The sequence below is a fragment of the Streptomyces luteoverticillatus genome (genome assembly GCF_003970715.1).
GTDB classification, from domain to species: Bacteria; Actinomycetota; Actinomycetes; order Streptomycetales; family Streptomycetaceae; genus Streptomyces; species Streptomyces abikoensis.
Window position 1 is genome coordinate 4,982,094 of sequence record NZ_CP034587.1, and the last position, 461,373, is coordinate 5,443,466.

At 72.0% G+C, this 461,373-nt stretch carries 380 protein-coding genes, 7 tRNA genes, 3 rRNA genes, 6 pseudogenes and 2 riboswitches (2 of these 398 running past the window's edge); of the genes and pseudogenes, 260 read left to right on the forward strand and 136 right to left on the reverse strand.

The genetic code is table 11. The annotated features are described in order from the left end of the window. The 8 genes from EKH77_RS22350 to mce all read right to left on the reverse strand — a co-directional run. On the reverse strand, positions 1–708 hold the 5' portion of the coding sequence (locus tag EKH77_RS22350) for an ABC transporter permease (protein WP_126916105.1). The gene continues 228 nt to the left of window position 1, outside the view; 708 of the gene's 936 nt are visible here — the first part of the coding sequence; its start codon is at positions 706–708; its stop codon lies off the left edge, out of view. Then, positions 705–1,814, reverse strand: coding sequence for an ABC transporter ATP-binding protein (locus EKH77_RS22355; RefSeq protein ID WP_126916106.1), 1,110 nt, complete (start codon positions 1,812–1,814; stop codon positions 705–707). Before EKH77_RS22355 ends, EKH77_RS22350 begins: the two co-directional genes overlap by 4 nt. Positions 1,815–1,946: 132 nt before the next feature. Continuing rightward, on the reverse strand, positions 1,947–2,804 hold the full coding sequence (locus tag EKH77_RS22360) for a hypothetical protein (protein ID WP_126916107.1): 858 nt from the start codon (positions 2,802–2,804) through the stop codon (positions 1,947–1,949). 113 nt (positions 2,805–2,917) lie between these two features. Continuing rightward, entirely contained in the window at positions 2,918–3,688 is a 771-nt protein-coding gene (locus EKH77_RS22365; protein ID WP_126916108.1) for an ABC transporter permease, read from the reverse strand. A gap of 3 nt (positions 3,689–3,691) precedes the next feature. Then, the gene (locus EKH77_RS22370; RefSeq protein WP_126916109.1) at positions 3,692–4,681 is read right to left on the reverse strand and encodes an ABC transporter ATP-binding protein; all 990 of its coding nucleotides are present in this window, start codon (positions 4,679–4,681) and stop codon (positions 3,692–3,694) included. A 164-nt stretch (positions 4,682–4,845) separates the two neighbouring features. Next, positions 4,846–5,784: a cellulose-binding protein gene (locus EKH77_RS22375; protein WP_086568306.1), complete on the reverse strand. Its 939-nt coding sequence runs from the start codon at positions 5,782–5,784 to the stop codon at positions 4,846–4,848. Positions 5,785–5,908: 124 nt separating this feature from the next. Next, positions 5,909–10,981, reverse strand: a complete 5,073-nt coding sequence (gene scy, locus EKH77_RS22380) for a polarized growth protein Scy (RefSeq protein WP_276319237.1) — start codon at positions 10,979–10,981, stop codon at positions 5,909–5,911. A 173-nt stretch (positions 10,982–11,154) separates the two neighbouring features. Then, positions 11,155–11,595, reverse strand: a complete 441-nt coding sequence (gene mce / locus EKH77_RS22385) for a methylmalonyl-CoA epimerase (RefSeq protein WP_126916110.1) — start codon at positions 11,593–11,595, stop codon at positions 11,155–11,157. Between the two features lie 140 nt (positions 11,596–11,735). Here mce and EKH77_RS22390 point away from each other — a divergent pair, with 140 nt between their 5' ends. Together EKH77_RS22390 and meaB are read left to right on the forward strand one after the other, a co-directional pair. After that, positions 11,736–12,953: an acetyl-CoA C-acetyltransferase gene (locus tag EKH77_RS22390; protein WP_126916111.1), complete on the forward strand. Its 1,218-nt coding sequence runs from the start codon at positions 11,736–11,738 to the stop codon at positions 12,951–12,953. A 38-nt stretch (positions 12,954–12,991) separates the two neighbouring features. Continuing rightward, the gene (gene meaB / locus EKH77_RS22395; protein WP_126916112.1) at positions 12,992–13,948 is read left to right on the forward strand and encodes a methylmalonyl Co-A mutase-associated GTPase MeaB; all 957 of its coding nucleotides are present in this window, start codon (positions 12,992–12,994) and stop codon (positions 13,946–13,948) included. 106 nt (positions 13,949–14,054) lie between these two features. Here meaB and EKH77_RS22400 read toward each other — a convergent pair whose 3' ends face one another. The 4 genes from EKH77_RS22400 to EKH77_RS22415 all read right to left on the reverse strand — a co-directional run bounded on the left by EKH77_RS22400 (position 14,055) and on the right by EKH77_RS22415 (position 16,688). Then, positions 14,055–14,528 carry a MarR family winged helix-turn-helix transcriptional regulator gene (locus tag EKH77_RS22400; RefSeq protein WP_126916113.1) on the reverse strand — a complete coding sequence of 158 codons (474 nt, stop codon included), beginning with the start codon at positions 14,526–14,528 and terminating at the stop codon, positions 14,055–14,057. A 107-nt stretch (positions 14,529–14,635) separates the two neighbouring features. After that, the gene (locus EKH77_RS22405) at positions 14,636–15,403 is read right to left on the reverse strand and encodes an AIM24 family protein (RefSeq protein WP_126916114.1); all 768 of its coding nucleotides are present in this window, start codon (positions 15,401–15,403) and stop codon (positions 14,636–14,638) included. Then, on the reverse strand, positions 15,400–16,050 hold the full coding sequence (locus EKH77_RS22410; RefSeq protein ID WP_126916115.1) for an AIM24 family protein: 651 nt from the start codon (positions 16,048–16,050) through the stop codon (positions 15,400–15,402). The genes EKH77_RS22405 and EKH77_RS22410 overlap by 4 nt, the downstream gene beginning before the upstream one ends. Further along, positions 16,050–16,688, reverse strand: coding sequence for an AIM24 family protein (locus EKH77_RS22415; RefSeq protein WP_206279900.1), 639 nt, complete (start codon positions 16,686–16,688; stop codon positions 16,050–16,052). Before EKH77_RS22415 ends, EKH77_RS22410 begins: the two co-directional genes overlap by 1 nt. Positions 16,689–16,858: 170 nt before the next feature. Here EKH77_RS22415 and EKH77_RS22420 point away from each other — a divergent pair, with 170 nt between their 5' ends. The 3 genes from EKH77_RS22420 (at position 16,859) to EKH77_RS22430 (ending at position 18,159) form a co-directional block, all read left to right on the forward strand. Continuing rightward, complete coding sequence (locus EKH77_RS22420; RefSeq protein ID WP_126916117.1) at positions 16,859–17,203, forward strand: DUF3817 domain-containing protein; 345 nt, start codon at positions 16,859–16,861, stop codon at positions 17,201–17,203. Further along, positions 17,200–17,493, forward strand: a complete 294-nt coding sequence (locus EKH77_RS22425) for an MTH1187 family thiamine-binding protein (protein WP_126916118.1) — start codon at positions 17,200–17,202, stop codon at positions 17,491–17,493. The genes EKH77_RS22420 and EKH77_RS22425 overlap by 4 nt, the downstream gene beginning before the upstream one ends. Before the next feature lie 96 nt (positions 17,494–17,589). Next, positions 17,590–18,159 carry a Uma2 family endonuclease gene (locus EKH77_RS22430; protein ID WP_240667482.1) on the forward strand — a complete coding sequence of 190 codons (570 nt, stop codon included), beginning with the start codon at positions 17,590–17,592 and terminating at the stop codon, positions 18,157–18,159. On the opposite strand, the gene EKH77_RS22435 is transcribed toward EKH77_RS22430, so the two are convergent. Next, positions 18,147–19,148 carry an ArsR/SmtB family transcription factor gene (locus EKH77_RS22435; protein ID WP_126916119.1) on the reverse strand — a complete coding sequence of 334 codons (1,002 nt, stop codon included), beginning with the start codon at positions 19,146–19,148 and terminating at the stop codon, positions 18,147–18,149. The two genes, EKH77_RS22430 and EKH77_RS22435, sit on opposite strands and share 13 nt — an antisense overlap. Positions 19,149–19,219: 71 nt before the next feature. On the opposite strand from EKH77_RS22435, the gene EKH77_RS22440 reads away from it, so the two are divergent. From EKH77_RS22440 to EKH77_RS22460, 5 genes are all read left to right on the forward strand, one after another. Continuing rightward, positions 19,220–20,437, forward strand: a complete 1,218-nt coding sequence (locus EKH77_RS22440) for an MFS transporter (protein WP_126916120.1) — start codon at positions 19,220–19,222, stop codon at positions 20,435–20,437. A 26-nt stretch (positions 20,438–20,463) separates the two neighbouring features. Further along, positions 20,464–20,808 (forward strand): hypothetical protein, encoded by a 345-nt coding sequence (locus tag EKH77_RS22445; protein ID WP_126916121.1) that lies wholly within the window; start codon positions 20,464–20,466, stop codon positions 20,806–20,808. A gap of 66 nt (positions 20,809–20,874) precedes the next feature. Next, the gene (locus EKH77_RS22450) at positions 20,875–21,411 is read left to right on the forward strand and encodes a MarR family winged helix-turn-helix transcriptional regulator (protein WP_126916122.1); all 537 of its coding nucleotides are present in this window, start codon (positions 20,875–20,877) and stop codon (positions 21,409–21,411) included. 48 nt (positions 21,412–21,459) lie between these two features. Continuing rightward, entirely contained in the window at positions 21,460–21,798 is a 339-nt protein-coding gene (locus tag EKH77_RS22455) for a DUF3817 domain-containing protein (protein WP_126916123.1), read from the forward strand. 132 nt (positions 21,799–21,930) lie between these two features. Further along, on the forward strand, positions 21,931–23,631 hold the full coding sequence (locus EKH77_RS22460; protein ID WP_126916124.1) for an acyl-CoA mutase large subunit family protein: 1,701 nt from the start codon (positions 21,931–21,933) through the stop codon (positions 23,629–23,631). 3 nt (positions 23,632–23,634) lie between these two features. Here EKH77_RS22460 and EKH77_RS22465 read toward each other — a convergent pair whose 3' ends face one another. Then, positions 23,635–24,270, reverse strand: coding sequence for a TetR/AcrR family transcriptional regulator (locus EKH77_RS22465; protein ID WP_126916125.1), 636 nt, complete (start codon positions 24,268–24,270; stop codon positions 23,635–23,637). A 194-nt stretch (positions 24,271–24,464) separates the two neighbouring features. Between EKH77_RS22465 and EKH77_RS22470 the strand changes: the two genes are divergently transcribed. The 4 genes and pseudogenes from EKH77_RS22470 (at position 24,465) to EKH77_RS33395 (ending at position 28,658) form a co-directional block, all read left to right on the forward strand. After that, complete coding sequence (locus EKH77_RS22470; RefSeq protein ID WP_126916126.1) at positions 24,465–25,427, forward strand: tetratricopeptide repeat protein; 963 nt, start codon at positions 24,465–24,467, stop codon at positions 25,425–25,427. A gap of 582 nt (positions 25,428–26,009) precedes the next feature. Then, positions 26,010–26,660 (forward strand): DUF6230 family protein, encoded by a 651-nt coding sequence (locus tag EKH77_RS22480; RefSeq protein WP_126916127.1) that lies wholly within the window; start codon positions 26,010–26,012, stop codon positions 26,658–26,660. Positions 26,661–26,824: 164 nt separating this feature from the next. Further along, positions 26,825–27,259, forward strand: a pseudogene (locus EKH77_RS33390) (DUF6114 domain-containing protein); the annotation flags it as partial. Positions 27,260–27,272: 13 nt separating this feature from the next. Further along, positions 27,273–28,658, forward strand: coding sequence for a hypothetical protein (locus EKH77_RS33395; protein WP_206279901.1), 1,386 nt, complete (start codon positions 27,273–27,275; stop codon positions 28,656–28,658). Between the two features lie 90 nt (positions 28,659–28,748). On the opposite strand, the gene pyk is transcribed toward EKH77_RS33395, so the two are convergent. The 3 genes from pyk to pta form a co-directional block, all read right to left on the reverse strand. Continuing rightward, positions 28,749–30,176: a pyruvate kinase gene (gene pyk / locus EKH77_RS22495; protein ID WP_126916129.1), complete on the reverse strand. Its 1,428-nt coding sequence runs from the start codon at positions 30,174–30,176 to the stop codon at positions 28,749–28,751. 94 nt (positions 30,177–30,270) lie between these two features. Beyond that, positions 30,271–31,482 (reverse strand): acetate kinase, encoded by a 1,212-nt coding sequence (locus EKH77_RS22500; protein ID WP_126916130.1) that lies wholly within the window; start codon positions 31,480–31,482, stop codon positions 30,271–30,273. An 86-nt stretch (positions 31,483–31,568) separates the two neighbouring features. Next, positions 31,569–33,665 carry a phosphate acetyltransferase gene (pta, locus tag EKH77_RS22505; protein ID WP_126916131.1) on the reverse strand — a complete coding sequence of 699 codons (2,097 nt, stop codon included), beginning with the start codon at positions 33,663–33,665 and terminating at the stop codon, positions 31,569–31,571. A 235-nt stretch (positions 33,666–33,900) separates the two neighbouring features. Between pta and EKH77_RS22510 the strand changes: the two genes are divergently transcribed. Then, on the forward strand, positions 33,901–34,926 hold the full coding sequence (locus EKH77_RS22510) for an ATP-dependent 6-phosphofructokinase (RefSeq protein WP_126916132.1): 1,026 nt from the start codon (positions 33,901–33,903) through the stop codon (positions 34,924–34,926). Between the two features lie 225 nt (positions 34,927–35,151). Here EKH77_RS22510 and EKH77_RS22515 read toward each other — a convergent pair whose 3' ends face one another. Next, a complete protein-coding gene (locus EKH77_RS22515; protein WP_126916133.1) occupies positions 35,152–37,686 on the reverse strand; it encodes an ABC transporter permease in 2,535 nt (844 codons plus the stop codon). Between the two features lie 34 nt (positions 37,687–37,720). Further along, positions 37,721–38,506: an ABC transporter ATP-binding protein gene (locus tag EKH77_RS22520; RefSeq protein ID WP_126916134.1), complete on the reverse strand. Its 786-nt coding sequence runs from the start codon at positions 38,504–38,506 to the stop codon at positions 37,721–37,723. A 230-nt stretch (positions 38,507–38,736) separates the two neighbouring features. On the opposite strand from EKH77_RS22520, the gene EKH77_RS22525 reads away from it, so the two are divergent. Together EKH77_RS22525 and EKH77_RS22530 are read left to right on the forward strand one after the other, a co-directional pair. Next, positions 38,737–39,039: a hypothetical protein gene (locus EKH77_RS22525; RefSeq protein ID WP_126916135.1), complete on the forward strand. Its 303-nt coding sequence runs from the start codon at positions 38,737–38,739 to the stop codon at positions 39,037–39,039. Further along, complete coding sequence (locus EKH77_RS22530) at positions 39,036–39,434, forward strand: hypothetical protein (protein WP_126916136.1); 399 nt, start codon at positions 39,036–39,038, stop codon at positions 39,432–39,434. Before EKH77_RS22525 ends, EKH77_RS22530 begins: the two co-directional genes overlap by 4 nt. A 6-nt stretch (positions 39,435–39,440) precedes the next feature. On the opposite strand, the gene EKH77_RS22535 is transcribed toward EKH77_RS22530, so the two are convergent. The 3 genes from EKH77_RS22535 to EKH77_RS22545 form a co-directional block, all read right to left on the reverse strand. Then, positions 39,441–40,274: a carbohydrate ABC transporter permease gene (locus EKH77_RS22535; protein WP_126916137.1), complete on the reverse strand. Its 834-nt coding sequence runs from the start codon at positions 40,272–40,274 to the stop codon at positions 39,441–39,443. Positions 40,275–40,418: 144 nt separating this feature from the next. Beyond that, the gene (locus tag EKH77_RS22540; RefSeq protein ID WP_126916138.1) at positions 40,419–40,841 is read right to left on the reverse strand and encodes a CBS domain-containing protein; all 423 of its coding nucleotides are present in this window, start codon (positions 40,839–40,841) and stop codon (positions 40,419–40,421) included. 19 nt (positions 40,842–40,860) lie between these two features. After that, a complete protein-coding gene (locus EKH77_RS22545; RefSeq protein WP_126916139.1) occupies positions 40,861–41,310 on the reverse strand; it encodes a CBS domain-containing protein in 450 nt (149 codons plus the stop codon). A 234-nt stretch (positions 41,311–41,544) separates the two neighbouring features. On the opposite strand from EKH77_RS22545, the gene EKH77_RS22550 reads away from it, so the two are divergent. Next, positions 41,545–42,336, forward strand: coding sequence for a VOC family protein (locus tag EKH77_RS22550; RefSeq protein ID WP_126916140.1), 792 nt, complete (start codon positions 41,545–41,547; stop codon positions 42,334–42,336). Positions 42,337–42,398: 62 nt separating this feature from the next. Continuing rightward, positions 42,399–42,878, forward strand: a complete 480-nt coding sequence (locus EKH77_RS22555) for a hypothetical protein (protein WP_126916141.1) — start codon at positions 42,399–42,401, stop codon at positions 42,876–42,878. Here the strand turns inward: EKH77_RS22555 and EKH77_RS22560 are convergent. The 4 genes from EKH77_RS22560 to EKH77_RS22575 all read right to left on the reverse strand — a co-directional run bounded on the left by EKH77_RS22560 (position 42,875) and on the right by EKH77_RS22575 (position 47,585). Beyond that, positions 42,875–43,741 carry a carbohydrate ABC transporter permease gene (locus tag EKH77_RS22560; RefSeq protein WP_126916142.1) on the reverse strand — a complete coding sequence of 289 codons (867 nt, stop codon included), beginning with the start codon at positions 43,739–43,741 and terminating at the stop codon, positions 42,875–42,877. The two genes, EKH77_RS22555 and EKH77_RS22560, sit on opposite strands and share 4 nt — an antisense overlap. Further along, positions 43,738–45,102, reverse strand: coding sequence for an extracellular solute-binding protein (locus tag EKH77_RS22565; RefSeq protein WP_126916143.1), 1,365 nt, complete (start codon positions 45,100–45,102; stop codon positions 43,738–43,740). Before EKH77_RS22565 ends, EKH77_RS22560 begins: the two co-directional genes overlap by 4 nt. A gap of 78 nt (positions 45,103–45,180) precedes the next feature. Next, positions 45,181–45,912, reverse strand: a complete 732-nt coding sequence (locus EKH77_RS22570) for a response regulator (protein ID WP_126916144.1) — start codon at positions 45,910–45,912, stop codon at positions 45,181–45,183. Continuing rightward, a complete protein-coding gene (locus EKH77_RS22575) occupies positions 45,909–47,585 on the reverse strand; it encodes a sensor histidine kinase (RefSeq protein WP_126916145.1) in 1,677 nt (558 codons plus the stop codon). The genes EKH77_RS22570 and EKH77_RS22575 overlap by 4 nt, the downstream gene beginning before the upstream one ends. A gap of 134 nt (positions 47,586–47,719) precedes the next feature. Here EKH77_RS22575 and EKH77_RS22580 point away from each other — a divergent pair, with 134 nt between their 5' ends. Next, positions 47,720–49,105 (forward strand): cation:dicarboxylate symporter family transporter, encoded by a 1,386-nt coding sequence (locus EKH77_RS22580; RefSeq protein WP_126916146.1) that lies wholly within the window; start codon positions 47,720–47,722, stop codon positions 49,103–49,105. Positions 49,106–49,289: 184 nt separating this feature from the next. Here EKH77_RS22580 and EKH77_RS22585 read toward each other — a convergent pair whose 3' ends face one another. Continuing rightward, complete coding sequence (locus tag EKH77_RS22585; RefSeq protein WP_126916147.1) at positions 49,290–49,748, reverse strand: ATP-binding protein; 459 nt, start codon at positions 49,746–49,748, stop codon at positions 49,290–49,292. Positions 49,749–49,920: 172 nt separating this feature from the next. Between EKH77_RS22585 and EKH77_RS22590 the strand changes: the two genes are divergently transcribed. Further along, positions 49,921–50,772 carry a helix-turn-helix domain-containing protein gene (locus EKH77_RS22590; RefSeq protein ID WP_126916148.1) on the forward strand — a complete coding sequence of 284 codons (852 nt, stop codon included), beginning with the start codon at positions 49,921–49,923 and terminating at the stop codon, positions 50,770–50,772. Positions 50,773–50,777: 5 nt separating this feature from the next. Further along, entirely contained in the window at positions 50,778–51,263 is a 486-nt protein-coding gene (locus tag EKH77_RS34395) for a DUF397 domain-containing protein (RefSeq protein WP_126916149.1), read from the forward strand. Here the strand turns inward: EKH77_RS34395 and EKH77_RS22600 are convergent. Genes EKH77_RS22600 through EKH77_RS22610 form a run of 3 tightly spaced genes read right to left on the reverse strand, consistent with a single transcriptional unit; the run spans position 51,245 to position 54,274 of the window. Further along, positions 51,245–52,480, reverse strand: a complete 1,236-nt coding sequence (locus tag EKH77_RS22600) for a serine hydrolase domain-containing protein (protein ID WP_126916150.1) — start codon at positions 52,478–52,480, stop codon at positions 51,245–51,247. The two genes, EKH77_RS34395 and EKH77_RS22600, sit on opposite strands and share 19 nt — an antisense overlap. Before the next feature lie 14 nt (positions 52,481–52,494). Further along, a complete protein-coding gene (locus EKH77_RS22605) occupies positions 52,495–53,583 on the reverse strand; it encodes a serine hydrolase domain-containing protein (RefSeq protein ID WP_126916151.1) in 1,089 nt (362 codons plus the stop codon). A 19-nt stretch (positions 53,584–53,602) separates the two neighbouring features. Further along, a complete protein-coding gene (locus EKH77_RS22610) occupies positions 53,603–54,274 on the reverse strand; it encodes a DUF4097 family beta strand repeat-containing protein (protein ID WP_126916152.1) in 672 nt (223 codons plus the stop codon). A 229-nt stretch (positions 54,275–54,503) separates the two neighbouring features. On the opposite strand from EKH77_RS22610, the gene EKH77_RS22615 reads away from it, so the two are divergent. Next, a complete protein-coding gene (locus tag EKH77_RS22615) occupies positions 54,504–55,268 on the forward strand; it encodes a helix-turn-helix domain-containing protein (protein WP_126916153.1) in 765 nt (254 codons plus the stop codon). Positions 55,269–55,280: 12 nt separating this feature from the next. On the opposite strand, the gene glgB is transcribed toward EKH77_RS22615, so the two are convergent. The 4 genes from glgB to EKH77_RS22635 all read right to left on the reverse strand — a co-directional run bounded on the left by glgB (position 55,281) and on the right by EKH77_RS22635 (position 63,097). Beyond that, positions 55,281–57,476 carry a 1,4-alpha-glucan branching enzyme gene (gene glgB / locus EKH77_RS22620; RefSeq protein WP_126918226.1) on the reverse strand — a complete coding sequence of 732 codons (2,196 nt, stop codon included), beginning with the start codon at positions 57,474–57,476 and terminating at the stop codon, positions 55,281–55,283. Between the two features lie 185 nt (positions 57,477–57,661). Then, the gene (locus EKH77_RS22625) at positions 57,662–59,029 is read right to left on the reverse strand and encodes a maltokinase N-terminal cap-like domain-containing protein (protein ID WP_126916154.1); all 1,368 of its coding nucleotides are present in this window, start codon (positions 59,027–59,029) and stop codon (positions 57,662–57,664) included. A gap of 376 nt (positions 59,030–59,405) precedes the next feature. Beyond that, on the reverse strand, positions 59,406–61,112 hold the full coding sequence (gene treS, locus EKH77_RS22630; protein ID WP_126916155.1) for a maltose alpha-D-glucosyltransferase: 1,707 nt from the start codon (positions 61,110–61,112) through the stop codon (positions 59,406–59,408). Next, the gene (locus tag EKH77_RS22635; protein WP_126916156.1) at positions 61,109–63,097 is read right to left on the reverse strand and encodes an alpha-1,4-glucan--maltose-1-phosphate maltosyltransferase; all 1,989 of its coding nucleotides are present in this window, start codon (positions 63,095–63,097) and stop codon (positions 61,109–61,111) included. Before EKH77_RS22635 ends, treS begins: the two co-directional genes overlap by 4 nt. A gap of 551 nt (positions 63,098–63,648) precedes the next feature. Between EKH77_RS22635 and glgP the strand changes: the two genes are divergently transcribed. After that, the gene (gene glgP, locus EKH77_RS22640) at positions 63,649–66,276 is read left to right on the forward strand and encodes an alpha-glucan family phosphorylase (protein ID WP_126916157.1); all 2,628 of its coding nucleotides are present in this window, start codon (positions 63,649–63,651) and stop codon (positions 66,274–66,276) included. A gap of 206 nt (positions 66,277–66,482) precedes the next feature. On the opposite strand, the gene EKH77_RS22645 is transcribed toward glgP, so the two are convergent. From EKH77_RS22645 to glgX, 4 genes are all read right to left on the reverse strand, one after another. Then, positions 66,483–68,774: a M4 family metallopeptidase gene (locus EKH77_RS22645; protein ID WP_126916158.1), complete on the reverse strand. Its 2,292-nt coding sequence runs from the start codon at positions 68,772–68,774 to the stop codon at positions 66,483–66,485. Between the two features lie 264 nt (positions 68,775–69,038). After that, complete coding sequence (locus EKH77_RS22650; protein WP_126916159.1) at positions 69,039–70,889, reverse strand: ABC transporter ATP-binding protein; 1,851 nt, start codon at positions 70,887–70,889, stop codon at positions 69,039–69,041. Beyond that, positions 70,886–72,700: an ABC transporter ATP-binding protein gene (locus tag EKH77_RS22655; RefSeq protein ID WP_126916160.1), complete on the reverse strand. Its 1,815-nt coding sequence runs from the start codon at positions 72,698–72,700 to the stop codon at positions 70,886–70,888. Before EKH77_RS22655 ends, EKH77_RS22650 begins: the two co-directional genes overlap by 4 nt. A 34-nt stretch (positions 72,701–72,734) precedes the next feature. Beyond that, on the reverse strand, positions 72,735–74,993 hold the full coding sequence (gene glgX, locus EKH77_RS22660; RefSeq protein WP_240667483.1) for a glycogen debranching protein GlgX: 2,259 nt from the start codon (positions 74,991–74,993) through the stop codon (positions 72,735–72,737). Positions 74,994–75,302: 309 nt separating this feature from the next. Between glgX and EKH77_RS22665 the strand changes: the two genes are divergently transcribed. From EKH77_RS22665 to EKH77_RS22690, 6 genes are all read left to right on the forward strand, one after another. Beyond that, complete coding sequence (locus EKH77_RS22665) at positions 75,303–76,508, forward strand: L,D-transpeptidase (RefSeq protein WP_240667484.1); 1,206 nt, start codon at positions 75,303–75,305, stop codon at positions 76,506–76,508. A gap of 340 nt (positions 76,509–76,848) precedes the next feature. After that, positions 76,849–78,027, forward strand: a complete 1,179-nt coding sequence (locus tag EKH77_RS22670) for a L,D-transpeptidase (RefSeq protein WP_126916162.1) — start codon at positions 76,849–76,851, stop codon at positions 78,025–78,027. 115 nt (positions 78,028–78,142) lie between these two features. Next, a complete protein-coding gene (locus EKH77_RS22675) occupies positions 78,143–78,910 on the forward strand; it encodes an enoyl-CoA hydratase/isomerase family protein (RefSeq protein WP_126916163.1) in 768 nt (255 codons plus the stop codon). Between the two features lie 278 nt (positions 78,911–79,188). Beyond that, complete coding sequence (locus tag EKH77_RS22680; protein ID WP_126916164.1) at positions 79,189–79,704, forward strand: ATP-binding protein; 516 nt, start codon at positions 79,189–79,191, stop codon at positions 79,702–79,704. 232 nt (positions 79,705–79,936) lie between these two features. Continuing rightward, entirely contained in the window at positions 79,937–80,509 is a 573-nt protein-coding gene (locus EKH77_RS22685; RefSeq protein ID WP_126916165.1) for an N-acetylmuramoyl-L-alanine amidase, read from the forward strand. 37 nt (positions 80,510–80,546) lie between these two features. Continuing rightward, a complete protein-coding gene (locus EKH77_RS22690) occupies positions 80,547–80,759 on the forward strand; it encodes an EF-hand domain-containing protein (RefSeq protein WP_126916166.1) in 213 nt (70 codons plus the stop codon). An 18-nt stretch (positions 80,760–80,777) separates the two neighbouring features. Here the strand turns inward: EKH77_RS22690 and EKH77_RS22695 are convergent, their stop codons facing one another. Beyond that, on the reverse strand, positions 80,778–81,086 hold the full coding sequence (locus EKH77_RS22695) for a hypothetical protein (RefSeq protein WP_126916167.1): 309 nt from the start codon (positions 81,084–81,086) through the stop codon (positions 80,778–80,780). 66 nt (positions 81,087–81,152) lie between these two features. Here EKH77_RS22695 and cutA point away from each other — a divergent pair, with 66 nt between their 5' ends. From cutA to EKH77_RS22725, 6 genes are all read left to right on the forward strand, one after another. After that, the gene (gene cutA, locus EKH77_RS22700; RefSeq protein ID WP_240667486.1) at positions 81,153–81,512 is read left to right on the forward strand and encodes a divalent-cation tolerance protein CutA; all 360 of its coding nucleotides are present in this window, start codon (positions 81,153–81,155) and stop codon (positions 81,510–81,512) included. 93 nt (positions 81,513–81,605) lie between these two features. Further along, a complete protein-coding gene (locus EKH77_RS22705) occupies positions 81,606–83,204 on the forward strand; it encodes an MFS transporter (RefSeq protein WP_126916168.1) in 1,599 nt (532 codons plus the stop codon). Next, positions 83,197–83,766 carry an AraC family transcriptional regulator gene (locus EKH77_RS22710; RefSeq protein WP_346429069.1) on the forward strand — a complete coding sequence of 190 codons (570 nt, stop codon included), beginning with the start codon at positions 83,197–83,199 and terminating at the stop codon, positions 83,764–83,766. The genes EKH77_RS22705 and EKH77_RS22710 overlap by 8 nt, the downstream gene beginning before the upstream one ends. Next, the gene (locus EKH77_RS22715; RefSeq protein WP_126916169.1) at positions 83,763–84,170 is read left to right on the forward strand and encodes a VOC family protein; all 408 of its coding nucleotides are present in this window, start codon (positions 83,763–83,765) and stop codon (positions 84,168–84,170) included. The genes EKH77_RS22710 and EKH77_RS22715 overlap by 4 nt, the downstream gene beginning before the upstream one ends. Positions 84,171–84,212: 42 nt before the next feature. Beyond that, entirely contained in the window at positions 84,213–85,811 is a 1,599-nt protein-coding gene (locus tag EKH77_RS22720) for an MFS transporter (protein ID WP_126916170.1), read from the forward strand. A 58-nt stretch (positions 85,812–85,869) separates the two neighbouring features. After that, a complete protein-coding gene (locus EKH77_RS22725) occupies positions 85,870–86,250 on the forward strand; it encodes a VOC family protein (RefSeq protein WP_126916171.1) in 381 nt (126 codons plus the stop codon). 64 nt (positions 86,251–86,314) lie between these two features. Here the strand turns inward: EKH77_RS22725 and EKH77_RS22730 are convergent, their stop codons facing one another. The 4 genes from EKH77_RS22730 to EKH77_RS22750 all read right to left on the reverse strand — a co-directional run bounded on the left by EKH77_RS22730 (position 86,315) and on the right by EKH77_RS22750 (position 89,825). After that, positions 86,315–87,577 carry an ABC1 kinase family protein gene (locus tag EKH77_RS22730; protein WP_126916172.1) on the reverse strand — a complete coding sequence of 421 codons (1,263 nt, stop codon included), beginning with the start codon at positions 87,575–87,577 and terminating at the stop codon, positions 86,315–86,317. 195 nt (positions 87,578–87,772) lie between these two features. Further along, a complete protein-coding gene (locus EKH77_RS22740; RefSeq protein ID WP_164737842.1) occupies positions 87,773–88,930 on the reverse strand; it encodes an FAD-dependent monooxygenase in 1,158 nt (385 codons plus the stop codon). Beyond that, positions 88,927–89,391 (reverse strand): ester cyclase, encoded by a 465-nt coding sequence (locus EKH77_RS22745; RefSeq protein ID WP_164737843.1) that lies wholly within the window; start codon positions 89,389–89,391, stop codon positions 88,927–88,929. Before EKH77_RS22745 ends, EKH77_RS22740 begins: the two co-directional genes overlap by 4 nt. Then, complete coding sequence (locus tag EKH77_RS22750) at positions 89,388–89,825, reverse strand: ester cyclase (protein ID WP_126916175.1); 438 nt, start codon at positions 89,823–89,825, stop codon at positions 89,388–89,390. The genes EKH77_RS22745 and EKH77_RS22750 overlap by 4 nt, the downstream gene beginning before the upstream one ends. Positions 89,826–89,981: 156 nt before the next feature. On the opposite strand from EKH77_RS22750, the gene EKH77_RS22755 reads away from it, so the two are divergent. Both EKH77_RS22755 and EKH77_RS33075 read left to right on the forward strand, forming a co-directional pair. Then, complete coding sequence (locus tag EKH77_RS22755; protein WP_126916176.1) at positions 89,982–90,971, forward strand: Rieske (2Fe-2S) protein; 990 nt, start codon at positions 89,982–89,984, stop codon at positions 90,969–90,971. A gap of 38 nt (positions 90,972–91,009) precedes the next feature. After that, entirely contained in the window at positions 91,010–91,999 is a 990-nt protein-coding gene (locus EKH77_RS33075) for a Rieske 2Fe-2S domain-containing protein (protein ID WP_164737844.1), read from the forward strand. A 9-nt stretch (positions 92,000–92,008) separates the two neighbouring features. Here EKH77_RS33075 and EKH77_RS22765 read toward each other — a convergent pair whose 3' ends face one another. The 4 genes from EKH77_RS22765 to EKH77_RS22780 are packed head-to-tail and all read right to left on the reverse strand — an operon-like array spanning position 92,009 to position 97,255. Continuing rightward, positions 92,009–93,271 carry a cytochrome P450 family protein gene (locus EKH77_RS22765; protein WP_126916177.1) on the reverse strand — a complete coding sequence of 421 codons (1,263 nt, stop codon included), beginning with the start codon at positions 93,269–93,271 and terminating at the stop codon, positions 92,009–92,011. Positions 93,272–93,288: 17 nt separating this feature from the next. Beyond that, complete coding sequence (locus tag EKH77_RS22770; RefSeq protein WP_126916178.1) at positions 93,289–94,734, reverse strand: alpha/beta fold hydrolase; 1,446 nt, start codon at positions 94,732–94,734, stop codon at positions 93,289–93,291. Beyond that, entirely contained in the window at positions 94,734–96,140 is a 1,407-nt protein-coding gene (locus EKH77_RS22775) for an alpha/beta fold hydrolase (RefSeq protein ID WP_164737845.1), read from the reverse strand. Before EKH77_RS22775 ends, EKH77_RS22770 begins: the two co-directional genes overlap by 1 nt. Positions 96,141–96,175: 35 nt before the next feature. Then, positions 96,176–97,255 carry a class I SAM-dependent methyltransferase gene (locus EKH77_RS22780; RefSeq protein WP_126916180.1) on the reverse strand — a complete coding sequence of 360 codons (1,080 nt, stop codon included), beginning with the start codon at positions 97,253–97,255 and terminating at the stop codon, positions 96,176–96,178. A 117-nt stretch (positions 97,256–97,372) separates the two neighbouring features. On the opposite strand from EKH77_RS22780, the gene EKH77_RS22785 reads away from it, so the two are divergent. The 10 genes and pseudogenes from EKH77_RS22785 (at position 97,373) to EKH77_RS22835 (ending at position 110,838) form a co-directional block, all read left to right on the forward strand. Continuing rightward, on the forward strand, positions 97,373–98,089 hold the full coding sequence (locus tag EKH77_RS22785) for a winged helix-turn-helix transcriptional regulator (RefSeq protein WP_126916181.1): 717 nt from the start codon (positions 97,373–97,375) through the stop codon (positions 98,087–98,089). 82 nt (positions 98,090–98,171) lie between these two features. Beyond that, entirely contained in the window at positions 98,172–98,936 is a 765-nt protein-coding gene (locus EKH77_RS22790) for an SDR family NAD(P)-dependent oxidoreductase (RefSeq protein ID WP_126916182.1), read from the forward strand. 175 nt (positions 98,937–99,111) lie between these two features. Next, on the forward strand, positions 99,112–100,098 hold the full coding sequence (locus EKH77_RS22795; protein ID WP_126916183.1) for a DUF1702 family protein: 987 nt from the start codon (positions 99,112–99,114) through the stop codon (positions 100,096–100,098). 43 nt (positions 100,099–100,141) lie between these two features. Next, entirely contained in the window at positions 100,142–102,064 is a 1,923-nt protein-coding gene (locus EKH77_RS22800) for a CRTAC1 family protein (protein WP_126916184.1), read from the forward strand. Between the two features lie 23 nt (positions 102,065–102,087). Next, positions 102,088–103,056, forward strand: a complete 969-nt coding sequence (locus tag EKH77_RS22805) for an enediyne biosynthesis protein UnbU (protein ID WP_126916185.1) — start codon at positions 102,088–102,090, stop codon at positions 103,054–103,056. A 17-nt stretch (positions 103,057–103,073) separates the two neighbouring features. Beyond that, a pseudogene (locus EKH77_RS34795) lies at positions 103,074–107,350 on the forward strand (beta-ketoacyl synthase N-terminal-like domain-containing protein); the annotation flags it as partial. After that, a complete protein-coding gene (locus EKH77_RS34405) occupies positions 107,333–108,988 on the forward strand; it encodes a polyketide synthase dehydratase domain-containing protein (RefSeq protein WP_430981034.1) in 1,656 nt (551 codons plus the stop codon). The pseudogene EKH77_RS34795 and the gene EKH77_RS34405, both read left to right, overlap by 18 nt. Further along, positions 108,985–109,425, forward strand: coding sequence for an acyl-CoA thioesterase (locus EKH77_RS22825; RefSeq protein WP_126916186.1), 441 nt, complete (start codon positions 108,985–108,987; stop codon positions 109,423–109,425). Before EKH77_RS34405 ends, EKH77_RS22825 begins: the two co-directional genes overlap by 4 nt. 18 nt (positions 109,426–109,443) lie before the next feature. Further along, complete coding sequence (locus EKH77_RS22830; RefSeq protein WP_126916187.1) at positions 109,444–110,385, forward strand: hypothetical protein; 942 nt, start codon at positions 109,444–109,446, stop codon at positions 110,383–110,385. 102 nt (positions 110,386–110,487) lie between these two features. Further along, a complete protein-coding gene (locus EKH77_RS22835; RefSeq protein ID WP_126916188.1) occupies positions 110,488–110,838 on the forward strand; it encodes a hypothetical protein in 351 nt (116 codons plus the stop codon). Positions 110,839–110,851: 13 nt separating this feature from the next. Here the strand turns inward: EKH77_RS22835 and EKH77_RS22840 are convergent, their stop codons facing one another. Further along, a complete protein-coding gene (locus EKH77_RS22840) occupies positions 110,852–111,319 on the reverse strand; it encodes an NUDIX hydrolase (protein WP_126916189.1) in 468 nt (155 codons plus the stop codon). Positions 111,320–111,337: 18 nt separating this feature from the next. Between EKH77_RS22840 and EKH77_RS22845 the strand changes: the two genes are divergently transcribed. Both EKH77_RS22845 and EKH77_RS34800 read left to right on the forward strand, forming a co-directional pair. Further along, the gene (locus EKH77_RS22845; RefSeq protein WP_126916190.1) at positions 111,338–112,117 is read left to right on the forward strand and encodes a GntR family transcriptional regulator; all 780 of its coding nucleotides are present in this window, start codon (positions 111,338–111,340) and stop codon (positions 112,115–112,117) included. A 226-nt stretch (positions 112,118–112,343) separates the two neighbouring features. Then, complete coding sequence (locus tag EKH77_RS34800) at positions 112,344–112,745, forward strand: DUF6255 family natural product biosynthesis protein (protein ID WP_430981003.1); 402 nt, start codon at positions 112,344–112,346, stop codon at positions 112,743–112,745. Between the two features lie 19 nt (positions 112,746–112,764). On the opposite strand, the gene EKH77_RS22850 is transcribed toward EKH77_RS34800, so the two are convergent. The 6 genes from EKH77_RS22850 to EKH77_RS22875 all read right to left on the reverse strand — a co-directional run bounded on the left by EKH77_RS22850 (position 112,765) and on the right by EKH77_RS22875 (position 120,605). Then, positions 112,765–113,760: a methyltransferase gene (locus EKH77_RS22850; RefSeq protein WP_206279904.1), complete on the reverse strand. Its 996-nt coding sequence runs from the start codon at positions 113,758–113,760 to the stop codon at positions 112,765–112,767. Positions 113,761–113,768: 8 nt separating this feature from the next. Then, the gene (locus EKH77_RS22855; protein WP_126916192.1) at positions 113,769–115,865 is read right to left on the reverse strand and encodes a methyltransferase domain-containing protein; all 2,097 of its coding nucleotides are present in this window, start codon (positions 115,863–115,865) and stop codon (positions 113,769–113,771) included. Between the two features lie 32 nt (positions 115,866–115,897). Next, a complete protein-coding gene (locus tag EKH77_RS22860) occupies positions 115,898–116,569 on the reverse strand; it encodes a DUF6073 family protein (RefSeq protein ID WP_126916193.1) in 672 nt (223 codons plus the stop codon). A 59-nt stretch (positions 116,570–116,628) separates the two neighbouring features. Continuing rightward, positions 116,629–117,954 carry a HEAT repeat domain-containing protein gene (locus EKH77_RS22865; protein ID WP_126916194.1) on the reverse strand — a complete coding sequence of 442 codons (1,326 nt, stop codon included), beginning with the start codon at positions 117,952–117,954 and terminating at the stop codon, positions 116,629–116,631. Between the two features lie 92 nt (positions 117,955–118,046). Beyond that, positions 118,047–119,240: a KR domain-containing protein gene (locus EKH77_RS34585; protein ID WP_126916195.1), complete on the reverse strand. Its 1,194-nt coding sequence runs from the start codon at positions 119,238–119,240 to the stop codon at positions 118,047–118,049. A gap of 99 nt (positions 119,241–119,339) precedes the next feature. Beyond that, positions 119,340–120,605: an ABC1 kinase family protein gene (locus tag EKH77_RS22875; RefSeq protein WP_126916196.1), complete on the reverse strand. Its 1,266-nt coding sequence runs from the start codon at positions 120,603–120,605 to the stop codon at positions 119,340–119,342. 168 nt (positions 120,606–120,773) lie between these two features. On the opposite strand from EKH77_RS22875, the gene EKH77_RS22880 reads away from it, so the two are divergent. The 3 genes from EKH77_RS22880 to EKH77_RS22890 all read left to right on the forward strand — a co-directional run bounded on the left by EKH77_RS22880 (position 120,774) and on the right by EKH77_RS22890 (position 124,703). Next, the gene (locus EKH77_RS22880) at positions 120,774–121,604 is read left to right on the forward strand and encodes an SRPBCC family protein (protein ID WP_164737847.1); all 831 of its coding nucleotides are present in this window, start codon (positions 120,774–120,776) and stop codon (positions 121,602–121,604) included. Between the two features lie 2 nt (positions 121,605–121,606). Continuing rightward, positions 121,607–122,503 carry a helix-turn-helix transcriptional regulator gene (locus tag EKH77_RS34410; protein WP_164737848.1) on the forward strand — a complete coding sequence of 299 codons (897 nt, stop codon included), beginning with the start codon at positions 121,607–121,609 and terminating at the stop codon, positions 122,501–122,503. Between the two features lie 208 nt (positions 122,504–122,711). After that, entirely contained in the window at positions 122,712–124,703 is a 1,992-nt protein-coding gene (locus EKH77_RS22890; protein WP_126916198.1) for an FG-GAP-like repeat-containing protein, read from the forward strand. A gap of 21 nt (positions 124,704–124,724) precedes the next feature. Here the strand turns inward: EKH77_RS22890 and EKH77_RS22895 are convergent, their stop codons facing one another. After that, a complete protein-coding gene (locus EKH77_RS22895) occupies positions 124,725–124,967 on the reverse strand; it encodes a hypothetical protein (protein WP_126916199.1) in 243 nt (80 codons plus the stop codon). A 192-nt stretch (positions 124,968–125,159) separates the two neighbouring features. Here EKH77_RS22895 and EKH77_RS22900 point away from each other — a divergent pair, with 192 nt between their 5' ends. Next, positions 125,160–126,233 carry a trypsin-like serine peptidase gene (locus tag EKH77_RS22900; protein ID WP_126916200.1) on the forward strand — a complete coding sequence of 358 codons (1,074 nt, stop codon included), beginning with the start codon at positions 125,160–125,162 and terminating at the stop codon, positions 126,231–126,233. A 77-nt stretch (positions 126,234–126,310) separates the two neighbouring features. On the opposite strand, the gene EKH77_RS22905 is transcribed toward EKH77_RS22900, so the two are convergent. The 4 genes from EKH77_RS22905 to gcvT form a co-directional block, all read right to left on the reverse strand. Beyond that, positions 126,311–127,693 carry an L-serine ammonia-lyase gene (locus EKH77_RS22905; protein ID WP_126916201.1) on the reverse strand — a complete coding sequence of 461 codons (1,383 nt, stop codon included), beginning with the start codon at positions 127,691–127,693 and terminating at the stop codon, positions 126,311–126,313. Positions 127,694–127,926: 233 nt separating this feature from the next. After that, positions 127,927–129,189, reverse strand: coding sequence for a serine hydroxymethyltransferase (glyA, locus tag EKH77_RS22910; RefSeq protein ID WP_126916202.1), 1,263 nt, complete (start codon positions 129,187–129,189; stop codon positions 127,927–127,929). 33 nt (positions 129,190–129,222) lie between these two features. Next, a complete protein-coding gene (gene gcvH, locus EKH77_RS22915; RefSeq protein ID WP_126916203.1) occupies positions 129,223–129,600 on the reverse strand; it encodes a glycine cleavage system protein GcvH in 378 nt (125 codons plus the stop codon). A gap of 67 nt (positions 129,601–129,667) precedes the next feature. Next, positions 129,668–130,783 (reverse strand): glycine cleavage system aminomethyltransferase GcvT, encoded by a 1,116-nt coding sequence (gene gcvT / locus EKH77_RS22920; RefSeq protein WP_126916204.1) that lies wholly within the window; start codon positions 130,781–130,783, stop codon positions 129,668–129,670. A 171-nt stretch (positions 130,784–130,954) separates the two neighbouring features. Next, positions 130,955–131,051, reverse strand: a riboswitch (glycine riboswitch). Between the two features lie 137 nt (positions 131,052–131,188). Between gcvT and EKH77_RS22925 the strand changes: the two genes are divergently transcribed. From EKH77_RS22925 to EKH77_RS22970, 10 genes are all read left to right on the forward strand, one after another. Continuing rightward, positions 131,189–131,797, forward strand: a complete 609-nt coding sequence (locus EKH77_RS22925; protein WP_430981035.1) for an AAA family ATPase — start codon at positions 131,189–131,191, stop codon at positions 131,795–131,797. Between the two features lie 183 nt (positions 131,798–131,980). After that, the gene (locus EKH77_RS22930) at positions 131,981–132,715 is read left to right on the forward strand and encodes an enhanced serine sensitivity protein SseB (RefSeq protein WP_126916206.1); all 735 of its coding nucleotides are present in this window, start codon (positions 131,981–131,983) and stop codon (positions 132,713–132,715) included. Between the two features lie 72 nt (positions 132,716–132,787). Continuing rightward, positions 132,788–133,588: an enhanced serine sensitivity protein SseB C-terminal domain-containing protein gene (locus EKH77_RS22935; protein WP_240667487.1), complete on the forward strand. Its 801-nt coding sequence runs from the start codon at positions 132,788–132,790 to the stop codon at positions 133,586–133,588. A gap of 418 nt (positions 133,589–134,006) precedes the next feature. Beyond that, entirely contained in the window at positions 134,007–135,005 is a 999-nt protein-coding gene (locus EKH77_RS22940) for an ABC transporter permease (RefSeq protein WP_126916207.1), read from the forward strand. 85 nt (positions 135,006–135,090) lie between these two features. Continuing rightward, on the forward strand, positions 135,091–136,869 hold the full coding sequence (locus EKH77_RS22945; RefSeq protein WP_126916208.1) for an ABC transporter substrate-binding protein: 1,779 nt from the start codon (positions 135,091–135,093) through the stop codon (positions 136,867–136,869). 167 nt (positions 136,870–137,036) lie between these two features. Then, positions 137,037–138,035, forward strand: a complete 999-nt coding sequence (locus tag EKH77_RS22950; RefSeq protein ID WP_126916209.1) for an ABC transporter permease — start codon at positions 137,037–137,039, stop codon at positions 138,033–138,035. Beyond that, entirely contained in the window at positions 138,032–139,147 is a 1,116-nt protein-coding gene (locus tag EKH77_RS22955; RefSeq protein ID WP_126916210.1) for an ABC transporter ATP-binding protein, read from the forward strand. The genes EKH77_RS22950 and EKH77_RS22955 overlap by 4 nt, the downstream gene beginning before the upstream one ends. An 11-nt stretch (positions 139,148–139,158) precedes the next feature. Further along, positions 139,159–140,208, forward strand: coding sequence for an ABC transporter ATP-binding protein (locus tag EKH77_RS22960; protein WP_126916211.1), 1,050 nt, complete (start codon positions 139,159–139,161; stop codon positions 140,206–140,208). A 126-nt stretch (positions 140,209–140,334) separates the two neighbouring features. Continuing rightward, positions 140,335–141,792 carry a M1 family metallopeptidase gene (locus EKH77_RS22965; RefSeq protein ID WP_126916212.1) on the forward strand — a complete coding sequence of 486 codons (1,458 nt, stop codon included), beginning with the start codon at positions 140,335–140,337 and terminating at the stop codon, positions 141,790–141,792. Positions 141,793–141,887: 95 nt separating this feature from the next. Beyond that, positions 141,888–142,568, forward strand: coding sequence for a trimeric intracellular cation channel family protein (locus tag EKH77_RS22970; RefSeq protein WP_126916213.1), 681 nt, complete (start codon positions 141,888–141,890; stop codon positions 142,566–142,568). 10 nt (positions 142,569–142,578) lie between these two features. On the opposite strand, the gene EKH77_RS22975 is transcribed toward EKH77_RS22970, so the two are convergent. Beyond that, on the reverse strand, positions 142,579–143,151 hold the full coding sequence (locus EKH77_RS22975) for a TIGR03086 family metal-binding protein (protein ID WP_126916214.1): 573 nt from the start codon (positions 143,149–143,151) through the stop codon (positions 142,579–142,581). Positions 143,152–143,290: 139 nt separating this feature from the next. Between EKH77_RS22975 and EKH77_RS22980 the strand changes: the two genes are divergently transcribed. The 3 genes from EKH77_RS22980 to mnmA all read left to right on the forward strand — a co-directional run bounded on the left by EKH77_RS22980 (position 143,291) and on the right by mnmA (position 146,771). After that, the gene (locus tag EKH77_RS22980; RefSeq protein WP_126916215.1) at positions 143,291–144,301 is read left to right on the forward strand and encodes a helix-turn-helix transcriptional regulator; all 1,011 of its coding nucleotides are present in this window, start codon (positions 143,291–143,293) and stop codon (positions 144,299–144,301) included. A gap of 13 nt (positions 144,302–144,314) precedes the next feature. After that, the gene (locus tag EKH77_RS22985) at positions 144,315–145,484 is read left to right on the forward strand and encodes a cysteine desulfurase family protein (RefSeq protein ID WP_126916216.1); all 1,170 of its coding nucleotides are present in this window, start codon (positions 144,315–144,317) and stop codon (positions 145,482–145,484) included. Between the two features lie 135 nt (positions 145,485–145,619). Beyond that, positions 145,620–146,771 (forward strand): tRNA 2-thiouridine(34) synthase MnmA, encoded by a 1,152-nt coding sequence (gene mnmA / locus EKH77_RS22990; protein ID WP_126916217.1) that lies wholly within the window; start codon positions 145,620–145,622, stop codon positions 146,769–146,771. On the opposite strand, the gene EKH77_RS22995 is transcribed toward mnmA, so the two are convergent. The 3 genes from EKH77_RS22995 to EKH77_RS23005 all read right to left on the reverse strand — a co-directional run bounded on the left by EKH77_RS22995 (position 146,765) and on the right by EKH77_RS23005 (position 148,659). Continuing rightward, on the reverse strand, positions 146,765–147,325 hold the full coding sequence (locus EKH77_RS22995; protein WP_126916218.1) for a Uma2 family endonuclease: 561 nt from the start codon (positions 147,323–147,325) through the stop codon (positions 146,765–146,767). The genes mnmA and EKH77_RS22995 overlap by 7 nt on opposite strands. Positions 147,326–147,468: 143 nt before the next feature. Beyond that, positions 147,469–148,059 (reverse strand): hypothetical protein, encoded by a 591-nt coding sequence (locus EKH77_RS23000; RefSeq protein WP_126916219.1) that lies wholly within the window; start codon positions 148,057–148,059, stop codon positions 147,469–147,471. A 174-nt stretch (positions 148,060–148,233) separates the two neighbouring features. Then, complete coding sequence (locus tag EKH77_RS23005) at positions 148,234–148,659, reverse strand: hypothetical protein (RefSeq protein ID WP_126916220.1); 426 nt, start codon at positions 148,657–148,659, stop codon at positions 148,234–148,236. A 279-nt stretch (positions 148,660–148,938) separates the two neighbouring features. Between EKH77_RS23005 and EKH77_RS23010 the strand changes: the two genes are divergently transcribed. The 10 genes from EKH77_RS23010 (at position 148,939) to EKH77_RS23055 (ending at position 162,604) form a co-directional block, all read left to right on the forward strand. Next, complete coding sequence (locus tag EKH77_RS23010) at positions 148,939–149,637, forward strand: SDR family oxidoreductase (RefSeq protein ID WP_126916221.1); 699 nt, start codon at positions 148,939–148,941, stop codon at positions 149,635–149,637. Between the two features lie 45 nt (positions 149,638–149,682). Next, a complete protein-coding gene (locus EKH77_RS23015; RefSeq protein WP_126916222.1) occupies positions 149,683–150,705 on the forward strand; it encodes a methionine synthase in 1,023 nt (340 codons plus the stop codon). 8 nt (positions 150,706–150,713) lie between these two features. Beyond that, a complete protein-coding gene (ligA, locus tag EKH77_RS23020) occupies positions 150,714–152,969 on the forward strand; it encodes an NAD-dependent DNA ligase LigA (RefSeq protein WP_240667488.1) in 2,256 nt (751 codons plus the stop codon). A 173-nt stretch (positions 152,970–153,142) separates the two neighbouring features. Continuing rightward, on the forward strand, positions 153,143–155,233 hold the full coding sequence (locus EKH77_RS23025; protein WP_126916224.1) for a putative bifunctional diguanylate cyclase/phosphodiesterase: 2,091 nt from the start codon (positions 153,143–153,145) through the stop codon (positions 155,231–155,233). 375 nt (positions 155,234–155,608) lie between these two features. Continuing rightward, a complete protein-coding gene (gene gatC, locus EKH77_RS23030; protein ID WP_126916225.1) occupies positions 155,609–155,905 on the forward strand; it encodes an Asp-tRNA(Asn)/Glu-tRNA(Gln) amidotransferase subunit GatC in 297 nt (98 codons plus the stop codon). A gap of 5 nt (positions 155,906–155,910) precedes the next feature. After that, positions 155,911–157,407: an Asp-tRNA(Asn)/Glu-tRNA(Gln) amidotransferase subunit GatA gene (gene gatA / locus EKH77_RS23035; protein WP_126916226.1), complete on the forward strand. Its 1,497-nt coding sequence runs from the start codon at positions 155,911–155,913 to the stop codon at positions 157,405–157,407. A gap of 94 nt (positions 157,408–157,501) precedes the next feature. Next, the gene (locus EKH77_RS23040; RefSeq protein WP_126918232.1) at positions 157,502–157,756 is read left to right on the forward strand and encodes a hypothetical protein; all 255 of its coding nucleotides are present in this window, start codon (positions 157,502–157,504) and stop codon (positions 157,754–157,756) included. Positions 157,757–157,781: 25 nt separating this feature from the next. Then, complete coding sequence (gene gatB / locus EKH77_RS23045) at positions 157,782–159,290, forward strand: Asp-tRNA(Asn)/Glu-tRNA(Gln) amidotransferase subunit GatB (protein WP_126916227.1); 1,509 nt, start codon at positions 157,782–157,784, stop codon at positions 159,288–159,290. A gap of 190 nt (positions 159,291–159,480) precedes the next feature. Then, a complete protein-coding gene (locus EKH77_RS23050; protein ID WP_240667489.1) occupies positions 159,481–160,086 on the forward strand; it encodes an AMIN-like domain-containing (lipo)protein in 606 nt (201 codons plus the stop codon). A gap of 220 nt (positions 160,087–160,306) precedes the next feature. After that, on the forward strand, positions 160,307–162,604 hold the full coding sequence (locus EKH77_RS23055) for an MMPL family transporter (protein WP_126916228.1): 2,298 nt from the start codon (positions 160,307–160,309) through the stop codon (positions 162,602–162,604). Positions 162,605–162,980: 376 nt separating this feature from the next. Here EKH77_RS23055 and EKH77_RS33090 read toward each other — a convergent pair whose 3' ends face one another. The 3 genes from EKH77_RS33090 to EKH77_RS23065 form a co-directional block, all read right to left on the reverse strand. Then, positions 162,981–163,145, reverse strand: coding sequence for a DUF6191 domain-containing protein (locus tag EKH77_RS33090; RefSeq protein ID WP_164737849.1), 165 nt, complete (start codon positions 163,143–163,145; stop codon positions 162,981–162,983). Positions 163,146–163,176: 31 nt separating this feature from the next. Beyond that, positions 163,177–164,322 carry a PQQ-dependent sugar dehydrogenase gene (locus EKH77_RS23060; protein ID WP_240667490.1) on the reverse strand — a complete coding sequence of 382 codons (1,146 nt, stop codon included), beginning with the start codon at positions 164,320–164,322 and terminating at the stop codon, positions 163,177–163,179. Positions 164,323–164,427: 105 nt separating this feature from the next. Continuing rightward, positions 164,428–165,438 carry an aldo/keto reductase gene (locus EKH77_RS23065; RefSeq protein ID WP_126916229.1) on the reverse strand — a complete coding sequence of 337 codons (1,011 nt, stop codon included), beginning with the start codon at positions 165,436–165,438 and terminating at the stop codon, positions 164,428–164,430. Positions 165,439–165,511: 73 nt separating this feature from the next. On the opposite strand from EKH77_RS23065, the gene EKH77_RS23070 reads away from it, so the two are divergent. From EKH77_RS23070 to EKH77_RS23105, 7 genes are all read left to right on the forward strand, one after another. Continuing rightward, complete coding sequence (locus EKH77_RS23070; RefSeq protein ID WP_126916230.1) at positions 165,512–166,474, forward strand: 2-hydroxyacid dehydrogenase; 963 nt, start codon at positions 165,512–165,514, stop codon at positions 166,472–166,474. 272 nt (positions 166,475–166,746) lie between these two features. Next, positions 166,747–169,668, forward strand: a complete 2,922-nt coding sequence (locus tag EKH77_RS23075) for a putative bifunctional diguanylate cyclase/phosphodiesterase (RefSeq protein WP_206279905.1) — start codon at positions 166,747–166,749, stop codon at positions 169,666–169,668. Between the two features lie 196 nt (positions 169,669–169,864). Next, positions 169,865–171,748, forward strand: coding sequence for an acetolactate synthase large subunit (locus EKH77_RS23085; protein ID WP_126916233.1), 1,884 nt, complete (start codon positions 169,865–169,867; stop codon positions 171,746–171,748). 86 nt (positions 171,749–171,834) lie between these two features. After that, positions 171,835–172,359, forward strand: coding sequence for an acetolactate synthase small subunit (gene ilvN / locus EKH77_RS23090; protein ID WP_126916234.1), 525 nt, complete (start codon positions 171,835–171,837; stop codon positions 172,357–172,359). A 96-nt stretch (positions 172,360–172,455) separates the two neighbouring features. Then, entirely contained in the window at positions 172,456–173,457 is a 1,002-nt protein-coding gene (gene ilvC, locus EKH77_RS23095; protein ID WP_126916235.1) for a ketol-acid reductoisomerase, read from the forward strand. Positions 173,458–173,708: 251 nt separating this feature from the next. Further along, positions 173,709–175,316, forward strand: coding sequence for a phosphoglycerate dehydrogenase (serA, locus tag EKH77_RS23100; RefSeq protein ID WP_126916236.1), 1,608 nt, complete (start codon positions 173,709–173,711; stop codon positions 175,314–175,316). A 276-nt stretch (positions 175,317–175,592) separates the two neighbouring features. Next, complete coding sequence (locus tag EKH77_RS23105) at positions 175,593–176,402, forward strand: GntR family transcriptional regulator (protein ID WP_126916237.1); 810 nt, start codon at positions 175,593–175,595, stop codon at positions 176,400–176,402. A gap of 5 nt (positions 176,403–176,407) precedes the next feature. Here EKH77_RS23105 and EKH77_RS23110 read toward each other — a convergent pair whose 3' ends face one another. Then, positions 176,408–177,946 carry an MFS transporter gene (locus EKH77_RS23110; RefSeq protein WP_126916238.1) on the reverse strand — a complete coding sequence of 513 codons (1,539 nt, stop codon included), beginning with the start codon at positions 177,944–177,946 and terminating at the stop codon, positions 176,408–176,410. A gap of 96 nt (positions 177,947–178,042) precedes the next feature. Here EKH77_RS23110 and EKH77_RS23115 point away from each other — a divergent pair, with 96 nt between their 5' ends. The 3 genes from EKH77_RS23115 to EKH77_RS23125 all read left to right on the forward strand — a co-directional run bounded on the left by EKH77_RS23115 (position 178,043) and on the right by EKH77_RS23125 (position 180,186). Then, entirely contained in the window at positions 178,043–178,633 is a 591-nt protein-coding gene (locus tag EKH77_RS23115) for a TetR/AcrR family transcriptional regulator (RefSeq protein ID WP_126916239.1), read from the forward strand. Positions 178,634–178,733: 100 nt separating this feature from the next. Further along, positions 178,734–179,951 carry a cytochrome P450 gene (locus tag EKH77_RS23120; protein ID WP_126916240.1) on the forward strand — a complete coding sequence of 406 codons (1,218 nt, stop codon included), beginning with the start codon at positions 178,734–178,736 and terminating at the stop codon, positions 179,949–179,951. Positions 179,952–179,994: 43 nt separating this feature from the next. Further along, positions 179,995–180,186, forward strand: a complete 192-nt coding sequence (locus tag EKH77_RS23125) for a ferredoxin (protein ID WP_126916241.1) — start codon at positions 179,995–179,997, stop codon at positions 180,184–180,186. Here the strand turns inward: EKH77_RS23125 and EKH77_RS23130 are convergent. Continuing rightward, positions 180,183–181,433 carry a PucR family transcriptional regulator gene (locus tag EKH77_RS23130; protein WP_126916242.1) on the reverse strand — a complete coding sequence of 417 codons (1,251 nt, stop codon included), beginning with the start codon at positions 181,431–181,433 and terminating at the stop codon, positions 180,183–180,185. The two genes, EKH77_RS23125 and EKH77_RS23130, sit on opposite strands and share 4 nt — an antisense overlap. A 179-nt stretch (positions 181,434–181,612) precedes the next feature. Here EKH77_RS23130 and EKH77_RS23135 point away from each other — a divergent pair, with 179 nt between their 5' ends. The 3 genes from EKH77_RS23135 to EKH77_RS33095 all read left to right on the forward strand — a co-directional run bounded on the left by EKH77_RS23135 (position 181,613) and on the right by EKH77_RS33095 (position 184,677). Beyond that, positions 181,613–182,539, forward strand: coding sequence for a proline dehydrogenase family protein (locus tag EKH77_RS23135; RefSeq protein ID WP_126918235.1), 927 nt, complete (start codon positions 181,613–181,615; stop codon positions 182,537–182,539). A 44-nt stretch (positions 182,540–182,583) separates the two neighbouring features. Further along, on the forward strand, positions 182,584–184,215 hold the full coding sequence (gene pruA, locus EKH77_RS23140; protein WP_126916243.1) for an L-glutamate gamma-semialdehyde dehydrogenase: 1,632 nt from the start codon (positions 182,584–182,586) through the stop codon (positions 184,213–184,215). Positions 184,216–184,524: 309 nt separating this feature from the next. Beyond that, positions 184,525–184,677 carry a hypothetical protein gene (locus EKH77_RS33095; protein WP_164737850.1) on the forward strand — a complete coding sequence of 51 codons (153 nt, stop codon included), beginning with the start codon at positions 184,525–184,527 and terminating at the stop codon, positions 184,675–184,677. On the opposite strand, the gene EKH77_RS23145 is transcribed toward EKH77_RS33095, so the two are convergent. Beyond that, positions 184,671–186,296: a purple acid phosphatase family protein gene (locus tag EKH77_RS23145; protein ID WP_126916244.1), complete on the reverse strand. Its 1,626-nt coding sequence runs from the start codon at positions 186,294–186,296 to the stop codon at positions 184,671–184,673. The genes EKH77_RS33095 and EKH77_RS23145 overlap by 7 nt on opposite strands. Positions 186,297–186,426: 130 nt before the next feature. Between EKH77_RS23145 and EKH77_RS23150 the strand changes: the two genes are divergently transcribed. The 4 genes from EKH77_RS23150 to cimA all read left to right on the forward strand — a co-directional run bounded on the left by EKH77_RS23150 (position 186,427) and on the right by cimA (position 192,131). Then, entirely contained in the window at positions 186,427–187,482 is a 1,056-nt protein-coding gene (locus tag EKH77_RS23150; RefSeq protein WP_126916245.1) for a 3-isopropylmalate dehydrogenase, read from the forward strand. Between the two features lie 192 nt (positions 187,483–187,674). After that, positions 187,675–188,781, forward strand: coding sequence for a branched-chain amino acid aminotransferase (locus tag EKH77_RS23155; protein ID WP_126916246.1), 1,107 nt, complete (start codon positions 187,675–187,677; stop codon positions 188,779–188,781). Positions 188,782–188,884: 103 nt separating this feature from the next. Further along, a complete protein-coding gene (locus EKH77_RS23160; protein ID WP_126916247.1) occupies positions 188,885–190,216 on the forward strand; it encodes an MFS transporter in 1,332 nt (443 codons plus the stop codon). 280 nt (positions 190,217–190,496) lie between these two features. Next, the gene (cimA, locus tag EKH77_RS23165; protein ID WP_126916248.1) at positions 190,497–192,131 is read left to right on the forward strand and encodes a citramalate synthase; all 1,635 of its coding nucleotides are present in this window, start codon (positions 190,497–190,499) and stop codon (positions 192,129–192,131) included. Between the two features lie 72 nt (positions 192,132–192,203). Here cimA and EKH77_RS23170 read toward each other — a convergent pair whose 3' ends face one another. Beyond that, entirely contained in the window at positions 192,204–192,851 is a 648-nt protein-coding gene (locus EKH77_RS23170) for a TetR/AcrR family transcriptional regulator (RefSeq protein ID WP_126916249.1), read from the reverse strand. Positions 192,852–192,933: 82 nt separating this feature from the next. Between EKH77_RS23170 and EKH77_RS23175 the strand changes: the two genes are divergently transcribed. Next, positions 192,934–194,460, forward strand: coding sequence for an FAD-dependent monooxygenase (locus EKH77_RS23175; RefSeq protein ID WP_126916250.1), 1,527 nt, complete (start codon positions 192,934–192,936; stop codon positions 194,458–194,460). 39 nt (positions 194,461–194,499) lie between these two features. Here EKH77_RS23175 and EKH77_RS23180 read toward each other — a convergent pair whose 3' ends face one another. Next, positions 194,500–195,138, reverse strand: a complete 639-nt coding sequence (locus EKH77_RS23180) for a YceI family protein (protein WP_126916251.1) — start codon at positions 195,136–195,138, stop codon at positions 194,500–194,502. 150 nt (positions 195,139–195,288) lie between these two features. Between EKH77_RS23180 and EKH77_RS23185 the strand changes: the two genes are divergently transcribed. From EKH77_RS23185 to EKH77_RS23195, 3 genes are all read left to right on the forward strand, one after another. Continuing rightward, positions 195,289–197,760, forward strand: coding sequence for a polysaccharide lyase 8 family protein (locus EKH77_RS23185; protein WP_430981004.1), 2,472 nt, complete (start codon positions 195,289–195,291; stop codon positions 197,758–197,760). Positions 197,761–197,931: 171 nt separating this feature from the next. Further along, a complete protein-coding gene (locus EKH77_RS23190; RefSeq protein ID WP_126916253.1) occupies positions 197,932–199,515 on the forward strand; it encodes an acyl-CoA carboxylase subunit beta in 1,584 nt (527 codons plus the stop codon). 34 nt (positions 199,516–199,549) lie between these two features. Beyond that, a complete protein-coding gene (locus EKH77_RS23195) occupies positions 199,550–199,747 on the forward strand; it encodes an acyl-CoA carboxylase subunit epsilon (protein WP_126916254.1) in 198 nt (65 codons plus the stop codon). Positions 199,748–199,883: 136 nt separating this feature from the next. Here the strand turns inward: EKH77_RS23195 and EKH77_RS23200 are convergent, their stop codons facing one another. The 8 genes from EKH77_RS23200 to EKH77_RS23235 form a co-directional block, all read right to left on the reverse strand. Beyond that, positions 199,884–200,465 carry a GTP-binding protein gene (locus EKH77_RS23200; RefSeq protein WP_099201035.1) on the reverse strand — a complete coding sequence of 194 codons (582 nt, stop codon included), beginning with the start codon at positions 200,463–200,465 and terminating at the stop codon, positions 199,884–199,886. Further along, the gene (locus EKH77_RS23205) at positions 200,446–200,976 is read right to left on the reverse strand and encodes a DUF742 domain-containing protein (RefSeq protein ID WP_126916255.1); all 531 of its coding nucleotides are present in this window, start codon (positions 200,974–200,976) and stop codon (positions 200,446–200,448) included. The genes EKH77_RS23200 and EKH77_RS23205 overlap by 20 nt, the downstream gene beginning before the upstream one ends. 84 nt (positions 200,977–201,060) lie before the next feature. Beyond that, on the reverse strand, positions 201,061–201,474 hold the full coding sequence (locus tag EKH77_RS23210; RefSeq protein ID WP_126918236.1) for a roadblock/LC7 domain-containing protein: 414 nt from the start codon (positions 201,472–201,474) through the stop codon (positions 201,061–201,063). Between the two features lie 10 nt (positions 201,475–201,484). Further along, positions 201,485–204,604 carry a nitrate- and nitrite sensing domain-containing protein gene (locus EKH77_RS23215; RefSeq protein WP_430981005.1) on the reverse strand — a complete coding sequence of 1,040 codons (3,120 nt, stop codon included), beginning with the start codon at positions 204,602–204,604 and terminating at the stop codon, positions 201,485–201,487. 329 nt (positions 204,605–204,933) lie between these two features. Next, positions 204,934–205,515, reverse strand: coding sequence for a GTP-binding protein (locus EKH77_RS23220; RefSeq protein WP_126916257.1), 582 nt, complete (start codon positions 205,513–205,515; stop codon positions 204,934–204,936). After that, a complete protein-coding gene (locus EKH77_RS23225) occupies positions 205,496–205,903 on the reverse strand; it encodes a DUF742 domain-containing protein (protein WP_126916258.1) in 408 nt (135 codons plus the stop codon). The genes EKH77_RS23220 and EKH77_RS23225 overlap by 20 nt, the downstream gene beginning before the upstream one ends. A gap of 103 nt (positions 205,904–206,006) precedes the next feature. Then, entirely contained in the window at positions 206,007–206,420 is a 414-nt protein-coding gene (locus EKH77_RS23230) for a roadblock/LC7 domain-containing protein (protein ID WP_126918237.1), read from the reverse strand. A gap of 9 nt (positions 206,421–206,429) precedes the next feature. Further along, positions 206,430–209,864, reverse strand: coding sequence for a sensor histidine kinase (locus tag EKH77_RS23235; RefSeq protein ID WP_126916259.1), 3,435 nt, complete (start codon positions 209,862–209,864; stop codon positions 206,430–206,432). A 497-nt stretch (positions 209,865–210,361) separates the two neighbouring features. Between EKH77_RS23235 and EKH77_RS23240 the strand changes: the two genes are divergently transcribed. The 11 genes from EKH77_RS23240 (at position 210,362) to EKH77_RS23290 (ending at position 215,671) form a co-directional block, all read left to right on the forward strand. Continuing rightward, positions 210,362–210,565 carry a hypothetical protein gene (locus EKH77_RS23240; protein ID WP_126916260.1) on the forward strand — a complete coding sequence of 68 codons (204 nt, stop codon included), beginning with the start codon at positions 210,362–210,364 and terminating at the stop codon, positions 210,563–210,565. A 115-nt stretch (positions 210,566–210,680) separates the two neighbouring features. Continuing rightward, positions 210,681–211,463, forward strand: coding sequence for a fumarylacetoacetate hydrolase family protein (locus EKH77_RS23245; protein ID WP_126916261.1), 783 nt, complete (start codon positions 210,681–210,683; stop codon positions 211,461–211,463). Next, on the forward strand, positions 211,456–212,928 hold the full coding sequence (gene gltX, locus EKH77_RS23250) for a glutamate--tRNA ligase (RefSeq protein WP_126916262.1): 1,473 nt from the start codon (positions 211,456–211,458) through the stop codon (positions 212,926–212,928). The genes EKH77_RS23245 and gltX overlap by 8 nt, the downstream gene beginning before the upstream one ends. 222 nt (positions 212,929–213,150) lie before the next feature. Then, a tRNA-Gln gene (locus EKH77_RS23255) sits at positions 213,151–213,225 on the forward strand. An 88-nt stretch (positions 213,226–213,313) separates the two neighbouring features. Further along, positions 213,314–213,386 (forward strand) — tRNA-Glu (locus EKH77_RS23260). 40 nt (positions 213,387–213,426) lie between these two features. Further along, positions 213,427–213,499, forward strand: a tRNA-Glu gene (locus EKH77_RS23265). A gap of 40 nt (positions 213,500–213,539) precedes the next feature. Next, positions 213,540–213,612, forward strand: a tRNA-Glu gene (locus tag EKH77_RS23270). A 16-nt stretch (positions 213,613–213,628) separates the two neighbouring features. Beyond that, positions 213,629–213,700 (forward strand) — tRNA-Gln (locus tag EKH77_RS23275). Positions 213,701–213,716: 16 nt separating this feature from the next. Then, a tRNA-Glu gene (locus tag EKH77_RS23280) sits at positions 213,717–213,789 on the forward strand. Positions 213,790–213,879: 90 nt separating this feature from the next. Then, entirely contained in the window at positions 213,880–214,716 is an 837-nt protein-coding gene (locus EKH77_RS23285; RefSeq protein WP_126916263.1) for an MEDS domain-containing protein, read from the forward strand. Further along, on the forward strand, positions 214,703–215,671 hold the full coding sequence (locus EKH77_RS23290; RefSeq protein WP_126916264.1) for an MEDS domain-containing protein: 969 nt from the start codon (positions 214,703–214,705) through the stop codon (positions 215,669–215,671). The genes EKH77_RS23285 and EKH77_RS23290 overlap by 14 nt, the downstream gene beginning before the upstream one ends. Positions 215,672–215,857: 186 nt before the next feature. On the opposite strand, the gene ndgR is transcribed toward EKH77_RS23290, so the two are convergent. Then, the gene (gene ndgR / locus EKH77_RS23295) at positions 215,858–216,586 is read right to left on the reverse strand and encodes an IclR family transcriptional regulator NdgR (RefSeq protein ID WP_126916265.1); all 729 of its coding nucleotides are present in this window, start codon (positions 216,584–216,586) and stop codon (positions 215,858–215,860) included. Between the two features lie 98 nt (positions 216,587–216,684). Here ndgR and leuC point away from each other — a divergent pair, with 98 nt between their 5' ends. The 4 genes from leuC to EKH77_RS23315 all read left to right on the forward strand — a co-directional run bounded on the left by leuC (position 216,685) and on the right by EKH77_RS23315 (position 219,955). Continuing rightward, the gene (gene leuC, locus EKH77_RS23300; protein ID WP_126916266.1) at positions 216,685–218,121 is read left to right on the forward strand and encodes a 3-isopropylmalate dehydratase large subunit; all 1,437 of its coding nucleotides are present in this window, start codon (positions 216,685–216,687) and stop codon (positions 218,119–218,121) included. A gap of 3 nt (positions 218,122–218,124) precedes the next feature. Beyond that, positions 218,125–218,718 (forward strand): 3-isopropylmalate dehydratase small subunit, encoded by a 594-nt coding sequence (gene leuD / locus EKH77_RS23305; RefSeq protein ID WP_126916267.1) that lies wholly within the window; start codon positions 218,125–218,127, stop codon positions 218,716–218,718. Positions 218,719–218,887: 169 nt separating this feature from the next. Next, the gene (locus tag EKH77_RS23310) at positions 218,888–219,133 is read left to right on the forward strand and encodes a hypothetical protein (protein WP_126916268.1); all 246 of its coding nucleotides are present in this window, start codon (positions 218,888–218,890) and stop codon (positions 219,131–219,133) included. A 123-nt stretch (positions 219,134–219,256) separates the two neighbouring features. Continuing rightward, the gene (locus EKH77_RS23315; RefSeq protein WP_126916269.1) at positions 219,257–219,955 is read left to right on the forward strand and encodes an HU family DNA-binding protein; all 699 of its coding nucleotides are present in this window, start codon (positions 219,257–219,259) and stop codon (positions 219,953–219,955) included. A 92-nt stretch (positions 219,956–220,047) separates the two neighbouring features. Here the strand turns inward: EKH77_RS23315 and EKH77_RS33405 are convergent, their stop codons facing one another. After that, positions 220,048–220,275 carry a hypothetical protein gene (locus tag EKH77_RS33405; RefSeq protein WP_206279906.1) on the reverse strand — a complete coding sequence of 76 codons (228 nt, stop codon included), beginning with the start codon at positions 220,273–220,275 and terminating at the stop codon, positions 220,048–220,050. A gap of 10 nt (positions 220,276–220,285) precedes the next feature. Further along, entirely contained in the window at positions 220,286–220,945 is a 660-nt protein-coding gene (gene cofC, locus EKH77_RS23320) for a 2-phospho-L-lactate guanylyltransferase (protein WP_206279907.1), read from the reverse strand. 202 nt (positions 220,946–221,147) lie between these two features. Here cofC and EKH77_RS23325 point away from each other — a divergent pair, with 202 nt between their 5' ends. The 3 genes from EKH77_RS23325 to EKH77_RS23335 are packed head-to-tail and all read left to right on the forward strand — an operon-like array spanning position 221,148 to position 224,096. After that, positions 221,148–221,915 (forward strand): lysophospholipid acyltransferase family protein, encoded by a 768-nt coding sequence (locus EKH77_RS23325; protein ID WP_126916270.1) that lies wholly within the window; start codon positions 221,148–221,150, stop codon positions 221,913–221,915. Then, positions 221,912–222,913 carry an NAD(P)H-dependent glycerol-3-phosphate dehydrogenase gene (locus tag EKH77_RS23330; RefSeq protein ID WP_126916271.1) on the forward strand — a complete coding sequence of 334 codons (1,002 nt, stop codon included), beginning with the start codon at positions 221,912–221,914 and terminating at the stop codon, positions 222,911–222,913. The genes EKH77_RS23325 and EKH77_RS23330 overlap by 4 nt, the downstream gene beginning before the upstream one ends. A 34-nt stretch (positions 222,914–222,947) precedes the next feature. Next, a complete protein-coding gene (locus tag EKH77_RS23335; RefSeq protein ID WP_126916272.1) occupies positions 222,948–224,096 on the forward strand; it encodes a D-alanine--D-alanine ligase family protein in 1,149 nt (382 codons plus the stop codon). 18 nt (positions 224,097–224,114) lie between these two features. Here the strand turns inward: EKH77_RS23335 and EKH77_RS23340 are convergent, their stop codons facing one another. Both EKH77_RS23340 and EKH77_RS23345 read right to left on the reverse strand, forming a co-directional pair. Continuing rightward, positions 224,115–224,621 (reverse strand): DUF3515 domain-containing protein, encoded by a 507-nt coding sequence (locus EKH77_RS23340; RefSeq protein WP_126916273.1) that lies wholly within the window; start codon positions 224,619–224,621, stop codon positions 224,115–224,117. A gap of 20 nt (positions 224,622–224,641) precedes the next feature. Continuing rightward, a complete protein-coding gene (locus tag EKH77_RS23345) occupies positions 224,642–224,875 on the reverse strand; it encodes an Lrp/AsnC ligand binding domain-containing protein (RefSeq protein WP_126916274.1) in 234 nt (77 codons plus the stop codon). A 146-nt stretch (positions 224,876–225,021) separates the two neighbouring features. Here EKH77_RS23345 and EKH77_RS23350 point away from each other — a divergent pair, with 146 nt between their 5' ends. Both EKH77_RS23350 and thiD read left to right on the forward strand, forming a co-directional pair. Further along, positions 225,022–225,999, forward strand: a complete 978-nt coding sequence (locus tag EKH77_RS23350; RefSeq protein WP_126916275.1) for a thiamine-phosphate kinase — start codon at positions 225,022–225,024, stop codon at positions 225,997–225,999. Between the two features lie 23 nt (positions 226,000–226,022). Beyond that, entirely contained in the window at positions 226,023–226,847 is an 825-nt protein-coding gene (thiD, locus tag EKH77_RS23355) for a bifunctional hydroxymethylpyrimidine kinase/phosphomethylpyrimidine kinase (protein WP_126916276.1), read from the forward strand. Positions 226,848–226,966: 119 nt separating this feature from the next. Here thiD and rpmB read toward each other — a convergent pair whose 3' ends face one another. Beyond that, positions 226,967–227,152: a 50S ribosomal protein L28 gene (gene rpmB, locus EKH77_RS23360; protein WP_003957616.1), complete on the reverse strand. Its 186-nt coding sequence runs from the start codon at positions 227,150–227,152 to the stop codon at positions 226,967–226,969. A 244-nt stretch (positions 227,153–227,396) separates the two neighbouring features. Here rpmB and EKH77_RS23365 point away from each other — a divergent pair, with 244 nt between their 5' ends. The 9 genes from EKH77_RS23365 (at position 227,397) to mutM (ending at position 236,552) form a co-directional block, all read left to right on the forward strand. Beyond that, positions 227,397–229,079: a DAK2 domain-containing protein gene (locus EKH77_RS23365; protein WP_126916277.1), complete on the forward strand. Its 1,683-nt coding sequence runs from the start codon at positions 227,397–227,399 to the stop codon at positions 229,077–229,079. 115 nt (positions 229,080–229,194) lie between these two features. Beyond that, positions 229,195–231,354, forward strand: a complete 2,160-nt coding sequence (recG, locus tag EKH77_RS23370; protein WP_240667793.1) for an ATP-dependent DNA helicase RecG — start codon at positions 229,195–229,197, stop codon at positions 231,352–231,354. A gap of 109 nt (positions 231,355–231,463) precedes the next feature. Beyond that, positions 231,464–232,066 carry a 16S rRNA (guanine(966)-N(2))-methyltransferase RsmD gene (gene rsmD, locus EKH77_RS23375; RefSeq protein WP_126916279.1) on the forward strand — a complete coding sequence of 201 codons (603 nt, stop codon included), beginning with the start codon at positions 231,464–231,466 and terminating at the stop codon, positions 232,064–232,066. Further along, positions 232,063–232,584 carry a pantetheine-phosphate adenylyltransferase gene (gene coaD / locus EKH77_RS23380; RefSeq protein ID WP_126916280.1) on the forward strand — a complete coding sequence of 174 codons (522 nt, stop codon included), beginning with the start codon at positions 232,063–232,065 and terminating at the stop codon, positions 232,582–232,584. Before rsmD ends, coaD begins: the two co-directional genes overlap by 4 nt. Positions 232,585–232,689: 105 nt before the next feature. Next, complete coding sequence (locus EKH77_RS23385; RefSeq protein ID WP_126916281.1) at positions 232,690–233,820, forward strand: ATP synthase F0 subunit B; 1,131 nt, start codon at positions 232,690–232,692, stop codon at positions 233,818–233,820. Positions 233,821–234,009: 189 nt separating this feature from the next. Then, positions 234,010–234,606: a YceD family protein gene (locus EKH77_RS23390; RefSeq protein WP_189451142.1), complete on the forward strand. Its 597-nt coding sequence runs from the start codon at positions 234,010–234,012 to the stop codon at positions 234,604–234,606. A 2-nt stretch (positions 234,607–234,608) separates the two neighbouring features. Further along, a complete protein-coding gene (rpmF, locus tag EKH77_RS23395; protein ID WP_086575354.1) occupies positions 234,609–234,782 on the forward strand; it encodes a 50S ribosomal protein L32 in 174 nt (57 codons plus the stop codon). 19 nt (positions 234,783–234,801) lie between these two features. Beyond that, entirely contained in the window at positions 234,802–235,596 is a 795-nt protein-coding gene (rnc, locus tag EKH77_RS23400) for a ribonuclease III (RefSeq protein ID WP_126916282.1), read from the forward strand. 71 nt (positions 235,597–235,667) lie between these two features. Beyond that, complete coding sequence (gene mutM, locus EKH77_RS23405) at positions 235,668–236,552, forward strand: bifunctional DNA-formamidopyrimidine glycosylase/DNA-(apurinic or apyrimidinic site) lyase (protein ID WP_126916283.1); 885 nt, start codon at positions 235,668–235,670, stop codon at positions 236,550–236,552. Between the two features lie 70 nt (positions 236,553–236,622). On the opposite strand, the gene EKH77_RS23410 is transcribed toward mutM, so the two are convergent. Further along, a complete protein-coding gene (locus tag EKH77_RS23410) occupies positions 236,623–237,009 on the reverse strand; it encodes a winged helix-turn-helix transcriptional regulator (RefSeq protein ID WP_126916284.1) in 387 nt (128 codons plus the stop codon). A gap of 111 nt (positions 237,010–237,120) precedes the next feature. On the opposite strand from EKH77_RS23410, the gene EKH77_RS23415 reads away from it, so the two are divergent. Then, positions 237,121–237,705: a flavodoxin family protein gene (locus tag EKH77_RS23415; protein ID WP_206279908.1), complete on the forward strand. Its 585-nt coding sequence runs from the start codon at positions 237,121–237,123 to the stop codon at positions 237,703–237,705. Positions 237,706–237,838: 133 nt separating this feature from the next. Here the strand turns inward: EKH77_RS23415 and EKH77_RS23420 are convergent, their stop codons facing one another. Beyond that, positions 237,839–238,999, reverse strand: coding sequence for a CAP domain-containing protein (locus EKH77_RS23420; RefSeq protein WP_240667492.1), 1,161 nt, complete (start codon positions 238,997–238,999; stop codon positions 237,839–237,841). Positions 239,000–239,227: 228 nt separating this feature from the next. On the opposite strand from EKH77_RS23420, the gene EKH77_RS23425 reads away from it, so the two are divergent. The 4 genes from EKH77_RS23425 (at position 239,228) to EKH77_RS23445 (ending at position 245,596) form a co-directional block, all read left to right on the forward strand. Next, entirely contained in the window at positions 239,228–239,509 is a 282-nt protein-coding gene (locus tag EKH77_RS23425; RefSeq protein ID WP_126916285.1) for an acylphosphatase, read from the forward strand. A gap of 404 nt (positions 239,510–239,913) precedes the next feature. After that, positions 239,914–240,120 (forward strand): hypothetical protein, encoded by a 207-nt coding sequence (locus EKH77_RS23435; protein ID WP_126918241.1) that lies wholly within the window; start codon positions 239,914–239,916, stop codon positions 240,118–240,120. A gap of 263 nt (positions 240,121–240,383) precedes the next feature. After that, positions 240,384–243,962 carry a chromosome segregation protein SMC gene (smc, locus tag EKH77_RS23440; RefSeq protein WP_126916286.1) on the forward strand — a complete coding sequence of 1,193 codons (3,579 nt, stop codon included), beginning with the start codon at positions 240,384–240,386 and terminating at the stop codon, positions 243,960–243,962. A 140-nt stretch (positions 243,963–244,102) separates the two neighbouring features. Continuing rightward, complete coding sequence (locus EKH77_RS23445) at positions 244,103–245,596, forward strand: sugar porter family MFS transporter (protein WP_397612493.1); 1,494 nt, start codon at positions 244,103–244,105, stop codon at positions 245,594–245,596. A 394-nt stretch (positions 245,597–245,990) separates the two neighbouring features. On the opposite strand, the gene EKH77_RS23450 is transcribed toward EKH77_RS23445, so the two are convergent. Continuing rightward, positions 245,991–247,475, reverse strand: a complete 1,485-nt coding sequence (locus EKH77_RS23450; protein ID WP_126918243.1) for a purine-cytosine permease family protein — start codon at positions 247,473–247,475, stop codon at positions 245,991–245,993. Positions 247,476–247,698: 223 nt separating this feature from the next. Between EKH77_RS23450 and ftsY the strand changes: the two genes are divergently transcribed. After that, positions 247,699–248,946, forward strand: coding sequence for a signal recognition particle-docking protein FtsY (gene ftsY, locus EKH77_RS23455; RefSeq protein ID WP_126916287.1), 1,248 nt, complete (start codon positions 247,699–247,701; stop codon positions 248,944–248,946). Positions 248,947–249,010: 64 nt separating this feature from the next. Here ftsY and EKH77_RS23460 read toward each other — a convergent pair whose 3' ends face one another. Continuing rightward, positions 249,011–249,673, reverse strand: a complete 663-nt coding sequence (locus tag EKH77_RS23460) for a bifunctional DNA primase/polymerase (RefSeq protein WP_126916288.1) — start codon at positions 249,671–249,673, stop codon at positions 249,011–249,013. A 472-nt stretch (positions 249,674–250,145) separates the two neighbouring features. Here EKH77_RS23460 and nsdA point away from each other — a divergent pair, with 472 nt between their 5' ends. The 5 genes from nsdA (at position 250,146) to ffh (ending at position 257,711) form a co-directional block, all read left to right on the forward strand. Beyond that, positions 250,146–251,663 (forward strand): transcriptional repressor NsdA, encoded by a 1,518-nt coding sequence (gene nsdA, locus EKH77_RS23465; protein WP_240667494.1) that lies wholly within the window; start codon positions 250,146–250,148, stop codon positions 251,661–251,663. A 327-nt stretch (positions 251,664–251,990) separates the two neighbouring features. Beyond that, positions 251,991–253,280 (forward strand): ammonium transporter, encoded by a 1,290-nt coding sequence (locus EKH77_RS23470; protein ID WP_126916289.1) that lies wholly within the window; start codon positions 251,991–251,993, stop codon positions 253,278–253,280. Next, the gene (locus EKH77_RS23475) at positions 253,277–253,615 is read left to right on the forward strand and encodes a P-II family nitrogen regulator (protein ID WP_126916290.1); all 339 of its coding nucleotides are present in this window, start codon (positions 253,277–253,279) and stop codon (positions 253,613–253,615) included. Before EKH77_RS23470 ends, EKH77_RS23475 begins: the two co-directional genes overlap by 4 nt. 33 nt (positions 253,616–253,648) lie before the next feature. Beyond that, positions 253,649–256,081, forward strand: coding sequence for a [protein-PII] uridylyltransferase (locus EKH77_RS23480; protein ID WP_126916291.1), 2,433 nt, complete (start codon positions 253,649–253,651; stop codon positions 256,079–256,081). 76 nt (positions 256,082–256,157) lie between these two features. Further along, a complete protein-coding gene (gene ffh, locus EKH77_RS23485) occupies positions 256,158–257,711 on the forward strand; it encodes a signal recognition particle protein (RefSeq protein WP_126916292.1) in 1,554 nt (517 codons plus the stop codon). 62 nt (positions 257,712–257,773) lie between these two features. Here ffh and EKH77_RS23490 read toward each other — a convergent pair whose 3' ends face one another. After that, entirely contained in the window at positions 257,774–258,601 is an 828-nt protein-coding gene (locus tag EKH77_RS23490; protein WP_126916293.1) for a class I SAM-dependent methyltransferase, read from the reverse strand. 317 nt (positions 258,602–258,918) lie between these two features. Between EKH77_RS23490 and proS the strand changes: the two genes are divergently transcribed. The 18 genes from proS to EKH77_RS23580 all read left to right on the forward strand — a co-directional run bounded on the left by proS (position 258,919) and on the right by EKH77_RS23580 (position 273,626). Further along, positions 258,919–260,334, forward strand: coding sequence for a proline--tRNA ligase (gene proS / locus EKH77_RS23495; RefSeq protein WP_126916294.1), 1,416 nt, complete (start codon positions 258,919–258,921; stop codon positions 260,332–260,334). 265 nt (positions 260,335–260,599) lie between these two features. Beyond that, positions 260,600–261,190: a hypothetical protein gene (locus EKH77_RS23500; protein WP_126916295.1), complete on the forward strand. Its 591-nt coding sequence runs from the start codon at positions 260,600–260,602 to the stop codon at positions 261,188–261,190. Positions 261,191–261,363: 173 nt separating this feature from the next. Further along, positions 261,364–261,801 (forward strand): 30S ribosomal protein S16, encoded by a 438-nt coding sequence (rpsP, locus tag EKH77_RS23505; protein WP_126916296.1) that lies wholly within the window; start codon positions 261,364–261,366, stop codon positions 261,799–261,801. Positions 261,802–261,803: 2 nt separating this feature from the next. Continuing rightward, positions 261,804–262,043, forward strand: coding sequence for an RNA-binding protein (locus EKH77_RS23510; RefSeq protein WP_014048589.1), 240 nt, complete (start codon positions 261,804–261,806; stop codon positions 262,041–262,043). Positions 262,044–262,133: 90 nt separating this feature from the next. Further along, complete coding sequence (rimM, locus tag EKH77_RS23515; protein WP_126916297.1) at positions 262,134–262,691, forward strand: ribosome maturation factor RimM; 558 nt, start codon at positions 262,134–262,136, stop codon at positions 262,689–262,691. Beyond that, positions 262,691–263,506, forward strand: a complete 816-nt coding sequence (gene trmD / locus EKH77_RS23520; protein WP_126916298.1) for a tRNA (guanosine(37)-N1)-methyltransferase TrmD — start codon at positions 262,691–262,693, stop codon at positions 263,504–263,506. Before rimM ends, trmD begins: the two co-directional genes overlap by 1 nt. Positions 263,507–263,636: 130 nt before the next feature. Then, on the forward strand, positions 263,637–263,987 hold the full coding sequence (gene rplS / locus EKH77_RS23525) for a 50S ribosomal protein L19 (protein WP_126916299.1): 351 nt from the start codon (positions 263,637–263,639) through the stop codon (positions 263,985–263,987). A 45-nt stretch (positions 263,988–264,032) separates the two neighbouring features. Then, positions 264,033–264,851, forward strand: coding sequence for a signal peptidase I (gene lepB / locus EKH77_RS23530; protein WP_126916300.1), 819 nt, complete (start codon positions 264,033–264,035; stop codon positions 264,849–264,851). Beyond that, a complete protein-coding gene (lepB, locus tag EKH77_RS23535; RefSeq protein WP_126916301.1) occupies positions 264,844–265,893 on the forward strand; it encodes a signal peptidase I in 1,050 nt (349 codons plus the stop codon). Before lepB (EKH77_RS23530) ends, lepB (EKH77_RS23535) begins: the two co-directional genes overlap by 8 nt. Next, positions 265,832–266,890 (forward strand): signal peptidase I, encoded by a 1,059-nt coding sequence (gene lepB / locus EKH77_RS23540; RefSeq protein WP_126918245.1) that lies wholly within the window; start codon positions 265,832–265,834, stop codon positions 266,888–266,890. Before lepB (EKH77_RS23535) ends, lepB (EKH77_RS23540) begins: the two co-directional genes overlap by 62 nt. 165 nt (positions 266,891–267,055) lie before the next feature. Continuing rightward, positions 267,056–267,799 carry a signal peptidase I gene (gene lepB / locus EKH77_RS23545; protein WP_126916302.1) on the forward strand — a complete coding sequence of 248 codons (744 nt, stop codon included), beginning with the start codon at positions 267,056–267,058 and terminating at the stop codon, positions 267,797–267,799. Next, a complete protein-coding gene (locus EKH77_RS23550) occupies positions 267,792–268,301 on the forward strand; it encodes an NUDIX hydrolase (RefSeq protein WP_126916303.1) in 510 nt (169 codons plus the stop codon). Before lepB (EKH77_RS23545) ends, EKH77_RS23550 begins: the two co-directional genes overlap by 8 nt. Positions 268,302–268,340: 39 nt before the next feature. Continuing rightward, complete coding sequence (locus tag EKH77_RS23555) at positions 268,341–268,649, forward strand: DUF2469 domain-containing protein (protein ID WP_126916304.1); 309 nt, start codon at positions 268,341–268,343, stop codon at positions 268,647–268,649. Between the two features lie 115 nt (positions 268,650–268,764). Further along, on the forward strand, positions 268,765–269,124 hold the full coding sequence (locus EKH77_RS23560) for a YraN family protein (RefSeq protein WP_126916305.1): 360 nt from the start codon (positions 268,765–268,767) through the stop codon (positions 269,122–269,124). Beyond that, the gene (locus tag EKH77_RS23565) at positions 269,124–270,731 is read left to right on the forward strand and encodes a YifB family Mg chelatase-like AAA ATPase (protein WP_126918246.1); all 1,608 of its coding nucleotides are present in this window, start codon (positions 269,124–269,126) and stop codon (positions 270,729–270,731) included. Before EKH77_RS23560 ends, EKH77_RS23565 begins: the two co-directional genes overlap by 1 nt. Beyond that, complete coding sequence (dprA, locus tag EKH77_RS23570; protein ID WP_126916306.1) at positions 270,728–271,909, forward strand: DNA-processing protein DprA; 1,182 nt, start codon at positions 270,728–270,730, stop codon at positions 271,907–271,909. The genes EKH77_RS23565 and dprA overlap by 4 nt, the downstream gene beginning before the upstream one ends. Before the next feature lie 248 nt (positions 271,910–272,157). Then, positions 272,158–272,994 (forward strand): RNA polymerase sigma factor WhiG, encoded by an 837-nt coding sequence (gene whiG / locus EKH77_RS23575; RefSeq protein ID WP_126916307.1) that lies wholly within the window; start codon positions 272,158–272,160, stop codon positions 272,992–272,994. 74 nt (positions 272,995–273,068) lie between these two features. Continuing rightward, positions 273,069–273,626: a TetR/AcrR family transcriptional regulator gene (locus EKH77_RS23580; RefSeq protein ID WP_126918247.1), complete on the forward strand. Its 558-nt coding sequence runs from the start codon at positions 273,069–273,071 to the stop codon at positions 273,624–273,626. Positions 273,627–273,687: 61 nt separating this feature from the next. Here EKH77_RS23580 and EKH77_RS23585 read toward each other — a convergent pair whose 3' ends face one another. Next, on the reverse strand, positions 273,688–274,338 hold the full coding sequence (locus tag EKH77_RS23585) for a murein hydrolase activator EnvC family protein (RefSeq protein ID WP_240667495.1): 651 nt from the start codon (positions 274,336–274,338) through the stop codon (positions 273,688–273,690). 314 nt (positions 274,339–274,652) lie between these two features. Here EKH77_RS23585 and rpsB point away from each other — a divergent pair, with 314 nt between their 5' ends. From rpsB to EKH77_RS23630, 9 genes are all read left to right on the forward strand, one after another. Next, a complete protein-coding gene (gene rpsB / locus EKH77_RS23590) occupies positions 274,653–275,525 on the forward strand; it encodes a 30S ribosomal protein S2 (protein WP_126916308.1) in 873 nt (290 codons plus the stop codon). A 173-nt stretch (positions 275,526–275,698) separates the two neighbouring features. After that, on the forward strand, positions 275,699–276,535 hold the full coding sequence (gene tsf / locus EKH77_RS23595) for a translation elongation factor Ts (RefSeq protein ID WP_126916309.1): 837 nt from the start codon (positions 275,699–275,701) through the stop codon (positions 276,533–276,535). A 162-nt stretch (positions 276,536–276,697) separates the two neighbouring features. After that, positions 276,698–277,477, forward strand: a complete 780-nt coding sequence (gene pyrH, locus EKH77_RS23600; protein WP_126916310.1) for a UMP kinase — start codon at positions 276,698–276,700, stop codon at positions 277,475–277,477. A gap of 184 nt (positions 277,478–277,661) precedes the next feature. Continuing rightward, positions 277,662–278,219, forward strand: coding sequence for a ribosome recycling factor (frr, locus tag EKH77_RS23605; protein WP_126916311.1), 558 nt, complete (start codon positions 277,662–277,664; stop codon positions 278,217–278,219). Further along, positions 278,219–279,328, forward strand: coding sequence for a phosphatidate cytidylyltransferase (locus EKH77_RS23610; protein WP_126916312.1), 1,110 nt, complete (start codon positions 278,219–278,221; stop codon positions 279,326–279,328). The genes frr and EKH77_RS23610 overlap by 1 nt, the downstream gene beginning before the upstream one ends. A 108-nt stretch (positions 279,329–279,436) precedes the next feature. Next, complete coding sequence (gene rlmN, locus EKH77_RS23615; RefSeq protein WP_126916313.1) at positions 279,437–280,543, forward strand: 23S rRNA (adenine(2503)-C(2))-methyltransferase RlmN; 1,107 nt, start codon at positions 279,437–279,439, stop codon at positions 280,541–280,543. A gap of 64 nt (positions 280,544–280,607) precedes the next feature. Further along, positions 280,608–280,713: riboswitch (TPP riboswitch) on the forward strand. Beyond that, entirely contained in the window at positions 280,709–281,800 is a 1,092-nt protein-coding gene (locus EKH77_RS23620; RefSeq protein ID WP_126916314.1) for a thiamine ABC transporter substrate-binding protein, read from the forward strand. Its footprint overlaps the riboswitch before it by 5 nt. An 89-nt stretch (positions 281,801–281,889) precedes the next feature. Then, positions 281,890–283,503 (forward strand): ABC transporter permease, encoded by a 1,614-nt coding sequence (locus tag EKH77_RS23625; protein ID WP_206279909.1) that lies wholly within the window; start codon positions 281,890–281,892, stop codon positions 283,501–283,503. Next, positions 283,503–284,540, forward strand: a complete 1,038-nt coding sequence (locus tag EKH77_RS23630) for an ABC transporter ATP-binding protein (protein WP_126916316.1) — start codon at positions 283,503–283,505, stop codon at positions 284,538–284,540. The genes EKH77_RS23625 and EKH77_RS23630 overlap by 1 nt, the downstream gene beginning before the upstream one ends. A gap of 160 nt (positions 284,541–284,700) precedes the next feature. Here the strand turns inward: EKH77_RS23630 and EKH77_RS23640 are convergent, their stop codons facing one another. From EKH77_RS23640 to EKH77_RS23660, 5 genes are all read right to left on the reverse strand, one after another. Beyond that, positions 284,701–285,627, reverse strand: coding sequence for a hypothetical protein (locus EKH77_RS23640; protein WP_126916317.1), 927 nt, complete (start codon positions 285,625–285,627; stop codon positions 284,701–284,703). Between the two features lie 102 nt (positions 285,628–285,729). Next, positions 285,730–286,941 carry a hypothetical protein gene (locus EKH77_RS23645; RefSeq protein WP_126916318.1) on the reverse strand — a complete coding sequence of 404 codons (1,212 nt, stop codon included), beginning with the start codon at positions 286,939–286,941 and terminating at the stop codon, positions 285,730–285,732. Continuing rightward, positions 286,923–287,660, reverse strand: coding sequence for an ABC transporter ATP-binding protein (locus tag EKH77_RS23650; protein ID WP_126916319.1), 738 nt, complete (start codon positions 287,658–287,660; stop codon positions 286,923–286,925). Before EKH77_RS23650 ends, EKH77_RS23645 begins: the two co-directional genes overlap by 19 nt. 222 nt (positions 287,661–287,882) lie before the next feature. Beyond that, entirely contained in the window at positions 287,883–289,262 is a 1,380-nt protein-coding gene (locus EKH77_RS23655; protein WP_126916320.1) for an aspartate aminotransferase family protein, read from the reverse strand. Next, positions 289,247–289,750: an Lrp/AsnC family transcriptional regulator gene (locus EKH77_RS23660; protein ID WP_126916321.1), complete on the reverse strand. Its 504-nt coding sequence runs from the start codon at positions 289,748–289,750 to the stop codon at positions 289,247–289,249. The genes EKH77_RS23655 and EKH77_RS23660 overlap by 16 nt, the downstream gene beginning before the upstream one ends. 166 nt (positions 289,751–289,916) lie before the next feature. Here EKH77_RS23660 and EKH77_RS23665 point away from each other — a divergent pair, with 166 nt between their 5' ends. After that, complete coding sequence (locus EKH77_RS23665; RefSeq protein WP_126916322.1) at positions 289,917–291,368, forward strand: gamma-aminobutyraldehyde dehydrogenase; 1,452 nt, start codon at positions 289,917–289,919, stop codon at positions 291,366–291,368. 131 nt (positions 291,369–291,499) lie between these two features. Beyond that, positions 291,500–292,663 (forward strand): polyamine ABC transporter substrate-binding protein, encoded by a 1,164-nt coding sequence (locus EKH77_RS23670; RefSeq protein WP_126918249.1) that lies wholly within the window; start codon positions 291,500–291,502, stop codon positions 292,661–292,663. 3 nt (positions 292,664–292,666) lie between these two features. Here EKH77_RS23670 and EKH77_RS23675 read toward each other — a convergent pair whose 3' ends face one another. Continuing rightward, positions 292,667–293,389, reverse strand: a complete 723-nt coding sequence (locus EKH77_RS23675; RefSeq protein ID WP_126916323.1) for a glycerophosphodiester phosphodiesterase — start codon at positions 293,387–293,389, stop codon at positions 292,667–292,669. A 29-nt stretch (positions 293,390–293,418) separates the two neighbouring features. After that, complete coding sequence (locus EKH77_RS23680; RefSeq protein ID WP_126916324.1) at positions 293,419–294,441, reverse strand: adenosine deaminase; 1,023 nt, start codon at positions 294,439–294,441, stop codon at positions 293,419–293,421. A 128-nt stretch (positions 294,442–294,569) separates the two neighbouring features. Here EKH77_RS23680 and EKH77_RS23685 point away from each other — a divergent pair, with 128 nt between their 5' ends. Next, the gene (locus EKH77_RS23685; RefSeq protein WP_126916325.1) at positions 294,570–295,673 is read left to right on the forward strand and encodes a DUF4190 domain-containing protein; all 1,104 of its coding nucleotides are present in this window, start codon (positions 294,570–294,572) and stop codon (positions 295,671–295,673) included. Here EKH77_RS23685 and EKH77_RS23690 read toward each other — a convergent pair. Beyond that, entirely contained in the window at positions 295,619–296,233 is a 615-nt protein-coding gene (locus EKH77_RS23690) for an NADAR family protein (RefSeq protein ID WP_126916326.1), read from the reverse strand. The two genes, EKH77_RS23685 and EKH77_RS23690, sit on opposite strands and share 55 nt — an antisense overlap. A 357-nt stretch (positions 296,234–296,590) precedes the next feature. Here EKH77_RS23690 and EKH77_RS23695 point away from each other — a divergent pair, with 357 nt between their 5' ends. Genes EKH77_RS23695 through EKH77_RS23710 form a run of 4 tightly spaced genes read left to right on the forward strand, consistent with a single transcriptional unit; the run spans position 296,591 to position 300,943 of the window. Continuing rightward, positions 296,591–297,775: an ABC transporter ATP-binding protein gene (locus EKH77_RS23695; RefSeq protein ID WP_126916327.1), complete on the forward strand. Its 1,185-nt coding sequence runs from the start codon at positions 296,591–296,593 to the stop codon at positions 297,773–297,775. 2 nt (positions 297,776–297,777) lie between these two features. Continuing rightward, positions 297,778–298,722 carry an ABC transporter permease gene (locus tag EKH77_RS23700; protein ID WP_126918250.1) on the forward strand — a complete coding sequence of 315 codons (945 nt, stop codon included), beginning with the start codon at positions 297,778–297,780 and terminating at the stop codon, positions 298,720–298,722. Further along, positions 298,722–299,528, forward strand: a complete 807-nt coding sequence (locus EKH77_RS23705) for an ABC transporter permease (RefSeq protein WP_126916328.1) — start codon at positions 298,722–298,724, stop codon at positions 299,526–299,528. Before EKH77_RS23700 ends, EKH77_RS23705 begins: the two co-directional genes overlap by 1 nt. A gap of 5 nt (positions 299,529–299,533) precedes the next feature. After that, complete coding sequence (locus EKH77_RS23710; protein WP_126916329.1) at positions 299,534–300,943, forward strand: NAD(P)/FAD-dependent oxidoreductase; 1,410 nt, start codon at positions 299,534–299,536, stop codon at positions 300,941–300,943. Between the two features lie 55 nt (positions 300,944–300,998). Here the strand turns inward: EKH77_RS23710 and EKH77_RS33945 are convergent, their stop codons facing one another. Both EKH77_RS33945 and gabT read right to left on the reverse strand, forming a co-directional pair. Then, on the reverse strand, positions 300,999–301,505 hold the full coding sequence (locus EKH77_RS33945) for a phosphatase PAP2 family protein (RefSeq protein ID WP_240667497.1): 507 nt from the start codon (positions 301,503–301,505) through the stop codon (positions 300,999–301,001). A 441-nt stretch (positions 301,506–301,946) separates the two neighbouring features. After that, the gene (gene gabT / locus EKH77_RS23720; RefSeq protein ID WP_126916331.1) at positions 301,947–303,299 is read right to left on the reverse strand and encodes a 4-aminobutyrate--2-oxoglutarate transaminase; all 1,353 of its coding nucleotides are present in this window, start codon (positions 303,297–303,299) and stop codon (positions 301,947–301,949) included. A gap of 190 nt (positions 303,300–303,489) precedes the next feature. Between gabT and EKH77_RS23725 the strand changes: the two genes are divergently transcribed. The 9 genes from EKH77_RS23725 to EKH77_RS23765 all read left to right on the forward strand — a co-directional run bounded on the left by EKH77_RS23725 (position 303,490) and on the right by EKH77_RS23765 (position 316,563). Then, positions 303,490–305,595, forward strand: coding sequence for an ATP-binding protein (locus tag EKH77_RS23725; protein WP_126916332.1), 2,106 nt, complete (start codon positions 303,490–303,492; stop codon positions 305,593–305,595). Between the two features lie 128 nt (positions 305,596–305,723). Then, the gene (locus EKH77_RS23730) at positions 305,724–307,325 is read left to right on the forward strand and encodes a PucR family transcriptional regulator (RefSeq protein WP_126916333.1); all 1,602 of its coding nucleotides are present in this window, start codon (positions 305,724–305,726) and stop codon (positions 307,323–307,325) included. Between the two features lie 156 nt (positions 307,326–307,481). Then, positions 307,482–308,927, forward strand: a complete 1,446-nt coding sequence (locus EKH77_RS23735) for an aldehyde dehydrogenase family protein (protein WP_126916334.1) — start codon at positions 307,482–307,484, stop codon at positions 308,925–308,927. 167 nt (positions 308,928–309,094) lie between these two features. Then, positions 309,095–311,029 (forward strand): acyl-CoA dehydrogenase family protein, encoded by a 1,935-nt coding sequence (locus EKH77_RS23740; RefSeq protein WP_126916335.1) that lies wholly within the window; start codon positions 309,095–309,097, stop codon positions 311,027–311,029. Between the two features lie 75 nt (positions 311,030–311,104). Further along, the gene (gene dxr, locus EKH77_RS23745; RefSeq protein WP_126916336.1) at positions 311,105–312,379 is read left to right on the forward strand and encodes a 1-deoxy-D-xylulose-5-phosphate reductoisomerase; all 1,275 of its coding nucleotides are present in this window, start codon (positions 311,105–311,107) and stop codon (positions 312,377–312,379) included. Continuing rightward, on the forward strand, positions 312,376–313,677 hold the full coding sequence (locus EKH77_RS23750; RefSeq protein ID WP_126916337.1) for a M50 family metallopeptidase: 1,302 nt from the start codon (positions 312,376–312,378) through the stop codon (positions 313,675–313,677). The genes dxr and EKH77_RS23750 overlap by 4 nt, the downstream gene beginning before the upstream one ends. A 160-nt stretch (positions 313,678–313,837) precedes the next feature. Beyond that, entirely contained in the window at positions 313,838–314,995 is a 1,158-nt protein-coding gene (ispG, locus tag EKH77_RS23755) for a flavodoxin-dependent (E)-4-hydroxy-3-methylbut-2-enyl-diphosphate synthase (RefSeq protein ID WP_126916338.1), read from the forward strand. A gap of 153 nt (positions 314,996–315,148) precedes the next feature. Beyond that, positions 315,149–315,994: a GNAT family N-acetyltransferase gene (locus EKH77_RS23760; protein ID WP_126918251.1), complete on the forward strand. Its 846-nt coding sequence runs from the start codon at positions 315,149–315,151 to the stop codon at positions 315,992–315,994. Between the two features lie 35 nt (positions 315,995–316,029). Then, on the forward strand, positions 316,030–316,563 hold the full coding sequence (locus tag EKH77_RS23765) for a GNAT family N-acetyltransferase (protein WP_126916339.1): 534 nt from the start codon (positions 316,030–316,032) through the stop codon (positions 316,561–316,563). Between the two features lie 115 nt (positions 316,564–316,678). Here EKH77_RS23765 and EKH77_RS23770 read toward each other — a convergent pair whose 3' ends face one another. The 3 genes and pseudogenes from EKH77_RS23770 to EKH77_RS23780 form a co-directional block, all read right to left on the reverse strand. Beyond that, positions 316,679–317,617, reverse strand: a complete 939-nt coding sequence (locus EKH77_RS23770; protein WP_126916340.1) for an aminoglycoside phosphotransferase family protein — start codon at positions 317,615–317,617, stop codon at positions 316,679–316,681. Positions 317,618–317,687: 70 nt separating this feature from the next. Further along, complete coding sequence (locus EKH77_RS23775; protein WP_430981006.1) at positions 317,688–318,134, reverse strand: ferritin-like domain-containing protein; 447 nt, start codon at positions 318,132–318,134, stop codon at positions 317,688–317,690. Next, positions 318,131–318,696: pseudogene (locus EKH77_RS23780) on the reverse strand (hypothetical protein). Before EKH77_RS23780 ends, EKH77_RS23775 begins: the two are co-directional and overlap by 4 nt. Positions 318,697–318,937: 241 nt before the next feature. Between EKH77_RS23780 and rimP the strand changes: the two are divergent. The 9 genes from rimP (at position 318,938) to EKH77_RS23825 (ending at position 332,271) form a co-directional block, all read left to right on the forward strand. Continuing rightward, positions 318,938–319,477: a ribosome maturation factor RimP gene (gene rimP, locus EKH77_RS23785; protein WP_126916341.1), complete on the forward strand. Its 540-nt coding sequence runs from the start codon at positions 318,938–318,940 to the stop codon at positions 319,475–319,477. Between the two features lie 2 nt (positions 319,478–319,479). Then, positions 319,480–320,472, forward strand: coding sequence for a transcription termination factor NusA (nusA, locus tag EKH77_RS23790; protein WP_126916342.1), 993 nt, complete (start codon positions 319,480–319,482; stop codon positions 320,470–320,472). Between the two features lie 210 nt (positions 320,473–320,682). Further along, on the forward strand, positions 320,683–320,991 hold the full coding sequence (locus EKH77_RS23795) for a YlxR family protein (protein WP_126916343.1): 309 nt from the start codon (positions 320,683–320,685) through the stop codon (positions 320,989–320,991). Between the two features lie 125 nt (positions 320,992–321,116). Further along, the gene (infB, locus tag EKH77_RS23800; RefSeq protein WP_126916344.1) at positions 321,117–324,197 is read left to right on the forward strand and encodes a translation initiation factor IF-2; all 3,081 of its coding nucleotides are present in this window, start codon (positions 321,117–321,119) and stop codon (positions 324,195–324,197) included. Positions 324,198–324,336: 139 nt separating this feature from the next. Beyond that, positions 324,337–324,633: a DUF503 domain-containing protein gene (locus tag EKH77_RS23805; RefSeq protein ID WP_126916345.1), complete on the forward strand. Its 297-nt coding sequence runs from the start codon at positions 324,337–324,339 to the stop codon at positions 324,631–324,633. Between the two features lie 54 nt (positions 324,634–324,687). Next, positions 324,688–325,155, forward strand: a complete 468-nt coding sequence (gene rbfA / locus EKH77_RS23810; RefSeq protein ID WP_126916346.1) for a 30S ribosome-binding factor RbfA — start codon at positions 324,688–324,690, stop codon at positions 325,153–325,155. Beyond that, positions 325,155–326,057, forward strand: a complete 903-nt coding sequence (truB, locus tag EKH77_RS23815; RefSeq protein ID WP_126916347.1) for a tRNA pseudouridine(55) synthase TruB — start codon at positions 325,155–325,157, stop codon at positions 326,055–326,057. The genes rbfA and truB overlap by 1 nt, the downstream gene beginning before the upstream one ends. Positions 326,058–326,306: 249 nt before the next feature. Beyond that, positions 326,307–331,253 (forward strand): hypothetical protein, encoded by a 4,947-nt coding sequence (locus tag EKH77_RS23820; protein WP_126916348.1) that lies wholly within the window; start codon positions 326,307–326,309, stop codon positions 331,251–331,253. A 52-nt stretch (positions 331,254–331,305) separates the two neighbouring features. Then, on the forward strand, positions 331,306–332,271 hold the full coding sequence (locus EKH77_RS23825; protein ID WP_126916349.1) for a bifunctional riboflavin kinase/FAD synthetase: 966 nt from the start codon (positions 331,306–331,308) through the stop codon (positions 332,269–332,271). A 67-nt stretch (positions 332,272–332,338) separates the two neighbouring features. On the opposite strand, the gene EKH77_RS23830 is transcribed toward EKH77_RS23825, so the two are convergent. From EKH77_RS23830 to eccE, 3 genes are all read right to left on the reverse strand, one after another. Further along, the gene (locus EKH77_RS23830; protein ID WP_126916350.1) at positions 332,339–335,134 is read right to left on the reverse strand and encodes an SCO5717 family growth-regulating ATPase; all 2,796 of its coding nucleotides are present in this window, start codon (positions 335,132–335,134) and stop codon (positions 332,339–332,341) included. Positions 335,135–335,409: 275 nt separating this feature from the next. Continuing rightward, positions 335,410–336,168 (reverse strand): hypothetical protein, encoded by a 759-nt coding sequence (locus EKH77_RS23835; protein ID WP_430981007.1) that lies wholly within the window; start codon positions 336,166–336,168, stop codon positions 335,410–335,412. Further along, a complete protein-coding gene (eccE, locus tag EKH77_RS23840; RefSeq protein WP_126918254.1) occupies positions 336,168–337,475 on the reverse strand; it encodes a type VII secretion protein EccE in 1,308 nt (435 codons plus the stop codon). The genes EKH77_RS23835 and eccE overlap by 1 nt, the downstream gene beginning before the upstream one ends. A gap of 202 nt (positions 337,476–337,677) precedes the next feature. Between eccE and eccB the strand changes: the two genes are divergently transcribed. The 4 genes from eccB (at position 337,678) to EKH77_RS23860 (ending at position 343,663) form a co-directional block, all read left to right on the forward strand. Continuing rightward, a complete protein-coding gene (gene eccB / locus EKH77_RS23845) occupies positions 337,678–339,240 on the forward strand; it encodes a type VII secretion protein EccB (RefSeq protein ID WP_126916351.1) in 1,563 nt (520 codons plus the stop codon). Positions 339,241–339,261: 21 nt separating this feature from the next. Then, positions 339,262–340,569 carry a type VII secretion-associated serine protease mycosin gene (gene mycP, locus EKH77_RS23850; RefSeq protein WP_126916352.1) on the forward strand — a complete coding sequence of 436 codons (1,308 nt, stop codon included), beginning with the start codon at positions 339,262–339,264 and terminating at the stop codon, positions 340,567–340,569. A gap of 43 nt (positions 340,570–340,612) precedes the next feature. Then, entirely contained in the window at positions 340,613–342,157 is a 1,545-nt protein-coding gene (locus EKH77_RS23855) for a PQQ-binding-like beta-propeller repeat protein (RefSeq protein ID WP_126916353.1), read from the forward strand. Between the two features lie 210 nt (positions 342,158–342,367). Continuing rightward, a complete protein-coding gene (locus EKH77_RS23860) occupies positions 342,368–343,663 on the forward strand; it encodes a PQQ-binding-like beta-propeller repeat protein (protein WP_126916354.1) in 1,296 nt (431 codons plus the stop codon). 46 nt (positions 343,664–343,709) lie between these two features. On the opposite strand, the gene EKH77_RS23865 is transcribed toward EKH77_RS23860, so the two are convergent. Continuing rightward, the gene (locus EKH77_RS23865; protein ID WP_240667499.1) at positions 343,710–343,973 is read right to left on the reverse strand and encodes a DUF397 domain-containing protein; all 264 of its coding nucleotides are present in this window, start codon (positions 343,971–343,973) and stop codon (positions 343,710–343,712) included. A 153-nt stretch (positions 343,974–344,126) separates the two neighbouring features. Between EKH77_RS23865 and EKH77_RS23870 the strand changes: the two genes are divergently transcribed. The 7 genes from EKH77_RS23870 to EKH77_RS23900 all read left to right on the forward strand — a co-directional run bounded on the left by EKH77_RS23870 (position 344,127) and on the right by EKH77_RS23900 (position 351,040). Next, positions 344,127–345,620, forward strand: a complete 1,494-nt coding sequence (locus EKH77_RS23870; protein WP_126916355.1) for a PQQ-binding-like beta-propeller repeat protein — start codon at positions 344,127–344,129, stop codon at positions 345,618–345,620. A gap of 55 nt (positions 345,621–345,675) precedes the next feature. Continuing rightward, the gene (locus tag EKH77_RS23875; RefSeq protein WP_126916356.1) at positions 345,676–347,076 is read left to right on the forward strand and encodes a PQQ-binding-like beta-propeller repeat protein; all 1,401 of its coding nucleotides are present in this window, start codon (positions 345,676–345,678) and stop codon (positions 347,074–347,076) included. Between the two features lie 100 nt (positions 347,077–347,176). Next, positions 347,177–347,608, forward strand: a complete 432-nt coding sequence (locus tag EKH77_RS23880; protein ID WP_126916357.1) for a hypothetical protein — start codon at positions 347,177–347,179, stop codon at positions 347,606–347,608. Positions 347,609–347,631: 23 nt separating this feature from the next. Beyond that, entirely contained in the window at positions 347,632–349,065 is a 1,434-nt protein-coding gene (locus EKH77_RS23885; RefSeq protein ID WP_126916358.1) for a hypothetical protein, read from the forward strand. A gap of 20 nt (positions 349,066–349,085) precedes the next feature. Continuing rightward, the gene (gene mycP, locus EKH77_RS23890; RefSeq protein ID WP_126916359.1) at positions 349,086–350,273 is read left to right on the forward strand and encodes a type VII secretion-associated serine protease mycosin; all 1,188 of its coding nucleotides are present in this window, start codon (positions 349,086–349,088) and stop codon (positions 350,271–350,273) included. Between the two features lie 25 nt (positions 350,274–350,298). Continuing rightward, positions 350,299–350,688 carry a WXG100 family type VII secretion target gene (locus EKH77_RS23895; RefSeq protein ID WP_126916360.1) on the forward strand — a complete coding sequence of 130 codons (390 nt, stop codon included), beginning with the start codon at positions 350,299–350,301 and terminating at the stop codon, positions 350,686–350,688. 46 nt (positions 350,689–350,734) lie between these two features. Further along, positions 350,735–351,040, forward strand: coding sequence for a WXG100 family type VII secretion target (locus tag EKH77_RS23900; protein ID WP_126916361.1), 306 nt, complete (start codon positions 350,735–350,737; stop codon positions 351,038–351,040). 78 nt (positions 351,041–351,118) lie between these two features. Here the strand turns inward: EKH77_RS23900 and EKH77_RS23905 are convergent, their stop codons facing one another. Then, positions 351,119–351,595 (reverse strand): ATP-binding protein, encoded by a 477-nt coding sequence (locus EKH77_RS23905; RefSeq protein ID WP_126916362.1) that lies wholly within the window; start codon positions 351,593–351,595, stop codon positions 351,119–351,121. A gap of 251 nt (positions 351,596–351,846) precedes the next feature. On the opposite strand from EKH77_RS23905, the gene EKH77_RS23910 reads away from it, so the two are divergent. After that, entirely contained in the window at positions 351,847–352,719 is an 873-nt protein-coding gene (locus tag EKH77_RS23910; protein WP_240667500.1) for a helix-turn-helix domain-containing protein, read from the forward strand. A gap of 11 nt (positions 352,720–352,730) precedes the next feature. Next, positions 352,731–352,925, forward strand: coding sequence for a DUF397 domain-containing protein (locus EKH77_RS23915; RefSeq protein WP_126916363.1), 195 nt, complete (start codon positions 352,731–352,733; stop codon positions 352,923–352,925). A 45-nt stretch (positions 352,926–352,970) separates the two neighbouring features. Here EKH77_RS23915 and EKH77_RS23920 read toward each other — a convergent pair whose 3' ends face one another. The 5 genes from EKH77_RS23920 to eccCa all read right to left on the reverse strand — a co-directional run bounded on the left by EKH77_RS23920 (position 352,971) and on the right by eccCa (position 361,814). Continuing rightward, complete coding sequence (locus EKH77_RS23920) at positions 352,971–353,492, reverse strand: hypothetical protein (protein ID WP_126916364.1); 522 nt, start codon at positions 353,490–353,492, stop codon at positions 352,971–352,973. A gap of 374 nt (positions 353,493–353,866) precedes the next feature. Continuing rightward, positions 353,867–354,952 carry a hypothetical protein gene (locus EKH77_RS23925; RefSeq protein ID WP_126916365.1) on the reverse strand — a complete coding sequence of 362 codons (1,086 nt, stop codon included), beginning with the start codon at positions 354,950–354,952 and terminating at the stop codon, positions 353,867–353,869. Positions 354,953–355,090: 138 nt separating this feature from the next. Further along, positions 355,091–357,232, reverse strand: coding sequence for a hypothetical protein (locus EKH77_RS23930; RefSeq protein ID WP_126916366.1), 2,142 nt, complete (start codon positions 357,230–357,232; stop codon positions 355,091–355,093). A gap of 37 nt (positions 357,233–357,269) precedes the next feature. After that, on the reverse strand, positions 357,270–357,716 hold the full coding sequence (locus tag EKH77_RS23935; RefSeq protein WP_126916367.1) for a hypothetical protein: 447 nt from the start codon (positions 357,714–357,716) through the stop codon (positions 357,270–357,272). 135 nt (positions 357,717–357,851) lie between these two features. Next, positions 357,852–361,814 (reverse strand): type VII secretion protein EccCa, encoded by a 3,963-nt coding sequence (gene eccCa / locus EKH77_RS23940; RefSeq protein WP_126916368.1) that lies wholly within the window; start codon positions 361,812–361,814, stop codon positions 357,852–357,854. Positions 361,815–362,022: 208 nt separating this feature from the next. Between eccCa and eccD the strand changes: the two genes are divergently transcribed. The 6 genes from eccD (at position 362,023) to EKH77_RS23970 (ending at position 369,095) form a co-directional block, all read left to right on the forward strand. Continuing rightward, positions 362,023–363,465 carry a type VII secretion integral membrane protein EccD gene (gene eccD / locus EKH77_RS23945; protein WP_126916369.1) on the forward strand — a complete coding sequence of 481 codons (1,443 nt, stop codon included), beginning with the start codon at positions 362,023–362,025 and terminating at the stop codon, positions 363,463–363,465. A gap of 216 nt (positions 363,466–363,681) precedes the next feature. Then, entirely contained in the window at positions 363,682–363,969 is a 288-nt protein-coding gene (gene rpsO, locus EKH77_RS23950; protein WP_126916370.1) for a 30S ribosomal protein S15, read from the forward strand. 256 nt (positions 363,970–364,225) lie between these two features. Continuing rightward, entirely contained in the window at positions 364,226–366,445 is a 2,220-nt protein-coding gene (locus tag EKH77_RS23955) for a polyribonucleotide nucleotidyltransferase (protein WP_126916371.1), read from the forward strand. After that, the gene (locus EKH77_RS23960) at positions 366,442–367,821 is read left to right on the forward strand and encodes a M16 family metallopeptidase (RefSeq protein ID WP_126916372.1); all 1,380 of its coding nucleotides are present in this window, start codon (positions 366,442–366,444) and stop codon (positions 367,819–367,821) included. The genes EKH77_RS23955 and EKH77_RS23960 overlap by 4 nt, the downstream gene beginning before the upstream one ends. Positions 367,822–367,875: 54 nt before the next feature. Beyond that, on the forward strand, positions 367,876–368,628 hold the full coding sequence (gene dapB, locus EKH77_RS23965; protein ID WP_126916373.1) for a 4-hydroxy-tetrahydrodipicolinate reductase: 753 nt from the start codon (positions 367,876–367,878) through the stop codon (positions 368,626–368,628). A gap of 5 nt (positions 368,629–368,633) precedes the next feature. After that, entirely contained in the window at positions 368,634–369,095 is a 462-nt protein-coding gene (locus tag EKH77_RS23970; RefSeq protein WP_126916374.1) for a tetratricopeptide repeat protein, read from the forward strand. 55 nt (positions 369,096–369,150) lie between these two features. Here the strand turns inward: EKH77_RS23970 and EKH77_RS23975 are convergent, their stop codons facing one another. Then, on the reverse strand, positions 369,151–369,774 hold the full coding sequence (locus EKH77_RS23975; RefSeq protein WP_240667501.1) for a PH domain-containing protein: 624 nt from the start codon (positions 369,772–369,774) through the stop codon (positions 369,151–369,153). 76 nt (positions 369,775–369,850) lie between these two features. Further along, the gene (locus EKH77_RS23980) at positions 369,851–370,093 is read right to left on the reverse strand and encodes a hypothetical protein (protein WP_126916375.1); all 243 of its coding nucleotides are present in this window, start codon (positions 370,091–370,093) and stop codon (positions 369,851–369,853) included. A 244-nt stretch (positions 370,094–370,337) separates the two neighbouring features. Here EKH77_RS23980 and thyX point away from each other — a divergent pair, with 244 nt between their 5' ends. The 8 genes from thyX to EKH77_RS24025 all read left to right on the forward strand — a co-directional run bounded on the left by thyX (position 370,338) and on the right by EKH77_RS24025 (position 380,583). After that, positions 370,338–371,078 carry an FAD-dependent thymidylate synthase gene (gene thyX, locus EKH77_RS23985; protein WP_126916376.1) on the forward strand — a complete coding sequence of 247 codons (741 nt, stop codon included), beginning with the start codon at positions 370,338–370,340 and terminating at the stop codon, positions 371,076–371,078. 194 nt (positions 371,079–371,272) lie between these two features. Next, on the forward strand, positions 371,273–372,172 hold the full coding sequence (gene dapA, locus EKH77_RS23990; protein WP_126916377.1) for a 4-hydroxy-tetrahydrodipicolinate synthase: 900 nt from the start codon (positions 371,273–371,275) through the stop codon (positions 372,170–372,172). Between the two features lie 139 nt (positions 372,173–372,311). Continuing rightward, positions 372,312–373,997, forward strand: a complete 1,686-nt coding sequence (locus tag EKH77_RS23995; RefSeq protein WP_126916378.1) for a ribonuclease J — start codon at positions 372,312–372,314, stop codon at positions 373,995–373,997. 534 nt (positions 373,998–374,531) lie between these two features. Beyond that, positions 374,532–376,055, forward strand: a 16S ribosomal RNA gene (locus EKH77_RS24005). Between the two features lie 274 nt (positions 376,056–376,329). Further along, a 23S ribosomal RNA gene (locus EKH77_RS24010) occupies positions 376,330–379,451 on the forward strand. Positions 379,452–379,526: 75 nt separating this feature from the next. After that, positions 379,527–379,643, forward strand: a 5S ribosomal RNA gene (gene rrf / locus EKH77_RS24015). The 16S, 23S and 5S rRNA genes sit together here, the layout of an rRNA operon. A 96-nt stretch (positions 379,644–379,739) precedes the next feature. Beyond that, positions 379,740–380,435 (forward strand): DegT/DnrJ/EryC1/StrS family aminotransferase, encoded by a 696-nt coding sequence (locus EKH77_RS24020; protein WP_126916380.1) that lies wholly within the window; start codon positions 379,740–379,742, stop codon positions 380,433–380,435. Positions 380,436–380,510: 75 nt separating this feature from the next. Continuing rightward, positions 380,511–380,583 (forward strand) — tRNA-Thr (locus EKH77_RS24025). 58 nt (positions 380,584–380,641) lie between these two features. Here the strand turns inward: EKH77_RS24025 and EKH77_RS24030 are convergent. Further along, on the reverse strand, positions 380,642–383,302 hold the full coding sequence (locus tag EKH77_RS24030) for a SpoIIE family protein phosphatase (protein WP_126916381.1): 2,661 nt from the start codon (positions 383,300–383,302) through the stop codon (positions 380,642–380,644). Positions 383,303–383,514: 212 nt separating this feature from the next. Here EKH77_RS24030 and EKH77_RS24035 point away from each other — a divergent pair, with 212 nt between their 5' ends. The 10 genes and pseudogenes from EKH77_RS24035 (at position 383,515) to EKH77_RS24080 (ending at position 398,214) form a co-directional block, all read left to right on the forward strand. Next, the gene (locus EKH77_RS24035) at positions 383,515–389,052 is read left to right on the forward strand and encodes a HAMP domain-containing protein (protein ID WP_206279910.1); all 5,538 of its coding nucleotides are present in this window, start codon (positions 383,515–383,517) and stop codon (positions 389,050–389,052) included. A gap of 274 nt (positions 389,053–389,326) precedes the next feature. Then, entirely contained in the window at positions 389,327–390,016 is a 690-nt protein-coding gene (locus EKH77_RS24040) for a response regulator (protein WP_126916383.1), read from the forward strand. A gap of 146 nt (positions 390,017–390,162) precedes the next feature. Further along, positions 390,163–392,909 (forward strand): annotated as a pseudogene (locus EKH77_RS24045) (DNA translocase FtsK). Positions 392,910–393,123: 214 nt separating this feature from the next. Continuing rightward, positions 393,124–393,990 carry a helix-turn-helix domain-containing protein gene (locus EKH77_RS24050; RefSeq protein WP_397611702.1) on the forward strand — a complete coding sequence of 289 codons (867 nt, stop codon included), beginning with the start codon at positions 393,124–393,126 and terminating at the stop codon, positions 393,988–393,990. A 126-nt stretch (positions 393,991–394,116) separates the two neighbouring features. Beyond that, positions 394,117–395,607 (forward strand): 30S ribosomal protein S12 methylthiotransferase RimO, encoded by a 1,491-nt coding sequence (gene rimO, locus EKH77_RS24055; RefSeq protein ID WP_126916385.1) that lies wholly within the window; start codon positions 394,117–394,119, stop codon positions 395,605–395,607. After that, a complete protein-coding gene (gene pgsA / locus EKH77_RS24060) occupies positions 395,604–396,230 on the forward strand; it encodes a CDP-diacylglycerol--glycerol-3-phosphate 3-phosphatidyltransferase (RefSeq protein WP_126916386.1) in 627 nt (208 codons plus the stop codon). The genes rimO and pgsA overlap by 4 nt, the downstream gene beginning before the upstream one ends. After that, entirely contained in the window at positions 396,227–396,751 is a 525-nt protein-coding gene (locus EKH77_RS24065; RefSeq protein ID WP_126916387.1) for a CinA family protein, read from the forward strand. Before pgsA ends, EKH77_RS24065 begins: the two co-directional genes overlap by 4 nt. A 109-nt stretch (positions 396,752–396,860) precedes the next feature. Beyond that, on the forward strand, positions 396,861–397,244 hold the full coding sequence (locus tag EKH77_RS24070) for a helix-turn-helix domain-containing protein (RefSeq protein ID WP_086566431.1): 384 nt from the start codon (positions 396,861–396,863) through the stop codon (positions 397,242–397,244). 203 nt (positions 397,245–397,447) lie between these two features. After that, positions 397,448–397,918 (forward strand): Dps family protein, encoded by a 471-nt coding sequence (locus tag EKH77_RS24075; RefSeq protein WP_126916388.1) that lies wholly within the window; start codon positions 397,448–397,450, stop codon positions 397,916–397,918. 62 nt (positions 397,919–397,980) lie between these two features. Further along, the gene (locus EKH77_RS24080) at positions 397,981–398,214 is read left to right on the forward strand and encodes a hypothetical protein (protein ID WP_126916389.1); all 234 of its coding nucleotides are present in this window, start codon (positions 397,981–397,983) and stop codon (positions 398,212–398,214) included. A 75-nt stretch (positions 398,215–398,289) separates the two neighbouring features. Here EKH77_RS24080 and EKH77_RS24085 read toward each other — a convergent pair whose 3' ends face one another. The 3 genes from EKH77_RS24085 to EKH77_RS24095 all read right to left on the reverse strand — a co-directional run bounded on the left by EKH77_RS24085 (position 398,290) and on the right by EKH77_RS24095 (position 404,938). After that, entirely contained in the window at positions 398,290–399,093 is an 804-nt protein-coding gene (locus EKH77_RS24085) for a DNA-formamidopyrimidine glycosylase family protein (RefSeq protein WP_126916390.1), read from the reverse strand. Between the two features lie 42 nt (positions 399,094–399,135). Next, on the reverse strand, positions 399,136–403,884 hold the full coding sequence (locus EKH77_RS24090) for an ATP-dependent helicase (RefSeq protein WP_206279911.1): 4,749 nt from the start codon (positions 403,882–403,884) through the stop codon (positions 399,136–399,138). 133 nt (positions 403,885–404,017) lie between these two features. Beyond that, positions 404,018–404,938, reverse strand: a complete 921-nt coding sequence (locus tag EKH77_RS24095; RefSeq protein ID WP_126916392.1) for a hypothetical protein — start codon at positions 404,936–404,938, stop codon at positions 404,018–404,020. Between the two features lie 80 nt (positions 404,939–405,018). Between EKH77_RS24095 and EKH77_RS24100 the strand changes: the two genes are divergently transcribed. The 3 genes from EKH77_RS24100 (at position 405,019) to recX (ending at position 407,206) form a co-directional block, all read left to right on the forward strand. Continuing rightward, the gene (locus EKH77_RS24100; protein ID WP_086566421.1) at positions 405,019–405,213 is read left to right on the forward strand and encodes a DUF3046 domain-containing protein; all 195 of its coding nucleotides are present in this window, start codon (positions 405,019–405,021) and stop codon (positions 405,211–405,213) included. 239 nt (positions 405,214–405,452) lie between these two features. Further along, the gene (gene recA, locus EKH77_RS24105) at positions 405,453–406,577 is read left to right on the forward strand and encodes a recombinase RecA (protein WP_126916393.1); all 1,125 of its coding nucleotides are present in this window, start codon (positions 405,453–405,455) and stop codon (positions 406,575–406,577) included. Between the two features lie 44 nt (positions 406,578–406,621). Further along, positions 406,622–407,206, forward strand: coding sequence for a recombination regulator RecX (gene recX / locus EKH77_RS24110; protein ID WP_240667794.1), 585 nt, complete (start codon positions 406,622–406,624; stop codon positions 407,204–407,206). A gap of 8 nt (positions 407,207–407,214) precedes the next feature. On the opposite strand, the gene EKH77_RS24115 is transcribed toward recX, so the two are convergent. The 8 genes and pseudogenes from EKH77_RS24115 to EKH77_RS24145 form a co-directional block, all read right to left on the reverse strand. Next, on the reverse strand, positions 407,215–407,592 hold the full coding sequence (locus EKH77_RS24115) for a rhodanese-like domain-containing protein (protein WP_126916395.1): 378 nt from the start codon (positions 407,590–407,592) through the stop codon (positions 407,215–407,217). After that, on the reverse strand, positions 407,589–408,137 hold the full coding sequence (locus EKH77_RS24120; RefSeq protein ID WP_126916396.1) for a cysteine dioxygenase: 549 nt from the start codon (positions 408,135–408,137) through the stop codon (positions 407,589–407,591). The genes EKH77_RS24115 and EKH77_RS24120 overlap by 4 nt, the downstream gene beginning before the upstream one ends. A gap of 77 nt (positions 408,138–408,214) precedes the next feature. Further along, positions 408,215–408,301, reverse strand: a complete 87-nt coding sequence (locus tag EKH77_RS34805) for a putative leader peptide (protein WP_397612240.1) — start codon at positions 408,299–408,301, stop codon at positions 408,215–408,217. Between the two features lie 32 nt (positions 408,302–408,333). Continuing rightward, a pseudogene (locus tag EKH77_RS24125) lies at positions 408,334–410,096 on the reverse strand (FAD-dependent monooxygenase). A gap of 221 nt (positions 410,097–410,317) precedes the next feature. After that, positions 410,318–411,217 carry an amino acid ABC transporter permease gene (locus EKH77_RS24130; RefSeq protein WP_126916397.1) on the reverse strand — a complete coding sequence of 300 codons (900 nt, stop codon included), beginning with the start codon at positions 411,215–411,217 and terminating at the stop codon, positions 410,318–410,320. Beyond that, a complete protein-coding gene (locus tag EKH77_RS24135; protein WP_126916398.1) occupies positions 411,214–411,864 on the reverse strand; it encodes an amino acid ABC transporter permease in 651 nt (216 codons plus the stop codon). Before EKH77_RS24135 ends, EKH77_RS24130 begins: the two co-directional genes overlap by 4 nt. A 48-nt stretch (positions 411,865–411,912) precedes the next feature. Beyond that, positions 411,913–412,836, reverse strand: coding sequence for a glutamate ABC transporter substrate-binding protein (locus EKH77_RS24140; protein ID WP_126916399.1), 924 nt, complete (start codon positions 412,834–412,836; stop codon positions 411,913–411,915). A gap of 74 nt (positions 412,837–412,910) precedes the next feature. Beyond that, on the reverse strand, positions 412,911–413,687 hold the full coding sequence (locus EKH77_RS24145) for an amino acid ABC transporter ATP-binding protein (RefSeq protein ID WP_126916400.1): 777 nt from the start codon (positions 413,685–413,687) through the stop codon (positions 412,911–412,913). 256 nt (positions 413,688–413,943) lie between these two features. Here EKH77_RS24145 and EKH77_RS24150 point away from each other — a divergent pair, with 256 nt between their 5' ends. Both EKH77_RS24150 and EKH77_RS24155 read left to right on the forward strand, forming a co-directional pair. Further along, positions 413,944–414,654: a response regulator transcription factor gene (locus EKH77_RS24150; protein WP_126916401.1), complete on the forward strand. Its 711-nt coding sequence runs from the start codon at positions 413,944–413,946 to the stop codon at positions 414,652–414,654. Between the two features lie 12 nt (positions 414,655–414,666). Then, positions 414,667–416,073 carry a sensor histidine kinase gene (locus EKH77_RS24155; RefSeq protein ID WP_126916402.1) on the forward strand — a complete coding sequence of 469 codons (1,407 nt, stop codon included), beginning with the start codon at positions 414,667–414,669 and terminating at the stop codon, positions 416,071–416,073. A gap of 28 nt (positions 416,074–416,101) precedes the next feature. On the opposite strand, the gene EKH77_RS24160 is transcribed toward EKH77_RS24155, so the two are convergent. Further along, positions 416,102–417,100: a TAXI family TRAP transporter solute-binding subunit gene (locus EKH77_RS24160; RefSeq protein WP_126916403.1), complete on the reverse strand. Its 999-nt coding sequence runs from the start codon at positions 417,098–417,100 to the stop codon at positions 416,102–416,104. Between the two features lie 142 nt (positions 417,101–417,242). Between EKH77_RS24160 and miaB the strand changes: the two genes are divergently transcribed. Both miaB and EKH77_RS24170 read left to right on the forward strand, forming a co-directional pair. Beyond that, complete coding sequence (miaB, locus tag EKH77_RS24165) at positions 417,243–418,739, forward strand: tRNA (N6-isopentenyl adenosine(37)-C2)-methylthiotransferase MiaB (protein WP_126916404.1); 1,497 nt, start codon at positions 417,243–417,245, stop codon at positions 418,737–418,739. Positions 418,740–418,867: 128 nt separating this feature from the next. Then, entirely contained in the window at positions 418,868–419,578 is a 711-nt protein-coding gene (locus EKH77_RS24170) for a class III extradiol dioxygenase subunit B-like domain-containing protein (RefSeq protein ID WP_126916405.1), read from the forward strand. An 82-nt stretch (positions 419,579–419,660) separates the two neighbouring features. Here the strand turns inward: EKH77_RS24170 and EKH77_RS24175 are convergent, their stop codons facing one another. Then, the gene (locus EKH77_RS24175; RefSeq protein WP_126916406.1) at positions 419,661–419,918 is read right to left on the reverse strand and encodes an antitoxin; all 258 of its coding nucleotides are present in this window, start codon (positions 419,916–419,918) and stop codon (positions 419,661–419,663) included. A 30-nt stretch (positions 419,919–419,948) separates the two neighbouring features. Further along, on the reverse strand, positions 419,949–420,200 hold the full coding sequence (locus EKH77_RS24180) for a hypothetical protein (RefSeq protein ID WP_126916407.1): 252 nt from the start codon (positions 420,198–420,200) through the stop codon (positions 419,949–419,951). Positions 420,201–420,383: 183 nt separating this feature from the next. Between EKH77_RS24180 and miaA the strand changes: the two genes are divergently transcribed. The 6 genes from miaA (at position 420,384) to hflX (ending at position 428,452) form a co-directional block, all read left to right on the forward strand. Next, positions 420,384–421,322: a tRNA (adenosine(37)-N6)-dimethylallyltransferase MiaA gene (gene miaA / locus EKH77_RS24185; protein WP_126916408.1), complete on the forward strand. Its 939-nt coding sequence runs from the start codon at positions 420,384–420,386 to the stop codon at positions 421,320–421,322. A 107-nt stretch (positions 421,323–421,429) separates the two neighbouring features. Further along, complete coding sequence (locus tag EKH77_RS24190; RefSeq protein WP_206280047.1) at positions 421,430–421,906, forward strand: hypothetical protein; 477 nt, start codon at positions 421,430–421,432, stop codon at positions 421,904–421,906. A 53-nt stretch (positions 421,907–421,959) separates the two neighbouring features. Continuing rightward, positions 421,960–422,847, forward strand: coding sequence for a diaminopimelate epimerase (gene dapF, locus EKH77_RS24195; protein WP_126916409.1), 888 nt, complete (start codon positions 421,960–421,962; stop codon positions 422,845–422,847). 200 nt (positions 422,848–423,047) lie between these two features. After that, positions 423,048–425,186 (forward strand): RelA/SpoT family protein, encoded by a 2,139-nt coding sequence (locus EKH77_RS24200; RefSeq protein ID WP_126916410.1) that lies wholly within the window; start codon positions 423,048–423,050, stop codon positions 425,184–425,186. Between the two features lie 136 nt (positions 425,187–425,322). Beyond that, positions 425,323–426,807 carry a M1 family metallopeptidase gene (locus tag EKH77_RS24205; RefSeq protein WP_126916411.1) on the forward strand — a complete coding sequence of 495 codons (1,485 nt, stop codon included), beginning with the start codon at positions 425,323–425,325 and terminating at the stop codon, positions 426,805–426,807. Positions 426,808–426,949: 142 nt separating this feature from the next. Continuing rightward, positions 426,950–428,452: a GTPase HflX gene (hflX, locus tag EKH77_RS24210; RefSeq protein ID WP_126916412.1), complete on the forward strand. Its 1,503-nt coding sequence runs from the start codon at positions 426,950–426,952 to the stop codon at positions 428,450–428,452. A gap of 73 nt (positions 428,453–428,525) precedes the next feature. On the opposite strand, the gene EKH77_RS24215 is transcribed toward hflX, so the two are convergent. Beyond that, positions 428,526–429,728 (reverse strand): trypsin-like serine peptidase, encoded by a 1,203-nt coding sequence (locus EKH77_RS24215; RefSeq protein ID WP_126916413.1) that lies wholly within the window; start codon positions 429,726–429,728, stop codon positions 428,526–428,528. A 263-nt stretch (positions 429,729–429,991) separates the two neighbouring features. Between EKH77_RS24215 and EKH77_RS24220 the strand changes: the two genes are divergently transcribed. The 4 genes from EKH77_RS24220 (at position 429,992) to EKH77_RS24235 (ending at position 436,376) form a co-directional block, all read left to right on the forward strand. Continuing rightward, a complete protein-coding gene (locus EKH77_RS24220; RefSeq protein WP_126916414.1) occupies positions 429,992–431,413 on the forward strand; it encodes an aminotransferase class III-fold pyridoxal phosphate-dependent enzyme in 1,422 nt (473 codons plus the stop codon). A gap of 77 nt (positions 431,414–431,490) precedes the next feature. Continuing rightward, on the forward strand, positions 431,491–433,446 hold the full coding sequence (locus EKH77_RS24225; RefSeq protein WP_126916415.1) for an IucA/IucC family protein: 1,956 nt from the start codon (positions 431,491–431,493) through the stop codon (positions 433,444–433,446). Positions 433,447–433,453: 7 nt separating this feature from the next. Next, positions 433,454–434,215 (forward strand): GNAT family N-acetyltransferase, encoded by a 762-nt coding sequence (locus EKH77_RS24230; RefSeq protein WP_126916416.1) that lies wholly within the window; start codon positions 433,454–433,456, stop codon positions 434,213–434,215. Between the two features lie 181 nt (positions 434,216–434,396). After that, a complete protein-coding gene (locus tag EKH77_RS24235; RefSeq protein WP_126916417.1) occupies positions 434,397–436,376 on the forward strand; it encodes an ATP-dependent DNA helicase in 1,980 nt (659 codons plus the stop codon). Positions 436,377–436,525: 149 nt separating this feature from the next. On the opposite strand, the gene lexA is transcribed toward EKH77_RS24235, so the two are convergent. Continuing rightward, positions 436,526–437,311 (reverse strand): transcriptional repressor LexA, encoded by a 786-nt coding sequence (gene lexA, locus EKH77_RS24240; protein WP_126916418.1) that lies wholly within the window; start codon positions 437,309–437,311, stop codon positions 436,526–436,528. 577 nt (positions 437,312–437,888) lie between these two features. Between lexA and nrdR the strand changes: the two genes are divergently transcribed. From nrdR to EKH77_RS24280, 8 genes and pseudogenes are all read left to right on the forward strand, one after another. Then, on the forward strand, positions 437,889–438,422 hold the full coding sequence (gene nrdR, locus EKH77_RS24245) for a transcriptional regulator NrdR (protein WP_126916419.1): 534 nt from the start codon (positions 437,889–437,891) through the stop codon (positions 438,420–438,422). Between the two features lie 113 nt (positions 438,423–438,535). Next, on the forward strand, positions 438,536–441,406 hold the full coding sequence (locus tag EKH77_RS24250; RefSeq protein ID WP_126916420.1) for a vitamin B12-dependent ribonucleotide reductase: 2,871 nt from the start codon (positions 438,536–438,538) through the stop codon (positions 441,404–441,406). A 62-nt stretch (positions 441,407–441,468) separates the two neighbouring features. Beyond that, positions 441,469–441,693 (forward strand): annotated as a pseudogene (locus EKH77_RS34415) (arylamine N-acetyltransferase); the annotation flags it as partial. A 33-nt stretch (positions 441,694–441,726) separates the two neighbouring features. Beyond that, on the forward strand, positions 441,727–442,332 hold the full coding sequence (locus EKH77_RS24260) for a YdbC family protein (RefSeq protein WP_126916422.1): 606 nt from the start codon (positions 441,727–441,729) through the stop codon (positions 442,330–442,332). A 160-nt stretch (positions 442,333–442,492) separates the two neighbouring features. Then, the gene (locus EKH77_RS24265; RefSeq protein ID WP_126916423.1) at positions 442,493–443,152 is read left to right on the forward strand and encodes a histidine phosphatase family protein; all 660 of its coding nucleotides are present in this window, start codon (positions 442,493–442,495) and stop codon (positions 443,150–443,152) included. Between the two features lie 11 nt (positions 443,153–443,163). Then, the gene (locus EKH77_RS24270; protein WP_126916424.1) at positions 443,164–444,057 is read left to right on the forward strand and encodes an ADP-ribosylglycohydrolase family protein; all 894 of its coding nucleotides are present in this window, start codon (positions 443,164–443,166) and stop codon (positions 444,055–444,057) included. A 65-nt stretch (positions 444,058–444,122) separates the two neighbouring features. Then, a complete protein-coding gene (locus EKH77_RS24275; protein ID WP_126916425.1) occupies positions 444,123–444,824 on the forward strand; it encodes a ribonuclease HII in 702 nt (233 codons plus the stop codon). Positions 444,825–444,889: 65 nt separating this feature from the next. After that, positions 444,890–445,483: a hypothetical protein gene (locus EKH77_RS24280; protein WP_126916426.1), complete on the forward strand. Its 594-nt coding sequence runs from the start codon at positions 444,890–444,892 to the stop codon at positions 445,481–445,483. A gap of 60 nt (positions 445,484–445,543) precedes the next feature. Here the strand turns inward: EKH77_RS24280 and EKH77_RS24285 are convergent, their stop codons facing one another. Both EKH77_RS24285 and EKH77_RS24290 read right to left on the reverse strand, forming a co-directional pair. Then, the gene (locus EKH77_RS24285) at positions 445,544–446,131 is read right to left on the reverse strand and encodes a hypothetical protein (RefSeq protein ID WP_126916427.1); all 588 of its coding nucleotides are present in this window, start codon (positions 446,129–446,131) and stop codon (positions 445,544–445,546) included. A 230-nt stretch (positions 446,132–446,361) separates the two neighbouring features. Continuing rightward, positions 446,362–448,527 carry a RecQ family ATP-dependent DNA helicase gene (locus EKH77_RS24290; protein WP_126916428.1) on the reverse strand — a complete coding sequence of 722 codons (2,166 nt, stop codon included), beginning with the start codon at positions 448,525–448,527 and terminating at the stop codon, positions 446,362–446,364. A 158-nt stretch (positions 448,528–448,685) separates the two neighbouring features. On the opposite strand from EKH77_RS24290, the gene EKH77_RS24295 reads away from it, so the two are divergent. From EKH77_RS24295 to EKH77_RS24325, 7 genes are all read left to right on the forward strand, one after another. Then, complete coding sequence (locus tag EKH77_RS24295; protein WP_126916429.1) at positions 448,686–450,317, forward strand: DUF4192 domain-containing protein; 1,632 nt, start codon at positions 448,686–448,688, stop codon at positions 450,315–450,317. A 152-nt stretch (positions 450,318–450,469) separates the two neighbouring features. After that, positions 450,470–452,530: a glycogen debranching N-terminal domain-containing protein gene (locus EKH77_RS24300; RefSeq protein WP_430981008.1), complete on the forward strand. Its 2,061-nt coding sequence runs from the start codon at positions 450,470–450,472 to the stop codon at positions 452,528–452,530. Between the two features lie 88 nt (positions 452,531–452,618). Then, positions 452,619–453,380, forward strand: a complete 762-nt coding sequence (locus tag EKH77_RS24305; RefSeq protein WP_126916431.1) for an NUDIX hydrolase — start codon at positions 452,619–452,621, stop codon at positions 453,378–453,380. 168 nt (positions 453,381–453,548) lie between these two features. Further along, the gene (locus tag EKH77_RS24310; RefSeq protein WP_126916432.1) at positions 453,549–455,330 is read left to right on the forward strand and encodes an ABC transporter ATP-binding protein; all 1,782 of its coding nucleotides are present in this window, start codon (positions 453,549–453,551) and stop codon (positions 455,328–455,330) included. 175 nt (positions 455,331–455,505) lie between these two features. After that, a complete protein-coding gene (locus EKH77_RS24315; RefSeq protein WP_126916433.1) occupies positions 455,506–456,444 on the forward strand; it encodes a FadR/GntR family transcriptional regulator in 939 nt (312 codons plus the stop codon). Between the two features lie 380 nt (positions 456,445–456,824). Then, the gene (locus EKH77_RS24320) at positions 456,825–458,372 is read left to right on the forward strand and encodes an RNA polymerase sigma factor (protein ID WP_206279913.1); all 1,548 of its coding nucleotides are present in this window, start codon (positions 456,825–456,827) and stop codon (positions 458,370–458,372) included. A 143-nt stretch (positions 458,373–458,515) separates the two neighbouring features. Then, complete coding sequence (locus EKH77_RS24325; RefSeq protein ID WP_206279914.1) at positions 458,516–459,481, forward strand: trypsin-like serine protease; 966 nt, start codon at positions 458,516–458,518, stop codon at positions 459,479–459,481. 157 nt (positions 459,482–459,638) lie between these two features. Here EKH77_RS24325 and EKH77_RS24330 read toward each other — a convergent pair whose 3' ends face one another. Then, positions 459,639–459,869 carry a DUF7455 domain-containing protein gene (locus EKH77_RS24330; RefSeq protein WP_071961820.1) on the reverse strand — a complete coding sequence of 77 codons (231 nt, stop codon included), beginning with the start codon at positions 459,867–459,869 and terminating at the stop codon, positions 459,639–459,641. Positions 459,870–460,301: 432 nt separating this feature from the next. Between EKH77_RS24330 and EKH77_RS24335 the strand changes: the two genes are divergently transcribed. Then, positions 460,302–461,373 carry the 5' portion of a DNA gyrase/topoisomerase IV subunit B gene (locus EKH77_RS24335; RefSeq protein ID WP_126916435.1) on the forward strand. The gene runs 1,049 nt beyond the window's last position, so the window shows 1,072 of its 2,121 coding nt (coding positions 1–1,072); its start codon is at positions 460,302–460,304; its stop codon lies off the right edge, out of view.

The following is a 461,373-nucleotide window of genomic DNA, read 5'->3' on the forward strand; positions in this document are numbered from 1 at the left end:
GAGCATCACGGCGATCGCCCCGGCGGAGTGGCGCAGCATCGCCCCGACGGCGAGCGCGAGCACCCCGACCAGCGACATGAACACGCTCACCCCGACCGTCGCCTTCAGCCACTGCCCGGCGGTCGGCACGGCGCCGAGACGGCCGGCGATCCCCTCGGTGGCCACGGCCACCAGCGTCGTCGCGACCGTGGTGGTCACGAACGTGAGCAGGAAGAACACGATCGCCTTGGCCGTGAGCACCCGCGCCCGGTCCGGGCAGGCGGTCAGCGTGGTGCGGATCAGGCCCGTGCCGTACTCGGACGACATGGTGAGCACGCCGAGCGTGATGACGCAGATGAGGGAGAGCATCGTGCCGTAGATGCCGAGGATGAGGACGGGCATCCGCTCGGTCTGCGTGGCCGCCGTGGAGTCCGTCGCGCTGACGACGAACGCGGCGAGCAGCCCTATCCCCACGACGAGCAGCACCATGGACCCGAGCGTCCACACCGTCGACCGGATCGACCGGATCTTCGTCCACTCGGCGGCGATGGCGTCGGCGAGGGTGGCCTTCCGGATCGGGATCGGCGACACGTAGCCCCCGAGGGGCGCCTGGCCGGGCCAGGGCGTCTGCCCCTGGGGGGCGGGCTGGGCGGGTACGGCCGCGTCCTGGGCGGGCACCGGCTGCGGCTGGGGGAGCGCGGGCGTGGGCTGGGACTGGGGAGTGCTCATCGGGCGTCCTCGCTGTCGCGCTTGGTCGGGTCGGCGGGGGCCGGCGCGGCGTCGGCCGCCGCGTACCGGTTCGGGCGTTCGCCCGGGAGGACCGGGTAGGCCTGTTCCGCCCAGCCCTCGTGGAGCCGCTGCGCGGGCGGCTGCGACGGCGGCTGCGCCGGCGGGGCCTGGAAGCCCGAGCGCTGGTCCGCCGTCGAGCGGTAGTCGACCGCGCCCTGCGTCATCCGCATGTACGCCTCCTCCAGGGAGGCCTGGTGCGGGGAGAGCTCCCAGAGACGGACGTCCGCGCCGTGCGCGACGTCGCTGACGCGGGGGAGCGGCAGACCGGTCACGCGCAGGGCGCCGTCCGGCTCCGGCAGGACCTGCGCCCCCGCCGCGACCAGCGCGTCCTTCAGCCGGTCGCGGGCCTCGCGGTCGTCGTCGGGCGTGCGGACGCGCGCGAAGTCGGCGGAGTTCGCGGCGATGAAGTCCTTGACGCTCATGTCCGCCATGAGCTGCCCGCGCCCGATGACGATCAGGTGGTCGGCCGTCAGCGCCATCTCGCTCATCAGGTGCGAGGAGACGAAGACCGTGCGGCCCTCCGCCGCCAGCCGCTTCATGAGGTTGCGGACCCAGAGGATGCCCTCGGGGTCGAGGCCGTTGACGGGCTCGTCGAAGAGCAGCACCTGCGGGTCGCCGAGCAGCGCGGCGGCGATGCCGAGGCGCTGCCCCATGCCGAGGGAGAAGCCGCCGGACCGCTTCCGTGCCACGTCCTGGAGGCCGACCACGCCGAGGACCTCGTCCACGCGGCGGGCCGGGATGCCCGCGAGCTGGGCGAGGGACAGCAGGTGGTGGCGGGCGCTGCGGCCTCCGTGCACGGCCTTCGCGTCGAGGAGGGCGCCGACCTGGCGCGGGGCGTTCGGCAGCTCGTGGAAGGGGTGCCCGGCGATCGTGACGTGTCCGGAGGTCGGCCGGTCCAGGCCGAGGATCATGCGCATCGTCGTCGACTTGCCGGAGCCGTTGGGGCCAAGGAACCCGGTGACGGCGCCCGGCCGCACCTGGAACGTCAGGTTGTGCACGGCCGTCTTGGCGCCGTAGCGCTTTGTCAGGCCGACTGCCTCGATCATTCTTCGCCCCTCGGCGCTTCGACGTGCTTCGGTTCGTGCGTGTTTCGGTTCGTTCGACTTTGTACAAGCGCAAAGCCCTCGTAAAGGTTAGGAGGATAGACGAGACGTTGACGGTTCCCGGTGTGCCGGGCGTTACAGCGGGCGCAGGTCACCGTAGGTGAGGGCGCCCGGTGCGGCGGGGTCGTACGGCGGGAGGCCCACCGTCCGCTCGACCCAGCCCTCCTCGGCGAGGATCCGGGTGCCCTCCTCGCCGCGCTGCGGGTCCGCCGCCGCGCGCTCGACCCAGTCGCGGGGGCCGGGCCCCAGCAGCGCGCGGAGCCGGGCCGAGCCCGCGAGCAGCGTGGCGAGCAGCGCGCCCTGATCGCCACCGCCGGGCCGGGGCGGCCCGCCGCCGGGCGGGCCGGTGAGGACGCCCCATTTGCTGACGTACACATACGCGCCCCGCAGCCGCTCCCCGGACGGCAGGGTCACGGGGAAGCGGTCGCCCGGCAGCAGGATCCGCCGGTAGTTGAACTCCGTGGCGTCGACGACCGCCAGCTGCCGGCCGTCCAGCCAGCCGGCGACCAGCGTGGTCCGGGCCCCGGGGGCGGCGTAGGGCGCGGCGGCCACATAGCCGTACCGCCCGATGTGCCCCGAGCAGCCGACGGCGACGCCACCCACCCGCACCGGCACCAGCGGCACCACGGCGGACAGGCCGGTGGCGGCGAACTTGTGGGCCAGCTGGGCGGGGGAGGCGTTGGAGCCGACGGCCAGCACCGGGTGACGGCGGTCGGCGGACTCCCGGCCGAGGGCGGCCAGGGCGGGGTCGAGAGGAGGCCCGTCCGTCCCGTCCAGGCGCCAGTCGCCCAGCGGTACGGGCCCGGGCGTGAGCGGCAGCAGCTCCGGGCCGGTGAGCAGGGCGGGCCCGGTGGCAGGCCGGCCGGGGTAGGTCAGCGGGCGCAGCGAGGGGACGACGTCCAGCCCGAGTGCCCGCAGGGTCCACCGCGTCATAGGCCGATGCCCTCCGTGTTCCGTACGCCCGCAGGCCGCCACCGGGTGGGAAGAGGCTCCCCCGTCCCGTGCGGCCCCGAAACCGGCGGCACGCGTGCCCGTCCGGCGGAGGACTACGCGTCGCGCCGGCTCAGCACCGCGTAGCCGCCGATCAGTGCCGCGACCACCCACAGCACCATGATCGCGAAGCCGCCCCACGGCCCGTACGGCGTGTCGCTGCCGACCGTGACCACCTGCATCACCTTCTGCCCGGCCTGGTCCGGCAGGTACTGCCCGACCTTCTTCGTCGCCGAGACATTGCCGAGGATCGCGGAGATCAGGAAGAAGAACGGCATGAGGATGCCCAGCGAGAGCATCGGGCTGCGCAGCATCGTCGCGACGCCCATCGAGAAGACGGCGATCAGCGTCATATAGAGGCCGCCGCCGATCACCGCGCGCGGTACTCCGGGATCGCCCAGCGTGGCGCCGTAGTCGCCGAGCATCGCCTGGCCGACGAAGAACGCCACAAAGCTCGTGATCATGCCGACCACGAATGCGAGCAGCGCCGCGACGGCGATCTTGCTGAAGAGAAACGTGGCGCGCTGGGGAACGGCGGCGAGCGAGGTACGGATCATTCCCGTGCTGTATTCATTCGCCACCACGAGCACCCCGAAAACGATCAATGCGAGCTGACCGAGGCCCATCCCGGCGAAGCTGATGAACGTCGGATCGAAAGCGATCTTGTCTTTGGGTGACAGATTGCCGAAGTCCTTCTTGGTGAGCGCGCTGATCAACGCGCCGAGCGCGACCGTCACCACGATCGCGAGGCCGAGCGTCCACACCGTGGAGCGGACGGATCTGATCTTCGTCCATTCCGACCGGAGGGCCTGCGTCACCACCGCCATGGTTCAGGATCCCTTCTTCCGCCAGTCGGCTCCCCAGCCCGCGCCGGGCCCCGCCGGCGATTCCGCCGGGGATTCCGGCGGGCGGTGGTTCTCATGGGCGTGGTACTCCACAGACCCGGCCGTCAGCCGCATGAACGCCTCCTCCAGCGAGGCCGAGCGCGGGCTCAGCTCGTGGAGGGTGATCCGGTGCCGAGCCGCCAGCTCGCCCAGGTGCGCCGCGTCCTCGCCCTCGACCTCCAGCGCGCCCTCCTCGCCGGGCGTGACGTCGATCCCGGCGCCGCGCAGGATCTCCCGCAGCCGCTCCTGCTCCGGGGAGCGCATCCGGACGTAGGAGCGGGAGTTCTCCTTGATGAAGTCGGTCATGCTCGTGTCGGCGAGCAGCTTGCCCTGGCCGATGACGACCAGGTGATCGGCGGTCAGCGCCATCTCGCTCATCAGGTGGGAGGAGACGAAGACCGTACGACCCTGGGTGGCGAGGCTCTTCATCAGATTGCGGATCCAGTGGATGCCCTCGGGGTCCAGCCCGTTGACCGGCTCGTCGAACATCAGGATCCGCGGATCGCCCAGCAGCGCCGCCGCGATGCCCAGCCGCTGGCCCATGCCCAGCGAGAACCCCTTGGTCCGCTTTTTGGCCACCGAGGTGAGGCCGACCGTGTCCAGGACCTCCCGCACCCGCGCCTTGGGGATGCCGTTGCTCTGCGCCAGGCACAGCAGATGGTTGTAGGCGCTACGACCGCCGTGCATGGCCTTGGCGTCCAGCAGGGCGCCCACGACCCGCAGCGGGTCGCGCAGTTCCCGATAGTGCCGGCCGTCGATACGGACCGTGCCGCTCGACGGATTGTCCAGGTCGAGCATCATCCGCATGGTCGTCGACTTGCCCGCGCCATTGGGCCCCAGAAAGCCCGTGACGATGCCGGGCCGGACCGTGAACGTGAGGTGGTCGACGGCACGGACGTCGCCGTAGTGCTTGGTCAGCCCCTCGAGCTCGATCATTCAGCCACGGTAAGGGCGCCCGGCGGGCCCCGCCACCGGTGGCTCCGCACACGACGCGCCCCGTGCCACCGGCGGGCGGCACAGGGCGCGCTGAGCACAGGGTCCCCCGACAGCGTGCGTCATACAGCGTGCGTGAAGCGGCAAAGCGATGGAGCGGTACGTGATCAGCGGCTCTGCTGGGCCGGCACGCCCCGGCTGATCGGCTCGTCGTCGCCGGGGACGCCGGCCGCGGCCACCGCCGCGCCCGTCAGCGTGGCCAGCATCTCGCGGACGTTGGTCAGCTGGGCGTTGATGCTGTCGCGGCGGTTGGTGAGCGCCGCCAGCTCCCGCTCGGACTCGCTGCGGATACGGTCCGCCTTGGCGTTGGCGTCGGCCACGATGTCCTCGGCCTGGCGCTGGGCCGTCTCCACCGTCTGGCGCGCCCGGCGCTCCGCGTCCGTGCGCAGCTTCTCCGCCTCCAGGCGCAGCTGCTCGGCGCGGTGCTCGATCTCCGCCAGCCGCTTCTCCGCCTTGGCCTGGCGGGAGGCGAGGTCGCGCTCGGACTGCTCACGGCGCTTGGCGAGGTTGGTCTCGAAGTCGGCGGCGGCCTGGGCGGCCTTGGCGCGGGTCTCCTCGAAGAGCGCGTCGGCCTCCTCCCGCTTGGACTGCGCGTCCTTCTGCGCCTCGCTGCGCAGCTGGGCGGCGTCGCCCTTCGCCTTCTCGACGATCCGGGCGCCCTCGTCCTCCGCCTTCGCCTTGCGGTCCGCGGCGAACGACTCGGCGTCGTTGCGCACCTGCTGGGCGGCCGACTCGGCCAGCTCGCGGTGCTGCTCGGCGGCGCGCCGGGCCTCCTCACGCAGATCCTTGGCCTCTTCCTCGGCCAGCCGGAGGATCTTCTCGACGCGCGCGCCGAGCCCCGCGTACGAAGGCTCCGCGTCATTGATCTGTGCCTGAGCGTTCTGCGTCTCGAGGTGGAGCTCCTCGATGCGCTTTTCCAGAGAGGTGATCCGGGCCAGTGCGCTGTCACGGTCCGCTACGAGCTTCGTAATGCGGTCGTCCACCTGGCCGCGGTCGTATCCACGCCGCACCAACTCGAAGCCGAAGGGGGAGGAAGTGTCGCTCATGGGGTTCCTGTCATTGGAGAACCGGTGAGGTGATAGAGGAATCCTAGGGGCGTGAGCGGCGTGTCATCCGGCGGATGGTTTAAGACAGTTGGGGAATCCGGAAAATGACCCCTCGATTGAGTGGCTACTTTCGGTCCTGCTTGCCACCCGATCGAGTAGCTCCGGCACCGGCCGTCGCCTTCACCCCACCGTCCTTGGAGCCGCCCGCCCCCGGGGACTCAAATGATTCCAACGCCTCCAACACGTCCTGGACACGGGAAATCTCCTGCTGAATGTCCTCGCGCCGGCGGACGAGCACCTCCAACTCCCGCTTTCCTTCCTCCAGAAGGCGCGCGGCCTCCTCCTGAGCCTCGGTGCGCAGGCGCTCGGCGTCGCGTACGGCGGCGGTCTTCTTCTGCTCCGCTTCCTTGATCAGCGCGTCCGCCTTCTTCACGGCGGTGATCCGCACCTTGCTGGCCTCGCTCTGGGCGTCCGAGAGCAGCTTCTCCGCCTTCTCCTCGGCGTTCGCCAGCTGCTCGGTCGCGGCCGCGACGAGCTTGTCGCAGCGCTCGCCCGCCGACTGCATCGCCTCGGCGGCCTCCCGGCGCGCCCGCTCGTGGAGCTTCTCGACCTCGCTCTCGATCCGGCCGCGCAGCTCGTCGGCACGGTCCCTTATGGCCGTGGCGTCGCCACGGGCCTCGGCGAGCATCGTGTTGGCGTCCGTACGGGCCTGCTCCACCAGCGTGTTGCCCTCGGCGGTGGCCTCCTGGACGATCCGGTCGGCCTCCTTGCGGGCCGCGCCGACCATGGCGTCGGCCTGCTCCTCGGCCGCGGTGGCCGCCAGCACGGCCTCCTCCTGGGCCTTGGCGACCAGCGCGTCCGCCTGCTCGGCGGCGTCCGCGAGCCGCTTGGCGCCCGCGTCCCGCGCCTGGTCCACCGTCCGCTCGCCCTCGGCCCGCGCCTCGGCACGCAGCCGCTCGGCCTCCTGGACCGCGTCCGCCTTGATCCGCGCGGAGTCCGCACGGGTGCTGTTGGCGTTCTCCTGGGCGGCCGCCAGCGCCTCGGCGGCCTCGGCGGCCATCCGCTCGGCCTCCGCCGTGGCCTCGGCGATCAGCGCGTCGGCCTGCTCGGCGGCCTCCGCGCGGCGGGTGTTCGCGTCCCGGCGGGCCTCGTCGGTGGTCCGGGTCGCCTCGGCACGGGCGTTCTCCAGCGCCGCGTCGGCGTCGCCGCGCAGCCGGTCGGCCTCCGCGTTCGCCTCGGAGACGACGCGGTCGGCCTGCTCGACGGCCTCGGCGATGTGGGCGTCGGCGGCCTTCTCGGCCTCCTCGACCGTGCGGGCGGCCTCGGCGGCCATCTTCTCCGCCTCGGCCGTGGCCTCGGCGATCAGCTTGTCCGCCTGCTCGGCCGCCTCCGCCCGGCGGGCGTTCGCGGCCTGGCGGGCCTCGTCCACGATCCGGTCGGCGTCGTCCTGCGCGGAGGACGTCAGCTCGGCCGCCTCGTTGATGATCCGCTCGGCCTCCGCCCGGCCCTCGCCACGGATCTTGTTGGCGTCCTCGCGGGCCTCGGCGCGCGTCCGGGCCGCGTCCTGCTCCGCCGACGCCAGGGCGTCGGAGGCGTCGGTGCGCATCTGCTGCGCCTTCGCGGACGCGTCCGCGACCAGCCGCTCGGCCTCCGCCGTCGCCTTGGCGACCACGGCGTCCGCCCGCTCGTCCGCCTTGGCCTTGGTCTCGGCCGCGGCGGCCCGCAGCCGCTCCGCCTCCGCCGCCGCCTCGGCCCGCTCGGCGTCGGCGGCCTCACGGGCCTCCTCGAGCGTCCGCGTGGCCTCGTCCGCCAGCTTCTCCGCCTCGGCGACGGCCTCGGAGATCAGCTCGTCGGCCTGGAGCGCGGCCTCCGCCCGGCGGGCGTTCGCCGCCTCCCGGGCCTCGTCGACCGTGCGGGCGGCCTCGGCGCGCAGCCGGTCGGCGTCCGCCTCGGCCTCCGCGCGGTGGGCCTCGGCCGCCTCCCGCGCCTGCTCCTCGAAACGGGCCGCCTCAGCGCGCGCCGCCTCGACCATCTCGGCCGCCTCGGCGATCAGCCGGTCCGCGTCCGCCGCCGCCTCGGCCCGGTGGACCTCCGCGGCCTTGCGGGCCTCCTCGACCGTACGGGCGGCCTCGGCGGCCATCTTCTCCGCCTCGGCCGTGGCCTCGGCGATCAGCTTGTCCGCCTGCCCGGCGGCCTCGGCACGGCGCTTGTTGGCCGCCTCCCGGGCCTCGTCGACCATGCGGGCGGCCTCGGCGCGCAGCCGGTCGGCGTCCGCCTCGGCCTCCGCGCGGTGGGCGTCCGCCGCCTCCCGCGCCCGCTCCTCGAAGCGGACGGCGTCGGCCTTCGCCGTCTCCGTCAGCTCCGCGGCCTCGGCGACGATCTTCTCGGCCTCGGCGGTCGCCTCGGCGATCAGCTCGTCGGCCTGCAGGGCCGCCTCGGTGCGCCGGCCGTTGGCCGCCTCGCGCGCCTCGTCCAGGGCGCGCGTGGCCTCCGTGGCCATCTTCTCCGCCTCGGCGATGGCCTCGGCGATGAGCTCGTCCGCCTGCTCGGCGGCCTCGGAGCGCCGCTTGTTCGCGGCCTCCCGGGCCTCGTCCAGGGCCCGCGACGCCTCGGCCGACAGCCGCTCGGCCTCGGCCCGCACCTCGTCCGCGGCGGCCTTGGCCTCGCTGCGCGTCCGGGCCGCGTCCTCATCCGCGCGCTCCCGCTCGGCGTAGGCGTCGGCACGGACCCGGTCCGCCTCGATCTGGGCGTCCGTGACGGTCCGTTCGGCGTTGTGCTCGGCCGCCGAACGCAGCCCGGCGATCTCCTCCTCGGCCTGCTCGTGCAGCCCGGCCACGGACTCCCGTACCTGCTGGGCGGTCTGCTCGGCGGCGGCCACGAGCTCGGCCGCCCGCGCCTCCGCCTCCTCGACCAGGCGCCGGCCCTCCTCCTGCGCCTCGGCGACCCGCTTGCGCGCCGAGGCCAGCAGCTCCTCGCTCTGCTCGTGCGCCGCCTCGCGCTCGGTGCGCGCCTCCGTACGGGCGTCACCGAGGAGCTCCTCGGCCTCCCGGCGCCGCCGGGCGGCCTCCTCCTGCGCGGCGGCCAGCGCCTCGGCGGCCTCCGCGGCCGTCCGCTCGGCCGCGGCGTTCGCCTCGGCGCGCAGGCGGTCGGCGGTCTCCTGCGCCTCCGTGCGCAGCCGCTCGGCCTCGGCCTCCGCCTCCTCGCGCAGCCGCGCGCCCGCGGCCTCGCCCTCGGCGCGGGTCTCCGCCGCCTCCGCCGTCGCCTCGGCGCGCAGCCGCTCGGCGTCGGCCTCGGCCTGGCCGCCGATCGTCCGGGCCCGCTCCGCGGCCTCCGTACGCTGCCGCTCGGCCTCCTCGGCGGCCTCCCGGCGCAGCTTCTCCGCCTCCGCGCGCGCCTCGCGCAGGGCGGTCTCCGCCGCCTCCACGCGCTGCTCGGCCTCGCTGCGCAGCCGCTCCAGCTCGGCGGCGGCCTCCTCGGCCCGTGCCCGGGCCGCGCGCTCGGCCTCCTCGCGCATCGCCTTCGCCGCCTCGGCGGCCTCGGAACGGACGCGCTCGGCGTGGTCCTCGGCCTCCTCGGCCATCTCCTCGGCCTCGGCGCGGGCCCGCTCCAGGGCCTCCTCGGCCTGCTTGCGCAGCGTCGCGGCGCGCTCGGCCGCCTCCGCCCGCGTCTTCTCGCTCTCGGCGGCCGCGCCGCCCCGGGTCTCCTCGGCGTCCGCCTTGGCCTTGCCCAGCAGCTCCTCGGCCGTCTTCGCGGCCTCCTCGATCTGCTGCAGCGCCTCACGGCGCGCCTCGCCGCGGATCCGCTCGCCCTCGGCGACCGCGTCCGCCCGCAGCTGCTCGGCCTCGGCCCGCAGCCGGCGGGCCTCCTCCTGGAGCTCGGCGGTCTTCTTGCGGTACTCGGCGGTGTCGTCCTTCGCCTCGCCCTTGAGCTGCTCGGCCGTGTCGGCCGCCTGCGCCCGCAGCCGCTCGGCCTCGGACTCCGCCTCCTTGCGGATGCGCTCGGCCTCGGCGGCCGCGGCCTTCGTCGCCGCCTGGGCGTCCTCCGTGGCCTTGGCCAGCACCTCCTCGGCCGTCCGGGCGGCCTTGGCCAGCGCGGCGGCGGAGTCCTCGGCGACGGCGCTGCGCGCCTCCGCGGCCGCCTCCGTGCGCAGCCGCTCCGCCTCGGCGACGGCGTCGGCGCGCAGCTGCTCGGCCTCGGCCCGCAGCGCCTCCGACTCCTTCGTCGCCTCGCTCACCAGCCGGGCGATCTCCGCCCGCGCCGTGCGCGTGCGCTGCTCGTTGTCCGTCTCGGCGGCGGTCAGCCGCTGGGACGCGGCCTCCTTCGCCTCCGTGACGAGCTTCTCCGCCTCGGCCCGCGCCTCGCGCAGGGCCGTGTCGGCCTCCTGGATCCGCGCCTCGGCGGTACGCGTCAGCTCGGCCGCGGAGGTCCGGGCCTGGTCGGCCTCGGCCGTCGTGGCGCTGCGCAGCTGCTCGGCGTGGGTGGCGGCCTCCTGCGCCTGCGTGGAGGCGGCCGTCAGCAGCCGCTCGGCGTCCGTGCGCGCCCGGCGCAGGATCGCCTCGGCCTCCGCACGGGCCTCCTCGGCCGCCGCCCCGAGCCGGCCGCTGGCCTGCTCGGTCAGCCGCTGGGCCTCGGCGCGCGCGGCGGCCAGCGCGGCCTCCGCCTCCGCCCGGGACTCGTCCAGCAGCCGGCGGGCCTGCGCCTCGGTACGGGCCCGCAGCTGCTCGGCCCAGGCCACGTTCTCGTTGACGTGCGACTCGACGGTGCGCCGACGCTCGTTCAGCTCCTCGTCCAGGCGCTGCCGACGGGCCACCGCCTCGGCGTGGAGCTCCGCCTCCATCCGCGCCTGGCGCTCGGCCTGCTCCTGGAGCAGCCGCTGCGTCTGCGCCCGCGCCTCGCGCACCTCGCGCTCGGCGTCGCTGCGCAGCTGCTCGGCCTGGATCTGGGCGTTGCGGAGCAGTTGTTCGGCCTGATAGCCGATGTCCGCCGAGTCATAGGCGGGACGGTGGGCGAGATTGCGGCGCGCCTCATGGAGCTTGGCGCGCAGAACCTCGACCTGGTAGCCGAGGTCGTCGGCGTGCTGGACCGCCTTCTCCCGCTCCGTCTTCAGCCGCTTCATCTCGGCCTCGAACTGCGAGAGGTGGTCGGCTTCCTCCAGCTGACTCTCCTGGCGCTCGTAGCCCCGCACAGCGCGGTCCATCCGTCCCCTGTATCGCGTCGGCGGCCGGCCCCGTACTGCGTCGGTGGTGAACCCGGAGCCCGCCCTTCCGAAGAAATGGTGTCAGATCATCGGTACAGCCCGGCCCGGGACCCATGGGTGAACCCGTGGTACCCCGGCCGAACCTGCACTCTACCGGCCGGGGCAGGGAAGGGTCAGTGCTCCTTGTGTGCGGAAGGTGCCGAGGTGACCAGTTCTGTCAGCACGCCGTGGCAGTCCTTGGGGTGGAGGAAAGTGATGCGGGAACCCATGGATCCGGTGCGCGGCTCGTCGTAGAGGACCCGTACGCCCTTGTCCCGGACGGCGGCCGCGTCGGCGTCCACGTCGGCGGTGCCGAACGCGATGTGGTGGACGCCCTCGCCGTTCTTCGCGAGCCACTTGCCGACGGGGGAGTCCTCCCGGGTGGGCTGGAGGAGCTGGAGGTAGGAGGCGCCGCCGTCCGACGTCCCATTGATTCTCAGCATCGCCTCGCGCACGCCCTGCTCCTCGTTGACCTCGGTGTGGGACACCTCGAAGCCGTACGTGGCACGGTAGAACTCGACAGTCTTGTCGAGGTCGAAGCAGGCGATCCCGATGTGGTCGATTCGCGTCAGCATGCGTCCAGTGCACCGCCGCACGCCCGGTTACGCAACGTGCGCGCGATCACACCTTCCGCCCGGTGACCGGGCGGCGTACCGCTCAGTACATTGACGGCAACGACCGTTAACTTCCCTCTCCGCTCGAAGGGGCCGCGCCCATGTCTGGTACGCACGGAAAATCCGGTACGACCTCGGTCATCGTGGCGGGTGCCCGTACACCGATGGGCCGCCTGCTGGGCTCGCTGCGCAGCTTCTCCGGTGCCGAGCTGGGCGCCTTCGCCATCAAGGCCGCCCTCGACCGGGCCGGGATAGGGGGTGACCAGGTCCAGTACGTGATCATGGGCCAGGTGCTCCAGGCCGGCGCGGGCCAGATCCCCGCCCGCCAGGCCGCCGTCAAGGCCGGCATCCCCATGTCCGTCCCGGCGCTGACCATCAACAAGGTCTGCCTCTCCGGGCTCGACGCCATCGCCCTGGCCGACCAGCTCATCCGCGCGGGCGAGTTCGACGTCGTCGTGGCCGGCGGCCAGGAGTCCATGACCAACGCGCCGCACCTGCTCCCCAAGTCCCGCGAGGGCTACAAGTACGGGGCGATCGAGATGCTCGACGCCATGGCCCACGACGGCCTCACGGACGCCTTCGAGAACATCGCGATGGGCGAGTCCACCGAGAAGCACAACACCCGCCTGGGCATCGGCCGCCCCGAGCAGGACGAGATCTCCGCCCTCTCCCACCAGCGCGCCGCCGCCGCCCAGAAGAACGGCCTCTTCGACGCCGAGATCACCCCCGTGGAGATCCCCCAGCGCAAGGGCGACCCGGTCCTCTTCAACAAGGACGAGGGCATCCGCGCCGAGACCACCGCCGAGTCGCTGGGCAAGCTGCGCCCCGCGTTCGCCAAGGACGGCACGATCACGGCCGGTTCGGCCTCGCAGATCTCCGACGGCGCCGCCGCCGTGGTCGTGATGAGCAAGGCCAAGGCCGAGGAGCTGGGCCTCCACTGGATCGCCGAGATCGGCGCCCACGGCAATGTCGCCGGCCCCGACAACTCCCTCCAGTCCCAGCCGTCCAACGCCATCCGGCACGCCCTGCGCAAGGAGGGCCTCGGCGTCGACGACCTCGACCTGATCGAGATCAACGAGGCCTTCGCGGCGGTCTCCGTGCAGTCCATGAAGGATCTGGGCGTATCCCCTGAAAAGGTGAACGTCAACGGCGGAGCGATCGCGCTCGGCCACCCCATCGGCATGTCCGGCGCCCGGATCGTGCTCCACCTCGCGCTGGAGCTCAAGCGCCGGGGCGGCGGTGTGGGCGCCGCCGCGCTGTGCGGCGGCGGCGGTCAGGGCGACGCCCTGATCCTCCGCGTGCCGGGCAACAACAAGTGAGGTAGGCCCGAGACGGGTACCCCGAGGAGGAAGCCCTGATGGTGGACGTCCCCGCACTGGTCGAGCAGGCCCGGGAAGGGCGGCCGCGCGCCGTGGCCCGGCTGATCTCCCTGGTGGAGGGGGCGTCCCCGCAGCTCCGCGAGGTCATGGCGGCCCTCGCCCCGCTGACCGGCGGCGCGTACGTGGTGGGCCTGACGGGCTCCCCGGGCGTCGGCAAGTCCACGTCGACGTCCGCGCTGGTGAGCGCGTACCGCCGGCAGGGCAGGCGGGTGGGCGTCCTCGCCGTGGACCCCTCCTCGCCGTTCTCCGGCGGCGCGCTGCTGGGCGACCGCGTCCGGATGTCCGAGCACGCGTCCGACCCCGGCGTCTACATCCGCTCCATGGCCACCCGTGGCCACTTGGGCGGCCTCGCCTGGGCCGCCCCGCAGGCCATCCGCGTCCTGGACGCGGCGGGGTGCGACGTGATCCTGGTGGAGACGGTGGGCGTCGGCCAGTCGGAGGTGGAGATCGCCTCCCAGGCGGATACATCCGTGGTGCTCCTCGCCCCGGGGATGGGCGACGGCATCCAGGCCGCCAAGGCGGGCATCCTCGAGATCGGCGACGTCTACGTGGTCAACAAGGCCGACCGCGACGGCGCCGACGCCACGGCCCGCGAGCTCAACCACATGCTGGGCCTGGGCGAGGCCCGCACCCCGGGCGACTGGCGGCCCCCGATCGTGAAGACCGTCGCCGCGCGGAACGAGGGCACGGACGAGTTCGTCGCGGCGCTGGAGAAGCACCACGCGTGGATGGCGGAGCGGGACGTCCTCGCGGAGCGCCGGCTCCGCCGCGCCGCCCACGAGATCGAGACCATCGCCGTCACGGCGCTGCGCGAGCGCATCGGCGACCTGCGGGGCGACCGGCGTCTGGGTGCGCTCGCGGAACGGGTGGTCGGCGGGACGCTGGACCCGTACGCGGCGGCGGACGAACTGGTGGCGGGGCTGACGACGGGATGACGGTGGCGGGCTGACGGGGGGCGGGCTGACGGCGGCGAGTTGACAGCGCGGGCCTCCCCTCTCCGCCCGGAGAGCGTGAGATCCGCGCTGCCGACCCGCCCGCCGACTACTTGGCGCGCGTGGTGCGCAGGTGCTTCGCGACCGGCGCCAGGGACTCGTGGAGCGCCTTGAGCTCCTCCGGCGACAGCAGGTCGATGAAGTGCTCGCGCACCGACGCCACATGGTGCGGGGCGACCTCGCGCATGGTCTTCCAGCCGTGGTCGGTGAGGACCGCGAAGAGGCCGCGACGGTCGGACTCGCAGTTCACGCGGCGGACCAGGCCCGCGTTCTCCATGCGGGTGATCTGGTGGGAGAGGCGGCTCTTCGACTGGAGCGTGGCGGTCGCGAGATCGCTCATCCGCATCCGGTGGTCCTTCGACTCCGAGAGGTTGACCAGGATCTCGTAGTCGTTGTTGGTGAGGCCGAACGGCTGGAGATCCCGTTCGAGCTGGTGCATCAGCAGCCGGCTCACGTACAGGTGGGCACGCCAGGCGGCCTGCTCCTCGTCGCTGAGCCAGCGGGTGCCGTTCTCGGTGTCCATAGAGGGAGTCTACCTAAGAAGTTGAAAGATTAACTAATGAAGGTGCGGTGCGCGCAAGCGGTATGGCAGGTCGTGTGTTCGACCCGTCACACTCCGCAGGGTACCGCTCACAGCCCGAAGCGGCGCTGGAGGTCGCCCAGCTGGCCTGGCAAACGCGGGGACATTGACTGATTCCCGGAGGTTCCGTGCGGCACGCCCGCCTCGTCCGGCGGGCCCTCGCCGGTGGCGATGTCGGCCATCAGCTGCTCGGTGGACTGGAGCAGCACCGTGCCCGCGCCGACGAACTCGAACTGGTGCTCCTCGCCGGACGCGCCGCCCAGCCCCGTCAGCCTTCGGACACCGCCCATGACGCCCTTGAGGTACTGGTGGTCGTAGTGGTGACAGGGGGACGGGCAGTCGGCCCAGCCCACCAGGGCCTGCGGGTCGACGCGGACCGGGGGCTCGACGAAGACGACCGGGCCGTTGGACGCGGCCACGAACTTCCCCGTGCCGATCAGGGTGAGGAAGCCCGGGATGATCGACTGCTTGAGCGAGAGCGAGGGCTCGAAGGCCAGCAGGTTGCCGGAGCGAACGGTGAGGTTGCCGTCCTCGAGGTCGTAGGAGTTGACGTCGAAGGAGCGGTCCGCGAGGAGCATCTTGCCGTGGCCCTCGGCGACGACCCAGTCCGCCGCGTGGAGGGGGGAGTGGAAGCTGCCGGCGATCAGCCGGTCCAGGGGGCCGTGGCCGATGCCATGGAAGTTGATCTGCCCGTAGTAGGCGATCATCTTCCCCTTCTGCAGGAACCACTGCCCCTTGAGGTCGACGCTGAAGGTGTAGGGGTTGACGTTGTCGTTGCTCGGGAGCGTCGACGCGTCGTGGATGACGGGGCCGGTCACAGCTTCTCCTCCGACGCCTGGACGTACACCGTGCCGTGGCCCGACAGCTCGAGCCGGAAGGCCTCGCCGCTGCCGCGGCCGACGACCTCGCGCCAGCCGAGCGCGGCCGACAGCTTGTTGCGGACGTCACCGCGGTGGGCGACATAGGCCTGCGGGTCGACGACGACCGGCCGGCCGGCGGTGATCGGCAGCTCGATGAAGCCGCCGTGGGCCATCACGGCGACCGCGCCGTGCCCCTTGAGGGTGGTGGTGAACAGGCCCTGCCCGGTCACCTGGCCGCGCACCATGCCCATCACGCCGCCCTGGGACCCCATGAACATCGTGCCCTGCTGGAGCGTGCCGTCGAAGGCGAGCAGCCGGTCGGCCTCGACGTAGAGGGTGTCGCCGGTGAGCTCGATGACGTGGACGTGGTGCCCGCCGTGGCCGAACATGACCGTGCCGCTGCCCTCCACGGACATCAGCGGCGTGGCCTCGTTGGCGATCCGGCGGCCGATCATCCCCATGACGCCGCCCTGGCCGCCGGTGATGCTGGGGGTGAAGGAGACGTCGCCCTTGTAGGCGAGCATCGCGCCGCGCTGGCTGAACAGCCGCTGCCCGGGGACCACCTGGGCCTCGACCATGCGTGAGTTGAGAAGCCGGAAGGGCATCAGAGGTCACCCCCGATGGTGTTGCGCTCGCTGGGCTGGACGTAGACGAGCCCGTCGCCCTCGAAGCGGATCTGGAACGCCTCGCCGGAGCCCTCGCCGATGAAGGTGCGGAAATTGACGCCCGACTGGAAGTGCTGCTTGAGCCGGCCGGTGTGCGCGATGTACGCGCCCGGGTCGACCTGGAGGGGCGTCTGCGGGGTCACGCGCAGCACGATCGCCGTGCCGTCGGAGAGGATCGCCGCCTGGCCGGTGCCCTCCACGGTGGTCGTGAACAGGCCGTTGCCCTGCGAGGCGCCGCGCAGGCCGGTGAACGTCGTGCCGGTGCGCAGGGCGGAGTCGGTGCACAGGAGGTTGCTCGACTCCACGTAGAGCGTCTCCCCGCGCAGCGCGACCAGATTGATCTCGCTCGCCCGGTCGGCGAAGTAGCAGGTGCCGTGTCCCTTCACCTCCATGACTTCCATCTGCTCGCCGGTGAGCCGGCGCGTGACCATGCCACGCAGGCCGTCACCGCCGCCCGTCATCTTCTTGAATGCCATCTCGCCCTCGTACGCGACCATCGAGCCGTTCTTGGCCTTGACCGCGTCCCCCGTCATGTCGACGGCGAGGACTTTGCTCCCGTGGAGCCGAAACTGAGCCACGCCCAGACGCTAGCGGGCGGACATACGGCTCCAACAGGCCCCATGGCCCTCGGAACGCCCGGAACGGACCCGGAGCCGGTGATCCGTTGCGGTACTGCGACAATGGAGCGGCTTGTGAACGCCATCACAAGCTGTGACCGTCCCGCCACTAGCGACCGAAGGTGTGCCCCGTGGACCTCAAGACCGTCTCCGCCCTGCGTCGGCTCCGCCTGGTGTCGGTGCCGGAGGGTGTTTCCTTCCTGCTCCTGATGCTCTGCTCGGTGCTCAAGCGGACCACCGACTTCAACGCGGTGCCGGTGATGGGCGCGATCCACGGCATCCTCTTCATCATCTACGTCGTCTTCTGGATCGACGCCTGGTCCCGCACCAAGTGGGAGCTGAAGACCGCCGCCCTCTACTTCGTCCTCTCCGTCCTGCCGACCGGCGGCTTCTTCGCCGACCGCATGCTCCGCCGCGAGGCCGAGGCCACGGTCATCGCGGCGCGCGCCCGCAAGGAGGGTGTGGTCAACGCATGATCGTCGCCTTCTCCGTGTCGCCGCTCGGTGTCGGCGAGGACGTCGGCGAATACGTCGCCGACGCGGTGCGCGTGGTCCGCGAGTCCGGGCTGCCCAACCGTACGGACGCGATGTTCACGTCCGTCGAGGGCGAGTGGGACGAGGTCATGGACGTCGTCAAGCGCGCCGTGGCCGCGGTCGAGGCCCGCTGCGGGCGCGTCTCGCTCGTCCTCAAGGCCGACATCCGGCCGGGAGTGACGGACGGACTGACGTCGAAGGTCGAGACGGTGGAGCGGTACCTGTCGTCCTGACGGCCGGGCCCTCTGCCTACTGGGCGCCCTTCCCTGTGCGGGGGAGGGCGCTTCCGTTTTCCGGGCGGGCGGATGCGGCGCCGGTAGAGTCGCCACGTGGTTCTCGTCGGCCCCAAGCCCGATATGACCCCGCTGCGCAGAGCGGCTGACGCCGCCGAGGCGGCCACCGGCCTGCGGGCCGAGATCATCCGAGGCGTCGTGATGATGTCGCGCACGCGCACGGGCAAGCAGGCGGGAATCGTCAACAATCTCTACGACCAGTTGCGGTTGACGCTGCCTGGGCGTCTGAGCGCCTTCCAGGTGGCCTCGGTCCCCATGCCCGGCGATCCGGACGACTACACCACCCCGGACCTGCTGGTGTGCGACGCGGGCTTCGGGGACTCCGACGACTGGCTGACGGACCCGGGTGACGTCGAGCTCGTGGTGGAGGTGGTGTCCAAGGGCAACAGCACCAAGGACACCCGGGACCTGGTCGGCTGGTACGCCGACGCGGGGATTCCCGCCTACCTGCTCATCGACCCGCGCGACGGCAGCTGGACCCTGTACACCCTGCCTCGGGACGGCGAGTTCCAAGCGAGGAGGCACGGCCTTTACGGCGAGGACGTCGAGCTGTCCGCTCTCGGAGCGAAGATCGTCACCGAGGGCTTGCCGCGCTACGACAAGTGAGGCCGGGCAGCACCCCCCAGCAACGCCGTCCCCAACGGAGTGCGCTCGTACAGCACGCGGTGCCCCTCGCGCCGCGACGTCAGCAGGCCCGCGTCGCGGAGGACGCGGAGGTGGGCGGAGACCGAGGAGAGGGCGAGGCCGTGGCGGTCGGCGAGGGTGGTGGTGGAGGCGGGCTCGTCGAGGGTGGTGAGGAGGGCGGCACGGTTGGGGCCGAGGAGGCGGGCGAGGGCGTCGTCGGAGGCCGCCGGGGGCGGGGTGTGCCAGAGGCCGCCGATGCCGCGCGCCGGGTAGACCAGCGTCGCCTGCCACGGCGGGTCGAAGCCGCCGATCACCTCCGGCCACGTGAAGACGCTGGGGACGAGCATCAGGCCCCGCCCGCCCAGCCGGCGGCTGTGGTGCCCGGGCCGGCGGATCGTCAGGGTGTCGTCCGCCCAGGTCAGCGAGGGGTGGAGGTCGGCGAAGAGGCGCTCCAGGCCGCCCTCGGCCAGGCGCCGCGCGTGGAAGACCACGTCCGCCTCCAGCAGCGCGCGCAGCCTCGGCCAGTCCGGGGCGAGGACGGTGTGCCACGCCCGTTCCAGCGCCGCCGTCAGTTCCCGCACCGCGCCCGCCGGGTCGGCCAGCATCACCCGGCCCCGCGCCGAGTCCGCCGCGCCCGGTGTCTCGCCCAGCGAACGGGCGAGCTCCTCGCGCGCCTGGTCCGGGGCGGTGGCCCGTACGCGCGCCAGTTCGTCCTCGAACGAGTCCAGCGGACCGCTCGGTGGAGGGCACAGGAAATCCGGGTGATAGCCCCGGTCCGGGACCACCAAGGACAGCCAGGAGACGTCCAGCGACGCCAACGGCTCCCGCATCCGCCGCAGCCACGGCAGGTGGTACACGTGCCGGCGCGGCCGCAGCAGCGTGTAGAGCGCCTGGTGGGTCTCCCACAGCGGGGAGATGCCGAACCGGCAGCGCAACAGGTCGTCCGCCTCGAAGCGCATGTGGAACGGCACGCCAAGATCCTTTCTTTCGGCTGAGGCCGAAAGACTAGAGCGGCCGCCCGGCTCCCAGCACGCTGTCGGGCATGTCCACGACGTCAACCGTTCCGCCGCGCTCCCCCTACAGAGCCGTCTTCGCCGTGCCCGAGTTCCGGGCAGTCTTCGCCGCGCACGTGTTGTCCCTGCTCGGCATCGTCGTCGGGGAGATCGCGCTGTCCGTCCTCGTCTACCGGCTGACCGGCTCGCCGCTGCTCAGCGCGCTCACCTTCGCGCTCGGGTTCCTGCCGTACGTCCTCGGCGGCACCCTGCTCGCCGGGATCGCCGACCGGCGCCCCGCCCGCCGCGTCCTCGTCACCTGCGATCTGCTGTGCGCCGCCGGTGCCGTCGCCATGGCGCTGCCCGGCACGCCGGTGGCCGCGCTGCTCGCGCTGCGGTGCGTCAACGCCGCCGTCGCGCCCGTCTTCGCCGGGACGCGGGCGGCGACGCTCGGCGACATCCTCGGCGAGGGCGACCGCTTCGTCCTCGGACGTTCGCTGCTGCGCGTCGTCGCACAGGGCGCCCAGCTCGTCGGCTTCGCGGCGGGCGGCGTGCTGCTGACGGTCGTCGCGCCCCGCACCGCGCTCGTCGCCACGGCCGTCGGCTTCCTCGCCTCGGCCGCCCTGCTGCGCCTGGGCACCCGGCGTCGGCCCGCCCGTTCGGCCACGGCAGGCGAAGGCGGACTGCTGGCGGCCTCCCTGTCCGGGATACGGGAGCTGTTCGCCCACCGCCGGATACGCGGCCTGATCCTCCTCTCCTGGATCCCCCCGTTCTTCCTCGTCACCCCCGAATCCCTCGCCGCGCCCTATGCCCACGACCTCGGCGCCGGCTCCACCGCCACCGGGCTGCTGCTCTGCGCCATGCCGGTCGGCGCGATCACCGGCGAGGTGCTCGCCGGGGCCCTGCTCCGGCCGCGCACGCGGGAGCGGATCGCGCTGCCGCTGGCGGCCGTGCTGCTCCTGCCGTTCCTTCTCTACGCGCTGCGCCCCTCGCTCGGCTGGTCGCTGCTGCTGGCCGCGGTGGCCGGGGCCGGGACGGCGTACACGCTGGGCGCCGACCAATGGTTCATCGCCGCCGTGCCCGAGGAGCTGCGCGGCCGCGCGATGACGGTGCTGTCGGCCGGGACGATGACGATCCAGGGCCTCGGCATGGCCCTGGCGGGCGCGGCGGCGGAGTTCGTCCCCGTGCACCTGGTGGTCGCCGGGTCCGGGCTTCTCGGGACGGTGGCCGTCGCGGCGGTCGTCCGCGAGGTCGTACGATCGCGCTGATCAAGGAACCACCGAAGGGGGAGCGCGTGTTCGGGAAGAGCAAGGACAAGGACACGGACAGGAGCCTCGACCTCGGCGTCCTCGTCCTGCGCGACTCGCAGGCCGTGGCCGACGCCGTGCGCGAGGCCCTGGAGACCGCGAGCGAGGCGGAGCGGCCGGGCCTGGAGCGGGCCGCGGCGCTGATCGCGCTGCACGCCGCCCGGCCCGAGCGCGAGGTCCGCGCCGAGTGGACGCGCGGCGTCCTCGCCGCGGCCGGCGTGGACCCGCGCGAGCAGGAGGTGCACGCGGTGCGGGCGGTGCGCCGGGCCGAGCCCGGGCTGAGCCTCAAGGCGGCGGTGCAGCTGGTACGCGAGGCGGCGGGCGCCGCGTAACGGCCGGGTTGTCCGAATTCCGGGACGGGCCCGGTCGGGAGGGGCCCGGCGGGTACGCTCGATGCCGTGCCGAAGCCGCTCAGCCTCCCCTTCGATCCCATCGCCCGCGCCGACGAGCTCTGGAAGCGGCGCTGGGGGTCCGTGCCGTCCATGGCCGCGATCACCTCGATCATGCGGGCCCACCAGATCCTGCTGGGCCAGGTCGACGCGGTCGTCAAGCCGTACGGGCTGACCTTCGCGCGCTACGAGGCGCTGGTGCTGCTGACCTTCTCCAAGGCGGGCGAGCTGCCGATGTCGAAGATCGGCGAGCGGCTGATGGTCCACCCGACCTCCGTCACCAACACCGTGGACCGGCTGGTCACGGCCGGTCTCGTGGACAAGCGCCCCAACCCCAACGACGGCCGGGGCACGCTCGCCTCGATCACCGACAAGGGCCGCGAGGTCGTCGACGCGGCCACCCGGGACCTGATGGCGATGGACTTCGGGCTGGGCGCGTACGACGCGGAGGAGTGCGCGGAGATCTTCCGGGTGCTGCGGCCCCTGCGGGTGGCGGCGGACGACTTCACCGACGAGGCCGATGACGCCGACGTCACCGACGCGTAGGGCGGGGCGGCGAAGATCGCCCCGGAACATGCCGTTACGCTCGCCTGCATGAAGAAGAGCGTGCTGACCCGCTACCGCGTGATGGCGTACGTCACCGGTGTCCTCCTGGTCCTCCTGACGATCGGCGTCATCGCCAAGTACCTGCTGGACATGGACGGCGCCGCGGGCCCGACCCGGGTCGTGGCCATCGCCCACGGCTGGCTGTACGTCCTCTACCTGGTCTTCGCCTTCGACATGGGCTCCAAGGCCCGCTGGCCGTTCGGCAAGCTGGCGTGGGTGCTGATCGCCGGCACCATCCCGGGCGCCGCCTTCGTGGTCGAGCGCAAGGTCTCCCGCGAGCTGGAGCCGCTGGTCACGGACGAGGCGGCCGGTCCCGTACGGGCCTGACGGCCCCGGCCGGAGGTCACCTCGGCGGCTCGGCTCGCGCGCCCCGGACACGTCCCTTGTGTCCGGGGCGTTCTTGCGCGAGAATTTACTAGGACGTCCTACTAAATGCAGCAGCAGGCGGCGGAGGCCACCATGGACGCAAGCGCGATCGAGGCGGGACGCCGCCGCTGGCAGGCCCGGTTCGACGCGGCGCGCAAGCGCGACGCCGACTTCACCACCCTCTCCGGAGTGCCGGTCGACCCCGTCTACGGCCCCCGCCCCGGCGACGCCTACGAGGGCTTCGAGCGCATCGGCTGGCCCGGCGAGTACCCCTTCACCCGCGGCCTCTACGCCTCCGGCTACCGCGGCCGCACGTGGACCATCCGCCAGTTCGCCGGCTTCGGCAACGCCGAGCAGACCAACGAGCGGTACAAGAAGATCCTGGCCAACGGCGGCGGCGGGCTGAGCGTGGCCTTCGACATGCCCACGCTCATGGGCCGCGACTCCGACGACGGCCGCTCCCTCGGCGAGGTCGGCCACTGCGGCGTCGCGATCGACTCCGCCGCCGACATGGAGATCCTCTTCAAGGACATCCCCCTGGGCGACGTCACCACGTCGATGACCATCAGCGGCCCCGCCGTCCCCGTCTTCTGCATGTACCTCGTCGCCGCCGAGCGCCAGGGCATCGACCCCGGCGTCCTCAACGGCACGCTCCAGACGGACATCTTCAAGGAGTACATCGCCCAGAAGGAGTGGCTCTTCCCGCCCGAGCCCCATCTGCGCCTGATCGGCGACCTGATGGAGCACTGCGCCCGCGCCATCCCCGCCTACAAGCCGCTGTCCGTCTCCGGCTACCACATCCGCGAGGCCGGGGCCACGGCCGCGCAGGAGCTCGCCTACACCCTCGCCGACGGCTTCGGCTACGTCGAGCTGGGGATGAGCCGCGGCCTCGACGTCGATATGTTCGCCCCCGGCCTGTCCTTCTTCTTCGACGCCCACGTCGACTTCTTCGAGGAGATCGCCAAGTTCCGCGCGGCGCGCAGGATCTGGGCCCGCCGGCTGAAGGAGGTCTACGGAGCGCGGACGGAGAAGGCCCAGTGGCTGCGCTTCCACACCCAGACCGCAGGGGTCTCCCTCACCGCCCAGCAGCCGTACAACAACGTCGTGCGGACGGCCGTCGAGGCCCTCGCCGCCGTGCTCGGCGGCACCAACTCCCTCCACACCAACGCCCTGGACGAGACCCTGGCCCTCCCCAGCGAGCAGGCCGCCGAGATCGCCCTGCGCACCCAGCAGGTGCTGATGGAGGAGACGGGTGTGGCCAACGTGGCCGACCCGCTGGGCGGTTCGTGGTACGTCGAGCAGCTCACCGACCGCATCGAGGCCGACGCCGAGGAGATCTTCGCGCGGATCGAGGAGCGCGGCCTGCGCTCCCACCCCGACGGCCGGCACCCCATCGGCCCCATGACCTCCGGCATCCTGCGCGGCATCGAGGACGGCTGGTTCACCGGCGAGATCGCCGAGAGCGCCTTCCGCCACCAGCAGGCCCTGGAGAAGGGTGCCAAGCGCGTCGTGGGCGTCAACTGCCACCGGGGCTCGGTCACCGGCGACCTGGAGATCCTGCGGGTGAGCCACGAGGTGGAGCGCGAACAGGTGCGCGTCCTGGCCGACCGCAGGGCACGCCGCGACGACGCCCGCGTCCGCGCCGCCCTGGACGCGATGCTGACCGCCGCCCGCGACGGCTCCAACATGATCGCCCCCATGCTGGCCGCCGTCCGCGCCGAGGCGACGCTGGGCGAGATCTGCGACGCGCTGCGGAACGAGTGGGGGACGTACACGGAACCTGCGGGTTTCTGAGTCCTACGGTCGGCCGTACGTGGCCGTCAGTCCGCCCACCAGGAGTGCGGTGAAGCCCCGCGCCCACTCGTCGTCCACCGGTTCCGCGCTCACCAGCGTGCGGTGGACGACCGCGCCCGCGATGACGTCGAAGATGAGGTCGGCGTTGCGGGCCGCCGAGGCGGGGTCGGGTTCGTGGGGGAGCTCTCCTCGGGCCTGGGCGCGGGCTCGGCCGAGGAGGACGAGGGACTTCTGGCGGTCGACGATCGCGGAGCGGATGCGCCTCCGCAGCGCGTCGTCGCGGGTGGATTCGGCCACCACCGCCATCAGGGCCGTCCTGGTCTCCGGGCGTTCCAGGAGCGAGGCGAACTGCAGGACGACGCCCTCGATGTCCGCCCGGAGGCTGCCGCGGTCGGGGAGCTCCAGGTGCTCGTCGAAGAGGGCGGCCACCGCGTCCACGACCAGTTCGTTCTTGCCCGCCCAGCGGCGGTAGAGGGTGGTCTTGGCGACCCCGGCGCGGGTCGCGACGTCGCCGAGCGTCAGCTTGCCCCAGCCCAGCTCGACCAGGGCCGCGCGGGTCGCGTCGAGGATGGCGCGATCGGCCTCGGCGCTGCGTGGGCGGCCCGTGCGGCGGGCCGGGGGAGGGGCGGCGGAGCTCATGGAGGGACCTTACCGCCGAGTAGGCGCCGGGGTATGAGGCAGATCACAGGGTTGGGGAGGGGGCGTTGCGGTTACGCTACGGGTCGTAGCGTAAGAGCGACAGCCACTGACGCCGGGTGGGGACCCGGCGCGGAACAGTCAGCCGCCGTCCGCCGGTTTTCCGGTTCGCCGTGCCGAGGGGGGAGGATAGGGCCATGCAGCCACGGAACATGTCCATGAGTGGAGTGGTCGACCTCGCCGCGGTGAAGGCGGCCGGAGAAGCCAGGCAGAAGGCGGAGCAGGCGCGCGCGGACGCGGCGCGCCACGGCGTGGCCCCGGCCGCGGGCCGCCTCGTCTTCGACGTCGACGAGGCCGGCTTCGAGATGGAGGTCCTCCAGCGGTCCGCCGAGGTGCCCGTCGTCATCGACTTCTGGGCCGACTGGTGCGAGCCGTGCAAGCAGCTGGGCCCGCTGCTGGAGCGGCTGGCCGACGAGTACGCGGGGCGCTTCGTCCTCGCCAAGGTGGACGTCGAGGCCAACCAGCTGCTGTTCCAGCAGTTCGGCGTCCAGTCCATTCCGGCCGTCTTCGCCGTGGTGGCGGGCCAGGCCCTGCCGCTGTTCCAGGGCGCGGCGCCCGAGGCCCAGATCCGGCAGGTGCTGGACCAGCTGATCGCGGTGGCGGAGCAGCGCTTCGGCATTGTGGGCGCGCCCGTCGCGCCGGGTGAGGGCGAGGAGGCGGCCGCCCCGACGGTGCCCGCCGGTCCTCATGACGCCGCCCTGTCCGCCGCGCACGACGCGCTGGACGCGGGTGACCTGGGCGGTGCCGTCCGCGCCTACGAGAACGTGCTGACCGACGACCCGGCCAACGCCGAGGCCAAGCTGGGCCTCGCCCAGGCGCGGCTCCTCCAGCGCGTCCAGGGCGTGGACCCGCAGGCGGTGCGCAAGGCCGCCGCCGACGCGCCGGGCGACGCGGCCGCGCAGATCGCGGCGGCCGACCTCGATCTCGTCGGCGGTCATGTCCAGGACGCCTTCGGGCGGTTGATCGACACCGTGAAGCGGACGGCCGGGGAGGACCGTGATGCCGCGCGGATGCGGCTGCTGGAGCTCTTCGAGGTGATCGGTCCCGACGATCCCCGGGTGACGGCGGCGCGTACCGCGCTGTCCCGCGCCCTGTTCTGACGGGCGCTCGACGGGCACTCGTCCCCCCTGTGCAACATGCGGAACGGATGCCGCGCTTTACCAAAACTTGGTAAACGCGGCCGCTGTTACGCGCGGTAAGGAAAACCCGGGCTTTCGCCCGGGTTTTTCTGTTGTGCCCCCTCGGCCGCGATCACGTTCCGGCGCCGGGCGGTCGGGCGGCGATACATACCGGCCGCTCGTTGGTTATCCGCTCGTTACTCGCAAGTAATCAACCTCTTGTGCCCCGGCCCCCGATGGACCACGATCGGGCCAGCCCGGTCCGCTCCCCGCCCGGCCATCGGTCGTGCGCGGGTCGCGGGTCCCCACCGGGCGGGCCGGCGGCACCGTCCGCCGGTCCTGGGACAGGGGGGTCCCCGTGCGCCAACGGCGGGGCCTGTTCCGGTGGTTGCGCGAAGGCGTGGCCAGTGGTTGTCGCTCGGGGGTGATCGCCGGTGTGTGACGGGCGCGGCAGGCGCCAGCGGATGCGACGGCGCTCTTCTTCCCGAGGACGTAGCTCTTCTCCCATCCCCGCACGGGCAGCCGGCCCGTACCGGGGGTGTACGTCCGAGAAGGAGGACAGTCGTGAAGGACCGGACTCGTGGCGGGACCAGATGGCGCAGGTTCGCCGTCGTGATGGTGCCCGGTGTCGCGGCGTCGGCCGCGGTCGGTGTGGCCGTCGCGCAGGGCGCCCTCGCGGCGTCGTTCAGTGTTTCGGGCCAGCAGTTCAAGGTCCAGGCCGGGAAGATGGTGGGCGAGGACTTCGTCCAGTACGGCGCCCTTGACCAGAACTCGAAGGGTGCCCACCCGGTGGCGGTCGTGGGCGTGAACCACGCGACGATCAACAACCTCTGCCAGTCCGTCGTCGTGCCCATCCCGCTCATCGGCCAGGATGTGACGATGAAGCTCACGGCGGGCGACAAGGAAGCCGTCGACGCCAAGCAGCTCTACATCGACGCCGAAGCCCTCAAGGCCGACGCGCAGTTCGAGGACATCGACATCGGCGTCTCGGTGGACGACACCCTCAAGGGCAAGGGCGCCGGCAAGGGCCCCGGCCCGCACGCCGGCGACAAGTACGTGCCGGGCTCGTTCGCCCAGCAGGCCAAGCGGGTCACCTTCACCGACGCCAAGCAGCGGGCGTGGGCGACCACCGCGGGCACCTTCACCCTCAAGGGCCTGAAGATGAAGGTCGCCTTCGGCAAGGACGAGTGCTTCAAGGACTCGGAGCTCGACTGACGGGACGGGCGTGGGACCGGGCCGCCCGGCCCCACGCTCGTCACCGGCGCCGCCTTCCACGACCGCGCCCGCGACCGCGCCCGTGAGCGCCACGAGTCACTGAGCGCCACGCGCCCGTGGGCGCCACGCACCACCGATTCGCCAGTCCCGAGGAGCTGTACACCATGAGCGCCGATACGCGACCACGGCTGATCGACACGCTCGGCCGCACCCGCCGTTCGTTCTGGGACTGGCGGGGCCGACGCCCCTTCTGGGGCGGCCTGTTGTGCATCCTGGCCGGGGTCCCGGTCATGTACATCCCCTACCAGACGGTCTCGCTGGGCGATCTCCAGTTCCGGATGGCCACGACGGCCGGCGCCGGATCGCTGATCATCGGCGTGCTCCTGATCGTGCTGGGCCTGACCATGTGGTACCAGCCGCAGTCGAGGGTCTTCGCCGGTGTCGCGGCGATCCTCCTCGCGCTTGTCTCCCTCGTCGTCTCCAATTTCGGCGCCTTCCTGGTGGGATTCCTGCTGGCGCTGATCGGCGGTGGCCTCGGGGTGTCCTGGGCGCCGGGAGAGTCGCGGTCCGAGTCGGCCGTCCCGGCGGCCGGTGAGCCCGACGGGAGGCACCGTGCCGACTGACCACGCGCACGGCGGCGGGAGCGGCCCGCGCCACGCCGCGCCGAGAAAGCCGCTGCTGGCCCGGCTGAACATGCCGGCCGGCAAGGCGGTGGCGCTGGCGGCGATGCCGACCGCGGTGCTGATGGGCATGGGCCTCACGCCGACGCTGGCGCAGGCCAGGCCCGTACAGCCGCTGAACCCCTTCGGGGACGCGGGATGCGTGACCGCGCCGGACACGGTTCCGGAGCCGGACGCGACGGAGCGCGTGACGCCCTCGCCGGCACCGTCGGCCGCGGGCACGACTACGGGGCCGGGTACGGGTACGGGTACGGGTACGGGTACGGACTCGGGCGCGAACGAGCGCCCCGGGGCCGGGGGCACGGCCAGGTCGAAGACCACGCCCGGCGCCGAGGAACGGTCGTCGGCACCGGCGGACAGCGGCCAGGAGTCCCCCGCCTCGTCGTCCGGCTCGCGGCCCGCGAAGACCGCGCCCGTACCGGACCGCGACCCGACGCCGGTCACTCCGCCCACCGGGACGGTCAACCCGCCTTCCGGGACGGTCAATCCGCTGGATCCGCTGGGCCTCGGCAAGAAGCTCACCGACATCCTGACCGGTGGGAAGAGCGGGACGCAGCCGGCAGGGCCGGCCGGGTCGACCGCCGAGACCCGTCCGTCGGCGTCGCCCTCACCTTCGCCGTCGACACAGGGGGCATCGCCGAAGCAGCCGAAGCAGTCGAGGCCGGACAAGGCCGTGTCGGGGCCGACGGCCGAGCGGAAGCCGTCCGCGGCTCCTTCCCCGTCCGCGCCCCCTTCGCCTTCCGCCTCCGCTTCGGAATCGGCCTCGCCCTCGACCTCGCCCACTGCCTCACCCACTGCCTCGGCCACCGGCGAGACCGGCGGCAAGCAGCCGGGGCCCTGCCCCAAGGGCCCGGTCGTCGACGAGAACGAGGGCCACTCGTTTCCCGACCAGCCCTGGTATCTGGAGGCGAGCAAGCTCACCCTGACCGGTCTCACCTATGAGGGCGTCAAGCGCGTCACGATGGCGAACAAGCAGCAGAAGACCGTGCTCAAGTTCACCGCGGACGCCCTGGAGATCAGGGATCTCCACCAGATCGTCAACAACCAGGGCAAGCAGTACCACGTGGCCGGCATGGGGACGACCTCGACGGTCACGGGCGGCAGGGTCACCATGTACACGGAGGAGCTGAAGGGGAAACTCCTCGGGATCCTCCCGTCGACCCAGTCGCCGACGAGCCTGCCGCCGCTGATCCCGGGACTCAAGCTGCCGATCCCGATCTTCTTCACCAATGTGAAGATCCGTCAGGCGGGGCAGTTCGGGGGAACGCTGCACATCCCGAACCTCCGCCAGTACCAGACGGACGGCACGTATCCGTAGGCCGGAGAGGCCGGTACGACACGGCCGTGGCCGCCGCCCCCGCGAGGGGGACGGCGGCCACGGCCGTCGTACGCGTACCGGCGCCGGAACCTAGCGGTTCTCGCCGCCCAGGTGGTGCACCCGCACCATGTTGGTGGTGCCGGGGATGCCGGGCGGGGAGCCCGCCGTGATGATCATGATGTCGCCCTCGGTGTAGCGCTTGAGCTTGAGCAACTCGGCGTCGACCAGGTCGACCATCGCGTCCGTGTTGTCCACGTGCGGGACGACGAAGGTCTCGACGCCCCAGCTCAGCGTGAGCTGGTTGCGGGTCGCGGCGTCCGTGGTGAAGGCCAGGATCGGCTGCGCCGTGCGGTAGCGGGACAGGCGGCGGGCGGTGTCGCCGGACTTGGTGAAGGCGACGAGCGCCTTGCCGCCCAGGAAGTCCGCGATCTCGCACGCGGCACGGGCGACGGAACCGCCCTGCGTGCGCGGCTTCTTGCCCGGGACCAGCGGCTGGAGGCCCTTGGAGAGCAGCTCCTGCTCGGCCGCCTCGACGATGCGGGACATCGTCTTGACGGTCTCGATCGGGTACGCGCCGACCGAGGACTCGGCGGAGAGCATGACCGCGTCCGCGCCGTCCAGGATGGCGTTGGCGACGTCGGACGCCTCGGCGCGCGTGGGACGGGAGTTGGTGATCATCGACTCCATCATCTGGGTCGCGACGATCACCGGCTTGGCGTTGCGGCGGCACATCTCGATCAGGCGCTTCTGCACCATCGGGACGCGCTCCAGCGGGTACTCCACCGCCAGGTCGCCACGGGCCACCATCACACCGTCGAAGGCCATGACGACCTCGTCCATGTTCTCGACGGCCTGCGGCTTCTCGACCTTGGCGATGACCGGGACCCGGCGGCCGACCTGGTCCATGACGCGGTGGACGTCCTGGACGTCCTTGGCGTCGCGGACGAAGGACAGCGCCACCATGTCGCAGCCCATGGCGAGCGCGAACTTCAGGTCCTCGACGTCCTTCTCGGACAGCGCCGGGACGTTCACCGCCGCGCCGGGCAGGTTGATGCCCTTGTGGTCGGAGATGACGCCGCCCTCGATGACGATCGTCTTCACGCGCGGGCCGTCGACCTCGGTGACCCGCAGCTCGACGTTGCCGTCGTTGATGAGGATCTGGTCGCCCTTGGCGACGTCGCCGGGCAGGCCCTTGTAGGTCGTGCCGCAGATCGTCCGGTCGCCCGGGACGTCCTCGGCGGTGATGGTGAACTCGTCACCGCGCACCAGCTCCACAGGGCCGTCCGCGAAGGTCTCCAGGCGGATCTTCGGGCCCTGGAGGTCGGCCAGCACGCCCACCGCGCGGCCGGTCTCCTCCGAGGCCTTGCGGAGGCGGTTGTACCGCTCCTCGTGCTCCGAGTGGGACCCGTGGCTCATGTTGAAACGGGCCACGTTCATACCGGCCTCGATCAGCGACTTCAGCTGGTCGAAGGAGTCGACGGCAGGGCCCAGGGTGCAGACGATTTTGGAACGGCGCATGGGGCAGATCCTATCGGTTTGTTTCGGAGCGGAATATTCGAGCTGTGGGAAAGACCAAGGAACGGATCATGAAGATCCACCGATCAAGAGCTGATCAAGAGCTGACCAGCGCGTACGTCTGCGTGGCGATCTCCAGCTCCTCGTCGGTCGGGACCACGGCGACCGCGACCCGCGCGTACTCGGGGGAGATCAGCCGCGGCTCGCCCGAACGGATCTCGTTGAGCCCGGCGTCCACGACGAGGCCCAGCTCCTCCAGGCCCGCCACGGCGGCCTCGCGGACCGGGGCCGCGTTCTCGCCCACGCCCGCGGTGAAGGCCACGGCGTCGACCTTGCCCAGGACCGCGTAGTAGGCGCCGATGTACTTCTTCAGCCGGTGGACGTAGATGTCGAAGGCGAGCGCCGCCCGCTCGTCGCCCTCGTCGATCCGCCGGCGGATCTCGCGCATGTCGTTGTCGCCGCACAGTCCGATCAGACCGCTCTTCTTGTTGAGGAGCGAGTCGATCTCGTCGACGGACATCCCGGCGTTGCGGGACAGGTGCAGCAGCACCGCCGGGTCCAGGTCGCCGGAGCGGGTGCCCATGACCAGGCCCTCCAGCGGGGTGAGGCCCATGGAGGTGTCGACGCAGCGGCCGCCCTTCACCGCGGAGGCCGAGGCGCCGTTGCCCAGGTGGAGCACGATGACGTTGACCTCTTCAGGGGCCTTGCCCAGCAGCTTCGCGGTCTCGCGGGAGACGTACGCGTGCGAGGTGCCGTGGAAGCCGTAGCGGCGGATCATGTGCGCGTCGGCCGTCTCGGTGTCGATCGCGTAGCGCGCGGCCGACTCCGGCATCGTGGTGTGGAAGGCGGTGTCGAACACCGCGACCTGGGGCAGGTCGGGGCGGAGGTGCGTCGCCGTGCGGATGCCGGTGATGTTGGCCGGGTTGTGCAGCGGCGCCACCGGGATCAGGCGCTCGATCTCCGCGACGACCTCGTCCGTGATCAGGGTCGGCGCGGTGAACTCGCTGCCGCCGTGCACGACGCGGTGGCCGATCGCGGCCAGCTCCGGGGAGTCCAGGCCCAGCCCGTCGGCGGCCAGCTCCTCCGCGACGGCCTGGAGCGCGGCGTCGTGGTCGGCGATCGGGCCGGTGCGCTCGCGCTTGTCGCCGCCCGAGGCCAGCGGGGTGTGCGCCAGCCGCGAGGTCTCCTCGCCGATGCGCTCGACCAGGCCGGCGGCCAGCCGGGCGCCGTCGGCCATGTCGAGCAGCTGGTACTTGAGCGAGGACGAACCGGAGTTGAGGACGAGGACTCGGGTGGCGTTGGAAGTCATCGGGGCTTTCCGTGTGGGGGTGCGGGTGCGAGGAGGGGCTTGCGGGTGCGGGGCCGGGGCGGCGTGCCCCGGCCCCGCGGGCCGGATCAGGGCTCGACGCGCTCGCCGCGCTGCTCGCCCTGGGCCTGGATGGCGGTGATCGCCACGGTGTTCACGATGTCCTGGACCAGCGCGCCGCGCGACAGGTCGTTGACGGGCTTGCGCAGGCCCTGCAGGACCGGGCCCACCGCGACCGCGCCGGCCGAGCGCTGGACGGCCTTGTAGGTGTTGTTGCCGGTGTTCAGGTCGGGGAAGACCAGCACCGTGGCCTTGCCCGCGACCTCGGAGCCGGGCAGCTTGGTCGCGGCGACGCGGGCGTCGACGGCGGCGTCGTACTGGATCGGGCCCTCGACCAGGAGGTCGGGGCGGCGCTCCCGGACGAGCTCGGTGGCCTTGCGGACCTTGTCGACGTCCGCGCCGGAGCCGGAGGTGCCGGTGGAGTACGACAGCATCGCCACGCGCGGCTCGACGCCGAACTGCTCGGCGGTCTCGGCGGACTGGATGGCGATGTCCGCGAGCTGCTCGGCGTTCGGGTCGGGGTTGACCGCGCAGTCGCCGTAGACCAGCACCCGGTCGGCCAGGCACATGAAGAAGACCGAGGAGACGATCTGGGCGCCCGGCGCCGTCTTGATGATCTCGAAGGCGGGGCGGATGGTCGCGGCGGTGGAGTGCACCGCGCCGGAGACCATGCCGTCGGCCAGGCCCTCCTGGACCATCAGGGTGCCGAAGTAGGAGACGTCGGCGACGACGTCGTGGGCCAGCTCGACCGTCATTCCCTTGTGGGCGCGGACCTTGGCGTAGATCTCGGCGAAGCGCTCGCGCAGCGGCGAGGTCGCCGGGTCGATCAGCTGGGCGTCGGCCAGGTCGATGCTCAGCTCGGCGGCGCGCTTGCGGATCGCGTCCTCCTCGCCCAGCAGGATCAGGTCGCAGACGTCGCGGCGCAGCAGCACGTCGGCGGCGCGCAGCACCCGCTCCTCGGTGCCCTCGGGGAGGACGACGCGGCGGCGGGCGGAGCGGGAGCGCTCGATCAGCTCGTGCTCGAACATCATCGGCGTGACGCGCTCGGAGCGGGCCACGGAGATGCGGTTCGTCAGCTCGGCGGTGTCCACGTGGCGCTCGAAGAGGCCGAGGGCGGTCTCCGCCTTGCGTGGCGAGGACGCCTCCAGCTTGCCCTCGACGGCGAAGAGCTCGGCGGCGGTCGGGAAGGACCCGCCCGGCACGGAGATCACCGGAGTGCCCGGGGCCAGCCGGCCGGCCAGCGCGAGGATGTCCGGGCCCGGGCGCTCGTCCAGGGTCAGCAGCACACCGGCGATGGCCGGGGCGCCCGCGCTGTGCGCGGCCAGCGCGCCGACGATCAGGTCCACGCGGTCGCCGGGGGTGACCACCAGGCAGCCCTCGGTCAGGGCGGGCAGGAAGACCGGGAGCATGGCGCCGCCGAAGACGAAGTCCTTGGCGTCGCGGGCCAGCCCGGACTCGTCGCCGAGCAGCACCTCGGCGCCCAGCTGCTGGACGATCTGGCGCACGGTCGGCGCGGACAGCGCGCTGTCCTCGGGCAGGGCGTAACAGGGCACGGGCAGGCTCGCGGACAGTCGCTCCGCGACGGCCTCGCGGTCGGCCTGGGCCACGCGGTTGACGACCAGGGCGACGACGTCGCAGCCCAGCGAGTGGTAGGCGCGGAAGGCGTTGCGGGCCTCGGCGCGCACCGACTCGGCCGACTGCTCCTGGCCGCCGACGACCGTGATCACGGACGCGGCGAACTCGTTGGCCAGCCGGGCGTTGAGGGCCAGCTCGTCGGGGAGGGTGGTGCCGGCGAAGTCGGTGCCGAGGACGAGCACGTACTCGTGGTCGCGGGCGACCGCGTGGAAGCGCTCGACGAGCCGGGAGACCAGCTCGTCGGTGCCGCGCTCGGCCTGGAGGGCCGCCGCCTCGTTGTAGGTCATGCCGACCACGCTGTCGGGAGACTGTGCCATCCGGTAGCGCGACCGCAGCAGGTCGACGAGGCGGTCGGGGCCGTCGCCGTGGAAGAGCGGACGGAAGACGCCCACCTTCTCCACATGGCGGGTCAGGAGCTCCATGACTCCCAGCTCGATGACCTGGCGCCCGTCGCCCCGGTCGGTCCCGGTCACGTACACGCTGCGCGTCACGCGTGCTCTCCTACTCGTACTCGGCTACTCGTACTCGGCCAGAAACCGGCCGGAACTCGGCTAGTTCTCGACTGAAAATAAACCCGTTAGGGTGGGCTTGACCTCTTGACAATACCTGCGCTCGTGGATAAGGCGCTCGTCAGGAGGGTGATGGCGGAATGCGACGCGGGCCGTCGGCCCATGAAACAATCGGCCTGGCTCACAGGTACCAGTAGCGAGCAGGAGAAACAGCACGATGCGCATCGGAGTCCTCACAGCGGGCGGCGACTGCCCCGGCCTGAACGCTGTCATCCGCTCGGTGGTACACCGGGCGCTCGTCGGCCACGGTGACGAGGTCATCGGCTTCGAGGACGGCTTCAAGGGCCTGCTGGACGGCCGCCACCGCAAGCTCGACCTGGACGCCGTCAGCGGCATCCTGGCCCGCGGCGGCACCATCCTCGGCTCCTCCCGCCTGGAGCGCGCCCGGCTGCGCGAGGCCTGCGAGAGCTCCAAGGAGCTCGCCCGCGACCTCGGCATCGACGTGCTGATCCCGATCGGCGGCGAGGGCACGCTCACCGCGTCCAAGATGCTCTCCGACGCGGGCCTGCCCGTCGTCGGCGTCCCCAAGACCATCGACAACGACATCTCCTCCACGGACCGCACCTTCGGTTTCGACACCGCCGTCGGCGTCGCGACGGAGGCCATCGACCGGCTCAAGACGACCGCCGAGTCCCACCAGCGGGTGATGGTCGTCGAGGTCATGGGTCGCCACGCCGGGTGGATCGCCCTGGAGTCCGGCATGGCCGGCGGCGCCCACGGCATCTGCCTGCCCGAGCGCCCCTTCGACCCGGCCGACCTCGTCAAGATGGTCGAGGAACGCTTCGCCCGGGGCAAGAAGTTCGCCGTCATCTGTATCGCCGAGGGTGCCCACCCGGCCGAGGGCTCGATGGACTACGCCAAGGGCGCCATAGACCAGTTCGGCCACGAGCGCTTCGCCGGCATCGGCACCAAGCTCGCCACCGAGCTGGAGCGCCGCCTGGGCAAGGAGGCCCGCCCGGTCATCCTGGGCCACGTCCAGCGCGGCGGCACGCCCACCGCGTACGACCGCGTCCTCGCCACCCGCTTCGGCTGGCACGCGGTCGAGGCCGCCCACCGGGGCGACTTCGGCAAGATGACCGCGCTCAAGGGCACGGACATCCAGATGGTGCCGCTGGCCGACGCCGTCACCGAGCTCAAGCGGGTGCCGGAGGACCGGATGGACGAGGCCGAGTCCGTCTTCTAAACGGGCTTGCCGCAGTCCTGCGCGGTATCGCGCCCGTAGGGGCGCGGGGAACTGCGCGACCAGCCACAGGCGGCCCGCAGATTGCCCGGACCCCGGGGTGGCGTGGCGGCTGCGGGCCGTCGTCGGCCGATCGCGCAGTTCCCCGCGCCCCTTCGGGGCGCTGTACGTCGAGGGCCCCCTTCCGACCAGGTCGGAAGGGGGCCCTCGGTCGTGGGGTCCCGGGGCTCACTGCGCCCCGATCGCCTCCAGCGTGTCGAGCTTCGCCGCCCGGCGGGCCGGCCAGACCGCGGCCAGCACCCCGACCGCGAGGGCCAGCAGCAGGAACACCGCGATGCGGCCCCACGGCACGACCATCTCGTACTGCGGGAAGGACGAGCGCAGCAGGTGGCCGGTCGACCAGGCCAGGAAGACACCGGCTCCGACGCCCAGCACCGCGCCGAACATCGCGATCATCACGGACTCCAGCCGGACCATCCGCTTGACCTCGCGCCGGTCCAGGCCGATCGCGCGCAGCATCCCGATCTCCCGGGTCCGCTCGAAGACCGACATGGCCAGGGTGTTGACGACGCCGACGACGGCGATGACGACGGCCATGCCCAGCAGCCCGTACATCAGGTAGAGGATGTCGTCGATGCTCCCGGCCTCGTGGCGGCGCAGGTCGTCCTGGCTCTGGACCTTGATCAAGGGGTTCTTGCCGAGCGTCTCCTTGATCTTCTCGGCGAGGTCCCCCGCCTTGCCCGGGGCGGCCTTGACCAGCACCTGGGAGTCGCGCGCCTTCTCCTGGTGCGGGTCGACGAGGGCGGGGGCGGCGAGGACGGAGGACAGGATGTCGTTGTCCTTGTAGACGGCCACGACGCGCGGGGTGGCCTTCCCGCCGTCGAAGAACGCCATCGGCAGCGAGGATCCCACCGTCAGCCGGTGGTCCTTCGCGAACTTGTCGGAGACGGCGACGCCGGTCGTGCCCCGGACGCCGGTGAGCGAGCCGCCGACGACGCGGACGTCGAGCACCTTGCCGAGGGCTGTCACGTCCGTCGCCGTGACCATCCCCCCGTTCGCGTCCGACTGGAAGCCGGCCGTCCGCAGCGGCACGGCCGCCGCGACGCCGGGCTGCCCGGCGAGCGTCTTGGCGATCTCGGGGGAGAGGCCGAGGTAGCTGGTGGAGCTGACCTTGTAGTCCGCGGTCATGTCCGGGGCGCCCATCGTGGACATGCCCCGGTCCGCCGAGACGGCGCCCACGGTCAGGCCGGTGATCAGGGTGAGGCCGATCATCAGCGCGGAGGCGGTGGCGGCGGTGCGGCGCGGGTTGCGCAGGGCGTTCTCCCGGGCGAGCTTGCCGCTGACGCCGTGGAGCCGGATCGCGAGGCGGCCGAAGAGCCGCACCAGCGGGCGGGAGAGCAGCGGGGCCAGGACGATCAGGCCGGCGAGGGTGAGCGCCGAGCCCGCCATCGCGTAGTTGATGCCGCCGCTGTCCTTGAACCTCGTGACGTACAGCATGACTCCCACGCCCAGGGCGGTGAGCGCCGCGCCGAGGGAGTTGCGCAGCACGAGGCTCCGGGCGGCCGGTGCCTGGTCGACGGAGGCCAGCGCCTCTACGGGGGCGATCCGCGCGGCCTTGCGGGACGGCAGCCACGCGGCGAGCACGGTCACCACGACGCCCACCCCGAGGGCGGACAGCACGGCCGAGGGCTTGATGACCAGCGGCCCGTCGGGCAGGCTCGCGCCGGTCCCGTTGAGCACCGGGTGGAGACCGGTGGCCACACCGATGCCGAGGACGAAGCCCAGGGCGGAGGCGACCAGGCCCAGCAGCCCGGCCTCGATCAGCACCGAACGCACCACCTGGCGGCGGGAGGCGCCCACGGCGCGCAGCAGCGCGATCTCACGGGTGCGCTGGGCGATCAGCATGGTGAAGGTGTTGGCGATGATGAAGACGCCGACGAAGAGGGAGATGCCCGCGAAGATCAGCAGGGTCTTGCGGATCGAGCTGGTCTGCTCGTCGATCATCTTCGCCTGGGTGGCGGCGAGTTCCTGGCCGCTGCGGGCCTCGAAGGTCTTCGGCAGCGTCGCGCGGACCTTCGCGGTGAGCGCGGTCTGGTCGGTGCCGGGGGTCGCGGAGACGACGAGCTCGGTGAACTCGCCGGGCTTGCCGAAGAGCTTCTGCGCGGTCGCGGTGTCGAAGAGCGCCAGGCCGGCGCCCGCGCTCACGCGGGGGTTGTCGGTCTTGACGATCCCGACGAGCTTCTTGGTCATGACCGGGCCGTCGACGGCCAGCCGCACGGTGCCGCCGAGCGCGACGCCGGCCTTCCCGGCGGTCTTCGCGTCCAGGGCGATCTCGCCCTCGGCGGCGGGGCCGCGGCCCTTGACGAGCGGGTAGCGGCTGTCCTTGCCGTCCTTGCCGGGGACGTAGTTGTCGCCGTCGCTGCCCCAGTCGCCGCCGACGGGGTCGCCGTGCCGGTCGGCGATCATCGGCATGCCGCTGACGGACGGCCGTACGGAGGCCACGCCGGGGAGGGCGGCTATCCGCTTGACCATCGCGGCGTCGAGGGCCTGCTGGTTTTTGGGGTCGGTGCTGGGGCCGCCCGCCGTCACGGAGACGGCGACGTCGTCGAGGCTCTTGGACAGCCGGTCGCGGTAGGCGCCGCCGACGGAGTCGCTGAAGACGAGGGTGCCGGAGACGAAGGCGGTGCCGAGGAGGACCGCGAGGGCGGTCATCATCAGCCGGGTCTTGTGCGCGAGGAGATTGCGCAGGGCGGTACGGAACATGGGGTTCAGTCCTGGGGTTCGGATCCGGCGATGATCAGTTGGTACGGCCCTTGGCGTCGAACGCCTTCATCCGGTCGAGGACGGCATCGGCGGTGGGCGCGTGGATCTCGTCGACGATCCGCCCGTCGGCCAGGAAGACCACGCGGTCCGCGTAGGAGGCGGCGACGGGGTCGTGGGTGACCATGACGATCGTCTGCCGGAGCGCCTGGACGGACTCGCGCAGGAAGCCCAGCAGCTCGGCGCCGGAGCGGGAGTCGAGATTGCCGGTGGGCTCGTCGGCGAAGACGATCTCGGGCTTGGCGGTCAGCGCCCGGGCCACGGCCACGCGCTGCTGCTGCCCGCCGGACAACTGGCTCGGCCGGTGCGCGAGCCGCCCGGACAGGCCCAGCGTGGTGACGATCCGCTGGAGCCACTCGGGATCGGGCTTGCGGCCCGCGATGTCCAGCGGCAGCGTGATGTTCTCCAGCGCGGAGAGCGTGGGCAGCAGGTTGAACGCCTGGAAGACGAAGCCCACGCGGTCCCGGCGCAGCCGGGTGAGCTGCCGGTCCCCGAGCGAGCCGAGCTCGACGTCCCCGATCCGGGCGGAGCCCGAGGAGATGGAGTCCAGGCCCGCCATGCAGTGCATCAGCGTCGACTTCCCGGAACCGGACGGCCCCATGATCGCGGTGAACTCGGCACGCCGGAACTCCACGGACACCGAGTCCAGGGCGGCCACCCGGGTCTCGCCCTGCCCGTAGACCTTGCTCAGCCCGGTGGCACGAGCGGCGACGGCACCGCCGGCGGGCGAGCGGGGGACGGCGTAAGCGGCCGTGTGGGACACGGGTCTCCTCCGGAGGGGTGGGGTAAAGGGGGAATCAGCACCTCCAATTCTTGGCGCGGCCCACCCGCGAAACGTCAGCCCAACGACCGGAATGCGGCGTCGGTCTCGGGTCCCGTGGCGGCACGGGCACGTAGTACTTCAGACGGACGGGGTCATCCCGGGGATGCAGCGGGAACCCGTGGGGGTGAAGGGGCTCGCGTTCATCGCCGTGGGCGGTCTACGGTGCAACCATGGCCGTCACGACGATTCAAGTCACACGAGAGACCCGCGATCATCTCGCGGAGCTCGCCAAGGAACGCGGGATCACCCTCGGCCAGCTGGTCGAGGCGCTGGCCGCCGAGCAGCCGACTGCCGCGCAGCGGGCGGAGCGGCTCGCGGCCGACCGTGAACACGCGCGCAGGCTGATCGGCATCGACATCAGCGACGAGGAGTTCGACCAGGCGCCCGACATCCTCGGCAACATCTACAAGATCGCCGCCGAGAAGGCCCGAGCCGCCGGAAACACCAGGGCGGACCGGGGAGCCGCTGCGTGATCATCCTTGACACCAGCGCGGTCAGGGCGGTCTTCCGAGGCCACAAGACGCTGAACATGCTCGCGGGCAATATGGCCCGCACACCTGGCGACTGCCTGATCATTCCCGCGCTGTGTCTCATGCAGGCCGAAGCGGACGGGGAGAACGCCTCCCGTCAAGCGCTCTCGTACTCTTCCGTCGTCGTGGACCCTCTCGACACCGTCGCCTCCGTCACCGTGGGCACGATGATCCGCGACGGCTACGGCGGCCCCGACACCTGCCACGCCCTCTACTGCGCCCTGCCGAGAGCCGAATTCACCGGCATGTCCATCCTGTTGACCGGCCAGGAGGACGCCTACCCGCCCGGTGTGGTCACCGTGGACATCGACTCGCCCGGCATGCTGGGCTTCTACTGATCGCCGTCACCCCTTCACCGCCCCGCCCAGCGCGAAGCCGCCGCCCAGGCGGCGGGCGATGAGGGCGTACAGCAGGACGACGGGCGTCGAGTAGAGGATCGAGAAGGCCGCGAGCTGGCCGTAGGCCACCTGGCCGTAGTTCCCGAAGAACGTGAAGATGCTGACGGACGCGGGCAGCTGGTCCGGGGTGAGCAGCAGCATGAAGGGGACGAAGAAGTTGCCCCACATCATGATGAAGCAGTAGATGGTGACGACCGCGAGGCCCGGGCCCATCAGCGGCAGGATGACGCGTACGAGCGTCTGGAAGCGGCCCGCGCCGTCCGTCCACGCCGCCTCTTCGAGGGCGACCGGCACGCCGTCCATGAAGTTCTTCATCAGCCAGATGGCGAAGGGGAGTTGCGCGGTCGCGAGGAAGAGCGCGGTGCCCTGGATCGTGTCGATGAGGTCGATCCGGACGAACAGCCCGTACACCGGCACCATGACCGCCGTGATCGGCAGGCATGTCGCGAAGAGCACGCCGAGCAGATAGGGCCTGGTGAAGCGCGAGCGGTGACGCGAGAGCGGGTACGCGGCGAGCGCGGCGCACACGATCGTGATCAGGGTCGCCCCGCCGCACAGCAGCAGGCTGTTGAGCATGGGCGTGAAGGTGATCTCGTCGGTGAGGACGGCGGAGAAGTTCTCCGCCGTCGGCCCGGTCGGCATCCGCACCCGCAGCCCGGCCTCGGCGTCGACGGAGGCCAGCAGCAGCCAGACGAGCGGGGCGGCGAAGGCCGCCAGCAGCACGAGCAGCGCCGCGTCGGCGGCCAGCCGGTGACGGAAGCGGCGGGTGGACGGGCGCATGGCACCTCCGTGCGCGACGCGCGCGGCTCCGCGCGCGTCAGCCGCTCGGAGCGTAGCGCGCACCACGGGCCGAGCAGCAGAGGGCGTGCCCGCCCCCGGGCCGGGGCTACGAGGACGGCGGCCCGGGGCCGCGCGCCGCACCGGTCACTTCGCCGTCGAGTAGATCATCCCCGCGAACTCGGCGACCTGGTTGTCCGGCAGGTGCCGGGCCACGTCCGCCTCGCTGATCATGCCGACCAGCCGCTTGTTCTCGATGACCGGCAGTCGGCGGATCTTGTGGCTCTCCATCTCGTGCAGCACGTCCTCCACCTCCGCGTTCGCGTCGATCCACCGTGGTGTCCCCTCGCAGAGGTCGCCCGCCGTGGCCCTGTCCGGGTTCCCTCCCTGGGCGAGGCACTTCACCACGATGTCCCGGTCGGTGATGATGCCGCACATCCGCCCGTTGTCGTCGCTGACGGGCAGGGCGCCCACGTCGAGCATCTGCATCACCTGGGCGGCCCGGGTCAGCGTTTCGTCACGCGTGATCCACTGGGCGCCCTCGTGCATGATGTCCTTGGCTCTGGTCATGATGACCAGCCTCCAGTCGTCAGGGGGCCGCGTAGACCCGTCCCGCGAACTCCGCGATCTGCTCGTCCGTGAGGTTCTTGGCGAGCTCCGACTCGCTGATCATGCCGATCAGACGGTGGCCGTCCGCCACGTCGATCACGGGGAGCCGTTTGATCCGGTGGATCTCCATGGCCTCCAGCGCCTCGGCGGCGTTCGCGTCCGCCGCGATCCAGTGCAGCGCGCCGCCCAGGGCCCCGGCCTCCACGGACGCCGGGTCGCGCCCGGTGGCCACGCACTCCACGACGATGTCGCGGTCGGTGACCAGGCCCTTGAGCCGGTTGTCGTCGCCGCAGATGGGCAGCGAGCCGACGCCCAGTTCACGCATCAGCTTCGCGGCCTCGAAGAGGGACTCGTGCGCTCCGACGCACCGCACACCCTCGTGCATGATGTCGCGGCAGGTGAGCGGTCGTCCGCCGGTGGTACGGGCCATGACCGAAACTCCCTTCGTCGCTCCGGGCACGACCGGCCGGTGCGCCCGGCACCTCCATCCTCTCCCTCGCCGCGCCGCCCGGCCATCGGAGGGCTGCTCCGTTCGGGTGAGGCGCGGCCCCGCACCGCGCGGCCCCGCCGCTCCCCGGGCGCGTGTCAGTGGCCGGTGCGAGACTGGGATCCGGCCGGGGAAACCCGGTGGAGGTCTCCCGGAGTCCCGAAGGAGCACGCCACCATGCTCACCACGAACTTTGTCACCGGCGCCCCCAACTGGCTCGACCTCGGCAGCCCCGATACGGACGCGGCCGCCGCCTACTACGGCCGGGTCTTCGACTGGGCCTTCGAGTCGGCCGGCCCCGAGTCCGGGGGATACGGCTTCTTCAAGCTCGGCGGCAGCACCGTCGCCGCCCTCGGCCCCCTCACCGACGAGGGCGCGAGCTCCGCGTGGACGGTCTACTTCCGGACGCCCGACGCCGAGGCCACGGCCAAGGCCGTCGAGCAGGGCGGCGGCACGGTCCGCGTGGCGCCGTTCGACGTGATGGAGGCCGGGCGGATGGGCTGCTTCACCGACCCGGGCGGCGCGGAGTTCGCCGTCTGGCAGCCCGCCGCCGTCGCCGGCCTGGAGAAGGCGTCCGAGGAAGGCGCCCTGTGCTGGGCCGAGCTCCACACCGGCGACCCCACCGCCGCCAAGGCCTTCTACCGGGGCATCTTCGGCTGGCGCTCCGAGGACATGAAGGTCCCCGGCATGACGTACACGGTCCTCTCCACGGCGGAGGGCGACCAGCAGGACGCCTCCTTCGGCGGCGTCGTCCCCCTGCGGGACGAGTCGGAGGTCCCCCGCTGGATCCCCTATTTCTCGGTCACCGACGTCGACGAGGTCGTCACCAACACCCAGGGCGCCGGCGGGTCGGTGCTGATGCCCGCCTCCGACGTCCCCGACGTCGGCCGCATGGCCTGGCTCACGGACCCCTTCGGGGCGCCCTACGCCGTCATCAAGCCGAACCCGCCGATCCAGGTGGCGGCCTAGCCCCGCGGCATGACGTCCGCGGCATGACGTCCGCGCTGGTCAGGACAGTATTCTTCCCCCTCATGGATCTCGTACTCGACCCGCCGCACGGCGTCGCGCCCGTGCGGCTCGGCATGACCTACGCCGAGGCCCTCGCCGCCGTCACCAAGGCATTCGGGGCGCCGCGGACCGCCCGCGAGGGGCTCATCTCCACGAGCCTGGACGGCATCGGCTTCCAGGTGCTGCTGGAGAAGCGCGACCGGGTCACGGCCCTCGAGCTGTGGTGGCCGGGCGAGGGCCGTACGTCGAGCACGCGCGTCCTCCTCGACGGCGACGACGTCTTCACCACCCCCGCCCGGGACGTGCTGCGCCGCGCGGCCGCCCGGGGCTGGACGGTCGAGGACCCCGACGAGGAGTACACCAGCATCCCCGGCGTGACCCTGGGGTTCACGCGGATGACCTCGCAGGAGGTCCCGCGCGAGCGCGACGGCCTGCCCGTGTGCTTCACCTCCGTCCTCGTCGCCGACGAGCGCTACTACGACGGCCCTGACGTCATCCGCTAGACCTCCTCCCGCAGCAGCCGCACGTACACCGCCGCGAACAGCGCCCCCACCACCAGCAGCAACAGCGCCACCGCCGTGCCGTAGCCGATCAGCGACTTCAGGAACGCCTGGTCGTACATGAACACCGGCAGCGTCTGGCTGCGGTTCCCCGGGCCGCCGCGCGTCATCGCCCAGATCAGGCCGAAGACCGACAGCGTCTGCAAGGTGTTGAGCATGAGGTTCGTGCCGATCGAGCGCCGCAGCAGCGGCAGCGTGATGTGCCAGAGGCGGCGGAGGCCGCGCGCGCCGTCGACCTCCGCCGCCTCCGTCACGTCCTGCGGGATCTCCGCCAGCGCCGCCGAGTAGACCAGCATCGAGAACGCCGTGCCACGCCAGACGTTCGCGAACGACACCGCCAGGATCGGCAGCGTGAACAGCCAGTTCTGCTGCGGGAGATGGAGCAGCTCCAGCACCGCGTTGAGCGTGCCGCGCCGGTTGAAGAACGTGTACAGCAGGAACCCCGCGACGATCTCCGGGACGACCCAGGCCGTGACCACGACCGTGCCCGTCGCCGTCCGGACGGCCTTCGACGCATGCCGCATCAGCGCGGCCAGCGCGAATCCCAATGAGTTCTGCCCGAGAAGGGAGGAAACCACGGTGAAGACGAGCGTCAGCACCACCGCGTTGCGGAAGTCCGGATCCCCGAACGCCCGGCGGAAGTTGGCCAGTCCGACGAAGGACGCGGTGGCCTGGCCCGTCAGCTGGGTGTCGGTGAAGGCGAGCCAGACGCAGTACGCGACCGGGCCCGCCAGGAAGAGGAGGAGCAGGGTCGTGGCCGGGGCGAGGGGGAGCCAGCGCGCCACCCGTCGAGTGGGTGAGGTCATCGGGTCGTCACACCCGGGCCGCCCACGATCGACCGCAGCCGTTCGTCGTAGGCCCGCGCCGCCTTCGCCGCGTCGGCGTCGCCCGTCGTGACGGACTCCATGGCCTCCTGGATGGCGTTCGACACCCGGGGGTAGACGGGCAGGGCGGGCCGCCAGTGGGTGTCCTTGACCAGGTCGGTGAAGAAGCCGACGCCCGGCATGGACGAGCGGTACTTCGCGGTGGCGCCCACGTCGTCCCGGACGGCGATCTGGCCGTCGCGCACGGTCCACTCCGTCGCGTTGTCCGGCGTCTGCATGAACGCGATGGCCCGCCAGGCGAGATCGGCCTTCGCCGACTTGGCGCCGATCGACCACGTCCAGCCGCCGGAGAGGCTCACCCGGCCCGGGTCGCGGCCGTCCTGGGTGGGGAAGGCGGTACGGCCCATGACCGTCGTCCAGCGGGGCCAGGGCTTCGCGCCGGAGGCGGTCCAGTACTTGCCGAGCCAGTTCCCGTCGAGGTCGATGGCGAGCTTGCCGGCGGGGAGCCAGTCGGTGGCGACATGGGTGGAGATGTTGGGGTCGAGCGCGTCGGAGGGGTCCGGGCCGAGCTTCTCGGAGTAGACGGTGCGGACGAAGTCCAGGGAGTCGCGGAAGCCCTTGCTCCCCGCGACCCATTTCCGGGTCGCCGGTTCGTACAGCGGGTCCGGGCCCGTGCCGTACAGCAGCATCTCGAAGCCCTGCATCGTCGCGGCCTCGCCGGCGCCCTTGCCGGTGTAGACGTTGAGGGGGGTGACACCGGGGACGGCGCGCTTGACGGCGCGGGCGGCGTCGAGGACGTCGTTCCAGGTGCGGGGCCGCCAGTCGGCGGGGAGCCCGGCCTTGGCGAAGATCTCCTTGTTGAACCACAGGGCGCGGGTGTCGGTGCCGTCCGGCACCCCGTACGTCTTCCCGTCCACGCCCCGCGCGGACGCCTTCGCGGCCGGCACGAAGCGGTCCCAGTCCTTCCAGCCGGCCAGCTTGTCGTCCAGGGGTCTCAGATAGCCGCTGGTGATGTCGGAGTTGATGAGGAAGGTGTCCTCGCGGACGACGTCCGGGGCGGTCTTCGCGGACCGCATCATCTGCTGGATCTTGGTGTAGTAGTCCTCCAGCGAGGCCTGGACGGGCAGCAGTCGCAGCTTCTTCCCGGGGTTCTCCTGCTCGAACCGCCTCTTGATCATGGCGAGGTAGGTATCCATGATCCGGACCTTGTTGTCCGTGCTGCGCTGGTAGGCGACCTTGACCGTGTCCGGGTCGTCGTCGCCGGAACCGCTCCCGCACGCCACCACGGAGGTGGCGGCGAGAGCGGTGAGGGCGATGAGGCGTACGGGGGTGGTGGGGCGCACGGCTCGACCTCCTACGGCACCTGTCGAGTGCTGCGTTCGTCGAGTACTGCGTTCCCCGGGCCGCCCTGCGGAACCCTTTCAGCGTGGCGTGGACGCCAGCCAGCGGTAGCGGAGTTCGGGCCGGCCGATCTGCCCGTACTGCGGGGCGCGGACGGCGCGGCCGGTGTCCACGAGGTGCTCCAGATAGCGCCGGGCCGTGATCCGCGAGACGCCCACGGCGGTGGCGGTCTCGCCCGAGGAGACCCCCGCCGAACCGGCCGCCCGGACGTTGTCGATGACCGCCTGGAGGGTGTCCCCGGCCAGCCCCTTCGGCAGCGCGGCGGGCTGCGGGGCGCGCAGGGCGGCGAGGGCGCGGTCCACCTCCTCCTGGCCGCTCGCCTCGCCGGCGGCAGCGCGGAACTCCGCGTACCGGGTGAGGCGGTCGCGGAGGGTGGCGAAGGTGAAGGGCTTGAGCACGTACTGCACGACGCCCAGCGAGACGCCCTCCCGGACGACCGCGAGGTCGCGCGCGGACGTCACCGCGATGACGTCCGCCGTGTGCCCGGCGGCGCGCAGCGACCGCAGGAGCTGGAGGCCGTGGCCGTCGGGGAGGTACATGTCGAGCAGCAGCAGGTCGACCGGCGTCCGCTTGAGGAACTGCGAGGCGTCCCCGCGCGAGTGGGTCACCCCCGCGACCGTGAACCCCGGCACCCGGCCCACGTACAGCGCGTGGGCGTCGGCGGCGACGGGGTCGTCCTCGACGATCAGCACCCGGATCGTCTGCGGCGGGCTCACAGGGACGTCCGGACCCGCCGGTCTCACAGTGGTCATACGGGGACTCCTTCGGTGGTGCGGACGTGCTGAAGCGGCAGCCGGACGGTGAACTCGGCCCCGCCGGCGGGGGCGTCGGCCAGGGCGACGGTGCCGGCGTTGCGGCGGGCGGCCTGGCGGACGAGGGCGAGACCGAGACCACGGCCGGTTCCCGCGAGGGTTCCCCCGGGGGCTCCGCCAGGGGTTCCGCTTCCTGACGGTGTCGTCTTCGTCGACCAGCCGCGGCGGAAGATCTCGTCGGCCGCCTCCGGTGGTACGCCCGGGCCCGTGTCGCCGACGCGCAGGAGGAGTTCGGCACCGTCCGCCCGGACGGTGACGGTGACCCGGGGCGGCCGGGCGCCGCTCGCGCAGGAGGCGTCCACCGCGTTGTCGATCAGGTTGCCCAGCATCGTCACCAGGTCGCGGGCGGACAGGTCGGGCGGCAGCAGCCCGTCGTCGACGCGGCTGTCCTCGGTGAGGACGAGCTCCACGCCGTGCTCGTTGGCCTGGGCGGCCTTGCCCAGCAGCAGCGCGGCGAGCACCGGCTCGGCGACGGCGGCGACGACCCGGTCGGTCAGGGCCTGGGCGAGCTCGAGTTCCGCCGTGGCGAACTCCACGGCCTCGTCCGCGCGGCCCAGTTCGATGAGCGAGACGACGGCGTGCAGCCGGTTCGCGGCCTCGTGCGCCTGCGATCGCAGCGCCTCGGCGAAGCCGCGCACGGAGTCCAGCTCGCCCGAGAGCGCCTGGAGTTCGGTGTGGTCGCGCAGGGTCACCACCGTGCCGTGCCGCTCCCCGCCGGCCACCGGTGAGGTGTTGAGGACGACGACCCGTTCGTCGGTCAGGTGCACCTCGTCGACGCGCGGCCCGGGGGCGAGCAGGGCCTCCGTCAGCGACGGCGGCAGACCCAGCTCGGTCACGGGCAGGCCGACGACGTCCCCGCGCAGGCCGAGGAGTTCCCGGCCGCCGTCGTTGACGAGCGCCACCCGGTGCCGCCCGTCGAGCATCAGCAGCCCCTCGCGGACCGCGCGCAGCGCGGCCTCGTGGTAGTCGCGCATCCGGGCGAGCTCGGCGGCGTTCATGCCGTGGGTGTCCCGGCGCAGCCGGGCGATCAGCAGATACGTCCCGGCGCCGCCGAACGCCAGCACGGTCAGGGCCACACCGAGGAACACCAGGATCTGGTCGCGGACCTGGGCGCTGATCGCGTCGACGGTGATGCCCGCGCTGACGAGCCCGGTGACCCGGCCGTCCTCGTCCCGCACGGGCGCGACGGTCCGCACGGACGGGCCGAGGGTGCCCGTGTACGTCTCCGAGAACGTATGGCCCTCTAGGGCGGCCTCGGTGTGGCCGAGGTAGCGCTCGCCGATGCGGAGCGGGTCGGGGTGGGTCCAGCGGACGCCGCCGGGGCTCATGATCGTCACAAAGTCGACGCCCGTGTCCCGGCGGACCTGCTCGGCGTACGGCTGGAGGTGGACGGCCGGGTCTCGCTCCCGTACGGCCGTCTGTACGGCGGGGGAGGCGGCGACGGCGACGGCGGCCGCGGTCACCTGGCGGCGGGCGGACTCCTGGGCCTGGTCGCGGTCGGCGAGGTACGCGAAGACCGCGCACCCGGCCACCACGGCGGCGACCAGCGCGATCTGCGTCGCGAAGAGCCGGCCGGCCAGGCTGTGGGGGAGGCGGATGCGAGGTGTGCGCATGGCCGACAGTGTGCCTGTTGGCCGGTTCGTGAACGTAATGCACATAAGGGTGACCACCGTCACAGGGGCGTGCATAGTCTCCGGGACCCCACTTTCCTCGGGAGAACCCCACGATCACCTTTGAGGAGCCCACCGTGAGCACCCCGACAGCGCAGCCACCCCCACCACCGCCGGACGAGACGTCGGCCGCCCATCGGGACCGGTCGCACTACCTCTACCTCGCGGTGATCGGCGCGGTCCTCGTCGGCGTCGTGGTCGGTTTCGCCGCGCCTGGTGTGGCGGTGGAGCTCAAGCCGCTGGGCACGGGCTTCGTCAACCTCATCAAGATGATGATCGCGCCGGTCGTCTTCTGCACGATCGTGCTCGGCATCGGGTCCGTGCGGAAGGCCGCCAAGGTCGGCGCGGTGGGTGGACTGGCGCTGGGGTACTTCCTGCTGATGTCCACGGTGGCCCTGGCCATCGGCCTGGTCGTCGGCAACATCCTGGAGCCGGGCAGCGGGCTGCACCTCACGGACGCGCTCCGGCACGCCGGCGAGGCCCAGGCCAAGGGTGCCGCCCACGAGTCGACGTCGGACTTCGTGCTCGGCATCATCCCGACCACGATCGTGTCCGCCTTCACCGGCGGCCAGGTGCTGCAGACGCTGCTCGTGGCGCTGCTGACGGGTTTCGCGCTCCAGGCCATGGGCCCGGTGGGTGAGCCGGTGCTGCGGGGGATCGGGCACATCCAGAAGCTGGTCTTCCGGATCCTCGCCATGATCATGTGGGCGGCGCCGGTGGGCGCGTTCGGCGCCATCGCCGCGCTGGTCGGGGCGACGGGCATGGACGCGCTGAAGTCCCTGGCCGTCATCATGCTCGGCTTCTACGTGACGTGCCTGATCTTCGTCGTCGTGGTGCTCGGGAGCCTGCTGCGGCTGGTGGCGGGGGTGAACGTCTTCGCCCTGCTGAAGTACCTGGGACGGGAGTTCTTGCTGATCCTGTCGACGTCCTCGTCGGAGTCGGCGCTCCCGCGCCTGATCGCGAAGATGGAGCACCTGGGCGTCAGCAAGCCGGTGGTCGGCATCACGGTGCCGACGGGGTACTCGTTCAACCTCGACGGGACGGCCATCTACCTCACGATGTCCTCCCTTTTCGTGGCCGAGGCGATGGGGAATCCGCTGTCTGTGAGCCAGCAGATCTCCCTCCTGCTGTTCATGATCGTCGCCTCGAAGGGCGCGGCGGGTGTGACCGGCGCGGGCCTCGCCACCCTGGCGGGCGGCCTGCAGTCGCACCGACCGGAGCTGGTTGACGGCGTCGGCCTGATCGTCGGCATCGACCGCTTCATGAGCGAGGCCCGCGCCATGACGAACTTCGCGGGCAACGCGGTGGCGACCGTCCTCATCGGCACGTGGACGAAGGAGATCGACACCGCCCGCGCCCGCGAGGTGCTCGCGGGGCGGCTGCCGTTCGAGGAGACGTCCCTGGCGGCCGACGCCGGACACGGCGCGGCGCCATCAGCACAGGGGGCCGTCGCGGCCGCCTGACCCAGACCACCCCCACGGCGTGGCCGCCACTCCCCACCGGCGGCCCCCGGGCCCGGAACGGCACCGCCGGGCCGCGCCGTGGGGGTTCCCCGCCGTCGCGGCGGGAGGAGGGCCCCGGCCCCGCCCGGGGCAATCCCCACCCCCCACCCTCCCCCCGCCGCGTCGGCGTTGATTTCTTCCTCGCTCACGCCTGGTCGCTCTCGCGGAGTTCGAACCAGACCTGCTTGCCGACGACATCGAGCTCGTCCCAGACCAGCGTCACGCCGGAGGCGGACGCGAGGTCGCGCACGAGCGCCAGGCCCCTGCCGCGCTCGTCGCCCGCGGCGGCCTGCCCTTGCCGGCGGTACGGCCGCCGGACCGGGTCGTCGTCGCGTACGGCGACGACGACCCGGTCGCCGTACACGGTCACCTCGACGGACAGCACCGGTACGCGGGCGTGCTGCACGACGTTCGCGACGGTGTCGGACACGCAGATCCGCGCGTTCTCGATCAGCGGGTTTCGATTCGCCGCGACGAGTACCGCTGTCACGAACTCGCGCGCGACGCGGGCGGTTGTGGCGGTCGCCGGGGCGGTGAATTCGTACCGTTCGCCGGGGTGGGGGTCGATTCCCGTGCGGGGGGCGAGGAGTGATGCGGTGGCCATGGTTTACCTCCAGGCGGAGAGCGCAACTGCCGTAGCAGTAAGCCTGCTTCGGCGCATGGCAGGACCATAGAGCAGTGGGCGAACGGGTTCTACGGATTGGCGTGACTCGTTCGGGTGATGAGGCTGCTCGTGTCGGCGTGGCACCATGGGTGTGGCAGGGAGGGAACCAGGCGTGCCATCGAGACCGACACCATCTGCACGACAACAGCGACTTGGTGCTGAACTACGCAGGCTTCGTGAGCAGTCGGGCCTGAGCGCCCCACAGGCAGCCGAACGACTGGGCACCACCAGGACCGGCATCAGCAACATCGAGGCAGGCCGCTTCGGTGTGAGCGTCGAGCGCGTCAGGTCGATGGCACGCATCTACGGATGCGCCGACCAGCGGCTTATCGATGCTCTGGCCGCGATGGCCGAGGAGAGGGTCAAAGGGTGGTGGGAAGCTTACCGAGAGCTGCTCCCGCCGGGGCACCTGACCATCGCCGAGTTGGAACATCATGCCGTCGCGCTGCGGACGGCGCAGATCATCCACATGCCCGGCCTCCTGCAGACGGAGGATTACGCCAAGGCCGTGTTCGCCACGGCTGTTCCCAGGCACACCGCGACGGAACTCCGGCGTCGAGTCTCCTTTCGCATGCGACGACGTGATGTCCTCGACCGGAACCCGCCGTTCGTCTGCACCTTCCTGATCCATGAGGCTGCTGTGCGAAGGCAGCTCGGAGGCCTCAAAGTCATGGCCAGGCAGCTGGAGCACGTTCTGGAGGAGTCCGAGCGCGAGAACATCACCGTCCGCGCGATTCCGCTCGCGGCCGGAGGTTTTCCTACCTCCGGCCTGTCCACGGTGTACGCCGTCGGCCCCGTACCGCAGCTAGACACGGTCCACCTCGATGTAGCAGAAGGCAGCGCACTGGTCGACGCCCAGGCTCACGTGGCCAACTACCGGGCCATCCTTGACGAGACGGAAAAATACGCCCTGAGCCCTGAACGGACACGCGATCTCGTCCGCAAGGTAATCAAGGAAATGTGAGGCCGATGGTGTTGGACAACCAGTGGCAGAAGTCCTCGTTCTCCACCGAATCCAGCGACTGCCTGGAATTCTCCCGATCGCCGCAAGGCGTAGCCATCCGCGAGAGCGACGCGCCGGCGACGGTCTTACAGGCCCGTGGTCGGAGCGTCGCGGCGTTCATCGAGTGGCAGAAGTCGTCGTTCTCGACCGACTCGGAAGGCAACTGTGTCGAGCTGGCCCGCTTCGACGACCGCATTGCCATCCGCGAGAGCGACACCCCGGCGACGGTCTTACGGACCCGTAGCCGGAGCGTCGCAGCGCTCATCGAATGGCAGAAGTCGTCCTTTTCGAGCGATCGCGACGACTGCGTCGAACTCCGCAGGCGCGGCGACCGTGTCGCCCTCCGCGAGAGCGACGCCCCCGCGACCGTCGTCGCGACCACCCCGCCCCGCCTGCGGGCGCTCCTGGCCGCCCTGAAGGCGACGGCGCCCGATCAGTCGTCGATCGCCTGATAGAGCGTCGTCCAGAAGTCGTGGATGGCCCGCGCCGAATCCGGCGTGGACATCCCGGTCTGGGTGAGCAGGATGCCGACGAGCCCGTTGTGCGGGTCGGCATACGTCGTCGTGCCCGCTCCGCCGTCCCAGCCGAACTGGCCGGTGGGCGCGTAGTCGCCGCGATACGTCCGCACCGTCATCCCGAAGCCCCAGCCGCCCTGTTGCCCCTGGCCGTAAGACAGGTGGACGAGGTCGCGAGCCAGCGCTTCCCGCGCGGCGAGCTGCTCAGCAGGGAGGCGGTTGCCGGTCATCAGCTCGACGGCGGGCCGGGACAGGATCCGTTCGGTACCGTGCATACCGCCGTTGAGCAGCATCCGGAAGTACGCGTGGTAGTCGTCGACGGTGGAGTCGAGTCCGCCGCCGCCGGACTGGAACGCCGGGGGCCGGCTGTGGTGGCCCCCGGCCGCCTCGTCCTCCACGTGGAACTCCCCGGTCCGTGGATCGGGGGAGTACAGGGGCGGCAGCCGGTCGATCTTGTCGGCGGGCACGTGGAAGCCGGTGTCCTTCATGCCCAGCGGAGCGAAGACGCGCTCGCGCAGGAACGTTTCGAACGACTGGCCCGTGACTCTGGCCACCAGCACCCCGAGCACGTCGTCGCCGACGTTGTACAGCCACCGCTCCCCGGGCTGGTACATCAGCGGAAGCGTGCCCAGGCGGCGCATCCACTCGTCCGGCTCCACCGCCGGCAACAGCCAGCCGTTCTCGCCGTAAACCTTCCGAGCGAAGAGCTCCCGCATCATCGGCGAGCCCATCGCCGTCGTGTCCAGGCCGAGCCCGAACGTGGAGGTGAGCAGGTCCCGCACGGTGATCGGACGTCGCGCCGGCACGGTGTCGTCCAGCGGGCCGTCGGCCCGCTTCAGCACGCGCCGGTCGGCGAGTTCGGGCAGCCACGGGTCTATCGGGTCGTCCAGCCGCAGTCGGCACTCGTCCAGCAGGACCATCGTCGCGGCGACCGCGACGGGCTTGGTCGTCGAGGCCATCCGGAAGATGGTGTCCCGGCGCATCGGCGCGCCGCCCTCGTGGCGCATCGTCCCGATCGCCTCGACGTGGGTCTCCTCGCCCCGGCTGACCAGGGCGACGAGCCCGGGAATCCTCCCCGACTCCACATGCCGTTCCAGCACCTCGCGCAGCCTGCGCAGCCCTGCTTCGGAGAAGCCGTTAGTGCCTTTTCCCATCGTGAATCTCCTTGTCATGCGGCGGGAAGTGGTGAGAACACCGCCCTGACGAGCCGGTCCAGCGCCTTCGGGAACTCCCGTGCCGGGTCGATCGCGGCGTCCCCGGTCGTGAGCGACGCGGTGAGCGTCTTGCCGCCGTCGGGCGTGCTGTACATGAGCGAGCCGTAGCCGCCGGGCGGGCTGCCGTTGTGGTGGTAGACGGTGGCGCCGTCCGGGCCGAGGTCCTGGACGAAGAGGCCGAGGCCGTAGTGGAAGTCGCCGCTCTTGGGGTGCGGCGTGCGCATCTCGGCCAGGAGCGGAGCCGGCAGGAGCTTGCCGCTCATCAGCGCGGAGAAGAACGTGTGGAGGTCCTCAGTGGTCGAGATCATGTCGCCGGCGGCGGGTAGCAGCGAGAGGTTCTGGCGTGTGACGTCGACGGTCTTCCACTCACCGCCGTCCTGATAGCGGTAGTAGCCGTGGGCGTGCGGCCCTGGGAGGTCCGGTGAGGCGCCCGGCACCACGGTGTCGTGCAGGCCGAGCGGCCGGAGGATCCGTCGCCGCATCTCCTCGGCGTACGGGCGGCCGGTGACCTGCTCGACCAGCAACTGGGCGAGGGTGTAGTTGGTGTTGGAGTAGCTCCAGTCCGTTCCCGGCTCGAACCGTGTCGGCTTGGACAGCGCCAGCCGTATCAGTTCCTCCGGCCGGTAGGTGTGGAACCGGTTTTCCACCCACTCCTTGCCCGTGGCGGGTATCCCCGGCGCGAACGTCCCGTCGGCGTAGTACTCGCCGGTGTAGTTGAACAACCCGCTGGTGTGCTGCAGCAGCATCCGCGCGGTGATCCGCCGGTCCAGCTCGAGTCCGGGCAGGTGGTCGGCCACCGGGGCGTCGAGCCCGAGCCTGCCCTCGGCCACCAGGCGCAGCACCAGCGTCGCCGTGAACGTCTTGGTGGAGCTGCCCGTCCAGAACCGCCCGTCCGTCGGCGGTTCGGCGCTCTCGCCCAGTTCGCGCACCCCGGCGCTGCCGACCCATTCGCCCCGCTCGTCGTGCACGCGCATCTGGATCCCGGCGAAGCCGGCATCGATGAACTCCTGGAGAGCTTTCTGCAGTTCGGCCCTGTCGGTCATGGAAGGTGCTCCTTGCTGGTTACAGGCTGCGGGCGGTGATGTCGCCGTAGGCGGTGGTCGCGTGGATGTTCAGGCCGGCGGCGGCGCCTTCGGCGTTCTTGAGCGTGTTGTGGATCCGGCCGTAGCCGGTGCCGGCGTCCAGGGAGGCGGAGACGCCCCGGGCGGCGCCGACCGAGATCTCGCCGTGCTCGGTGCGCAGCCTGACCGCGCCGCGCACGGCCTCGGCGACGCGGAGGTCGCCCTTCTGGGTGGTGATCTCCGCGGGGCCGCCCAGGCGGCCGACCGAGACGTCGCCCGCGAGGAGCGCGAGGTGGGCGCTCGCCGTTTCGTCGAGCTTGACCGAGCCGTGCGCGCTCTCGAAGGCGACGTCGCCGAGCCGTCCGACGCCCCGGAACTCCGCGCTGGCCGCCTTCGCCTCGACGCGGGAGCCGGCGGGCACCTGGACGGTGACCTCGATGGAGCCGGAGTTGCCGAGGACCCGGTTCTTCGCCTCCGGGGCCTCGATCCGCAGGACGCCGTCGTCGTACGCGACCCGGGTCTCCTCCGCCGCCTTCACGTCGCGGCCCTTCGAGGCGTCCAGGGGCAGGACCTCGACGGTGGTGTCGGCCCGGTCGGCGGCGATGAACCGGATGTGGCCGGCGGGGACGTCGAGGACGGCCGAGACGGGGGCGGGGGTGTCGAACTTTCGCATCGTGCTCTCCTGTGTTGTTCGGTCGGTGTTTCCGATGAACGAAAAGCTACGTTGCGTTTGTGGGAGTGGCAATGAGTCCGTTGCGTACAGGACGGATATCTGCAGGTCAGAGGCTGTAAATCGTTGCAACGGCGATGAATTCAATGCAACGTCAGCTATGTAGATCGTTGCAATGGAATGGAATTGAACGCTACGCTCGGCGTATCAAGGACGCACGAAGGAGATCGCGATGCCCGGAGGCAGACTCACCCAGCAGGAACGCCAGCAGATCGCGCTCGGGCTGGCCGACGGGCTCGCCTACGCGGAGATCGCCCGGCGTCTTGACCGGCCCACCTCGACGGTCACGCGCGAGGTGATGCGCAACGGCGGCCCCACCGACTACCGCGCCGACCTTGCCCACCGCGCCACCGAACGCCGTGCCCACCGGCGCAGGCAGCCCGCGCCCCGAGGGGTGAAGACGCCCTCGCGGGACTACGGGCGCGACGCCGAGGCGGTGCGCGAGTACGAGGAGGCGTTCACCACCCTCCTCATGCAGTCGGGCCTGCCCAAGATGATGGCCCGGGTGCTGACCTGCCTCTACACCACCGACGCGGGCAGCCTCACCGCGTCCGAACTCGGCCGGCGCCTCCAGGTCAGCCCGGCGTCCGTCTCCAAGGCGATCACGTTCCTGGAGAGCCGGGACCTCATCCGCCGCGAGCGCGACGAACGCCGCCGCGAGCGCTATATCGTCGACAACGAGCTCTGGTACCAGGCGATGATCGCCAGCGCCCGGGCCAACGCCCAGCTCGCCGAGACCGCGCGGCAGGGCGTCGGCATCCTCGGTCCCGACACCCCGGCCGCCGTCCGTCTCGAGAACATCGCCCGCTTCGTCGACTTCGTCGGCGAGAGCATCATCCGCGCGGCGGAACAGGCCCGCGAGGTCCTCTACACCGCGCCCGGCACCGCGCCCGACCTCGCGCCGGACCCTTCCGCCGCACAGGACCCGCCGGCTTGAGCCTTCCCGGGCCTACCCCGGCCGCAACCACACCGTCGCCAGCGGCGGCAGCACCGCCACCACGCTCACGCGCCGCCCGTGCCATGCCGTCGGTTCGGCCTTGAGCGGGTCGGGGTTGCCGACGCCGCTGCCGCCGTAGCCGGCGGCGTCGGTGTTGAGGACCTCGTGCCAGACCGGCTCGCCGGGCGGGACGCCCAGGCGGTAGCCGTGGCGGACGACCGGGGAGAAGTTGCAGACCGCCAGCAGCGGCGAGCCCTGCGCGTCGTAGCGGACGAACGCGAGGACGTTGTCGTCCGCCGCGTCGCCGACGATCCACTCGAAGCCCTCCGGCACGGTGTCCCGCTGCCACAGCGCCGGGGTCGCCCGGTAGTGGGCGTTGAGGTCGCGGACGAGGTCCCGTACGCCACGGTGGTCGGGCTCGGCGGAGTAGGAGGGGTCCAGCAGCCACCAGTCGGGGCCGTGGGCCTCGGACCACTCCGCGCCCTGGGCGAACTCCTGGCCCATGAAGAGGAGTTGCTTGCCCGGGTGGGCCCACATGAAGCCGAGGAACGCCCGGTGGTTGGCGCGTTGCTGCCACCAGTCGCCCGGCATCTTGGAGACCAGCGACCGCTTGCCGTGCACCACCTCGTCGTGGGAGATCGGCAGGACGTAGTTCTCGCTGTACGCGTAGACCATCGCGAAGGTCATGTCACCGTGGTGGTACCTGCGGTGCACCGGCTCCTTCGTCATGTACTCCAGCGAGTCGTGCATCCACCCCATGTTCCACTTCAGGCCGAAGCCCAGCCCGCCGAAGCCGCCGGGGCCCGTGTGGTGGGTGGCGCGCGTGACGCCGTCCCAGGCGGTGGACTCCTCGGCGACGGTCACGACACCGGGGCAGCGGCGGTAGACCGTCGCGTTCATCTCCTGGAGGAACGCCACCGCGTCGAGGTTCTCGCGGCCGCCGTGCTCGTTCGGCGTCCACTGGCCCGGTTCCCGCGAGTAGTCCAGGTAGAGCATGGACGCGACGGCGTCCACGCGCAGCCCGTCGATGTGGAACTCCTCGCACCAGTAGACCGCGTTCGCCACCAGGAAGTTGCGCACCTCCTTGCGGCCGTAGTCGAACTCCAACGTCCCCCAGTCCGGGTGGGCGGCACGGGCCGGGTCCTGGTGCTCGTACAGCGGGCGTCCGTCGAACTCCGCCAGCGCCCAGTCGTCCCTCGGGAAGTGCGCCGGCACCCAGTCCATGAGCACGCCGATGCCGGCCCGGTGGAGGGAGTCGATGAGGTGCTTGAAGTCGTCGGGGGTGCCGAGACGGGCCGTGGGGGCGTAGAAGCCCGTTACCTGGTAGCCCCACGAGCCCCCGAAGGGGTGCTCGGCCACCGGCATCAGCTCCACGTGCGTGAAGCCGAGGTCCTTGACGTAGGCGGGCAGTTGTTCGGCCAGCTGCCGGTAGGTGAGCCCTGGGCGCCAGGAGGGGAGGTGGAGTTCGTAGACCGAGAAGGGGGCCTCGTGGACGGGACGTGCGCCCCGGCGCGCCATCCAGTCCGCGTCCCGCCACACGTGGTGCGACGTCTCCACGATCGAGGCGTTCGCGGGCGGCACCTCGGCGCGTCGCGCCATCGGGTCCGCGCGCAGCGTGCGCGAGCCGTCGGGGCGGGTGAGCTCGAATTTGTACAGCGCGCCTTCCGTGACGCCCGGGAGGAACAGCTCCCACACCCCTGTGCCGCCCAGCGAGCGCATCGGGTGCACCGTGCTGTCCCACACGTTGAAGTCGCCCACCACCCGTACGCCCAGGGCGTTCGGCGCCCACACCGTGAACCGGGTGCCCGCCACGCCCTCGTGCGTCATCGGGCGGGCGCCCAGCGCCCGCCACAGCTCCTCGTGCCGGCCCTCCCCGATGAGGTGGAGATCCAGCTCGCCGAGCGCGGGGAGGAAGCGGTACGGGTCGTCCAGGGTCACTTCCGTGTCCTCGTACGTGACGAGGAGGCGGTGGTCCTTGGGGATCTCGCGGAGGGGCAGGATCGCGGCGAACAGGCCGTCGCCCTCGTCGATGAGCTCCGCGCGCAGGCCCTTGGCCACGACCGCCACGCCCTTCGCCCACGGGCGCAGGGCGCGCACGACGATCCCGCCCGGCACGTGGTGCGCGCCCAGCACGCTGTGCGGGTCGTGGTGGGTGCCCTGGAGGAGGCGGGCGCGGGTGAATTCGTGCAGGGGGGGTGCGGGGCGGATGCCGCTCCTTCCCCTGGCGTTCTCCTGGGCCGAGGGCTTCGTGGGGGGCTTCGTCGGTGTGGGTGTGGTCTTGGGTGTGGTCTTGGGGGTCGGCGCCGGCAGGAACGTTGCCGGGATCGGCGGTCGCGCTGTCACAGGTGGTCCTCCGGGGCGTACGGGGCGTACGGGCGTACGGGGCGTACGGGTCAAGGGGCGTGGACGCCGGTCGCACGGTGGCCTCCGGCCAGGCGGTGGATCGCGGACATCGGCACGGACAGCCAGTCGGGGCGGTGCCGGGCCTCGTAGAGCACCTCGTAGACGGCCTTGTCCGTCTCGTGCGCCCGCAGCAGCCCGGGGTCCTCGCGCGGGTCCTCGTGGACGGTCGCGTAGCCCTCGCAGAACGCGGCCCGGGAGCGCTCGGCCCAGTCCGTGCCGGCCGCGCGACCCACCGCCGCCGCGTAGTCGAAGGAACGCAGCATCCCCGCGATGTCCTGCGCGACCGGCTGCGGACGGCACCGCTCCGACAGCGGACGGGCCGGCTCCCCCTCGAAGTCGATGAGCGACCAGCGGCCGTCCGACGCCGTGCGCAGCGCCTGGCCCAGGTGGAGGTCGCCGTGGACGCGCTGGGCCCTGCGGGTCTGCCCGTCCCGGCCCAGCGCCGCCAGCTCGTCGTAGGCGTCGCGCAGCGCCGACCGGTACGGGCGCAGCGCCGGGACGGCCTCCGCCGTCACCTCCAGGCGCCGCGTCATCGCGGCGGCGAGCCGCTCCAGCTGGGGGCGGTCCAGGACGGTCGTGGGCAGCGCCTCGGCCAGGGCCCGGTGCACCTCGGCGACTGCGTGGCCGAGGGCGCGCGCGGAAGCGGTGAAGTCGGCCTGGACGGACAGGGCGCCCAGCGCCAGCTGCCAGCCGTCGGCCGATCCGGCCAGGAAGGGCTGCAGCACGCCCAGGGTCATCGGCAACGTGCCGGGGAGCTCCGCCTCGAACCAGGCCGCCGGCGCCGGGACGCGGGTGCAGCCGGTCTTCGCCAGTGCGCGCGGCAGTTCGAGATCGGGGTTGGTGCCGGGGCCCACGCGACGGAAGAGCTTGAGGATATACGTTTCGCCGTAGACCGCCGAGGAGTTGGACTGCTCGGCGCCCAGGAGGCGGGGCGTCAGGTCCGGCTGGATCTCCGCGTCCGGTTCGCGGCTGAAACGGAGCGGGCCGAGGCGGCCCGGGACGCGCAGGCGCTCCAGGAGGAGCGCCGCGAGGCGGGGGTCGGCCAGGCCCTCGTAGACGGTGCGGCCGCGCAGGGGGCCGTCCGTCGGGCGGCCGATCAGGGCGGGGGAGAGGTGGGGCGGGAGGACGTCCTGGATGCCGAGGAGTAGTTGGTAGCAGTCGTTCGGGGTGTGGGTGGGTTGGTGTGTTCGTGCTCGTACTTGTACGAGCAGGTGCAGGAGGCCCGGGGTGAGTTCTGTTGCCGCCACTGGTGCGAGGCCGTCGATGGGGCGGCCCTTGCCGGCGAACCAGCGCTGCCGGGGCAGCCATTCCGTGAGCAGGGGGGCGAGCGAGGCGAGCAGCGGTGCGGCTTCCGACATGCGTCGCGTCCTTTCCCCGGGGCACACGACGGATGGGCAAAGTGTCCCGGATTACGGCTTTGACCAGGGTATGGTGCGGGACCGGTTGCGGGTGCGCTTTCGCTTGCGGTGCGGGGTGGGTCGGGGCCGTGCGGGGCGGTGCCGGGGGTGCCGGGTGGTGCCGGGTGGTGCGGGGCCGGGGCGGGGCGGACGGGCCCTTACGGGGCTGAGCTCTTCGCGGTGCCTGCCACTTCGGTGCCGGGTGCCCCGTACTTGGCTCCAGCGGCGAAGAGCTCTTTACGCCCCTGCCAGGGCCCGTCCGCCCCGCCCCGGCCCCTCCCGTTCGTGGTGCGTTTACGCTTCGCGCCTGCCCCCCGTCCGGGGTGGGAAACCGCCGTCAGGCGTTCGGTGCCGTGCGGCGCAGGCGGAACCAGTAGAAGCCGTGGCCCGCCAGGGTGAGCAGGTACGGCAGTTCGCCGATCGCCGGGAAGCGGACTCCGCCGATCAGTTCCACCGGGTGGCGGCCGTTGAACGCCCGGAGGTCCAGCTCGGTCGGCTGAGCGAACCTTGAGAAGTTGTTCACGCAGAGGACCAGGTCGTCGCCGTGTTCCCTGAGGAAGGCCAGGACCGCTGGGTTGCTTGACGGGAGTTCTGTGTAGGAGCCGAGGCCGAAGGCTGGATTTTGCTTGCGGATTTCGATCATTCGGCGGGTCCAGTGGAGGAGTGAGGAAGGGCTGCTCATCGCCGCTTCCACGTTTGTTACCTGGTAGCCGTATACCGGGTCCATGATCGTGGGGAGGTAGAGCCTGCCCGGGTCGCAGGATGAGAAGCCCGCGTTTCGGTCCGGTGTCCATTGCATGGGGGTTCGGACCGCGTCCCGGTCGCCCAGCCAGATGTTGTCGCCCATGCCGATCTCGTCGCCGTAGTACAGGATCGGGCTGCCCGGCAGGGAGAGGAGCAGTGCCGTGAACAGTTCGATCTGGTTGCGGTCGTTGTCCAGGAGGGGGGCCAGACGGCGGCGGATTCCGATGTTCGCGCGCATGCGGGGGTCTTTGGCGTACTCCGCCCACATGTAGTCGCGCTCTTCGTCCGTCACCATTTCGAGGGTGAGCTCGTCGTGGTTGCGGAGGAAGATGCCCCATTGGCAGCGGGAGGGGATTTCTGGTGTTTTTGCGAGGATCTCGGATACTGGGTAGCGGGACTCTCGGCGCACCGCCATGAAGATGCGCGGCATCACCGGGAAGTGGAACGCCATATGGCATTCGTCCCCGCCGTTCTCGTACGAGCCGAAGTAGTCGACCACGTCCTCCGGCCACTGGTTCGCCTCGGCCAGGAGGAGCGTGTCCGGGTAGTGGGCGTCGATCTCCGCTCGGACGCGCTTGAGGAATTCGTGCGTCCGGGGGAGATTCTCGCAGTTCGTCCCCTCCTCCGCGAAGAGGTAGGGGACCGCGTCCAGGCGGAAGCCGTCGATGCCGAGGTCCAGCCAGAAGCGGAGGGCGGCGAGGATCTCCTCCTGGACGGCCGGGTTCTCGTAGTTGAGGTCCGGCTGGTGGGAGAAGAAGCGGTGCCAGTAGTACTGCTTGCGCACCGGGTCGAAGGTCCAGTTCGACGTCTCCGTGTCCACGAAGATGATGCGCGCGCCCTGGTACTGCTTGTCGTCGTCGGCCCAGACGTAGTAGTCGCCGTAGGGGCCGTCGGGGTCGGTGCGGGACTGCTGGAACCAGTCGTGCTGATCGCTCGTATGGTTCATGACAAAGTCGATGATGACGCGCATGCCACGGGTGTGGGCCGCGTCCACGAACTCGACGAAGTCGGCCAGGTCGCCGAATTCCGGCAGCACCGAGGTGTAGTCGGAGACGTCGTAGCCGCCGTCCCGGAGCGGCGACTGGAAGAACGGCGGGAGCCACAGGCAGTCGACGCCGAGCCACTGGAGATAGTCCAGCTTCGCGGTCAGTCCCTTGAGGTCTCCGATGCCGTCGCCGTCGCTGTCCTGGAACGAGCGGACGAGGACTTCGTAGAAGACGGCCCGCTTGAACCAGTCGGGATCGAGATCCTTGGCCGGAGTGTCCTCGAAGGTGTCCTGGACGGGCTCATTGACGATCATGGTGTGGGTGACCCTCCGATCTGAGAGGACGGTCGCAGTGAGAACACGTGCGCGGGCCGGCGTCCCGGCTCCAGGCGCACATAGTTGTCCCTGCCCCAGTGATAGGTCTCCCCGGTGAGCTCATCGCGCACCGGGACGGTCTCGTGCCGGCCGAGGCCGAGCTCCGGCATGTCCAACGAGACCGTGGCCTCCTGGGTGTGGTGGGGGTCGAGGTTGACGACCGTGAGGACGCAGGAGGGGCCCGTGCGCTTGGAGTACGCGATGACCGCGTCGTTGTCCACGTGGTGGAACCTGAGGTTGCGGAGGTGGCGGAGGGCGGGGTGCCGCCTTCTGAGCCTGTTGAGGGTGGTGATCAGCGGGGCGATGCTGCGTCCTTCGCGTTCCGCCGACTCCCATTCCCTCGGCCGGAGTTCGTACTTCTCCGAGTTCAGGTACTCCTCGCTGCCCGCGTGGGCCGGAGCGTTCTCGCAGAGTTCGTAGCCGGCGTACATCCCCCAGGCCGGGGAGAGTGTTGCCGCGAGGACCGCGCGCGCCTCGAAGGCCGGGCGGCCGCCCTCCTGGAGGTACGCGTGGAGGATGTCCGGCGTGTTGACGAAGAGGTTGGGGCGCATGTGGGCCGAGGACGGGCCCGAGAGTTCGGTTAGATAATCCGTGAGTTCCTGTTTTGTGTTGCGCCAGGTGAAGTACGTGTACGACTGCTGGAAACCGATCGCCCCCAGGGTGCCCATCATCGCGGGCCGGGTGAACGCCTCGGCCAGGAAGATCACGTCCGGGTCGGTGCGGCCGATCTCGGCGATCACCTTTTCCCAGAAGGGGACCGGTTTGGTGTGGGGATTGTCCACACGGAAGATGCGTACCCCGTGTGCCATCCACCATCGCAGGATCCTTAGCGTTTCGGCCACGAGGCCGTCGAAGTCCGCGTCGAAGGCCAGGGGGTAGATGTCCTGGTACTTCTTCGGCGGGTTCTCGGCGTACGCGATGGAGCCGTCCGCGCGGTGGTGGAACCACTCGGGATGCTTTCCGACCCAGGGGTGGTCCGGGGAGCACTGGAGGGCGAAGTCGAGGGCCACCTCCAGGCGCAGGTCGTGCGCCCGGCTCACGAAGTGGTCGAAGTCCTCCATCGTGCCCAGGTCCGGGTGGATCGCGTCGTGGCCGCCGTCCGGGGAGCCGATGGCCCAGGGGCTGCCGACGTCGTAAGGGCCCGCGCTCAGCGCGTTGTTGGGGCCCTTGCGGTGGCTGGTGCCGATGGGGTGGACCGGGGGGAGGTAGACGACGTCGAAGCCCATCGCCGCGATGGCGGGGAGACGGCGGGCCGCCGTGCGGAGGGTGCCGGACCTGGGCGGCTGGCCGGGAACCAGCCTGGCGCCCTCCGAGCGGGGGAACATCTCGTACCAGGAGCCGAAGAGGGCCCGTTCGCGCTCCACCAGCACCGGCACCGGGCGGGAACTGGTGACCAGCTCGCGGAGGGGGTGGCGGGTCAGGGTGGCCGTGACCTCGGGGGTCAGGGCGGCCGCGAGCCGGGCCGAGGCCGGGCGGGTGGTGTCGCGCAGGGCGTCCACGGCGGCCAGTACCGCTTCCCTGCCGTCGCTCTTGGGGACCCCGCCGGCCGCCCGTTCGTGGAGCCGGGCGCCCTCCTCCAGGACCAGTTCGGTGTCCATGCCCGCCGGGATCTTGATCGAGGCGTGCTCCCGCCAGGTGGTGACGGGATCGCCCCAGGCCTCGACCGCGTACGTCCAGCGGCCGGTGGCGTCCGGGGCGACCGTCGCCCCCCAGCGGTCGGTGCCGGGGGCGAGCTCGCGCATCGGCGTCCAGGGGCCGCAGCGGCCCGCGGGCCCGCGCAGCACCACGTTCGCCCCGACCGCGTCGTGACCCTCCCGGAAGACCGTGGCGGTGACCTCGAACTCCTCGCCCACCACGGCCTTGACGGGCCTTCGGCCGCAGTCGACGAGCGGGCCTAGGTCCAGGACGGGGATACGACCGATCATGGGATCACCTGGCGAGCCTTGGGAGTCTTGGGGGAGGGTTCCGTCTGTTCTATCTGTTCCGTCGGCGGTCGGGAGGGTGCGGGCATGACTGCTCCTGTCCGCGTTCACTCGGGCGGGCGGAAGAAGGGATGTCGGCTGTCAGCAGGGCGACGGACGGTCGTCCCGGTACACCGGGTGAGCTTTCCCACCGGGTCCGCCCGGGCATGCCCGGACTGTATGAACTACTCGTGCGTAGTTCCCCTGACCCCGCGCGCGGAGGTCGGCCGTCCCCCCGTCACCCGTAGGGAGTCTGCTCGATGGTCCGATCGCGTGCAATGTGGCGAAACGGCGCCGTTGAGGGCCGGACGGGGGAACGGGCGCCGGGCAAGGCCTTCGAAGGCCGTAGTGGTATTTGGCCTTGGAGAGTGGTGTTGTACGCGCGGCGTAAATTCACCTAGTACTAATCGTCTAGTGCGAAGACATGAGCCTGCCTGCGCGCGGGGTCGCCCCGGTGCGGTGGAACCGGTCCATTGCCACCTCCCGTGCCGGTGGCTGCCGCTACCGTCGGATCCGTGAAGGCCATTCGTCGATTCAGCGTGCGTCCCGTCCTTCCGGAACCCCTACGACCGCTCAGCGAACTGGCGCGCAATCTGCGCTGGTCCTGGCATCCCGAGACCCGCGAACTGTTCCAGTCCGTCGACCCCGAGGGCTGGCGGGCCGCCGGGGGCGACCCGCTGCGGCTGCTGGGTTCCGTCTCCGCCGACCGGCTGGCCGCCCTGGCCGAGGACCGCCGGTTCCGGCGGCGGCTGGCGGCGGCCGCCGACGATCTCCACGACTACGCGACCGGCCGGCGCTGGTACCAGGAGCAGCCCCCCGGGCTGCCGGCCGCCGTCGCCTATTTCTCCCCCGAGTTCGGCATCACCGCCGCCCTCCCGCAGTACAGCGGCGGCCTGGGCATCCTCGCCGGCGACCACCTGAAGTCCGCGAGCGACCTGGGCGTTCCCCTCATCGGCGTCGGACTCCTCTACCGCCACGGCTATTTCCGGCAGTCCCTCTCCCGCGAGGGCTGGCAGCAGGAGCACTATCCCCTGCTCGACCCCAACGAGCTCCCGCTGTCCCTGCTCCGCGAGCCCGACGGCACACCCGCGCGGATCGCGCTCGCCCTGCCCGGCGGCCGCTGTCTGCGCGCCCACGTCTGGCAGGCGCAGGTCGGCCGGGTGCCGCTGCTGCTGCTCGACTCGGACGTGGAGGACAACGGCGCCGGGGAACGGGACGTGACCGACCGGCTCTACGGCGGCGGAAGCGAGCACCGGCTGCTCCAGGAGATGCTGCTGGGCATCGGCGGGGTGCGCGCCGTGCGGGCCTACTGCCGGATCACCGGGCACCCCGAGCCGGAGGTGTTCCACACCAACGAGGGGCACGCGGGCTTCCTGGGGCTGGAACGCATCCGTGAACTGGCCGAGCAGGGCGCCGAGTTCGACGCGGCACTGGAGTGCGTGCGCGCCGGCGCGGTGTTCACCACCCACACCCCCGTACCCGCCGGCATCGACCGCTTCGAGGCCGCGCTCGTCGCCCGGCACTTCGGCGACGGCGGGGAGCTGCCCGGCATCGACGTCGAGCGGGTCCTGGCCCTCGGCCGGGAGGACTACCCCGGCGGCGAGCCCGGCCTGTTCAACATGGCCGTGATGGGCCTGCGGCTGGCCCAGCGCGCCAATGGCGTCTCCACGCTCCACGGCAAGGTCAGCCGGGAGATGTTCGCCGGGCTGTGGCCCGGCTTCGACCCGGAGGAAGTGCCCATCGCGTCGGTCACCAACGGGGTGCACGCCCCCACGTGGGTGGCCCCCGAGGTCTTCCGGCTCGGCGCCCGGCAGATCGGCGCCGGGCGCGCCGAGGACGCCCTGACCGTCGGCGGCTCCCAGCGCTGGGACACCGTCGCCGACATCCCCGACGCCGCCATCTGGGAGCTGCGGCGGACGTTGCGCGAACAGCTGGTGGAGGAGGTGCGGGAGCGGCTGCGGGCCTCCTGGCGCGAGCGCGGCGCCGGGACGGCCGAGCTCGGCTGGATCGACGGGGTGCTGGACCCGGACGTCCTCACCATCGGCTTCGCCCGGCGAGTTCCCTCGTACAAACGGCTGACCCTGATGCTGCGGGACCGCGAGCGGCTCACCGAGTTGCTGCTGCACCCGGAGCGGCCGGTGCAGATCGTGGTCGCGGGCAAGGCGCACCCGGCCGACGACGGCGGCAAGCGGCTGGTGCAGGAGCTCGTCCGCTTCACGGACGACCCGCGCGTACGCCATCGCATCGTCTTCCTGCCGGACTACGGCATGGCGATGGCCCAGAAGCTCTATCCCGGCTGCGACGTCTGGCTGAACAACCCCCTGCGGCCGCTGGAGGCCTGTGGTACGTCCGGGATGAAAGCGGCGCTCAACGGCTGTCTCAATCTCTCCGTCCTGGACGGCTGGTGGGACGAGTGGTACGACCCTGACTTCGGCTGGGCCATCCCCACCGCCGACGGCACGGCCATGGATGACGACCGCCGCGACGACCTGGAGGCCGCCGCGCTCTACGACCTGCTGGCCCAGCGGGTGGCGCCGCGCTTCTACGACCGGGCCGCGGGCGGGTTGCCCGGCCGCTGGATCGAGATGGTCCGGCGGACGCTGGCGACGCTCGGTCCGAAGGTGCTCGCCGGGCGGATGGTCCGCGAGTACGTCGAGCGGCTCTACGCGCCCGCGGCCGAGGCCCACCGGTCGCTGGACCCGATCGCCGCGCGGGAGCTCGCCGCGTGGAAGGCCCGGGTGCGGGCGGCGTGGCCGGCGGTCGCCGTCGACCACGTGGAGGCCGTCTCGGACGGGCCCCTGAACGGCACGGCCGAACTGGGCTCCACGGTCTCGCTGCGCGTGAGCGTGACGCTGGGCGAGCTCGATCCGTCGGACGTCGAGGTCCAGGCCGTCGCGGGTCGGGTGGACTCGGCGGACCGGTTGTCGGGGGCGGCCTCCTTTCCCTTGAAGGCGACCGGTGCCACCGGGTTGGACGGGCGGCGGTTGTATGAGGGGCCGTTGACGCTCGACCGGACCGGTCCGTTCGGTTATACGGTCCGTATCCTGCCGACGCATCGGTTGTTGGCGGATGGGGCGGAGCTTGGGTTGGTGGCGGTGCCGGCGGAGGGTGCCGGGGAGGGTGCGGGGGTGTTGATGCGCTGACGCGGGAGGGGCCCCAACCCCGCCCTTTCACCGTTTCCTGAGGGCTCCGCCCCCAGACCCCTGGTCCTCAAACGCCGGACGGGCTGAATATCAGCCCGTCCGGCGTTTGAGGACACCGCGCGGAGCGCGGTCCATGAGTCGGGCGCCGTCCGGGGGAGGCGGTGCTCACCCCGGGCGGCGCCCAGTTCGTGGAAGGCAGCCGACGGCTAGAAGCTGAGCTTCCAGCTGTTGACCGTGCCCTCGTCATTCGCGTACAGGTCCTGGACCTGGAGTTTCCACGTGCCGGTGGCCGAAACAGCGGACGCGTCCACCGTGTAGGTCTCCTTCACGTCCGCCGCCGAGTCCCACGAGTCCGCGTCCTTCAGGCGCCACGTCTTGCCGTCGGGGGCGACCAGGTCGATCTGGAGGTCACCGCGGTAGGTGTGGGTGATGTTGACGTCGACCTTCAGGGCCGAGGAGCCGTTGCCGCTGCGGGTGACGACGATCGGGGAGGTCACGGCCGGGCCCGCGTCCGGGATGGCCACGGGGGTGGTGTTCTCGAAGACGCTGCCGCCGCCCGAGGTGTTCACGGTCCACTTGAAGGAGGCGGTGCCGGTCTTGCCGCCCGCGTCCTTGACCGTCACCGTCACGTTGCTGGAGCCGGTGGTGGTCGGGGTGCCGGAGATCAGGCCGGTCGAGGAGTTGATCGTGAGGCCCGCGGGCAGGCCGGTGGCCGAGTAGGTCAGGGCGCCGGTGGTGGAGCTGGACGCCTTGATCTGGAGGGAGACGGCCGTGTTGACGATCGAGGTCTGGTCGCCGGGGCTGGTGACCGAGACGCCGGTCGACAGGCGGCTGCCGACGTTGATGGCCGCCCAGGCGTTCGCGGCGTTGTTGTACGTCTCGCTGCCGACGCCGAAGAGCTCACCGGCGGCCCACAGCGTGGCGTCGCGGGCGCCCGCGTAGTTGGTGTTGGACTGCATGCGCTGCGACAGCGCCTTGAACCAGATCTTCGCCGCGTTGTCCCGGCCGATGCCGGTGACCGGCAGCCCGTCGGAGGTGGGGCTGTCGTAGTGGACGCCGCCTATGTCCTTGGGGCCGCTGCCCTCGGACGCCAGGTAGAACCAGTGGTTGGCCGGGCCCGACGAGTAGTGGACGTCGATGCTGCCGATGCCGGAGTACCAGCTGTCCTTGGAACGGCCGTCGCGGCTGGGCTTGTCCTGGTAGCGCAGCGGGGTGCCGTTGCCGTTGATGTCGATCTTCTCGCCGATGAGGTAGTCACCCGGGTCGCTGGGGTTGTTCGCCCAGAACTCCACGGCGGTGGCCATGATGTCCGAGGTGGCCTCGTTGAGGCCGCCGGACTCCCCGCTGTAGGTGAGGTTGGCGGTGGCGGAGGTGACGCCGTGCGTCATCTCGTGCGCGGCCACGTCGATCGCGGTCAGCGGCTTGGCGTTGCCCGAGCCGTCGCCGTAGGTCATGCAGAAGCAGGAGTCGGACCAGAAGGCGTTGACGTAGCTGTTGCCGTAGTGGACGCGGCTGTACGCGCCCACGCCGTCGCCCTTGATGCCGGTGCGCCCGTGGACGTTCTTGTAGTAGTCCCAGGTGAGCTGCGCGCCGTAGGCGGCGTCCACGCCCGCCGTGGCCGGGTCGCCGGTGGTGCCGTTGCCCCAGACGTCGCTGGAGTTGGTGAACAGCGTGCCGGTGCCGGACGAGCCGTGGTTGAGGTTGTACGTCTTGTGGCCGCCGCGCGAGCCGTCGGTCATCTGGTACGAGCCGGCCGAGCCGGAGGTGCCGATGGTGACCTGGCCGCTGTACTGGCTGTTGCCGGTGCCCTGCTTGACGCCCTGGAACTCGAAGAGCTTCTTTCCGCTCTTCGCGTCGGTGATGACGTGCAGCTCGTTGGGCGTGCCGTCCTCCTGGAGGCCGCCGACGACCGTCTCGTAGGCCAGCACGGGGCTGCCGTTGGCCGCCCAGATCACCTTGCGCGGGGCCCTGTCGGCCTTGGTGGCCTTCGAGCCCTTGGCCTGGGCGGAGGCGACGGCGTCCTTCTCGGCGGTGGCGGCCGCGAACGAGGGGGCGGTCGTGGCGACGGCCAGCTTCGCCTTGTTCGCCTTGGCGACGGACTTGACCGTGCCGGTCTTCGCCGCGTCGACGACGAGGTCGCCGCCGAGGACGGGCAGGCCCTCGTAGGTGCGCTCGTAGCGGGTGTGGACGGTGCCGTCGACGTCGCGGGTGACGTCGCGGACGACCAGCTGCTCCTTGTCGCCGAGGCCCAGCTTCTTGGAGGTCTGCGCCTTGGTGGCGTTGGCCTCGCGGATCAGTTCCGCGCGCTGGGAGGGCGTGAGCTTGGCCGGCTGGGCGCCGGGGGCGGCCTTGGCGATGATCTGCCGGGGCTGGCCGGTGGCGGCCGAGTCGTCGGGGCGGGCGTTCGCGGTGCCCGTCTGGGCCCCGACGGCGAGCATCGCCGTGACGGCGACGAGCGCGCCGGTGGCGACGGCGCGGCGATGGGGGGTGGGTCTCACTCTGACTCCTTCTGCGGGGCCACCACGGGGTTGGTGGGCCGATGGAACGGCCGGGCGGCGAACTGGTGGCCGTCCGGGCGGAGCGCGGCAGAACACATGGAGAGAGGGGGGAGATCGCCGTCGCGGAGGGGGTGGGGATGTGGGGGTGCTCCGCGCCAGTTGAGGTGAAGAGTGCCATCGCCTCCCGGGGCATGTCAGGGGCGCGTCAACAACTTGGCCGGAAACTGTTCGTTGGCCAAAGATCGGTGTCCGTATACCGGGCGTTCAGACCAGGCTGTCCCGCCAGGCCCGGTGCAGTCCGGCGAAGTGTCCGCCGCCCCGGGCGAGTTCGGCCGGAACACCATCCTCCACCACCCTGCCGCCGGCCATCACCAGCACCCGGTCCGCGATCTCCACGGTCGACAGCCGGTGGGCGATCACCACGGCCGTCCGCCCGCGCAGCACCGTGCGCATGGCGCGCTGCACCGCCCGCTCGCCCGGGATGTCCAGGGAGGACGTCGCCTCGTCGAGGATCAGCACGGCCGGGTCGGCCAGCAGGGCGCGGGCGAAGGCCACGAGCTGCCGCTGGCCGGCGGAGATCCGGCCGCCGCGCTTGCGGACGTCCGTGTCGTAGCCGTCGGGCAGGGCGGTGATGAACTCGTGGGCGCCGATGGCCCCGGCCGCGCGCTCGATCTCCGCGCGGCTCGCGCCGGGGCGGCCGATGGCGATGTTCTCGGCGACCGTGCCGGAGAAGAGGAACGCCTCCTGCGTCACCATCACCACCCCGCGCCGCAGCTCCGGGCCGGCCAGGGCGGAGAGCGGGACGCCGTCCAGCAGGATCCGGCCCTCGGTGGGGTCGTAGAACCGGGCCAGCAGCTTGGCCAGCGTGGACTTCCCCGCCCCCGTGGAGCCGACGACCGCGACCGTCTCCCCGGCGCGCAGCGTCAGGTCGAGCCGGGGCAGCACCTCGATGCCCGCGCGGTAGGCGAAGCGCACCCCGTCGAAGACCACCTCGCGGCCGGGGCGCCCGGGCGGGCGGACGGGCAGCGCCACCGGAGCCTCCGGCTCGCGGACGGACGGGCGCCGGGCCAGCAGGCCCGCGATCTTCTCCAGGGAAGCGGCCGCCGACTGGTAGGTGTTGAGGAACATCCCCAGCCGGTCGATCGGGTCGTACAGCCGCCGCAGATACAGCACCGAGGCGGCCAGCACCCCCAGGGCCAGGCTCCCGTCGGCGACCCGGTAGGAGCCCCACACCACGATCGCGGCCACCATGCTGTTGGCCACCAGCCGCGAGCAGACCACGTAATGGGCCATGGCCAGCGCGGTGTCGGTGTTGGTCCGCTGGTGGACGCGGTTGAGCCCGTCGAAGTCGGCGTCGTTGGCGCGCTCGCGACGGAACGCCTGCACGGGCCGGATGCCGTTCATGGTCTCGGTGAACTTCACGATGACCGCCGCGATCGCCGTGGACCGCCGGCGGTGGGCGATCAGCGAACGACGCCGGTAGGACCGCACGAGCAGCGCCAGCGGCAGGAACGACAGCAGCGCCGCGCCCCCGGTCGCCGGGTCCAGGTACAGGAGCATGGCGGAGACGTAGAGCACCGACAGGGCGACGCCGATGAGCTCCTGGAGGCCGTCGTTGAGCAGCTCGCGGATCGACTCGACGTCGGTGGTGGCGCGGGAGATCAGCCGCCCGGAGGTGTAGCGCTCGTGGAAGTCGAGACTGAGCGCCTGGGAGTGGCGGAAGATCCGGCCGCGCAGCTCCAGCAGCGCGTCCTGGCCCACCCTCGCCGCCAGCCGCACGAACGCCATCTGCAGCAGACCGGAGGCCAGCGCGCAGACGAGGTAGCCGGCGGCGACGGCCACGAGCGGCCCGTGGTCGTGCCGGCGGACGGCGGGCACGCCGGAGTCGATGGCGTAGGCGACGAGCAGCGGGCCCGCCTGCACGGCGGCCTGCTGGAGCAGCAGCAGGACGGCCGCGAGCCGCACCCGCCCCCGGACGGGGGCCAGCAGGGAGCGCAGCAGCGCCCGGGAGGCGCCCTTGGGGGTGGGCAGGACGTCCCGGTCGAAGGGGTCGCCGGGCGGCTCCTCGGGCCGGTCGTCCTCCGCGGCCGGGCGGCCGGAGACGGTGGTGGTCATCGTGGATCGCCCCCTTCGGGCCCCGCCGGGCCGGACATCAGCGACGCGTACTCCCGATTGGTGTGCAGCAGTTCGTGATGGGTGCCCACCGCCGCGATACGGCCCCGGGACAGCAGGGCGACCCGGTCGGCGAGCAGCACGGTGGAGGGGCGGTGGGCGACGACCAGGGCCGTCGTCGTGGCCAGCACCTCCCGCAGCGCGGCCTCGACGAGGGCCTCGGTGTGGACGTCGAGCGCGGACAGCGGGTCGTCCAGGACGAGGAAGCGGGGGTCGCCGATCACCGCGCGGGCCAGCGCGAGCCGCTGCCGCTGCCCGCCGGACAGGCTCAGGCCCTGCTCCCCGAGCCGGGTGCGCCGGCCCTGGGGGAGCTCGTGGACGAACTCCGCCTGGGCGACGGCCAGGGCGGCGAGGAGCCGCTCCTCCCCGGCGTCGGGCGCGCCCATCAGGACGTTCTCGGCGGCGCTGGCGGAGAACAGGGTCGGCTCCTCGAAGGCCACCGCGACCAGCTCGCGCAGCCGCTCGCGGGACAGCCCGGTGATGTCCCGGCCGTCGAGGACGATCCGCCCGGCGGTCGGCTCGTGGAGCCGGGGGACGAGCGCGGTGAGGGTGGTCTTGCCGCTGCCGGTGGCGCCGACCAGGGCCATGGTCTCGCCGGGGCGGACGCGCAGATCGACGCCGCACAGCACGGGCGGGGCGTCGGCGGGCGCGTCGGGATAGCGGAACCAGACGCCCTCCAGGCGGAGTCCGGGCTCCTTCACCCGCACGCCTGTGCTCACGGGGGCCGCGGCGTCCTCGGCCGACGCCTCCGCCGTGTCCATGACCTCGAAGAAGCGGTCCGTGGCCGTCGCCGACTCGTTCGTGATCGCCAGCAGGAAGCCGATCGACTCCACCGGCCAGCGCAGCGCCAGCGCCGTCGACAGGAACGCCACCAGCGTCCCCGCCGACAGCTCGCCGTCCCCGACCTCCACCACGCCGAGCACCAGCGCCGCGCCGATGGCCAGCTCGGGAAGGATCACGATCAGCGCCCAGAGGGTGCCCAGCAGGCCCGCCTTGCGCAGCTCGGTCTCCCACAGCCGCCACGACAGCGCCCGGAACGCCCGCTCCTGGCCCCGGTGCCGGCCGAAGCCCTTGATGACGCGGATGCCGAGCACGCTCTCCTCGACGACCGTCGTCAGATCGCCGATCTGGTCCTGCGCCTTCCGCGCGGTGCGCGCGTAGCGCTCCTCGAAGACCGAGCACAGCACCACCATCGGGACCACCGGCGCCAGCAGCACCAGCCCCAGCGTCCACCGCTGCTGGAGCAGGATGACGCAGCCGACGACGATCGTCACCCCGTTGACCAGCAGGAAGGTCAGAGGGAAGGAGAGGAAGATGCGCAGCAGCATCAGGTCCGTCGTGGCGCGCGAGAGCAACTGGCCCGAGGGCCAGCGGTCGTGGAAGGAGACCGGCAGCCGCTGGAGGCGCGCGTAGAGCGCCGCCCGCATGTCCGCCTCGACCCGCGCCAGCGGACCGGCCACGATCATGCGGCGCACCCCGAACAGCCCGGCCTCGGCCACGCCGAGCACCAGCAGGGCCAGCCCGCCCAGCCACACCCCCGAGGGGTCGTGGCCGGCCACCGGCCCGTCCACGATCCACTTGAGCGTCAGCGGGATCAGCAGGCCCAGGCAGGACGCCACCACGGCGGACAGCGCGCCCACCACGAGCCGCCCGCGCACCGGGCGCACATACGGCCACAGGCGCAGCAGGGACCGCACGGCGGAGTGGCGCCCGGGGCGCGGTGCCGCGCTGGAGGGTTCACGGGTCACGGTCATCAGTGGGGAGACTACGACCCGCCACCGACACCGCTCACTCGCCTTTTGGGCATAAATCCGCGTCGGGAGACGGCAGTTCGTCGCCGCCCCGTACCACTCGCCACAGCAGCACCGAGCGGGCCCGGACCGAAATCCGGCTGCCGCCCTCCCGGCGCAGGCCGGGGGCCGTGTGCTGGTCCTCCAGGGCGGTGTTGACCAGGAGTTCGTAGGACTCGGCCCAGGGCGGCCCCGGCAAGGTGAAGCGCAGGGCGCGCGGCCCGGCGTGCAGCACGGCCAGGAAGCTCTCGTCGGTCACTGGCGCGCCCCGCCGGCCGCGCTGGGGGATGTCCCGCCCCGAGAGGTACATGCCCAGGGTGGCGGTGGGGGCGTACCAGTCGGCCTCGGTCATCTCGGTGCCGCCCGGCGTGAACCAGGCGAGGTCGCGCAGACCGTCCGCGCCCTGGGGCCGGCCGGAGAAGAAGGAGCGGCTGCGCAGCACGGGGTGGGCGCGGCGCAGGGCCAGCAGCCGGGAGCAGAGCCCGGCCAGGTTCCGCCAGCCGGGGTCGTCCAGCAGCGACCAGTCGATCCAGCCGGTCTCGTTGTCCTGGCAGTAGGCGTTGTTGTTGCCGCCCTGGGTGCGGCCCATCTCGTCACCGGCGACGAGCATGGGCACCCCGGTGGACAGCAGCAGGGTGGTCAGCAGGTTGCGGGCCTGGCGGCGGCGCAGGGCGGTGACGCGGGCGTCGGCCGTCTCGCCCTCGACGCCGCAGTTCCAGGAGCGGTTGTCGTTCGTGCCGTCGCGGTTGCCCTCGCCGTTGGCCTCGTTGTGCTTGCGTTCGTAGCTGACCAGGTCGCGCAGGGTGAAGCCGTCGTGCGCGGTGACGAAGTTGACGGAGGCGTACGGGCGGCGGCCGCCCCAGGCGTAGAGGTCGCTGGAGCCCGACAGCCGGTAGCCGAGGTCCCGCACGTCCGGCAGGGCGCCGCGCCAGAAGTCGCGCACGGCGTCGCGGTAGCGGTCGTTCCACTCGGTCCACAGCGGGGGGAAGGCGCCGGCCTGGTAGCCGCCGGAGCCCACGTCCCAGGGCTCGGCGATCAGCTTGACCCGGCGCAGCACGGGGTCCTGGGCGATGACGGCGAGGAAGGGGGAGAGCATGTCCGGACCGTCGACGGCGCGCATCGTCCGCACCAGCGCCGCCGCGAGGTCGAAGCGGAAGCCGTCGACGCCCATCTCCGTCACCCAGTAGCGCAGCGAGTCGGTTATCAGCCGCAGGACGTTCGGCTGGACGACGTGGAGGGTGTTGCCGCATCCGGTGTAGTCGGCGTAGCGCCGGGAGTCGGACTGGAGCCGGTAGTAGCGGCGGTTGTCGATGCCGCGCAGCGAGAGCGTGGGGCCGAGCTCATTGCTCTCGGCGGTGTGGTTGTAGACGACGTCGAGGATGACCTCGATGCCCGCCGCGTGGAGGGCCCGGACCATCCGTTTGAACTCGCCCACCTGCTGGCCGCGCGTCCCGGACGCCGCGTAGCCGGCGTGGGGGGCGAAGTAGCCGATCGAGTTGTAGCCCCAGTGGTTGGTGAGCCCCCGCCGCAGCAGATGGTCCTCGTGGGCGAACTGGTGCACCGGCAGCAGCTCCACGGCCGTCACGCCCAGCCGGGTCAGGTGCCCGACGGCCGCCGGGTGCGCCAGGCCCGCGTAGGTGCCGCGCAGCCGTTCGGGGACGTCCGGGTGGCGCATGGTGAAGCCCTTGACGTGCAGTTCGTAGATGACCGAGTCGGGCCAGGGGGTCTTGGGGCGGCGGTCGTCGGACCAGTCGTCGTCATCGGCGACGACCACGCCCTTGGGGACGTGGGGGGCCGAGTCCCGCTCGTCGCGGACGGTGTCGGCGACGTGCTGCTGCGGCCAGTCGCGCACATGGCCGTACACCTCGGCGGGCAGCCGGAAGTCGCCGTCCACGGCTCGGGCGTAGGGGTCCAGGAGGAGCTTGGCGGGGTTCCAGCGGGCGCCGGTCCAGGGGTCCCAGCGGCCGTGGACGCGGTAGCCGTAGCGGTGGCCGGGCAGCACGCCGGGGACGAAGCCGTGCCACACCTCGTGCGTCAGCTCGGTCAGCGGGCGGCGCGTCTCCCGCCCGTCCTCGTCGAACAGACAGAGGTCCACGGCCTCGGCACCGCCCGCCCACAGCGCGAAGTTCGTGCCCACCGCGCCGTCCGCGCCGTCCTTGAAGCGCGCCCCGAGCGGCTCGGGGGCACCCGGCCACACGGGTGACGGCTCGGGCTCCGGCGTCGGGGCGTGCCGGGGACGGCCGTTGACGCCGGCCACCGGGGCCCCCGGACCCGCCGGGGATGCCTCGCCGCGCCCGCCCGTTGGGGGGCGCGGCGGCCGTACCGTACCGTCGGCGTCCAACTCGCCCTGGTGCCGTGTCTCTTGCTCGGATGCGCTCGACACGTTGTCGCCTCCGGCGGCTCTCTGGTAGCGCGCCGGGCACCCGGCGTCCCGGGACCGGGTGTCTGGCGACGGGGTCCTTCTCCCCGTTCTTCCCTCATCCACGCATGCGCTCACACGTGTGATCGCCCGCAGCAAGCGAGTGCAGGCACGTTTCCCCGGAGGGGCCCCGTCGTTGGGCCGGGTGTGACACTTGCCCTCTCGCGTGCCGTACGGGGTCTGGTCGCACTGGCGGCCCTGGTCGGGCTCGCCGGGTGCGCCACCGTCACCCCGGAGGCCGCGCTCATGGACGACGCGCGCCCGGCGGTGCGCGAGCTGATCCACATCAGCCCGCCCGACCGGGCGCGCGACGTGGTGTCGACGGAGCCGTTCGAGGTGCGGGTGCCGCGCGGGCGGCTGGAACGGGTGACCGCCGCCGCCTCGCACGGCGGCGAGCGGCTGGCCGTGCCGGGCCGGATCTCCGCCGACGGCCACAGCTGGCGGCCCGCCACGAGCCCGCTCACGCTCGCCGCGCGCTACACCGTGGACGCGGTGGCCGTGGACGCCTCCGGGCGGCGCACGGCCCGGCACACGAGCTTCACCACCTATGTGCCGGAGCACCGGTTCATCGGCTATTTCAGCCCGGAGCCGGAGAGCGTCGTCGGCACCGGAATGATCGTTTCTTTCGGCTTCAGCCGCCCGATCACCGACCGGGCCGCGGTGGAGCGCGCCATCCGGGTCACCGCCTCGCCGCCCGCCGAGATCGCCGGGCACTGGTTCGGCGCCACCCGGCTGGACTTCCGGCCCCGGACGTACTGGCGGCCCGGCACCCGGGTGACGCTGGACCTCCGGCTGCGCGATGTGCGGGGCGCGCGGGGGGTGTACGGGATCCAGCGCAAGACGGTCGGTTTCACGGTCGGCCGGAGCCAGGTGAGCCGGGTCGACGCGGCCGGGCACACGATGCGGGTCGTCCGGGACGGCAGGATGCTCGCGACCGTGCCCATCACGGCGGGCGGCCAGGGCAACGACACCTACCGCGGCAAGATGGTCATCAGTCAGAAGTTCGCGATGACCCGGATGAACGGGGACACAGTCGGCTTCGGCGGCGAGTACGACATCTCGGACGTTCCCCACGCGATGCGGCTGACCGGCTCCGGGACCTTCCTCCACGGCAACTACTGGGCGCCGCCAGGGGCCTTCGGCGCCCGCAACACCAGCCACGGCTGCATCGGGCTGCCCGACGTACAGGGTGGCGGGCCGTCCACCCCGGCGGGCTGGTTCTACGACTCCTCCCTGGTCGGCGACGTGGTGGAGGTGGTCGGCTCCCCGGAGCGGGTGGTCGCTCCCGACAATGGCCTGGGTGGCTGGAACATGACGTGGGAGGAGTGGAAGGCGGGCTCGGCGCTGAGCTGATTCCCCGCCGGATTCCCCCGCGGATTCCCCGGGCGAAAACCGGCTCGAATGCCGGTTTCCGGACGGCTCGCGCAGCTCTTTTAACCGGCCTTTGAACACCAGTTTGACCTGGCCGGATTCAGGCGCTTCACTTCGGTCACCGCCTTCACCACAGGCGCACGGTTCGTATCACCGCTCCCATTTGGGACTGAACGGTGACATTCACGAGGTCAGCGTTGTCGGTGGCGTGTGGTTATCTATCGACAAAGCGCGTATCACGCGCTCAGGGGTGCCGCGTGGCCGCGGGCCGTGCGAGGGGAGACGATCCGTTGTGAACGTGCATCCGATATCGGGGAGCCGGATGCGCCGAGGCGCGCTGCCGGCCCTGCTGCTCGGAGCCGTGCTGACGCTGGTCAGCGGCTGCAGTGGGGACGACGACGGCAAGGGTGGCAAGAAGGTTCCCGACGGCCCCTCACAGGCCGTGGTGAACATCGCGCCCAAGGACGGCTCGGGGAACGTGGCCACCAGCGGCGCCCTCAAGGTGACCGCGGAGAAGGGCACCATCTCTTCCGTCAAGGTGGCGGACGACAAGGGCCACACCATCGACGGCAAGATCGCCGACGGTGGCGCCGCGTGGGAGCCGACGACCCATCTGGCCGCCTCCACCAAGTACACGGTCGACGCGATAGCCAAGGACAAGGAGGGACGTACGTCCGCGAAGCACGCGGCGTTCACGACCCTCACCCCTGACAACACCTTCGCTGCCTATTTCACGCCGGAGGACGGCAGCACGGTCGGCGTCGGCATGCCCGTGTCGCTCAATTTCAGCCGCGGCATCACCGACCCGAAGGCCGTCGAGAAGGCCATCAAGGTGACCGCCGAGCCCGCCGTGGAGATCAAGGGCCACTGGTTCGGCAACGACCGCCTCGACTTCCGGCCCGAGAAGTACTGGGCGGCCGGCACCAAGGTGACGATGACGATGGACCTCAACGGCGTCCAGGGCCGTGAGGGCGTCTACGGCACCCAGAACAAGACGGTGAAGTTCACCGTCGGCCGCTCCCAGGTGAGCACGGTCGACGCCGAGACCCACCAGATGGCGATCGTGCGGGACGGCAAGCCGCTGAAGACGATCCCGATCTCCGCGGGCGGTCCCGGCCACTCGACCTACAACGGTCAGATGGTCATCAGCGAGAAGCTCGAAGTGACCCGCATGGACGGCCGCACCGTCGGCTTCGGCGGCGAGTACGACATCCCGGACGTGCCGCACGCGATGCGCCTGTCCACCTCGGGCACCTTCCTCCACGGCAACTACTGGTCGGGCTCCTCGACCTTCGGCTCCGAGAACGTCAGCCACGGCTGCGTGGGCCTGGAGGACGAGCGGGGCGCGGGCGACCCGTCCACGCCGGCCGCCTGGTTCTTCAACCAGTCCCTCATCGGCGACGTCGTCATCGTCAAGAACTCCCATGACAAAACGATCCAGCCGGACAACGGCCTCAACGGCTGGAACATGTCCTGGGCGGAGTGGAACAAGGACAGCTGACGCTTCCTCGCAGGTCTGACGTGGCCCGGTGCACTGCCTTGCAGTGCACCGGGCCACATCGCGTGCTGTGCCTTCTCGGGGGCACCCCCGAACCCCCCGACGCTAACCTGCTGTCATGACTGTGCATCTTGAGGTAGCCGAGGGCGTCGGGACCGTGCGGCTGGACCGACCGCCGATGAACGCGCTGGACATCGCCACCCAGGACCGGCTCCGTGAGCTCGCCGACGAGGTCACCCGCCGCGACGACGTACGGGCCGTCGTCCTGTGGGGCGGGGAGAAGGTGTTCGCGGCCGGCGCGGACATCAAGGAGATGCAGCACATCGACCACGCCGCCATGGTGGCGCGCTCGCGCGGCCTCCAGGACTCCTTCACCGCCGTGGCCCGCGTCCCCAAGCCCGTGGTCGCCGCCGTCACCGGCTATGCCCTGGGCGGCGGTTGCGAGCTGGCCCTCTGCGCCGACTTCCGGATCGCCGCCGACAACGCCAAGCTCGGCCAGCCCGAGATCCTGCTCGGCCTCATCCCGGGCGCCGGCGGCACCCAGCGGCTCGCCCGGCTCGTCGGGCCCTCCAAGGCCAAGGACCTCATCTTCACGGGCCGCCAGGTCAAGGCCGACGAGGCGCTCGCCATCGGCCTCGTCGACCGGGTGGTCCCGGCGGCGGAGGTCTACGAGCAGGCGCACGCCTGGGCCGCCCGGCTCGCCGCCGGGCCCGCCATGGCGCTGCGCGCCGCCAAGGAGGCGGTGGACTCCGGGCTGGAGACCGACATCGACACCGGTCTCGCCATCGAGCGCAACTGGTTCGCGGGCCTGTTCGCCACCGAGGACCGCGAGATCGGTATGCGCAGTTTCGTGGAGGACGGTCCGGGCAAGGCCAAGTTCGTCTGAGCCGCCTGGGGTTGACCGGCAACGCCCGGAGGGAAGCCCTCCGGGCGTTGCCTCTTGTGGGGGAATTCCACGGGCCGCGCGGCACCCTGTGCCCGGCCTTGGCGCTCACCGTCGGCGATCTTTTGCGCACAGGATGTCGGCGCAGGTCAGTCCGGGTGCGGTGGAGGGCCCGGCGCCGCTGGCATATGTCGCCCCGGCGCCGCGGAACGATGCGCTCCGCTGAACCGAATCCCCAGGTTCCACTCCCTGGCGCTCCGGTGACGGCCATGATGGGGGTCATGGCGGGCCTGGAGGGAATGGAGCAGTCGCGGCAGCGGGCCGGTACGGCGGCCCCCGCGCGGTGGACCCCGATGGTAGAGGACGAGCTGACACGCAAGGCCTTCGAGCTGTTCGGTGATCCGGCCCTCGGCGAGGTCCGGCTGCCCTCCCGACCCGAATCCGCCGCCGCCGCCCGCCGGCTGACCCAGGCGGTGATGCTGCGTCACTGGGGCCTGTCGGCCCAGCTCGCCGAGCATGCCGTGCTGCTGGTCTCCGAACTCGTCGGCAACGCCGTCCGGCACACTGGGGCGCGCGAGTTCGGGCTGCGGATGGCGCGGCGGCGCGGCTGGGTGCGCGTCGAGGTGCGCGACCCCTCCCGGGGGCTGCCGTGTCTGCTTCCGGTGCGGGAGACGGATGTCAACGGGCGCGGGCTGTTCCTGGTCGACAAGCTCTCCGACCGCTGGGGGGTGGACCTGCTGGCGCGCGGGAAGACGACCTGGTTCGAGATGCGGGTCGGGGAGCGCGGCGAGCGCTGAACCCGGCGCCGCCCCCGCACGCGAAGAGGCCCCCTGCCGTCGTCCTGCGACGGGCCGGGGGCCTCTTCGGGTGGCCGTGGGGGAAATGGGGTGTGCCCCCGCGGCGGAATGACGACCTGGCCCGGGTCAATGGGGGTCGCTGGCCTCGACTATGTCACGCGTGATGTGCGGGGACCAAAGCGAGGCCAGGGCAATCCAAGGTGACGTCCGACACTGGCCTTGAAATCCATGAATGAAATGCCGGGGTGGCTTATCTTTATGCGGTGGTGTCGTGGTCCTTGCGGACCGCCGCCCCCACGGGTCTCATGTCCCCATGACGGCCCCGTATCCCCCCACGCACTGGATCCCGGCGAACAGGGCGAACTACACGGTCTCGAACCGCCCTCGCGCGTACCCCGTGGAGTTCGTCGTCGTGCACGTCACCCAGGAGACCTTCCAGGACGCGCGGAGAATCTTCCAGGACTCCCGCTCCAAGGTCTCCGCCCACTACATGGTGGCCTCGGCGGACGGCTACATCGCGCAGTTCGTCCGCGAGAAGGACATCGCCTGGCACGCCGGGAACTGGGACTACAACACCCGCAGCATCGGCATCGAGCACGAGGGCTGGATCGACCGCCCCGAGTACTTCACCGACGCCCTCTACCGCGCCTCCGCGAAGCTCACCGCCGCCGTCTGCGACCGCCACGGCATCCCGGCGACCCGAGAGCACATCATCGGCCATGTCGAAGTGCCCGGATCCACCCATACCGACCCAGGCCCGCACTGGGACTGGGACCGTTATCTGGAGTTGGTGACCGGCGGCTAATCTGTGCCGGTCCACCAAGCACCAAGGGGAGGCCCACATGGCCAGCATCGAGGAAGCCCGTAAGGCTTTCGACCGTTTCGACGTCGACGGCGACGGGTTCATCACGGCCGAGGAGTACAAGAGCGTCATGGCTCAGCTCGGCGACCACAACGTCACCGTGACCGTGGCCCAGGCCATCATCAACAAGAAGGACGGCAACGGCGACGGCGTCCTGTCCTTCGAGGAGTTCTGGGCCTCCCAGAACTCCTGACCTCCCCGCCCGGGCGGGTCAGCGCCAGCCCCTGCGCTGCGCGCCCGCCCGGCGCCGCCGGTCGTTGCACAGCAGACAGCGGCCCCAGCCCGGCGGCAGCGGATCCTCCCGGTCCCCCGCCAGCGGGTCGACGGGCCCCTTGGGATGCTCCGCGCACCCCGTGGCGCCCAGCCCCGCGCCCAGCGCCCCGGCCGCCGTCAGCGCCCTGCGCAACGCGTCCAGGAGCTGCTCGGCCTCATGGGGCGAAGGGGCGGCGTCGAGGGAGAAGGCGATGTCCGAGGCGGTGTTCAGCGCGCTCTGGAGTTCGCGCAGGTCTGCGTAACTCATGCTCGCGAGCCTACGCGCCACCACTGACACCGGCCGCCCACCGGCCCCCGCGGTACGGTCGGCCGCATGCCGCAGCAGCCCCCGCACGACGACCGTCGCCTCATGGACGACCGTTGCCTCATGGTCGCCACCACCACCGACAGCGAGAAGACCGCGCGCGACCTCGCCGCCACCGCCGTCGAGCACCGCCTCGCCGCCTGCGCCCAGATCGACGGCCCGGTCACCAGCGTCTACCGCTGGCGGGGCGCGATCGAGACCGCCACCGAATGGCGCGTCCTCCTCAAGACCACCGCCGCCCGCTACCCCGAGCTCGAGGCCCGGCTCCGGGCCGGCCATCCCTACGACGTGCCCGAGATCGTCGCCACGGAGATCACCACCGGCGGCGCCGACTACCTGGAGTGGCTACGGACGGAGACCGCGCCGTAACCCTTGTCGGCGCCCCGCGCCGCTGCTAGGAATACCGCTGGCATTCCGTCGTACGCGCCGGCTCCGCCGGGCGGCGCAGGCAGGGGGAATCGGATGGGCTCCTTCGCCCGCCCCGCGTTCTTCTGGGCGGGCGCCGCCGCCTGCACCGCCGGCGCCCTGCTCCACCTCCCCATGTACCTCCACGCCCGGCACATGGGCTACCGCATGGCCGGAATGCCCGTCGACACCCCCATGCTCATCGGCATGCTGCTGATCGTCACCGGCGTGGCCGCCGTCCTCCACGGGCTGCTGCCCCGGGGCTCGGACGCCCTGCGCCGGCAGGTCGCCTCCGTACGGGTCCGGGCGGTCGACGACGCCCCGCTGCGCCCGGCCCACGTCGCGCTCCTGGCGGTGCTCTCCCTCGCGGTGACCATCGACGTGATGAAACCGATGACGCTGTCGTTCGTCGTGCCCGGCGTCGCCAAGGAGTACGGGCTCGCCTCGCCCCTCAATCCCGGCGGCGACGTCCCCGTCTCCTGGCTGCCGCTGTCCGGCATCGCCGGCACCATGACCGGCTCGTTCCTCTGGGGATGGCTGGGCGACCGCATCGGGCGGCGCGGCTCCATCCTCCTGGCCGGGGTGCTGTTCGCCACCACCGCTGTCTGCGGCGCGATGCCGAGCTTCAGCTGGAACGTCGCCATGTGCTTCCTCATGGGCACGGCGGCCGGCGGGCTCATCCCCATCGCCTTCACCCTGCTCGTCGAGACCGTCCCCCAGCGCCACCGCGGCTGGCTGATGGTCCTCATCGGCGGGAACGTCACCGTCGCCTACATCCTCACCAGCTGGCTCGCCGCCACCCTCACCCCCACCTACAGCTGGCGGATCCTCTGGCTCGCCGGACTGCCGACCGGCCTGCTGCTGATCGCCCTCAACCGCTGGATCCCCGAGTCCCCCCGCTACCTCCTCGCCACCGGCCGCACCGAGGAGGCCCGGCGCGTCCTCGCCCGCTACGGCTCGACCCTGCAGGACGCCCCCGCCGTGGCGGCACCGGACGAAACGGGCCCGGCCCGCCCCGGCTACCGAGGCCTGTTCGCCGCCTCCTTCCGGGGCCCCACCCTCGCCCTGACCGTCCTCGCCGTCGGCGCCGGGCTGATGTCCTACGGCTTCCAGATGTGGCTGCCCACCAACCTCGGCCGCCTCGGCATCGCCGAGGTCTCCTCCGACCGCGTCCTGCGCGACAGCGCCCTGATCAGCCTGCCCCTCAACGTCCTCACCGCCCTGCTCTACGGGCTGTGGAGCAGCAGACGCACCGTGATCGCGCTGGCCGGGCTGACCGCCGCCGCCCTCGTCGCCCTCGCGGTGCTCGCGGAGACCGCAGCCGGGCACGGACTGCCGCTGCGGCTGCTGCTGCTCGTCCCGCTGTGGGGCATCAGCGCGACCGCCGCCGTCCTCGCCGCCTACAGCTCGGAGGCCTACCCCACCCCGCTGCGCGCGCGGGGCACCAGCTGGGCGGCCGGCACCAGCAAGGCCGGCGGCGTGGCCGTCCTCGGCCTGTCGGTGGCCGCCGTGGCGGTGCCCCCGCTGGGGGTGACGGCCCTGCTGGGAGCCGTACCGCTGGCCCTCGCGGCGGTCGCCTTCGCCCTCTACGGACCCGAGACCCGGGGCCGCCGGCTGGACGAGATCGTCCCCGGCCAGGTACCCGCCCGTGCCTGAACGCGACCCCCACCGGCGGACGCGGCGGCGGTGGGGGACGGCCGATACTGGGGGCACGCCGGGCCAGGAACCCCTCTCCTCCGCGCTGTTGCCCTACCTGCGACGGGCGAAGGACCTGATCGACCGCTCCTACGCCGACCCGCTCGACCTCGCGACACTGGCCGCCGAGGCGGGCTGCTCGCGCTTCCACTTCCTCCGCTCCTTCCAGGCGGCCTTCGGCGAGACCCCCGGCCGCTATCTGACGCAGCGTCGCATCGAGCGGGCGCGCGACCTGCTGCGCGCCACCAACCTGACGGTCGCGGAGATCTGTCACCTCGTCGGCTACTCCAGCGTCGGCTCCTTCAGCTCCCGCTTCTCCGAGGTGATGGGCGTCCCGCCCACCCGCTACCGCGAGCGGATCGCCCGCGAGGGCGGCCCACCGCCCATTCCCGGCTGCTACCTGTTCATGTGCGCCCGGCGGACCGGCGGAAGCGGAACGCAGCTCCGCAATCCAGGAGATGTCACCGCCGGGGAGCCGTCGATAGCGTCTGATCACAGCTCTCCGGCGGAAGGAAACCCATGAGCACGCGTCTGTCGCACGTCACCGTCCCCGTCCTCGACCAGGACTCCGCGAAGGCCTTCTACACGGAAAAACTGGGCTTCGAGGTCCGCGACGACATGACGCTCGGCGACCTGCGCTGGCTCACGGTCGGCCCCAAGGACCAGCCCGACGTGGTGCTGGTGCTGCGCAAGGTCGGGCCGCCCGAGTACGACGAGGAGACCGCCGGCCAGCTGCGGGACCTCGTCTCGAAGGGCGTGATCGGGGTGGGGGTGCTGCACGTCGACGACGTCCGCGCCCTCCACAAGAGGCTCAGGGCGGCGGGCGTGACGTTCGTCCAGGAGCCCGTGAAGCGGCCGCACGGCACCGAGGCCGTCTTCCGCGACGATTCCGGCAACTGGTTCAGCCTCACCGACGCCCGCGGCTGAACCGGACACCGGAGGAGCACCGAGAGGAGAGCAGGACCGGCCATGGCTCACCAAGCGCAACCGGCCCCGGACGGCGGGGCGTTACCGGACCGGCCCGGCGCCGGAAACCCCTGGGTGGTGCTCGTCGCCGTCGCCCTCGGCACCATGATGGAGGCCCTCGACGGCACGGTCGTCGCCGTCGCCAACCCCGTCATCGCCGTCGACCTCGACACCGAGCTCACCACCCTCCAGTGGGTCACCAACGGCTATATGCTCGCCGTCGCCTGCGCCCTGATCACCGCAGGCAAGCTCGGCGACCGCTACGGCCACAAGAAGGTCTTCCTCATCGGGATGACGGGCTTCGCCGCCACCTCCGTCCTCGCGGGACTCTCGGGCAGCATCAGCATGCTGATCTTCTGGCGGGTGCTCCAGGGCATCAGCGGCGCCGTCCTCGCGCCCAGCGGACTGGCCGTCCTCAAGACCTCCTTCCCCCAGGACAAACTGAAGATCGCCATCGGCGTCTGGAGCGGCGTCGGCGCCCTCGCGCTGGCCGCCGGCCCCTTCATCGGCGGCGTCACCGTCGACCAGCTGGGCTGGCGCTGGGTGTTCTTCATCAACGTCGTGGTGTGCGCCGCCGCCCTCGCCCTCGGCGGCCCCGCGATCCGCGCGGTACGGCCCGAGGGCGCCGACCGGTCCTTCGACACCCCCGGCGTCCTGCTGCTCACGGCCACCCTGTTCGCCCTGGTCTGGGGCATCATCCAGGTGCCCGGCCACGGCTGGACCGCGTTCCGCGTCCTCGGCCCGTTCGCCGCCGCCCTCGTCGTCGGCACCGCGTTCGTCCTGCGCGAGCGCCGCGCCCGCGAGGCGCTGCTGCCACCGGCCCTCTTCCGCGAGCGGGCCGTCTCCACCGGCACCGCCACCCTGCTCATCGGCGGCTTCGCCACCTTCGGCGCCTCGTTCTACCTCGCCCTCTACCTCCAGCAGGTGCACGGCTTCTCCCCGATGCGGGCCGGCCTCGGGCTGCTTCCCTTCACCGTCCTCTTCGGCGTCGGCGCCCCCCTCGGCGCGGCCCTCAACCAGCGCTTCGGGCCCAGGGTGCCGCTCGCCGCGGGCATGGTCCTCATCAGCGTCGCCCTGCTCGGTCTCTCCCGGATGACCGAGGTCTCCTCCTACAACGCCATGTGGCCGTTCCTCGCCCCCCTCGGCGTGGGCATGGGCATGGTCGCACCCACGGCCATCGAGATGATCGTCGGCAGTGCCCACGACGAGCTCGCCGGCGTCGCCTCCGGCCTCCAGCAGACGGCCCTGATGCTCGGCGGCGTCCTGGGCACGGCCGTCCTCGGCTCACTGATCTCGTCCCGGGTCTCCGGGGTCCTGCCCGGACACCTCGCCGACGAGGGCGTCGGCGGCGCCCTGGCCCAGGCGCTGCGCCGGATGACGGACGTCATCGCGCAGGGCGTGGTGCCCGTGCCCGACGGCACCGCGCGCCCCGCCGCCGAGGCGGCCGCCCGTGCCGGGCACGCCGCCTTCATGGACGGCTTCCACACGGCGATGCTCGGCGGCGCGGTCGTCGTCCTCGTCGGCGCGGGCGTCGCCCTGCTGGCCCCGCGGCTGGAGGCCGCGACGGCCGCCGGGGACGTCGACGTCGCGACCGGCCACTGAGCATGTCCTCCACTCATCGAAGACTCATCGAAAACTCACTGAAGACAGGAGAAACTCCGTGATCTCGCACATCGGTACCGTCGACGTCTTCGTCAACGACCAGGAGAAGGCCGTCGACTTCTTCGTCAACACCCTCGGCTTCGAGCTCCGCGAGGACCTGAGGTTCGGCCCCATGCGGTGGATCGAGGTGGCACCCAAGGGCTCCCAGACCCGCATCGTGCTGTGCACCAAGGACTTCCCCGTCTACCGGGAGGGCAACATCGGCCGCTTCACCGACATCCAGTTCGTCACCGAGGACATCAAGGCCACGCACGACGAGCTCGTCCGGCGCGGGGTGCGGTTCACCCACGAGCCGCAGCAGATGCCGTTCGGCGGCTCGACCGCGACGTTCGCGGACCCCGACGGCAACGAGTTCAACCTGGTGCAGCCCGCCGGCTGAGCCCCCTGTTCGTGCTGCCGCCGCCTTCCCCCGGGGCCGGCGGCAGCACCGCGTCCGGGGCCGTTCACATCGCCGCGACGCCCACCCGCGTGAAGTCCGCCCCCGGCCACAGGCCCCGGACCGTGCTCTCCAGGATCATCAGCGCCATGATGGGGAAGGCGAAGTCCGAGGCGGCGTAGAGCCGGTGGGCGCTCTGCACCTCGAAGACGCCGTTGCCGAAGGACGCCATGTCGAAGGCCCGGCCCGGGCCGGCGCACCGGCCGACCAGCTCGGCGATGTCGGCGACGAACGGCTCGGGGTCGGCTGTCCGGCCGTCCGCGTCGGCCATGCTCGCCAGCATGATCTCCCCGCAGCGCCGTCCGTCGCCGGTGGCGAGCGCCGCGAAGAACCCGGCGATCAGCTCCCGAACCCGCTCGGGCAGCCGGACGCTGTAGCCGGCGTCCAGGATCACGGCCGCGTGGCCCTCCGGCAGCAGATACACATTGCCCGGGTGTGGATCGCAGTGCACGAACCCGTCCACGAACATCATCTTGTGCGCGGCCGCCAGCACGGCCGAGGCGAGCCGCGCCCGCACCGGGTCGGGGAGGGTCGCGGGCGTCCTGGTGTCCAGCCCCGGGACGAAGTCGAAGACCAGGCACGTCGGCCGGGACCACTCGGGGCGCAGCCGGGGCACGACCACGCCGGGGACGTCCGCGAGGTTCGCGCGGAGCGTGACGATGTTCTTCGCCTCGCGCCGGAAGTCCAGCTGGCCGAGGACGGCCCGGCTGACGTAGCCGACGAGGTCGGCCATCGGCATCCCGCGCAGCGCCGGCAGCCGCTCGGCGCGGCGCGTCAGGGCGCGGATCAGCGCGAGGTCGGCCCGCATCGTCGCGTCGATGCCGGGGCGCTTCAGCTTGAGCGCCACGACCCCGCCGTCCGGCAGCACGCCCCGGTACACGCAGGCGATGCTGCCGCCCGCCACCGGCTCGGGATCGAGCCGGGCCAGGAACGGCGGTGTCGCCCGCCCGTACGCGGCGCGCAGCGCGCTTGCCGCTTGTCGCGGCGGGAGGGGGCGGACGGAGTCGTGGAGACGGGACAGCTCGTCGCACAGGGCGGCGGGGAGCATGTCGCGGCGCGCGCCCGCGATCTGGGCGAACTTTATGAAGGTGGGACCGAGGGATTGGATGCGGTGGGTGAGGCGGCGGTAGAGGTAGTGGTGGGCGGCGGGGCGGCCGCGTACTGCTCGTATGGCGAGCAGGGCGGGGAGGGTTGTGGCCGCTTCCACGATGACCGTGAGGGCCAAGGCGCACACGCGCAGCGCGAGGCGGTGCGGAGGGACTCGGTCCATGGGGGGGGCTCCTCTGGTTGGAGGCCCCAGTCCCGCCCTTTCTCCCCCAGCTACCGCTGGGAGGTGCCCCCAGCCTGGGGCTCCGCCCCCAGACCCCCGCGCCTCAAACGCCGGCGGGGCTGGGTTGTGCCCGCGCGGAGCGGGGGTGCGAGGGGGCGGAGCCCCTTCGGAAACGGTGAAAGGGCGGGGCTGGGGCTAGTCGAACGTGAACGACGAACGCAGCGCGCCCAGCAGGGCGGAACGGGGCGTCGCCCTGATCAGCCCGTCCCGCACAGCGCAAAGCACCGGCGCCCGCCACTGCCCCAGCCGCCCCATCCAGTGCGACTGGACAGTCACAGCGTGGGCCCGACGCCGCCGCCGCGCGGCGTACGCGCGCAGCGCTGCCGGAACGTCGTCCGTCGCCCCCAGCGCCCGCGCCAGCACCACCGCGTCCTCCAGCGCCTGGCACGTGCCCTGCCCCATGGCCGGCGCGGCCGGGTGCGCGGCGTCACCCACCAGGGCCACCACGCCCCGCCCCCAGCGCCGCAGCGGTGCCCGGTCGTGGATCGCGGTGACGGTGACGGCGGCCGGGTCGGTGGACCGCAGCACGGCCGGGACCGGGTCGTGCCACGCGGCGAAGTGCCGCTGGAGGAACGGCAGGGACGACGGGCCCGCCCTGGCCCCGCCCTCGGGTACGGCGAAGGCCGCGAACCAGTACATCCGCCCCTCCGGCAGCGGGAACAGCCCGAACTGCCGTCCCGGGCCCAGCGCCAGCAGCGCCGGGTGGCCGGGGCAGGCGTACGCGGCGACGCCCCGGGCCACCGCGTGGCCGAGGTAGCGCAGGTCGCCGCCGCCCGTGTCCCCGGGGGCGCCGAAGAGGGCCGCGCGCACCCGGGAGCGGATGCCGTCGGCGCCGATCAGCAGATCGCCCTCCACCTCGGTGCCGTCCGCGAGCCGGGCGGCCACCGCCGGGCCGTCCTGCCGTACGCCGACGCAGCGCGCCCCGAAGCGGATCGCGTCCGGGGGCTGGAGGTCGTGGAGGGCCCGGAGCAGGGCGGCGCGCGGCAGCGCGCGTCCGTTGCCGCCGCACCGGGCGTCCAGCACCCCGGCCGGCAGGGACAGCAGTGTCGCGCCGCGCGCCGTGCGCATCGCCAGGCCCGCCGCGGGCGCGCTGCGGGCCCGGACGGGTCCGTCGGCGTCGAGCACGGCGAGTGCGGAGAAGGCGTTGGGCCACAGGGTGAGGGCCGTCCCGGCGACGCCGACGTCCGGGGCGCGCTCCAGCAGCACGACCTCCAGCCCGGCCCGGCGCAGCAGGGCGGCGGTGGCCAGGCCGGCGGGCCCGGCCCCGACGACCAGGGCGCGCCGGGCTCTCACGCGGGCGCGCCCGGCCACATGGAGGACCAACTCCCTGGGGCCGGGCCGCCCAGCAGGTCCGGGATCTTCGCGACGTCGAACACGCCCCAGTGCTCGGCGATCCGGCCGCCCCGGAAGCGGAAGGTGTTGGAGCCGCCGATGGCGAAGGACCGGCCCGTGGGCGGCAGCCCCATGAACGTGCCCGTGTGCTCGAAGTGCAGCAGGATCGCCTGGGCGAGGACGTCGCCCTCGCACACCGACGTGAGCACCTCCACCCGGCGCGTCGTCAGGGCCTCGGCCGCCTGCCCGAAACGGTGGGCCACGCCCTCGCGGCCGGGCGGATCCCACGGCGGGGCGAAATGGTCGACGAAATCGGGGGTGAGTACCTCGGAAATGGCCGAGAAATCGTGGGTGAAGAGCACGGCGCCCCGGAATTTCCGGACGGTTTCCTCGTAGGCGGATTTCTTGTCCGGCCGCGTCACGCCGTGGCCCGCAGTAATTCCGGGGGGAGCAGCCCGAGCTGTTCCAAAAGGTACAGCCCGTCGGCCACGCCCCAGTGTTCCACGACGGCGCCGTCGACGACCCGCAGCTGGCCCAGCAGCGGAACGCGCACGGCGCGGCCGGTGGCCGGCACGCCCAGGTACTCCCCTTTGTGCGTGGCCTCGACCGTCAGCCGGGTGGCCACGAGGTCGCCCTCCGCGACCATGGCGTGGACGGTGAGCCGCAGGTCGGGGAAGGCGTTCATGAAGCGGGCCATCTCGGCGGCGACGTCGGTGCCGGGCAGCGGCTCGCCGTCGCGGCCGTAGTGGACCATGTCCGGGGACCAGAACCGCGTCATCGCCGCGAGGTCGCCCCTGTTCCAGGTGTCGATCAACTCCCGTACCAGCGCCTTGTTCGCCTGCTCGGTGGACCCCATGCCGGCTCCTTCCGCGCGCGGTTTCGCAGAAAGGCTAGTGGGATTCCCGGCGCGGTCACTTCTCCCAGATTGCGGTGCGGATCGCCCTTCCGGGCGGGGTTGACGACGCAGAGGGCCGTGGAAACAATTCCGCAGGGACAACGGAGGGTTGTCGTCATGACCGATGGTTTCCCCAGCCTTCCCGCCGAGGGACTTCCTGCCGAGGGCGCGGACGGGCTGTACAGCCAGAGCTGGTTTCCCCTGTGCCTGTCCGAGGACGTCCCCGCCGGCGCGGTCCTCGGCGTCGAGTTCCTCGGCGGCAAGGCCGTGGTCTTCCGGGGCCGCGAGGGCGGCCCCGCCCGGGTGCTGAGCGGCTACTGCGTCCACGTCGGTGCGGACCTGTCGGTGGGCGAGGTGGTGGGGGAGCGGCTGCGGTGCCGTTTCCACGGCTGGCAGTACGACGGTGGCGGGGCGTGCGTCGCCACCGGCATCGGCGACCCGGTGCCGCCCCGGGCCCGGCTGTTCCGCTTCCCGACGGCCGAACGGCACGGCGTCGTCTGGGCGTTCAACGGCGAGGAGCCGCTCTTCGGCGTGCCCGGCCTGCCCTACCGCGAGGACGAGCTGACCGTCCGCCGCTCCGTCCTCCCGGAGCTGCCCGTCGAACCCTGGCTGGTCCAGGCCCACACCATGGACCTCCAGCACCTGTGCCTGCCCCACGAGTTCGTCCTCGACGACGACCCCAACGACTCGGTGCGTATCGACGCCCACTCCGTCGGCTTCGACCTGCGGGCCCGGATGCGCGACGGCGAGCGCTTCGACGTGCGCGTCGACATCCACGGCACCAACATCTTCTGGCAGACCGGCACCCTCGACGGCCGCTGGTTCTTCTGGCTCGCCCCGCTGAACATCCCCGGCCCCGGCCGCTCCCGGGCCGTCTTCGTCTACGGCGCCCACCGGGAGGAGGACGAGGACCCCAAGATCACCGAGGAGTTCCTCGACCGGGCCCGCACGGCCATGATGAACCTCTTCGACGACGACACGCCCGTCCTCGGCACCATCCGCTTCCGCCCCCGCCACCTCACCCACGGCGACCGCACCCTCGCCCGCTACCTCGACTACGTCCGCGCCTACCCCCGGGCCAACCCCGCCCGGGACTACCTCACATGAGCGCGAAGAGCACGCAGAGCGTGAAAGGGGCCGCCGCCGTGACCACGCGCCCGCTCGGCCGTCCCGTCCCCGCCGAGGGCCTGGACGGGACGTACAGCCAGAGCTGGTTCCCGCTGTGCCTGTCCACCGAACTGCCCGCCGGGCAGGTGCTCGGGGTGGACTTCCTCGGCGGCCGGGTGGCGGTCTTCCGGTGCGCGGCCGGCGGGCCCGCCCGGGTCGTCAGCGGCTACTGCGCCCACCTGGGCGCGGACCTGTCCGTCGGACACGTGGAAGGGGAACACCTGCGATGCCGCTACCACGGCTGGCGCTACGACGGCGCCGGTACCTGCGCGTCGACCGGTACGGGCGAGCCGGTGCCGCCGCGTGCGCGGCTCTTCTCTTTTCCCTCGCGGGAATCGCATGGCATCGTCTGGGCCTTCAACGGGCGGCGGCCCTTGTTCGACGTGCCCGGCCTCCCCGTCCCCCCGGACGATCTGCTCCTGCGCCACACGGTCCTTGACGAGGCCCCCGTCGACCCCTGGCTGGTGGCGGCCCAGACCATGGACGTCCAGCACTTCCTCCTCCAGCACGGCTTCGCCCTGGACGACGGCGACGACCCCAACGACGCCGTCACCGCCACCGCCCACTCCATGGGCTACCCGCTGCGCCTGACCACCCCGGACGGGCAACGGCTCGACTTACGCGTCGAGATCCACGGAACCAGCGTGTTCCGGCAGACCGGCACCCTCGACGGCCGCTGGTTCTGCTGGCTCACCGCGCTGCGTTCCGTACGCCCCGGGGTGTCCCGGCCTTACTTCGTCCTCGGCGCGCGGCGGGCGGAGGGCGGCGCGGACCCGGCGGCGGACGAGGCGTTCCTCGACCGGGCCATGGGCGTGATGATGGGCATGCTCGCCGACGACGCCCCTGTGCTCCTCACCCTCCACTTCCGCCCCGGCCTGCTCACCCGCAGCGATCGCGCCCTGGGCCGCTACCTGGAGTACGTCCGCCGCCACCCCCGTGCCCACCCCGCCCGCGAGGACATCAGCTGAGGGGGGACATCAGGTGACCCCGGACGGCTCGGGCGTGAACCGCACCGGCAGCGACTCCAGGCCGCGCAGCACGCCCGTGGGCCGCCAGCGAAGGAGGCCCGCCGACTCGTCCAGGGCGATGTCGGGCAGCCGCCGCAGCAGCGTCCCCACGGCGATCCGCCCCTCCATCCGGGAGACGGGCGCGCCGACGCAGAAGTGGATGCCGTGCCCGAAGCCCAGGTGGGAGCGGTCGCCGCGGGTGATGTCCAGCCGGTCCGGGTCGGGGTAGCGGTCCGGGTCGCGGTGGGCGGAGGCCACGCCCACGGTGACGATCGCGCCCCTGGGCACGGGCGTCCCACCGATCTCCAGGTCCTCCGTGGCCACCCGCAGCATGGCCCGCTCCACCGGCCCGTCGTAGCGCAGGAACTCCTCGACGGCCGCCGGCAGCAGCTCCGGCCGGGAGCGCAGCAGCTCCAACTGGTCCCGGTGGCGCAGCAGCGCCAGCATGCCGTTGCCGATGAGGTTCACCGTCGTCTCGTGCCCGGCCACCAGCAGCAACCCTGCCGTGGAGACCAGCTCCAGCTCGGTCAGCCGGCCCTCCTCGGTGGAGGCCACGACGAGCGCGCTCAGCAGGTCCGGCTGGGCCTCGGTGTCGTCCCCGGCCGAGCGCAGCGCGCGGCGGCGCTCGGCGACGAGCGCGGTGAAGTACTCGCGCAGCAGCCGGTTCGCCTCGTGCGGCGGCATCGTCGCGCCCTCGGTGTAGGTGGGGGTCAGCGCGGCCGTGCTCCACTCGCGGAACGGCGCCCGGTCGGCCTCCGGCACGCCGAGGAGTTCACAGATCACGGTGATGGGCAGCGGGAACGCCAGCGCGGTGATCAGGTCGGCGGTGCCGCGCGGGGCGAACGCGTCGATCAGCCCGTCGGTGATCTCCTGGACGCGCGGCAGCATGGCGTCCACCCGGCGCGGCGTGAACGCCTTGGCGACGAGCCTGCGCATCCGGGTGTGGTCGGGCGGATCGCTGTTGAGCATGTGCGGCTCCGAGCCCTCCCCGCCCTCGGGGTAGAGCCCGGAGCGGCGCAGCGCCTCCCACGCGTGCTTCGGGTCGCGGGAGAGCCGGGGGTCGGCGAGGGCGGCGCGCGCGTCCTCGTAGCGGGTGACCAGGTAGTGCTCGATGCCGTTGGGGTCGCGGATCGGGTGGACGGGGGCCTCGGCGCGCAGCCGCGCGTAGACGGGATAGGGGTCGACGCGGGACTCCGGCGCGTACACCTCGTGGGGATCGTCGGGTTCGGGCATGTCCGTGGTCCCCTCTCTCACACCTGCGGGCGGGGGTTGGGGCAGACGACGTCGGTCCTCGGCAGGGTGCCGTCGACCAGGTAGGCGGTGGCCAGCTCGTCGGCGCCGGGGTTGCCGTAGAAGGGGAAGACCCGGTGGTGGGCGGTGTCGGCGACGGTGACCAGCCGGGAGTTGTGCCGCAGCACCTCGTGCATCCGCACGGCGGCCGCGTGCGGTGTGGACATGTCCTCGGCGGACTGGACGAGCAGGACGCTGCGGGCGCGGTTGCCCGCCCCCAGCCGGGTCACCGGCTCGCTCGGCGGCACCGGCCAGAACGCCGTCGCCTTGATCCCGGACAGGGCCGCGCCCGTGAACGGGTACTCGCGTGCCGCGCGGGCCATGTCCCGCTCGTACGGGCCCAGCCGGCGCGGCCAGGACCAGTCGCCCGCGAGGATGGCCAGCTGGGCGACCGTGCCGCTCTCCTCCTTCGGCTGCCCGAACATCGTCGCCAGGAAGGTGAGGGTCGCGGGGGTCAGCGGCGCGCCGTGCACGGCGGAGCGCAGGATGTCGCCCAGGTGCGCGTAGTTGAGGTCGCTGTTGAGCATCCCCACGACGATCAGCCGGGCGAGGGTGCGGTCCAGCGGGAAGCCGTTGACCGCCACCGGCTGGTCCGCGTCGACCCGGGCCAGCAGCCGGTCGTAGGAGGCCCGGACCTCCGGGGGCGTGGCGCCCAGCGCGAGCTCGTCGTGGTGCCGGGCGGCCCAGCGGGTCCAGCGGCCCAGGGCGCGTTCGCCGTTGGGCGGGAAGTCGGTGAACAGCCCGCGCCATACCCAGTCCGGGCTGCACAGGCTGTCCAGGACGACCCGGTCGGCGTGCTCGCCGAACATCTGCGTCCATACCGCGCCCAGGTACGTGCCGTAGGAGTAGCCCAGGTAGGACAGCCGCTCCTCGCCCAGCGCGCCCCGGACGACCTCCATGTCGCGGGCGATGTTCCGCGAGTTCGCGAACGGCAGCACGTCCAGGGCGTGTTCGGCTACCTTGGCGGCGACCTCGGCCTGGAAGCGGACCTCGTGGGCGAAGTCGCGGGGCTGGTGGAAGACCCAGAAGCGTTCCTCCGGCTCCAGCCCGCACACGACCGGGCTGCTGCGGCCCATGAACCGGTGGTCGAACGCCACCACGTCGTAGCGCGCCAGCACCTCCTTGGGCAGCGCCCGCGCGAGCTGCGCGCCGAGCAGCGTGCCCCGGTTGCCGAGGTCGTCGCCGGGACCGATCAGCAGCACGCCGCGCCGCCGCTCGGGCGCCGCCGCCGGGGCCCGCACGAGGCCCAGGGTGAGGGTGCGGCCGGTGGGGTCGGCGTAGTCCAGCGGCACGGTCAGCTCGGCGCACTCCAGGCCGGCGAGGGCCTCCTCGTCGGCCGGGTGCCAGGACAGGGACTGCTTCTGGAAGTCCCGGATCGCGTCGGCGCGCAGGGCGGGGTCGTTCATCAGGCGTCCCTCCCGTGACCGGTGGTGAAGGTGAGGTCCGTGTCGGGCAGCTTGCCGGTGAGCAGGTACTCGGTGACGGTCCCGTCGACGCCGGGGTGGCCGTGGAACGGGAACACCCGGTGGGCGCCGGTACCGGCCGCCGTGACCAGCCGGGAGTTGTGCGCCAGCAGTTCCCTCAGCCGCGCGGCCCCGCGCGCGGGGGTGAACATGGCGTGCTCGGCCCGCACGAGCAGCACGCTCTCCGCGTGGTTGTCCCGGCCGAAGGCGGGGGCGGACGGGCGGCGCCCGTCGAGCTCCCGGGGCCAGAAGGCACCGGCCTTGGGCGCGGCCATCGCCGGCCCGATGAACGGGTGCCGTTCGGCGGCCGCCGCCATGTCCCGGCGGTAGCCGGCCGGGTCGCGCGGCCACGGCGCGTCGCCGCCGAGCACCGCGAGCTGGGCGACGGCCCCGCTCTCCTCCTTGCCGCGCCCGAACATCGCGCCCAGCGCCCGGCGCGCCTCCTGCGAGGCCTGCCCGCCGTGGACGGCGGCGCGCAGCACGTCGCCGAGGAAGCCCCAGGCCAGGTCGTCGCCGAGCAGCACCATGGTGAGCAGGCGGAGCATCGTGCCGTCGACGGGGAGGCCGGCCACCTCGATGTGCTGTTCCCGGTCCGCGCGTGCGGTGAGCCGTGCGACCGCTTCGCGCACGGCCGTCGGGGTCGCGCCCAGCGCCAGCTCCTCGTGGCGCCGCGCGGCCCACGCCGACCACCGGCCGAGCGCGGCCTCGCAGCTCGCGGCGTAGTCGAGGAACATCCGCCGCCACACGGAATCCGGGTCGATCACGCTGTCGAGGACGACCCGGTCGGCGTGCGCGCCGTACAGCTGTGTCCACAGCGCGCCGAGGTGACTCCCGTAGGAGTAGCCGAGCAGGGAGATCCGCTCCTCGCCGAGGGCGCGGCGGATCACCTCGATGTCATGGGCGATGGCCCGTGAGGTGAGGTGGGGGAGGAGGTCACCGGCCTCGCGGAAGCAGCGTTCGACGATGCGTTGTTGATAGCGGGCCTCGGTGTCGGCGTCCTCGGGGGTGTGGAAGATCCACAGCCATTGGTCGGGGGTGAGCCCGCAGGAGAGGGGGTGACTGCGGCCGCTGAAGCGGTGGTCGAAGCCGACGATGTCGTACTGGTCGAGGACGGGGGAGGGGAGTTTGGCGACGAGTTGGGGGACGAGGAGGGTGCCTCGGTTGCCGGGGTCGTCCGGGGGGACGAGGAGGGTGCCGAGGCGGCGGGTGGGGGTGCGGGCGGGGTGGCGGGCGAGCGCCAGCTCGAGGGACCGGCCTTCTGTGTCGGCGTGGTCCAGCGGGACGGCGACGGTGGTGAAGTCGAGGCCCGCCAGGGCCTCCTCGGTGGCGGGGTGCCAGGTGGGGTGCACGGGGGTTCCCTTCCGGGGGCGGGGCTGGGGCGCTCTCAAGGCCTGATCTCGTACAGTGCGTTGAGCGGTGTCGGCGGCGGCAGCTCCCGTACCGACGTCAGGCCCGCCTCCGCGCACAGCCTCCGCAACTCCCCCGCCGGCAACCCCAGCATCCCCGGCGCCCTCCCCTTCGCCGCCAGCGACACCGGCACGCTGTACAGCACGCTCGCCCCGTACAGCAGCGCGGCCGCCGCGCCGCGGTTGTCCGTGGCGCGTTCCGCGCCCGCGCTCTCCAGGAGCAGGAGAACCCCGTCGTCGGCGAGGGCGGCCCGGACCGCGTGGAGGGCCGCCGCCGGGTCCGGGGCGTCGTGGAGGACGTCGAGGGCGAGGACGAGGGCGTGGTCGCCCGTGGCGGGCAGCAGGTCGGCGGCGTCGCCGTGGACGAACTCCACGCGGTCGGACACCCCGGCGTCCGCCGCCTCCCGGCGCGCGCGGTCGACGTGGAGCCGCAGCCGGTCGTAGCCGGTGCAGCGGGCGCGGGGGAAGGCCCTGGCGATCAGTACGAGCGCGTGGCCGCCGCCGCTGCCCAGGTGGGCGACGCGGCCGCCGGCCGCCAGGCGTCCGGCGAGGCCGTCGATCGCGGGGATCCACTGGGGGAGCAGCAGGGTGCCCAGCCAGCTGGCGCTCATCCGCCACATCGTCCGGTAGAGGCCCTCGGGGTACGCCTCCTGCGGGACGCCGCCGCCCGAGCGGAACGTCTCGGCGACGGGCTCCAGCATCGCGGCGAGCGCGGGCACGAGCCCGGCCGCGCCGCCGAGGAAGAACGGCGAGTCGTCGTGGGCGAGTACGGCGGCGTGCTCCGGGGGGAGGGAGAAGACCGGCTCTTCGGCGGCCTGCCGCCGGGCGTCCAGGTAGCCCGCGCTGAGAAGGCCGAGGAGCCATTCGCGGACGTGGCGCTCGTCCAGCCCGGCGCGGGCGGCGAGCTCCGCGCTGCTCGCCGGGCCGCCTTCGGCGAGCGCGCGGAAGAGGCCCAGACGGTCGCCCAGGGCGCACAGGACGCTGGTCATCCCGCCGCTGACGTCGTCCAGGAAGCGGCCGGCGAACGCTTGCACGGCAGTGCTGTCGCATCCGTCCATGGCGCCCGACTGTAGTGAACGGCCCGGAGGGTCGCCTTCTCCCAGGTTGCTCACGCCCGTGGCGGGCCCATTGCTACCATGAAGTGTAGTAATGGGGGCGGAAGCTGAGGGTGCGTCATGACGGGCAAGCGGAATTACGGGCAGTTCTGCGGTCTCGCCGCCGGCCTCGACGTCGTGGGCGAACGCTGGGCGTTGCTCATCGTCCGGGAGCTCCTCATCGGCCCGGCGCGCTTCAACGAGATCCTGGGCAACCTGCCCGGCCTCGGGCCCAATCTGCTCTCCGACCGGCTGCGGGCGCTCGCCGCGCGCGGGGTGCTGGAGTCGGCGGCCGTGCCCGGCGACGGGCGGGGCAGGCGCTACCGCCTCACCGCGCGCGGCGAGCAGCTCAGGGAGCCCCTGCTGGCGCTGGCCCGGTGGGGGATGGCGTTCCTGGGCGAGGAGGAGGCGCGTGGCGGCGCCGTCCGTGCCGCCTGGGGCATCCTGGCCGTCCAGGCGATGATCCACGGGCGTCCGGTGCCCGAGGTCGACGAGGCCTACGAGTTCCGCGTGGCCGACGAGACGTTCCACATCGAGGTGGCCGCCGGCCGCGCCGTCACCCGGCGCGGTCCCGCCGGCGCCCCGGCCCTGGTCGTCGTCACGGACGCCGAGACGTTCGTGAGCATCGGCGCCGAGATGCGCACGCCCTTCGAGGCGCTGATCTCCGGCCGGCTGCGGATCGACGGCGATCCCGAGGCCGCCCGGCGCTGCGTGGAGTTCATGGGGCTGCTGGACGCCGCCGCCCGCCGCCCCGACGGGAGCGGGGAGCCGGTGGCGGCCGCCGCCCCGCCCGGCTGACGGACAGGGCGGCCGCGCCCGCCGGTCGTCCCCGAGGCAGTCGTCCCCCGAGGAAGTCGTCCCCGAGGAAGGGATCACCGTCGTGAGCGACGCACTGGCAGGGACCACCGCCCTGGTGACCGGCGCCTCCAGCGGCATCGGCGAGGCCACCGCCCTGGCGCTGGCCGCCGAGGGCGCCCGGGTGACCCTCGTCGCCCGGCGCGGCGACCGCCTCCTGAAGGTCGCCGAGGCCGTCGAGGCACTGGGCGGCCGGGCGTTCGTCGCCGAGGCCGACCTCGCCACGGAGTCCGGCGCGGTCACGGCCGTCGAGGCGGCCCTCGCCGCCCACGGACGGCTCGACATCGTCGTGAACGCGGCCGGGGTGCTGCTGCTCGGCCCCGTCGACGGCGCGCCCACCGAGGAGTGGCACCGCATGGTCGGCGTCAACCTGCTGGGCGCCGCCCTCGTCACCCGCGCCGCCCTGCCCCACCTGCTGCGCGCCGCCGCCGACGGCCCCCGGCGCGTCGCCGACGTCGTCAACATCAGCTCCAGCGGCGCCCGCGCCGCCACCCCCGGCACCGCCCTCTACGACGCCACCAAATCCGGGCTGAACGGCTTCAGCGAGGCCCTGCGCCAGGAGGTCGCCCGCCGCCACGTGCGGGTCTGCGTCGTCGAGCCCGGCTTCGTCGCCACCGAACTCCCCACCCACTCCCGGCCCGAGGCACTCGCCGCCCTCGCCGACGGCTTCGACCCCGGCACCCCGCTGCGCCCCGAGGACGTCGCCGGGACGATCGTCCACGTCGTCACCCGGCCCCGCCACATGGCGATCGGCGAGGTGCTGGTGCGCCCGGCCGAGCAGCTGCGGTGAACGGGTGGGGCGGGGGCGGGCTTTTCGGCCGAATCCCCCGTGGCGCGAACCGGATGTGTTGACCGTCACTTCCACAACTGATAGCAATACGCACTGTGTTCGAGTCCGGTCGCCGACCCGCGCCGGAGAACTCACCGGCGGCGCACCACCCTTGAGGACAGGACGGGGGTCGCACATGCCCGGAAAGCCTTCAGCTCCGCCCCGCTCGCGCACCCGTGCGCGGCAGGGGCCCGCGGCCCCCCGCTGGGCCCGGCGACTGTGTCTGCGCGAGGAGACGGCCGACTTCGCGGTCCGCGGCTTCCCCTGCGACAGGCCGGAGAGCCGGCGCGTCCTGGAACGCCACGGCCGTTCCTTCCTCACCGGCTTCAACACGGCCCTGACGGCTGCCCCCGGCGCCGTCCAGGAGCGGCTGACGGACCTCGACCCCGTCGAGCGCGGCTTCGCCTACGAGGGCGCGGGCATGGCCTGCGCCCTCCTCGACACCCTCGCCCTCACCGGGGGGCGCCGCGTCCGCGCCCTGCTCAGGGGGCCCGGCCGGGACTACGTCCACCTCGTCCACGTGGGCGCCGGCTGGGCGCTGGCCAAGGCGCCGCTGCCCGGGGCGCGCCGCCTGCTCGGCCTCGACCCGCTGCTGGGCTGGCTCGCGCTGGACGGACTCGGCTTCTCGTACGGCTACTTCGGCGGGCGGACGGCCGTGGCCCGGATCGCCCGCAAGGGCCCGCCCCGGCCCGGCGGCACCGTACGCCACCAGGGCCTCGGCCGCAGCCTGTGGTTCGTCGAGGCGGCCGACCCCGACCGCATCGCCGGGACCATCACCGGCTTCCCCGAGGACCGCCGCTCCCACCTGTGGAGCGGCGTGGGCCTGGCCGCCTGCTACGCCGGGGGAGCCGCCGACGGCGAGCTGGACCGGCTGCGCGAGCGCTCCGGCCCCTACTGGCAGCACCTCGCCCAGGGCGCCGCCTTCGCCGCCGAGGCCCGCCGCCGGGGCGGCCACATCCCCGAGCACACCCACCGGGGAGTCCTCCGGCTCGTGGGCGTCGACGCGGTGACGGCAGCGGGCTGGACGCTGGACGCCGAACGACGGCTGCGCGGCGACGGCAGCCTCGGCGACTTCCTCGCCTGGCGGGCCCTGATCAGCGGGAGCGCGCTCGCCTCCCGGTGACCCCGCCCCACCTGACGCCCGGCCGCCGGACTACGGAGGGAACATGTCCCGCACGCCCCGCATCGAGTGGCGAGCGCTCGCCGCGCCCGTCGTCGCCGTGGTGATCGCGTCCTGTCTGGGCGTGGCGGCCGTCCGGCCCGGCACGTCCGGGGCGGAACGGGACCGGCTGGCCGAGCGCTTCCGCTTCACCTCCGAGTACCTCAACGGCGACCCCGCCGGGGCCCGCACCGAACGGCGGGTGCAGCCCGCGCTGCGCCATATCTCCGCGTGGATCTCGGCCGTCGGCGCGAGCGTCGCCGTCGGCGACATCGCCGGCACCGGCCGCGACGCCGACGCCTGCCTCGTCGACCCCCGCGACGACTCCGTGACCGTCCGCCCCCTGCCGGGCTCCACCGGACGATACGCGCCCTTCACCCTCACCCCGGAAGGGCTGCCCTGGAACCCGCGCACCATGGCCCCCATGGGCTGTGTCACCGGCGACTTCGCCCAGAACGGGCTCACCGGCGTCCTCGTCTACTACTGGGGCCGCTCCCCGGTCCTCTTCCTGCGGCGGACCGGCGCCGACGGCAAGCCCGTGCCCCCGTCCGCCGCCGCCTTCCACGCCACCGAACTCGTCTCGCCCATGAGCGTGTGGAACACCACCACCGTCAACTTCACCGACGTCGACGGCGACGGCCGGCCCGACCTGATCGTCGGCAACTACTTCCCGGACGGCGCCAAGGTCCTCGACACCGAGGCCGCCGACGACCCCCGGATGGCCATGCAGGACGGCATGTCCAACGCCCGCAACGCGGGCAGCACCCACGTCCTGCTGTGGCACTCGGGGCGCGGCGGGCCCGACCCCGAGGCCCGCTTCCGGGACGAGCCCGACGCGCTGCCCGCCGGCGTCCGCCACGGCTGGGCCCTCGCCCTGGGCGCCCAGGACCTCGACGGCGACGGGCTGCCCGAGCTCTACATCGCCAACGACTTCGGCCCCGACCGGCTGCTCGTCAACCACTCGCGGCCCGGTCGGCCGTCCTACTCCCTCGCCGAGGGCCGCCGGACCTTCACCACCCCCAAGTCCAAGGTCCTCGGCCACGACTCGTTCAAGGGCATGGGCGTCGCCTTCGCCGATCTCACCGGACGCGGCGAACCCGACATCCTCGTCAGCAACATCACGCTCCCCTACGCCCTGGAGGAGTCCAACTTCGTCTTCACCCGCGACGGCCCGGTCTCCGACCTCGCCAAGGGCACGGCCCCCTACCACGACCGCAGCGAGGACCTGGGCCTGTCCCGCTCCGGCTGGTCCTGGGACGTCAAGACCGGCGACTTCGACCACAGCGGCACCCCCCAGATCCTCCAGGCCGTCGGCTTCGTCAAGGGCGGCACCAGCAAATGGCCCGAGCTCCAGGAGCTCGCCATGGCCAACGACAGCGTGCTCCACTCCCCGCTGAGCTGGCCGCGCGTCAAACCCGGCGACGACCTCTCCGGCGCCGCCGGCAACCGCTTCTGGGTGCGCACCGCCGACGGCCGCTACACCGACCTGGCCAAGGCCACCGGGCTCGACGAGAAGGTGCCCAGCCGCTCCTACGCCCTCACCGACGCCGACGGCGACGGACGCCTCGACATCGTCGTGGCCAACCAGTGGGGCCGGTCCGTCTTCCACCGCAACACCGGCCCCACCGCCGGGCCCTACCTGGCGCTGCGCCCGGTCGTGCCCGCCGCGGTGCCGGGCGGCGCGGCCACCACCCCGGCGATCGGCGCCCGCGTCACCGTCCGCACCGCCGACGGCCGCACGTACACCCAGCAGCTCCAGCCGGCCAACGGGCACACCGGCGTCAACAGCTCCGAGCTGCTCTTCGGGCTGGGGGCCGGAGCCGACGCGAAGCGACCGGTCACCGTCGAGATCACCTGGCGCGACGCCACCGGGCCGCACCGGACCACCCGGTCCCTGACGCCCGGCGCCCACACCGTCGTCCTCTCCTGAAGGTCTTCCGAAGAGGTGCCCCCGTGACGACCACCGCCCCCGCCTCCCCGACCGCCCCCGCCACCGGGAAACCCGCCGGCCCCACCCCGGAGAAGCGCCGCAGCAAGGCCCTGCGCCGCTTCGCGCTCTCCATCACCGTCCTCAACATCGTCGGCCTGGTCTGGCTGGGCTTCGAGCAGGCGTACGCGACCCCGTTCGTCGCCGTCGGCACCGCCTACGCCACCGAACTGCTGCTGGAGACCGTCGACGCGGCCGCGCGCCGCCGGCGGCCGCGCTACCTGGGCCCGTTCGGCAAGGTCCTCGACTTCATGCTGCCCGCGCACATCACCGGCCTCGCCTGCTCCATGCTGCTCTACGCCAACGACCGGCTCTGGCCCATCGCGTTCGCCGCCGCCGTCGGCATCGGCTCCAAATACGCGGTGCGCGCCCAGGTGCGGGGCAAGTCCCAGCACGTCCTCAACCCGTCCAACACCGGGATCGTCGCCACCCTTCTGATCTACGACTGGGTGGGCATCGCCCCGCCGTACGAGTTCACCGAGTACCCGCCCGGCGTGCTGCGCTGGATCATCCCGTTCGCGGTGCTGGTGGCCGGGACGATGCTCAACGCCAAGCTGACGTTGAAGATGCCGTTGCTGCTGGGCTGGGCCGGCGGCTTCGTCCTCCAGGCGCTGCTGCGCGCCGTGTTCACCGACGCCTGGGTGCTCGGCGCGCTGTCGCCGATGACCGGTGTGGCCTTCATCCTCTACACCAACTACATGATCAGCGACCCGGGGACGACGCCGTTCGCGCCCCGCCGCCAGTTCGCCTTCGGGCTGGGGATCGCGGCCGCGTACGGGACGCTGATGGTTCTGCACATCACCTTCGGTCTGTTCTTCGCGCTGGCGGTGGTGTGCGTGGTGCGGTGGGTGGCGCTGGTGACGCTGCCGCTGACGGCGCCTGTGCTGGAACGTTTCTCTAGTCTTCGTCCTGCTGTTGTGCGGGAGGCTCCGTGAAGTGCCCCGTCGCCATCGTGGGGATGGCCTGCCGCTACCCGGACGCGGATGGCCCGGATGAGCTGTGGCGGACCGTGCTCGCCGGGCGCCGGGCGTTCCGCCGGATCCCGCCCGAGCGGCTGCGGGTCGCCGACTACGCGCCGGGGACGGCTGGGGACGGTGACGACATCGTCGCCGAACGGGCGGCCGTCCTCGAGGGCTGGACCTTCGACCGGCAGGCCTTCCGGGTGCCCGGCGGCGCCTTCCGCGCCGCCGACCTCACGCACTGGCTCGCCCTCGACGTCGCAGCGGCCGCGCTGCGCGACGCGGGCCTGGCGGAGGGGGAGGGGCCGGAGGGGCCGGTGGGGTCGACGGGGTTCGACCGGGACCGCGTGGGCGTCGTCATCGGCAACTCCCTCACCGGCGAGTTCTCCCGCACCGGGCTGCTGCGGCTGCGCTGGCCGTACGTCCGCCGCACGGTCGACACGGTCCTCGGCCGGCACGGCCTGGCGGAGGGCGAACGGCGGGAGCTGCTGGGCGAGCTGGAGGAGCTCTACAAGAGCCCCTTCCCCGTCCCGGGTGACGAGTCCCTGGCCGGCGGCCTCGCCAACACCATCAGCGGCCGGATCTGCAACCACTTCGGCTTCCACGGCGCCGGCTACACCGTCGACGCGGCGTGCGCCTCGTCGCTCGTCTCCGTCGTCACCGCCTGCACGGCGCTCGCGGCGGGCGACCTGGACCTCGCCCTGGCCGGCGGCGTCGACCTCAGTCTCGACCCCTTCGAACTCGTCGGCTTCTCGCGCCTCGGCGCGCTCGCCCGGGGCCCCATGCGCGTCTACGACCGGAACCCGACCGGCTTCCTGCCCGGCGAGGGCTGCGGCGTCATCGTCCTCGCCCGCGCCGAGGACGCCCGGCGCCTGGGCCTGCGCGCCTACGCCGTCGTCGAGGGCTGGGGCCTGTCCTCCGACGGCCACGGCGGCCTCACCCGCCCCGAACGCACCGGCCAGGCCCTCGCCCTGCGCCGTGCCTACGAACGCGCCGGCTTCGCCCCGGCGACGGCCGGCCTGATCGAGGGCCACGGCACGGGCACGGCCGTCGGCGACGAGGTGGAGCTCGCGGTGCTGGGGGCCGCGCTGGGCTCCGGGGCGGCACTCCGGTGGCGCTCGGCAGCGTCAAGGCGAACATCGGGCACACGAAGGCGGCGGCGGGCGCGGCCGGGCTGATCAAGGCCGCCCTCGCCGTCCACCACGGCGTCCTGCCACCCACCACCGGCTGCGACGACCCGCACCCGCTGCTCACCGCCCCCCTGCGGACCCTCGGCGAGCCGGAGGACTGGCCGGGGCGCGCGGTGCCGCGCCGGGCGTCCGTCAACTCCGTGGGCTTCGGCGGCGTCAACGCCCACGTCGTCCTGGAGAGCGTGGGTTCGCGACGGCATCCGTACGCGTATCCACGTCCGTACGTGCCCGCGCCCGGGTGGGAGGTCTTCCCGGTGGGCGGGGACGACGCCGGGGAGGTCGCGGGACGGCTGCTGCGGCTGGCGGGGACGGCGGAGTCCTTGTCGGAGGCGGAACTGACGGACGTTGCGGCGGAGTTGGCGGCTTCCACGGACGGGAAGGGGGCCGCTGTCCGGGTGGCGGTGGCCGCTTCCTCGCCCGGCGAACTGGCGGAGCGGCTGAGAGCGGCGGCGAACTCGCTCGGCCGACGGCCGGGGTTCCACGGGGAGTCGGCCGCCGGGGTGTTCACGGGGCTGGGCCCCACGGCCCGGCTCGGCCTGCTCTTCCCGGGGCAGGGCACGGCGGGCGGACGCGTGGGCCCGCTGGGGCGGATCGTGGGAGTGGGGGACCTGCTGGCGGAGGTGCCGGACGGGCGGGGTGATGACGTCGACACGGCCGTGGTGCAGCCCGCCATGGTCGCGGCCTCGCTGGCCGGGCTGCGCTATCTGGACCGGCTGGGGGTCCACGCCCGGGCCGCGCTCGGCCACAGCCTCGGCGAACTCACCGCCCTGACCTGGGCAGGCGCCCTGCCGCCGGCCGTCGCCGTCCGGCTGGCCCGCGCCCGGGGCGACCTCATGGCCCGGTACGCCGAGGGCGGCGGCGGGATGCTCGCGGTGGCGGCGTCGGTGGAGACGGCGGAGTCCCTGCTGGCGGGCACGGACGCGGTGATCGCGGCCGTCAACGGCCCCGACCGGCTCACGGTCGCGGGCCCCATGCCGTCCCTGGCGCTGGTACGGGCGGAGGCGCGCCGCCGGGGCATCGGCGTCGTCGCCCTGGCGGTTTCCCACGCCTTCCACTCGGTGGCGATGCGACCGGCGCTGCCGGAGCTGGAGAAGTGCTTCATGGAGGCCGGCTTCGGCCGGCTCACGGGCACGGTGGTCTCGTCGGTGACGGCCGCCGTTCTCGGGCCGGACACGGATGTGGCCGCGCTCCTGACGCAGCAGGTGACGGCGCCGGTCCGGTTCGGGGAGGCGGTGGGGGAGCTGGCGCGGCACGTGGACGTGCTGGTGGAGGTGGGCGCGGGCACGACGGTGTCCGCGCCGGCCCGCGACAACACGACAGCGCCCGTCCTGACCCTCGACGTCACGGGTGACGTGGGGGCGCTGGCGACGACGACGGCGGCGCTGTTCGCGGCCTGCGGGGCGGATGTCCGCGCCTGGACGGCGGGGCGCTTCCACCGGCGGCTGGATGTGAACCGGCCGCGGGTTTTCCTGTCGAACCCGTGCGAGGCTGTTCCCGATCCCGTCCCCGATCCCGTCCCCGATCCCGTCCCCGTCCCCGTCCCCGATCCCGTCCTTTCACCGTTTCCCCCGGGGGCGAGCCCCCGGAGCCCCGAGGCGCCGCCGCGGCAGCCGGAGCGCGGGAGCGCGCGCGAGGGTGGGGGCGTGGCCGCGCCCGGCGAGTCCGGGTCCCCGGGACTGCCGCCTTCCGGCAGCGGGTTCCTCCCTCCGGAGCCGGAAACGCCTGCGGAATCCGCTGGCGGAGCGGCCACCACGGACGCCGCCGGGGGCCCGGGGGCGGAGCCCCCGGCAGCAGGAGGGGGCGGCCCCCTCACCACCATCCGCAGCCTCATCGCCACCGCCCTCGAACTCCCCGCCGACGCCATCCGCGACGACGACCTCCTCCTCTCCGACCTCCACGTGAACTCCCTCCGCCTCGCCCAGATCGCCGCCGACGCCGCCCGCGCGCTCGGGCGGGAGGCGCCCGTCGACACCGGGGCGCTCGTCACGGCCAGCGTGGCCGGGCTCGCCGCCCACATCGCCGCGCTACCGGCCTCCCGGGGCGAGGGGGAGGGCGACGCGCCCGTCGAAGGCGTCGCCCCCTGGGTGCGGGCCTTCACCCACCGGCTCGTGCCCTGGTCGAACGGACGCGCGACGACCCGCACCGTCTTCACCTGGACCCGCCTCGTCCCCGACAACCACCCCCTCGCCGACGCCATCCACGCCGCCTTCCCCACCACGGACGACGCCGACGCCGATGCCGTCCCCGCCACCGTCGTCGCCCTGCCCCCCGACCCCACGCCCGAGGAGTGCGTGGCCGCCCTCCACGCCGCGGCGGCGAACGCCGAGGCGCCCCTGCTCCTCCTCCACCACCGCGCCGTCGGCGACGTCATCGCCCGCTCGGTCGCCGCCGAACGTCCCGGCCTGTCCTGTCTCGTCGTGGACGCGCCGCCCCACCCCGAGGGTGTGCGCCGGGCCGCCGACGAGGCCGTGGCGCGGGGCGTCGCCGGCTACGCCGAGATCGTCCTCGACGACACCGGCCGCCCCCACGCGCCCGTCACCGGTCACCGCCCCCTGCCGGCGCCCGACGCCGCCGCGATCCCCCTCGGGCCCGGCGACGTCTGTCTGGTGACCGGCGGCGCCAAGGGTATCGGCGCCGAGTCGGCGCTCGCCCTCGCCCGCGCCACCGGAGCGCGCCTCGTTCTGCTGGGACGAAGCGCACCGGGCGACGACGCCGAAGTCGACACATGGCTACGCCGCTTCGCCGACGAGAAGACGACCGCGCTCTACCTCACCGCCGACGTCACCGACCCCGCCGCCGTGCGCCGCCGCGTCGCCGAGGCCGAGGCGCGCCTCGGGCCCGTCAAGGCCGTCCTGCACTGCGCCGGGCGCAACGAGCCCGGGCGGCTGGAGGCCGTCACCCCCGAGCGGCTGCGCGCCGCGTGCGCGCCCAAGCGGGACGGGCTGGACGCGGTCCTCGCAGCCGTGGACACCCGGCGGCTGCGGCTGCTCGTGGCCTTCGGCTCGGTGATCGCCCGCATCGGGCTGCCGGGGGAGGCCGACTACGCCCTGGCCAACGACCTGATGCGGCGCCGCGTCGACGAACTCGCCGGGGCCCTGCCGCACTGCCGCTGCCTGACCGTCGAGTGGTCGCAGTGGGAGGGCGCGGGCATGGCCCAGCGGCTCGGGGCCGTCGAGACGCTGCGCCGCCAGGGCGTCGCCCCGATCCCCGTGGCCGACGGCACGAAGATCCTGCTGTCCCTGCTCGGCGCCCCGGACCTGCCGTCCACCGTGCTGGTCGCCGGACGGCTGCCCCGCGCCGAGACGCTCCGGCACGCCGACGAGTCGCTGCCGCTGCTGCGGTTCCTGGAACGCCCGCTGGTGCACCAGCCGGGCGTGGAGGTGGTGGCCGACGCCCGCGTGGGCCTGGGCGGCGACCCGTACCTGGCCGACCACGCCCTCGACGGCGTGCCCCTGCTGCCGGCCGTCGTGGGGCTGGAGGCCATGGCCCAGGCGGCGGCCGCCGTCACCGGGCACGACGGCGTGCTCACCGTCACCGAGGCCGCCTTCGAACGGCCGGTCACCGTGCCGCCGGAGGGCTCCCGCACCGTGCGCGTCGCCGCGCTGCGGCACGACGACGGCACGGTGGTCGCGGTGGTGCGCAGCGACGAGACGGGGTTCTCGGCCGACCACTTCCGCGCGGTGTACCGGATGGGCGGTGAGTCCACTCGCGCACCGGCGGCGGCCGCCACCCCCGCCGCGCGCTCGCCCCACTACGGCGAACTGTTCTTCCATGGCCCGCGCTTCCGCCGCGTGGTGCGCTATCGGCGGCTCAGCGGCCGCCACTGCGTGGCGGAGGTGGCGGCGGGCGGCGCGGGGGAGTGGTTCAGCGGCTTCCACAGCCCCCGGCTGCTGCTGGGGGACGCGGCGCTGCGCGACGCGTACGTGCACGTGTTGCAGGGTTGCGTGCCGCACCGGCGCGTACTGCCGGTGGGCGTGGACGCCGTGCGGTTCCACGGCCCGGCACCGAGCGAAGGCACCGTGATCGTCCACGCCCACGAGACGGCGCGCGACGCCGACGGCTACCGCTACGACGTGCGCGTGGAGTCCGAAGCCGGCACGCTCCTGGAGATGTGGCACGGCCTGCGGCTGAAGGACGTGGGGCCGCTGCCCCGGCCCGCCGGCGCACCCTGGCCCGCCGAACTCCTCGGCCCGTACCTCACCCGCGTCCTGGACCGCCTCCTGCCCGAGGCCCGCGCGGACCTCGCCGCCGGGCCCACGGCCGACGGCCTGTTCCCCGGCACGGACGGCTTCCGCCGCGCCGCCCACCTGGGCGACCGGGTCCTGGCCGCCGTCGCCGGCCGGCCCGTGGCCGTCGACTGGGCACCCGTGCCCGACGCGCCTCCCGAGCGCTGGCGGTCCCTGCTGGGCCCCCGAGCGGCCGCTGTCGCCGACGAAGCGGACCGGGCGACGGGCGGGCCGCCCGGGCACGGCTACGCCCGCCTGCTGACGTGCCGTCAGACGCTGCTCGCGCTCGGCGCCCGCCCGGACGCCCCGCTGCGAGTGGAGCGCACCGCCGCCGACGGCTGGGTGCTGCTGCGCGCCGGCGACCTGGCCGTCGCCACGGTCGTCGTCCGCGTCGCGGACCTGCCCGCTCCGGTCGCGGTGGCGGTAGGCAGCGGGCCACCCGTGCGCGTACCGCGCGCCGCACGGGTACGGGTCGCCGGAGGCAGCGCATGACGACGCCCGGGCGGCGCGCCTACGTCCACCGCCACCACGTGCCGTTCGAGGAGACCAACCTCGCCGGCAACGTCTACTTCGCCCACTACGTGCGCTGGCAGGGCCACTGCCGCGAACGCTTCCTGGCCGAACACGCGCCGGGCACGGTCGCGGCCTTCGCCCAGGGCCTCACGCTCGTGACGGTCTCCTGCGACGTGGAGTACCTGCGCGAGTGCCGGGCGCTGGACGAGATCGACATCCACATGTCGCTGCGCCATCTCGCGGGCAACCGCGTCGAGATGGCCTTCGACTACGTGCGCGCCGGCAGCCCGCCGGAACTGGTGGCCCGCGGCCACCAGACCGTCGCCTGCATGCGCCGCACCGGCGACGGCGGCGACATGGAACCCGAACCGGTACCGGAGGAACTCCTCATCGCCCTCCGGCCCTTCAGTTCTTGACCGAGGGGGACACACAGCATGGCACGCACCCACGCGGCCGTCGCGACGACGGCCCCGGACCGGCGCACCACCGCCTGCGCGGTCGCGGGCGTCGCGGCAGGCGTCGTGCTCGCCGTCGTCTGGTCGGCGCGGCTCGTCGACGGACTGGGAGTCGACGCGGCCGACGGCCTCCTGGGCCGGGACTCCCTGAAGGACGACATCCCCGGCAGCGGGGCGGGCGTCGTCTTCGCCTTCGTCGTGGGCCTGGCGGGCACGTTCACCGCCTGCAACGTGGCGGCGTTCGGCGCCCTCGCCCCCATGGCCGGCACCGGCGACACCGGAGGCACCCTCGGCGGCCGTCTCGCCGCCGCCCTGCGCCCGCTGGCCTGGGTCACCGCCGCGGCGGTCACGGTGGCGGCCGTATATGGCGGGATCTGCGCCGCGATCGGCCCGGACGTGCCCCAGCTGTCCACGGCCACCGGCGGTGGCGGCATACCGCCGCGCGCCCTCCAGGCCCTGATCGTCTTCACGGTGATCGGCCTGGCCATGGTCTGGCTGGGCTTCTCCGCCCTGGGCCTAACCCCCGACCCCCTAGCCGGCCGCACCCGCAACCCCGAACGCCTACGTCTCCTGCTGATCGGTGCCCTCATAGGCGGCTTCGTCATCGGCCGCCCCTACCCCCTCTTCCGCAAGACGTTCGCCTACGCCGCCGACACCCACAACGCCCTCTACGGCGCACTGCTGTTCGCCCTGATCGCGCTCGGCAACATGGTGGTAGTAGCCGTCCTCTTCCTGGCCCTGGCCCTGACCGCCCACGGCCGCGTCCCCCACTGGCTCAACGCCACCCCCACCCGCGCCACCCGCGTCACGGGCACGGCCCTGCTGCTGTTCGGCACCTTCACCGTCGTCTACTGGGGCATCCGCCTGCCGGCGCGCTACGACTGGTGGTGGTTCCCGGTGATGCCCTGGAACGGGAGCTGAAGCCGTCCCGGCACGGGTGACAGCGGAATCCCCAAGCGCCACACGGGCGGGAGGCCCGTGAATCGCTGCCACGCGGATCAGGGGTGCGTGATACTGCCCGCCATGGACGACACCACAGCAGACGCCGGGATCGCGACGCCGACTCCGGAGTGGGCGGCGGCGATCCGGCAGGCCCGTGACGAGACCGGCTACCGGGGGCCGGACGTCCCGCCCACGGTCGGAGGAATCCGCGCGCGGCTGCGCGGGGAGCGCCACGACGAGTTCGACGCCGAGTTGGCGGATGTACCGGACGGCGCCCTGTTCGAGGCCTTCCTGTACCACTGGTGGACGCAGGCCCTGGCCGACAACGCCGACGGCGAGGAGGCCCGCCAGGCCGCCATCGTCTTCGCCGACCTCGCCACCGCGCTGCACGCGGAGGCGACGCAAGGCGCCCGCCTGAACCAGCCGTGCTGACCCTCGACCCCGCTCACGCGGCGTTCAGCACGCTGCGCCCGTCGTGGATGCGCACGTGGGGCGCGTCGTCACTGAGCGCGTCGAGCAGGCGGACCGCGTAGGCCTCCGTCATCGTGGCGGTCACCTGCTCGGGAGTCAGCCACGACACGGCAGCGGACTCGTCGGAAGCACACTCGGAGCCACCGATCGGCCGGCAGCGGAAGACCAGGGCGACGATGCCCCGGGACATGTTCTTGTAGACGCCCGTGAGGCGCTCCACGCTGACCTCTATGCCGGTTTCCTCCAGCACCTCCCGGCACGCGCCGGCCTCCGGGGACTCCTGGATCTCCAGCACTCCACCAGGAAGCTCCCAGTTCCCGTTGTCGGCCCGCTGGATGGCGAGGACGCGGCCGTCGTCGCGCACCACTGCTCCTGCCACCGAAACCGAGTGGAGGGGGGTGGACCTGGGAGACTGGGCCGCTGTACTCATGCGATTGAGCATAGGAGGACGGTCGGGCACATGGGGAACGAGGCGTCGCGGGACTCCGGCAAGCCCCGCTATCTGCAGATCGCCGACGATCTGGCCGAACAGATCCGTACGGGGATCCTGCTGCCGGGCACGCAAGTACCCAGCGAGTCCGAGGTGATGGAACGCTATGGCGTTTCCCAGGGAACGGTCCGCAAAGCAGTCGCCGAACTGCGGACAGCCGGGCTTGTGGAAACCCACCATGGACGTGGTTCGTATGTGACGGCGGCGCGCCCTGTCCACAGGAAGTCCTCGGACCGTTTTCGCCGGTCCCACCGCAGAAGCGGGAAGGCCGCCTACCTGGCGGAGGCCGAGCAGGCGGGCCAGAAGCCGAACGTTCAGGTGCTTTACGTCGGGCCGACCGAGGCTCCGGCCGGGATCGCCGATCGCATGGGCGTGCCCGCGGGCGAGAAGGTACTGGCCCGGCGTCGACGCTATTTCAGCGACGGCGCGCCTACAGAGGAAGCCACCTCGTATCTACCGTGGGACGTGGCCGAAGCCATCCCGGAACTGTCGCACGAGAATCCGGGCCGAGGCGGCATCTACGCTCGCCTTGAGGAACACGGCCACACTCTTCGCGAGTACGTCGAGACCGTACGGGCGCGCCTCGCCGCCAAGCATGAGGCGTCGGCCCTGCACCTCAGCCCCGGCTCGCCCGTCATTCACCTCGTGCGCGACGCGGTGACAGTCGACGGCCGGGTCGTCGAGGTCTGCGACACGGTCATGGCGGCGGACCGTTTCGTCCTCGAGTACCGGATCCCAGCGCACGACTGACCGCATGGCAGCGGCTGAGCTGGATTGTCACACGTTCGGCTGACCGCCTTGACTCATGTACAGGAGCTGCGCCACTCTCGACTCAACAACTCATATACATGAGTACATGAGTTGCCCTCCCTCGTTCACGATCAGGAGGCTCGATGAATGATCCTGCCGGTGGCCACGTCCCGGGATCGGTCCCACAGCAAGCAGATCAAGAGATCGGTCACCAGCCCTGCGCGCAATGCAGAACGATCAAGGCGACGCGTTACGAAGCTGTCCGACGAGGGGATACGCGGAGGGCCCAGGCCATGACCACGGTCATGGGGCGACACCTGCGGGTGGCACACCCGTGACAGCGGTCCCGAGCTCGCACGAGTGGAGTCCGACGTACGTCAACTGCCCTCATCCCGAGACGGAATGCGTCACAGGCATTGGCGCGAAGACGTGTGGGAGATGTGGGACACAGCGTGTCACCGATTACCGCACCCTCGCTCACGCTTTGGAGCTGCCCGAGCGGGTGGCGCTGTGCGCGTCGACGACGTCCGGCATGGGCCATGTAAGGGGCGCCGTACCGGTCCGTCGCAGCGCACTCCTCCGCAAGCTGCGCGAGACCAACCGCCGGAGCCGCAGAGGCAGGCCGTAGGCGGCGCCTGACGAAGTGGTCAGAGGAGAAACTCCAGCACGCTCAGCCCACCCCCCACCTCCGCCACCCCACCCAGCCGCAGCCCTGCCCGTTCCCCGAGCTCTCGGAAGTCGGCCGCGTCGCGCTCGCGGCCGCCGTAGACCAGGAGCATGAGGAGGTCCAGTTCCAGCAGGCCGGGGTCCCCGTCGCGAACGTGCTCGACGAGCAGGACGCGGCCGCGCGGGGGTAGGGCCTCCGCGCACCGGCGCAGGATCGCCACCGCGTGCTCGTCCGCCCAGTCGTGGATCACGTTCACCAGCAGGATCACATCCGCGCCGCGCGGCAAGGCGTCGAAAAAGCTGCCTGGTGTGAAGGCGCAGCGGCGTCCCTCCGCCGTGGCGCCCCAGGAGGTGCGGGCCGCCGTTACGGCCGGGGCGCGGTCCAGGAGGGTGCCCCGCAAGTGGGGGTGGGTGCGGAGGAGTTCGGCCAGGACGGTGCCCGTGCCGCCGCCGACATCGAGGACGTGGTGGGCCGACGGCCAGTCGTAGGCGGTCGCGACGGCCGGGGCGAGTGCGGTGGCGCGCGTCGCCATCGCCGCGTCGAACGACGCCGTCAGGGCGGGGTCCGACGCCAGGTCCTCCCAGACCGGGCGCCCGTAGACCCGCTCGTACACCGGCAAGCCGGTGCGCAGCGCCTCCAGGATGTGGACGCAGGCCCGGTCGCCGCGCCCGATGGCGCCGTCCAGGTCGAGCCAGGGGCGGAGGCTCATGGGGCGGTGGTCGGATTCGAGGAGACGGGAGAGGGTGGTCGGGGCGAAGACGCCCGGGGTGGGTTCGGTGAAGACGCCTCGGGCCGTGAGCAGCCGTAGGACCCGGTGCAGGGCGTCCGGTACGACCCCCGTGCGGCGGGCCAGCTCGGCGACCCCGAGTTCGCCGTCGGCGAGGAGATCGGGGACGCCCAGGGTCGCCACGGCCCGTAGGGCCCATGGGGTCATCGTGTCCTTCAGCGAGAGGAGCCGCGCGAAGTCGTCGTTCATGGACGAGGTCATGGCCGCAGCGCGTACAGGGCGTTGAACGGGCTCGCCGTCGGGATCCGCTCCACGGGTCCGAAGCCCGCCGTGTCCGCGAGCCGGTGGAGTTCCGCCGGTGGCAGGCCGAGGGTGCCCAGGCCGGGGGCGCCGTCGGCGAGGGCCGTGGGCAGGCAGTAGAGGGTGCTGGTGGCGTAGAGGACGGTGGCCTGCGGGCCGGTGTTGTCGGCCGGGTCGTCCGCCGACAGCGACTCCAGGACGAGCAGGACGCCGTGCTCCGGGTCGAGTGCTTCCCGTACCGTCCGCAGCAACTCCTCCGGCTCCGCCGCGTCGTGCAGCACGTCGAACATCGTGACCAGCGTCAGCGGCCCCGCGCCCGCCAGTGCCCTCGTCGCTTCCGTCGTCTCGATCGTCACCCTGTCCTCGACCCCCGCCGCGCTCGCCGCCTCGCGGGCCCTCCGCGCGTTCGGTTCATGGAGGTCGTAGCCCACGAAGCGGCTGCTTCCGAACCGCCTCGCCAGTCGGATCAGCGCCAGGCCGCCGCCGCAGCCGATGTCCACCACCCTCCCGCCCTTCTCCAGCGCGGGCGCCAGCCCGGGGACGGACGGGATCCACCGGTCGGTGAGCTCACTCTCCAGCCAGGTCGCGCTCATCCGTTCCATCGCGGCGAAGAGCCGATCCGGATACGAGGAACGGTCCACGCCCTTGCCCGTGCGGAAGTCCTCCGCCACGTCCTCCACCGCGGCGGCCAGCGGCGGCAGCAGCTCGAAGCCGGGGGCGAGGTGGACGGGCGAGTCCTCGAAGGCCAGGACGGCGGCGTGTGCCGGGGGCAGGGCGAAGCGGTCGTCGGCGCGGTCGTGCTCCACGTAGCCGGCGGCGGCCAGGCCGCGCAGCCACTCCAGCAGATGGCGCTCCGACAGGCCGGTACGGTCGGCGAGTTCGGCAGCCGCACAAGGGCCGCCCGTGCCCAGTGCCGTGAACAGCCCCAGCCGGACGCCCAGCGCGACCAGCACCCCGGACATGGCCGCGCCGAGGTCGTCCACGACTCGGCCCAGGAAGTCCTGGACGGCCAGAGGGTCCAGCCCCTCCGGTATGCCGAGAGGCTGTCCGCCGCCCATCGACCAGCCGTGCGGGCCCGCCGGCGGTCCCTGCGGGAGGAACAGCGCGCGGGCCCGGTCCGCCGCCCCCGTCCAGTAGCCGGTGAGGATCCGGCGTTCCGTGAGTGGGTCGGCGATGTCGAGGTTCTCCCAGCCGAAGTGGCAGACCTGGAGCAGCGAGGAGGTCAGGCCCGCCGGCTCGATCCACAGGCGGCCGCCCAGCGCCGCCGTCCACGCGGGCCGGCGCAGCTCGAACTCCAGGTAGGGGAGGTAGGAGGGGAACTCCTGGGCGGCGTCCACCATCCGCGTCACCCGCATCCGGACGGTGCCGCTGGCGTCCCCCATGATCAGGCCGAGTTCGCCGCCGGGTTCGAGGGCGCCGGTGGAGCGCTGGAGCCAGTGCTGGACGCCCGCCGGGGAGGTGAGCTCCTGCCAGGCCCGGTAAGCGGGTACGGGCAGGGGGATCTGGACGTACGGGCCGACCCGGCGCCACGGCCAGCGCCAGGTGGTGCCGGTCCGCAGATGGGCCGCGAGCTGGTCGAGGATGCCGGGCCAGCCCATGCCGTTCCAGGAGCGCCAGTCGGAGGGCGGGTTGTCGGCCTCCTCGACGACGGTGACCACGCAACCCCCGGTGTCCCCAGGGGCGATGGTCCAGGTCACCGCCGTGGCCGGGCCCACGCCCACCCAGCGCCACAGCAGCCGCAGCGAGCCCGCCCGGTGCCCGCGCGGCGGGACGGCGCTCAGGGTGCGGCACCAGAAGAATTCGCCGTCCTCGAAGTCCAGCGTCGACTCCCGCCCGGCGACCGCCCACGGCCCCCGGCAGACCGCCAGCCAGCGCGCCACCCGGTCCGGTTCGGTGAGCGCGGCCCACACCGCCTCCGGCGGCTCGGGCACGGTGACGGTGCTGACCAGCCGTTCCCACCGGTCCTGGGCGACGGGACGGGCGCTGCCGGCCAGGGGCGGGAAGGCGGCGGACTCGCGGGCGAGACCGCGCGGGCGGGGGTCGTGGGGCGTCATGGGCACCTTCCTCGAAAGAAGCGCTCGCGCGACTACTTGCCGAACTCCTTGTACTCGGACCCGAAGCGCTCCCAGGGCAGGTAGCCGCCCATGGTGAAGCGCAGACTGGTGACGTACGCGACCGGTGAGTCGTCCATGCGCTCGACGTCGTGCAGCGGCAGCATCCGGTAGATCTGGCCCTTGCCGGGCGAGCCGGCGGGCGGGATCTGGCGGACGTCGTCGATCGTCAGGATGATCGGTTCCTTGTTGGCCAGCCGCAGGCCCAGTTTGGGCATGTCGAAGATGGCGCCGACGGCCATGCGGCACGCCTTGGCGGCCGGTCCCTCACCCGCGTACGGGTCGAAGGGGGTGCGGATCTGGCCGGTCGACAGGCAGTCCGGGTTGAGGGTGACCGTGATGTGGCCGAGTTCCTCGCAGGAGCCCTCCATCTTCATCTCGATGAGGTTGGTGTACACCTCGGCCTTCGACCACTCCTCGGACGTCGGCTGCGAGCGCACCACGCGGACGAAGCCGTCGAAGGGCACCGTGTACTCGCCGACGCCGGGAACGGCGAAGGTGTCGACGGAGGTGATGCCGAGGTTGTCGATGCCGGGAACCGGCGGGGTCCAGGGTTTCACGCTGGTGCCGGAGTACAGGTTGCGCACACCGTCCGTGGTGACCGGGCGGCCATAGACCACGGACGGCCGCTGCGTCGGAGCGGACATCTCTCCCCTTTCAGGGCGGTGGTTCAGGGCGGTGGATTGCGGAAGCGCGCCGCGGCGCGTCAGGGCAGGGGCTGCCGTACGGTCCAGTCGCAGCAGGTCAGGCCGGGCTCGTCGGGGACGCCGTCCTGGTCGGAGTCGATCTCGCCGTCGACGGTGGAGTACACGTCGCGGGAGTTGAGGTCGATGACGCCGTCGCCGTCCCAGTCGTTCAGCTTGCCCTTGAACGTGCCGAGGATGAAGGCGTTGGTCATCGGGCCGACCTCGGGGTCGTGGAGCGTGGACAGCACGCCGTTGCCCGGGGTGAGGACCTCCTCCAGCGGCCTGCCCGCGATCCGGGCGAGGTTGACGTGCCCCCAGCCCTGGAAGCGGCCGCGGACGTAGCGGATCGCGTACTCGTCGTGGACCCGGAAGCGGGGCTCCAGGTGCCAGGTGCCGTAGCGGGCGAAGCCGATGTTCGCCTGGCGCACGCCCTGGGACGGGTCGTCGGCGCGGCCGGACTTGAAGAACGGCCGGGGCACCAGCGACTCGAAGAAGAAGTTGCCGCGGTCGCGGCGGCTGCGGTCGGTGAAGCCGCGGAAGAGGTAGTTGTCGACGTGCGGGGAGCCGTCCGTGTGCAGCCCGGAGATGGTCTTGGCGATGACGAGCTGCTTCTCGCGGGTGGCGACGTTGGGGCAGGCGTGGGCCTGGCCGTAGATCCGCGCGAGGCCCTGGGGCGCCAGGGAGATCTTGCCCCAGTGCTGGTTGGAGTCGTCCAGCCGGACGTACAGATCGCAGTGGATCAGCAGGAAGATCGTCTCGTCGAAGGTGCGGCCCGGTGTGGAGCGGCCCTCGCGGCCGTCGAAGGCCGGGTCGCCGGTCTGGAGTTCGCTGATGAACAGCCGCGACCACTCGGCGATCTCGGGGTCGGCGTCCTTGAGGAAGGACTGGAGCGTCGCCACGGCCCGCGCGCCGCCCAGCTTCTCCACGGCCCACAGCGCGTCCCAGCGCACCTGGCGGTCGGTGTCGTCGCGGACGGCCTGGGCCAGCAGGTCGATGGCGTCCGCGTGGTCGCGGTCCGCGTACTCGAACAGGGCCTGCTCGCGCATCGCCGGGTCGGGGTGGTTCAGGGCCTGCTCGCGCAGCTCGTCGTTGCCGCGGTTGTCCAGCCGGATCGCCACGCGGTCCAGCGCGTAGCCGAAGTCGCTGGCCCAGGCGGCCGGGTCGCCGGCGACGAAGCGGGGGTCGACGTTGCTGAGCGTCGTGCGGTAGGCGAAGTTGAGCGCGTCGCGCTGCTCGGAGCCGAGGTCCTCCAGCAGGACCGGGTCCTCGGGGGCCGCCTCGGCCCAGGAGCCGGGGTCGCCCTCGGCCAGCGCGGCCGGGGACTTGTTGCACAAGTCGATAGCCATGTGTGAGCTTCCTTCCGACAGAGCCGGTCGGAACCGGCAGAGGGAGAACTCGCTATCGGTAAGTTATGCGACCCCGGGCCGCTTGCCTTCTCTCAAGTTGGGCTGTTGCCCCGCCCGTCGGCCTCCTCCGGCGGGAACGTCGCGTCCTCGCCCGGCCCCGTCAGGACGACCGCGCCGGCTGCCCGCGCCCCCGCCGGCCACCGCAACAGCCGCAGCAGGGCGGCCATGCCGGGCGCGAGCGGCACCGGCGCCATGCCCATCCGGCGGGCCTGCCCCACGGCGCCCATCTCGTGCGCCCGGCCCGCACCGCTCCACAGCGACCACTCGGCCACCACCGTCGCACAGCGCGGCAGCGCCGCGGCCCGGCGCAGCGCCTCCCGCCGCAGCAGCTCGTTGGCCAGCCCGTAGCCCCCCAGCTGCCGGTGCGCGACCCGCGCGGTGACCGAGCCGAAGACGACCAGGTGCCGCAGCGCGCCGGGGTCGAGGGTGTCGAGCACGGTGCCCAGCCCGTCCGCCTTGGGGGCGGCGAGCGCGTCCAGGTCCCGGGCCCGGGCGCCGGCGACCGGGCCGCCGGCGACGACGCCCGCACAGTGGACGACGGCCCGGACGGGCAGCGGCACCCGGCCGAGGACCCGGGCGACCGCCCGGTGGTCGGTGACGTCGGCGGTGAGCACGTCGGCGCCGGGCGGGGCGTCGCACAGCCGGCACAGCAGCGCGGCCGCGCGGGGCGGCAACTCCCCGGGGGCGGTGGTGTCGAGGAGGACGGGACGGTAGCCGCGGACCGCCGACAGCACGGCGGCCGCCCGCAGCCCCAGGCCCCCAGCCCGCCGGTGATCAGCGCGGCGCCGCCCGGCCGGGCCGGGCCGCCCGGCGGCACCGGCGGCTCGGGCAGCGTCACGGCCCGCCAGCCGGTACGGGTGACCGTGCCGTCCCCGGCCACCCGCAGCTCGGCGCCCGGGGCGGCGCCCCGGGCGAGGCGGGCGATCCGGGCGGGGAGGCCGGGACCGGCGTCCCGTACGGGCAGTTCGAGGACGGCGACCCGCAGCCCCGGCGACTCCAGCGCCGCCGAGCGCAGCAGGCTCCCGCCCCCGGCGCCCCGGTGGAGCAGCACCAGCCGCCGCCCGCCGGACGCGCCGGCGCGGGCGATCCCCTCCAGCAGCACGGCGCTGTCCCCGGACCGGTGCGCGGTGCCGAGAACGACGGCCACGGCGGGCTCGGCGTCCCGGCGGGAGGCGTGCCGCAGGGCCACGGCGAGCGGGTCCCGGGGGTCGCCGGCCACGTCCCAGCGGAAGGCGGCGGGGCCGCCCGCCCGGGGCGGGTCCACCGCGATCGTCACCGGCCGGAACGCTCGTACGGCAGCGCCGCTCATGATGACTCCGGTCGGATCAGTAGGTATTGAGCGCGGTGAGCAGGGTCGGGATGGCCTCGCCCTGGAAGTCGACGTCCACGTCGAACTCGTTGATCATTCCCTCGAGCACCAGCAGCGACATCAGCGGGAAGACGAAGGCCGGGGCCGCCGCGATGCCCGAGCGCCGCTGGAGGTCGAACAGGCGGGTGGCGAAGGGCGCCAGCCGGAACTGCCCGGCCGTCCGCCCGGCCGACTCCGCCACCAGCTCCTCGATCCCGGACCGGAAGCCGGCCAGATCGCACCCCGGCGGGATGCGCTCGGCGCTGCGCAGCACCACGTCGGCGCACTCCGGGCCCCGCCCCAGGGACATGTTCATGAAGAACTCCGCGAACAGCCGGCGCACCGGGGGCTCCAGCTGGACGACGAAGCCCGCGTCCAGCAGCACCACCACGCCGTCGGGGTTGAGGTACAGGTTCCCCGGGTGCATGTCGCAGTGCACGAGACCGTCGATGAACAGCATCCGGTACACGCCCTGGAGGACGTTCCGGACGATCCTCCGGCGCTGCTCGCGGTCGAGCCGGCCGGCCTGGAAGCGGTCGAGCGGCTCGATCAGGTCCATCACCAGCGCGTCCGGGCCGGACGCCTCCGGGATCGGCGCGGGCAGCCGGAAGTACGGCAGCCGGGAGAGGTTGGCGCGCAGCGCCGCCAGCGAGCGCGCCTCCCGTTCCAGGTCGAGCTGGCCGAGGACCGCGCCCCCGACCTCCTCCACGATCCGCCGCGCGGGCACCTCGCGCAGCGGCGGCAGCCGCTCCATCAGCCGGGCCCCGGCCCGCAGCAGCGCGAAGTCCGTGTGCATCCGGTGCTGGATGCCCGGTCTGCGGACCTTCACGGCCACGCCGCGCCCGTCGGCCAGCTCGGCGCGGTAGACGCAGGCGATGCTGCCGCTGGCGGCGGGCGTCCAGTCGAAGGAGGCGAACGGCCAGGCCCGGCGGGAGCCGTAGGTCCGGCCGAGGGACTCCGCCGTCTGCGCGCGGGTCATCGGCGGCACCCGGTCGTGCAGCCGGCCCAGCGACCGGCAGATCCTGGGCGGCAGCAGGTCGTGCCGGGTGCTGAGCAGCTGCCCGCCCTTGACGAACGTGGGCCCGAGCCCCGACAGCAGCCGCGCCGCCCTGCCGCCGATCACCTCCGGCAGCCCGCCCGGCCCCGCGCGCACCGCGTCGAGGGTGCCCGCGGCGGCGTGCCGGGCGGTGACGACGGCGACGGTCGCGAGCCGGCCGGCGAGCGCCGCGTGGCTGACCTCCATGGCCTCCCGGCCTCCTCCCGGCGTTCGGGCGAGTGGCTGAACGTACCTGGAGACGCGCTGAGTTGGAGCGTTGACAGCGAACAGAGGCTACATAATATGGGAGCGATCCCTCCGGCGGTAGCACGGTACCGGCGAACGGCCCGGTATCGGCGGCGAGAGGAGGACGAGGTGTCGGACGCGGTACGGGTCACCGCCCGCCTCCCCGCACCACCGGCACGCGTGTGGCCGGCGCTGACCGAACCGGCCCGGGTGGCCCGATGGTTCGGCGATCTCGCGGGCCCCCTGACCGTGGGCGAGGACAACCGCCTCGGCTTCGACGACGGCGACTTCTTCACCCTGCGGCCCACCGCCCTCGTCCCCGGCCGCACGGTCGAGTTCGACTGGCGCTTCCTGGGCGTGGGCAAGCGGCAGCGCGTCGTCTGGACCCTGGAGCCGGCCGGCCCCGGCGCCGCCCTGCTCACCGTCGCCGACCACGACGACAGCCGCACCCCCGCCGAGGCGGCCCAGCTCCACGAGGGCTGGACGGACTTCCTCGACCGCCTCGCCCGCCACCTGAGCACCGGCCGCGACGCCCGCTACGCCCTGCGCGACGACATCGACGGCGCGATCGACCTCCCGGCCGGCCCCTACCGGCCCCTGGCCCACCCCACCCTGCTGGACTGGCTCCCCGTCGCCGAGGACGGCTTCCGTCCGGCATGGTTCTTCGTCATCGACGACGAGGGACCACGAAGGTTCGCGCTGCGGGAATGGGAGCTGCGCGAGGACGAGAAGCTGACGTTCACCGTCGCGATCCCGGAGACCGCCGGGACCCCGGCCGCCAGGGTGACACTGGCCCCCGTCGGAGCGGGCCTGCGGCTGTCCTTCGCCCACCGCGGCTGGACGGCCCTCGGCCTCCCGGACGGCCGCGCCCAGGAGCTGCGCCGCCGCTTCACCGCCACCTGGGTCGCCTCCCTGGCGAGCGCCCGCGACCGGGCCCGCGCCGCCGCCGGGCCGGGCTGACCGTGCGCGCCGCCGCCGCGCCCCCGGCGTCCGCCCCCGCCGTCCGCCCGTCGCCCTCGGCGGAGCAACTCGCCTCGGTCGAACGGGCGATCCGCCGGATGCGCGACCACCTGGGCGAGACCCAGTGCCTGACCGACCACGCCGAGGCCGGCCTGTTCAGCCCCTTCCACTTCCACCGCGTCTTCCGCAGCGTCACGGCCGTCACCCCGGCGCGCTTCCTGGCCGCGCTGCGGATGGCGGAGGCCCAGCGGATGATGATCCGGGGCAGCCCCAGGGTGACGGACGTGTGCACGGCCGTCGGCTACGCCAGCCTCGGCACGTTCACCACCCAGTTCACCCGCCTCGTCGGGATGTCCCCGAGCCGCTTCAAGGCGCTCGTCGACCGCCACGGCGACCGGGGGATCGGCGAGGTCGTGGATGCCTGCGGGCTGACCGGGCCCGCCGGCCCCGTCGGGCCCACCGATCCCACCGGCCCCGGCCGCGCGGCCGTGATCACCGGCCGGGCCGCCGGCGCGGCCCCCGCCGACGCCGTGCTCTTCACGGGTCTCTTCCCGCACGGCGTCCCCCAGGACCTCCCCGTGGCCTGCGCGGTGACCCCCGCCACGGCCACCGTCCGGCTGCGCCCGCCCGCCGACGCGGAGCACTACGTCCTGGCCGTCTGCTTCGACCGCGCCACCCGCGTGGCCGACGCCCTCGACGACCCGGCGGGCGCCCGCCGCTCGGTCGCGACCACCCACGCCCCCACCCACGGCTCCTTCCGCCTCCGCCTGCGCGCCCCCGCCCCGAGCGACCCGCCCATCGTCCTGGCCCTCCCCCTGCTCCTCGCCCGGGACGCGACGGACCGGACGACGGACCGGGTCCCCACCCCGCTCACGGCGCTCGCGGCGGAACCCGGCTGAACTCCCCGTGGCCGCGCGGCGAGCCCCCGTCGACCAACGGGAGTCGTGGCGTCCGGGCCCTTCCACGGGCTCCGCCGGGCCTCCATGATGTGTGCGCCGGAAGGTCATCCGCCGCGTCGCCCGGAGGGAGACGGCACCCATGGCACGGCACCCTCGCACCCGTTCGATCCGCACCCGTTTAAGACGATCCTGTTCAAGACGATCCCTGGTGACGGCCGTGGTCACGGCGCTCTGCGCGGCGGCCGTCCCCCTGGTCGCCGCCTCCCCGAGCACCGCCGTCGACGGCTCCGCCAGGACCACGGACTGGACCAGGACCTGGGGCACGGCCATGGGCACCGCCGGGCCCGCCTCCCGCACCGGGGTGGCCGGGCGGCAGACGCTCCGCATGGTCGTCCACACCAGCATCGCCGGGTCCGCCGCGCGGATCCAGCTCGTGAACACCTTCAGCCGTGAACCCGTCACCATCGGGCACGCCACCCTCGCCCACCGGGACCGGGGAGCCGGCGCGGCCGCCGCGCCCGTGACCCTCACCTTCGGCGGGGGCTCGCGGGGCACCGTCATCGGGCCGGGCGGGAGCGTCCTCAGTGACCCCGCCGCCTTCCGCGTCAGGGCCGACGAGAACCTCCTGGTCAGCGTGTATCTGCCGGAGCCCGTTCGCACCGCGCCCTTCCACGCCTACACCCTGACGACCTCCTACGCGTCCGCCCCCGGCGACGCGACGGACCGCGCCGGGGACACCGCGGGCGGCGACTTCCCCACCCGCTTCCCCTTCTGGGCGTTCCTCGGCGGCGTCGACGTCCGCCCGACGCGCGGCGGCGGAACGGTGGTCCTCCTCGGGGACTCGCAGACCGACGGCGGGCACACCACCCCCGACACCGACCGCCGCCTGCCCGACGACTACGCGCGCGCCCTCCAGGCCAGGACCCGGCCCATGGGCGTCGTCAACGCCGGGATCTCCGCCAACCACCTGCTGCGTGGCACCGAGCCCGCCGAATCGGGACAGAGCGCGCTGCTCCGCTTCGACCGCGACGTCCTCGGCCAGCCGAACGCGCGGTCCGTCGTCCTCTTCGAGGGCGTCAACGACATCATCTTCGCCGACGCGGGCAGCGCCGAACTCGTGGCCGGCATAAGGCGGCTCGCCACCCGCGCCCACGCCGCCGGGCTGACCTTCGCCGCCGCCACCATCCCGCCCTTCCGGGGCTACGAGAACGCGTACACCCCCGCCAGGGAACGCGTGCGGCAGCAGGTCAACGCCTACCTCCGCGCCACCCGCGACATCGACTCCGTCGTGGACTTCGACGAGGCCTCACGCGACCCCCTGGACCCCACCCGGCTCTTCGCCGCCTACTACAACCGGGGCGGCGACCGCCTCCACTTCGGCGACAACGGCAGCCAGGCCCTCTCCGACGCCCTGCTCCCCGCGCCCGTGCCCGCGCGGGTCCCGATCGACCACACCCAGACCACGGCCGCGGACGTCACCGGCGACGGCATCCCCGACGTCCTCGCCGCCGACCGGGAGGACGACCTGTACCTCTGGCCGGGCAACACCGACGTCGACGACGCCCGGCACGGCGACGGCACCTTCGCCGCCCGGCCCCGACGGCTCACCGGGGGCTGGGAGTTCACCCAGACCGTCGCCGCCGACTTCACGGGCGACGGGAACGCCGACCTGATCGCCAAGGACGACTCCGACACCCTCCACCTCTGGACCGGCAACGGGGACGGCACGTTCAGCCGCCCCCGCACCCTCACCGACGGCTGGCACTTCACCCAGACCACGGCCGGTGACGTCACCGGCGACGGCATCCCCGACCTCGTCGCCGCCGACACCGGCGGGACGCTCCGCGTCTGGCCCGGCGAGGGGAACGGCACATTCGGCCGCCCCCGGAAGCTCATGGGCGGCTGGCACGCCACCCGGACCCGCGCCGGGGACTTCACCGGCGACGGGCGGACCGACCTCCTCGCCGTCGACGAGCACGGCGCGCTCCTGCTCTGGGCCGGCAAGGGCGACGGCACCTTCGCCCGCCCCCGCAGGATCGCCGACGGCCGCCGCCTCTCGGAGATCACCCCGCTGGCCCTCCGCACCGGCGGCATCGCCCACCTCATGGCCCGCGACGACGCGACGGGCGTCCTGAGCGAGTGGCGCAACACCGGCGACGGCAGGCTCAGCCGGCCGCTCCGGCTCACCGGAGGCTGGTGACGGGGCTCGGTCGTCCCTGGATCAGTCGTCCTGTCCCGTGGCGTGCCGCATGTTCTCCTGGGCCTGCCGGATCCGCTCCGGCGTCCAGTGCTTCTCGACCTCCGCCGGGTTCGCGGTGGAGTCGTGCACCACGGCCGTCTCGGGGCGGGACGGCGGCCCCGGGGCCGCCTCCCGGTCGCCGGGCCACAGGGCGGCCGTGACGGCCAGACCGAGCGCCACCGCGCCCGCGGCCAGGAGCGCCGCCTTCGCCTTCCGGGACACCATCGGGATCACCAGCTTCCTGTGCGGTGCGTTCCTGCTGCCAAGGTAGCGACAGGTCCCGGCCGTACACCCAGTTCCGGCCAATGCTGTCCGAACCCCTCCTTCCCCTCCGCCCGGCTGCTCTACTCGCACGCGTCTTCGCACATCGAGCACGTGACGCAAAAAGAGCACGTGACGCGAAAAAGGGGGAACGGGGTGAACAAGCGATTCATGGCGGCCGCCGCCGGAGCGCTGGCACTCGGACTGAGCGTCCCGGTGGGAGCCGCCCAGGCCGACGAGACCGCGAAGCCGATGGACGCGAACACGGCCGCCACCGCTGTACAGCACAGTTCGACGGGGGACCCCTCGCAGGCTCCGGCACGCGTGGCGGCCCACTGGACGCCCGAACGGATCAGAGCGGCCCGGCCGGTGGCCGCGCCCGCACCGGGCGGACGCGCGGCGGCACCGCAGACGCACAGCCTCCCCGCCCGCACGGGCCAGGGATCGGCGCCGGTGGCGGGCGTCGCCAAGGAAGCCAAGGAAGCCGCGGACGCGGCGGACGCGGCGAGAACGCTCGCCGACGTCTCCCGCTCCGAGGTGTGGACCGCCCACGGCAGCATGCCGGCCACCACCGTCGGCAAGCTCTACTTCGACACGCCCAAGGGCCCGAGCGAGTGCACCGCCTCGGTGATCAACTCGCCCAACAAGAGCCTCATATGGACCGCCGGGCACTGCGCCAGCGACGGCAACGGCCACTGGTACAGCAACTTCCGGTTCGTCCCGGACTACCACAACGGCCGGCAGCCGCTCGGCGCGTGGACGTGGAAGTCGGCGACCACCCCGAAGGGCTACCTCAACGGCGGGAACAAGGACTACGACCTCGCCGTGCTCACCCTGTGGCCGCAGAACGGCCGCAAGGTGGCCGACGTGACCGGCTCCCAGGGGTACAAGTTCAACTCCGGCTACACCTGGCACGCGTACGAGTTCGGCTACCCCTACGACACCCACCCGGCCCGCTCCGGCATCACCGGCCAGGACCTGCGCTACTGCGTGGGCACGACCTGGCGCCCGGGCACCTGGCCGTTCCAGCCCGGCCAGGAGGCCATCCACTGCGACCAGGGCCACGGCGCCAGTGGCGGCCCCTGGCTGGACGACCTCCAGCTCTCGCGCGGCTGGGGCTATCTGATCGGCAACGTCAGCTACCACGGCAGTGAGAGCTCCGACGAGGAGCGCAGCCCGTACCTGGGCGACGCGGCCGTGAAGGCCTACGACGCGGAGAAGAACCGCTAGCGAAGCACGCCGCCCCCGGCCCGGCGGCTGCCGGCCCGGGGGCGGTCGTGTGCGTCCGAAAGCGCCTCAGCGGGCGATCAGCACTCGATGACGTTGACCGCGAGGCCGCCGCGCGCCGTCTCCTTGTACTTGACCTTCATGTCGGCGCCCGTCTCCTTCATAGTCTTGATGACCTTGTCGAGGGAGACGTGGTGGCGGCCGTCGCCGCGCAGCGCCATCCGGGCGGCGGTGACGGCCTTGGCCGCGGCCATGCCGTTGCGCTCGATGCACGGGATCTGGACCAGGCCGCCGACCGGGTCGCAGGTCAGGCCCAGGTTGTGCTCCATGCCGATCTCGGCGGCGTTCTCGACCTGCTCCGGGGTGCCGCCCAGGACCTCGGCGAGGCCGCCGGAGGCCATGGAGCAGGCGGAGCCGACCTCGCCCTGGCAGCCGACCTCGGCGCCGGAGATCGAGGCGTTCTCCTTGAAGAGCATGCCGATGGCGCCGGCGGCGAGGAGGAAGCGGACGATGCCGTCCTCGTCCGCGCCGGGCACGAAGTTCATGTAGTAGTGGAGAACCGCCGGGATGATGCCCGCGGCGCCGTTGGTCGGGGCGGTGACGACCCGGCCGCCGGCCGCGTTCTCCTCGTTCACGGCCATCGCGTAGACCGTGATCCACTCCATGGCGCGGGCCTGGGCGTCGCCCTCGGCGCGCAGCTGGCGGGCGGTGCTGGCGGCGCGGCGGCGGACCTTCAGGCCGCCGGGGAGGATGCCCTCGCGGGACATGCCGCGCGTGACGCACGCCTGCATGACGCGCCAGATCTCCAGGAGGCCCTCGCGGATCTCCTCCTCCGTGCGCCAGGCCTTCTCGTTCTCCATCATCATCGCGGAGATCGACAGGCCCGATTCGCGGGACATCCGCAGCAGCTCGTCGCCGGTGCGGAAGGGGTACTTCAGCACGGTGTCGTCGAGGACGATCCGGTCGGCGCCGACGGCGTCCTCGTCGACGACGAAGCCGCCGCCGACCGAGTAGTAGGTCTTCTCCAGCAGCGGGGCGCCGGCCTCGTCGTAGGCGAAGAGGGTCATGCCGTTGGCGTGGTACGGCAGGGCGCGGCGGCGGTGGAGGATCAGCTGGGTCGACTCGTCGAAGTCGATCTCGTGGGCGGAGCCGATCTCGGCGCCGAGGAGCTTGAGGCGCTTGGTGGTGCGGATGCGCTCGACCTCGTCGTCGGCGATCTCGACGTCGACGCTGCGGGGGGAGTGGCCCTCCAGGCCGAGCAGGACGGCCTTGGGGGTGCCATGGCCGTGGCCGGTGGCGCCGAGGGAGCCGTAGAGCTCCGCCCGTACCGAGGTGGTCTGGGCCAGCAGACCGTCCTTCTTCAGGCGCCCCACGAACATCCGGGCGGCGCGCATCGGGCCGACCGTGTGGGAGCTGGACGGGCCTATGCCGATCGAGAAGAGATCGAATACGGAGATGGCCACGGTGGCAGCTCCTCTGTGAGTCGGGGGGTGGTACGGGGTGGAACAGGGTGTGACGGGGTGGTGCGGCAGAAAGCGGAATGCCGCGTTCACCTATCAGTGTGCGGGATGCGGGCCGCTTCCCGCGGTGGCGGAGCTCACTCCGCGGCGGGGCCCGGGTCACGGTGCGGGGCACCGGGCCGCTCCTCAAGCGTGCCCGGTGCCCCGTACCGGCCGGTTAATCCCGCGCTTCGGTGTTACTTCAGCCCGGGGTACAGCGGGTGCTTGTCCGCCAGCGCCGTGACGCGGCCGCGCAGGGCCGCCGCGTCGAAGCCCGGCTTGAGGGCCTCGGCGATGATGTCCGCGACCTCGCGGAAGTCCTCGGCCGTAAAGCCGCGGGTGGCCAGGGCCGGGGTGCCGATCCGCAGGCCCGAGGTGACCATCGGGGGGCGCGGGTCGTTCGGGATGGCGTTGCGGTTGACCGTGATGCCCACCTCGTGGAGGCGGTCCTCGGCCTGCTGGCCGTCCAGCTCGCTGTTGCGCAGGTCCACCAGGACCAGGTGGACGTCCGTGCCGCCGGAGAGGACGGAGACGCCCACCTCCTTGACGTCGTCCTGCATCAGGCGCTCGGCGAGGATCTTCGAGCCCTCCAGCGTGCGCTGCTGGCGCTCCTTGAACTCCTCCGTGGCCGCGACCTTGAAGGAGACGGCCTTGGCCGCGATCACGTGCTCCAGCGGGCCACCCTGCTGACCGGGGAAGACCGCGGAGTTGATCTTCTTGGCGAGCTCGGCCGTGGAGAGGATCACGCCACCGCGCGGACCGCCCAGGGTCTTGTGGGTGGTGGTGGTGACCACGTGGGCGTGCGGCACCGGGGAGGGGTGGAGACCGGCGGCGACCAGGCCCGCGAAGTGGGCCATGTCGACCATCAGGTACGCGCCGACCTCGTCCGCGATCCGGCGGAAGGCCGCGAAGTCCAGCTGGCGCGGGTAGGCGGACCAGCCGGCGACGATCAGCTTGGGGCGGTGCTCCTTGGCAAGGCGCTCGACCTCCTCCATGTCCACCAGGTTGGTCTGCTCGTCGACGTGGTAGGCCACCACGTTGTAGAGCTTCCCGGAGAAGTTGATCTTCATCCCGTGGGTCAGGTGGCCACCGTGGGCCAGGTTCAGGCCCAGGATGGTGTCGCCCGGGTTGAGCAGGGCGAACATCGCCGCGGCGTTCGCCTGCGCGCCGGAGTGCGGCTGCACGTTGGCGTGCTCGGCGCCGAAGAGCGCCTTGATCCGGTCGATGGCGATCTGCTCGACGACGTCGACGTGCTCGCAGCCGCCGTAGTAGCGGCGGCCCGGGTAGCCCTCGGCGTACTTGTTGGTCAGGACCGAGCCCTGGGCCTCCATGACCGCGACCGGAGCGAAGTTCTCCGAGGCGATCATCTCGAGGGTGGACTGCTGGCGGTGGAGTTCGGCGTCGACAGCGGCGGCGACGTCGGGGTCGAGCTCATGGAGGGAGCTGTTGAGAAGCGACATGAGTTCTTCCTGCGCGGGAGGGAGCGGGCGGGGTCAGCCGGCGAAGTCGGTGTACTCGTCGGCCGACAGCAGGTCGGCCGGCTCGTCCGTGATCTTCACCTTGAACAGCCAGCCGCCCTCGAAGGGGGCGGAATTCACCAGCGCGGGGTCGTCCACGACGTCCTGGTTGGCCGCGACGACCTCGCCCGTGACGGGGGAGTAGAGGTCGCTGACCGACTTGGTCGACTCCAGCTCACCACAGGTCTCGCCCGCGGTGACGCTGTCGCCGACCGCCGGGAGCTGTGCGTAGACGACGTCACCGAGGGCGTTGGCGGCGAACTCGGTGATCCCGACCGTCGCCACACCGTCGGCGTCGGCGGCTGACAGCCACTCGTGCTCCTTGGAGTAACGCAGCTGCTGGGGGTTGCTCATGGCTAGATTCTCCTGTACGCGCGTGGGTGCTTGTGCAAGGGGTCTTGACAGATGAGATGAGGGGGATTCAGCGGGCCCGCTTGTAGAAGGGGAGCGCGACGACCTCGTAGGGCTCGTGGGTGCCGCGAATGTCCACACATACCCCTTCCGTACCCGGAGTGGCGTGCGCCGCGTCGACGTAGGCGATCGCGATCGGCTTGCCGAGGGTGGGGGAGGGGGCACCGGAGGTCACCTCGCCGACGGCGGCGCCGTCCACCGTCACGGCGAAGCCGGCCCGGGGCACCCGGCGGCCGGTCGCGATCAGGCCGACCAGCTTGCGCGGCGGGGCGCTCTCGGCGCGCTCGGCGGCGGCCGCCAGCGCCTCGCGGCCCACGAAGTCGCCGGCCTTGTCGAACTTCACGACCCGGCCCAGACCGGCGTCGAACGGGGTGAGGGCCGTGGTCAGCTCGTGCCCGTAGAGCGGCATGCCCGCCTCCAGGCGCAGCGTGTCGCGGCAGGAGAGCCCGCACGGCACCAGGCCGGCCTCCGCGCCCGCCTCGGTCAGGGCCTGCCACAGCTTCTCGGCGTCGGCGGGGGCGACGAACAGCTCGAAGCCGTCCTCGCCGGTGTAGCCGGTGCGGGCGATCAGCGCGGGGACGCCCGCGACGGTGCCCGGCAGGCCCGCGTAGTACTTCAGGCCGTCCAGGTCGGCGTCGGTGACGGACTTCAGGGTGGCGGGGGAGGCGGGGCCCTGGATCGCGATCAGCGCGTAGTTCTCGCGGTCGTCCCGGACGGTCGCCTCGAAGCCCGCCGCGCGCTCGGTGAGCGCGTCGAGGACCACCTGGGCGTTGGAGGCGTTGGCGACGACCATGTATTCCTCGTCACCCAGCCGGTAGACGATCAGGTCGTCGAGGATGCCGCCGTCCTCGCGGCAGATCATCGTGTAGCGGGCCCGGCCGACGGCCAGCGCGGAGATGTTGCCCACCAGGGCGTGGTCCAGGGCCTGGCCCGCCTGGGGGCCGGTGAGGGTGATCTCGCCCATGTGCGACAGGTCGAAGAGGCCCGCGCGGGTGCGCACGGCGACGTGCTCGTCGCGCTCGCTGCCGTAGCGCAGCGGCATGTCCCAGCCGGCGAAGTCGGTCATGGTCGCGCCGAGCGCGCGGTGCAGCGCGTCCAGGGCGGTACGGCGGGGGGCATCGGTCATGATCGGGCTCCCGGGCAGGTGGGTCGCGGAGGAATGCCTGAAGAGGCGGCCTCCCCATCTGTCATCGGAACCTGAGAGGTTCACCGAGAGCCCTCGCCTGTCGTCAAAGGCAACCCGGCTTGCACCTTGGGTGGGACCGAGCCATGGGCGCGGTCCGCTTTTCAGATCTGCCTCACCCGCGCGGTACGGGGCCTGAGAGATTCAAGGGAGGAACTTGCTCCTTCGGCGCCCAGTGCCTGTGGCACCGGGACTCTCCCGCGCGGATTCGAGCGGCCAGTATGCGATTGCTTGCAGTTGAGTCGAGCGTGAGTCGAGCTTGGCGCGCACATCATTGCACGTACGGGCGTGCGACGGACCGCCCACCGCCTCTCAAATTGGATTACCTTTTCTTTGCGAGAGGGGGCGATCACCGTGCGTACGGGAGTGGGGGCGGGGGAGACGCACGGGGTGCGCGACCTGCGGGGTGACGCCGTGGCCGCGGTGACGGAGCTCCGCTACCCGGCCGGCGATCTCCTCGTCGTCTCGGGGCTGCCGGGCGGGGGCAAGTCCACGCTGATACGGCGCGCGGTGCCCGCCGCCGTCCACCGCGTGGACTCCCAGGACGTGCGCGAGCGCTTCGAACGCCTGTCGCCGGCGCTGCCCTACGCCTTCTGGCGGCCCTTCGTCAGGGTCGCGCACTACGCCGCGCTGCGGCGGGCGCTGCGCTCGGGTGACAGCGTCGTCGTGCACGACTGCGGGCAGTGGAGCTGGGTGCGACGCTGGCTCGCGCGGGACGCGCGGCGGCGGGGCGGGGGGCTGCACCTGGTGGTCCTGGCGGTCGACCCGCCCACCGCGCTCGCCGGCCAGCGCGCCCGGGGCCGCGGCGTCTCCGCCCGCTCCTTCGCCCGCCACCGCCGCGCGACGGCCCGCCTCGTCGCCGCCCTCACGGCGGGCGACCGCCCACCGGGCACGACGTCGGCCGTCCTCCTCGACCGCGAGGCGGCGGACGCGCTGCGGCGGATCACTTTCGGCTGACCGGCCCCGGACCGCGCTCCGCGCGGTGTCCTCAAACGCCGGACGGGCTGAAATCAGCCCGTCCGGCGTTTGAGGACCGGGGGTCCGGGGGCGGAGCCCCCGGGAACAACCCCCGCCCCCGGAAAGCCCGGGCGCAGCCGCTAAGGTGCCCGGAAAACACCAGACGCACCCCGTGGGAAGACAATGACCTGGCCAGTCAACGAACTGGAGGCGGTCCTCGCCGCCTCCGTCGGCGTCCCGGACGCCGGCCCCCGCATCGTCGAGGCGCTCGGCCGCAGCAGCGTGTGGGTCCCGCTGCCCAAGGGCGGGGGCCCCGACAGTCCCGATCTCGACCTGCCCGCCCTGGAGCTGAACGGCGCCGCGTACGTCCCCGTCTTCAGCTCGCAGGAGCAGTTCACGGCCGTCGCCGGCGAGGGGATGCCCTTCGCCGTCGCCCCCGCCGTCGAGTTCGCCCGCGGCCTCCCCCCGCAGGTCGGCATCGTCGTCAACCCCGAGGGCACCGTCACCGTGCCCCTGCCCCCGCCCGCCGTCGCCGGGCTGTGCCGGGCCGGGCGCACGGCCCTGGACGGCGACGCCACCGGCGGCCGCGTCCGGCTGTTCGAGCCGGACTGGCAGCAGGAGCCGACCGCGTTCCTGGCCGCCGCCGGACTGGAGTTCGCCGGCACCGGCGTCGTCCGCACCGCCCGCCGCGCCCTGGCCAGCGTCGAGGGCGCCGGCCCCGCCCTGTTCGTCGGCGTGGAGCTGGGGCTCCCCGACCCGGGCAGCCGCTCCGCCGCCCTGGACGCCCTCGGCCGCGCCCTGGGCCAGGTGCCCGTGCCCTGGCCCGTGCAGCTGGTCTTCCTGGACGTCGCCCAGGACGATCCCGTGGGCGACTGGATACGCACCCGGATACGACCGTTCTACGACCGTGACCTGTGACAGCTCTCATGCCCGCCCCCGCGGGCTCGTAAGCTGGTAGCAGCAGACGGCCAAGAGAAGAGGCGGACCCAGGTGAGCGCGGGCGCGGAGAGCGGCGTGGAGCAGGTGCTGCGCCAGGTGGCGCCCGGCCGGTACGACACGTACGAGCAGCTGCTGCGGTCCCTCGCCGAGGGCCGGGTGTGGATGCTGCTGTGGCACGGTCAGGCCGGCTCGCCCGACGCCCAGTACGGGAACATGGAGGTCGACGGCCTCGGCTACGCCCCCTGTGTGACCTCCGCCCAGGAGCTCGCCGCCAGCGGCTGGAATCGCGCCCACGAGGTCGTCGCCGGCCGGGCCGTGGCCGCCTCCCTCTTCCCCGACCGCTGGGGCCTGTGGCTCAACCCCCACGCCCCCGGCGGCGGCGTCGGCATCCCCTGGCTCGACCTGCGCCGGATCGTCGCCGGCCTGGACCGGCTGCCCGCCGGGCCCCTCCAGCTGAGCGAACCCGCGCTGGACATTCCGCAGTTCTACGCCCTCCTCGGGCAGAACGCCCACCGCACCCCCGTCGTCCGCGCGCTGCGCCGGGCCTGGGTGCGGCCCGCCCTGGGCACGCCGTACCTGGCCATCGGGCTCGATCTGTACGACACCTCGCCCGCCGCCGTGGAGGCCGTGCGCCTGATGATGCAGCAGTCGATCGCGGCCGTGCCCGACGGCCTGCCGGTGTCGACGGTGACGATGACGGACGAGTACGACCCCGTCGCCATGTGGATGCGGGCCAACAGCCGGCCCTTCTTCGCCCGCGAGGGCTACGGGGCCGCCGGCGCGCCGGCGGCGCCCGCCTCCGGGTACGGCTATCCCCCGCCGCAGCAGGGCTGGCAGGCCGGGGCCTACTGACGCCCGTTCTCCTGACGCCCGTTCAGGGCCCGCCGGTGTCCGTATAACGGAACCTCCCTACGCACATCACGTTTGCGCATCCTTTGCGGGTGAGGGCTGGCGGGTGATCGCGGGAGCCATGAAGACTCCCGCCCAACAAGGACTTCGTTCCTGCGTACGACCTGTTCCGCCGTACGACCGCTCCGTGTGCACGTCCCGTACCACCGGCACCTCCGGTGCTCTCCGCACCGGTGTGACTCCGGGTACCACCGCACGTCCCGCACATCTCGCACGTCCGCACCACTGCACTTCGCGTACCACCGCGATCCGCGCGCACCGCCGCGCGGGGCGCGTCCTCGCACCAGTGATGTGAACCAGCCGCCCCGAGCGCGGCGGGCGTTGGGCCGGTCGCCGCCGGCCGAGAGGGGTCCACCAGACGATGACGGCACCACTGCACGACACGGGACCGGCCGACGCCGGCGCCGCCCCCGTCACCGATGGCCTTCCGGCGAAGGCCATCGAGGGGCGCTCGCCCTGGCGGATCGCCTGGACACGGCTCAAGCGCGACAAGTTCGCCCTGGCGGGCGGGGTCGTCGTCCTGCTGCTCATCCTCGTGGCGGTCCTGGCCCCGGTCATCGTGGGCCTCCTCGGGCATCCCCCGAACGAGTACCACGAGGAGCTGATCGACCCCCTCTCCAGCACCCCCAAGGCATCCTGGGGCGGCATCAATTCCGACTTCCTCTTCGGCGCCGAGCCCGTCAACGGCCGGGACGTCTTCAGCCGGGTCGTCTACGGGGCCCGGGTCTCGCTGCTCGTGGCCTTCCTCGCGGCCGTCGTGGCGGTCGTGATCGGCACGGTCCTCGGCATCGTCGCCGGCTACTTCGGCGGCTGGGTGGACGCGGTCGTCAGCCGGGTCATGGACCTCCTGCTGGCCTTTCCCCAGCTGCTGTTCATCATCGCGCTCGTCTCCGTCGTCCCCAACTCCCTGTGGGGGCTGACCGGTTCGGGGGTGCGGATGGCCGTGCTGATCGCGGTCATCGGGTTCTTCGGCTGGCCGTACGTGGGCCGGATCGTGCGCGGCCAGACGCTCTCGCTCAGAGAGCGGGAGTACGTCGAGGCCGCCCGCAGCCTGGGCGCGGGCCGGCTGTACATCCTCTTCCGGGAGCTGCTGCCCAACCTGGTGGCGCCGATCACCGTGTACGCCACGTTGATGATCCCCACCAATGTCCTGACGGAGGCGGCGCTGAGCTTCCTCGGCGCCGGCGTCAAGCCGCCGACCGCCTCCTGGGGGCAGATGCTCTCCAAGGCCGTCACGACCTACGAGGGCGACCCCATGTTCATGATCATCCCGGGTCTCGCCATCTTCGTCACCGTGCTGGCCTTCAACCTCTTCGGTGACGGCGTGCGGGACGCGCTGGACCCGAAGGGCTCGCGCTGACGCGCTGCCCACCCCCTTCTTCGTCGTACCGATTCCTCTCGTACCCCGTTCCGGGCGGCGACCGACCACGGAGGTCCGTTACATCGTGACAACCCAACGAACTTCGAGGCGCAGACTGGCCGCCGGGGCGGCGCTCGCGGTCGCGGCCCTGGTGACCACCACCGCCTGCGGCGGTGGCGGCGGCAAGAGCGACGGCGGCGGCAAGGGCGGCAAGGCGGCGGGCTTCAACGCCGGTGTGAACAAGGTCGCCGCCCCTTCCGGCAAGAAGGGCGGGGAGCTGAAGTTCATCGGCACCCAGGACGCCGACTCGTGGGACCCGCAGCGCGGCTACTACGGCTTCATGTGGGACTTCGCCCGCTACTACACCCGCACCCTCGTCACCCCCAAGCCGGCCCCCGGCCTGGACAGCGTGAACGTCGTCCCGGACATGGCCACGGACACCGGTCAGCTCTCGGCCGACAAGAAGACCTACACCTTCAAGCTCCGTGACGGGCTGACCTGGGAGGACGGCCAGCCCGTCACCACCCAGCAGATCAAGTACGGCATCGAGCGCACCTGGGCGACCGACAAGATCTCCGGCGGCCCGCTGTGGCTGATGCAGGTCCTCGACCCCAACAAGGAGTACAAGGGCCCGTACAAGGACGAGAGCAAGGACAAGCTCGGCCTGAAGGCGATCGAGACGCCGGACGAGAAGACGATCGTCTTCCATCTGCCCAAGCCCAACGGCGACTTCCTCCAGATGCTGGCGATCCCCGCCGCGGCCCCGGTCCGCCCGGACAAGGACACCGCCGAGAAGTACGGGTCCCGGCCGTTCTCCAGCGGCCCGTACAAATTCGTCTCCTACACCCCGAACAAGGGCCTGGAGCTCGTCCGCAACGACAAGTGGGACCAGAAGTCCGATTCGGTCCGCAAGGCGCTGCCCGACAAGATCACGGTCAAGCTCACCACCAACGCCGACGACATGGACAACAAGCTGCTCGCCGGCGAGTACGACCTCGACATCAACGCCACCGGCCTGGGCTCGACCGGCCGGCAGAAGGCGATGAACTCGTACAAGGCCAACGTCGACAACCCGCAGACCGGCTTCATCCGCTACGCGGCCTTCCCGAAGACCGTCGCGCCGTTCGACAACGAGCACTGCCGCAAGGCCGTCATCTACGCCGCCGACCACACCTCGATCCAGACCGCGCGCGGCGGCCCGCAGGCCGGCGGCGACATCGCGATCAGCATGCTCCCGCCGGCGGTCAAGGGCTTCGACGCGAACTACGACCCGTTCAACCTGAAGCAGGGCAAGCCCGACGAGGCCAAGGCCAAGGAGGAGCTGAAGGCCTGCGGCAAGCCCGAGGGCTTCAAGACCACGATCGCCGTGCGCAACAACAAGCCGCCGGAGGTCGCGACCGCCGAGTCGATGCAGGCGGCCCTGAAGAAGGTCGGCATCGACGCCCAGATCGACCAGTACGACGGCGCCCAGTCCACCGGCATCATCGGCGCCCCCAAGAACGTCAAGGACAAGAACTACGGCATCATCATCATGGGCTGGGGCGCGGACTTCCTCAGCGGCCAGGGCTTCCTCCAGCCCATCGCCGACGGCCGCTTCATCCAGGAGAGCGGCAACCAGAACTACCCCGAGCTCAACGACCCCGAGGTCAACAAGCTCTTCGACCAGGCCATCGCGGAGATCGACGTCGACAAGGCGGGGAAGCTCTACCAGGAGGCCAACAAGAAGGTCACCGAGGGCGCCTGGTACCTGCCCTTCGTCTACGACAGGACGATCACCTGGCGCAGCTCCCGGCTGACCAACGCCTACACGTCCGACGCCTACAACGGACGCTACGACTACGCCTCCCTCGGCGTCGTCAAGTGACAGCCGACAAGTGACAGCCGTCGAGTGACAGGCACCGTCCAGTGACAGACCGTACGCTCCGCCGGCGCACCCGCCGCTAGGCCCGAAGGGCAGGTGAGGGCCGCGCGCGGCGGTCCGGGGACCCCCGACGCGACACGGGGGTCCCCGGCCGCCGCCGGCCGACCGCAGTGTTCGCTTACATCGTCAGGCGGCTGTTCGCCGTCATCGTGATGCTCCTCGTGGTCACCCTGGTGACCTTCGGCATCTTCTTCGCGATCCCCAAGCTCACCGGGGCCGACCCCGCCGCGCTCTACGTCGGCAAACAGGCGGACCCGGCGACCATCGAGGGCATCCGGCAGAAACTCGGGCTGTCCGACCCGATCCTGGTGCAGTTCTGGCACTTCGTCACCGGCATCTTCGCCGGGCGGGACTACACCGGCGGCGGCACCACCGTCCACTGCGACGTGCCCTGCTTCGGCTACTCCTTCCGCACCGAGCAGGACATCTGGCCGGTGCTCCAGGACCGGGTGCCGGTGACGCTGTCGCTGGCCGCGGGCGCCTGTGTGCTGTGGCTGATCGGCGGCGTGACCACCGGTGTGGTCTCCGCCCTCAAGCGCGGCAGCCTCTGGGACCGCGCGGCCATGACCGTCGCCCTGAGCGGCGTCTCGCTCCCCATCTACTTCACCGGCCTCGTCTCGCTCGCGGTCTTCTCCTACGGCCTGGGCTGGGTGGACGGCGACTACGTCGACTTCGCCGACGACCCCGCCGGCTGGTTCAGCGGGCTGATCCTGCCCTGGATCACCCTCGCCTTCCTCTACGCGGCCATGTACGCCCGGCTCACCCGCGCCACCATGCTGGAGATCCTGGGCGAGGACTACATCCGCACCGCCCGCGCCAAGGGGCTGCGGGAACCGGTCGTCATCGGCAAGCACGCCATGCGCTCCACGCTGACCCCGGTCCTCACCATCCTCGGCATGGACCTCGGCGCCCTCGTCGGCGGCGCGATCCTCACCGAGACCACCTTCAACCTGCCGGGCCTGGGCCAGGCGGCCGTGAAGGCCATCAGCGACCGCGACCTGCCGCTGATCCTCGGCGTGACGCTCATCGCGGCGACCGCCGTCGTCGTCGCCAACCTCGTGGTCGACCTCCTGTACGCCGTGATCGATCCCCGAGTGAGGCTCTCGTGACCACCACACCCCTCCCGGACGGCGGCGCCGTCGGCGAGCCCGTCGGCGGCGCGGCCCGGCCGACCGCCTTCCTCGACGTCCGCGACCTGCGCATCCACTTCCCCACCGACGACGGCCTGGTGAAGTCCGTCGACGGGCTCTCCTTCCAGCTGGAGAAGGGCCGCACCCTCGGCATCGTCGGCGAGTCCGGCTCCGGCAAGTCCGTGACCTCGCTGGGCATCATGGGCCTCCACACCGTCGGCCAGTACGGCCGCCGCAAGGCCCGCATCAGCGGCGAGATCTGGCTGGACGGCACCGAGCTGATGAGCGCCGACCCCGAGAAGGTGCGCCGGCTGCGCGGCCGCGAGATGGCCATGATCTTCCAGGACCCGCTGTCGGCCATGCACCCGTACTTCACCGTCGGCGCCCAGATCGTCGAGGCGTACCGGGTCCACCACGACGTCGACAAGAAGACCGCCCGCAAACGCGCGGTCGAACTGCTGGACCGGGTCGGCATCCCCCAGCCCGACCGGCGCGTCGACGACTACCCCCACCAGTTCTCCGGCGGCATGCGCCAGCGCGCGATGATCGCGATGGCGCTCGTCAACAACCCCGAACTGCTGATCGCCGACGAGCCCACCACCGCCCTGGACGTCACCGTGCAGGCCCAGATCCTGGACCTGATCCGCGACCTGCAGAAGGAGTTCGGCTCGGCGGTCGTCATCATCACCCACGACCTGGGCGTGGTCGCCGAGCTCGCCGACGACATCCTGGTGATGTACGGCGGCCGCTGCGTGGAACGCGGCCCGGCCGAACGGGTCTTCCGCACCCCCCAGCACCCCTACACCTGGGGCCTGCTGGGCTCGATGCCCCGCATCGACCGCGAGCAGACCGAGCGGCTGATCCCCGTCAAGGGCTCCCCGCCCAGCCTGATCAACGTGCCCTCCGGCTGCGCCTTCAACCCGCGCTGCCCCTACGCGGACGTCCCCAAGGGCGGTGTCACCCGCACCGAGCGGCCCGAACTGCGCCCCGTCCCGGGCGCCGAGGCCGGCCGGCCGCACCACTCCGCCTGCCACCTGGCACCCGAGGAGCGCACCCGCATCTGGACCGAAGAGATCGCGCCCAAGTTGTGAAGGACCCACAGATGACGATTCCCGCACAGCCGGCCCCCGAGGCGGCCGAGCCCCTGCTGAAGGTCGAGGGCCTGGTCAAGCACTTCCCGATCGTCAAGGGGCTGCTGCGGCGCCAGACGGGCGCGGTGCGGGCGGTGGACGGGCTGGACTTCGACGTGCGCGCGGGGGAGACCCTGGGCGTGGTGGGCGAGTCCGGCTGCGGCAAGTCGACCATGGGCCGGCTGATCACCCGGCTGCTCGAACCCACCGCCGGGAAGATCGAGTTCGAGGGCCGGGACATCACCCACCTCGGGGTGGCGGGGATGCGGCCGATGCGCCGCGACGTCCAGATGATCTTCCAGGACCCGTACTCCTCGCTGAACCCCCGGCACACCGTCGGCACGATCGTCGGGGCGCCGTTCCGGCTCCAGGGCATCACGCCCGAGGGCGGGGTGAAGAAGGAGGTGCAGCGGCTGCTGGAGCTGGTCGGCCTCAACCCCGAGCACTACAACCGCTATCCGCACGAGTTCTCCGGCGGCCAGCGCCAGCGCATCGGCATCGCGCGGGCCCTCGCGCTCAAGCCCCGGCTGGTCGTCGCCGACGAGCCGGTCTCCGCGCTGGACGTCTCCATCCAGGCGCAGGTGGTCAACCTCCTGGACGACCTCCAGGAGGAGCTCGGGCTGACCTACGTGATCATCGCCCACGACCTGTCGGTCATCCGGCACGTCTCGGACCGGATCGCGGTGATGTACCTCGGCAAGATCGTGGAACTCGCCGACCGGACCTCGCTCTACGAGCGGCCCATGCACCCGTACACCAAGGCGCTGATGTCGGCCGTGCCCGTGCCGGACCCGGGGCGGCGTACCAAGCGGGAGCGCATCCTGCTCAAGGGCGACGTGCCCTCGCCGATCTCCCCGCCGTCCGGCTGCCGCTTCCACACCCGCTGCTGGAAGGCGACGGAGGTGTGCAGGACCGACGAGCCGCGGCTGCTGGCCCCCCGGGCCGGCCACCAGGTGGCCTGCCATCACCCGGAGAACGCGCCGGGAACACCCGAACCGGTGACGGAAGGTGCGGGTGCGTAAGCGGCGTGCGAGGCTGGCTCGTGGAGATCGAAATGACTTGGTAAAGACCTGAGCACCGCGAGGCGCGGGAGTGCAGAGTCGGCGCGTTCGCCGCTAGATGCGCTCGCACGTTCGAAGGGACGGCTCATGGCACTCTCCCGCCCGCTCCGGGATCGCTCCATACGCTCGAAGGGCCGCCGGGTCCCGGCCCGGCTCCTCGCCCTCGCCACGGCCACCGCCTCGGCCTGGGTGATCGCGGCCGCCCCCATGGCCTCGGCCCGCCCCGACTGGCCCCCGACCGCCGGTGCCCCCGGCATCGGTGACACCTACTTCCCGGAGCTCGGCAACGGCGGCTTCGACGCCCTCCACTACGACCTGGACGTCGGCTACACACCCTCCAGCGGCCGGCTGGACGGGAGGACGACCGTCACCGCGCGGGCCACCCAGAGCCTCTCCTCCTTCGACCTGGACCTCCAGCAGCTCACGGTCTCCAAGGTCGAGGTGAACGGCCTGCCCGCCGCCTTCTCCCGGGTGGGCGACGAGATCCGCATCCGCCCCGCGCTCCCGCTGATCAAGGGCCACACCTTCACCACGACCGTCACCTACGGCGGCATACCCCAGCCGCTCAGCGGCCCCATCATCTTCGGCTCCAAATACGGCTGGATGAAGACCAAGGACGGCGTCTTCGTCGCGTGCGAGCCCAACGCGGCCTCCACCTGGTTCCCCTCCAGCGACCACCCCTCCGACAAGGCCACCTTCGACATCCGCATCCGGGCCCCCAAGGGCCTGACGGCCGTCTCCAACGGCAGGCTCCTCGCCACCCGCGACAGCGGCGACACCACGGTCACCCACTGGCGCGAGAGCAAGCCCATGGCGCCCTACCTCGCCACGGCCACGATCGGGAAGTTCGACGTGCGCAAGGGCGTCACCCCCGGCGGCACCCCCATCTACGTCGCCACCAATCCCACCCTGCCCACCGACAAGCTCGACTTCTACGGCATCACCGCCGAGGCCACCGACTACTGGTCCAAGCTCTTCGGCCCGTATCCCTTCGAGGAGACGGGCGCCATCGTCGACGACATGCCGCAGGCCGAGTTCTCGCTGGAGGTCCAGACGAAGCCCGTCTACTCCGCCGTGCGCGACGAGTCGACGGTCGTCCACGAGCTGGCCCACCAGTGGTTCGGGGACTCGCTGTCGGTCGAGCGGTGGAAGGACATCTGGCTCAACGAGGGCTTCGCCACCTACGCCGAGTGGCTGTGGGACGAGCACAAGGGCCGCAAGAGCGCCCACCAGTCCTTCCTGGAGGCGTACAACGCCCACGGCGACGGCGACGCCTTCTGGAAGCTCGACGTGGCCGACCCCAAGCGCGACACCATGTTCTCGCGGTCCGTCTACTACCGGGGCGCGATGACGCTCCAGATGCTGCGCGAGCGCATCGGCGACAAGGCGTTCTTCAAGCTGCTGCCGCTGTGGACCAAGCTCCACAAGGGCGGCAACGTCCGCACCGCCCAGTTCACCGGCCTCGCCGAGGCGGTCTCCCACCAGGACCTGAGCGATCTCTTCCGGACCTGGCTGTCCACCCCGCAGAAGCCGAAGCTGCCGTAACCGTCCCAGCCCTCGTGGGGGGCGCGCCGGTCCGCATTCCGGGACGCGATCCGGGAGGAGTCGGGAGCACCGCCGCCGGCGCGTAAGAATGTCTGGTGCTCACCGATCTGTTCAGCCCCTCCGTCCAGCACTCGCTCGACATCGCCGGGATCTTCGTCTTCGCCATGTCGGGCGCCCTGCTCGGCGTCCGCAAGAACTTCGACGTCTTCGGCATGGCGGTGCTGGCGGAGGTCACGGCGCTGGGCGGCGGGCTGTTCCGGGACCTGATCATCGGAGCGGTGCCGCCCGCCGCCTTCACCGACCTGGGGTACTTCCTCACCCCGCTGGTCGCCACCGCGATCGTCTTCTTCCTCCACCCCGAGGTCGAGCGGATCACCAAGGCGGTGAACGTCTTCGACGCCGCCGGGCTCGGGCTGTTCTGCGTCGCGGGCACGGTCAAGGCCTACGGGCACGGGCTCGGCCTGACCTTCGCCGCGACGCTGGGCCTGGCCACGGCGGTCGGCGGCGGTGTGCTGCGCGACGTCCTGGCCCACGAGGTCCCCTCGCTGCTGCGCTGGGACCGCGACCTGTACGCGGTGCCCGCCATGGTCGGCTCCACCATGGCCGCGCTGCTCATCCGCTACGACGCGCTCAACGTCTCCACCAGCATGCTGTCCGCCGCCGTCGCGTTCGTCCTGCGGCTGCTGGCCATGCGCTACCACTGGCGGGCGCCACGCGCCTGGCACCGGCGCAGCGCGACGGCCGGAGATCCGGCGCAGGGCAACGCCCAGGGGTAAACGTTTCGGCTCAGACCTCCCGGCCCAGCCACGCCGCCAGCCGCGCGTAGGCGTCCGCGCCCTCGGGGGCCGGACGCACCGGACCGAACGGCACGGGCCCGCCGCGCCGCTCCGCCGGGAGCACCCGGCGCGCCCACTCCAGGGCGTACTCGGCGAGCTCCTGGTCCAGCGGCAGCGGGTGACCGAGGGCGGTGGACAGGTCCCAGGTGTGGGCGACCGTCTCCAGCACACAGCCCGAGGCGAGGTACGCCCGGCCCGGCATCTCGCCCCACGGCACGGACACCGGCGCGTCCAGCTTCGCGTCGTCGGCCCACACCTCGTCGAAGAGCGCGCGGGCCTCGTCGTAGGCCGGGAGCCAGCCGTCGTCCGGCACGCCCTCGGCGGCCACCAGCGCCACGTCCGCGTCGGTCCGGCCGCGCTCGGCGCCGGCGCGGACACCGCCCACGAGGTGCGCCAGCAGCCCGCGCACGTCGAACTCCTCGCACGGCGTGGCATCGCCGAGCGCCTCGGGCTTCACCCGGGCCATCAGGGCCGCCACCTGGCCGGTCGCGCGGGTGTAGAGGGGGCGGGGGTCGAGATCCATGGCGCACTGCTCCTACGAGGAAGGGGTGATCAGTCGACGTTCGATCGACTGGTCGGCCGGTCGGTCTGGGAGCACCCTCCCGCCATAACCTGACACCCGCCGTCAGGTTTTCATCGCCCCCTGCGAGATTCTTGATCACGTGAAATCCGACCGGCTGCTGTCGATACTCCTGCTGCTCCAGAACCGGGACCGGGTGCCCGCCGCCGAGCTCGCCCGCCGCCTGGAGGTGTCCGTCCGCACCATCTACCGCGACGTCGAGTCCCTCTCCGCCGCCGGCGTGCCCGTCTACGCCGAGCGCGGCCGCCACGGCGGCATCTCCCTGCTCCCCGGCTACCGCACCGACGTCACCGGCCTCACCGCCGACGAGGCCCGCGCCCTGTTCGTCCTCGCCGGCCCCAGCGCCCACGCCGACCTCGGCCTCGACGGAGCCCTGGGCTCCGCCCTGCGCAAGGTCATGGCCGCCCTGCCCGCCCCCCACCGCCCCGCCGCCGAGGCCACCAGCCGCCGCATCCACATCGACCCCGTCCGCTGGGCGGCCCCCACCGCCGCCGTCGACCTCGGCGAACTCCACGCCGCCGTCTTCACCGACCTCCGGCTGCGCCTGCGCTACCGCCACGGCGGCACGGCCGAACCGCGCGGGTACACCGTCGACCCCTACGGCCTCGTCGCCAAGGCCGGCGTCTGGTACCTCGTCGCCGACCACCGCGGCAGCCCCCGCCTCTACCGCGCCGACCGCGTCCTGAAGGCGACCCTCACCGACGAACCCGTCCGCCGCCGGTCCGGCCAGGAGCTGACGGACGTCTGGGCGGAGCTGCGCCGCGAGGTCGAGGACCGGCCCGCGGAACTCCTGGTGACGGCCCGGGTGCGGCGCTCCCGCCTCGCCACGCTCCTGCGCCTCCGCGGCCGGCAGCTCACCGGGCCGCCGTCCGAGGGCGACCCCGCGACCGTCGAATTCGCCTTCGGCGGCGTCGCGGAAGCGCGATCCCTGCTGGCCTACGGCCCGGACCTGGAGGTGATCTCCCCGGAGCCGGTCCGGCGGGAGCTGGCGGCGGCCGCCCGGGCGGTGCTGGACCTGTACGAACCCGGGCACAACCGGATGCTCCCTCCGGGGCCGGAACGCCCCGCCACGGTCCCGGGCCGGGCCTCGTAGAATCGTGCCCACCATGGCCTACCTCGACCACGCCGCCACCACCCCGATGCTCCCGGAGGCGGTGACGGCGATGACCACCCAGCTGTCCGTCGCCGGCAACGCGTCCTCGCTGCACGCCGCGGGCCGCCGCGCCCGCCGCACGGTCGAGGAAGCGCGCGAATCGCTCGCCGCCTCGCTCGGCGCGCGCCCCAGCGAAGTGGTCTTCACCGCGGGCGGCACCGAAGCCGACAACCTCGCCGTCAAGGGCCTGTTCTGGGCACGCCGCGCCGCCGACCCGGCCCGCACCCGCGTCCTGGCCAGCCCCGTGGAGCACCACGCCGTGCTCGACGCCGTCCACTGGCTCGCCGAGCACGAGGGCGCGACCGTCGAGTACCTGCCCGTCGACTCCTACGGCCGGGTCCACGCGGACGCCCTCCGCGAGGCCATCGCCCGCAACCCCGACGACGTGGCCCTCGCCACGGTGATGTGGGCCAACAACGAGATCGGCACGGTGCAGCCGGTCCGCGAACTGGCCGACGCGGCCTCGGAGTTCGGCGTGCCGCTGCACGCCGACGCGGTGCAGGCGGTCGGCCAGCTGGACGTGGACTTCGCCGCGTCCGGGCTCGCCGCGATGACGGTCAGCGGCCACAAGATCGGCGGTCCGTACGGGATCGGCGCCCTGCTGCTGGGCCGCCAGTACACGCCCGTACCGCTGCTGCACGGCGGCGGCCAGGAGCGGCACGTGCGCTCCGGCACGCTCGACGTCCCGGCCATCGCCGCCTTCGCGGTGGCGGGCCGGCTGGCCGCCGAGCGGCGCGCGGACTTCGCCCGCGAGATCGGGGCGCTGCGGGACGAGCTGATCGAGGGCGTCCGGGCGGCCGTCCCCGACGCGGTCCTCGGCGGCGACCCGGACCCGGCGGGCCGGCTGCCCGCCAACGCCCACTTCTCCTTCCCGGGCTGCGAGGGCGACTCCCTGCTGCTCCTCCTCGACGCCCAGGGCATCGAGTGCTCGACCGGCTCCGCCTGCACCGCCGGCGTCGCCCAGCCCAGCCACGTCGTCCTGGCCACGGGCACCGACCGCGACCTGGCCCGCGGCACCTTGCGGTTCTCGTTGGGCCACACGTCGACGCGCGAGGACGTCACGGCGGTGATCGAGGCAATCGGCCCGGTGGTGGAACGGGCTCGCACGGCAGGGCTGAGCTGAGAGCAGTACCACGCCCCGAAGGGGCGCGGTACCGCGTCGATATGCGGCTACCGCCGCGTGGGCGCGCCCGGCCACGGACGGCCCGCACCCGCCCCGAAAAGGCAGCCCCAGCGCACCCCGTACCCTGGAGAGGCTATGACTGACTTCCCGGGTGCCCCAGACCTCAGCGCCCCCCGCAAGGGGCTCCGCGTGCTCGCCGCCATGTCCGGCGGCGTCGACTCCGCCGTCGCCGCGGCCCGAGCCGTCGAAGCCGGCCACGACGTGACCGGTGTGCACCTCGCGCTCTCCGCGAACCCGCAGTCCTTCCGCACCGGCGCGCGCGGCTGCTGCACCATCGAGGACTCCCGCGACGCCCGCCGCGCCGCAGACGTGATCGGCATCCCCTTCTACTGCTGGGACCTGGCCGAGCGCTTCCGCGAGGACGTCGTCGAGGACTTCGTCGCCGAGTACGAGGCCGGGCGCACGCCCAACCCCTGCCTCCGCTGCAACGAGAAGATCAAGTTCGCCGCGCTGCTGGACAAAGCCCTCGCGCTGGGCTTCGACGCCGTCTGCACCGGCCACTACGCCACGGTCGTGGTGAACGAGGACGGCACCCGAGAGCTCCACCGCGCCAGCGACATGGCCAAGGACCAGTCCTACGTCCTGGGCGTCCTGGACGAGCGCCAGCTCGCGCACGCGATGTTCCCGCTGGGCGACACGATCACCACCAAGGACGAGATCCGCGCCGAGGCCGAGCGCCGGGGACTGGCCGTGGCGAAGAAGCCCGACAGCCACGACATCTGCTTCATCGCCGACGGCGACACCCAGGGCTTCCTGGCGAAGCGCCTCGGCAAGGTCGAGGGCGACATCGTCGACGAGACCGGCGCCACGGTCGGCACCCACGAGGGCGCCTACGGCTTCACCATCGGCCAGCGCAAGGGCCTCCGGATAGGCCGCCCGGCCCCGGACGGCAAGCCGCGCTACGTCCTGGACATCTCCCCGGTGAACAACACCGTGACGGTGGGCCCGGTGGAGGCCCTGGACGTCTCGGCCCTGACCGCGATCAAGCCCCGCTGGTGCGGCGTCGCCCCGGCGGGCCCGGGCACGTACACGGCCCAGCTGCGCGCCCACGGCGGCGAGACCGAGGTGACGGCCGAGCTCGTCGGCGACGAGCTCCACGTCCGCTTCACCGAGCCCGTCCGCGGCGTGGCCCCCGGCCAGGCGATCGTCCTCTACGACGACACGCGCGTCGTCGGCTCGGCGACGATCGCGACGACCGAGCGGGCCGCCGCGAAGGCGGGTCAGTAAGTGTAGAGGGCGGAGGTGTCGATCTCGGTGTCCAGTGGGGCGCCGACCGATACCGGATCGCCGAACTTGCTCTCCACCTTGGAGCGATAGCGCCCTTCCGAGGGGAGCGAGTAGAGCAGGCACTGGCCCTTGGTGGGGTCCACGACGAGGTAGTAGGGGATGCCGGCCTGGGCGTACTTCGTGACCTTGCGGCGGGTGTCGTTCTCGGGGTTCGACTTCGAGACGACCTCGCCCACGAGGATCACCTCGTCCGCGGGGAACTCCTCGTGGTTCGTTCCACGGTAGGACGGGTCGGCGACAGAGAGGTCCGGACGCAGGTATGTGGCCCCGTGCCAGCCTTCGTAGACCGTGTTGACCTCCGTCATGACGCACCACTGCGCCAGCATCTGGGCTCCGATGGACATCACCATCTGGCCATGAGCGCTGGTAACCACGGTTTCGATGCAGACCTCTCCGTCGATCATCTCGGCGTGCAAGTCGGGAAACGCTTCGTCGATCGCCTTGAACCGCTGCATTTCCGTGGTCGTCACCGGGCGCTCCAGTTGCAGTGTCATGGTCTGGCCCTCCCTTCATGGTCCTGGCCCTCGCCAGGGTAGCGACGTGCGGACGACTCTGCCCCGGAAGGCGAGCCGCCCGCATCCGCCAGCGCGTTCTTCGCCCAAACGAGCGAAAAACGTTGAAGGTTACTGCCGGTAACTCACCGCTCGATCGTCCGCGTCACGTTCGTGACCTCGCACCGGCCGCCGCTGCTGGGCGAGCCCGCCTTCGGCACGTACGGGGTGGAGACGTCGAGCGTGCCGGTCTTGCCCGGCATCACGTAGGGGATGGACGGGAAGCGCGTGGTGATCTTGCCCTCGGGGTCCGTGAACTTCACCGTCAGGCGGTAGGTGTACTTGAGGGTCGCGCTGCCGTTGGTGGCGCTGAGCTTCGCCGTGATGCCGAGGCGGTCGGTGTAGGCGCAGTCCGTGATCTTGATGTCGCGCATGGCGTCGTCGCCGCTGCCGCCCCGGCCGCTGCCGTTCGAGCCCAGGACGGACGAGCCTCCGGAGGACGACGACGAGGAGTCGCCGGCGCCACCACCGGTGGTCGTGCCACCGGTGGTGGTACCGCCGCTCGTCGTCCCGCCGCTGCTGAAGCCGCCGCTCGTGGACGTGCCGCCGCTCGTCGAGGACCCGCTGCTGTGGTGGCTGGATCCGCCGCAGCTGGCGCCGTGGTGGCCCCGGGCGCCCGTGAGGGCGACGACGACGATTCCGAAGACGGCCGCCGCGCGGACATGACGAAGCTTCATGCTGGAACTCCCCCGATGAAGTGACGAGATGACGCATTGATCGTTTTGATCATTGACAAGCGCACGTCACGCTAACGGGGTGTTTACACATGGCCAAATCCCAGCAGGTCACCGGCCGCTTCTGTGACACGACCGCAACAGAACGGCTTCCTAAAGGGGACGGGCGGGATATTTTCAGCCGGTGCCGCGCACGACCTTCGCGATCTCGCACTTCGCGCCCTTCGTGGGGGCTCCCGCCTTCGGGTTGTAGGGGGCGGTGATGTCGTGGCTGTCCGTGCGGCCGGGGCGGACGAACAGGAGCGAGAAGTCCTGGGGGTCGAGCGCGGAGCCGTCGGGGGCCGTGAACTTCACGGTGACGGTGTAGCTGTAAGTGGCCGTCGCGCTGGGGTTCATGGCGCTCAGTTTGGCCGCGATGCCCTGCTTTTCGACGTATGCGCAGTCGGAGATGGAGACGTCCTTGGTGCCGTCACCGGAACCGTCGGTGGTGGCAGCGGCGGCGGCAGCGGAACCGGAGCTCTTCCCGCTCGAGTCGCTGCCGCAGCCGCTCGCTCCGGTGAGCGCGATGATGACGAATCCGGATATGGCGGCGGTGCGGGACATGCGAATCTTCACTATGGCTGCTTTCAGTGAAATGAACGGAAAACGACGCCGGGATAACGCCGCCGGTGAGCCCGCGTCACGCTAGGCATGCCATTACCGCTTTTGCGATACCGCCGGTAACACTGTGATCTGTTCGCGACCCATAAGATTCCGAATCCATATCGGAGACATAGGAAATCGGCCCGTAGCGTCCGGCTCACCCGAAGACGGCACACAGGGGGACAGACGCGGCGGTACGGGGCGGTGTCCGCCCCCCGCGCCGTGGGGCAAGCTGGGGGCATGGCAACACATGTGATCACCGGCTCCGGGTCGGGCATCGGCGAGGCGATCGCCCGGCGGCTCCACGAACGCGGCGACGAACTCTGGCTCGTCGCACGCGACGCGGGCCGGGCCAAGGAGCTCGCCGGGCGCTTCCCCGGCGCCCGGACCCTCGTCGCCGACCTCGACAACCCCGACCGGCTCTCCTGGGCGCTCGGCCACCAGTCCCTGCCCGACCGGATCGACTCCCTCCTCCACATCGCGGGCGTCGCCGACCTCGGGGACATCGGCGAGCTGACCCCCAAGACCTGGAACCGGACGCTCGCCGTCAACCTGGTCGCGCCGGCCGAGCTGACGCGGCTGCTGCTGCCGCAGCTGCGCGTCTCGCAGGGGCACGTCGTCTTCGTCAACTCCGGCGCCGGGCTGCGGGCGAACCCCGGCTGGGGCGCGTACGCGGCCAGCAAGCACGGCCTGAAGGCGCTCGCGGACTCCCTGCGGGCCGAGGAGCACACCCACGGCGTGCGCGTCACCAGCGTCTACCCGGGCCGCGTGGCCACCGCCATGCAGGTGAAGGTGCACCAGCAGGAGGGCAAGGAGTACGAGCCGGGCAAGTGGATCAGCCCGGAGTCGGTCACGTCGACGATCCTGCTCGCCCTGGACCTGCCGCGCGACGCGGAGATCAACGACCTGACGGTCCGCCCGGGGTACTCGGGCGGCTGAGGACCGGTCCCGTCGGGGCGGCCCCTTTCTCGTACCCTTCCTTCAGTGAGCGAGAAGAGCAACGTCAGGAGCTGGGGCGCGGGGGCCGCCACCGGCGTCGGTTCGATGCCGGGGGGAGACGCGCGCGAGGCCGCGAAGACCGTCACCGGGTCGCTGGAAACGCTGCCCCACCTCCCGGAACTGCCCGCGCGCGGGCCCGGGGCGGACATGATCGGCCGCACCGCCGGAATGCTGGTCGAGGTCTTCGCCCATCTGGAGCCCAGCGGCTGGCGCGTCAGCGACCGGCCCGGCCGCGACACCCGCCGCGCCCGCTCCTGGCTCGGCGAGGACCTGGACGCGCTCGAGGAGTTCACCCAGGGCCACGAGGGCGCCCTGAAGGTCTCCGCCGTCGGCCCCTGGACCCTGGCCGCCTCCCTCCAGCTGCGCGGCGGCGAGGCCGCCCTCGCCGACCCCGGCGCCTGCCGCGACCTCACGGCCTCCCTGGCCGAGGGCCTGCGCGGCCACCTCGCCGAGACGCGCCGCCGGGTGCCGGGCGCCCGGCTCGTGCTCCAGCTGGACGAACCCTCCCTCCCCGCCGTGCTGCGCGGACAGATCCGCACCGCCAGCGGCTACCGCACCCACCGGGCCGTCGACCGGTCCGTCGTCGAGGGGGCCCTGCGGGACATGGCGGCCGTCGCCACGGAGGCCGGCGCCGAGCTCGTCGTCCACTCGTGCGCCCCCGGCGTGCCGTTCGCGCTCCTGCGCCGCGCGGGAGTCACCGGCGTCTCGTTCGATTTCTCGTTGCTCACCGAGCGTGAGGACGATGCGATCGGTGAGGCGGTCGAGGCGGGCACGACCCTCTTCGCTGGCGTGGTGCCCGGCGTGGACGGCCCATTGTCAGACCCTGCCGGTAGCGTCATGAGTGTCAGGACGCTGTGGCGCAGGCTGGGGCTGGCACCGGGGGCTCTTTCGGAGTCCGTGGTCGTCACCCCGTCGTGCGGGCTCGCGGGCGCTTCGCCCGCGTATGCCCGCGCGGCCCTCGCCCACTGCGTCCGGGCGGCGAAATCACTCGCAGACAACCCTGAGTGACGGCGCTCATGGATCAACGGGAGGACGAGACGGTGGCTGTCGAACGGCGAGGCGAAGAGCTCCAGGAGCTCGCGGCGCAGGCGGCGGTACCCGCCGAGGCGCGGGAGAAGCACGCCCTGCTGGCCGAGCGGGTCGAGGAGCACCGCTTCCGCTATTACGTGAAGGACGCCCCCGTCGTCAGCGACGCCGAGTTCGACAAGCTGCTGCGGTCGCTGGAGGCCCTGGAGGAGGAGTATCCGCCGCTGCGCACGCCGGACTCGCCCACCCAGAAGGTCGCCGGGGCGTACGAGACGGAGTTCACCGCCGTCGAGCACCGCGAGCGCATGCTCTCCCTCGACAACGCCTTCGACGACGAGGAGCTGGCCGCCTGGGCCGAGCGCATCGCCAAGGACCTCGGCGAGGGCGCCGGTTACCACTTCCTCTGCGAGCTCAAGGTCGACGGCCTCGCCGTCAACCTGACCTACGAGAACGGCCGTCTCACCCGCGCCGCCACCCGCGGCGACGGCCGCACCGGCGAGGACATCACACCGAACGTCCGCACCATCACCGAGGTCCCCGACCGGCTCCAGGGCGACCGGATCCCCGCCCTCGTCGAGGTGCGCGGCGAGGTCTACTTCCCGATGGAGAAGTTCGAGGAGCTCAACGCCCGCCTGGTGGAGGCGGGCAAGGCCCCCTTCGCCAACCCGCGCAACGCGGCGGCCGGTTCACTGCGCCAGAAGGACCCGCGCGTCACCGCCACCCGCCCGCTGCACATGGTGGTGCACGGCGTCGGCGCCCGCGAGGGCTTCGACATCGACTGCCAGTCGCACGCCTACGAGCTGCTGCGGGAGTGGGGCCTGCCCACCGCCGCGCACGCCGAGGTCTTCGGCTCGCTCGACGAGGTGCGGAAGTTCATCGCCCACTACGGGCAGCCCAAGGTCCGCCACTCGATGGAGCACGAGATCGACGGCGTCGTCGTCAAGCTCGACGAGATCCCCCTCCAGGGCCGGCTCGGCTCCACCGCGCGCGCCCCGCGCTGGGCCATCGCCTGGAAGTACCCGCCGGAGGAGGTCAACACCAAGCTTCTCGACATCCGGGTGGGTGTCGGCCGCACCGGCCGGGTGACGCCGCAGGCCGTCTTCGAGCCCGTCACGGTCGCCGGCTCCGAGGTCGAGTTCGCCACCCTCCACAACCAGGAGGTCGTCAAGGCCAAGGGCGTCCTCATCGGCGACACCGTCGTCATCCGCAAGGCCGGCGACGTGATCCCCGAGGTCCTCGGCCCCGTGGTGGATCTGCGCGACGGCACCGAACGGGAGTTCGTGATGCCCGCCGAGTGTCCGGAGTGCGGCACCGGGCTGCGTCCGATGAAGGAGGGCGACATCGACCTCCGGTGCCCCAACGCCCGCTCCTGCCCGGGCCAGATCCGCGAGCGGCTGTACTACCTCGTGGGCCGCGAGTGCCTCGACATCGAGAACTTCGGCTATGTGGCCGCCTCGGCCCTCACCCAGCCCCTGGAGCCCGCCACCCCGCCCATGGCCAACGAGGGCGACCTCTTCGATCTGACGATCGAGGAGCTGCTGCCCATCAAGTCCTACGTCCGGGACCAGGACAGCGGCCTGCCCAAGGTCGACCCCAAGACGGGGACGGAGAAGGTCGTCACCTTCTTCGCCAACCAGAAGGGCGAGCCGAAGAAGAACGCCCTGGCCATGCTGGAGAACATCCAGGCGGCCAAGCAGCGCCCGCTGGCCCGGATCGTCAACGGCCTGTCCATCCGCCATGTGGGCCCCGTCGCCGCGGCGGCGCTGGCCCGCGAGTTCCGCTCGATCAACCGGATCGCCGAGGCCACGGAGGAGGAGCTCGCCGCCGTCGACGGCGTCTCGGACACCATCGCCACCGCCGTCCGGGAGTGGTTCGCCGAGGACTGGCACCGCGAGATCATCGAGAAGTGGCGGGCCGCCGGGGTCCGGATGGAGGAGGAGGCCGGCGAGGCGGAGGGCCCGCGTCCGCTGGCCGGGCTGACCGTCGTCGTCACCGGCACCCTCACGGGCTTCACCCGGGACGCCGCCAAGGAGGCCCTGCAGAGCCGGGGCGCGAAGGTGACCGGGTCGGTATCGAAGAAGACGGACTTCGTCGTCGTCGGTGACAACCCCGGTTCGAAATACGACAAGGCGATGCAGCTGAAGGTCCCCGTCCTCGAAGAGGACGGCTTCACCGTCCTCCTGGAGGAAGGCCCCGAGGCGGCGCGCGAGGCGGCCGTGCCCCAGGAGGCCACCCCAGCGGAGTAATGCCCGCATAGGCAGTGGGCATTACCCCTACAGCGCGTACCAGATGGCTACAGAACGCCGGATCGCATTCGGGCAACCCCTGCCGATCGCTGCCCGCCGTAGCCTTCTGCGGCCTACTGTTGAGATGTGCGCCTGCCGTGGCGCGGGCACCGCCGGCTGTGAGAGGGACGGGCATGAAACCCACCACCGACAGCGCCGAACCGGCATCGCGGCCGCGGCGGCTCTCCCCGCCCGGCCTGCCGACGGTCTGCGTGGCCCTGGCCGCGCTCGGGCTCTCCGTCGGCGTGCTGCGCGCGGTCGCCTCGGGCCGGGCCCTCTTCCCGGGACAGACCGTCGGCTGGTCGCTCGCGACCCTCACCGCGCTCATCGTCGCCCACCTCGTCGCCCTCGGCCGGGACCGCTGGTGGGGCGGCACCGGCTCCGGTGCCGCCCTCACCCTGGCCGTACTCCTCCTCTACGGCTGGCTGCCGGCCGTGCTGATCAGCATCGCGGTCGTCACCCTCGTGGCCGCCGCCCGCCGCCACCGATGGCGGCAGGCATTACTCCACGGCGCGGTCGACATCCTCGGCATCGCGGCCGCCGGCCTCGGCCTCGCCGCCTGCGGGATCACCGCCGGCGTCGAGAGCCCCTGGCTGCCCGACACCTGGCGGCTCTCCGCCGTCCCCCAGATCGCCCTCGCCGCCTTCCTCTACCTCGCCGTCACCCGCGCGCTGCTCTGGTGGTCCATGGCCCCGCGCGCCGCGCTCAGCAGCATCGCCCGCACCGCCCTGATGCGGCAGGCCCTCGTCGGCATCGCCCTCCTCGGCATCGCCCCGCTGATCGCGGTCGTCGCCGACCACTCGCCCGTCCTCCTCCCGCTCTTCGCGGTCCCGCTCATCGCCCTCGACTCCACCCTCTGGATCGCCCGCGCCCGAGCCGAGGAACAACTGCGCGACCCCCTCACCGGGCTGCCCAACCGTCAGTGGCTGCTGGAACGCACCTGGACCGCCCTGGACGAGGCCGAACGGGCCGGAGCCCGCGCCGCGCTCGTCCTGATCGACCTCGATCGCTTCCGGTCCGTCAACGACACCCTCGGCCATCTCGCCGGTGACCGGCTGCTCCTCCAGATCGCCGAACGGCTCCGGCTCGCCCTGCCCCGGGACGCGGAGGCCGCCCGCCTCGGCGGCGACGAGTTCGCCGTGCTGCTGCCCACCGCCGACTCCCTCACCAGCGCCCAGCGGGTCGCCCGTACGCTCGTCGCCGACCTCGGCTCCCCCCTCGACCTGGACGGGCTCACCCTCGTCCTGGAGGCCAGCGCCGGCGTCGCCGTCTACCCCGACCACGCCCTGGACGCGGAGGGGCTGCTGCGCCGCGCCGACGTGGCGATGTACCAGGCCAAGCGCGACCGCAGCGGCGTCGAGGTCTACGAGGCCCGCCGCGACGGCAACACCCCCGACCGGCTCGGCCTCCTCGGCGACCTGCGCCGCGCGCTGGACGCCGGCGAGGTCGAGCTCCACTACCAGCCCAAGGTCGGCTTCGACGGCCATGTGGAGGGCCTGGAGGCCCTGGTCCGCTGGGTCCACCCCGAGCGGGGCCGGGTCTCCCCGGACGAGTTCATCGCGATCGCGGAATCGTCCGGCCTGATGCCCCGCCTGACGGAGTACGTCCTGGAGACCGCCCTCGGGCAGGTCGCCAAGTGGCGGGCCATGGGCCTGGAGGTCCCCGTCGCGGTCAACGTCTCCCCGCGTGACGTCCACACCCCGGGCTTCGCGGGCTCCGTCGCCGCCCGCCTCGCCCGCCACGGCGTGCCCCCCGGGGCGCTCCAGCTGGAGATAACGGAACACGTGCTGCTGGAGGACCCGCAGCGCGCCGCCGACACGCTCGCCGGGCTCACCGGGCACGGCGTGAAGATGTCCCTCGACGACTTCGGCACGGGGTATTCGTCGCTGGTCCATCTGCGCCGCCTCCCGGTCAGCGAGCTGAAGATCGACCGTTCCTTCGTCGCCCGGCTCGCCATCGACAACGAGGACGCCGAGATCGTCCGCTGCACCCTCGATCTCGCCCACTCGCTGGGCCTCCTCGTCGTCGCGGAGGGCGTCGAGGACGACGAGACGTGGGAACGGCTGCGGGATCTCGGCTGCGACGCGGTCCAGGGCTGGCTCGTCGCGGCGGCGATGCCGCCGGACGAGACCACGGCCTGGCTCCGCCTCCGCGAGCCCGGCATCCACCGCGACCCCCCACTCGCGACGGCCCCCGCGCCGACGGAGGAGGACGCGGTCACGTAGCCGGTCGGGGCGCCCCCGGCTTCCGGCCGGTCCGGCACCGCCGGTCTCCCCGGCGGGGCCGACCTCCCCCAGCTACCGCTGGGAGGTGCCCCCACGCGGCGGGGAGGGGTGCCCCAGTCCCGCCCCTTCCCGTTTCCCGGGGCCGCGCCCCGGCCCCCCTGCGGGGACGCGGGCCCGTGGGCCGGGGCGGCGGCGGAGCCGCTCGCCCTCCGGGGGCTCCCGGCCCCCGCCCCCTGGGGAACAGCGAAAAGGCCCTCCCGGGGCACCCGAAAGCGCCAAAGGCCGGGCGCCCGGCGAAACCGTTTCGCGGGCATGGCCGCCGGAGCCATAGGATTGGGCCGAAAACCCATACATCCCACCCTTGAGGATCGCTGCATGCCTGGCATCACGCGCGAGGAGGTCGCCCACCTCGCCCGGCTGTCGCGTCTGGAGCTGAAGGCCGAAGAGCTCGACCACTTCGCCGAACAGCTCGACGTGATCATCGGCGCGGTCGCCCGCGTTTCCGATGTGGCCGACGAGGACGTACCGCCGACCTCCCACCCGCTGCCCCTGACGAACGTCATGCGCGCGGACGTCGTCCGCCCGTCGCTGACCCCCCAGGAGGCGCTCTCCGGCGCCCCCGCCCAGGAGCAGCAGCGTTTCAAGGTGCCGCAGATCCTGGGGGAGGACTGACCACGATGACCGACATCATCATCAAGCTCACCGCGGCCGAGATCGCCGAGAAGATCGCCTCCGGCGAGCTCACGGCCGTCGAGGTCACCGAGGCCCACCTGGCCCGCATCGAGGCCGTCGACGAGAAGGTGCACGCCTTCCTCCACGTCGACCGCGAGGGCGCGCTCGCCCAGGCCCGCGAGGTGGACGCCAAGCGCGAGCGCGGCGAGAAGCTCGGCCCGCTGGCCGGCGTCCCGCTGGCGCTGAAGGACATCTTCACCACGAAGGGCGTCCCCACCACCGTCGGCTCCAAGATCCTCGAAGGCTGGATCCCGCCGTACGACGCGACGCTCACCAAGCGTCTGAAGGACGCCGGCGTCGTCATCCTCGGCAAGACCAACATGGACGAGTTCGCCATGGGGTCCTCCACCGAGAACAGCGCCTACGGCCCCACCGGCAACCCCTGGGACCTCACCAAGATCCCCGGCGGCTCCGGCGGCGGCTCCTCCGCCGCCCTCGCGGCCTACGAGGCGCCCCTCGCCATCGGCACGGACACCGGCGGCTCCATCCGCCAGCCCGCGTCCGTCACCGGCACCGTCGGCGTCAAGCCCACCTACGGCGCGGTCTCCCGCTACGGCATGGTGGCCTTCTCCTCCTCCCTCGACCAGGGCGGCCCCTGCGCCCGCACGGTCCTGGACGCGGCCCTGCTGCACGAGGTGATCGCCGGTCACGACCCGCTCGACTCCACCTCCATCGACGCCCCGGTCCCGCCGGTCGTCGAGGCGGCGCGCAGCGGCTCCGTCGCCGGCATGCGCGTCGGTGTCGTCAAGCAGTTCCGCGGCGAGGGCTACCAGGCCGGTGTGCTCCAGCGCTTCGACGAGTCCGTCGAGCTCCTCAAGGAGCTGGGCGCCGAGATCGTCGAGCTGGACTGCCCGTCCTTCGACCTCGCGCTGGCCGCGTACTACCTGATCGCGCCGTCCGAGTGCTCCTCCAACCTGGCCCGCTTCGACGCCATGCGCTACGGCCTGCGGGTCGGCGACGACGGCACGAAGTCGGCCGAGGAGGTCACCGCCCTCACCCGTGAGGCCGGCTTCGGCCCCGAGGTCAAGCGCCGCGTGATGCTCGGCACCTACGCGCTCAGCTCCGGCTACTACGACGCGTACTACGGCTCCGCGCAGAAGGTCCGCACGCTCATCTCGCGCGACTTCGACAAGTCGTTCGAGCAGGTCGACGTGATCGTCTCGCCGACCACGCCCACCACCGCCTTCGCGATCGGTGAGCGCGTCGACGACCCGATGGCGATGTACCTCGCCGACCTGTGCACCATCCCGACCAACCTGGCGGGCAACTCCGCCATGTCGCTGCCCTGCGGCCTCGCCCCCGAGGACGGCATGCCGGTCGGTCTGCAGATCATCGCTCCCGCCATGAAGGACGACCGGCTCTACAAGGTCGGTGCCGCGGTCGAGGCCGCGTTCACCGAGCGCTGGGGCCACCCGATTCTCGAGGAGGCGCCGGCACTGTGAGCGACGCACACGCGGCCGCCGGGCCGCAGATGACAGCGAAAGCCGCACCTCTGCGCCGCGTGGGCGGAGAAGCGAACGAGGAGGCACGGTGAGCATCGAGCAGAGCAAGTCGGGCGCGCTGAAGAAGGCCAAGGGCTTCAAGAAGTCCAAGGCCGGCACGTACCTGTCCATCGGCACCACGTTGTTCGGCGCCATCAGCGTCGCCAAGCAGGCCAAGAAGGCGCGCGGCGAGCAGGACACCCTGCAGCTCGTCGACGCGGTGGTCTCCGCCGCCGCCATCGTCACCGGCGTCGCCCTGCTCGTCCGCGAGCTGCGCCGTATGAACAGCGACGACGTCCTCGCGGGCTGAGCAGGGACTGAGAGGTTAGTTTTCCGTGACCGTCACTGAACTGGTGTCGTACGACGAGGCGCTTGCCACCTACGAGCCCGTCATGGGTCTCGAGGTGCACGTCGAGCTCGGCACCAAGACCAAGATGTTCTGCGGGTGCGCCACCGAGCTGGGCGCCGAGCCCAACTCGCAGACGTGCCCCACCTGCCTCGGCCTGCCCGGCTCCCTCCCGGTCGTCAACGGCATCGCCGTCGAGTCGGCCGTCAAGATCGGTCTCGCGCTGAACTGCGAGATCGCCGAGTGGTGCCGCTTCGCCCGGAAGAACTACTTCTATCCGGACATGCCGAAGAACTTCCAGACCTCCCAGTACGACGAGCCGATCGCCTTCAACGGCTATCTGGACGTCCAGCTGGAGGACGGCGAGGTCTTCCGCGTGGAGATCGAGCGCGCCCACATGGAGGAGGACACCGGCAAGTCCACCCACGTGGGCGGTGCCACCGGCCGCATCCACGGCGCTCAGCACTCGCTGCTGGACTACAACCGCGCCGGCATCCCCCTCATCGAGATCGTCACCAAGCCGATCACCGGTGCGGGCGAGCGCGCCCCCGAGGTCGCCAAGGCGTACGTCGCCGAGCTGCGCGAGCTCATCAAGGCGCTCGGCGTCTCCGAGGCCCGCATGGAGATGGGCCAGATGCGCTGCGACGTCAACCTCTCGCTGATGCCCAAGGGCGCCGAGAAGTTCGGCACGCGCTCCGAGACGAAGAACGTCAACTCGCTGCGCTCCGTCGAGCGCGCCGCGCGTTTCGAGATCATGCGGCACGCCGCGGTTCTCAACGACGGCGGCACGATCATCCAGGAGACCCGCCACTTCCACGAGGAGGACGGCTCCACGACGTCCGGCCGCGTCAAGGAGGAGGCGGAGGACTACCGCTACTTCCCCGAGCCGGACCTCGTGCCGGTGGCCCCCGCCCGCGAGTGGGTCGAGGAGCTGCGGAAGGGCCTGCCCGAGCTGCCGCGCGTGCGCCGCAACCGGCTGCGCGAGGAGTGGGGCGTCTCCGAGCACGACATGCAGTCGATCCTCAACGCCGGCGCGGTCGAGCTGATCGCCGCCACCATCGAGGCGGGCGCGGACGCCGCGTCGGCCCGTAAGTGGTGGATGGGCGAGCTGTCGCGCATCGCCAACGAGGAGGGCATCGGCCTCGGCCTGCTGCCGATCACGCCGGTCCAGGTCGCCCGGATCGCGACGCTGATCGCCGAGGGCTCGCTCAACGACAAGCTGGGCCGTGAGGTCATCAAGCACGTCGTCAACGACGAGGGCGAGCCCGACGAGATCGTCGAGAAGCGCGGTCTGAAGATCGTCTCCGACGAGGGCGCGCTCGGCACCGCCGTGGACGAGGCCATCGCGGCCAACGCCGGCATCGCGGACAAGATCCGCTCGGGCAAGGTCGCGGCGGCGGGCGCGCTCGTCGGCGCGGTCATGAAGGCCACGCGCGGCCAGGCGGACGCTGCCCGTGTCCGTGAGCTCATTCTTGAGCGGCTCGGCGTCGAGGGCTGATCCCCTCCGCGTCAACGCGTCACGACGGCCGTCCCTCCTCCGAGGGGCGGCCGTCGCCGTGTCCGCCAACGGCGATCGGCCCCCGTTGGCCGGAATTCGCCCGTACGCCCCTCATCGGATGAAACGGTCCGGCATGATCCCCGTCAGCGGGCCGGTCGGCGTGCCCGCACTCGAAGGATGGGGGTTCTCCATGGGACGGCTGCGTACGGGACTGGTCGCGTTCCTGCTGGTGGGAGCGGGTATGACGATGGCGGTGGCGCCGGGCGGGACGGCCGTGGCGGCAGGGTCGGGCAAGGCCGCCACCCCGCCCGCGGCCGGGTGCGCGGCCGTGGACTGGGGGAGCCTGCCGAAGGACAGCGCCGTCGCCTGGCACAAGCCGCTGCGGGACATCAGAACCGGCAGTCACGACTGCTACGACCGCGTCGTCCTCGACCTCCTCGGGCCCGGGACCGGCCGCCCGATCGGCTTCCACGTCCGCTATGTCGACCAGTTCCAGCAGGACGGCTCGGGCGATGTCATCCCGGTGCGCGGCGGCGCGATCCTGGAGGTCCGGGTCGCCGCGCCGAGCTACGACCCCGCCACCATGCAGCGGACGTACGACGGGAAGGCCGGCCAGCCGCTGCCCGAGGTGGACCTCGGCGGCTACCGCACCTTCCAGGACACCCGCTTCGGCGCCAGCTTCGAGGGCGACACCCAGATCGCCGTCGGGGTCCGCGAACGGCTGCCGTTCCGGGTCTTCCAGACCGGAAACCACCTGGTCGTCGACGTCGCGCACAGCTGGCGCGGCTTCCGCTGACCCGGCCGCCCGGATTCACCGGGCCGGGCGTACGAGGGCATAATCCCGGACCGCATGTGGTATAGCCCACAAAAGAGACAAAGGATCTTTTCCTGCTGTCACAGTGGTCCGCCGGAGGCCCCTCGGACGGGGCCTCTGTTCGGATCCCCCCTCTGCTCAGCGGTCGACATGCACGGGTCGTCTCCCCGGCGAGATCGTCGCGATACCCGGGAAGCAGGTCATGACCTCACTTGCCCGGTGGTGTCTCCGCCGCCGCTTCACCGTGATCGTGCTGTGGCTCGTCGCCCTCGCCGGGACCACCGCCGCGGCGACGCTGAGCGGTTCCGCGTACTCCAACGACTACGGCGTCCCCGGCACGGAGTCCTCCCGCGCGACCGCGCTGCTGGAGAAGGCCTTCCCCGGCGAGAGCGGCGACGACAAGATCGTCTGGCACACCGACCTGGGCACCGTCCGCGCGAACGACGTCCAGCAGCGGATGACCGCGACGCTCCACCGGATCGCCCGGCTGCCCGGAGTGGCCTCCGTCGAGAGCCCGTACGGCAGCGGCGGATCCACCCGGATCAGCCAGGACCGGCACACCGCCTACGCCTCGGTGACCTTCGTCGCCAAGGGCGGAGAACCGGACAAGGCTCAGGTGAAGCGGGTCGTGGAGACCGCGCGCGCGGCCGCCGGGAACAACCTTCAGGTGGCCGTCGGCGGCAGTGGCGTCGCCGGCACCGAGACCGCGAGCGGTCACCTCAGCGAGATCATCGGCGTGGCGGTCGCGGCCGTGGTGCTCTTCGTCGTCTTCGGCTCGCTCGCCGCGAGCCTGCTGCCCATAGCGACGGCCCTGGTGGGCGTGGGCACCGCCGCCATGGGCACGGTGCTGCTGGGGCACCTGATGAAGGTGGCCGATTTCGCGCCCATGCTGGGGACGCTCATCGGCCTCGGCGTCGGCATCGACTACGCCCTGTTCATCGTCACCCGCCACCGCAAGGGGCTGAGGCAGGGGCTGCCCGTGGCCGTCGCGGCGGAACGGGCGGTCGCCACGACCGGGCGTGCCGTGGTCTTCGCCGGCGGCACCGTCTGCGTGGCGCTGCTGGGCATGCTCATCCTCCGCCTGGGCTTCCTCAACGGCGTGGCGATCGCCGCCTCGCTGACCGTCGTCCTCACCGTCGCCGCCTCCGTCACCCTGCTCCCCGCGCTGCTGGGGCTGATAGGCCCCCGGGCCCTCGGCCGCCGCGAGCGCCGCCGCCTCGAGCACGAAGGCCCCCGGGCGGAGGAGCCCCCCTCGGGCCTGGCCGCCCGCTGGTCGGCCTGTGTCGAGCGCCACCCTAAGCTGCTGGGCGCGGCGGCCGCGGCCGTGATGCTGATCCTGGCCCTGCCGACGCTCTCCCTCCACCTCGGCACCTCCGACCAGGGCAACAACCCGGCGGGCTCCACCACCCGCCAGGCCTACGACATGCTCGGTCGCGGCTTCGGACCCGGTGTCAACGGGCCGTTGACGCTCGTCGCCCCCCTCGGCAGCGCCGCCGACAGCCTCGCCTTCAACAAGCTGCCGGACACCCTCCGCCACACCCCCGGCGTCGCCTCCGTGACCCCCTCGGTCCTCAGCGGCAGCGGTGACACGGGCGTCATCACCGTCGTGCCCACGACGTCCCCGCAGTCCCGCGCCACCAGCGACCTCGTCGACCGGCTCCGGACGACCGTGCTGCCCAAGGCCACCGGGGGCACCGGCCTGGACGTCCGCGTGGGCGGGGTGACCGCCGCGTACGACGACTTCGCCGCGGTCATCCTCGGCAAGCTGCCGGTGTTCGTGGGCACCGTGGTGGGGCTGGGCTGTCTGCTGCTCCTGCTGGCCTTCCGCAGCATCGGCATACCGCTGAAGGCCGCCGCGATGAACATCGCGGCCGTCGCCTCCTCCTTCGGCCTGATCGTCGCCGTCTTCCAGTGGGGCTGGGGCAGCGAGCCGCTGGGCCTCGGCGGCGCGGGCCCGATCGAGCCGTTCCTGCCGGTGGTCATGGTCTCGGTGCTGTTCGGGCTGTCGATGGACTACCAGGTGTTCCTGGTCAGCCGGATGTACGAGGAGTGGCTCGCCACCCGGGACAACCGCCGGGCCGTCCGGGTGGGCCTGGCGGAGACCAGCCGGGTGATCAACTCGGCGGCCGTGATCATGATTTCGGTGTTCCTGGCCTTCGTGCTGAGCGGCGACAGAGTGATCGCCATGTTCGGCGTGGGCCTGGCCGCCGCGGTGGCCCTGGACGCCTTCGTCCTGCGGACGCTGCTGGTCCCGGCCCTGATGCACATGCTGGGCGGCGCCAACTGGTGGCTGCCGGCCTGGCTGGAGCGAGCCCTGCCGCGCATCAGCATCGAGCCGCCGGAGCCGGTGTCCGCCTTCGCGGGGGCGGGCGGGGGGTCAGCGGCCGATGACCAGTTCCACGAGGTCGACAGGCGGGTCGAAGACGACCTGCCGGCCCTTCTCGACGTGGACCGGGATCCCGCCGAAGGCCGGGTAGGCGAGGACGTCGTAGTCGCCTGAGTCGATCTCCGACGTCTTGAGGCCGCCCGGGAAGTAGTGCGCGCCCAGGGTGAAGTAGCAGCGGATCATGAGTCCGCTGCGGATTCCGACCCCGCCGCCGCAGAGGGACGTGGCCGGAACGGGCGCCACCGTGGCCGTACCGGCCCGGTGGCCCGCCGGTGTCGCGGCCGCCGCCGGTGCGAGCGCGACCGTGCCGGCGAGGACGGCGCCCGCGAGTGCCGCCGAGAGGGATCCGCGCATGGCTCTCTCCCCGGATGTCGTCCGGACGTGCTCTGCCGCCCCCGATGGTGGGGGCTCCGCCCCGCGCGGCGCACGCCCCTTCGGGCGCCGTCGAAACCGCCCGGTGGCGCCGCGCGGACCGGGCTGCCCCCGGGTGTCAGCCCCGCCGGGGCCGGATGACGACGACGCCGGAGTCGAGGTCTATCGGCCCCGCGCCCGGGTCCCCGTCGCCGGGGTCCTCGCGGGTGAGCTCCAGCCGGTTGCGTTCCTCCTCGGTGTGGGCGCGCCCGGGGGCGAACAGCTCCTCGAAAACGTTGAACATGTCGGTCCCTCCGTCGGCCGTCCGGCGACCGTCAGGTCACCTTCAGCCGCAGCAGCCGGTCGTCGTCGGCACTCGGCCGGCCCCGTCCGTCGGTGTTGCTCGTCGTCAGCCACAGCCCGCCGTCACCCGTAGGAACAACAGTGCGGAGGCGCCCGTAGTTCCCCTTGAGGAAGGCCTTCGGGGCGGCGGCCGGTTCGGCGCCGCGGAGGGGGATCCGCCACAGGCGCTCGCCGCGCAGCCCGGCCATCCACAGGGACCCCGCCACGTAGGCGAGCCCGCTGGGTGAGGCGTCGGCGGGCCGCCACTGCTCCACCGGATCCGTCAGGCCCGCCCTGTGGGCCTTCCCCTCGGCCACGGGCCAGCCGTAGTTGCGGCCCGGCTCGATCAGGTTGAGCTCGTCCCAGGTGTCCTGGCCGAACTCCGAGGCCCACAGCCGTTTGTCCGCGTCCCAGGCCAGGCCCTGCACATTGCGGTGGCCGTAGCTGTAGACGAGCGAGTCCGGGAAGGGATTGCCGGGGGCCGGACGGCCGTCGGGGGTCATCCGCAGGATCTTGCCGCCGAGCGAGCCCTTGTCCTGGGCCGGGTCGCGCTGCCCGGCCTCGCCCGTGCCCGCGTAGAGCATCCCGTCGGGGCCGAACGCGATCCGGCCGCCGTTGTGGATCTGGCCCTTGGGGATGCCGCGCAGAACGGTGTCGGGCGCGCCGAGCCGCTGCCCCTCCGGCCGTTTCTCGTCGACCAGCAGCCGGGCGACGCGATTGTCCGAATCGGTGGTGAAGTAGGCGTAGAGCAGATGGTCGGAGGCGTAGCCGGGGGAGAGGGCCAGGCCCAGCAGCCCGCCCTCGCCCGCCGCCGCGACGCCGGGGACGGTGCCGAGCGGGGTCTGCCGGCCGTCCTTCGCGGCGACCCGCGTGATCCGGCCGGTGTTCCGCGAGCCGACCAGCAGATCGCCGTCCGGCAGCGGGGCCACGCCCCACGGCGAGTCCAGCTTGCCGGCGACCGTGCGGACGACCTCGGCGGAGCCCTCGGCGGGCGCTCCGCCTCCGCCCGTACGGGAGGGCGTTCCGGCCCCGCCGGAGGACGAGCCGCCCGAGCAGCCGGTGACGATCAGCAGGGAGGAGAGCGCCAGCGCCGCCGTGACGGCGGCGCGGCGGGGGAGGTGCCCGGCGAACAAGTGCACGGCAAAAGGTTCCTCTCGGGTGAAAGGGTTCCTCTCGGGTGAGTGGGACACTCCTCCTTGATACACCCCGATCCTTGATTCACCCCGGGTCCTCGACACACCCCGTCAGTACCAGGACCCCATCGCCTGGGGCAGCGCCGTGATCTCCGCCAAGTCCTCGGCGGTCAGCCGCAGTCCGGCGGCCGCCGCGTTCTCCACCGCCCACGCGGCCTTCTTCGTGCCCGGCACCGGCACCACGTGCCGGCTCTGCGCCAGCACCCAGGCCAGGGCCACCTGCGCCGCCGTGGCGTCGTGCCGCTCCGCGACACGCCGCAGGCCCGCGACTATCGGCTGGTTGGCGGCCATCATCTCCGCCGTGAAGCGCGGGTGACGGGCCCGCAGGTCCTCCGGCTCGAAGCCCTGGCCGGGAGTGAGCGTGCCACTGAGGAAACCATTCCCCAGGGGCATCGCCGCCAGCATCCCCACCCCCCGCGAGGACAGCCACGGCACCAGCCGGTCCAGCGCCTCCCGCGACCAGACCGACAGCTCCGCCTGGACGCAGCTGACCGGGAAGACCTGCTGCACCCGCTCCAGCTGGGCGATCGTCGCGTCGTACATCCCCGTCCGCGCCCCGGCCGAGGAGCCGAACCTGCGCCGGGCCCGCGCGTCGATGGCGCACCAGCCCAGCGCCCGCACCTTGCCCGCCGAGACCAGCTCGGCCATCGCGCCCCACGTCTCCTCGACCGGCACCTCGGGATCCGGGCGGTGGAGCTGGTAGAGGTCGATGACATCGGTCTGGAGCCGGCGCAGCGAGGCGTCGCACGCCCGCTTCACATAGCCCGGACGGCCGTTGGCGACGACGTGCTGATCGCCCACCAGCAGCCCGCACTTGGTCGATATGAACGCCTCCGCGCGCCGCTCCCGCAGCACCCGCCCCACCAGCAGCTCATTGGTGAACGGCCCGTACATGTCGGCCGTGTCCAGGAGGCTGGCCCCGGCGTCCAGGGCCGCGTGGACCGTGCGCAGCGCGCCCTCCCCGCTCTGCTGGGACGCGGTGTACGCCCAGTGCATCGGCATGCACCCCAGGCCGATCGCACCCACCTCGAGCGCCGTCGCACCGATTGTCCTGCGCTCCACCCGCGGTTCCCCTCCCGTTCCTCGCCCCCAAACTAACCTCTGGTGTCGGGGCCCCTTCGCATAGCCTCCAGACATGAGTGCAGATCACAGCGGTTCCGCCGCGCGCCCCCTGGCCTGGCTGCCGATCCCCCCGGAGGAGATCGACGACCTGCCCCGGGGCCTGGAGTACGCCCACTGGGACGGCGGCCCCGACTTCCCCAGCGACCCCGCCCGTTGCGCCTTCTATTGCGTTCCCTACATGAAGGGCGCCGCCGTGGCGACCCGGCCGCTGTCGCGGATGAGCGGGCTGCGGGTCGTCCAGGCGCTCACCGCCGGGGTGGAGGAGCTGCTTCCGGAGATGGTGAGGCTGCCGTCCGGGACGCGGCTGTGCAACGCGCGAGGGCTGCACGACGCGAGCACCGCCGAGCTGGCCCTGACCCTGACGCTCGCCGCGCTCCGGGGCGTGCCCGGCTTCGTCCGGGCGCAGGACGCGGGGGAGTGGCGGCCGGAACTGCGCCCGGCGCTCGCCGACCGGTCGGTGCTCGTCGTCGGCTACGGCTCGATCGGCGCCGCCATCGAGGACCGGCTCGCGGCCTTTGAGTGCGCGCGGGTCGTGCGCGTCGCGCGCTCCGCGCGTGTGACAGCACGCGGTCCGGTCCACCCGGTGGCGGACCTGCCGGAGCTGCTGCCCGACGCGGATGTGGTGATCCTCTCGACGCCCCTCACCCCCGAGACCGTCAAGCTGGCCGACGCCGGGTTCCTGGCCCGGATGAGGGACGGCGCGCTCCTGGTGAACGTCGCCCGGGGCGGCGTCGTGGACACCGGGGCGCTCCTGGCCGAGCTGGAGAGCGGCCGGCTGACCGCCGCCCTGGACGTCACCGACCCCGAGCCGCTGCCCGCCGGGCACCCGCTCTGGAAGGCGCCCGGAGTGCTGATCACCCCCCATGTGGGTGGGCCTTCTTCGGCCTATCTGCCCCGGGCCAAGGCCCTGTTGCGCGATCAACTGGCCAGATTCGCACTGGACGAGCCTCTGCGGAATGTCGTAGCCACGGCGTAGTCGTCACGGACCGGAGCCACTCAGAGACAGCATTTGAATGCGCTGCGTATCCGTAATCCATCGGCTGGTTACGCTATGTATATGAGCTATGTCCCTGAGTGACGACTCTGGTGTATCGTCCCGACGGGGGCCGCTCCGGGCACGGCACGAGGGCGGCGAAGGACCGGAACTCGAGGGGGGCGACGGGCGATGGACGGCCAATGGACGATCTACCCGACGCGACGGGGCCACCGATCACAGCTTCCGTTCGGTCCGCTGAGGGCGGCGGAGCGGTGAGCGCCCCAGGAGCGGCGCTCCCACGCCGGCCCGCCCCCGCCGGGGGGCCGGGCGTCCTCCCGCAGCTCGTCCTCGCCATCGTCTGCGGGGGCTACGCGACGGGCGCGGCCCTCGGCTGGGGCTCGCCCGAGCTCGCCGCCACCATGGGCGACTTCGGGCTGAGCGGCGCCGCCGGCCTCGCCGCGACCTCCTGCGTCTGGTACGGGCGGACGCGCAGCACGCGCTTCCGCCCCGCCTGGCTGCTGTTCGCGGCCTCGTCCGCCATGGCGGGCTTCGGCAACTTCGTCTGGGGCTGGTACGAGGTCGTGCTCGGCCGGCACGTGCCGAGCCCGTCCCCGGCCGACTTCTGCTTCCTGCTCTTCGCGCCGCCCGCCATCATCGGCCTGCTGGTGCTCGCCCGCCGCCCGGTCACCCGGGCCGGCTGGGTCTGCCTCGCGCTGGACTCCTGGCTGATCGGCGGCTCGCTGCTCACCCTCTCCTGGAGCCTGGCCCTCGCCCACACCGCGCACTTCGCGGGCGAGACCGTCGCCCACGCCGCGCTCTCGCTCGCCTACCCGCTGCTGGACATCGTCCTGGTGTCCATGGTGCTGGCGCTGCACTTCAAGCGCTCCTCGGCCAACCGCTCCGCCATCAACACCGCCATCGCGGCCCTCGCCCTGACCGTCCTGTGCGACGCCCTGTTCACCTCGCCGCTGCTCCAGGCCAACTACCGCTCCGGGCAGATCCTCGACGCCGGCTGGTTCGCGGGCTACATGCTGATGGCCTACGCGCCCTGGGTCGCCCGCGAGGAGCGCGAGAGCGCGGCCCGGCCCGGCCGCCCGCCGGCCCCGCCCGCCGGGCGGCCCATCGCCGGCTCCCTCGCCGCCCTCACCCCGTACCTCGCGGCCGCCGTCTGCACCCTGGGCATCCTTTACAACGTCCTCGACGGCCACCACGTCGACCGCGTCGTCCTCTTCACGGGCTGCACGGTCGTCCTGGCGCTCGTCGTGCGCCAGGGCATCATGCTGCTCGACAACATCTCCCTCACCCAGGAACTGGCGCAGAAGGAGAACCACTTCCGCTCCCTGGTGCAGGGCTCCAGCGACGTCATCATGATCGCCGCGCCCACCGGAATACTGCGCTACGTCAGCCCCGCGGCCGCCGGCGTCTACGGGCGCGACGCGGAGGAACTCGTCGGCTCCGAGCTCGCCTCGCTCATCCACCCCGAGGACCTGGGCCGCGTCGTCCACGAGGTGCGCCGCTTCCTGGCCGCGCCGCCCGCCGAGGAGCCCACCACCCGCATCGAGTGCCGCTTCCGTTCCGGCGGCGGCGACTGGCTCAACGTCGAGTCCACCGTCAACCGCCACCACGGCGGCCTGATCTTCAACAGCCGCGACGTCACCGAACGGGTCAGGCTCCAGGCGCAGTTGCAGCACACCGCCGAGCACGACCCGCTCACCGACCTGCCCAACCGCGCCCTGTTCACCAAGCGCGTCCAGCAGGCGCTCGCCGGCCGGAGAGTCACCGACGCCGGCACGGCCGTGCTCTTCATCGACCTCGACGGCTTCAAGGCCGTCAACGACACCGTCGGCCACCAGGCGGGCGACGAACTGCTGATCCAGGCCGCCCGCCGGCTCCAGGACTCCGTGCGCGCCGGGGACTCCACCGCCCGCTTCGGCGGCGACGAGTTCGCGGCCCTCATCATCGGCGACGGCACCCGCGACCCCGCCGCCCGCGAGTACCGCATCCTGGAGGTCGCCGACCGGCTGCGGCTCACCCTCTCCCAGCCCTATCTCGTCGAGGGCGGCACCGAGGTCCGCGTCGCCGCCAGCATCGGCGTCGCCTTCGCCGAGCCCGACATCACCCCCGGCACCCTCATGCGCAACGCCGACCTCGCCATGTACCGCGCCAAGCAGGCCGGAAAGGGCCGCGTGGAGCTCTACGCCCCCCAGATGCAGGCCGACGTGGTGCGCCGCACCGAACTCGCCAGCCGGCTGCGCACCGCGCTCCACGACGGCGAGTTCGCCCTCCTCCACCAGCCGGTCGTCGAGCTGGCCACCGGCCGGATCACCGCGGTCGGCGCCCAGGCCCGCTGGCGCTCCGCCCAGGGCATCCTCTTCACCCCGGACGAATTCCTCCGCGTGGCCGAAATGGACCGGGGCGACGAGAGCGCCCGCACCGCCGAGCTCGGCCGCTGGACGCTGGAGCGGGCCGCCGAGCAGGCCGGCCGCCGCCGCCTCGCGGGCTACACCGTCCCCGTGCACGTCCGGATGTCCGCCGCCCGGCTGCTGGACAAGTCGCTGCCCCCCAAGAGCGTCGAGGCCCTCATCCTGCGCCATGGACTGCCCTCCGGATCACTGGTCCTGGAGCTCTCCGGCAGCGATCCCCGCCTGCCCCTCGACGAGCTGGAGCACCGGCTGGTCTCCCTGCGCCGCTTCGGCGTCCGCATCGCCCTCGACGGCTTCGGCACCGGCTACGCCGCCATGAGCGCGCTGCGCCGCCTCCCCATCGACGTCCTCAAGCTCGACCGCGGCCTCGTCGACGGAGTGGCCGAATCCGCCCGCCTCCACAAGATCACCGCCGGGCTGCTGCGCATCGCCGGCGACCTCGGCATGGAGTCCGTCGCCGACGGCGTGGACGATCTGGAGCAGGCCCGCGTCCTGCGCGCCATGGGCTGCACCCACGGCCAGGGCATGGCCTTCGCGGGCGCGCTCGACGAGCACCGGCTGCGACACGCCCTCGACCGGGCCCCCTACCCCCTGCCGGGCCTGATCCCCGACTCCCTGGCCGCCACCCTTCCGGGTGATCCCACGGACGGCGGGAACCAGGTGCTCGTCGGGGGCGCCCTGCCCGTACGCTCCGGAGTGGTGGGCGGCGCGGGAGCCCTCGCCCATGCTCCATTGCGCTCAAATAATGAGACGCCCGTCCCACCCACTTGACACCTCAGGTGCACCAGAGGGAGGGTCGACCCCATGCGCACCCGAATTCTCGTACTTGGAAAGCGCGTCGGCTGAAGCAGGCCGCCCATGAGGCCCTGCTGACCACACCGGCGCGCTCCCCTCGCTTGCCTCACGGCACGAGGGGTTTTTTGTTTTCCGAACCGTCGAACCCAAAGCCTTCGAGAAGAGAATGTCGATGACAGAGCAGGCCAACGGGGCCCACCATCATCCGCAGCCGCGGCCCCGCAGCGGCGCGGCACAGCAGCCCGCCACCATCGAGCACGTCACGGGTGCGCAGTCCCTCATCCGCTCGCTGGAGGAGGTGGGGGCGGAGATCGTCTTCGGCATCCCGGGCGGCGCGATCCTGCCGGCGTACGACCCGATGATGGACTCCTCGAAGGTCCGCCACGTCCTCGTCCGCCACGAGCAGGGCGCCGGCCACGCCGCGACGGGCTACGCCCAGGCCACCGGCAAGGTCGGGGTGTGCATGGCGACGTCGGGTCCGGGGGCCACCAACCTCGTCACCCCGATCGCCGACGCCCACATGGACTCGGTGCCGCTGGTGGCCATCACCGGCCAGGTCGCCTCCAAGTCCATCGGCACGGACGCCTTCCAGGAGGCGGACATCTGCGGCATCACCATGCCGATCACCAAGCACAACTGGCTGGTGACCGACCCGGCCGAGATCCCCCGGACCATCGCGGAGGCGTTCCACGTCGCCTCGACCGGCCGCCCGGGACCGGTGCTCGTCGACATCGCCAAGGACGCCCTCCAGGCCCGGACGGTCTTCTCCTGGCCGCCCCACACCGACCTGCCCGGCTACCGGCCCGTCACCAAGCCGCACGCCAAGCAGATCCGCGAGGCCGCCAAGCTGATCACCCAGGCGCGCCGCCCGGTCCTCTACGTCGGCGGCGGCGTCCTCAAGGCCGGGGCGACCGGCGAGCTGAAGGTCTTCGCCGAGCTCACCGGCGCCCCGGTGACCACGACGCTGATGGCGCTGGGCGCCTTCCCCGACAGCCACCCGCAGCACCTGGGCATGCCCGGCATGCACGGCTCGGTCGCCGCCGTCACCGCCCTGCAGAAGGCGGACCTGATCGTCGCGCTCGGCGCGCGTTTCGACGACCGGGTCACGGGCCGGCTGGACTCCTTCGCCCCCCACGCGAAGATCGTCCACGCCGACATCGACCCGGCCGAGATCGGCAAGAACCGCACCGCGGACGTGCCCATCGTGGGCGACGCCCGGGAGGTGCTCGCCGATCTGATCGTGGCCGTCCAGGCGGAGCAGGCCGACGGTCACGCCTGCGACTACGCCGACTGGTGGACCGACCTCGACCGCTGGCGCGCCACCTACCCGCTGGGCTACGAGCAGCCCACCGACGGCAGCCTCGCCCCGCAGCAGGTCATCCAGCGCATCGGCGAACTCGCCCCGGCGGACACCATCTTCACGGCCGGCGTCGGCCAGCACCAGATGTGGGCCGCCCACTTCATCCGCTACGAACAGCCCCGCACCTGGCTCAACTCCGGCGGCGCGGGCACGATGGGCTACGCGGTGCCCGCCGCGATGGGCGCCAAGGCCGGCGCCCCGGACCGCACGGTCTGGGCCGTCGACGGGGACGGCTGCTTCCAGATGACCAACCAGGAGCTGGTCACCTGCGCGCTCAACAACATCCCCATCAAGGTCGCCATCATCAACAACGGCGCGCTGGGCATGGTCCGCCAGTGGCAGACCCTCTTCTACAACCAGCGCTACTCCAACACCGTGCTCCACACCGGCCCCGCCGTGACCGACGGCGGCTCCTGCGAGGGCGCCGGCACGGAGCCGTGCGCCGGGACCCGGGTGCCGGACTTCGTCAAGCTCGCCGAGGCCATGGGCTGCGTGGGCCTGCGCTGCGAGGACCCCGCCGACCTGGACAAGGTCATCGCCGAGGCCAACGCCATCAACGACCGGCCGGTCGTGGTCGACTTCATCGTCCACCAGGACGCCATGGTCTGGCCGATGGTCGCCGCCGGGACCTCCAACGACGAGATCCTCGCCGCTCGCGGGGTCCGCCCCGACTTCGACGGCATCGACGACGACTGACCGGCGACGACCGATCGATGACGCCCCACCGCCCGACGAACGACCCTCACCGACTCACGAGACGAGAGGCTCACGAGGCCGACCCCATGACCAAGCACACGCTCTCCGTCCTGGTGGAGAACACTCCCGGCATCCTCGCCAGAGTCGCCGCGCTGTTCTCCCGCCGCGGCTTCAACATCGACTCCCTCGCCGTCGGGGTGACCGAGCACCCCGACATCTCCCGCATCACCATCGTCGTCAACGTCGAGTCGCTGCCCCTGGAGCAGGTCACCAAGCAGCTCAACAAGCTCGTCAACGTGCTGAAGATCGTGGAGCTGGAGGACAGCGCCGCCATCCAGCGCGAGCTCGTCCTGGTGAAGGTCCGCGCCGACAACGAGAGCCGCTCCCAGATCGTCGAGATCGTCCAGCTCTTCCGCGCCAAGACCGTCGACGTCTCCCCGGAGGCCGTCACCATCGAGGCCACCGGCGGCACCGACAAGCTCGGCGCGATGCTCAAGATGCTCGAGCCCTTCGGCATCAAGGAACTCGTCCAGTCCGGGACCATCGCGATAGGACGTGGCGCCCGGTCCATCACGGACCGCAGCCTCCGCGCGCTCGACCGCTCCGCCTGACGAGTCCTGAATACCGATCCCCCGACCCCCTTTCCCGTCCGCCCGTCATACGGTGGGACGCACCACCGGAACACCGGAATCAAGGAGATAACCCACGTGGCCGCCGAGCTCTTCTACGACAACGACGCCGATCTGTCCATCATCCAGGGCCGTAAGGTCGCCGTCCTCGGCTACGGCAGCCAGGGCCACGCCCACGCGCTGTCCCTGCGCGACTCGGGCGTCGACGTCCGCGTGGGCCTGCACGAGGGCTCGAAGTCCAAGGCGAAGGCCGAGGAGCAGGGCCTGCGCGTCGTCACCCCCGCCGAGGCCGCGGCCGAGGCCGACGTCATCATGATCCTCGTCCCGGACCCGATCCAGGCCAAGGTCTACGAGGAGTCCGTCAAGGACAACCTCAAGGACGGCGACGCCCTCTTCTTCGGCCACGGCTTCAACATCCGCTTCGGCTTCATCAAGCCCCCGGCCGGCGTCGACGTCTGCATGGTCGCCCCCAAGGGCCCCGGCCACCTGGTGCGCCGTCAGTACGAGGAGGGTCGCGGCGTCCCCTGCATCGCCGCCGTCGAGCAGGACGCCTCCGGTAACGCCTTCAAGCTCGCGCTCTCCTACGCCAAGGCCATCGGCGGCACCCGCGCCGGCGTCATCAAGACGACCTTCACCGAGGAGACCGAGACCGACCTCTTCGGCGAGCAGGCCGTTCTCTGCGGCGGCGCCTCCGCGCTGGTGAAGGCCGGCTTCGAGACCCTCGTCGAGGCCGGCTACCAGCCGGAGATCGCCTACTTCGAGTGCCTCCACGAGCTCAAGCTCATCGTCGACCTCATGTACGAGGGCGGCCTGGAGAAGATGCGCTGGTCGGTCTCCGAGACCGCCGAGTGGGGCGACTACGTCACCGGCCCCCGCATCGTCAACGACGGCACCAAGGCCGAGATGAAGAAGGTCCTCGCCGAGATCCAGGACGGCACCTTCGCCAACAACTGGATGAAGGAGTACCAGGCCGGTCTGCCCAAGTACAACGAGTACAAGAAGGCCGACCAGGACCACCTCCTGGAGACCACCGGCAAGAAGCTGCGCAAGCTGATGAGCTGGGTGGACGACAAGGAGTAGTCCCGAGTCGTCTTCGTGGCGTCGGGGCCGGACATTCCGGTCCCGGCGCCATCGCCGTGTTGTACGCCGCGTACAGGCGGCAGGGGTGACGTTTACGCAACGGAGCAGGCCGGGGCCCCCGCCACCGATACACTGCGGAGCACAAACGCGTCAGGCTCACAGCGTCGTGCGTCTTCCACGCGGCTGCCCCCTTCACCGCCTTCGGCCGTCGGGACGGCCGTCCGCGAAGGACTAGTGAGGACTGAGACCACGTGAGCACTCGTACCCCGGCACACAAGCCCGTCGTACTCATCGCCGAAGAGCTCTCTCCCGCCACCGTCGACGCCCTCGGGCCGGACTTCGAGATCCGGCACTGCGACGGCGCCGACCGCGCGCAGCTGCTGCCCGCGCTCGCCGACGTGGACGCGGTCCTGGTGCGCTCCGCCACCCGGCTCGACGCCGAGGCCATCGCCGCGGCGAAGCGGCTGCGGGTCATCGCGCGCGCCGGCGTCGGCCTGGACAACGTCGACGTCTCCGCCGCCACCAAGGCCGGTGTGATGGTCGTCAACGCGCCGACCTCCAACATCGTCACCGCCGCCGAGCTCGCCTGTGGTCTGCTCATCGCCACCGCCCGCAACATCCCCCAGGCCAACTCCGCCCTCAAGAACGGCGAGTGGAAGCGCTCCAAGTACACGGGCGTCGAGCTGTCCGAGAAGACGCTCGGCGTGGTCGGGCTCGGGCGCATCGGCGTCCTCGTCGCCCAGCGGATGTCCGCCTTCGGCATGAAGGTCGTCGCCTACGACCCGTACGTCCAGCCCGCCCGCGCCGCCCAGATGGGCGTCAAGCTGCTGACCCTGGACGAGCTGCTCAAGGCCTCCGACTTCATCACCGTCCACCTCCCCAAGACGCCCGAGACGCTGGGGCTCATCGGCGACGAGGCCCTGCGCAAGGTCAAGCCGTCGGTGCGGATCGTCAACGCCGCGCGTGGCGGCATCGTGGACGAGGCGGCGCTCGCCGCCGCGCTGAAGGAGGGGCGCGTCGCGGGCGCCGGGCTCGACGTCTACACCTCCGAGCCGTGCACCGACTCGCCGCTCTTCGAGTTCGACAACGTCGTGGCCACGCCGCACCTGGGCGCCTCCACGGGGGAGGCGCAGGAGAAGGCGGGCATCGCCGTCGCCAAGTCCGTGCGGCTGGCGCTGGCCGGCGAGCTGGTGCCGGACGCCGTGAACGTACAGGGCGGTGTCATCGCCGAGGACGTCAAGCCGGCGCTGCCGCTGGCCGAGAAGCTCGGCCGGATCTTCACCGCGCTGGCGGGCGAGGTCGCCGTGCGGCTGGATGTCGAGGTGTACGGGGAGCTCACCCAGCACGACGTGAAGGTGCTCGAACTGTCCGCGCTCAAGGGCGTGTTCGAGGACGTCGTCGACGAGACCGTCTCGTACGTCAACGCGCCGCTGTTCGCGCAGGAGCGCGGGGTGGAGGTGCGGCTGACCACCGGGTCGGAGTCGCCGGACCACCGGAACGTGGTCACCGTGCGCGGCACGCTCTCCGGGGGCGGCGAGGTGTCGATCTCCGGGACGCTGGCCGGGCCGAAGCACCTGCAGAAGATCGTGGCCGTGGGCGATCACGATGTGGATCTGGCGCTCGCCGACCACATGGCGTTCCTGCGGTACGGGGACCGGCCGGGTGTGGTGGGCACGCTGGGGCGGATTCTCGGTGAGGCGGGGATCAACATCGCGGGGATGCAGGTGTCGCGGGCGACGGAGGGCGGGGAGGCGCTCGTCGCCCTTACGGTCGACGAGTCGGTGCCGGCGGCTGTGCTCGCGGAGATCTCGCAGGAGATCGGGGCGACGTCGGCCCGGGCGGTCGACCTTACGGCCTGACGTGGGTCGGGGCCGGGGTGGGGTGGACGGGCCCTTACGGGGCTGACCTCTTCGCGGCCCCTGGTATCAGTCGGGGTGGCCCGGTCCTTGTCACCAGCGGCGAAGAGGCCTTTACGCCCCTACCAGGGCCCATCCACCCCACCCCGCCCTCTCACGTCACCCCAGCCCCTGGCTGAGCGATCCGTTTCCGGGTAATCGGGCGGGTGGGTGGGCGAAACCCGCGCCGAAGGCGCGGGCACCCCCACGGCGGGGCAGCCGGAAAGCTAACCTCGGCCCATGGGCCTGCCCCCATACCTCCGCATCGCGTCCGAGCTCCGCGCCCGCATCGCCTCCGGCGAACTCCGCGCGGGCCAGCGGGTGCCCTCCACCCGCGGCATCACCGAGGAGTGGGGAGTGGCCCTGGCCACCGCCACCAAGGCCCTCGCCGTGTTACGGCAAGAGGGCCTCGTGCGGGCCGTGCCGGGCGTCGGCACCGTCGTCGGCGGCGCCACCGTGGTTCCCGGCCCGCCCCGCCGAGGGCGGCGCCGCGAGACGCGGGAGCTCAGCCGCGAGCTGGTCGTCCGCACGGCGATCGCCCTCGCCGACGCGGGCGGCTCGGGCGCCCTCTCCATGCGCGCCGTCGCCGCCGAACTCGGCGTCTCCACCGTGGTGTTGTACCGTCACGTCTCCGCCAAGGAGGAGCTGGTCGCGCTGGTGGTGGACGCCGTCTTCGGCGAGGTCCGGTTGCCGGTGTGCGGTCCGGACGGCCGGAGGGCGCGGCTGGAGGCGTCGGCCCGCGCGCAGTGGGCGCTCTACCGTCGCCACCCCTGGCTGGCGAAGTCGGTGTCCACGATGAGGCTGTCGTCGTCCCCGAACGCGATGCGCTTGCTGGAGTGGACCGTCGCCCCGGCCGTCGAGTGCGGGCTCGGCACGGCCGTCACGCTCGCCGCCTTCGTGCGCGGCATCGCGGTCGATCTGGAGGATCCCGTCGACGAGCGCCTGGGGCTGGGGCCCGACGCGCTGCTCGAGTTCGGGCTGGCCCGGCTGCTCGACGGGCTGGCCCCGCGCACGCCGGAGCGGCGCCCCCCTGGTGAGGGACGCCGCTGAGGTGGTCAGTGGCCGGCGGTGACCGCCGGCTCCGGGTGGTCCGCGTCGCGGTTCCGCAGGGCGGCCACCGCCACGGCCGCACCAAGGAGCAGGACGGCCGTGGCGCCCACGGCGGCGACGTGCATCCCGTGGACGAACGCGTCCCGGGCCGCGGCCGCCAGCGCCCCGCCCGTCCGGCCCGGCAGCCCGGCGGCCGTCGAGACGGCGCCCACCAGGGTCTCGCGCGCCGACTCCAGCACGCCGTGCGGCAGTTCGGTGGGGGCGTCGCGGGTGACGTCGTGGCGGTAGACGGCCATGCCGACGCTTCCGAAGGCGGCCATGCCCAGGGCGCCGCCGAACTCCTGGCCGGCCTCCACCAGGGAGGCGGCCGAACCGGCCTTCTCCGCCGGGGCGGCGCCGAGTGCCATGTCGGAGACCAGGGCCATCACGGTGACGATGCCGCAGGCTATGACGGCACACGCCACCAGGGTGAGGGTGAGTGAGTTGGTGCCCGTGGTCATGAGGATTGCGAAGCCCGCCGCCGCTATGAGGAAGCCCGCCGCGATGACCACGCCCTTGTTCGCCTTCTGGGCCACCACCGTGGCCATCGGGCCGGCGACGCCCACCGCGAGCGACGGCAGCGTACCCCACAGCGCCGCCTCCAGCGGGCCCTTGCCCAGCACCGACTGGAGGTACTGCGTGGTGAAGTAGTTGGCGCCCATCATGCCGAACATCGCGAGGGTGTTGAGAGCGATGCCCGCCCCGAAGGCACGGTGGCGGAACAGGTCACGGCTGATCATGGCTTCGCGGGTGGTGCGCTGGCGGAATATGAAGGCCGCGCCCAGTGCCAGGCCGGCCAGGACGTAGAGGAGGAGTGTGGTGCTGAAGCCGTCTGCCGCCATGCGCTTGACGCCGTAGACGACCGGGAGGATCGCGCCCATCGACAGGATCATGCTCAGCAGGTCGAAGCGGGCCGGCCGGGGGTCCTTGAACTCCGGTACCAGCAGCGGTGCGAAGACCAGCAGCAGAAGCATCGCGGGCACGTTGATCAGGAAGACCGAACCCCACCAGAAGTGCTCCAGCATGACCCCGCCGAGCACCGAACCGAGCGCGATGCCACCGGCCATGGCGCCGGACCAGATGCCGATGGCCTTGGTGCGCTGCGCGTCGTCCTGGAACATGTTGCGCACCAGCCCCATGGTGCTGGGCATCAGCGTCGCGCCGCCTACGCCGAGGACGAAGCGTGCCGCGATGAGCATCTCGGCGTTCTGCGCGTAGGCGGCCGCGACCGAGGCGGCGCCGAAGGCGGTGGCGCCCAGCAGCAGGAGCTTGCGGCGGCCGATCCGGTCGCCGAGCGATCCCATCGTGATCAGCAGCCCGGCCAGGGCGAAGGCGTAGCTGTCGAAGATCCACAACTGCTGGGTGCTGGTCGCGGCCAGGTCCCGGGTGATGGCCGGCACGGCGAAGAAGAGGACGGAGACGTCCATCGAGACCAGGAGGAGGGGCAGCAGGAGCACGGCGAAAGCCGTCCACTCCCGGCGCCCGGCACGGGTGCTGTTCGTCATGGCGGTGACTATACGGGCGTCTTAAACGCTTGTCTATGACGCTTGTATAAGACGAGCGTCTGGGACGGGTGTATGGGGGCGCGTTAGGGTGCCCGTATGGGACATCGTGAAGATCTGCTCGAAGGCGCCAAGCGCTGTCTGCTCGAGAAGGGCTGGGTGCGCACGACCGCGCGCGACATCGTGGCGGCCTCCGGCGCCAACCTCGCCTCGATCGGCTACCACTACGGCTCCAAGGACGCCCTGATGATGGAGGGCTTCCTGAAGCTGACCGAGGACTGGGGGGAGAGGATCACCGACACGCTGGCAGGCGCTGTCGGGGCCGCCACCTCGCGCGAGGAGCGGCTCGCCGCCGTCATCGACGGCATCGTCGCCAACTTCCCGGAGGACGAGCGGTTCTGGTCGGCGCAGCTGGAGGTGATGGGCCAGCTGGGCAATCACCCTGAACTCAAGAAGCGGTTCGCCGAGATGCTGCCGTACGGGCGCGAGGGGCTGGTCGCGGTGTTCGAGGGCGTCGACGACACGGAGGTCCCCGACGAGGCCACGCGGACCAGCGGCCACGTGTACTACTCCCTTTTCACCGGGCTGTGGGTGCTCTGGCTGATCGATCCCCGGCAGGTGCCGTCGGGCCGGGACGTCGTCGAGGGCATGGGCCGAGTGGTCTCGGGCACGGTGCTGACGCCGAAATAGCGTTGCGCGGGGGCGTGTTGACGGGGCGTACTGGACGTAACCGGCGGTATTCGCTGTACTGGTTGCCCGAGGATACTAGTTCCCGTCTGGGAGGTCGCCCATGTCCGTGACCAACTCTCCCGCCACCGCCTTCCCGCAGGCCCGTACCTGTCCGTACCGCCCGCCGGCCGCCTACCCGGAGCTGGCGGCCCGCGGCCCCCTGGCCCGGGTGCGGCTCTACGACGGCCGTGAGGTGTGGGCCGTCACCGGCCACGCCGAGGCCCGGGCCCTGCTGACCGACCCGCGGATCTCCTCGGATCGGCAGAATCCTTCCTTCCCGGCGATCGTGCCGCGCGCCGAGGCCCAGGGGGAACGCGAGCTCCCCCTCATCGGCGTCGACGACCCGCGCCACGCCCGCCAGCGCCGCATGCTCATCCCCGCGTTCGGCCTCAAGCGCATCGCCGCGATGCGCCCGTGGATCCAGCGGACCGTGGACGGCCTCCTGGACGCGATGCTCGCCGCGGGGCCGGGCGCCGACCTCGTCTCCGCGTACGCCCTGCCCGTACCGTCGATGGCCATCTGCTATCTGCTCGGCGTGCCCTACGCCGACCACGACTTCTTCGAGGGCACCTCCCGTGAACTGATCGGCGCGCGGGGGCCGGAGGAGGCGCGGGCCGCCCGTGACAAGTTCGTGGGGTATTTCCACGGTCTCATCGAGGAGAAGGAGCGGCGGCTCGCGACGGCCGGCGGCTCCGGGGGCGGGCTGCTCGACGAGCTCGTGGCCACGTCCCTCGCCGACGGCCGGCTGGACCGCGACGAACTCGTCATGATCGCCCTGCTCCTGCTCGTCGCCGGGCACGAGACCACCTCCAACATGATCTCCCTCGGCGCCTACACCCTGCTCGAACACCCCGACCAGCTCGCCGCGTTGCGCGCCGAACCCGGTCTGATGGCCGGCGCCGTCGAGGAACTGCTGCGCCTGCTGTCCATCGCCGACGGGCTCCCGCGCGTCGCCCTGGAGGACATCGAGTTCCACGGCGTGACGATCCGCGCCGGCGACGGCCTCCTCTTCCCCGCCTCGGTCGTCAACCGCGACGCCAGTGTCTATGAGGACCCCGACACCCTCGACGTCCGGCGCTCGGCCCGCCACCACGTCTCCTTCGGGTTCGGCGTCCACCAGTGCCTCGGCCAGAACCTGGCCCGCGCCGAACTGGAGATCGCCCTCACCAGCCTGTTCGCCCGTATCCCGACGCTGCGGCTGGCCGTTGCTCCGGACGAGGTGCCCGTGAAGCCCGCGGGCACCCTCCAGGGGCTCTTCGCCCTTCCGGTCACCTGGTGACCGGTCCTACTGTCGGCATCCCACCGAAGAACGGAGCACCGCCATGCGTGTCAGCATCGATTCCGGCGTCTGCATCGGTTCGGGCATGTGCGCCCTGACCGCGCCCAGTGTCTTCGACCAGGACGACGACGGCTTCGGCCTCGTCCGGCCCGGTAAGGAGGACGGCGGGGGCGACCCGCTCGTCAAGGAGGCCGCCCGGGGGTGTCCCGTACAGGCCATCGCGGCCGGGGACTAGCCGCGCCGCAGCCGGGACGCCTTGAGCGTCATGTGGAGCAGCAGCCGGTCCTCGCCGTCGTCCAGGTCGAGGCCCGTCAGCTGCTCCACCCGGCCCAGCCGGTAGTACAGCGTCTGCCGGTGGATGCCCAGGGCGGCCGCCGCGCGCCCCGCCTGGCCCGCGCAGTCGAGGTAGACCTCGGCGGTGCGGGCCAGCTCGGTGTGGGCGCGTTCCAGCAGCGGCAGCACCGCGGGGTCCGCCGCGCGCTCCGGGGCGAGCCCCGTCAGCACCCGGTACGGGCCGATGCCCGACCACTCCGCCACCGGGCCCAGCCGCCGCTCCGCCCCGGCCGCGCGCGCCGCGGACAGCGCCTCCGACCAGGCGTCCGGCAGCTCCGCCAGCCCCCGCCGGGGCGTGCCCAGACCGGCCGCCGCGAGCCCGTGCGGAGTGCCGACGGGCGCGCCGTCCGGCGCGGGCCGGCCCGCGCGCGGCGAGCGCAGCAGCCGGTCGGCGATGGCCCGGGCGGGGGCCGGCGCGGACGTGGCCCGCAGCCGGACCAGGGCCGCGAGGGCCGCCGAGCCGTCGGGGAGCGCGCCCGGCACCGCGCACATCGCGGCCACCCCGGACCGCTCCGCGAGCGCCGAGCCCGAGCCCTCCGGGCCCGGTTCGCCGTCACCCGTCTGCCAGGGGGCGACCGCCACCAGCGCCAGCGGCCCGTCCGCCGCCGGGCCCAGGGCCTCCCGCAGCGCGCCGCGCGCGGCCTCCACCGCCGCCGGCCGGACGGTCAGCAGATCCCGCAGCAGCTCGCCCAGCTCCGCGCCCGCCCGGGCCTCCGCCGCGAGCAGGGCGCCGATCCGGTTGGTCGTCTCCACCGCCTGGGCGAGCCGTGGGTCGGCGAACGGGACACCGAGGTCCAGGCCCGCGAGGTGCTCGTCGTCCAGCAGCCAGACATAGCCGTGCACCACCCCGCCGTGGCGCACCGGCAGGCAGATGCGGCCGGTGAACACACCCGCCGCCGGGTCCGGCGGGATGCGCAGCGGCGCCTGCGCCCGGGCGATGCCGAACGCCTCGAACCAGGCCCGTACCGCCGCCGTGGAGCGGCGCTGGAGGATCGAGCGGGTGCGCACCGGGTCCATCATCAGGTCGGCGTCGTCGTCCCCGCCGTGGGCGCCGAAGGCGATCAGGCCGAAGTCGCGGTCCTCGAGTGTCGCGGGGACGCCGAGCGCCGCCGAGATCTCGTCCACGAGGTGCTGATACTCGCCACGCATGCCGGGGCCCGCTCCTTTCGGGTATTCGTCGGCCATCATTGTCATACATCTGTCTGAGATCCCGGCCACGAATGCGTGACAGGTGTCGATGGCAGCGAGATGGCGCGAACTCTACGTTTCACGATGAGTCACTTATGCCGTCTCCCCAGGTGGGGACGGCCTTCATCGTGGAGGTGCCCATGCTGGGTCCCGTGATCCTCGCCGCGTCCCGCAGCGACAAGATGCGCCGTTTCGTCTCGGCCGCCCCGGGCACCAAGCAGGTCGTCGACCGCTTCATCGCCGGCGAGACCGTCGGCCAGGTCATCCCGATCGTGGAGGACGCGGCGGCCAAGGGCCTCGAGGTCACCCTCGACGTGGTGGGCGAGGACATCACCACCGTCGAGCAGTCGTACGCGGCGCGCGACGCCTACCTGGAGCTGATCGACCGGCTCAAGGAGCTCGGCCTCGGCGAGAAGGCCGAGATGTCGGTCAAGCTCTCCATGTTCGGCCAGGCCCTGGAGAACGGCCACGAGCTGGCCCTCGCCAACGTCCGCCCGGTCGTCGAGGCCGCCGACGCCATCGGCACCACGGTCACCCTGGACGCCGAGGACCACACGACGCTGGACTCGATGTTCGCCATCCACGAGGAGCTGCGGAAGGACTTCCCGAAGACCGGCTGCGTCATCCAGGCCTACCTCTTCCGCACCGAGGACGACGCCCGCCGGCTCGCCGCGGCCGGCAGCCGGGTGCGTATCGTGAAGGGTGCGTACAAGGAGCCCGCCTCCGTCGCGTACCAGGACAAGGCCGAGATCGACAAGGCGTTCGTGCGGATCGTCAAGATCCTCATGGCGGGCTCGGGCTACCCGATGATCGGTTCGCACGACCCCCGTCTGATCGCCATCACGCAGGAGCTGGCCAGGCAGGCAGGTCGCAATCCGGACGAGTACGAATTCCAGATGCTCTACGGCATCCGCAGTGAAGAGCACATCCGGCTGGCGGCCGAGGGCCACCGCATGCGTGTCTACACCGCGTACGGCACCGACTGGTACGGCTACTTCATGCGCCGCCTCGCCGAGAAGCCGGCCAACCTGCTGTTCTTCGCCCGCTCGATCCTCACCAAGGGCTGAGCCCCCCGACACCCCCGTCAAGCCCCGAAGGAGACACGGAACTCATGGACGCTGTGACCCAGGTCCCCGCCCCGGTCAACGAGCCGGTGCACACCTACGCCCCCGGTTCCCCCGAGCGCGCCCGGCTGGAGGCCAAGCTCAAGGAGCTGGCCGCCAACCCCATCGATCTGCCGATGACGATCAACGGTGAGAAGCGGATGGGCGGCGGCGAGGCCTTCAAGGTCGTCCAGCCGCACAACCACGCCGCCGTGATCGGCACGTACCGCAACGCCACCGAGCAGGACGCCCAGGACGCGATCGACGCGGCCCTGGCCGCCGCACCGGCGTGGCGCGCGATGTCCTTCGACGACCGCGCCGCGATCATCCTGCGCGCCGCCGAGCTGCTGGCCGGCCCCTGGCGCGAGACGCTGGCCGCGTCCACCATGCTCGGCCAGTCCAAGACCGCGCAGCAGGCCGAGATCGACACGCCCTGCGAGCTCGTCGACTTCTGGCGCTTCAACGTGCACTTCGCGCGTCAGATCCTCGCCGAGCAGCCGGTCGCCAACTCCGCCGGCGTGTGGAACCGCAGCGACCACCGGCCGCTGGAGGGCTTCGTCTACGCGATCACGCCCTTCAACTTCACCGCCATCGCCGGCAACCTGCCGACCGCCCCGGCCCTCATGGGCAACGTGGTCGTCTGGAAGCCGTCCCCCACGCAGACCCACTCCGCCGTGCTGCTGATGAAGCTGCTGGAGGAGGCCGGCCTGCCCAAGGGCGTCATCAACCTGGTGACCGGTGACGGCATCGCCGTCTCCGAGGTGGCCCTGAACCACCCCGAGCTGGCCGGTATCCACTTCACCGGCTCGACCAAGACCTTCCAGTACCTGTGGAAGACGGTCGGCACCAACATCGAGAAGTACCGCTCCTACCCGCGCCTGGTCGGCGAGACCGGCGGCAAGGACTTCGTCGTCGCCCACCCGAGCGCCGACCGCGCCATCCTGAAGACCGCGCTGACCCGCGGCTCCTTCGAGTTCCAGGGCCAGAAGTGCTCCGCCTCCTCGCGCGCCTACATCCCGCGCTCCATCTGGGAGGACGGCTTCAAGGAGGAGTTCGCGGCCGAGGTCGACGGCATCACCATGGGTGACGTCACCGACCTGTCGCACTTCATCGGCGCCGTCATCGACGAGCGTGCCTTCGCCAAGAACAAGGCCGCCATCGACCGCGCCAAGGAGGACTCCACCTGCACGATCGTCGCCGGTGGCACGTACGACGACTCGGTGGGCTACTTCGTCCGCCCGACCGTCATCGAGTGCTCCGACCCGGAGAACGAGGTCTTCACGACCGAGTACTTCGGCCCGATCCTCGCCGTCCACGTCTACGAGGACGCCGACTTCGACGCGATGCTCGCCCAGATGGAGTCCGTCTCGGCCTACGCCCTGACCGGCTCGATCATCGCGCAGGACCGCGCCGCGGCCGCCGACGCGATGGAGAAGCTCCGCTTCGCCGCGGGCAACTTCTACATCAACGACAAGTCGACCGGCGCCGTCGTCGGCCAGCAGCCCTTCGGCGGCGGCCGCGCCTCCGGCACCAACGACAAGGCCGGTGCCGCGAGCAACCTCCAGCGCTGGGTGTCCACCCGGTCGATCAAGGAGACCCTGGTCCCGCCGACCGACTACCGCTACCCGCACATGGGCTGATCCACGGCCCGCGCATGAGCCCCGCCCCCGTCCGGCCCCCCAGCCGGGCGGGGGCGGCGTCGTGTCGCGGGCGGTGTCGCTGTCTCAGATAGTAGGAAGTCCGAGTAATAGTGGAGACACCACGCCGGGGCTGACCTAGCGTGGAGGGAGCCGAACGTCCCGCTCCATCGAGCGACGGCGGACGCGGCCCGGTGCCCCGCGCAGGTGACCCCTGCGGCACCCCGGCCCCCGCCCCTTCTCCCGGCTTCCGATCCTTCTCGCTTCCCGCTCGCCCGCCCCTGCCCGGGGCCCAGCAGAGGAGACGTGACCATGCCCGAGACCGCCGTCCGTTCCGCCCGCCGGATCCGCCGCGCCGCCCGCGCGGCCGACAGCGCCGCCCGTCAGACCGACCGGGCCAACGCCGCCGCCGCGCTCCAGCGCGCGCTCGACCGCCGCGACAACGGCGGCGTCACCGGTCACTGACCCGGGGCGTCCTCGTCGTCCCGCGCGGGGCGCGTCACCTCGAAGCGGTCCACCCGGGCTCCGCTCTCCGCCAGCGCCGTCACCGTCAGCCGGGGGTGCCGGCCCGGCTCCGCCTCGACCGCGAGGAACGAGTAGCCCGTATAGCGCACCCGCGACCACTCCACCGTCTCCTTGGCCTTCACCCGGCCCTTGGCCCAGTGGTAGCTGGCCACGGAGTCCACGTCCTTCACATGGCCCTCGTAGCTGTCGGGCACCGGGAAGTCGTAGAGCGACTTCCCGGCGCCGCCCGCGGTGACGTACACGATGCCGTCCCGTGAGGAGTCGACGGACTCGCCGATCGGCACCCGCTTCGCCACCCTGCCGCGCTTTATCGCGTCGGTGCGCTCGTAGACGTGGTTGTGGCCGTTGATCACCAGATCCACCTGGTGCTTCTCGAACAGCGGCACCCACAGGTCGCGCACGCCGCCGTCCGAGGCGTGGCCGTTGGTCGTGGAGAAGGCGCAGTGGTGGAAGAAGACCACGACGAAGTCGACGTCGCGCCGCTCGCGCAGCTCCCGCAGCCGCCGGTCGAGCCAGCGCGTCTGCCGGCCGCCGCTGTAGCCGGTGTTGGCGGTGATCTCGTACGAGACGTCGTTGGCGTCCAGCGCGACGACGCCCACGTTGCCGTAGACGAAGGAGTAGACGCCCGGCGAGTTCCGGGCGTCGAAGCCGTTGTCCGGCAGCGTCCAGCGGGCGCTCTGGCCGCCGTAGCCGTTGGGGGAGTACCAGGCCTCCATGTCGTGGTTGCCCGTGGTCACCATCCAGGGCACCCGCGAGGCCACGGTCTCGGTCTGGGCGAGGAACTGGTCCCACGTCCGGGCGTCGTAGACGTCCGTGGGCTTGCCGGAGCCGCTGTCGTCGGCGTAGCAGATGTCGCCGGCGTGGAGGTGGAAGACCGGGTTCTGACCGAGGATCAGCTGGTCGTTGGCGAGGGCGTGGTAGCTGACGCCCTGGTCGCCGAAGGCCGTGAACACGAACCGCTCGGACCGCTCGGGCGCCGTGCGGAAGGTGCCGACGGTCGCGAAGTTCCGGGTGTCGGCGGGGTCGAAGCCGTCGTGGCCGACGCCGTAGTAGTAGGTCTGGCCGGGGGCCAGGCCGTCCAGGGCCGCGTGGAGGTAGACCTGGTCGACGGCCGGGAGCTTCTTGCTCAGGGGTGGGGTGTGGAGCGTGCGGACCTCGGCGGGGATGCGCCGGCTGAGGTCCCAGGGCTTGAGTCCGACGCGGACGAACGGCCGCTTGACGGCGAACGGCACCTGCCAGGAGATCCGCATCTGCGTCCGCGGGTCGGCCCCGAAGGCCAGGTGCCGCCCGAACGGCGCGACGAGCGAGCCGTCGACTCTCGCGGTCGCCGGCGTGGTGATCAGCGTGGGGGTCAGGGGCCGCGCGGTGCCGCCGCCCCCGGCGAACGCGGCGGGGGCGCCCGCCCCCAGCAGCCCGGTGCCCGCGACCGCGCCGGCCGTCACGGCGCTCGCGCGCAGCAGCCCGCGCCGGGTGAACCTGCCGCGCAGATACTCGTGCTGCTCGGCCATCGACATGTCGCGCGCGAGACGGTCGGGGATGCCTACTCGTGGTGTGTCCATGTCGGAAAAAGTGCCAGGAGCGGGCGGCGTGGACACGTACTTTCGGTGAATGTGGCCTGTCCGGCTGGCAATGTGTCCATATCGCGGACGGAGTGTGTCATCAGGCGGGACACAGGAGTACGGTCCCGGTATGTCTCGCAGCATTCGTCTCGCAGTGATCCCCGGTGACGGCATCGGCCCCGAGGTCGTGGCCCAGGGCCTCAAGGTTCTTGACTCCGTGCTCCCTTCGGACGTCAAGCTGGAGACCCGGGAGTACGACCTCGGAGCCCGCCGCTGGCACGCCACCGGCGAGACCCTGCCCGACGCCGAGCTGGCCTCCCTCAAGCAGCACGACGCGATCCTGCTGGGCGCGATCGGCGACCCGACGGTGCCCTCCGGCGTCCTGGAGCGCGGGCTGCTGCTGAAGCTGCGCTTCGCCTTCGACCACTACGTCAACCTGCGCCCGTCGAAGCTGTTCCCCCACACGGTCAGCCCCCTCGCCGGCCGCCCCGAGATCGACTTCGTCGTCGTCCGCGAGGGCACCGAGGGCCCCTACACCGGCAACGGCGGCTCGCTGCGCACCGGCACCCCCGCCGAGGTCGCCACCGAGGTCAGCGTCAACACCGCCTACGGCGTGGAGCGCGTGGTCCGCGACGCCTACGAGCGCGCCCAGGCCCGCCCCCGCCGGAAGCTGACCCTCGTCCACAAGAACAACGTCCTCGTCCACGCCGGGCACCTCTGGAAGAGCGTCTTCGACCGCGTCGGCCGCGAGTACCCCGAGGTCACCACCGACTATCTGCACGTCGACGCCGCGACGATCTTCTTCGTCACCCAGCCCGAGCGCTTCGACGTCATCGTCACCGACAACCTCTTCGGCGACATCCTCACCGACCTGGCCGCCGCCGTCACCGGCGGCATCGGGCTCGCCGCCTCCGGCAACATCAACCCCACCGGGGCCTTCCCCTCGATGTTCGAGCCGGTCCACGGTTCCGCGCCCGACATCGCGGGCACCGGCAAGGCCGACCCGACCGCCACGGTCCTCTCGGTGGCGCTCCTGCTGCGCCACCTCGGGTACGAGGCGGAGGCGGCACGCGTCGAGACGGCCGTCGCCGAGGACATCACCGGGCGCGGCAGCGTGGTGCGCACCACCGACCAGGTGGGCGACGCGCTCGTATCGCGCGTACTCGCATCCGTACAAACCGGCTGATACCCGTCCGCGTTTCCGCGCGCGGCCGGATATCACCGTCGATTACCGGCCGCGCGCACATTTTCCGTCGGGCCCCTCACGAGCGATAATCGAACGTGGGGCCGCGATTGAGGCGAAGAAGCTCGGACGTCCCGATGCCCTCGGGGCGACGTGAGCGCGGTCCGCCACTACCAAGGTGAAGGACACGCATTCATGACGACGCCCACGATCGAGCTCAAGCCCTCCTCGCACCCGCTCTCCGACGCGGAGCGCGAGCGGATCCTGGCGAACCCCGGATTCGGCCGCCACTTCACCGATCACATGGTGACCATCAAGTGGACCGAGGGCCGCGGCTGGCACGACGCGCAGCTCACCCCGTACGCGCCGCTGTCCATCGACCCGGCCAACATGACCCTCCACTACGCGCAGGAGATCTTCGAGGGTCTCAAGGCCTACCGCCGCCCCGACGGCTCGGTCGCCACCTTCCGCCCCGATGCCAACGCCCGGCGCTTCCAGGCCTCCGCCCGTCGGCTCGCCATGCCCGAGCTGCCGGTCGAGACCTTCATCGAGGCCTGTGACGCCCTGGTCCGGCAGGACAAGGCATGGGTCCCGGCGCACGGCGGCGAGGCCTCCCTCTATCTGCGCCCCTTCATGATCGCGACCGAGGTCGGCCTGGGTGTGAAGCCCGCCAACGAGTACCTCTTCATCGTGATCGCCTCCCCGGCCGGCCCGTACTTCCCCGGTGGCGTCAAGCCCGTCTCCGTGTGGCTGTCCGAGGACTACGTCCGCGCCGTCCCCGGCGGCATGGGCTTCGCCAAGACCGGCGGCAACTACGCGGCGTCCCTGCTCGCCCAGGCCGAGGCGGCGGCGAAGGGCTGCGACCAGGTCGTCTGGCTGGACGCGCTGGAGCACAAGTGGGTCGAGGAAATGGGCGGCATGAACCTGTACTTCGTGTACGGGGGCCGCGACGGCGAGAAGCCCCGGATCGTCACGCCCGAGCTGACCGGCTCGCTGCTGGCCGGCGTCACCCGTGACTCGCTGCTGACCATCGCCAAGGACCTCGGCTACGAGTCCGAGGAAGGCCGGATGTCCACCGACCAGTGGAAGCGCGACACCGAGAACGGCACCCTCACCGAGGTCTTCGCCTGCGGCACGGCAGCGGTGATCACCCCCGTCGGGCATGTGAAGTCCACGGGCGGCGAGTGGACCCAGGGCGACGGCGAGCCCGGCGAGGTCACCATGAACCTCCGCGAGGCGCTGCTGGCGGTCCAGACCGGCGTCACCGAGGACGCCCACGGCTGGATGCACCCGCTGGGCTGAGGCCGGCTCGCTGGTGAGGTTGACGTAACGCACGCAAGTCGATGTGATCGTTGCCGGCCGGACCCTTGTCCGAATCCGGGCCGTTCCGCCACCGTGATCCCTCATGGGACAGGCACATTCACGGCACTGGAAGAAGATCTGGGTCGGCTCGGCCGGCAACATGGTCGAGTGGTTCGACTGGTTCGTCTACGCCAGCTTCGCCACCTACTTCGCGGGCTCCTTCTTCCCGGCGGGCAACGACACCGCCAAGCTCATGAACACCGCCGGCATCTTCGCCGTCGGCTTCTTCATGAGGCCCGTCGGCGGCTGGCTGCTGGGCCGGGTCGGCGACCGGCGTGGCCGCAAGGCGGCCCTCACCCTGACGGTCACGCTGATGTCGGCGTCCGCCGTCCTCATCGCCGTCGCCCCGACCTACGGGGTCGCCGGCTACGGCGGCGCCGCCGTCCTCCTCGTCGCCCGGCTGCTCCAGGGCCTGTCCGTCGGCGGCGAGTACGCGGCCAGCGCCACCTACCTCACCGAGGCCTCCGCGCCCGGCCGCCGCGGCTTCGCCTCCAGCTTCCAGTACGTCTCCATGACCGCCGGCCAGATCCTGGGCCTGGGGCTGCTGATCCTCCTCCAGCACACCCTCACCAGCGGTGAGCTCCACAGCTGGGGCTGGCGGATCCCCTTCGTCGTGGGCGCGCTCGGCGCCGCCGTCATCTTCTATCTGCGGCGCAACATGCTGGAGACGGAGACGTACGCGGAGGACAGCGGTACGGGAGCCGACGACCGGGGAACGATCCGGGCCCTGCTGCGGCACAAGCGCGAGGCGCTCCTCGTCATCGCCCTGACCATGGGCGGCACGGTCGCCTACTACACGTACACCACGTATCTGACGAAGTACCTCTCCAACACGGCGGGGTTGCCCAAGCAGACGGCGACACTCGTCAGCTTCTGCGCGCTGATCGTCTTCGCCGCCCTCCAGCCGCTGGCGGGCGCGCTCTCGGACCGGATCGGCCGCCGGCCGCTGCTGATCACCTTCGCCGTGGGCTCGACCTTCCTCACCGTGCCGATCATGACGATGCTCAAGCACGCGGGATCCTTCTGGCCGGCCCTCGGACTGTCGCTGCTGGCGCTGGTGATCATCACCGGCTACACCTCGATCAACGCCTGTGTGAAGGCGGAGCTGTTCCCCACGGGCGTCCGGTCGCTGGGCGTGGCCCTGCCCTACGCCATCGCCAACGCCCTCTTCGGCGGCACGGCCGAGTACGTGGCCCTCTGGTTCAAGAACGCCGGTCTGGAGTCCGGCTTCTCCTGGTACGTCGCGGGCTGCGCGGCGGTCTCGCTCGTCGTCTACCTCACCATGCGCGAGACCCGGGACACCGACCTGAAGCACGTCGGCACGGCGGCCAACGCATCCGCCGAGACGGGGACGGACACGGTGCCCGCATCCTGAGACCCACCCGCATCGGGGACCGGACCTGTGGCAGTATGCCGCCATGCTCCCGTTCGCCATGATTATTGGCAGCAGGCGCGCCGGTCCGCAGTGACCGCTCCCGTACCACCCGTACGAAGCGGACACCGTCGTCCCAGACCCGCGCGCAGACCTCTCGCACCCGCGAGAGGTTTTTGCGTTTCCGGCCCACCTCGCCGGACGGCGCAGGGCGCGGGCCCACCGGGGGCGGCGGTACCGGTCATCCCGGCAGACCGACATCCTCACAGGAGTCAGACCAGCAATGACGGACGCAACCGACGGCCGCGAGCCCCTCGAACCCGCAGCCCCCGTCGACGACGCCTTCCACGTCTTCGACACCACCCTGCGCGACGGCGCGCAGCGTGAGGGCATCAACCTCACCGTCGCGGACAAGCTCACGATCGCCCGCCACCTGGACGACTTCGGCGTCGGCTTCATCGAGGGCGGCTGGCCGGGCGCCAACCCCCGCGACACCGAGTTCTTCCAGCGCGCCCGCGCGGAGATCGCCTTCCGGCACGCACGGCTCGTCGCGTTCGGCGCCACCCGCAAGGCGGGCGTGCGCGCCGAGGACGACCGGCAGGTCGCCGCCCTCCTGGAGTCCGGGGCCCCCGTCATCACCCTCGTCGCCAAGTCGCACGACCGGCACGTGGAACTCGCCCTGCGCACCACGCTCGAGGAGAACCTCGCGATGGTGCGCGAGACGGTCGCGTACCTGCGCTCGCACGGCCGGCGCGTCTTCGTCGACTGCGAGCACTTCTTCGACGGCTACCGCGCCAACCCCGGCTACGCCACGCAGGTCGTGCGCACCGCCCACGAGGCCGGCGCCGACGTCGTCGTCCTGTGCGACACCAACGGCGGCATGCTGCCCGCCCAGATCGACGCCGTCGTCCGCACCGTGCTGGGCGACACCGGCGCGCGCCTCGGCATCCACGCCCAGGACGACACCGGCTGCGCCGTCGCCAACACCCTCGCCGCGGTGGACGCCGGCGCCACCCATGTCCAGTGCACGGCCAACGGCTACGGGGAGCGCGTCGGCAACGCCAACCTCTTCCCGGTCGTCGCCGCCCTGGAGATCAAGTACGACCGGCGGGTGCTGCCGCCGGGCAGGCTGGCCGAGACGACGCGGATCTCGCACGCGATCGCCGAGGTCGTCAACCTCACGCCCTCCACGCATCAGCCGTACGTGGGGGTCTCGGCCTTCGCCCACAAGGCCGGGCTGCACGCCTCGGCGATCAAGGTGGACCCGGACCTCTACCAGCACATCGACCCCGAGCGGGTCGGCAACACCATGCGGATGCTCGTCTCCGACATGGCCGGCCGCGCCTCCATCGAGCTCAAGGGCAAGGAGCTCGGCGTCGACCTCGGGGGCGACCGCGAGCTGGTCGGCCGCGTCGTGGCCCGGGTCAAGGAGCGGGAGCTGGCGGGCTACACGTACGAGGCCGCCGACGCCTCCTTCGAGCTGCTGCTCCGCGAGGAGATCGAGGGCCGGGCGCGGCGCTACTACCGCGTGGAGTCCTGGCGCGCCATCGCCGAGGACCGCCCGGACGGCACCCACGCCAACGAGGCGACCGTGAAGCTGTGGGCGAAGGGCGAGCGCATCGTCGCCACGGCCGAGGGCAACGGCCCGGTCGACGCCCTCGACCGGGCGCTGCGGGTGGCGCTGGAGCGCATCTACCCCCAGCTCGCCGGCATCCGGCTGACCGACTACAAGGTCCGCATCCTGGAGGGCAACCTGGGCACGGGCTCGACGACCCGCGTCCTGGTCTCCACGAGCGACGAGAGCGGCGAGTGGTCCACGGTGGGCGTGGCGGAGAACGTCATCGCGGCGTCCTGGCAGGCCTTGGACGACGCGTACGCGTATGGGCTGCGCCGGGCGGGCGTGGACCCGCAGGAGTGAGTGCCCGTATCAGCCCCTCCGGCGTTTGAGGAGCGGGGTCCGGGGCGGAGCCCCGGTTCGGGAAGGGGCGGGTCAGGGGAAAGAGACCCCCAGCCCCGCCCCCAGCAGGTCGAACGCCCGATCCGCATCCGCATGCGCTTCGACCAGCGCATCGCCGATCACCCGCCCCGACGCCAACTTCCGCCAATTCTCCTGCGCCAGCCGGTGATGCACGGTGATGATCTGCGCCGCCGCGAGCCCGGCGGTCAACGCGTCGCCGGGGGCGTCGCCACCGCCCGTCTCCAGCAGCGCCCCGGCCAGCAACTCCTCATCCCGCTCGGCGTAGCGGACGAGACGGGCGAGCAGGCTCGGCGTCCCGTAGAGCATGTCGTTGAACGCCCGTACGACCGGGTGGTCGTTGAGGCCCGTGACGGGATCGTGGGCGTCCAGACGCGCGTGGTAGTGCGCGCGGAGCGCGCCCAGCGGGGACTGGCCGGCCGCCCTGCCGGCGACGACGCGCGCCGCCTCGCCCTGGTGGTCGGCGATGCGATGCAGCGCCAGATCCTCCTTGGCCGGGAAGTAGCGGAAGAGCGTCGGCTTGGACACCTCGACGGCCGCCGCGACGTCAGCGACGGACACCTGGTCGAAGCCGTGCTTCAGGAACAGCTCGATGGCCGTGTCGGACAGCGCCTGGCGCGTGCGCTGCTTCTTCCGTTCCCGCAGTCCCGTCTCATCGGTCACGGGGTCACTCTAGCAGGTGACGTTACTCGGAATCTTTTGTTACTCGGTTGCATTTTTGTCGGGCCGGGTCTTTCATGGACACATGACTTCGACAGAGGCACCGACAGACGTACCGACCGATGTCCTGATCGTGGGCGCGGGCCCCACCGGCCTGACCCTCGCCTGCTCGCTCGCCCGCACCGGCGCGGCCGTCCGCGTCATCGACAAGTCGCCGGAGTTCCACCGGAGCTCGCGCGGCAAGGGCCTCAACCAGCGCAGCCGTGAGCTCTTCGACGACCTCGGGGTGGGGGAGCGGGCGGCGGCGTCCGGCATCGAGCACATCACCCTGCGCAAATACCGCGACGGCGTCGCCGTGGCGGATCATGTCGCCTTCGCCGACCGGTCCCCGACCCCCGACACCCCGTACGCCAGCGGCCTGCTCATCCCCCAGTGGCGCACGGAGGAGATCCTCCGCGAGCGGCTCGCCGACCACGGCGTCCAGGTGGAACTGGGCTGTGAGCTGGCCGGGTTCACCCAGGACGCGGGCGGCGTCGTGGCGACGCTCGCCGATGGCCGGCGGATCACGGCGTCCTATCTCGTGGGCTGCGACGGTGGCCACAGCCCCGTGCGCAAGGCGCTGGGCGTGGCCTTCGAGGGGGAGACCGAGGCCGAGGAGAGCATGGTGGTCGGCGACGTCCGGGCCGACGGGCTCGACCCGGCCTACTGGCACCAGTGGTTCGACGAGGACGCGGCCCTCATGCTCTGCCCCTTCCCGGGCAGCGCGCACTGGCAGTTGCAGGGCTCGCCCGAGCGCGACGCCGACGGGCGGCCGCTGCCGCCGTCGCTGGAGTCCTTCCAGCGGCTCTTCGAGCGGTGCGCCCGGATACCGGACGTGCGGCTGACCGACCCCACCTGGTTCTCCATATACCGCGTCAACGTCCGGATGGCCGACCGCTTCCGCGTCGGGCGGGTCCTCCTCGCCGGGGACGCGGCCCACGTCCACTCGATCGCCGGCGGCCTGGGGATGAACACCGGCATCCAGGACGCCTTCAACCTGGGCTGGAAACTGGCCTTCGTGGTGCGCGGGCTGGCCGGTCCGGGGCTGCTGGACACCTACGAGGAGGAGCGGCTGCCGGTCGCGGCGTGGACGCTCGACCTCACCAACGAGCGGCTGCGCGCGGTCCTGGAGGGCGTCCGGGAGGCGGGCGTCGGCACCGAGGCGGTGGTCACCGACGACGTCACCACGCTGGGCGTCGGCTACGGCTGGAGCTCGCTGGCGTGGGGCGGCCCCAAGGCGGGGGAGCGGGCACCCGACGCGCCCTGCCGGGACGTCGTGACCGGCAAGGAGATACGGCTCTTCGAGGTCTTCGCCGGGCCGCGCTTCACCCTCCTCGGCGTCGGGCCGACGAGCGCGAAGGCTCTGGCGGAGGTCCTCGCGGAGGCGGGGGAGAGGTACGACGGGATGCTGACCGTGCTGCGTGTCGACGACCACGAGGGGCACGTCCGGCGGGCGTACGGGATCGAGGGCGACGGGCTCGTGCTCGTACGACCCGACAACCACATAGCCCTGAGCGTGGCGGCGGACCGAGGCGCCGAGGTCATGGACCGGCTGGCGCGCCTCGGTCGCTGATCCGCACAAGAGCCGGGGTCACGAGGGCCGGGGCGGGGGTCAGGCCCGCGCGGCGGCGGACTTCACGGCGGAGATGTCGAAGGTGAGCTTCACCTTGTCGCTGACCATCACGCCGCCGGCCTCCAGGGCCGCGTTCCAGGTCAGGCCCCACTCGGAGCGCAGGATCTCGGCGCTCCCCTCGAAGCCGACGCGCTCGTTGCCGTAGACGTCCGTGGCCGAGCCGTTGAACTCCAGGTCGATGGCGAGGGGTCGGGTGACGTCCTTGATGGTGAGGTCGCCGGTGAGGCGGTAGCGGTCGCCGCCCACGCGCTCGGCGGCGGTGGAGCGGAAGGTCATCAGGGGGAACGCCTCGGCGTCGAAGAAGTCGCCGCTCAGCAGGTGGGCGTCGCGGTCCTTGATGCCGGTGTCGACGCTGTCGATCCTGACGTCGATGGCGGCGGTGGAACGGGCGGGGTCGGAGCCGTCGAGGCGGAGGGTGCCCTCGTGCTGGGTGAAGGAGCCCTTGACGTTGGTGACCATCGCGTGGCGCACGGTGAAGCCGATGCTGCTGTGGGCCGGGTCGATGGTGTAGTCGCCGGTCAGCGCGGCGAGGGCCGGGTCCGTGTCGAGGACGGCGGTGGCGGTGGCGGCGGTGGCGGGGACGACGGCGGTGTCCCGCTTGCGGGTGAAGAGGCCCATGACTGCTCCTGGGGGTCGAGAGAGGTTGTTTAACCTTCAACGAGATTGACGATAGCGCAATCTGGTTCAACGTTCAATCATTCCGGGAGGGGGATTCCGGTCGGAAGCCCGCGGCAGGCGTCATTGCGCCCCGCGCGCCCCCGTGCCACCGTGTGCGCCGTGCCGTCGTCCACCCCCGCATGGACCCGCCGCGGCTTCCTCGCCGCCTCCGCCCTCGGCGCCCTCGGGCTGGGCGCCGCGCTGCCCGGAGCCGCCCTCGCCGGCCCGGAGGGCGACTTCGCCGGGCCGCGCCGCCGCTGGCGCGAGCTCACGCTCGGCACCGGCTTCGACCCCGCCGCCGAGCCCTACGCCGGCGTCCTGCGCCGCACCGGGGACCAGGCCCGCGCCCATCGCGCGAGCATGCGCCCCGCCGCCGGCTCGCTCTGGCCGGACGCGCCCTTCGACCCGCCCGCCGGGATCACCCGCAGCTGCGCCCGGCTGTTCACCATGGCCCAGGCCCACGCCCAGCCCGGCACGGGCCTGACCGGGGACCCGAGCCTCGCCGCCGACGTCCTCGCCGGGCTCGACCACCTCCACGAGCGCGTCTACCACCCCGGGGCCGTCCGCTACGGGAACTGGTGGGAGTGGCAGATCGGCAGCCCCCGGCTGCTGCTGGACACGGCCGCCCTCCTCCACGACGCGGTGGGCCCGGAGCGGCGCGCCCGGCTGCTGGCCGCCGTCGACCACTTCGTCCCCGACTCGGCGATCGGCCCCTACACGGGCACCAGCACCGGCGCCAACCGCGTCGACCTGTGCCGGGTCGTGGCCCTGCGCGGCGTCCTGGGCGAGGACGCCGCCAAGGTCGCCCTCGCCCGCGACGCCCTCTCCCCGGTCTTCCCCCACGTCCTCAAGGGCGACGGGCTCTACGCCGACGGATCGTTCATCCAGCACAGCTGGGTGGCCTACTCCGGCACCTATGGCTGCGTGCTGCTCGACGGGCTCGGCCGGCTCTTCGCCCTGCTGCGCGGCTCGCGCTGGGAGGTCACCGACCCCAACCGGCGGATCATTCACGACAGCGTGGAGAACGCCTTCGCGCCGCTGATCCACAACGGGCTGGTGATGGACTGCGTCTCCGGCCGCGCCATCAGCAGGGGCGTCCGGGCGGCCGAGCCGGACGGGCCCGTCCAGAGCGACCACCAGCGCGGCCACGTCCTCATGGCCGCCATCTCCCTGCTCGCGGCGGGCGCGAGCCCGGCCGAGCGGGAGCGCTGGCACGGCATGGTCAAGGGCTGGATCGCCCGGGACACCACCAGCCTCGTGCTCACCGACCCCCAGTTCGGCGTCGCCGACCTCGCCCGGCTCGCCGCGATCGCCGCCGGGCCCGCGCCCGCCGCCCCCGAGCCCGTGGGCCACCGGCTCTTCCCCGCCATGGACCGGGCCGTCCACCGCCGCCCCGGCTGGGCCGCCGCCATCGCCATGGCCTCCGACCGCGTCACCCACTACGAGAACGGCAACGGCGAGAACCCGCGCGGCTGGCACACCGGCGCCGGAATGCTCACCTGGTGGGCCGCCGGCCACAGCGGTGACCAGAACACGGGTGACCAGAACACCGGGGACCAGTACACCGACGCCTTCTGGCCCACCGTCGACCCCTACCGGCTGCCCGGCACCACCGTCTCCGCCGTCCCCCTCGCCGACAACCAGGGCGGCGGCTGGGGCGCCCCCAGACCGGCGGCGCGCTGGGTCGGCGGCGTCACCGACGGGGAGTACGCGGCCGTCGGACAGCACCTCAAAGGGCTCGGCTCCACCCTGGAGGCCCGCAAGTCCTGGTTCTGCGCGGACGACGCCGTCATCTGCCTCGGTGCCGGGATCACCGCCCGGGACGGCACCGACGTCGAGACCGTCGTCGACAACCGCAACCTCGGCGCCACCGGCACCCCCGCCCTCACCGTGGACGGCGAGCGCCGGCCCGCCCACGACGGCTGGACCGAGTCCTTCGACCGCGTCCACTGGGCCCACCTCGCCGGGCACGGCGGCTACGTCTTCCCCGGTGGCGCCCCGCTCACCGCCCTGCGCGAGGCCCGCACCGGAGCCTGGCGCGACATCAACGCCGACGGCTCGCCCACCCCCCTCACCCGGCGCTATCTCACCCTCCTGCACCCCCACGGCATCGACCCCGAGGACGCCTGCCACGTCCACCTCCTGATGCCCGGCGCCGGCCCCCGCGCCCTCGCCGACCGCGCCGCCGACCCCGGCTGGCTCACCGTCCTCGCCAACACCGCGGACGTCCAGGCCGTCCACGTCCCCTCCCTCGGCCTGACCGCCGCCAACTTCTGGGCCCCCGGCACCGCCGGCCCCCTCACCACCGACACCCCCGCCTCCGTACTCCTGCGCCACAACGGCTCCACCGCGACCCTCCACATCGCGGGCCCCCTGCGCACCGGCGATCCCATCGAGCTCATATGGCATTACCCTGTGAGGAACGTCACATCCCATGACCCCGCCGTGGAGGTGCTGGAAACGGGATCCCTGGTGCGGCTGAGGATCCGGCCGGGCACCGCCTGCGCCCCGCACGGCTGCCGGCTGGCCCTCCGCGCCGCACCCCGGCCCACGCCGAGATCGCTGGTCAAGACACACGGATGACCGCGGCGCCGGGCCACATTTGTGGAGTGTTCACAGCGTGGGACCCGCCCCAGCGCCCTGGGGGCTGATAAGACCCCTGCGCGGTTCTGTGCCGCCTGCCCACGAAAACACGCGCGACGTTGTGTGGAACCGACATGATGTTCCGGGCGGCCCGCCACGTACCGTCTTTCCATGAGCAATCTCGAAGGTGCGCCCGTAGAGGCGAGTGACGTCCGTGGGCGCGTCGCCGAGCTGCACGCCATCCGCGAGCAGGTCCGGCGAGGTCCGAGCGAGCGGGCGACCCAGGCGCAGAAGGCCAAGGGAAAGCTGACCGCTCGCGAGCGCATTGAACTTCTCCTCGACGAGGGCTCCTTCACCGAGGTGGAGCCGCTGCGGCGGCACCGCGCCAGCGGATTCGGGCTGGAGGCCAAGCGCCCGTACACCGATGGTGTGATCACCGGGTGGGGAACCGTGCACGGGCGGACGGTGTTCGTCTACGCGCACGACTTCCGGATCTTCGGCGGCGCGCTGGGCGAGGCCCACGCCACCAAGATCCACAAGATCATGGACAAGGCCATCGCGGCCGGTGCCCCGCTGGTCTCCCTGAACGACGGCGCCGGCGCCCGTATCCAGGAGGGCGTCTCGGCGCTGGCCGGCTACGGCGGCATCTTCCAGCGCAACACCAAGGCCTCGGGCGTCATCCCGCAGATAAGCGTGATGCTCGGCCCCTGCGCGGGCGGCGCCGCCTACTCCCCGGCGCTCACGGACTTCGTCTTCATGGTCCGCGACACCTCCCAGATGTTCATCACCGGCCCCGACGTCGTGCGCGCGGTCACCGGCGAGGAGATCTCCCAGAACGGCCTCGGCGGCGCGGACGTCCACGCCGAGACCTCCGGCGTGGCCCACTTCGCCTACGACGACGAGGAGACCTGCCTGGAGGAGGTCCGCTACCTCCTCTCGCTCCTCCCGCAGAACAACCGGGAGAACCCGCCCCGCGTGGAGAGCGAGGACCCCGCCGACCGGCTCGGCGAGGCCCTGCTGGACCTGGTCCCCGCCGACGGCAACCGCCCGTACGACATGCGCAAGGTCATCGAGGAGATCGTCGACGACGGCGAGTACCTGGAGATCCACGAGCGCTGGGCCACCAACATCATCTGCGCCCTGTCCCGGCTGGACGGCCGGGTCGTCGGCATCGTCGCCAACCAGCCGCAGTCCCTCGCGGGCGTCCTCGACATCGAGGCGTCGGAGAAGGCCGCACGATTCATCCAGATGTGCGATGCCTTCAACATCCCGATCATCACTCTTTTGGACGTACCCGGTTTCCTCCCGGGCGTGGACCAGGAGCACGGTGGGATCATCCGGCACGGTGCGAAGCTGCTGTACGCCTACTGCAACGCCACCGTGCCCAGGATCTCGGTGATCCTGCGCAAGGCCTACGGCGGTGCGTACATCGTGATGGACTCGCAGTCGATCGGCGCGGACCTCACCTACGCCTGGCCCACCAACGAGATCGCGGTCATGGGCGCCGAGGGCGCGGCCAACGTCATCTTCCGCAAGCAGATCGCGGAGGCGGACGACCCCGAGGCCATGCGCTCGCGCATGGTCAAGGAGTACAAGGCCGAGCTCATGCACCCGTACTACGCGGCCGAGCGCGGCCTGGTCGACGACGTGATCGACCCCGTCGAGACCCGGTCGGTGCTGATCCGGTCGCTGGCGATGCTCGCGAACAAGCACGCGGACCTGCCGGCGCGCAAGCACGGCAACCCGCCCCAGTAAGACGTCCCGTACTTCAGGCAATCGGAGACTTCGCATGAACGACACGCTCGTACGCGTCGAGAAGGGCACGGCCGACGCCGAGGAACTGGCGGCCGTCACCGCCGTCCTCCTCGCCCGCGCCGCCGCCGGCAACAACACCGCCGCCCCCGTCCGTCCCCGCCGCACCACGGCCCCCTGGCGCCGCCTGGAGCGCAGCTCCGGCTTCCGGGCGCCGCACAGCTGGCAGGGCTGACGAAGAACGCGCCACAACGCGACGAGGGCCCCTCACCGACCGGTGAGGGGCCCTTCGCGGTTTCACAGGGGCAGCCCTGAACGCGAAGAGGTCCCCGCACTCCCTGGAGGAGTGCGGGGACCTCTTCGCATCCGAACTAGCGGAGCCGCGCCATCAGCGCGTGCTCGACGAGCGTGATGAGGGCGCTCTTCGCCTCGTTGCGGTGCCGGGCGTCCGTGGTGATGATCGGCGCGTCCGGGCCGATCTGGAGGGCCTCACGGACCTCCTCCGGCGTGTACGGCTGGTGCCCGTCGAAGCCGTTGAGGGCGATGACGAAGGGCAGGCCGCTGTTCTCGAAGTAGTCGACCGCGGGGAAGCAGTCGGCGAGCCGGCGGGTGTCGACCAGGACGACGGCGCCGATGGCGCCGCGGACCAGGTCGTCCCACATGAACCAGAAGCGGTCCTGACCCGGCGTACCGAAGAGGTAGAGGATCAGGTCCTGGTCCAGGGTGATACGGCCGAAGTCCATGGCCACGGTGGTCGTGGTCTTGTCCGGCGCGTGGGTCAGATCGTCGATGCCCGCCGAGGCGGAGGTCATCACGGCTTCGGTGCGCAGCGGGTTGATCTCCGAGACCGCGCCGACGAACGTGGTCTTGCCCACGCCGAAGCCACCCGCGACGACGATCTTCGCGGAGGTGGTGGAGCGGGCTGCCTCGCCGCTAGAGGTTCCGAAGTCCACTGAGCACCCTTTCGAGCAGTGTCACGTCAGGCTGACCGCCGGCGGACGCATCGCCGCCGGGCTGATGAATGGCGACGAGTCCGGCCTCGGCCAGATCGGCGACGAGGATTCGGGCGACGCCGAGCGGAATGGAAAGAAGTGCCGAGATCTCGGCGACCGACTTGATCTCACGGCACAGATGGCAGATGCGCTGGTGTTCCGGCAACTGCCCCTGGAGCTGGGACGGCTGGGCCGTGGTGTGCACCAGCGCCTCGATGGCGAGCTGGTACCGCGGCCGGGTCCGGCCGCCGGTCATCGCGTAGGGACGGACCAGCGGGTTGTGCTTGCCGCCGCCCGAGGAGGACGACGACGCGCGCCGGTGCTGCGCTTGGGACGGAGGCGGTACGTGCGGGGCGCGCTGCTGCTCCGGCATGGCGTGGTGGCTTGGCGAGGAGGGGAAGTCGAAGCGGTTCAACGGGGGTTGAGCCTGCTGGTCACCGCCATACGGGTAACCGCCGGGGGGCGTTGCCACGTTTCCTCCTCCAACTTGCCTGTCTGCTGCCGGTCGCGCCACCGCACCCTACGGCGCGGTGGCGCGAAACGCACTGCCTCTTGATTAGTTGAGAAGGCTTCCCTGGAGTTCGGACCGGAGCTCGGGGGTGAGCACATTGCCCGCCCGGTCCACCAGGAGGGCCATCTCGTAGCCCACGAGGCCGATGTCGCACTCCGGGTGTGCCAGCACCGCGAGGGCGGAGCCGTCGGAGACGGACATGATGAAGAGGAAGCCGCGCTCCATCTCCACCACGGTCTGGTTGACCGGGCCGCCCTCGAAGATGCGGGAGGCACCGGCGGTCAGCGAGGTCAGGCCGGAGGCGACCGCCGCCAGCTGGTCGGCGCGGTCCCGCGGGAAGCCTTCGGACATCGCCAGAAGGAGTCCGTCGGCGGAGACCACGACGGTGTGGGACACCCCTGGGGTGTTGTCCACGAAACTGGTGATCAACCAGTTCAGGTTCTGCGCCGCCTGGCTCATCGGGCTCACACTAACGCTCCTGATCGTAGGTGCCGCCGGGGCCGAAGCCCTGGTCGTGTTGCTGATGCTGCTGATGCGCGGGACCCGCCGGATGCTCCGAGGAGTCCGCTCCGTGCTCGCGTCCCTGCTGGATGCCCCGGCGGAGGTTGGCCAACCTGCCGCGGACGTCCTCCGGGGCGCGGGACACCTGCGGGCCCGTCTGCGCGGTCTGTTCCGCCTTGCCCTCGACCAGATTGGCCTTGGGCACCCGGCGGGGGAGACCGGAGGGGGTCACGCCGCCGGCCTTCGGCTCCCGGAGCTGCCCGGCACGCTGCCAGCGCTCGTCGTTCGCCGACTTCCAGTCGGGGTTGTCACCCTCCGCGGTTCGCGGTGGGACCTCCTGCCGGTACTGCTCCGGTTCTCCGCCGTCCCTCGTGGCCTCCTCGCCCGTCCCGTCCTGCTGCCACCGCTTGTCGCGGCGCGGCAGACCGGACCCGGTCAGCGAGGGGGAGCCGCTCGAGGCGGGGCCCGGACGGTCGAACTCTACGCGCTCCGGCTGGGCCGTGTCAGCGGACGGCTGGGATTCCGGTTCCGCTGCGTAACCCTGTCCGTACTCATGCTGGTACGGACCTGGTTCGGTCCACTGTCCTTGGTGACCGGGGGCGTACGCGTCGCCGTAGGTCCGCTGGTCCGGTACCGCCGGGTCCGCGTAGCCGGATTCCGGGTAGCCCGTACCGTCGAACCGCTGCGGAGCCTGGGGCTCCACGGATATCGGCTCCTGCGGCTGCGCGTGCGGCTGCTGGAAGGCGTTGGGCTGCCCGAACGGGTCCGGCTGCTCGAAGCCCTGCTGCTGCGGGACCTCGTCGCGGAAGAGCGGACGGTTCTCGCCGTTCTGCCCCAGCGCCGCGCGGCGCTGGTCGCGCATCAGCGAGCGGCCCACCGGGTCCATCGCACCGGAACCGGCGGCGTCGGGGCGCGTCTCGTAGCGGGAGTCGTCGAAGCCGAGCTCGGCCGCGGTCGGGGCGTGGCCCATCGGCGCCTGCTGCATCGGCTGCGGGGCCGGCTGCTCGGCGACCATCGGGGAGACCGTGAAGTCGTCCTCGGCCTGGTCCTCGCCACCGCCACCGTGGGTGATGGCGTCCGGCAGCATCACCAGCGAGGTGGTGCCCGCCTGCTCGCCCGAGGGGCGCAGCTGGACCCGGATGTCGTGGCGCGTCGCCAGGCGGCCGACCACGAACAGGCCCATGCGCTGGGCGATCGCGACGTCGACGGTCGGCGGGTTGGCCAGCCGGTGGTTGATGTCCGCGAAGTCCTCGGCGGTGAGGCCGATGCCCTTGTCGTGGATCTCGACCATGACCCGGCCGTCGGGGAGACGGGTGGCGGTGACGCGCACCTTGGTGTGCGGGGAGGAGAACGCGGTCGCGTTCTCCAGCAGCTCCGCGAGCAGGTGCACGAGGTCGGTGACGGCCCGGCCGTGGATCTCGGCCTCGGGCAGGCCGCTGAGCTCGATGCGCTCGTACGCCTCCACCTCGGAGGTGGCGGCCCGGAGGACGTCCACCAGCGGGATCGGCTGGTCCCAGCGGCGGCCCGGCTCCTCGCCCGCGAGGATGAGGAGGTTCTCGCCGTTGCGGCGCATACGGGTGGCCAGGTGGTCCAGGCGGAAGAGGTTCTCCAGCTGGTCCGGGTCGGCCTCGTTGTTCTCCAGGTCGGTGATGAGGTCCAGCTGGCCCTCGATCAGCTTCTGGTTGCGGCGCGAGAGGTTGGTGAAGATCGCGTTGACGTTGCCCCGCAGACCCGCCTGCTCGGCGGCGAGCCGCACGGCCTCGCGGTGGACCTGGTCGAAGGCGCGGGCGACCTCGCCGATCTCGTCACGGGTGGTGATCGGGATCGGCTCGACGCGGGTGTCGACCTGACCGGGCTCGGTCCGCGAGAGCTGGTCGACCAGCGCCGGCAGGCGCTGCTCGGCCACGTCGAAGGCGGCGGTGCGGAGCCTGCGCATGCTGCGGCTCATCGAGCGGGCCATCCGGCCGGCGACGAAGAACGCGATCAGCAGCGCGAGGACCATGATCGAGGAGTTGACGATCGCGTCCTGCGTGGCCTGGGAGGCGACGCTCTCGGCCTCGTCCACGGCCTTGTCGATCTGGTGTTCCTCGACCGTGCGGTACGCGCCGAACTTCGCGGTGGAGGCCTGGAGCCAGGCGTCGGGCGTGATGCCCTTGGCCTTCAGCTGGGCCGGGGTGGCGCCGGACATGATGGCGGCGGCCATCTTGTCCTGCTCCTCCACCTGGGCCTCGGTGGACAGGGCGGCCTGGAGGCGCTTGATGTCGTCGTCCGTACCGCCCTGCTCGTACTCGCCGCGGGCGATGTACTCGAGGAAGTTGTAGGAGGAGAAGGCCGTCTGGAGGGTCTTCTGGTTGGCGGCGTCACCGGGCTTGATCAGCAGGTGGGCGCCGATGGAGCGCTGGAGCGACTCGGCGGCCTTCGCCAGGGACACCGCGTAGACCATGCGGCCGTACGAGGTGACGTTGCCGGTGCCCAGGCCCAGCTCATTGGTGAAGGCCATGAGGGGACGCTGGATGGCGCCGTAGCCGTCCTCGGTCTTCGCGCCCTCCAGGGCGGGCGTGTACGCGGCCGAACGCAGCTTGGGCAGCGTCGGCTCGGCGTCCCGCACGGCCTTCAGACGGCGCTTGAGGCTCGGGGTGTCCGGCATCTTCTTGACGGCCGCGTCGAATTCGCCGCGCGCCTCGTCCGTCGCGGCCCGGGCCTTCTTGACGCTCGCGTCGTCGGTCTCACCGGCGAGCAGCGGCTTGGCGCTGATGTCGCGCTCGTCGATGACGGCGTGCGCGTAGGTGGCCGCGGCCCGCACCAGACGGGCGGTGTTCGCCGCGTCCGCCGCCTCGCTCCAGGTGTCGACCCGGCTCTTCACATCGAGCCCGCCGAACACCAGGGCCACGAGGACCGGGATCAGGAGGATCGCGTTCAGGCGGACCGGCACACGCCAGTTGCGGGGCGAGAATCTGCTGCCGCCACCCTGGGGCGCGGCGGGGGAATCGGGCATGTCGGAAGGCGGCACCGCTGTGCGCGACGGCGGGGTGAAGTTGCCCCGCGCGTCCCGCGTCTGCTGCGCGGCGCCCGTCTTTCTTCGCCTCACTCGACCAACAACCTCTCGGCGTCGGCACCTGATGCTGTGCCGTTCATCTGCTGAGCCGTGACTGCTCAGTCCGGGAATTCCAGCACGTTGGACAGGTGCAATCCAAACAACGGACAGAGCCCGTGAAGGCCGCGATTTGCCCGACATAAAACGGGCATTAAGGCCGAGCCACGCCAAATGGCGGGCGGGCCGTGCGCGGAGCGCGATCGGCCGGACGCGACGAGTGGTCGCGTCCGGCCGATTCTCTGTCGAAACGTTATGAACTCCGAAGTGCGCGCGTGGTCAATGCCACAACTTACGCACCGTCACAACCGCTGCCGAAGGCGGCGCTATTTCAGCCGGGCCATCAGCGCGTGTTCCACGAGCGTGATCAGAGCGCTCTTCGCCTCGTGCCGGTGGCGCGCGTCGGTCGTGATGATCGGCGTGTCCGGGCCGATCTGCAGAGCCTCGCGAACGTCCTCGGGACCGTAGGGCTGCTGTCCGTCGAAGCCGTTGAGGGCGATGACGAAGGGCAGGCCGCTGTTCTCGAAGTAGTCGACCGCGGGGAAGCAGTCGGCGAGCCGGCGGGTGTCGACCAGGACGATGGCGCCGATGGCGCCGCGCACCAGGTCGTCCCACATGAACCAGAAACGGTCCTGACCCGGCGTACCGAACAGATACAGGATCAGGTCGTCATCGAGGGTGATTCGACCGAAATCCATCGCCACGGTGGTCGTGGTCTTGTCCTGGACGTGGCTCAGGTCGTCGATCCCCGCAGAAGCGGACGTCATCACGGCTTCGGTGCGCAGCGGACTGATCTCCGAGACCGCTCCGACGAACGTGGTCTTGCCGACGCCGAAGCCGCCCGCCACCACGATCTTCGCGGACGTGGTGGAGCGGCCGACGCCTCCGCTAGAGCTTCCGAAGTCCACTGAGAACCCTTTCGAGCAGTGTCACATCCGGCGTACCGCCGGACTCCCCGCCGCCCGGCTGGTGGATCGCCACCATGCCGGCCTCCGCCAGGTCCGCCACCAGGATGCGGGCCACACCGAGCGGCATGTTCAGCAGCGCGGAGACCTCCGCGACCGACTTCACCTCGCGGCACAGGTGGCAGATCCGCTGGTGCTCGGGGAGCAGCCCACCGAGGTGCGCCGGGTCGGCCGTGGAGCTGACCAGCGCCTCGATGGCGAGCTGGTAGCGCGGCCGGGTCCGGCCTCCCGTCATGGCGTACGGGCGGATCAGCGGCTGGTCGTCTTCTTCTTCCCCGTACGGCGCGTGGTGTGAAGCACCGTACGGGCCGGGCGAGACGGGCGGGGTCATGAATCCTCCGGACGGGACAGCAGGATGGCAATGATGCCGTCGTGTGGCGGCCGGTGGGGGGTTTTCGGCCGTACGGTCGGACGGAAATCGCGGTGTGCGGTGGTCAGTTCAGCAGGCTTCCCTGGAGCTCGGACCGGAGCTCGGGGGTGAGCACATTGCCCGCCCGGTCCACCAGGAGGGCCATCTCGTAGCCCACGAGGCCGATGTCGCACTCCGGGTGTGCCAGCACCGCCAGGGCGGAGCCGTCGGAGACCGACATGATGAAGAGGAATCCCCGCTCCATCTCCACCACGGTCTGGTTGACCGGGCCGCCCTCGAAGATGCGGGAGGCACCGGCCGTCAGCGAGGTCAGGCCGGAGGCCACCGCCGCCAACTGGTCGGCACGGTCGCGCGGGAAGCCTTCCGACATCGCCAGAAGGAGTCCATCGGCGGAGACCACCACCGTGTGGGACACCCCCGGGGTGTTGCCCACGAAGTTGGTGATCAACCAGTTCAGATTCTGCGCCGCCTGGCTCATCGGACTCAACTAACGCTCCTGCTGGTAAGTGGGGCCAACATTGGTACTGCCGGTGGCCGGGCCGTTGCCGGCCTGACGTCCCTGCTGGATGCCCCGGCGGAGATTGGTCAGCCGGCCGCGCACGTCGTCGGGCGCGCGCGAGACCTGCGGACCGGTCGTCGAAGGGGACTGCTGCTCGGCGGTGCCCTCGACGAGGTTGGCGCGCGGCACCCGCCGCGGCAGCCCCGAGGTGGTGATCCCGCCCGCCGCCGGCTCGCGGACCGCTTCGGCCCGGCGCCAGCGCTCGTCGTTGGGGGAGTCCCAGGCGCCCTGGGAGGCTCCGTCGCCCCGGTCGGCCTGCGGCCGCTCGGAGTCGGCCGGCTGGACGGGCACGCCCGCAGCCGGGGTCTCGCCGCGGAACCAGTTCGACTCCAGCTCCTCGAAGAGCGGGGACGGTCCACCGGCCGGCAGCTCGAACTGACCGGTCGTGCTGGTCAGCGGGTCCTCGTCGACCGGCTGCGCGAACTGGCCCGTGGTGCCGTTCCGGCTGTCGCCGGTGGTCAGCTGCTCGAACTGGCCGGTGCCGCCGGTCGCCAGGGCGTCCGGGGCGGGACGGTCGTACTCGCCGCTCGTGCTGCCCGGGGCGTCGGCGCCCGGGAGCGCGAACTGGCCCGTGGCGGACTGCGGCCGGCCCGAGGGGTCGAGCGCGGCGAACTGCGAGGTGTCACCCGGGCCGCCGGCCTGCGGCCGCGCGTCGCCGCCCGGACGGCCGCCACGAGACGTGTCCGTCGCGGAAACCGGCGGGAACTGCGAGGTGTCGCCGGGGCCGCCGCCGGGACGCGGGGCGTTCGGGGCCGGCACGGGGAACCCGCCCGTGGCCTCGACGTCCTCGTGACCGCGCGGGGTCTCCTGACCGGCGCGCGGCGCGCCGTCGGAGGACATCGGCCAGTCGTCGACCGGGCCCTTCTTCGGCTTGCCCTTGCGGGTCAGGCCCGACAGACCGTTCTTCGGGCCCGCCGGAGCGCCCTGGCCGGCGGCCGGGGGCTGCTCGGAGCTCCAGCCCGGCGTCTGCCGCGCGGCGTCACCGGGGGCACCGGCGCCACGGGCCGGCAGCTGCGGACGCCCGCCGGCGGCCGGCGGCGGCACGGCGGGACCGCCGTTGCCGCGCGGCGGCAGCGCGGGGCGGCCGTCGGGGCCGGGGACGCCGGTGCGCGGAGAGGTGTCGAAGAGGCTGCCCGCGGCGGCACCGCCGCCGGGACCACCGGGACCGCCGTTGCCGCGCGGCACGATCGCCGGCCGCGGACCGCCGCCGGGCGGCGGCACCGGACGGCGCTGCTGGCCCGCGCCCGCGGCCGGGGCGCCACCGGGCGCGCCCGGGGTGCCGGGGGCCGGCTGCTTGTGGCCCTGGGCCACGTCGACCGGGAGCATGACGAGCGCGGTGGTGCCGCCGGAGTCGGACGGGCGGAGCTGGATGCGGATGCCGTGTCGCAGGGACAGGCGGCCGACCACGAACAGACCCATGCGCCGGGAGACGGAGACGTCCACGGTGGGCGGGGAGGCCAGCCGCTCGTTGATCGCCGCGAGGTCCTCGGGCGAGAGGCCGATGCCGGTGTCGTGGATCTCGACCAGCACCCGGCCGTCGGGCAGGGCGTGACCGGTGACCTTGACCTTGGTCTGCGGGGAGGAGAACGACGTCGCGTTCTCCAGCAGCTCGGCGAGGAGGTGGACGAGGTCGTTGACGACGCGGCCGGCGACCTCGGTCGGCGGGACGCCGCTGAGCTCGATGCGCTCGTACTGCTCCACCTCGGACGCGGCGGCGCGGAGGACGTCGACGAGCGGCACGGGCCGGGTCCACCGTCGGCCGGGCTCCTCACCCGCGAGGACGAGGAGGTTCTCACCGTTACGGCGCATACGGGTCGCGAGGTGGTCCAGGCGGAACAGCGAGGAGAGCTGGTCCGGGTCGGCCTCGCGGCTCTCGAGCTCGGAGATCAGGGACAGCTGACGCTGGATGAGGCCCTGGCTGCGGCGCGAGAGGTTGGTGAACATCGCGTTGACGTTGCCACGGAGCAGGGCCTGCTCGGCGGCGAGGCGGACGGCTTCCTGGTGCACGTGGTCGAAGGCCTTGGCCACCTGGCCGATCTCGTCCCGGCTGTGCACACCGACGGACTCGACGGACGTGTCGACGTCCTGCGGGTCGGTCTCGGACAGCTGCTTGACGAGCTCGGGCAGTCGCTCCTGGGCGACCTTCTGGGCGGTGTCCTGCAGTCGCCGCAGCGACCGCACCATGGACCGGGCCACGACGAAGGCGCCGACGAGCGAGATGCCCAGAACGAGGACGATGAGGGCACCGTTGAGGATGGCTTCCTGGTTGGCCTCGTCACGAAGCTCCAGGGCCTTCTGGTCCATCTCGGACAGCAGCGTCTGCTCGATCTTCGCCATCTCTTCGAGCTTGACGCTGTCCTGGTCGTACCAGTCGCGGTAACTGGTCTTCTCGTTCTTCAGCGCGTCGGCGTTGTTGCCGAAGGCGCGCACGGCGAACGTGTTGGCCGAGGTGACGTTGGTGTCGCCACCGTTGAGGGCCTTCAGCAGGCTGGCGGAGTCACCGGCGCGGATGGCGGTGAAGCGGCGCAGGGACTCTTCCTCGTTGTCCAGGGCCTGCTTGCCGTAGAGGTGGTCGTTGGCCGACAGGCCCGCGCCCTTGGGGTTGGCGAGCGCGGCGCTGAGGACCGCCCGCTGCATGGAGGCGTACTCCTTGGCGGAGGAGAACGACGCCAGCGCACGGGTCGAGGTGATCATGTCGCTGTTGCTGGTGGCCTGGGCCATGTCCTGGGACAGCGACAGCAGCGAGGTGATCAGCGCGTTGTAGCTGTTGACCGTCTGCGAGATGGACGCGTCCTGGTACGCGTTGCCGCGAATGGTCTTGATCTTGTCGAGCTGCTTGCTGATGTCGACAAGGGTGGTCCGGACACCGGTCATCGTCGGGTCGTTCGGCTTGACCTTCTGGGTCGTGCCCTTGAACGCCTCGATGGCCCGGTCGGCCTTCACCCGCGTCGCGACGATCTGGTCGTCCTTGGCGTTGTTGGTGATGATCGGGCCCGCCGACCGGTCGCGCTCCTCCTGGAGGGCGTCGGCGAGCTGGGTCGCCTTGCCCGTCATCTCCGTGAGGAGCTTCATGTGGTCGAGCTGGTCGACGTTGATGAGGGCGTCGTCGATACGCAGGGCACCCAGTGTGGTGGCCGCGACGACGGGGAGGGCCAGCAGCGAGATCAGACGGGTGCTGATTCGCCAGTTGCGCAGGGCTATTCGCGAGCCCGGCCCCGTGGGACCACTCTTCTTCGGCTGTTCGGCGGCATCGCCGCCGTTCGCCGTGTCGACCGGCGGGCCGGCGGGCGTGCCGCGGTCGGTCGCACCGCGCGGCTCCTGCTCCGCCGCAGCGCTGCCATCCCTCTTGAAACGTCCCTGCACTAGCGTCGCAACCTCTGGACCAGGCGCCCCACCGGTTTGAAGCGGAGGGACGGTGTCGAGTCGTGGGGGGACCGCGGTGCCCCCCTGGCGGTCCCCGGAATTCCAGCACAGTGCCGGATCTCCCAACAAGGCCGGTGGGGGTGCCGGCATCCTCCGTGACCCAGGGTGAGGGGAGCGGTGACGGACCGTAGAAGTTCGCGCCCTTTATGTCGGACTTATTGTCATGGGTCATGCGGCTGACCTCGGAGGGCCCCGACTGTCCCAGTCGCCATGATCAAGAGCGGAACGTCAGGTTCAGCCCGGCAATGTCCGTTTCGTGGAGGCGAAACCGCTGCCTGATATGACGCATTTGTCGGTCTGTTCGTGAGCAAACTCACAAGGAACTCATGACTTCTCCCGCCAGCGGCTGGGGATAGGCGCGCCGTAGCCTGGTCCTTTGCACAGGCGGCGAAAACGTCCAGTCAACGCCCCAGAGATCGATAACGCGAGGCCCCCAAGTGAAGACCGCACCGTCGGCTCGTCCGTCCCTGAAGACCGCCAACCCCCGTCGCACGACGCTCGCGCACCTGAAGGACGCCGAGACGCTGCGCGTCGCCGAGGCCGACCGCCGCGAGCACGCCCTGGAACTCCCCGCGGCCACCGCCAACCCGCGCCGCACGGTCCTGATGACCGCGCCCGTGGCGGCCGTCCCCGCGGAGTGACCCCGTCCGGCGGCTGACCCCGCCGGGCCACGGCGGCGCACGGGTCGCGCACGCCCCCCGCGATAGCCTGGGGCGTCAGACTCCGGCCCATCACGACAAGGGGAAGAAGCCTCCCGTGCGCATCGCCAGGTTCTCAATCGACGGGACCGTCGCTTTCGGCGTCGTCGAGGGGGACGCCTCCACTGAAGGCGGCCCTGTTCTCGACATCATCAAGGGGCACCCCTTCGCGGAATTCGAGCGCTCCGGGCAGAAGATCCCGCTGAGCAAGGTGCGGCTGCTGCCGCCCGTGCTGCCGAACAAGGTCGTCGCCGTCGGCCGCAACTACGCCGAGCACGCCGCGGAGCTGGGCAATGAGGTGCCCGAGGCGCCGCTGACCTTCTTCAAGCCCTCGACCGCCGTCATCGGCCCCGGCGACGCCATCGCCTACCCCTCCTTCTCCAGCGCCCTCCACCACGAGGCCGAGCTGGCCGTCGTCATCGGCCGCATGTGCCGGGAGGTCCCGCGCGAGCGCGTCAAGGACGTCATCCTCGGCTACACCTGCGCCAACGACGTCACCGCGCGCGACGTCCAGGAGCGCGAGAAGCAGTGGGCCCGGGCCAAGGGCTTCGACACCTCCTGCCCGCTGGGCCCCTGGGTCGAGACCGAGCTGGACCCGAGCGACCTCGGGATCATGTGCACGGTCAACGGCCAGCAGCGCCAGCTGGGCCGGACGAGCGACATGGTCCGCTCCATCGAGGACCTGATCGTCCACATCACCGAGGCGATGACGCTGCTCCCCGGCGACGTCGTCCTCACGGGCACCCCGGCCGGAGTCGGACCGCTCAACGTCGGCGACGAGGTCGCCGTCACCATCGAAGGCATCGGCACTCTCACCAACAAGGTGATCAAGCGTGGCTAACGCGAACGTCCGCGTACGTTTCTGTCCCTCGCCGACCGGCAACCCCCACGTGGGCCTGGTCCGCACCGCCCTCTTCAACTGGGCGTTCGCCCGCCACCACGGCGGCACCCTCGTCTTCCGCATCGAGGACACCGACGCGGCGCGCGACTCCGAGGAGTCGTACCAGCAGCTGCTGGACGCCATGCGCTGGCTGGGCCTCGACTGGGACGAGGGCCCCGAGGTGGGCGGCCCCCACGCGCCGTACCGCCAGTCGCAGCGCATGGACATCTACCAGGACGTCGCGCGGAAGCTGCTGGACGCGGGCTACGCCTACCCCTGCTACTGCACCACCGAGGAGCTGGACGCCCGCCGCGAGGCCGCCCGCGCCGCAGGCAAGCCCTCCGGCTACGACGGCCAGTGCCGCACGCTGACCGACGAGCAGAAGGCCGCGTACGAGCGCGAGGGCCGCAGCCACATCGTCCGCTTCCGCATGCCGGACGAGGCCACCACCTTCACGGACCTGGTCCGCGGCGAGATCACCGTCCAGGCGGAGAACGTCACCGACTACGGCATCGTCCGTGCCAACGGCGCCCCGCTCTACACGCTCGTCAACCCCGTCGACGACGCGCTGATGGAGATCACCCACGTGCTGCGCGGCGAGGACCTGCTGTCCTCCACCCCGCGCCAGATCGCCCTCTACAAGGCGCTGATCGAGCTGGGCGTCGCCAAGACGATCCCGCAGTTCGGCCACCTGCCCTACGTCATGGGCGAGGGCAACAAGAAGCTCTCCAAGCGCGACCCGCAGGCCTCCCTCAACCTCTACCGGGAGCGCGGCTTCCTCCGCGACGGCCTGCTCAACTACCTCTCGCTGCTCGGCTGGTCCCTCTCCGCCGACCAGGACCTCTTCTCGATGGACGAGATGGTGGCGGCGTTCGACATCAAGGACGTCAACGCCAACCCGGCCCGCTTCGACCTCAAGAAGGCCGAGGCGATCAACGCCGACCACATCCGCCGCCTGGACGTGAAGACGTTCGCCGAGGCCTGCGAGCCCTGGCTGAACGCCCCGCACGCCAACTGGGCCCCCGAGAACTTCGACCGGGCCGCGTGGGAGGCCATCGCCCCCCACGCCCAGACCCGGCTGACCGTCCTCTCCGACATCACGGCCAACGTCGACTTCCTCTTCCTGGACGAGCCCGTCGAGGACGAGGCGTCCTGGACCAAGGCCATGAAGGAGGGCTCGGACGCCCTGCTGCGCACGGCCCGCGAGAAGCTCGCCGAGGCCGAGTGGAACGCCGACGCCCTCAAGGCCGCCGTCGTCGCGGCGGGCGAGGAGCACGGCCTGAAGCTCGGCAAGGCCCAGGCGCCCGTCCGCGTGGCCGTCACGGGCCGCACGGTCGGCCTCCCGCTCTTCGAGTCCCTGGAGATCCTGGGCCGCGAGCGCACGCTGGCCCGCGTCGACGCCGCCCTGGCGAAGCTGGCCGGCTGACGCCCGCCCGCCCTGCCGCGAGGGGCCCGGCAGCCTTCGCCGAAGGCTGCCGGGCCCCTCGCGTACGGGGTGCGTACGGCCGCACGGGCACCAGGCGGCTTATCGATTTTGGACCCCAGTCCACCTTCGGGTAATGTTCTTCCTGCGCCGCCCGAGAGGGCCGAGAGGCCGGAGCGGACGGCGCGAGCCGGACAAGACCCCTTCCGGGGGGTGGAGTTACGGTGGGGTATGGTGTAATTGGCAGCACGAGGGTTTCTGGTTCCCTTAGTCTAGGTTCGAGTCCTGGTACCCCAGCCAAGAATTCTGAGAATTCTTCTTCGAAATTCTCTCGTCAAAACCACTGATAAAGTGGGGCGCGAGTGAAAAAAGTAGAAGCGCAGTGCTTGCCCCCGTTGTGTAGCGGCCTAGCACGCCGCCCTCTCAAGGCGGTAGCGCCGGTTCGAATCCGGTCGGGGGTACTGATTCCTGAAAGGGCAATCCCGGTCAGGAGTCGCTAGGGCCCCCGTTGTGTAGCGGCCTAGCACGCCGCCCTCTCAAGGCGGTAGCGCCGGTTCGAATCCGGTCGGGGGTACTGATTCCTGAAGGGGGAAACCCGGTCAGGAGTCGCTAGGGCCCCCGTTGTGTAGCGGCCTAGCACGCCGCCCTCTCAAGGCGGTAGCGCCGGTTCGAATCCGGTCGGGGGTACTGGGTAAAACCACCATGGGGTATGGTGTAATTGGCAGCACGAGTGATTCTGGTTCATTTAGTCTAGGTTCGAGTCCTGGTACCCCAGCGCAGTAACAAAGCAAGCCCCCGTTGTGTAGCGGCCTAGCACGCCGCCCTCTCAAGGCGGTAGCGCCGGTTCGAATCCGGTCGGGGGTACAGCGAAACACAAGAAACGCCCTCCGCTTCGGCGGGGGGCGTTTTTCGCGCGTCCTTCCGCCCCTCGCCGGGCGGCGGGATAATCCCCGCATGGTCCACGTCGGTGATCTGCGGCCCGGTGACCACGCGTGCCTGCTCTTCGGATCGGACGAGGAGCGGGCCTGGTTTCTGCGGGACTTCGTCCGAGGGGGCCTGGACGCCGAGGACAAGATCCTCTACCTGAGCGGTGCCGAGGAGGACCCCCTGGGCATGCCCTGCGTCCCGGCGGGCCGGGTCGAGGTCGTCCGGCTCGGGGAAATCCTCTCCGGCCGGGGCCCGTTGGAGCCCGCCGCCCTGCTGCGGAGGCTGCGCGGCGCCGCCGAGCGCTCCCGCCGGGAGGGCTATCGCGCCCTGCGGGTCGCCGGGGACCTGTGCGCCGCCGTCCACGACTACGGGGACGTCCGCCGGCTGCTGCGGTACGAGGCGCTGCTGGCCGAGGAGTTCAGCGCGGGCCGGGCCCTGGCCGTCTGCCAGTACGACATCCGCCGCTGCGAACCCGCCGCCCTCGCCGCCCTCGCCTCCGCCCACGCCGGGAGCGTCGAGGCCGATCCACTGGTGCGCACCCCCGAGCTGGTCGTCGCCCGCACCTACCGGCCGCAGGGGCTGCGGCTGGAGGGCCTGGTCGACGAGGGGGCCCATCGCTGTCTGCGGGACGCCCTGCGGTCCGTGGCGGCGGTCCGGGGCGACGTCAGCCTGGAGATGTCCCGGGTGGAGTTCCTCGACCTGGGCGGGCTGCGGCTGCTGATGACCTTCGCCCGGGCCCGGGCCGCGCGCCACCGCACGGTGGAGCTCACCGGGCTGCGGCCGCACCTGCGGCAGGTCATCACGCTCGTCGGCTGGGACCGCACCCCCGGCCTCCGGCTGGGGGCCGGGCATGGCCTGGACTGACCCGGGCACCGGTGGGGGCTTCGTCCACCAGGCGTGCCTGTACGGCACGGACGAGGAGTTCCTGGCGACGGCGGTGCCCTTCGCCCTCGACGGGCTGGCGGCGGGGGAGCCCGTCCTCGCCGCCACGACGCCCGCCAACATCGAGCTGCTGCGGCGGGCGCTGGGGGAGCGGGCGGGGGAGCTGGACACGGCCGAGACGGCGTATTTCGGGCGCCGGCCCGTGGAACGGGTGGCCGCGTTCCTGCGCTACCACGACCGCCGCTCCCGCCCCGGGCGGCGCCTGCGGATCCTGGCCGAACCCGTGTGGGGCGGGAAGTCCGCGCGCCAGATCGCCGAGTGGAAGCGGATGGAATCCGGGCTCAACGTGCTGCTGGCCGGGCTGCCCGCCCGGATGATCTGCCCGTACGACACCAGGACCGTGCCCGGCGACGCGGCCCACGCGGCCCGGGCCACCCACCCGGCGCGGGTGGACGGGCGCCTGGTGACGCCCTGCGCCGAGTTCACGGACCCGGCGGCGTACGCGGCAGCCGTACCGCCGCCGCGCCTTCCCGCGCCGCCGGGGGCGGCCCGGGCGGGGCCCACCGCGCGGATCGCGGAGATCCGCTCCTTCGCGCGGGAACGGGCGGGAGCGGGCGGGCTGCGGGGGGAGCGGCTGGGGCTGGCGGTGCTGGGCGTGTGCGAGGCGGCGGGCTGTCTGCTGGCCTCGGGGCCCGCGCCCCGGGTGGCGGTGCGGGCGTGGGAGGAGCCGGGGGTGCTCGTGTACGAGCTGCTGGGCGCGCCGGTGCGGCCGCTGCCCGCCTTCGCGGGCTTCCGGCCGCCGGGGGCGGAACCGCATCCGGAGGACGGGCTGTGGCTGGCGCGGATGCTCGCCGAATCACTGGACGTCCGCCAGACGGGCTCGCTGGCGAGGCTCACCCTGCGGGTCGCGGGCCCGCGCGACGCGGAGCGCTGGTGAAGCCCCGGTCCCGCCCTTTCTCCCCCAGCTACCGCTGGGAGGTGCCCCCAGTTTCCGAGCGGGGCTGCGCCCCCTCGCACCCCCGGACCGCGCTCCGCGCGGTGTCCTCAAACGCCGGACGGGCTGACAAAGTCAGCCCGTCCGGCGTTTGAGGACCGGGGTCCGGGGGCGGAGCCCCCGGGAAGCTCAGCCGTTGCGCCGCAGTGCCTCCGTGAGGCGGATCGCGGCGTCCAGGACGGCCTGGGCGTGCATCCGGCCCGGGTGGCGGGTGAGGCGCTCGATCGGTCCGGAGACCGAGACGGCGGCGACGACCCGGTTCGAAGGCCCCCGCACCGGCGCCGAGACCGACGCCACACCCGGCTCGCGCTCGCCGATCGACTGGGCCCAGCCCCGCCGCCGGACGCCCGAGAGGGCCGTCGCCGTGAAGCGGGCGCCCTGGAGGCCGCGGTGCAGCCGCTCCGGCTCCTCCCAGGCCATGAGGACCTGGGCCGCCGAGCCGGCCTTCATCGGCAGCGTGGAGCCCACGGGCACCGTGTCCCGCAATCCGGACAGTCTCTCCGCCGCGGCCACACAGATCCGCATGTCGCCCTGGCGCCGGTAGAGCTGCGCGCTCTCGCCCGTGACATCGCGCAGGTGAGTGAGGACCGGGCCCGCCGTGGCCAGCAGGCGGTCCTCGCCCGCCGCGGCCGCGAGCTCGCTCAGCCGGGGGCCGAGGATGAACCGGCCCTGCATGTCGCGCGCCACCATCCGGTGGTGCTCCAGAGCCACCGCGAGCCGGTGCGCCGTCGGACGCGCGAGACCGGTCGCCGTGACCAGCCCGGCGAGGGTCGCCGGACCGGACTCCAGAGCGCTCAGAACCAGAGCCGCCTTGTCGAGAACGCCCACACCGCTAGAGCCGCCACTACTGTTGTCCATGCAACGATACTCGCGTCTCACACTATGAAACGCAAGTTCATATTTTCCCGGGACGCGCCACCCTGGACGGACAGCACCCCACCCCACAGGAGAGAGCGATGGGACGGACACTCGCGGAGAAGGTCTGGGACGACCATGTCGTGACGCGCGCCGAAGGCGAGCCCGACCTCCTCTTCATCGATCTGCACCTGCTCCACGAGGTGACCAGCCCGCAGGCCTTCGACGGCCTCCGGAAGGCGGGACGACCGGTCCGTAGGCTCGACCTCACCATCGCCACCGAGGACCACAACACCCCCACCCTCGACATCGACAAACCCATCGCCGACCCGGTCTCCCGCACCCAGCTGGAGACCCTGCGCCGCAACTGCGCCGAGTTCGGGGTGCGCCTCCATCCGCTGGGCGACATCGAGCAGGGCGTCGTCCACGTGGTGGGACCGCAGCTGGGGCTGACCCAGCCCGGTACGACCGTCGTCTGCGGCGACAGCCACACCTCCACCCACGGCGCCTTCGGCGCGCTCGCGTTCGGCATCGGCACCAGCCAGGTCGAGCACGTCCTGGCCACCCAGACCCTGCCGCTCGCGCCGTTCAGGACGATGGCCGTCACGGTCGAGGGCGAACTGCCCGAGGGCGTCACCGCCAAGGACCTGATCCTCGCCGTCATCGCCAGGATCGGCACGGGCGGCGGCCAGGGCTACGTCATCGAGTACCGCGGCTCCGCCATCGAGAAGCTCTCGATGGAGGCCCGGATGACCGTGTGCAACATGTCCATCGAGGCGGGCGCCCGGGCGGGCATGATCGCCCCCGACGAGACCACCTTCGCCTACCTCAAGGACCGCCCCCACGCGCCCCGCGGCGAGGACTGGGACGCGGCCGTCGCCTACTGGCGCACCCTGCGCACCGACGACGACGCGGTCTTCGACCACGAGGTGGTCGTCGACGCCGCCGAGCTCGCCCCGTTCGTCACCTGGGGCACCAACCCGGGCCAGGGCGCGGCGCTCTCCTCGACGGTCCCCGACCCCGCCTCGTACTCCGACCCGTCCGAGCGGTTCGCCGCCGAAAAGGCGCTGGAATACATGGACTTGACGCCGGGTCAGGCGCTGCGCGACATCCGCGTCGACACCGTCTTCGTGGGCTCCTGCACCAACGGCCGCATCGAGGACCTGCGCGCCGCCGCGTCGGTCATCGAGGGCCGGGAGGTCGCCGACGGCGTGCGCATGCTGGTGGTCCCCGGCTCCGTCCGGGTGGCCCTCCAGGCGGTCGAGGAAGGGCTGGACAAGGTGTTCACCGCGGCCGGCGCCGAATGGCGGCACGCGGGCTGCTCCATGTGCCTGGGAATGAACCCCGACCAACTCGCGCCGGGCGAGCGCTCCGCGTCCACGTCCAACCGCAACTTCGAGGGCAGGCAGGGCAAGGGCGGACGCACCCACCTCGTCTCGCCGCAGGTGGCCGCCGCCACCGCCGTCCTGGGTCACCTCGCCGCCCCGGGCGACCTGCCCGGCCTCGCCACCGACGTACGAACCCCCGTGGAGGTCTGACCGATGGAAGCGTTCACCACCCACACCGGCCGGGCCGTCCCGCTGCGCCGGAGCAACGTCGACACCGACCAGATCATCCCCGCGCACTGGCTGAAGAAGGTGACCCGCGACGGTTTCGAGGACGGGCTCTTCGAGGCGTGGCGCAAGGACCCGGAGTTCGTCCTGAACCGCCCCGAGCGGGCGGGCGCCTCCGTGCTGATCGCGGGCCCCGACTTCGGCACCGGCTCGTCCCGCGAACACGCCGTCTGGGCGCTCCAGAACTACGGTTTCAAAACCGTCGTGTCGTCCCGCTTCGCCGACATCTTCCGCGGCAACTCGCTCAAGAACGGACTGCTCACCGTCGTTCTGCCGCAGGAGACCGTGGCGGCCCTGTGGGAGCTGACCGAGAACGACCCCGCCGTCGAGGTGACCGTCGACCTGGTGGCGCGCGAGGTGCGGGCCGGCGGACTGACGGCCGGTTTCGACCTTGACGAGAACGCCCGGTGGCGGCTGCTGGAGGGACTGGACGACATCGATCTGACCCTCCGGAACGCGGCGGACATCACCGCTTACGAGGCCCGCAGGCCCTCGTTCAAGCCCTCCACGGCAAGAATCTGAGACCGATTCCGGCTCGTTTGGCCCAGTGTCGGACGGCCTTCGCGGACCCCGGATTTCCGCTGCTCACCCAGGGTTTGGCATGATGCGCCCCCTGTCTTCGGACAGGGGGCGCATCGTTTTGTTGAGGCCCTGTGAAGCGACAACTCGCCTCAGATGGCACAATCGGTGCATGGAACGCGACAGCCAACTCGAGCTTTACCGGCTCGTCGCGGACCAACTGAAGGAAGCGCACACAAGGGTGCGCGCACTGCAAGTCCCCGAGGGCGTAAGGATGGCGCTGTCCCGGCAGCTGCTGGCCATTACGGCCTCGGCGAAGCACGATCTCTCAGGCGCGGCAAGGCGTCTGGACCGGCTGATGAACGACCTCGACGAGGGCCGTTTCCCCGAAGATCCCGGCACGCACGGAACTCCGTGACGCGTCGGGTTCGTTGCGGCACAAGGGTGATTAGACCGTTTCGTGTTTGATTTGCGGTATATATCTGCCTAACGTGCGAAAAAGCTGGAGCACTTTCCAGCCAATGTCTCCGAAGGGGAAGACGTGAACAAGGCGCAGCTCGTTGAAGCGATTGCCGACAAGCTCGGCGGCCGTCAGCAGGCCGCGGACGCCGTCGACGCGGTACTCGACGCGATTGTCCGCTCGGTCGTCGGTGGTGACCGTGTCTCGGTGACCGGCTTCGGTTCGTTCGAGAAGGTCGACCGGCCGGCCCGTTACGCCCGTAACCCGCAGACGGGCGAGCGCGTCCGGGTCAAGAAGACCTCGGTGCCGCGCTTCCGTGCCGGTCAGGGCTTCAAGGACCTGGTGAGCGGCACGAAGAAGCTCCCGAAGGCCGGCGAGGTCTCGGTCAAGAAGGCGCCCAAGGGCAGCCTCACGGCCGGCAAGGCCACCACCAAGGCCGCGGCGAAGAAGGCCACCGCCAAGAAGGCGACCGCGAAGAAGGCCGCCGCCAAGAAGACGACCGCCGTGAAGGCCACGCCGGCGAAGAAGACGACGACGGCCGCCAAGAAGGCGGCTCCGGCCAAGAAGGCCACGACGGCCAAGAAGGCCACCGCCACCAAGGCCACCACCGCGAAGAAGGCGGCTCCCGCCAAGAAGGCGGCGACCACGGCGAAGAAGGCGGCTCCGGCCAAGAAGGCGGCCGCCGCGAAGAAGACCGCGCCCGCCAAGAAGGCCGCGACCCGTACCACCACCACCGCGCGCAAGACCACTGCCAAGAAGACCACTGCCAAGAAGAAGTAAGGCAGCGGACGCACGTCGTAACGCGCCGGGCCGGGCTCCCCGTCGGGGAGCCCGGCCCGCGGTGCGTCCGGCCCTCCGGCCGGACGCGGACGTCAGAACGTCTGGAGCGTCACCAGGATCACCCGGCGCTCCGCCGGCGGGACCTCCGGGGCGCCCTCGGCCGGCGCCGCGAACTCGATCCGCACCCGCTGGCCGGGCCGCAGCATCAGCAGACCGCCGGCGTCGAACGCCGCCCCGTCGAAGGGCACGGGCGTGCCGTCGTCCAGGAGAACGCTCCCGGCGTGGGTCTGGGGATCGAAGGTGTACGCGGTGGCCTGCATGACCGGCAGCCTAGTCCGCCCGCGCGGGCGAGGGCGCCCCGGCGGCCCGCGCCCGGCCGGCGACCGCCGCCGTGCGCGGCCCCACGCCCAGCGCCAGGGCGGCCAGCAGATCCCGCTCGGTGTCCACGTCCCGGCGTACGGAGTCCACGCCCGTGAGCGTGATCTCCTCGGCCCCCGAGGCCCGGTGCCGGGCGCGCGAGGCGCCCTCGAACGCGGGGGACAATTCCCTTCCCGGGGTCGCCGCCAGCAGGGTCGTACCGATTCCGGCGGCATCCGCGAGAAATGCGCGGGGAAATCCGGCGGCGAATTCGAGCACCCGCCCGAGTTCGGCGGGGCGCAATGCCGGCAGATCCGCGTTGAGCGTGGCCACGGCCGCGTCCGGGCGTACCCGGCGCGCTTCGATCGCGCCGTGGGCCAGGGCCGCGTTCAGCCCGCCGCCCGGCGGCTCGGGCAGCACCCGGGCGCCCAGGGCCGCGAGCCGGGCCCCGGCCAGCGGATCCGCCGTGACGACCGCCACATCCCGCACGGCGCCGCAGGCCAGCGCGGCACCCACGGTGTCCAGGGCGAAGGCCAGGGCCAGCGCGGGCCCCGGCAGTCGTGCCGCGCCCGCCACCAGGCGGCTCTTGGCCGCCGCCAGCGGTTTCACCGGCACCACCAGCGTCCAGAGCACGGCCCCGGCCCCCTCTCCTCGCGTCGGCACCCATTGTCACCCGCTGCCGGAGCCCGGCGGCGGGCGCGGGGTTACGGTGTTCCGAGAAGTCCGGGGCCCCGGGGCGTTCTCGACAGACCGGGTACCCGGGGCGACACTTGTCCGGCCCCCGGGTGAGCAGCACGCCCGAAGCACGTCCAGGTTCCAACAGAAGGGTGTCCGAGTGTCCCGCCACAGAATCGGCTTCTGGTACCGCTTTGCGGCGGTGTTGGCGAAACCGCCGCTCGTGGTTCTGTTCAAGCGGGACTGGCGCGGAATGGAGCACATTCCCGCCGACGGCGGCTTCATCACCGTCGTCAACCACAACTCGTATCTCGACCCGCTGTCCTACGCCCATTACCAGTACAACACCGGGCGCGTCCCGCGCTTCCTGGCCAAGGCCGGGCTGTTCAAGGGCAGCTTCGTCGGCGCGATCCTGCGCGGCACCGGGCAGATTCCCGTCTACCGGGAGTCCGCCGACGCGGCCACCGCGTTCCGGTCCGCCGTGGACGCCATCAACAGGGGCGAGTGCGTGGCCTTCTACCCCGAGGGCACCCTCACCCGCGATCCCGACATGTGGCCCATGGAGGGCAAGACCGGCGCCGCCCGCGTCGCCCTGCTGACCCGCGCGCCCGTCGTCCCGGTCGCCCAATGGGGCGCCAACGAGGCGATGCCGCCGTACGCCAAGGACAAGAAGCTGCGGCTCTTCCCCCGCAAGACGCTGCGGGTGCTGGCCGGCCCGCCCGTCGACCTGTCGGCGTACCACGGCAAGGAGCCCACCGCCGAGGTGCTGCGCGAGGTCACCGAGGTCATCATGAAGGCCATCACCGAACTCCTCGCCGAACTGCGCGGCGAGCCCGCCCCGGCCGAGCCGTACAACCACAAGAAGGCCCGTGCCGCGGCCCGCCGCGCCGCCGGAATGTCTCCGTCCGAGGAGGAGAACGACAAGTGACGCGCGTCGCCGTCTACGGCACCGGTTCCTGGGGGACCGCCTTCGCGATGATCCTCGCCGACGCGGGCTGCGAGGTCACCATGTGGGGCCGCCGCGCCGCCCTCGTGGACGCCATCAACACCGGCCGCACCAACCCCGACTACCTCCCCGGCATCGAGCTCCCCGCCGCCGTCCGGGCCACCACCGACCCCGCCGAGGCCGCCCGCGACGCCGCGTTCACCGTGCTCGCCGTGCCCTCCCAGACCCTGCGCGGCAACCTCGCCGAGTGGACGCCCCTGCTGGCCGACGGCACCGTGCTGGTCTCCCTGATGAAGGGCGTCGAGCTCGGCACCGCGAAGCGGATGAGCGAGGTCGTCGAGGAGGTCGCCAAGGTCTCCCCGGACCGGGTCGCCGTGCTCACCGGCCCCAACCTCGCCAAGGAGATCGCGGCGCGGCAGCCCGCCGCCGCCGTCGTCGCCTGCCCCGACGAGTCCGTCGCCAAGCGGCTCCAGGCCGCCTGCCACACCGCGTACTTCCGCCCCTACACCAACACCGACGTGGTCGGCTGCGAGCTGGGCGGCGCGGTGAAGAACGTCATCGCGCTGGCCGTGGGCATCGCCGACGGCATGGGGCTGGGCGACAACGCCAAGGCGTCCCTGATCACCCGGGGCCTCGCCGAGACCACCCGGCTGGGCCTGGCCATGGGCGCCGACGCCCACACCTTCGCGGGCCTGGCCGGCATGGGCGACCTCGTCGCCACCTGCGCCTCGCCGCTCTCCCGCAACCGCACCTTCGGCGCCTGCCTCGGCCGGGGCATGACCCTTCAGGAGACCGTCGCGGTCACCAAGCAGACGGCGGAGGGCGTCAAGTCCTGCGAGTCCGTGCTCGATCTGGCCCGGCGTCACCATGTCGACATGCCGATCACGGAGACGGTCGTCGGCATCGTCCACGAGGGCAAGCCGCCCATGGTGGCGCTCAAGGAGCTGATGTCGCGCAGCGCCAAGGCCGAGCGGCACTGAAGCACCCGTGGTCACCAGGTACTCTCGACGCGATATGAGCAGCGAGACCTCCCCCCAGAGCCCTGAGCGGAAGCCGCGTGTCGCGGTCGTCTTCGGCGGCCGCAGTTCCGAACACGCCATTTCCGTGGTGACCGCAGGCGCGGTGCTGCGCGCCATCGACCGCGCCAAGTACGACGTGCTGCCGATCGGCATTACCACCGACGGCCGTTGGGCGCTCACCGCCGACGACCCCGAGCGGATGACCATCGCCGACCGGTCGCTGCCGAGCGTCGAGCAGCTCACCGACGCAGCCGACGGCGGCGTCCTGCTGCCCGTCACCCCGGCCAGCCGCGAGGTCCTCTACACCGAGCCCGGTGCCGTCCCCAAGGCGCTGGGCGAGGTCGACGTCGTCTTCCCCGTGCTGCACGGCCCCTACGGCGAGGACGGCACCCTCCAGGGCATGCTGGAGCTCGCCGGGATCCCCTACGTGGGCGCGGGCGTCCTCGCCTCCGCCGTGGGCCAGGACAAGGAGTACATGAAGCGCGTCTTCACCTCCTTCGGCCTGCCCGTCGGCCCCTACGTGGTCATCCGCCCGCGCGAGTGGGAGAACGACCAGGCGGGCGCCCGGAAGAAGATCGTGGACTTCGCGGGCGAGCACGGCTGGCCGCTCTTCGTGAAGCCCGCGCGCGCCGGCTCCTCGATGGGCATCACCAAGGTCGACGACCTCTCCGGTCTCGACGAGGCCATCGCCGAGGCCCGCCGCCACGACCCGAAGATCCTGGTCGAATCGTTGCTGCGCGGCCGTGAGATCGAGTGCGGCGTCCTCGAGTTCGAGGACGGCCCGCGCGCCAGCGTGCCCGCCGAGATCCCCCCGGTCTCCGCGCACGACTTCTACGACTTCGAGGCCAAGTACATTGACTCCGCCTCCGGCATCGTCCCCGCCCCGCTGAGCGAGGAGGAGACCCGCCGGGTCCAGGAGCTGGCCGTCCAGGCCTTCGACGCCGCGTCCTGCGAGGGCCTGGTCCGCGCGGACTTCTTCCTCACCGAGGACGGCGAGTTCGTGATCAACGAGATCAACACCATGCCCGGCTTCACGCCCATCTCCATGTACCCGCGCATGTGGCAGGAGACCGGCGTCGAGTACCCGGAGCTGGTCGACCGGCTCGTCCAGGCCGCCCTGCGCCGCTCCACGGGCCTGCGCTAGCGGCCCCGGAGGGGCCCGTCAGGGAAGGATCCCCACGGGGACCGTCTTCGTGATGGCGCCGGCGAGATCGGTCAGCGCGCTGATGTCGCCGGCGCCGCCCACCACCCGGGCGGGCAGCGTCACCTCGATCCACGCTTCACGGTGCACGGTGGTGCAGCGGACGCTGCCGTCCGGCTGCCGCTCCGGCAGCCACTCGACCCCGTCGAGCTCCGCCGAGTCGGCGTTGGGGTTGTAGTGTTCGGAACCAGGCGTAAGGATCTTGGGACGGGTCACCCCGCAGCGCAGCGAGATCGCGGGATCGCCCCACAGGGCCGTGAAGTCGTCACCGGGCTCCGCGGTCCGCCGCTTCCGCCCGTCCAGGACGTCCGGCAAGGCACCGTGCAACGCCCGGCAGTGCCCGGCCTGCCGCGCGTCCGGCGTGGGAACCGCCGGACCCGCCGACGGGTCCGGCGCGGAACAGCCCGCGGCCGCGAGGAGCAGTGCGGCGGCGGGCAGGCCGAGGGGCCGGCGGAGCGAAGACTTCACCGGCCGAGCATACGGGGGAGCTAGATATGGACCACCGGGCAGGTCAGGGTGCGGGTGATGCCCTCCACCTTCTGTACTTTCGCGACCACCATGCGACCGAGCTCGTCCACGGTGTCCGCCTGGGCGCGCACGATCACGTCGTACGGCCCGGTCACGTCTTCGGCCTGGATCACTCCCGAGATCTTTCCGATGACTTCGGCCACGGTCGACGCCTTGCCGACCTCGGTCTGGATCAGGATGTACGCCTGTACCACGGAACCTCCAGGGCGGCTTCGAGGATCATGTGGGGAGAAGAGACGCCACGGTACCGCGTCGCCGCACGGTGCGGGGAGACCCGCGCGGCCTGCGCGGCGCGGAACACGTCACGATCAGGGCAACCGACACTCCGAGGAGGAGCTCAGTGAAAGGCACCGTGGGCGAGCTGGGGGAGTTCGGCCTCATCAGAGAGCTGACCTCCCGGCTCACCACCACCCCGGCGGTCCGGCTCGGACCGGGTGACGACGCCGCGGTGGTCGCGGCGCCCGACCGCCGGGTCGTCGCGAGTACGGACGTACTCCTGGAGGGACGGCACTTCCGCCGCGACTGGTCCACCGCCTACGACGTCGGGCGCAAGGCCACCGCGCAGAACCTCGCCGACATCGCCGCCATGGGCGCGGTGCCCACCGCCGTGCTGCTGGGCCTCGTCGTGCCCGCCGAGCTCCCCGCCACCTGGCCGACCGAGCTGATGGACGGCATCCGCGACGAGTGCCAGGTCGCCGGCGCGGCCGTGGTCGGCGGGGACGTGGTGCGCGGCGACACCATCACCGTCGCCATTACGGCCCTGGGCGACCTGCGCAACCACGAGCCGGTCACCCGCTCCGGGGCCCGCGCGGGCGACGTCGTGGCCGTCACCGGCTGGCTGGGCTGGTCCGCCGCCGGGCTCGCCGTGCTCTCCCGCGGCTTCCGCTCCCCGCGCGCCTTCGTCGAGGCCCACCGCCGCCCCGAGCCCCCGTACCACGCGGGGCCCGCCGCGGCCGCGCTCGGCGCCACCGCCATGACGGACGTCAGCGACGGCCTCATCGCCGACCTCGGCCACATCGCCGAGGCCAGCAAGGTCCGCATCGACCTGCGCACCGCCGCCATCGACGTGCCCACGCAGATGCTGGACATCGGCCAGGCCGTCGGCGTCGACCCGCTCCAGTGGGTGCTGACCGGCGGCGAGGACCACGCCATCGTGGCGACCTTCCCGCCGGACGTGAAACTCCCCGCCCGCTGGAAGATCATCGGCGAGGTCGTCAACCCCTCCGCCCTCCCGCAGGTCACCGTCGACGGCGCGCCCTGGGACAAGGCGGGCGGCTGGGACCACTTCGGCGACGACGGCCTGGAGCCGGGCGAGTGACCGCCGGGGAGTAGATTGCGCGCATGCGCACACCCCCGCCCCGCGTGCTGACCGTCGCCGGATCCGACTCCGGCGGCGGTGCGGGCATCCAGGCCGACCTGAAGACGATGCTCGCCCTGGGGACCCACGGCATGAGTGTGGTCACAGCGGTGACCGCGCAGAACTCCCTCGGCGTCCAGGGCGCCTGGCCACTGCCCGCCGAGGCGGTACGGGCCCAGTTCCGCAGCGTCGTGGACGACATCGGGGTGGACGCCGTGAAGACCGGCATGCTCGCCTCGGCGGAGCTCGTGGAGACCGTGGCCGCCCTCCTGGACGAGGTGACGGCCCCCGTCGTCGTCGACCCCGTCGGCATCTCCAAGCACGGCGACGCCCTGCTGGCCGCCTCCGCGCGCGACGCGGTCCGCACGAAGCTCCTGCCGGCCGCGACGGTCGCCACCCCCAACCTGGACGAGGTCGCCTGGCTCACGGGCGTCCAGGTCGCCTCCGAGACGGGCCTGCGCCGCGCGGCGGACGCGATCCTCTCCTACGGCCCGCGCTGGGCCCTCATCAAGGGCGGCCACCTGGAGGGCGACGCGGTGGATCTCCTGACGGACGGGTCGGAGGAACACTGGCTGCGCGCCCCGCGCCACGACAACCGGCACACCCACGGGACGGGGTGCACGCTGGCGAGCGCGATCGCGGCGGGGCTGGCGAAGGGGTGTTCCGTCCCGGAGGCGGTACGGGCGGCGAAGACGTACGTCACGGGCGCCATCGCGGCGGGGTTCGCGCTGGGCGCGGGCATCGGCCCGGTGGACCACGGTTGGGCGAGCCCCTGTCGGCAGCCCAAAGTCAGCCCCTCCGGCGTTTGAGGAGCGGGGGTCCGGGGGCGGAGCCCCGGAAAGTGAACGCGCACAACGAAAAGCCGGCCCACCCCGAAACGGGGAGGACCGGCTTTCAAGGACGGCGAGGCTGCCGCGCTACTAGCTAGTTAGCGCGAGACCTTGCCGGCCTTGATGCACGAGGTGCAGACATTGAGGCGCTTCGGCGTCCGACCGACCACGGCACGCACACGCTGGATGTTCGGGTTCCAGCGACGGGACGTACGGCGGTGCGAGTGCGAAATGTTGTTGCCGAAGCCCGGCCCCTTGCCGCAGACGTCGCAGTTGGCAGCCACGGGTCACTCCAAAGACTTCAGATGCACTTACGGGAAATCCCGGCGTGCCGGGTCGTAGGTGACTGGCTTGCCAGGGGATGGCCTGATTCTCATCAGGCAACCGGAGCAGCATACAACGACCGCTCCTGGACAACGAAACTACCATGACCGGCCCCGAACCCGCCCGGCTCGCCCCCCGGGCCCGCGCCCGGGACTAGTCTGCCCAAGCACTTCACCCCGCCCCCGCCGTCCGAGGAGGACACACGTGCCGCACGCGCCGCACCCGCTCGACGCCGATGCGGTACGCGCCTGGTGCGCCCTGGCGCTCGACGCGCTCGGCGGAGCCCGGGAGGAGATCGACGCGATCAACGTCTATCCCGTCGCGGACGGTGACACCGGCACCAACCTCTACCTGACCGTCGAGTCCGCCGCCCGCGCCGTCGACGCCGTCTTCGACGCCCACGCCACCACCGGCCCCGGCTCCCGCCCGGGCCTGGCCGAGGCCGTCCGCGCCATGGCGCACGGCGCGCTCATAGGCGCGCGCGGCAACTCCGGGACGATCCTGGCCCAGCTGCTGCGCGGCATGGCCGAGGTCCTGGCCGCCACCGCCGCCACCGGCGCCCAGGAGGCCGGCGACGACGCGACCCTCCTGCGCCGGGCCCTCCGCCGCGCCGTCGAGTCGGCGTACGAGGGCGTCGCCCGCCCCGTCGAGGGCACCGTGCTGTCGGTCGCCACGGCCGCCGCCGAGGCCGCCGAGGTCACCCCGGGCGACGGCCCGGCCGTCGCCCGCGCCGCCCACGAGGGCGCCCTGACGGCCCTGGCGGCCACCCCCTGCCAGCTGGAGGTCCTCGGACGGGCGGGCGTCGTCGACGCGGGCGGCAAGGGCCTCGTCGAGGTGCTGGGCGCGCTCGCCGCCGCCCTGGCGGGCGGCCCTGGCGCCGCGCGGCCCACCGCCGCGCCCGCGCGCGGAGCCCACGACTGGCTCGCCGGGGGCTGCCCGGCCGAGGCCGGCGGCCCGGACGTCCCGGCGGGCGACGGGCCCGCCTTCGAGGTGATCTACCTGCTGGAGGCGGACGACGCGGCCGTCGCCCGGCTGCGGGCCCGCCTCGACGCGCTGGGCGAGTCCCTCGTCGTCGTCGGCGGGGACGGCCTGTGGAACGTCCACGTGCACGTGGACGACGCCGGTGCCGCCGTCGAGGCGGGCATCGACGCCGGACGCCCGTACCGCGTCCGCATCACCCACTTCGGCGCCGCCGCCACCGAGCGCACCCGCGTCCACGAGCCCGTCCAGCGGGCCGTCGTCGCGGTCGTGCCGGGCGAGGGGCTGGCGGCGCTGTGCGCCGAGGCCGGCGCGACCGTCGTGCGCGTACGGCCGGGGGAGCCGCCCGCGAGCGGCGAGCTGGTGCAGGCGGTCCGGCGGGCCAACGCGCGCGAGGTGGTGCTGCTGCCCAACGACGCGGACCTGCGGCACACCGCCGCCGCGGCCGCCGAGCAGGCCCGCGCCGAGGGCGTCCGGGTCGCCCTGATCCCCACCCGCTCCCCGGTCCAGGGCATCGCCGCCCTCGCCGTCCACGAGTCCGCCCGCCGCTTCGACGAGGACGTCGTGGCCATGACCTCCGCCGCCGGGGCCACCCGGCACGCCGAGCTCGTCGTCGCCGAGCGGCAGTCGTGGACCATGGCGGGCGTCTGCCAGGCCGGGGACGTCCTCGGCCTCATCGACGGCGACGTGGCCGTCATCGGCGCGGAACTCGCCGCCACCGCCGAGACCGTGCTGGACCGGATGCTCGCGGCGGGCGGCGAGATGGTCACGCTCGTGCTCGGCGCGGACGTGCCCGAGGCCGTCGCCGACCGCCTCCAGCGGCATGTGCGCGGCGGCCACCTGGCCGTGGACACCGTGGTCTACCGGGGCGGGCAGCACGCCGCCCGGCTGATCATCGGCGTCGAATGAACCGTGCCGACGGCGCCGCCCGGGCCGCGTTGTCAGCGGCGTGGTGTGCAATGGACCCGTGCCCGCCTTGGACGAACCCCTGAAGAAGACGCTCGGCGGCACCACCGCGAAGGTGATGGCCGAGCACCTCGATCTGCACACGGTCGGCGACCTGCTGCACCACTATCCGCGCCGCTACGCCGAGCGCGGCGAGCTCACCCGGCTCGCCGACCTGCCGCTCGACGAGCACGTCACGGTGGTCGCGCAGGTCCTGGACGCCCGGGTGCACAAGTTCAACCAGGGCCGGGGCCAGCGGCTGGAGGTGACCGTCACCGACGGCGGCGGCCGGCTCCAGCTGGTCTTCTTCGGCCGGTCGATCTACCACCACCAGAAGGAGCTGGTCCCCGGCCGGCGCGGCATGTTCGCCGGCAAGGTCGGCACGTTCCGCAACATCCGCCAGCTCTCCCACCCCGCCTACGAGATGCTCGGCGGCGACAGCGACGCGAACACCGCGAAGGCCTGGGCCGACCAGCTGATCCCGCTCTACCCGGCCTGCTCCAAGATGGAGTCCTGGAAGATCTCCAACGCCGTCGACGTCGTGCTCGCCTCCATGGAGGCCACCGGCTGGGAGGCCGTCGTCGACCCGCTGCCGCCCGCGCTGCGCGAGGGCCGGGGCCTGGTCCCGCTGCCGGAGGCCCTCCGCAAGATCCACCGGCCCCGGGCCAAGACGGACATCGAGGACGCCCGAGCCCGGCTGAAGTGGGACGAGGCGTTCGTCCTCCAGGTCGCCCTCGCCCGCCGCCGGCACGCCGACTCCCAGCTGCCCGCCGTGGCCCGCAAGCCCGCGCCCGGCGGCCTGCTGGACGCCTTCGACGCCAAGCTGCCCTTCACCCTCACCGACGGCCAGCGGAAGGTCTCCGCCGAGATCTTCGACGACCTGGCCACCGAGCACCCCATGCACCGGCTCCTCCAGGGCGAGGTGGGTTCGGGCAAGACGATGGTCGCCCTGCGTGCGATGCTCGCCGTCGTGGACGCGGGCGGCCAGGCCGCCATGCTCGCCCCCACCGAGGTCCTCGCCCAGCAGCACCACCGGTCGATCACCGAGATGATGGGCGAGCTCGCCGAGGGCGGCATGCTCGGCGGCGCCGAGCGGGGCACCAAGGTCGTGCTGCTGACCGGCTCCATGGGCACGGCCGCGCGCCGCCAGGCGCTGCTCGACCTGATCACCGGCGAGGCGGGCGTCGTCGTCGGCACCCACGCCCTGATCGAGGACAAGGTCCAGTTCCACGACCTGGGTCTCGTCGTCGTCGACGAGCAGCACCGCTTCGGCGTCGAACAGCGCGACGCCCTGCGCTCCAAGGGCAAGCAACCGCCGCACCTGCTGGTGATGACCGCCACCCCCATCCCGCGCACCGTCGCCATGACCGTCTTCGGCGACCTGGAGACGTCCGTCCTCGACCAGCTGCCCGCCGGGCGCTCGCCCATCGCCACCCATGTGGTTCCCGCCAAGGACAAGCCGCACTTCCTGGCCCGCGCCTGGGAGCGGGTCCGCGAGGAGGTGGCGGGCGGCCACCAGGCGTACGTCGTCTGCCCCCGCATCGGCGACGAGGAGGACGCCCCCAAGAAGAAGTCCGCCGGGTCCGATGAGTCCGCGGAGTCCGCGGAGGACGCGGCGGAGCGCCGCCCTCCGCTGGCCGTGCTCGAAGTCGCCGAAGAGCTCTCCCGGGGCCCCCTGGCCGGGCTGCGCGTGGAGGTGCTGCACGGGCGGATGCAGCCCGACGCCAAGGACGAGGTGATGCGCCGCTTCGCGGCGGGCGAGGTCGACGTCCTGGTCGCCACCACCGTCATCGAGGTCGGTGTGAACGTGCCCAACTCCACCGCGATGGTGATCATGGACGCCGACCGGTTCGGCGTCTCCCAGCTCCACCAGCTGCGCGGCCGCGTCGGCCGGGGCTCGGCCCCCGGGCTCTGCCTGCTGGTCAGCGAGATGCCCGAGGCCAGCCCCGCCCGCGCCCGGCTCGGCGCGGTCGCCGCCACCCTCGACGGCTTCGAGCTCTCCCGCATCGACCTGGAGCAGCGCCGCGAGGGCGACGTCCTCGGCCAGGCGCAGTCCGGCGTCCGCTCCTCCCTGCGGATGCTCACCGTCATCGACGACGAGGAGATCATCGCGGCCGCCCGCGAGGAGGCCGCCGCGGTCGTCGCCGCCGACCCCGAGCTCGCCCGGCTGCCCGAGCTGCGCACCGCGCTCGACGCCCTGCTGGACAAGGAACGGGAGGAGTTCTTGGACAAGGGCTGAGATCCCGGGCCGGGCGAGGGCCGGGCGGACGCCGTGGCGCCGACGCCATACGCTGTCGGTGCGGCCACCGCCGCACCGTGTCACCCACCGCCGAAGGACTTCCGAGACCATGACCCGCGTGATCGCCGGCCGCGCCGGCGGACGCCGCCTGGCCGTACCGCCCGGCACCGGCACCCGCCCCACCTCCGACCGGGCGCGCGAGGGCCTGTTCTCCACCTGGGTGTCCTTCCTGGGCACCCTCGACGGCGCGCGCGTGCTGGACCTCTACGGCGGCTCCGGCGCCGTCGGCCTGGAGGCGCTCTCGCGCGGGGCCGCGCACACCCTCCTGGTCGAGGCGGACGCCCGCGCGCTGCGGGTCATCAAGGACAACGTCCGCGCGGTCGGCCTGCCGGGCGCCGAGGTGCGCGGCGGCAAGGCCGAGCAGGTCGTGGCCGGGCCGCCGCCCGCCGAGCCGTACGACGTGGTCTTCCTCGACCCGCCCTACGTGGTCACCGACGACGATCTCCGCGAGATCCTCCTCACACTCCGGAGCAGGGGCTGGCTGGCCGAGGACGCGCTCGTCACTGTGGAGCGCAGCACCAGGGGCGGGGAATTCCGCTGGCCGGAGGGTTTCGACGCACTGAGGGCCCGTCGCTACGGCGAGGGGACGCTTTGGTACGGTCACGCCGCTTCGCCGTGCACTGCCGACACCACGGGATCAGGCACGTCATGAATGGACCGGAGAGCGAGGAAACACCGTTGCGCCGCGCCGTCTGTCCGGGGTCGTTCGACCCCGTCACCAATGGGCACCTCGACATCATCGCCCGCGCTTCGAAGCTGTACGACGTCGTGCACGTCGCCGTGATGGTCAACAAGTCCAAGAAGGGCCTGTTCACCGTCGACGAGCGGATAGAACTCCTCCGCCAGGTCACCGCCGAGTACGGCAACGTCCAGGTGGAGTCCCATCACGGCCTGCTCGTCGACTTCTGCAAGGAGCGCGACATCCCGGCCATCGTCAAGGGCCTGCGGGCGGTCAGCGACTTCGACTACGAGCTCCAGATGGCCCAGATGAACAACGGCCTCTCGGGTGTCGAGACCCTCTTCGTCCCCACCAACCCCACCTATAGCTTCCTCTCCTCCAGCCTGGTCAAGGAGGTCGCGGCGTGGGGCGGCGACGTCTCCCACCTGGTGCCGCCGCTGGTGCTGGAGGCCCTCAAGGAGCGCCTCGCCAAGCAGGCCGACTCTGACTGATCGTCAGTAGCTGTCGGCCGGGGGCCGTCGGCCGTACAGTCGTCCCCGTTCGTTCCCATCGGCCACCAGGCCACCCCGGAATGCGAGAAGGCGGCGAGCGTCACGGTGGACGTCCAGAAGAAACTCGACGAGATCGTCAGGACCGTCTCCGGCGCCCGCGCCCTGCCCATGTCGGCCTCGTGCGTGCTCAACCGGGCCGAGCTGCTCGCCCTCCTCGACGAGGTGCGCGCCGCCCTGCCGGGCTCGCTGGCCCAGGCGCGCGAGGTCATCGGGGACCGGGAGCAGCTCGTGGCCCGGGCGCGCGAGGAGGCCGAGGCGATCCTCGCCTCGGCCCGGGCCGAGCGCGGCTCCCTGATCTCCGGCACCGAGGTCGCCCGCCAGTCCCGTGAGGAGGCCGACCGCATCCTGGCGGAGGCCCACCGGGAGGCCGAGGAGATCCGCGCCGGCGCGGACGACTACGTCGACAGCACCCTCGCCAACTTCGAGGTCGTCCTCACCAAGACCATCGGCTCCGTCGACCGGGGCCGCGAGAAGCTCCTCGGCCTCGCCGGCGACGGTCACGACCCCGAGGGCCTGGCCCACGACGCCCCGGAGCGCAGCACCGACCCCCGGACCCAGCGGCAGGGCGCCGACGCCTATGTGGACGTCAAACTGGGCGCCGTCTCGGCCGTTCTGGCCAAGGCCCTGGAGGCCGTGGGCCGGGGCCGGGAGAAGCTGCTCGGGTCCCGCCCCGTCGACGAGCTGGGCGCCCACCTGGCCGCCCACGACGGCATCGCCCCCGGCCGCCCCACCAGCGACGCCGACTTCCTCGCCGAGCTCGCCGCCGGCCCGCAGGAGTCCCTGGGCGCCCCCTGGGCATCCCGTGAGTCCCACCGGCCCCCCGAGGCGCCACCGGTCCCGGAGCAGCCCGTCTGGAGCGAGTACACCGTCCCGGCCGGGGGCTACGAGGCGCACGACCCGTACGGCTACGGTCAGCAGCCCGCGCAGTACCCGCCGCAGGCGGACCCGTACGCCGTCCCCGGCGGCTACCAGCAGCCCGACCCGTACGCCTGGCAGCCCCCGGCCCAGGCGACGGGCGGCCACGGCACGGACCTCGGCCAGGGCTACGGGACCGCCGCCGGCTACCCGGCCGAGGGGCACCAGCCCCGGGCCGCGGGCGCCCTCGACGAGACCAGCTTCTTCGACACCTCGATGATCGACCTGAACCGGCTCCGCGAGTACGAACAGGGCCGCTGACGCGGCTCGGCGAACCCGGCCGGGACGCGGATTGGGCCCAGGGGCGACCGTCCAGTATCCTGGCTCTTCGGTCGCGTGTACGTCCGCGATCCAGGCTGCCCGCCGTGCCCCGTGCACCCGGGGCCGCCGTCACCGCAGCGTAGAAAGCAGGAAGCCCTGAACGCCCGCCTTGACCCCCGCAACCCTCTCGTGTTCGATACGCGCGAGCTGGGCCGGCGTCCCGGTGCGCTGAAGAGGGTCTCCCGCTCCGTCCCCGCCCCCCGCGATCTCGGTATCGAGGTCATCGGTGTGGCCGAGGGCGCGACGGTGGAGCTCGATCTCCGGCTCGAGTCGGTCATGGAAGGGGTGCTTGTCACAGGCACCGCCCGTGCGCCGCTCACCGGGGAGTGCGTAAGGTGTCTGGAGCCGCTCGAGCGAGAGTTCGAAGCGGACTTCCAGGAGATGTACTCCTACCCCGACGCCGACGCCCGGGGCCGCATCGTGGCCACGGACGACGACGCCGAGGACGATGAGGAGGACATCCTCCACCTCGAGGACGACTTGTTCGACCTCGAACCCGTGCTGCGGGACGCGGTGGTGCTCTCACTGCCGCTGCAGCCGGTGTGCCAGGACGACTGCCCCGGCCTCTGCTCCGAATGCGGAGAGCGGCTGGCGGACGACCCGGACCACCACCACGAGTCCGTCGACATCCGTTGGGCGGCACTGAAGGGACTCGCCGGATCCGAAACGGCCGGCGAGAAGGACAACGCACCCCGCTCCGGCGGGGATGACACACAGGAGAAGTAGCCGTGGCTGTTCCGAAGCGGAAGATGTCGCGCAGCAACACGCGCCACCGCCGGTCGCAGTGGAAGGCTGCGGTCACCCCCCTGGTGGCGTGCGAGCGCTGCCACGAGCCGAAGCAGCAGCACATCGCGTGCCCCAGCTGCGGCACCTACAACAAGCGCCAGGTCCTCGCGGTCTGATCGGCGGGTGACAGGCTTCATGTCAGACGCCACTGCGCCGAAGAAGGCGTCGGCGGACACGGCCTCGTCCCACACGCTTCTGGAAGGGCGGCTCGGGTACACACTCGAGTCCGCCCTTCTGGTGCGTGCGCTGACGCACCGGTCCTTCGCCTACGAGAACGGCGGGCTGCCCACCAACGAACGGCTGGAGTTCCTCGGGGACTCCGTCCTGGGCCTGGTGGTCACCGACACGCTGTACCGCATCCACCCGGACCTCCCCGAGGGCCAGCTCGCCAAGCTGCGCGCCGCGGTGGTCAACTCACGGGCGCTGGCCGAAGTCGGCCGGGGCCTGGACCTGGGCTCCTTCATCCGGCTCGGCCGGGGCGAAGAGGGCACCGGCGGCCGGGACAAGGCATCCATCCTCGCGGACACCCTGGAGGCCGTCATCGGTGCGGTCTACCTCGACCAGGGCCTCGACGCGGCCGCGGAGCTGGTGCACCGGCTCTTCGACCCGCTGATCGAGAAGTCCTCGAACCTCGGCGCCGGCCTGGACTGGAAGACCAGCCTCCAGGAGCTGACCGCCACCGAGGGTCTCGGCGTTCCGGAGTACCTGGTCACCGAGACCGGTCCGGATCACGAGAAGACCTTCACGGCTGCTGCCCGCGTCGGTGGTGTCGCGTACGGCACCGGCACCGGCCGCAGCAAGAAGGAAGCGGAGCAGCAGGCGGCGGAGTCCGCCTGGCGCGCCATCAACAGCGCGGCCGAAGCCCGTGTGGCGGCCGAGAAGGCCGCCGCCGAGTCCGGCGCGCTGCCGGGGGAGAAGTCCTCCAGCTGAGATACGACGGTCCGGGCCGCGGTGCGAGAGCACCGCGGCCCGGACCTCTTCTTATTCCATTGAGGAGCACCGTGCCCGAGCTGCCCGAGGTCGAGGTCGTCCGGCGGGGTCTGGAGCGCTGGGTCTCCGGCCGCGTCGTCGCCGCCGTGGAGGTCCTCCACCCCCGGGCCGTCCGCCGCCACCCGGCGGGACCGGACGACTTCGCCGACCGGCTGACCGGCCACCGGCTGGGCACCGCGTGCCGGCGCGGAAAGTACCTGTGGCTGCCCCTGGAACCCCTCACCGGGACGGGCGCGCCCACCCAGGCCGTCCTCGCCCACCTCGGGATGAGCGGCCAGTTGCTGGTCCAGCCGCAGGGCTCGCCCGACGAGAAGCACCTGCGCGTCCGCGTCCGCTTCGCCGACGCCACCGCGACGGAACTGCGCTTCGTCGACCAGCGCACCTTCGGCGGGCTCTCGCTCCACGACACGGTGGAGGACGACCCCGACGGGCTGCCCGACGTGATCGCGCACATCGCCCGCGACCCCCTCGACCCGGCCTTCGACGACGACGCCTTCCACACCGCGCTGCGCGGCCGCAGGACCACGATCAAGCGCGCCCTGCTCGACCAGTCGCTGATCAGCGGTGTCGGCAACATCTACGCCGACGAGGCGCTGTGGCGCACCCGGCTGCACTACGAGCGCCCGACCGCGAGCCTCACCCGCCCGCGCACGACCGAGCTGCTCACCCACATCCGCGAGGTCATGGCCGAGGCCCTCGCGGTGGGCGGCACCAGCTTCGACAGCCTCTACGTCAATGTGAACGGCGAGTCGGGCTACTTCGACCGCTCGCTGGACGCGTACGGGCGGGAGGACGAGCCGTGCCGCCGCTGCGGCACCCCCATCCGCCGCCGCCCCTGGATGAACCGCTCCAGCTACTTCTGCCCCCGCTGCCAGCGCGCCCCGCGCGCGGTCTGAGCGGCCCGGTAGGGCCCCGAAGGGGCGCGGGGAACTGCGCGACCACCCCCCACCGGCCCGCAGGAAAAGCTCAGCGCCCGCTGTCGTAACGCACCCGCGCCGCCAGCACCTCCGGCATGCGCTCTTCCAGCAGCTCGATGAGCCCCATCAGCCGCCCGGTCACGTCGCGGCCCAGCGGCGTCAGCCGATAGTCCACCCGTGGTGGGTTGGTCGGCTGCGCCTCCCGGTGCACAAGACCATCGCGCTCCAGCGCGTGGAGCGTCTGCGACAGCATCTTCTCGCTGACGCCCTCCACCCGCCGCCGCAGCTCGTTGAAGCGCAGCGTGTCCTCGCGCAGGGCGCCGAGGGTCAGGGCGCCCCAGCGGCCGGTGACGTGCCCCAGGGTTTCGCGCGAAGGGCAGTTGCGCGCGAAGACGTCGAAGGGCAGTTGCTCGTCCGTGCCGTCGATCGTCGTCATGAGGACACCATACTCCCGCGCAGCGCTAACCAAGGGGTTGCGCTAACCAAAAGTTAGTGCTTTCCTTTGGTCACCCAGTCAGCGCAACCAGCTTTTCCAGGGAGCCCCATCGTGACCACGCCCGTCGTCGCCATCGCCTACCACTCCGGCTTCGGCCACACCGCCGTCCTCGCCGAGGCCGTCCGCGCCGGTGCCACCGAGGCCGGGGCGACCGTCCACCTGATCAACGTCGCCGAGATCACCGACGCGCAGTGGGAGCTCCTCGACGCCTCCGACGCCATCGTCTTCGGCTCGCCCACCTACATGGGCACCGCCTCGGGCGCCTTCCACGTCTTCGCCGAGGCGTCGTCCAAGCGCTGGTTCACCCGCGCCTGGCAGGACAAGATCGCGGCCGGCTTCACCAACTCCGCCTCCAAGAGCGGTGACAAGCTCCACACCCTGCAGTTCTTCACCGTCCTCGCCGCCCAGCACGGCATGCACTGGGTCGGCCTCGGCGCGATGCCGGGCTGGAACAGCTCCACCGCCTCCGAGAACGACATCAACCGCCTCGGCTTCTTCCTCGGCGCCGGTGCCCAGACCGACAACGACCAGGGCCCCGAGGGCGTCCACAAGGCGGACATAGCCACCGCCGAGCTGCTGGGCCGCCGCGTCGCCGAGCAGACCCGGATCTACGTCGCGGGCCGCGCCTCCGCCTGATCCCGCCGCCTGATCCCGCGCCGCCGCGTGAGTCCACGCGGCCACCGGACGCCGCTGCCCCGGCCGTACCGCCGTACGGCCGGGGCAGCGGTGCGTCACGGCACGGTCGGTGACGCCGGTGACGCCTGTGGCGTCAGTAGCCGAAGTCCTGTGTCCAGTAGGGGCCGTTGCCCCCGTGGTGCACCCCTACGCCGATGGTCCGGTAGTCGCAGTTGAGGATGTTCGCCCGGTGGCCGCTGCTGCGCATCCAGGCCTCCATCACGGTGTGGGCGTCGGGGTGGCCGCGCGCGATGTTCTCCCCGCCGAGGTTCTTGATGCCGCGCCGGGCGGCCCGGTCCCAGGGGGTCCGGCCGTCCGGGTCGGTGTGGTCGAAGAAGCCCCGGCGGGCCATGTCGTCGCTGAAGGACTGGGCCAGCCGGTTGAGGTTGCCGCTGGGCCGCAGGGGACGGCAGCCGGCCTTCGCCCGCTCGGCGTTGACCAGGGACAGCATCAGGTGCGCGGCGGACGACCGGGTGTCCGCGAGCGTCCCGGGCAGCGCGCCCAGGTCGTCGTCCGGGTCGTGATCGGCGTGCTCGGCGGGTTCGTGCACCGAGGGGCGCCGGGGCGCGCCGGGGGCGGGCGGTGCCGGGCGCGCGCCGGGAACGGCGGCGCGCGCCCGGCCCTCGGGGTGGGCGCCGGGCGGGGCGTCGGAGGCGGCCGGGGGGCGCTCGGCGCCCCGGTTCGCCGGGGGGTTCCCGCGCCCGGGCGCGCTCACCGGCTCCGCGGGGGCGTTCCGGGCCTCCGCCGGGGCCGGCCCCGGTGCCGCCGGTGCGGCCGGCGCCGCCGGTGGTGCCGCCGTGTCGCGTTCCGGCCGGGCCCCCTGGGCCGGGGCCGGTCCGTCGCGCCCGTCCGCCCGGTCCGCCGGGGCGGCGGCCGGTCCGTCGCGCCGGGGCGGGGGCACCGGCGACTCCGGCGGGGCGTCCGCCAGCACGTGCCCGCTGCCGCCGGAGCCGGGGGAGTGGGAATCGGCGGGCGGGAAGGCCCCGCTGGGCAGCAGGCCGGAGACCACCGCGACCGCGCCCATCGCCACGGCCGCCGACGCGCCGAGCAGCCCGGCCCGCCGGGCGGGCGGCGCCGGCTTGGGGGGCTTGCCGCCGCCCGGGCCCGCCGCCACCGCGCCGGTCTTCAGCGGCCGGACCGCCGCCTTGCGTTTGGTGCGGTGGGGGCTGCGGTGCCGGCCGGCACCGGTGGGGTTGGGGCGGACGATGGGAATGGGCTGGGTGACCGCCTCGGCCGGATCCTCGGTCCCGAACACTCCAGGCGTCTCGCTCGTCAGGGGAGCCCGGCCGGGCCGGGCATTCGCCACCGCCTCGTCAGCGGTCGCACGGGCAGAGCGTCGATGGCGACCCATCCACTGCCTTCCTTACGTGTTCGGCGCCGAAGTGCATCACTCGTACGGGGTAGCCTTATTCGGCCGCGACTGTACGGCACGGGATGGTGGGCCGAAGTGCTGCTTATCTAATTGGCCGGTTAACGTGCAGACATGAACGAGAATGTTCGTCTCACGGCATGGGTCCGTGGACATGTGCAGGGTGTGGGCTTTCGCTGGTTCACGCGGGCCAACGCCTTGCAGATCGGTGACCTGATGGGCTTCGCGTCCAATCTCTCCGACGGCCGGGTGCAGGTCGTCGCCGAGGGCTCCCGCCAGGGCTGCGAACAGCTGCTCGACTGGCTGCGGGACGGCGACACGCCCGGCCGGGTGGACGGTGTCACCGAGATCTGGGGCTCGCCCAAGGGCGGATACGACGGTTTCGAGATCCGCTGATCCGACCGCCGGAAAATCGGATATAGGCTCGACTTTCCCGGAAATCGCGTCGCAGGAGTGTCCCCCGTATATGCCAGTGGCATATACGGGGGCAGGAAATCGCCTGATGGTTGCCAACCGGGCCGCATCGTGCAAGGCTGCCTGTCAACGGATGATCTCTACGCCCTCTCGGGCCCCGGGCGCGGAATGCGGCGCGGATAAACCAGCGCACACCCCTGGGACGCCTGCGGATACGGGGTGTGATCGTGTTGACCGTCAAACCTTTTGGTGAGACTCTGGAAGCCCCGCGCACCTTAGCTGTTTGGCATTGGAACACCGCAGTAGTGATGGCAGACACCGCGGGTGCGAATCCCTCACGACCCACACCGCTTCGGTCGGTCACTCAGTGTGGAGGACCATCCATCATGGCAAAGGCGCTTCTCGGTTACGTCGGCGGCTCCGACCCCCGAGTCCTCTCCGAGATGCGACGGCTCCAGCAGCGTGTCCAGGACCTGGAATCCGAGCTCATTCGGATGCAGGCCGAGAACGACGCGCTGACTGCCGCCGCTCACCGTGGTGACTCGCTGCTCGACAGCATCGACGTATCGAAGGCGGAGCCCGCGCTCGCCTGACCCGTGCCCTGCCCCGGGGGCGCTCGGTCGGAATCGCACCGTCAGCCGCTGGAGAGTTCGCACTCACAAGGGACGCTTCGGCGTCCCTTCGTCGTGTGCGGCGGTCTCCCTCGCCGTCCTCCCGTCCCCCTGATCCTCTCCGCGGTCGCCTCACGCATGGTGTGCCCTGAAGATTCCCGGGCGAAACCCATTGTTCAGAGCGGCGCGCCAGCACCCGGCGCGCGGCCGTGCCGGGCGGCGCACGGCCGGTAGAGTCCTACCGCGTGCACCTCAAGAGCCTTACCCTGCGCGGCTTCAAATCCTTCGCCTCCGCCACCACGCTGCGCTTCGAGCCCGGGATCACCTGCGTCGTCGGCCCCAACGGCTCCGGGAAGTCCAATGTCGTGGACGCGCTCTCCTGGGTCATGGGCGAGCAGGGCGCCAAGTCGCTGCGCGGCGGCAAGATGGAGGACGTCATCTTCGCCGGGACGACCGGCCGCCCCCCGCTGGGCCGCGCCGAGGTCTCCCTCACCATCGACAACTCCGACGGTGCCCTCCCCATCGACTACGCGGAAGTCACCATCACGCGGATCATGTTCCGCAACGGCGGCAGCGAGTACCAGATCAACGGCGACACCTGCCGGCTGCTCGACATCCAGGAACTCCTCTCCGACTCCGGCATCGGCCGCGAGATGCACGTCATCGTCGGCCAGGGCCAGCTCGACTCCGTCCTCCACGCCGACCCCCAGGGCCGCCGCGCCTTCATCGAGGAGGCCGCCGGTGTCCTCAAGCACCGCAAGCGCAAGGAGAAGGCGCTGCGGAAGCTCGACGCGATGAAGGCCAACCTCGCCCGCGTCCAGGACCTCACCGACGAACTGCGCCGCCAGCTCAAACCGCTCGGCCGGCAGGCCGCCGTCGCCCGCCGCGCCGCCGTCATCCAGGCCGACCTGCGCGACGCCCGGCTCCGGCTGCTCGCCGACGACCTGGTCGCCCTTCGCGAGGCCCTGCGCGCCGAGATCGCCGACGAGGCCGCCCTCAAGACCCGCAAGGACGCCGCCGAAGCCGAACTGCGGGCCGCCGCCCTCCGCGAGGCCGCCCTCGAAGAGCACGTCCGCGAGCTCGCCCCGCGCCTCACCCGCGCCCAGCAGACCTGGCACGAACTCTCCCGGCTCGCCGAACGCGTCCGCGGCACCATCAGCCTCGCCGACGCCCGCGTCACCAGCGCCACCACCGCCCCCGCCGAGGAGCGCCGCGGCCGCGACCCCGAGGACCTGGAACGCGAGGCCGCCCGCGTCCGCGAGCAGGAAGCCGAGCTCGAAGCCGCCCTGGAGGCCGCCGGCCACGCCCTGGAGGCCACCGCCGGACACCGCGCCGAGCTCGAACGCCGCCTCGCCGAGGAGGAACGCCGCCTCAAGGACGCCGCCCGCGCCATCGCCGACCGCCGCGAACACCTCGCCCGGCTCCAGGGCCGGGTCACCGCCGCCCACGGCCGCGCCGCCTCCGCCGAGGCCGAGATCGGCCGCCTCGCGGCGGCCCGCGACGAGGCCGCCGAGCGCGCGGCCGCCGCACAGGAGGAGTACGAGCACCACCAGGCCGAGGCCGACGGCACCGCCGCCGACGACGCCGAGCTCGCCGCCCGCCACGACGCCGCCAGGGCCGCTCTGGCCGCCGCCGGGGCCGCCCTCGACGCCGCCCGCGAGGAGGCCGCCGAGGCCGACCGCCGCCGCGCCGCCGTCACCGCCCGCCGCGACGCGCTCGCCCTCGGCCTCCGCCGCAAGGACGGCACCGGAGCGCTGCTGAGCGCGCGGGAACGACTGACCGGACTCCTCGGCCCGGCCGCCGGACTCCTCACCGTCACCCCCGGATACGAGCTCCCCGTCGCCGCCGCCCTCGGCACGGCGGCCGACGCGATCGCCGTCACCGGCCCCGCCGCCGCGGCCGAGGCCCTGCGCCTGCTGAAGAAGGAGGACGCCGGCCGGGCCACCCTCCTGCTCGCGGGGCCCGCAGAAGGAACGTCACCTCACCGTGAGCACGCCGAGGACGCCCCCGCCGGCGCCCTCCCGGCCGCCGGCCTGGTACGCGGCCCCGACGACCTGATGCCCGCCGTCCGCCGGCTGCTGCGCGGCTACCTCGTCGTCGACACGCTCGAGGACGCCGAGGCCCTCGTCCGCAGCCACCCCGAGCGCACCGCCGTCACCGCCGACGGCGATCTGCTCGGCGCCCACCTCGCCCAGGGCGGCTCCGGCGGAGCCCCCAGCCTCCTGGAGACCCAGGCGGCCGTGGACGAGGCCACCGCCGAGCTGACCGGGCTGACCGCCCGCTGCGCCGCGCTCGCCGAGGCCCGGCACACGGCCGAGGAGCGGCGCGCGGCCGCGGCCGCCCTCGTCGAGGAGCTGGCGGCCCGCCGCGGCGACGCCGACCGGGAGAAGTCGCGGACCGCCCAGGCGCTCGGCCGCCTCGCCGGGCAGGCCAGGGCGGCGGCGGGTGAGGCCGAGCGCACCGCCGCGGCGGTCGCGCGCGCCGAGGAGGCGCTCCTGCGGGCCACCGAGGAGGCCGAGGAGCTCGCCGCCCGGCTCGCGGCGGCCGAGGAGCTCGACGACGAGCACGGCGCGGACGAACCCGACACCTCCGTCCGCGACCGCCTCGCCGCCGACGGCGCCAACGCGCGGCAGACCGAGATGGAGGCGCGCCTCGCGGTCCGTACCCACGAGGAGCGGGTCAAGGCGCTCGCCGGCCGGGCCGACGGGCTCGACCGCGCGGCCCGCGCCGAACGCGAGGCGCGCGCCCGCGCCGAGCGGCGGCAGGCCCGGCTGGCGCACGAGGCACGGGTCGCCGGGGCCGTCGCGTCCGGCGCCCGCCAGCTCCTGGCCCACGTGGAGGTCTCGCTGCTGCGCGCGGACGAGGAACGCGGCCGGGCCGAGCGCGCGAAGGCCGAGCGGGAGGTGGAACTGACCGCCGAGCGCGACCGCTCCCGGGCCCTCAAGACGGAGCTGGACAAGCTGACCGACTCCGTCCACCGCGGTGAGGTCCTCGGCGCGGAGAAGCGGCTGCGCATCGAGCAGCTGGAGGCCAGGGCCCTGGAGGAGCTGGGTGTGGAGCCGGCCGTCCTGATCGCCGAGTACGGGCCCGACCAGCCCGTACCGCCCTCGCCCCCGGCGGAGGGCGAGGAGCTCCCCGACGACCCGGATCACCCGCGCAACCGGCCCGTGCCCTACGACCGGGCCGCCCAGGAGAAGCGCCTCAAGGCCGCCGAACGCGCGTACCAGCAGCTCGGCAAGGTCAACCCGCTGGCCCTGGAGGAGTTCGCGGCGCTGGAGGAACGCCACCAGTTCCTCTCCGAACAACTCGAAGACCTCAAAAAGACCCGGGCCGACCTCCTCCAGGTCGTCAAGGACGTCGACAAGCGCGTGGAGGAGGTCTTCACGGCGGCGTACCACGACACGGCCCGGCAGTTCGAGGGCGTCTTCTCCCGGCTGTTCCCCGGCGGCGAGGGCCGTCTGGTGCTCACCGACCCGGACGACATGCTGGCCACAGGCGTGGACGTGGAGGCCCGGCCGCCCGGCAAGAAGGTGAAGCGGCTGTCCCTGCTGTCGGGCGGCGAGCGCTCCCTGACCGCGGTCGCCCTCCTCGTCGCCATCTTCAAGGCCCGGCCGAGCCCGTTCTACGTCATGGACGAGGTCGAGGCGGCCCTGGACGACACCAATCTCCAGCGGCTGATCGGGATCATGAGGGAACTCCAGGAGAGCTCCCAGCTGATTGTGATCACCCACCAGAAACGGACCATGGAAGTCGCCGACGCGCTCTACGGAGTGTCGATGCAGGGCGACGGAGTGTCGAAGGTGATCAGCCAGCGGCTCAACTAGCCAAGATCGATTCAACTATTGAAGCCAACGGTGGGGAAACGCCCGGGAAACTTCTTCATCACAACCTATTGACTTAGAAAATTGAAGACATAGGGTCTCCCACGACGCTCGCGCCTTCACGTGGTGACCCCCTTGATCTTGTGTCCCACTGGATCCGTCCCACGGGAAAGGCCGCCCCCCACTCCCGGCAACGTGGCCGGGCCCAGGAGAAAACCTTGACCAGCACTGCGATGGCGCAGGGGTCCGAGGGCCGCAAGGCCCAGCCGGACCACCTCGGCCATGTCATCTTCATCACCGCGGCCGCGGCCATGGGTGGCTTCCTCTTCGGCTACGACAGCTCCGTGATCAACGGCGCGGTCGAGGGCATCCGCGGGAAGTACGACATCGGTTCCGCCGCCCTGGCCCAGGTCATCGCCATCGCGCTGATCGGCTGCGCCGTCGGCGCGGCCGTCGCCGGCAAGCTCGCCGACCGCATCGGCCGCATCCGGGTCATGCAGATCTCCGCGACGCTGTTCACCATCAGCGCCGTCGGCTCGGCCGTGCCCTTCTCGCTCTACGACCTCGCCTTCTGGCGCGTCCTGGGCGGCATGGCCATCGGCATGGCCTCCGTCATCGGCCCGGCCTACATCGCCGAGGTCTCCCCGCCGGCCTACCGCGGCCGTCTCGGCGCCTTCCAGCAGGCCGCGATCGTCGTCGGCATCGCCGTCTCGCAGCTGGTCAACTGGGGCATCCTCAACGCCGCCGACGGCAACCAGCGCGGCAAGGTCCTGGGCATCGAGGCCTGGCAGCTCATGCTCGGCGTCATGGTCGTCCCGGCCGTCCTCTACGGCCTGCTCTCCTTCGCCATCCCCGAGTCCCCCCGCTTCCTGATCTCCATCGGCAAGACCGACAAGGCCAAGGAGATCCTGGCCGAGGTCGAGGGCCACGCCATCGACGTCGACAAGCGCGTCGCCGAGATCGAGCACGCGATGCACAGCGAGGAGAAGTCCACCTTCAAGGACCTCATCGGCGGCAAGGGCGGCCTGCTCCCGATCGTCTGGGTCGGCATCGGCCTCTCCGTCTTCCAGCAGTTCGTCGGCATCAACGTCGCGTTCTACTACTCCTCGACGCTGTGGCAGTCCGTGGGCGTCAACCCGGAGAGCTCGTTCTTCTACAGCTTCACCACGTCGATCATCAACATCGTCGGCACCGTGATCGCGATGATCCTCGTCGACCGGATCGGCCGTAAGCCGCTCGCGCTCGTCGGTTCCGTCGGCATGGCGCTCTCCCTGGCCCTCGAGGCCTGGGCCTTCGCCTCCAAGACGGCCGACGGCACCCTGCCCACCACGCAGGGCACGGTCGCGCTCGTCGCGGCCCACGCGTTCGTCCTCTTCTTCGCGCTCTCCTGGGGCGTCGTGGTCTGGGTCTTCCTGGGCGAGATGTTCCCCAACCGCATCCGCGCCGCGGCGCTCGGTGTCGCCGCGTCGGCCCAGTGGGTCGCGAACTGGGCCATCACGGCCAGCTTCCCGAGCCTGGCGGACTGGAACCTCTCGGGTGCGTACGTGATCTACGCGGTCTTCGCCGTGCTCTCGATTCCCTTCGTGCTCAAGTTCGTGAAGGAGACCAAGGGCAAGGCGCTGGAGGAGATGGGCTAACCCCCCCGCCGCCCCTCTCCTCGAAAGGGTGCGGCCCCAGCCGACAAGGCTGGGGCCGCACCCTTTCGCTTTCCGGCTGCCCGCCGCCGGGAGTGCCCGCGCCTGGCGGCGCGGGTTTCGCCCACCCGCCCGCCCGATTACCCGGAAGCGCACCCACGAGGTACTGACGTGAGGGGGCGGGGTGGGGTGGATGGGCCCTGGTAGGGGCGTGAAGAGCTCTTCGCCGCTGGAGCCGAGTACGGGGCACCCCGTACCGAAGTGGCAGGCACCGCGAAGAGGTCAGCCCCGTAAGGGCCCGTCCGCCCCACCCCGCCCCCGACCCCGACCCACGGCGGGGGCACCCGGAAACGCGAAGAGGGCCCCCGAAGGGGCCCTCAGACACGTGCCGAGTAGGTTACGCGGCGACCTTCTCGCGCTCAGGCGCGTCGGCCGCGACCTCCGCCGCAACCTCCCGCGGCGTCGGCAGCACCGCCATGACCGCCGCCGAGATCACGATCGTCGCCGCCCAACCGAGCCCGTACTTGCCGACGAACGTGCCCGACAGCGGGCCGGCGAACCAGTCGCACTTGGTGAAGGCGATGCCCGCCAGCAGGGCCACGGCCCACGCCGTCATCGCCTGCCAGCAGAAGCCGCCGACGTACCAGTACCGGCTGGTGCGGCCGGTGTCCATGAGGGCCTCGGCGTCGTAGCGCACCGCGCGCTTGCGGCGGCGGTTCATGTCGACGGCGTAGACGCCGATCCAGGCCGAGAAGGAGACGGCCAGCAGGATCAGGAAGGTGATGAACGAGCTCAGGAAGCTCTTCGCGACCAGCATCAGCAGCAGACCGCCGACCAGCGAGATCGCGGCGTTGATGCTCACGGCCAGCGCTCGCGGCAGCTTGACGCCCATGGTCTGGGCGGTGAAGCCGGCCGAGTACATCGACAGCGAGTTGATCAGCAGCATGCCGACGATCGCGGTGATCAGGTAGGGCACGGCGAGCCACGTCGGGAGGATGTCACCGAGGAAGGAGACCGGGTCCGGAGCGTCGGCGAGGCCCGGCGTGGCCACGGCCATGACCGCGCCCATCATCACCATGGGGACCATCACGAGGCCCGCGCCGGACACCGTGACGCCGGCGATCTTTTTACCGGAGGCCGCGTGCGGCAGATAGCGCGCGAAGTCGGGACCGGTGGGCACCCAGCTGATGCCGCCGGCCGCGATCGTGCCGACACCGGCGACGACCATCGCTGTCGTACCCGCCGGCTTGGAGAAGACGTCGTCCCACTTGATGTTGGCTATCAGGTAGCCGAGCACCAGCACGCTGAAGACGCCGAAGAGGTACGTCGACCAGGTGTTGCAGACGTTGAGCGCCTTGCGGCCCATGCCGCTCACCAGGAACGTGCAGGCGACGAAGACGAACAGCGTGATGACGATCAGCACGTTGTTGCTCTTCACACCGAAGACCAGGTCGAGCACGGTCAGCACCGCGTACGCGCCGGTGACCGCGTTGATCGTCTCCCAGCCGAAGCGGGCGACCCACAGGATCGCGCCCGGGAAGAGGTTGCCGCGCACACCGAAGGTGGCCCGGGAGAGCATCGCGCCAGGCGCGCCGCCCCACTTGCCCGACACGGAGACCACACCGACCAGGCCGAACGACACGAGCGCGGCGCACGCCGCGACGATCATGACCTGCCAGAAGTTCAGCTTGTTGAAGACCACCAGCGCCGCGCCCATGGTGAGCAGCAGCACGCTGATGTTGGCGGCCACCCAGGTCGGGAAGAGTTCCCGGACCCGGCCGTGGCGCTCGTTGTCGGGTACCGGCTCGATACCGCGGGTCTCGACGGCGCTCACGGCGCTGTCGGTGCTGGACACGTTGGCGCCTTCGGCAGCGTTGTCCATGGTGGGGGCCATATCGGGGGCTCCGTGTGGGGGAATTGCAGGGCGGGGCCTGGGCAGAAAGGGACGTTGGGGACTCTACGCGCGTCGCGTGAACCCACGCCATCGTACTTTGATCTAACTTTGGCCGGTTAGTGCCATTGGTCCTTGTGGAAAAGCACGAACACGCCCCGTTCGAAGGCGCCGCAGCGTCCTCGCGGGCAGGTGCCCGATACTGGGGGGCGTTATGGACATCGTCATCCTTGCTGTAGTCATCGCCGTGGTCGCGCTGGGCGCGATCAGCGGGCTCGTGGTCAGCAGCCGCAAGAAGAAAGCGCTGCCGCCCGCTCCGCCGAGCAGCCCGACCGTCACCGCGCCGCCCGCCGAACCGCACGTCGGCGAGGAGGCCGAGACCCCGCGGCCGGAACCCCGCCGCACCGTTGAGGAAGTGGAGCTCCCCGAGGCCGCCCCCGCCCCGGAGGAGACCGCTCCCGTCGTCGAACCGGAGCCCGCGGCCGAGGCCGCCGCGCCGGCCGAGCCCGAGATCGAGGTTCCCGAGCCCACCGCCGGCCGGCTGGTGCGGCTGCGGGCCCGGCTCTCCCGCTCCCAGAACTCCCTCGGCAAGGGTCTGCTGACCCTGCTGTCCCGTGAGCACCTCGACGAGGACACCTGGGAGGAGATCGAGGACACCCTCCTCACCGCCGATGTGGGCGTCGCGCCCACCCAGGAGCTCGTCGAGCGCCTGCGCGAGCGCGTCAAGGTCCTCGGCACCCGCACCCCCGACGAGCTGCGCGCCCTGCTGCGCGAGGAGCTGCTCACCCTGATCGGCACCGAGGCCGACCGCAGCGTCCACACCGAGCCCGGTGTGGGGACGAACGGCGAGGAGAAGCCCGGCGTCGTGATGGTCGTCGGCGTCAACGGCGTCGGCAAGACCACCACCACCGGCAAGCTCGCCCGGGTGCTCGTCGCCGACGGGAAGTCCGTCGTCCTGGGCGCGGCCGACACCTTCCGTGCCGCCGCCGCCGATCAGCTCCAGACCTGGGGCGAGCGCGTGGGCGCGCGCACGGTGCGCGGGCCCGAGGCCGGCGACCCGGCGTCGATCGCCTTCGACGCGGTCAAGGAGGGCATCGCCGAGAAGGCGGACGTCGTGCTCATCGACACCGCCGGCCGGCTGCACACCAAGACCGGTCTGATGGACGAGCTGGGCAAGGTCAAGCGCGTCGTGGAGAAGCACGGCTCGGTCGACGAGGTGCTGCTCGTCCTCGACGCCACCACCGGCCAGAACGGCCTGGTCCAGGCGCGGGTCTTCGCCGAGGTCGTCGACATCACCGGTGTCGTCCTCACCAAGCTCGACGGCACGGCCAAGGGCGGCATCATCGTCCAGGTCCAGCGCGAGCTGGGCGTGCCGGTCAAGCTCGTCGGTCTCGGCGAGGGCGCGGACGACCTCGCGCCGTTCGAGCCGGAGGCGTTCGTCGACGCGCTGATCGGCGAGTAGGCGATTTCAGCGGATACGGGCCCCGTCGCGACCGCGGCGGGGCCCGTTCTCATGCGGAACGCGGTCACACCGAGCGATGACACACATACGCCAGCGTCCCCAGCAGGAGGCGGGCCTCCGGGGGGCAGCCCGCCGTGTCGAGGGCGGGCGGCAGCAGCCAGCGCATCGGGCCCAGGCCCGCGTAGTCCGACGGCGGGGCCGTGATGTGGTCGCCGCGGCCCAGGCCGCGCAGATCGAGCCGGGCGTCGTCCCACCCCATGCGGTAGAGCAGCTGGGGGAGCTCGGCGGCCGCGCCGGGGGCGACGAGGAACAGCGCGCGCCCGTCGGGGGTGAGGGCGACGGGGCCCAGCGGCACCCCCATCCGCTCCAGCCGGGCCAGGGCGTGCCGCCCGGCCGCCTCGGCGACCTCCAGCACGTCGAAGGAGCGGCCCACCGGCAGCAGCACGGCGGCGCCCGGCACCTCCGCCCAGGCGGCCGCGGCCTCGTCCAGCGTGGAGCCCGCCGGGACGGGGGACGCGAAGGGGAGCGGGTGGGCGCCGGGGGAGGGGCAGTCGGCGGCTCCGCAGGAGCAGATCACCCGGCCCCCGCGCGAGGCCCGGGCGCCCGGGACCACGTCCCAGCCCCACAGGCCGGTGTACTCCGCGACCGTCGTCGCGTATTCGGACGCGCGGCCTCGGCGCCGAGAGCTCGAGCGCAGGTCCCGGATGCCGCCGATCGTGAAGCCCATGCCCCCTCCAACGGGTCGTGTTCGCGGTTGGTTACGTGTCGGAGTGTCTCGGACACGTACGGTCGCGGACGTGGGCTCCGGGGCGGCGCGACGGTGTGCGACGGGTGGTGCGCCGGAGGGTGCGCGCCGTGGCGCGCGACGATCCACCCGTTGCCCGGTTTCCCCGTGGTCGTTCCGCGTCAAGTCAATCGCGAACTGCGGGGGAGTCGTTCATTCCTTGGGGTGGCGAATGGTGGCGTTTACTGGACCGCTCTCGCCTGAACGGTGATCGTAGGATTACTTTCGGTGCATGGACAGCGCCGGACAGGCGGCCGCAACACGCGGCAAGCTGTTGGCGGTTCACGCGCAGACGTGGTGAACGCACGTGTGGACACGTATGGGCGTGGTCACAGGCAAGGTGCGGAAGCGGGCCGCTGCGTGGACGCGGACGCGTTTGGTCGCGGAATTGCGGATTGTGGATGGGGGCGTTCCCGTGAGCGGCAATGTCAGTGGTGCCGACGGCACCGATCGGGCCGAGAAGGCCGACCGGGCCGACAAGGGTGAGAAACGCCCGAACGAACAGCTGAACTCCTGGTTCCTGCGCAGCGGGTGGTCCAAGGGCGAGCTCGCCCGCCAGGTGAACCGAAGGGCCCGGCAGCTCGGCGCCCACCACATCAGCACGGACACCTCCCGGGTGCGCCGCTGGCTGGACGGCGAGCAGCCCCGCGAGCCCATCCCCAAGATCCTCTCCGAGCTGTTCTCCGAGCGCTTCGGCTGCGTCGTCGGCGTCGAGGACATCGGCCTGCGCGTCGCCCACCAGTCGCCCTCCGTCGGCGGGGTCGACCTGCCCTGGGCCGCCCCCCAGACCGTCGAGCTGCTCAGCGAGTTCTCCCGCAGCGACCTGATGCTCGCCCGCAGGGGCTTCCTCGGCACCTCGCTCGCCCTCACCGCCGGCCCCGCCCTCATCGAGCCCATGCAGCGCTGGCTGGTGCCCGGCCCCACCGGCCGGGACGGCGCGCGGTCCGCCGAGCGCGACCGCTCCCGCAGGTCCCGGCTCTCCGAGCCGGAGCTGGAGCTGCTGGAGTCCACGACGGCGATGTTCCGCCAGTGGGACGCCCAGTGCGGCGGCGGGCTGCGCCGCAAGGCCGTCGTGGGCCAGCTCCACGAGGTCACCGACCTCCTCCAGGAGCCCCAGCCCGACGAGACCACCCGGCGGCTGTTCCACGTCGCCGCCGAGCTGGCCGAGCTGGCCGGCTGGATGAGCTACGACATCGGCCTCCACCCCACCGCCCAGAAGTACTTCGTCCTCGCCCTCCACGCCGCCAAGGAGGCCGGCAACCGCCCCCTGGGCTCGTTCGTGCTCTCCATGATGAGCCGCCAGATGATCCACCTCGGCCGGCCCGACGACGCCCTGGAGCTGATCCACCTCGGCCAGTACGGCTCCCGGGAGACGGCCACCCCCCGCACCCAGGCCATGCTCCACGCCATGGAGGCCCGCGCCTACGCCAACATGGGCCAGCCCGCCAAGGTCAAGCGCGCGGTCGCCATGGCCGAGGACTGCTTCGCGGACTGCTCCAAGAGCGACCGCGACCCCGACTGGATCCGCTTCTTCTCCGAGGCCGAGCTCAACGCCGAGAACGCCCACTCCTTCCGCGACCTGGCCTATGTGGCCGGCTGCAGCCCCACCTACGCCCAGCTCGCGCGGCCCAAGATGGAGCGCGCCGTCGAGCTGTTCTCCCAGGACGACGAGCACCAGCGTTCGTATGCGCTCAACCTCATCGGCATGGCCACCGTGCACCTGCTCCAGCGCGAGCCGGAGGCCTGCGCCGAGCCCGTGAAGAAGGCGCTGAGGATCGCCAAGCAGGTCCGCTCCGAGCGGGTCAACAACCGCCTGCGCAAGACCGTGGACAACGCCCTGCGCGACTTCGGGGACGTCGCCGAAGTCGTCGACCTGACCGACCACCTCGCCGTTCACCTGCCGGAATCCCTGGAGGCCGCCCACGCGGTCTGATCCTCCGGCCCCTCTGCCCGGCCGCGACGACCCTCCCGTACAGCCCGACTCGGCCTCCCCCACGCCAGGTCACCCCGGACGGTCGCCGCGGCCGGTCCGTGTCCGCGCGCGGGAGCGCGGCCGGGCGGCCCGCAGGATAGGGGAGACCCGCCGCGCCCGTCCCGCCGTTCACCGGCGCGTAACACGCCCGGCCCCATCGTCACCGGCGTGAAACAGCCCACGGCACCGGCTGAAACCGCGCTGCGACAGCCTCGAGGCGACAACGGCCCACCGAAGGAACACCGCCCGCACGGGGGCCCGGGCCGCGGCGGCGAGGAGACACCGACATTGAATGGCGCAGACACCGCGTTCGTACTGATCAGTGCCGCGCTCGTGATGCTGATGACACCCGCCCTGGCCTTCTTCTACGGCGGCATGGTCCGGGTCAAGAGCGCGCTCAACATGCTGATGATGTCGTTCATCTCGCTGGGCGTCGTCAGCGTCCTGTGGGTGCTCTACGGCTACTCCCTGGCCTTCGGTGACGACATCGGCGCCGGGCTCCTGGGCGGCCTCGGCCACCTCGGCCTGAGCGGCATCCACCCCGACACCCTCACCGGCGGCAAGGAGGGCATCCCCGTCCTCGCCTTCGCCCTCTTCCAGATGATGTTCGCCGTCATCACCCCCGCCCTGATGAGCGGCGCCCTCGCCGACCGCGTGAAGTTCAGCGCCTGGACGCTGTTCATCGCCCTGTGGGTGAGCGTCGTCTACTTCCCCGTCGCCCACTGGGTCTGGCAGGCCGACGGCTGGCTGTTCAAGCTCAAGGTGATCGACTTCGCCGGCGGCACGGCCGTCCACATCAACGCGGGCATCGGCGCCCTCGCCGCCGTCCTCGTCGTCGGCAAGCGCGTCGGCTTCAAGAAGGACCCGATGCGCCCCCACAGCCTGCCCCTGGTGATGCTCGGCGCCGGGCTCCTCTGGTTCGGCTGGTTCGGCTTCAACGCCGGCTCCGCGCTCGCCGCCAACGGCACCGCCGCCAACATGGCCATGAACACCCAGATCGCCACCGGCGCCGCCATGCTCGGCTGGCTCGCCTACGAGCGGATCCGGCACGGCGCGTTCACCACCCTCGGCGCCGCCTCCGGAGCCGTCGCCGGCCTCGTCGCCATCACCCCCTCCGGCGCCGCCGTCAACGCCTTCGGCGCGATCCTCATCGGCCTCGTCGCCGGCGCCGTCTGCTCCTGGGCCGTCAGCTGGAAGTTCAGGCTCGGCTTCGACGACTCCCTCGACGTGGTCGGCGTCCACCTCGTCGGCGGCGTCATCGGCACCCTCCTCGTCGGCCTCCTCGCCACCGACGGCGTCGGCGGCCTCACCCAGCTCGGCCGCCAGGCCGCCGGCGCGTTCTCGGTGATGGCCTACTCCTTCACCGTCTCCTGGCTCCTCGCCAAGCTCGTCGACAAGCTCGTCGGCTTCCGGGCCACCGAGGAGGACGAGATCAGCGGCATCGACCAGGCCTTCCACGCCGAGAGCGCCTACGACTTCACCGCCGTCGGCGGAGCCGCCGCCTCCCGCGCCGTCCACCACGCCCCCGCACAGCAGCAGCACCCGAACGACACGTACGACAAGAAGGTGGACGCGTGAAGCTCGTCACCGCGATCGTCAAGCCCTACAAGCTCGAGGACGTCAAGGCCGCCCTGCAGGAGTTCGGCGTCCACGGCCTGACCGTCACCGAGGCCACCGGATACGGCCGCCAGCGCGGCCACACCGAGGTCTACCGGGGCGCCGAGTACCGGATCGACCTCGTCCCCAAGGTCCGCATAGAGGTCCTCGCGGAGGACGGCGACGCCGACGACATCGTCGACGTCATCGTCCGCAGCGCCCGGACCGGAAAGATCGGCGACGGCAAGGTCTGGGTCGTCCCCCTCGACACCGTCGCCCGCGTCCGCACCGACGAGCGCGGCCCCGACGCGCTGTGACCGCCTCCAGCACCGGTTGACCAGGAGCCCCCGTTGACGGAGCACGACACCGAGACGCACCCGGGGCGGCAGGGCGGCTACGCGGCCGCCCGGCTGCGCCTCCTGACCGAGGAACGGCTCACCGGCCCGCCCCTGCGCGCCGGGCTCGCCCGGGCCACCGACAGCTGGCTCGGCGAGCTCCTCGGCCCCGCCCCGGGCGTCGCCCTCGTCGCCGTCGGCGGCTACGGGCGCGGCGAGCTCTCCCCCCGCAGCGACCTCGACGTCCTCCTCCTCCACGACGGCACCACCGACGCCCCCGGCATCGCGGCCCTCGCCGACCGCGTCTGGTACCCCGTCTGGGACATGGGCCTCGCCCTCGACCACTCCGTCCGCACCCCGGCCGAGGCCCGCAAGGCCGCCACCAGCGACCTCAAGGTCCACCTCGGCCTCCTCGACGCCCGCCACCTCGCCGGCGACCCCGCCCTCACCGCCGCCCTCCGCACCACCGCCTACGAGGACTGGCGCGCCCAGGCCCCCGCCCGGCTGCCCGAGCTGCGCGAGCAGTGCGAGGAGCGCGCCCGCCGCCAGGGCGAGCTGCGCTTCCTGCTGGAACCCGACCTGAAGGAGGCGCGCGGCGGCCTCCGCGACGCCACCGCCCTGCGGGCCGTCGCCGCCTCCTGGCTCGCCGACGCCCCCCGCGAGGGCCTCGAAGCCGCCCGCACCCTCCTCCTCGACACCCGCGACGCCCTCCACCTCGCCACCGGCCGCGCCACCGACCGGCTCGCCCTCCAGGAACAGGACCAGGTCGCCGCCGCCCTCGGCCTCCCCGACGCCGACGCGCTCCTGCGCGACGTCTACCGGGCCGCCCACACCGTCTCCTACGCCGCCGAGGTCACCTGGCGCGAGGTCGGCCGCGTCCTGCGCGCCCGCTCCGGACGGCCCCGGCTGCGCCGGATCATCGGCGGACGCGGAGGGCGCGGCGGCTTCGTCACCCCGGAGAGGATCCCGCTGGCGGAAGGCGTCGTCGAACAGGACGGCGAGGCCGGCCTCGCCCGTACCGCCCGCCCCGAGCACGACCCCGTGCTCCCGCTGCGCGCCGCGGCGGCCGCCGCCCAGGCGGGCCTCCCGCTGTCCCGGCACGCGGTGCGCCGCATGACCGGCGCCCCGCCGCTGCCCGTCCCCTGGCCCGCCGAGGCCCGCGAACAGCTCCTCACCCTCCTCGGGGCCGGAGAGCCCGCCGTGGCCGTCTGGGAGGCCCTGGAGACCGAGGGGATCGTCTCCCGGCTGCTGCCCGAATGGGAGCACGTGCGCTGCCGCCCGCAGCGCAACGCCCTCCACCGCTGGACCGTCGACCGCCACCTCGTCGAGACGGCGGTGCGCGCCGCCGCCCTCACCCGCCGCGTCGGCCGCCCCGACCTGCTGCTCCTCGCCGCGCTCCTCCACGACATCGGCAAGGGCCGGCCGGGCGACCACTCCGAGACGGGCGCGGAGACCGCCCGCCAAGTGGCGGCCCGGCTCGGCTACGGCCCGGACGACACGGCGGTCCTCGCCACGCTCGTCCGCCACCACCTCCTGCTGGCCGACACCGCCACGCGCCGCGACCTCGGCGACCCCGCCACGGTCCGCGCGGTCACCGACGCGGTCGGCTCCGCCGCCGTCCTGGAGCTGCTGCACGCCCTCACCGAGGCCGACGCCCTCGCCACCGGCCCGACGGCCTGGACCGCCTGGCGGGCCTCGCTGGTGGCCGACCTGGTCCGCCGGGCGGCCGCCGCCCTCGACGGCCGGCCCGTCCCGCCCGGCCCCGAGCGGAGCGCCCCCACCGCCGAGCAGACGGTCGCGGCGGACGAGGCCCGGCGCACGGGCGCCCCCGTCGTCGTCCTGCGGGCCCGCCCCGAGGGCGCCGGGAGCGACGGGCCCGTCGGCGTCGAGCTGCTGATCGCGCTCCCCGACCGGCCGGGCGTCCTGCCCGCCGCCGCCGGGGTGCTCGCCCTGCACCGGCTGCGCGTCCGCACGGCCGAGATCCGCGCCATGGGCGGCCCGGCGGGCGACGAGCGCCCCGTCCTCCTGCTGACCTGGCGCGTCGCCGCCGAGTACGGCTCCCCACCGGGGGCCGCGCGGCTGCGCGAGGACCTGACGCGCGCCCTGGACGGCTCCCTCGACGTCGCCGGGCGGCTGGCCGAGCGCGAGGCCGCCTACCGCGGCCGGCGCCGGGGCGTCCCCCACGCGCCGCCCCGGGTGAGCGTGGCCCCCGGCGGCTCCCGGGACGCGACGGTCCTGGAGGTACGGGCCCAGGACGCCCCCGGACTGCTGCACCGCATCGGCCTCGCCCTGGAGGACGCCGGGCTGTGGGTGCGCAGCGCGCACGTCGGCACCCTGGGCGCGAGCGCCGTGGACGCCTTCTACGTGACCGGCCCCGGAGGCGGCCCGCTGCCGCCCGAGGAGGCCGCCCGGACGGCCCGCGAGGTCCAGGAGTCACTGGGCGGCTGACCGCACCGGGGAGGGCCGGATACCCTTGGGGGTCAGCCGCCGCCTTGACTTACGACAAGAAGGATCCGCGACCACCGTGTTCGATACCCTCTCCGACCGCCTCGCAGCGACGTTCAAGAACCTCCGGGGCAAGGGCCGCCTCTCCGAGGCCGACATCGACGCCACGGCACGCGAGATCCGCATCGCCCTGCTCGAGGCCGATGTGGCTCTGCCCGTCGTGCGCGCCTTCATCAAGCAGGTCAAGGAGCGCGCCACCGGCTCCGAGGTCTCCCAGGCCCTCAACCCGGCCCAGCAGGTCATCAAGATCGTCAACGAGGAGCTCATCACCATCCTCGGTGGCGAGACCCGCCGGCTGCGCTTCGCCAAGAGCGGCCCGACGGTCATCATGCTCGCCGGTCTCCAGGGTGCCGGTAAGACGACCCTCGCCGGAAAGCTCGGCCACTGGCTCAAGGGCCAGGGCCACGCCCCGCTGCTCGTCGCCTGTGACCTCCAGCGCCCCAACGCCGTCAACCAGCTCGGCGTCGTCGCCGAGCGCGCCGGTGTCGCGATCTTCGCGCCGGAGCCGGGCAACGGCGTGGGCGACCCGGTCCAGGTCGCCAAGGACTCCGTCGAGCACGCCCGCGCCAAGCAGTACGACGTCGTGATCGTCGACACCGCCGGCCGTCTGGGCATCGACGCGGAGCTGATGCGGCAGGCCGCGGACATCCGTGACGCGGTGCAGCCGCAGGAGATCCTGTTCGTCCTCGACGCGATGATCGGTCAGGACGCGGTCAACACCGCCGAGGCCTTCCGCGACGGCGTCGGCTTCGACGGCGTCGTGCTCTCCAAGCTCGACGGCGACGCACGCGGTGGTGCCGCCCTGTCGGTCGCGCACGTGACCGGCAAGCAGATCATCTTCGCCTCCAACGGCGAGAAGCTGGACGACTTCGACGCGTTCCACCCGGACCGCATGGCGTCCCGCATCCTCGGCATGGGCGACATGCTCAGCCTCATCGAGAAGGCCGAGCAGACCTTCAGCCAGGCCGAGGCCGAGAAGATGGCGGCCAAGCTGGCGAAGGGCCCCAAGGAGTTCACCCTCGACGACTTCCTGTCGCAGATGGAGCAGGTCCGCAAGATGGGCTCCATCTCCAAGCTCCTCGGCATGCTCCCGGGCATGGGCCAGATCAAGGACCAGATCAACAACCTCGACGAGCGCGACGTCGACCGCACCGCCGCGATCATCAAGTCGATGACCCCGGCCGAGCGCCAGGACCCGACGATCATCAACGGCTCCCGCCGGGCCCGTATCGCCAAGGGTTCGGGTGTGGACGTCAGCGCGGTGAAGAACCTCGTGGAGCGCTTCTTCGACGCCCGCAAGATGATGTCCCGCATGGCCCAGGGCGGCGGGATGCCGGGCATGCCGGGCCTCCCGGGCATGGGCGGCGGCGCGGCCCGCAAGAAGAAGCAGATCAAGCAGGGCAAGGGCAAGCGTCAGTCGGGCAACCCGATGAAGCGCAAGGCCGACGCGGAGGCCGCGGCCGCGCGTCGTGAGCAGGCACAGGCCGAGGGCGTGCCGGGCATGCCCGGCCTCCCGACGGGCGACGACGGCAAGTTCGAACTGCCCGACGAGTTCAAGAAGTTCATGGGCTGACACCGGTCGGTCCCGCCGACAGCCCCCGGCATCCCGCCGGGGGCTGTTCGTCGTCCGGGCGCCTACACCCGGGCGATCAGATACCGGAACACGTTCGGCATCCACACCGTCCCGTCGCCCCGCAGATACGGGTGGAGGGCCTCGACGAGCTCCTTGGCGACCTGCTCCTCGTCCGTCGCCCGCACCGCCGCGTCGAAGGCGCCCGTCGACAGCAGGCCCCGCACCGCGCTGCCCATGTCGGCGTAGCCGTACGGGCAGGAGACCCGGCCCGAGCCGTCCGGGGTGAGCCCGGCGTCGCGGGCCAGGTTCTCCAGGTCGTCGCGGCCGCTGGGGCGCCAGCGGGCGGGGGCGCACATCGGATCGGCCAGGCGCGCGGCCACCCGTAGCGCGCTGGACGCCGCGCAGCGCTCCTGCGGCCCCCAGCCGGCCAGGACGACGGGCGAGCCGGGCGCGGCGTACGCGGCGGCGCGGGCGAGCTCCCGCGCGAGGCCCCGGGGGCCGGTGCCCGCGCAGAAGAGCGGGTCGAAGGCGGTGACGAGCGTGAAGAGCGGGCCGTCCGGCCCGGTCACGGCCTCGGGCCCGCCGAGGCCCAGCCGCGGGCCGTCCGCCCGGGCGCCCTCCGGCAGCAGCCGCTCACGGGCCAGCGCGAGCCTGCGGCCGTCGGCGTCGACACCGCAGACGACGGCCCCGCGGGCCGAGGCCATCAGCAGGGCCAGCCCCGAGCCGCAGCCGAGACTCAGCAGCCGGGTGCCGGGGCCGGTCTCCAGGCGCTCGTACACCGCTTCGTAGAGCGGCACCAGCATCCGTTCCTGGATTTCCGCCCAGTCGCGGGCCCGGGATTCGGGCGAGGTCGGGGACGGCCGGTGCCGCCGCACGAGCGTTGGTGTCATCGAATGCGCCCCAATCCGCCGTTCACGTCTTCTGGTCCGTGGTCCCGCCCCCATGAGTGCCGCTTGTCCGTGCCGAGGTGCCCTGGTGCCTGGTATCCGGTGCCGCGTATCCGGTTTCTTCCGGCCGTGGCGAAGAAACCCCCCGATGCCAGAGAACTCCGCTTCGGCCGCCGAGTCCAGGGGGTGACGGGAGGCTTTGCCCCGCCGTCACGATGGCATGTGCCGGATGTACGGGCGGCGGCGCGGACGGCCGGGAAGGGACGGTCGCCGGTGGACGGATTCACACTCGGCCTGACGGGCCCCGTACCATTCGCAGCATGGCAAAGGCTCCCATTCTCACCCCCCAGGCGGAAGACTTCCCGCGCTGGTACCAGGACCTGATCAACAAGGCCGAGCTGGCCGACAACGGCCCGGTGCGCGGCACCATGGTCATCCGCCCGTACGGGTACGGGCTCTGGGAGCGCATGCAGCAGGAGATGGACGCCCGGATCAAGGACGCGGGCGCCTCCAACGCGTACTTCCCCCTCTTCATCCCGCAGTCCTACCTGACGCGGGAGGCGGAGCACGTCGAGGGCTTCGCCCCCGAGCTCGCGGTCGTCACCCACGGCGGCGGCAAGGAGCTGGACGAGCCGGTCGTCGTCCGGCCCACCTCCGAGACGATCATCAACGAGTACTTCTCCAAGTGGGTGCAGAGCTACCGCGACCTGCCCCTGCTCATCAACCAGTGGGCCAATGTCGTCCGTTGGGAGATGCGCCCGCGCGTCTTTCTCCGCACGAGTGAATTCCTCTGGCAGGAGGGCCACACCGCCCACGCCACGTACGAGGACGCCCGCGACTACGCGGCCCGTATCCACCAGGACGTCTACTACGACTTCATGGTGAACGTCCTCGGCATCGACGTGGTGCTCGGTCGCAAGACGCCCAAGGAGCGTTTCGCGGGCGCCATCAACACCCTCACCCTCGAGGGCATGATGGGCGACGGCAAGGCCCTCCAGATGGGCACGAGCCACGAGCTCGGCCAGAACTTCGCCAAGGCCTTCAACACCTCCTACCTGTCCAAGGGCGGACAGCAGGAGCTGGTCTGGCAGACCTCCTGGGGCGTCTCCACCCGCATGGTCGGCGGCCTGATCATGTCGCACGGCGACGACAAGGGCCTGCGCGTGCCGCCGCGCCTGGCCTCCGTCCAGGTCGTGGTCATGGCGATCAAGGGTGACGAGGCCGTGCTGGCCAAGGTCCGCGAGATCGGCGACGTGCTCAAGGCCGCAGGCGTGCGGGTGCAGGTCGACGACCGCACCGACACCCCCTTCGGCCGCCGCGCCGTCGACTGGGAGCTCAAGGGCGTCCCGGTCCGCATCGAGATCGGCCCCCGCGACCTGGAGAACGGCACCGCGATGCTGGCCCGCCGCATCCCGGGCGGCAAGGAGCCGGTGCGCATCGAGGAGCTGGCCGCGCTGCTGCCGAAGGTCCTGGAGGAGGACCAGGAGACGCTGCTGCGCCAGTCGCGCGAGCGCCGCCTGTCCCGCACGACGGACGTGGCCACCATCGAGGAGGCCGCCGAGGCCGCCCTCGCCGGCGGCTGGGCCCGTATCCCGTGGGCGACGCTGGGCGCGGAGGGCGAGGCCAAGCTGGCCGAGCAGGCCGTGACCGTGCGCTGCCTGGTGATGCCCGACGGCTCGGTGCCGGAGACCGACGACGCCGAGGGCGCCCTCGCGATCGTCGCGCGCGCCTACTGATCCACCCGCCCCCGGGCGCGCGCACATACGGCGCGCGTCCGGGGGTTCGCGCTTGTACGGGCGCGGGAGGGGCGCCTACTGCTGCTTACTGATGAGTCAGTACGTCCCACCTTGCGAACAGCTGAGCGTCTCCTCCCTCCTTCTCCGCAGTTCTGCGCACCCGCCCTCCTCGGGACGAATGAGGCGGGAAACTGACTGGTACGTGCAAATTATTTGGGATGGCCCGGTATCGGAACACCGGGCCGCACCCGCTCGTTGTCACGACGTGAGCACGACACCACCTGTTCTCGCCGCAGAGCTGGCACAGGCGTGGGCCGACATTCAGCGGTTCCACCCCGAGCTGCCGGATCTAGCCGCGCCCGAATCGTTGATCGGGGAATCGTCGTCCGCCTGCGGCGCCGAGCTCTCCTTCGAAAGGCTGCTGCACGAGGCAGTGCACGGCATCGCGGCCGCCCGCGGTGTCCGGGACACCTCTCGTGCCGGCCGCTACCACAACCGGCGATTCCTGGCGATCGCCGAGGAGCTGGGGCTCGACCACAGCGATGAGCCGCATCCCAGCAGCGGCTTCTCGCTCGTCGTGCTCAACTCGGAGGCGCGCAAGCGCTACCGGCCCACGATCGAGAGACTCCAGCGGGCGCTCAAGGCGCACACCGTCGCCACCGCCGCCGACACCTCGCGCACCTTCCGGGGCCCGGCCGCGCGCCACGGCTCCTCCGGCGGCGGGGTGCGGGTGAAGGCCGTGTGCGACTGCGGGCGCAATGTGCGCGTCGTGCCGTCCGTGCTCGCCCAGGCGCCGATCATGTGCGGCGGCTGCGGCCAGCCCTTCCGGATCCCCGAGCCGGCGGTCGTCGGCTGACCCCGCCGTTCGGCGCCCCGCGATCGATATGGCACAATGGGTCGCTGTACTCGACAGTCGCATAGGACCCCTCTCTCCTCCGGCTGACGCGTCCATCGGGCACCCGAGTACCGCAAACCCCACGTGGCATCTCGTTGTGCCCAACCACGTCAAGACCAGGAGACACCACTCCAGTGGCAGTCAAGATCAAGCTGAAGCGTCTGGGCAAGATCCGTTCGCCTCACTACCGCATCGTCGTCGCCGACTCCCGCACCCGCCGTGACGGCCGTGCGATCGAGGAGATCGGCCTGTACCACCCGGTGCAGAACCCCTCCCGCATCGAGGTCGACAGCGAGCGCGCCCAGTACTGGCTGAGCGTCGGCGCCCAGCCGACCGAGCCCGTGCTGGCCATCCTCAAGGTCACCGGCGACTGGCAGAAGTTCAAGGGTCTGCCGGCCCCGGCCCCGATGCTGGTCGCCGAGGAGAAGAAGCGCGACTTCAGCGACCTCTTCGAGGCTCGTGTGAACGCCGCTGGCGAGGCGAAGGGTGAGGCCATCACCCCGAAGGCCAAGAAGTCGGAGAAGAAGGACGAGGCCGCCGAGGCCGAGTCCGCTGAGTCGACCGAGGCCTGAGGATGCTCGAGGAGGCCCTTGAGCACCTCGTGAAGGGCATCGTCGACAACCCCGACGACGTGCAGGTCGCCTCGCGCGACCTGCGCCGGGGGCGCGTGCTGGAGGTTCGGGTCCACCCCGAGGACCTCGGCAAGGTGATCGGCCGCAACGGCCGCACCGCCCGCGCCCTGCGTACCGTCGTGGGCGCCATCGGCGGCCGTGGCATCCGTGTCGACCTCGTCGACGTGGACCAGGTCCGCTGAGAAGCGACAGAGCACCGGCACGGGCCGGGAAGGGTTTCCCTTCCCGGCCCGTTGTCGCGTTCGTAAGACCATGCGAGAAGGATTGAGACTGTGCAGCTGGTAGTCGGCAGGATCGGCCGTGCCCACGGCATCAAGGGCGAGGTCACCGTAGAGGTGCGTACGGACGAGCCCGAGCTGCGGCTCGGACCCGGCGCCGTGCTCGCCACGGACCCCGCGGGCACCGGCCCGCTGACCGTCGAGACCGGCCGGGTACACAGCGGCCGGCTGCTCCTGCGCTTCGCCGGCGTCGCCGACCGCACCGCCGCCGAGGCCCTGCGCAACACCCTGCTGATCGCCGACGTCGACCCGGACGAGACTCCCGAGGACCCCGAGGAGTTCTACGACCACCAGCTGATGGACCTCGACGTCGTCACCGTCGACGGCACCGTCGTCGGCCGGATCGCCGAGATCTCCCACCTGCCCTCCCAGGACCTCTTCATCGTCGAGCGGCCCGACGGCAGCGAGGTGATGATCCCCTTCGTCTCCGAGATCGTCACCGAGATCGACCTGGACGGGCAGCGCGCCGTCGTCGACCCGCCACGCGGTCTCCTCGACATCGACGAGGCCGAGGTCGCCAGCAGCCGCGACGCCGAGGAGGAGCAGGAGTAATGCGCCTCGACGTCGTCACGATCTTCCCCGAGTACCTCGAACCGCTGAACGTCTCGCTCGTCGGCAAGGCCCGCGCCCGCGGCCAGCTCGACGTACGTATCCACGACCTGCGGGAGTGGACGCACGACAAGCACAACACCGTCGACGACACCCCCTACGGCGGCGGCCCCGGCATGGTCATGAAGCCCGAGCCGTGGGGCGAGGCACTGGACGCGATCGTCGAGTCCGGCGCGGACGACGCGCGCCCCACCATCGTCGTCCCCACCCCCAGCGGCGAGCCCTTCACCCAGGAGATCGCCGTCGAGCTCGCCGAGAAGCCGTGGCTGGTCTTCACCCCCGCCCGCTACGAGGGCATCGACCGCCGCGTCATCGAGGAGTACGGCGACCACTACGACGTCCGCGAGCTCTCCATCGGCGACTACGTCCTGGCCGGCGGCGAGGCCCCCGTCCTCGTCATGGTCGAGGCCGTCGCCCGGCTGCTCCCCGGCGTCCTCGGCAACGCCGAGTCCCACCGCGACGACTCCTTCGCCCCCGGCGCCATGGCCGACCTCCTGGAAGGCCCCGTCTACACCAAGCCGCCGGAGTGGCGCGGCCGGGGCATCCCCGACGTCCTGCTCAGCGGCCACCACGGCAAGATCGCCCGCTGGCGCCGCGACGAGGCGTTCCGGCGCACCACCGCCAACCGGCCCGACCTCATCGAGCGCACCGACCCCGCCGCCTTCGACAAGAAGGACCGCGAGATGCTCTCGATCCTGGGCTGGGCCCCCGGCGCGGACGGCCGATTTGGGCGAGTGGCCCCCGACGTGGAAGAATGAGCCGTTGCCTTGCGTCCGGCGTGCGCCCCTGCCACAGGGGGACCGACGCCCGCCCGGTGTGCGAGGCACCATTCACTTTTCCGAACGATTCCGCCGATGACCTGTGGCATCGGCGAGGAAGCAGACGAATATGTCTTCCCTGCTCGACGGCGTCAACGCCGCTTCGCTGCGCACCGACGTCCCGGCCTTCCGTCCCGGTGACACCGTGAACGTCCACGTTCGCGTCATCGAGGGCAACCGCTCCCGCATCCAGCAGTTCAAGGGTGTCGTCATCCGCCGTCAGGGCGCGGGCATCAGCGAGACCTTCACGGTCCGCAAGGTCTCCTTCTCCGTCGGCGTCGAGCGCACCTTCCCGGTGAACAGCCCGATCTTCGAGAAGATCGAGCTCGTCACCCGCGGTGACGTCCGTCGCGCCAAGCTGTACTACCTCCGTGAGCTCCGCGGCAAGGCCGCGAAGATCAAGGAGAAGCGCGACCGCTGAGCTCCTCGCCGGAGTCCAGAACCGGCCGGATAGGCTTTCGGCCCGATGGACACCGACGCACAGCTCGCATCGCTTCCGGAGCGCGACCGCTCTCCCGAACCCGCACAGGGTGAGGAGCAGGGGTCGCGCTCCGCGCGTTTTCCCCGCGTAGCGGCGGGATGGCGGTGGCTCACGGGCGGCGGGCCGCTGCGGCGCGCCGGAGTGCTGATCTTCACCTGCCTGATCACGCTGCTCCTGGTCAGCAGCTATCTGGTCCAGCCGTTCCTGATCCCCAGCGGGTCGATGCGCGGCACCCTCCAGGTCGGCGACCGGGTGCTCGTCAACAAGCTCGCCTACCGCTTCGGGGACGAGCCGCGCCGGGGCGATGTGATCGTCTTCGACGGCACCGACTCCTTCGTCCAGGACGACGGGCCCTCGGAGAACGCGGTGACCACGATCATCCGCAAGGGCGCGGCGGCCGTCGGGCTGATGCGGCCCTCAGAGACCGACTACGTCAAACGGGTCGTCGGCGTCGGCGGCGACCGGGTCCGCTGCTGCGACAAGTGGGGCAGGCTGGAGATCAACGGCCGTCCGGTGCTGGAGGAATACCTCTACCCGGGGGACGTTCCCTCCCAAGTGCCGTTCGATGTGGTGGTGCCGGAGGGCAAGCTATGGGTCATGGGTGACCATCGCAGCGACTCCCGTGACTCGCGGGACCATCTGGGCGAGCCGGGCGGCGGCATGGTTCCGGTGAACCGCGTCGTCGGGCGCGCCGACTGGATCGGCTGGCCGCTGGGCCGGACGACCTCCCTCGGCCGGACCGGCGCCTTCGCGGACGTCCCCGACCCGGGCCCGGGACACGGGGGAGGCGGCCCGCATGGGTAGCAGGGGCCGCGGCAGCGTCCGCACGGCCGCGCCGGCCGCCCGCCCGGCGGCGGCGCCCGACGACCGGCCGCCCCCCGGAACCGGGGGACGGGCGGAGCGGCGCAGGGCCGCGAAACGGACCGCCAGGAAGCAGCGGCGCCGTCGGCAGCGCTCGGTGCTCAAGGAAGTGCCCATCCTCATAGGCGTCGCGGTGCTCATCGCCCTGGTGCTGAAGACGTTCCTCGTCCAGGCCTTCGTGATCCCGTCCGGCTCGATGGAGGAGACCATCCGGATCGGCGACCGGGTGCTGGTCGACAAGCTGACGCCCTGGTTCGGGACCCGGCCGCAGCGCGGCGACGTGGTGGTCTTCAAGGACCCCGGGGGCTGGCTCGGCGACGAGTGGAAGTCCCGCCACGACCCGGTGGGGATCAAACAGGGGAAGGAAGCGCTCACCTTCATCGGCCTGCTGCCCTCGGCCGACGAGCAGGACCTCATCAAGCGCGTGGTGGGCGTCGGCGGCGACAGGGTCAAGTGCTGCGACAAGGACGGCAAAATCACGGTCAACGGGACGCCGCTCGAAGAACCCTACGTCCACCCGGGGAATCCTCCTTCCCAGATGACGTTCGACGTGAAGGTCCCGGCGGGCCGGCTCTTCGTCATGGGGGACCACCGCTCCGACTCGGCCGACTCGCGCTACCACCTGGACCAGCCGGGGCAGGGAACCGTCCCGGAGGACCTGGTGGTGGGGCGTGCGGTGCTGATCGCCTGGCCGCTGGACCACTGGCGGCGGCTGACCGAGCCGGACACGTACGCTTCGGTGCGGGACGCGCCGCGCGCGGATGCGCGGGCGGGCGGTTCGCCGCATAGTCTGTCCCCCACGGATCATGAAGGATTGATCCTGCTCCCGACCCCTGCGGAACTCCCGCTCGTTATGGGAGTGATGGGCCTGCGTCGTACGTATCGCGGGCGGCAGCGTGGAGTGAGGAGTGGATGTGGGGGATGTGGCGGTCGGCGCGCGTTCCGGTCACGGAGAGCCCGAAAGGCGGCCCGGGCGGACGGATGAGTCCTCCGGGGAGCTGTCCGGGGAGCCGTCCGGCGGTGACACGCCGCGGGAGGCCAGGTCCCAGGCGGCCGGGCCCGGCCAGGACGCCACGACGGTGACGTCCTCGGAGACCCCCCCGTCCGAGGGCGGCGCGGGGCACGGCGGCAGCGACGGCGAGGGCCGCGGGGCACGCCGCGACGAGCCGAAGAAGCAACGATCCTTCTGGAAGGAGCTGCCGCTCCTCATCGGTATCGCGCTGGTGCTCGCGCTGCTCATCAAGACCTTCCTGGTGCAGGCGTTCTCGATTCCCTCCGAGTCGATGCAGAACACCCTCCAGCGCGGCGACCGGGTGCTGGTGGACAAGCTCACGCCGTGGTTCGGCTCCAAACCCGAGCGCGGCGAGGTCGTCGTCTTCCACGATCCGGGCGGCTGGCTGGGCGAGAGCCCGGCCGCCGACAACGGACCGGTGGCCAGCGGCATCCAGAAGGTGCTCAGCTTCATCGGCCTGATGCCCTCGGCCGAGGAGAAGGACCTGATCAAGCGGGTCATCGCGGTCGGCGGCGACACCGTCGAGTGCAAGGGCAACAACGAGCCGGTGACGGTCAACGGCAAGGCGCTCGACGAGCCGTACATCTTCCCCGGGAACACGCCCTGCGGTGACAAGCCCTTCGGCCCGATCAAGGTGCCCCAGGGCCGGATCTGGGTGATGGGCGACCACCGCCAGGACTCCCTGGACTCCCGCTACCACCAGGAGCTCGACAGGTTCCAGGGCACGGTCTCGGAGGACGAGGTCGTGGGCCGCGCGATCGTCGTGGCCTGGCCGGTGAACCGGTGGTCCACGCTGCCGGTCCCCGGCACGTTCGACCAGCCGGGGCTGAGCGCCGCGGCCGCCGTCGCGCCGCCGGCGTTCGGGCTCGCGGGCGCGGTGCCGCTGGTGCTGTGGCGCCGGCGCCGGAACCTGCGGAAGGCCGCGGGGTCCGAGCGGTCCATCGTGGTGGTCCCCGCCGCGAAGCGGTGACGCGTCGAGAAGGCGTGACGCGCCGCGAAGGGTGACGCGCTGCGAAGGGTGACGCGCCGCCCTCCCCGAACCGGCTGACATCGGCCCTCGCCAGGGGCTGACCGGAGCCCGTACCCCCGGGTAGGGTGCGATTCCGTCGGACCGGCGGACGGGGGATGGGACGCGATGAGCGCAGTGGAACGTGGCGTCGACGGCCACGGCCGCGCGGGCAGGGTACTGTCCGGGCTGGCCGTGGCCGTCGGCTGTCTGCTCTTCCTCGGCGGCTTCGGCTGGGCCGCCCTGTTGTACCGGCCGTACACCGTGCCCACCGACTCGATGGCGCCCACGATCGGGCGCGGCGACCGGATCCTCGCCCAGCGGATCGACGGCGGCGAGGTGCGGCGCGGGGACGTCGTCGTCTTCGAGGACGAGGTCTGGGCCAACGTCCCGATGGTCAAACGGGTCGTCGGCGTCGGCGGCGATCACATCGAGTGCTGTGACAAACAGGGCCGCCTGATGATCAACGGCAAGCCCGTGGAGGAGCCCTATCTGGAGGGCTCCGGCCCGGCCTCGCCCACCGGTTTCTCGGCCACCGTCCCCGAGGGCCGGCTGTTCCTCCTGGGCGACCACCGCTCGGACTCGCTGGACTCCCGCAGCCATATGACCGACGCGGGTCAGGGCACGGTGCCGCGTGACGCCGTCCGGGCCCGGGTGGACGCCACGGCCTGGCCGGTGTCCGGCTGGGGCATGATCGAGCGCCCCGGCGCCTTCGCCGCCCTGCCCGGCGGCACCTCCCGGCCGGGGCCGCTGCCGCTGATCACGACGTGCGTGGTGGTGGGCGCGGTGCTCATCCTGGGAGGTGCGGCGGTCGGCGCGCTCGCACAGCGGGCGGCACGCGGCGGGAAGGCGGCGGTGGCGACCCATGGGTGAGACGGGCGGGGTCGAGGGCGGCGGCCCGCGCCGGGCCGCCCGCGTCGTCCTGCTGGACCCGGACGACCGGATCCTGCTGCTCCACGGCTACGAACCGGACGACCCCGCCACCACCTGGTGGTTCACCCCCGGCGGAGGGCTGGAGGGCGACGAGGGCTGGGAGGAGGCCGCGCGCCGTGAGCTGGCCGAGGAGACGGGGATCACCGAGATCGAACTCGGCCCGGTGCTCTGGACGCGCAGGTGCTCGTTCCCCTTCGACGGCCGCCGCTGGGAGCAGGACGAGCGCTACTACCTGGCCCGGACCGCGCAGCGGCCCACCTGGTCCGGCGGTGGGACGGAGCTGGAGCGGCGCAGCCTGTCGGGGCTGCGCTGGTGGACCTGCGAAGAACTGCTCGCGACGCATGAGACGGTGTACCCGACCAGACTCGCCGGGCTGCTGCGGGCGCTGCTCGACGAGGGACCCCCGAGTACGCCGGTGCTCCTGGAGACCGAGCGCGCCTGACGCACAATGGGGGGACGCACGGCTGAAGGGGAACATGCCATGAGCGCCGAGGACCTCGAGAAGTACGAGACCGAGATGGAGCTGAAGCTCTACCGGGAGTACCGCGACGTCGTCGGACTGTTCAAATACGTGATCGAGACCGAGCGCCGTTTCTACCTGACGAACGACTACGAGATGCAGGTGCACTCGGTGCAGGGCGAGGTCTTCTTCGAGGTCTCGATGGCGGACGCGTGGGTGTGGGACATGTACCGGCCGGCGCGCTTCGTGAAGCAGGTGCGGGTGCTCACGTTCAAGGACGTGAACATCGAGGAGCTCAACAAGACCGATCTCGATCTGCCGGGGACGTGACCTCCGGGGATCCTTCACTGATCGGGTGACGGGGTTTTCCACAATCGCGGGGTTATCCACCAAGATCCAAAACGTGGGGGCGCGGGCGGCATAGTCGGCACCGGAGGTGGTGCTCATGAACGCCCGAGGGGGGCTCGGCAGGTACGGGGAGGATCTGGCGGCGCGCCGGCTGACCGAGGCCGGGATGACCGTGCTGGCCCGCAACTGGCGGTGTCGCGCCGGTGAGCTGGACATCGTGGCGCTGGACGGCGACGTGCTGGTGGTCTGCGAGGTGAAGGCCCGCCGCGTGGGCCGGTTCGAACACCCGATGGCCGCCGTCACGGCCACCAAGGCCGGGCGGCTGCGCGAGCTCGCCGAGCGATGGCTGGCCGGGCACGGCGGAGCCCCGCCGGGCGGGGTGCGCATCGATCTCGTGGGCGTGGTCGTCCCGGACCGGGGCGCGCCGCTCGTCGAGCACGCCAAGGGGGTGGCGTGATGGGCTTCGCGCGGACGTGCTCGGTCGCCCTGGCCGGGGTGGACGGCGTGGTGGTCGAGGTCCAGGCCGACCTGGAGCCGGGAGTGGCCGCCTTCACCCTCGTCGGCCTGCCGGACAAATCCCTCAGCGAGAGCCGCGACAGGGTGAGGGCCGCCGTGGTGAACTCGGGCGCGGACTGGCCGCAGAAGAAGCTCACCGTCGGGCTCAGCCCGGCCTCCGTGCCCAAGGGCGGCAGCGGTTTCGATTTGGCCGTCGCCTGTGCGGTCCTGGGCGCCGCCGAGCGGATCGATCCCCGGGCGATCGCCGACCTGATGATGATCGGCGAGCTGGGCCTCGACGGCCGGGTCCGCCCCGTGCGCGGCGTTCTTCCCGCCGTCCTGGCCGCAGCCGACGCCGGATACTGCCAGGTCGTCGTCCCCGAACGCACGGCGACCGAGGCCGCCCTGGTGCCCGGGGTGGCCGTGCTGGGCGTCCGCAGCCTGCGCCAGCTGATCGCGGTGCTGGCCGACGAGCCCGTCCCCGAGGAGGACGAGGACGCACCGGGGGAGGGCCGGCCCGACCCCATGCTCGCGGGGCTGGTCGTGCCGGGCGCCGGCGGCGCGCTCGGGGCGCGGCCCGGCGAGCGCCCGCCCGACCTCGCCGAGGTCGCGGGGCAGGCCAGGGCCCGCCGGGCGCTGGAGGTGGCCGCCGCCGGGCGTCACCACCTCCTGTTCGTGGGCAGCCCGGGCGCGGGCAAGACCATGCTGGCCGAACGACTGCCCGGGCTTCTCCCGCCCCTCACACCGCAAGAGTCACTCGAAGTCACAGCGGTCCACTCCGTCGCCGGGACCCTGCCCGCCGGCCAGCCCCTGATCGACCGCGCCCCCTACTGCGCGCCCCACCACTCGGCGTCCATGCCCGCGCTGATCGGCGGCGGCTCCGGACTACCCCGGCCGGGAGCCGTCTCCCTCGCACACAACGGCGTACTTTTTCTGGACGAATCTCCCGAATTCTCGGGCAGAGTGCTCGACGCCCTGCGGCAGCCACTCGAGTCCGGACACGTCGTCGTCGCCCGCACCGGCGGAGTGATGCGCCTCCCCGCCGCCTTCCTGCTCGCCCTCGCCGCCAACCCCTGCCCCTGCGGCCGGCGCGGCATGACCGGCGACGGCTGCGACTGCCCGCCCCGGGCGGTCAAACGCTACCTGGGGCGACTGTCCGGACCGCTGATGGACCGTGTGGACCTCAGAGTGGCCGTCGAGCCCGTGACCCGCTCGGAGCTCACCGGCCCCCCGTCGGAGTCCACGGCCGACGTCGCCGCGCGCGTCCGCCTCGCCCGCGAACGCGCCGCCGCCCGGTACACCGGCACACCCTGGCGCACCAACAGCGAAGTACCGGGCCACGAGCTGCGCACCCGCTGGAGCATGCCACCGGGCGCCCTCGCCGAGGCCGAACGGGACATGGAGCGCGGCCTGCTGACGGCGCGAGGGCTGGACCGGGTCCTCCGGGTCGCCTGGACGATCGCGGACCTCGCCGGCCACTCCCGGCCCGACGTCGGGGACGTGGCCCAGGCGCTGGAGCTGCGCACGGGCGTCCGGCGCGGCGCGGTGACCGCCGGAGGCTGGGCATGAGCGGGCCCGGGCCGGGGGAACGGCTGGCGCGGGCCGCGCTCACCGGCCTGACGGAACCGGGGGACGAACTCGTGGGCCGCTGGCTGAGGGAGCTGGGCCCCGAGGCCCTGCTGCACGGCCTGACCGGCAAGGGGCCACCCCCGAAAGGAGCCCGCCCGGACCGGCTCGAAGGCTGCCGGGCCCGCGCCGCGCACCGCCACCCCGCCCGCGACCTCGCCACCGTCGACCGGATGGGCGGGCGCTTCATCTGCCCGGGCGATGTCGAATGGCCCGGACAGCTCGACGACCTGGGCGACGCCCGCCCCATCGGCCTCTGGGTCCACGGCAGTCCGAACGTACGACTGTGGGCGCTGCGGTCGGTCGCCGTCGTCGGAGCCCGCGCCTGCACCGACTACGGCTCCTATGTGGCGGCGATCCTCGGCTCAGGGCTCGCGGAACGCGGCTGGGTGGTCGTCTCCGGGGCCGCGTTCGGCGTCGACGGGGCCGCCCACAGGGGTGCGCTGGCCGCCGGAGGGGCCACCATGGCGGTGCTGGCCTCGGGGATCGACGTGCCCTATCCGCGCGGACACGCCGAGTTACTCGACCGGATCGCGGAACAGGGTCTCGTCCTGGCCGAGTTGCCACCCGGCGGACACCCCACGCGCAGCCGCTTCGTCCTGCGCAACCGCGTGATCGCCGCGCTCACCCGGGGAACCGTGGTCGTGGAGGCCGAATACCGCAGCGGCTCGCTGGTCACCGCGCGCCGCGCGCGAGAACTGGGGCGGCACACCATGGGGGTGCCCGGGCCGGTGACGTCGGGGCTCTCCGCGGGAGTCCACGAACTCCTGCGCGAAGGAGCCTGTCTGGTGACCGACGCCGACGAGATCACCGAGCTGATCGGCGACATGGGCGAGCTGGCCCCCGAGCGCAGAGGCCCCGTTCTGGCCAGGGACCTGCTGCCCGAAGCGGCCGCCAGAACACTGGAAGCCGTCCCCGGCCAAGGCGGCGCCGAGCTCGCGCTCATCGCCCGGAACGCCGGGATGGGCCGGGACCGGACGCTCGGCAGCCTGTACGAACTCCAGGCGCTGGGGTTCGTGGAACGACTGGGCGATCAGTGGCAATTGGCTGACGTGACGTCAACGTCCGGGACCCCCAAGCCCCTCGGACGGCGCCCCGGTGTGCGGCGAGGCGGTGCTTGACCTGGGGTGATCGGGTGAAAGGGTTAAGGGGTGGGCCGAGCCGGCCGATACGGCGGGCTCTGCGCGGCCCCGGGCGTCCCGATGGCCGCCTGCCGCGGAACGCGGACCTGCGGAGGACATCCGCGCCCCTCCAGGGAGACCGAAGGGGCCTCATCGCTCACCGCAGCGCCACGGTCACGCTACGCTCACGGAATCCATCCATTCGTACCACCCGGTCCAAGTCACAGCAGAACGGCTCAAAACGACGAATGCCCCAGCACACCTCCGGGTCCGACCGCGCGGCGGCACCGCCCGCAGCGCGCGGCGCCGTGCGCCCTCCCGCACCCTCGACGCTCGACGAGCTGTGGCGGTCGTACAAGGCCTCGGGCGACGAACGGCTGCGGGAGCAACTGATCCTCCACTACTCGCCCCTGGTGAAGTACGTGGCGGGCCGCGTCAGCGTCGGGCTGCCGCCCAACGTCGAGCAGGCCGACTTCGTCTCCTCCGGGATCTTCGGCCTGATCGACGCCATCGAGAAGTTCGACCCCACCCGCTCCATCAAGTTCGAGACCTACGCCATCACCCGCATCCGGGGCGCCATGATCGACGAACTGCGGGCCCTGGACTGGATCCCCCGCTCGGTCCGGCAGAAGGCCCGTGCCGTCGAGCGCGCCTACGCCACCCTCGAAGCCGCCCTGCGCCGCACCCCCTCCGAAGCGGAGGTCGCGGCCGAGATGGACATCTCCCTGGAGGAACTCCACTCCGTCTTCAGTCAGTTGTCGCTGGCCAACGTCGTGGCCCTGGAAGAGCTGCTGCACGTCGGCGGCGAGGGCGGCGACCGGCTCAGCCTGATGGACACCCTGGAGGACACCGCCGCCGACGACCCCGTCGAGGTGGCCGAGGACCACGAACTGCGCCGGCTGCTGGCCCGGGCCATCAACACCCTCCCCGAGCGGGAGAAGACCGTGGTCACCCTCTACTACTACGAGGGCCTCACCCTCGCCGAGATCGGGCACGTGCTCGGGGTCACGGAGAGCAGGGTCAGTCAGATCCACACCAAGTCCGTCCTCCAGTTGAGGGCCAAGCTGGCGGACGTCGGACGCTGAATCGTCCCTCCAGCGTCGTCCCCGACGCGGTGTGTCCGTAAAGTGGGACCGTGCCCAGGATTCGAGCGGCCTCAGTGGCCGAGCACCGGACGATGCAGCGCGGCGCCCTCCTGGACGCCGCGCGCTCCTTGCTGTCCGAAGGCGGAACGGAGGCCCTGACCTTCCCCGCCCTCGCCGAGCGCACCGGGCTCGCGCGGTCCTCGGTCTACGAGTACTTCCGTTCCCGCGCCGCCGTCGTCGAAGAGCTGTGCGCCGTGGACTTCCCCGTCTGGGCCGCCGAGGTCGAGGCCGCCATGGAGCGCGCCGACACGCCGGGGGGGAAGATCGAGGCATATGTGCGGCAGCAGCTGTCGCTCGTCGGCGACCGCCGCCACCGCGCCGTCGTCGCCATCTCCGCGGGCGAGCTCGACTCCGGCGCCCGCGAGAAGATCCGCGCCGCCCACGGCGGCCTCGTCGCCATGGTCGTCGAAGCGCTGGACGCCCTCGGCCACGAGCAGCCCCGCCTGGCGGCCATGCTCCTCCAGGGAGTCGTCGACGCCGCGGTACGCCGCATCGAGCTCGGCGCGGCGGAGGAACCGGACCGGATCACCGAGGCGGCCGTCACCATGGCCCTGCGAGGCGTCTGCGGCTAGCCGGGGGCCCCTCCCCCTCCCCCCACCCCCATCCCCCCGGTCTCGCAGCTTTGCCCTGGTTTCAGGCGGCCCAGGGTGGGCCGAGCGTTCCCTCCGGCGGCCACAGCCGGGACGGGGCGCGGCGCAGTATCCACGGGGGCAGGAGCGTCAGCGGGTCGAGGTAGTCATCCCCGCGGCGCAGGCCCCAGTGGAGGCAGCCGTGGCCCGGGCAGTGGGCCGAGCCGGCCTCCAGGAGGCCGATGATCTGACCGGCGCCGACGTGGTCGCCCTCGCGCACTGTCGCCCGTACGGGCTCGTATGTCGTCCGCAGCGCGGGGGCGAGCTCCACCGCCACCACGCCCCGCCCCGCGATCCGGCCCGCGAAGGAGATCCGCCCCGGGGTGGCGGCCCGGACCGGTAGACCGGGACCGGCCGCGAGGTCGACGCCCCGGTGGCCCGCCGCCCAGCGGGCCGGGGGCGGTTCCCAGGCGCGCAGGACCAGGGGCCGGGCGCCCCGGGCGCCCGTGACGGGCCAGGACCGGTCTCCGGCGGGGCCGCCCGATGCCCTGGGTGGGCCGGGGCTCGGGGGAGCGGGGCCGGAGACGGCCGCCGCGCACGCCAGCAACATGATCAGGGCCGTGAGCGCGCAGAGCGTGAGCGCCCGCCCGGCCGCGGCGCGTCGTCGAGAGGGGGAGGGGGAGGCGGGGAAGACGGAGGAGTCGGTTCGTCGCATGGAGTAACCATGGCCGGGTCCGGCGAATCGTGGGGATCTTGATCCGGATCTGTGGACTACTCGTGGGTTGTGGACAACGCCGTCACCCGGGGGTTCTCCGGTCCCGTACACTTCTCATGGCGATCCGGGTCACCGGGTCGACTTCGCACGCCCCGCCACTGACGCGTCAGACCCTCTCGGGCAGCACGGTGGCCGTGTCTCTCGGTCCGTGAAACGGCTCCTCGCAAGGGATTCGTTCGCGGCAGGCGCGTCGGGGCGTCAGGAGCGGCGGCCGCCCGGCCGTCGTGGAACCGAGTATTTCAAGGAGCGCGGCCATGGCCGTCGTCACGATGCGGGAGCTGCTGGAGAGCGGCGTCCACTTCGGTCACCAGACCCGTCGTTGGAACCCGAAGATGAAGCGTTTCATCTTCACGGAGCGCAACGGCATCTACATCATCGACCTGCTCCAGTCGCTGTCGTACATCGACCGCGCCTACGAGTTCGTGAAGGAGACCGTCGCGCACGGTGGCTCCATCATGTTCGTCGGTACGAAGAAGCAGGCCCAGGAGGCCATCGCCGAGCAGGCGACCCGTGTCGGCATGCCCTACGTCAACCAGCGCTGGCTGGGCGGCATGCTCACCAACTTCTCGACCGTCTACAAGCGCCTCCAGCGCCTGAAGGAGCTCGAGCTCATCGACTTCGAGGACGTGGCCGCCTCCGGCCTCACCAAGAAGGAGCTCCTGGTCCTCTCCCGCGAGAAGGCCAAGCTGGAGAAGACCCTCGGCGGTATCCGCGAGATGCAGAAGGTGCCGAGCGCCGTCTGGGTCGTGGACACCAAGAAGGAGCACATCGCCGTCGGTGAGGCGCGCAAGCTCCGCATCCCGGTCGTCGCCATCCTCGACACCAACTGCGACCCCGACGAGGTCGACTACAAGATCCCGGGCAACGACGACGCCATCCGCTCCGTCACCCTGCTCACCCGCGTGATCGCCGACGCCGTCGCCGAGGGCCTCATCGCCCGTTCCGGTGCCGCCACCGGTGACGTCAAGGCCGACAAGGCCGCCGGCGAGCCGCTGGCCGAGTGGGAGCGCGACCTGCTCGAGGGCGAGAAGAAGGCCGACGAGCCGGCCGCCGAGGCTGCTGCCGAGGCCCCGGCCGAGGCTGCTGCCGAGGCCGAGAAGCCGGCCGCGGACGCCGAGCAGGCCTGACGCCCCGTACCGGACGACGGCGGGGGCCCGGTGCCCCCGCCGTCGTCCGGCGGATCCACTGTCGGACCCCGTCAGCGGGACGGGAGCCGACAGGTGTGGTGACCTCAAGACGGACCAGCCCTGCCGGATGCCCGGGTGGCACGGCGGGGCGCAGTGACGAGAAGGATTGAAGGATGGCGAACTACACCGCCGCTGACGTCAAGAAGCTCCGTGAGCAGACCGGCGCCGGCATGATGGACTGCAAGAAGGCGCTCGACGAGGCCGAGGGCAACCTCGAGAAGGCCGTCGAGATCGTCCGCGTCAAGGGCCTGAAGGGTGTGGCCAAGCGCGAGAGCCGCACCACCGAGAACGGCGCCGTCGCCTCCCTCATCGCCGAGGACAACACCTCCGGTGTCATCGTCGAGCTGAAGTGCGAGACGGACTTCGTCGCCAAGGGCGAGAAGTTCATCACCGTCGCCGACGCCCTGGCCGCCCACATCGCCAAGGCCGCCCCGGCCGACGTCGAGGCCCTCATGGCCTCCGAGATCGAGGCTGGCAAGACCGTCCAGGCGTTCGTGGACGAGGCCAACGCCACCCTCGGTGAGAAGATCGTCGTGGACCGCTTCGCGCACTTCGCCGACGGCAAGGTCTACGCCTACATGCACCGCACCGCCGCTGACCTGCCCCCGCAGGTCGGTGTCCTGGTCGAGCTGGACAAGGACAACGCCGAGGTCGCCAAGGACGTCGCGCAGCACATCGCCGCCTTCGCGCCGAAGTTCCTCACCCGTGACGCCATCCCGGCCGAGACCGTGGAGAACGAGCGCCGCGTCGCCGAGGCCACCGCTCGCGAGGAGGGCAAGCCCGAGGCCGCCCTGCCGAAGATCGTCGAGGGTCGTGTCACCGGCTTCTTCAAGGAGCAGGTCCTGCTGGACCAGCCCTTCGCCAAGGACAACAAGAAGACCGTCCAGAAGATCCTGGACGAGGCCGGTGTCACGCTGAAGCGCTTCGCGCGCATCCGCGTCGGCGCCTGAGCCGTCCGCAGGGCAGCGAATGACCCGCGACCCGCTAGGGTCGTACGCAGTCGGCCGCTCACGGGCCGGCCGCTGATGTGACGAGGAGGCCATTGCCGCAGAGGGAACCGAAAGGATCCATCCGGCAATGGCCTTCTTCGTATGTGCACGAGGAGAACTCCAATGAATCAGGGCGCGGACGCCACGCAGGCCGCCGGTGACACCGGCACCGACCAGGGCAATCGCCGTCGGTTCCTGCTGAAACTGTCAGGTGAGGCCTTCGCCGGCGGCGGTGGACTCGGCGTCGACCCCGATGTCGTGCACGCCATCGCCCGCGAGATCGCGGCCGTGGTCCGCGAGGGCTACGAGATCGCCGTGGTCATCGGCGGCGGGAACTTCTTCCGCGGCGCCGAGCTCCAGCAGCGCGGCATGGACCGCGCCCGCTCGGACTACATGGGCATGCTCGGCACCGTGATGAACAGCCTCGCCCTCCAGGACTTCCTGGCCAAGGAAGGCGTCGAGACCCGGGTCCAGACCGGTATCACCATGGGCCAGGTCGCCGAGCCGTTCATCCCGCTGCGCGCCGTGCGCCACCTGGAGAAGGGCCGCGTCGTGATCTTCGGCGCGGGCATGGGCATGCCCTACTTCTCCACCGACACCACCGCCGCCCAGCGCGCCCTGGAGATCCACGCCGAGGCGATCCTCATGGGCAAGAACGGCGTCGACGGGGTCTACGACTCCGACCCCAAGAAGAACCCCGACGCGGTGAAGTTCGACGCCCTCGAGTACGGCGAGGTGCTGGCCCGCGGCCTCAAGGTCGCCGACGCCACCGCGATCAGCCTGTGCATGGACAACAAGCTGCCGATCCTCGTCTTCGAGCTGCTCGCGGCGGGCAACATCGCCCGTGCCGTCAAGGGTGAGAAGATCGGCACGCTCGTGAGCGACCAGGGCACGCGGGACTGACGGGCCCGTACGCCGGCCCGCGCCGGGCGGCCGAGGAATCGGCCGCCCCCGCGACGGACGGCAACACCGCGCCGGGGGAAGACCTCGGCACGGGGATGGACAACTGCCTGCCGGTCGGACACCGTGCAGGAGAAGACGCGCGCAGGGGCGAGGCTCTGCTTACTGATAACACCAGGAGCAAGTGGTGATCGAAGAGATCCTCCTCGAGGCCGAGGAGAAGATGGAGAAGGCCGTTGTGGTCGCCAAGGAGGACTTCGCGGCGATCCGCACCGGGCGTGCGCACCCGGCGATGTTCAACAAGATCGTGGCCGACTACTACGGCGCGCTGACGCCCATCAATCAGCTGGCGTCGTTCTCGGTGCCCGAGCCGCGCATGGCCGTCGTCACCCCGTTCGACAAGACCGCGCTGCGCAACATCGAGCAGGCGATCCGCGACTCGGACCTCGGCGTCAACCCGAGCAACGACGGCAACATCATCCGGGTGACGTTCCCCGAGCTGACCGAGCAGCGCCGCCGCGAGTTCGTCAAGGTCGCCAAGACCAAGGCGGAGGACGCCAAGGTCTCGATCCGCTCCATCCGCCGCAAGGCCAAGGACGCCCTGGACAAGCTGGTCAAGGACAAGGAGTCCGGCGAGGACGACGTGCGCCGCGCGGAGAAGGAGCTCGACGACACCACCGCGAAGTACGTGGCGCAGGTGGACGAGCTGCTCAAGCACAAGGAAGCCGAGCTGCTCGAGGTCTGATGAACGACGCATCCTGGGGAGCCCCGCCGCGCGCCGGTCACTGGGGGTCCACCGGCCAGGGAACCAGCCCCGGCTACGGCCGGGAGGTGCCCCTCTCGGCGGGTCCTCTGCACGTCGCGGGCGACGCGGCGCAGACTCGGCCCATGCCCATTGTGCCCGGATCAGGCGGATACCAGGACGACGGAGCCGACCGTGACCAGGGGGCCGCCCACATCGGTGGCCCCCTGTTCCGCGATGAACAGGAGCCCGACATCCGGCCGCAGGAGCCCGCCGCCCCACAGGGGCCTCCGGCGAAGAAGAGCGCGGGTCGCGATCTGCGTGCCGCGATAGGGGTGGGGGTCGGCCTCGGTGCGGTGATCCTCGCCTCCCTGTTCGTCTACAAGCCCGTCTTCCTCGGCGTGATCGTGGTCGCCGTGGTGGTCGGGCTGTGGGAGCTGACCTCCCGCCTCGCCGAGCGGAAGAACATCAAGGCCCCCTTGGTGCCGCTGGCCATCGGCGGTGCCGCGATGACCGTCGCCGGTTACGTCAACGGCGCCGAGGGCGCGTGGGTGGCCATGGCCTTCACCGCGCTCGCCGTGCTCGTCTGGCGGATGACGGAGCCGCCGGACGACTACCTCAAGGACGTCACGGCCGGTATCTTCGCGGCGTTCTACGTGCCCTTCCTCGCCACGTTCGTGGCGCTGATGCTGGCCGCCGGCGACGGCGCCTGGCGGGTGCTGACGTTCCTGATCCTGACGGTCGTCAGCGACACCGGGGCGTACGCGGTGGGCTGGCGGTTCGGCCGGCACAAGCTCGCGCCGCGCATCAGCCCCGGCAAGACCCGCGAGGGCCTGATCGGCGCGGTGCTGTTCGCGATGGTGGCGGGCGCGCTGTGCATGCAGCTGCTGATCGACGACGGCGTGTGGTGGCAGGGCCTGCTGCTGGGCCTCGCCGTGGCGGTCAGCGCCACGCTCGGCGACCTCGGCGAATCCATGATCAAGCGGGACCTGGGGATCAAGGACATGGGCGCCCTGCTCCCCGGCCACGGAGGGATCATGGACCGGCTGGACTCGCTCCTGCCGACGGCGCCGGTGGTCTGGCTACTGATGGTGGCCTTCGTCGGCTCCTGATGCCGAACGGCCCTGACCTGGGCTTTTCGGAAGGTGTTCGATACGTGAGGGGTCCGTCGTCCACAGGGCGGCGGGCCCCCTCCGTATGTCTGCGACACTGGTGGGACCATGCCTGCACCCGGAGAACTCACTTTCGTCGCCCCCCGCGGAGCCAAGCTGCCCCCGCGGCACCTCGCCGACCTCAGCCCCGCCGAGCGCCGCGAGGCCGTCGCCGCGATCGGCGAGAAGCCGTTCCGCGCCAAGCAGCTGTCCCAGCACTACTTCGCCCGCTACGCCCACGACCCGGCGCAGTGGACGGACATCCCGGCGGCGGCCCGCGAGAAGCTCGCCGGTGAGCTGCTGCCGGACCTGATGAGCGTGGTGCGGCACATCTCGTGCGACGACGACACCACCCGCAAGACCCTCTGGCGGCTGCACGACGGCAAGCTCGTCGAGTCCGTCCTGATGCGCTACCCGGACCGGGTCACCATGTGCATCAGCTCCCAGGCGGGCTGCGGCATGAACTGCCCGTTCTGCGCCACCGGCCAGGCCGGGCTGGACCGCAATCTGTCCACCGCCGAGATCGTCCACCAGATCGTCGACGGCATGCGCGCCCTGCGCGACGGCGAGGTGCCCGGCGGCCCGGCGCGGCTGTCCAACATCGTCTTCATGGGCATGGGCGAGCCGCTGGCCAACTACAAGCGTGTCGTCGGCGCCATCCGCCGGCTGACCGACCCCGAGCCGGACGGCCTTGGCCTGTCCCAGCGCGGCATCACCGTCTCCACGGTCGGCCTGGTCCCGGCCATGCACCGGTTCGCCGACGAGGGCTTCAAGTGCCGTCTCGCGGTCTCGCTCCACGCGCCCGACGACGAGCTGCGCGACACCCTGGTGCCGGTCAACACCCGCTGGAAGGTCCGCGAGGTCCTCGACGCGGCCTGGGAGTACGCGGAGAAGTCCGGCCGCCGGATCTCCATCGAGTACGCCCTGATCCGCGACATCAACGACCAGGCCTGGCGTGGCGACCTGCTCGGCCGGCTCCTCAAGGGCAAGCGGGTGCACGTCAACCTGATCCCGCTCAACCCCACCCCCGGCTCCAAGTGGACGGCGTCCCGCCCGGAGGACGAGCGTGCCTTCGTCCAGGCCATCGCCGCCCACGGCGTGCCCGTGACCGTACGGGACACCCGCGGCCAGGAGATCGACGGCGCCTGCGGCCAGCTGGCCGCCACCGAGCGCTGAGCGGCGATGCGGCGCCTTCGGGCGCCGCCGTCCGGCACTGATACGGTGCCTTTCGTACAAATGAACAATCCGACAGGGGAGCGCCCAGGGCGCTGAGAGTGCGGCACGGCCCGCAGACCCTCGGACCTGATCCGGTTAGTACCGGCGTAGGGAGTCAGCACCACCATGAACACCAGCCTTCGGCGTGCCGTCGTGGCGACGGCCGTCGCCGCCCTCGGCCTTCCGGCGCTCGCCGCCTGCGGCGGCTCCGGCGACAAGGGCGGTGAGGCGTCGGGCGGCAAGACCGTCACCCTCGTCTCGCACGACTCGTTCGTCGCCTCGGACTCCGTGCTCCAGGAGTTCACGAAGCAGACCGGCTACAAGGTCAAGGTCGTCAAGGGCGGCGACGCCGGCCAGGCCGTCAACCAGGCGATCCTCTCCAAGAGCCACCCGCAGGGCGACGTCTTCTTCGGCGTGGACAACACCCTGCTCTCCCGGGCCCTCGACAACGGCATCTTCACCCCCTACGAGGCCAAGGGCCTGGACCGGGTCGCCAAGGAGTTCCAGGCCGACGCCGCCCGGCACCGCGTCACGCCCGTCGACACCGGCGAGATCTGCGTCAACTACGACCGCGCGTACTTCGCCGACCACAAGCTCGACCCGCCGAAGACGTTCGACGACCTGATCAAGCCGGAGTACAAGAACCTCCTCGTCACCGAGAACGCCGCCACCTCCTCGCCCGGCCTCGCCTTCCAGCTCGCCACCGCCGCCAAGTACGGCGACAACGGCTGGAAGGACTACTGGACCAAGCTCAAGGCCAACGGCGTCGAGGTCGTCGACGGCTGGGAGCAGGCCTACAACGAGCGCTTCTCCGGCTCCGCCGGCGGAAAGAAGGCCAAGGGCGACAAGCCCCTCGTCGTCTCCTACGCCTCCAGCCCGCCCGCCGAGGTCGTCGGCGCCAAGCCGCTGCCGAAGGAGGGCCCGACCGGCGTCGCGACCGGCACCTGCTTCCGGCAGACCGAGTTCGCCGGCCTGCTCAAGGGCGCGAAGAACACCGAGGGCGGCAAGGCCCTCGTCGACTTCATGCTGAGCAGGACGTTCCAGGAGGACATGCCCCTCCAGATGTACGTCAAGCCGGTCAGCCAGGACGCCAAGCTGCCCGAGGTCTTCACCCGGTACGGCGCGCAGGTCACCGACCCGCAGACGCTCGCCCCGGAGAAGATCGCCAAGAACCGCGACCAGTGGGTCAAGGAATGGTCCTCGCTCGTCCTGAAGTAACCGAAGCCGAAGCTATTGGTGCGCCTGCCGGACGGCAGGCCGCCAAGAGGGCGCCGGGCGCCCGCCGGGCGGCGACGCGGCTCGGCCTGATGGCCGTGCCGCTCGCCTTCTTCGGCGTCTTCTTCGCCTACCCCGTCGCCTCGATCGTCACCCGCGGCCTCACGGACGGCGGCCGGTGGCAGCTCGCCCGCGTGGGCGAGGTGCTCACCGACCCGGGCATCCGCGACGTCCTGTGGTTCACGCTCTGGCAGGCGTCCGCCTCCACCGCTCTGACCCTCCTGCTCGCCCTCCCCGGCGCCTACGTCTTCGCACGCCTCGACTTCCCCGGCAAACGGCTGCTCAGAGCCGTCGTCACGGTCCCCTTCGTGCTGCCGACCGTCGTCGCCGGCTCGGCGTTCCTGGCGCTCGTGGGCCGGGGCGGGCTGCTGGACGAGCTGTGGGGCGTCCGCCTGGACACCACGGTCTGGGCGATCCTCCTCGCCCACGTCTTCTTCAACTACGCCGTGGTCGTCCGCACCGTCGGCGGGCTGTGGGCCCAGCTCGACCCCCGCCAGGAGGAGGCGGCCCGCGTCCTCGGCGCCGGCCGTCTCGCCGCCTGGCGCCGGGTGACCCTGCCCGCGCTCGGCCCCGCCGTGGCCGCCGCCGCCCTCATGGTCTTCCTCTTCACCTTCACCTCCTTCGGCGTCGTCCAGATCCTCGGCGGACCCCGCTACGCCACGCTGGAGGTGGAGATCTACCAGCGGACGGCACAGCTCCTCGACCTGCCCACCGCCGCCGTTCTCACCCTCCTCCAGTTCGTCGTCGTGGCCGCGCTGCTGGCCGTGCACGCCCGGACCGTACGGCGCCGCGAGGCGACGCTGCGGCTCGTGGACGCCTCCCGCACCGCCCGCCGCCCGCGCGGCGCCGGCCAGTGGGCGCTGCTGGCGTCCGTGCTCGCCGTCGTCGCGCTGCTGGTGATGCTGCCGCTCGCGGTCCTCGTCCTGCGCTCCTTCGAGGGGCCCGACGGCTACGGCCTCGCCTCCTACCGCGCCCTCGCCTCGGCGGGCGCGGGCGGCGGCACATTCACCGTCGCCGCGCTCGACACCATCGGCAACTCGCTCACGTACGCGCTCGCCGCCACCGCCATCGCGGTCGTCGTCGGCGGCCTCGCGGCGGCGGCCCTCACCCGGCGCGAGGGCCGGCTCGTCCGCGGCTTCGACGCGCTGCTGATGCTGCCACTGGGCACCTCCGCCGTGACCGTCGGCTTCGGCTTCCTGATCGCCCTGGACGAGCCGCCGCTGGACCTGCGCACCTCGTGGATCCTGGTGCCGCTGGCCCAGGCGCTGGTGGGCGTGCCCTTCGTCGTCCGCACCGTGCTGCCCGTGCTGCGCGCGGTGGACACCCGGCTGCGGGAAGCGGCCGCGGTGCTCGGCGCGTCCCCGCTGCGGGCCTGGCGGGAAGTGGACCTGCCGCTGGTGGGCCGGGCCCTGGGCATCGCGGCGGGCTTCGCGTTCGCGGTGTCGCTGGGCGAGTTCGGCGCGACCGTCTTCATCGCCCGCCCCGACAACCCCACCCTGCCGGTGGCCGTGGCCCGACTGCTGGGCCGCCCCGGCGAACTCAACTACGGGCAGGCGATGGCCCTCAGCACGATCCTGATGCTGGTGTGCGCGGCGGCGCTGCTGGTGCTGGAGCGTGTGCGCACCGACCGTACGGGAGAGTTCTGATGCTTCGCCTCGAAGGCGTGACCGTCCGCTTCGGCGGGCGCGCGGTGCTGGACGCGGTCGACCTCGACGTCGCCGACCACGAGACCGTGTGCGTGCTCGGCCCGAGCGGCAGCGGCAAGTCGACGCTGCTGCGCGTGGTGGCCGGCCTCCAGCCGGCCCACGCCGGCCGGGTGCTGCTCGGCGGGCGAGACCAGGGCGGGGTGCCCCCGCACCGGCGCGGGGTGGGCCTGATGTTCCAGGACCACCAGCTCTTTCCCCAGCGGGACGTCGCCGGGAACGTCTCCTTCGGGCTGCGCGTCCGGGGGACCGGGCGGGCCGAGACCGAGCGCCGGGTGGCCGAGCTGCTCGACCTGGTGGGGCTGCCGGGCGCGCAGAAGCGGGCCGTGGGGGCGCTGTCGGGCGGTGAGCAGCAGCGCGTCGCGCTGGCGCGGGCGCTGGCCCCCGAGCCGCGGCTGCTGATGCTCGACGAGCCGCTGGGGCAGCTCGACCGGGGCCTGCGCGAGCGGCTCGTGGAGGAGTTGCGCGGGCTGTTCGGGCGGCTGGGGACGACGGTGCTGGCCGTCACCCACGACCAGGGCGAGGCGTTCGCGCTCGCCGACCGGGTGGTGGTGATGCGCGACGGGCGGATCGCGCAGGTGGGCACGCCGATGGAGGTGTGGCGGCGGCCGGCGTCGGAGTTCGTGGCGCGGTTCTTGGGCTTTGACAATGTCGTTCCGGCGACGGTCACGGGCGCGGGTGCGGATACGCCGTGGGGTGTGCTTCCTGTGCCGGAGGGGACGGCGCGGGGGGAGTGTGCGGTGTTGGTGCGGCCGGGGGGTGTTCGGTTGGTGCCCGTTTCGGACGGGCTGCCGTGTGCGGTGGTTTCCCGGACATTCCGGGGGGAGCGGGTGGTGGTGCGGTTGCGGCCCGTAAGCGGGCCGGAGATCGAGGCGGCGTGTCCGCTTGGCGCGGCGCCGGAGGTGGGGGAGCGTGTGGCGGTGGCGTTCCGGGCTGACGATGTCGTGGTTTTGCCCCAGTCCCGCCCCTTCCCGGCGTAGTAGATTTGCGGCTCCGCCGCGTGGGGGCTCCGCCCCCAGGCCCCCTTTGTCCTCAAACGCCGGACGGGCTGAAATCAGCCCGTCCGGCGTTTGAGGACCGGGGGTTCGGGGGCGGAGCCCCTGAAAGAAACGGTGAAGGGGCGGGGCCGGGGCTTCCCCCTCAGCCCACGGACGACGGCTGCGGTTCCTTCGCCTCCGGCGCGGGCGCCACTCCGTGGCTGTCCGGTTCGCCGAACCAGGCCACCGCCACCGCGCCCGCCACGGCCAGGAGGAAGCCGAGGATGGCCATCCAGGCGAAGCCCTCGCGGGACGTGTCGCCCAGCCAGAGGACGCCGATGATGCCCGGGAGGACCGTCTCGCCGACGACGAGGGCCGCCGTGGCGCCGTTCACGGAGCCGATCTGGAGGGCGACGGTGTGGAGGTACATGCCGACGGAGCCGGAGATGAGGATGGCGTAGAGGGCCGGGTCGGCGAGGAGGGTGGGCAGGTCGAAGGGGTCGATGCCGTCGAGGATGCGGACGCCCACGCCGATCGCGCCGAAGCCGAGGCCGGAGAGCAGGCCGGCGAGGATCGCGGCCCGGGAGCCGAGGAAGTGGACGGCGGTCCAGCCGCCGCCCATCAGGACGACCGAGATGATCAGCAGCCACCAGTGCGTGGAGCGCGCGGCGTCGCCGTTGCCCTCGTGGCCGGCGGCGGTCGCCAGCAGCACCAGGGCGGAGCAGACGACGCCGATCGACGTCCACTCCCTGCGGTTGAGCTTGATGCCGAGGAGCTTGATGCTCAGCAGCGCGGTGACGATCAGGTTGGCGCTGATGACGGTCTGGGAGAGGAACAGCGGCAGCATCCGGGCGGCGAGGGCACCGAGGGCGAAGCCTATGAAGTCCAGGACCGTGCCGACCATGAACTCCCAGGTCACGGCGGCCTTCGCGGTGGAGGACAGGCTGGGTCCGCCGTGCTGGGTGGTGGCCGTGGAGGACGCCGTCGCGGCCTCGCGCCGGGCCGATTTCCGGGACCCCACGGCCTGTAGGACCGATCCTGTGCCGTAACACGCAGAGGCCGCGACAGCCGTGACAAGGCCGATGATCACCAGTAGCTCCGTTCGCCTGATAAGCCGTCGTGCTCAGGAAGCAGACGTACTTCTGAGCAGACGTGGATTTCGGCGTCGGAGTTGCCTTCGGTCAAGAACTGGTCAAGACCTGGTGAGCGGCAGCGCGGCCAGTTCGGCGATGACCCAGGTCAGCGGGGCGAGCACGATCAGCAGCACGCCCGTGCGGACGGCCGCCGCACCGCGCAGCAGGGAGGCGGGGATGCCCAGCCGCAGCAGCGCGGCGGTGGTCTCGGCGCGGCAGTGCCGGGTGTCGATGGCGGCGGTGATGGCGGTGGCCGTCACACAGGCCATCACCACGGCCGCGCCCAGCCCCGTGAGCGGCCCGAACGGGCGGGGGCCCGACCGTTCCCAGGCCGCGCCGTAGAGCTCGACGGCGGCGAGCGCGCCCGCCGCCACCGCGCACAGCACCCCCAGCGGCCGCCCGAGCCGGTTCGCCGTGTCCTGGAGTATGCGGCCGGCGAGCAGCCGCATCGGGCCGGGCCGCCCGGCCGACAGCAGGGTGCCGCTCCAGTGGGTGAGGCCGGGGCCGGCCAGCACCAGGCCGAGGGAGGCGAGCAGCCAGCCGCCCATCAGCCCGGGGGAGGTGCCGCCGTCCTGGCCCGGCAGCGTCAGCAGGCTGTCCGGGGCGGGGGCCGGGGCGCGGCCCACGTACGCCTCCAGGGCGAGGCCGCAGGCGATGATCGCCACGCCCCAGGGGAGGCCCGCGTAGCTCCGGCGGTCGTCCTTGGCGGTGTCGGGCACCGTCGCCCTGGAAACGGTCCTGGACGCGCCTCCGGCGCGCTCCTTGCGCGGGCGCAGTGCGATGGCGCACGCGCCCGCCGCCAGCGCGGGCAGCAGCCCGAGCAGCGTGAGCGTCGCGGCCCAGGGCAGGGGCGCGTCCCCGTCGAGCAGTCCGGAGGCCGTGCCGCTGAGCGGGATGCCGCCGAGGTCGCCGCGGAGTTCGAGGTAGACCAGCAGGGCGGCGGCGCTGCCGAGACCGCAGGACAGGGCCGTCGAGGTGGCGGCGAGCAGGGAGAGGCGGACGGGGCCGAAGCCAATGGCGTCGAGCCCGTCGCGCGGGCGGGTCGCCGGGTCGCTGCGGGCCACGGTGACGGCGAACTGGGTGACGGCGGCCACGGGCACCGCGCACCACAGCAGCCGCACCAGCGACTGCTCCGTGGCGTTCGGGTGGGCCACCGCGTAGCCCAGGGAGCACAGCAGCAGGAAACCGGCGCCGGAGGAGGCGACGGCGACGAGCAGCCGTCGCAGGAGGACGAGCGGGTGGGCGCCGCGCGCTAGGCGGAGACTGAGCACGCGGCCCTGCCCTCCCCTTCGGTCGCCTCGGGTGCCGGGATGGCGCCGCCCCGGCGGCCGTCGGCGAGGACGACGGTGCGGTCGGCGAGGGCCGCGCTCTCGTCGTCGAGGGTGGCCAGGACGACGGTGATCTGGTGGGAGCGGGCGGCCGTGGTGAGGGTGCGCAGCACCTGGGCGCGGTCGGCGGCGTGCAGCGGGGCGGTCGGCTCGTCGGCGAAGACGACGGTGGGTTCGGCGGCCAGGGCGCGGGCGATGGCGATCCGCTGGCGCTGGGCCTGGGTGAGCGCTCCGGGGCGTTTGCGGGCGCAGTCGCCCACGTCGAGGCGTTCGAGCCACTCCGTGGCGGTCTGCTTGGCGGTCTTGTGGCCGGTGCCGCGCACCAGCAGCGGCAGGGCGGCGTTCTCCCAGCCCGTCAGCTCCGGGACCAGGTGGGGTTCGCTGTCGATCCAGCCGAAGCGGTCGCGGCGCAGCCGCTCGCGGGCGGAGCGGGAGAGGGTGTGCACGGGGGCGCTGTTGAACCACACCTCGCCGGGGTCGGCCAGGAGCTGGCCCGACAGGCATTTGAGGAGCGTGGTCTTGCCGGAGCCGCGTGGCCCGGTCACGGCGAGGATCTCGCCCTCCCGGACCCCGATGGACACCCCGGCGAGGGCGGGGGAACCGCTGTAGGAGTAGTGCAGGCCGCGTGCCCAGAGCACGTCGTTGTCCGGCGGGGCCACCATATCGAGCACCTCGGGTCGCTGAGAGGGTCCGTTCCCCTGTCCGGGTGAACGAACCGGAGGCCATTGGGTCACTGGCACCGTACGGAACCGGGATCCTAGCCTCCGTCCAGGCTCGGCGCTTTAGTGCCTCACTTTCCTCCCATCGGGCTCATGCGACGAGGTTTGCGCGGTGGCATCACGGTTAACGCGCGGGGAGGCCGGCGGCCTCCCCGCGCGTTGGCATCAAATCTTCGTCCATGCCTCCGTGAGGACGCCCCGCAGGATCTGCTCGATCTCGTCGAACGTCGACTGGTCGGAGATCAGCGGCGGAGCCAGCTGGACGACCGGGTCGCCGCGGTCGTCGGCCCGGCAGTACAGGCCGTTCTCGAAGAGCTTCTTCGACACGAAGCCGTACAGCAGGCGCTCGCACTCCTCGCCGCTGAAGGTCTCCTTGGTGACTTTGTCCTTCACCAGCTCGATGCCGTAGAAGAAGCCGTTGCCGCGCACGTCGCCGACGATCGGCAGGTCGTGGAGCTTGGAGAGGGTGGCGTGGAAGGCGCTCTCGTGGTCCAGCACGTGCTGGTTGAGGCCCTCGCGTTCGAAGATGTCGAGGTTGGCGAGCGCCACGGCCGCGGAGACCGGGTGGCCGCCGAAGGTGTAGCCGTGAAGGAAGGTGTTGGAGCCCTTGAAGAACGGCTCCGCGATCCGGTCGGAGACGATCGCCGCGCCGATGGGGGAGTAGCCCGACGTCATGCCCTTGGCGCAGGTGATGATGTCCGGCACGTAGCCGAACTTCTCGCAGCCGAACATCGTGCCCAGCCGGCCGAAGGCGCAGATGACCTCGTCGGAGACGAGCAGCACGTCGTACTCGTCGCAGATCTCGCGGACCCGCCGGAAGTAGCCGGGCGGGGGCGGGAAGCAGCCGCCCGCGTTCTGCACGGGCTCCAGGAAGACGGCGGCGACGGTTTCCGGGCCCTCGAAGAGGATCTGCTGCTCGATCTGGTCGGCGGCCCAGCGGCCGAAGGCCTCCGGGTCGTCGCCGTGGACGGGCGCCCGGTAGACGTTGGTGTTGGGCACCTTGTGGGCGCCGGGCACCAGCGGTTCGAAGGGCGCCCTCAGGGCGGGCAGCCCGGTGATGGACAGGGCGCCCTGCGGGGTGCCGTGGTAGGCGACGTTCCGCGATATCACCTTGTACTTGCCGTGGTTGCCGGTGAGCTTGTGGTACTGCTTCGCCAGCTTCCACGCGGTCTCCACGGCCTCGCCGCCGCCGGTGGTGAAGAAGACCTTGTTCAGGTCCCCGGGGGCGAGGTGGGCGAGCCGCTCGGCCAGCTCGATCGCCTTGGGGTGGGCGTAGCTCCACACCGGGAAGTAGGCCAGCTCCTGCGCCTGCTTGCTCGCCGCCTCGGCGAGCTCGGCCCGGCCGTGGCCGGCCTGGACCGTGAAGAGTCCGGCGAGACCGTCGAGGTAGCGCTTGCCCTTGTCGTCGTAGATGTAGGTGCCCTCGCCGCGCACGATGGTGGGCACGGGGGCGTTCTCGTACGACGACATGCGGGTGAAGTGCATCCACAGGTGGTCGTACGCCGTCCTGCTGAGGTCCTTGCTCACGGCTATCGGGTTCCCCATGTGTAGGTCTGTTTGCGGAGCTTGAGATAGACGAAGCTCTCCGTGGAGCGGACCCCGGGCAGGGTCCTGACCCGCTTGTTGATCGTTTCGAGGAGATGGTCGTCGTCCTCGCAGACGATCTCGATGAGGAGATCGAAGGAGCCCGCGGTGACGACCACGTACTCCACTTCGTCCATCGCGGTCAGGGCGTCCGCGACCGGGTCGAGGTCCCCCTCGACATTGATGCCGATCATGGCCTGGCGCCGGAGACCCACGGTGAGCGGGTCGGTGACGGCGACGATCTGCATCACGCCCTGGTCGAGCAGCTTCTGCACGCGCTGGCGGACCGCCGCCTCGGACAGCCCCACCGCCTTGCCGATCGCGGCGTAGGGGCGGCGTCCGTCCTCCTGGAGCTGCTCGATGATCGCCAGGGAGACGGCGTCGACCGGCTGGGCGCCGGCCGCGCTCTTGGAATCGGGGTTACGAGTGGCCACATCCCCACTGTGCATGAGGACTCGGTGGCGTGGCAACCCCTGGACGATGGAATCCGTTGACACGGGTGCGTGGAAACACTGATTCCGTCGTTCATGTATGATGGGTCTGCCGAAAGCGTCACCTCAGTGACTAGGCTGGGCGTCTCAGCGACTGGACATCCGACAGAAGGGGTGGCACATCGTGACCACCGAGCCGCGCCGCCTGCGCAACTACATCGCCGGCGAGTTCCGTGACGCCGCCGACGGGCGGACCACCGAGGTCGTCAATCCGGCCACGGGAGAGGCCTACGCCACCGCCCCGCTGTCCGGCGCGGCCGACGTCGACGCCGCCATGGCCGCCGCCGAGGCGGCCTTCCCCGCCTGGCGCGACCTGGTGCCCGGTGAGCGCCAGAAGGTCCTGCTCAAGATCGCCGACGCCTTCGAGGCGCGCGCCGAGGACCTGATCGCCGCCGAGTCGGAGAACACGGGCAAGCCGCTGGGCCTGACCCGCAGCGAAGAGCTCCCCCCGATGGTCGACCAGATCCGCTTCTTCGCGGGCGCCGCCCGGATGCTGGAGGGCCGCTCCGCCGGTGAGTACATGGAGGGGATGACCTCCATCATCCGCCGCGAGCCCGTCGGCGTCTGCGCCCAGGTCGCGCCGTGGAACTACCCGATGATGATGGCCGTGTGGAAGTTCGCCCCGGCGCTCGCCGCGGGCAACACCGTCGTCCTCAAGCCCTCCGACACCACCCCCGCCTCCACCGTCCTGATGGCCGAGATCATCGGCGGGGTGCTGGAGGAGCTGGGCCATCCCAAGGGCGTCTTCAATGTCATCTGCGGCGACCGCGAGACCGGCCGGCTGATGGTCGAGCACAAGGTGCCCGCCATGGCCTCCATCACCGGCTCCGTCCGCGCGGGCATGCAGGTCGCCGAGTCCGCCTCCAAGGACCTCAAGCGCGTCCACCTGGAGCTCGGCGGCAAGGCTCCCGTCGTGGTCTTCGAGGACGCCGACATCGCCAAGGCCGTCGAGGAGATCGCCGTCGCCGGCTACTTCAACGCCGGCCAGGACTGTACGGCCGCCACCCGCGTCCTCGTCCACGAGTCCGTCCACGACGAGTTCGTCACCGCCCTCGCCAAGGCCGCCGCCGACACCAAGACCGGGCAGCCCGACGACGAGGACGTCCTCTACGGCCCGCTCAACAACGCCAACCAGCTCAAGCAGGTGACCGGCTTCATCGAGCGGCTCCCCGCCCACGCCAAGGTCGAGGCAGGCGGCCACCGCGTCGGCGAGAAGGGCTACTTCTACGCCCCGACCGTCGTCTCCGGCCTCAAGCAGGACGACGAGATCATCCAGCACGAGGTCTTCGGCCCCGTGATCACCGTCCAGTCCTTCACGGACGAGGAGCAGGCCGTCTCCTACGCCAACGGCGTCGAGTACGCCCTGGCCTCCTCGGTGTGGACCAAGGACCACGGCCGGGCGATGCGGATGTCCAAGGCCCTCGACTTCGGCTGCGTGTGGATCAACACCCACATCCCGCTGGTCGCCGAGATGCCCCACGGCGGCTTCAAGAAGTCCGGCTACGGCAAGGACCTCTCCTCCTACGGCTTCGAGGACTACACCCGCATCAAGCACGTCATGACGTCGCTGGGCTGAGCCCGGCCCGCGGGGCGGGGTCGCGCACACGCGTACGTTCCGTACGCGTGTGCGCGTATCATCGACGCCCGGCCGACCGGCCCCCCACCCGCCCCGCACGTCCCCTTGAATGCGAGACGCCCGTGAAGCCCCTGTCCCGCCGTACCCTGCTGCGCGCGCTGGGCGCCGGCGCCGGGGCCGCAGCGCTCGCCGGATGCGGGGTCCCCGCCGCCTATGTCGCCCCGCGCGACCGGTCCGCCCCGGACCGCTCCGAGAGCGACCACCGGCTCTCCTTCGCCAACTGGCCGCTCTACATCGACACCGACGAGAAGCACCCCGGGCGGCGCCCCACTCTCGACGACTTCGAGAAGAGCAGCGGCATCTCGGTGAAGTACACGGAGGAGATCAACGACAACGACGAGTTCTTCGGCAAGATCAGCCCGGCCCTGATGAACCATCAGCGGACCGGGCGGGACATCATCGTCGTCAGCGACTGGATGGCCTCCCGCTACGTCCGCCTGGGCTGGGTCCAGACGATGGACCGCGCGGCCCAGCCCCACGTCGCCCGCGAGCTCGACCCGCTGCTGCGCAAGCCGTCCTTCGACCCCGGCCGGCTCCACACCGTGCCCTGGCAGTCCGGGATCACCGGCATCGCCTACAACCGCAAGAAGCTCGGCCGCGAGATCCGCCACACCTCCGACCTGTGGGCCGACGACCTGCGCGGCAAGGTCACCCTGCTCGCCGGCATGGACGAGGCGTTCGCGCTGCTGATGCTGGGCAACGGCGCCGACGTCACCCGCTGGACCGCCGACGACTTCCACCGGATGACCGACCAGCTGCGCACCCTGGTCCGCAAGCGCCACATCCGCCGCTTCACCGGCAACGACTACATCAAGGACCTCTCCACCGGGGACGTCCTGGCCTGCCAGGCCTACTCCGGCGACATCATCCAGCTCCAGGCCGACAACCCCGACATCGAGTTCGTCGTCCCCCAGGAGGGCGCCGAGCTGTGGGCCGAGAGCCTGATGATCCCCAACCTCGCCGACCACAAGCGCAACGCGGAACGGCTCATCGACTACTACTACCAGCCCGAGGTCGCGGCCCGGCTGGCCGTCGCCGTCAACTACGTCTGCCCGGTGCCCGCCGCACGCGAGGTCCTCGCCTCCTCCAAGGAGAAGGAACTCGCCGAGCTCGCCGAGAACCCGCTGGTCTTCCCCACCGAGGACATGCGCGGGCGGCTCTCGACGGCCCGGGACATGACGCCCAAGGAGCGCCCCGCGTTCACCAAGGAGTGGAACGAGATCGTCGGGCTCTGAGCCTCAGGCGGCGGAGGGGAGCAGCGAGCGCAGGGCGCCCACGCGGTTGGTGGTGATCGAGTCCACGCCCGCGCGCAGCAGCCGGCGCATGGCCCACCGGGTGTCGGCGGTCCAGGCCGAGACCCGGAAGCCCGCCGCGTGGTCACGGGCGACGAGCTCCTCGCTCACCAGCCCGAAGCGGTAGTTGAGCCAGTGCGGGCGCACCTCGGCGAGCAGCGCCGGGCGCGGCGGGGCGAGCGTGGTCCACGTCAGGGCGATCTCCGCGTCCGGGTCCGCCCGCCGGACGGCGAGCATGGCGGTGGGGGAGCCGCAGTAGTAGACCCGGTCGCGCGCGCCGGCGGAGCGGATCTCGGCGACGGCCGCGCCCGCGGCGGACGGGTCGGGCAGATCGACGAACAGCCGCGCCCCGTGGTCCCCCGACGTCGCGTCGAGCGCCTCGGCGAGCGTCGGCACCCCGCCCCCGGTCAGCCCGCGCAGCTCGGCCGTCGACAGCGCGCCCAGCGTCCGCTCGTGGCCCCACAGCCGGCCCAGCGTCGCGTCGTGCAGCAGGACGGGCACCCCGTCGGCGGTCAGCCGCACGTCGATCTCCACGGCCGCCGCGCCCGCCGCCAGCGCGGAGCGGATCGAGGGCAGGGTGTTCTCGCGGTGGACGTACGGATCGCCGCGGTGGGCGACGGCGACGCAGGCGGCCGGGGTGCGCGGGGCGGCGGAGTCCGTGGAGACCATGGGCCTCATTGTGCCGGGTGCCGGGCGCGTCAGCCGCGCCAGGCGGCGGTGTACGCGTCGATCTCGGCGGCCAGCGCGGCCTTGCCCGCCGGGTCCATGAACGACGCCTCCACGGCGTTCCTGGCGAGCGCCGCGACGCCCCGCGCGTCCAGGTCCAGCAGCCGGGCGGCGACCGCGTACTCGGTGTTGAGGTCCGTGCCGAACATGGGCGGGTCGTCGCTGTTGACGGTCACCAGCACACCGGCCGCGACCATCTCCTTGATGGGGTGCCGCTCCAGGTCGGTCACCGCGCGGGTGGCCAGGTTGGAGGTGGGGCAGACCTCCAGCGGGATGCGGTGCTCGGCCAGGTGGGCCAGCAGCCTCGGGTCCTGGGTGGCGCTGGTGCCGTGGCCGACGCGCTCGGCGCGCAACTCGGTGAGGGCGTCCCAGATCGTCTGCGGACCGGTGGTCTCGCCGGCGTGCGGCACGCTGTGGAGGCCGGCGGCGATCGCCCGGTCGAAGTAGGGCTTGAACTGCGGCCGGGGCACCCCGATCTCGGGCCCGCCGAGACCGAAGGAGACCAGGCCGTCGGCGCCCAGGTCGCAGGCGATCCGGGCGGTCTCCTCGGCCGCCTCCAGGCCCGCCTCGCCGGGGATGTCGAAGCACCAGCGCAGCACCACGCCCAGCTCCGACTCGGCGGCCTTGCGGGCGTCCTCGATGGCCTCCAGGAAGGCGACGTCGGGGATGCCGCGCTTGGTGGAGCTGTAGGGGGTGACGGTCAGCTCGGCGTAGCGGATGTTCTGCCGGGCCATGTCACGGGCGACCTCGAAGGTCAGCAGCCGGACGTCCTCGGCGTCGCGGATCAGGTCGACGACGGAGAGGTAGACCTGGATGAAGTGCGCGAAGTCACGGAAGGTGAAGAAGTCGGCGAGCGCCTCGGGATCCGTGGGCACGGGGGAGTCGGGGTGCCGGGCCGCCAGCTCGGCGACGATGCGCGGGGAGGCCGACCCCACGTGGTGGACGTGCAACTCCGCTTTGGGGAGCCCTGCGATGAACGAGTCGAGTGGGGACATGCGGGCCTCCAGGGCTGCTCGGGTCGTTCGGTCCGTCCGGGTCAACGGCGTGCCGATCATCGTATGCACGGATGCCGCCGCGGCTGTGCTCAGGCCTTAGCATGACGGGGTATCGAGTGGGGAGGGCCATGTCCGAGAAGGACGACGCGCAGGCGCAGCGGGAGCACCGGGACGGTGATCCCTGGGCTCCGCCGGAGCGGCGCGTGCCGCTCGACAAGCCCGGCACCCCGCCGGTGCGGTTGCCCGCGGGGCCCGTTCCCGGAGAGGCCGTCTCCGGGCAGGCCGGCCCTGGGCCGTCCGCCTCCGGACCGGCCGTCTCCGGCGAGGCCGCCTCCGGACCGGCCGTCCCCGAGCAGGCCGTTCCAGGACCGTCCGCCTCCAGCCAGGTCGTCCCCGGACCAGCCGTTCCCGGACCGTCCGCTCGCGGACTGTCTGTTGACGGGCCTGCCGCCGGTCTTCCCGCCGCGCCGCCCGCCCCGGGACCGGCCGATGGGCTCCCCGTGGCACCGCCCGCGCCACCGACGGCATCGACCGCGTCGCCCATGCCACCGACGGCACCGGCCGCCTCGGAGCCGGGCTCCCCGCCGGCGGCACCGGCCGCCCAGGGGTGGGGTGCCGTGCCGTCCGTGCCCCCGGAGGGCGCCGTGCCGCCCGTGCCGATCGCGCCCAGCGGGCCGGGTACCCCGGGTGCGTATCCGCCGGGTCCGTACGGCTACCCGCAGGCCGGTGTGCCGCCGCAGCCGGGGGTGCCCTATGGCGTGCCGGGTGCCCCCGGGCCGTACGCCCAGGGGCCCTACGGGCAGACCGCCTACGGCACGGGGCACTACGGCTGGGGTGCCCCGGGCTACGGGCAGGGCTGGCCGCACGCGGGGCGGGTGCCCAACAACGGCCTCGGCGTGGCCTCCCTCGTGCTGGGCATCCTCGGTGTGCTGACGTGCTGGACCATCGTCTTCGGCGTCGTCATCGGAGTGATGGCGATCGTCTTCGGGGCGATCGGCCGGGCCAAGGCCAACACCGGTGAGGCGAACAACGGCGGCCAGGCGCTGGCCGGGCTGATCCTCGGCGGGGTGGCGCTGCTGCTGACGGCCGTGATGCTCGTCGTCTTCATCACGCTCGGGGTGCGCGGAGGCACCGACCCGGCCGGGGACGACAACCCCGACGACGCCACCTACGGCGCCTATATGGCGACGCCGCCCGGCCCCGGGCCGCTGGTGTCCGCCGCCAGCCGCTGACGCGCCTCCATCAGGGCGAAGCCCAGCAGATTGAGCCCGTCCCAGCGGGCCGGATCCCCGGCCCGCTCGTCGTCGGCGGCCAGGCCGATGCCCCACACCCGGTCGAGCGGGCTCGCCTCCACCAGCACCCGGCTTCCGGTGCCGATCAGATACTCCCTCAGCTCCGGGTGCTGCCCGAACTTGTGCGCGCTGCCCTCGACGACCAGGGCGAAGCGGTGGCGGCGCCACACCTCCTCGTCGAAGCCGCGCACCGCCCGGCCCGCGTCCTTGGCCTGCTTGGGATGGCCCGCCGCGAGCGCCCGGGCCTCGGCCTCCGCGTCACCGAACAGCCGCGCCTTGCCGGCCATCATCCAGTGCTCGGCCGTCGCGTAGACCGTCCCGTCCACCGTGAACGGCGACGGCCACCACTGGCTGAAGCAGCCGGGCCCCACCGAGCCGTCCCGGCGCGGCCGGTGCCCCCAGAAATACACGTACTTCGGCCGCTCGCCGCGAGCCACGGCCGCCGTCAGCTCCTCGACCGAGCGAGGCCCGTCGGCGACATCCGCACCTGACGTGATCATGTTGTTTCCTCCCCGTTCCCTACCCGTACCAGTGTGGCGACGACCACTGACAACGGCCCCGCGCGGGGCAGGCCGGCCACACGAGGGCCGCACCGAATCCGTCGTCCCGTCAAATCATGGCGACGGAATCCCTTGTCGCAAGTCGATTGATCTGCCAGGATCGGCAACCTGTCCCGTGGGAACCACACCCGCCCCGATGCCTGGGCCCGGTGAGGAGTGCGCGATGGACCGACGATCCGGCACCGCGAGAGCCCGTCGAGAGCCCGCGCACGGCATGGCCCGTATGAGACCACACCGCATCGTGTGTCACTGTTACGTGTTCTGCGTCCTCCCCACGACCCCCCTGGACCCACGACCATGACGGCTTTCGCCACGACAGGCAGCAACGGCACCGACGTCCGCCTCACCGGCATCAGCAAGGCGTACGGCGACGTCACCGCCGTGCACCCGCTCGACCTCTCCGTGCCCGCGGGCTCCTTCTTCGCCCTGCTCGGCGCCTCCGGCTGCGGCAAGACCACCACGCTGCGCATGATCGCCGGCCTGGAGGAGCCCACCACCGGCACCGTCGAGCTCGGCGGCCGGGACGTCACCGCGCTGCCCCCGTACAAGCGGCCCGTCAACACCGTCTTCCAGAGCTACGCGCTCTTCCCCCACCTGGACATCTACGAGAACGTCGCCTTCGGCCTGCGCCGGCGTGGCGTGAAGTCCGTCCGCAAACAGGTCGACGAGATGCTCGACCTCGTCCAGCTCGGCGACTACGCCCGCCGCAAGCCCCAGCAGCTCTCCGGCGGCCAGCAGCAGCGCGTCGCCGTCGCCCGCGCGCTGATCAACCACCCGGACGTCCTCCTCCTCGACGAGCCCCTCGGCGCCCTCGACCTCAAGCTGCGCCGCCAGATGCAGCTGGAGCTCAAGCGCATCCAGACCGAGGTCGGCATCACGTTCATCCACGTCACGCACGACCAGGAGGAGGCCATGACCATGGCCGACACGGTCGCCGTCATGAACGCCGGACGCGTCGAGCAGATGGGCGCCCCCGCCGAGCTCTACGAGACCCCGCGCACCACCTTCGTCGCCAACTTCCTCGGCACGTCCAACCTCATCACCGCCGACGTCGTCGGCACCGCGAGCGACGACGTCCTTCTGCGGGTCTCCGATACCAAACTCACCCTTCCGGGGACACGATGTACAGCCGGCGCCCGCGTGGGCGGGAAGCTGCTGGTCGGCATACGGCCGGAGAAGATCACGCTCACCCACGCCGACGACGCCGGCACCATCCCCGAGGGTCGTAACCGCCTCACCGGGCGCATCGCCCAGTCCAGCTTCATCGGTGTCTCCACCCAGTACCTGGTCGACAGCCCGGCCGCGCCCGGCCTGTCCGTCTACGAGCAGAACATCGAGCGCGACCCGCGCCTCGTCCCCGGCGCCGACGTCGTCCTGCACTGGAACCCCGGCCACGGTTTCGGCCTGGACGCGAAGCAGAGCATCGACGCCGGCACGGACGTCGTCGAGGCGGGCATCGACGCGCGAGAGGCGGGCACGTGACGATGACGACCGCCACCGACCACCCTCCCGCACCCCCGGCCGACGACACCCTTCACGCCGACGGCGCCCTCCACAAGGCCGTCCTCCGCAGGAAGCGCGTCCCCTACTGGCTGCTGCTCCCCGGAGTCCTCTGGCTGCTCGTCTTCTTCGCGGCCCCCCTGGTCTACCAGGCCTCGACCTCCGTACAGACCGGTTCCCTCGAAGAGGGCTTCAAGGTCACCTGGCACTTCGCCACCTACTGGAACGCGCTGACCGAGTACTACCCGCAGTTCCTGCGCTCCGTCGCCTACTCCGCGACCGCCACCGCGCTCTGCCTCCTGCTGGGCTACCCGCTCGCCTACCTCATCGCCTTCCGCGCGGGCCGCTGGCGCCACGTCCTGATGGTGCTCGTCATCGCGCCGTTCTTCACCAGCTTCCTGATCCGCACCCTCGCCTGGAAGACGATCCTCTCCGACGGCGGCCTCGTCGTCCGCTCCCTCGACGCGCTGCACGTCCTCGCCGTCACCGACGCGCTGGGCGTCACCGAGGGCCACCGCGTGCTCGCCACCCCGCTCGCCGTGGTCTGCGGGCTGACCTACAACTTCCTGCCGTTCATGATCCTGCCGCTCTACACCTCGCTCGAACGCATCGACAGCCGCCTCCACGAGGCCGCCGGCGACCTCTACGCCCGGCCGCTCACCACCTTCCGCAAGGTGACCCTCCCGCTGTCCATGCCGGGCGTCGTCGCCGGCACCCTGCTGACGTTCATCCCCGCCACGGGCGACTACATCAACGCCGAACTGCTGGGCTCCACCGACCAGAAGATGATCGGCAACGTCATCCAGTCCCAGTTCCTGCGCGTCCTCGACTACCCGACGGCGGCCGCCCTGTCGTTCCTCCTCATGGCCGTGATCCTCACCATGGTCACCGTCTACATCCGCAAGTCCGGGACGGAGGAACTGGTCTGATGGCACTTCTGAACCGCCTCGCGCGCGGACTGCGCCGCAACCTGGTCGTGATCGCCGGGCTGGCCACCCTCGCGTTCCTGATGCTGCCCAACGTCGTGGTCACGGTCTTCTCGTTCAACAAGCCGAACGGCCGCTTCAACTACCAGTGGCAGCACTTCTCCACCGACGCCTGGACCCACCCCTGCGGCGTCGCCGACCTGTGCGGCTCGCTCTCGCTGAGCCTGTGGATCGCCCTGTGGGCCACCGTCGGCGCCACCCTGCTGGGCACCGCGATCGCCTTCGCGCTCGCCCGCTACCGCTTCCGGGCCCGCTCCTCGGCCGGCACCCTGGTCTTCCTGCCGATGGCCATGCCCGAGGTCGTCATGGCCGCCTCCCTGGCGACCCTCTTCCTCAACATGGGCGTCAGCTTCGGCTTCTGGACCATCCTCATCGCCCACATCACGTTCTGCCTGAGCTTCGTGGTCACCGCCGTCAAGGCCCGCGTGATGAGCATGGACCCGCGCCTCGAACAGGCCGCCCAGGACCTCTACGCCACCCCCTGGCAGACCTTCCGCAAGGTCACCCTGCCCATCGCCGCCCCCGGCATCGTCGCCGGAGCGCTGCTCTCCTTCGCGCTCTCGTTCGACGACTTCATCATCACCAACTTCAACGCCGGCTCGACCGTCACCTTCCCCATGTACGTCTGGGGATCCGCACAACGGGGGACACCCGTCCAGATCAACGTCATCGGAACGGCGATGTTCGCCATCGCCGTGCTGTGCGTCCTCGTCGGCCAGCTCGTCGGGAGACGCCCGAGAAGGAGCTGAGAACCATGGCCGTCGGTGCCGTCAATCCCGTACGAGCACTCTCCGACGCGACCCCTCACCCCTACTGGCTCGACGACCCCTCCCGGCCGGAGGCGCTCCCCGCGCTCGTCGGCGACGAGCACTGCGACCTGCTCGTCGTCGGCGGCGGCTACTCCGGCCTGTGGACCGCGCTCCTGGCCAAGGAACGCGACCCCGGCCGGGACGTCGTCCTCATCGAGGCCGAGCGGACCGGCTGGGCCGCCTCCGGCCGCAACGGCGGCTTCTGCGCCGCCTCCCTCACCCACGGCTGGGCCAACGGCCACGCCCGCTGGCCCGCCGAGCTCCGCACGCTGGAGGAGCTCGGCCACCGCAACCTCGACGGCATCGAGGCCACCCTCGCCCGCCACGGCATCGACTGCGACTTCGAGCGCACCGGCGAGATCGACGTGGCCACCGCCCCCCACCAGGTCCAGGAGCTCCGCGAGGCCGCCGGGCGGGCGGCGGCCCTCGGCGTCGCCGGCCACACCTTCCTCGACCGCGACGCCGTGCGCGCCGAGGCCGACTCCCCGACCTTCCTCGCCGGCCTGTGGAACCGCACCGGCGTCGCCATGCTCCACCCGGCCAAGCTCGCCTGGGGCCTGCGGCGCGCCTGCCTCGGCCTCGGCGTGCGGATCTACGAGCACACCCCCGGCACCGAGCTGTCCTCCCGCCGCGCCTCCCTCGCCGTCCGCACCCCCTACGGCCGGGTCTTCGCCCGCCACGCCGCGCTCGGCACCAACGCCTTCCCCTCGCTGGTCAAGCGGCTCCGCCCGTACATCGCCCCCGTCTACGACTACGCGCTGATGACCGAGCCGCTCACCGAGGAGCAGCTGGCCTCCGTCGGCTGGCGCCGCCGCCAGGGGCTCAGCGACAGCGCCAACCACTTCCACTACTTCCGGCTGACGGCGGACAACCGCGTGCTGTGGGGCGGCTACGACATCGTCTACCGTTACGGCGGCGGCGTACGGGCCGAGTACGACCACCACCCGGCCACCTACCAGCGCCTCGCCGAGCACTTCTTCCGCTGCTTCCCGCAACTGGAGGGGGTGCGTTTCTCGCACGCGTGGGGCGGTGCCATCGACACCTGCTCGCGTTTCTCCGCCTTCTTCGGCACCGCGCACGGTGGTCGTGTCGCCTACGCGCTGGGGTTCACGGGCCTCGGCGTCGGCGCGACGCGTTTCGGCGCGGACGTCATGCTGGACCTGCTCGCAGGCGCGCGCACCGAGCGCACGGAGCTGGAGATGGTGCGCAGCAGGCCGCTGCCGTTTCCGCCGGAGCCGGTGCGGTCGGTGGGGATCGGCATCACGCAGTGGGCGATGACGCGGGCCGATCGCGACGGCCGTCGCAACCTGTGGCTGAGGGCCATGGACAGGATGGGCCTGGGCTTCGACAGCTGAGTGCTCATTGCGACTGCGGGCCGTCCGTGGCTGGTCGCGCAGTTCCCCGCGCCCCTTACGGGGCGTGTTGTGGGCAATCGTCCCGCAGGGCGGGACGGGTGGGCACAACGCGACCACCGGCCTGCACCCAGAGCACGACCCCGGCCAGACACCACGCCCCCACCACGTCCAGCGGCCAGTGATACCCCTGCCGCACCAACCCGACGCCCACCCCGACGTTGAGCAGTGCGTAAGGCGCCACCCACCACCACGTACGGAACAGAAGAAGCGCCGCCGCCCCATAGGCGACCGCCGCCGTGGCCGCGTGCCCCGAAGGGAAGAACCCGTCATGCGGCCCGGCCCCCATGGCCGGTGGCCCCGCGCGCCCGATCCACCACTTCAGGGGTACGACGAGCAGGGGCACCGCCACCATCGCGAGGGCGGCGGCCACCGGAGGCCGCCACTGTCGCCGGCGCACAACGGAAAAGACGACGGCCGCCAGGAGCACCGGCACCGCCACCACCGTGTTGCCCAGATCGGCCAGCAGCTCGGCGAGCCCCGACGGCACTGCGTCGGCGCCCACGACCGCACGCCCCAGCCGCTCGTCGAGAACGCGCAGCGGCCCGTGCGCGGCGACCTGCCATGTGACGAGGGCGAAAAGGAGGACGCACGCCAGCGGGAGCGCGTACGCCGACGGCCCCGGAACAGGGGGGGAAGTTCCAGGGCCGCCGGTCCGTCCGGTGGACCGCGCGCCCCGGGGGGTATGGGGCGGGCGACCGTCCGATCGGTGAGGATGTCCGGAGCCGAGGGCTCCAGTGCTGTGCGCGAAGGCACGGCCGGGCCGGCGCTGGGGAAGCGACGGTACGGCGTCGTCCGCAGTCTCCTGCGAACGGGGTGTTTCACTCATCTGAAGAAACCGTACGGCAGGGATGGGCGATCCGATAGTCGGATCACCCGTCCACCACCCGCCCCGCACAGGTTCTTCACCGGCTCACAGTCAGCTCACAACCGGCTCACGGCCGGGTCACAGACCCGCGAACGCGCCCTCGATGATGTCGAGGCCCTCGTTGAGCAGGTCCTCGCCGATGACCAGCGGCGGCAGGAAGCGCAGCACGTTGCCGTAGGTGCCGCAGGTGAGGACCAGCAGGCCCTCCGCGTGGCAGGCCTTGGCGAGCGCGCCGGCGGCCGCCGGGTTCGGCTCCTTGGTCGCCGGGTCCTTGACCAGCTCGATCGCGATCATCGCGCCGCGGCCGCGGATGTCGCCGATGACCGGGAACTTCTCCTGCATGGCGGTGAGGCGGCCCTTCATGACCTCCTCGATGCGCTTGGCCTTGCCGTTGAGGTCCTGCTCGCGCATGGTCTCGATGGCGCCCAGGGCACCGGCGCAGGCCACCGGGTTGCCGCCGTAGGTGCCGCCCAGGCCGCCCGCGTGCGGCGCGTCCATGATCTCGGCGCGGCCGGTGACGGCGGCCAGCGGCAGACCGCCCGCGATGCCCTTGGCGGTGGTGATCAGGTCCGGGACGATGCCCTCGTCCTCGCAGGCGAACCACTGGCCGGTGCGGCAGAAGCCGGACTGGATCTCGTCGGCGACGAAGACGATGCCGTTGTCGTTGGCGAACTTCACGATCGCCGGGAGGAAGCCCTTGGCCGGCTCGATGAAGCCGCCCTCGCCCAGCACCGGCTCGATGATGATCGCGGCGACGTTCTCGGCGCCGATCTGCTTGGTGATCTGGTCGATGGCCTGGGCGGCGGCCTCGGGGCCGCAGTTCTCCGGGCCGGTCGGCCAGCGGTAGCCGTAGGCCACCGGCACGCGGTAGACCTCGGGCGCGAACGGGCCGAAGCCGTGCTTGTACGGCATGTTCTTGGCGGTGAGCGCCATCGTCAGGTTGGTGCGGCCGTGGTAGCCGTGGTCGAAGACGACGACGGCCTGGCGCTTGGTGTACGCACGGGCGATCTTGACGGCGTTCTCGACGGCCTCGGCGCCCGAGTTGAACAGCGCGGACTTCTTGGCGTGGTCGCCCGGGGTCAGCTCGGCGAGCTGCTCGCAGACCTCCACGTAACCCTCGTAGGGGGTCACCATGAAACAGGTGTGGGTGAAGTCGGCGAGCTGCGCGGCGGCGCGGCGCACCACGGCCTCGGCGCTGGCGCCGACCGAGGTCACGGCGATGCCGGAGCCGAAGTCGATCAGGCGGTTGCCGTCGACGTCCTCGATGACGCCGCCGCCCGCGCGCGTGGTGAACACCGGCAGGACGGAGCCCACACCACCGGCGACCGCGTCGAGGCGGCGGGCCTGGAGCTCGAGCGACTTGGGGCCGGGGATCGCGGTGACGACGCGGCGCTCCTGGGGGAGGGCGGCGCCTCCGGACAGTTCGGTCATGACGAGCTCCAGGGGGAAAGTACGGGCTTTTGGTCGCAGGCTAGGTGCGGCGGCCGGAGCGCGGCATGTTCCGATCGGGAGAAGTGCGCGCGTCCCGTTGTCCGTATCGGACATGGTGTCCCACTAGATTGGGCCGGTCGGACACTTCAGGCACGCGCGGCGCGACGGGCCGGCTGGGGGGCGAGGGGTTGTGAGGGACACCGAGGAGACCGCGGGGGGCGGCAAGGAGACGCCCGTGGAGTCGGCCGTGCCGCCGCGCCCGGACGCCGAGCCCCGGGCCGGCGGAAGCGCGGGCGCCCCGTTCCTGTCCTGGCTGCGCACCCCGCGCCCGGACGCCGCGCCCGGCGTGTGGACGTTCGGCCACCGGCCCCGGCCGCCGGAGGAGCCCGACCGGATTCCCGGCCGGCAGTTGGTCAGCAGCGCGGTGATCTCCCTGCTGTGCGGCTGGCTGCTGTGGTCCCTGCTGTGGAACGGCTACCTCGGCCACTACTGGATCTGGCCGCTGTTCGCGCTGACGCCCGACTCCTGGCGGGAGGAGGGCATGCTCGCCGTCTGGGTCGTCTACGGCTACTACACGCTGGTCGGCCTCGTCCTCCTCGTCGTCTTCGGCCGCCTCGGCCGCTGGCCCCAGGTGTGGCGCCGCTGGGCCGTGCCCGCCCTGCGCCGCCTGTGGGACGACTCCGGCGACGCGGCGCCCACCGCTCCCGCCGCGCCGGGCGAGGACCCCGCCGAATGGCCCCGGCTGCGCGCCTCGGGGGCGGGCGCCGCCGCCGACCGGCTCGCGGCGGAGGCCAGGGCCGGGCTGATGAACGACGTCGACCACGCCCGCATCGGGCGCGCCTGGGAGGCCGCGCGCGCCCGCCCCGACCGGCTGGCCGCCTTCACCGACGCCGTCGTCAAGCACGGCGCCGCCGCCTGCGCCCACCCCTCCGGGGCCCGCGACCTGCCCGTCCGCGCCGCCGTCCACGACCTCGTCACCCGCCAGGTCCGCATCGGCACCGCCACCGACGACGAGCGCAACCCCTACGACCACCGGGGCGCCGGCGCCGCCCTCGACCCCACGCTGCTGGGCACCTCGCTGCTCGCCGTCGGGCCGCCCGGCTGCGGCAAGTCCGCGCGGCTGGTGCGGCCCGTCCTCGAGTCGCTGTGCCTCCAGGCGCTCGCCGGGCGCACGGCGGTCGTTGCCGTCGCGGCGGCGGGAGCCGGGCTGGCCCCCGACGACGCCTTCGACGTCGTGGTCCGGATCGGCCGCCCGGACTCCGCCTACGACCTCGACCTGTACGGCGGCACGGACGACCCCGACGAGGCCGCCGCCGTCCTCGCCGAGGGCCTCGTCGGCGACCTCATCGCCGGTCTGCCCGGCGGCGACGGCCGCCGCGCCGCCACCGCCCTGGCCCAGCTCCTCGGCCCGTTCCGGGCCGCCCACGGCCGCTTCCCGGCCGTCCCCGAACTGCGCGACCTCCTCGACGGCTCCGCCGCCGCGACCGGCGCGCTGCGCACCGCCCTCACGGCACGCGGACAGGACGCGCTCGTCCGCGAGCTCGACGCCCGCGAGCGCCAGGCGGGACGGCCCGGCGACCCCGGGCCGCTCCTCTCCGACCGGCTCGCCCTCCTCGACCGTCCCGCCTTCGCCGGCTTCTTCGACACCACTCGCAGTGGGCGTGCCTTCTCCCTGCGGACGCTCGAGCACCCGCTGCGCGTCCGGATCGACCTGCCCGAGCGCGGCCACGCCGAGGCGTCCCGGATGCTCGCCCGGCTGATCCTGGCCCAGTTCACCGAGTGCGCCGCCGGCCGCGCCGACCGCTCGCTGTTCGCCTGCCTCGTCCTCGACGACGCCACCCACACCGTCACCCCCGAGTCCGTGCGCGGCCTGGCGCGGCTGCGCTCCGCCCACGCCGGGGCCGTGCTCACCCTGCGCACCCTCGACGACGTCCCCGAGGCGCTGCGCAGCGCCCTGCTGGGCTCCGTCGGCTGCCGGATGGCCTTCTCCGGGGTGACCACCTGGGACGGCGCGCGTTTCGCGGAGGTCTGGGGCAAGGAGTGGGTGGAGACCCGCGACGTCACGGACCGGCAGGTCATCGCCCACGAGCCGCTCACCCGCGTGACGCATGTCGTCCGCCGGGTGATCACGGGCCGGGCCGTCACCGCCCAGTCCGTGACCGTCCGCAAGGTGGAGCGGGAGCGCTGGTCCGCCTCCGAGCTGGCCCACGGCGTGCCCGCCGGGCACGCCGTGCTGTCCGTGACGTCGGTGCGGGGCGGCAGCACGCCCCCCGTCCTGGTCGACCTGGAGCGCTGAGCGCTCCGACGCCGCCCCGCGCGCCTTCGGGGCGCTCCCGCTTTCTGCGCAATGCTCCACTGAGGCAGAATCGGTCAGGGCCGTTCATACGGGACGGCACCTCCCCGCACCGCCCGTCCGAAGGTTCCATGCCCCTCACGCTCGCCTCTCTGGTCAACCACTCCGCGCTCAGGCTCACCGTGCTCGCCGGGGCGGACCGGCTGGACACGCCCGTCCGCTGGGCGCACGTCAGCGAGCTCGCCGACCCCGTGCCCTGGATGGACGGCGGGGAACTGCTGCTGATCACCGCGATGAAGATCGACGCCGCGGACGGGGAGGAGATGCGGCGGTATGTGCGCCGCCTGGTCCGCGCCGGGGTCGTGGGGCTCGGCTTCGCCGTCGGGGTGAACTACGACGAGGTGCCCGGCGCCCTCGTCGAGGCGGCCGCCGAGGAGGGCCTGCCGCTGCTGGAGGTGCCCCGCCGCACCCCGTTCCTCGCCATCACCAAGGCCGTCTCGGCGGCCGTCGCCGCCGACCAGTACCACGCGGTCACGGCGGGCTTCGAGGCCCAGCGCGAGCTGACCCGCGCGGCCCTCGCCCCCGAGGGCCCCGCCGCCCTCCTCGCCCGGCTCGCCGCCCATCTCGGCGGGTGGGCCGCGCTCTACGACGCCTCCGGCGCCGTCGTCGCCGCCGCGCCCAACTGGGCGGCCCGCCGCGCGGCCCGGCTCGGCCCCGACGTGAAACGGCTGCGGGAGCGGCCCGCGCCCGCCAGCGTCGTCCTCGGCCCGGACGCCGCCGGGGCGGAGGGCGGCGACCGCGTCGAGCTCCAGTCCCTCGGCTCCGGCCGCCGCACGCGCGGCGTCCTCGCCGTGGGCACGGACGCGCCTCTCGGCACCGCCGGGCGCTACGCCGTCAACTCCGCCGTCGCCCTCCTCACGCTGACCACCGAGCGCTCGCGCGCCCTGCAGGACGCGGAGGCGCGGCTGGGCGCGGCGGTGCTGCGGATGCTGCTCGCCGACGAGCCGGGCCACGCGCGGGCGGTCGCGGGGGAGCTGTACGGGGCGCTGCTGGACGAGCCCTTCCGGATGCTGGTGGCGGAGGCCGCCGACACCGGCCCGGAGGGTGAGCTCGGCACACTCGCCGACACCGCCGAGACGGCGGCGAGCCGGGCGGCCGAGCCGGTGCTCGTCGTACCGGAGGGCGAGCGCGTCGTCGTCCTCGCCCGGGACGGCGGGGCGGCGGTGGCGGCGTGCGTCGCGTACGCGCGTACGGTCGAGGCGCGGCGGGGCGCCGCCGCGGAGCGGGACGGGGGCGCGGAGCCCGGCGTGGCCGTCGGCCTCTCGGCGCCCGCCGGGCCGGCGGCCGCCGGGACCGCCTTCCACCAGGCCGAACAGGCCCTGTCCGTCGCCCGCCGCCGGGGCCGCGCCCTCGTCGAGCACGAGGAGGTCGCGACCGGCTCGGTCGTGCCGCTGCTCGCCGACGACGCGGTGCGGGCCTTCGCGGACGGGCTCCTGCGCGCCCTCCATGAGCACGACGCCACGGGGCGCGGCGACCTGGTCGCCTCCCTGCGCGCCTGGCTCGCCCGCCACGGCCAGTGGGACGCGGCCGCCGCCGACCTGGGGGTGCACCGGCACACGCTGCGGTACCGGATGCGGCGGGTGGAGGAGATCCTGGGGCGGTCGCTGGACGATCCGGACGTGCGGATGGAGCTCTGGCTGGCGCTGAAGGCGACGGCGGGTCCTTCCCAGTAGTCGGGGTTGCCGACCCGGTGGTCGGGGGTGCCGAACCCACCCCTCCACACTGGCGTACCGCCGCCCCCGCGCGCTCCATCACGGACAAGCGACCCGAACGCGCGCCGCGCCTACGGTGAGGGTGCCCCAAATCATCCGCACCCCCGGAGGAAACCCGTGACCGCTCCCATCGCGTTCTGGCTGGCCGGCCGTGAGGCCACCGGCGAGGAGACCTTCGACGTCACGAACTCCTGGGACGGCCGTCTCGTCGGCACCGTGAGCGTGCCGACCGAGGCGCAGGTCGAGGAGGCCGTGGCGGCCGCGCACGCCGTGCGCGAGGAGTTCGCGGCCACGCCCGCGCACGTCCGCACCGCCGCCCTCGACCACGTCGCCAAGCGGCTCACCGAGCGCACCGAGGAGATCGCCCAGCTGATCTCCGCCGAGAACGGCAAGCCCATCAAGTGGGCCCGCGGCGAGGTCGGCCGTGCCGTCTCCGTGTTCCGCTGGGCCGCCGAGGAGGCCCGCCGCTTCAACGCCGGCGAGGCCCAGCGCCTGGACACCGACGCCGGCGGCACCGGCCGCCTCGCGCTGACCCGCCGCGTCCCGCGCGGCACGGTCCTCGGCATCGCGCCCTTCAACTTCCCGCTCAACCTGAGCGCCCACAAGGTCGCCCCGGCCATCGCCGTCGGCGCCCCGATCATCCTCAAGCCCGCCCCGGCGACCCCGATCTCCTCCCTGGTCCTGGGCGAGATCCTGGCCGAGACGGACCTGCCCGCCGGCTCCTGGAGCGTCCTGCCGGTCCCGAACGACCGGATGCCCGCCCTGGTGAAGGACGAGCGGCTGCCCGTCATCTCCTTCACCGGCTCCGGCCCGGTCGGCTGGTCGATCCTCGACTCCGTGCCCCGCAAGCACGTCACCCTGGAGCTGGGCGGCAACGGCGCGGCCGTCGTCCTCGCCGACTGGTCGTCCGAGGCGGACCTGGACTGGGCGGCGCAGCGCGTCGCCACGTTCTCCAACTACCAGGGCGGCCAGTCCTGCATCTCCGTGCAGCGCGTCATCGCCGACGCCTCGCTGTACGAGCGGCTGCTGCCGAAGGTCGTCGCGGCCGTCGAGGCGCAGGTGACGGGCGACCCGTCCGACGCGTCCACCGACGTCGGCCCGCTGGTCAGCGAGGACGCCGCCAAGCGCGTCGAGTCCTGGGTGGACGAGGCCGTCGCGGCGGGCGCCACGCTGCTCACCGGTGGCAAGCGCGACGGCGCGACCTACGCCCCGACCGTGCTCGCCGACGTCCCCGCCGGCGTCACGATCGCCTGCGAGGAGGTCTTCGGCCCGGTCCTGACCATCTCGAAGGCCGAGGGCGAGACCGCGGCGTTCGCGGCCGTCAACGACTCCCCGTACGGCCTCCAGGCCGGCGTGTTCACCCACGACCTGCAGACCGCCTTCCGCGCCCACCGCGCGCTGGAGGTCGGCGGCGTGGTCATCGGCGACGTCCCGTCCTACCGCGCCGACCAGATGCCGTACGGCGGCGCCAAGCAGTCCGGTGTCGGCCGTGAGGGCGTGCGGTACGCGATGGACGACTACACCTACGAGCGCGTGCTCGTGCTCACCGGTCTCGACCTGTAAACAGCGGGGTGACGCGGCGCTCCGGGTGGTTCTTCCGCCCGGAGCGCCGCGTCGTCTTGCGCGGGGTCTGGTAGAGCGGGGCCGGATCGGGTAGGTACATACGGACGAGTAGCACCGGTCGGTAGTCGACCGGACTTTTCGACCCGACTCACGCGGTGAGGTGCCAGATGACCGCACCATCCGTACGACCGGTCTCCGAGCGCGAGGCGCGCCAGGTCGCCGAAGCGGCGCGCGAGCAGGACTGGAAGAAGCCCAGCTTCGCCAAGGAGCTCTTCCTCGGCCGGTTCCGGCTCGATCTGATCCATCCGCATCCCACCCCCGCGCCGGACGACGTCCGGCGGGGCGAGGAGTTCCTCGGCAAGCTCCGGGAATTCTGCGAGACCCGGATCGACGGCGCGCGCATCGAGCGCGAGGCGAAGATCCCCGACGAGACGGTGAGCGGGCTCAAGGAGCTCGGCGCCTTCGGCATGAAGATCGACGTCAAGTACGGCGGCCTCGGGCTCAACCATGTCTACTACAACAAGGCCCTCGCCCTCGTGGGCTCCGCGAGCCCCGTCGTCGGCGCGCTGCTCTCCGCGCACCAGTCGATCGGTGTGCCCCAGCCGCTGAAGCTGTTCGGCACGGCGGAGCAGAAGGAGAAGTTCCTGCCGCGCTGCGCGCGCACGGACATCACCGCCTTCCTGCTGACCGAGCCGGACGTGGGCTCCGACCCGGCCCGGCTGGCCACGAGCGCCGTGCCCGACGGTGACGACTACGTCCTCGACGGCGTGAAGCTGTGGACGACCAACGGCGTCGTCGCCGATCTGCTCGTCGTGATGGCGCGGGTGCCGAAGAGCGAGGGCCACCGGGGCGGCATCACCGCCTTCGTCGTCGAGGCGGCCGCCGAGGGCGTCACCGTGGAGAACCGCAACGCCTTCATGGGCCTGCGCGGCATCGAGAACGGCGTCACCCGCTTCCACCAGGTGCGGGTGCCCGCCGCCAACCGGATCGGCCCCGAGGGCGCCGGCCTGAAGATCGCGCTGACCACCCTCAACACCGGCCGGCTGTCCATCCCGGCCATGTGCGCGTCCAGCGGCAAGTGGGCGCTGAAGATCGCCCGCGAGTGGTCCTCGGCCCGGGAGCAGTGGGGCAAGCCCATCGCCAAGCACGAGGCCGTCGGCTCGAAGATCTCCTTCATCGCGGCGACCACCTTCGCCCTGGAGGCGATCGTCGACCTGTCCGGCCAGATGGCCGACGAGGAGCGCAACGACATCCGCATCGAGGCCGCCCTCGCCAAGCTCTACGCCAGCGAGATGGCCTGGCTGATGACGGACGAGCTGGTCCAGATCCGCGGCGGCCGGGGCTACGAGAGCGCCGACTCGCTCGCCGCCCGGGGCGAGCGCGCGGTCCCCGCCGAGCAGATGCTGCGCGACTCGCGCATCAACCGGATCTTCGAGGGCTCCACCGAGATCATGCACCTGCTGATCGCCCGCGAGGCCGTCGACGCCCACCTGTCCGTGGCCGGCGACCTCATCGACCCGGACAAGTCCCTGGGCGACAAGGCCCGGGCCGGCGCCCGCGCCGGCGGCTTCTACGCCCGCTGGCTGCCCAAGCTCGTCGCGGGCCCCGGAGCGCTGCCGCGCACGTACTCCGAGTTCCACCCGACCGGGCATCGCGACCTCTCCGGCCATCTGCGGTACGTCGAGCGGTCCTCGCGCAAGCTCGCCCGCTCCACCTTCTACGCCATGTCCCGCTGGCAGGGCCGCATGGAGACCAAGCAGGGCTTCCTCGGCCGGATCGTCGACATCGGCGCCGAGCTCTTCGCGATGAGCGCCGCCTGCGTCCGCGCCGAGCACCTGCGGCTGCGCGGCGAGCACGGCGGTGAGGCGTACCAGCTCGCCGACGCCTTCTGCCGGCAGTCCCGCATCCGCGTGGAGGAGCTCTTCCGGCGGCTGTGGACCAACACCGACGACCTCGACCGCAAGGTCGTCTCCGGGGTGCTGGCGGGCTCGTACGAGTGGCTGGAGAGCGGCATCGTCGACCCCAGCGGCGAGGGCCCCTGGATCGCCGACGCCACCCCCGGCCCCTCCAAGGCGGAGAACGTCCACCGCCCGATCCGCTGACGGGCAGCGGGCCGCTCGGGCCGTATCGCCGGACGCCCTGTCGGAGCGCACCGGCGGTACGGCCACAATGGGGGGATGACGGACTGCCTCGCTGACCCCCACCTGCGTTACTCCGCTCCCGGCCGCGATCACGACGGCCCGCGCGAGATCGTGATCCTCGGCTCGACCGGCTCGATCGGCACCCAGGCCATCGATCTGGTGCTGCGCAACCCCGAGCGGTTCACCGTGTCCGCGCTGTCCGCCGCCGGCGGGCGGGTGGACCTCCTGGCGGAGCAGGCGCACAGACTGCGGGTCCGCACGGTGGCCGTCGCGCGGGCGGACAAGGCGGCCGCGCTGCGCGAGGCGCTGGCCGCCCGCTACGGCACCGAGCCGCTGCCGGAGATCCTGGCGGGCCCGGACGCGGCCACCGAGGTGGCGCGCGGCGAGTGCCACACGGTCCTCAACGGCATCACCGGCTCCATCGGCCTGGCCCCCACCCTCGCCGCCCTGGAGGCGGGCCGCACCCTGGCCCTGGCCAACAAGGAGTCGCTGATCGTCGGCGGCCCGCTGGTGAAGGCCCTCGCCAAGCCCGGCCAGATCATCCCGGTCGACTCCGAGCACGCCGCGCTCTTCCAGGCCCTCCTCGGCGGCACCCGCGCCGAGGTCCGCAAGCTGGTCGTCACGGCCTCCGGCGGCCCCTTCCGCGGCCGGACGAAGGCCGAGCTGGCCGCCGTCACCCCGAAGGACGCCCTGGCCCACCCCACCTGGTCCATGGGCCCGGTGATCACGATCAACTCCGCGACCCTGGTCAACAAGGGCCTGGAGGTCATCGAGGCCCACCTGCTCTACGACATCCCGTTCGAGCGCATCGAGGTCGTCGTCCACCCGCAGTCCTACGTCCACTCGATGGTGGAGTTCACCGACGGCTCCACCCTCGCCCAGGCGACCCCGCCGGACATGCGCGGCCCCATCGCCATCGGCCTCGGCTGGCCCGAACGGGTGCCCGACGCGGCCCCCGCCTTCGACTGGTCCAAGGCCTCCACCTGGGAGTTCTTCCCGCTCGACGACGAGGCCTTCCCCTCCGTGGGCCTGGCCCGGCACGTGGGTACGCTCGGCGGGACCGCCCCGGCCGTCTTCAACGCCGCGAACGAGGAGTGCGTCGACGCGTTCCTGAGCGGACATCTGCCGTTCAATGGGATCGTGGACACCGTCGCCGAGGTGGTCGCCGAGCACGGCACCCCCGCCGTGGGAACTCGCCTGACCCTCTCGGACGTCCTGGAGGCGGAGACCTGGGCCCGCGCCCGGGCCCGTGAACTGGCGGCCCGCACGGGCGGCCGTACGGCGAAAGCGACCTCGGAGGCCCGCGCATGACGACACTGATGACGATCCTCGGGATAGTCGTCTTCGTGGTGGGCCTGCTCTTCTCCATCGCCTGGCACGAGCTGGGGCACCTGTCCACGGCGAAGATGTTCGGCATCCGGGTGCCGCAGTACATGGTCGGCTTCGGGCCGACGCTGTGGTCGCGGAAGAAGGGCGAGACCGAGTACGGGGTCAAGGCCATCCCGCTCGGCGGCTACATCCGCATGATCGGCATGTTCCCGCCCGGTGAGGACGGCAGGATCAGCGCCCGCTCCACCTCCCCGTGGCGCGGCATGATCGAGGACGCCCGCTCGGCGGCCTACGAGGAGCTCCAGCCGGGCGACGAGACCCGGATGTTCTACACGCGCAAGCCCTGGAAGCGCGTGATCGTGATGTTCGCCGGACCGTTCATGAACCTGGTCCTGGCCGTCGCGATCTTCCTCGGCGTGATGATGTCCTTCGGCGTCAACACCCAGACGACCACCGTCTCGGCCGTCTCGGACTGCGTGGTCTCCGCCAGCGCCGCCACCGACAAGTGCCCCAAGGGCGCCAAGGACTCCCCGGCCAAGGCGGCCGGCCTCCAGCCCAAGGACCGGATCGTCGCCTTCGACGGCCACCGGATCGGTGACTGGACCACCCTCCAGAAGGAGATCCGCAAGACCACCGGACCGGCCACGATCACCGTCGTCCGCGACGGCGCCGAGAAGACCCTCAGCGCGAACCTCATCTCCAACCAGGTGCAGAAGTACGACGGCAAGGGCGCGCCCGTCAAGGGCGAGTACGTCACCGCCGGCTTCCTCGGCTTCACCCCGGCCACGGGCGTCGTCCAGCAGTCCTTCGGCCAGTCCGTCGACCGCATGGGCGACATGGTCCAGTCCGGCGTCGAGTCGCTGGTCGCCCTGCCCGGCAAGATCCCGGACCTGTGGAACGCGGCCTTCGACGGCGGCGAGCGCAAGGCGGACTCGCCGATGGGCGTGGTGGGCGCCGCGCGGGTGGGCGGCGAGGTGTTCAACCTCGACATCCCGCCGTCGCAGCAGATCGCGACCATGCTGTTCCTGGTCGCCGGCTTCAACCTCTCCCTGTTCCTCTTCAACATGCTGCCGCTGCTCCCGCTGGACGGCGGGCACATCGCGGGCGCGCTGTGGGAGTCGGTCCGGCGGAACGTCGCCAAGGTCTTCCGGCGCCCGGACCCCGGTCCGTTCGACGTGGCGAAGCTGATGCCGGTGGCGTACGTGGTGGCGGGCATCTTCGTCTGCTTCACGCTGCTGGTGCTGATCGCGGACGTCGTCAACCCGGTGCGGCTGACGTAGCGGGGCGGGTGCGCCTGCGCGGGCCTGTGCCACGCGCGCCGCGGGCGCACCCCACCGGCAGGACCCGGCAATGTGCCCGCACAGGACCTCGTGCCGTAACCTCGATCCCGGAGCCCGCCGATCTCGGGACCGTGATTCAAAACTTGGGGTTGCTCGCCAGATGACAGCGATTTCGCTTGGAATGCCGTCCGTTCCGACCAAGCTCGCCGACCGCCGGGTCAGCCGCAAGATCCAGGTCGGCTCCGTGGCCGTCGGCGGCGACGCCCCCGTCTCGGTCCAGTCCATGACGACGACCCGCACCTCCGACATCGGCGCCACCCTCCAGCAGATCGCCGAGCTGACCGCCTCCGGCTGCCAGATCGTCCGCGTCGCCTGCCCGACCCAGGACGACGCCGACGCGCTCGCCGTCATCGCGAAGAAGTCGCAGATCCCGGTCATCGCGGACATCCATTTCCAGCCGAAGTACGTCTTCGCCGCCATCGACGCCGGCTGCGCCGCCGTCCGCGTCAACCCCGGCAACATCAAGCAGTTCGACGACAAGGTCAAGGAGATCGCCAAGGCCGCCGGCGACGCCGGGACCCCGATCCGCATCGGCGTGAACGCCGGCTCGCTGGACCGCCGCCTGCTCCAGAAGTACGGCAAGGCCACCCCCGAGGCGCTGGTCGAGTCCGCCCTCTGGGAGGCGTCCCTCTTCGAGGAGCACGGCTTCCGCGACATCAAGATCTCGGTCAAGCACAACGACCCGGTCGTCATGGTCAACGCCTACCGCCAGCTGGCCGCCCAGTGCGACTACCCGCTGCACCTCGGCGTCACCGAGGCCGGCCCGGCCTTCCAGGGCACCATCAAGTCCGCCGTCGCCTTCGGCGCCCTGCTCTCCGAGGGCATCGGCGACACCATCCGCGTCTCCCTCTCCGCCCCGCCGGCCGAGGAGATCAAGGTCGGCATCCAGATCCTGGAGTCCCTCAACCTCCGCCAGCGCCGCCTGGAGATCGTCTCCTGCCCGTCCTGCGGCCGCGCCCAGGTCGACGTCTACAAGCTGGCCGAGGAGGTCACCGCGGGCCTGGAGGGCATGGAGGTGCCCCTGCGCGTCGCCGTCATGGGCTGCGTCGTCAACGGCCCCGGCGAGGCCCGCGAGGCCGACCTCGGCGTCGCCTCCGGCAACGGCAAGGGCCAGATCTTCGTCAAGGGCGAGGTCATCAAGACCGTCCCCGAGTCGAAGATCGTGGAGACCCTCATCGAGGAGGCGATGAAGATCGCCGAGCAGATGGAGAAGGACGGCGTCGCCTCCGGCGAGCCCACCATCAGCGTCGCGGGCTGACCGCCCGCGTTCCGCCCCGCCCCGCCCGCACACCGGGCGGGGCGGGGCGGCGCCATATCGGCGGCATGGCGGGTACCCGGCGGGACCGGGAGGTACAGTGCCAGGACCTGATTCCCCCGGCCCCGTGCCCGCGACGGTGAGGCATTGCGACACGTGCTGACGACGACCACCACCAGGGTCCTGGAGCCCGGCGACCTCGCCGCCGCCCTCGCCGTCCTCGACCGAGACCCCGTCGCCAACGCCTTCGTCGCCGCCCGCGTCAAGGTCGCCGGCCTCGACCCCTGGCGGCTCGGCGGCGAGATGTGGGGCTGGTACGCGGACGGCCGCCTCGCGTCCCTCTGCTACGCCGGCGCCAACCTCGTCCCCATCGGCGCCGGGCCCGAGGCCGTCCGGGCCTTCGCCGACCGCGCCCGCCGGTCCGGCCGCCGCTGCTCCTCCATCGTCGGCCCCGCCCCGGCCACGACCGAGCTGTGGAGCCTGCTGGAGCCCCACTGGGGTCCCGCCCGCGAGGTCCGCTCCCACCAGCCGCTCATGGTCACCCGGTCCATGCCCGCCGGGATCACGCCCGACCCCCTCGTCCGCCGCGTCCGCAAGGACGAGATGGAGACGATCATGCCCGCGTGCGTGGCCATGTTCACCGAGGAGGTCGGCGTCTCCCCGCTCGCCGGCGACGGCGGCCTGCTCTACCAGGCACGCGTCGCCGAGCTCGTCGGCTCCGGGCGCTCCTTCGCCCGCGTGGAGAACGGCCGCGTCGTCTTCAAGGCCGAGATCGGCGCCGCCACGGACCTGGCCTGCCAGATCCAGGGCGTCTGGGTCGCCCCCGAACACCGCGGCAAGGGGCTCTCCGTGACCGGCATGGCCGCCGTGCTCGGCTACGCGCTGCGCGAGGTCGCCCCCGTGGTGAGCCTCTACGTCAACGACTACAACACCGCCGCGCGCGCCACCTACCGCCGCGTGGGCTTCGAGGAAGTCGGCGCGTTCATGAGCGTGCTGTTCTGATGAGCGGCGGAACCCCGTACGGGTAGCCTCCGGGCATGGATGACATCGTGGTCGGCCCGCTCGACCTGGCCTCCCGGGTGGACGAGGCGCTGGCCGTGCAGGCCCTCGCCTTCGGGCTGACGCCCGAGGAGGTCGACGTCCGGCGCCACATCGTGCTCCGGCACCTCACCTGCCCCGGCGCCCGCGCCCTGGGCGCCACCACACCCGAGGACCGGCTGGTGGGCTTCGTCTACGGCATGCCCAACGACCGGACGCACTGGTGGTCCACGGTCGTCGAGCCGTATCTGCGCGCCAACGGACTGGACGGCTGGCTGGACGACGCCTTCGTCATCACCGAGCTGCACGTCCATCCCGCCTACCAGAACCGGCGGATCGGCCGGACCCTCATCACGGCGATCACGGCCGACGCGGAGGAGCCCCGCTCCATCCTCTCCGCCATCGACAAGGAGAGCCCCGCCCGGGCCCTCTACCGCAAACTCGGCTACCGCGACCTGGCCCGGCACGTGGCCTTCCCGAGCGCGGCTAGCCCGTACGCGGTGATGGGGGCTCCGCTGCCGCTGCTGGGGTAGCGACGGCCCGGCCGGGGGTCCGGGGGTTGCCCCCGGGAGGACACAGTCCGAGCGCGGCTAGCCCGTACGCGGTGATGGGGGCTCCGCTGCCGCTGCTGGGGTGAGCCCCGCCGCGTTACAGCAAGTCCGCGAACTCCAGGAGGAGTTCGCCCTGTCCCCGCGCTCCCAGCGACAGCTCCCGCATTCCGGCGGCCGTCGCACGGAACACCGTCCACCCGCGCAGCCGCTCCGCGTCGACCTCCAGGGAATCCGCCAGCTTCGTCACCCGCCGCCGCGCCGCGGCCGCCGCGCCCGGCGCCGCCAGCAGCGTGTCGAGCCGGTCGCGCACCAGCCATGCCAGGTCGTACGCCCGCTCGCCCACCAGCGGGCGGGGCGCGATCGCCAGCCACGGGACGCGGTCGGCGGCCAGGACGTTGCCCTGGTGGTACTCGCCGTGCAGCAGCACCGGCGGCTCCGCCGGGGCGTCGGCCGTCAGGCCGTCCCGCAGCCCGACGGCCTCGTCGAGCAGTTCCCGGGCGTCCGCCGCCCACGGCAGCTCGCGCCACGCGCGCAGTTCCCCGGCCAGCGCCGCCGAGTGCTCGGTGACGCTGGGGAGGGGGTGCCCCTCGGCGGGCGGTGCCACCCACAGCCGCTGGAGCGTCGCCGCCGCCTCCAGCTGCGCCTTCTGCTCCGCCAGCGAGCGCAGGCTGACGTCGGCGTGCAGCCGCTCCAGGAGCAGCGCCCCGCCCTCGGCGTCCACGCGCAGCGGACGGACGGCCGAGCGGCCGTCCCAGTGCGCGAGCGCCGCGTGCTCGGCGGCGGTCGTGCCGCCGGGCGGGGAGAGCTTGAGCGCGGCGGGCGTGCCGTCGGCCTGCCGGACGAGGACGACCATGCTGGTGCGCCCGCCGGGACACTGCACCCGTTCGGGTGTCAGCTCCCAGCGCGTCAGCCACTCCTGGGCGATGTCCGGGAGGTCCGTGAGCCACCGGCGGGCGGTCTCGTCGGCGGCGGGGTCCGCGCTCAGGGTCCGAACCAGCCGCTGCGGCGGTTCGAGGCGGTCGTTGGTGATGGCCATCCCTGAGCGTTCCCTTTCCTGGCTTCTCTTCCGGGCCGGACGCGGTCCCTGACCGCACCTTTTCCCCCGATCAGACCCGATCGGCGAGCCCAGGGAAGGCTACGCTGCCGCCGCTCCAGCGCACCGCGCGGACCGCCGCCTCCCGCAGCCCGGCCGCCGCCTCGGCGCGCAGGCTCCCCGTGGCGGCCCGGACGAGATCGGCGTAGACCGCCGTCAGCCGCCGCTCCAGCTCCGCCGCGAGCCGCACCGCCGCCTCCCCTTCGGTGACGGGGAAGGGCAGGGCGTACGCGGCGGCCGCCGCCTCCGGCTCGGCGCCCAGCGCCCGTACCGCGCGGCTCATCGCGTCCCGCCGGGCCCGGTGGGCGTCGTGGGCCTCACGGGCCTCGCCCGCCCGCGTGTCGTCGACGCGGCCGCCGACGATGCCGTAGCCGTAGACCGCCGCGTGCTCGGCCGCGAGCGCCGCCTGCGCCGCTGCCACGGTTTCCTGCCGGGCGCGCCCGGCCCGAGGCATCGTCATGAGCCGCCCTCCGTCAGCAGGTAGGCGTGTGCCGCGCCCGCCGCCGCCACCGAGGCGAGGAGCCGGGCGAGCTCGGGGGCGCGGAGCCGAGGGCGGCGGTCCGGGCGTCGGCGGTGCGCCGCTCGGCGTCCGCGAGCGCGGCCAGCGCCGCCTTCTCGTCCTCGGGCACCTCGACGCGCGCCGCCGGCGCGGCGGGCGACGCGGAGGCGGAAGCGGAAGCCGAGGGGGAAGCCGACGGGGACTTCGGCCCGGGGGTGGCGAACACCTCGGCGTGCCGGGCGACTTCGGCCCGCAGTGGCCGCAGCCGCGCCGCCAGGGCGGTGTGCGCGGCGAGCGTGGCGTCGTACCGCTCCAGCAGCGCCGCGGTGTCCCGGGCCGCACGCTCCCTCAGTCGCGCCGCGCCGGGGGAGCGTTCGGCGGCGTCCGGGTCGCCGGAGGAAGCGGAGGAACAAGCGGAGAGCAGCGCGGCGGCGCCGCCGGTCAGCAGGGCGGCGGCACCGCCCGCCAGTACCCTGCGTCTGCGCGGGCCGTTCGCGCCCCGCGTCGTCGTCGTGAGCGGCACGATCCTCTTTCCGCCTTGTGGGCTCGGTGCGGCGCGCCGGGCGTGCCGGCCCGTCGGGGTCCTGGTGGGGCGGGCGTTCCGGGGGCCTGGCCCCGAGTGATCGCCGCACGCGAGCGTACCGGCGCGGCACCCGGCGGCCGTGGACCGGGCACCGAATCGTCAGTCGGCTGCCGGAACAGATAGGCTTTGACCTGACACGCGTCTTTCCCACAACAGCACACGCGGCCGAGGAGTCACCCGGATGAGCACCACCCAGAGCGAGCGGCTGCGCGAGCTGCTGGCCCCTCTCGTCAGCGCGCGGGAGCTGGAGCTGGAAGAGGTCGAGGTGACGCCGGCCGGAAAGCGGCGTGTGCTGCGCATCGTGGTCGATTCCGACGAGGGCGTCCAGCTGGACGCGTGCGCGGACCTGAGCCGCGACATCTCCGCGAAGCTCGACGAGACCGATGTGATGGGCGGAGCCCCCTACGTTCTCGAGGTCACCTCTCCGGGTGCCGACCGTCCCCTGACGCAAGCCCGGCACTACGTCCGGGCCACGGGCCGGCTGATCAAGGCGCAGCTCGTCGAGGGCGGCGAGCTCGTCGCGCGGATCGTCGCCGTGGACGACGAGGGGCTCGACCTGGAGGTGCCGGGCGTCAAGGGCCGCAAGCCCACCGCCCGCCGCCTGACCTTCGCCGAGATCGCGAAGGCGCGTGTGGAGATCGAGTTCAACCGTAAGTCGGCCGCGGGCGACGACGCCGCGGCAGAAGCAGACGAATCCGACGAGATTCAAGAGGAGGCGTAGCCGTGGACATCGACATGAGTGCCCTGCGGGGTCTGGTGCGAGAGAAGGAGATCTCCTTCGACCTGCTGGTCGAGGCGATCGAGTCGGCCCTCCTCATCGCCTACCACCGCACCGAGGGAAGCCGCCGCCGCGCCCGCGTGGAGCTGGACCGGTCGACCGGGCATGTGACGGTCTGGGCCAAGGAGGACCCGCAGGACCTCGCCGAGGGCGAGGAGCCCCGCGAGTTCGACGACACCCCCTCCGGCTTCGGCCGGATCGCCGCGACCACCGCGAAGCAGGTCATCCTCCAGCGTCTGCGCGACGCCGAGGACGAGATCACTTTCGGTGAGTTCGCCGGCCGTGAGGGCGACGTCGTCGCGGGCGTCGTGCAGCAGGGCAAGGACCCCAAGAACGTCCTGGTCGACATCGGCAAGCTGGAAGCCATCCTGCCGGTGCAGGAGCAGGTCCCGGGCGAGGAGTACAAGCACGGCACCCGCCTGCGGACGTATGTGGTCCGCGTGGCCAAGGGTGTCCGCGGCCCGTCCGTGACCCTCTCGCGCACCCACCCCAACCTGGTGAAGAAGCTCTTCGCCATGGAGGTCCCGGAGATCGCGGACGGCTCGGTGGAGATCGCCGCCATCGCCCGCGAGGCCGGTCACCGCACCAAGATCGCGGTGCGCTCGACCCGCTCCGGACTCAACGCCAAGGGCGCCTGCATCGGCCCGATGGGCGGCCGGGTCCGCGCGGTCATGGCCGAGCTGCACGGCGAGAAGATCGACATCGTGGACTGGTCGGACGACCCGGCCGAGCTGGTGGCGCACGCGCTGTCCCCCGCTCGGGTGAGCAAGGTGGAGGTCGTCGACTTCGCCGCCCGCTCCGCCCGGGTGACCGTCCCGGACTACCAGCTCTCCCTCGCCATCGGCAAGGAGGGGCAGAACGCCCGGCTCGCGGCCCGGCTGACCGGCTGGCGGATCGACATCCGGCCGGACACCGAGCAGCCGTCCGAGCGCGACTGAGGCGCGAACCGGCGCCCTGAAGCGACGGGGGGCGCGCGTACGGCGCCCCGAGCGGCCCGGAATGGTCCGTAAACGACCATGCCGGGCCGCTTCCGCCCTTGGCGGAGCTGGGACGCGGCCCGTTGAACCAGCAGATCATGGCTGAAACGCATACGTGCGCGATCAGTGCCCCGAAGGGGTGAGGTCCGCGCGGGGAGGTAGACTTAACCAGTGTCTGGCCGGACGCATGCCCGCGCATGCCCTGAGCGCACCTGTGTGGGGTGCCGGGAGCGAGCGGCCAAGGGTGAACTGCTGCGGATCGTGATGATCGAGGGATCGTGCGTCCCCGACCCTCGCGGTACGCTGCCCGGCCGGGGTGCCTCCGTGCATCCCACACTGGTCTGCCTCGATCTGGCGGTGCGCCGCCGGGCGTTTCCCCGGGCCTTCAAGGTCCCGGGGCCGCTCGACACGGTGGAGCTCCGCCGGTATGTCGAACAGACCGATCAGCAGGAGATCGACCCCGCGGTCACGCGGGGATGACCCACGTCAGGTACCTCGCGAGTTGGAAGTAGGTCGAGATTGCGATGAGCACTCGATGAGTACGCGATGAGTACGCCCATGAAGTAGCGACGGTCCGGCGGACACCCGGACCTAGAAGGAGCGAAGTGGCTAAGGTCCGGGTATACGAACTCGCCAAGGAGTTCGGAGTGGAGAGCAAGGTCGTCATGGCCAAGCTCCAAGAACTTGGTGAATTCGTCCGTTCGGCGTCCTCGACCATCGAGGCGCCGGTCGTCCGTAAGTTGACTGACGCATTGCAGGGGCCCGGCGGCAGCGCCGGCAAGTCCGCTGCGAAGCCCGCGGCGCCGCGCAAGGCCGCGCCCGCGAAGCCTGCTGCCCCCACTCCGGGTGCGCAGGCCCCCCGTCCCGCCGCCCCGGCCCCGAAGCCGGCCGCGGCCCCCAAGCCCGCCCCGGCGACGCCGGCCGCCGGCCCCGCGCCGACGCCGGGCCCGCGTCCGGGCCCCAAGCCGGCCCCGGCCGCCCCGGCCAAGCCGGTCACCCCGGTGCCCGCCGCGGAGTTCTCCGCGCCGGCCCCGGCCGCGCCGTCCGAGCGTTCCGAGCGTCCCGCCGCGCCGCGTCCCGGTGCTCCCGGCCCGCGCCCCGGCGCCCGTCCGGGTGGTCCCGCCGGCCAGCGTGAGGGCGGCCGTCCCGAGCGCGCCCCGCGCCCGCAGGGCGGTCCCGGCGAGCGTGCCCCGCGTCCCGGTGGCGCCCGTCCGGCCGGTCCCCGTCCGGGCAACAACCCCTTCACCTCCGGTGGCTCCACCGGTATGGCCCGTCCGCAGGCCCCCCGTCCGGGTGGCGCCCCGCGTCCGGGTGCCGGCGGCCCCGGTGCCCCGCGCCCGCAGGGCGGTCCCGGCGGTGCCCCGCGTCCCCAGGGCGGCGCTCCGCGTCCGACCCCCGGTGGGATGCCCCGTCCGCAGGGTGCCCCCGGTGGCGCCCCGCGTCCCGGTGGCGCTCCCGCCGGTAACCGCCCGAACCCGGGCATGATGCCGCAGCGTCCGGCCGCCGGCCCGCGTCCGGGCCCCGGTGGCGGCGGTCGCGGCCCCGGCGGCGGTGCCGGTCGTCCCGGCGGCGGTGCCGGTCGTCCCGGCTTCGCCGGTCGTCCGGCCGGTCCGGGCGGCGGCGGTCGTCCCGGTGGTGGCGGCGGCTTCGCCGGCCGTCCCGGTGGCGGTGGCCCCGGCGGCGGTGGCGGCGGTTTCGCCGGTCGTCCCGGTGGCGGCGGCTTCGGCGGTCGTCCCGGTGGCCCGGGTGCCCGTGGTGGCACGCAGGGCGCCTTCGGCCGTCCCGGCGGTCCGGCCCGTCGTGGCCGCAAGTCCAAGCGTCAGCGTCGCCAGGAGTACGAGGCCATGCAGGCCCCGTCCGTGGGCGGCGTGATGCTGCCGCGCGGCAACGGCGACACCATTCGCCTGTCGCGTGGTGCCTCCCTCACCGACTTCGCGGAGAAGATCGGCGCCAACCCGGCGTCGCTCGTCGCCGTGATGATGAACCTCGGCGAGATGGTCACGGCCACGCAGTCCGTCTCCGACGAGACGCTGCAGCTCCTCGGTGGCGAGATGAACTACACGGTTCAGATCGTCAGCCCGGAGGAGGAGGACCGTGAGCTCCTCGAGTCGTTCGACATCGAGTTCGGTGAGAACGAGGGCGGCGAGGAGATGCTCGTCGCGCGTCCGCCGGTCGTGACCGTCATGGGTCACGTCGACCACGGTAAGACCCGACTCCTCGACGCGATCCGCAAGACCAACGTGGTCGCGGGCGAGGCCGGTGGCATCACCCAGCACATCGGTGCCTACCAGGTCGCGACCGAGGTCAACGACGAAGAGCGCAAGATCACCTTCATCGACACCCCGGGTCACGAGGCGTTCACCGCCATGCGTGCCCGTGGTGCGAAGTCGACCGACATCGCGATCCTCGTGGTGGCGGCCAACGACGGTGTCATGCCGCAGACGATCGAGGCCCTGAACCACGCCAAGGCGGCCGACGTGCCGATCGTGGTCGCGGTCAACAAGATCGACGTCGAGGGTGCCGACCCGACCAAGGTCCGCGGTCAGCTGACCGAGTTCGGCCTGGTGGCCGAGGAGTACGGCGGCGACACGATGTTCGTCGACATCTCCGCCAAGCAGGGTCTGAACATCGACAAGCTGCTCGAGGCCGTCGTCCTCACCGCCGACGCCGCGCTCGACCTGCGCGCCAACGCGGAGCAGGACGCGCAGGGCATCGCGATCGAGGCCCACCTCGACCGCGGTCGCGGCGCCGTGGCCACCGTCCTCGTCCAGCGCGGTACCCTCCGCGTCGGCGACACGATGGTCGCCGGTGACGCCTACGGTCGTGTCCGCGCGATGCTCGACGACAAGGGCCAGAACGTGGAGGAGGCGGGTCCGTCGACTCCGGTCCTCGTCCTCGGTCTGACCAACGTCCCGGGCGCCGGCGACAACTTCCTCGTCGTCGACGAGGACCGCACGGCCCGCCAGATCGCCGAGAAGCGCGCCGCGCGTGAGCGCAACGCCGCCTTCGCCAAGCGCACCCGCCGGGTGTCCCTCGAGGACCTCGACAAGGTGCTCAAGGCCGGTCTGGTGCAGGATCTCAACATCATCATCAAGGGCGACGCGTCCGGTTCGGTGGAGGCCCTCGAGTCCTCGCTGCTCCAGCTCGACGTCGGCGAAGAGGTCGAGATCCGCGTGCTGCACCGCGGTGTGGGTGCGGTCACCGAGTCGGACATCAACCTGGCGACCGGCTCCGACGCCATCGTCATCGGCTTCAACGTCCGCGCCGAGGGCCGTGCCACGCAGATGGCCGAGCGCGAGGGCGTCGACGTCCGGTACTACTCGGTCATCTACCAGGCGATCGAGGAAATCGAGGCGGCCCTCAAGGGCATGCTGAAGCCGGAGTACGAAGAGGTCGAGCTCGGTACGGCGGAGATCCGCGAGATCTTCCGCTCGTCCAAGCTGGGCAACATCGCGGGTGTTCTCATCCGCTCCGGCGAGGTCAAGCGCAACACCAAGGCGCGCCTCATCCGCGACGGCAAGGTCATCGCGGAGGAGCTCAACATCGTCGGTCTGCGTCGCTTCAAGGACGACGTCACCGAGATCCGCGAAGGCTTCGAGGGTGGTATCAACCTCGGAAACTTCAACGACATCAAGGTCGACGACGTCATCGCGACGTACGAGATGCGCGAGAAGCCGCGCGGCTGATCGCAACAGCGTCACCGGGGCCGGTCGGCGGAAGATATTTCCGTCGATCGGCCCCGGCCGTTGCGTGTACGGTTCGAAGAGTCCGTACACCGTGTACGGGAACACCTCACGCCTCCCGGGTGGGCCTCACCCGCACCACATGTATGTAGGGACTCTGTCCTTCGACATCCTCCTCGGTGACGTCCGGTCGCTGAAGGAGAAGCGCTCCGTCGTCCGCCCGATCGTCGCCGAGCTCCACCGCAAGTACGCGGTGAGCGTGGCGGAGGTCGGCGACCAGGACCTCCACCGCAGGGCCACCATCGGTGTGGCGGCGGTCTCGGGGGACCCGGGGCACCTCACGGACCTACTGGACCGCTGCGAGCGCATGGTCGCCGCACGGCCCGAAGTGGAGCTGCTGTCGGTACGGCGGCGGTTCCACGGCGAGCATGACGACTGAGCGCGTCGGCGGCGCCGAGAGCACAATGCAGGAAGACGAGAAGGAGACGGACCAGTGGCCGACAACGCGCGGGCGAAGAGGCTGGCGGACCTCATCCGCGAGGTCATCGCCCAGAAGCTGCAGCGCGGAATCAAGGACCCGCGGCTCGGCTCGCACGTGACCATCACGGACACCCGGGTCACCGGTGACCTGCGGGAGGCTACGGTCTTCTACACGGTCTACGGCGACGACGAGGAGCGTGCCGGTGTCGCGGCCGGGCTGGAGAGCGCCAAGGGCATCCTGCGCTCCGAGGTCGGCCGCGCGGCGGGCACCAAGTTCACGCCGACCCTGACCTTCGTGGCGGACGCCCTCCCGGACACCGCCCGGACCATCGAGGACCTCCTCGACAAGGCGCGCGCCTCGGACGCCCAGGTGCGCCAGGCGTCCTCGGGCGCCACCTACGCCGGTGACGCGGACCCGTACCGCAAGCCGGACGAGGAAGAGGGCGACGAAAAGGGCGACGAAAAGGGCGCCGGCGCCTGATGAAGGAGAAGTACAGCGGTCCGGACGGCTTGATCATCGTCGACAAGCCGTCCGGCTTCACCTCGCACGACGTCGTCGCCAAGATGCGGGGCATCGCCCGCACCCGGCGCGTCGGCCACGCGGGGACGCTCGACCCCATGGCGACCGGTGTGCTCGTCCTCGGCATCGAGCGGGCCACCAAGCTTCTCGGTCACCTCGCGCTGACCGAGAAGGAGTACGTGGCCACCATCCGCCTCGGGCAGAACACGGTGACCGACGACGCGGAGGGGGAGATCACCTCCACCACCGACGCCTCCGGGGTCACCCGGGAGGCCGTCGACGCGGGCATCGCCAAGCTCACCGGCGCGATCATGCAGGTCCCGTCCAAGGTCAGCGCGATCAAGATAGACGGCGTGCGCTCGTACAAGCGGGCGCGCGAGGGCGAGGACTTCGAGATCCCCGCCCGGCCGGTGACCGTCTCGTCCTTTACCCTCCACGCCGTGATCCCGGCGCAGGCGGAGGACGGCACCCCGGTGCAGGACCTGCTGGTGTCCGTCGTCTGCTCCTCCGGCACCTACGTCCGGGCGCTCGCCCGCGACCTGGGCGCCGACACGGGCGTCGGCGGTCACCTCACGGCGCTGCGGCGCACCCGCGTCGGTCCCTATGGGATCGGCGACGCCCGCACGCTGGAGGCGCTCCAGGAGGAGCTGACCGTCATGCCCGTCGCCGAGGCCGCGTCCGCCGCCTTCCAGCGCTGGGACGTGAACGAGGAGCAGGCCAAGCTGCTGGCCAACGGCGTCCGGATCAAGGTGCCGCTGTTCGACACCACCGGCCCGATCGCCGTCTTCGGACCGGACGGCCGCTTCCTCGTGCTCGTGGAGAACCAGGGCGGCCGGGCCAAGAGCCTGGCGGTCTTCGCCTAGCGAGCCGGCCCGTCCCCGTACGGACACCACCGTGGGGCGGGGAGCGCGTCGTCCCCGACGCCTTCCCCGCCCCACGATCCCCCTCCCACTGGTCTCTATCCATCCGAGACGGGTGATTCACCCCAACGGGCAGGCGCTCGGAGTGAACCAGGGGGGTGGAAGGGGGCGCGTTCAGGATGTGATCTGGTTTCGCCGATCATCCGCTGCCTACCGTCGTGAGGACCAGCACGCCGGGGAGGTTCGACGGAGATGAACGGTCGGCGGACCGATGCCGAGGATTCGCTCGTACGCATTCGCGACCTCGCAGGGCGCGAACGCGGCACGGGATTCCTCGCCGACGACCGCGGCACCCTGATCACCAGCCATGAGGCCGTCGACGGCCTGGCCCGGCTGGTGCTCCACGCCTCGGGCGATCTGACCTGCGTCGTCGGCGCCGAGAACGTCACGCCGCTGCCCGAGTACGATCTGGCGCTCGTGCGCACCGAGGGCCTGTGCGTCCCCCCGCTGCCGGTCGCCGCGGCCGTGAGCTTCGAGGGCGGCAACGACGTCCGGCTGCGCGCCGGGCGCTGGCACGACGCGCGGATCATCGGGGACGTCCCGGTCACCTACACCGCCACCGACCGCTTCCACCTCCTCGGCGCCGCGCTGGAGCTGTCCCTGTCCGGCCGCGCCGGGCTGCGGCTCGGCGAGGAGGCCACCGGCGGGCCCGTCTTCGACGCCCGCACGGGGGCGGTCGTCGCCGTCCTCGGTACCGCGCTCCAGGCCGACCGCCGGGCCGCCGGATTCGCCATCCCGCTGCGGGCCGCGGCGGCCTCCTGCCCGGGCGGGGCGCTCGCGGAGCTCCTCGACCGCAACTCCGCCACCGTCCCCGCCTTCGGCCCCGACCTCAACCTGGCCGGCGCCCTCCAGCTCACCGCCACCGCCCTGGGCTCGGTCGTCACCCCGCGCGTCTGGCGCGACCCCGTGGAGCGCCCGGAGACCGAGCGGGAGTTCGCCCGCTTCCTGGACGGGGAGCCCGGCGCGGAGAGCCACGCCCTGGTGCTCGGCCTCGTGGGCGACCCCGGCACGGGCCGGACCACCGAGCTCGGCGCGCTCGCCGGCCGCAGGGCGCGCGGCGCCCAGCCCGCGCCCACCCTCTGGCTGCGCGGCGCGGACCTGCGCGTGGGCGACGAGAGCGTCCGCGACGCGATCGCCCGGGCCCTCAAGGCCGCCGGGCGCATCGTCACCGCCTCGGCGGGCCCCGCCGGCACCATCGGGGACACCGCCGCCGCCACGCCCGAGGCCGTCGCCGACCTCGCCCGCCGGGTCGGACACCCCCTGCTCGTCCTCCTCGACGGGCCCGAGGAGATGCCGCCCGTCCTCGCCCACGCCCTGCCCGCCTGGACCACCGCGACCGTCCGCTGGCTGGAGGAGACCTCCTCCCGGCTGATCGTGGCCTGCCGCCCCGAGCACTGGGAGACCGCCGGCGCCCTCTTCCCGTCCGGCGTCCTCCACCGCCCCGGCGGCGGCCCCTGCGCCCTGCCCCCGCCCTCGGGCCCCCGGGCCCTGCCGCCCTGCTCCCGGCTGCCCGGGCTCACCCCCGCGCAGGCCGCCGAGGTCCGCGCCTCCTACGGCATCCCGCCGGGCGCCGTCGACCCGGCCGACGCCGCCCACCCCCTCGCCCTGCGGCTGCTCGCCGAGGTCCGGGCGGCGCTGCCCGACGGGACGGTGGGCGCCGGCGGCACGGGGGAGGCCGCCCCCGACCGGTGGGGCGTGTTCTCCGCCTATCTGGACCTGATCTGCCTGCGCATCGCCGTGCGCCTCGCCGCGTCCCGCCGCCCGCCGCTGCGCGGACCTGCCGTCCGCCGGCTCGCGGCCCGGGTGGCCGGGCAGGTCCACGAGGCCGCCCGGCGCTGCCTCGGCCCGGGGCAGGGGGAGCTGGAACGGGAGGCGTTCGAGGAGCTGTTCCCCTGGCGCACAGGCTGGGCCTCCGCCGTCCTCACGGAGGGCCTGCTCGTCCCGGCCGGCTCCGGCTACCGCTTCGCCCACGAGGAGTTCGCCGACTGGGTGCAGGGCTCCCACCTGGACCTCGACGCCGCGCTCTACGCGCTGGTCCACCGCTGGTACGAGCCGGCGGGCCCGCCGGCCGAGGCCGCCGTCCGGCTGCCCTCCCGCACGGGCGGCAAGGGCCCGCTGCCCACGCCGGGCGGCCACGTACCGCCGCCGCCCGGCTCCGGCGCCGCCCGCGGCGGCGCGAAGGGTCGCCGCAAACGCGGCGGGGGCCCGGCCGAGCCGCCGCGCCCGCTGCCGGTGCCGCGCCACCGGATCGGCCCCGTCCTCCAGGCCATGCTCCTGCTCGCCCGGCGCTCGGGCCCGACAGAGCTCTCCCGCCGCCTCAGCGCCCTCGTCCACGCCATCGAGACCCTCTCCCAGCGGGCGGCGGAGGCCGAGGCCAAGGAGGAGGGTGCCGGCCGCCGCCTCGGCGACCCCGCCTGGTGGGCCGCCCACCTCCTCGGCGAGACCCTGCTGCGCGTCCCCGACGCCACGCCGTACCTGGGCGTCCTCCGCCTCCTCGCCGAGCGCGTCACCGCCCGCTCCCTGGCCGTCGGCGGCTTCGACAGCGAGGCCGGGCGCACGCTGGGCGGCCTCGCGGAGTTCGGCCCCTGGTTCTGGCTCCGGCTGCCGCTCGGCCTCGCCGACCGCCTGGAGCTCCTCCGCGTCCTGATCCCGGCCGACGGGCCGCCTCCGGGCGCGACCCAGGAGGCGGCGGCCTTGTCGGCTTCTCCGTCGGCGGAGGGTTTGGCGGCCGGGTCCGCGGACGGTCCGACGGACGGCTCGGCGGACGAGTCTGTGGACGGGGCGGTGGACGGGGCCGCGCGGGCGACCGTGCCGGCGCAGTCACGTGGAGGCGCGGAGCGGGCGCACGCTTCCCGTGGGGGCGGACGTGGCGCGGCGGGAGCGGGGCGCGCGGGGCATGCGGGGGCGCGCGCCTCGGGTAGTGCGGCGGGGGATGTCGCTCCCGGATCCGGTGCGCACCGGAAGGGTGCGAACGGGGCCCATGGGGCCGGTGGGACCGGTGGGGTCCGGCGGGTCCCGGGGCAGGGTGGCCCTGCCGCGTCGGCCGGTGCCGCGAGCCAAGGCGTCGGCGCTTCGGACGACGGTACGCGCGGCGGTACGGACGCGGTTCGGGCCGCCGAAGAGGCGGGAGCGCCCCGGGGCACCGGGGTGTCGTCCCGCTCGGGGGGACGGGGCGGGGGACCGGCGGCGGCCTGTGCCGGTGCGGCGTGGCACGCGGCCGGGAGCGGCGGGGGCGAGCCGGAGGCGTCCGACTGGGCGGACGGGCGGGGAGACCGCGCCTCCGGCGGCGCCCGGGCCCGTGGCGGCGCGGCGCAGGGCGCGGGCGGTGCTGCGCGCGCCCCCTGGGGTGGCCGGGCCGGACGCGTCCCCGGCCAGGGGCGGGGCGCGGGGGAGGCGCGGAACGGCAACGAGCGCCCCCCGGTGCTGGGGCGGCGCCGGAAGGCCGTCCCGGAGGACGAGCGCGTCATCTCCTACACCTCGGCCCGCCCCGAGTCCGTTGAACCCCATGAGCCTTATGAGCCCCACGAACCCCATGAGCCCGGGGTGCCGTACAGCGAGGGATGGTCGGAGGCGTGGGCCCGGACCCGTTCCGCCGACGCGCAGGAGCCCGGCGGCCCCGGCGGCCCCGGCGGCCCCGGCGAGCCCGTCGAGACGGCCGAGATGGTCGAGACCGCCGAGCCCGTCGTCCCCGAGGCGAGGACGGAGCCGGAGGAGCCCGTCCGGCAGGGCGGCGGCGCGGGCACCGCTCCGCCCGCCCGGCGGCGCGCGTCCGGCGGCGACGCCCACGCGGCGCTCGCCGACCGGTTCCTGACCGCCGTCGTCACCCTCTTCACCGCCGACCCCTGCGCCGCGCAGCCCCTCCTGTGCCGCTGGTTCGCCGACGAGCGCCCCCTGCAGATCACCCCCGCCGGGGCCAGGGTCCGCCTCACCGTCGCCACCGCCGCCCAGGCCCTCCTCCACACCCACCGCCGCCGGGCCGTGGACGACCTGACCGAGGCGCTGGTGGAGGCCGCACACCCCCGGGCCGACGAACTGCTGGCCGCCCTGGCCGAGGACGAGCCGTCCGCGCTGTGCCGGGCCGTCGACCGCTGGGCCCACGACGACCGCGTCGAACGCCACGTCGCCGCCGCCGCGTACGCGCTGCGCACCGCCCCGCACGTCGTGACGTCCGCCGACCGGCAGCTGCTGCGCTACGCCGCGCTCGCCCTCCTGGAGCGGCCCGACGAGGGCACCCTGCACGGCACCGCGCTCGCCCTGCTCGTCCGCGACCCCGACACGCGCGCCAAGCACCTCCCGCAGGCCCTCGCGGCCTTCGCCACGGGCGACCCCGACCTCCCGCCCGACCTGCTCGCCCCCGCCCTCGACACCCACCCCGACCAGGTGCTCGACGTCTTCCGGGCGCGCCTGTACGAGCCGGGGGAGCGGCCTGCGGCCGTGCTGCGCACCCTCGCCGGGATCTCCGCCCCCGCCACCCTGGCCCGCCGGATCACCACGCTGGTGCGCGAGCACGTCGACCACCGCCCCGAGGGCGCGGCCAACGCCGCCGAATTCGTCGACCGCCGCCTGGAGTGCGGCCCGGCCACCCGTTCCGTGCTCTTCCCCCTCGTCGTCGACCTGCTGCGCACCGGGACGCCCCAGGTGCGCCGCGCCCTCGCGCCCGTGCTCGCCGACCCCGGCACGGCCGTGTCGCGCCCGCTGCGCCAGGAGCTGCTCGAGGTGCTGATGGAGCGCGAGGAGTACGGGCCGTACGAGCGCGACGCCACCGTCCTCGACACCCTGCTGCGCGCGGTGGCCGCGGGCGCGGCCGAGCGCACCGAGGCCCGCACACGCGACCTCGTGCACCGCACCGGCCTGCTGATGGCCCGCACGCCCGAGGGCGCCGCCTGTTTCGACCGGAGACTGACCCAGCTCGCCCGGGAGATCCCGGTGTTCGGCGGCCAGGTTCGCGGTTGGCTGAAATCCGCGCCGGCCCAATGGGCCGTGGTCGTGGGCCCGAGCGCCCGTATCCGCCTGACCGCGGGGCGTGAGAAGGGGGGTGGAGGGGGTCAGGGGGGCGCGTCGGATCCCACGCACCCAGCCGACGTGACCGGCACCGCACCGGCCGATGCGGGACGCCGCCAACCGGCATGGCACTCTTAGACCTGCGTCATCAGACAGACAAAGGTTCGGGTTCGGGCGAGGAGCGGGGACAGTGCAGCGCTGGCGTGGCTTGGAGGACATCCCCCAGGACTGGGGACGCAGCGTCGTCACCATCGGCTCGTACGACGGCGTGCACCGCGGGCACCAGTTGATCATCGGTCGTGCGGTGGAGCGGGCGAGGACGCTGGGCGTTCCCTCGGTCGTGGTCACCTTCGACCCGCACCCCAGCGAGGTCGTGCGCCCCGGCAGTCACCCGCCGCTGCTGGCGCCCCACCACCGGCGCGCGGAGCTGATCGCCGAGCTGGGCGTGGACGCGGTGCTGGTCCTGCCGTTCACGGCGGAGTTCTCGAAGCTGTCGCCCGCCGAGTTCGTGGTCAAGGTGCTGGTCGACAAGCTGCACGCCAAGCTCGTCGTCGAGGGCCCCAACTTCCGCTTCGGCCACCGCGCGGCGGGCAACGTCGACTTCCTCCAGGAGCTCGGCGGCACCTACGACTTCGACGTCGAGGTCATCGACCTCCACGTCTCGGGCGAGGCCGGTGGCGGGCTGCCGTTCTCCTCGACGCTGACCCGGCGCCTGGTCGCCGAGGGCGACGTGGCGGGCGCCATGGAGATCCTCGGCCGGCCGCACCGCGTGGAGGGCGTCGTCGTGCGCGGTGCCCAGCGCGGCCGCGAGCTCGGCTTCCCCACGGCCAACGTGGAGACGCTGCCGCACACCGCGATCCCGGCCGACGGCGTGTACGCGGGCTGGCTGACCGTCGACGGCGAGGCCATGCCCGCCGCCATCTCGGTCGGCACGAACGTCCAGTTCGACGCGACCGAGCGGACGGTCGAGGCCTACGCCATCGACCGCGTCGGCCTCGACCTCTACGGGATGCACGCGGCCGTGGACTTCCTCGCGTATCTGCGCGGCATGGAGAAGTTCGCGTCCATCGACGCCCTGCTGGACCGCATGGCCCAGGACGTGAAGCAGGCGCGCGACCTGGTCGCCGCGCACGAGGCCGCGGTCGTCGCGGGCTAGGCGGGACACAAGACAGCGGAGGGCCCCGGGCACGTACTTCGTGCCCGGGGCCCTCCGCTGTCACCGCTTACTGCTGTGGCGGCAGGGCCCAGCCGTCCTGCTGGGGCGGCTGCGGCTGCTGGGGCTGGGCGTATGGGCTGCCCGGCTGGGCCTGGGGCATGCCCTGCCCGTAGGGGTTGTACTGCGCCTCGGGCGCGGGCTGGGGAGCGTAGCCGCCCGGCATCGGCGGGGCCTGGTGGGGCGCCGCGTACAGGCCCTGTTGCTGCTGGGCGCGGACGAAGTCCTCGGCGACCATGGCGGACAGGTGGAAGTACGCCTCGCGCGTCTTCGGCCGCATCATCTCCAGGTCGACCTCGGCACCGGTGGCCAGGTGCTCGTCGAACGGCACGACCACGACGCCCCGGCAGCGCGTCTCGAAGTGCGACACGATGTCCTCGACCTTGATCATCTTGCCGGTCTCCCGGACCCCGGAGATCACGGTGATGCTCCGCGACACCAGCTCGCCGTAGCCGTGCGCGGCGAGCCAGTCGAGGGTGGTGCTGGCGCTGCTCGCGCCGTCCACGGACGGCGTGGAGATGATGATCAGCTGGTCGGCGAGGTCGAGGACCCCGCGCATGGCGCTGTAGAGGAGGCCGGTGCCCGAGTCGGTGAGGATGATCGGGTACTGCTTGCCCAGCACGTCTATGGCGCGCCGGTAGTCCTCGTCGTTGAAGGTCGTGGAGACGGCCGGGTCCACGTCATTGGCGATGATCTCCAGTCCGGAGGGTGCCTGGGACGTGTAACGGCGGATGTCCATGTAGCTGTTGAGGTGCGGGATGGCCTGGACGAGGTCGCGGATGGTCGCGCCCGTCTCCCGGCGCACCCGGCGGCCGAGCGTGCCGGCGTCGGGGTTGGCGTCGATCGCGAGGATCTTGTCCTGGCGCTCGGTGGCCAGGGTCGCCCCCAGGGCGGTGGTGGTCGTCGTCTTGCCGACGCCGCCCTTGAGGCTGATGACGGCGATCCGGTAGCAGGACAGGACGGGCGTGCGGATCAGCTCCAGCTTGCGCTGCCGCTCGGCCTCCTCCTTCTTGGCGCCGAACTTGAAGCGGGCCGCCGGGTTCTGCTTCTTCGGCTTCTGCTTCGCCTTCAGCAGCCGCTCCGAGGACAGCTCGACCGCCGCCGTGAAACCGAGCGGAGCGCCGTGCACGGACCGCTGCCGCTGCTCCGGCGTCACGGTCGGCCAGCCACCGGCCCGGGGGTCGAGGGGGGCCTCGGGGACACCGGGGTGGCCGGGGGCCTGACCAGGGGTCTGGCCAGGGGCCTGGGCGGGGTACGCGCCCGGGTACGCCGCCTGGTCCATGGCCGGCGGGAGGGCGCCGGGCACGGGCGCGCCCGGCTGGGCGTACGCCCCGGGTACGCCGCCGGGCGCGGCGGCGGGCGGCAGCGCGCCGGGGTACCCGTTGGGCTCCGCGGGCGCGGGCGGCTGCGGGTAGCCGTAGCCGGGCTGGGGGGCGGGCGGGGGCGGCATGGCCGCGCCGTCGGGGCGGGGGTAGCCGTATCCGTCGTACGACGGCGGCACGGGCGCCCCCTCGGGACGCGGGTAGCCGTAACCGGCCTGCGGCGGAGCGGTGTTGGGAACGGGCATGCCGGGCATCCCGGGTGGCACGGATACACCCGGCATGCCGGGCATGCCCGGCACCGGCTGCGGCAGGGCCGCGCCGGGCGCCTCCGCCACGGGCACGGGCGGCACTCCCGGCGCCCCGTGCGGGGCGGGGGCGGCGGGCGCGCCCCAGGGCGCGGGGGCACCGGGTACGCCGGGCGTGGCAGGGGCGCCGGGAGCGCTCGACGCGCTGGGGGCGCCAGGGACGACCGGGGCGCCGTCACCGGCCGGGGCGACGGCGGACGAGGCGTCGAGGCCCGTCGGCGCGGGGGCGTTCGGTGCGGGGGCGTTCGGTGCGGGCGGAGTGCCCGGGACGGCGGGGACGCCAGGGGCGCCAGGGGCGCCATCGCCCGTCGGAGCGGCGGCGGGCGCGCTCGGCATGCCGGGGACGCCAGGGACGGCCGATGCGCCCGGGAAGGCGGGGGCGCCGTCACCGGTCGGAGTGGCGGCGGGCGCGACGTCGAGGCCGGTCGGCGCGGGGGCGGCCGGTGCGCCGGGAACGGCAGAGGTGCCGTCATCGGCCGGATGCGTGGCCGACGTGGTGTCGAGGCCGGTCGGCGCGCTCGGGGTGGCGGGGGCGGCAGGGGCGCCGTCGCCGGTCGGAGTGGCGGCCGACGCGCTGTCAGGGCCGGTCGGTGCGTCGGACGGCGCGGGCTGCTCGTCGGCGGGCGCACCGCTCTCCGCCGCCGGGGCGTCCACCGGGGCCTCGGCGTGGGCGGCGTCCTGCGGCGGCGCGACCGGCGCGTCCGCCTCGGGGTGCGGCATCCCGTGGCCGGGCACGGCGGGGTACGGCGCCTGCGGGGGCGGCGGCCAGGCGGCCGGGGGAGGGGTCTGCTGGGCAGCCGGCGGGAAGTTGGGCGGCAGCGGCGGCAGGGAGGCCTGGGGCGCGGGAGACGGGGTCCAGGCGGCCGCCGGAGCCTCGGCCGGCGCGGGTGCCGGCGCGGGCGCCGGAGCCGTCGCGCCCCGCGCCTCGTCGCTCCCGCCACCCGAAGCGGACGGAGCGGGCGCGACCGGCACACTCGGCGCAATCGGAGCACTCGGCGCGGCCGGAGCGCTAGGCGCCGCCGGCGCGCCCTGCGTGTACCACGCGGGCGGCGTGTAGTCGATGGTGAACTCGCCCGTGTGCTCGGGCTCGTGTTCGAATCCCGGCCGGTGCTCGGCGTCGGGCCGGTCCTCGCCGGCTGTCTTCCCGGCCGCTCGGATCTCGTCCCGATCGCTGCTCACAATGCCTCCTGCTGGTGTGGTCGGCTGCCCATGGATTCGGTGGACTCAGCTGGCGGGGCCGACCGTTACTGTCGCCCCGACCGCCCGGATTTCCCCATCTGTCGCAGGACAGGACCGGCGTCGGGTTCTCCAGTGCGTGCGTACGTTCTTACAGACTAATCGTCATCCGCATCCCCGCGGCAGGTCCGCCCCCGCCTCACCGTCCGCCCCTCGGTGCGGCATGGCTTCCCCGCGCGGAGGCGGCGACACCGCTCCCGCGCCGGTGGAGCCGGGCGTCACTCCACGCGCCGGGCCGCGCCCAACAAGCCCGTCTCGGGCTCCGTCGGGCGGGTGGTGACATACATTCGTGACGAACGCGTGCACCAAAGCGTGACCCCGTCGGGGAGCGTGGACAGCTTGTCGACGTCCTCCGGCGGCAGGTTCATCGTCCGGCCGATCTGCCGCGCCTCGTCGGGCGCGACCCGCTGGACGCCCACCAGATCCGCCTGGGCCATCAGTCGTGGCGTGGTGGGGCTCGGGTAGGGGAGCAGGGTGAGCACCGACTGCCAGGGCGCCGGGCCCGTCCGTCCACGCGGCGGGCGCGCCCCGCAGTCGCGGACGACGAGCACGGGGCTGTGCGTGGACGGCCCCTGCGGCGGCATCCGGCCGACGTCGTGGAGCGTGACGCACTGCTGCCCGCTGTTCGCCGACTGCGCGAGCGCCGTCCACAGCTGCCGCCGCCCGGTCTCGACGGCGACGCGCGCGCCCGTACCGACCGCGCGCAGCGCGACGACCTGGGCCGTCCACGCGCCGCCGACCAGGACCACGTCGTAGGGAACGGGCCGGCCGAGGCCCAGGACGGCGGGTACGCCCTGTTCGTCGGAGCCGACGACTACCCCGTCGTCACCCACAGGCAGCGCCAGCGACGTGAACTCCTCGTGCGACAGCTCGTGCCGCCCCCGGCGCGGCCCGAGCAGGCCGAAGCCGAACCGGGCCCGGCGGGCCGGCGCTGTCACAGGAGTCACCGAAGTCACTGGAGTCACCGAAGTGTCCATCAGCGCGTCCCTCCCAGCGGCAGCGTGGCGAGCACGCCCGGCACCTGCTCGTGGTCCAGCCGGACCAGCCCGACCTTCACCGCCCGTGCCGCCCGCTCCAACTCACGTCGCACTCCGCCCAATTCGTCCGCACTGCGCCCGCATATCCGTACATGTCCCGTCAGCGTCGGCGCGTGCCGTCCTTCGAGCGTCCGCCCCCGGCCGAGCGTCAGGCTCAGCGTCGTCGACAGCGCGGGCAGCGATGTGAGCAGCGCGGCCAGTTGCGGCAGACCGGCGCCGCCCGCCCCCAGCCGGGGCCAGCGGCTCACCCAGAACACCGAGTGCCAGCGGTCGTCGCACCGCCAGGCGCGCGAGGTCTCCGCCGTGCGCCGCGCGGGCGCGTCGGCGCGGCCCGCCCGCGTAGTGGCCACCGGGTTGAGGTCGGCCGCCGCCGCGAGGGCGGCCGTCAGCTCCTCCTCGGACAGCAGCGTCGCCGTGAATCCGGCGCCCGGCAGCCGGCTGGCCAGTTGCCGCGCCGCGCGCAGCACACAGCGCCGCGCGCCCTCGGCGCCGCCGCCGCGCGCCGCCACGGCCTCCGGGCACAGCTCCGGGTCGAACTTCAGCGCCACCCAGGTCTGCCGCACCGCAGGGGCGCCGCTCATCTCGTGCAGCAGCGCGTAGTTCCGCGCGGGCAGAGCCTGAGCGGGCAGATGCGGGGCCGGGGCGGGCAGGGTGTTCTGCACCACCTGCACCGACTCCAGCAGGACACCGTCCACGTCCATCACGTCCCGCAGCAGGTCCAGCGGCAGCGCCCGCTCGGTCCGCGCGGCCCGCAGCGGCCGGTCCACGGCGTCCACGCGCAGCACCGCCGTCAGGAACGTGCCGTCGCCGACCAGCCCGACCGGCTGCCGGTCGCGATCGGTGAACGACTCCGTCCACAGCGCCGGTTCGCACTCCACCAGGGGCGCCAGGCGCGGATCCGTACCCGGCGGCACCGGCTCCGCAGCCGTCCGCCGCGCCCGCCGCCGCAGCGCCGCCACGGCGGTCAGCCACTCCACGACGGGCCGCCGCCCGAGCCGGACGAACGCCAGGGCCACCAGCACCGCCGCGACCACCACGGCCGGGACGAGCGCCGCCCGGCCGCCCGCCCACCCGGCGAGCACCACGGCCGCCGCGAGCTCCAGCAGCACCAACTGCGGCAGCCGGACCGGCCCCAGCGCCCCGTGCCCCGGCGCCGGCCGGAGCACGACACCCCCGGCACCACCGCCTCCGGGACCGGCCGTCCGCGCACCGGACTCCGGACCCCTCCCGGCCCGTACGCGCGCCATGGCAGCCACGACCCGTCAAGCCCCCTCGCACAACCCGGAATACCCCGCCGGGAAATCGGATGCCGCCTCGGGAACCCTCCCCCGGCGACAGGTGTCGATCACTTACGGGCATAGTAGAGGCTCGGTACGACACCGGGCCCGATAGGGCAGCGCCGGGCGACCGAGGGAAGCCACGGCGAAAACGGGGGAGAAACAGCTCGAGATGGCATCACGGCGGGACGAACTCAACGCCTACACCTTCGCGAAGAAACGGACGGTTGCCGCTTTTCTGCAACCCTCGCCCACCGGTTCCGAAGAAGGCGCCCCGCGTCCGCTGCGCACGGTCCTGCCCGGCGTCGTCATCGGCGCCCTGCTCGTCGCAGGCTTCGGCGCCTGGGGCGCGTTCCGGCCCGTGGCACCCAAGGGATGGGACGACGTGGCCGCCCACGTCATCGTCGGCAGCGACTCCACCACCCGCTACGTCGTGCTCAAGACCGACGGCAGGAAGCAGCTCCACCCCGTCCTCAATCTCGCCTCCGCCCGGCTGCTCCTCGCCCCGGGCAAGGGCGGCGTGATCAAGGTCCGGGAATCCGAGCTCGACGACGGACATATTCCGCGCGGCCCCACTCTCGGCATTCCGTACGCACCGGACCGAATGCCCACGGCGGTCCAAGCGGGCAAACCGAAACAGTGGGCCGTCTGCCAACAACCCGGCGGCAACGGGAAAACCACGCAAAAAGCGGTCTTCCTTTTCTCCGCGAACGACCCGAAGGCCAGGACGCTCACCGGCGCCGGACGGCTGCGCGGCCCCCAGGCCCTCTACGTCCAGGGGCCCGACGACGCCCGTTACCTCGTCGACCCCAAGGGCACCCGCTACCTCATCGGCGGCCCCGACTGGCAGCGCCAGGACCCCGCCGACCGCAGCGTCCTCCTCCGCGCCCTCTTCCCCGACGGCGCCCAGCCCCAGCGCGTCACCAAGGAGTGGCTGGGCACCCTCGGCGAGGGCACGCCCATCACCGTCCCCTCCGTCGGCGGCCGCGTCGGCGAACCCGCGGGTGTCCCCACCCTCAAGCCCAAGGCCAATCGCGTCGGCACGATCCTCCAGGCCCCCACGGGCGCCACCACCCAGCACTACGTCGTGCTGCCCGGGAAGGTCGCCCGCGTCTCGGAGTTCGTCGCCAAGCTCCTCCTCAGCAGCCGCGACCTCGCCCCCCTCGGCCAGGCCGGCGCCCCCGAGCGGGTGAGCGCCGCCGACTTCACCCCCGACGCCGAGGAGTTCCACGGCGGCGACCACTGGCCCGCCCAGGTGCCCCGCCTCGCGGCCGTCGGCGACCCCCTCGCCGGTGGTGGCACCGTATGCGGCGTCTTCGGCGGTCTCGACGCCTCCGGCACCCCCGACCTCGGCGTCTGGACCGGCAAGGACTACCCCGCGACCATCCCCGACGGCGCCACCAGCGCCTACGTCACCCCCGGCTCCGGCCTCCTCTACCGCCAGGTCACCGGGCGCCAGACCGACAGCGGCGCGGTCTTCCTCGTCACCGACACCGGGCTGCGCTACGCCGTGCAGTCCAACAACGACAGCGCCACCGGCAAGTCGAGGATCGGCGAGGAGCCCGACGGTGCCCGGCCCGGTGAGCCGCCCGCCGTGCCCGAGGCCGACCAGGCCCGCGTCCGGCTCGGCTACAAGGACGTCAACCCCGTGCCCGTCCCCGCGAACTGGTCCCAGTTCCTGCCGACCGGGCCACGGCTGGACACCAACAGCGCCAAGCAGCCACAGGGTTCGTGAGGCATACCCGTGAACGCCCATATGCGCACGCACGCACCCAAGCGCACGCACACCCGTAAGCGCACGCCGGCCATCCTCTCCGCCACCCTGCTGACCGCCCTCACCACCGGGGCGGCACCCGCCCCCGCCACCCCGGCACCGGCGTCGGCACCGGTCGCCCTCGACGGCAGCGGCCAGTGCACCTACCCGGCCAAACCCATCAAGGGCACCCCCTGGTCGCTCCAGCGCGTCCTGCTCGACCAGCTCTGGCAGGACACCCGCGGCAAGGACGGCCACGGCAACCCCGTCCGTGTCGCCGTCATCGACACCGGCGTCGACAACCTCAACCCGCAGCTCAGGGACGCCGTCGACGCCAGGAGCGGCACCGACCTGCTCACCGGCGCCAAGGACCCGAGCCAGGGCCAGGCGGCCGGACCAGCCGGTCCTTCCGGTGCCACCGTCGACCCCGTCGGCCACGGCACCAAGGTCGCCGGCATCATCGCCGCCCGCCCCTCCCCGACGAGCGGGTTCGTCGGCATCGCCCCGGAGTCGGTCATCATCCCGATCCGGCAGAACGACGAGAAGGGCACCGGCACCTCCCGCACCCTCGCCACCGGCATCCGGCAGGCCGTCGACGCGGGCGCCCGCGTCATCAACGTCTCCCAGGACACCGCCACCCCGCTGCGCCCCGACTCCGACCTGGAACAGGCCGTCCAGTACGCCCTCGGCCACGACGTCGTCGTGGTCGCCTCGGCCGGCAACGACGGCGCCGACGGGCAGGCCAAGGCCACGTACCCGGCCGCCTACCCCGGCGTGCTCGCCGTCGGCGCCTCCGACCGCAACAACGAACGGGCGTACTTCTCCCAGCCCGGCGACTTCGTCGGCGTGGCCGCGCCCGGCGTCGACATGGTCTCCACCGTCCCCGGCGGCGGACAGTGCGTCGACCACGGCACCAGCTTCTCCGCCCCCTACGTCGCCGGGGTCGCCGCGCTCATCCGCGCCAAGCACCCCGACTGGAAACAGCACCAGGTGGTCGCCCAGATCGAGCAGACCGCGGAACGCCCGTCCGCCGGCCGCGACCGCTACATCGGCTGGGGTGTCGTCGACCCCGCCCGCGCCCTCACCGAGGACGACCACCCCCTCGACCGCGTCACCGCCCCGAGCGGCCCGGCCCATCCCGTCGCCGCCCCCGAACCCGCGGCCCTCTCCCTGGGCGAGACCCCGGGGGAGCGACAGGCCCGCCTGGCCACCTACGCCCTGGGCGGCACCGCCGCGCTGGTCGCCACGATCGCCGGCTCCGCCGTCGTCGTACGGGACCGCAACCGCCGCCGCGTCCGTACGGACACGTGAGCGCCCCATCGGCCGCTGCGGGCGGCACCGCAGAAAGGAATCCATGACTCAGCCACCACCCAGCCCCCCACACGGCGGCGAGCTCCCGCCGGAGGCCCCGCGGCAGCGCCCGCCCCAGATCTGGGACACCCGCTACGACCAGCGCGACCCGCGCACCGTCCCGGCGTCCCCCACCGCCGCGCACCAGGGCGGTCCTGCCGGCTTCGGCCCCGCGCCCGGCGCGTTCGGGCCGGCGGCACCGGACGGCCCGAACGCCACCGGAGCCCGGGGCTCCGGCGGGGGCGGCAAGCGGCGCAAGGCCTTGATCATCGGGCTGGGGCTGCTGCTGGTGGCCGGAGCGGGCACGGGCGGCTGGCTGCTCTGGGGTAGCGGCGGAAACGATCCTGCCCAGAAGTCGAAGGGGCCGGCCCAGGCCGTCGACGCCAAGCTCGACTGGATGGCGCCGGTGCCGGACGCCGACAAGGAGCACGGGCTGAAGCAGATGGCCCCGCTGTGGTTCGCCAAGGGCAACGCCATCATGACCACGAGCAAGGCGGTGACGGCGTACAACGCCGAGACGGGCAAGCCCGCCTGGAGCGTCCCGATCCCCGGCTCCGCCTGCAAGGCTTCCTCGAAGGTCGTCGACGGCATCGCCGCGGTCATCCACGGGAAGGAGCAGTTCGACTGCAACATGCTGATGGCCGTCGACGTGGAGCACGGCCGGGCCCTGTGGTCGAAGGAACTCACCAACGACAAGGGTCTGAGCAGCCCCTCCGACGGGTCCAGTCTCAGCATCGACCGGGGCCTCATCTCGGTGGCGGACACGGGTGGTGACCCCAAGGTCTTCGCCGTCGGGAACGGCGAACGGAAGAAGCCCCGGGACTTCGGATGCCGGGAGTACGGCGCGGTCGCCGACCGCTCGCGGCAGCTCGTCCTCGCCCAGTGCCAGGCTTTCGGGCGGACATTCGTCATGAAGACGCAGCCCAAGTCCGATCTGGAGAAGTGGATCTGGAAGGTCCCGGACGGGCTCACCGTCCAGAACGTCCTCTCCGTCGAGCCCGCGCTGCTGGTGGTGGGCAGGGAGAACGACTCCGACCCCTCGGATCTCGTGAGCCTCGACGAGAAGGGCCACCTGCGGAGCCTGATTTCCATCTCGGCGGGACCGTACGACTTCAGCGACTGCTGGAAGACCGAGCTGACGAGCTGCCACGGCGCGGTGGTCGACGGCGACACCGTCTACCTGCCCACGAAAAGCGCCGAGATGAACGTCGACGGCGTCAACGTCAACGCCATCGTCGCGATCGACCTGGCCACGGGCAAGAAGCGCTGGACCGCTCCCCTGGGCGGTAACCGGGGCAATCGTCCCGTGGCCATGCACGAGGGGCGCCTGCTCGTCTACCAGCAGGCGACGAAGGACGAGAGCGGAAAGCTGCTCTCCCTCGACCCGGCCGACGGCAAGCCCGCCGACTTCCTGCGGCTTCCCCAGGAGTCCAACGAGCAGGAATTCAGCATCGCCCGCAGTGGAAACGCCTATTTCCACGACGGCCGCTTCTACCTGGTCGTGAACGAGGGCCTGATGCACAGCACGATGATGATGTCGTTCCACTGACCACTGACGAGTGCGTGCCAGAACGAGAAACGGAATCCAGGAGCCAAGTCAGTGACGCAGCCACCTTCCTACGGCTATCCGCAGCAGCCGCCATCGGCGCCACTTCCCCCGACGCCACCGTCCCCCGGGCCCACCCCGTCCACCCCGCGACCCGTTTCCAGCCTCGGCGGGAACTTCGCTCCCCACCGGCCCCCGTGGCGCAGGCCGGCCGTGCTCATCGGCCTGGTGGTCGTCCTCCTGCTCGCCGCGGGCGGCTGGGCGCTGTGGTCGTTCACGGACGACGGCCGGTCGAAGCCGAAGGACCCGAACGGCGCCTCCCACGCTCCCGGGGCGGGAACGGTCGCATGGCTGGCAGAGGCGCGCGTGAAACCCGACGAGGGAATGCGGCAGGCCTTGGGCACCTGGTTCACCTCGACGCTCGTGGTCAAGGCCGAGCCGGATGTCGTCACGGCCTACGACATCAAGACCGGTGAGAAGAAATGGTCCTTCCTCCTCACCGGCTCGCTCTGCGCGGCCTCCCGGGAATCCGAGGGGAACGTGGCGGTCGTCGCCGTCATGTTCGGGAACCACTGCATGAACCTCAAGGCCATCGACCTGCGCGACGGCCACCGCGTCTGGAACGAGCTCCTCATGGACGAGAAGGAGGCGGGCGACAACCTCGACCCCAAGAAGTGGGGCAAGTCCGGCCCCCGGCTCGCCCTCCACGACGGCCATGTCTATACGACATGGAAGGACGGCGAGCAGACCCGCAATCTCTCCGACGGCAAGCGCGTGGACCAGCGGAAGCAGGACGCCTGCGAATGGGCCGACACGGCGGGCGGCAAGCAGCTGATCGCCATCACCTATTGCGGGGAAAGCGAGATCAAGCTCCGCTCGCTCGACCCCAAAAAGCTGGACAAGCCGAAGTGGAGCTCGTCCCTCAAGCGCAATGACGGCTTCGTCTCCGTCATCTCGACGGACCCGCTGGTCCTCTCCCAGTCCCCCGGAAAGGGCGGGCAGGACAACCGGTACGACTTCGTCGTGCTGGACCCGGCGACCGGCAAGGAGAAGACGCGCGTCGCCTACAACGGCTTCTGGCGACTGGGCTCGTGCTTCCTCTCGACCTCGGGCTGCACGGGAGCACTGGTCGACAAGGACAGCCTTTACGTCGCCGGCCAAGGCGTGACCATGGCCTACGACCTCACCACCGGCAGGGAACGCTGGACCTACAAGAGCGACGCCAACCGCGTCACCGTGCCGACGGCCGTCCACGACGGCGAACTGGCCACGTACGTCCCCGCGACCGCCGAGCGTCGCGGCCGGCTCGACTACGTATCCACCGCCGATGGCAAGGTCGCGCGCGTGGTCGAGCACTCGGACCGCGAGAAGGACCGCAAGAACGAGTCGATGATGGCCAAGGTGACGTTCCCCCGTCTGGTGAACGGGCGACTGCTCCTCATCAACGACGGGGGAGTCGGGAGCGACGGGGACGGGATGATCCTGGCGATCAGCGCACCGGACGCGTGACGGCGCGGGTGGGGCGTGCCGCGCACACGTCACGCCCCACCGCCGCTCACTCCTTGCCGCCGGCCCCGCCGCCGTCTTCGACGTCGATGTCGAACTCCCCGTCCCGCACGCCGAGGACGAACGCCTCCCACTCGCTGGCGGTGTAACGCAGCACGGTCTCGGGGTCGTTGGAGGCCCGCATGCCGACAGCGCCTCCCTCCAGATACGCGATCTCCACACGCACCTCGGAAGTGTCACCCGGGGCGCTGAGCCACTCGGCGCCCGAGATGTCCATGGCGTACAGCGCTTCCTTCTCTTCTTCTGTGGCCACTGCGCGGGACTCCTCTTCCGAATCCGATCAACCGACGGTATGGGTGCGAGGCACCGCCGCCGACGCTAGCAATCGGCGGGGTCGCGGAGGCGGGAGTTCGGCCACCAGTCCCCCGATCGATGATGTTTCCGAAGGGCAGAAAGGATCCGTCCCATGACCCAGCCACCACCGCCCATGCCGCCACACCAGCCGGCCCGTACCCCGCAGATCTGGGACACCGACATCAACCAACGCTCCTCGGCACCACCGGGCTTCGGCCCACCGCCACCCGCGTTCGGCGGGAGTGATACCGGCGGGGGCGGGAGTGGCAGTAGCGGCGGTAGTGACAGCAGTGGGCGCGGACGGCGCAAGGCCCTGTTCATCGTGCTGGCGCTCGCTCTGATCGCGAGCCTCGGCGCGGGCGGCTGGCTGCTCTGGGGGAAGACCGGTCGCGGCAAGAAGCCCGGGTCGCAGGCGAAGCCGTCGGCTCCCGCCCGTGTGGACACCCGCCTGGATTGGCTCATACGGAATCCCGACAAGGACAGGGATACCGAAGCCAACGGCACCCCCAGGAAACCGGTCACCTGGTTCGCCCATGGCAATGTGATCCGGACGCGGGCGCGTGACATCACCGCCTACGACGTCCGCCAGGGCACGGAGCGGTGGAACATCCCGCTGCCGGGAGTGCTCTGCGCTGCCGCGCGCAAGCCCGATGGCGACACGGTGGCCGTCCTGTACTCGAAGACTTCGAAGACCGGCAGCGGCGACTGCAACGGTCTCATGGCCGTGGACCTCGGGAGCGGGCACAAGAAGTGGGATCAGTCCCTTCCCCTCAACAACCCGCTCAATACGGACTATGGCAACACGCAGGTCCTGATGTTCCGGGGCAAGGTCAAGGTCATGGGGACCAGCGAATCGGCGACCTTCGCGGCCGATGACGGCAAAGTACTGGATCATCCCAAGCTCCGGTTCAGTGACAACTGCATGGAGAACCGTGCCTCGACGGACGGGAAGGCCTTGCTCTCCGTACTCGGGTGCTCCGCGGGCGACGGTCGCGCGTTCGTCCAGCGCATGGACCCGGAGACGGGCAAGGAGGAGTGGACCTGGAAGGTGCCGGACGGGCTTGAGGTCAGAGGCGTCCCCTCCGTGGACCCGGCCGTCGTCGCGGTCAGCCGCAGGGACCGGTCGGACGAGATCACGGACCTGATCAGCATCAGCCCGGAGGGCCGGACCCGGGCCATCATCTCGCTGACAGGCAACGGCAACGCGTTCGACGCCATCGTCCGGAAGGACACGGTCTACCTGGCGAGCCAGGGTCAGGAGACAGCGGCTCACACCCAGGAGAACCGCATCATCGCCATCGACCTGGCCAATGGAGAGAAGCGCTGGGAGAGCAAGGCCGGGGGAAACCGGGTCAGCACGCCTCTCGGATTCATCGACGACCGGCCGTTGATCTATCAGATCGCCCAGTCGGGAGACGGCGGAAGGCTCGTCACGCTCGACCCTCGCGACGGAGCGCCGACTGTCGTCAAGCGCATGCCGGCGGAGAGCGCCGAAGAGGAACGGAACGTCGCGTACATGGGCCAGGTGTACTTCGAGGGCGACAGGCTCTTCATGTTCGGCGAACCGAACAACAGGAATGAGCACTTGGCGTTGTCGTTCAGCTGAGCACGATCAGTCTGCGATTCCCTCCTTTCTGTGCTGATTCCGATGGAGAAAACCGATGTCTCGACAGCAGCAGCCGTCCTACCCCTTGCCACCGCTCCAGCCCCCGCCTTCGCCTTCGCCCGTGACACCTCCCTACTCCCCGGGGTCCGGCACGGGTCGGCGCAAGCTCTGGATAACAAGCCTGGTACTCGGCGTCCTGCTCGCCTGTGGCGGTGGTGTGTATGCCCTGTGGGGTGGCTCGGACAGTCCCCCGAATCCCTCGGCGGCCCATGATTCAGGGACCGCTGAGGCAGGAGCGATGGTGTGGAAGAAGACGGCCCGCACCGAACCGTCACGAGGCGCCAATGCGGCGCCGGGCGCCTGGTTCACCCCGACCACGGTGGTCAAGGCCGAGCCCGACATGATGACGGCCTACGACCTGAAAACCGGCGCGAAGCAGTGGTCGCTGGTGCTGGACGGGGTCCTGTGCGCGGCGTCGAGGGACGCCGACGGCGACCGTGTGCTCATTGCCGTCAAGGCGGCGGGGTTCTGCGACGGGATGGCGGCCATCGACATCCGCCGCGGGGTGCGGCTCTGGTCGGAGCCCATCGCCCTCCACACGGGCGACGATCCGGACCTGGACAATTTCCGGCCCGACAAGTGGAAGGCGGAGCTGGAAGTAGCGGTGAACGCCGGCCACGGCCTGATCACCTGGGCCACGGGAGCCAAAATCGTCAGCCTCGCGGACGGCAAGCCGGTAGGGGACTCGCCCCAGAAGGAGCCGTGCCGCTACGTCGGCGCGGCCGGCGGCTCCCAGATGCTGACACTGGCCCGCTGCGATAAGCGGATGAGGGTGCGCTCCCAGAATCCGGAGGCCCTCGACAAGCCGAAGTGGACATGGGAGGGGCGCGGCGAAGAGGAGGTCGACGAGGTCCTCTCCACGCGTCCTGTCGTCCTGCTCACCAGTGACGGCCAGGGAAAGCCCGTGCAGCTGGTCACTCTCAATGACACCGACGGCAAGGAGCGCTCCCGTATCGAGCTCCGGCGCGACCACGACGGCAACATCTGCTCGGCGAGCGTCAGCAAATGCCCGGAATACCTGATCGACGGCGACACGGTCTACATCGCACGCAAGGGATCCACGACTGCCTATGACCTCGCGAACGGCCGCGAGAAATGGACGTACAAGGCCGACGCCAACCGGACCGCCTTCCCCGTCTCGGTGCGGGACGGACAACTCGCCGTCTACGTCCCCGGCACCCCGGAACGCGTCGGCGAACTGTCCCGCGTCTCCACCCGCACGGGTGAAGCCGCTCGCACCACGCACCTCGCCCGGGACCTCCGCGCGATCGAATGGCGCCTGGCCCGGCCCAGGGCCCTGGTCTCCCATCTCAAGGGAGATCGCCTGCTGTTGCTCAACGAAGGCCTCCTGGATTCCCAGGACGCGGACGTGGTCGTCGCGGTGGCCGCGCCCTGACGGATGCCTGACGCGTGCCTGACGGCAATCTGGTCGGGGCGCCGCGTCACGAGTGACTACAGTGACGTAGAAGTGTCTGGGGGGGGAGGGGGAGTTGGGGATGAACGCCCACCTGGCCAAAGAGGCCGAGACGCTGACGACGTTCAAGAACCGCATCGACGAGGTGCTGGCCAACCTGGAGAAGTCGGCGGCCTCGCCGAAGACGATGGGCGACCAGAAGGTCGCCCACGACGCCTTCGGCAAGGGCTTCGGCTCGGCCGAGGGCCTCGCCGCGCTGTACGACGCGGTCCACGCGCGCCTGGAGACCCTGTCGAAGGTCTTCGGCGACCAGGTCGAGGCCATGGGCCTCGCCGCCGTGATCGCCGAGCGCGGCTACGACGGCGTCGACGCGGACGAGGCCGCCCGGATGCGGGCGATCCAGGAGCGGACGCACGAATACGAGCGCGGCACCACGCCGAGGAGGCCCGGCCAGACCGCTCCGGGCACACTGGGCGCCGCCGGCGCCGAAGGCACCGGCGGGGCCGGGCTCTAGGGGGAGGGGACGGACGGAACGCCATGTCGGACGCGGAATTCCAGGGCAAGTCGCACGAAGAGCTCTACGCGATGGTGGCGGACGCGAAGCCGGAGAGGCTGAGCGAAGTCGGGAAGGCTCTCAAGCAGGCATTCGACGATCTCGACGGCATCAGCCGAGACCTCAAGGGCCATGTCGCCCAGGTGAAACTGGAGGGCGAGGGCGGTGAGGCCTTCCGCAAGTGGGGCGAGCAGATGGTCATGCAGACCACGAAGCTGGCGCACTATGTCTCGTCGGCCGGTGCGGTAATGGACAAGGCGGCGGAGGGACTGGGGAAGGCGCGGTCCAGTATGCCGAAGCCGAGTGGCTCGGTGTGTTTCACGGATGCGGAGAAGGAACGGGCGCGGCTGAAGGCGGTGGAGACGGACCGGCAGCATGCGGTCGACGCGATGCGGACGCTGGATTCGTACTACGCGACGGCGCAGACGGATCTGGGGAAGCTGGAGGAGCCGAAGTTCGCGCTGCCGCCGGTCATGAAAATCGGCATTGGTGAGGATTGGGAAAGGCCGTATGAACCATCGACTTCGGGCGGTTACGGATCTAGCGGTAGAGGTGATGGATTCTCCTCGGTTCCTCACAGCGGCGCCGCGGGTGGGGCAGCGCATGCTGCTGCTCTGCCCGTGGGCAGTGCCGTAAGCGCTGCTGAGTATCCGGGTGCAGTGGGACACGGAAGTGCCAGCGCACAGCCGGGACCGGGACCGGGAGCCGGTTGGGCATCAGGAACGAATATCGACTCGACGACCGTTCTTCCGACTCCTCAGCCGACTGCCCCAGCACCTGATGTCATTCAGCACCACGATCGTGTTGCCATGCCCCAGGGGCCGGGTGGTCCCCCCGTCGTATTGCCTCAGGTCCCGGGTGACGGCAGAGGGATCAAGGCCGGAGCGCCACGCGGCGGCTCGGGGATTGGGCGCCCCGAAGCGACCATCGCGATGCCTCGAGGCGGCGGCATGCCACGCCCGAACGATGGAATCGTGGGCGGTCTTCCTAAGGTTCCGGGGGGCGAGAACAGTGCCGCGAAGCTGCCACGAGGCACGGTCGTCGGTGAAGAACGCGGTCTAATGAGTCGTGGTCCTGTGGGGGCGGGTGGCTACCCGGGAGCCGCCAACGGCAGTGGTTTCGGCGCTCACGGCACGGGAACGGGCCGAAGGCTGGCTACCGAGCCCGGTGGTGTTATCGGCAGCCCGCGCGGTTCGGTGTTGGGGCAGGCCTCGCCCGGCATGAGGTCGGAGTTCACCCAGGGTGGTTCCGGTCTAGTCCGGGGAACGCAGGTGCCGGGTGCGATGCCGCACGTCGGTGGCAGCTCGGCTGGCAGCACCGGCCGACGTCCAGCTGCTGGTCGGCCCGAATATCTCACGGAGGACGAGGAGACCTGGACGCGTGGGCGGCGCGATACTGTCCCGCCTGTCATCGAGTAGTCCGAGGAGATTCCTGGCGCATGCGATTCGAGTCACGCAAGGTGCGGCTCCGTGCCTTGACGATGTTGTCTCTCCTGGCTGCCGCTTTCGTTACCACGCCGCAGGCAGCGGCGGACGACATGAGGTCGAGGCAGTGGTATCTCGATGCCATGCAGGCCGACGAGATGTGGAAGGTGAGTCGGGGCGAAGGCGTGACGGTCGCGGTTGTCGACTTGGGCGTGGACAGTTCCGTACCGGAGCTGCAAGGCCAGGTACTGCAAGGTACGGACGTGTCGAACAAGCCGATGGGCGCTAATGTCGACCAGGACGGGCATGGCACGGAAATGGCCGCACTGATCTCGGGCACGGGGGCAGGCGGAGGAATTCAAGGGCTTGCACCAGGCGCCATGATCCTTCCCGTGAGAACGGTGCAAACGGGGCTTGCTGACGCCTCTGATCCGCTGATGGCCAGAGCCATCCGCTTTGCTGTGGATCATGGTGCGCGAGTCATCAATATTTCCATGGCGGGAGTTGAGTCCCCGAACCAGAGCGGGCAGACAGAAACTGCCGTGAAGTATGCCCTCAGCAAGGGAAGTCTGGTCTTTGCCGGATCAGGAAACGATGGCGATAAGGGGAACGCCCCGAACTATCCTGCAACGATGGCCGGGGTGGTCTCTGTCGGCGCGATCGACAGCACCAGCACGGTGACCAAGTGGTCGAACAGCGCCAGCAACGTCGCCCTCGCCGCCCCCGGAGACGAAATCCCGGGCCGTTGCAAGGAAAGCACAGGCTTCTGCGCCACCCGCGGCACCAGCCAAGCCACCGCCCTCGCCTCCGCCTCCGCCGCCCTCATCTGGTCCAAACACCCGGACTGGACCAACAACCAGGTCCTGCGGGTCATGCTGGAAACCGCCGGCAAGCCGACCACGGGCAAGATCCCGAGCCCCTACATCGGCTACGGTATCGTCCGCCCCCGCAAAGTCCTCCTGGACGGCGAGGGGAACCCCGGCCCAGCTGACGTCAACCCGCTGCTCGCGACGAGCGAGCCCGCGTCGCCGTCGCCGAAGCCATCGGCCCGGATGGAGGGCTCCGCGTCGGAGCTCCGCCCCGAGAAGGGCAGCGGCAGTACCACGCCATGGCTAGGCATCGGCATCGGTGCAGCTGCAGTGGGCGTCGTAGCCACGACCGTCATCCTGACGGTACGCCAGCGACGACGTACGAATTCTTAAGTCAACCCATGGGGGAAGGTGGATTATGTCGGGCATTCAGAAAATTGAGGACGCGGCATTCGTCGCGTTCGAGAACAGCATCAGTGAGGCGAGCGCCGCGCTGTCGTCGAACCTCAAGTCTCTCGTTAACGCCGTCGCCCAGGCGCAGGCCGCGTGGTCCGGTCAGGCCGCTACCGCGTTCGTTCAGGCGCAGCAAGCCCTCAACGACGACCACGACGCCCTGCGCCGGCTGATCGACGGCATCCACGAGGCCGTCGCCCTCACCCGCAAGTCGAGCCACGCCAACGACGCCGACGTCATGTCCAGCTTCAAGAGCATCGATGTCAATGGCGCGGCTGCCGGTGGCCACCTCGCGGCAGGCAGCACTCAGACCGGCTTGAGCGCCGGCCTCGAGAGCAAGATCAGCGCCTACTAGGCGCACCAGACACAGCGCACAAGCAACTGAGACGAGTGGGGGACGCATGTCCGGAGACGGAATCCTCAAGGTTCAATACAGCGGCCTGGGCCACACCGCGGGCGACATCAGGACGGCCGCGGGCGTGGTGCAACAGCAGCTCGACGCCCTCTGGGCCGCTGTCGACAAGGTCACCCATGGCTGGGAGGGCGAGGCCCACCAGATGATGATGGCCGCGAAGGCGCAGTGGGACGCCCGGGCGCAGCACATCCAGTCGGTCCTCGAGGACGTGTCCAAGAAGATCGAGCACGGTAGCACCCAGTACCAGCACACGGACCGCAAGGCGGCGGGGCTCTTCCAGAACCTCGGCTGAACCGGCCGACGCCGCGCGGGGGGTGGGCGGTTTGCCCACCCCCCCCCGTCGCATTCTCAGGCCGCGGCGTACCGACCCTCAGAGCCGCGCATACAGCGCCCCCGCCTCTCGGGGGAGCACGACCCAGACCCTGCTCCCGTACAGGGGCGCGTCGGCCTCGGCCAGCCCACAGATCCCGCCGCACGCGCCAGTAACTGCATCCAGCAGTGACAGCGCATCCCTCCGCAGCCCGAGGCACGCGGTGATGATTTCCGCTGCCTCGTGCGAGGGGTGCTCGTCGAACACGGTCAGTCTCAGCACGCCGAAGCGCCACCGCATCGACAGATGGGCCTCACGCCCAGGTGTGAACGCGTAGGTGTTGGCAAGGAGTTCGGATGTCGCGAGAACGCCGACCTCGGCCAGATCGCCGAGGTCGTGCTCGCGCAGCACGGTACGTACGAGGTTGCGCGCGGTGCTGATGCAATACGGGCCCCCGGGTAGGCCGAGGGAGTAGTTGAAGTTGGCGGGCGTCGGCACGGCCGACGTCTCCGGTGGGCAGAGTGCGCTGTTGCTCATGCGCGTTCACTCCAGGCGCTTGGGCAGTTGGGAGTTTCGGCACGCTGACCTCTGCCGGTGGCTTGCCTCCCTGGACGCGGGTACACCCACTCCAGGGAGAGTTGGGCATGCTCGCGCGGTGCACTTCCGGCTCTTGTCGCGTGTGAGCGGTGCGTCACCGAATGTAGGGGTACCTGGGCACGCCGGACAACCTTGTCTGCAAAGACAACCCTGTCGGTGGACGTGGCCCCTGACGCCACGGCATGCTTCGCATGGATCGCGAGGAGGACCAGATGCCGTCGAGGAGCCATCCCACCCAGCGGCAACGACGCCTGGGTATCGAATTGCGCAAGCTTCGCGAGGCGGCGGGCCTGAGCGCCCAGGACGCGGGTGCGTTGATCAACATCAAGGCCTACCAGGTCAGCCACCTTGAAGCAGGCCGCGTGGGGATCACCCCTGGCCGCCTGCGCACTCTCGCGTGCAACTACGGCTGTGCCAATGAAAGCTTCGTGGATGCGTTGGTGAAGTTGGCAGACGAGCGTGACAAGGGCTGGTGGGAGGAGTACCGAGGTTCTTTGCCTCCGGGCTACCTTGACATCGCTGAGCTGGAGGACGGTGCGCGCAAGATGCGCACGTCGTCCAGCGTCCACATTCCTGGGCTGCTCCAGACGGAAGACCACGCACGGGCGATCTTCGAGGAGGCTGTGCAGCCACTGCCGGCTCGGGAGGTGGAGCTCAGACTCGCCCACCGCATGAGGCGGCAAGCGGTACTGGACCAGAAGGAACCGCCTGAGCTCGATGTGATCATCCATGAAGCGGCGCTGCGTATGCAATTCGGTGGCCGTAAGGCCGCGCTCGCTCAGCTTGAGCATCTCCTGGCTGTGACTGAGCGGGACCACGTGCGGATCCGTGTCCTGCCTTTCGCTGCGGGAGGCTTCCCTGGTGCTGGGCAGACTGTGTTTTACGCCTACGGAGCGGTCTCACAGCTCGACACCGTTCAACTGGACGCCGCACACACCACGGTCTTTCTCACTGCTGAGCACCAGTTGGAAAACTACCGCAGCCTGTTCGAGCGGGCAGAGCGCAAGACGCTGTCGCTGAAGCAATCCCGTGAGCTGATCCACGCAGTCGCTAAGGAAGTCTGAAAGGAACGACCATGTCGGAAATCCACTGGCAGGAGCCCTTCTGCTCGGGCGGCGGCAACGCCTGCATCCAGATAGGGCTCACCACCGACGGCACCCCCATACTCAGAGAGACCGCCCGCCCCCACGAGCTCGTCACCACCACCCGCGAGGGCCTGCGCAACTTCGTCGAAGCGGCCAAACGAGGCGAGCTCGACCACCTCATCTGACAGAGGGGGAAGCTCCAGAGCCGGCCCGCGCCGGAGGCGCGGGCGTCAGGAGGCAGCGCACGCACCGTCACTGATGGAAATGGAAAGGGAGTCGTAGCGCATCGCCAGTTTCCGCTTCACGGCGTAGACCCTGAGGCAGAAGGCAGTGTCCGTTCCCTCGGCCGTGACGGTGTAGTCAGCCTTCTCCACACCATCCTCGAACAGGACGGGCTTCGGTGGCTCGGAAGCCAGTTTGACGGCCAGCGCGTCCTGGGAACTGTGTCCGTGCTTCGCGATGGAAGATCGCAGGATGTCCTCGTAGTTGAGGACCCCTGGCCCGAACTGTGCCTCGCTCGACAGCTCGGCGGTCGCCGCATTCACTGCGGATCGCAGCTCTCCCCCGTCCCAGGTGTTGGAGCCGCTGAGGAGGCCCGGGTGGTAGACGAGGTACATGCCGCCGATGCCGAACAGCAGGGTGCCGATGATGAGGGCGAGGCCGACAGGATTTTCTGGGTTGTAGACATAGCGGCTGGGGCCCAACTTGCTTCGGATAAATATGCGGTCCGAGTCGTCGTTGCTGTCGGTCATGTCTATGGCACCCAGCCTTGTCAGTCGGTGGCATGCGGAACGCAGTCCATCTTCTTGGTGGTGGCGGAGACGAGCTGTCCGAAAGGCCATGCGGAGGAACCAGACGTTCTTTGGTCTGCGTCAGATCGTCTGATTCTGACTTCTTATCCGGGGTCGTCGCCATCTTCTGAGGTCGCCCGAATGAACTGTTGGCTTGACTGGAAAGAGTAGAGCGAAGACAGCGCCTGCGGCGAGCATCACGATCAGAAATATTCGGAACTCCTGCGCCATGTTCTGGCTGCCTAGATGAGGCGACTGATTTTCATGAGCGGATGACGCGTCGCCCTGTGTCTGGTCTGCCTTGTTTCTCTGTGCTCAGATATCGAGAAGGAACGTTATTTTGTTCCGTCACCAGAGGAAGTTGAAGGAAGGGCCACGTTTGAGCAGCCGTGTCTCTCCGCTGCATTTTTCGCAAAGGAGGTCAAGAGCTTGGCCGGGAGATCGGGATCGGACTGTGTTCCGGTGTCGGAGCCGAGTGCGTCGCGCTCAGGGGTGACGGTGAAACGAGCCGTTCCGAAAAAGGTTCGGCACTCGCTGCGGGCCCAGGCGCTCCCCGTGTCCCTGTTGCTGCCGGCGGGAGAGCGCAGAAGCACGCCGTGGGATTCCCGTAGCTCAAGCGCGTAAGGGCCGTAATAGGCCGACAGATGATAGAGCGGACGGCCTTTTTCGTCGAGAAGGTAGCAATCCTCTATGAGTGCGTTGCCGGTAGGCGTTTCGATGGCCTTGGCCGGCCCGGATCCCTTGGCGTCCATTTTTGCGCCCGCGACCGGCTGGCAAGTCCCTCTGGCTTGATCGGCTGGAATCCGGTCGTGCTTATAGGCAGAGGGGGGAGTCACCGAGGTCACGGGCTTCCCCATATTGGCATCGCATCCCCATTTCTTCGCCGCTCGCTCCATGGTCTTGGTTGCGACCCTGGCCAGGTCGCCAAACCCTTGTGGGGTGTTAAAAGTGTCCTCCCGTTGTCCAGGATAAGAACTTACGCTCACCATGAGATCCTTGTTCGCGCCACGGCATTCCGCGATGACGCTGGCATAACCGATGGATCCCGACCACGTCATGACACCAGACCAGCCGTTTCCGATGGGTCCGGTGCTGGCGTAGTCGCCGACCAGGCCGGACTGGCCTATGTCGAGGAAGGCGCCGCCCCCTTCGTCACGCCATTTGATGCTGACTCCGGTGGTCCCTCTGGTATGGCCGCGTGACGTTATGGAGCAACTTTGCAGTGACTTTGTTCTGGGTATGAGGGGCGTGCCTCCGTACAGGCGATCCGATCCCATGAGCGACTCGATGTCGCCTTTCGGGAGAATTCCATCGCAGGCGCGATCGAGTGATCGCGCGTCTTGCCAGCGGGTGTATCCGCCCAGTGCGAAGAAGCAGCCTGCGGCGATCAGTGATGCGGCCGCAATGAATACCGTGGTCATGAGGGTCCGTCGATGCTTCCGGCTGGCCGGGCGGTCTGCGTCGTGGAGTTCCGGTGATTCTGCGGATCGCGATTTCATGGATCGGTCGCTTCGCTTTCTCGGGACTTCAACGGTCGGCTGATCCGCAGGTCCGGCGGATCATTTGAATACATTCTTGGCCTGGACATTTCCGCGAACGGATCCAGTCATCACCTTTCCGGTCATGTCTTCGATGATGTTCTTGCCATCGTGATCACCTTCCGATATGTGCTGATCAGCGGCCCAGCCCTTGATCATCAGGCGCATTTGTCTATCGGCGTCCATATAGTGATCGGCGATCTTGGCGTTCGCTTCCGTGTCCGCATGCGACTTCATGTCGTTCGACCAAGCCCAGGCCCATGTGTCGACTCCTCGCTGCAGGGCGTCCCCTATGGGGATCTTCTGAGGGCCGATCGTCATGGGGGTCACCGCGCCGCCGAGAATGTGGTACGCCACCTTGGCCTTCCAATCGGCCGACGTATAGGCGGAGGATCGTTCATCGTTGATGACGTCTTCGCGGATGGCCCCGTAAGAGCCGAGGACCGCCCCTGCTTTGTCGAGGACGTTGCTCTCCTCGTGGAGCTTCGTATCGGCTGTCAGACCGCCGAGCTCGTGGGAGATGTGCCGGGACTCGGCATGGTGCAGCGTGGCGTAGGCAAGCGGGTCTTCCGCGAGGCCTCGCATGGCGCGCAGCAGCTTGTCTCGACCCACCGACATCTTGATTTTGCCGTCGTCGGACCAGACCCCGGTCTCATCCTGGTAGTCGGTCTTGGCGCTCAGGATCTCGTGCGTGTCGGTGGAGTACTCGGCCAGGGCGTTCGCGAGTGGGCGGCGGAGGTTGGCCGGGGCAGCACTGCTCGACCCTGGGTCGACCAACTCGACCGTGTCGTGCATGACTCGGGCCTGCGCCTGGTTGTGCCGGGCTTCCGCGTTCGGGAGTGCCCCGTCGGGCAGAGGCGCGTGTCCCGTCGCCGCCGCTTCGATTGCTTGCCCCAGGCCCAGCTTGCTGGTCGGTTCGTCCATGGTGAGGAGTGCGCCGGGGCCGGCTGTGGCGATCTTCGGCCACTCACGGTCCTTGAGAAGGTATTTGAGGTGATCGTTCTTCCCGCTGTCCCCGGGATCGAGGAACGACGTGGCCGCATCGGGGTTCTTGCTCATGACGCCGAGCAGGTGATCGAGCGGGTCGCTCTGGTCGAGACCGGGGTGTCGGCGCCATTGGGTCCATATACTCGGCTGCTTCTTCTCGGTGGCGATGATGTCGTTACCGAGGTCATTGAGGAACTGGTTGCCGTAGTGGTCGTTGTACCCCATGAGGTTCACAAACGACTGGTAGCCGTAGAGCGGATCCGTTTTGCTGCCGAAGTTCTTCCCGCCGGCCTGCCGCAGCTTCTCGTGCCACTTGTCGTAGAAGGACGAGTTCGTATCGGCGGTGGCAGTGGAAACGGTCCCCGCGAGACCGGCCTGGATGGCATCGTAGGCCTGCTTGTGGCTCTTGTCGTCCGAGTACGCCAAGCCGGTCAGCTTGTTGGTCAGCTGGATCGTTCCATCGGGCCCGACACTGTTCAGGAAGGTCTGGCTGAACGCCTTGTCGTGGCCGTTGTCGCGGAAGAGCCGTTGCATCTCGGCCATGTCCCTGGCGTCGAGGTGGCCCTTGGAGGTGAGCTTGGTCGCCAGCTCGTAGGCCTCCTTGGCCTCGACCTTCTCGATGTCGCCTTCCGCCTGGGCGTTGAACCCATGGGGCGTGCCGTCGAGGAGATCGGGGGTCCCGTCCTGGACGGCGGCTTGAAGCGCCAGCTTGACGCCCTGGTCGGCGTCGTCGAAGGCGCGGACGACGTTGTCGATGTGCTTGGTCCACGATGCTTCGGCGGTGTGGAGGTCGGGGTCATGGCGTGCGGCGTTCGCGGTGGCCGCGTCGGCTTTGGCGAAGTCGAAGCTCGCGATGCCTCCCTCGGACACCTTCATGCCGGCCTTCTCGGCATCGGCGACCGCCGACTTCAGCTTCCCCCGCAGATCCGTGAACTGCCCGTGCGCGTCCCGCAGCAGTGAGGCGATCGCTCGGGCCTCTTTAGCCGCCGCCGTGTATTGCTCGTGCGTCAGCTGCATGGTCGTCTTGCCCGCGAGGTTGGCCTGGCCGGTCCAGGTGCCGTCGGAGGCTATGGCCTTGACCTGGCTCTCGTAGTCCTTCTGCACGGACTCGAACTTCTTCGCCGCCGCCTCCCACTGCTCGGCCGCGGTTGTCAGGAGGGCGAGGTCCGTCGTCATGACCTGGTGGTACGTGAGCATGAGTCCTCGGATCCCCTCAGTAGCCCGAGACGCGTGACGGGAAAGGCGGATTCGCGTTCAGCGGGCCGCTCCCGCCCGGCTTGAGGAGCGGGAACTGGCCCGCGATCCCCGAATCCGCCCCCAGGAACAGCCGGTTCGTGCCGCTCAGGGCCGCCTTCTCCGCGGAAAGCCGGGTCTGCAGGGCCTTGACCGACTCACGCCAGCCCTTCAACGCCTCGTTGATGCCGGCGCCCGTCGCCCAGTCCTTGAAGCCCCTCGCCGCGGCCTCGGACGTTTCGTCCGCCACCCGGCCGGCGGCCTGCGAGTCCGGTTCTATGTGTTGTTCCAAGGCGGTGACGGCTGAGCGTTTCTTCGCCGCTGAGGACGAGAGGTCCGGCCCGCCGCCCGTACCCCCGGCCCCGTTCAGCCGCGTCCGCGCCACCGCGTCCGCACGCAGCCCCGCCCACTCGTCCTCGAACGTCACGATTCCCCCAGATCGCCGTCAAGTCGCCCAAGTGCCAAGGCACTACAAGGTATTCGTGCGTTCGAAGCTAACAAGGGGGGCGCGTGTGACGCACCCCCCTTGTTGATCTCTTGGCGGATTCCTACCGCCCGCCCCCTACTGCTCCGGCAGCCACCCCAGCTGCACCAGCGGCGTCCCCCGCCGGCGTGAGACGAAGAAGCCGCGGCCCGGCGGCATGGGGTGCGGGCGGACGCCGCCGAGGATGTCGCCCTCGCCCCGGTCGCCGGACAGGACCACGCCCTGCGCGCCCAGCTCCTTCACCCGCTGCATAAAGGGCTCGAACATGGAGCGCGACGCCCCCGCCGAATTCCGCGCGACGATGAAGTGGACGCCCACGTCCCGCGCGAACGGCAGGTTCTCCGTGAGTGCCGCCAGCGGGTTCCCGCCGCCTCCCGTCGCGACGAGCTCGTAGTCGTCGACGATGAGGAAGAAGCGCGGGCCCGACCACCAGCTGCGCTCCCGGAGCTGCCGCGGGGTGACGCCGGGCTGGGGCGCGCGGCGTTCCATCAGGCCGTTGAGGGCGTTGGCGTGGAGGGTGAGGGACGAGGCGACGGGGGCGTACTCCAGCAGGTGGGTGTCCGGGATCACGTCGAGCAGGGAGCGCCGGTAGTCGCCGACGACGATCTTCGCCTCGTCCGGGCCGTAGCGCTCGGTGAGCTGCTTGGCGATCAGCCGGAGCAGCGCCGTCTTGCCGGATTCGCTCTCGCCGAAGACGAGGAAGAAGGGGTCGGTCTCGAAGTCGACGAAGACGGGCTCCAGGTTCGTCTCGTCGAGGCCGATGGCCACGCCGCGCTCCGGGAACTCCGCGCCCTTCGGCAGCTCGTCCGCCCGCAGCACGCGCGGCAGCAGCCGGACGCGCGGGGCGCTGGGCCCGGACCAGGCGGCGCCGACCGCCGTGAGCAGGTCGGCCGTCGCGTCCGTCATCGTCGCCGGGTCGCTGCCGCCGTCGATCCGGGGCTGGCCGGCCATGAAGTGGAGCTTCTCCGGGAGCTGGCCGCGCCCGGGGACGCCGGCCGGGACGTTGGCGGCGACCTTGCGGTCGAACTCCGAGTCCATCGTGTCGCCGAGGCGCAGCTCCAGGCGGGTCAGGAGCTGGTCCTTGAGCGCCGGGCGGACCTCCATGTTGCGGGAGGCGGTCACCACGACGTGCACGCCGTAGCCGAGGCCGCGGGCCGCGATGTCCGTGACGACGCCTTCCAGCAGCTCGTACTCCTGCTTGAAGCTGCCCCAGCCGTCGACGAGGAGGAAGACGTCCCCCCAGGCCTCGTCGGCGAAGTCGCCGACCGCCCTGCGCCGCCGGTAGGTGGCGATGGAGTCGACGCCCCGCGCGCGGAAGAACTCCTCGCGGCGGGCCAGGATGCCCGCGACCTCGGCGACCGTGCGGCGTACGCGTTCCGGGTCGAGGCGGGAGGCGACGCCGCCGACGTGCGGCAGGCCGTCGACGGAGCTCATGCCGCCGCCACCGAAGTCGAGTCCGTAGAACTGCACCTCGGCGGGGGTGTGGGTGAGCGCGAAGGAGGTCACCAGCGTGCGCAGCAGCGTCGACTTGCCCGACTGCGGGCCGCCGACGACGAGCATGTGGCCCGCCGCCCCCGAGAAGTCCCGGTAGAGGACGTCGCGGCGCTGTTCGAAGGGCTTGTCGACGACGCCCAGCGGCACCACGAGCCGGCCCTGGCGCGAGGGGTCGGAGGCCGTCAGGCCCCGGCCCGGCACCTCCGCCAGCGGCGGCAGCAACTGGTCGAGGGACGGCGCCCGGTCCAGCGGCGGCAGCCACACCTGGTGGGCCGGCGGGCCCTGGCCCTCCAGCCGCCGGACGACCACGTCGAGGACGGTGTCGGCGAAGGCGTCGTCCCCCGCGTCCCCCGTCTGCCCCGAGGCCGGATCCGGGACGACCGGCGCCGCGTACGTCACCGGCACCGGCGCCGCCGTGAAGAGCACCGGGCGCCGCTCGACGGGCAGCGCCGCGCCGTCCGCGCCGGCCGCCCCGCCCGCCCGGTACGGGCCGGAGACGTACGCGGCCTTGAACCGGGTCATCTCGTCCGTGCCGAACTTCAGATAACCCGAGCCCGGCACCGTCGGCAGGTGGTAGGCGTCCGGCACGCCCAGCGCCGTACGCGACTCGGCGGCCGAGAACGTGCGCAGGCCGACGCGGTACGACAGATACGTCTCCAGCCCGCGCAGCCGGCCCTCCTCCAGGCGCTGCGAGGCCAGCAGCAGATGGACGCCCAGGGAGCGGCCGATCCGGCCGATCTGGATGAACATGTCGATGAAGTCCGGCTTGGCCGTCAACAGCTCGCTGAACTCGTCGATCACCAGGACGAGTGAAGCCAGGGGCTCCAGCGCGGCGCCCGCGGCCCGCGCCTTCTCGTAGTCGTGGACGTTGGCGTAGTTGCCCGCCGACTTCAGCAGCTCCTGGCGGCGCTGGAGCTCGCCCGTGATGGAGTCGCGCATGCGGTCCACCAGCGTCAGGTCGTCGGCCAGGTTGGTGATGACGGCCGCGACGTGCGGCAGCCCGGACATCCCCGCGAAGGTCGCGCCGCCCTTGAAGTCCGCGAGGACGAAGTTCAGGGTCTCCGAGGAGTGGGTGACCGCGAGGCCCAGCACCAGCGTGCGCAGCAGCTCGGACTTGCCCGAACCCGTGGCGCCCACGCACAGGCCGTGCGGGCCCATGCCGTCCTGCGCGGCCTCCTTCAGGTCGAGCATCACGGGCGCGCCGTCCTCGCCGACGCCGATCGGCACGCGCAGCCGCTCGGCGGGCGTGCGCGGCCGCCAGGTGCGGGCGACGTCCACGGCGCCGGCGTCGCCCAGCCCCAGCAGCTCCGTGAAGTCCCAGTTGGCCAGCAGCGGCTCGTCCTCCTCGCCGCTGCCCGGACGCAGCGGCGCGAGCTGCCGCGCGAGCGCCTCGGCGGCCTCCGGGGACAGCGTGTCCGGTACCCCGTCGTACGCCGCCACCTGCGACCGCAGCCGCAGCGCGCCCGGCGCCACGCTCACCGCCAGCCCGCCGCGCAGCTCGTCCAGCTCGCCCGGCACGACCTCCACGACGGTGACGCCCTGCAGGCCCTCCGGCGAGGCGAAGAGCGAGTCCGGCGGCACCGCGGCGCCCTCCAGGAACAGCACCACGTGCGGCTGCTCCACCAAGGGCCGGGTGTCGCGGCCGAAGCGGGGACGCCCCTCCAGACGCGGCGCCAGCAGCTCCTCCAGCTCGCCGAGGTCGTCGCCGATCAGCCGGCGCGCGCCCGCCCCGTCGGCCGTGCCCGGCAGCTGCACGTGCGGCAGCCACTTCGTCCACTCCCAGCGGGCCGCCGCGGTACGCCCGGCCACCACGGCGACGACCAGATCCTCGGGGGAGTGGAGCGTGGCCAGCTGGGCGACGAGCGCCCGCGCGCAGCCGTGCACCGTCTCCGGCTCTCCCGAGAGGGTGACGTGGTAGAAGGCGCGCAGCGACACCGCCATGGGCAGGCCGTCCAGCGAGCCGTGCACGGCCAGGAAACGCTGCATCGCGCCCGCCGTGAGCGGCTCCAGCTGGTCTATGGGCGCCGTCTCCGGGGCCACCAGCGGGGTCGCGAGCCCCTGCGCCCCCAGCCCGACGCGCACCTGCGCGAAGTCGTCGTCGGAGGGCCGCCGCTCCCACACGCGGGAGCCCTCGGCGACCACCGACCACAACTGGTCGGGGGAGGGGTGGAGATAGAACTGCGCGTCACGCTGCGCCCGTGCCGTGCGCCGCACGGTGCGCCGGGTCTGCGCGAGGTACCTGAGGTAGTCGCGGCGCGCGTCCGCCATCTGCCCCTGCGTGCCCTGCCGGTGCCGCACGACCATGGCGACGGTCATCCCGAGCGTCGACATCATCATCAGGACGCCCATGATCTTCATCATCGGGTTGGAGCCCGGCATGAAGAAGTAGACCATCGACGAGGCCATGCCCAGCGTGGGCAGCAGCTGCATCAGGAAGCCCTCCTGACGGCCGCGCGGCAGCTCCGGAGGAGCCTCCAGCCGCAGTTCCCCGCTCGGCGGCTCGGGCGGCAACGCCCGAGGCTGGCGCTTGACGACGACCTGGGTCACGGAACGGTTCAACCCCTCTGCACCGAGGGTCCGTTTCCCGCCCGGCGCCCCTGTGGCCCCGGCCGCCCCTCGCGAGACGGTGATCCTATCTGCGTACGGGAGTTCGCCCCCGGTAGGGTGACCAGCCGCGAGTGCCACCGTTGGTGACCACCCGTCGGCCAAACATCGAAATCACGGCATCACATCACAGCATCAGGGAGCAATCCGGGTGAGTACGTCCGCCACGACCGGCTTCTGTCGGGTGACCGTCGTCGCGCCGGACAGCCGCGTCGACGTCGCCCTCCCCGAGGACCTCCCCGTCGCCGACGTCCACCCCGAGATCCTCCGGCTGACCGGAGGCGCCCAGCCCGTGGGCACGCCCACCGGCTACCACCTCGTGCGCCGCGACGGCACCGTCCTCGACGGCGCCCGCACCCTCGCGGCCCAGCGCGTCCTCGACGGCGAGATCCTCACCCTGCGCCCGTTCGCCGAGTCCCTTCCGCCCGCCGTCCACGACGACGTCGCCGACGCCGTCGCCGCGGCCGTCACCGGCGACCGCGCCCTGTGGAACACCCGCATGCTGCGCGCCGCGGGCCTGACCGGCGCCGCCCTGCTGCTCGTCCTCCTGGGCCTCGTCCTCTGGAACGCCGACCCCGCCCGCCATGACGCGCACGGCCTGCCCGGCGTCGTCGCCGGTGCCGTCGCCGTCCTCCTGACCGCCTACGCGGGCGTACGGGCCCGGGTCTACCGGGACCGCGGCTCCGCCGTCGCCCTGGGCCTGGCCGCCGTGCCGCACCTGCTGATCGCCGGCTCCGGCGTCATCGGCCCCGCCGCCGGCGAGGGCGCCGGACGCCTCCAGTTCCTGCTCGGCTGCGCGACCGTACTGATCGCCTCCGTCGTCCTCGCCGCCGTCACCCCCGGGGGCGACGCCCCCTTCGTCGCCACCGTCGTCACCTCCGCCACCGGCGTCCTGGCCACCTTCGGGATGATCCTCACCGGTGCCGCGCCCTCCGCCGCGGCCGCCGTCTGCGCCGTCGCCGCGATCGGCGCGCTCGCCTTCCTGCCCGCCCTCTCGGCCCGCGCCGCCCGGCTGCCCATCGGCTACGCGGCACCCCACGGCACGGGCGACGACCTGGACGCGCCCCGGACCGGCGCCGACACCGCGCCCGTCGACGCCGAGCGCGTCGCCGCCCGCGCCCGCCGGGGCCACGAGCTGCTGCTCGGCCTCGTGGGCGGCTGCTCGGCCGTCGTCGTCGCCTCCGCCGCCGTCCTCGCCTTCTCCGCCGGCCCCTGGGCCCCGGTCCTCGCGCTCACCGCCGGGCTCGCCATGACCCTGCGCGCCCGGCTCTTCCGCTACACCGCGCAGGTCGCCACCGTCCTCGGCGCGGGGCTGGCCGCGCTCGCCCTGCTCGTCCTCGGCCTCGCCCTGCGCCCGCTCCCCGGCGGCCACGGCGGCGCCTCCGACATCCGCACGGTCTGGATCACCGTGGCCGTCGCCGCCGTGGCGGCCCTGCTCACCGCGGTCGCGCTGATCATCCCCCGCAAGGGACTGTCACCCTTCTGGGGGAGAGCCTCCGACATAGTGGAGAGCGTCGTCCTGCTCGCGCTCGTCCCCCTCTGCCTCGCCGTCCTCGACGTGTACGCGACAGCACGCGGCCTCGCGGGCAGCTGAGGCCGCCGGCCCGCCCGCCGCCGCGCCCCGGAGGCCGGAAACCGGCCCCCGGGCTGCTACTGTGTCCAGTGGCCGTTTGCGTACGCGCCTCCGGACCGCCCGCCAGGGCGTCTGGGGACAGCGCCCAGCGGACCCCGCCTCCCGAGTAACGGAAGCTCCCCTGAGACAGAGACCAGGGGCACTCGGTGGCCAAAACGAGACTCATAAGGAGTACGCGTGTCGCTCGACGCCGCCACGAAGAAGTCCATCATGGCCGAGTTCGCCACCAAGGAGGGCGACACCGGCTCCCCCGAGGTCCAGGTCGCGCTGCTCACCCGCCGCATCTCGGACCTGACCGAGCACCTCAAGATGCACAAGCACGACCACCACTCCCGTCGTGGTCTGCTGATCCTGGTCGGCCAGCGTCGCCGCCTCCTGCAGTACCTGGCCAAGAAGGACATCACGCGCTTCCGCGCCCTGGTCGAGCGCCTCGGCATCCGCCGCGGTGCCGCGGGCGCCAAGTAAGACGCCATGAAGGGAGCGGTTCCCACCACCTGGGGGCCGCTCCCTTTGCGTATCCCGTGGGAAGCAGAAGCTTTGTAATCTGGATCCCGCAACGCGAAACAGTATGAGGAGGAGCGCTCCGCTCGCCGCCGGTCCTCGGTAGTGGCCCCCGGATCAGGGAAATCCGGGTGCTTCGATCGAAGACCGGCCAGCCGAGACGCCCCTCCGCCACCGTCACCGCCACACGGGCGGCGACGCAGAAGAGGAGATATCCCTGGTGGAGAACGAGACCCACTACGCCGAGGCCGTCATCGACAACGGCGCCTTCGGCACCCGCACCATCCGCTTCGAGACCGGCCGCCTGGCCCGTCAGGCCGCCGGCTCCGCCGTGGCCTACCTGGACGACGACACCATGGTGCTCTCGGCCACGACCGCGTCGAAGAAGCCCAAGGACCAGCTCGACTTCTTCCCCCTCACGGTGGACGTCGAGGAGCGGATGTACTCGGCCGGCAAGATTCCCGGCTCCTTCTTCCGCCGTGAGGGCCGCCCCTCCGAGGACGCGATCCTCACCTGCCGTCTGATCGACCGCCCGCTGCGCCCGTCCTTCAAGAAGGGCCTGCGCAACGAGATCCAGGTCGTCGCCACGGTCATGGCCCTCAACCCGGACCACCTGTACGACGTCATCGCGATCAACGCCGCCTCCTGCTCCACGCAGCTGGCCGGCCTGCCCTTCTCCGGCCCGATCGGCGGCGTCCGCGTCGCGCTGATCAAGGGCCAGTGGGTGGCCTTCCCGACCCACACCGAGCTCGAGGACGCCGTCTTCGACATGGTGGTCGCGGGCCGCACCCTGGAGGACGGCGACGTCGCGATCATGATGGTCGAGGCCGAGGCCACCGAGAAGACCATCCAGCTCGTCAAGGACGGCGCCGAGGCCCCGACCGAGGAGATCGTCGCCGCCGGTCTCGACGCCGCGAAGCCCTTCATCAAGGTGCTCTGCAAGGCCCAGGCCGAGCTCGCCTCCAAGGCCGCCAAGCCGACCGCCGACTTCCCGGTCTTCCTCGACTACCAGGACGACGTCCTGGAGGCCCTGACCGCCGCCGTCCGCACCGAGCTGTCCCAGGCGCTCACCATCGCCGGCAAGCAGGAGCGCGAGGCCGAGCTGGACCGCGTCAAGGAGCTCGCCGCCGAGAAGCTGCTCCCGCAGTTCGAGGGCCGCGAGAAGGAGATCTCCGCCGCGTACCGCTCGCTGACCAAGTCCCTGGTGCGCGAGCGCGTCATCAAGGACAAGGTCCGCATCGACGGCCGTGGCATCACGGACATCCGTACGCTGGCCGCCGAGGTCGAGGCGATCCCGCGCGTGCACGGCTCCGCGCTGTTCGAGCGTGGCGAGACCCAGATCCTGGGCGTCACCACCCTCAACATGCTCCGCATGGAGCAGCAGCTGGACACCCTCTCCCCGGTGACCCGCAAGCGCTACATGCACAACTACAACTTCCCGCCGTACTCCGTCGGTGAGACGGGCCGCGTCGGCTCCCCCAAGCGCCGCGAGATCGGCCACGGCGCGCTCGCCGAGCGCGCGATCGTGCCGGTCCTGCCGACGCGCGAGGAGTTCCCCTACGCGATCCGCCAGGTGTCCGAGGCCCTCGGCTCCAACGGCTCGACGTCCATGGGCTCGGTCTGCGCCTCCACCATGTCGCTGCTGAACGCCGGTGTGCCGCTGAAGGCCCCCGTCGCCGGTATCGCCATGGGCCTGATCTCCCAGGAGATCGACGGCAAGATCCACTACGTCGCCCTCACCGACATCCTCGGTGCGGAGGACGCCTTCGGCGACATGGACTTCAAGGTCGCCGGCACCAAGGAGTTCGTGACCGCCCTCCAGCTCGACACCAAGCTGGACGGCATCCCGGCCTCCGTCCTGGCCGCGGCCCTCAAGCAGGCCCGCGACGCCCGCCTCCACATCCTCGACGTGATGATGGAAGCGATCGACACGCCGGACGAGATGTCCCCGAACGCCCCGCGGATCATCACCGTCAAGATCCCCGTGGACAAGATCGGTGAGGTCATCGGCCCCAAGGGCAAGATGATCAACCAGATCCAGGAGGACACCGGCGCCGAGATCACGATCGAGGACGACGGCACCATCTACATCGGTGCCGCCGACGGCCCGGCCGCCGAGGCCGCCCGCGCCACGATCAACGGCATCGCCAACCCGACCATGCCGGAGGTCGGCGAGCGCTACCTGGGCACGGTCGTCAAGACCACGACCTTCGGCGCGTTCGTCTCCCTGCTCCCGGGCAAGGACGGCCTGCTGCACATCTCGCAGATCCGCAAGCTCGCCGGCGGCAAGCGCGTGGAGAACGTCGAGGACGTGCTCGGCGTCGGCGCCAAGGTCCAGGTCGAGATCGCCGAGATCGACCAGCGCGGCAAGCTCTCCCTGATCCCCGTGATCGAGGGCGAGGACGGCGACGAGGCTGCTAAGGACGAGTCCGCCAAGTGACGTCCCGTAGTACACGGAAGACGGCCCGCCCCTCCTCGGAGGGGCGGGCCGTCGCCCGTACCCAAACGCTTCTCAAGGGCGAGAACGGCATCGGCACCGTCCGCCGGACCACCCTCCCGGGCGGTCTGCGCGTGGTCACCGAGACCCTGCCGTCCGTCCGCTCCGCGACCTTCGGCATCTGGGCGAACGTCGGCTCCCGCGACGAGACCCCGACCCTCAACGGCGCCACCCACTACCTCGAGCACCTCCTTTTCAAGGGCACGGCCAAGCGCAGCGCCCTCGACATCTCCGCCGCCATCGACGCGGTCGGTGGCGAGATGAACGCCTTCACGGCCAAGGAGTACACCTGCTACTACGCGCGGGTGCTCGACACCGATCTGCCGCTGGCCATCGACGTCGTCTGCGACATGCTCACCGGCTCGCTGATCGATCCGGCCGACGTCGACGCCGAGCGCGGGGTGATCCTCGAAGAGATCGCCATGACCGAGGACGACCCCGGCGACTGCGTCCACGACCTGTTCGCCCACACCATGCTGGGCGACACCCCCCTCGGCCGCCCGGTCCTCGGCACCGTCGACACGATCAACGCCCTGACCAGGGACCAGATCAGCCGCTTCTACAAGAAGCACTACGACCCGACCCACCTGGTCGTGGCCGCCGCGGGCAACGTCGACCACGCCAAGGTCGTCCGCCAGGTCCGCGCCGCCTTCGAGAAGGCCGGCGCCCTGGGCCGCACGGACGCCGTCCCGATGGACCCCCGCACCGGCACCAGGGCGATCCGCACCGCCGGCCGGGTCGAGGTGCTGGGCCGCAGGACCGAGCAGGCGCACGTCGTCCTCGGCATGCCCGGCCTCTCCCGCACCGACGAGCGCCGCTGGGCCCTCGGCGTGCTCAACACCGCCCTCGGCGGCGGCATGAGCTCGCGGCTCTTCCAGGAGGTCCGGGAGAAGCGCGGCCTCGCCTACTCCGTCTACTCCTACACCTCGGGCTTCGCCGACTGCGGCCTCTTCGGCGTCTACGCCGGCTGCCGCCCCAGCCAGGTCCACGACGTGCTGCGGATCTGCCGCGACGAGCTTCACAAGGTCGCCACCGAGGGCCTGACGGACGAGGAGATCGGCCGCGCCATCGGCCAGCTCTCCGGCTCCACGGTGCTCGGCCTGGAGGACACGGGCGCGCTGATGAACCGCATCGGCAAGAGCGAGCTGTGCTGGGGCGACCAGATGTCGGTCTCCGACATGCTGGCCCGCATCGCTGCCGTCACCCCGGACGAGATCCGCGAAGTGGCCCGCGATGTACTGGGACAGCGTCCTTCGCTGTCCGTGATCGGCCCGGTGAAGGACAAGCAGGCCGCCCGCCTGCACGAGGCCGTTTCGTAAAACCGCGCCCGCCGGCGACACCGCCGGCCGGGCACACAAGGGGAAGCAGGGACGATGAGCAAGCTGCGCGTGGCGGTCGTCGGCGCCAAGGGCCGGATCGGCTCCGAAGCCGTACGGGCCGTGGAAGCCGCCGACGACATGGAGCTGGTGGCCGCGCTCGGCCGGGGCGACCGTCTGGAGACCCTGACCGAGGCCGGCGCCCAGGTCGTGGTCGAGCTGACGCACCCGGACTCGGTGATGGAGAACCTCGAGTTCTGCGTCCGCAACGGCATCCACGGCGTCGTCGGCACCACCGGCTGGACCGAGGACCGCCTCGCGAAGCTCACCTCCTGGCTGGAGGCGTCGCCCGGGACCGGCGTGCTCATCGCCCCGAACTTCTCCATCGGCGCGGTCCTCACCATGGCCTTCGCCCAGCAGGCCGCCCGCTTCTTCGAGTCCGTCGAGGTCGTCGAGCTCCACCACCCCAACAAGGCGGACGCCCCCTCCGGCACCGCCACCCGCACCGCGCAGCTCATCGCCGCCGCGCGGCGCGAGGCCGGCTGCGCCCCGCAGCCCGACGCCACCACCACGGCCCTGGAGGGCGCGCGCGGCGCCGACGTCGACGGCGTGCCCGTCCACTCGGTCCGGCTGCGCGGCCTCCTCGCCCACCAGGAGGTGCTGCTCGGCGACACCGGCGAGACGCTCACCATCCGCCACGACTCGCTGCACCACAGCTGCTTCATGCCGGGCATCCTGCTGGGCGCCCGCCGCGTCGTCTCCACGCCGGGCCTGACGTTCGGCCTGGAAAACTTCCTGGACCTGGGCTGAGTACCGTGCGCGCCAAGATCGTCTATTTCGCCCTGGCCGCCGTCCTGGTCGTCTACTTCGTCCTGGTCGGCAGCCGCGGCGTGATGCTCATCCAGCAGGGCACCGTCGTCACCGTCACCTTCGGGCTGGCGGTGATGATCCTGCCGTTCATCGGGGCCTGGTTCCTCTACCAGACCACCAAGTTCGCCCGCGACGCCAACCGGCTGGCCCGTGAACTGGAGGCCGAGGGCGGCCTCCCGGTCGACGAGCTCGCACGGACGCCCGGCGGGCGGATCGACCGGGACTCGGCGGACGAGGTCTTCAACCGCCGCAAGGCCGAGACGGAGAGCACCCCGGGCGACTGGCGCTGCTGGTTCCGCCTCGCGGTCGCCTACCACGACGCCCGCGACACCCCCAGGGCCCGCAAGGCCATGCAGCGGGCGATCGCCCTCCACGACGGCAAGCAGGTCGGCGCCTTGGGCGCCTGAGACGACGAAGGGCCGGGGCGTGAAGCCCCGGCCCTTTTGTCATCCGCTTCGCCGGCTACGCCGTGAACGCGGCCACCCGGTCCTCGACGGCGTCCGCCGCCGCGGCGAAGGCCAGCGGCCGCCCCACGAAATCGGCGTTCCGGTCGGTCACCAGCACGGGCAGCGTCCCGCCGTCCGTACGCCGCACCACGAGCGCCTGCCCCTGCGCGGTACGCGGCATCCCCACCACCCGCACCGGCTGCTGCACGGTCCGCACCTCCGCCACCTCGGCCCACGACAGCGTCACGGCGCGCAGCAGCCGCTGCTGACGCAGCCCCTGCGGGCTCACCCAGATGCCCGTGCGCACCATCCGCACCGCGACCGTGATCAGCACGGCGGCGATCGCGAAGCAGACGCCCGCCCCGGGCAGGGCGCCGGCCGCGGCGATGATCACGCCGGACACCAGGAGGTACGAGGCCAGCAGAAGCAGCATCGCCGCGCCCCCCACCCGCAGCGGACCGGGGTGGTACGGGCGCCGCCAACGGCGGTGGTCCTCGTACAGGTCCTCTGAGGCGAGGAGCGCGGCGATGGTGTCGGTCGCGCTCTTCTTGACGGTCGTGGTCGTGTTGACGGTCGTGGTCGTGTCGGTCGGTGTCGCGATGTCGCCGTCGCGTTCGGCTGTCGAAAAGGGCAGGGGCACGACGGGTTCCTCACTCACATACCCACAGTCGAACGACTGTGCGCGGTGAGGGTATCCGGTGCCCCCGGGCCAGTGATCAGCGGCCCGCGTTGGCCTCGGACTTCTGGCTGTGGCCCGGGTTCTGCTGACCCGTCTCCAGCGACGGCATCCCGAACAGCAGCGCGCCTATCAGTCCTGCCGCCACCGTCAACCCCACCAGCGTGCGGCCGAGTAGCTCCGAACGACTGGCACCGCCTCGGGGCGGCGGGGTGACGTTGCTGCGGTAGCGCTCGGCCTCGGCGACGAAGGCGAACGGCACGGGCTCTCGCCGGCGGAACATGGTGGGCTCTCCTAGGAACCTCGAAAGTGTGCTGTCACACCTGAAGACGCGCGAACCGGGCAAGAGGTGCCCGATTCTCCATAACTTCTGTGAAAAATATCAACTGGCGTGCCGGGCCTTCCTGTGGCAGCGGGAACCGGGCGGCCGCCGGGGGCCGCCCGCGGGCCGGTGTCGGCCGAGTGTCAGTGGTGGCGCTTAGGCTTGGCGGCGGCCAAGCACAACAGCACAAGGAAGGACCCCGCCGGTGAGCGACACCCCCACCGAGGACTTGAAGCCCAGGTTCCGCAGCGATGTGACCGTCGAGCTGGTCAAGCACAGCGCGGCCGACTCGGACGTGCTGTGGGCGGCCCGGGTCTCCACGGCCGGCGAGCAGTCCCTCGAAGAGATCACCAAGGACCCCGAGCGGTCCAAGGGGCTCATCAATTACCTGATGCGCGACCGCCACGGCAGCCCCTTCGAGCACAACTCGATGACCTTCTTCATCAGCGCCCCGATCTTCGTCTTCCGCGAGTTCATGCGGCACCGCGTCGGCTGGTCGTACAACGAGGAGTCCGGCCGCTACCGCGAGCTGGAGCCCGTCTTCTACGTGCCGGGCGAGTCCCGCAAGCTGGTCCAGGAGGGCCGCCCGGGCAAGTACGTCTTCGTCGAGGGCACCGAGGCGCAGCACGAGCTGACCGGCCGCGCCATGGAGGACAGCTACCGCCAGGCGTACGAGGCGTACCAGGAGATGCTGGCCGCCGGCGTCGCCCGCGAGGTCGCCCGATCGGTCCTTCCGGTCGGCCTCTTCTCGTCGATGTACGCCACGTGCAACGCCCGCTCCCTGATGCACTTCCTCGGGCTGCGTACCCAGCACGAGCTGGCGAAGGTCCCCTCGTTCCCCCAGCGGGAGATCGAGATGGTGGGCGAGAAGATGGAGGCGGCGTGGGCCGAGCTCATGCCGCTCACCTACGAGGCCTTCAACAAGAACGGTCGCGTCGCCCCGTAGGGCGCGTCGACCTGCGGTGACGCGCTGCTACGGGACCGGCGGGCAAGGTGTCCGTATTGCGGCGTTTCGTCACCTTCATCTACGCTGAAAAAACGGACCCGGCACTGCTTGAACCCCGAGCAGGCAGTGCCGGGATCCCTTTAGGCACTCCCCGAGGGGGTACCTCACGGTGAGCAACGAGTAGCGTGGCCCCTATGGCTCCGACCTCCACACCGCAGACGCCCTTCGGGCGGGTCCTGACCGCCATGGTCACGCCCTTCACCGCCGACGGCGCCCTCGATCTCGACGGCGCTCAGCGCCTCGCCGCCCACCTCGTGGACGCAGGCAACGACGGCATCGTCCTCAACGGCACCACCGGTGAGTCCCCCACCACCAGCGATGCGGAGAAAGCCCAGCTCGTACGCGCCGTGGTCGAAGCGGTCGGCGACCGCGCCCACGTCGTCGCCGGAGCCGGCACCAACGACACCCACCACAGCATCGAGCTGGCCCGCGCCGCCGAGCAGGCGGGCGCCCACGGCCTCCTCGTGGTCACGCCCTACTACAGCAAGCCCCCGCAGGAGGGCCTGCGCCGCCACTTCACGGCGATCGCCGACGCCACGGGCCTGCCCGTGATGGTCTACGACATCCCCGGCCGCAGCGGCGTCGAGATCGAGACCGAGACGATGGTCCGCATCGCCGAGCACCCGCGCATCGTCGCCAACAAGGACGCCAAGGGCGACCTCGGCGCGGCGAGCTGGGCCATGGCCCGCTCGGGCCTCGCCTGGTACTCCGGCGACGACATGCTCAACCTGCCGCTGCTCTCCATCGGCGCGGTCGGCTACGTCTCCGTCGTCGGCCACCTCGTCACCCCTGAGCTCCGCGCGATGCTCGAGGCGCACCGCTCCGGCGACGCCGACAAGGCGGCCGAGATCCACCGGCGCCTGCTCCCCGTGTACACGGGTATGTTCCGCACCCAGGGCTTGATCACCACCAAGGCCGCCCTGGCGCTCCAGGGCCTGCCCGCGGGCCCGGTGCGGCTGCCCCTCGTCGGCCTCACGGACGAGCAGACCGAGCAGCTCAAGAGCGATCTCGCCGCCGGCGGGGTACAGCTCTAGCACCCAGACTTCACAACCGAATACCGAGAACAACTGAAGATCGAGCAAAACTGAAGATCGAAAACAATTGCAAGTGCACGAATGTCATGCGCGCCATGTGTCCGGAGGGGCATGTGGCGTGCGTGGTGAGGAGAGTCTTTTGAGCCACCCGCACCCTGAACTCGGCGCGCCGCCGAAGCTCCCCAAGGGCGGCCTGCGCGTCACCCCGCTCGGCGGTCTCGGTGAGATCGGCCGCAACATGACGGTCTTCGAGTACGACGGCCGCCTGCTGATCGTCGACTGCGGAGTGCTTTTCCCCGAGGAGGAGCAGCCCGGAGTCGATCTGATCCTGCCCGACTTCTCGTCCATCCGGGACCGCCTCGACGACGTCGAGGGCATCGTGCTCACGCACGGCCACGAGGACCACATCGGCGGCGTCCCCTTCCTGCTCCGCGAGAAGCCGGACATTCCCCTGATCGGCTCCAAGCTGACCCTCGCCCTGATCGAGGCGAAGCTCCAGGAGCACCGCATCCGCCCGTACACCCTCGAGGTCGCCGAGGGCGACCGCGAGCGCCTGGGCCCCTTCGACTGCGAGTTCGTCGCGGTCAACCACTCCATCCCGGACGCCCTGGCCGTCGCCATCCGCACCCCCGCGGGCATGGCCGTGCACACCGGCGACTTCAAGATGGACCAGCTTCCGCTGGACGGCCGCCTCACCGACCTCCCGGCCTTCGCCAAGCTCGGCGAGGAGGGCATCGACCTGCTGCTGGTGGACTCCACCAACGCGGAGGTCCCCGGCTTCGTCCCGCCCGAGCGTGACATCTCGGGTGTTCTGCGCCAGGTCTTCGCGGGCGCGCAGAAGCGGATCATCGTGGCCAGCTTCGCCAGCCACGTCCACCGCATCCAGCAGATCCTCGACGCCGCCCACGAGTACGGGCGCCGCGTCGCCTTCGTCGGCCGCTCGATGGTCCGCAACATGGGCATCGCCCGTGACCTGGGCTATCTGCGGGTGCCGGCCGGTCTCGTCGTCGACGTCAAGACCCTCGACGACCTGCCGGACGACGAGGTCGTGCTCGTCTGCACCGGTTCCCAGGGCGAGCCGATGGCCGCGCTCTCGCGCATGGCCAACCGCGACCACCAGATCCGGATCGTCCGCGGCGACACCGTGATCCTCGCGTCGTCCCTGATCCCGGGCAACGAGAACGCGGTCTACCGCGTGATCAACGGCCTCACCCGCTGGGGCGCCAACGTCGTGCACAAGGGCAACGCCCGCGTGCACGTCTCGGGCCACGCCTCCGCCGGCGAGCTGCTGTACTTCTACAACATCTGCAAGCCGAAGAACCTGATGCCGGTCCACGGCGAATGGCGTCACCTGCGCGCCAACGCCGAACTGGGTGCTCTGACGGGCATTCCCAAGAACCACATCGTCATCGCCGAGGACGGTGTGGTGGTCGACCTGGTCGACGGCCAGGCGAAGATCGTCGGCAAGGTGCAGGCCGGCTATGTGTATGTGGACGGCCTCTCGGTCGGCGACGTCACCGAGGCCTCGCTCAAGGACCGTCGCATCCTCGGGGACGAGGGCATCATCTCCGTCTTCGTGGTCGTCGACAGCACGACCGGCAAGGTCGTGAGCGGCCCGCAGATCCAGGCTCGCGGTTCCGGCATCGAGGACGCGGCGTTCAACGCCGTCGTCCCGAAGATCGAGGAGGCCATCGCCAGGGCCGCCGCGGACGGCGTCGCCGAGCCCCACCAGCTCCAGCAGCTCGTCCGCCGCTCGGTGGGCAAGTGGGTCTCCGACAGCTACCGCCGCCGGCCGATGATCCTCCCGATCGTCGTCGAGGTCTGACCCGTCCGGCCCACCTGAGGTCTGACGCGGCATCAGCCGTATGGACGGCCGCCCCCGCTGCCGATTTGCATCGGGCGCGGCCGTCCAGTACGTTTACGGCTCCACCGCAGAGGGAACACCGCAGCACTTCGAGTGCGGGGCGGAGCTCCGGAAAGCGAGTGGAAATCCGGCTCAGAGAAATCTGATAAAGTCGGGGAAGCCCGGTCCGACAGGGCGCCAGAAATGAAAATCCGAACCGGGAACGGAACGGAAAACGGATCTGGTAAGGTTGGAAACACCGAAGGGAAGCCCGGAGGAAAGCCCGAGAGGGTGAGTACAAAGGAAGCGTCCGTTCCTTGAGAACTCAACAGCGTGCCAAAAGTCAACGCCAGATATGTTGACACCCCGTCCATCTCGATGGATGAGGTTCCTTTAAAAAGTCCTCTGCTCTTGATTGAGTGGGGGCAACACACAGCGAGGACGCTGTGAACGACCGGGCCTATTCCGCCTGGTTGTTCCGCTCAACGCGAGTGTGAACCGGATTACCGGTAAACATTCACGGAGAGTTTGATCCTGGCTCAGGACGAACGCTGGCGGCGTGCTTAACACATGCAAGTCGAACGATGAAGCCCTTCGGGGTGGATTAGTGGCGAACGGGTGAGTAACACGTGGGCAATCTGCCCTGCACTCTGGGACAAGCCCTGGAAACGGGGTCTAATACCGGATATGACTACTGACCGCATGGTTGGTGGTGGAAAGCTCCGGCGGTGCAGGATGAGCCCGCGGCCTATCAGCTTGTTGGTGGGGTGATGGCCTACCAAGGCGACGACGGGTAGCCGGCCTGAGAGGGCGACCGGCCACACTGGGACTGAGACACGGCCCAGACTCCTACGGGAGGCAGCAGTGGGGAATATTGCACAATGGGCGAAAGCCTGATGCAGCGACGCCGCGTGAGGGATGACGGCCTTCGGGTTGTAAACCTCTTTCAGCAGGGAAGAAGCGAAAGTGACGGTACCTGCAGAAGAAGCGCCGGCTAACTACGTGCCAGCAGCCGCGGTAATACGTAGGGCGCAAGCGTTGTCCGGAATTATTGGGCGTAAAGAGCTCGTAGGCGGCTTGTCGCGTCGGATGTGAAAGCCCGGGGCTTAACCCCGGGTCTGCATTCGATACGGGCAGGCTAGAGTTCGGTAGGGGAGATCGGAATTCCTGGTGTAGCGGTGAAATGCGCAGATATCAGGAGGAACACCGGTGGCGAAGGCGGATCTCTGGGCCGATACTGACGCTGAGGAGCGAAAGCGTGGGGAGCGAACAGGATTAGATACCCTGGTAGTCCACGCCGTAAACGTTGGGAACTAGGTGTGGGCGACATTCCACGTCGTCCGTGCCGCAGCTAACGCATTAAGTTCCCCGCCTGGGGAGTACGGCCGCAAGGCTAAAACTCAAAGGAATTGACGGGGGCCCGCACAAGCAGCGGAGCATGTGGCTTAATTCGACGCAACGCGAAGAACCTTACCAAGGCTTGACATACACCGGAAACGGCCAGAGATGGTCGCCCCCTTGTGGTCGGTGTACAGGTGGTGCATGGCTGTCGTCAGCTCGTGTCGTGAGATGTTGGGTTAAGTCCCGCAACGAGCGCAACCCTTGTCCTGTGTTGCCAGCATGCCCTTCGGGGTGATGGGGACTCACAGGAGACTGCCGGGGTCAACTCGGAGGAAGGTGGGGACGACGTCAAGTCATCATGCCCCTTATGTCTTGGGCTGCACACGTGCTACAATGGCCGGTACAATGAGCTGCGATGCCGTGAGGTGGAGCGAATCTCAAAAAGCCGGTCTCAGTTCGGATTGGGGTCTGCAACTCGACCCCATGAAGTTGGAGTTGCTAGTAATCGCAGATCAGCATTGCTGCGGTGAATACGTTCCCGGGCCTTGTACACACCGCCCGTCACGTCACGAAAGTCGGTAACACCCGAAGCCGGTGGCCCAACCCTTGTGGAGGGAGCCGTCGAAGGTGGGACTGGCGATTGGGACGAAGTCGTAACAAGGTAGCCGTACCGGAAGGTGCGGCTGGATCACCTCCTTTCTAAGGAGCACATAGCCGACTGCGAGCGAATGACTCGCACGGTTGCTCATGGGTGGAACGTTGACTATTCGGCACAGTTCTTGAGGGTTCACTAGTACTGCTTCGGCGTGGAACGTGAAACCTGGGAATTGGGTCGGGCACGCTGTTGGGTGTCTGAGGGTACGGACTATGGTCCGGCACCTTCGACGCCGGCCCCGGTAAAGGTCTGCTTCGGCAGGGTGTGACGGGTGGCTGGTCGTTGTTTGAGAACTGCACAGTGGACGCGAGCATCTGTGGCCAAGTTTTTAAGGGCGCACGGTGGATGCCTTGGCACCAGGAACCGATGAAGGACGTGGGAGGCCGCGATAGGCCCCGGGGAGCTGTCAACCGAGCTTTGATCCGGGGGTGTCCGAATGGGGAAACCCGGCAGTCGTCATGGGCTGTCACCCGCTGCTGAACACATAGGCAGTGTGGAGGGAACGCGGGGAAGTGAAACATCTCAGTACCCGCAGGAAGAGAAAACAACCGTGATTCCGGGAGTAGTGGCGAGCGAAACCGGATGAGGCCAAACCGTATGTGTGTGATACCCGGCAGGGGTTGCGCATGCGGGGTTGTGGGATCTCTCTTTCATGGTCTGCCGGCCATGAGACGAGTCAGAAACCGTTGATGTAGGCGAAGGACATGCGAAAGGTCCGGCGTAGAGGGTAAGACCCCCGTAGCTGAAACATTAGCGGCTCGTTTGAGAGACACCCAAGTAGCACGGGGCCCGAGAAATCCCGTGTGAATCTGGCGGGACCACCCGCTAAGCCTAAATATTCCCTGGTGACCGATAGCGGATAGTACCGTGAGGGAATGGTGAAAAGTACCGCGGGAGCGGAGTGAAATAGTACCTGAAACCGTGTGCCTACAAGCCGTGGGAGCGTCGCACAAGGGCTTGCTCTTGTGTCGTGACTGCGTGCCTTTTGAAGAATGAGCCTGCGAGTTTGCGGTGTGTTGCGAGGTTAACCCGTGTGGGGAAGCCGTAGCGAAAGCGAGTCCGAATAGGGCGATTGAGTAGCGCGCCCAAGACCCGAAGCGGAGTGATCTAGCCATGGGCAGGTTGAAGCGGAGGTAAGACTTCGTGGAGGACCGAACCCACCAGGGTTGAAAACCTGGGGGATGACCTGTGGTTAGGGGTGAAAGGCCAATCAAACTCCGTGATAGCTGGTTCTCCCCGAAATGCATTTAGGTGCAGCGTCGTGTGTTTCTTGCCGGAGGTAGAGCACTGGATAGGCGATGGGCCCTACCGGGTTACTGACCTTAGCCAAACTCCGAATGCCGGTAAGTGAGAGCGCGGCAGTGAGACTGTGGGGGATAAGCTCCATGGTCGAGAGGGAAACAGCCCAGAGCATCGACTAAGGCCCCTAAGCGTACGCTAAGTGGGAAAGGATGTGGAGTCGCAGAGACAACCAGGAGGTTGGCTTAGAAGCAGCCACCCTTGAAAGAGTGCGTAATAGCTCACTGGTCAAGTGATTCCGCGCCGACAATGTAGCGGGGCTCAAGCGTACCGCCGAAGTCGTGTCATTGCAGTACATACCCCTAACGGGGACTGTGATGGGTAGGGGAGCGTCGTGTGCCGGGTGAAGCAGCCGTGGAAACGAGTTGTGGACGGTTCACGAGTGAGAATGCAGGCATGAGTAGCGATACACACGTGGGAAACGTGTGCGCCGATTGACTAAGGGTTCCTGGGTCAAGCTGATCTGCCCAGGGTAAGTCGGGACCTAAGGCGAGGCCGACAGGCGTAGTCGATGGACAACCGGTTGATATTCCGGTACCCGCTTTGAAACGCCCAATATCGAATCAGGCGATGCTAAGTCCGTGAAGCCGCCCTGGAGTCTTCGGACAAAGGGGAGTGGTGGAGCCGACGAACCAGACTTGTAGTAGGTAAGCGATGGGGTGACGCAGGAAGGTAGTCCAGCCCGGGCGGTGGTAGTCCCGGGGTAAGGGTGTAGGGCGTTGTCCAGGTAAATCCGGACAGCATGAAGCCTGAGACCTGATGCCGAGCCGATTGTGGTGAAGTGGATGATCCTATGCTGTCGAGAAAAGCCTCTAGCGAGTTTCATGGCGGCCCGTACCCTAAACCGACTCAGGTGGTCAGGTAGAGAATACCGAGGCGTTCGGGTGAACTATGGTTAAGGAACTCGGCAAAATGCCCCCGTAACTTCGGGAGAAGGGGGGCCATTTCTGGTGATCGGATTTACTCCGTGAGCTGGGGGTGGCCGCAGAGACCAGCGAGAAGCGACTGTTTACTAAAAACACAGGTCCGTGCGAAGCCGTAAGGCGATGTATACGGACTGACGCCTGCCCGGTGCTGGAACGTTAAGGGGACCGGTTAGCTCCATTTCGGTGGGGCGAAGCTGAGAACTTAAGCGCCAGTAAACGGCGGTGGTAACTATAACCATCCTAAGGTAGCGAAATTCCTTGTCGGGTAAGTTCCGACCTGCACGAATGGCGTAACGACTTCTCGACTGTCTCAACCATAGGCCCGGTGAAATTGCACTACGAGTAAAGATGCTCGTTTCGCGCAGCAGGACGGAAAGACCCCGGGACCTTTACTATAGCTTGATATTGGTGTTCGGTTCGGCTTGTGTAGGATAGGTGGGAGACTGTGAAGCATGCACGCCAGTGTGTGTGGAGTCGTCGTTGAAATACCACTCTGGTCGTGCTGGATGTCTAACCTGGGTCCGTGATCCGGATCAGGGACAGTGTCTGGTGGGTAGTTTAACTGGGGCGGTTGCCTCCTAAAGGGTAACGGAGGCGCCCAAAGGTTCCCTCAGCCTGGTTGGCAATCAGGTGTTGAGTGTAAGTGCACAAGGGAGCTTGACTGTGAGACCGACGGGTCGAGCAGGGACGAAAGTCGGGACTAGTGATCCGGCGGTGGCTTGTGGAAGCGCCGTCGCTCAACGGATAAAAGGTACCCCGGGGATAACAGGCTGATCTTCCCCAAGAGTCCATATCGACGGGATGGTTTGGCACCTCGATGTCGGCTCGTCGCATCCTGGGGCTGGAGTCGGTCCCAAGGGTTGGGCTGTTCGCCCATTAAAGCGGTACGCGAGCTGGGTTTAGAACGTCGTGAGACAGTTCGGTCCCTATCCGCTGTGCGCGTAGGAGTCTTGAGAAGGGCTGTCCCTAGTACGAGAGGACCGGGACGGACGAACCTCTGGTGTGCCAGTTGTCCTGCCAAGGGCATGGCTGGTTGGCTACGTTCGGGAGGGATAACCGCTGAAAGCATCTAAGCGGGAAGCCTGCTTCGAGATGAGGACTCCCACCCACTTGATGGGGTAAGGCTCCCAGTAGACGACTGGGTTGATAGGCCAGGTGTGGAAGACCGGTAACGGTTGGAGCTGACTGGTACTAATAGGCCGAGGGCTTGTCCTCAGTTGCTCGCGTCCACTGTGTTAGTTCTGAAATAACGAACATCCAAAGTGCCGGATGACGTTAATTTCATAGTGTTTCGGTGGTCATAGCGTTAGGGAAACGCCCGGTTACATTCCGAACCCGGAAGCTAAGCCTTTCAGCGCCGATGGTACTGCAGGGGGGACCCTGTGGGAGAGTAGGACGCCGCCGAACTATTATTCAAAAAAGCTCTGATGTGTGGACTTCGGTTCACGCGTCAGAGCTTTTTTGTTTTCACCGGGTTCACCTCCCGTGGGCAGCATCCCCGGCATGCGGACTGAAGAGAAGCTCGTCGCCGCGGGTGTCCGTGCGGGGAGCGAGATCATCGTTCCCTCCTTCGCGACCGCCGAGGCCGCCGTGGCCGTCCGGAACGTAGGGGCTTTCCCCGTCTTCGCCGACATCGATCCCGCTACCTTCTGCCTCGACCCGGCCGCCGTGGCCGGCGCCCTGACATCGCGTACCGCCGCCGTCGTGCCCGTCCCCCTCTTCGGTCACCCGGCCGCCGACCTGAGCGCCCTACGACAGGTGGCGTCCGGCCGCGCCTTGCCCGTCGTCGAGCACAGCGAACCGGCCCCCGCCTCCCCGGACATCGCCCGGCGGCGTTCCCACGCCGCCTATCTCGACGCCCATCTCTCCGGGGTGGTGACTCCCACAGCGTCCCCCGGCGCCGAGCACCGCTACGACTCCTACGTCGTTCGCGTCCTCGGCAACGGCCGGCCCGACCGGGACGCGTTCGCCCGGGCGTTGCGGGCTCGTGGCGTCCGGTGTCACGTGCCCGTACAGACGCCCGTGCACCGGTTGCCGTCCTTCGTGCGGCGCACGCGCGTGCCGTGGCTTCCGGAGACGGAACGGGCCGCCGACGAATGTCTGGCCCTGCCCATCGACGAAGTGTCGTCGCTCCGGGAACTGCAGCGGCTCGTATCGGCCTGCAACGCGCTCGGCGGGCTGCTTCCCACCGCTGCCTGAGCGCCGCCGCCCGGTGGCCAAAAGCCCGTGCGAACGTGGGGTATGCTTTATCCCGTCGACAGCGACAAGCGACAGGCCCCAATAGCTCAGTCGGCAGAGCGTCTCCATGGTAAGGAGAAGGTCAACGGTTCGATTCCGTTTTGGGGCTCTTGAAAAGAAGGCCCCCGCCATTCGGCGGGGGCCTTCTTCATTTCTCCGTTCTCCGGTTATCGGTCCTGACGCTCCGGCACCCGCATGGCGAGGATGGCCATGTCGTCGGAGGCGGGCTCGGCGGCGAAGCGTTCGACCGCGCGGAGAACGCGCGCCGCGACCGCGCCGGCCGTCAGGCCCGTACAGGTCGTCAGAACGTCCGTCAGGCCGTCGTCGCCGAGCATGCGCGTGCCCTCGCGGCGCTCGGTGACGCCGTCCGTGACGCACAGCAGGACGTCGCCCGGGTCGAGGGTGACGGTCTGCTCGTACAGCTCCAGGTCCTCCATGACGCCCAGCAGCGGCTGCGGGTCCGCCGCGGGCTCCACGGTGCCGTCCTGGCGCAGGCGCAGCGGCAGGGGGTGGCCGGCGCAGACGACCTTGAGGAGGGCGCTGCCGTCAGGCTGTGGGCGCAGCTCTCCGTAGAGGAGGGTGAGGAAGCGGCTGCGGGCGCCCTCGTCGAGGATGGCGGCGTTGAGGCGCTGGAGGACGGCGGGGCCGCCGAAGCCCTCGCGGGCGAGCAGGCGCAGGGCGTGCCGGGCGAGGCCGGTGACGGCCGCCGCCTCCGGGCCCGTGCCGCAGACGTCGCCGATGGCGAAGCCGTAGGCGCCGTCGCGGATGGGGAAGACGTCGTAGAAGTCGCCGCCGACCTCGTTGCCCTCGCCGGCCGCGCGGTAGATGACCTCGACCTCCACGCCGGGGACGTCCGGGAGCTCGGGCGGCAGGAGGCTGCGCTGGAGGCTCTGGCTGATGGCGGTGCGCTCGCTGTAGAGGCGGGCGTTGTCGAGGGCGAGGGCGGCCCGGCGGGAGAGGTCCTCGGCGAGTTCGAGGATCTCCTGGCGGAAGTGGTCGTCGCTGGGCTTGCCGAGGGTGAGCATGCCGATGACGCGGTTGCGGGCGACGAGCGGCAGGACCACGGTCTCGCCGCCGACGGCGGCCGCCGTGGCGAGGGAGGGGCCGGGGGCCGGGATGTCCCCCTTGGCGTCGGCGAGGCCGAAGCTGCGCAGGGAGGTGCGCAGGGCGGCCGCGTGGGCGGCCTCGGTGGGGGCCGTCCAGACGCGGGCGCCGGGGGTGGGGACCGGGTCGGGCGGGGCGACCTTGGACAGCAGGGCCTTGAGGCCGTCGATGCGGTCCTCGTCCTCGTGGAGGACGTAGGACAGCTCGGGGTCCGAGCTCTGGTCGGCGATCGTGTAGACGGCGCACCAGGTGGCCAGGGTGGGGACGGTCATCTGGGCCATCAGGGCCAGGGTCTGGTCGCGGTCGAGGGTGCCGGCGAGGAGGTCGGATGCCTCGACGAGGAAGGAGAGCGAGCCGCGGCGCAGCCGCTCCAGCTCGCCGAGGCGGGCGGACTCCACGGCGAGGGCGATGCGGTCGGCGGCGAACTGGAGGCGCAGCGCCTCCTCGTTGCCGTAGCGGCGGGGGGACTCGGCGGCGACGCCGAGGGAGCCGGTGAGGCGTCCCTCGACCTTGAGGGGCACGGTGACGACGGAGCGCATGCCGGTGTCGGCGAGGAGGGGGACAGCGCCGGGGACGACGCTGAGGTCGTCGTGGACGGCGGGCATCCGGGCGGAGCCGTAGCGTCCGGTGCCGGCCTCGACGGGGACGCGGGCGAACCGCTGGCGGGCGGAGGGCAGGCCGGTGGAGGCGCGGACCTCCAGTTCCGTCTCGTCGTCGGTGGCCAGCAGGAGATAGGCGGAGTCGCCGTCGAGCATGTCGCGGGCGCGCTCGACGGTGCGCTGGAGGAGGCCGTCGAGGTCGTCGGGGGCGGGGGAGCCGATGAAGACCTCGAACGGGTCCGTGGCGGCGCCGCGCTCGCTGGTGGCCGGGTCGGCGGCGGTGGCGCGCGGCGGGGTCTGGAGGACGGCGCGCTCGTCGTCGCGGACGAGCAGGCAGACGGTGGAGGGGGCGCCGGCGGTGTCGCGGACGCGGAGGTGGGAGGCGTAGACGGGGACGATGCGGCCGTCGGCGCCCCTTATGCCGTAGGAGCCCTCCCAGCGGGAGAGGCGCAGGGCCTCCTCGATGCCGGTGGAGGTGCCGGGGGTGTGGGGCCAGGCGGCGAGGTCGGTGAGGGGCTTGCCGATGACCTGTTTGGCGGCGAAGCCGAAGAGGTCGTGGGCGTCGTCGTTCCAGGCGTTGACGGCGCCCTGGTGGTCGATCTGGATGACGGCGACGCGGACGCGGGCGTCGGCGACGGGCAGGGCCTCGGCGGGGAGGGCGGGGCCGGCGGAGCGGGTGCCGGCCGGGCGGTCGGGCAGATCGATGCGGAACCAGACGGTCTTGCGGGTGGGGCTGTACTCGACGCCCCAGCGGGAGGCCAGGGAGGCGCACAGCAGCAGCCCGCGGCCGCCTTCGCGGTCGAGGCCGCCCAGGGGCCGGCCGGGGCTCTGTACGGGCAGCTCGCGCTCGGGGTAGCGGTCGGCGACCTCGACGCGCACCCCCGTGGTCATACGGACGCACAGCACCTCGGCGGCGGTGCCCGCGTGAACGACGGCGTTGGTGACCAGCTCGCTGGTGAGGACGACGGCGTCGTCGATGACGTCGAGGAAGCCCCAGCCCTGGAGGGTGTCCCGGACGAAGGCGCGGGCGGCCGCTACCGAGCGTCCTACCGGCTCGAAGGTGGCGGCAGCACGCGCGGTGATCACAGGTCTCCTCATCAATGTCTCGGCGATCTGCTCACCCATGTGCAGCGCCCCTCCTTGCCCGGCCGGATGCCAGGTTACTTACCTCCGCCGTGTGCGCGGATGCCGGTGCACAGGGATTCCACACTTGGGGGTGCCGGTGGACCGTGTGCGATGCTGCCGACTGTTATGGCCTGGTTGGGCCGGGGTGAAACACTGGGACAGCTCGAAGCGGAAGCCCGACGAGGATGATCGAACCTGCGGGAGGGACGACGGTGGAGTCTGGCGCGACGGCGCGGGCCGCAAGCACGCGCGCGAAGGGCGGACGGGCCCGGCCCAACGGGACGATCGAGGTGGACGCCGCTGCCCTGCACCGGCTGCTGTCGGCCCTGGAGGCGATGCGGGACGGGAATTTCCGCAAGCGGTTGACGGTGCCCGGGGACGGGGTGATGGCCGAGGTCGCCGCCGTGTTCAACGAGGTCGCGGACCGTAATCTGCAGCTCACGGGCGAGCTGAACCGGGTGCGGCGGGTCGTCGGCCGTGAGGGGAAGCTCACGGAGCGGCTCGAGCTCGGCGCCTGCGAGGGGTCCTGGGCGGCGGCGATCGACGCCTGCAACGCCCTGGTGGACGATCTGGCGCGGCCGGTGTCCGAGGTGGGCCGGGTGCTGTCGGCGGTGGCCGAGGGCGATCTGGAGCAGCGGATGGACCTGCGCTCCCAGGGAGCGGACGGGTCCGCTGCGCACCCGTTGCGGGGCGAGTTCCTGAAGGTCGGGCGCACGGTCAACGGGCTGGTCGACCAGCTGTCGGCGTTCACCGACGAGGTGACGCGCGTGGCGAGCGAGGTCGGTACCGAGGGCAAGCTCGGCGGGCAGGCCCGGGTGCGCGGTATGTCGGGTTCGTGGAAGGACCTGACGGACTCCGTCAACACGATGGCGTCCCGGTTGACCGCTCAGGTGCGTGACATCGCTCTCGTGACGACGGCTGTCGCGAAGGGCGATCTCTCCCGGAAGGTCACGGTGCACGTGGCCGGGGAGATGCTGGAGCTGAAGAACACCGTCAACACGATGGTGGACCAGCTGTCGTCCTTCGCCTCCGAGGTCACACGTGTGGCCCGCGAGGTGGGTACGGAGGGCGAGCTGGGCGGCCAGGCGCAGGTGCCGGGGGTGGCGGGTGTCTGGAAGGACCTGACGGACTCGGTCAATCTGATGGCCGGCAATCTGACGGCCCAGGTGCGCGGGATCGCGCAGGTGACGACGGCGGTCGCCAACGGCGACCTGTCGCAGAAGGTCACGGTGAGCGCGCGCGGCGAGATCGCGCAGCTGGCCGAGACGATCAACCAGATGACGGAGACGCTGCGCACCTTCGCCGACGAGGTGACGCGGGTGGCCAACGAGGTCGGTGCCGAGGGCCGGCTGGGCGGTCAGGCGCAGGTGCCGGGTGCGGCGGGTACGTGGAAGGACCTCACCGATTCGGTGAACACCGCGTTCCGCAACCTCACCGGCCAGGTCCGGGACATCGCTCAGGTGACGACGGCGGTGGCGAACGGCGATCTGGGCCAGAAGGTCACCGTGGACGTGTCCGGCGAGATGCTGGAGTTGAAGAACACCGTCAACGGCATGGTGGACCAGCTCCAGTCCTTCGGCGCCGAAGTGACGCGGGTGGCGCGGGAGATCGGCGTCGAGGGAGAGCTCGGCGGTCAGGCGGCGGTGCCGGGTGCGGCGGGTACGTGGAAGGACCTCACCGATTCGGTGAACACGGCCTTCCGCAACCTCACCGGCCAGGTGCGCAACATCGCCCAGGTGACGACGGCGGTGGCGAACGGCGACCTGTCGCAGAAGGTCACCGTGGACGTCTCCGGCGAGATGCTCCAGCTGAAGAACACCGTCAACGGCATGGTGGACCAGCTGTCGTCGTTCGCCGACCAGGTGACGCGGATGGCGCGGGACGTGGGCACGGAGGGCCGCCTCGGCGGTCAGGCGCGGGTGCCGGGTGTCAGCGGCACCTGGAAGGAGCTGACCGACTCGGTCAACTTCATGGCGGGCAACCTCACCTCTCAGGTGCGGCAGATCGCCCAGGTGACGACGGCGGTGGCGCGCGGTGACCTGTCGCAGAAGGTCGACGTGGACGCGCGCGGCGAGATCCTGGAGCTGAAGAACACCATCAACACGATGGTCGATCAGCTCTCGGCCTTCGCCGAGCAGGTGACCCGGGTGGCCCGCGAGGTGGGTACGGACGGCCGGCTGGGCGGTCAGGCGCAGGTGCCGGGAGTGGCGGGCGTCTGGCGCGACCTCACCGACTCGGTGAACGGCATGGCGGAGAACCTGACCGCGCAGGTCCGCAACATCGCGCAGGTCGCGACGGCGGTGGCGCGCGGCGACCTCTCGCAGAAGATCGACGTGGACGCCCGGGGCGAGATCCTGGAGCTGAAGAACACCCTCAACACGATGGTGGACCAGCTGTCCTCGTTCGCCGAGCAGGTCACGCGGGTGGCCCGTGAGGTGGGCACCGAGGGCATCCTGGGCGGCCAGGCGGAGGTGCAGGGCGTCTCGGGCACCTGGAAGGACCTCACGCAGTCGGTCAACTTCATGGCCAACAACCTGACGTCCCAGGTGCGCAACATCGCCGAGGTGACCACGGCGGTCGCCAAGGGCGACCTGTCGAAGAAGATCACGGTCGACGCCAAGGGCGAGATCCTCGAGCTCGTCACCACGGTGAACACCATGGTCGACCAGCTGTCGGACTTCGCCGAGCAGGTCACGCGCGTGGCCCGTGAGGTGGGCACCGAGGGGCAGCTGGGCGGTCAGGCGCGGGTGCGGGACGTCACCGGCATCTGGAAGGACCTCACCGACAACGTCAACCTGATGGCCAACAACCTGACCATTCAGGTGCGCAACATCTCGCAGGTCGCGGGCGCGGTCGCCAACGGCGACCTGACCAAGAAGATCACCGTCGAGGCGCGCGGCGAGGTCGCGCAGCTGGCCGACACGGTCAACACGATGGTGACGACGCTGTCGTCGTTCGCGGACGAGGTCACGCGCGTGGCCCGTGAGGTGGGCACCGACGGCATCCTGGGCGGCCAGGCGCGCGTCCCGGGCGTCAGCGGCACCTGGAAGGACCTCACCGAGTCGGTGAACTCGATGGCGTCCAACCTGACCGGCCAGGTCCGCAACATCGCGATGGTGACCACCGCCATCGCGCAGGGCGATCTCACCAAGAAGATCGACATCGACGCGCGCGGTGAGATCCTCCAGCTGAAGACGACCATCAACACGATGGTCGACCAGCTGTCGTCCTTCGCCGACCAGGTGACCCGCGTGGCCCGTGAGGTGGGTACCGAGGGCCAGCTCGGGGGTCAGGCTCGGGTGCGTGACGTGGACGGCACGTGGCGCGACCTCACAGAGTCGGTGAACGAGATGGCAGGCAATCTGACCCGGCAGGTACGGGCCATCGCCGAGGTCGCCACCGCGGTGACCCGCGGCGACCTCAACCTCAAGATCGACGTCGACGCGGCGGGCGAGATCCTGGAGCTCCAGGACAACATCAACACGATGATCGCCAACCTCCGCGAGACCACCCTGGCCAACAAGGAGCAGGACTGGCTCAAGGGCAACCTCGCCAGGATCTCCGGCCTGATGCAGGGCCGCCGCGACCTGGAGGACGTCGCCGGGCTCATCATGAGCGAGCTGACGCCCGTGGTCTCCGCGCAGCACGGCGCGTTCTTCCTGGCGATGCCGACGGACCCGCACGAGGGGGAGAGCGGCGCGGACGCCTACGAGCTGCGGATGCTCGGCTCGTACGGCTACTCGATGGGGTCGATGCCCACGTCGTTCCTGCCGGGCGAGTCGCTGATCGGCACGGCGGCCAAGGAGAAGCGCACGATCCTGGTGGAGAACGTGCCGCCGGGCTATCTGAAGATCGCCTCCGGGCTGGGCGAGGCGCCGCCGGCCCATGTGATCGTGCTGCCGGTGCTCTTCGAGGGCCAGGTCCTCGGTGTGATCGAGCTGGCGTCCTTCCAGCCGTTCGCGCAGATCCAGAAGGACTTCCTCAGCCAGATCGCCGAGATGATCGGCACCAGCGTCAACACCATCAGCGTCAACACCAAGACCGAGGTGCTGCTCAAGCAGTCGCAGGAGCTCACCGAGCAACTGCGGGAGCGGTCGGCGGAGCTGGAGAACCGGCAGAAGGCGCTGGAGATCTCCAACGCCGAGCTGGAGGAGAAGTCCGAGCGGCTGGCGCGGCAGAACCGCGACATCGAGGTGAAGAACACCGAGATCGAGGAGGCCCGGCAGGTGCTGGAGGAGCGGGCCGAGCAGCTCGCGGTCTCCATGCGCTACAAGTCGGAGTTCCTCGCCAACATGTCGCACGAGCTGCGCACGCCGCTCAACTCGCTGCTGATCCTGGCCAAGTTGCTGGCCGACAACGCCGAGGGCAATCTCTCGCCGAAGCAGGTCGAGTTCGCCGACACGATCCACGGGGCGGGCTCGGACCTGCTCCAGCTGATCAACGACATCCTGGACCTGTCGAAGGTCGAGGCGGGCAAGATGGACGTCAGCCCGTCCCGGATCGCGCTCGTCCAGCTCGTCGACTACGTGGAGGCGACCTTCCGGCCGCTGACGGCGGAGAAGGGCCTGGATTTCTCCGTGCGGGTCTCGCCGGAGCTGCCGACCACGCTCCACACCGACGAGCAGCGGCTGCTCCAGGTGCTGCGCAACCTGCTGTCGAACGCGGTGAAGTTCACGGACACCGGCGCCGTGGAGCTGGTGATCCGCCCGGCCGGCGCGGAGGTCCCGGACAGCATCCGGGAGCAGCTGCTGGAGGCCGGTTCGCTGCGGGACGCCGACGCGGAGATGATCGCCTTCTCGGTCACCGACACCGGCATCGGCATCGCGCAGAGCAAGATGCGCGTCATCTTCGAGGCTTTCAAACAGGCCGACGGCACGACGAGCCGCAAGTACGGCGGCACGGGCCTGGGTCTGTCCATCAGCCGGGAGATCGCCCGGCTGCTCGGCGGGGAGATCGACGCGGCGAGCGAGCCCGGCCGGGGCTCGACCTTCACCCTCTACCTGCCGCTCAACCCCGGCGAGCTGCCGCCCCAGGGTTATCCGCAGCCGGGCGCGGAGGGCGTCGGGGGCGCCGGGCAGGAGACGTCCGGGGCCGGGCACGGCGGGCCGGAGGGCGACGCCTCGCCCGCCCGGCAGGCGGCGGGGCTCTTCCTGCGCCGCCGTCGCGCGGCCCAGGCCGCCGGGCGGGCGGCCGCCCCGGCCCGGGACGGGCAGGGCGACGGGGCGGTGCCGGGGGCGCGGCTGCCCGCCGCGCCGTCCCCGGAGCCCTCGGCGACGGGCTGGCCGCAGCCGGCCGCCTTCGGCGGCGGGATGACGCACGGTGGTTTCGGCACCGACGCGGGCAACGGCTACGGAGGCGGTTTCAGCGGCGGGTTCAACGGCGAGAAGGTGCTGATCGTCGACGACGACATCCGCAATGTGTTCGCCCTCACCAGCGTGCTGGAGCAGCACGGCCTGTCGGTGCTCTACGCGGAGAACGGCCGCGAGGGGATCGAGGTGCTGGAACAGCACGACGACGTCGTGGTGGTCCTGATGGACATCATGATGCCGGAGATGGACGGCTACGCCACGACCGCGGCGATCCGCAGGATGCCGCAGTTCGCGGGGCTGCCCATCATCGCGCTGACGGCGAAGGCCATGAAGGGCGACCGGGAGAAGAGCATCGACGCCGGAGCGTCCGACTATGTCACGAAACCTGTGGATACTGACCATCTCCTCACGGTGATGGAGCAGTGGATGCGCGCAGAGTGACGGAATCTCGTTCACTCTTTGACAATTCGCTGACTCAGTGTGGCCGAGGGCGTGTGGGAGCGCGGTATTCGGGGAACCTTCTGGTCCCCCACCGCGTTTCTGCTACGTGCACAGTGACATCGCGGTGACAGGGTGTGGCGACGGGCGGGGTGCGGCTACCATGACCGGCACAAGGACGGGCGGCGCTAGGGAGTCGTCCCCCGGGGCGGCGCCCGGTGCTTCCCCCGGCTCCGCGAGCCGGGGAGACCCCAAGCCGGGACGAGGAGGACGGGGCATGGTGCAGAAGGCCAAGATCCTCCTGGTCGATGACCGGCCGGAGAATCTGCTGGCGCTGGAGGCCATTCTCTCCGCGCTCGATCAGACGCTGGTACGGGCATCGTCAGGGGAGGAAGCGCTCAAGGCGCTGCTGACGGACGACTTCGCGGTGATCCTGCTGGACGTGCAGATGCCCGGCATGGACGGCTTCGAGACCGCGGCGCACATCAAGCGGCGGGAGCGGACGCGGGACATCCCGATCATCTTCCTCACCGCCATCAACCACGGCCCCCACCACACCTTCCGGGGCTACGCGGCGGGCGCGGTCGACTACATCTCCAAGCCCTTCGACCCGTGGGTGCTGCGCGCCAAGGTCTCGGTCTTCGTCGAGCTGTACATGAAGAACTGCCAGCTGCGCGAGCAGGCCAGCCTGTTGCGCCTCCAGCTCGAGAACGGCGGCCACTCCGGCCGCACCGGAGTGCTCGAACCCCAGGAGCCCGCCGGGCTGCTCGCCGAGCTCTCCGCACGGCTCGCCGCCGTCGAGGAGCAGGCCGAGGCGCTCTCCAAACAGCTGGACGAGTCCGCCGACGCGGCAGCCGTCGCCACCGCCGCCCACCTGGAGCGCAAGCTCACCGGACTGCGGCGCGCCCTGGACGCGCTGGAGCCCGGAGCCGGCAGCGGCGCCAGCCCGGTCCCCTCACAGAGCTGACCGCGCCCTCGCCGCCCGGCCGCTCCGGTGAGGCGTCGCCCGGCGTTTGACGCTGCGTCACCCGCGTCACTACGGCCCGTCGACACGAACGGGTGAACGCCCGGCCGCACGTGTACCGCGCGGCCGACACCGGTAACCTCGGCACCATGGCCTCACGTACGTCCGGCAAGGGTTCCCAGAGCACGGCGGGCACCTCCAAGCAGCGCGCCGGGCGCGCAGGGGCCCCCGCCAAGAAGACCGCCGCGAAGAAGTCCCCGGCCCGGCCCGCGAGCCGGCCGCCCGCGCGCAAGGCACCGGCCAGGAAGGCCGCCGCCAAGCGCCCGCCGGGCGGCGCCCGCAAGGTCGGCCGCGGAATCGCGCAGGGCGCCGGCACCGTCTTCCGCGGCGTCGGCCGGGGCGCCAGGGGCCTCGACCCCGCCCACCGCAAGGACGGGCTCGCGCTGCTCCTCCTCGCCTTGGCCCTCATCGTGGCCGTCGGCACCTGGTCCAGCCTCGACGGCCCCGTGGGCGACCTCATCCGCCTGTTCGTCACGGGCGCCTTCGGCCGCCTGGACCTCGTCGTACCGATACTCCTCGCCGTCATAGCGCTCCGGCTCTTCCGCCACCCCGAGCGCCCCGAGGCCAACGGACGGATCGTCATCGGCCTGACGGCACTGGTCCTCGGCATCCTCGGCCAGGTCCACGTGGCCTGCGGATCGCCGGGACGGGGCTCCGGCTGGCAGGCCGTGCGCGACGCCGGCGGCATGATCGGCTGGGTCGCCTCCAAGCCCCTGCTCTTCACGGTCGGCGAGATGCTCGCCGTCCCGCTGCTCGCGCTGCTCACCGTCTTCGGGCTGCTCGTGGTCACGGCCACCCCGGTCAACGCCATCCCGCGCCGGCTGAGGGAGCTCGGCATACGGCTCGGGGTCATCGAGCCGCACCCCGGGGAGTACGGGCACGAGGCCGTCGCCGGATACGCCGACCACGACGACTACGACGACGAGTGGCGCGCCGTGCCCGCCCGGCGCCCCCGCCGCACCGCCGCCCCCGCCGGCCCCGAACAGGCCGAGGAGGAGGCGCTCGAACGGCGCCGCAAGCCCCGCCGCGCCGCCGTGGCACCCCCGGGGGACCGGGAACCGGACGCCGTGGACCTCGCCGCGGCGGCCGCCGCCTCCCTGGACGGGGCCGTGCTCCACGGCGTCCCGCCGACCCCGCTCGTCGCCGACCTCAGCAGCGCCGTCTCCGGCGCCGCCACGGACGGGGGACGCGCCGGGAGCGGGCGTGCCGCCGGGCGGAAGAAGCCCGCCGCGGACGAGGCCGCCGACCGCGCCACGAGCCGTCCGTCCGTACCGGCCAGCGTCCCCGACCTGACCAAGCCCGCCCCGAGCCCGTGCCCGGCGGCCTGCCCGCGCGCGCCGAGCAGCTGCAGCTCGCCGGTGACATCACCTACGCGCTGCCCTCGCTCAACCTGCTGGAGCGCGGCGGCCCGGGCAAGACCCGCAGCGCCGCGAACGACGCCATAGTGGCCTCGCTGACCAACGTCTTCGCGGAGTTCAAGGTCGACGCGGCCGTCACCGGCTTCACCCGGGGCCCGACGGTCACCCGCTACGAGGTCGAGCTGGGCCCGGCCGTCAAGGTCGAGCGGATCACCGCCCTCACCAAGAACATCGCCTACGCCGTCGCCAGCCCCGACGTCCGCATCATCAGCCCCATCCCCGGCAAGTCCGCGGTCGGCATCGAGATTCCCAACAGCGACCGCGAGATGGTCAACCTCGGGGACGTCCTGCGGCTGGCCGACGCCGCCGGCGACGACCACCCGATGCTCGTCGCGCTGGGCAAGAACGTCGAGGGCGGCTACGAGATGGCCAACCTCGCGAAGATGCCGCACATCCTGGTAGCCGGCGCCACCGGCTCCGGAAAGTCGTCCTGCATCAACTGCCTGATCACCTCGATCATGGTCCGGGCCACCCCCGAGGACGTCCGGATGGTGCTCGTCGACCCCAAGCGCGTCGAACTTACGGCCTACGAGGGCATCCCGCACCTGATCACCCCGATCATCACCAACCCCAAGCGGGCCGCCGAGGCCCTCCAGTGGGTCGTGCGCGAGATGGACCTGCGCTACGACGACCTGGCCGCCTACGGCTTCCGGCACATCGACGACTTCAACGCCGCCGTGCGCGCCGGAAAGGTCACCCCGCCGCAGGGCAGCGAGCGGGAGCTGTCGCCCTACCCCTATCTGCTGGTGATCGTCGACGAGCTCGCGGACCTGATGATGGTGGCCCCGCGCGACGTCGAGGACTCCATCGTCCGGATCACCCAGCTCGCGCGCGCCGCCGGCATCCATCTGGTGCTGGCCACCCAGCGGCCCTCCGTCGACGTCGTCACCGGCCTCATCAAGGCCAACGTGCCCTCCCGGCTCGCCTTCGCCACCTCCTCCCTCGCCGACAGCCGCGTCATCCTCGACCAGCCGGGCGCCGAGAAACTGATCGGCAAGGGCGACGGCCTCTTCCTGCCCATGGGGGCCAACAAGCCCATCCGGATGCAGGGCGCCTTCGTCACGGAGGGCGAGGTCGCCGCGATCGTCCAGCACTGCAAGGACCAGATGGCGCCGGTCTTCCGCGAAGACGTCACCGTCGGCACGTCCAGGAAGAAGGAGATCGACGAGGACATCGGCGACGACCTCGACCTGCTGTGCCAGGCCGCCGAACTGGTCGTCTCCACCCAGTTCGGCTCGACCTCGATGCTCCAGCGGAAATTGCGTGTGGGATTCGCCAAGGCGGGCAGACTCATGGACCTGATGGAATCGCGCGGCATCGTGGGCCCCAGCGAGGGCTCCAAGGCGCGTGACGTGCTGGTGAAACCCGATGAGCTGGACGGTGTGCTCGCGATCATCCGAGGAGAGGACCAGGCGTAGCGGCCGGGCAGCGGCAGCTGGAAAAGGTCCCTGGTCCACCGTTTCTCTCGGGCTCGAGCGGAGTTGAGCGAGGGGGGGAGGGGCGATGTGCCACCGTCGTGATCACAGAGCCTTCTGATGGCCTACAAAGTCCGGCTTCCCGCTTGCCCGACCGTTTCGCATGCCCCCTAGACTGAATCTCCAGCAGGTGGCTGCACGCTCGAAAGGCGCCCACGTGTCCATCGGCAACTCTTCAGAGGACGACCGGATCCCCGGCTCCGAGGAGGACCGGCAGGAGGACCGGCCCTCCGTCGGACGAATCCTTCAGCAAGCCCGTATCAGTGCCGGACTGACCGTGGACGAGGTCAGTTCCACCACCCGCGTACGCGTGCCGATCGTCCACGCGATCGAACAGGACGACTTCTCCCGCTGCGGCGGCCGGGTCTACGCCCGGGGGCACATCCGTACCCTGGCGCGCGCCGTCGGCCTGGACCCGGTGCCGCTCGTCACGCAGTACGACGCCGAGCACGGCGGGCGCCCCGCGCCGACCCCGGCGGCCCCGCTCTTCGACGCCGCGCGCATCCGGCCCGAACCCCGGCGGCCCAACTGGACCGCGGCGATGGTCGCCGCGATCGTCGCGGTCGTCGGCTTCGTGGGTTTCACGCTCTTCAACGGCGGGGCCAAGAGCGGCCCCGTCTCCGCCGACCCCGCCTCCGGCAAGCCGTCCACGGCGTCCAGCGCCAAGGCCGTCCCCGGCAAGGGCAAGACGGACCCCAAGGCCGAGCCCAAGTCCGGCCCCAAGGGGGAGGCCTCGGCCAGCGCCATCGCGGGCGTCCCCGGCAACAAGGTCACCGTCAAGCTCACCGCCGAGAACGGCCAGACCTGGATGTCCGCCAAGGACGGCGACGGCAAGCTTCTCGAGGAGGGCGTCCTCGCCCGGGGCGCGTCCAAGACCTTCACCGACAACAAGCGCATCGACCTGGTCCTGGGCAACGCCGGAGCCGTGCAACTGTTCGTGAACGGCAAAGAGGTCAAGAACCTGGGCTCCGACGGCCAGGTCCAGCGCCTGAGCTACACCCGGGGCGACCCTTCGGCGGGCTGACCTGCGGCGGAACCCGCCGGAGCGGCCGCCGCGACGGGCGCGAGGAGTCTGTGGGTGATCAGGCTCTCCGCGCCCGTCGGCCACTCGGCAGCGGATGCGGCGCCGGGACAAAGTAGGCTGAGCCCTATGCCCGAACGCCGTACCGTCGCTCTTGTCACACTTGGCTGCGCCCGTAACGAGGTGGACTCGGAGGAGCTGGCAGGCCGCTTGGCGGCGGATGGCTGGGACCTCGTCGAGGACGCCGCCGACGCCGATGTGGCCGTCGTCAACACCTGCGGCTTCGTCGACGCCGCGAAGAAGGATTCCGTCGACGCCCTCCTGGAGGCCAACGACCTCAAGGAGCACGGCCGCACCCAGGCCGTGGTGGCCGTCGGCTGCATGGCCGAGCGCTACGGCAAGGACCTCGCCGACGCGCTCCCCGAGGCCGACGGCGTGCTCGGCTTCGACGACTACGCCGACATCTCCGACCGGCTCCAGACCATCCTCTCCGGTGGCATCCACGCCGCCCACACCCCGCGCGACCGCCGCAAGCTGCTGCCGATCAGCCCCGCCGAGCGCCAGGAGGCCGGGGGCTCCGGAAACGTCGCCCTCCCCGGCCACGCGCAGGACACCCCTCCGGAGGACCTGCCCGAGGGCGTGGCCCCGGCCTCCGGGCCGCGCGCCCCGCTGCGCCGCAGGCTGGACAACAACCCCGTCGCCTCCGTGAAGCTCGCCTCCGGCTGCGACCGGCGCTGCTCCTTCTGCGCGATCCCCTCCTTCCGCGGCTCCTTCATCTCGCGCCGCCCCTCCGACGTGCTCGGCGAGGCGCGCTGGCTGGCCGAGCAGGGCGTGAAGGAGATCATGCTGGTCTCCGAGAACAACACCTCCTACGGCAAGGATCTCGGCGACATCCGGCTGCTGGAGACGCTGCTGCCGGAGCTGGCGGCGCTGGACGGCCTGGAGCGGATCCGGGTCAGCTACCTCCAGCCGGCCGAGATGCGGCCCGGCCTGATCGACGTGCTGACCTCGACGGAAAAGGTCGCCCCCTACTTCGACCTCTCCTTCCAGCACTCGGCCCCGAAGGTGCTGCGGGCCATGCGCCGCTTCGGCGACACCGACCGCTTCCTGGAACTGCTCGACACCATCCGCGGCAAGGCGCCGCAGGCGGGCGCCCGCTCCAACTTCATCGTCGGCTTCCCCGGGGAGACCGAGGAGGACGTGGCCGAGCTGGAGCGCTTCCTGGTGGGGGCCCGACTGGACGCCATCGGCGTCTTCGGGTACTCCGACGAGGACGGCACCGAGGCCGCCACATACGAGAACAAGCTCGACCCCGAGATCGTCGCCGAGCGGCTGGCGCGGGTCTCCCGGCTGGCCGAGGAGCTGACCGCGCAGCGCGCGGAGGAGCGCATCGGTGAGACGATCGAAGTACTCGTCGACCGCGTGGACGACGAGGACGGAGTGATCGGCCGGGCGGCCCACCAGGCGCCGGAGACCGACGGCCAGGTGCTGCTCGGCACGGACCACCGGCTGGAGCCCGGCCGGATGGTCACGGCGAAGGTCGTGGCGAGCGAGGGCGTGGACCTCGTCGCCGAACCGCTCGGGATCGAGGGCGGGTGTACCGAGGAGGCGGGCAGATGAGCGGACTCCCGGCCTCCGCCACAGGAGGTCCGGCCCCGGCGAAGGGTGTCCGGCCCGCCGGGTTGTGGAACATCGCCAACATCCTCACCATGGTGCGGCTGCTCCTGGTGCCCGGATTCGTCTTGCTGATGATGCACAACGGCGGCTATGACGAGGCCTGGCGCTCCTTCGCCTGGGCGGCGTTCGCGATCGCCATGATCACCGATCTCTTCGACGGTCATCTCGCGCGGACGTACAACCTGGTCACCGACTTCGGCAAGATCGCCGATCCCATCGCCGACAAGGCGATCATGGGCGCCGCGCTGATCTGTCTCTCCGCCCTGGACGACCTGCCCTGGTGGGTGACGGGCGTGATCCTCTTCCGCGAGATCGGCATCACGCTGATGCGGTTCTGGGTCATCCGGCTCGGGGTCATCCCGGCCAGCCGGGGCGGGAAGATGAAGACGCTCGCGCAGGGCGTGGGCGTGGGCATGTACATCCTGCCGCTGGTCGGCCCGCTGGCGACCTTGCGCTTCTGGGTGATGGCGGTCGCGGTGGTGTTGACCGTCTCCACCGGCCTCGAGTACATCGGCCAGGCGTTCCGGCTGCGGCGGGCCGCGCGTCGGCGGGAGTCCGCGGGATGAGCGGCCAGGGGGGCGGGCCGGCCGCGGCGGCGCTCGCGGCGCTGGAGGCACGTGGCCACAGCCTGGCCGTCGCCGAGTCGCTCACGGGCGGGCTGGTCGCCGCGGAGCTGACCGCCGTGCCGGGCGCCTCCCGCACGGTACGGGGCTCGGTCACGGCCTACGCCACCGACGTCAAGCGCGACGTCCTGGGCGTGGACGGGCCGTTGCTCGCGGAGCGCGGCGCCGTCGACGCGGACGTGGCACGGCAGATGGCGCACGGCGTACGGGCCGTGCTGGGCGCGGACTGGGGGCTCGCCACCACGGGGGTGGCCGGGCCCGAGCCGCAGGACGGCAAGGCCGTCGGCACGGTCTTCGTGGCCGTCGAGGGACCGGACGGCACCGCCGCCGTACGGGAGCTGTCCCTGGACGGCGACCGGGCGGGCATCCGGGCCGAAAGCGTACGAGCGGTCCTCGCGCTGCTCGTTCGCGAACTGGCGGGGAACGCGGGGGCAAAGGATACGGAACACAACGGGGGGAATTGATGTTTGCAGCCCTGAGTGAACACGACATAGCTCCCCGCACGGCCGCACCCCGAGGCGGTACGGTGGGGCGTGAAGGAACCGGATTCGCGGTCCAAGGAGGGAGCCACCGATGATTCTGCTCCGTCGCCTACTGGGTGACGTGCTGCGTCGGCAGCGCCAACGCCAGGGCCGCACTCTGCGCGAGGTCTCCTCGTCCGCCCGGGTCTCGCTCGGATATCTCTCCGAGGTCGAGCGCGGGCAGAAAGAGGCGTCCTCCGAGCTTCTCTCCGCAATCTGCGACGCTCTGGACGTTCGGATGTCAGAGGTCATGCGCGAGGTGAGCGACGAACTGTCGCTGGCCGAGCTGGCGCAGTCGGCGGCGGCGAGCGAGCCGGTACCCGCGCCGATGCGGCCGATGTTCAATTCGGTGTCCGTGACGTCCGTGACGGGCGTTCCGGGGGAGCGCGTGACCATCAAGGCCCCGGCGGAAGCCGTGGACGTGGTCGCCGCCTGACCCGGCCTGAGACGGTCCGGAGGACAACCGTTTCCCAGAAAGATCCCGGTCGGATGATCTGACCGGGATCTCCGCGTTCTGCGGGCTTCCCCGGCCCCTGGTGCAATGGTGAGGAGAGCGGAGGAACCGGAGCGATCCGGTCACTCTCCGCACCCTTCCCTGGAGCAGTCTGTGCAGCACCCTGTGGAGCAGGAGGAACGCGGATGTCTGTGGTGAAGAGCCCGCTGTCCGAACCGGACCGCAAGACCGTCGGAGACGCCCTCCAGGGCGCGCTCGTGGACCTCGTCGACCTCTCCCTCGTCGCCAAGCAGGTCCACTGGAACGTGATCGGCCCGCGCTTCCGCTCCATCCACCTCCAGCTCGACGAGGTCGTGGCCAGCGCCCGTATCCACGCGGACACGGTCGCCGAACGGGCCTCTGCGCTCGGCGTCTCCCCGGACGGCCGGGCCGAGACCGTGGCCAAGACCAGCGGCATCGGCACGATCGGCAGCGGCTGGACCAAGGACACCGATGCCGTACGGACCCTCGTCGAGGCGCTCGGCGCCGTGATCACGCGGATGCGGGAGCGCGTCCAGGCGACGGCCGACCCGGACCCCGTCACCCAGGACCTCCTCATCGGCCTGACGGGCGACCTCGAGAAGCACCACTGGATGTTCCAGGCCGAGAACGCCTGAAGCTCGCCATGGTCCGGGGTGACGAGCCCGGGCGCCCACCGCCCCTGGGACCGCTCGGCTGGGTGGTGGGAAGCCTCCTGACCGGGGTGTGGTGCTGGGCCGTCCTCCGGCTGCTGCTCCACCCGGGCCGGGCCGGATTCGTGGAGGGGCTGGTCGCGGCCGGGGGATGGGGGCTGAGCCTGCTGCCGGTGCACTGCACGCCCCGGGCCCGGGCGGACAGCGGGGATGCGGGGGAAGCCGGTGGGGCCGTGCTGCGGGCGCTGCGGCGGTGGTGGCGCGGAGGGGCACGGCACTGAGCCGCTGCCCTTTGCTGTGGGGTCGCGCCAGCGCCGTCGGTTCACCCGTCCGGATGAGTGGGCGGGGACTGGGGATCAGCCGACGGGTGGAGGCGGGCCTGTCTGGCAGTGGGGGCACCAGTAGGTCGTCCGCTCCCGGCCCTCCGGCCCCTGGCCGGCCGTGAGGACGGGAGTGCCGCAGCGCCGGCACGGCCGGTCGGCCCGTCCGTAGACCCACAGGGCGCGGTCCGGGCGGGCGTCGCCCGTGGTGATCCGCGAGAGGCGGGACTTGTTGGCCTCCAGCAGCTTCTTCGCCAGGGCCACCAGCCGCTCGGGGTCGGGCACGGACGCCATGGGCAGCCACGGGGTGATCCGCAGCAGGAAGCACAGCTCGGACTTGTAGACGTTGCCGACGCCCGCCAGATTGCGCTGGTCGAGGAGGGCCTCGCCCACCGTGCGCCCGGGGTCCGAGAGCAGCCGGCGGACGGCTTCGTCGGCGTCCCAGTCGGGGCCGAGGAGATCGGGACCCAGGTGGCCGACGAGCGTGGACTCGTCGGTGGTGCGCACCAGGTCCAGCACGGGGAGGCGATAGCCGACAGCCGTGCGGTCGGCGGTGGCGAGGACGGCCCGGATCTGGTGCTGCGGGCCGCCGCGCGGGCGCTCACCTGTGGCGTGGACGCGCCAGGAGCCGTCCATGCCGAGGTGGGAGTGGAGGGTGAGGCCGCCGCCGACGCGGGTGAGCAGGTGCTTGCCGCGCGGGACGACCTCGAGGACCTCGCGACCGGTGAGATCGGTGGTGGCGAGCCGGGGCACGCGCAGGTCGCTGCGGATCAGCGCCTCGCCCGCGAGGGCCCCGTGCAGGGCCCGCGCGGTGCGCCAGACGGTGTCTCCTTCGGGCATGGGGCGCCTCCTTCGGGGCTACGGCCCATGATGCGACGTGGGTCAGGGCGCGCGCAGGCGCAGCCCGCGCGGTGTGGCGTGGAAGCCCGCCGCCTCCAGCACGGCCCCCAGCGGGGAGGACAGGGCCGGGGTGCCGTTGACGCGCTCGACGGTGACCGTGCCCAGCGCGCCGGCGTGCGCCGCCTCGGCGAGGGCCGCGGCCGCCTCGCGCACGGCGGGGTCGTCGGCGGTCTCCGCGCCGGGCTCCCGGGGCCAGGCCAGGACGGTCTTCCCGCCGCGCTCGACGTAGAGCGTCAGTGCGCCGTCGACGAGGACGACCAGGGCGCCGGCCTTGCGGCCGGGCTTGTGGGTCGCGTCGGCGGGCGGATCGGGCCAGGGCAGCGCGGCGCCGTAGGCGTTCGCGGGATCGGCGGCGGCGAGGACGACCGCCCGGCGCCGGCCGTCCCGGGCATCCGCCGGGCGGTCGTCCCAGGGGGCGGCGCCCGCCGCCGCGCCGGAGCGCTCCCGGGCCGTACTGGCGGCGCGCAGCCGGTCGACCGCGCCGTCCATGGCGAACTGTGCCGCGCCCAGGCCCTCGACGACATAGCCGCGGCGGGCCTGGCCGGTCTCCTCGAAGGCCGACAGCACCCGGTAGGCCGCGGCGAAACCGCCCTCCACCCCTTCGGCGGCGACGGCTCCTCGGGTGACCACGCCGTGCCGGTCGAGCAGGGTGCGGGCCAGGGCGTGGGCCCGGTGGGTGACGTCGGGCTCGCGCTCGGGCAGCAGCGCCCAGCGGCCCGCGACCGTAGGAGGACCGCCGCGCGAGGCGGTGGGCCGGAGCCCCGGGCCCGTCCGGGCGAGAACGGAACCGTAACGGCCGCGCGGGACGGCCCGTTTGGCGCGGTGGGCGGTGGAGCCGGCCGTGCGGCCGGAGCCGAGCAGCGAGCGCAGCGGCGCGAGCGTGTCATTGGTCAGCCTGCCGGACCAGGCGAGATCCCAGACGGCCTCGGCGATGCGGGCGTCGGTGCCGTCGGTGCCGTCCGCCGCCGCGCTCGTGGCGCGCACCTGCTCGGCGATCTGCCGGAAGAACAGGCCGTAGCCACCGGCGAGGGCGTCCAGCACGGCCTGGTGGAGGGGGGAGAGCTCCAGCGGGTGCGGGGCCGGGAGGAGCAGGGGGGCCGCGTCGGCGAGCAGCAGCGAGACCCAGCCGTCCTTGCCGGGCAGGGCGCCCGCGCCGGCCCAGACGATCTCGCCCGCCGCCGTGAGCTCGTCGAGCATGGCGGGGGTGTAGCCCGTCACCCGGGAGGGCAGGACGAGCTTCTCCAGCGCCGACGCGGGCACCGGGGCGCCCTGCAACTGCTCGACGGCGCGCAGCAGTCCGTCGACGCCGCGCAGGCTGTGGGAGCCGACGTGCTGCCAGGTGGGCAGGAACGCGGCGAGGGTGGCGGGCGGCACGGGCTCCAGTTCGTGCCGCAGCGCCGCCAGGGAGCGGCGCCGCAGCCGGCGCAGCACGGCCGCGTCGCACCACTCCTGGCCCAGGCCGGCGGGGTGGAACTCGCCCTGCACGAGCCGGCCGGCCGCCGCCAGCCGGTGCAGCGCGCCGTCGGTCACCGCGACGCCGAGGCCGAACCGGGCCGCGGCCTCCGCCGAGGTGAACGGGCCGTGGGTGCGGGCGTAGCGGGCGAGGAGATCGCCCAGCGGGTCCTTGACGGGCTCGGTGAAGGCCTCGGGGACGCCGACGGGCAGGGCCGTGCCCAGCGCGTCCCGCAGCCGCCCGGCGTCCTCGACGGCGGCCCAGTGGTCCTCGCCGGCGATCCGGACGCGCAGGGCGCGGCGGGCGTCGGACAGCGCCCGGGCCCACTCCGGCCCGGCGCCGCGCGCGGCCAGCTCGGCGTCGGTGAGGGGGCCCAGCAGCCGCAGCAGGTCGGCGACGCCTTCGGCGTCCTTGGCGCGGCGGTCCTCGGTCAGCCATTGGAGCTCGCGCTCCAGCTCGGTCAGCACGTCGGCGTCGAGCAGCTCGCGGAGCTCGGCCTGGCCCAGCAGCTCGGCCAGCAGCCGGGAGTCGAGGGACAGGGCGGCGGCGCGCCGTTCCGCCAGCGGGGAGTCGCCCTCGTAGAGGAACTGGGCGACGTAGCCGAAGAGCAGCGAGCGGGCGAACGGGGACGGCTCGGGGGTGGTGACCTCGACCAGACGGACCCGGCGCGCCTCGATGTCGCCCATCAGCTCGGTCAGGCCGGGGACGTCGAAGACGTCCTGGAGGCATTCGCGGACGGCCTCCAGGACGATGGGGAACGAGCCGAACTCGCTCGCCACCTGCAGCAGCTGGGAGGCGCGCTGGCGCTGCTGCCACAGCGGCGTGCGCTTGCCCGGATCGCGGCGCGGCAGCAGCAGGGCGCGGGCGGCGCACTCGCGGAAGCGGGAGGCGAACAGGGCCGAGCCGCCCACCTGGTCGGTGACGATCCCCTCGACCTCGCCCTTGTCGAACAGGACGTCGGCGGCGCCGAGGGGGGACTGCTCGGCGTCGTACGCGCCGTCCTGCCGGGCCGGGTCGGTGTCGAGGAGGTCCAGGCCGAGCAGGTCGGCGTCGGGCAGCCGCAGGACGATGCCGTCGTCGGCGTGCATCACCTGGGTGTCCATGCCGTACCGCTCGGCGAGCCGGGCGCCCAGGGCCAGCGCCCAGGGGGCGTGGACCTGGGCGCCGAAGGGGGAGTGGACGACCACCCGCCAGTCGCCCAGCTCGTCGCGGAACCGTTCGACGACGACGGTGCGGTCGTCGGGCACGTGCCCGCAGGCGCGGCGCTGCTCGTCAAGGTAGGACAGGACGTTGCCGGCGGCCCAGTCGTCGAGGCCGGCGGCGGTGAGCCGGTCGCGGGCGGCGTCGGGCGCGAGCCCGCCGATCTCGCGGAGGAACGCGCCGAGCGCGCGCCCCAGTTCGAGCGGGCGGCCCAGCTGGTCGCCCTTCCAGAACGGCAGCCTGCCGGGGGTGCCGGGGGCGGGGGTGACGAGGACGCGGTCGCGGGTGATGTCCTCGATCCGCCAGGACGTCGTGCCCAGGGTGAACACATCGCCGACGCGGGACTCGTAGACCATCTCCTCGTCGAGCTCCCCGACCCGGCCGCCGCCCTTCTTGGGGTCCGCGCCGGCCAGGAAGACGCCGAAGAGGCCCCGGTCGGGGATGGTGCCGCCGGAGGTGACGGCGAGCCGCTGCGCGCCGGGGCGCCCCGTGACCGTACCGGCCACGCGGTCCCAGACCAGGCGCGGGCGCAACTCCGCGAAGGCGTCGGACGGATAGCGCCCGGCGAGCATGTCGAGAACGCCGGAGTAGGCCGACTCGGGCAGCGCCGCGAAGGGCGCGGCCCGGCGCACCAGGGCCAGCAGCTCCTCGACGTCCCAGGTGTCCATGGCCGCCATGGCGACGATCTGCTGGGCGAGGACGTCCAGCGGATTGGCCGGGACGCGCAAGCGTTCGATGGCGCCGCGTCGCATGCGCTCGGTCACCACGGCCGCCTGCACCAGGTCGCCCCGGTACTTGGGGAAGACGACGCCGGTGGAGACCGCGCCGACCTGGTGGCCCGCGCGGCCCACCCGCTGGAGCCCGGAGGCCACCGACGGCGGGGACTCGACCTGCACGACGAGGTCCACGGCGCCCATGTCGATGCCCAGCTCCAGGCTGGAGGTGGCGACGACGGCGGGCAGCCGGCCCGCCTTGAGGTCCTCCTCGACCAGCGCGCGCTGCTCCTTGGAGACCGAGCCGTGGTGGGCGCGGGCGAGGACGGGCGGCGCGCCCTTCGCGGGGCCGGACCCGCCCATCAGCTCGGCGGGGGAGTGGTGCTCGGGCAGCGGGGCGCCGGTGGCCCGTTCGTGGGCGATCTCGTTGAGCCGGTTGCACAGGCGCTCGGCGAGGCGGCGGGAGTTGGCGAAGACGATCGTGGAGCGGTGGGCCTGGACGAGATCGGCGATGCGCTCCTCGACATGCGGCCAGATCGACGGCCGCTCCTTGCCGTCGCCGCCCTCCTGCACGGGCGAGCCGCCGAGCTCGCCGAGATCCTCGACGGGCACGACCACCGACAGGTCGAACTCCTTGCCGGACGGCGGCTGGACGATCTCCACCTTGCGCCGGGGCGAGAGGAAGCGGGCCACCTCGTCCACCGGGCGCACGGTCGCGGACAGGCCGATGCGCCGGGCGGGGCGCTCCAGCAGGACGTCGAGGCGCTCCAGGGTCAGTGCCAGATGCGCGCCCCGCTTCGTCCCGGCGACGGCGTGGACCTCGTCGAGGATGACCGTCTCCACGCCCGTCAGCGCCTCCCGCGCGGCGGAGGTGAGCATCAGGAACAGCGACTCGGGTGTGGTGATCAGAATGTCCGGCGGCCGGCTGACCAGGGCGCGGCGCTCGGCCGCCGGGGTGTCGCCGGAGCGGATGCCGACGCGGATCTCCGGCTCGGGCAGCCCCAGCCGGGCGGCCTCCTGACGGATGCCGGTCAGCGGGCTGCGCAGGTTCCGCTCGACGTCCACGGCGAGGGCCTTGAGCGGGGAGACGTACAGCACCCGGCAGCGCTTGCGGCGCTCCGCGGGCGGCGGGCTGCTCGCCAGCCGGTCGAGGGAGGCGAGGAAGGCGGCCAGCGTCTTGCCGGAGCCGGTGGGCGCGACGACCAGGACGTCCGAGCCCTCGCCGATGGCCCGCCAGGCACCGGCCTGGGCGGCCGTGGGCGCGGAGAACGCCCCCGTGAACCACGAGCGGGTCGCGGGGGAGAACGCGTCGAGGGCCGAGGCCGGATCCGGCCCCGGGGGTGGGGCCGCCTTGTCGTTCGCCATGCCCCCCATCGTGCACCGCACCACTGACAATGCCCCGGAAGCGCAGGTCAGCGGCGGTTTCGGGGGTGGTTTCGTGGGTGGTTTCGGGGCCGAGGCCGGGGCCCGGTCGGCGGGGCCGGGGCGGGCCGCGGGGCTAGACGGGGCGGCCGTACGCGCGCAGGGTCAGCAGGGCGTCGAGGGTCACCATGGGCCGGCACTCGAGGACCGTGCCCGGGGCCCAGGCCCGCCAGCGGACCGGCCAGCCGCCGTCCTCCTGCTGGGCCGCGGCGAGGAAGTCCAGCGACCGCGCCATCTCGGTGTCGGAGAACCAGGCGCGGGCCAGCGATCCGGGCGTGCGCGCGAAGTCGTGGGGGAAGTGGTACTCGCCGGGCGCGTAGCCCTCCGGCAGGGGGTGGTCGGCCGCCCGGTCCGGGTCCAGCACGGCCAGCCGCTGTTCCCGCACCGCCCGCCCGAGCCGGTCGGCCGCGGCCCGGGCCCGGGCGCGGTCGGGCGCCCCGTCGAGGAAGGCGACCGCCGCCTCGACCTCGTACGGGTGGGTGCGCGCCCCCCGGCCGAGGGCGTCGACGGCGGCCCAGCAGAAGTCGGTGGCCCGGAACAGCCAGGCGTGCCACACCGCGTTGCGGTGCAGCAGGCCGACCACGGGCCCGGTGGCGAGCAGATCGCTGGGCGGATCGTCCACCAGCGGCATCCAGGGGGCCGCCGGATACCCGCGCAGCGAGGGGTGGAGGGCGGGCAGCGCCCCGTCGGGGGTGGAGACCGCCGTCAGATAGCGGCACACGGGCTCCACCCGCCGGTCGCGGCAGCGCCCGATCTCGTCGAGCACACGCAGGGCGTGCGCGGTGTGCAGCGGCTGGCTCACGGGGCCGCGCAGATCCGGCTCCAGGGCGTGGCCGAAACCCCCGTCGTCGCCCGCGTACGCGTCGAGGGCGGCCTCGACGGCGGCGGCCTGCCCACCCAGGAAGTGGAAGGCGAATCTCCGCTGCTCCAGGACGCGGGCGGTCAGCCAGATGAAGCGCTCGGCGCGGGCGGTGGCGGATGCTCCGGACGGTGCCATGGACAAGACCGTAGGGCGCGGAGCGCCGCCGGTCAGCGGCTCATGGTCGGCTGCACTCTCAGGGGCGGGATACTGGGCGCATGCGGTTGACGGTCTTCTGGCAGCGAATGGCTGACTATTTCGGCGCGGCGTACGCCGACTCCTTCGCTCGCGATCATGTGATGTCCGAGCTCGGCGGGAGGACCGTGCACCAGGCGCTGGACGCCGGCTGGAACGCCAAGGACGTCTGGCGCGCGGTGTGCCGGGCGCTGGAGATCCCCGAGGACCGCCGCTGACCGGGTACGTACGCCGAGCGCTGCGAGGCCGCGGAGGCTTTCGGAGGCTCTGATTCCGGGGTTTCCGGCGCGCGGAGCGGCGCGCTTGACACCAAAATCGAACATACATTCTCATGGGTGTCCCGGGCTGCTGGACGCGAGTTATCCACAGGCCGGAGCGACGCCCGGGCGCATTGTCAGTGGCAGGCGTTAGCGTCGTGGACGTGAAGCGATCGACTCAAGCGAACCGGGTGGAACCCATGGCAGGAACCGACCGCGAGAAGGCGCTCGACGCCGCGCTCGCGCAGATTGAACGGCAATTCGGCAAGGGCGCGGTCATGCGCCTGGGCGAGCGGCCGAATGAGCCCATCGAGGTCATCTCCACCGGGTCGACCGCTCTCGACGTCGCCCTCGGTGTCGGCGGCCTGCCGCGCGGCCGCGTGGTGGAGATCTACGGACCGGAGTCCTCCGGTAAGACGACCCTGACGCTGCACGCCGTGGCCAACGCCCAGCGGGCCGGCGGCACCGTCGCCTTCGTCGACGCCGAGCACGCCCTCGACCCCGAGTACGCCAGAAAGCTCGGCGTCGACATCGACAACCTGATCCTGTCCCAGCCGGACAACGGCGAGCAGGCTCTCGAGATCGTCGACATGCTGGTGCGCTCCGGCGCGCTCGACCTGATCGTCATCGACTCCGTGGCCGCCCTGGTGCCGCGCGCGGAGATCGAGGGCGAGATGGGCGACTCGCACGTGGGTCTCCAGGCCCGTCTGATGAGCCAGGCGCTGCGGAAGATCACCAGCGCGCTCAACCAGTCCAAGACCACCGCGATCTTCATCAACCAGCTCCGCGAGAAGATCGGCGTGATGTTCGGTTCCCCGGAGACCACGACCGGTGGCCGGGCCCTGAAGTTCTACGCCTCGGTGCGCATCGACATCCGCCGCATCGAGACGCTGAAGGACGGCACGGAGGCGGTCGGCAACCGCACCCGCTGCAAGGTCGTCAAGAACAAGGTCGCGCCGCCCTTCAAGCAGGCCGAGTTCGACATCCTCTACGGCCAGGGCATCAGCCGCGAGGGCGGCCTGATCGACATGGGTGTGGAGCACGGCTTCATCCGCAAGGCCGGTGCCTGGTACACCTACGAGGGCGACCAGCTCGGCCAGGGCAAGGAGAACGCCCGCAACTTCCTCAAGGACAACCCCGACCTCGCCAACGAGATCGAGAAGAAGATCAAGGACAAGCTGGGCGTGGGCGTCCGGCCCGGCGCCCAGGCGGAGGAGCCCGCCGCCGACGCCGCGGGTGCCGCCGCGGGCGAGCCGGCCAAGTCGGTGCCGGCGCCGGCCGGCAAGTCCACCGGTAAGGCGGCGAAGGCCGCGGCCAAGAGCTAAGCCGCGTCGTGTCTGATGCACAGCCGTGGCACGGCGACGGGCCCGTGCCACGTGAGCCGCGCGCGGACGACCGAACGGGCGGTGGCTCCGCTTCCCCGTCGAGGGCCGGGGCCGGAGCACCACCGTCTCCGGAGGAGCAGGCGCGGGCGATCTGCCTGCGCCTGCTCACCGGAACCCCGCGCACCCGCAAACAGCTCGCCGACGCCCTGGCCAAGCGCGGCATACCGGCCGAGGCGGCGGAGGAGGTGCTGTCCCGGTTCGAGGACGTGGGCCTGATCGACGACGCCGCGTTCGCCGGCGCGTGGGTCGAGTCCCGCCACCACGGCCGGGGCCTGGCCCGCCGCGCCCTCGCCCGCGAGCTGCGCACCAAGGGCGTCGACTCGGCGATCGTCGACGAGGCCGTGGGGCAGCTCGACGCGGAGCAGGAGGAGCGCACGGCCCGTGAGCTCGTCCAGCGCAAGCTCCGGTCGACCCGGGGCCTGGACCGGGAGAAGCGGCTGCGCCGCCTCGCCGGGATGCTGGCCCGCAAGGGCTACTCCGAGGGGCTCGCCCTGCGCGTGGTGCGCGGCGCCCTGGAGGAGGAGGGCGACGACCCGGAGCTCCTCGACCACTACCTGCCGGACGCCTGAGCCGGAAGTCAGGGCGGCGTCACCGGCAGTCCGGCCGCGCGCCAGGCCTGGAAGCCGCCCACCAGATCGGTGGCCCGGTCCAGGCCCAGCCGGCGCAGGGAGACGGCGGCCAGCGACGAGGCGTACCCCTCGTCGCAGAACACGACCACCCGCAGGCCGTGATCCGTCACCCGCGCCGCGCGGTGCTCACAGGCCGGGTCGAGCCGCCACTCGAGCTCGTTGCGCTCCACGACGAGCGCCCCCGGGACCGTCCCGTCGCGCTCCCGCAGCGCCGCGTAGCGGATGTCCACCAGCAGGCCGCCGTCCGCCAGGACGGCGGCCGCCTCGGCCGGCCCCACGCGGTCGAGCTGTGCGCGCGCCTCGGCCAGCAGCTCCTCCACCCTCATGACCACTCCCGCGCCCACTCGACCGCCTCCAGCCGCAGCACCTGACCGCTGCGGCTGTACCGGCGCATCATCGGCAGCGGCGGATAGTACGCGTGCACGGAGATGGCGTGCCGCTCCCGCGAGGCGTTGAGCACCTGGTGGACGTGGTGGGGCCCGAAGGCCCGGCCGTCCCCGTCCGCCAGCAGGCGCTCACGGTCGATGCCGTCCGCCAGCTCCAGCAGCTTCCACCCCTCCGTGGGCAGCCGCGCGGCCAGGGACTGCTCGGTCAGGTCCCCCGAGGCCACGGCGAACGCGCCGTGCGAGCCGCCGTGGTCGTGCCAGCCGGTGCCACTGCCCGGCGGCCAGCCGATGAGCCAGGCCTCGCCGCCACCCGGTCCCTCCAGCCGGATCCAGGTCCGCCCATGAGGGTCGAGCGGGAGCGAGGCGACGAGACGGGCGTCGGCGGCCGTCCGGCCGGCGAAGTCCAGGAGATCCGCCTGGGAGGGCGCCCCGAGGGCGTCCGGCGAGGCGGCGTGCGAAGCGTTCGTGCGTACGGAAGCGGGCACAGTCGAACCGTCCTGAGTGATCGCGAAGGAACGCGCGCGGCACACAGGGGTGCGGGCAGCGCGGTGGGAAATGCGGATCAGCAGGACGGACGACAGACACAGCCCGCGTAGCGGACCAGGTCCAGATGGACCCTCCGCCAGAATCGCGAGCCGCTGTCAGTCACGCTCCGGAGTCAACCATGGCGACCATGGCCGGTCAACGGTTGGCCGTAGCCTCACTGGTGGCTTCATGGGGAGTCGACTCGTCCGGGGGTGCCTCGGTGCCCCCGGTGCCTCCGGCGGCACCGCCCCGCGCCGCGTCCGCGCACGCGTACAGCTCCGCCGCCCGCACCCCCGCCAGCGCGGCCACCAGCCGGCCGTCCGGCCGGACCACCAGCACGGTGTGCGCGTCCGCTCCCGGGTACCCCTCGGCGACGAGCAGTTCCGCCGCCATGGGCAGGGCCGAGACGGCCGCCGCCAGGGCGGGCATGAGACCCGCGCCCACCCAGTGGCGGCGCTCCCACACCCCCGTGCCGGGGGCGACGAGGACCACCAGCAGATCGCCGCCCAGCCGGTCGCGCAGCCACGCCTCCGAACCGTCCGGCGCGGTCACCGGCACGTCCTCGACCGGCGCCCCCACGGCCGTGCCCACCAGCACCGAGCCCGCGGGGGCGCGGCCGGCAGGAGGGGCGTACGGGAGTGGACGGCCGGCGCGCCCAGCAGTCCACGCCCCAAGTGGCCTTCCGTCAGCAGCGCGTCATGGGAGCGCGCGGCGCCCGGCACGAGCGTGCGCCGCACCGTCCGCCAGCCGCCCTCGCCGCGTACGGCGGGCAGCATCCGGTCGGCGGCGCGCAGCCGGGCGGCGACGGCCTCCCGGCGCTCGGCCTGATAGCTGTCGAGCAGCGCCTCGGAGGCGCCGTGATGCCAGGCCAGCGCCAGCTTCCAGGCGAGGTTCTCGGCGTCCAGCAGCCCTTCGTCGAGCCCCTGGGTGCCCAGCGCGCCCAGCAGATGCGCGGCGTCGCCCGCGAGGAAGGCGCGCCCGCAGCGCCAGCGGCGCGCGAGACGGTGGTGCACGGCGTACACACCGGTGTCCAGCAGTTCGTACGCCGGGGCTTCACCGCACCACGCCGCCAGGGAGTCGCCGACGCGGGCGAGCAGCGCGTCGGGGGTGACCAGTCCGCCGTCGGGCGGCAGCGGCCAGTCGAGCCGCCACACCCCGTCGGGCAGCGGACGGGCCGTCACCTCGCCGCCGCGCGGCGGCGACCGGTGCAGCACGGCCTCGCCCGGCCAGGGCAGCTCGGCGCGGAGCGCGGCGACCGCGTACCGCTCCACGGCCGTACGCCCGGGGAAGCGGGCCCCGAGCAGTTTGCGGACGACGGATCGGGCGCCGTCGCAGCCGATCAGATAACTGCCCCGCCACACCGTGTCGTTGTCGCCGCCGCCCTCGCCCCGGGTATGCGCGGTGACCCCGGAGGAGTCCTGTTCGAGGAGGGCCACACGGCTGTCGTGGACGATCCGTACGTCCGCCTCGCCGGCGAGCGCCGCCCGCAGTTCGCGCGTCAGGGCGTGCTGGGGCAGATGCAGCGGAGACGGTTCTGCTGCCGGGTCGGCGTGCCGCTCGTCACCCGGGCGCTCCTCGGCACCCTCACCGGCCTCGAACGCGTCCTCGAACTCGGTGGGTTCCGCTGCCTTTCCGGCACCGCCGGGCGGTGCGAACGGGATCCGCGCCACTTCCGTCCGGCGCCGCAGCGTGCGCCAGCCCGACCAGCGGGTGCCCTCCGAGGTGACGCACCCCAGCCGCTCCAGCAGCGCGGCGGTCTCCGGCCGCAGCACGGCCGTACGGGCCAGGCGGCGCTCCCGTGGCGCACCGGCCTCGCCGGGCGACTCGTCCAGGACGGTGACGGGCACCTCGTACCGGGCCAGGGCCAGGGCCAGGGTGAGCCCGACGGGCCCGGCCCCGACGACGATCACCGGGTCCACGGCGCGGCCCCCTCGCCCCCGGAACGGACGGTGACCTCGCCGTACGCGTGGCGCGTACGGGACGTACGGGGACTGGCAGGGGGAAAACGGTGCGCGATCACAGAACGTATGCAACCCATTGCCGGTGCGTGCGTCAAGTGATCAGAGCCGCCGTCACGGCGCGCCGAAGGCGTGCGCCCCGCCGGTCCGGTGGGACCGACGGGGCGTCAATAGCCGTCCGTTCAGCCGGTCCCGGCGCCGTCCGCGCCGGAGGCGCCCGCCGTGGGCTCGGCGCCCGGCACGACGCCGGCGGCCGGCAGCGCCGGCGGCTTCCCCTTGCGGGAGCGCTGTGTGCGCCGTTCGACCCATGTGGCGACGGAGGACAGCGCCAGGCACAGCAGGATGTAGATCGAGCCGAAGACGATGACCATCGGGATGAAGGCGTAGACGCCGTTCACGGGCGGGGTCTGCTGGGCGAAGGCCTTGCCGACGAACAGCAGTTCCTCGTAGAGGATGATGAAGCCGAGCGAGGTGTCCTTGAGGGTCACCACGAGCTGGCTGATGATCGACGGCAGCATCGAGCGGACGGCCTGGGGCACCAGCACGGCCGTCATCACCTGGGTCTTGCGCAGCCCGATCGCGTACGCCGCCTCGCTCTGTCCCCGGGGCACGGCGTTGATCCCGGAGCGGAAGATCTCCGCCTGGACCGAGCCGTTGTACAGCGTCAGCCCGATCACCAGGGCCCACATCGGGTCGGAGGTGAACACCGCCGCGTACAGCAGGAAGATCATGATGAGCAGCGGCATGGCCCGGAAGAACTCCACCACCGCCGTGGCCGCCCAGCGCACCGGCCGGTGGTCGGAGAGCCGCGCGGTGGCCAGCACCGTGCCCAGCGCCAGCGAGAGGACGGCCGCGATCGCGAAGGTCTTGAGGGTGGTCAGCAGGCCGTCGACGATCCGCTGCTGGGTCTCGGTGTACTCGTAGTCGTCCCACAGTCCGGCCTGGAACTGCCCGGTGGCGTCCAGCCGGTAGATCACGAAGCCGATCAGCCCGGCGATCGCGAGGGCGGACAGGGCGCCGTAGAGGCGGTTGCGGGCCCGGCCCCGGGGGCCGGGGACGTCGTAGAGGACGCTGCCGCTCATCGGGCCACCGCCAGTCGGTTCTCCAGCAGCCGGAACAGGCCGCTGATGGTGAAGGTGATGATGATGTAGCAGATCGCGATCCAAAGGAAGATCACGTAAATGTTGTAGCCCGACGCGGCGTTGAGCGTCTTCTGCACCGAGCCGAGCTCGGTGACGTTGAAGCCCGAGGCGATGGCCGTGTTCTTGGCCAGGGCGATCAGCAGGCTGCCGATGGGCGGTATCGAGGTGCGGGCGGCCTGCGGCAGCACTATCTGGACCAGCGTCTGCCCGAACGTCATCCCGATCGACCGGGCGGCCTCCGCCTGGCCCACCGGCACGGTGTTGATCCCCGACCGGAGGGCCTCGCAGATGAACGCCGAGGTGTAGCAGCCCAGGGCGAGCACGGCGAGCCAGAAGGAGTCCCAGCCCTTCAGCCCCAGCGCCGGCAGCCCCAGGGTGACGGCGAGGAAGAGCAGCACCAGCGGGGTGTTGCGCAGCAGCGTCACCCACGTGGTGCCGAAGACGCGCAGCGCGGGCACCGGAGAGACGCGGAACGCCGCGACGAGGGTGCCCAGCACCAGGGCGAGCAGCGCGCTGAGCACCGTTAGTTCCACGGTGCCGATGAAACCTTCGCGGAACATCGCGAAGTTGTCCGACAGAACGTTCACGTCACTTCTCCGGGTATCGCGAGTCGGTCGTACAGCACCACTCGCCGGTCAGTAGCGCTCGACCGCGGGCGGGGTGGAGGCGGGGACGCCCGAGCGGCCCAGCGTGGCGTCGTAGGCCTTCTTCCAGTCGCCGCTCTTCTCGTGCGCCTCGATCGCCTTGTTGACCGCCTCGCGCAGCGCCGTGTCGTCCTTCTTGAGGCCGACGCCGTAGGGCTCCTTGGAGAAGGGGTTGCCGACGACCTTCAGCGCGCCCTTGTTCTCGGCCGCGTAGCCCTTGAGGATCGAGTCGTCCGTGGTGACCGCGTCGACCGAACCGTTGACCAGCTCCTGGACGCACAGCTGGTAGCCCTGCTGCGCCTTGGCCTCGGCCACGCCGTACTTGGCCTCCTTGATCCGCTTCAGCGGGGTGGAGCCGGTCACCGAGCAGACCTTCTTGCCCTTGAGGTCGTCCGGGCCCTTGATCGAGCTGTCGGCCTTCACCAGCAGGTCCTGCCCGGCGACGTAGTACGGGCCGGCGAAGCCGACCTGCTTCTTGCGCTCGTCGTTGATCGTGTACGTACCGACGTACAGGTCGACGCCGCCGCTGGCGATCTGCGTCTCGCGCGCCTCGGAGGGGACCGTCACGAACTTGATGTGCGCCTCGTCGAAGCCGAGATCGGCCGCGATCATCCGGGCGATCTCCACGTCGAAGCCGGAGCGCTTCTTGGTGCCGGGGTTCTCGAAGCCGAGGCCGGGCTGGTCCGCCTTGGTGCCGATGGTGATCGTCTTGCCCTTGATCTTCTCGAAGACCGGGGATCCCTTGACGTCCGCGGCGGAGTTCACCTGGTACTTCGGCAACTCGGCGGCCGCGGAGGCGCCGCCGCTGGACTTGTCGCTCTTGTCGTCGGGGCTGCCCGACTTGCCGCAGGCGGTGGCGGAAGCGGCCAGCGCGATGACGACGGCGGCCGCCGCTGCGGTGTTGCGGAGCTTCATGGAGGACATCCTTTGCGTCTGCGGGACCTCGGGTGGCGGTGAAGCGGCGGGGAAGGGGGCTCGGAGAGGAGCGCTCAGTGGTGGAGGATCTTCGACAGGAAGTCCTTGGCCCGGTCGCTGCGCGGGTTGCTGAAGAACTGGTCCGGCCGCGCCTCCTCGACGATGCGGCCGTCCGCCATGAAGACCACGCGGTTCGCGGCGGAGCGGGCGAAGCCCATCTCGTGGGTGACGACGACCATGGTCATGCCGTCCCGGGCGAGCTGCTGCATGACCTCCAGCACCTCGTTGATCATCTCCGGGTCCAGGGCCGACGTCGGCTCGTCGAAGAGCATCACCTTCGGGTCCATGGCCAGCGCCCGGGCGATCGCCACACGCTGCTGCTGGCCGCCGGAGAGCTGCGCGGGGTACTTCTCCGCCTGGGCGCCCACGCCCACCCGGTCGAGCAGGGAACGGGCCGTGGCCTCGGCCGACTTCCGGTCCTTCCTGCGGACCTTCACCTGCCCCAGCGTCACGTTCTCCAGCACGGTCTTGTGGGCGAAGAGATTGAACGACTGGAAGACCATGCCCACGTCGGCGCGCAGCCGCGCCAGCTCTCTGCCCTCCTGGGGCAGTGGCTTCCCGTCGATGGTGATGGAACCGGAGTCCGTCGTCTCCAGCCGGTTGATCGTGCGGCACAGGGTCGACTTGCCCGATCCCGACGGCCCGATGACGACCACCACTTCGCCGCGGGCGATGGTCAAGTCGATGTCCTGGAGCACGTGCAGCGCGCCGAAGTGCTTGTTGACCTTGTCCAGGACGACCAGGGCGTCCGCGGCGGGCGCCACGTCCTTGGTCACCGATATCTCGTTCATCGGCGCTCCTCGCTCCGTCCTCCTCGGTTGGGGAGGACCCTAATGAGCGGCGAAGACCAACGTCATTACATCTGAGCTGAAATTGAGCATAACGATCCGGACTCAACCGGACACACAACGTCAGATCGCCGGAACGCCTCGCTCCGTGGTACCGGCTGGATAACGGATGCCCTCGCGCGGGCAGAACCCCTTGACGTACCGGGAGCGCATCGGCGTGGATGCGGTGATACCGCACCGAGCCGCGCGGAGGGGGCCGATGAGACTGCTGCTCGTGGAGGACGACGACCACGTCGCCGCGGCCCTGTCGGCCGTCCTCGGCCGGCACGGCTTCGACGTCACGCACGCGAGGAGCGGCGAGGAGGCCCTCCAGGCCCTGCTACCGGGCGACCGGTCGCCCTTCGGCGTCGTCCTGCTCGACCTCGGACTGCCCGACCAGGACGGCTTCGAGGTCTGCGGCAGGATCCGCAAGCGCACCACCACGCCCGTCATCATGGTGACCGCCCGCGCCGACACCCGCTCGAAGATCCACGGCCTGAACCTCGGCGCCGACGACTACGTGGTCAAGCCCTACGACACCGGTGAACTGCTCGCCCGCATCCACGCCGTCGCCCGGCGCATCCCCCACCAGGAGAGCGCGCCGGGCCGGTCGCGCGCCCCCGAGGGCGACGCGAATGTCCTCAGCCTGGGCGCCCTGACCATCGAGCTCCCCAACCGCCGTGTCTGCGTGGACGGCTCGGCCGTCGCCCTCACCCGCAAGGAGTTCGACCTGCTGGCACTGCTCGCCCAGCGCCCGGGGGTGGTCTTCCGCAGGGAGCAGATCATCAGCGAGGTGTGGCGCACCAGCTGGGAAGGGACCGGACGCACCCTGGAGGTGCACATCGCCTCGCTGCGCGCCAAGTTGCGGATGCCCGCCCTCATCGAGACCGTACGGGGCGTCGGGTACAAGATCGTCGTCCCGGTCCGTTAGCCGCGGCCACCCGTGCGCGCCCGACTCCTCCCCCTGCTCATCGTGCTGATGGCGGGCATCCTGATGACCCTCGGCCTCCCGCTGGCCGCCGGCACGGCCGCCGTGCGCCAGCAGCGGGTCGTCGTCGACCGCATCGACGACACCGCCCGCTTCGCCGCCCTCGCCCAGTTCGTCGGCTACCGCACCCCCGAGCCGCCCGAAGGGGGCGACAGCGGCGACCGGCAGCTCAGCCTCCAGCACGAACTCGCCCGCTACGAGAAGCTCTACGGCATCCGCGCCGGCGTCTTCTCCCGCGAGGGAAAGCCCCTGACGGTCGCTCCCGCGGGCTGGGTCCTGCCCCGCCGCGGCGAGAGCTGGGCGGCCTTCCAGGACGCGCTGGCCGGGCGCCGCAGCCGCGACCCCGGACAGATCTGGCCCTGGCGCCGCGACCGGCTCACCGTCGCCTCGCCCGTCATCCGCGACAGCGACGTCGTCGCCGTCGTCGTCACGGACTCGCCCACCGGCCGGCTGCGCTCCCTCATCCTGCGCGACTGGCTGCTGATCGCGGCCGGCGAGACGGCGGCGATGCTGGTGGCGGTCGCGGCGGCGTTCCGGCTCACCGGATGGGTGCTCAAGCCCGTACGCACCCTCGACGTCGCCGCCCACGACATCGCCACCGGCCGGATGAAGTCCCGGGTCGTCGCCGACAGCGGCCCCCCGGAACTGCGCAGACTGGCGCGTTCCTTCAACGAGATGGCCGACAACGTCGAGGACGTCCTGGAACAGCAGCGCGCCTTCGTCGCCGACGCCTCGCACCAGCTGCGCAACCCGCTCTCCGCGCTGCTGCTGCGCATCGACCTGCTGGCCCTCGACCTGCCCGACGGCCACGCGGAGGTCGGCTCGGTGCGCGCCGAGGGCAAGCGGCTGGCCCGCGTCCTGGACGACCTGCTGGACCTCGCCCTGGCCGAGCACGCCTCCGGCGAGGCCCAGCTCGCCGACATCGCCGAGATAGTCACCGACCGGGTGGGCGCCTGGTCGCCGGTCGCCGACCGGGGGAAGATCGCCCTCACCTACCGGGGGCCGTCCGCGGCGACCGGCTGGGCCGACCCGGTCGCCCTCTCCAGCGCGCTCGACGCGATCGTGGACAACGCGCTCAAGTTCACGCCCGAGAACGCCCGTGTCGAGGTCACCGTCGCCGTCTCCGGTGACCGGGTCGACATCACCGTGGCCGACGGCGGCCCGGGCCTCACCGAGGAGGAGCTCGCCCGCATCGGCGACCGCTTCTGGCGCAGCAGCCGCCACCAGAACGTCTCCGGTTCCGGCCTCGGGCTGTCCATCTCCCGCGCCCTGCTCGCCGCCGGTGGCGCCACGCTCTCCTACGAGCCGAACCGGCCGACCGGACTGCGCGCGACGATCGCCGTACCGCGCCACGGCGGCTGAGCCGACGGCGTCGCGACCGGAAACAGGTTTAGGGCTTTGCCGACAGGTAATAGCGGCGCGCTCCGGCGTGGAGCTCCAGGGGGTCGGTGAAGATGGCCGTGCGGAGGTCCACTTTCTGCGCGGCGTTCACCTTGCTGCCGATGTGGTCGCGGCTCTTGATCACCGTGCGGGTGACGCTCTCGGTGAGATCCGCGTCGGTGTCGTCCCTGGTGACCAGGAGGTTCGCGATCGCGATCGTCTGGACGACACCGGGGGCGTTCAGCTCGGGATAGGCGTCCGTCGGCATCATCGCCGACCGGTAGTAGCGCGTCTGCCGCCCCATCCGGTGGAGGGGCTCGATGAGGTCCCCGAGCTGGACGAGCCTTATCGGCAGTCGCTCTCCCAGGGCCTTGACGGCGTTGGTGGACAGCCCGCCGGACCAGAAGAACGCGTCGAGCTCGCCGTTCTCCAGCAGCCCCGGCATCCGGTCGATGCCCACCCGCACCGGCGTGATGCCCTTGTCGAAGTCGAGACGGGCGGCCTGGAGCAGCCGCCGGGCGATCAGCTGCACCCCCGACCCGTCCGCGCCCACCCCCACCCGCAGCCCCGCGAGATCCCGGGTGGACTTCACGCGGGAGTCCTTGCGCACCACCAGCTGCATGTAGTCGTCGTAGAGCCGCGCGCACGCCCGCAGCCGACCGGCACCCGGCTGCTTGCGGTCCCGGTAGGTGGCCACAGCGTCGGCCGTGGCGAATGTGAAGTCGGCCTTGCCGCTCGCGAGCTGCCGCAGATTGTCGAGGGAGCCCTGACTGTGCCGCAGCCGTACCTTCAGGGCCGGCAGGTCCTGGCCCAGGTCCTCCTTGAGGACGTCGCCGTACTTCTCGTACACCCCGGTCGGCACCCCCGTCGCGACCGTGATCTCCCCGGCCGGCTCCGGCCCCCGGTCGGGCGGCCACAGCGACCACAGCAGCAGGGCGAGCACGGCGGCCGCCACCGCGCCCGCCCGCGCGGCACGGCGCCCGCCCGGGCGCGCGAATCGGGGAAGCACGCTCGGATCCTGCCAGCCCGCCGCCGCGTCGACCAGGCCTCGGCGGGGAGCGGCTCGGGGCGGAGATCATGGGACGGGCCGGGGCCACCGGGGAAACGTGGGGGCACGCTGTCCGAGGGACCACGTACCCTGGTCGATTGAGATGAGTGCGAAGACATACGAGGTGCGCACCTACGGGTGCCAGATGAACGTCCATGACTCCGAGCGGCTGTCCGGCCTCCTGGAGGAAGCGGGCTATGTCCGCGCGCCCGAAGGCACCGCCGAGGGCGACGCCGATGTCGTCGTCTTCAACACCTGCGCGGTGCGGGAGAACGCCGACAACAAGCTGTACGGCAATCTCGGCCGCCTGGCCCCGATGAAGACGAAGCGGCCCGGCATGCAGATCGCCGTCGGCGGCTGCCTCGCCCAGAAGGACCGCGACACGATCGTCAAGCGGGCCCCCTGGGTCGACGTCGTCTTCGGCACCCACAACATCGGCAAGCTGCCGGTGCTGCTGGAGCGCGCCCGTGTCCAGGAGGACGCGCAGGTCGAGATCGCCGAGTCGCTGGAGGCGTTCCCCTCCACGCTGCCGACGCGCCGTGAGAGCGCCTACGCGGCCTGGGTCTCCATCTCCGTCGGCTGCAACAACACCTGCACCTTCTGCATCGTCCCCGCGCTGCGCGGCAAGGAGAAGGACCGCCGCCCGGGCGACATCCTCGCCGAGGTCGAGGCGCTCGTCGCCGAGGGCGTCAGCGAGATCACCCTCCTCGGCCAGAACGTCAACGCCTACGGTTCCGACATGGGCGACCGCGAGGCGTTCTCCAAGCTGCTGCGCGCCTGTGGTCAGATCGAGGGCCTGGAGCGCGTCCGCTTCACCTCGCCCCACCCGCGCGACTTCACCGACGACGTGATCGCCGCGATGGCCGAGACGCCGAACGTGATGCACCAGCTGCACATGCCGCTGCAGTCCGGCTCGGACACGGTCCTCAAGGCGATGCGCCGCTCGTACCGCCAGGAGCGCTTCCTGGGCATCATCGAGAAGGTGCGCGCCGCCATGCCGGACGCCGCCATCTCCACCGACATCATCGTGGGCTTCCCCGGCGAGACCGAGGAGAACTTCGAGCAGACCATGCACGTCGTCCGCGAGGCCCGCTTCGCCAACGCCTTCACCTTCCAGTACTCCAAGCGCCCCGGCACCCCGGCGGCGACCATGGACGGCCAGATCCCCAAGGAGGTCGTGCAGGCGCGCTACGAGCGTCTGGTCGCCCTCCAGGAGGAGATCTCCTGGGAGGAGAACAAGAAGCAGGTCGGCCGGGTCCTGGAGGTCATGGTCGCCGAGGGCGAGGGCCGCAAGGACGACGCCACCCGGCGCCTCTCCGGCCGCGCCCCCGACAACCGCCTGGTCCACTTCACCAAGCCGGACGAGGACGTGCGCCCGGGCGACGTGGTCACCGTCGAGATCACCTACGCCGCACCCCACCACCTGCTGGCCGAGGGCGCGGCGAAGGCCGTCCGCCGCACGGCCGCGGGCGACGCGTGGGAGAAGCGCAACGCCGCTCCGGCGGAGAAGCCCCAGGGCGTGATGCTGGGCATCCCGCGCATCGGCGCCCCCGCGCCGACGCCGGCGCCCACGGCGGGCCCGGGCTGCGGCTGCGACTGAGCGGGACAGCCGAATACGACCGGTTCCCGCAGGTCACACGTGGGCCTGCGGGATCCGGCGGGGAAACGGCCGCACGACGGTCCGGGGAAGCCCGACGAACGTTGATCGCTAATTGCTAGGGTGCGGCCATGCTCGTCGCCGCCGCTGTATGCCCCTGCCCGCCCCTGCTGGTCCCCGACGTGGCCACTGGGGCCGCGTCCGAGCTGGACGGCCTGCGGGCCGCCTGCCTGGACGCGGTGGCCGTGCTGGCGGCCGCCCGGCCCGACCGGCTCGTCGTCGTGGGCCCCGCCCCGCACGCCGGTGACGGCGCCTACCCGCCAGGTTCCCCCGGATCCTTCCGCGGCCTGGGAGTGGACCTCGACGTGCGGCTCGGCGCGGGGGACCCCGCCGGCGAGCGCGCGCTCCCGCAGTCCCTGGCCGTAGCCGCCTGGCTGCTGGAGCGCACGAAGTGGGCCGCCGCACCGGTCGAGGGCCTGGGCGTCGGGGCGGCGCTCGACAGCGAGCGGTGCCTGGCGACCGGCCGGGAACTGGCCGCCACGCCTCAGCGGACCGCACTTCTCGTGATGGGCGACGGCAGCGCCTGCCGCACGGTCAAGGCGCCGGGATACCTGGACGAGCGGGCCGAGCCCTTCGACGCGGAGGCGGCAAGGGCCCTGGGAGCCGCCGACACGGCCGCCCTGGCCGCCCTGGACCCCGGGCTCGCCCGCGAGCTCCAGGCGGCCGGACGCGCCCCCTGGCAGGTCCTGGCGGGCGCGGCGGAGGGCGCCGGACTGAGCGGGGCCCTGCTGTACGACGAGGCCCCCTACGGCGTGGGCTACCTCGTGGCCGCCTGGTCGTGACCCGCCGCCGGTCGTGAGCCACACACGGCGACGGCCGTGGAGCGCGCTCCACGGCCGTCGCCGACTGAGGTGATGACGAGGATCAGGAGGCCCCGGGGCCCTTCCCGCCGGCCGGGCCCCCGGACTTGCCGTCCTGCTCGGCCAGGCGGCCCAGGGCGTCCTTGGCCTTGCCCGTACCGGTCTGGATCTGGCTGCTGTACTTGCCCTTGGTCTTCTCGTCGACCACCTTGGCGGCCTTCTCGAGCCCCTGCTCGATCTTGTCCCCGTGCTGCTGCGCGAGATCGCCGGCCTTGTCCTTCAACGGGCCGAGCTTGGCCTTGAGATTGTCCAGCAGACCCATGGTGGCCGCCCCTCGTCTTTCCTCGCCGAACTACTTGCGGGCGCCTTCACCGGCCTCGCTGTCGGCCGCCTTCTCCGCCGACTGCTGCTTCGGGATCTCCACCCCGTCGGCCGCCTCCTCCGCGGCCTCCTCGGCCTCGGTCTCGGCCGCCGCCTCCGGCTGCGCCTCGGCCGTCCCGGCGGCGTCGGTGGATTCCGCCGTCGGAGTGGCAGCCGCGGCCTCTTCCGTTGACGCCGAGGACTTCGACGACGACCTGCCGAGAAGCCTTGCAAACACGCCCATATCTACTCCATTACCTTACTGGTGTGAGCGAAATCCCGCGTCGTCAGGGGCGTCCCATGGCGCCGCTCACGCACGCCGGTCCGCGAACCGGCTCTCGGAACCTCGCAACAGGCAACGAACCCGCCTGCGTCGCGTCACGTCGCTCGTTCGTGGGGTGCTCCCGAGGTTTGGGAGACTGAAGCGGTGAGAAACGCAGCTCCCGCACCCCGGGTCATCGCCGTCGTCGGTCCCACGGCGGCAGGCAAGTCCGATCTCGGCGTCGCCCTCGCCCAGCACCTGGGCGGCGAGGTCGTCAACGCCGACTCCATGCAGCTCTACCGCGGCATGGACATCGGCACGGCCAAACTGACCATGGAGGAGCGGCAGGGCGTGCCGCACCACCTGCTCGACATCTGGGACGTCACCGAGGCCGCCAGCGTCGCCGAGTACCAGCGACTGGCCCGGGCCCACATCGACCGGCTGCTCGCCGAGGGGCGCACGCCGATCCTCGTCGGGGGATCCGGCCTCTACGTCAAGGGCACCATCGACGCCATGGACTTCCCCGGCACCGACCCGGCCGTCCGGGCCCGGCTGGAGGCCGAGCTCGAGGAGCTCGGCCCCGGCGCCCTCCACTCCCGGCTGGCCGCCGCCGACCCGGCCGCCGCCCGCGCGATCCTCCCCGGCAACGGCCGCCGCATCGTGCGCGCCCTGGAGGTCATCGAGCTCACCGGCCGCCCCTTCACGGCGAACCTGCCCGGCGAGGAGCCCGTCTACGACGCCCTGCAGATCGGCGTGGACGTCGAGCGCCCCGAACTCGACGAACGGATCACCGTCCGGGTGGACCGGATGTGGGAGGCCGGGCTCGTCGACGAGGTGCGCGCCCTGGAGCGCGAGGGCCTGCGCGAGGGGCGCACGGCCTCACGCGCACTCGGCTATCAGCAGGTGCTCGCCTTCCTGGCGGGGGAGTGCACCGAGGACGAGGCCCGCACCGAGACCGTCCGCGCCACCAAGCGCTTCGCGCGCCGGCAGGACTCGTGGTTCCGGCGGGATTCCCGCGTCCACTGGCTGAGCGGCGCGGTCGAGCGACGGGCGGAACTTCCCGAGCGAGCGCTGGCGTTGGTCGAACGGGCTATTACAGCCTGATCACGTGATGGCATCGGGACGCTCCGCACGCCATGGGGAGCGCGTCCGACGTGCCATCATCAAGCTTCGATCGAGCCGTGGAGTCCGAGTTGGGAGGGCGCGTGGCGATGGAGGCCGGCCCTCGCGACAGACCGCATCAGCCGCAGCCCTGGGGCGACCTCCCGGCGGTGGCCGGGGGAGAGCCGGACGTGCTCACCCCGGACGGCCCCGACGACACCGAGGGGACGACGGCGGACGCGACGGCGCCCGAGTCGTTCCGCGAGCTGCGCCCGCCGCGCAGGCTGAGGCTGTGGCAGCTCGCGCCCATCGTCGTGCTCGCCGCCGTCGGCTCGCTGATGTTCGCCTTCCCGCTCGCCTTCGAGTTCGGCGACGGCGGACCCCTCGTCGCCGTACTCGGCCTGCTCATCAGCTGCTGCGCCGCCGGCTGGGGCGTGATGGCGGCCCGGCGCGTGGGCTACACCTGGCCCGGCCTGCCGCCGCGCGGCTCCGGGCGGCGCCCGGACTGGCGGTACGTGGCCGCGTACACGGCCGTCGTCGCCGTGGTGGTCCTCCTCGCCGTCCTGCGCGTGGCGCGACTGCGCTGACCGGCGCGGGGACCGGCGGAGGGCCCCCGCGCGAGGCCCCGTACCATCGAAGCGTGAGCACCGCGCAGATCGCCTTCCTCAAGGGTCACGGCACCGAGAACGACTTCGTGATCATTCCCGACCACGACGGGCGCCTGGAGCTGTCCCCGACCGCGGTCGCGCTCCTGTGCGACCGGCGTGCGGGCATAGGCGCGGACGGCGTGCTCCGGGTCGTGCGCTCCGCCGCCCACCCCGAGGCGCGGGCGATGGCCGACGAGGCCGAGTGGTTCATGGACTACCGCAACAGCGACGGCAGCGTCGCCGAGATGTGCGGCAACGGCGTCCGGGTGTTCGCGCGCTACCTCCAGGCGGCGGGCCTCGCCGAGGCGGGCGACCTCGCGATCGCCACCCGCGCGGGCGTCCGGCACGCCCACATCGCCAAGGCGGGCCCCGACGGCGAGCCCGGCGGGATCACCGTCGCCATGGGCCGGGCCGAGCTCCCCGAGGGCGAGGTCACCGTCACCGTCGGTGAGCGCGACTGGCCCGCGCGGAACGTCAACATGGGCAACCCCCACGCCGTCTCCTTCGTCGACGACCTCGCCGACGCCGGGAACCTGTTCACCGCCCCCGCCGTCGCCCCGGCCGCCACCTACCCGGACGGCGTCAACGTGGAGTTCGTCGTCGACCGCGGCCCCCGCCACGTCGCCATGCGGGTCCACGAGCGGGGCTCGGGCGAGACGCGCTCGTGCGGCACGGGCGCCTGCGCCGTGATGGTCGCGACGGCCCGCCGCGACGGCGCCGACCCGGCCGTCCTGGGCCACCCCGTCACCTACACCGTGGACGTCCCCGGCGGACGCCTGGTGATCAGCGAGACCCCGGACGGCACCGTCGAGATGACCGGCCCCGCCGTGATCGTCGCGGAAGGCGTCTTCGACGCCTCCCGCTTCGCCGTCACGGTCTGACGCCCGCTCGGGCGCTCCACCGTTTCGCACGGGCGCGCCACTGTTCGCCGTGGGGCCCGTGTCATGCCTCGACTCCCTCGAATGGGTGATCCGTTTCACTCTGGGCGAGAGCGGGTGAGCGGTGCGTGATGGGCTCGGTAGCATCAAGCACCGGCCTGGAGGCGTGAGCCGACCGCCGGTCGACGCTGCCGGAGGTGCCCATGGGCGCAGAGGTCACGAACACCGGTGCTCCCGGCCGCAGGCGCGGCCGCCGCATCGACCTGAGACGGCTGGGACGCGCGGCGCTCAGCGGCTCCGGCGCCCGCGGTCGGCTCCCCGACGCCATCGACCACGTCGCCAAGGTCCACCGCGCCCACCACCCCGGCGCCGACCTGGACATCCTCCACCGGGCCTACGTCCTCGCCGAGTCCTCCCACCGCGGCCAGACGCGCAAGAGCGGCGAGCCCTACATCACCCACCCCCTGGCCGTCACCCTGATCCTGGCCGAACTGGGCGCCGAGACCACGACCTTGACGGCGTCCCTCCTCCACGACACGGTCGAGGACACCGAGGTGACCCTCGATCAGGTGGGGGAGGCCTTCGGTGAGGAGGTGCGCTTCCTCGTCGACGGCGTCACCAAGCTGGAGAAGGTCGACTACGGCGCCGCCGCCGAGCCCGAGACCTTCCGCAAGATGCTCGTCGCCACCGGCAACGACGTCCGGGTCATGTCCATCAAGCTCGCCGACCGCCTCCACAACATGCGCACCCTCGGCGTCATGCGCCCCGAGAAACAGGCGCGCATCGCCAAGGTCACCCGCGACGTGCTGATCCCGCTCGCCGAGCGACTGGGCGTCCAGGCCCTCAAGACCGAGCTGGAGGACCTGGTCTTCGCCATCCTCCACCCCGACGAATACGCCCGCACCCGCGACCTCGTCCTCGCCCACGCCGGCCGCCCCGACCCCCTGGAGGCCACCGCCGCACGGGTGCGCGCCATCCTGCGGGAGGCGGACATCACCGCCGAAGTCCTCGTCCGCCGCCGCCATTTCGTCTCCGTGCACCGAGTGCGGATCAAGCGCGGCGGGCTCACCGGATCCGACCTGGGCAGACTGCTCGTCCTGGTCGCCGAGGACGCGGACTGTTACGGCGTTCTCGGCGAGCTGCACACCTGCTTCACGCCGTTCATCTCCGAGTTCAAGGACTTCATCGCCGCCCCCAAGTTCAACCTCTACCAGTCGCTGCACACGGCCGTCGCCGGCGAGGACGGCCAGGCGGCCGAAGTCCTCATCCGCACCCACCGGATGCACCGGGTCGCCGAGGCCGGCGTCGTCGCCCTCGGCAACCCCTACGCGGCCCCCGACGCCCCCGACGCGCCGGACGGCGAGCGCGTCGACCCCACCCGCCCCGGCTGGCTCTCCCGCCTCCTGGAATGGCAGCGCGCCACCCCCGACCCCGACACCTTCTGGACGTCCCTGCGCGACGATCTCGCCCAGGACCGCGAGGTCACGGTCTTCCGGGCCGACGGCGGCACCATCGGCCTCCCGGCGGGCTCCAGCTGCGTCGACGCGGCCTACGCCCAGTACGGCGACGGGGCGCACCACTGCATCGGCGCCCGGGTCAACGGCAGGCTGGCCGCCCTCGGCACCGTGCTGCGCGACGGCGACACCCTCCATCTGCTGATGTCCCCGGACAGCGCCTCCGGCCCCTCGCCCGAGTGGCGCGAACACGCGCGCACGCCGGCGGCCCGGATCGCCATCGACCGCTGGCTGGCCGCCCACCCGGCTCCCGAACCGGCCGCCGACGGTCCGCCCGCCGCACCGCCCGCCCCCGGCCCGCCCCGGTCCGCTCCCCGGGCCGCCTCCCCCGCGCGCGGCCCGGTCGCCGTCGTCACCGGAGCGGCGGGCGAGGGCGAGCGAGCGGCCGTGAGCGTACGGCTGGCGGGCTGTTGCACCCCCGTCCCCCCGGACGAGGTCACCGGCTTCGCGGTGCGCGGCGGCACGGTGACGGTGCACCGCGCGCCCTGCCCCGTGGTCGACCGGATGGTCACCTCGGGGCGGCAGCCGGTGGAGGTGCGCTGGCTCAGCCCGGACGGGACGGGCGGCGGGGACTACCGCGTGACCCTCCGGGCGGAGTCGTTCAGCAGACCGCATCTGCTCGCCGACCTCACCGAGGCCATCGCGGCCGAAGGGGTCGCCGTCATCTCGGCCGCCGTCGAACCGCCGTACGAGCAGCGGGTGCGGCACACCTACACCCTCCAGCTGGCCGACCCGGGCCGGCTGCCGGAGTTGATGCGGGCGATGCGCCGGGTCCCGGGGGTCTACGACGTCGAGCGGGCGGGCCGGGCGCTGACGGCCCCGCTGTAGCCGCGCTTCCGCCGGCCGGGAAGCATGCCCATCAGTCGTCCGATACGACACTCGTACCAGCATCCAAGACGCTCGTAAGGGTGGGCCGACGCCGCGCCGCCACCGGCGTGCGGGCGCGCGCTGGTAGCGGTGGAGCATGTCGCACTCACCCGCCCCCGGGGAGCGTTCCCCGCAGCGCCGGCGCTTCCCGCGCCGCCGGGCCGCCCTCCTCGCGGCCGCGGCGGTCCTGGTCCTGGGCGCCGCCGCGCCGCCGACCCCCGAGGCCCGGGGGATCGGCGACCGGCTCTTCCCCCACCTGGGCAACCCCGGCTACGACATCGCGGCCTACGACATCTCGCTCGTCTACCACGCCAACAACCAGCCGCTGGACGCCGTGACCCGGTTCGTCGCCCGGTCCACCGCGCAGCTCGACGCCTTCAACATGGACTTCACCCACGGCGCGATCGCCTCGGTGGAGGTCAACGGCGCGCCCGCCCAGTTCACCCCCGCCGGCGAGGACGTGGTCGTCACCCCCACCGATCCGGTGTCCTCCGGCAGCTCGTTCACCGTCACCGTCCACCACACCAGCGATCCGCGCGGCGAGGGCGAGGGCGGCTGGGTGCCCACCAGCGACGGCCTCGTCATGGCCAACCAGGCCGACGCCGCGCACCGGGTCTTCCCCGGCAACGACCACCCCTCCGACAAGGCGCTGTTCACCTTCCGCGTGACCGCCCCGAAAGAGCTGACCGTGGTCGCCAACGGGCTGCCCGCCGGACAGACCACCGAGGGGGCGAACACCACCTGGACCTACCGCACCCTCCACCCCATGGCCACCGAACTCGCCCAGGTCGCCATCGGCCGCTCCACCGTGCCCCAGCGCGGCGGCCCGCGCGGGCTGAAGCTCCGGGACGTGGTGCCGGCCGCCGACCAGAAGGCCCTGGAGAGCTGGACCGCCAGGACGCCGGACCAGATCGCGTGGATGGAGAAGCGGGTCGGGAACTACCCTTTCGAGACCTACGGCGTGCTCATCGCCGACGCCTCGACCGGCTTCGAGCTGGAGACGCAGACCCTCTCCCTCTTCGAGCGCGATGTGTTCACCAAGGCGGGCTTCCCCGAGTGGTACGTGGAGTCGATCATGGTCCACGAGCTCGCCCACCAGTGGTTCGGCGACAGCGTGAGCCCCCGCGTCTGGTCCGACCTCTGGCTCAACGAAGGCCACGCCACCTGGTACGAATCGCTCTACGCGGAGGAGCGCAAGGGCCGGAAGCTGGTCGACCGGATGCGCGTCGCCTATCAGCTCTCCGACCAGATGCGCGCCGACGGAGGCCCCCCGGCGGCGATCAAGGCCCCCGTGCCCGGCAAGAAGATCAGCATCTTCCGGCCCGTCTGCTACGACGGCAGCGCCCTGGTGCTCTACGCCCTCCGCCAGCGGATCGGGACGGCGGCCTTCGACCGCCTGGAGCGCGAGTGGGTGCGCCGCTACCACGACTCCACCGCCACCACCGCCGACTTCGTCGCCCTCGCCTCCGAGGTCTCCGGCCAGGACCAGGCCCGGTTCCTCCAGCCCTGGCTGTACGGGCGGACGACCCCGCCCATGCCGGGGCACCCCGACTGGAAGACGACCCCGCCGAAACCCGCGTGACGCCCCGGCGGCGGCATGGGAACATCGACGGGTCGGCGAGGCGGCCGCCCCCGGGAATCTCCGGAGGACGCCGGACGTTGTCGATGCCGTGAGCCCTCGCCAACGAGGGCGCCGCACAGTCGTCAATCAAGCAAAGGATCAAATGACCTCCTCTTCTTCCCTTCCCCAGGACCGGCAGGACCGGCAGAGCCTCCCGGAGAGCCTTCGGGCCGACGCCCTGATGGAAGAGGACGTCGCCTGGAGCCACGAGATCGACGGGGAGCGCGACGGCGAGCAGTACGACCGTTCCGAGCGCGCCGCGCTCCGCCGTGTCGCCGGGCTCTCCACCGAGCTCGAGGACGTCACCGAGGTCGAGTACCGGCAGCTGCGCCTGGAGCGCGTCGTGCTGGTCGGCGTCTGGACGTCCGGCACGGTCCAGGACGCCGACAACTCCCTCGCGGAGCTCGCCGCCCTCGCCGAGACGGCCGGCGCTCAGGTCCTCGACGGCGTCATCCAGCGCCGCGACAAGCCGGACCCGGCCACCTACATCGGCTCGGGCAAGGCCCAGGAGCTCCGGGACATCGTCCTGGAGACCGGCGCCGACACCGTCGTCTGCGACGGTGAGCTCAGCCCCGGCCAGCTCATCCACCTCGAGGACGTCGTCAAGGTCAAGGTCGTCGACCGCACCGCCCTGATCCTCGACATCTTCGCCCAGCACGCCAAGTCCCGCGAGGGCAAGGCCCAGGTCTCCCTGGCCCAGATGCAGTACATGCTGCCCAGGCTGCGCGGCTGGGGCCAGTCGCTGTCCCGGCAGATGGGTGGTGGCGGCTCCGGCTCCTCCGGCGGCGGCATGGCCACTCGTGGCCCCGGTGAGACCAAGATCGAGACGGACCGGCGGCGGATCCGCGAGAAGATGGCGAAGATGCGCCGGGAGATCGCGGAGATGAAGACCGGCCGCGACGTCAAGCGCCAGGAGCGCCGGCGGAACAAGATCCCGTCGGTGGCCATCGCGGGCTACACCAACGCCGGCAAGTCCTCGCTGCTCAACCGCCTCACCGGCGCGGGCGTGCTGGTGGAGAACTCCCTGTTCGCCACCCTGGACCCGACCGTCCGCCGGGCCGAGACGCCCTCGGGCCGGATCTACACCCTCGCCGACACCGTCGGCTTCGTCCGGCACCTGCCGCACCACCTCGTCGAGGCGTTCCGCTCCACCATGGAGGAGGTCGGCGACTCCGACCTGATCCTCCACGTGGTCGACGGCTCGCACCCGGCGCCGGACGAGCAGCTGGCCGCCGTGCGCGAGGTGATCCGGGACGTCGGCGCGGTCGACGTGCCCGAGATCGTGGTGATCAACAAGGCGGACGCGGCCGATCCGCTGGTCCTCCAGCGACTGCTCCGCATCGAGAAGCACTCGATCGCGGTGTCGGCGCGGACCGGCGAGGGCATCGCGGAGCTGCTGGCGCTGATCGACTCCGAGCTGCCGCGGCCCGCCGTGGAGATCGAGGCGCTCGTGCCGTACACCCATGGCTCGCTGATCGCCCGGGTGCACAAGGACGGCGAGGTGATCTCCGAGGAGCACACCCCGGAGGGCACCCTGATCAAGGCCCGGGTCCACGAGGAGCTCGCCGCCGAGCTCCAGCGGTTCGTACCGGCCGCCCGGCACTGACCCCGCCGACACGAAGGCCCGCCCCGACATCGGTCGGGGCGGGCCTTCGCTCATTGCCGCCTACTACCGCTCGCTACTGCTTGTTGGCGAACTTCTGGCTCAGCGCGTCGTAGACGCCCTTGGCCTCCGGGCCCAGACGCGGACCCGCCAGCCAGGTGCTGTTGGCCGGGCCGATCGACGTGTTGGAGATCAGCACCGGCTTGCCGTCCGGACCGTTGGCGAACCAGCCGCCACCCGACGAACCGCCCGTCATCGTGCAGCCGATGCGGTACATCGTGGGCTGCGACGACTCGATGGTCAGGCGGCCCGGCTTGTCCACGCAGTCGTACATCTTCTGCCCGTCGAAGGGCGGCGCGGCCGGGTAGCCCCAGGCCCCCATGCTGCTGATGGACTTCACCTGCGGGGTGCTGAAGTCGACGGTGAGGGCGTTGCCGACCGTCTCCTCCAAGGACTTCCCGTTGCCGTTCTCGGACTTCACATGGAGCACGGAGAAGTCGTACGGAGCGCCCGCGCCACCGGTCTCGGCGCCCTGAGTGATCCACTGCGTCGACGTCTGCGCCCAGTCCGCCCACCACAGGCCGTACGGGGCGACGTCCTGCACCGGAGCGCTGTTGACCTGCGCGCCCGGGAGGCCCTTGTCGTTGTAGGACGGCACGAACGCGATGTTCCGGTACCAGCCGCCCTTCTGGCCGGCGTGGACGCAGTGGCCGGCGGTCCACACCAGGTTGGACTTGCCGGGGTGCGCCGGGTCCTTGACGACCGTGCCCGAGCAGACCATGTGGCCCTCGGGGCTGTCGAAGAAGACCTTGCCCACCGGGGCCGCGTTGTTGTGGTACGGCAGACCGACGGCCTTGGCGGTGACCGGACGCGGCTCCGGGTCGGTGACGCCCTGGTCGCTCGCCCCGCCGCCCGGCACGGTGCCGGGGGCGCCCTGGGTGGCCAGCGTCTTGTCGCTGGAGTGGGCGTCCTTCATCGTGTCGGGCTTCCAGTGGCCCTTGATGATGGGGTTGACGAAGTCGCGGGCCTCACGCAGCCACTGGTCCTTGTCCCAGTTCTTCCAGGCGCCGTCCTGCCACTTCTTCTTCCACTTCTCCAGGTCCTGGGCGGGAATGCCCTTGGGCAGGCTGGGGAAGTCGTCGCCCTTCTGGCTCGCGGCCGCGCTGGGCTTGGTGTCGCCCGCGGCCTTGTCGTCGGACGGGCCGCACGCGGTGGCCGTCAGCGCCAGGGCGGCGGTGAGGGCGGCCGCGGCCAGAACTGGCCGCCTTGTCGATGGCATGGAGTGGGCTCCCCCTGTGATCTGTGCGTATCGGGTGGTTCATGTCCGCTATGTGCACGGCATGGCGTGAACTTGTCATGCCCCGTCCCGGCGAGGGGCGGGGCCCCCACTATGCCGGTGCCGAGGGAGACGGACACGGGCGGGTCCTCGGTTCCGGAACGAAGGATCTTGCGATCGGACCGTGATCCGCAGCTCGCGGCGTCGTTGGTACGTACGGGGGACGACCGACCACCGTTCAGCGGGCAGAAGGAGGTAACCGAGCCATGGCCCCGACCCGACTATCGCCGCCCGCACCGCCCTTGACACGCTGGCCCGGCCGCGCGGGCACGCCGCGGCGACAGCCGGCCCGCGAGCCCTCGGCCCGGACGTACGCCCGGTCGCTGCCCGTCGTACCCGTGCGCGCCCGGGGCCTGACCATCGAGGGCGCCGACGGCCGTCGCTATCTCGACTGCCTCTCGGGCGGTGGCGCCCTCGCGCTCGGCCACAATCACCCGGCCGTGTTGGAGGCCATCCGCGCCGTGCTCGACTCCGGCGCGCCGCTCCAGGTCCCGGACCTGGCCACGCCCGTCCAGGAGGCCTTCGCGGACGAGCTGTTCGCGACCCTCCCGCGCGGACTGGCCGACTCGGCCCGGATCCGGTTCAGCGGCCCCGCCGTCACCGACGCCCTGGCGGACGCCTTCCGCCTCGTCCGCGCCGCGACCGGCCGCACCGGGCTCCTCGCCCTCGGGGGCGACGAGTTCGTCTTGCCGGGCGGCCCGGACGCCGCGGGAGCAGCGGTGGGGTTTCCGTTCGGCGGAGTCGGCACAGGGAGCGCTCGCGCGCCGGGGCATCCGTTTGCCGACGTCTGCAGGGGAAACCTCGGCGCGGAGGGTTGTTCGCCCGGGCTTCCGCCCGGGCCGGCCCTCGGCGGCACCGGGAGCACCGGCACGGACGGACGCCCGATCGGTGAGGTCCACCGCCGCGCCCCGCTTCCCGCCGGGCTCGTCGTCGAGCCCGTCCTGGGCGACGGAGTGGTGCTGGTGCCGGACGAGCGGCTGCGCTGGATCCGCGATGTCACCGCGGCGCGGGCCGTGCCGCTCATCGCCGACGAGACGTGGACGGGGGCAGGCCGCACGGGCGCCTTCTGGGCCGTCGAGCACAGCGGCGTCGTCCCCGACGTCATGGTCCTGTCCAGGGCCATCGGCGGCAGCCTCCCGCTCGCCGTCATCGTCCACCGCGACGACCTCGACGCCCGGCCGAGCCGGCAAGGCCCGGCCGCCGCCTTCCAGGGCAATCAGCTCGCCATGGCCGCGGGCACGGCGACCCTGCGCCACATCCGGCAGAACGGACTGGACCGCCGCGCGGCCGCCCTCGGCACCCGGATGCTCGAACGGCTGCGGCGGCTCGCGCGGGAGCACGCGTGCGTCGCGGACGTACGCGGCAAAGGCCTGATGATCGGCATCGAGATCACCGATCCCGAGGCCGATCCCCAAGCTGGCCCAGAGGCCACGGCGCTCGCCGAGACCGTCCGGCGGGAGTGCCTGCGCCGCGGCCTGATCGTCGGGCTGAGCGACCGCCGCCTCCCGGTGATCCGTCTGCTCCCGCCCCTCACCCTCACCGACGAGCAGGCCGAGGCCGTCCTCGACCGGCTGTCCGACGCCGTCGCCGCGGCCTCCCGCACCGTCCGCCGGCTCCCCACCCCCTAGACCGCCGCACCAGACCGCCGAAGGAGGAAGGCGCCGCAGTCCGGCCGGAACGCCGTGACCTGTACGCCGCACCCCGCATGAACGCGTCCCTCCCCACCGATGCCTCCACCGTCGGCCAGGCCCTGACCCCGGCGCTGCCGCGCCCGCACGGCAGGACCGGCGAGCACGACCATCCCGGCGGGCGCGGCGCCCGCGCCGAACTGCCCGCCGCCGGACCGCACGGGGTCGCCGAGCCCCTCGACGACCCCGACCCGCGAGCCGCCGCGGACGCCGCCGCCGTGGAGAACCTGCTGCGCTGCTGGGTGCGCGAGAACGGCGTCGAGCGCCCCCACGGCGACATCCTCTACCTGCCGCTCAACGCCAGCGGCATCCCGCTGAGCGTGCCGGTGCACTACTGGTCCGCCACCGGCTGGCACCGCTTCGGACGCGTCACGCTGACCGGCGGCCCCGACGACGCCCCCGCCTTCGACGCCGTCACCCTGGCGGCCCTCCTCGGCCGGGAAGCAGCCCACCGCGCCGCGCAGTCCGGCCGTCCCCCTACCGACGACGGCGGGGAACTGGTCGCCCGCGTCGCCGACTCGGCACGCCGCACGGCCGTGTTCCTCGCCGACCGGCGCGAGCGGCCCGCCGACCCCGCCGCGGGCGAACTCTTCCTCTACGGCGAACAGGCCCTGCTCCTCGGACACCCCCTGCACCCCGCGCCCAAGAGCCGCGAGGGACTCTCGGACGCCGAGGCAGCGCCCTTCTCGCCCGAGCTGCGCGGCAGCTTCCCGCTGCACTGGTTCGCCGTCGACCGTTCCGTGCTCGCCACCGACTCGGCCTGGACCGAGCGCGGCCGCCCCGTCGACGCCACCGCCCTCGCCGCCCGCCTCGCCGGACCGGACCTGGAGCGCGAACTGCCGCCTGGAACCGTCCCCCTGCCGGCGCACCCCTGGCAGGCCCGCGACATCCGCCACCGCCCGGAGTTCGCCCAGCTCTTCGACGCCGGGCTGCTGCGCGACCTCGGTCCGCGGGGCGTGCCCTGGTACCCCACGTCGTCGCTGCGGACCGTGCACCGGCCCGGCGCCCCCGCGATGCTCAAGCTCTCCGTCGGCCTGCGCGTCACCAACTCCCGCCGCGAGAACCTCCGCAAGGAGCTGCGGCGCGGCGTCGAGGTGCACCGGCTGCTGCGCGGCGGCCTCGCGGAGCGCTGGCGGACGGCCTGCGTCGGCGGGCACGGCTTCGACATCGTCCGCGACCCGGCCTGGATCGGCGTCGACGCACCGGACGGCACCCCGCTGCGCGGGCTCGACACCGTCATCCGGCACAACCCCTTCGGCCCCGGCGACGACGCCGTGTGCCTCGCCGGGCTCGTCTCGCCCCGGCCGTGGCCCGGCCGGCAGGGCGCCACCGGCAGGCCCGCCACCCACTCCCGGCTCGCCGACACCGTCGCCCGGCTCGCCTACCGCACGGGCCGGCCCGCCGGAGCCGTCGCCACGGAATGGTTCCTGCGCTACCTCGAGGCGATCGTCCGGCCCGTCCTGTGGCTCGACGGCGAAGCGGGCATCGCCCTGGAGGCCCACCAGCAGAACACCCTCGTCCTGCTGGACGCGGACGGCTGGCCCGTCGGCGGGCGCTACCGCGACAACCAGGGCTACTACTTCCGCGAGTCCCATCGCGCCGCGCTCGAACAGCGGCTCGCGGGCATCGGGCGGGAGAGCGACACCTTCGTTTCGGACGCGGTCGCCGACGAACGGTTCCTCTACTACCTCGGCGTCAACAACGTCCTCGGCCTGATCGGCGCGTTCGGCTCCCAGCGCCTCGCCGACGAGCACGTCCTGCTCGCCGCGCTCCGCCGCTTCCTCAAGGAAGCCGCGTCCGGCGCCTCCCCGGTCCGCTCCGCCCTGCCCCGGCGTCTCCTCGAGGAGCCCGTGCTGCGCTGCAAGGCCAACATGCTGACCAGGCTGCACGGTCTCGACGAGCTCTCCGGACCCGTGGACTCCCAGTCGGTCTACGTCACCATCGCCAACCCCCTGGCCACGGCGGCGGGGTGAGCCACGGATGAACGCCGATACCAACGCCGGGACGAACGCCGGGACGAACCCGCTCAGCGACACCCTCGACCTCCGGCTGACCGACGAACTCATCGAGCTCATCACCGCCGAGCACGCCGTCCACGACCTCACCGGAACCGCCGACGCCCGCCACCACGCCCACGGGACCGGACGGCCCGGATTCCCCGGTGGCCCCGGCGACTTCCTGGACGGTCTCGCCGACTGGGGGCCGGTGGGCACCGACGCGGGGCCGTTCCAGCTCGTCCCGGTACGGATCGAGCGCGACCTCCGGCTGGTCACGCAGTGGATGAACGATCCCGCTGTCGCGGCGTTCTGGGAGCTGTCCGGCCCCGGCGCCGCCACCGTCGACCACCTCCGGGCCCAGCTCGACGGCGACGGGCGCAGCGTGCCCTGCCTCGGCGTGCTCTCCGGGATCCCGATGAGCTACTGGGAGGTCTACCGGGCCGATCTCGACCCGGTCGCCCGCCACTACCCGGCCCGGCCGCACGACACCGGGATCCACTTCCTCATCGGCAAGGTCGCCGACCGGGGCCGGGGCCTCGGCACGCTCCTCCTGCGGACCGTCGCCGACCTGGTCCTGGACCACCGCCCCTCCTGCGACCGCGTCATCGGGGAACCGGACCTGCGCAACACCCCGTCGACGGCCGCGTTCCTCGGCGCGGGCTTCCGGCTGAGCGGCGAGGTGGAGCTGCCGGGCAAACGCGCGGCGCTGATGATCCGCGACAGGGCGCTGCGTGGCGTCCTGTGACGATCACGACGTCGCGCGAGGGGCGTGCCCGGGGCCTGTCGCGAGCCTCCCGGTTGGTCAGGGCGGTCCGGGGCGGCCCGTTATCCGGTCCTGGTCGGCCCGTTTGTACGGCCTGGCCCGGAAAGGCCCGGGACGGACATCGGCCTGCGATGTCAGTGCCGCACCGTAGGCTGAACAGGCTATGACTGCCACCTCCTCGCCCTCCGTCACCGACCTGTTGCACGCCGCCGTCTCCGCCGTCGGCGGCAGTGAGCGGCTCGGCCAGGTCACCATGGCCGAAGCCGTCGCCGCGGCCATCGACGACGGTTCCCACCTGCTCGTCCAGGCGGGCACCGGCACCGGTAAGTCGCTCGGCTACCTCGTGCCGGCCCTCGCCCACGGCGAGCGCGTCGTCGTCGCGACGGCGACGCTCGCGCTCCAGCGCCAGCTCGTCGAGCGCGATCTGCCGAGGACGGTCGACGCGCTGCATCCGCAGCTGCGCCGCCGCCCCCAGTTCGCGATGCTCAAGGGCCGCAGCAACTACCTGTGCCTCCACCGGCTGCACGAGGGCGTCCCGCAGGACGAGGAGGAGGGGCTCTTCGACCCCCTTGAGTCGGCCGCGCCCACCAGCAAGCTCGGCAAGGACCTGCTCCGCCTGCGCGACTGGGCGGACGAGACCGAGAGCGGCGACCGGGACGATCTGACGCCCGGCGTCTCCGACCGCGCCTGGGCCCAGGTGTCCGTCACCTCCCGCGAGTGTGTGGGCGCCTCGAAGTGCGCCTACGGTGCCGAGTGCTTCGCCGAGGCGGCCCGGGAGCGGGCCAAGCTCGCCGACGTGGTGGTCACCAATCACGCGCTGCTCGCCATCGACGCGATCGAGGGCGCCCCGGTCCTCCCCGGCCATGAGGTCCTGATCGTGGACGAGGCCCATGAGCTGGTCTCGCGGGTCACCGGCGTCGCGACCGGTGAGCTCACCCCCGGCCAGGTCAACCGGGCCGTCCGGCGGGCCGCCAAGCTCGTCGACGAGAAGGCGGCGGACGCCCTCCAGACCGCCGCGGAGAGCTTCGAGCGGCTGATGGAGCTCGCCCTGCCCGGCCGGCTGGAGGAGATCCCCGAGGACCTCGACCACTGTCTGATGGCCCTGCGCGACGCAGCGCGCACGGTGATCTCGTCGATCGGCAACACCCGCGACAAGTCCGTCCAGGACGAGGACGCGGTCCGCAAGCAGGCCCTGGCCTCCGTGGAGAACGTCCACGCGGTCGCCGAGCGCATCGTGGCGCGCTCCGATTACGACGTCGTCTGGTACGAGCGGCACGACCGCTTCGGCGCCTCGCTGCGGGTGGCGCCCCTGTCGGTGTCGGGACTGCTGAGGGAGAAGCTCTTCAGCGAGCGGTCCGTGGTGCTGACGTCGGCCACGCTCAAGCTCGGCGGCGACTTCAACGGTGTGGGTGCTTCCCTGGGCCTCGCCCCCGAGGGCGTCGAGGGGGATGACCTCCCGTCGTGGAAGGGCGTCGACGTCGGCTCGCCGTTCGACTATCCGAAGCAGGGCATCCTCTATGTCGCCCGGCACCTGGCCCAGCCGGGCCGCGAGGGCAACCGGACGGACATGCTCGACGAGCTGGCCGAGCTGGTGGAGGCGGCCGGAGGCCGCACCCTGGGGCTGTTCTCCTCGATGCGGGCCGCCCAGGCGGCCGCCGAGGCGCTCCGGGGACGGCTCGACATGCCGATCCTGCTCCAGGGCGAGGACACGCTGGGCGAGCTGATCAAGAACTTCGCGGGGGACACGCGGACGTGTCTGTTCGGCACGCTGTCGCTGTGGCAGGGCGTCGACGTGCCGGGGCCGAGCTGCCAGCTCGTGGTCATGGACCGCGTGCCCTTCCCCCGCCCCGACGATCCGCTGATGAGCGCCCGGCAGCGGGCCGTGGAGGACGCCGGGGGCAATGGCTTCATGTCCGTGGCCGCGACGCACGCCGCACTGCTGATGGCGCAGGGCGCGGGCCGGCTCGTCCGGGCGTCGGGTGACCGCGGCGTGGTCGCGGTGCTCGACCCCAGGCTGGCGACGGCCCGCTACGGCTCCTTCCTGCGGGCCTCGATGCCGGACTTCTGGTACACCACGGACCGTAATCAGGTGCGCCGTTCCCTGTCCGCCATCGACGCGGCGGCCAAGGCGGAGGGTAAATAAGGAAAGACGCGCGACATGGTGAGCGCGTAAAGGCGTAATGCGTAAACGCGACGCGTAAACACAATGGATAAACGCATTGCGTCGACGCATAAAGAAGAGCCCCGGAACCGGCGCAGTTGGTTCCGGGGCCCCGTCTTTCGGCGGGTGTGTCAGACCCGCCGCAATACGGCCACGACCTTGCCCAGAATGGTGGCCTCGTCGCCGGGGATGGGCTGGTAAGCGGCATTGTGCGGGAGCAGCCAGACGTGGCCGTCCTCGCGCTTGAAGCGCTTGACCGTGGCCTCTCCGTCGAGCATCGCGGCCACGATGTCGCCGTTCTCCGCCACGGGCTGGCGGCGGACCGTCACCCAGTCGCCGTCGCAGATGGCTGCCTCGATCATGGAATCGCCGACGACCTTGAGGACGAACAGCTCTCCGTCGCCGACCAGCTGCCGGGGGAGGGGGAAGACGTCCTCCACCGACTCCTCGGCCAGGATCGGGCCACCGGCGGCGATACGGCCCACCAGCGGGACGTACGAGGCCGCGGGCTTGCCGGTGGTGTCGGTGGGCTGGGTGCTCGGCTGGTCCGAGCCGCGCACCTCGTAGGCGCGGGGGCGGTGCGGGTCACGGCGGAGGAAGCCCTTGCGCTCCAGGGCCATGAGCTGATGGGCGACCGAGGAGGTGCTGGAGAGCCCCACCGCCTGGCCGATCTCGCGCATGGATGGTGGGTATCCGCGGCGCTGGACTGAGTCCCGGATGACCTCGATCACACGGCGCTGCCGGTCGGTGAGCCCGGAGCTGTCCGCCCGGATGCCCGGGGGCCGTCCTGGGAGCGAGCGGGGCGGCTTCTGCCCCTCGGCGTTCATGGCTGCGTCATTCATCGGGTGTGCCTGGTCGAGTCGGTTCTGGGAGCGGTCCTGGGCGGTGATGGTGGCGCTGTCTGCGGTGGTGGTCACGTCGGCCCCTCTCGAGATGTTCTCCCTAGCTGGACAACGGTAGTTGCTTTCGAAAGGTTGCGCCAAACACACGTTCGAGTGAAATATCGCGGATTGGCTGACTTGATCAGACGGCAGGGTGTACGGGCAAAGATCAATTCGCCCCATTACGGTACTCTTCGATGCGCGCTTCACCGGCTCGCGCCGGAGGCCCGTTCGGGTCGCGCGGCGATCGCGCGACGGTCCGTCCGTCGCCCTCCGAGGGGCGTCGACGGTGTCCGGCGGCGGCGCCGTGCCATGTCACCCAGTGTGTCATCCGTGACCCTCCCGGCCTGCCTCCGGGTCGCTCGGGCGGGGCCGTGTCCCGTCGGCGCGGCGCGACACGCTGGGGTGGATCCTGGCGGCCGAGCACCAGATCTAGTGGTTTGATGGCCACGGCTACCCACAAGTTGTGGTCGATGTCCCTCCCCGGTCATTTCGGGTCCCGGTCATCGCCTATGCTGGGGGCTGCTCGGCGAGACCCCTACGGGGGTCGCCGGAGCCGTGGATCGTGACAGCTTGTTCGAGGTTCCTCGAGGGTGAAGGAAGGTGGAGAGCCATGCACTGCCCCTTCTGCAGGCACCCCGACAGCCGGGTCGTCGACAGCCGGACCACCGACGACGGCTGCTCGATCCGCAGGCGCCGCCAGTGCCCCGACTGCTCCCGCCGGTTCACCACCGTGGAGACCGCGTCACTCATGGTGATCAAGCGGAGCGGGGTCACCGAGCCGTTCAGCCGGACCAAGGTGATCTCCGGGGTGCGCAAGGCGTGCCAGGGGCGCCCGGTCACGGAGGACGCCCTGGCGAAGCTCGGACAGCGGGTCGAGGAAGCGGTGCGGGCCACGGGCAGCGCCGAGCTCACCACCCATGACGTCGGGCTCGCCATACTCGGCCCGCTCAAGGACCTCGACCTCGTCGCCTACCTGCGCTTCGCGTCCGTGTACCAGGCGTTCGACTCGCTCGAGGACTTCGAGGCCGCCGTAGCGGAGCTTCGCGACGGCCTCGGCCGTGGGACCGGCGGTGGCACCGCCGTGACCCCGCCGGGCCCCGCCGCCGGCACCGAGGTGCCGGCGCCCGCCGTCGCCGCCGACTGAGCGACGGCAATCCAGACCTACCCGGAGCGCTGAGCGCTCCCGGGTGACAGAACACATCGCGCCCCGGAAGAAAATAGGCGCATTAGGGCGTTTTGCCCGTAGAGGGAGGCGGCATGACCGAGACGACGAGCGGCTCTGCGCGAGGTTCCCGCTCCAAGGGAAACAAGGGCGGCAAGGGCCTGCGAATCGAACGCGTCCACACCACCCCCGGCGTGCATCCGTACGACGAGGTGGTCTGGGAGCGTCGTGACGTCGTCATGACCAACTGGCGCGACGGCTCGATCAACTTCGAGCAGCGTGGCGTCGAGTTCCCCGACTTCTGGTCGGTGAACGCGGTCAACATCGTCACCAGCAAGTACTTCCGCGGCGCGACCGGCTCGCCCCAGCGCGAGTCCAGCCTGCGTCAGCTCATCGACCGCGTGGTGATCACCTACCGCAAGGCCGGTGAGGAGAACGGGTACTTCGCCTCCCCGGCCGATGCCGAGATCTTCGAGCACGAGCTGACCTACGCCCTGCTCCACCAGGTCTTCAGCTTCAACTCCCCGGTCTGGTTCAACGTCGGCACCAAGCAGCCGCAGCAGGTCTCGGCCTGCTTCATCCTCTCCGTCGACGACTCCATGGAGTCGATCCTCGACTGGTACAAGGAGGAGGGGATGATCTTCAAGGGCGGTTCCGGCGCCGGCCTGAACCTCTCCCGCATTCGCTCCTCCAAGGAGCTGCTCTCCTCCGGTGGCAACGCCTCCGGTCCCGTCTCCTTCATGCGCGGGGCCGACGCCTCCGCCGGCACCATCAAGTCCGGCGGCGCCACGCGCCGTGCGGCCAAGATGGTCGTGCTCGACGTCGACCACCCCGACGTCGAGGCCTTCATCGACACCAAGGTGAAGGAGGAGGAGAAGGTCCGCGCCCTGCGCGACGCGGGCTTCGACATGGACCTGGGCGGCGACGACATCACGTCCGTCCAGTACCAGAACGCCAACAACTCCGTCCGCGTGAACGACGAGTTCATGAAGGCCGTCGAGAACGGCACGAAGTTCGGTCTGCGCGCCCGGATGACCGGTGAGGTCATCGAGGAGATCGACGCCAAGGGCCTCTTCCGCAAGATGGCCGAGGCGGCCTGGGCCTGCGCCGACCCGGGCATCCAGTACGACGACACGATCAACCACTGGCACACCTCGCCGGAGACGGGCCGGATCACCGCGTCCAACCCGTGCAGCGAGTACATGCACCTGGACAACTCCTCGTGCAACCTCGCCTCCCTCAACCTCCTGAAGTTCCTCCGCGACGACAACGGCAACCAGTCGTTCGACGCCGAGCGCTTCGCCAAGGTCGTCGAGCTGGTCATCACGGCGATGGACATCTCCATCTGCTTCGCCGACTTCCCGACCGAGAAGATCGGCGAGACCACCCGCGCCTTCCGCCAGCTGGGCATCGGCTACGCCAACCTGGGCGCCCTGCTGATGGCCACCGGCCACGCCTACGACAGCGACGGCGGCCGCGCCCTGGCCGGCGCGATCACCTCGCTGATGACGGGTACGTCCTACAAGCGCTCCGCCGAGCTGGCCGCGGTCGTCGGCCCGTACGACGGCTACGCCCGCAACGCCGACGCCCACAAGCGCGTCATGAAGCAGCACTCCGACGCCAACGCCGTCGCCAAGCGCATGGACGACCTGGACACCCCGGTCTGGGCCGCCGCGACCGAGGCCTGGCAGGACGTGCTCCGCCTCGGCGAGAAGGACGGCTTCCGCAACGCCCAGGCCTCCGTGCTGGCCCCCACCGGCACCATCGGCCTGATGATGGACTGCGACACCACGGGCGTCGAGCCGGACCTGGCCCTGGTCAAGTTCAAGAAGCTCGTCGGCGGCGGTTCGATGCAGATCGTGAACAACACGGTCCCCAAGGCGCTCAAGCGACTGGGCTACCAGGCCGAGCAGATCGAGGCGATCGTCGCCCACATCGCCGAGCACGGCAATGTGATCGACGCCCCGGGCCTGAAGGCCGAGCACTACGAGGTCTTCGACTGCGCCATGGGCGAGCGCGCGATCTCCGCCATGGGCCACGTGCGCATGATGGCCGCCGCGCAGCCGTTCCTCTCCGGCGCGATCTCCAAGACGGTGAACCTGCCGGAGTCGGCCACCGTCGAGGAGGTCGAGGAGGTCTACTTCGAGGGCTGGAAGATGGGCCTGAAGGCCCTCGCCATCTACCGCGACAACTGCAAGGTCGGCCAGCCGCTCTCCGCCAAGAAGAAGGAGGAGAAGAAGGCCGAGGCCACCGCTCCCGCCGTCGCGGAGAAGGTCGTCGAGTACCGCCCGGTCCGCAAGCGCCTCCCGAAGGGCCGCCCGGGCATCACCACCTCCTTCACGGTGGGCGGCGCCGAGGGCTACATGACCGCCAACTCCTACCCGGACGACGGTCTCGGCGAGGTCTTCCTGAAGATGTCCAAGCAGGGCTCGACCCTCGCGGGCATGATGGACGCCTTCTCGATCGCCGTCTCGGTCGGCCTCCAGTACGGCGTGCCGCTGGAGACGTACGTCTCGAAGTTCACCAACATGCGCTTCGAGCCGGCCGGTATGACGGACGACCCGGACGTGCGGATGGCGCAGTCGATCGTCGACTACATCTTCCGCCGCCTGGCGCTGGACTTCCTGCCCTTCGAGACGCGCTCCGCGCTGGGCATCCACTCCGCCGAGGAGCGTCAGCGCCACCTGGACACCGGCTCGTACGAGCCGGCCGCCGATGAGGTCGACGTCGAGGGCCTGGCCCAGTCCGCGCCGCGTCAGGTCGCGCCGGCCAAGCCGGAGCTCCCGGCCCAGCCCGCCGCGGCCGCCCCGGCGCCGAAGCAGGTCCACAACTCCACCGAACTGGTGGAGATGCAGCTCGGCCTGAACGCCGACGCGCCGCTGTGCTTCTCCTGTGGCACCAAGATGCGCCGCGCGGGCAGCTGCTACCTCTGCGAGGGCTGCGGCTCGACCAGCGGCTGCAGCTGACAGTCGTGTGACGATGGGGGGAACCGGCCCGTGCCGGTTCCCCCCATCGGCTTTCGACGCACCCGCGCTCGCCTTTCGTCTCGCGGCTGGTGGTGCAGCGGACGGAGGCGGGTCTACGACGGACGCTCGTGGGTTCGACACCGGCGAACGCGCGTCCTGATGGATCGGGGGATGAACGGGGAGTCGGTGCCGAGGAGTTGACCACGGTACTGAAGAACGAGTTCCGCATCGCACTGGGCGCCGGGGGCGCCGCGATCCTCACCCGCGTGTACCGCGTCGCTACGTGACGCGCGCCACTGCGGTCGCCGTACGATGGTTCGGTGCTGGTCAAGTGGATTCGCTGCACCGTGGTGGACCGCCGGGGGTTCGAGCGGGGGCAGCGGAAATGGGCGGGGCTGCTCGGCGAACCGGGATTCCGGGGGCAGGGGGGTGGCTGGAGCCGGGCGCGCCCCGGTGTGGTGCACCTCTTCGGCTTCTGGGAGAGCCGGTCGTTCTACGACTCCTTCATGGCGCGTTCCCACGACAGGCTGGCGGCGGCGCAGTCCGGCACGTTCCGGAACGTCCAGGTGCGGCTCTTCGAGCACCGCTTCGATGTGAAGGTGGGATTCCGGCCGCAGTTCGGCGACGCGGACGTGGTGCGTTTCGCGCACTGCCGAGTCCATGAGGACCGGGTGGAGCACTTCACGCTGATGCAGGAGAAGGTGTGGAACCCGGCGATGGCCGGGTCGCCCGGGATGCTGCGGGGGGTCTTCGGCGAGGCGCCCGGCCCGGAGTTCCTGGTCCTGTCGATGTGGAACTCCGGCGCGGAGCACGGGAAGTACCGCGAGGACCGGGTGGAGCGGCTCGCCCTGCGGGCGCAGACCGAGGCCGATGTCGCGGCGATCACCGGTGACGTCGTGCAGATAGAGCAGGCGTGGACGGTCTGACGTAGGTGCCCGCCGCCGTGCCGGCGGGCACCTCGCCCCGCTCGACGGCCCGCGCGATCAGCGACGCACTAACGCGACAGTGGTCGCATTTTTGTCGTGCCGGGTCCGACCGCCGGGGGAGCGTGAGGCGTGGTCCGGCTGTTGGCTCTAGGGTGGCGGCATGTCACGGCCCCGGCGCATCGTCCTCCTCCGGCACGGAGAGTCGGAGGGCAACGTGGACGACACGGTCTACGAGCGGGAGCCCGACCACGCCCTCAGCCTGACCGCGAAAGGCCGCAAACAGGCCGACCAGGCCGGGGAGCGGCTCCGGGAGCTCTTCGGCGACGAACGGATCTCCGCGTACGTCTCGCCCTACCGCCGCGCGCACCAGACCTTCCACGCCCTGAAGCTCGACCCCAGTCGTGTGCGGGTGCGCGAGGAGCCGCGCCTGCGCGAGCAGGACTGGGGGAACTGGCAGGAACGGGAGGACGTGCGCCGGCAGAAGGCCTACCGCGACGCCTACGGGCACTTCTTCTACCGCTTCGCCCAGGGCGAGTCCGGGGCCGACGTCTACGACCGGGTCGGCGCCTTCCTGGAGAGCCTGTGGCGCAGCTTCGAGGATCCCGGCCACCCGCCCAACGTCCTGCTCGTCACCCACGGCCTGACCATGCGGCTGTTCTGCATGCGGTGGCTGCACTGGACCGTCGCCGAGTTCGAATGCCTGTCCAACCCGGGCAACGCCGAGACCCGCGTGCTGCTGCTCGGCTCCGACGGCCGCTATCACCTGGACCGGCCGTTCGAGCGCTGGTGTACCCCGGAGTCGTACGGCTTCACCGACTAGAGTTCGCAGCGATGACAGCTGACCGATTCCACCGAGCCCTGGCGAGCCTCCGGGGGCTGGCCGTGGGCGACGCCCTCGGCTCCCAGTTCTTCGTCCCCGCCCACTATCCGTCCCTCAAGCGCCGCGAGCTCCCGCCCGCGCCCTGGGGCTGGACCGACGACACCGAGATGGCCTGCTCCGTCCTGGCTGTCCTGGCCGAGCACGGCCGTATCGACCAGGACGCCCTAGCGCGCTCCTTCGCCGAGCACCACGACTTCGACCGCGGCTACGGTCCCGCGGTCAACAGGATGCTGCGCCTGGTCAGAGAGGGCGGCGACTGGCGCGAGCTGGCCGCCGCGCTGTTCAAGGGGCAGGGGTCCTGGGGCAACGGCGCCGCCATGCGCATCGCGCCGCTGGGCGCCTGGTACGCCGACGACCCCGAGCAGGCCACGCACCAGGCCGAGATCTCGGCGTACACCACCCACCAGCACCGCGAGGCCGTGGCCGGCGCCATGGCCGTGGCCGCCGCGGCGGCCATCGCCGCGAGCCCGTCCGGCGCCACCGGGCCCGAGGCCCTCCTGGACGGGGTGATCGCTCTTGTGCCGCGCAGCGCGGTCCAGCAGGGGCTGCGCCGCGCCCGCGACATGCTCGACTACGCCGACACCAGCACCGTCGCGGCCGTCCTGGGCTGCGGCCGGCGGACCAGCGCCCACGACACCGTGCCCTTCGCGCTGTGGGCCGCGGCCCGCCACCTCGACTCGTTCGAGGAGGCGTTCTGGACGACGGCGCGGGCCGGCGGCGACGTGGACACCACCTCCGCGATCGCGGGAGGAGTGGTCGCCGCGTCGGAACGAGGCGCTCCGCCAATTGCCTGGCTGGAGTCCACGGAAGCCCTCCCCGGCTGGCTTCCGGCCGCTTCGCGCTGAGCGGACGGAAGGAGCGGGGGCGGGGCGGGACAGTCCGGCCCCGAAGGCGTAACCTTGCAGGCGTCATGCCCTATCAACCGCCTACCCACAGCGTCGAGCGCTCCCTCCGAGCGACGACCGGAGCAAAGATCGTCGCCGGTGTGGACGAGGTCGGCCGGGGCGCCTGGGCCGGTCCCGTCACCGTGTGCGCGGCCGTCACCGGCCTCCGCCGTCCGCCCGAGGGGCTCACGGACTCCAAGCTGCTGACGCTCAAGCGGCGCACCACGCTCGCCGTCGAGCTGGAGTCCTGGGTCACCGCGTACGCGCTCGGCCACTCCTCCCCACAGGAGATCGACGAGCTGGGCATGACGGCGGCCCTGCGGCTGGCGGCCACCCGGGCGCTCGAAGCGCTGCCCGTACGGCCCGACGCGGTGATCCTCGACGGCAAGCACGACTACCTCGGGGCGCCCTGGAAGGTCCGTACGGTCATCAAGGGCGACCAGTCCTGCGTGGTCGTGTCCGCCGCCTCCGTGATCGCCAAGGTGCGGCGGGACGCCATGATGGCCGAACTGGGCGAGCTGCACGCCGACTTCGCCTTCGGTGACAACGCGGGCTATCCGTCGCCCGTGCACCGCGCCGCACTCGAGGAGCTGGGCCCCACCCCGCACCACCGGCTGTCGTGGTCCTATCTGGACGCGCTGCCCCGGTGGCAGCACCTCAAGCGAGCGCGTATCAGCCCCGACGACATGGCCTTGGAGGCCGGTGGCCAGCTCGGCTTCGACTTCTGATCCGGACGGGCGCACAGCGCCACCCGCCGACGCGACTCGCACCGGCGTTTGATAAACATCAACTCATGCCTCTCATCCCCGAGGAGCCTCAGATTCACGAGAGTGTCCCGGGTCCCCGCGCGGTACCGGCCCCCGGCCGGACCGCGGCGACCCCCCGCCCTGTCCCTGGTCCCCGACCGGCCCCCATACGGCCCGCCGGCACCGGCCCGCACCGCACCGCCGTCCCGGCCCAGCGCGTCCCGCGCGAGCAGGCCGCGGAAGCCTCGGCGGCCGCCCCGCAGATCCAGCTGATCCCGGCCACCGCGCAGGGTGCCCTGGACGCCGCCGACGAGGCCGTCGACGTGCTGCTCGACAGCGGTCGGGCCCCCGGCGAGGTGCTGGTCCTCACCACCGGCGACCCGCACCCCTGGGCCGCGCACGAGCTGTCCTTCGGCGAGGCGTCCTACTGGGCGCAGCACGACGCCGGGGACGATGTCTTCTACGCCGGCGCCGACGCCCAGCGGGTCGCGTCCCGCCCTGTCGTCGTCGTGGCCGTCAACGGCGGGTCGGACGCCGCGGTGGCCGGCGCGCTGCCCGCGGCCGCGGCCCGCGCCGGCGCGCTGCTGATCGTCTGCGGTGACCCGCAGCGCGTCAACAGCCTTCTGGCCGCTGGCGCCTGACGAACGCGCACGGTGGCCGGCCGCTCCTGAGGGAACCGTCGGCCACTGTGCCGTATCGCATTACCGGGCCACCGTGCGGCGGTGTGCCTCGGGCGCTCCGCCGCCGGAGCTGAGCGATGCGACCGGATAGGCCGCGGAGCAGGGCCGGCGTCCGCTGCGTCCCTCGCCGAGGATCCGCCATCCGGTCCCGGTGAGTGTGATGTACGCGCCGCACCGCAGACCGTGCAGCGCGCAGGCGTCACGCAGGGCCCACATCCACGCGCCGTCCTCCTCCGTCCAATGGGACGCGCCCGCACGGCAGTAGAGCAGTACGGCCGTGCGGACCGGAGCGCGTCTGCGCAGATCATGAGGGATCACCCGGCGGAGCTGGGTGAGGAGCGCGTTGCGCAGCTCCCAGCCGTCGGCGGGAGCCGTGCGTCCGGCGTGCCGGGCGAAGGAGGCGCTGGCCACGAGCCGTTCGTCCGGCTGGAAGACGGCGACGACCGCCGTGGACGGCGTCGGCGCGTGCCGGGCGTGGAGCCCGCTGACCACCTCGCGCGGATTGCGCAGCAGGGGGACTCCCGAAGCGATCCAGTCCGCCGGTTCGAGCAGCCTGCCCGGGCGGGGAACGGAGTCGGCGGACGAGGGTGGAGTGAAGCCGAAGGCCATGATTCTCCCTTCGTCCGCACGCCCAGGATCCGGTGCGGGAGCTCAGGCAGGGCGTACGCCGCGGCATACGGCGCGACAGCGGTCCGGCGGGCCCGTGCGACGGGCGGGAGCGGTGGACCGGTCCAATTCTCGCGGCCCCGGCCGCCGCGCGGCAACGATCAATTGACGCCACTGACCGGTATCCGCTGTTCCGGGGCCCGGAGTTCCGGGCCGCCCGACCGTCACGCGCGTCACCCCTGAACGGCCAGAACCAGAGGGAACACCTCCTTCGCGCCGGAGCGCCGCAGGAGCCGCGCCGCCACGGCGAGGGTCCAGCCGGTGTCGGTCATGTCGTCGACGAGAAGAACCGGACCGCCGGCCGAGGCCAGGGCCTCCGCGAGGGCCGGAGGCACGGTCAGCGCCCCGTCCAGCGCCCGCAGCCGCTGGGCGCTGTTGGTGCGGGGCACCCGGGTGTCCGCGTCCGTGTCCCGGTACTCGATCGTGCCGAGGAGGGGCATGCGGCCGATGGCGGCGATGCGCTCGCCGAGCGAGCGGATCAGCAGCGGCCGGGTCCGGGAGGCGATGGTGACGACACCCACCGGGCGGGCCGGGGCGTCCGGGGCGCCGGACGCCCAACCGCCCGCTCCCCGGGCCCAGTCGGCCAGCACGGTCACCACCGCGTCCGCCACGTCGTCCGGAATGGAGACGTCCGGGGCCTGCGGCGCCAGGAGGGGACGCAGCCGGTTGCCCCAGCCGATGTCGGAGAGTCGCCCGAGCGCCCGGCCGTGCGCCGCCTGCTCACTCGCGGGGATGCGCCCCTTGAGATCCACACCGACCGCGCTCATCCCCGTTGGCCACATCCGGCGCGGCTCCACCTCCACCCCCGGTCGTCCCAGCTCGCCCCGGGAGGCGTCCAGTGCCGCGCCGGAGACGCCTGCGGAGAACCGGGAGCCGGCGCAGTTGTCGCACCGCCCGCAGGGCGCCGCCGCCTCGTCGTCCAACTGCCGCCGCAGGAACTCCATCCGGCACCCGGTCGTCGCCGCGTACTCCCGCATGGCCTGCTGCTCCGCCTCGCGCTGCCGCGCCACCCAGGCGTACCGCTCGCCGTCGTACGCCCAGGGCTCGCCGGTCGCGGTCCAGCCGCCGCGGACCCGGCGCACGGCGCCGTCCACGTCGAGGACCTTCAGCATGGTCTCCAGCCGGGAGCGCCGGAGGTCCACCAGCGGTTCGAGGGCGGGCAGCGACAGCGGACGGTCGGCGGCGGCCAGCACGTCGAGCGTGCGACGGACCTGCTCCTCCGGCGGGAAGGCCAGCGACGCGAAGTACTTCCAGATCGCCTCGTCCTCGCGCCCGGGCAGCAGCAGCACCTCGGCGTGCTCGACGCCGCGCCCGGCCCGGCCCACCTGCTGGTAGTAGGCGATGGGGGAGGAGGGGGAACCGAGGTGGACGACGAAGCCGAGGTCGGGCTTGTCGAAGCCCATGCCCAGCGCGGAGGTGGCCACCAGCGCCTTGACGCGGTTCGCCTGCAGGTCCTCCTCGGCCTGCTGACGGTCGGCGTTCTCGGTCTTGCCGGTGTACGAGGCGACGGTGTGGCCGCGGCGGCGCAGGAACGCGGCGACCTCCTCGGCGGCGGCGACCGTGAGCGTGTAGACGATGCCCGAACCGGGGAGCTCGTCGAGGTGATCGGCGAGCCAGGCCAGGCGGTGGGCGGCGTCCGGGAGCTCCAGGACGGCGAGGCTCAGGCTCTCCCGGTCCAGCGGACCGCGCAGCACCAGCACCTCCTCGGCCCCCTCGCCGGTACCCAGCTGCTCGGCGACGTCGGCGGTGACGCGGGCGTTCGCCGTGGCGGTCGTCGCGAGCACCGGCACCCCGGGCGGCAGGTCGGCGAGCATGGTCCGCAGCCGGCGGTAGTCGGGCCGGAAGTCATGGCCCCAGTCGGAGATGCAGTGCGCCTCGTCGACGACGAGCAGACCGGTGGCGGCGGCGAGCTTGGGCAGCACGTTGTCCCGGAAGTCCGGGTTGTTGAGCCGCTCCGGGCTCACCAGCAGCACGTCCACCTCGCCCGCCGCGACCTCGGCCTGGACGGTCTCCCACTCCTCGGTGTTGGAGGAGTTGATCGTGCGCGCGTGGATGCCCGCCCGCGCGGCCGCCTCGACCTGGTTGCGCATCAGGGCGAGCAGCGGGGAGACGATCACGGTCGGGCCGCTGCCCCGCGCCCGCAGCAGGGCGGTCGCGACGAAGTACACCGCGGACTTGCCCCACCCGGTGCGCTGGACCACCAGCGCGCGGCGGCGGTCGGCGACGAGGGCCTCGATCGCGCGCCACTGGTCCTCGCGCAGTCGCGCCGTGCCCGTGGTGTCTCCGACGAGACGGGCGAGGACGGTGTCCGCCGAGACGCGGAGGGCTTCGTTGGTCATGCCCCCATGCAACACGAGGACACTGACAACGCGCGAACCCGGCCGCCATGCCTGTGGAAAACCCGCGCGGACGTTTCTCCACAGGAGTAGTACGACAATACTTCTGGAGTTATCCACAGGGCTGGCGGGCTCGGACGGCCTCGCGGGACTCTCGGGCCATGACCCACCACAACGAGTCCTCCCGCCCCTCCACCGACTCCTCCGCCGCCTGGAACACCCCGCCGGACGCGCAGATCACGCTGCGCAGCCCGGCCGAACTCGCCGACGCCCTTCCGTACTTGCTGGGCTTCCACCCGAACGACAGCGTGGTGATGCTGGCCCTCCACGGCGAGCGCGGCCGCTTCGGCGGGCGGCTCAGGCTCGGCATCCCCGGCCCGGACGAGTGGCCCGACGTCAGCCGGCAGCTCGCCGAGACCCTGATCGCCGGCTGCGACAAGCGGGGCGCCCGGCCCGACGGCATCGTCCTGTTCCTCTGCCAGGACCCCGCCGGAGGAGAGACCGGCCGCCAGGTCATGGAGCGGCTCCGCCCGCTGGCCCAGAGCCTCCGCCTGGCCTGCGGCGGGCTGGACGTCCCCGTCTACGAGGCGCTGTGCCTCTCCGACGGCCGCTACTGGTCCTACTGCTGCCCCGACGAACGCTGCTGCCCGCCGGACGGCGCGCCGCTGACTCCTCCCGGCACCTCGGTCATGGCGGCGGCCGCCGCCTACGCGGGAATCCAGGTGCGCGGAACACTTCGCGAGATGGAGGCCCGGTACGCCCCGCTCACCGGAGGACGGGCGCTGGAGCAGCAGTCCGCGCTGGACGCGGCCGCCGCCGATCTCGTCCCGCGCATCCTGGCCGGCACCGCCGGCCGGACCGTACGGCAGGAGACGCTGGACCTGGTGAGCCTGGTCGTGGGCCGGTTCCACACGGCCCGGCCCGTCGTCGGCCGGGCGGAGGCCGACGCCCGTGACGACGACCTTCTGGCCGCCGACGAGGCGGCGGCCGTCATCCTCGGGCTTCAGGACCGCACCACGCGCGACCACGCCGCGGAATGGATGGAGGGCCCCCGGGCCCCTGCGGTGCTGCGCTTGTGGCGGGCTCTCGCCCGGCGGTGCGTGCCTCCCTACACGGAGCACGCGGCCGCGCCCCTCGCCCTGGCGGGCTGGGTCGCCTGGTCGATCGGCGACCACCCCGAGGCGCGGGTCGCCCTGAGCAGGGCCCTGAGCGCCGACCCCGAATACCTCTTCGCCCAGCTCCTGCACCGCGCGTGCAACGACGGCATGGACCCCGAACACCTCCGCCGCTGTCTGCGCCGCGAACGCGCCGACCGCGCGGTGCACACGGCCGCCCACGCCGAAGCGGCCCGCGCGGCGGCCGCCGACGCGAAGAGCCGGAAGCCCGCTACGGGGGCGGGGCCCGATGCCGTGGCCGAGACGGACGAGGCGGCGGCCATGACGAGCCCGGTACCGGGTATGGAGACGGCGGTGGCGAGGGACGCGGCGGCGATGGACGGCAGGGAAGCGATGGAGGTGACGGGGGCGACGGGAGTAATGGAAGCGATGGGAGCGGCGAAAGTGATGGGAGCGGCGGAACGCGCGGACGCACGGCGACGCCGTGACCGGCCCGCGACCGCCGGCGCGGGGCCGGCTGGTGCGGGGCCGGCCGGTGCGGGATCCGCCGGCCCGGCAGGCCCGAGCGGGCCGGGCTCTCCGGGCGGGCCCGTGGGCCCGGCGGGCGCCGGTGGGCCCGCGGGCCGGGCGCGTACGCGGCGGCGCGGCGGGCAGCGGGGCGCGCGGAGCCGGTCATGACCCCGGCTGCCGTGCGCCACCGTGACTTCGGCGGGTCCGGCGCCGTTCACCTAAGTGGCCGTAATCGTCGGCGGCGACCGTCGTCGGCCATCCGGCGGTCCACTGGCGACCGCCGGACGCCGGACCACGAGAGCCCAGGGAGCGCAGACACCGTGCAAGGCATCGCCCCCAAGGGTCCTTCGACCCACACGCCCCAACTGGTGCAGCGTCCGCCCGAGCAGCGGCGCGGCGGCGGCGCGCGCCCCCAGGGGCCGCAGCCCGTGCACGAGGCACTGATCTGTGTCTCCCTCCCGGCGCTCGCGATCTCCCGGGCGCACGGGCAACTCACCGGGCAGGGGCTCGACGGGTTCTACCGGAGCGGCCGCAGGCTCCTGGGCACGTGCCGGGTGCGGATCGCGGGCGTCGAGCCGATGCCCGTGCAGGGTCGGATGATCGGCGCGGACCGCGCCCGGTTCGTCGGCACGGTGCGCACTCCCGCCGACGCCGGGCCGGATCCGGCCGTCACCGTCGAGCGGCTGCGCGACGCCGAGGGCGTGGAGCGGATCGTCGTCCGCAGTTCGGCGATGCAGGAGCTGACGCTGCCCGTGGAAGTGGCCCTGGGGACCGACCTCGCCGAGCTGGCCGCGATCGCCGCCGGGGCCGCCGGGCCCGAGATCCCCGCCGATGTGCACGCCTCCGGGCTGCGCTGGTCGGCGCCCAGGCTGCACGCGGTGGTCACCGCCGACCCGGCCCCGGACGACGTTCTCGCCTCGGCGGGACTGCTGGGCTGGGAGATACGGCTGCCGCCCGGGGGCAGCCGGAGCATCGAGCTGCGGGTCCGCCCCGAGTTGCCAGGTCGCCCGCACGCGGCCGAGTCGGCGACGCACAGCCGGGGCGGGGCGGCGCCGCCCTGGGGAGAGGCGGAGGCAGAAGGGGACGACCCACGGGTTCCGGCGCTGCTGGCGACGGCCCTCGGCGACCTCCGCGCGCTCCTCGTGCGCGATCCCGTCCACCCGGGCGACGCCCACCTCGCCGCCGGCATCCCCTGGCGGTGCGGCCAGCTCGCCCCCGCCGAGGCCCTCTGGGCGGCCCGGATGGCCCTGCCCCTGGGCGTCCGGCTGGCCGCCGGCACGCTGCGCACCCTGGCGCGTACACAGATCGCCGGCCCGGGCCCCGACACCGGCAGGATCCCCGGGGCGCTACGGCACTCGGGCGCCCACCTGCCCCCCGGGTGCACCGGCGTCGAGGCGACCCTGTTGTTCCCCGTCGTCCTCGCGGAGGCCCGCCGCTGGGGGCTCCCGGAGCAGGAGACCGAGGCCCTGCTGCCCGCCGCCGAGCGGTGCCTGGAATGGCTGCGAGCCGCCACGGGGGACCGGGTGTACCTCGCGGACCCGGCGCCCGGCGGGCCGTACCGCTGCGAGGTCCAGGCGCACGCCCACCGGGCCGCGTCGCTCGGCGCCGATCTGCTGGAGGCGTACGGCCGCCCCGGCGCGGAGGGGCTGCGCGAGTGGGCGGCGGCCCTGCGCCGCCGCTTCCGGGAGGACTTCTGGTCCGACGATCCTGGTGGTGGGCGGCCCGTGGCCGCGCGCACGGCCGACGGCCGGCTGATACCCCACCTGGGCTGTGCGGCGGCCCACCTGCTGGACACGGGGCTGCTCGGAGCGGGGGAGTACGGCCCCGGGCTGCTCGACAGGGTGCAGACCGAGCAGCTCGCCAGGTTGCTCGGCGGGCCGGCCCTCGATTCGGGCTGGGGGCTGCGCAGCCTGGGGGCGAAGGAGCCGGGGCACAACCCCTTCGGGCATCGCGGGGGCGCCGTGCGGGTTCATGAGACAGCGGTCGCCGTGGCCGGGCTGATGACGGCCGGATACGAGAAGGAGGCCACCGGGCTGCTTCGCGGGGTCCTCGACGCCTCCGAGTCCTTCGGCCACCGGCTGCCGGAGATGTACGCGGGGGACCAGCGGACCACGGGGGGTGCGCCGCTGCCGCACCCGGCGGCCTGCCGGCCCGCCGCCGTCGCCGCCGCCGGCGCGGTCCAGCTGCTGACGGCCGCGGCCGGGGTGCGTCCCGACGTCCCGGCGGGCGGGGTGACGGTCCGGCCGCCACGCTCGGCGCCGCTCGGCGAGCTGCGGTTCACCGGGCTGCGCGTCGCCGAGCGGCCGTTCTCCGTACGGATCAGCAGGCTCGGGCTCGGCATGGTTGAGGAAGCCGCGGCCGGACTGCAGCTGGGGGTGTGAGCGGATGAGCGCCGGGTTCGTGGCCGGGCCGCTCATGGGGGGAGCGGAAGAGCCTGTTTATCGTCAGGAAGACGACTATGATCACGGCATGCCCTACGACCCGTCGGCCTTCCCGCCCTTCGCAGTCACCGTCGACCTGGTCGTGCTCACCGTGCGGCGCCACGCGCTGTGCGCGCTGGCCGTCCGCCGCGGCGAGCCCCCGTTCCAGGGCCGGTGGGCCCTGCCCGGCGGGTTCGTGCGGGGCGACGAGGACCTGGCGACGGCGGCCGCCCGTGAGCTGGCCGAGGAGACCGGGCTGCAGGCCCACGACCCGGCGGCGCCCGCGAACGCCAACGCCGCGCACCTCGAACAGCTGGCCACGTACGGCGATCCCAAGCGCGATCCGCGGATGCGCGTGGTGAGCGTGGCCCACCTCGCTCTCGCGCCCGACCTGCCGGCCCCGCGGCCGGGCGGCGACGCGCGCAGCGTGCGCTGGGCGCCCGTCGAGGATCTGCTGGACCAGGAGGTCGGGTACGGGCGCGAGGGTGAACAGGCCGCGCCGCTGGCCTTCGACCACGCCCGCATCCTCACGGACGGGGTCGAGCGCGCCCGGTCCAAGATCGAGTACTCCTCGCTGGCCACCGCCTTCTGTCCGCAGGAGTTCACGGTCGGCGAGCTCCGCCGGGTCTACGAAGCGGTGTGGGGCGTCGCGCTGGACCCCCGGAACTTCCATCGCAAGGTCACCGGCACCCCCGGGTTCCTGGTGCCCACGGGCGGGACGACGACACGCCAGGGCGGGCGTCCGGCGCAGCTCTTCCGGGCGGGCGGGGCCACGCTGCTCAATCCGCCCATGCTGCGGCCGGAGGCGTAGCCCAGGCTCGCGGGCCCGAAGGCGGACTCGCGGGGGCCGAAGGCGGAGGAGGGCACCGGGGCCGCCGCCGGAGGGAACACGCGACGGCGGGCATCCGCAGTGCGTAGCAAATAGGACATATCGGGTTACGGTGCTGCGGTACGGTCCCGCCGTCCCGCGAGTGAAGCCATGATCCAGGCCATCGGGCTGACCAGCCTCTCCCGCCGCCACCAGCCCCCCGCTGTCGACGACCTCACCTTCGAGGCCCGCCCCGGGCGCGTCACCGTGCTGCTCGGCGAGCCCGGCTCCGGCAAGACCGCCGCCCTGCGCCTGATGCTGCGACTCGACCCGGGGCGCGGCGTCGCCCTCTTCCGCGGCCGCACCCTGGACCGGATCCCCCACCCCGCCCGTGAGATCGGCGTCCTCCTCGGGGACGTCCCCGGCCACCCCGGCCGCACGGCCCGCGGCCATCTGCGCATGCTCAGCGCCGCGGCCGGGGTCCCCGCCGACCGCGCCGACGACGTTCTCGAGGTCGTCGGCCTCAGCGGCCTCGCCGATCAGCGCCTCGGCGACTTCTCGCTCGGCATGGACCGCCGCCTCGGCCTCGCCTCCGCCCTCCTCGGCGACCCCCACACCCTCGTCCTTGACGAACCCGCCGGAGGGCTCTCCCCCCGCGAGACCGCGTGGCTCCACGGGCTCCTGCGCGGCTACGCGGCGCAGGGCGGAGCCGTCCTGGTCACCTCGCGGGACCCGGCCGAGGCCGCCCGCATCGCCGACCAGGTCGTCACCATCGACGAGGGGCGTCTCGTCGCCGACCAGGACGGGTCCGCGTTCTCCGGCACACGGCTGCGCCCCCGCGTCGTCGTCCAGTCGCCCTTGGCGAACCGCCTCGCCCACGTCCTGGCCGAGGAGGCGGACGCCGCGGACGAGCGGCCGGGCGGTCCTCCCGTCGAGGTCGTGCGCGAAGGGGGCAGCCGACTCTTCGTCTACGGCAGCAGCTGCGCCGTCGTCGGCGAGACCGCCTACCGCCACGGCATCCTCGTGCACCGCCTCGCGGAGGAGACCGTGGACACCGGCCCCGTCGCACCCCTGCGGCGCGCCGACGGCCGCGGGTCCGACGCCACGGCCGACGAGGACGCGCCGGACGGGCCCGCCGTGCCGGAGGCCGCGCCCCGCTCGGGTCTGCGGCGTCGGCTCCCCACCCCGAGCCCGGCGTGGCCTCTGCGATACGAACTGCGCCGCGCCACCGGCGTGCGCACCGGCTGGGGCGTGGCGGGCGGGGCGCTCGTCATGTCCGTGCTCGCCTCCGTCCTGCTCGCGCGCGCCGGAGCCGCCCCGGCACCGCGGCTGCTCGCCGGCTGGCCGCTCTGGCTGCCCCTGCCGCCGGCCGCCTTCGCTGCCGGCCTCCTGGGCGCGCTCTCCTTCGGCCAGGAATTCCGCTACCCCGCGCTCGCTCCCGACCAGGGCACCGTGCCGCGCAGGCTGGGGCTGCTCGGCGCCAAGCTCGCCGTCTCGGCGGGAATCGCCCTGCTCCTCGCGCTGACCGCGCTCGGCCTCGACTCCGCCGCCCTGCGGATCCTCTTCGGCCCGGCCGTCCCCCTCCTCCCCGGCGGCTGGGCGGCCGCGCTCGTCGGCTGGGCCTGCCTCGTCCTGGGGTGCGCCTGGGCGGGGCTGCTCGCGGCGGGGCTCTTCCGGTCCACCGCGCTCGGGCTGGTGGCGGTCCTCGCGGTACCCACGCTGGTGGTGCCCGTGCTCGGCGGCGCGCTCTCCCGGCCCGAGGCCCGGTCGCTGATCGGCCTGCCGGAGCGGCTTCGCTCGGCGGCCCTGGTGCGCTGGCCGTCCGGGCTCGACCAGGGGATCGAGGCGGCGCTGCGCCTGATGTCCCAGCCGATCGGCTGGGCGCTCGCGCTGTCGCTGGCGGGGCTGCTCGGCGCCTATGTGCTGACCGTGATCCGCGGGCGGCCCAGGTGAGCGCTGTGCTAGTGCGGCTCGCCGGTCCGGAGAGAACGCAGAGTGACAATCGGCCCGGAGGGGCCGCGGAGAAATCGGCAAGGGTGTCACTCTCCGCAGTCGGTCAATCCAGGGAGGCGCCCGATTCTGGCTATTTGAGCGTCAATTGCGAGGTAATGGGCGATCACCCTTTCGTGTGCTTTTCACCAAAGACCTCAAGGGCCTTCGAGGTGTCGCCGACAAAGGAAGCGTGAGTACCCTTGCGCACACCATGATGACCTCGGCTCGCCCCGCCGACTCCGGCCTCGCAGGCCCGGGCGAGCTTGACCGTTACTCCTACGCGGACGCCCCCGGGGCCGACCGCGGCGCCTCGCCCGCCTGGGACGGCGACACGGAGCTGAGCCGTGTGGGCCGCCGCGCCGCAGGCAGCCGCGGCCGAGGGCTGCACGGCCAGCTCGTACAGCAGCTCGGCCAGATGATCGTCTCCGGTGACCTGGGCGCCGACCGCCCGCTGGTCCCGGAGGAGATCGGGCAGCGCTTCGAGGTGTCCCGCACCGTCGTCCGTGAATCCCTGCGCGTCCTCGAGGCCAAGGGCCTGGTCAGCGCCCGCCCCAACGTGGGCACCCGAGTCCGGCCCGTCAGCGACTGGAACCTCCTCGACCCCGACATCATCGAATGGCGGGCCTTCGGCCCGCAGCGCGAGGACCAGCGCCGGGAGCTGTGCGAGCTGCGCTGGACGATCGAGCCGCTGGCCGCCCGGCTCGCCGCCGGCCACGGCCGCGAGGACGTCCAGCAGCGCCTCGCCGACATGGCCGAGATCATGGGCCACGCCCTCGCCCAGGGCGACTCCCTCACCTTCACCCGCGCCGACGCCGAGTTCCACTCCCTGCTCCTCCAGGTCGCGGGCAACCGCATGCTGGAGCACCTCTCGGGGATCGTCTCGTCCGCCCTCCACGTCTCCGGCGCCTCCACCGGCGGCTGCGACCGTCCCACCGAGGCGGGCGTCGGGCAGCACCTGCGGATCGTCGACGCCGTCGCCGCCGGGGACGCCGCGGGCGCCGAGGCGGCCATGCGTCAACTGCTCGTCACCCACCCCGAGGTCGAGCGAGTGGTGCCCGCCCCGCGCGAGCACTGAGCGCGGGACGGACCCCGCGGACTGGGGCGGCGAGTGCGGGGCCGCTCGGCCGGCGCGTGCGTACGGAGTCGTACGCACGCACCGGGCGAGCCGTTCCGCGCGGCCGCCGACGGCGGCAGAGGTCACGATCTGTCCACTTCAGGGGCCTTTCACCCTGTTTTGGGGTGTGACTCGGGCCACGAGGATTGGGCGTAACGCTCCTTGTGACAGCGCGATGACTAAAGAGGTGGTGACCGCGGAGGGAATACGCGCCTCGATGGAGGTGCTGACTTCTCCGCACTACCGCCCACGCGCCGTCGGTTCATCCTTGCCGACGGTCGTCGGCCCGGTCCAGAGCGGACGGGGCCGGAAGCCGTTTCCATCGTTCCGAGAGGTTGTTCGTGTCGGCCAGCACATCCCGTACGCTCCCGCCGGAGATCGCCGAATCCGAGTCTCTGATGGCGCTCATCGAGCAGGGAAAGGCCGAGGGGCAGATCGCCGGCGACGACGTGCGTCGGGCCTTCGAGGCTGACCAGATTCCGCCAACCCAGTGGAAGAACGTTCTGCGCAGCCTCAACCAGGTCCTCGACGAGGAGGGTGTGACGCTGATGGTCAGTGCCGCAGAGGCGCCCAAGCGCACCCGCAAGAGCGTCGCAGCGAAGAGCCCGGCGAAGCGCACCGCCACCAAGGCCGTCTCCTCCAAGACGGTCACGGCGCGGCAGTCCTCCGTCTCGTCCACGTCCGCCCAGGGCGCGTACGGCGACGAGACGGACGAGGCCGTGGCGCCCGCCAAGAAGACCGCCGCCAAGAAGGCGACGGCCAAGAAGACGGTGGCCAAGAAGACCGCCGCCAAGAAGACGACGGCCAAGAAGACGGCCGCCAAGAAGGACGCCGACGAGCTCCTCGACGAGGATCTCCTTGAGGAGACCCCCACCCCGGGCAAGGGTGAGGAAGAGGACGAGAGCGGCGAGACCAAGGGCTTCGTCCTGTCCGACGAGGACGAGGACGACGCCCCGGCGCAGCAGGTCGCGGTGGCCGGTGCCACCGCCGACCCGGTGAAGGACTACCTGAAGCAGATCGGCAAGGTCCCCCTGCTCAACGCCGAGCAGGAGGTCGAGCTCGCCAAGCGCATCGAGGCCGGTCTGTTCGCCGAGGACAAGCTGGCGAACGCCGACAAGCTGGCCCCGAAGCTCAAGCGCGAGCTGGAGATCATCGCCGAGGACGGCCGGCGCGCCAAGAACCACCTCCTGGAGGCCAACCTCCGTCTGGTGGTCTCCCTGGCCAAGCGCTACACCGGCCGCGGCATGCTCTTCCTGGACCTGATCCAGGAGGGCAACCTCGGTCTGATCCGCGCGGTGGAGAAGTTCGACTACACCAAGGGCTACAAGTTCTCCACGTACGCGACCTGGTGGATCCGCCAGGCCATCACGCGCGCGATGGCCGACCAGGCCCGCACCATCCGTATCCCGGTGCACATGGTCGAGGTCATCAACAAGCTCGCGCGTGTCCAGCGCCAGATGCTCCAGGACCTGGGCCGCGAGCCCACCCCGGAGGAGCTGGCCAAGGAGCTCGACATGACCCCGGAGAAGGTCATCGAGGTCCAGAAGTACGGCCGTGAGCCGATCTCCCTCCACACCCCTCTGGGTGAGGACGGCGACAGCGAGTTCGGTGACCTCATCGAGGACTCCGAGGCGGTCGTGCCGGCCGACGCGGTCAGCTTCACCCTGCTCCAGGAGCAGCTCCACTCCGTCCTGGACACCCTCAGCGAGCGCGAGGCCGGCGTGGTCTCGATGCGCTTCGGTCTCACCGACGGTCAGCCGAAGACGCTCGACGAGATCGGCAAGGTCTACGGCGTGACGCGTGAGCGCATTCGTCAGATCGAGTCCAAGACGATGTCGAAGCTGCGTCACCCGTCGCGCTCCCAGGTGCTGCGCGACTACCTCGACTAGTCCTGACAGAGCGATAGATCGATCGCCGTGGGGCCCGGTTCCTCTTCCGAGGGGCCGGGCCCCGCTGTTTCCCGGGATGCGGTGACCGGCGCGCGGGGTGACGCTGGGTAGGCAAAGAACTTCGTTCCGTCAGGAGGCTGTGTATGCGCGCCCTGAGGTACCCGCTGATCGGAACGGCCGTGCTGCTGCTGGCGGCTCCGCTCCCGGTGCGGGCGGGGGAACGCGGGGTCATCGGCGGGCAGGCCGTGAAGGTCGCGGACGTGCCCTGGACGGTGGCTCTGGCGAGCCGTGAGCGGTTCGGCCCCACGCGGTCGGGTCAGTTCTGCGGCGGTGCCCTGGTGAGCCGTTCGACGGTCGTGACGGCGGCCCACTGCCTCAGCCGTGAGGTGCTCGGCGTCGAGATGTCCGAGGCGAAGGACCTCCGGGTGATCGTGGGGCGCGACGACCTGCGGGGCGGGGGCGGGAAGGAGATCGCGCTCAAGGACGCCTGGGTCAACCCCGCCTTCAACCCCGAGACGAACGCCGGGGACGTGGCCGTGCTCACCCTGGCCGAACCGGTCGCCGACAAGACGCCGATCGCCCTGGCGAAGGAGGGGGACGTGGCCTATCAGCCGGGGACGGAGGCGGGCGTCTACGGCTGGGGCGACATGTTCGGCAACGGCGCCTACTCGCCGACGCTGCGGGGCGCGCGGGTGGCCATCCTGGAGGACGCGATGTGCAGGCAGGCGTACCCGGGCGGCCCCGAAGGGGTCTACCAGCCGTCGACCATGCTCTGCGCGGGGCTGCCGCGCGGCGGGCGGGACGCCTGCCAGGGCGACAGCGGGGGCCCGCTGGTGGCGCGGGGTCGCCTCGTGGGGCTGGTGTCCTGGGGGAGCGGATGCGCCCAGGCGGGCCGTCCGGGGGTCTATACGCGCGTCTCGGCGGTCGCCGCGCTGGTGTGGGCCCACAGCGTCGACCCGGCTCCCGCGGCCCCTCCTCCGGCCGCTCCGCCGCCCGCGCAGCCCTCGGTGGCCCCGCCCGTCCGGCCGCCGGCCGCCCCGTCCGCGTCACCGCAGGTGGCGCCGCCCGCTCCGGGGTCGGGGAAACGCCCGGGCAGGAGACCCATGTGAGCCCGGGAACAGCACCGCCGGAGGGCCGCGGAGACCGGGAAAGGGTACGAGAGCGGGCGGCCTCCCCGGTGGGGTGGCCGCCCGCGGCTGCCCGGCCCTGGATGGCCGGACCTCGCTCGTCGTCGGATGCGATGTGTCAGCGCTGCACCGCGCGGACTCAGCGGTCCTCGTCGGACGCGGACGCCGGCACGGCGGTGAGCCGCTCCGTCTCGTCCTGTATTTCCGCGGCGATCTTCTTGAGTTCTGGCTCGAACTTGCGGCCGTGGTGGGCGCAGAAGAGCAGTTCACCGCCGCTCATGAGAACGACGCGCAGGTAAGCCTGAGCGCCGCACCGGTCGCAGCGGTCAGCGGCCGTCAGCGGGCTCGCGGGGGTCAGAACAGTAGTCACGTCGCCTCTTCTCTAGCTCGACGAGCTGTCGTACCAGGGTCAACATCCAACCAGGCCGAAAACGTTCCCGCTCGTGGCTTTTCCTCGAAACTTCCTTTCGAGTGGGGCCGGACCTTGACGTTTGGCGGCGAATGAGCCGTATCGCGTGGGCTTACGGTTTCACGTCGCTGGGGGTTGTCGTCCTCCCGGCCGGCTTGCCGGGTTGTTCTTGAGGACGTGCCCGGAGCCTAAATGGTTCATGCCTCGAAGGGAACGTGATGTGCATGTCACTCCATCGAGGTATCGAACGCCTGATCGAATCTCGATTAGCATGGTTGTTCTCAAGGGTGGCGGCACAAAGGCTCTACCTGGCCTCGGTACCCTCTGAACGGCAACCGAGCCACCCTTGTGCCCCACTCGGGCCAGACAGAAATTCAGCGAGGAGCGAACCGCGTGACCGCCGAGACGTCCGTGCCGTCCACTGCGTTGCTGACCGGGGCAGACCGGGACGGATCCAACTACACCGCTCGGCACCTGCTCGTCCTCGAGGGCCTGGAGGCCGTCCGCAAGCGGCCCGGCATGTACATCGGGTCCACGGACAGCCGTGGCCTGATGCACTGCCTCTGGGAGATCATCGACAACTCCGTCGACGAGGCCCTCGGCGGGTTCTGCGACCACATCGAGGTGATCCTCCACGACGACGGGTCGGTGGAGGTGCGGGACAACGGCCGCGGCATCCCCGTGGACGTCGAGCCCAAGACCGGGCTGTCCGGTGTCGAGGTCGTGATGACCAAGCTGCACGCCGGCGGCAAGTTCGGCGGTGGCTCGTACGCGGCCTCCGGCGGTCTCCACGGTGTCGGCGCCTCCGTCGTCAACGCGCTCTCCGCGCGGCTGGACGTCGAGGTCGACCGGAACAGCAGGACCCACTCGATCAGCTTCCGCCGGGGCGTTCCCGGCATCTTCACCGAGTCGGGCCCGGACGCGCCCTTCGACCCCTCCGGCGGCCTGCTCAAGGGCAAGAAGGTCCCCAAGGCCCGCACCGGCACCCGCGTCCGCTACTGGGCGGACCGCCAGATCTTCCTCAAGGACGCCAAGCTCTCTCTGGAGACCCTCTACGGGCGCGCCCGGCAGACGGCCTTCCTGGTGCCCGGGCTGACGATCGTCGTCCGCGACGAGCGGGCCCTGGACGGCGGGGAGACCACCGAGGAGACGTTCCGCTTCGACGGCGGCATCAGCGAGTTCTGCGAGTTCCTCGCGCAGGACAAGGCCGTCTGCGACGTGCTGCGGCTGTCCGGGCAGGGCACCTTCAAGGAGACCGTGCCGGTCCTCGACGACCGGGGCCACATGACCCCCACCGAGGTCACCCGCGAGCTCGGCGTGGACATCGCCCTGCGCTGGGGCACCGGCTACGACTCCACGGTCAGGTCCTTCGTCAACATCATCGCCACCCCCAAGGGCGGTACGCACGTCACCGGATTCGAGCGGTCGATCGCCAAGACGGTCAACGAGGCGCTCCGCTCGGCCA

Excerpts from the sequence above, each read along its gene's own strand:
- EKH77_RS22355 (WP_126916106.1), bottom strand. The coding sequence starts at position 1,814 with ATGATCGAGGCAGTCGGCCTGACAAAGCGCTACGGCGCCAAGACGGCC.
- EKH77_RS22360 (WP_126916107.1), bottom strand. The coding sequence starts at position 2,804 with ATGACGCGGTGGACCCTGCGGGCACTCGGGCTGGACGTCGTCCCCTCG.
- EKH77_RS22365 (WP_126916108.1), bottom strand. The coding sequence starts at position 3,688 with ATGGCGGTGGTGACGCAGGCCCTCCGGTCGGAATGGACGAAGATCAGA.
- EKH77_RS22370 (WP_126916109.1), bottom strand. The coding sequence starts at position 4,681 with ATGATCGAGCTCGAGGGGCTGACCAAGCACTACGGCGACGTCCGTGCC.
- EKH77_RS22375 (WP_086568306.1), bottom strand. The coding sequence starts at position 5,784 with ATGAGCGACACTTCCTCCCCCTTCGGCTTCGAGTTGGTGCGGCGTGGA.
- scy (WP_276319237.1), bottom strand. The coding sequence starts at position 10,981 with ATGGACCGCGCTGTGCGGGGCTACGAGCGCCAGGAGAGTCAGCTGGAG.
- mce (WP_126916110.1), bottom strand. The coding sequence starts at position 11,595 with ATGCTGACGCGAATCGACCACATCGGGATCGCCTGCTTCGACCTCGAC.
- EKH77_RS22390 (WP_126916111.1), top strand. The coding sequence starts at position 11,736 with ATGTCTGGTACGCACGGAAAATCCGGTACGACCTCGGTCATCGTGGCG.
- meaB (WP_126916112.1), top strand. The coding sequence starts at position 12,992 with ATGGTGGACGTCCCCGCACTGGTCGAGCAGGCCCGGGAAGGGCGGCCG.
- EKH77_RS22400 (WP_126916113.1), bottom strand. The coding sequence starts at position 14,528 with ATGGACACCGAGAACGGCACCCGCTGGCTCAGCGACGAGGAGCAGGCC.
- EKH77_RS22410 (WP_126916115.1), bottom strand. The coding sequence starts at position 16,050 with ATGCCCTTCCGGCTTCTCAACTCACGCATGGTCGAGGCCCAGGTGGTC.
- EKH77_RS22425 (WP_126916118.1), top strand. The coding sequence starts at position 17,200 with ATGATCGTCGCCTTCTCCGTGTCGCCGCTCGGTGTCGGCGAGGACGTC.
- EKH77_RS22440 (WP_126916120.1), top strand. The coding sequence starts at position 19,220 with ATGTCCACGACGTCAACCGTTCCGCCGCGCTCCCCCTACAGAGCCGTC.
- EKH77_RS22455 (WP_126916123.1), top strand. The coding sequence starts at position 21,460 with ATGAAGAAGAGCGTGCTGACCCGCTACCGCGTGATGGCGTACGTCACC.
- EKH77_RS22460 (WP_126916124.1), top strand. The coding sequence starts at position 21,931 with ATGGACGCAAGCGCGATCGAGGCGGGACGCCGCCGCTGGCAGGCCCGG.
- EKH77_RS22465 (WP_126916125.1), bottom strand. The coding sequence starts at position 24,270 with ATGAGCTCCGCCGCCCCTCCCCCGGCCCGCCGCACGGGCCGCCCACGC.
- EKH77_RS22470 (WP_126916126.1), top strand. The coding sequence starts at position 24,465 with ATGCAGCCACGGAACATGTCCATGAGTGGAGTGGTCGACCTCGCCGCG.
- pyk (WP_126916129.1), bottom strand. The coding sequence starts at position 30,176 with ATGCGCCGTTCCAAAATCGTCTGCACCCTGGGCCCTGCCGTCGACTCC.
- EKH77_RS22500 (WP_126916130.1), bottom strand. The coding sequence starts at position 31,482 with ATGACTTCCAACGCCACCCGAGTCCTCGTCCTCAACTCCGGTTCGTCC.
- EKH77_RS22510 (WP_126916132.1), top strand. The coding sequence starts at position 33,901 with ATGCGCATCGGAGTCCTCACAGCGGGCGGCGACTGCCCCGGCCTGAAC.
- EKH77_RS22515 (WP_126916133.1), bottom strand. The coding sequence starts at position 37,686 with ATGTTCCGTACCGCCCTGCGCAATCTCCTCGCGCACAAGACCCGGCTG.
- EKH77_RS22525 (WP_126916135.1), top strand. The coding sequence starts at position 38,737 with ATGGCCGTCACGACGATTCAAGTCACACGAGAGACCCGCGATCATCTC.
- EKH77_RS22535 (WP_126916137.1), bottom strand. The coding sequence starts at position 40,274 with ATGCGCCCGTCCACCCGCCGCTTCCGTCACCGGCTGGCCGCCGACGCG.
- EKH77_RS22540 (WP_126916138.1), bottom strand. The coding sequence starts at position 40,841 with ATGACCAGAGCCAAGGACATCATGCACGAGGGCGCCCAGTGGATCACG.
- EKH77_RS22545 (WP_126916139.1), bottom strand. The coding sequence starts at position 41,310 with ATGGCCCGTACCACCGGCGGACGACCGCTCACCTGCCGCGACATCATG.
- EKH77_RS22550 (WP_126916140.1), top strand. The coding sequence starts at position 41,545 with ATGCTCACCACGAACTTTGTCACCGGCGCCCCCAACTGGCTCGACCTC.
- EKH77_RS22555 (WP_126916141.1), top strand. The coding sequence starts at position 42,399 with ATGGATCTCGTACTCGACCCGCCGCACGGCGTCGCGCCCGTGCGGCTC.
- EKH77_RS22560 (WP_126916142.1), bottom strand. The coding sequence starts at position 43,741 with ATGACCTCACCCACTCGACGGGTGGCGCGCTGGCTCCCCCTCGCCCCG.
- EKH77_RS22570 (WP_126916144.1), bottom strand. The coding sequence starts at position 45,912 with ATGACCACTGTGAGACCGGCGGGTCCGGACGTCCCTGTGAGCCCGCCG.
- EKH77_RS22575 (WP_126916145.1), bottom strand. The coding sequence starts at position 47,585 with ATGCGCACACCTCGCATCCGCCTCCCCCACAGCCTGGCCGGCCGGCTC.
- EKH77_RS22585 (WP_126916147.1), bottom strand. The coding sequence starts at position 49,748 with ATGGCCACCGCATCACTCCTCGCCCCCCGCACGGGAATCGACCCCCAC.
- EKH77_RS34395 (WP_126916149.1), top strand. The coding sequence starts at position 50,778 with ATGGTGTTGGACAACCAGTGGCAGAAGTCCTCGTTCTCCACCGAATCC.
- EKH77_RS22600 (WP_126916150.1), bottom strand. The coding sequence starts at position 52,480 with ATGGGAAAAGGCACTAACGGCTTCTCCGAAGCAGGGCTGCGCAGGCTG.
- EKH77_RS22605 (WP_126916151.1), bottom strand. The coding sequence starts at position 53,583 with ATGACCGACAGGGCCGAACTGCAGAAAGCTCTCCAGGAGTTCATCGAT.
- EKH77_RS22610 (WP_126916152.1), bottom strand. The coding sequence starts at position 54,274 with ATGCGAAAGTTCGACACCCCCGCCCCCGTCTCGGCCGTCCTCGACGTC.
- EKH77_RS22615 (WP_126916153.1), top strand. The coding sequence starts at position 54,504 with ATGCCCGGAGGCAGACTCACCCAGCAGGAACGCCAGCAGATCGCGCTC.
- EKH77_RS22625 (WP_126916154.1), bottom strand. The coding sequence starts at position 59,029 with ATGTCGGAAGCCGCACCGCTGCTCGCCTCGCTCGCCCCCCTGCTCACG.
- treS (WP_126916155.1), bottom strand. The coding sequence starts at position 61,112 with ATGATCGTCAATGAGCCCGTCCAGGACACCTTCGAGGACACTCCGGCC.
- EKH77_RS22635 (WP_126916156.1), bottom strand. The coding sequence starts at position 63,097 with ATGATCGGTCGTATCCCCGTCCTGGACCTAGGCCCGCTCGTCGACTGC.
- EKH77_RS22650 (WP_126916159.1), bottom strand. The coding sequence starts at position 70,889 with ATGACCACCACCGTCTCCGGCCGCCCGGCCGCGGAGGACGACCGGCCC.
- EKH77_RS22655 (WP_126916160.1), bottom strand. The coding sequence starts at position 72,700 with ATGACCGTGACCCGTGAACCCTCCAGCGCGGCACCGCGCCCCGGGCGC.
- EKH77_RS22670 (WP_126916162.1), top strand. The coding sequence starts at position 76,849 with ATGCGCCGAGGCGCGCTGCCGGCCCTGCTGCTCGGAGCCGTGCTGACG.
- EKH77_RS22675 (WP_126916163.1), top strand. The coding sequence starts at position 78,143 with ATGACTGTGCATCTTGAGGTAGCCGAGGGCGTCGGGACCGTGCGGCTG.
- EKH77_RS22680 (WP_126916164.1), top strand. The coding sequence starts at position 79,189 with ATGGCGGGCCTGGAGGGAATGGAGCAGTCGCGGCAGCGGGCCGGTACG.
- EKH77_RS22685 (WP_126916165.1), top strand. The coding sequence starts at position 79,937 with ATGAAATGCCGGGGTGGCTTATCTTTATGCGGTGGTGTCGTGGTCCTT.
- EKH77_RS22690 (WP_126916166.1), top strand. The coding sequence starts at position 80,547 with ATGGCCAGCATCGAGGAAGCCCGTAAGGCTTTCGACCGTTTCGACGTC.
- EKH77_RS22695 (WP_126916167.1), bottom strand. The coding sequence starts at position 81,086 with ATGAGTTACGCAGACCTGCGCGAACTCCAGAGCGCGCTGAACACCGCC.
- cutA (WP_240667486.1), top strand. The coding sequence starts at position 81,153 with ATGCCGCAGCAGCCCCCGCACGACGACCGTCGCCTCATGGACGACCGT.
- EKH77_RS22705 (WP_126916168.1), top strand. The coding sequence starts at position 81,606 with ATGGGCTCCTTCGCCCGCCCCGCGTTCTTCTGGGCGGGCGCCGCCGCC.
- EKH77_RS22715 (WP_126916169.1), top strand. The coding sequence starts at position 83,763 with ATGAGCACGCGTCTGTCGCACGTCACCGTCCCCGTCCTCGACCAGGAC.
- EKH77_RS22720 (WP_126916170.1), top strand. The coding sequence starts at position 84,213 with ATGGCTCACCAAGCGCAACCGGCCCCGGACGGCGGGGCGTTACCGGAC.
- EKH77_RS22730 (WP_126916172.1), bottom strand. The coding sequence starts at position 87,577 with ATGGACCGAGTCCCTCCGCACCGCCTCGCGCTGCGCGTGTGCGCCTTG.
- EKH77_RS22750 (WP_126916175.1), bottom strand. The coding sequence starts at position 89,825 with ATGGGGTCCACCGAGCAGGCGAACAAGGCGCTGGTACGGGAGTTGATC.
- EKH77_RS22755 (WP_126916176.1), top strand. The coding sequence starts at position 89,982 with ATGACCGATGGTTTCCCCAGCCTTCCCGCCGAGGGACTTCCTGCCGAG.
- EKH77_RS22765 (WP_126916177.1), bottom strand. The coding sequence starts at position 93,271 with ATGCCCGAACCCGACGATCCCCACGAGGTGTACGCGCCGGAGTCCCGC.
- EKH77_RS22770 (WP_126916178.1), bottom strand. The coding sequence starts at position 94,734 with ATGAACGACCCCGCCCTGCGCGCCGACGCGATCCGGGACTTCCAGAAG.
- EKH77_RS22780 (WP_126916180.1), bottom strand. The coding sequence starts at position 97,255 with ATGGACGGATGCGACAGCACTGCCGTGCAAGCGTTCGCCGGCCGCTTC.
- EKH77_RS22785 (WP_126916181.1), top strand. The coding sequence starts at position 97,373 with ATGACGGGCAAGCGGAATTACGGGCAGTTCTGCGGTCTCGCCGCCGGC.
- EKH77_RS22795 (WP_126916183.1), top strand. The coding sequence starts at position 99,112 with ATGCCCGGAAAGCCTTCAGCTCCGCCCCGCTCGCGCACCCGTGCGCGG.
- EKH77_RS22800 (WP_126916184.1), top strand. The coding sequence starts at position 100,142 with ATGTCCCGCACGCCCCGCATCGAGTGGCGAGCGCTCGCCGCGCCCGTC.
- EKH77_RS34405 (WP_430981034.1), top strand. The coding sequence starts at position 107,333 with ATGCGGCGCCGCGTCGACGAACTCGCCGGGGCCCTGCCGCACTGCCGC.
- EKH77_RS22825 (WP_126916186.1), top strand. The coding sequence starts at position 108,985 with ATGACGACGCCCGGGCGGCGCGCCTACGTCCACCGCCACCACGTGCCG.
- EKH77_RS22830 (WP_126916187.1), top strand. The coding sequence starts at position 109,444 with ATGGCACGCACCCACGCGGCCGTCGCGACGACGGCCCCGGACCGGCGC.
- EKH77_RS22835 (WP_126916188.1), top strand. The coding sequence starts at position 110,488 with ATGGACGACACCACAGCAGACGCCGGGATCGCGACGCCGACTCCGGAG.
- EKH77_RS22840 (WP_126916189.1), bottom strand. The coding sequence starts at position 111,319 with ATGCTCAATCGCATGAGTACAGCGGCCCAGTCTCCCAGGTCCACCCCC.
- EKH77_RS22845 (WP_126916190.1), top strand. The coding sequence starts at position 111,338 with ATGGGGAACGAGGCGTCGCGGGACTCCGGCAAGCCCCGCTATCTGCAG.
- EKH77_RS34800 (WP_430981003.1), top strand. The coding sequence starts at position 112,344 with ATGCAGAACGATCAAGGCGACGCGTTACGAAGCTGTCCGACGAGGGGA.
- EKH77_RS22850 (WP_206279904.1), bottom strand. The coding sequence starts at position 113,760 with ATGAACGACGACTTCGCGCGGCTCCTCTCGCTGAAGGACACGATGACC.
- EKH77_RS22855 (WP_126916192.1), bottom strand. The coding sequence starts at position 115,865 with ATGACGCCCCACGACCCCCGCCCGCGCGGTCTCGCCCGCGAGTCCGCC.
- EKH77_RS22860 (WP_126916193.1), bottom strand. The coding sequence starts at position 116,569 with ATGTCCGCTCCGACGCAGCGGCCGTCCGTGGTCTATGGCCGCCCGGTC.
- EKH77_RS22865 (WP_126916194.1), bottom strand. The coding sequence starts at position 117,954 with ATGGCTATCGACTTGTGCAACAAGTCCCCGGCCGCGCTGGCCGAGGGC.
- EKH77_RS22875 (WP_126916196.1), bottom strand. The coding sequence starts at position 120,605 with ATGGAGGTCAGCCACGCGGCGCTCGCCGGCCGGCTCGCGACCGTCGCC.
- EKH77_RS22895 (WP_126916199.1), bottom strand. The coding sequence starts at position 124,967 with ATGGTGTCCCGGAAGGCGAAGGCGGCGCTCCTGGCCGCGGGCGCGGTG.
- glyA (WP_126916202.1), bottom strand. The coding sequence starts at position 129,189 with ATGTCGCTTCTCAACAGCTCCCTCCATGAGCTCGACCCCGACGTCGCC.
- gcvH (WP_126916203.1), bottom strand. The coding sequence starts at position 129,600 with ATGAGCAACCCCCAGCAGCTGCGTTACTCCAAGGAGCACGAGTGGCTG.
- gcvT (WP_126916204.1), bottom strand. The coding sequence starts at position 130,783 with ATGACCGATGCCCCCCGCCGTACCGCCCTGGACGCGCTGCACCGCGCG.
- EKH77_RS22930 (WP_126916206.1), top strand. The coding sequence starts at position 131,981 with ATGACCTGGCCAGTCAACGAACTGGAGGCGGTCCTCGCCGCCTCCGTC.
- EKH77_RS22940 (WP_126916207.1), top strand. The coding sequence starts at position 134,007 with ATGACGGCACCACTGCACGACACGGGACCGGCCGACGCCGGCGCCGCC.
- EKH77_RS22960 (WP_126916211.1), top strand. The coding sequence starts at position 139,159 with ATGACGATTCCCGCACAGCCGGCCCCCGAGGCGGCCGAGCCCCTGCTG.
- EKH77_RS22965 (WP_126916212.1), top strand. The coding sequence starts at position 140,335 with ATGGCACTCTCCCGCCCGCTCCGGGATCGCTCCATACGCTCGAAGGGC.
- EKH77_RS22975 (WP_126916214.1), bottom strand. The coding sequence starts at position 143,151 with ATGGATCTCGACCCCCGCCCCCTCTACACCCGCGCGACCGGCCAGGTG.
- EKH77_RS22985 (WP_126916216.1), top strand. The coding sequence starts at position 144,315 with ATGGCCTACCTCGACCACGCCGCCACCACCCCGATGCTCCCGGAGGCG.
- mnmA (WP_126916217.1), top strand. The coding sequence starts at position 145,620 with ATGACTGACTTCCCGGGTGCCCCAGACCTCAGCGCCCCCCGCAAGGGG.
- EKH77_RS22995 (WP_126916218.1), bottom strand. The coding sequence starts at position 147,325 with ATGACACTGCAACTGGAGCGCCCGGTGACGACCACGGAAATGCAGCGG.
- EKH77_RS23000 (WP_126916219.1), bottom strand. The coding sequence starts at position 148,059 with ATGAAGCTTCGTCATGTCCGCGCGGCGGCCGTCTTCGGAATCGTCGTC.
- EKH77_RS23005 (WP_126916220.1), bottom strand. The coding sequence starts at position 148,659 with ATGTCCCGCACCGCCGCCATATCCGGATTCGTCATCATCGCGCTCACC.
- EKH77_RS23010 (WP_126916221.1), top strand. The coding sequence starts at position 148,939 with ATGGCAACACATGTGATCACCGGCTCCGGGTCGGGCATCGGCGAGGCG.
- ligA (WP_240667488.1), top strand. The coding sequence starts at position 150,714 with ATGGATCAACGGGAGGACGAGACGGTGGCTGTCGAACGGCGAGGCGAA.
- EKH77_RS23025 (WP_126916224.1), top strand. The coding sequence starts at position 153,143 with ATGAAACCCACCACCGACAGCGCCGAACCGGCATCGCGGCCGCGGCGG.
- gatC (WP_126916225.1), top strand. The coding sequence starts at position 155,609 with ATGCCTGGCATCACGCGCGAGGAGGTCGCCCACCTCGCCCGGCTGTCG.
- gatA (WP_126916226.1), top strand. The coding sequence starts at position 155,911 with ATGACCGACATCATCATCAAGCTCACCGCGGCCGAGATCGCCGAGAAG.
- EKH77_RS23050 (WP_240667489.1), top strand. The coding sequence starts at position 159,481 with ATGGGACGGCTGCGTACGGGACTGGTCGCGTTCCTGCTGGTGGGAGCG.
- EKH77_RS23055 (WP_126916228.1), top strand. The coding sequence starts at position 160,307 with ATGACCTCACTTGCCCGGTGGTGTCTCCGCCGCCGCTTCACCGTGATC.
- EKH77_RS33090 (WP_164737849.1), bottom strand. The coding sequence starts at position 163,145 with ATGTTCAACGTTTTCGAGGAGCTGTTCGCCCCCGGGCGCGCCCACACC.
- EKH77_RS23070 (WP_126916230.1), top strand. The coding sequence starts at position 165,512 with ATGAGTGCAGATCACAGCGGTTCCGCCGCGCGCCCCCTGGCCTGGCTG.
- EKH77_RS23085 (WP_126916233.1), top strand. The coding sequence starts at position 169,865 with ATGACAGAGCAGGCCAACGGGGCCCACCATCATCCGCAGCCGCGGCCC.
- ilvN (WP_126916234.1), top strand. The coding sequence starts at position 171,835 with ATGACCAAGCACACGCTCTCCGTCCTGGTGGAGAACACTCCCGGCATC.
- EKH77_RS23105 (WP_126916237.1), top strand. The coding sequence starts at position 175,593 with ATGGGCCTGCCCCCATACCTCCGCATCGCGTCCGAGCTCCGCGCCCGC.
- EKH77_RS23110 (WP_126916238.1), bottom strand. The coding sequence starts at position 177,946 with ATGACGAACAGCACCCGTGCCGGGCGCCGGGAGTGGACGGCTTTCGCC.
- EKH77_RS23115 (WP_126916239.1), top strand. The coding sequence starts at position 178,043 with ATGGGACATCGTGAAGATCTGCTCGAAGGCGCCAAGCGCTGTCTGCTC.
- EKH77_RS23120 (WP_126916240.1), top strand. The coding sequence starts at position 178,734 with ATGTCCGTGACCAACTCTCCCGCCACCGCCTTCCCGCAGGCCCGTACC.
- EKH77_RS23125 (WP_126916241.1), top strand. The coding sequence starts at position 179,995 with ATGCGTGTCAGCATCGATTCCGGCGTCTGCATCGGTTCGGGCATGTGC.
- EKH77_RS23130 (WP_126916242.1), bottom strand. The coding sequence starts at position 181,433 with ATGCGTGGCGAGTATCAGCACCTCGTGGACGAGATCTCGGCGGCGCTC.
- EKH77_RS23135 (WP_126918235.1), top strand. The coding sequence starts at position 181,613 with ATGCTGGGTCCCGTGATCCTCGCCGCGTCCCGCAGCGACAAGATGCGC.
- pruA (WP_126916243.1), top strand. The coding sequence starts at position 182,584 with ATGGACGCTGTGACCCAGGTCCCCGCCCCGGTCAACGAGCCGGTGCAC.
- EKH77_RS33095 (WP_164737850.1), top strand. The coding sequence starts at position 184,525 with ATGCCCGAGACCGCCGTCCGTTCCGCCCGCCGGATCCGCCGCGCCGCC.
- EKH77_RS23145 (WP_126916244.1), bottom strand. The coding sequence starts at position 186,296 with ATGGACACACCACGAGTAGGCATCCCCGACCGTCTCGCGCGCGACATG.
- EKH77_RS23150 (WP_126916245.1), top strand. The coding sequence starts at position 186,427 with ATGTCTCGCAGCATTCGTCTCGCAGTGATCCCCGGTGACGGCATCGGC.
- EKH77_RS23155 (WP_126916246.1), top strand. The coding sequence starts at position 187,675 with ATGACGACGCCCACGATCGAGCTCAAGCCCTCCTCGCACCCGCTCTCC.
- EKH77_RS23160 (WP_126916247.1), top strand. The coding sequence starts at position 188,885 with ATGGGACAGGCACATTCACGGCACTGGAAGAAGATCTGGGTCGGCTCG.
- cimA (WP_126916248.1), top strand. The coding sequence starts at position 190,497 with ATGACGGACGCAACCGACGGCCGCGAGCCCCTCGAACCCGCAGCCCCC.
- EKH77_RS23175 (WP_126916250.1), top strand. The coding sequence starts at position 192,934 with ATGACTTCGACAGAGGCACCGACAGACGTACCGACCGATGTCCTGATC.
- EKH77_RS23180 (WP_126916251.1), bottom strand. The coding sequence starts at position 195,138 with ATGGGCCTCTTCACCCGCAAGCGGGACACCGCCGTCGTCCCCGCCACC.
- EKH77_RS23190 (WP_126916253.1), top strand. The coding sequence starts at position 197,932 with ATGAGCAATCTCGAAGGTGCGCCCGTAGAGGCGAGTGACGTCCGTGGG.
- EKH77_RS23195 (WP_126916254.1), top strand. The coding sequence starts at position 199,550 with ATGAACGACACGCTCGTACGCGTCGAGAAGGGCACGGCCGACGCCGAG.
- EKH77_RS23210 (WP_126918236.1), bottom strand. The coding sequence starts at position 201,474 with ATGAGCCAGGCGGCGCAGAACCTGAACTGGTTGATCACCAGTTTCGTG.
- EKH77_RS23225 (WP_126916258.1), bottom strand. The coding sequence starts at position 205,903 with ATGACCCCGCCCGTCTCGCCCGGCCCGTACGGTGCTTCACACCACGCG.
- EKH77_RS23230 (WP_126918237.1), bottom strand. The coding sequence starts at position 206,420 with ATGAGCCAGGCGGCGCAGAATCTGAACTGGTTGATCACCAACTTCGTG.
- EKH77_RS23285 (WP_126916263.1), top strand. The coding sequence starts at position 213,880 with ATGGTCCACGTCGGTGATCTGCGGCCCGGTGACCACGCGTGCCTGCTC.
- EKH77_RS23290 (WP_126916264.1), top strand. The coding sequence starts at position 214,703 with ATGGCCTGGACTGACCCGGGCACCGGTGGGGGCTTCGTCCACCAGGCG.
- ndgR (WP_126916265.1), bottom strand. The coding sequence starts at position 216,586 with ATGGACAACAGTAGTGGCGGCTCTAGCGGTGTGGGCGTTCTCGACAAG.
- leuC (WP_126916266.1), top strand. The coding sequence starts at position 216,685 with ATGGGACGGACACTCGCGGAGAAGGTCTGGGACGACCATGTCGTGACG.
- leuD (WP_126916267.1), top strand. The coding sequence starts at position 218,125 with ATGGAAGCGTTCACCACCCACACCGGCCGGGCCGTCCCGCTGCGCCGG.
- EKH77_RS23310 (WP_126916268.1), top strand. The coding sequence starts at position 218,888 with ATGGAACGCGACAGCCAACTCGAGCTTTACCGGCTCGTCGCGGACCAA.
- EKH77_RS33405 (WP_206279906.1), bottom strand. The coding sequence starts at position 220,275 with ATGCAGGCCACCGCGTACACCTTCGATCCCCAGACCCACGCCGGGAGC.
- EKH77_RS23335 (WP_126916272.1), top strand. The coding sequence starts at position 222,948 with ATGAGCAGCGAGACCTCCCCCCAGAGCCCTGAGCGGAAGCCGCGTGTC.
- thiD (WP_126916276.1), top strand. The coding sequence starts at position 226,023 with ATGCGCACACCCCCGCCCCGCGTGCTGACCGTCGCCGGATCCGACTCC.
- recG (WP_240667793.1), top strand. The coding sequence starts at position 229,195 with ATGGCCGAGCACCTCGATCTGCACACGGTCGGCGACCTGCTGCACCAC.
- rsmD (WP_126916279.1), top strand. The coding sequence starts at position 231,464 with ATGACCCGCGTGATCGCCGGCCGCGCCGGCGGACGCCGCCTGGCCGTA.
- coaD (WP_126916280.1), top strand. The coding sequence starts at position 232,063 with ATGAATGGACCGGAGAGCGAGGAAACACCGTTGCGCCGCGCCGTCTGT.
- rnc (WP_126916282.1), top strand. The coding sequence starts at position 234,802 with ATGTCAGACGCCACTGCGCCGAAGAAGGCGTCGGCGGACACGGCCTCG.
- EKH77_RS23410 (WP_126916284.1), bottom strand. The coding sequence starts at position 237,009 with ATGACGACGATCGACGGCACGGACGAGCAACTGCCCTTCGACGTCTTC.
- EKH77_RS23425 (WP_126916285.1), top strand. The coding sequence starts at position 239,228 with ATGAACGAGAATGTTCGTCTCACGGCATGGGTCCGTGGACATGTGCAG.
- EKH77_RS23435 (WP_126918241.1), top strand. The coding sequence starts at position 239,914 with ATGGCAAAGGCGCTTCTCGGTTACGTCGGCGGCTCCGACCCCCGAGTC.
- EKH77_RS23450 (WP_126918243.1), bottom strand. The coding sequence starts at position 247,475 with ATGGACAACGCTGCCGAAGGCGCCAACGTGTCCAGCACCGACAGCGCC.
- ftsY (WP_126916287.1), top strand. The coding sequence starts at position 247,699 with ATGGACATCGTCATCCTTGCTGTAGTCATCGCCGTGGTCGCGCTGGGC.
- EKH77_RS23460 (WP_126916288.1), bottom strand. The coding sequence starts at position 249,673 with ATGGGCTTCACGATCGGCGGCATCCGGGACCTGCGCTCGAGCTCTCGG.
- EKH77_RS23490 (WP_126916293.1), bottom strand. The coding sequence starts at position 258,601 with ATGACACCAACGCTCGTGCGGCGGCACCGGCCGTCCCCGACCTCGCCC.
- proS (WP_126916294.1), top strand. The coding sequence starts at position 258,919 with ATGGCAAAGGCTCCCATTCTCACCCCCCAGGCGGAAGACTTCCCGCGC.
- EKH77_RS23510 (WP_014048589.1), top strand. The coding sequence starts at position 261,804 with ATGCTCGAGGAGGCCCTTGAGCACCTCGTGAAGGGCATCGTCGACAAC.
- trmD (WP_126916298.1), top strand. The coding sequence starts at position 262,691 with ATGCGCCTCGACGTCGTCACGATCTTCCCCGAGTACCTCGAACCGCTG.
- rplS (WP_126916299.1), top strand. The coding sequence starts at position 263,637 with ATGTCTTCCCTGCTCGACGGCGTCAACGCCGCTTCGCTGCGCACCGAC.
- lepB (WP_126916300.1), top strand. The coding sequence starts at position 264,033 with ATGGACACCGACGCACAGCTCGCATCGCTTCCGGAGCGCGACCGCTCT.
- lepB (WP_126916301.1), top strand. The coding sequence starts at position 264,844 with ATGGGTAGCAGGGGCCGCGGCAGCGTCCGCACGGCCGCGCCGGCCGCC.
- lepB (WP_126916302.1), top strand. The coding sequence starts at position 267,056 with ATGAGCGCAGTGGAACGTGGCGTCGACGGCCACGGCCGCGCGGGCAGG.
- EKH77_RS23550 (WP_126916303.1), top strand. The coding sequence starts at position 267,792 with ATGGGTGAGACGGGCGGGGTCGAGGGCGGCGGCCCGCGCCGGGCCGCC.
- EKH77_RS23555 (WP_126916304.1), top strand. The coding sequence starts at position 268,341 with ATGAGCGCCGAGGACCTCGAGAAGTACGAGACCGAGATGGAGCTGAAG.
- EKH77_RS23560 (WP_126916305.1), top strand. The coding sequence starts at position 268,765 with ATGAACGCCCGAGGGGGGCTCGGCAGGTACGGGGAGGATCTGGCGGCG.
- EKH77_RS23565 (WP_126918246.1), top strand. The coding sequence starts at position 269,124 with ATGGGCTTCGCGCGGACGTGCTCGGTCGCCCTGGCCGGGGTGGACGGC.
- dprA (WP_126916306.1), top strand. The coding sequence starts at position 270,728 with ATGAGCGGGCCCGGGCCGGGGGAACGGCTGGCGCGGGCCGCGCTCACC.
- whiG (WP_126916307.1), top strand. The coding sequence starts at position 272,158 with ATGCCCCAGCACACCTCCGGGTCCGACCGCGCGGCGGCACCGCCCGCA.
- EKH77_RS23585 (WP_240667495.1), bottom strand. The coding sequence starts at position 274,338 with ATGCGACGAACCGACTCCTCCGTCTTCCCCGCCTCCCCCTCCCCCTCT.
- rpsB (WP_126916308.1), top strand. The coding sequence starts at position 274,653 with ATGGCCGTCGTCACGATGCGGGAGCTGCTGGAGAGCGGCGTCCACTTC.
- tsf (WP_126916309.1), top strand. The coding sequence starts at position 275,699 with ATGGCGAACTACACCGCCGCTGACGTCAAGAAGCTCCGTGAGCAGACC.
- pyrH (WP_126916310.1), top strand. The coding sequence starts at position 276,698 with ATGAATCAGGGCGCGGACGCCACGCAGGCCGCCGGTGACACCGGCACC.
- EKH77_RS23610 (WP_126916312.1), top strand. The coding sequence starts at position 278,219 with ATGAACGACGCATCCTGGGGAGCCCCGCCGCGCGCCGGTCACTGGGGG.
- rlmN (WP_126916313.1), top strand. The coding sequence starts at position 279,437 with ATGCCTGCACCCGGAGAACTCACTTTCGTCGCCCCCCGCGGAGCCAAG.
- EKH77_RS23620 (WP_126916314.1), top strand. The coding sequence starts at position 280,709 with ATGAACACCAGCCTTCGGCGTGCCGTCGTGGCGACGGCCGTCGCCGCC.
- EKH77_RS23625 (WP_206279909.1), top strand. The coding sequence starts at position 281,890 with ATGGCCGTGCCGCTCGCCTTCTTCGGCGTCTTCTTCGCCTACCCCGTC.
- EKH77_RS23630 (WP_126916316.1), top strand. The coding sequence starts at position 283,503 with ATGCTTCGCCTCGAAGGCGTGACCGTCCGCTTCGGCGGGCGCGCGGTG.
- EKH77_RS23650 (WP_126916319.1), bottom strand. The coding sequence starts at position 287,660 with ATGGTGGCCCCGCCGGACAACGACGTGCTCTGGGCACGCGGCCTGCAC.
- EKH77_RS23655 (WP_126916320.1), bottom strand. The coding sequence starts at position 289,262 with ATGGGGAACCCGATAGCCGTGAGCAAGGACCTCAGCAGGACGGCGTAC.
- EKH77_RS23660 (WP_126916321.1), bottom strand. The coding sequence starts at position 289,750 with ATGCACAGTGGGGATGTGGCCACTCGTAACCCCGATTCCAAGAGCGCG.
- EKH77_RS23675 (WP_126916323.1), bottom strand. The coding sequence starts at position 293,389 with ATGGTCTCCACGGACTCCGCCGCCCCGCGCACCCCGGCCGCCTGCGTC.
- EKH77_RS23680 (WP_126916324.1), bottom strand. The coding sequence starts at position 294,441 with ATGTCCCCACTCGACTCGTTCATCGCAGGGCTCCCCAAAGCGGAGTTG.
- EKH77_RS23685 (WP_126916325.1), top strand. The coding sequence starts at position 294,570 with ATGTCCGAGAAGGACGACGCGCAGGCGCAGCGGGAGCACCGGGACGGT.
- EKH77_RS23690 (WP_126916326.1), bottom strand. The coding sequence starts at position 296,233 with ATGATCACGTCAGGTGCGGATGTCGCCGACGGGCCTCGCTCGGTCGAG.
- EKH77_RS23695 (WP_126916327.1), top strand. The coding sequence starts at position 296,591 with ATGACGGCTTTCGCCACGACAGGCAGCAACGGCACCGACGTCCGCCTC.
- EKH77_RS23700 (WP_126918250.1), top strand. The coding sequence starts at position 297,778 with ATGACGACCGCCACCGACCACCCTCCCGCACCCCCGGCCGACGACACC.
- EKH77_RS23705 (WP_126916328.1), top strand. The coding sequence starts at position 298,722 with ATGGCACTTCTGAACCGCCTCGCGCGCGGACTGCGCCGCAACCTGGTC.
- EKH77_RS23710 (WP_126916329.1), top strand. The coding sequence starts at position 299,534 with ATGGCCGTCGGTGCCGTCAATCCCGTACGAGCACTCTCCGACGCGACC.
- gabT (WP_126916331.1), bottom strand. The coding sequence starts at position 303,299 with ATGACCGAACTGTCCGGAGGCGCCGCCCTCCCCCAGGAGCGCCGCGTC.
- EKH77_RS23730 (WP_126916333.1), top strand. The coding sequence starts at position 305,724 with ATGCCCCTCACGCTCGCCTCTCTGGTCAACCACTCCGCGCTCAGGCTC.
- EKH77_RS23740 (WP_126916335.1), top strand. The coding sequence starts at position 309,095 with ATGACCGCACCATCCGTACGACCGGTCTCCGAGCGCGAGGCGCGCCAG.
- dxr (WP_126916336.1), top strand. The coding sequence starts at position 311,105 with ATGACGGACTGCCTCGCTGACCCCCACCTGCGTTACTCCGCTCCCGGC.
- EKH77_RS23750 (WP_126916337.1), top strand. The coding sequence starts at position 312,376 with ATGACGACACTGATGACGATCCTCGGGATAGTCGTCTTCGTGGTGGGC.
- ispG (WP_126916338.1), top strand. The coding sequence starts at position 313,838 with ATGACAGCGATTTCGCTTGGAATGCCGTCCGTTCCGACCAAGCTCGCC.
- EKH77_RS23765 (WP_126916339.1), top strand. The coding sequence starts at position 316,030 with ATGGATGACATCGTGGTCGGCCCGCTCGACCTGGCCTCCCGGGTGGAC.
- EKH77_RS23770 (WP_126916340.1), bottom strand. The coding sequence starts at position 317,617 with ATGGCCATCACCAACGACCGCCTCGAACCGCCGCAGCGGCTGGTTCGG.
- EKH77_RS23775 (WP_430981006.1), bottom strand. The coding sequence starts at position 318,134 with ATGACGATGCCTCGGGCCGGGCGCGCCCGGCAGGAAACCGTGGCAGCG.
- rimP (WP_126916341.1), top strand. The coding sequence starts at position 318,938 with ATGAGCACCACCCAGAGCGAGCGGCTGCGCGAGCTGCTGGCCCCTCTC.
- EKH77_RS23805 (WP_126916345.1), top strand. The coding sequence starts at position 324,337 with ATGTATGTAGGGACTCTGTCCTTCGACATCCTCCTCGGTGACGTCCGG.
- truB (WP_126916347.1), top strand. The coding sequence starts at position 325,155 with ATGAAGGAGAAGTACAGCGGTCCGGACGGCTTGATCATCGTCGACAAG.
- EKH77_RS23820 (WP_126916348.1), top strand. The coding sequence starts at position 326,307 with ATGAACGGTCGGCGGACCGATGCCGAGGATTCGCTCGTACGCATTCGC.
- EKH77_RS23835 (WP_430981007.1), bottom strand. The coding sequence starts at position 336,168 with ATGGACACTTCGGTGACTCCAGTGACTTCGGTGACTCCTGTGACAGCG.
- eccE (WP_126918254.1), bottom strand. The coding sequence starts at position 337,475 with ATGGCGCGCGTACGGGCCGGGAGGGGTCCGGAGTCCGGTGCGCGGACG.
- eccB (WP_126916351.1), top strand. The coding sequence starts at position 337,678 with ATGGCATCACGGCGGGACGAACTCAACGCCTACACCTTCGCGAAGAAA.
- mycP (WP_126916352.1), top strand. The coding sequence starts at position 339,262 with ATGCGCACGCACGCACCCAAGCGCACGCACACCCGTAAGCGCACGCCG.
- EKH77_RS23855 (WP_126916353.1), top strand. The coding sequence starts at position 340,613 with ATGACTCAGCCACCACCCAGCCCCCCACACGGCGGCGAGCTCCCGCCG.
- EKH77_RS23870 (WP_126916355.1), top strand. The coding sequence starts at position 344,127 with ATGACCCAGCCACCACCGCCCATGCCGCCACACCAGCCGGCCCGTACC.
- EKH77_RS23875 (WP_126916356.1), top strand. The coding sequence starts at position 345,676 with ATGTCTCGACAGCAGCAGCCGTCCTACCCCTTGCCACCGCTCCAGCCC.
- EKH77_RS23880 (WP_126916357.1), top strand. The coding sequence starts at position 347,177 with ATGAACGCCCACCTGGCCAAAGAGGCCGAGACGCTGACGACGTTCAAG.
- EKH77_RS23885 (WP_126916358.1), top strand. The coding sequence starts at position 347,632 with ATGTCGGACGCGGAATTCCAGGGCAAGTCGCACGAAGAGCTCTACGCG.
- mycP (WP_126916359.1), top strand. The coding sequence starts at position 349,086 with ATGCGATTCGAGTCACGCAAGGTGCGGCTCCGTGCCTTGACGATGTTG.
- EKH77_RS23895 (WP_126916360.1), top strand. The coding sequence starts at position 350,299 with ATGTCGGGCATTCAGAAAATTGAGGACGCGGCATTCGTCGCGTTCGAG.
- EKH77_RS23900 (WP_126916361.1), top strand. The coding sequence starts at position 350,735 with ATGTCCGGAGACGGAATCCTCAAGGTTCAATACAGCGGCCTGGGCCAC.
- EKH77_RS23905 (WP_126916362.1), bottom strand. The coding sequence starts at position 351,595 with ATGAGCAACAGCGCACTCTGCCCACCGGAGACGTCGGCCGTGCCGACG.
- EKH77_RS23910 (WP_240667500.1), top strand. The coding sequence starts at position 351,847 with ATGGATCGCGAGGAGGACCAGATGCCGTCGAGGAGCCATCCCACCCAG.
- EKH77_RS23915 (WP_126916363.1), top strand. The coding sequence starts at position 352,731 with ATGTCGGAAATCCACTGGCAGGAGCCCTTCTGCTCGGGCGGCGGCAAC.
- EKH77_RS23920 (WP_126916364.1), bottom strand. The coding sequence starts at position 353,492 with ATGACCGACAGCAACGACGACTCGGACCGCATATTTATCCGAAGCAAG.
- EKH77_RS23925 (WP_126916365.1), bottom strand. The coding sequence starts at position 354,952 with ATGACCACGGTATTCATTGCGGCCGCATCACTGATCGCCGCAGGCTGC.
- EKH77_RS23930 (WP_126916366.1), bottom strand. The coding sequence starts at position 357,232 with ATGACGACGGACCTCGCCCTCCTGACAACCGCGGCCGAGCAGTGGGAG.
- dapB (WP_126916373.1), top strand. The coding sequence starts at position 367,876 with ATGAGCAAGCTGCGCGTGGCGGTCGTCGGCGCCAAGGGCCGGATCGGC.
- EKH77_RS23980 (WP_126916375.1), bottom strand. The coding sequence starts at position 370,093 with ATGTTCCGCCGGCGAGAGCCCGTGCCGTTCGCCTTCGTCGCCGAGGCC.
- dapA (WP_126916377.1), top strand. The coding sequence starts at position 371,273 with ATGGCTCCGACCTCCACACCGCAGACGCCCTTCGGGCGGGTCCTGACC.
- EKH77_RS24020 (WP_126916380.1), top strand. The coding sequence starts at position 379,740 with ATGCGGACTGAAGAGAAGCTCGTCGCCGCGGGTGTCCGTGCGGGGAGC.
- EKH77_RS24030 (WP_126916381.1), bottom strand. The coding sequence starts at position 383,302 with ATGGGTGAGCAGATCGCCGAGACATTGATGAGGAGACCTGTGATCACC.
- EKH77_RS24040 (WP_126916383.1), top strand. The coding sequence starts at position 389,327 with ATGGTGCAGAAGGCCAAGATCCTCCTGGTCGATGACCGGCCGGAGAAT.
- rimO (WP_126916385.1), top strand. The coding sequence starts at position 394,117 with ATGCCCGAACGCCGTACCGTCGCTCTTGTCACACTTGGCTGCGCCCGT.
- pgsA (WP_126916386.1), top strand. The coding sequence starts at position 395,604 with ATGAGCGGACTCCCGGCCTCCGCCACAGGAGGTCCGGCCCCGGCGAAG.
- EKH77_RS24065 (WP_126916387.1), top strand. The coding sequence starts at position 396,227 with ATGAGCGGCCAGGGGGGCGGGCCGGCCGCGGCGGCGCTCGCGGCGCTG.
- EKH77_RS24070 (WP_086566431.1), top strand. The coding sequence starts at position 396,861 with ATGATTCTGCTCCGTCGCCTACTGGGTGACGTGCTGCGTCGGCAGCGC.
- EKH77_RS24075 (WP_126916388.1), top strand. The coding sequence starts at position 397,448 with ATGTCTGTGGTGAAGAGCCCGCTGTCCGAACCGGACCGCAAGACCGTC.
- EKH77_RS24085 (WP_126916390.1), bottom strand. The coding sequence starts at position 399,093 with ATGCCCGAAGGAGACACCGTCTGGCGCACCGCGCGGGCCCTGCACGGG.
- EKH77_RS24090 (WP_206279911.1), bottom strand. The coding sequence starts at position 403,884 with ATGGCGAACGACAAGGCGGCCCCACCCCCGGGGCCGGATCCGGCCTCG.
- EKH77_RS24095 (WP_126916392.1), bottom strand. The coding sequence starts at position 404,938 with ATGGCACCGTCCGGAGCATCCGCCACCGCCCGCGCCGAGCGCTTCATC.
- EKH77_RS24100 (WP_086566421.1), top strand. The coding sequence starts at position 405,019 with ATGCGGTTGACGGTCTTCTGGCAGCGAATGGCTGACTATTTCGGCGCG.
- recA (WP_126916393.1), top strand. The coding sequence starts at position 405,453 with ATGGCAGGAACCGACCGCGAGAAGGCGCTCGACGCCGCGCTCGCGCAG.
- EKH77_RS24115 (WP_126916395.1), bottom strand. The coding sequence starts at position 407,592 with ATGAGGGTGGAGGAGCTGCTGGCCGAGGCGCGCGCACAGCTCGACCGC.
- EKH77_RS24130 (WP_126916397.1), bottom strand. The coding sequence starts at position 411,217 with ATGAGCGGCAGCGTCCTCTACGACGTCCCCGGCCCCCGGGGCCGGGCC.
- EKH77_RS24140 (WP_126916399.1), bottom strand. The coding sequence starts at position 412,836 with ATGAAGCTCCGCAACACCGCAGCGGCGGCCGCCGTCGTCATCGCGCTG.
- EKH77_RS24145 (WP_126916400.1), bottom strand. The coding sequence starts at position 413,687 with ATGAACGAGATATCGGTGACCAAGGACGTGGCGCCCGCCGCGGACGCC.
- EKH77_RS24150 (WP_126916401.1), top strand. The coding sequence starts at position 413,944 with ATGAGACTGCTGCTCGTGGAGGACGACGACCACGTCGCCGCGGCCCTG.
- miaB (WP_126916404.1), top strand. The coding sequence starts at position 417,243 with ATGAGTGCGAAGACATACGAGGTGCGCACCTACGGGTGCCAGATGAAC.
- EKH77_RS24170 (WP_126916405.1), top strand. The coding sequence starts at position 418,868 with ATGCTCGTCGCCGCCGCTGTATGCCCCTGCCCGCCCCTGCTGGTCCCC.
- EKH77_RS24175 (WP_126916406.1), bottom strand. The coding sequence starts at position 419,918 with ATGGGTCTGCTGGACAATCTCAAGGCCAAGCTCGGCCCGTTGAAGGAC.
- EKH77_RS24180 (WP_126916407.1), bottom strand. The coding sequence starts at position 420,200 with ATGGGCGTGTTTGCAAGGCTTCTCGGCAGGTCGTCGTCGAAGTCCTCG.
- EKH77_RS24190 (WP_206280047.1), top strand. The coding sequence starts at position 421,430 with ATGGAGGCCGGCCCTCGCGACAGACCGCATCAGCCGCAGCCCTGGGGC.
- EKH77_RS24200 (WP_126916410.1), top strand. The coding sequence starts at position 423,048 with ATGGGCGCAGAGGTCACGAACACCGGTGCTCCCGGCCGCAGGCGCGGC.
- EKH77_RS24205 (WP_126916411.1), top strand. The coding sequence starts at position 425,323 with ATGTCGCACTCACCCGCCCCCGGGGAGCGTTCCCCGCAGCGCCGGCGC.
- hflX (WP_126916412.1), top strand. The coding sequence starts at position 426,950 with ATGACCTCCTCTTCTTCCCTTCCCCAGGACCGGCAGGACCGGCAGAGC.
- EKH77_RS24215 (WP_126916413.1), bottom strand. The coding sequence starts at position 429,728 with ATGCCATCGACAAGGCGGCCAGTTCTGGCCGCGGCCGCCCTCACCGCC.
- EKH77_RS24220 (WP_126916414.1), top strand. The coding sequence starts at position 429,992 with ATGGCCCCGACCCGACTATCGCCGCCCGCACCGCCCTTGACACGCTGG.
- EKH77_RS24225 (WP_126916415.1), top strand. The coding sequence starts at position 431,491 with ATGAACGCGTCCCTCCCCACCGATGCCTCCACCGTCGGCCAGGCCCTG.
- EKH77_RS24230 (WP_126916416.1), top strand. The coding sequence starts at position 433,454 with ATGAACGCCGATACCAACGCCGGGACGAACGCCGGGACGAACCCGCTC.
- EKH77_RS24235 (WP_126916417.1), top strand. The coding sequence starts at position 434,397 with ATGACTGCCACCTCCTCGCCCTCCGTCACCGACCTGTTGCACGCCGCC.
- nrdR (WP_126916419.1), top strand. The coding sequence starts at position 437,889 with ATGCACTGCCCCTTCTGCAGGCACCCCGACAGCCGGGTCGTCGACAGC.
- EKH77_RS24250 (WP_126916420.1), top strand. The coding sequence starts at position 438,536 with ATGACCGAGACGACGAGCGGCTCTGCGCGAGGTTCCCGCTCCAAGGGA.
- EKH77_RS24265 (WP_126916423.1), top strand. The coding sequence starts at position 442,493 with ATGTCACGGCCCCGGCGCATCGTCCTCCTCCGGCACGGAGAGTCGGAG.
- EKH77_RS24270 (WP_126916424.1), top strand. The coding sequence starts at position 443,164 with ATGACAGCTGACCGATTCCACCGAGCCCTGGCGAGCCTCCGGGGGCTG.
- EKH77_RS24275 (WP_126916425.1), top strand. The coding sequence starts at position 444,123 with ATGCCCTATCAACCGCCTACCCACAGCGTCGAGCGCTCCCTCCGAGCG.
- EKH77_RS24280 (WP_126916426.1), top strand. The coding sequence starts at position 444,890 with ATGCCTCTCATCCCCGAGGAGCCTCAGATTCACGAGAGTGTCCCGGGT.
- EKH77_RS24285 (WP_126916427.1), bottom strand. The coding sequence starts at position 446,131 with ATGGCCTTCGGCTTCACTCCACCCTCGTCCGCCGACTCCGTTCCCCGC.
- EKH77_RS24290 (WP_126916428.1), bottom strand. The coding sequence starts at position 448,527 with ATGACCAACGAAGCCCTCCGCGTCTCGGCGGACACCGTCCTCGCCCGT.
- EKH77_RS24295 (WP_126916429.1), top strand. The coding sequence starts at position 448,686 with ATGACCCACCACAACGAGTCCTCCCGCCCCTCCACCGACTCCTCCGCC.
- EKH77_RS24305 (WP_126916431.1), top strand. The coding sequence starts at position 452,619 with ATGCCCTACGACCCGTCGGCCTTCCCGCCCTTCGCAGTCACCGTCGAC.
- EKH77_RS24310 (WP_126916432.1), top strand. The coding sequence starts at position 453,549 with ATGATCCAGGCCATCGGGCTGACCAGCCTCTCCCGCCGCCACCAGCCC.
- EKH77_RS24325 (WP_206279914.1), top strand. The coding sequence starts at position 458,516 with ATGCGCGCCCTGAGGTACCCGCTGATCGGAACGGCCGTGCTGCTGCTG.